The organism is Bacillus cereus group sp. MYBK220-1 (genome assembly GCF_051916445.1).
Classification (GTDB): Bacteria; Bacillota; Bacilli; order Bacillales; family Bacillaceae_G; genus Bacillus_A; species Bacillus_A cereus.
In genome coordinates this window covers 56,849-518,221 of the sequence record NZ_JBQAGQ010000002.1, presented here as the reverse complement: position 1 = coordinate 518,221, position 461,373 = coordinate 56,849, and the positions used below count along the sequence as shown (strand labels likewise).

The following is a 461,373-nucleotide window of genomic DNA, read 5'->3' as shown; positions in this document are numbered from 1 at the left end:
AAGCCGATAAATGAGAGCAGTACAGCTTGGAATGGTTTATAACCTAATGAAAGAAAAATAGGTGCTGCAACCATGAAGCCAATACCGAATCCACTTACCGATTCAATTAGTGGGCAAATACCAAAGCACATAAGCAGCATTTGTAATAAGCGATCCTGAGTAACTGCTTCTAGAAAACGTGCTACTTGATCGATGTACCCCATTTTGTTCATGAGGTGAAATAAAAAAATACCGAAAAATAAAACGTACCCGACAATAAAACAAATTAACCATCCTTTAATCGTTGCGTGCACAGTTTCACTTATCCCTAATTGAAACGTTGGCGAGAGTAAAACGATTCCAACAGACACAGCATAAGAAATTAACGAGGACCTTAATGACGTTTGTTTAAATAAAAATAAACAAATGAAAATCATCATAATTGGGATAAGTGCCAACAATATGGCCATGTTATCATCTCATTTCTTTTAAAATACAATTTTTAACTATTATATAACAGATGCTATAATTTTCAATTGTTTTTACAACAGATTCAAAAAAGGAACCAAACGGCTCCTTTTCATTCACTCCCATTTTCTATTATCCTGAAAAACTGTCTGCTTTCCGACTATTTCTTTCAACACAACAAACACAATGTAAGTACATATTGCTTGCAATATAATATTCCAAAATTTCATTAATGTAAATGAATGAATCCGTAGAAATAATTCGTTTAATAATACAATCGAAACGATACTAAATAATTCTATACTAATCGAAAATAGACATATTTCTAAAATAGACTGTTCTTGAATGCGATTTAAGTTAGAAAAGATGAATACATACCCTAAAAATAGAGCCATTAACTCTATTTTCGTCATGCTAATAAGCCAAGCGTATAATGGTACAGTTAAAAATAGATATAGTAATTTACGTCTTAGCATGCCTTCTCCTCCTCTGAATTATATGTATTTTCTGTATATTTTAACATTTATTACGCAAAACAAAAAGAAGAGACTACGCCTCTTCTTTTTGTTTTGTTGCATATATTAATTCACATATTTCTTCTCGCTTTTCATTTTCTAAAAGCTCAATGACCTTACTTCCAACGACAACTCCGTCGCATATTGTAACCATTTCTTCTACATGTTCTTTTGTTGAGATGCCGAATCCAGCGACTACTGGTAAGTTGACGTGTGATTTTACTTTTTCTAAGTAACTATGAATCTCCTCTTTAAAGTTTTGACGTACTCCCGTTACGCCCGCTACTGTAACAGCATAAACGAACCCTTCTGATTCACTCGTAATTTTTTCAATTCTTTCAATAGGACTCGTTACGGTAACGAGTGGAATGAGCGCAATGTTTACCTCTCGAAGTAACGACGCAATAATATTTTGTTCTTCATACGGTAAGTCTGGAACGATGATGCCGTCTACACCTGCTTCTATACAGTTCTCAATGAATCTCTCTTTTCCGAATGCAAGTACCGGATTTAAATATGTCATGAGTACAAACGGAATTTGCACTTCTTTCCTTACCTCTATTAATGCTTGAAAAATACCTTTTACTGTTACGCCGCTATCTAGCGCTCGTTTCCCTGCTCTTTGAATCGTTGGACCGTCTGCGACTGGATCCGAAAAAGGAATGCCGATTTCAACGATGCTCGCTCCTGCTTCATCAAGAAAACGAATTCTTTCTTTTAATTTTTCAAAGCCGCCATCTCCGCCCATTACGTACGGAATAAATGCTTTCTTTCCATTTTCAAACGCTGCTTTAATTTTTTCTACTCCCATTTTTTACACCTCTTCCATATAACGTTTTATACTCTCTACATCTTTATCACCGCGGCCAGATAAACAAATGACAAGCCCTTCATCTTTCTTCATTTGCGGCGCTAATTTTAATGCGTATGCGACAGCATGCGAGCTTTCTAACGCCGGGATAATGCCTTCTTTTTTCGTTAATAATTGAAATGCTTCTAATGCTTCTTCGTCTGTTATCGAATGATAAGAAACGCGGCCAATATCTTTTAGCAAGCTATGTTCTGGACCAACACCTGGATAATCAAGTCCTGCTGAAATAGAGTGTGCTTCTTGAATTTGTCCTTCTTCGTTTTGCAGAAGATACATCATTGATCCGTGGAGAACACCAACGCTTCCTTTCGTTAAAGTTGCTGCATGCTTTTCTGTATGAACGCCTTTTCCAGCTGCTTCTACGCCGTAAAGAGCAACTTCTTCATCATGTACGAACGGATAAAACATCCCCATCGCGTTACTGCCACCGCCAATACAAGCAACGACTGCTTCTGGTAACTTTCCTTCTAACGCCTCATATTGTTTTTTCGTTTCATTTCCAATTACACTTTGGAAATCACGTACAATTTGCGGGAATGGATGTGGTCCGAGAACAGATCCCATAATGTAGTGCGTATCATGCACATGTGAAACCCAGTAACGAAGCGCCTCGTTTACCGCATCTTTTAATGTACCACTACCTGCCGCTACACTTTCTACTTTCGCTCCGAGTAATTCCATTCGGAACACATTTAATTTTTGACGTCTTACATCTTCTTCTCCCATAAAAATGACGCATTTTAATCCGAGAAGAGCACATACAGTAGCTGTTGCAACTCCGTGTTGTCCAGCTCCTGTTTCAGCGACAACTTTTTTCTTGCCCATTCGCACTGCAAGTAGTGCCTGACCGATTGTATTGTTAATTTTATGAGCTCCTGTATGATTCAAATCTTCACGTTTTAAATAAATCTTTGCACCTCCGCAATACTTCGTCAGATTTTCAGCGAAATAAAGCGGTGTTTCTCTTCCGACGTACGTTTTTAAATAATGATTTAATTCCTTTTGAAATGCTTCATCTTGCATCGCTTCTTTATATGCTTCTTCTAGTTCTAGTACAGATTGCATTAACGTTTCTGGAACGTATCGTCCTCCGTATATACCGTAATGTCCTTTTTCATCTGGATATGCGTAGTTCATTTGGAACACTCCTTTGCTTTTATAATAAATTGTTTTATTTTCTCTACATCTTTCTTTCCTTCTGTCTCTACTCCGCTGCTCACATCGACCATATAAGGCCGAACAGTTCGAATTGCTTCTTCTATATTAAGAGCGTTTAATCCACCAGCTAATATCGTTTTCTTTCGCAATTCTTTTGGCATATGCCCAAGTAGTTCCCATGAAAATGTCTTTCCATTTCCTCCATGAAACTTTTCTTTCGGGCTATCAAATAATATATAATCCGTTTCATACCTTTGAGCGTTTTTCATATCACTATCTGAAGTTACTCCTAGCGACTTTATAGACGGAATATTCAATCTTCTAATTTGATGATTGTCTTCATCCCCATGTAGTTGTACATGTGTTAACCCACACTCATCTGCAATTTTCCGGATCACTTCTACTGATTCATTTACGAAAACACCAATTTTTAACACGTTGGCTGGAAGCTCCTGAATGATTTCTTTCGCTCTCTTTGGAGTGATTTTCCGTTTACTTTCTGCAAAAACAAATCCGAGTGCATCTGCGCCGTATTCGCACGCACTTTTCGCTGTTTCCACATCAGTGATGCCGCAAATTTTCACTTTCATATATTCACCTTACAATCTTCAAAAAAACTACTAATAGAAGATGATGTCATAAGCGCCTCTCCAACTAATACACCTTTGGCCCCAGCTCTTTTAACACGAATAATATCTTCTTTTGAATGAATGCCACTTTCACTAATCCAAAGTAGTTTCTCCTCATTCAATCTTTTTCCAAGCTTTTCCGTTTGGCTTAAATCTACTTCGAACGTTTTTAAATTACGATTATTAATGCCAATAACGTGCGGATTTAATACAATCGCAGTTTCTAATTCCTGTTCATCATGAACTTCAACAATCGCTTCCAATCCTTTTTCTAACACGTAGCTATACAACTCTTTTAACTTCTCTTTCGTTAACGCTGCTACAATTAGTAAGATAATATCTGCTCCCGCTTCATATGCTCTATCAATTTGAATCTTATCGATTATGAAATCTTTACATAAAAGCGGAATGTTACTTTCTTCTCTTGCTGTTTGTAAATCGTGAAACGACCCTTTAAAAAATTGACCATCTGTTAAAACAGATACTGCTCCTGCACCACATTTCTCATATGTTCCCACTTGTTTTCGTACGTCAACGTGTAAATTGATATCTCCTTTTGATGGTGATGCTCGCTTTACTTCTGCAATGACAGTAAACTGCTGTAACGCTTCTACAAGTGAATGTGTCTTTCTTTTTGTTTTTACTGGTGTATATATTTCATACAACTCCGCAACTTCCCTTTGCTTCTGTTCTACAATTTCATCTAAAATCGTCCCCACTTTAGTTCACCCTTTCTAATTTTTCATTGCTTGCTGCAATTAATAAGTTTAATTTGGTTAATGCTTTTCCAGAGTCAATGCTATGTGCCGCGAGTTTAATTCCTTCTTCAATCGTTTCCGTTTTTCCATTTGCGAAAAGAGCTAGACCTGCATTTAATAAAACTGTATCACGATAAACACTCTTTTCTCCGCTCAATACTTCAAGCGTAATCTTTGCATTTTCTTTTGAATTCCCCCCTCTAATTTCTTCATTTTTCACTCTTGAAAAACCATACTTTTCTGGATCAATACTCATTTCTACTATTTCATTATCTTTTAAAAGGACTACGTGATTTTCCCCTTGTAATGACGCTTCATCTAAAAAACCACTTCCATTTACGACAAGCGCTTGTTTCCGGCCTAACTTTTGTAATACTTCTGCAACTGGTAATAACATATCTCGTTTATAAATACCGACAAATTGTGTTTCTAAATTCACTGGATTTGTTAAAGGACCAATTAAATTAAAGATCGTCGGCACGTTTAACTCTTTTCTTATTTTCATAATGCGCCTTAGTGCTGGATGCATCACTGGTGCAAATAAAAATGCAATGCCCACATGCTCTAGTAAATAATCAATTTCGTTTGGCGTACTACTAATATTTACACCTAGTTCTTCTAATAAGTCTGCACTTCCTGTTTTACTAGAAACAGCACGATTACCATGTTTTGCAACCTTTACACCTGCTCCTGCCAGTACGAATGCTGATGTTGTGCTAATATTAAACGTTTGAGCACCGTCACCACCCGTCCCGCAATTGTCCATTGCTCCTTGTATATGGTTCGAAAACGGCAATGCCTTTTCGCGAAGAGCTCGAACGAGACCGTATATTTCTTCTGCAGTTTCACCTTTCGCTTTCAGTAAGACTAAGAAAGCTGCAATTTCACTTTCTAATATGTTTTCACTTAATAAAAGTAGTCCTGCTTTATACATTTCCTCTTCTGTTAAATGTTGACCCTCCACTAATTTACGAAGATAGTTATTCATACTCTTTCCTCCTCTTTTATTTCTGTTAAAAAGGCACGTATTAACTTTCCGCCTTCTTCTGTTGCGATTGATTCTGGATGAAACTGTAATCCGAAGAGCGGATAATAATTGTGACGGACTGCCATTATCTCTCCGTCGTCCATCGCTGTCGCTAATATGTCAAAACACTCTGGCAAGCTCGTTTGCTCTGCAACAAGGGAATGATAGCGCATTGCCGTTAGCGGCTGGGTAGCGTATGAAAAGATTGACGTTCCGTTATGTTTCACACGCGATGTTTTTCCATGTTTAATACATTCTGCTCTAACAATGTCTCCTCCAAATGCAGCTATGATCGCTTGGTGGCCAAGACAAATCCCTAATATGGGAACGTTCTTATAAAAATGACGGATGACGTCGATACAAATGCCAGCATCCTCTGGTTTTCCTGGTCCTGGTGAAAGTACAATTCCTCTTGGATTCACCTCTTCTAACTGTTCTATCGTTATTTCATCATTTCTTACAACTACAATTTCTTCTTCATGTTCGCCTAACAGTTGATACAAGTTATATGTGAACGAATCGTAATTATCGATAAGTACAATCATTTCATTACCTCCAAAAGCGCTCTCGCTTTATTTAATGTTTCTTCATATTCAGCTACTGGATCTGAATCGTAAACGACTCCTGCTCCTGCCTGAACATATGCTTTTTCATCCTTTACGACCATCGTTCGAATGGCGAGCGCCATATCAAGATTTCCTGAAAAACTAACGTATCCAACTGCACCAGCGTATACATTTCTTTTTTCATTTTCTAGTTCATTTATAATTTCCATCGCTCTAATTTTCGGAGCTCCAGAAACCGTCCCTGCTGGTAAGCAATACGCTAACGCATCAAATCCGCCCATTTGTTTTTGCAATGTTCCGTAAACTTCGGATACAATGTGCATAACGTGAGAATATTTTTCTACTTTCATATATTTATCTATCGTAACCGAGCCGATTTCACTCACTCTACCAATATCGTTTCGCCCAAGATCTACAAGCATCATATGCTCTGCTCGCTCTTTCTCATTGCCTAACAGTTCTTTTGCGATTTCCTCATCTTCCCTCTTCGTTTTCCCCCTCGGCCTTGTACCAGCAATTGGATTCGTCATCACTTTATCCTCCCTTACTGATAGTAAACTTTCCGGCGAGGAACCGAGTACAACATAATCTTGAAAATCGATATAGAACATATATGGTGATGGATTTGCAATTCGAAGTTTTCGATATAACGCGAATGGATCACCAATACATTCACTTTGTAAACGCTGTGACAGTACAACTTGGAATATGTCTCCCGCTCTTATATATTCTTTCGCCATTTCTACCATCTCACAAAACTCTTTTTCCGTTATAGAAGAAGTGAATGATAATGGGGATTGTATTGTATTTACTTCAGCTTCTTCTCCTTGTAGCACTTCCTCTTTGTATACTCGTAGCCTTTCGTATACTTCTTCATAATCTGCTGAATCATCTTGCCTGCATACATATACAAACGACAAATTTTGGCGTAAATGATCGTAAACGATAAACTCACGATATAGTAAAAGGTGTACTTCCGGAATATTTAATGGGTCGTGTAAATCCGCTCCAATGTTTTCATACTGCCGAATGACGTCATATCCAATATAACCAACTGCTCCCCCGCAAAATGGAAACGGACTCTCTACTTGAGCTGACGCGATCACTTCTTCTAACACTTGAAGTACGTTACTTTGCAACTTTTCTGACCGGCCGTAAATCGTTCGTTCCACTTCCGTACCAACGCTTTTCACTTCTCCATAAGGATTACATCCTAAGTAAGAATAACGCCCTTTATCTTGATGAAGCTGTGAACTTTCTAATAAGAATTTCTTCTTCCCTTTCATACGTCTATATAAAGAAATTGGCGTAATGCTATCTCCTTCTTCTTCAGTGATTACTAAAAATGTCTTTCTCTCTCTTTTTTGTTTTATAAATTCTTCTTTCGTCATCATGTCCTTCACCTCGCCCTGAAAAATAAAAAAGTCCTCTACATATCGAAAATATGTAGAGGACGATAAATATACCGCGGTACCACCTCGTGTTGGATGCAAAAGCATCCCGCTTTGTTCAGGTACAAAATTTATACCTTATCCTTGTAAAGGCGGAACCCGGGTTGCCTACTGAAAATAATTGTTCAGCATACCTCTCGTAAGCCCATTCCGTATATGGCACCGTACCGGGCTCCCACCTATTCCCGGCTCTCTGTAACGTCTCCAATATACGTACTCTTCTTACTTAAACGATTTCACTTATTTAATTTTTTATACACAAAAAGGGAGTACTCATCCTATAGAAAGGACGGGTACTCCCGTGGTGCCACCTTAATTCGTTACAACTGTAACGCACTTTACCGTATCAAAAACAATACGTGTCTCTTGTATCGATGAGATCATGTCGCCAAAGCCTACTTCTTTCGTTTCGGTTTGGAAGCTCCGAAGCCCATTCCACATCAATTCCATACTGATTCGCACCAACCATCAGCTCTCTGACATGTTCATCATGTGTACTCTTCTTCATCAACGCTTGCATTTTTTTAAGTTGCACTCATTATAGACCTAACTTTTTTCACAAGTCAATACTTTTCCAAAAATTTTATTTTTCTTTCCTTTCAATATTATATTGACAAAACAACCTCTTTTTATGTAAATATAATAAATACTCTATTAAAAATAAGGTTTTTTGTATGAATATTATATATTAAAAAAGTAAAATGACATCAAAAAACGCTTACATTTCTGAAAATTCGTATTTCTATATGGATTTTTCAGAATAATCATGATAGATTATAAAGTGAAACTTTAATCAGTGAGGGTTTTGTTCTCCCCACTGATTATTAGTTGAACCAATCGGGCATTTACGGGCAGTTGATCTCCCACCTAATTTCCTTGCCCAGCCAATTTTAAGGTGGGAGTTTTACTGCCCGTTTATGCGGGATAAATATGCATAACGCATCAAAAGACATGACAAAAGGAAGGGGAACTACATGAGTACGCAGATGTTAACTTTAACTTCTATCTCAATTTACATGCTCGGGATGTTAGTCATTGGCTATTTCGCCTATAAACGAACGTCCAACTTAACAGATTATATGCTTGGCGGGCGTACACTAGGCCCCGCAGTAACAGCATTAAGTGCTGGAGCATCCGATATGAGTGGTTGGCTTTTAATGGGGTTACCCGGTGCAATGTTTAGCGTTGGATTAAGTAGTAGTTGGATTGCGATCGGCCTAACACTAGGCGCATACGCAAACTGGCTTTATGTCGCTCCTCGCTTACGTACCTACTCAGAAATTGCAAATAACTCTATTACTATCCCAGAATTTTTGGAACACCGTTTCCACGACAAATCTCATATGCTACGTTTAGTATCTGGACTTGTTATTATGATTTTCTTTACTTTCTATGTAGCTTCAGGATTAGTTTCAGGCGCTGTATTATTTGAAAATTCATTTGGCATGAACTATCATGTTGGATTATTCATTGTAGCTGGCGTTGTTGTCGCTTACACATTATTTGGTGGTTTCTTAGCAGTAAGTTGGACAGACTTCGTGCAAGGAATCATTATGGTAGTTGCTCTTATTCTTGTTCCTATCGTAACAATTATGAATTCGAATGGACTTGGACCTGCATTTGATACAATCCGCTCTGTAGATCCAACACGTTTAGATATTTTTAAAGGGGCCTCTACTTTAGGAATGATTTCTTTATTCGCATGGGGGCTTGGTTATGTTGGACAACCTCATATTATCGTACGCTTTATGGCGATTTCGTCCGTAAAAGAACTGAAAAGCGCACGAAGAATTGGTATGAGCTGGATGATTTTCTCTGTTGTCGGAGCTATGTTTACTGGTCTTATCGGTATTGCTTACTATTCACAACAAGAGTTAACATTATCTAACCCAGAAACAATTTTCCTTGAACTTGGGAAAATTTTATTCCATCCACTTATTACTGGATTTTTATTAGCAGCCATTCTAGCAGCGATTATGAGTACAATTTCATCACAGCTACTCGTTACTTCTAGTGCTGTAACGGAAGATTTATATCGTACATTCTTCAAACGTTCTGCATCTGATAAAGAACTTGTATTTGTCGGTCGTATGGCTGTACTTGTTATTGCATTAGTTGGGTGCGCATTAGCGTTTAAACAAAATGATACGATTTTAGCTCTTGTTGGATACGCTTGGGCTGGATTTGGTTCTTCATTCGGACCTGCTATTTTATTAAGCTTATATTGGAAACGTATGACGAAGTGGGGCGCACTTGCCGGTATGATTTCTGGTGCCGCTACTGTTATTATGTGGACTCAATTCAAATTCTTAAAAGATTTCTTATATGAAATGATTCCAGGTTTCGCTATTAGTTTACTAGCCATCGTAATTGTTAGTTTACTAACACAACCTTCAAAAGAAGTTAAAGAGCAATTTGAGGATTTCGAAAAACAACATCGTCATAATTTATAAAAAAACCTCTGCTGTTATCATAACAGCAGAGATTTTTTACAGTTCGACAATCTTCTTATCAAATTTAACAAATTCTTTATGTTTCGTTAAATTTAACATAACACTACTCCTTTATAGTATGAGTATCAGCACTTATACAGAAAGGGGACTCCAACATGTTAGCAGCTTTCCAGCAACAACAAACACGAAAATTTTCACCTATCACAAATACTTCTGCGTCTTGTTTAAACATGCAACCTAACCCGCCTAAAATTTCAATTGCTCCTTCTGTTATTTCAGTCATCGGTGTTCATATGGAAAAACATAAATTAAAAATAAAAACAGGACAAAACATTGTGTTATCAGCTTCCATTTTACCAATACAAGCAACGAATAAAGAGCTTATTTGGTCAAATATGAATTCTGATATCATCACCATATATCCAAAAGGTGACACCGTGACGATTACTGGAAAAAGTGCAGGTAAAGCAGTCGTAATTGTCACAACTGCTGAAGGCAAATTTCGTGACCTATGTGTCATTCATGTACAACCTTATATGACAAATCCAAAGTAAAAGAGTGGCTTCATAGCCACTCTTTTACTTGATTTCAATATTTGAGTTTTTACTTTTTACAAGATTAATAAAAAACTTGGATATAACCATACATCTTTTTTTGATGGAAATTCCACTAAACTTTCCCTCTCTTGATTTAAGTCAATGAATCTCCTCCTCTTCCCTATTACAATGAAAACAATATTAGAAAAGGAGGACGTATTATGACTGAACGAAAGTACGCCTTATTTGCTAGCACATCTCTTCTTGTTATGGCATTCATTGCATTTTTTTCTTACGGTTTTGTTCATGGAAATCTCGTTATACAAGGAGATGCGAGTACAACATTCCATAATATCCAAACTTCAAATTCACTTTTCAAAGCGGAAGTTTTTGGGTGGATTATCATTTTTATCACTGATATTGTCGCCGCGTGGGCTCTTTATTTCTTTCTAAAACCAATTCATACTAGCCTCTCATTACTAGCCGCTTTACTTCGTCTTATGTATACAGCTATACTTGGGATTGCTATATTCAATCTAATATTGGCATTATTGCTTTCAAAAAATACAATTGCAAATCCAGAAACATATACAATGTTGTTTCTCAGTGCATTCGAATACATTTGGTCTGTAGGACTGATCATTTTTGGATTGCATCTTTTCGTTTTAGGCTATGTAGCTTTTCTCTCTAAACAGATACCAAAGTTTATTAGTATACTGCTGTTCATTGCTGCTACCGGTTATATGCTAATTCACGTCATGAATACAATGTTTACACAATACGATACAATGATTTCAATCATACAATCACTATTCCAATTACCTATGATTGCAGGTGAATTAGGACTTGCGATATGGCTACTATTGAAAGGTGGTAAACACTCTAATTAAGCCGTTTCTTAATTCTACTTAATGATTCTGGTGTCATGCCAAGATAGCTTGCTAGCTGATATTGTGGAACGCGATGAATTAAATACGGGCGTTTTCGTAACAATGTTTTATATCGCTCTTCTGGTGTCGATGAGATAAATACAGCAAGTTCATCTTGTACTTCACCGAAATTGTACTCGATCATTTTACGCGTCATTTCTTCTAATTGTGAATACTTATTATACATGTCCTTTTCACTATGTAGATCACCAACAACTACAGTACAATCTTCTAAACACGTTAACGTATATGATGAAGATTTATCTTGTTTATGATGGTTGAAATTCGAAATTGCCTGTTCTTCTGTATAAAAATTTGATGTAACTTCTTTCCCTGCTTCATCTATACTATGTTGCCTAACGCATCCTTTTAATACAAAATAACATTTTAACGGAACATTTCCTTGTCTTAGGAGCACTGTTCCTTTTTTATATTCTTCAATTTGTAATTCACTGAGGATCATTTGCTGCTCTTCTTCACTTAGTGTTGTAAATCCATTCATATACTTCTTTAATATCTCTTCCATTTTCCTCCCCCTTCTACACCCGTATTTCTATAAAACAAAAAGAGAAGTATCACAACTTCTCTTTTCTCCCCTAACACTATAATTCCTGTGTATACACCGGCTCATTTACGACATTTTTTGCTGTTCGCTTTTGTTGCTGCAGTAAGAAAACAGATACACCAAACAATACGAGCATGCTACCGATAATTTGCATTGCATTTAATTTTTCTCCAAGTAAGAAGAACGCAAGTATAGATGCTCCAACAGGTTCTCCTAAAATACTCATTGAAATTGTCGTTGCATTTACATAATTTAATAGCCAGTTATTAATTACATGTGACACTGTCGGCACAACCGCAAGTAAAAGAAAAACAGTCCAATCCCACTTCGTATAACCTGTAAAGGGTACTTGTAATATGACATTATAAATCCCCATAAAAAGACCTGCGAACGCAAAGACTGTAAAGCTATAAATCCAGTGCGATACTTTCTTCACTGTCGTTTGCCCGATAAATAAATAACCGACAACCGCTATTACACTTAGAAAGGATAATATGTCACCATAAATTGCTTGCTTACTTAAACCTAAATCTCCCCAACCAATGCACATTACTCCTAAAATAGCGATTCCCATCGTTGCAATGGCTGAATATGTTGTTCTTTCTTTAAATAGAAAAAAACCTCCAACTAAAGATACGATTGGTTGAAGCGCCAAAATAATTGTTGAACTAGCAACTGTTGTATGCTTTAAAGATTCAAACCATAAAAGAAAATGAAGTGCTAAAAAGAAACCAGATCCAATTAAAAAGCCCCAATCTTTCATTTGAATCCTATTAAATTCCTCTCTTTTTTTCCATACGATAGGCAGCATAATAAGTACGATAATCCATAAGCGGTACATACTTAATATTGAAGATGGTGCTGAGGACATCTTTACAAAAACTGCTGCAAAGGAAATGGCAATTATAGAAATAGCCAATGGTAGTGCGATTGATTTTTCTTGTTTCAAATCCTGTCTCCCCTCTCACCTGTCAAAAATCCCACTTCATTATATCCGTTTTCTTTCGTAACTTAAATACTAATTTTTTAGATTCTTCGTACCATTATGGTAAAATAGAAATTAAGGCACCAATTAGTGAATATTTCTTTCCTTTTCACTACAAGCGTCGCTCTTACAATCGTTACAGTAAATTTTTATTTAGGGGGATCTACATGAGTCAAACAATAGGGAGAATTGAAGAAATTTCATTTTATAGCGCATCACTTCAAGAAGATGTTACACTTCTCGTTTATTTACCAGTAAATTACACACCACTGCACAAACATACAGTTGTAATTGCACAAGATGGTAGAGATTATTTTCAGCTCGGTAAAGCGCACCGTGTAATTGAGCGCCTTCGTGAAACCGAAGAAATTGACCGTACAATTATTGTCGGTATTCCATATAAAAATGTACATGATCGTAAAGAAAAATATTTCCCAAATGAAGTGAAAAATGCTGCATATATTCGTTTCCTTGCTCATGAACTTGCACCATATATTGATGAAAATTATCCAACGTATCAAATGGGAAAAGGTCGTGTTTTAATTGGTGATTCTCTTGGCGGAACAGTTTCCTTTATGACTGCACTTATGTATCCGCATACATTCGGTAAAGTCGTTATGCAATCACCATTTGTGGATGAGACAGTGATGAACTTAGCAAAAGAATTCAAAGATCCACAGGCGTTAGAACTGTATCACGTCATCGGTACAGAAGAAACGGCTGTAAAGCGTACTGATGGACAAGTATCTGATTTCGTAGGGCCGAACCGTGAGTTAAATACGCTTCTTACAGATAGAAACTTCATCACGCATTACGAGGAATTTGGAGGCAATCATACTTGGAAATATTGGCAGACTGATTTACCGAAAGCCTTCTCTCATATTCTATCAATGAAATAATAGAGAGCAGTATTCAGAATAATTTGATATAATAGATAAAGAGATTTATTTATCTCAAAATCTAACTAGACTTACAAAGGGAGGAATTGGAACATGAAATTAGGCATTGTAATTTTTCCATCTAAAATGATTCAAGATAAAGCGAACGGATTGCGTAAACGTTATGACCCGCACTACGCATTAGTTCCGCCACATATTACATTGAAAACACCCTTTGAGGCGCAAGATGAACAATTAGAGTCGATTGTAAACGAGTTACATACAATCGCAAGTAAAACGAACCCTTTCACCCTTCATGTTGGGAAAGTTGGTTCATTCGCACCTGTTAATAACGTCCTTTACTTTAAAGTAGAAAAAACACCTGAACTTACTTTCTTAAATGAAGAAATGCATGGCGGGTTATTCACGCAAGAACGCGAATATGCTTTCGTACCTCATTTAACAATCGGACAAGGCTTATCAGACGCAGAGCATGCTGATGTATTGGGCCGACTACGTATGAAAGATTTCTATTATGAACAACCAATTGATCGTTTCCATCTTCTATATCAATTAGAAAATGGAACATGGACTGTACACGAAACATTCCGTCTTGGAAAGGGGAACAACTAATTTGCACGCACAGATTGTACAAACGGACGAACAACTAAGAGATGCATTCTCTGTACGTAAACAAGTGTTTGTAAATGAACAACGTGTCTCTGCTGAAGAAGAGTACGATGAGTTTGAAGAAACTTCAACACACGTTGTTATATATGACAATGATGTTCCAGTTGGTGCTGGACGTTTTCGCATCCTTGATGGTATAGGAAAAATGGAACGCATTTGCGTGCTAAATTCCCATCGCAAAAAAGGGATTGGAAAAATTGTTATGGATTCGCTTGAAGCGTATGCAAAAGAAAATTCGCTACCAAAATTGAAACTTCACGCTCAAACACATGCTGAAGATTTCTATAAAAAACTTGGATATGTAACAAGTTCTGATGTATTTATGGAAGCAAATATCCCGCACGTCGTAATGATAAAAGAATTGTAATTTGAAAGCAGGAGGTGACCCCTCCTGTTTTTTTACATTGCTATTTTCTTTTTCTTCCGCTAAAGTTAAATGTTGATGCTATAGTTTTGAAGGTGAACATATGACACAAGAAAAATTTTCACAAAAATCGTTAACACACGCTGATATTCCGCGTGCGACATATCATATTCCGAAAACATCTACCCATTTAATTATGGAAGAAGATGTAGATGCGGCTTATTTCCGCGCTCTTGAACAACAAAATGTTTTTTTAAACGAAAAACAATTAGAAGCCGTGCGCACAACAGAAGGTCCTGTTCTTACACTAGCTGGTGCCGGAAGCGGGAAAACATCTGTTTTAACAACTCGCGTTGGTTATTTAGTAAATGTAAAACAAGTTCATCCACGAAATATTTTATTACTTACATTTACACAAAAAGCAGCTGAAGAAATACGAAGTCGTGTTGCGAAGTTACCAGGCATGAATCATGCAGCAAGTAGCTACGTAGTTGCTGGTACATTCCACTCTGTTTTCTTAAAATTGCTTCGTAGCCAAGGGTATAATCAGCAAATTTTAGCAAATGAAAAACATAAACAAATTATGATAAAGAAAATCTTAAAAGAATTGCGTTTAAAAGACGATTATGATGCGGAAACGATGCTCGCGATGATTTCACTTGAGAAAAACAAATTAAATCGTCCGAAAGATGTAAAAGCGAAAACACCAGTCGAACAAGAATTTAAAGAAGTATACGAACGTTTTGAAGAGGTAAAACAAAGATACAATTATATTGATTTCGATGACATCTTATTGGAAACATATTATATGTTAGAAAATAATGCTCCTTTACTAACTCAATTACAACAACGGTTTCACTACATTGAAGTAGATGAGTTTCAAGATACATCGTATGCACAATATGAAATCGTAAAATTGTTAGCCACGCCAAGAAATAATTTATTTATCGCAGGTGATGACGACCAGGCGATATACGGCTGGCGAGGAGCAAGTCACCAAATTATTTTATCTTTTCCCAAAGAATTTGATAACACAACAATCATTGCACTAAATACGAATTATCGATCCAATCCCTTTATCGTCGGGCTTGGAAATGAAGTTATAAAATTAAATCAAGAACGTTTTGATAAAGAGCTATACTCTGTTCGTGAGGAAGGTGTACAACCTTTTTATGCAAGACCTGCTACGACTCTTGACGAAGCAAATCAAATTTTGCAGCTTATTCAAGAAAAAGTAGAGAGTGGTGAACGTAACTTTAAAGATTTTTGTTTACTGTATCGCACACATTCTGTAAGTCGTTCGTTACTTGATCAGCTTACCATTCATAAAATCCCGTTTATTAAACACGGGGCGAGCCAATCATTTTATGAACATTCTTTAATCAAGCCTGTATTAGATCATTTAAGACTCGTGATTGAGCCGTTTCGACTAGAATCACTTTCAAACATATTGCCGACGATGTATATCGGACGTGATGATTGTATTTCATTTATTGAACGTGAACAATGGAAATATGGTGAGGGACGCTTCCCTTCTCTTCTTCATTTCTTACTATTAAATCCAAGCTTAAAACCTTTTCAAGTGAAAAAGGTAAATGAGCGCATCGATTTTATTAAGTTTATTAAAGAATTAGAACCGAAAAAAGCATTAAAAGAAATCATTCATGGTAAAGGAAAATATTTAGAGTACTTACAAAGTAACGATCGTTCTTCCTTTACGATGCATAAAGACATACAAGAAGAAATGTTGGAAGAATTAATGGAGTCTGCAACTCGTTTCACCGATATTCCAGCTTATTTACAATTTATCGACGAGGCGATTCAAGGTCAAAAAGAAATGGAAGCATTAAAAACAATGCCGCAAAAAGATGCCGTTTCACTTATGTCAATCCATAACGCAAAAGGCCTTGAATTTCCATGTGTCTTTTTACTTGGAGCAAGTGATGGAATCCTGCCTCATACTTCTTCTTTAAAAGATGCAAATGATCGTGTTACGGAAACTTCTGAAGCGTTAGAAGAAGAACGCCGATTACTGTATGTCGCCATTACACGTGCGAAAGAAGAACTTTATATTTCTTCTCCGCAATTTTTCAGAGGAAAGAAATTAGATATATCTCGTTTTTTATATACTGTGCGAAAAGATTTACCTGAAAAGACATCCACTAAATAAGGATGTCTTTTTTTATATCACGTTATGTACATCCCTCCTATATAAATTCCTTGTTTTTATCGTGAGAATTAACGTAATATCAGCCATATTCCACTCATATTGTAATAGTGTATGTCAGAACTCACGAGAAGGAGTGAACATAATGAGCTGCAATTGTAATGAAGATCATCAACATGAGTGTGATTTCAACTGTGTATCGAATGTTGTTCGTTTTATACATGAACTACAAGAATGTGCAACGACAACATGTGGATCTGGTTGCGAAGTTCCATTTTTAGGTGCACATAACAATGCATCAGTAGCGAATACACGTCCTTTTATTTTATACACAAAAACTGGAGAACCTTTTGAAGCATTTGCACCATCTTCAAGCCTTACTAGCTGCCGTTCTCCCATTTTCCGCGTAGAAAGTATAGATGATGATGACTGTGCTGTATTGCGTGTATTAACTGTAGTTTTAGGTGATGGTACCGCTGTACCACCTGGTGACGACCCAATCTGTACGTTTTTAGCTGTACCAAATGCAAGACTAATATCAACCTCCACTTGCATTACTGTTGATTTAAGTTGCTTCTGCGCTATTCAATGCTTACGCGATGTTTCTATTTAAAACTAAATAATGAGTTAAGCATGGATTGGGTGGCAGATAATTCTGCCACCCAATCCATGCTTAAAGAGTATTCTTATGTAAATTTCTTAAAATTGGGAACTTGTCTAGAACATAGAACCTGTCCTTTTCATTAACTGAAAGTAGAAACAGATAAAGGAGTGAAAAACATGTTCTCTTCTGATTGCGAATTTACTAAAATCGATTGCGAGGCGAAGCCAGCTAGTACACTACCTGCCTTTGGTTTTGCTTTCAACGCGTCTGCACCTCAGTTTGCTTCACTATTTACACCACTATTATTACCTAGCGTAAGTCCAAACCCAAATATTACTGTTCCTGTAATAAATGATACAGTAAGTGTCGGAGATGGCATTCGAATTCTACGAGCTGGTATTTATCAAATCAGTTATACATTAACAATTAGTCTTGATAACTCACCTGTTGCACCAGAAGCTGGTCGTTTCTTCTTATCATTAAATACACCAGCTAATATTATTCCTGGATCAGGTACAGCAGTTCGTTCTAACGTTATTGGTACTGGTGAAGTAGACGTATCCAGCGGTGTTATTCTTATTAACTTAAATCCTGGTGACTTAATTCAAATTGTGCCAGTTCAGTTAATTGGAACTGTAGACATTCGTGCTGCAGCATTAACAGTTGCACAAATTAGCTAGTAAAAAGCGGTATTTCTAATACAGAAATACCGCTTTTTATATATAATAAAAAACACTCACAGTAGCATGAGTGTTTCATTCTTCATATTGTTTTATTGTGTTCTTCTTTTTCCCACAATTGCATCCCTTTTTCTTCACAAATCCTTGTTGTTGTAATTGTTCTTGATATGCCTGTTGTTGTGCTTGGTGTTGTTGCTGTATATGATACCACTGCTGCAGGTCATATGAATTTTGCCTTGGATTATTGCTCACAGCAAACATCTCCTCTACTGTCAATTCTGTCTATTTACTATATGAACAACTCTTTATTTCCGTTCCCTCATTCTTTTAAACTCCGCTTTTTCTCTTATTATGAAAATATATTATTCTCCCATAAAATATCCTGTAATCGTTTCAATGATTGCTGCTGCTCCTGCAATGGCTAATAATGCAAGTAACGGTTCTGCAACGATAGGAATCCAATTATATAAGACTAATAAAAAAGCACTAACCCATACACCTGTACACCAATAACAGCTTAACAATTCGCCAATCCACTTTCTTAATCCTTTACCTTTCACTTTTGTAAACGTTGATACACTTCCATCCGGCTCCGTAATCTCTAATTCATCAATAAATGGTCTTCGCAAAAAGGCTGTAATTTTATCATAAACAATTAAACGAGTGAGCCTAAAAGCAGCTAACGCAAAAATAAAAAATAAAAGCCAGCTTGTAAACAGCATGATTCCACCTTCCCTTATCCTCTTTCGCCTATTTAAAAAAAAAGGTCTTGAGATTGTGACCAAATCTCCTCGACTCCAATATCTTATTAATGTAAATACAAACAAGAAGATAAGGAGTGACATTAATGAGTTGTAACGAAAATAAACACCATGGCTCTTCTCATTGTGTAGTTGACGTTGTAAAATTCATCAATGAATTACAAGATTGTTCTACAACAACATGTGGATCTGGTTGTGAAATCCCATTCTTAGGTGCACACAATACTGCATCAGTAGCTAATACACGCCCTTTTATTTTATACACAAAAACTGGAGAACCTTTTGAAGCATTTGCACCATCATCAAGCCTTACTAGCTGCCGTTCTCCAATTTTCCGTGTGGAAAGTGTAGATGACGATAGCTGTGCTGTACTACGTGTATTAACTGTAGTTTTAGGTGACAGTTCTCCGGTACCACCTGGTGACGATCCAATTTGTACGTTTTTAGCTGTACCAAATGCAAGATTAATATCTACAACTACTTGCATTACTGTTGATTTAAGCTGTTTCTGTGCGATTCAATGCTTACGCGACGTTTCTATCGTAAAGTAAACTAAAAAACTATTGGGGTGGTAGAAGCTTTCTACCACCTTTACATATTTAAAAACCGGCCATACTAATCGATTGGATATCATCTATAGACAGCCTAATATCTCTCATACTATTTTGCGGCATAATAGATACAATGCCATTTCGATACGATATGATTGATCCAACATATGAGACTGTAGCTGTTTTTATTCTGCACCTTACTTTCGGAATGTAATGAGGGCGGTTTAGTAAAAAATGAATTTTTTCATCATTATTCATATCCTTAAATGATTTATTATACGGGACAGTTCTTACTGGTTCTGGTTCTTGCTCTTCTTGCTCTGCGTGTTCTTCTTTTTCTTCTATTTTTTCTTCCACTTGCTGCTCTTCTTGTTGTTCTTGTTCTATTACCTCTTCCACAGCACTACTTACAATATTTTCTTGTCTATTACTTTTCTCTTTTTGATCTTCATTTTCAAAGTTTGTCAGAATAATCCTTTTTATTTTCGGTGCAGCAAGTTCTAAACTTACTTGCGTGATATATAACAACGGTTTTCCAACTGTTGAACTTTTATTTTTATTCTTCACACTCGTCCCTCCCACTTCCATACGTAGCTAAATAAATCGTGTACTATTATAGTTATATTCATCACGTGGTAAGAACTTTCGTTAAAAATCGTTCTTTCTCAGAACAAATAAAAAGGACAATCTCAGCATTTAGAGATTGTCCTTTAAAAATTAATATTATATTTATCCTAGGATATGATACCCTGAATCAACATGAATGTTTTCTCCTGTTACACCGCGTGCTAAATCACTGAATAGGAATACTGCTGTATCGCCAACTTCTTCTTGCGTTGTTGTACGACGAAGTGGTGCGCGCTCCTCAATTTCTCTTAAGATTGAGTTGAAATCGCCTACACCTTTTGCAGATAACGTACGAATTGGTCCTGCAGAAATAGCGTTAACACGAATACCGTGTTGACCTAAATCGTTCGCTAAATATTTCACGCTCGCTTCTAATGAAGCTTTCGCAACACCCATAACGTTATAATTTTTCACAACGCGCTCGCCGCCAAGGTATGTTAACGTTAAAATATTTCCGCCTTCTGTCATTACTTTTTTTGCTTCTCTTGCTACAGCTGTTAAAGAGAATGCACTAATATTTTGTGCAAGTAAAAATCCATCGCGAGAAGTATCTACAAATTCACCTTTTAAGTCATCGCGATTTGCAAAAGCAATACAATGTGCTACACCGTGAATAGTACCTACTTCTTGTTTAATTGTTTCAAAGCAAGCTGTAAGTTCCTCATCATTCGTTACATCACAAGGTAATACAAGTGATTCTTGTCCTTCTAATGTGTCCGCTAATTCACGAACGTTTCTTTCTAAACGTTCTCCTGCATATGTGAATATTAATTTTGCACCTGCATTATGCAAAGAGCGAGCTATTCCCCATGCAATACTTCTTTGGTTCGCAACGCCCATAACAACAAATGTTTTCCCTTGTAATAGTTCCATGATATATCCTCCCAGAAATACTTATACTTGTTATTAGTACCTGATACTATAATTATAGTACCATAAAACCGCTTAAAGGCAAACAAAAAAGTCATTAACAGAAATTTGTTAATGACTTTTGGTTTCTATAAAAAACCGCTCTAATCCTTCTTCCCAAGACGGCATTTGTGAAAAACCATTTAATCTTAGCATGTTATGTTGAAAAATAGAATATTTGGGCCTCGCAGCCGCAGCCCCGAATTCTTCCGTTGAAACAGGTAATACATTCACTTTCATATTGGCGTACGAAAATATCTTTTGTGCAAATTCAAACCAAGAGCATGAGCCTCTGTTTGATACGTGGTATGTACCGTATAAAGAAGTATGAATGAGCTTATTAATAACCATATTCAAATCCGCCACATACGTAGGAGAGCCAACTTGATCCGCTACAACAGATATTTCATCTCTTTCTTTTCCTAATCGCATCATCGTTTTCACGAAATTATTCCCATATTTACCATATAGCCACGATGTGCGAACGATAAAATATTTATTATGTAACTCTTTGACGAACTGCTCCCCCGCATACTTAGAGGCCCCATATATATTTATCGGCGCTGGACTATGAAATTCGTCGTATCCATCTGGTCTGGCGCCTTGAAATACATAATCAGTACTAATATAAACTAGCTTCGCCCCTACTAATTGTGAAGCAACCGCTACATTTCGAGCTCCGATTGCATTTATTCTATATGCAAGATCCTGTTCTTTCTCCGCATGATCTACTTTCGTATAGGCAGCACAATGAATAATTATATGTGGTTTTATTTCTTGTACCACTTGTTGTATTCGGGATATATTTGTCACATCTAATAACTTTTTATCAAATGGATATATATCATATTCTTCAGAGTCTAACTCTTCAAATAGTTGCTTTCCTAATTGACCGTTTGCTCCTGTTATGATAACCCTCTCTTTCATTTAACATGCCCCTTACTAATCTTTTAGTGGTTTCCACCATTCCTTATTCTTTTCATACCATTTCACCGTCTCTTGTAATCCTTGTTCAAACGTATATTTCGGTTCCCAATCAAATTCATTCTTCATTTTCTCTGCATCAATCGCATAACGACGATCGTGCCCTAAACGATCTGTAACATATTCAATGTCTTTTTTTGTTTTTCCTAAAAGAGTAATAATTTGTTCCACAACTTCTACATTTGTTTTTTCATTATTTCCACCTATATTATATACTTCTCCGACACGTCCCTTATGCAAAACAACGTCAATCGCACTGCAATGATCCGTTACATGTAACCAATCTCTTACATTTAAACCATCACCATATAACGGTAGTTTTTTTCCTTCTAGTGCATTCGTAACCATTAATGGAATTAATTTTTCAGGATACTGGTACGGTCCATAATTGTTAGAACAACGCGTTACTATAACCGGTAATTGATATGTTTTATAGTAAGATAGAGCTATCATGTCCGCGCTCGCCTTACTTGAAGAATATGGACTATTTGGAGCTAACGGCGTTTTCTCTGTGAACTTCCCTGTTTTTCCTAAAGAGCCATACACTTCATCCGTTGATACTTGCACAAGTTTTATATGTGAATATTTTTTAACTAGTTCTAATAAAGTGACCGTCCCAATTACATTTGTATCATAAAAAGGAATCGGATTTTCAATACTACGGTCCACATGTGATTCAGCTGCAAAATTTACAATCACTTGTACATCCCGCTCTTTTATAACGTGTTCTAATAGCTCTCCATTTTGAATTTCTCCCTTTACAAAAAAGTAATTCGGGTGATCCAGAAGAGATTTTACGTTATTTAAATTCCCGCTATATGTTAATGCATCGTAATTAATAATTTTATACGTTTCATAACTTTGTAGCATGTAATGAACGAAATTACTTCCAATAAATCCAGCCCCACCTGTTACTAATATATTCATAAACAACGCTCCTACTTAAAAACTATCTTCATATTCCTCTAATAATGGTAATATCTGATCCTTATCGGACAATATAGGATCGGTTACTGGCCAAGGAATTGCTAAATCTTTATCTTCCCAAAGTAATCCTGAGTCATGCTCTGCGCTATAATATTCATCTACTTTATACATAACGATAGTATGCGGAACAAGCGTGCAAAATCCATGCGCAAACCCTTTTGGCACTAGTAATTGCCGATGGTTATCTCCACTTAAAATATATCCTTTCCATTGTTTAAATGTTGGTGATTTTTTTCGTAAATCAACGATAACATCATAAATTGCCCCTTGCATAACTTGAATGAGTTTCGTTTGTGCTTTCGGTTTTTTTTGAAAGTGTAGTCCCCGAATCGTTCCTGCCTTAGCCGAATAAGATACGTTATCCTGTACAAATGAATACGTTATCCCTAATGTTTCTAGCACCTGCTTATTATAACTCTCTGAAAAAAAGCCACGCTCGTCTCCAAACAACCTCGGTTCTAACAATTTTGCATCGGTAAAATTTGTTTCTACAACTTTCATATTCTCACCTATTCTCCGTTAAACTGTTTCCCAAAATTAATATCACGCGCTAACGTATTCGCCTTTTGAAGCGAAGCATGAGTTCCCGCATCAGTCCACCAGCCGTTCATTTCATTATAAGTAAGTACCCCTCGTTTTAAATACCAATTATTTATATCTGTAATTTCAAGTTCTCCCCGTGCAGAAGGTTTTAATTCTTTAATATAAGAAAAGACTTTCGAATCATACAAATAAATTCCCGTAACCGCATAAGAACTTTTCGGCTCTTTCGGCTTTTCTTCAATTTCAACTATTTTTCGGTTTTGAATATGTGCTACGCCAAATCTTTCGGGATCTTCTACAGATTGCAATAGCACTTTCGCACCTTCTTTTTGATTTGCAAACTCTTCAACATACGGAAGAATATCATCTGAAAAAATATTATCCCCTAATATAACTACCATACGATCATTCCCGACGAAATCTTCACAAAGCCCTAACGCCTGTGCGATCCCGCCCGCTTTATCTTGCACACGATACGTAAAGGACACTCCAAATTCATGACCACTCCCTAAAAAGCTAACAACATCCCCCATATGCTCTTTACCCGTAATAATCATAATATCTGTAATATCGCATTGTTTTAGCTTATATACCGCATGATAAATCATCGGATACCGACCAACAGGAAGTAAATGTTTATTCGTTACTTTCGTTATTGGATATAATCTCGATCCAGTACCACCTGCTAAAATAATTCCTTTCACTTTGCATCTCTCCTTTATGATGGAGATAATATATCTTTGTAATGTTCTACAAACACTTTCCGGTACTTCTCATATGTATCCGCATCAAACTCATCCCCGTTGTAATGAATACACCATAAATTTGCTTGATTTGGGATACCGATTAAATAACCAGCCCTTTGAAACTCTAAAGACTGTGACACATCATAAAAGTGAAACCCTTGAAACAAATCTTCTCGCCACGGAATATCATACTGCGTTGCCATGAATAAGCCATCAATTGCCTGAACTGACAAAAATGGTTGATTACCATAAAAAACCTGATCTAAATTTAATAATTGATAATTCCATCTTCTATACTCAATCACTTTCCCTACTAAATTTTTCCCTTCCCACCATATCCCGTTATTCGGTAAAAACTGAGCCCCAGCGACTCCTATTAAACCAAGCTTTTCATTTTCTTTAAAAAGAGATATAAGTGTAGAAAACATGTCTCGATTAATAAGATATGTATCTTGATGTATATACACTTTGTATTTCGCTGGATATGAAAGGGCTCGGTTGTATGCACTTGCCATACTTTGTGCATCTCGTATCGGAAAAATTTGCACGACATAACCTGGGGGAACAAAAATGTTTCTTATTTGGCTCTCACATTGTTTGAAAAGCTCCTCATTATTTACACAAACAACGACTAATATTGTATGATCTTTCATTTTTGTCCCCCCTTTTATTCTTCCTTATTTACATCTGACATATATTGTTCCACAAATATTTTCCGATACTTTTCATAGTTCGTCATATTCACATCAAAATGATAATGGATACACCAAGCATCGCGCTGTACAGGTACACCAACTGTATATCCTGCTTTTCTAAATTCAAATGATTGAGATACATCATAAAAATCAAATCCGTCAAATAAGTCTTCTCGCCACGGAACATCATATTGTGTGGCCATTAATAAACCATCAATACATTCTACAGGAATAAATGTTTTTGATTCATGATACGGTTGTTCTAAACTTGCCATATAAAACAAATCATTCATATAACCAATGACCTTTCCTACAATTCCACGCCCTTCGTTCCATACACCAGTCGGAGGAACATATTGCGCTCCAACCATCCCAATCATACCAAGGTGTTCATGTTCCTCAAATAATTGAAGTAATCCGTATAAAAAAGCCCTATTTATAATAAAAACATCTTGATGTAAATACACTTTATACTTCGCTGGATGCGAAATGGCTTGATTGTATCCACTCGTCATACTTTTCGCATTTCGAATCGGCATAAATTGTACAATATACCCTGGCGGTACTAACAATTGCAATATATGTCGAACGCAGTTTGCATACAATTTCCGATCATTTATACATGTAACAAATAATATTGTTTTGTCTGCAGCACTCATAATTGTGATTTTTCAGCTTCAATAATATACTGAAATACAACTGTCTCAGCCATGAAGCCACTTCCAAGACGATATTTTTTACAAATTCCATATAACTCCTCAATAAGCGGCTCATACATTTTATGATCAACATATACACGATCTACTTTACTAATTGAATATCCTGCTTTTAAAAACATTCTTAGCATTTCATTGAATGTAAAGAAACGAATATGTGTTTTATCTAATAAACCATATTCTGTATACGTCCAATTTCCAGCAAGCAAGGGAGCTAATACTGAAATATGAGCAACGTTTGGTATACTTGCTAAAATCACACCATTTTGCTTTATATATGGCTTAACCTTTTCAATCACAGCCCACGGATCAAATAAATGCTCTAATACATCCCCAAATAGGACGCAATCAAATTGCCCCTCCTCATAAGGAAGATCTATTTTTTCTATATCCCCTAAAATAACATGATCTAGTCTTTCCTTCGCTTTTTCTGCCGCATCTGGAAATGCCTCAATTCCTGATACACGTGTACCGTTTTCTTTAATAGCTGCTCCCAATGCACCGCTCGAGCAACCAATATCAAGAACTTCTTTCCATTCCTTTTTTATATGCTTTAATAAATTCGGATTCGCTGCATTATAATAATGCTCGGATTTTTCTTCATATAAAGAACTTTTTTCGCGACTCATTTCACACACTCCTTATGCAAATTGAATTAGAAATATAAATCTCATATGAATTCTATAAAGTGCAGATTTTGTTCATCCCCCACTGATTATTAGCCCACAAATAGTAGTATAAAATCTTTTATTTATATTGGTTACGTTACTGATACTCTAATATATAACCAATCTATTAGAGTTAGAATAACGATACATCATTTCTAAAAAACGAAACCTATTACACTTTATATGGTTTATCAAAAACCCCCCGAAAATATTTACGATTATATTCAATTGCAGCATTATTTGGAACATAAGAAGCTGCTAATTCATTGTAATAATACGCTTTATCCTGCTCCCCTAACCTGCTATAACAAATACACATTTGTAAATAGGGTAACCATGTGTAGCTAGCTGGACTATGGAAAGGACTCTCCGTTGCCATTGGTACTTCCGTTGCAAGTTTAAACCAAAATATCGCTTCATTATATTTTTCTTGTTCCATATATATATATCCTATTCTTGTACAATTCTCTCCTCTAGGGACGTCATACCGAAACGACTTCACACAAGATTCGATTGCCTTCTCCCACATTCCGAGCTTTGCATAGCAATCTCCTAACTTACCACATGCATAAATTTTCTCTTCATACCATCCTTCGTCTTGATTAAGAAATGTTTCATATAGAAGAACTGCATCATCATATTTTTGGTTATCCGTCGATTCATTTGCGTAATAAAATAAATCTCTCGGACTTAATTCTTCACCTGCCGCTACAGTATTTTGAAAAATTTTCAAATTACGATTTGTTACTTTTTTTTCTTTTTTATGTGTAATAGCAACATTACTACTAAAAACCTCACCAGAAATAGCTAAATACTCATGAACCTTTCCAAACCATTGAAATTGTTTTTCACGCCTTACAAGTCGATTTCTTTTTGTACAATATAAAGGTTTCCCGTTAGAATCCATTGCAAGATGATAAGGCATCGAAACAGCATCAATTTTAGGATCTAATTCACTTTTTAAAAGTTTCAATGCTTCTTGAGCATCTTCTAATAAGACGTCATCTGCATCTAGCCACAATATATACTCTTGCGTCGCTTTTGAAAAAGAAAAATTTCTTGCTGCTGCAAAATCATCAATCCACTGGAAATCATATATGTTAGAAGTGTATTTCTCTACGATTTCTTTCGTTCGATCGACGGAACCTGTATCAACTACTATAATTTCATCCACAATTTTTTCAACTGTTTCTAAACAACGGGCTATTGTCTCCTCCTCATCTCGAACAATCATACATAAACTAATTGTAATTCCTTGCTTGTTCAACATAATCACCCTCTTCCAAATCAATCATATGTTATACATATACTAAACTTTCCATTTTTTTAAATTGTTCAAGTAGTTTAAGATTTCTTTTCAATAATTCAAATGTCCGTGTCATTTTCTTTCGGTTTTGCATCTACTATATAATGAACGCTTTATGGAGGTGAATTTATGTCAAATAATAATTATTCAAATGGATTAAATCCCGATGAATCTTTATCTGCTAGTGCATTTGACCCTAATCTTGTAGGACCAACATTACCACCGATACCACCGTTTACCCTTCCGACTGGGCCGACCGGGCCTACTGGACCGACTGGACCTACGGGGCCGACTGTACCTACCGGGCCAACTGGACCGACTGGACCTACTGGGCCAACTGGACCGACTGGACCGACTGGACCTACGGGTGGCACTGGGACTACTGGACCTACGGGGCCGACTGGTGACACTGGGGCTACTGGACCTACGGGGCCGACTGGTGACACTGGAGCTACTGGACCTACGGGGCCGACTGGTGACACTGGGGCTACTGGACCTACGGGGCCGACTGGTGACACTGGGGCTACTGGACCTACGGGGCCGACTGGTGACACTGGAGCTACTGGACCTACGGGGCCGACTGGGGCTACTGGACCGACTGGACCGACTGGACCATCCGGACTAGGGCTTCCAGCAGGATTGTATGCATTTAACTCCGCTGGGATTTCTTTGGATATTGGACTTAATGCTCCAGTACCATTTAATACTGTTGGATCTCAGTTTGGTACAGCAATTTCTCAATTAGATCCTGATACTTTTGTAATTAGTCAAACTGGATTCTATAAAATTACCGTTATCGTATACACTGCAGCAGTAAGTCTATTAGGAGGACTTACAATCCAAGTAAATGGGGTATCTGTTCCAGGTACTGGGGCCACTTTAATCTCAGTTGGAGCACCTATCGTTGTTCAAGCAATTACGCAAATTACGACAACTCCATCATTAGTTGAAGTAATCGTTACAGGGCTTGGGCTATCATTAGCTGTTGGTACAAATGCATCTATTATTATTGAAAAAATCGCTTAATTTTTTACTTAGCAGTAAAACTGATATCAGTTTTACTGCTTTTTCAATTTCAAATTCAATCATGAAACATTCGCTATCTACATAATCATATTGTTGTATGACATTTTGCAGGAGGCACAAATATGGAAAGTAAATCTGCTGTTCAGCTTTATCTCGAATTGCTAAAGAAGACCATTTTATTTGAAATATGGTTAGAATATGAGGCATACTTACCCGCATCTCTACATATTTCGAAAGAACTAGAATTCGAGCCAGTTACAGTCCCCCTCCCTTTATTCATTAAGCAATATGCTGAAAACCATAACTTAAAAATTGTAAAACCAAATGTTTCAAAAAGTGAACGCCATGATGGAATGGATTGGCCAAGAGCAGCACATAGTATGATTGGTCGAGAACGTATGAACCAATTACAAGAGGCGATGGAAACCGTTGTTCGTGAAAATATAGAAGGTGATTTTATTGAAACAGGTGTATGGCGCGGAGGTTCATGCATTTTTATGAATGGTTTTTTACAAGCAAACAACATTACGAATCGTAATGTGTGGGTTGCAGATTCATTTGAAGGTTTGCCAGCACCGAATCTAGAACAATATCCAAAAGATTACGGTGATTATTTACACACATTCGATTACTTACGCGTCTCTTTAGAACAAGTACAAGAGAATTTCAAAAAATATGATTTACTAAATGATCAAGTGAAATTTTTAAAAGGCTGGTTTAAAGATACTTTACCAACAGCACCAATCGAAAAAATTGCAATTGCACGGCTTGATGGTGATATGTACGAATCCACAATGGATGGTCTCGTGAACTTATATGATAAAGTTTCTAAAGGTGGCTATATAATTATCGATGACTACGGGCTACCGCCATGCGCTGAGGCTGTGACAGACTTTAGAAACCAACGAAATTTAAAAGCCCCTATTACTAAAATTGATGTATTTGGCGTTTATTGGAGAAAAGAATAAAAAAGATTTAACCTATAGGAGATTCCATTTTCACTCATTCTTCTCTTACTTCTGATCCAATTAAGTATTCTTTTTCGGAATCTCCCTACATATAACAATTGTTTTCCTGTGTTCTCTCACTACAAATTGAAAATTTTATTAATAGAGTTACTGCATATTCTCACATAAGAAAGGGGTATACTCATGAGCGAATTTAACAAAGAAATGACTTTACTCCCCCCTCCTGAACTCGTCCAATATGTAGGTGGCGACTTCAAAAAAGTTGGAAAAGAGTTCCTAAAGTATTTTATTCAAATTGGCGCTTTAAAACCAAATGAAAAAGTATTAGATGTAGGCTGCGGCGTCGGCCGAATGGCTGTACCATTATTGAATTACTTAAATGATGATGGAGCGTATTATGGATTTGATTTGTTTAAAGATGGAATTGCTTGGTGTCAAAATAACATTTCAACTATGCGTAATAATTTTCACTTTGAACATGTTGACATATACAATCAATTCTATAATCCAGAAGGAAAAGAAGATGCCTCTCAATATCGTTTTCCCTATGAAGACGGGACATTCGATTTTATCTTTTTAACTTCTGTATTTACGCATCTTCTTCCAAAAGAATTAGAACATTACGTATCTGAAATTGTACGTGTATTAAAAAAAGACGGGAGATGTTTCATTACATTCTTTCTTATAAATCCTGAATCGTCCTATTATTTAAATGCAGGACAAAGTACATTAGGTTTTTATCATCGAATCGAAAATTGCTACGTTGTAAATAAAGATATTCCGAATTTCGCAGTTGCTTATCCTGAGACAGATATTTGCAATCTATTGAATAAGTACGGCCTAGAAATAATCAATAAGCCGCATTACGGTTTATGGTGCGGCAGACATGAATATACAAGTTACCAAGATATTGTTCTTACAAAAAAAAGCTTCTGAAAGGAAGTTATGTATGATGAATGAAAAAAATCTACCTCTCGTTTCCATCCTTATTCCTACTTATAATCGGCCTCATTATTTCAAAATTGCTCTAGAAAGTGCATTGGCACAAACTTATTCTAATATTGAAATCATCATTGGAGATGACAGCACAAATGATGAAACAGCAACTTTAATACGCGAACAATACTTACCAAATTATAAAAATATAACATACATTCGAAATACCCCTACTCTAGGACAATTTCACAATGACCTTATGCTCATAGAAAAATCAAATGGTGAGTATATAAATTTTTTAATGGACGATGACGTGTTTTATAAGCATAAAATACAAAAAATGATGACCTATTTTGAGCAAGATCCCAATAAAAATCTTGCTCTTGTTACTTCTTATCGAGTACGCATTGATGATCATGGAAATCTAATAGGTGATTCCCATCCAACACAAAGGTTATATAGTGAAGACACCCCATTAAACGGGATATTTTTAGGTAATTGGATGTTAAAGGGCGGACACAACATTATCGGTGAGCCTACAACTACTTTGTTCCGAAAGGAATTGCTCACTGAACCTTTTGGCACCCTTAAAGAGCGACAATATTCTTGTAGTGTTGATATGGCCTCATGGATTTCTTTACTTTCTAAAGGAAATGCAATATACATTTCTGAGCCTTTAAGTCAATTTCGCTACCATGCTGGACAACAAATACACAATAAGCTCCTTCAAGGTTGTGAAGATTTCACACACCTTGTTATAACAGCAAAAGAATATGGCTTTTTACAAAATACTACGGACTATAGAGCAGCTCTACTTAGTGCTTACCAATGGTGTAAAAGTTCCTTAAAATACTATCTTCATCAACTAGATATTTTTCCTGACGCACATGTACGTCTCTCCTATTGTTTGGATATAATTATTAAAGAGCTAAACAATTAAACTACTCTGCAAAATTAAAAGTGTATGGACTATATGTGAATCATTCGTATAGTTCATACATTCTTTCTCATACTATAAAGTGAAACTTTAATCAGCTCTCACCAATCGGGCTTTTACGGGCAGTTGATCCCCCACCTAACTTCTTCGCTTTCGCTGAATTTTGAGGTGGGGGTCTTACTGCCCATTAATGCGGGATAAAATCCATTACTATAAAGAGCAGTAGAAAGGAATACCTACATTGAAAGATCCAAATTCTCAATATCAAATAGACTACGTATTACTATTTATTTTATTTGCCATTGGGATTGTTAGTTGTTGTGCTATTGCAAGTGCGCAAGCCTCTTTACCGCCATTTTTACAAAACGTCAATTTTGTACTAAAGCAAATCCAATGGTATTTCATTGGATTTATAGCCATTGGTGTTATTATGATTATCGACTTCGATCGTTATCAAAAAATTGCTTGGTATTTGTATAGCTTTGCAATGGTACTACTTATTGGACTAGAACTTCAAGTACCAGGTGCCGTTACAATTAAAGGCGCTACCGCTTGGTACAGGCTCCCAGGCATTGGAAATTTTCAGCCTTCTGAAATTATGAAATTGTTTTTAATTATCGTCATTGGAAGAATTATAGCAAATCATAATGAGAAATATTTTTCCCAAACGATACATGACGATTTTTTACTACTTGGAAAAATATTTGCGACAAGCTTGCCACCACTACTACTTATTGCAAAAGAACCAGATTTAGGAAACACAATGGTCATTTCAGCGATGCTTGCAGCAATGATACTAGTTTCTGGCATCCGATGGCGTTTTATTTTTGGATTAGTTTCAGGTACTTTCGTTGCTGGATCTACATTAATATATATTTTTTTTACTCACACAGATTTCTTTAAAGCACACATTTTAAAAGAATATCAATTAAATCGCTTCTACGGATGGTTAGCACCTTACAAATATGATGCACAAGGCTATCAATTAAGACAAGCATTCTTAGCGACTGGATCCGGAGAAATGCAAGGAAAAGGGTGGGAAAATGGACAAGTATATTTTCCAGAACCACATACAGATTTTATTTTCACTAATGTCGCTGAACAATTTGGATTTCTAGGCGCAAGTGTCATTATTTCTCTTTTTTTCTTACTCATTTTTCGAATGATTCATATTGCTTTAGAAAGTAATGACCCTTTCGGTAGTTACATTTGCGCTGGTACAATCGGAATGTTTACTTTCCAAGTATTCCAAAATATCGGGATGACAATCGGATTACTTCCCATTACAGGGATAACATTACCTCTTATGAGTTACGGAGGAAGTTCACTGCTTACATACATGATTGCGATTGGATTCATTTTAAATGTTCGCTCAAGAACGAAAATCTTTATGTTTAAATGAACAACACAAAAACGCTATATTTTTATCTCTATCCTTTTTTAGATATACTAATGAAAAATATGATGGAGGTTTAAATATGAAATATGACATTATAGGAGATATTCATGGATGCTTCCAAGAGTTTCAAAATTTAACAGAGAAGCTAGGATATAACTGGAGTAGCGGTCTACCGGTTCACCCTGACCAACGTAAACTTGCATTCGTTGGCGATATTACAGACCGTGGTCCTCATTCATTACGTATGATTGAAATTGTATGGGAACTTGTCATACATAAAAAAGAAGCTTATTACGCTCCTGGAAATCACTGTAATAAACTATATCGATTTTTCCTTGGGCGTAATGTAACAGTCGCTCACGGACTTGAAACAACTGTTGCTGAATATGAGGCACTTCCTTCTCATAAGCAAAACGTTATAAAAGAAAAGTTTATCACTCTTTATGAACAATCACCGCTCTACCACATACTAGATGAAAAAAGAGTAATCGTATGTCACGCTGGGATTCGGCAAGATTACATAGGAAGACGAGATAAAAAAGTACAAACCTTTGTATTATATGGCGATATTACAGGAGAGAAGCATGCCGATGGCTCACCTGTCCGTCGCGATTGGGCGCAAGAGTACAAGGGGCAAGCTTGGATTGTATATGGACATACACCAGTAGCAGAACCTCGATTCGTCAATCAGACAGTCAATATTGATACTGGTGCTGTATTTGGTGGCAAATTAACCGGATTACGTTATCCTGAAATGGAGACTATCTCTGTTCCTTCTTCTTTACCTTTTGTCGCTGAGAAATTCCGTCCAATTTCATAACTACCTTACTTAGCGAAAGATTACCGTATTATTTAGGCAGATCTCATATAAAACTAGGTAAAGTAATTAAAAAAAGATGCAATAAAGTGCATCTTTTTTTAATTACACTACATATAATGTCGCAGGAGGTGACAGAATGAAGAAAAAATCTTCTAAACAAAAAAGAAAATTTCCCCCTTTATATCTGCCCATGTACGGAATTAACAACTGGTGTAGTATTCGGGCTGCAGCGATAGAAGAACTGGAAGAACAAGAGTCATCAAAAAAAAGCAAAGTAAAACCAACATATGTCTCTTTAGAAAATGCTGTGATGAGCCGCATAATCGATCGCAGAAAAATAAAGATGCAACAAAAAAATAAACAGCTCTCAAATCAAGATGAACAGGTAATACATTCTAATCAAACAGAAGAAAAGACGGAAGAAAATATTTCTGTAGCAATAAATAAAAAAGTGGAACCAGAAATTCCAGCTGCTATTATAAACAAAGTAAAAAAAATAAAAGAGGCATTGGCTTCATCGAATGATATACAAACTGAAAAACCACTCATAATTGAGACACCTACACCTGAAAATACAAAAGTTAAAAGGGGCGGCCGATATGCATATGCGGAAGGGCTTCACTCTCATGCGGAGGGCATGGCAGCACATGCGGAAGGCTTATTAACACACGCAAAAGGTTCTTTCTCTCATGCAGAAGGATCAAACTCAAAAGCAACCGGACATAGTTCCCATAGTGAGGGAAGTGAAACGACAGCAGGCGGAGCTTATTCTCATGCAGAGGGTAAACAGACGATTGCTTTAGGCGAAGCAGCACACGCAGAAGGAACCGCAACTATCGCTAACGGATCCTCTTCTCATGCGGAAGGTCATCATACATCAACAGCTCATTTTGCAGGTAGCCATATTATGGGGCGCTTCGGCACTGCAGAAGAAGCTTATTCTTGGTTTATTGCAAATGGTGTAAGCGACACCGACCATAATATCGGGGCTAAATGGCTTGCCCATAATGGAGAAATGTACATTGAGGGTGCGTCTTACAATGCAAGTGGAACGGATTTTGCACAAATGTTTGAAACCGAAGATCATAAACCTATTGATGTCGGTTATTTCGTTACATTTAGTAGCGAAGAAAAAATTCGGATAGCTACTTCACACGACTCGTTCATTTTAGGAATATCTAGTGCAACCCCTGCCCTTATAGGAAATAGCGGGGCTTTAAGTTGGGAAAAACGTTATAAAACAGATAACTTTGGAAAACGCCAATATGTATGGACGGAAACCGAAGAAATACAACCTCTTTTAAATACAGAATGGGATCCAACTCGCAAATATGTAGCAAGAAAAGATCGCGCCGAGTGGCTTCCTGTCGGATTAATTGGACAAATGTTAGTACGTGATGACGGCACTTGCGAAGCACATGGATTTTGTCTTCCAAATGACAATGGCATTGCTACAAAAGCCGAAAGTGGATTTTTCGTTATAAAGCGTACGGGTGAAAACCAAATTTTAATATTATTCCGCTAAGAAAAAAGGGAACAAAATTCTTTATAATATAAGAATTTTGTTCCCTTTTTAAGTATGCCGCAACACTTCTTGCATATCGCTTGGAAGCTTTATAGTGAAAGACATCTCTTTCTCTAAAATAGGATGATAAAACGTCAAAGATTTACTATGAAGTGCTTGCCGTTTCATTTCATCCCTTCTCCCTCCATATAAGCTATCACCAAGTAATGGATGTCCTACATGAGCCATATGCACACGAATTTGATGCGTTCTTCCTGTCTCAAGCTCAAGCGCTACATGTGTCTTATGATATGTACTATCAATTACTTTAAAATGAGTAACTGCCCTTTGTCCATCCTCACAAACCGTTCGCTCAATAATGCTATCAGATTTTCGACCAATTGGTGCATCAATCATTCCTTCTCGTTCTACAATCTTTCCGTGAACAATTGCTTCATACGTTCGTTTCACAGCTTTTTGTTGATGCTGCTTCGATAAAAGATGATGCACGAAACGATTTTTTGCAATGAGCATAAGCCCCGAAGTATCACGATCTAAACGTGTTACGATGTGCACTGTACTTGCAAGATGCTGCTTATCATAATGAGATAACAGCGCATTGGCAACACTTCCTGCCGGATGTTCTCTAGACGGAATCGTTGACATATTCGCCTCTTTATTAATGATAAGAACCGCGTCATCTTCATATATAATGCATAAAGGAATATCTTCTGCCATCATCCCTTCACTTCTTTCCTCCACTGGAAAAAAGACACGTAATTCTTCACCAGCACGCAACTGATGACGAACACTCGCATGTTGACCATTTACTTCAATTGCTCCGCCATGAAACTTTATATCCGTTAAAGCGGCTTTAGAAATACCTTTCGTTTTCAAAAATTCCCTAACTAAAGTTCCCTCTTCAGCCGGCCCTATATCCCATTTCAATGTAAATCTGTTCAAATATATAACCCTTTCTATTTATCTGCAACAAACGAGTCACGAACTCGTTTCCAGAACGGGAATGGGCGGAAACGAACAAATCGTACTTTCTCGTTTGCGACGCGATACTGGATTGATTTCACATCTTGATGAACCATCGTCAAATGATCCACTGTAATTTGTAAGTTCATTCCTGCAGCTGGCTTTAACACACATGTATGATGCTTCGGCAATACGAGTGGCGATCCTACAGTACGAAATACACGATTGTTAATGGACGCCATTTCTGCAATTTGAATCGCTTCAATAGATGGGTGAATAATTGCTCCGCCAAGCGCTTTATTATACGCGGTACTTCCTGAAGGAGTAGAGATACAAAGGCCATCTCCGCGGAATGTTTCAAAATATTCTCCGCGTATTTCTACTTCTGTTACTAATGTACCTTCTGCACTTTTTACAGTCGCCTCATTCATCGCTAAATACTGTGACTCTTTACTTCCATTCACATAGCGAATAATAACTTCTAAAAGCGGATATTCCACCACTTGGAATGGTGTTTTCGCAATCGCAATTACTAATTTCTCTACTTCTGTCGGTAACCAATCTGCATAGAAACCTAGATGTCCTGTATGTACACCAACAAATGCTGTTTCATCCAATCGATTATAATAACGATGAAACGCATATAAAAGCGTTCCATCTCCCCCAACAGAAATTACAATATCGGGTTCCTTTTCATCCATTATAAATCCAAAATCTAGCAAGTACTCTTTCATCGTGCTTGCCAGTGTATCTGATGATTGATCTCCCTTTGACATAATTGTAAATTTCATCGCCCAACACCCTTTAGTTTATGATTCGGAATCTTTCGTTTCTTGCTTTCTTGAAAAAGCCTTTTGCGCTTCTTGAATTTCAAGACGAATAGAAGACATTTCTTCATCTAATAAAAACGCCGCTTCAGCTGCACGTTGCAATCGTATTTTAATATCTTCAGGAAAACGTCCACTATATTTATAATTTAAAGAATGCTCAATTGTTGCCCAAAAGTTCATTGCTAGCGTGCGTATTTGGATTTCTACCAATACTTTTTGTTCACCTTGAATCGTTTGAACAGGATAACTAATGACAACATGATAAGAACGATAACCGCTATCTTTCTTTTGCGTGACATAATCACGTTCTTCCACGATTTCAAAGTCATTTCGTTTTCGAAGATATTCTACAACAGGCTTAATCTCATCAACAAATTGACACATCATTCTAAGCCCAGCAATATCCTGCATATCTTCTCTCAATCGGTCTAGCGGTACATTTCTCTTCTCCGCTTTATCAATAATACTTGCAACCGACTTTACCCTTCCTGTTACAAACTCAATTGGAGAATGCTCTGTTAACATTGCAAATTGAGTACGCATTCCTTTTAGTTTCACTTTTAGCTCTGCCACCGCTTGGTGGTAAGGTGCTAAAAATTCTTCCCAATTTCGATTCATTTCAACCACCACCAAAATCAATCCATTTGCTTATAGAAATACTTTTTCTACAGCAGTTACTAATTCTTCTCCGTAATTTGCATTACCTTCAATATTTTCAACTAAATATTCTACTTCTTCTTTTAATCCTTCTAATTCCATTTCAATGTCATTCACGCGAACGAACATAACCACATCGTTATTCATCGCTTCATGCATTGCTTCCCAGCATGTGTGCGGAATACTTACATAAATGAAAGATGATTCATTTTCTAAGATATATAAAAATGATAAATTGTCTGAGTCTACAAGTACGTGATTACGCGCACTTAACTCCTTTACCTCTATTTCACTATTTTCCGCACAAAAAATAAGAGCATTCTCTCTCTTTTCTACGCTCTTAACTTGGATTTTATTTTGCATGCTCTAACTCCTCCATCTCAACTTCCTGTCTTACTTAACAGTATTATTGTATCATAACATGGACGCAAACAAATAAAACATTGAACCAAATTTATGAAAAAGCGATAATGTGTAAAGAATTATTTTTCAAAAGGAGATTATACAATGACACAAGAAATTGAAATTGAATTCAAAAATATCGTTACAAAAGAAGAATTCGATACATTATGTAAATCGTTTTCTATTGAAGCATTTACAAAACAAGTGAATCACTACTTTGAAACACCTGACTTCTCGTTAAAAGAAGCTGGCTCTGCACTTCGTATTCGTCATAAAGGAGAAACTTATACGTTAACGTTGAAACAACCTGCAGAAATCGGTTTATTAGAAACGCATCAAGTCGTAACAGAAGACGAAGCAAAAATGATGATGGAAACAAACACAATCATTCAAGGAGCAGTAGTAGATCAATTACACAAATTACAAATTCCTGTTTCTGCTTTAACATATATGGGTAGTTTAACAACAGAAAGAGCAGAAACATTATTTAAAGGCGGAACGCTTGTCTTTGATCATAGTTTCTATTACAATCACGATGATTATGAAATTGAATTTGAAGTGCAAGATGAAGAAACAGGAAAAGCTGCATTTATTCATTTATTAACGCAACATAACATACCTGTTCGCCATACAAATAACAAAGTAAAACGCTTTTTCCTTGCCAAACAAAACAAAGCACGCTAAAGTGAAAATTCCACTAGTGAATATGTTTCACTAGTGGATACATCTCACTAAAAAAGTTTACACCCGTAGAATAAGCAAAGAATCTTTGAGAAAGCTGTTTATTTGCCCTCTCGAACATTCCATTGCTACAATAGATATACATTTCATGGAAAAAGGAGTTTATAAAGGATGAGCAAGCAACCGATGACACCATTTGAAGCAATTGGCGGTGAACAATGCATTGCAATATTAGTAGATACATTTTATTCCTATGTCAGTAAACACCCTGACTTATCTCCCATCTTCCCGGAAGATTTAACAGAAACCGCTAGGAAGCAGAAGCAATTTTTAACACAATATTTAGGTGGTCCTAATTTGTACACTGAAGAACATGGTCATCCTATGTTAAGGGCACGCCACCTTCCGTTTGAGATTACTCCAAAACGAGCAGAGGCTTGGCTATCATGTATGGAGCAAGCAATGGATGATACTGGAGTTCATGGTCATATAAGAGAGTTTGTTTTTGAACGTTTAGCATTAACCGCTCAGCATATGGTTAATACTCCAAACGAAACAGGTGAAGTGTAATGGATAAGCAGGAAGCAAAGCATATAAATATGCCATCTCCTTCCGCATGCGAGCATAAGTCTGTAGAAGCATATTTATTTATTGATCCACTTTGTAAAGATTGCTGGGAAATTGAGCCTTTTATTATTAAACTATGGCTTGAATACGGGAAATACTTCTCTATTCGTCATATCGTAACAGGAAAAGTGGATGGAACGAACGCTTCCTCACACAAATGGAATAAACCTGCTAATATTCGATTTGTGTGGGAAAAGACAACCAGTTTACAAGGTTTTTCATGTGATGGAAAGGTACATATGCAAGAAGCATCGTCAACACCATATTTAGTTTCGATGGCAATTAAGGCAGCGGAGTTGCAAGGCCGAAAAGCAGGTTCGAAGTTTTTGCGAAAACTCCAAGAATACATTTTCCTTGAAAATGTATCAAACCCTGACTGCGAACTATTACTTGCATGTGCGAAAGATAGCAATATTGATGTAGAAGAATTTAAAAAAGATCTACATTCTGCTAGTGCAAAAAAAGCTTTCCAATGTGACTTGAAATTCACAAATGAAATGCATATTACAGAAATACCTTCCCTCGTCTTTTTTCATGCGAACTCAGATGAAGAAGGTATTAAAATCGCTGGAAATTATTCCTACGATGTATACGTACAATTATTGAAAGAACTTGTAAAATGTGAAATTGAGCCAGAACCATTACCACCTTTAGAAGTGTTACTAGAAGCAACACAATTTATATCTTCAAAAGAAGTAGCATTTATTTATGATTGTCCGCAACAAGAAATTGAACGCGAACTAAAAAAATTACAACTGAAACGAAAAGTACAAATGATAGAAGTAAAATGCGAACGTTATTGGAAATGGATAGCAAAAGAAAAAGACCTGGTGTAAACACCAGGTCTTTTTCTTTACGGCTTATAAAAATATTAAAGGGGATGGGAGAAATTTTCACGTTCAAACAAAGGGGTATATGTTTGTATGTGAATTCGTTCACGCTTATTATATTACAAGATTCGACGTCAGATGACAACCCCTTTTGTCGAATTTCACACTTTTGTCACATTCTAAACGTTTTCATTTTTGAATAAGCTATAAAAAAGGTCATTTAGGGGGTTTATTTATGAAAAAATCTTATATTGCTCTTCTCTTTCTAGCTGTCATCGTTTCTTTTTTCTTGTACATCCTCTCTCTACTACAAGCTTTTCCTAAAATTATTGCCTTACCTCTTTTATTCGGAATCATCGTTATCACTCTCTCTTATTTCAATTATAAAAAACGATTCAAAGGATTTTAATTTTAAAAATCAGTCGTAAAACTATCCTTTCAGTTAGAAAAACAAAGAAATTCACCTTTCTCTCCGACAAATATCGACATTGAATCTATTCAACAAAAAGACGAGGATACAATCCCTCGTCTTTTTTCATTACTTTTCTTCAAATAATAATGCTTCTAATTCATTTAATTTCTCTTCAAATACTTGTAGTGCCTCTTTTACTGGTTCAGGAGATGCCATATCTACTCCTGCTTTTTTCAGCACTTCAATTGGATAATCAGAGCTTCCTGCTTTTAAGAACTCGTTAATATAACGTTCTACTGCTGGTTGTCCTTCTTCTAAAATCTGTTTAGATAGAGCTGTCGCTGCACTAAATCCTGTTGCGTATTGATATACGTAATAGTTGTAGTAGAAGTGTGGAATACGAGACCATTCTAAACCAATCTCTTCGTCGATTACTAAAGCGTCACCGAAATATTTCTTATTTAAATCATAGTAAATTTCCGTTAACATGTCTGGCGTAACAGCATGTCCTTCTTGTACTTTCTTATGAATAATATGTTCAAACTCTGCAAACATCGTTTGACGGAATACAGTACCACGGAACCCTTCTAAATAATGATTTAATAAATATAGACGCTCTTTCTTATCTTCTGTCGTTTTTAATAAATAATCATTTAGAAGTGCTTCATTACAAGTAGATGCCACTTCTGCTACGAAGATGGAATAATCACCATATACGTGCGGTTGTGTTTTTCTTGTATAGTAACTATGCACCGAATGACCAAACTCATGAGCAAGTGTAAATAAATTATTTACATTATCATGCCAGTTCATTAAAATATACGGATTTGTTCCATATGCACCAGATGAATATGCCCCGCTTCGTTTTCCTTTATTCTCATACACATCTACCCAGCGATTTTCATATGCCTCTTTCAAAATATCAACATATTCATCACCAAGTACGTTTAAAGATTTTAATAAAAGGTCTTGCGCTTCTTCGTATTTCACATTCATTTTCACTTCTGGTACAAGTGGTGTATATAAATCATACATATGAAGCTCATCAAGTCCTAGTGCACGCTTACGAATATCGATGTAACGGTGTAATAAATGTAAGTTGTCATTTACTGTTTCAACGAGTTGATCGTATACTGCTTCCGGAATATTATTATTGCTCAGTGCAGCTTGGCGAGCAGAATCATATTTACGAACACGCGCATTGAAATTATTACGTTTTACTGCTCCGCTTAACGTACTTGCGAATGTGTTTTTAAATTTTCCATACGTTTCATATACAGCTTTAAATGCATCTTTGCGAACACGAGGATCATCACTTTCTAAAAACTGAATGTAACGGCCATGTGTAATTTCTATTTCTTCTCCGTCTTCCCCTTTAATAGATGGGAATTTTAAATCCGCGTTATTCAACATACCAAATGTATTGCTTGATGAACTCATTACTTCAGATGCTTCCGCTAATAAAGCTTCCTCAGCTTCTGATAATACGTGCGGGCGTTGACGTGTAATTTCTTCTAATGCATGTTCATATACACTTAAATCTCTATTTTCCTTCAAGAATGTTTGCAATGTATCTTCTGAAATCGATAAAATTTCAGGCACAATATACGCTGTGCTACTAGATACTTGTGAATATAAATTTGTTGCACGATCATTTAATGCTTGATATACAGAGTTTGTTGTATCTTGATCGTAACGCATATGAGCATATGTATATAACTTACCTAATCGCATTGATATTTCATCTTCATATTGCAATGCCTCAAGTAAATTGTCCGCAGAGTCACCAAGTTTCCCTTTAAATTCAGTTAACTTCGGTAATAGCTCTTTAATAGCTTGGAATTCTTTTTCCCATTCTGCATCCGTTTGAAAAATATCTTCTAATCGCCACGTACTTGCTTCTTCAATCTCGTTGCGATCTGGTAATGCTTTCGCTTTGTTTTGTTCAGACATTCTTTAAGCCCTCCTTTAAATATCTCTACTTAAGTACAATTCGTTTTTTTCTTATGTAATTCCTTCACAATCATTCTTTATTATATCCGCTTTTCCTCCTCTCATGTTAAAATTTGCCTCAAATAAAGATAGCGCATGTATTAAGCAAATCTCATCATGTTTCATAATTTCCTCCTCTGTTTTTAACATCACGGCATCCCTTATTTTTCGGTACGTATAAGTTCCCACTTTACGTAAAACACCTATATAGCATAAAAATGTCATATATTCAGTAACTGCCATTTTCCATATGTGCTGCGAAAAGTACGGAAGTATCCGCCTTTTCGTATACCTTTTTACATAACTACACACGTATTGAAGAGAAATACACTCTCCCACTGCAAGCTCCCCTATACACTTCATATATAGAAAAGCTTGCCATATAAATGGGTTTGTTTGAAAAGCAAATGCAGAAGGGAGTGGAACACCAATTTCAGAAGGAAAGCTCGCTGGGGTACATTTAAATTGATATAAGAGGCGTAATAATGACTTATAATTATAATTCCAAATCGGTAAGGCATTTTGGCGAAAGTTTTTCTTTCTCTTCTTCCACTCTTCACCCAATCTTTCTTTCCCGAAAGGAACAGGAGAAAAAAGCATTTCAAAAGTAGTCGCATCAGTTGGTAAATATATAGTATGTGAGAAAAAAACATTTGTAGAAAAGGGAGTGACAAATGCACATTTCATAAATGATTTTTGTTTCGGACAGAAGAAAATAAGAAGTGGCTGAGGATAAGATTGTAAGGAGAAAGCCATAAGTGAGGAAAATTTCATCCAATATGCAGATTGCTTTTTCAATTGATTTCCACCAACGATCCAAATGACCTGTATACCAGCTTGCCAATACGAATATGTTCTTTTGTACAGCTGCTCTATAGCGAGGTTTGCACATTGGTATTCAATTGCAATTTTTCTACCCGCCCTCTCTACAAAAACATCTGGTCGTTGCTTAATTTCTGGGAGGTAGTACTCTATATCCACCTGAAAGTTTTGACGTTTGAACCATCTATATAACAATTCTTTACCATGCATATGATACTTTGATTCCGCTTCATAAAAGGCAAGACATGAATCCACTTTTTTATGAGCAAAATGCCAACTTTTTTGTTTCCCTAATTTCATTTGCACTTCCTTTCCGCAAGCTACACAAAAGAATCGTTCTTGTTGACGCATACGGCGCAAAAGCTCTTCATTACAATTATAGAGTAAATGAATTTTTTCACCGTTTTCTCTTTTAGCGATAAATATCGTAATCACACCCTTTCAGCTCCTTATATTCTACAATTTGTTACAAATTCCTTTTAAAAAAGAGATGTCCCAATTTCGGACATCTCTTTTTATAATAAAGGTGATAATAATCGGTACGTTGATTCAACAATTCGTCTATGAAGACGTCTTTTATGAAAATGATCACCATGAATTTCACTTGATTCTTCTAAATCATCTTTAAAGTCTTGAACAAGTTTTCGAATGCTATCTGTATCATATAAAAAGGCATTTACTTCAAAATTCAAATGAAAACTTCTCATATCCATATTAGCTGTCCCAATTGAAGCTAAATCAGAATCAACGATGACAATTTTACTATGAAGAAAACCTTTTTCGTATTCATATATCTTTACTCCTGCATCTAAAAGCTCTGGGAAGTACGATCTCGATGCGTAAAAGACAGTACGCTTATCCGGTTTACTCGGCATTAATAAACGAACATCAATACCAGCAAGTGCAGCAACCTTTAATGCGGATAAAATATCATCATCCGGAATAAAATACGGCGTTGCAATCCAAATTGATTTCCGAGCAGAAGCGATCATTGCGAAATATAAATGCTTAATCGTTTCCCACTTATTATCGGGGCCACCTGCAACTAGCTGCACTCCTCCCCAATGATCACCCTCAACTGCTTTTGCTTGTAAATATTCAGGGGCTAGCACAGCCTCTCCAGTCATATAAAACCAGTCTTGAAGGAAAATAAGTTGTAAACTTTGAACCGCTTCACCACGTAAATACAAATGCGTATCTCGCCAAAAGCCAAAATATTTATTTTTCCCTAAATACTCATCACCGATATTTAATCCGCCTACAAACCCTTCGTTCCCATCAATCACAACAATTTTCCTATGATTTCGATAATTAATCTTATCGTTTAAAATCGGAAAGCGCACAGGAAAGAATGGAATCATTTCTACACCTGCATCGTTTAATTCTTCAATATACGATTTCGATAACTTAAAACTTCCAACCGCATCATATAAAAAGCGAACAACAACGCCTTCTTTCGATTTTTGTATTAAAATATCTTTAATTTCTGTTCCTAATTTATCATCACGCACAATGTAATATTCCATATGAATGTGATGTTTCGCTCGTTTTAACCCATTTAAAATAGCCCGAAACGTTTCATCTCCATTTGTTAATGTCCTCGTTTCAGTTTGAAATGAAATATTTAAAGCTCCTAATCGATCCGCTAAACGAAATAACAGTTCTTGATGCTTATGATTGCGTAAAATTCGTTCTTCGTAATCTTCATGCCCTTTATATTGTAAAAACGCCTGTTCATCAAGTAACGCCTTCTTTTGGAACATTCTTTTTCTTCGAAAATTTTGTCCAAATAATAAATAAGCAAAGAAACCAAATACCGGAAAAATCCCTAAAACAATTAACCATGTAAGTGTTTTAGATGGATGTCGATTTTCTAAGAAAATAACGCAACCAATTAAAAACGCAGATACTGTAAATAAAATACTAATAATACCTAAAATCGAAACATCTTTTATCCCAATCACATCTGAATAAAATGCTACATCAATAAACATACGTAACGAAACAAATAATGCGAACAATAGCAGTATAAAGAAAATCAGCTTTAACGTATTTTTCATCTCTTACCTCCTAACTAAGAAAGCTTTCCTATTCTTCATATAAAAAGCCGATTTCATACTACAGAAATCGGCCTACGTTTTAGCAGGAAAATTATTGCGAATCGTTTCAAGCGCATGCTCTTTCACAATTTGTTTTCCATACTCACTTACACGATGAATTGTTAAAGTTGATTCTTCTCCATATTCTAAAATAATACTTAAAATACGATCGATTTCTTCTTCATCATGTAGCACTTCATCGAATTCCACATATACATAATAGCGGTCCTCAAATGAATACAGCTCATCTTTTATATCTTCAAAGATAAGACGATGACTTAATGAAATGACATCTTCAAAATCATTAAATTTAATTAAAAAGCCAAACGTACCATCTTCATTAAAGTTTGTTCCTGTTTGTTCTTCTACCTCTTCGACTAATTCTTGTTGAAATAATGATTCGATGCCTTCATCTAGAGGAATATCTATAATTTTGTCTACCCCTATCGGTAGTTCCAGCTTTTGTCCGTCCTTTGAAAGCTCTGCTTTCGTGACAAGTACTTCAATCCCTTTATCGACTGCTTGCACTTGAATCCATAACGGTCCATCAATAAAGAAATCGTCATGATCACGAGCTTCGTCCATCATCTCCCAAAAGAGCTCTTCACTTCGTTCGCGATCATACCAAATTTCTTCACGATTAAATCCTCTATCCTCTATATCAATGTACGTAATAAAAAATTTCATCGTATGATCATTAATTCTTTCAATATCCAAAATACAACTCTCCCTTCCTGCTTAGAATTGTTATGAAGGGATTCCCCACTCATATGACAAATCAATAGATCCTTGTACTCTCATTTTATGATAAGATTCTCCAGAATGGAAATAAAATCGATTTATTTTACAAAAATAGTTATATGCCTATCTTTCCTCGATAAACTACATAAATATATTATTATAGCGATTTCTTACTTACAAAAAATTTGGACATACATTTCCACATTCCCCCGTACACTGTAATAAAGTGAAACTTCTATTAGAAGAGATTATTTAACAACAACTTTCTTCATCACATACATATAGTTCGCTTATTAAAACATCATAAATGGAGGCAGACGAATGGACTTAGAGTTTTTAACATCCGTACTAATGATTGTCGGTATCGATGTTGTATTAGGTGGTGACAATGCAATCGTCATCGCACTAGCTAGCCGAAATTTACCTGAATCGAAACGAAATAAGGCTATTTTGATCGGTACTCTTTTAGCGATTGTACTAAGAATCATCCTTACTATACTAGCTGTCTATTTACTCGACATTCCATTTCTACAATTGATTGGCGGGGTTTTACTTACATTAATTGCAGTCAATTTATTAACCGATAATAGCAACGATCTTTCTTCTATTCAAGGAAAAACAACTTTATTTCAAGCTGTGCGGACAATTGTTTTCGCGGATCTCGTTATGGGGTTTGATAATGTTATTGCCATTGCAGGTGCAGCTCACGGAAGATTTTTACTCGTCATAATCGGCTTACTCATTTCTATCCCGATTATTATTTGGGGCAGCAAACTTATTTTAATACTTATGGAACGATTTCCATTCCTCATTTATTGCGGGGCAGCGATTCTTGCCTATACTGCAGGAAAAATGGTTACACATGAAGACAGACTTGCAACCTTTTTTCATAACAATCCAAGTTTCACTACAAGCATTCCTTATTTGTTCATTTTCACTATTTTATGCATCGGCTTTATCGTACAACAAGTTCGATTACGCAATGTGAAACATTAAAAAAAACCTTCTACTATATAATAGGTAGAAGGTTTTCATATTATTATAATTAATTTACAAGACGTTGTGCTTCACGTAATTGGAACGTTCTTACTGTACGTGGTAAGAAACGACGAATTTCGTCTTCGTTGTAACCAACTTGAAGGCGTTTCTCGTCAATCATAATTGGACGACGTAAAATCCCTGGATAGTCACGAATCATCTTATATAAATCTTGAAGTGGTAAAGACTCTAAGTTTACATTCAATTCTTGGAAAACTTTCGAACGAGTAGAAATAATCTCATCCGTTCCGCTTTCTGTCATACGTAAAATCTCTTTAATTTCCTCAATCGTTAATGGATCTGAGAAAATATTACGTTCTGTATAGGGAATATGATTTTCCTCTAGCCATAATTTCGCCTTTCTACAAGACGTACAGCTTGGAGAACTATATAATGTTACCATACAAAGCTCACTCTCCTTAAAGAGTACAAATTCTGTACTAAATACAGTTTTAATTTCTAACTTCAGCAATTTTTCGCGATAACTTGTCTTATTGAAAAGTACAAAAATCGCATTTCATGTAAGCAACAACTTATAATAAACAACAATTACTTTTAATAAGTAACTTCTATAATCATTATACAATAGATTTTGCAAGAAATATACAGTAAATTTCCTGCTAGTTGAGAAAACTCTTCCGTGCATTTCACTGCTATGTAACATGATTACGCTCACTTCAGCTGTACTTTAACAATAACTTTCAATCCTTTTACTACTCACTTCTCATAGATTTTTCATATAATATATAGTTATTTATCTATAATCTTCCCTATGAAAAAGAGAACGTTTTCTTACTTTTTCTTGATAAATCAATTAAGAAATGTAAGACTATACAAATGAGAATAAAAAGGAACATTTGTTCTTATTTTAACAAATATCCTCCCTCCTGTCTACACGATTTCTAAAGTAAATTAAATATTTTTCTGACATTTCTTTCTTTTTCATTTTTTATCTCATACAATAAACATACAGACAGGCAAAGGGGGAGTTTTCAAATGATTGCTTTTTTTATTGATTTTATTACGGTTGCTGCCCTCATCATCGGAATAACAGCATTGATTGGTGTCATTACAAATAGCATCGGCGAAAAGCTCTTTGGTGGAAAAGAAAAAATGAAGTTTGTTAACAAAAGTTTGGGTGTACAATCTGGCTGGAACCAAGTTGGCGGAAAAGGCATTTATAAGAAACGAACGTATTAAAAAAAAGCAGGCGATCGCCTGCTTTTTTTCTTATTTCTCTACTGACGCCCATTTAAAGCTTAAATCGCCGCCATATTTATGGTTATACATATTTTTAATTGAATCTCTTTGTAAATATGCTCTACCACGTTGATATACTGGAACGATCGCAGCATCATCAAGTAACATTTTTTCTGCTTCTAATAAGTTCTTCCAACGAGCATTTACATCGCTTCCATCTTTTTTCGCCTTCATAATGATTTCATCGTATTTTGGATTAGAGTACTTCATCTTATTTTGTGACCCATCTGTTACAAACATATCAAGATATGTAATTGGATCTGGGAAGTCCGCACTCCATCCAGAGAATGACATGACATAATCGCCCGCATCTTCTAATTTTAGTTTTTGTGCGAATGGTTGTTGTTTAATTTTTACTGTTAAACCTGGTAAATTCTTTTCTAATTCACCTTTTAAATATTCACCAGTTTTCTTTGATAACTCTACATCTTCATTTAATAATTCTAATTCGATTTCATTTTTACCAAGTTCTTTTTTACCAGCTTCCCAATATTTCTTCGCTTCTTTCACGTTTGGTTTTACAATATCCCCGTTTACAGCACGGAAATCTTTTTTATCTGGTCCTTTAATGAAGTTATCAGGAATTAATCCTGTTGCTGGCTTAGAACCGTTATTTAATAATGTATCCACGAATGGCTTACGGTCAAAAGCAAGTGAAATTGCTTTACGAATATTTTTATTTGCTAAAGCTGGATCTTTTTGATTTAAACGAAGGAAGAATACAGATGTATCTTCTACTGTTTGGAAATCTGGTTTTCCTTTATATTTATCAATAAACTCCGCTAATAACGACGCTCGATCAATTGCATTTGTTTCATATAAGTTAATTGGCGTAGATGTATCTTTTACAATATTAAAGTTTACTTCTTCAATCTTCACTTCTTTATTGTCCCAATATGACGCGCTCTTTGTCATTTTAAAGCTACGTTCATGTTGCCAATCACTTAATGTAAATGGCCCGTTATAAAGCGTTGTATTCGCTTCCAAACCAAACTTCGTACCTTGCTCTTTCACAAACTTTTCATTCACAGGATAGAAGATTGGATATACCATTAAATCTACAAGGTATGGAATTGAATTATCTAATTCCACTTCTAATGTATAATCATCAATCGCCTTTACCCCTAATTGATCCGGACTCATCTCTTTTTTATTAATTTTCTCTGCATTTTTTATATCATACATAATGTACGCTGATTTCGCAGCTGTATCTGGGTTAATCGCTCTTTGCCATGCGTATACGAAATCTTTTGCCGTCACAGGATCACCATTTGACCATTTTGCGTCTTCACGTAATTTAAATGTATATTTTTTACCATCTTCTGATTTTTGGAATTCCTTCGCTACACCAGGAACTAGCTTATCATCTTTTCCTAAACTGTATAAGCCTTCCATCGTATTACCCATTACTCTTGAAGAAACTGCATCAGCTGATAACGCTGGATCCATCGTTGGAATTTCTTGCGTTTCAATTAAGTTAATAACTTGCTTCGCACCGCTTTTCCCGCTATCCCCTTTTGCGTTCGCTTGCGGTTCATCTTTTTGGTAGCTACATGCCCCTAACATCATGCTCATTGCTACTGTTGATACTACAAAAACTGGCATCTTTTTTTTCATACTTCCACCCTCCATAAAAATGTTAGCCCTTTCATTTTCAAACAGAAAGAAATATATATATGTTCTAATAATTCACATTATACACACAAATATATTTTTTGTATATTTATATTTCTATTTCATTAAAATTTCCTGTTAAAAAATAAATCTTTGTAAACGTTTCATATTGCTGATTATTCTTACTAAAGTGTTAAAAACAACATTTTTTATACTTTTCTAAATTATCAGAGAAAAATGAATTTTATATCTCATAATACTTTATGTATAATTATCCTTTTGTTTTTATCATAAAATAGCACTCTCTTCATAATAAAAATATGTAGGCTAAAATGAGTGCAAAGGTTAAGAAAGTATGTTACGATACATTTTGCTAAAAATAGATATCGGTAAAGAGGGGACGGACATGGCAGCAATTCAGGCAAAAAACGGGCCTACTGAGAAATTAAGTTTATTCTTATTAACATGGCCTATTTTTCTAGAAGTTTTTCTTTTTATGTTAATGGGGATCGCTGATACTTTCATGTTAAGTGCATTATCAGACGATGCTGTATCTGGGGTTGGTGCAGCGAATCAATACCTCCATATCGCTATTTTGGTACTAGAAGTCATCGGGAACGGCGCAGCTATCGTCGTATCTCAATACCTCGGTTCCAAACGCTTTATGGAAGCATCTAAAATATCAGCATTAGCCGTCACATTAAATTTAATAGTTGGGCTCGTTATAAGCGCTGGTTTTCTTTTATTTTCGAAACATATGATGCTCGCAATGAACTTACAAGGCGATGTACTAACGTATGCGCAAAACTACTTATCTATCGTCGGAGGAGCCATCTTCCTACAAGCTATTATTAACTCATTAGCCGCAATTATCCGTGTACACGGTTTTACAAAGCAAGCGATGTTTATTTCACTCGGAATGAATATGATTCATATCGCTGGAAACTACGTACTCATTTTCGGGAAATTTGGTTTCCCTGAGCTCGGTGTACAAGGGGCTGCCATTTCTTCTGCTGTCAGCCGACTTATAGCACTTATTGTTTTCTTCTGGTTACTATACCGCGTTATGGAATATCGTGTAAAATTACAATATTATTTTACCTTATCAAAAGAATATATCGGGAAAATTTTAAAAATCGGGATTCCATCTGCTTTTGAGCAAGTTATGTATCAAGCTTGTCAAATTGTCTTCTTATACTATGCAACATATTTAGGAACGGAATCGTTAGCGGCTAGACAATACGCTACGAACATTTCTATGTTCACTTATTTATTCGCTATTGCAATTGGTATGGGAACAGCCATTATTATTGGCCGCCTCGTTGGTGGTGGCGAAAAAGATGAAGCATACGAACGCTTGTGGAAAAGTGTAAAATGGGCGATTGGTGTAACTTTATGTATGGTCGCTCTCGTTATTACATTCCGTACACAATTAATGGGACTGTTTACAGATAATCCGTACATTATCGGGTTAGGCGCAAGTGTTCTTTTACTAAGTGTACTACTTGAAACGGGACGTACGATGAACATCGTCATCATTAATTCGCTTCGTGCAGCTGGTGATGCAAAATATCCTGTTTTAATCGGTGCATTCTCTATGGTGTTAATGAGTTTACCACTAGGTTACTTTTTCGCCTTTCATTTAGATATGGGGCTCGTTGGTATTTGGCTAGCAATCGCCATCGACGAATGGACACGTGCCATTATTATGTTCTTCCGCTGGAAAAGTAGAGCATGGGAGCGTTATGCACTTGTTAAACCTGAAGAACAAGAGGAGAATGTTTCTGTTCAAGTTCAGTAATTTTGCATATGGATATCACTAATGATACATGAGATTTATATCGGCGATTCTTTAAATATATCGACTGACCGACAAATGTATACAATTCTTTTATATAGTAGAAAAAGAGCCATCCTTCCATAACAGAAGAATGGCTCTTTTTCTTATTGATAAATCTCTTTATATTTCTTGTACTCCGCTTCCGAACATAGTACGAAATGTCCTGGGCGAATTTCACGCATTGTTGGTGCTTCACTACCATAATTATGCTGTGATGGATCATATACGATACGTTTACGATTGCGCTCATAATCTGGATCTGGAAGTGGAATCGCTGATAATAGTGATTTCGTATATGGATGAATTGGATTCGCATATAATTCATCACTTGTTGTTAACTCAACGATTTGGCCACGGTACATTACACCAATACGATCACTAATGTATTTTACCATTGATAAATCATGGGCGATGAATAAGTATGTTAAACCTTTTTCTTTTTGTAACTTTTTCAGTAAGTTTACAACTTGCGCCTGAATCGATACGTCAAGTGCTGAGATCGGCTCATCGGCAATGATAAATTCTGGGTCTACAGCAAGCGCTCGAGCGATACCGATACGCTGACGTTGTCCACCTGAGAATTCGTGTGGGAAACGGTTTGCGTGCTCTTTATTTAAACCAACTGTGTTTAATAGTTCATGAACACGGTCCATGCGCTCTTTTTTACTTTTCGCTAATCCGTGAATATCAATACCTTCTGCGATAATATCCCCTACTGTCATACGAGGATTTAATGATGCGTATGGATCTTGGAAAATCATTTGCATTTTACGGTTGAATTTCTTCAGTTCTGCGCGTGATTTCTTACCATGTACGTTTTCACCATCGAACAATACTTCACCAGCAGTTGCATCATATAAACGAATAATCGTTCTTCCAGTTGTCGATTTACCACAACCTGATTCTCCTACAAGACCAAATGTTTCTCCGCGGTAAATATCAAATGAAATATCATTAACCGCTTTGACAACACCACCACTCACGTCGAAGTGCTGCTTTACATTTTTTACTTCAATTAATTTCTCACGTTGTTTAGTCATGTTGTTCACCTGCTTTCATTTGAAGAATGCGTTTTTCAACGACTGCTGGCGGTTTTACTTCTGGAGCTTGCTCGTGAAGTAACCAAGTTGCCGCATAGTGCGTATCACTTACTTTAAATAAAGGTGGGTCCATTTCAAAATCAATTTTCAGTGCCTGCGGGTTACGTGGTGCAAAAGCATCTCCCTTTGGCGGCTTCAATAAATCTGGAGGCGTTCCAGGGATTGCATATAACTCTTCTTCTGAACCATCTAAACTTGGCATAGATGCGATTAAACCCCAAGTATATGGATGTTTCGGATTGTAGAAAATTTCATCTACAGTTCCAATTTCAACAACTTTACCAGCGTACATAACTGCCACTCGGTCCGCAACGTTTGCTACTACACCTAAGTCATGCGTAATGAAAATGATTGCTGCTTCTGTTTTTTGCTGAATGTCTTTCATAAGTTCTAAAATTTGCGCCTGAATCGTAACGTCTAGCGCTGTTGTCGGCTCATCGGCAATTAATAATTTCGGGTTACAAGCTAACGCCATCGCAATAACTACACGCTGTCTCATACCACCTGAGAATTGGTGAGGATATTGTTTTAAACGAGCTTCTGGATTTGGAATACCTACAAGGTCAATTAATTCTAAAGCAACTTTACGTGCATCTGCTTTACTCATCCCTTGGTGTTTAATTAGACCTTCCATAATTTGATTTCCAATTGTCATCGTTGGGTTTAATGATGTCATTGGATCTTGGAAAATCATCGCGATATCTTTACCGCGTACTTGCTGCATTTCTTTTTCTGTTAATTTCGTTAAGTCACGACCTTCAAATACGATTTCACCATTTTTAATGCGTCCAGGAGGATTCGGAATTAATCCCATTAACGCTTTAGAAGTAACTGATTTCCCTGAACCAGATTCTCCTACAATCGCCAATGTTTCTCCTTTTTTCAAATCAAAAGTAACGCCGCGTACAGCTTGTACTTCACCTGCATGTGTATCAAAGGAGACTTGTAAATCTTTTACCTCTAACAATGTTTTCATCTTTGCCTCTCCCCTCTTTTACTTACGCATTTTTGGATCTAACGCGTCGCGTAATCCGTCTGCCATTAAGTTAAACGCTAAAATTAATATACTGATGACAACCGCAGGGATGAACATCATATGCGGATACGTTTGAATAGATTTATAACCATCATTTACAAGAGAACCTAGTGACGCAAATGGCGGCTGAATTCCTAAACCGATGAAACTTAAGAACGCTTCACCAAACACCGCTGATGGAATTGTAAACATTGTCATTACGATAATAGGTCCCATTACGTTTGGAATTAAATGTTTCACAATTAATTGTGTATTTGTTGCACCTAATGTACGAGATGCTAATACATATTCTTGGTTTTTTAACTTTAAGATTTGTCCACGAACAATACGCGACATCCCTATCCAACCTGTAATCGCCATCGCGAGTGTAATTGACCAAATACCAGATCCCATAATGATTACCATTAAAATAACGATGATTAAGTATGGAATACCGTTAATAATCTCCATAATACGTTGCATAATGTTATCTACTCTACCGCCGTAGAATGCTGAAATACCTCCGTATGCAACCCCAATTACTAAGTCAATTGCTGCTGCTAAAAGAGCGATATATAATGATACGCGTGTACCTTCCCATGTTCTTGTCCATAAGTCACGGCCAAGATCATCTGTACCAAACCAGAAGTACTCTTTAATATCACGTTTTTCATATTGGTCAACACCATATTGATCTGTACCGTCAAATGGTAACCAATGAACATTTTCAATAACTGGAATTTTTGGTGGTAATTTCGCTCGACCTAAATCTTGCTCTTTATACGAGTGTTTACTTACCATCGGTCCAAAAATCGCTAATAGTGCAATGATAACTAATAATACAAGGCCAAGCATCGCACCTTTATGTTGGAATAAACGTCTTCTTACATCTTGCCAAAACGTTAGGCTTGGACGGGCAATGACTTCATTATCAACATTATTTTGATTGGCTTGTTGAAATAAATCTGGAGATAATTTTTGTACATCTTTCATCATTTTTTCCCTCCCGCTAAACGAATACGAGGATCAATAATTCCGTATAAAATATCGACAATGAAAATAACTAAAATGAAGATTGCACTATAGAAAATCGTAGTTCCCATAATAACTGTATAGTCATTTAAAGTAATCGATTTAACGAATTGTTCACCAAGTCCTGGTACAGCATAAATTTGCTCGATAACAAGTGTTCCTGTAATTAATGCCGCAACCATTGGTCCTAAAATTGTTACAACTGGAATTAACGCGTTACGAAGTGCATGTTTGACAATGATAACGCCTTGGCTAATTCCTTTCGCTTTCGCTGTTAAAATGTAATCGGCTTGCATAACTTCAATTAATTCTGCACGAGAGAAACGTGCGATTGTTGCAATAACTCCCATCGATAATGCAATTGTAGGCATTACAGTAAACTCTGGTCCTTTCCAGAATGCTACTGGGAACCAGCCAAGTTTTACCCCTACGAAATATTGCAGTAATGCGGCGAATACGAATGATGGTACCGACATTCCGAGTACCGAAATAACTGTTGCACTATAATCTACCCACGTATTATTACGAAGTGCGGCAACAATACCTAAAATTAAACCGATAAATGTTCCTAATATAATCGCTTGTAAACCTAATTGGGCTGATGGTCCAATACGATCCACAATCATGTCTGTTACTGGGCGGTTATCATATTGGAATGATACCCCTAAATCACCTTTTGCTAGGTTACCTAAGTAACGTGCGTATTGAACTGGTACCGGATCATTCAATCCGTATTTTTCAAGAATGATTTCTTTTTGTGCCGGTGATAGCTTCTCCTGGTTTTTAAGCGGAGAACCCGGAAGTAATTTCATCAAAAAGAAAGTCAGTGTAGTAATTAAAAATAATGTCAAAGCCATGTACACGAAACGTTTTAATACATAACGTCCCATATCAAGCACCTCCCCGTTTTTCTCAAAAGCAATAAGATAGTTTAAAATATTCTTACTTTTATTTTTTTAAAATAAGAGCATATGCCCATCATAGGCATATACCCTTGTAAACGATGGAAAAAAAGATTATTTTTGTTCAACAGATGCCCATTTGTAAGTTAATTTACCACCATAGTTAATTGGGATAATATCTTTTACGGCACCTTTTACTACATACGCTGAACCTTTTTGGAAGATTGGAGTGATAACTGCATCCTCTTTAATTAACATCTTCTCTACTTCTAGAAGGTTGTCCCAGCGAGCTTGTAAATCTTTTGTATCTGTTTTAGCTTTTAGGATTAACTCATCATATTTCTGATTAGAATACCCTGTTTTATTTTGAGAACCATTCGTAACAAACATATCTAAATATGAGATTGGATCTGGGAAATCTGGTCCCCAAATACCAAACGCAATATCATATTGCTGAGAATCTTCTAATTTATTTTTTTGTGCGAATGGTTGCTGTTTAATTTTAATTGATAAACCTGGTAAGTTCTTTTCCATCTCACCTTTTAAGAATTCCCCAACCTTTTTAGCATCTTCATTATCAAAGTTTAAGAATTCTAGTTCGATTTTATCAGTTCCAAGCTCTTTCTTCGCTGTTTCCCAAAGCTTTTTCGCTTCTTTTGGATTTGTTTCAACTAGCTTTCCATTTTCAGCTCGGAAATCTTTTTTATTCGGACCTTCAGCGAAATCTTTTCCAACAAATCCGTAAGCTCCAATTGCACCGTTATTTAAAATAACTTTTGCAATGTTATCACGGTCAAAGGACATTGAAATTGCTTTTCTTAAGTTTTTATTACTTAAGTACTGATTACTTTGATTAAATCTTAAGTAAGCAACCCCTTCTTCTTTTCTTGTTTGGAACTCTGGGCTTTTTCTAAACTTATCAACAAATTCAGACGTTAAAGCCGCTCGGTCAATCGCGTTTGTCTCATATAAATTTACATCAGTTGCTGTATTTTTTACAATATTAAAGTTGATTTCTTCGATTTTAACCGTTTTATTATCCCAATATGAAGGATTCTTCTTGAATTGGAAACTTTGTTCATGTTTCCAATCACTCATAACGAATGGACCGTTATATAATGTTGTATTTGCCTCTAAACCAAATTTATCACCTTGTGCTTTTACAAAGTTTTCATTTAGTGGGTAAAATACTGGATAAACTGTTAAATCGATAAAGTAAGGAACGGGATTGTCTAATTCTACTTCTAATGTATAATCATTAATCGCTTTTACACCTAATTGGTCAGCAGGTAATTCTTTTTTATGAATTTTCTCTGCATTTTTAATATCGAACATAATGTACGAATACGTTGCTTTTGTATCTGGATTTACTGCTCTTTTCCATGAATACACAAAATCTTTAGCTGTTACAGGTTCCCCATTCGACCATTTCGCATCTTTTCTTAATTTAAATATGTATTTCTTCCCATCATCTAGCTTTTCGACATCTTCTGCAACTCCAGGCATTCTCTTTTGATCTTTGCCAATACGATATAAACCTTCCATCGTATTATTTAATGCTGTAGAAGATGAAGAATCAGATGCTAATGATGCATCCATTGACGGAATTTCAGATAACTCTGTTAAATTAAGAATCTGTTTTCCGTTACTACTACTCGTAGCGTTCTCTTTCCCTTTTGCTTTTGCGTCATCTTTTTGGTAGCTACACGCGCTAAGCAACATACTTGCAGTTAAAGTTGATGCAAGTAATAACGGTATCTTTTTCTTCATGTTGTGTTGCCTCCCCTAATTGCACTTCCTGTACCCTCACTTGTTAAAAAGTAGAATTGAAAGAATAATCTCCAAGTTTCTACAATTTTCATTATACATATAATATAACAATTGTGAATATAGTTTTTTGTTTTTTTGTTAAAATTTTTAATAAAATATTTATATTTTTAATTTTTCGTAAAGGGATACATTAACATTGCTACCATCATCTTAAAATCAGACCTTTAATTGCGTATAATTTTCAAAAAATTAATCCTAGTACTTATTATAGCTTTTATAGTATAATAATTCTAGTAATATTTTGACGGAGGGGAATATTTTGAATAAAGTTTTTTTTCATACTTGTATACTAATTTTTATAGCGATGATTGCTTCTAGTATTGGTGCATTCCTCATTTCATCTCAATTTTTGTTGAACTTTGTCAACATTTTGTTTTATATTGCACTGTTTTTTTTTCTGATCGGCGGTTTTTTATACATATTTCAAAATGGTTTTTTCAATGTAACCATTTACGCATTCCAAAGAGTATTTGGTACGAACAAAAAGATTGACTCTTTAATTGAAGAAGTCGAGGAACCTACAGATAAGAAAGAACGTATTTATAAAACATATTCATTCAAATGGACATATCCAATTTGTATTACAGGTATCTTCCTTGGGTTGTTCTCGACCCTCATTAGCTTTACTATTTTGATGTAGTTTGCAAACACTATCCCATATGATATAATAATCAGCAAAACATTTTGTTATAAAACTTTAGTTCTTTCATATTAAAAGAGCTCAAGTAACAATAAATAAATTTATATGTATGCGATGATAAAGAAAAGTACATATTGAGGCAATTTCAGAGAGCTTGTGGTTGGTGTGAACAAGTAATTGTACAGTATGGAATGGGCTTTTGAGCACCAAACCGAACCGAAAGTAGTAGGCTTTGGCGTTATATCCAAACGTTATTATGGATTAGAGAGATTTCACAGTAGTGAAATAATTAGGGTGGTACCACGGTCCATTCGTCCCTATAGTTTTTTGGGATGAATGGGCTTTTTTGTTTGCCTTCTCTTCCCCACATCACGCATTCTATTTTAGGAGGAATTACTTATGTCAGTTATCTTTTCTGGTATTCAACCAAGTGGAACGATTACACTTGGAAACTATTTAGGAGCAATGAAGCAGTTTACAGAGCTTCAAAATGAACACGACTGTTATTTCTGTATTGTAAACCAACATGCGATTACAGTACCTCAAGATCCCGTCGGGCTTCGTAAAAACATCCGCAGTCTTGCTGCACTTTATGTAGCATGCGGCATCGATCCTGAAAAAGCTACTTTATTTGTACAATCAGAAGTACCAGCACACGCTCAACTAGGATGGATCATGCAATCTGTTGCTTACGTTGGAGAATTAGAACGTATGACGCAATATAAAGATAAAGCTTCTGGTAGAGATTCAGTTCCAGCTGGATTACTTACGTATCCACCATTAATGGCTGCTGATATTTTACTTTACAACACTGAAATCGTGCCGGTTGGTGATGACCAAAAGCAACATATCGAATTAACACGTGACTTAGCAGAGCGTTTCAACAAACGTTACCGCGAAATCTTCACAATGCCTGAAATTCGCATTCCAAAAGTAGGAGCTCGCGTTATGTCATTAACAGAGCCTACGAAAAAAATGAGTAAATCTGATCCGAATCCAAAATCAATGATTAGTATGCTTGATGAGCCAAAAACAATTGAAAAGAAAATTAAGAGTGCTGTAACTGACTCTGAAGGTATTGTGAAATTTGATAAGGAAAACAAACCTGGTATCTCTAATTTATTAACAATCTACTCTTCATTCTCTGGAAAAACAGTTGAAGAAATCGAAGCAATGTACGAAGGAAAAGGATACGGCGACTTCAAAGGCGACCTAGCGCAAGTAGTCGTAGAAGCTATTCGTCCAATTCAAGACAAATATAACGAACTAATCAACTCACCAGAACTAGACGAAATCCTAGACAAAGGTGCAGAAAAAGCAAACCGCGTCGCATTCAAACAACTACGCAAAGTAGAAAACGCAATGGGACTAAGCAGAAAACGTAGGTAACATATAAAGCGGAGGCGACTGCTTAGCCCTGACGGTTAAGGTTCTTTCCCACAGAAGGTGCTTTTTACCTTCTTGTGGGGAAGGTTCTTAGACGCGAAGGGTTAGGAGCCGGAGCTAGATTACATATAAAGCGGAGGCAGCTCGTTCAGCTCTGACTGGCTAAGGTTCTTTCGCATAGAAGACGCTTTTTGTCTTCTTATGCGGAAGGTTCTTAGACACGAAGAGTTCGCTGCCGGAGCTGGATTTCTACAAAAAGCGGAGGCAGCTCGTTCAGAATGTGAGGGGGATGGAGCTCCTGACGTAGAGACGCTTTTTGCCTCGCAGGAAGGCGCGAAGCCACCGAACATTCTTGCCGCTGGAACTAGATTTCTACAAAATTAAAAAACCGCCAATTGGCGGTTTTTTAATTTACCTTTTGCTCATTTTCCATTTCCCATAACTTTTCAAAAAATGGCTGTCCTTTTACGAGACGCTCGCATAATTGTTCGTGCTTATCAGACCAGCCTGTTTTCGCTTCATCATACAGCTTAGCCCAAATATCTTCAAATTCCATATGTTGAACCATTCCATATGCTGATGGATCCCACTCTGTGAACCAATAGCGAATTTCTGCTGTGTTTTTCGTTGTATGTAATTGATCTAACGCCATAAATAATAATTGTTTTAGCTGTCTTTCTTTACGAGTCAAGCCATTCATAATGAAAGGCGATGGTGATAAAATATGATGTTCTTTTTCTGTTTCTTCTACTTGGAACTCATACTTTTCTGCTTGTACATTTTCTACCATCTCATATACCATCTGCTCTTGGCGTGGTATAAGTCTACTTTTGCGAATTGGTACATTGTAACCAATTGTGTCAATCGCAATAATTCCTTTTCCATCTGTAACAACAAAGCAATACTCTTGCTGCAAACGTTCATGATTTTTACGAATATAAGCCTTATGATGTACGTCTTCCAGCATTTTTTGCGGAAGCTCTAACAATTCGTTCTCGATGTAATGATATAATGTGGCATCTACTTTTAATAATGGCACTTGATCTAATAGCTCAATCGTATCATCTTTCCGCCATTCGTAAAAATGACAAACGTTATACCCATTCTCTTCACCTTCAAACCAATTTACCCATACATCATGTAGATATAACATTCACTACCCCTCACTTCACTACTGTTTGTACCAATCATTATGTTCATTTTTGCTTAACTTTATTCCACTTGAGGAAATATATTCTAATTATTATTTTTTCTTCTATTAATACTAAAAAAACAGGAAATAGAACTCCTGTTTTTTTATATATGAAATGTACTTGCTTTATTCAATATTTCTTTTGCATCTATAGATAATAAAGAAAGTGTATCTTCTCCTTCCAAAGTTACACAATCTTTGACAATATGAAATCCAAGCGCATAGCCAAGCATCTTCGGATAAGAGTGAAAGCCATTTAATAAGATGTCATGTTCCCTTGTTCCTCGTTTTATACTTATTCTTTCATGTACAACATTTTTCCAATAATAAACAGCCTCTTCTTTTGAAAGATACGCCGTCCACGGTGCATTGTTTTTTTCTGTATACCTTTCTGTTACTGCTTGTTCCGCTAGCCCTTCCATAATCATCGTATCAAGTAATGTATATTCTGTTTCTTTCGTCTCAATTTGATGTAACCTGCATATGTGATGATATTCATGCGCCAATAACACTTTTAATTCTTCTACCGAATTCCGCCCACATACGAATAAGAAAATAACATGACGCATAGATAATCCAGCCCTACCGTTATACTCTTCTTGTACAGTTCGATTATAGGAATCTGATAATAAAATAAAGACAGGGACATCTGGACCTTTTAACCAATTTTTCAGTTTATCATACTCCAGGCTCAATTCTTTCCAAATTTCCTTTTCCTCTAATTCTTTAATTTCCTTTTCTCCGCGCATGATCGGGCGATACATCCCTTTTGAAATTAAAAAGCGATACAACCTTTCTTTTGGCAACGGAATATACTTCGTAAATTTCTCACAAAGTTTTTCTGGCCGTCCATAATATAAATGTAGCCATTCAGCTGTTTCAACAATCCCCATCTTTATCCCTCCTTTTTCTTATGTATATGCTACAGGAGAAAAAGGCGTAAAAATAAATAAGGAGTTTTTTCGCAATCTATTGCGAAAAAACTCCTTATTTCATCGATTATTTATACGATTTAAATACTAACACTGCGTTATGACCACCGAATCCTAATGAGTTACTTAATACTGCATTTACTTCTTGGTGTCTCGCTTGATTTGGTACGTAATCTAAGTCACATTCTGGATCTGGTGTCTCATAGTTAATTGTTGGAGGAATTACTCCGTCTGTAATTGATTTAATAGAGAAAATCGCTTCAACAGCACCAGCTGCTCCTAATAAGTGACCTGTCATTGATTTCGTTGAGCTAATTGCTACTTTATACGCGTGCTCGCCGAAAGTTTCTTTAATTGCCATCGTTTCATATTTTTCATTCGCATCCGTACTTGTACCGTGCGCATTAATGTAATCAATATCTTCTGGCTGTAGGCCTGCATCAGCTAAAGCTTGACGCATTGCACGCACTCCGCCTTCCCCACCAGGAGCAGGCATTGTAATATGGAATGCATCTCCAGTTGCACCATAACCAGCAATTTCCGCGTAAATGTGAGCACCGCGTGCTAATGCGTGCTCTAATTCTTCAAGAATTAGAATACCTGAACCTTCACCCATTACGAAACCGCTACGGTTTTTATCAAATGGACGGCAAGCCGTTGCTGGGTCTTCATTAAATGTTAATGCTTTCGCTGAGCTAAATCCTGCGAATGCCATACTTGTTAGCGGCGCTTCTGCTCCGCCTGTAATCATTGCATCAGCATCACCACGCTGAATTGCTTTAAATGCATCACCAATTGAGTTTGCACCAGATGCACAAGCCGTTACAGAACAAGTGTTAATTCCTTTTGCTCCTGTTGCGATTGATACTTGACCTGCTGCCATATCTGGAATCATCATCGGCACGAAGAATGGGCTCACGCGGCGTGGGCCTTTCTCAGTAAAAATCTTAAATTGTTCTTCGTATGTTTCCATACCGCCAATACCAGATCCAATCCATACACCAATTCGAGGTCCGTTTTCTTCTGTAATTTCAAGCTTTGCATCTGCAACTGCCATTTTCGCTGCTGCTACTGCATATTGTGTAAAGCGATCCATACGGCGCGCTTCTTTTTTATCAATATATTTCTCGACTTCAAAGTCGTTAATTTCCGCTGCTACTTTTGCTGGAAATAGTTCTGGATCAATTCTTGTAAGTCGCCCGATTCCAGATACACCCTTTTTAATGTTTTCCCACGCTGTTTCAACATCTGTTCCGACCGGTGTAACAGCTCCTAGTCCTGTAATTACGACCCTCTTTTTTTCCATACAAAATACACTCCTTTTTTTCTCTCAGTCCTTATTTACCCCAACGAAGAGCGACTGCTCCCCATGTTAATCCGCCGCCAAAACCAACAAGTATAATTAAATCACCGTCTTGAATACGTCCGTTTTGCAATTCCTCTACCATTGCAATCGGAATGGAAGAAGCTGATGTATTACCGAACTTCTCAATTGTCATACTCATTTTTTCTTGTGGTAAATTTAACCTCTCTCTTGCAGATTCCATAATACGAATGTTTGCTTGATGCGGTACTAAGAAATCCACATCTTCTTTCGTAAGACCAGCTTTATCTAAAACGCGAAGACAAGAATCACCAAGTTGACGAACGGCAAATTTAAACACTTCTCTGCCATTCATCATAACATACTCGTCTTGATAAAGGTGCTTGCCGCCACTTCCGTCTGCTCCTAATTCAAAAGATAGAACGCCTTTACCTTCTGAAACAGCTCCCATTACGACAGCACCGGCTCCGTCTCCAAATAGTACTGCTGTATTTCGATCGTTCCAGTCTACAATTTTAGATAGTTTATCACTACCAACTACTAATACATTTTTATACGTTCCTGTTTGAATAAATTGCTGCGCTGTAATCATTCCGTACATAAAACCGGCACATGCTGCACTTAAATCCATTGCAGCTGCATGTTTCGCTCCTATTGCTTCTTGAATTACACAAGCAACTGCTGGAAAAGCACGATCTGGTGTTACTGTTGCTACTAAAATAAGATCGATATCCTCTCCGCTAATTCCTGCATCTTCAAGTGCTTTTTTAGAAGCCTCTACGGCCATATATGAAGTATCTATTGTATCATCGGCAATGCGTCTTTCTGCAATTCCCGTTCTCGTACGAATCCATTCATCGGATGTTTCCATTATTTTCTCTAAATCGTGATTTGTGACTACTTTTTCTGGCACATATCTTCCGATCCCTAAAATGCCCACGTTCACATCGCAGCCCTCCGTTTTATATCAATTATTATGACTTGGTACTAATTTTAAAACATAAATGTATTTTTGTCTAGAATATATTTCGCATAAAACAGAAAGCTAACGCATTATTCACGTTATTTTTCATTAAAAGAAACAGAAACATACCTCTCAAATATAAAAAGGCTCAAACCGCTTCTATTCACGGTTCGAGCCTCTCTTCCATCTTAAAAAGATGCTTTTTATTCTTGATCTGCTTTCCTTCTAAACTAGAGAGTTCTCCTCACTACTTTTCCTTTATCCTCTTCATATCTCTGGTTTTCTCCCAGGCGAGAATAAAAAAGGCCCTGACCGCTTCTATCCATGGTTCGGGCCTCTCTTCCATCTTAAGAAGATGCTTTTTATTCTTTTTATTCTTTATCTGCTTTCCCAAGCTCATAAGCTTCGTTCATAACTTTCATTAACAACTCTAACACCGGCTGTGCCTTCTCCATATCAAGTGCAATTCCATTATCATCTAAAATTGCCTTTGCTTCCGGTAAATGCTTCATTGCGATTTGTAAAAACTGCATGCTTTTTTCGTTCATATTATGCTCTTCCTCTCCATTAAAACTTTCACATACAATAGTGTAACACGCGTACTACCCTTCGTATAACTCTTTATATTTTTTCATGTGTGCCAGTTGTTTATTTAAACCGTATTCTAACGGAGTATTTCTTTTTATTGAAATTACCTCGATAGCCTCATCTCTTACTTCGTTATTATTTTTATTTACTTTATCATCCGCGCGTAAAAGATTCATACCTTTTTCCCATAATGACTGTTTACCACTAAGTAAATTGTATATACCAAGCTGCGCCCCGTTCGTTCCATTTTCCCATAAGTATTCACATACATCTTCAACGTAAAGTAAATCATTCCCCTTTTCCTCAATCGTACAACGGCACTCTTTTTCACCTAATTCTGATAAAATAAGCTGATGAAACATCATAAAGGACGGTTGCCACGGTCCATATAATGTTGGAACTCGAAATACACTATATTGTAAATTCCCTTTTTTCAATCCTTCTTCTACTTTCAAAAATAGGCGCTTATTTTCGGATTCATCTGTACTGCCTACTTCAATAGAAGAAATTAAATTTAACTTCACTTTTTGTTCTTCACACATTCTTATAATTCGCTTTAAATATTGTAATATGACTCTTTCATTCCGAAATCCACTTTGCTGATTTGGCTCATATAAGCAAAAATAAACAGTATCGAATCTCTCTTCCTCAACCGATCTCCATCCATCTTCATCTCTTATCGAATAATACGTAAATAACGCATTTCGCCCAATTAATAATAACTTCTCTTCATTAATTTTCGTCATACTATCGAATTCATCAAAATCAAGACCATAGACTTCCACTTCTTCTGCAATCATTTTATTTACAAGGTGATAACCTACAAACGTAAGTGCACCTATTATCAGCACGCGTTCCATACCACCAACCCTTTCCCTCTGAAACAAATAGCTCCTCATTTATGTATATGGGAGCTTCATAATTCTTCTTCATATTTTTTAAAGAAATCAGTCGTTTGCCTAACCATTTTATATTTCACATCTTGCAGATGGAACAAGACAGAAGTATCACATTGATTTAGTTGCCTCATTTTCTCATATCTACGCAACTGCTGTTTTCTTCCTCTTTTTTCTTGTGTTGATACGATAATTTTAACAGGTACACAAGATGGAAGAAGCGTAAATGATTTCTTATTTATTTTTGATTCTAATTCTTCTTCTTTGGCATCATACGCCAAACTTAATTCCTTCACGAGTCTCTTGTAAAAAAATTTATGCTCTTTCTCAAAACTTACATATTCCGGTAAATCTAAACACGGATTTAGCATAACAACAGAACGAATACATTCAGGATATTTGTTCATCATTTCAAGTGCTACAAGCGCTCCCATACCATCTGCCATAATGTGCATTTTCGCATTTAACGTCTCTTTTCTCAAAACAACATCATATAAACGTTTTGCCAGACGAACAGATTGATCGTTTCCCCAATGTCTTCCGTATAAATTAGAGGAAAAGACCGTGTAGCCTTGTTCAATAAGACCATGTAAAAAATAAGATTTACCCGCATGTTGTGTCCATAAACTTGTACCATTCTCAATAAAGTAGTTATAATCACCGAGGAGCATAACAGAAAATCCATTTGGCTTCTCCGGTAAATAAATGACACATGGTTCTTTTTCTAAGTAAAAAAAACGTTCCGTAATACTCATTTTTCCCCCGCCTTATTTTCTAAACATATAAAAGTACTCTTTTATAATGTATGAACGGAATGCAAATTTGCGTTGAAAAATCTACAAATATTTTTCTATATTCTTTTTTCAATTGTGTTACAATAAGGACAGATTGAACGAATAGAGGTGTAAAATATGCGTTTCATTTGGGCATTAATTTGGTCGTTCTTACTTGTACATATGATGAGCTATGTAATCGGCTCTATGACTGGCGGTACATACGACTTTAACCAAGCGTCTATTTTCTCAGTTGTTCTTGCTGTGTTAGTACTAGCAATTTCAGCTGCAATTCCAAACGAGCCAGTAGAACAACACTAAAAAAAGAGTCCGGATTTTATCCGAACTCTTTTTTATTTTTATTTCACATGAACGACTAATTCGTTATTTTCTACATCAACAACTACGTGACTATTATCAGTAATTGTTCCTGCAATTAATTCTCGTGCTAATTTCGTTTCCACTTGACGCTGTACGTATCGTTTTAATGGACGAGCTCCGTACATTGGGTCGAAACCGGCTTCCACAACAAATTCTTTTGCTGCATCTGTTAATTCTACTGTAATGTGACGGTCAGCTAGACGACCTTGTAGTTCTTTTACAATTTTATCAACAATGCCTTTAATTTCATTCGTTGTAAGAGGTTTGAATAAAATAATTTCATCCACACGGTTTAAAAATTCAGGGCGGAAATGTCCTCTTAATTGCCCCATTACAAGGTCTCTTGATTCCTCTTTAATCGAACCATCTTCTTCTAATCCATCTAGTAAATGAGCAGATCCAATATTTGAAGTCATAATAATAACTGTATTTTTAAAGTCCACTGTACGACCTTGCGAATCTGTAATGCGTCCATCATCTAACATTTGTAATAAAATGTTGAATACTTCTGGATGTGCTTTTTCAATTTCATCTAATAAAACAACGGAATATGGTTTACGTCTTACCGCTTCTGTTAATTGACCGCCTTCTTCATATCCTACATATCCAGGAGGTGCACCAATTAAGCGAGACACGGCGTGTTTTTCCATATACTCAGACATGTCAATGCGAATCATTTGCTCTTCACTATCGAATAAAGACTGGGCTAACGTTTTTGCAAGTTCTGTTTTACCAACACCTGTTGGCCCTAAGAAGATGAAAGAACCAATCGGGCGGTTCGGATCTTTAATACCAGCGCGAGCACGAAGAACTGCGTCTGACACTAAGCTTACTGCTTCCTCTTGTCCGATGACACGCTCTGATAAGATTTGCTCTAAGCGTAATAATTTCTCGCGTTCACCTTCCACGAGTTTCGCAACAGGAATACCAGTCCAGCGTGAAACAATATCTGCAATTTCTTCTTCACTTACTTCCTCACGTAATAAACGATTTTCTTGTTTATTATGCGCGCCCATTTCTTCCGCTTCTTTTAACTCTTTTTCAATTGCGGGAATTTTCCCGTGACGAAGTTCGGCTGCTTTATTTAAATCGTAATTGCCTTCTGCTTCTTCTAATTCACGACGCAAACGTTCTAAATGTTCACGTAAGTCACGAACTTTGTGAATGTCTTCTTTTTCTTTCTCCCATTTCGCTCTCATGCCACTTGCAACTTCTTTTAAATCCGATAATTCACGTTGCAATGTTTTTAGACGCTCTTGGCTACCACGATCCGTTTCTTTCCCAAGAGCCGCTTCTTCAATTTCCAGCTGCATAATGCGGCGCGTTACTTCATCTAATTCTGTTGGCATAGAATCAATTTCTGTACGAATTGTTGCACACGCTTCATCAACAAGGTCAATTGCTTTATCAGGTAAGAAGCGATCTGAAATATATCGATCTGATAAAACTGACGCTGCTACAATCGCACGGTCATGAATATTTACACCGTGATAAATTTCAAAGCGTTCTTTTAATCCACGTAAAATGGAAATTGTATCTTCAACAGTTGGTTCTTCTGCTAATACTTGTTGGAAACGTCTTTCTAGCGCTGGATCTTTCTCAATATATTTGCGATATTCATCGAGCGTCGTCGCCCCGATACAATGCAGTTCACCGCGCGCAAGCATCGGTTTTAACATATTTCCTGCATCCATGGCTCCCTCTGTTTTACCAGCTCCAACTATTGTATGAAGTTCATCAATGAATAATAAAATGCGTCCTTCACTCTTTTTAATTTCATTTAATACAGCTTGCAGACGCTCTTCGAACTCACCACGGAATTTCGCACCAGCTACGAGTGCACTCATATCTAACGCAAAAATCGTTCTATCTTTCAATCCTTCAGGTACATCCTTTTTCACGATACGCTGTGCTAGCCCTTCAACGATTGCTGTTTTACCAACACCTGGCTCCCCAATTAAAACCGGATTGTTTTTCGTTTTACGTGAAAGAATACGGATTACACGTCGTATTTCACTATCACGGCCGATTACAGGATCAATTTTCCCTGCTCTCACTTCCGCCACTAAATCACGACCATATTTTTCTAACGCTTCATAAGTTGCTTCTGGATTTTGACTCGTCACTCTTTGATTCCCCCGAACTGTCATTAAAGACTGTAATAAGTTATCTTTCGTAATATGCAATCTTGTAAATAATTGATTTATATCGCCTTTTTCTTCAGAAAAAGCAAGCAATACATGTTCTACTGAAATGTAATCATCCTGCAGTTTTTCTGCTTCTTTTCCTGCTCTTACAAGAAGTTGTTGCAGAGCGCTCGTTACATACAATTTTCCAACTTCTGCACCGCTCCCCGTTACAGAAGGTTTCTTTTTAATTAAACTTTCAGCACCTTGCTTTAATGCTTCTATATCAACATTCATTTTTTGAAATATACGTACTGCTAATCCATCTTGCTCTTCTAATAATGCAAGTAATAGATGAACAGTATCCACCTCTTGGTGATGATGAGATACCGCTAAAGATTGGGCACTCATAATCGCCTCTTGTGTTTTTGTTGTCATTTGATTTAAGTCCATCTTTACAGCCCTCCAAAAGTTTGACTTTCTTTGACCTTTGATTTGATTATACGCCAACTGACTTTTTTATACAATAATTTTGCCTATGTATTTTCAAACTTATTATTTGAAAAAGAAAAAGAGAGCATTCATTATACTGCTAAAAAATACGGTAAATGAAATTACAATGTGTAACGACAAAAAAGCCGCAATAATGATTGCGGCTTCTGTTACGGTTTTCTTTTATATGTCCACTGGCGGTTATGATTCGTGTTATCCGGAAACTTTTCACCGGCAGTTAATTTCACCATTTGCGGATCTTTCACCATACTTCCCGTTTCACCAATTTCTACGTAAATGCCATCATTCGGCGCTTTTTGTCCAGAACGAAACCTGCGATTTTGTCCCATCTTCATTCTCCTTCCATGACGTCTTGCCTCATTAGTATATCCATTTTAAAAGAAAGCTTTTCTGTCATGTTTAGGAAACAGTACTACATCTCATTCTTGTACATATATATGAATGACACAAGCGTAAGCAGGGATTTCTTTCCTACTTGTAGAAAAAAAAAGAAACCAACCTACTCTAGGCTAGTTTCAAAGGAGAGTCAAACATATACGAGAAGATTACATGTTCATTATATGCCTCATCACACGAGCAATGTAACCCTTTTCACAATTTGTACATAATGAAAGAAACATTGTTTGAACTTTCTAAAAAGATGTTGACTTTTCTTAATTTCCAACGATAAATAGTAGACACCACAGCACTTTGAGACGTAAGATGGATATATAGTGAAATTTCCATCTATGGTGATTCCACCGAGTCTAACCTCTTATTTCTGCATATTAAAAACGGAAATACAGATAGATACAAAAAAATTATTATAAGAGGTGAAATTATGAACAAACAACATTTAATCGCATTAGACTTAGACGGCACTTTATTAACAGACAACAAAATAATTTCCACTCGAACGAAACATACAATTGCAAAAGCAAAGGAACAGGGACATATTGTCGTTATTTCAACAGGACGTCCATTCCGTGCTAGTTATGATTACTATAAAGAACTTGATCTTAACACACCTATCGTAAACTTTAACGGCGCTTACGTACATCATCCTCTTGATTCAAACTGGGGAACACATCACTCTCCTCTTGAGCTAGCAACAGCGCAAGAAATTGTCCGAGCTTGCTTTGATTTTGGCGTAAAAAATATATACGCGGAAGTAATGGACGATGTGTATGTTCGTGAAATTGATGAAGATAAAAAACATATTTTCGAATTCGGCTCTCCTAAGATTTTTACGGGAGACTTATTAAATATTTTAAACGATCATCCAACTTGCTTATTAATTGACGCCCATGACGAGCATTCTACTGCAATTCGTCAACATTTAACCGATATGCATGCGGAAGTAATCGACCATAGAAAATGGGGCGCACCTTGGCCGATTATTGAAATTGTGAAAAGCGGATTAAATAAAGCAGTTGGATTACAAAAAATTTCTAGTCATTACAACATTCCACAAGAGCGAATTATCGCTTTCGGTGATGAAGATAATGATTTTGAAATGATTGAATTTGCTGGTCACGGCATCGCAATGGGAAATGCCATCCCTGAATTAAAATCACTCGCAAACCATACGACGTTAACGAACGAAGAAGATGGTATTGCTTTATATTTAGAAGAGGTTCTTGGGTTGTAATCTAAAAATTTCCTACTTATAGTTTCCTGCCAAATGTCCATACTATAAGTAGACGCATGAGACATTGCGTCGATTGTTTTCAGCTAAATAAAGGGGGTTTTTCGAATGGGTAAAAAGAACAAATCAAAACGTTTTATCCAACAAGGAGCCGATGCTGTTATGAAGCATGATGCAAGATTCCCGTACAGAGGTACATTAGCTGAGGCAGAAAAAGCAAGAAGTAACTCTTCTTTTGGAGGGGTTTAAATGGGGAACTTACTATTCCAACAAGCTAGAGATGCTGTTGAAAATGCCGTATCTTGTTCAAGCGGTACTGAGCAACAAGATCTCGTGTATAGAGCAAAAAATGCTTTGCAATCCGCTTACGCAAACTCTTCAACTGCTGAAAAAGTTCAGCTCCGTGAAATGCAAGAGCAATTGCAAAACATTACGAATTTACATTAAAAAAGAGGACCAACTTCGGTCCTCTTTAATCTTTCCGAAACAATCCGAACACACCAACTGTTTGCAGTATATTTGTAAATGCACCTGGGTCCACTTGTTTAATAATCCTCTCTAATTCGTATAACTCATAACGAGTAATAACCATCATTAACATTTCTTTATTTTCATTCGTATAAGCACCTGTTGCTGGTATCGTTGTAATCCCTCTTACTAATCGCGAGTGAATCGCCTTTCTTACATCTGCCCCATTCTTCGTAACAATTAATGCTGTAATCTTTACATGACGAGTATGAATTGCATCAATAATTCTCGTTGATACATATAAAGTCACTAACGTATATAACGCTTTTTCCCATCCATATACATAGCCAGCAGCGATAATGATAATTGCATTAAAAAAGAAAAAGTATGTACCGACAGGCTTATCTTTTATTTTTGATAAAATCATGGCGATAATATCTAATCCACCTGTAGAAGCACCCCACTTTAAAGCAATCCCTACTCCAATCGCCGAAATAATCCCGCCAAAAATCGCATTTAATATGATATCATTCGAAACCGCTCTAACAGGGATGACTTCTAGAAACAAAGTCATAAATATAACACAAAGAAAACTGAAAAAGGTGAAGGCCTTTCCAACCTTTTTCCACGCTAAAATAACGACAGGAATATTAAATAAGCTAAACAATACTCCCGTAGATATGTGAATCGATAAAAAATCACCTAATATTTGTGATAATAATTGAGACAATCCAGCAAAGCCGCTCGCATACACTTTTGCTGGCGTTAAAAATAAATTCATCCCAATCGCATTTAATAAACCTGCGATGATTACAACGATTAACTTCTTTATAAGTTCAGTATAATTCAACTTCAAATCCATTTCGAATCCACCTTTACCCTTCATAAATGCACCGCTATACATAGTCTTTACGAAAAAGGAAATGATAAACGTACAACGTTTAGAAATGGAGTTGATACATATGCCACATACGAGTGATAACGACAAAAAAGCACGCGATAATAACGCAAAACGCACACAAAAAAATGAGCAAGAGCAAAAAAATATTCAGCAAGGTAAACGTGCATATTCTAAAAAGACCGATCACCTTTGATTCCATCGTACATCAACAATTATGTTGATGTACTTTTTTACATTTTAAAGGAAAAAAACATTAAAAATTCACTTCATGTTCACTTCTATATTCTACAATAGCGATAACATATTCGGATGAGGTGTTGGCATGAGAGGGAAACATATTTTCATTATTACTGCACTAATAAGTATATTGATGCTATCTGCTTGCGGACAAAAGAATGGCTCAGCTACAGTCGCTACAGCAACAGACTCGACCATTACAAAGGATAACTTCGAAAAACAATTGAAAGATCGTTACGGAAAAGACATGCTATACGAAATGATGGCACAAGACGTCATCACAAAAAAATATAAAGTACCTGATGAAGAGGTAAATAAAGAAGTAGAAAAAGTAAAAAAACAATATGGAGATCAATTCAAAAAAGTATTAGAAAATTATGGTTTAAAAGATGAAGAGGACTTCAAAAATCAAATTAAGTTCAAACTTGCTATGAATGAAGCGATTAAGAAAAGTATTACAGAAAAAGACGTAAAAGACCACTATAAGCCAGAAATTAAAGCGAGTCACATATTAGTAAGTGACGAAAATGAAGCGAAAGAAATAAAGAGTAAACTAGATGCTGGTGCTTCATTTGAAGAATTAGCAAAACAAGAATCACAAGATCTGCTATCAAAAGATAAAGGCGGAGACCTTGGATACTTCAATTCAGGTACAATGGCTCCTGAATTCGAAATGGCTGCCTACAAACTAAATGTTGGACAAATTAGCAATCCCGTAAAATCATCAAACGGTTATCACGTTATTAAATTAACTGATAAAAAAGATTTAAAACCTTACGATGAGGTAAAAAACTCTATTCGCAAAAACTTAGAGGAAGAACGTACTGCTGATCGTGTATTCAGCAAAAAATTGTTACAAGAGGAATTAAAAAAGGCAAATATTAAAATAAATGATAGTGATTTGAAAGATACGTTTACTCTTGTTTCTCCGCAAGGAAATTAAAAAAAGCACACCCTTATCTTTTTAGATAAGGGTGTGCTTTTTTTAATTTCATCTTATTTCTTAAAGTAAGTCCAACCTTCTTCTTGGTAAACCTTTTCTTCTTTCATCAACTTACCAAGTGCGCGCTTAAATGCAGCTTTACTCATGTTAAAGCGTTCTTTAATATCTTCTGGATGGCTCTTATCCCAAAACGGCATTGCTCCGCCTCGTTCTTCCATATATGCATAAATTACTGCAGCATCGTCTTCCATTCCTTCTTCTTTACGAGGAAGAAGTGAAATGTTAATTGTACCGTCATCTTTTACGTCAATAATACGGCCTGTTACACGCTGACCGATGCGGACTTGTTCTTTTCTTTCTGTATGGTGTAAGAAAGCACGGAAATGTTCATCTGTTAAAACGAATGAACCTACTTGAAGCGAACGATATACACGTCCATTTACGTTTTTATTACGCATAGATGGCGTTGCATCTACGATAATTTCTTGCATATCACTGTCTCTTGCCGGAAGAGCAATTAAACGATCACGATTCGTTAATTTTAACGTACAATATAATTCGTCTCCAACTTCTGGCCATACCGGCATATAAATTGGGAATTCATCAGCTGGAATTAGTATATCTTTTGATACACCAATATCAACAAACACACCTAAACTCGGAATAACTTCTACAACCTTTACCCAGTTCCAATCATACGTTGTAATAATTGGCTCCTTCATTGTTGCTGAAATACGATTTTGGTGATCAAGGTATAAGAATACATCAATCGTATCGCCTTCTTCAATTTCTCCAGCTACTTCATTTTTATGTAGGAAAATTTCTTCTTCTTCATTCCCAACCATATATCCGATTTCCGTTTCGCGTAAAACAGTTACCTGTTCAATCGATCCTATTTGCAAATACATATTTTTTAATTCCCTTCTATATATATAAAATTATCTTTTTTATCATTCCAAACAAAAGTTAATTATAACATGATTTTTCCTATATTTGTCCAACTGCCCAAAATTCACTATAATAAAATGAGGTTACATGAATATAAATACGAAAACACTTAAGTCTAGACTCGTTTTCAGCTATACTTTAGTATGTACAGTACATAACAAGATTAGAAATTTATTTGGAGGTGCTAACTATGGCAAAAGATAGTTCTTTTGACATCGTTTCGAAAGTAGAATTACCTGAAGTAACAAACGCAATTAATATCGCATTAAAAGAAATCCAAAACCGATATGACTTTAAAGGAAGTAAAAGTGATATTAAATTAGAAAAAGAAGTACTTGTTTTAACTTCTGATGACGAGTTTAAATTAGAGCAAGTAAAAGACGTTCTTATCTCTAAACTTGTAAAACGTAACGTTCCAATTAAGAACTTAGATTACGGAAAAGTTGAAGCTGCAACTGGCAACACTGTTCGCCAACGCGCAACACTTCAACAAGGTATCGATAAAGATAACGCGAAAAAAATTAACAACATCATTAAAGAAATGAAATTAAAAGTAAAAACACAAGTACAAGATGATCAAGTACGTGTTACAGCGAAAAGCCGTGATGACTTACAAGCAGTAATCGCAGCTGTTCGTAGCGCTGATTTACCAATCGACGTACAGTTCATTAACTACCGCTAAAAAGAAAACTCCTCTTAATTAGAGGAGTTTTCTTTTTGTCTTGTAGAGACAATATTACAAGAACAAACCATAGAAAAAAGGGTATGTGCGGTAAAAATCGCTAAGTAAATTGAAAATAAGGAAAAGACACCTTAAGACGTTTTCCCTTCGATTTGAATTACTTTTCTTAGCAATTACATCCTAGGCCAAAGTCATCTTAAAAATTGCTATAACTCATAATTCCTCTCCTCGTCGAAACGTAACAATTTATGAGTATAAGAATATTTTCCAACCTTTAATGTAATGTAAAATTAATAAGTATTTTAAAAAATGTTAATTAAAAAAGAGTTAGAAGTGGTTATTTGAAGAAATTAATATTATGGTTTTTATTGGCCACATTCTCCCTAAATACTGTAGGATGTTCTAATAATACGAATACACTAACGGATAAGTCTAACTGTATCAACAAAGCTTGGTACAAAAAAAATATGTCATGTAATCATTTAAAAAAACATTAAATAGTTAATGATAAAGGTCATAAAAAAAAGACACCTCAAAGTGCCTTCCTCCGACTTGAATCATCTCAATCTTAACAATATTTGGATGTGATTAAAAAGAAGCATAAATTGTTAATAAAGATGCAGACTTCAAAATAAAAAGTACACTAAGTAAACTCTTATTCAAAAATTTATATTAAGCACTAATATTTTAGAAACAAGTTTATAAGTATAAAACCTACAGAGATTTTCCCTGTAGGTTTTATTATATTTCAAGTGATTTCCAAATGAATTATAAGTGACTTTTTTCAGTTTGGTTTTCAAAATATTTTTCTTTAACCATTTTTATCAGATTTTCTTTTTCTGTTAGTTCAAATATAAATAATGCTTTTTTCATGTTATTTGCAATATCTTCTTCATTCTGTTGTTTAAATCTTAATAAATTCCATCCTTTTAAATAGTAAAGTTCACCTAATAAGTATAGAGTATTTAGATTAATAGCTAATTTGATGCCCTTATCAATGTATTTTACCGCTTCTTCATATTGATAGGTCATACCTAAACATTTCGCTAAATTAAAAATGATTTTTAATTTAATCGCTTTATCTCTCGGAAAATCTAATTTATTAAAATTAGTTAAACATCTTCCTAATATAGTAATACTTTTATCATATTCTTTATTTTCCGCATAAAATATAGACATTGTCTGCATAATATCTATTTCTCTTTCTGATAAAAAATCAACATTGGTTAAAGTTAGTTTTAATGCATTATTTAAAAGCTTTAAAGCAGTTTTTATGGATCTGTTCACCTCAAATATAGCAATAGCTTCATGCCATAGGAGAAATTGTTTATCTTCTTTTGCCTGGAAATTCTTTTCATCTTTCTCTTTTTTCACGATTTCATAAAGTTCATTATATTGTTTTTGCTTTAAGCAATCTTTTATTACACATTTTACATTTTCTACATATTTTAGCTTTTTGTTTTGAGTTAATGCAAATATATTATTTGGGTCAATACCAAGTCTTTCTGATAATTGATATAACAATATACTAGATGGATAAATCATACCTTTTTCTATTTTGCTAATTTGACTTTGCGAACATATTCCATGACATAATTCGGATTGTGATATATTTTTTTTAATTCTAAGCTCTTTAATGGTAATACCCAAATCGTAAAATTCCATTTTCCCACCTACTATTTAGTACTATATTAGTATAAGAGTATTCTCTAACTTTTAATGTAATGTAAAATTAATATAGTTGCAATTATTGTTTGTTTCAAAGGTCTTTCTCTATCCGTATTGACACAAAAACAGGCTAGGAAGAAGACTTTCTCCCTAACCTGGCCCCACCGAACAAACTTACAAATCCAATAAGAAGACATGAACATAGAGTGAGTAACTTCTCATCTCATCTACGTTTCCTTTTAACTGCAATTAAAAACGCAATAAATAATACATTCACACCAACGATTAAGGAGATAAATAACCAATTCACACCTGTTTCTCCGTTAACTTTATACACGTTTGATTCTTCACGCTTTAAAACGAGATAAAATTTTCCATTTTCCTCTCTTATAATTTCATCCTGCAACAATCCTCTTAACTCTTGTTTTTCACCAATTTCACTTGCAGGTAAGGAGACTTTTTGTGTTTCTTTCGTATTATTAATTGCTACTAAAGTTACTTCATCTTTATATTTTCGTTTTAGTATACTCATCCCGCTCTTATCATACAGAAGCTCAAACGTACCGCGTCGTAAAGACGGTCTCGCCTGCCTAAGTTCACCTAGTTTTGTTATGTGCTGCATAAATTTTTCGTCTGACTTAAAATCCATTAATCGTCTATTATCGGGTACACTTCCTCCATCTAATGCAATTTCAGTTCCGTAATAAAAATTCGGAATCCCAGGTGATGTTAACAAATAAGTAAGCGCCAACTTTAAACGTGATGGCGGATAATACATATTTTCTTTTGCAATACGCGCATATCTTTTTGTTTCTTGATCATCTAAAAACGTAACAAAGTCCCCTTCTTTTTTACTCACATCGTATAACGATTTCACCGATACATCCGCTTCGGAAAACGATTCTACTATTTTTTCGTTGTATTCGCTATCCTCCTTTGTCATAATACGAAAATCTTTCTTTATCACTTGCATATCTTTTTGCGCGTTATCCCAAAAGGAACGCGGCTTTTTTTCACTATGTATAACATAACTTCCGTCTAAATCAACTTCTTTTATCCACCATTTCATTGCGTCAATTACCTGTCGTTCGTTTTCTCCAAGCGGAAATTGAAATACAACTTTCATTCCTTTTGCATGAGCTTCTTTTACAAGTTCTTTCACATCATTTTCTGTCCCGAAATGTTCATTTACCTTTTTAAAATTTCGCACGTCTAATCCATCGTACTTTCCACTTTCAAAAAGCGGCGAAAGCATAACGGTAGTAAAACCCATTTCTTTTATGTAATCCAACCTTTTTATAATTCCTCTTATATCCCCGCCTTGATACCCTTCTAAATTACCAACTTCTAATTGTTTGTCATTTTTCGGTTCTCCATTATTGAAGCGATCAATCATAATGGAGTATATAACTTCATCTTTCCACTCTCTTTTTTCGTCTGCAAAAGTATGTATTGGTACAAACAAAACAAAAGCTAAGCAAAAACAAATGAATAGTTTCCTAGTCCGTATTTTTCCCACACGCATCCCCCAAGTTTTTAATTGTAAGAATATTATACCAATTATCCAAGAGAAACGCATATGTCGATTTCAATCCTCACAAAATAATCTATGTTATATTTTCTAACATCATGTATATATTTTTCTGAATTTTTAGTTGATTTTTAGTTCCTTTTCGAATATGATATGAAACATAACAAAACGATGTTATTTTTTCTAACATTACAGGAGGAGAGCTCATGAATATGGGAGATACAGTTTTTATGTTTGTGACGACAGTAATGGTCATGTTGATGACACCAGGATTGGCACTTTTTTATGGAGGTATGGTCCGCAGCAAAAATGTACTCAGTACAACGATGCATAGTTATAGTGCAATGGCTATCGTTTCGATTCAATGGATTGTTATCGGCTATTCTTTATCATTCGGACCAGATTGGCACGGGCTTATCGGTACACTTGATTGGTTCGGTCTAAACGGAGTTACCTACGCACCAAATCCAGACTACTCATCTACTATTCCTCACAATTTATTCATGATGTTTCAACTCATGTTCGCCATTTTAACTCCAGCTTTAATTTCAGGTGCATTTGCTGAAAGAATGCGATTTTCTGCCTTTCTTATTTTTATCCTTCTATGGACAACGATTGTTTACAATCCTGTCGCTCATTGGGTATGGGGCGTCGGCGGGTGGCTAAGGGAACTTGGTGCACTAGACTTCGCTGGCGGAAACGTCGTTCACATCACTTCCGGAGTTGCTGGTCTTGTATTAGCTATTTTCCTTGGAAAACGAAAAAACATAAATGGTTCTTCTCCTCACCATTTGCCATTTACAATGTTAGGCGCAGGATTATTATGGTTTGGCTGGTTCGGTTTTAACGTCGGAAGCGCATTATCTTTAAATGATGTAGCTTTAACTGCATTTATTAATACAAATATAGCTGCTGCTGCCTCAGCATTAACTTGGATGCTTTCAGAGTGGTTCTTCCAATCAAAACCGACTGCGATGGGAGCTGCTTGTGGCGCCGTTTCCGGTCTAGTCGCTATTACACCAGCTTGCGGGTTCGTTACACCTTTCTCGGCTCTTCTTATCGGAGCAATTGGCGGCGTATTATGCTTCGGAGCGGTCTTTTTCTTAAAAACAAAATTCGGATACGACGATACACTCGATGCATTCGGATGTCACGGCATCGGTGGAACTTGGGGCGGTATTGCGACAGGATTATTTGCAACTACTGCCGTAAACGGTGATGGCGCTAACGGATTATTTTACGGAAACGCCTCGCTGCTGTTGAAACAACTTGTAGCGATCGGCGCAACATATGCGTTCACAATTATAATGACGTATGCCATTATTAAAGCAATCAACTTCTTCCTCCCTGTCCGGGTAGATGAGCACGAGGAACATATGGGACTTGATATTTCGATGCATGGGGAGAAAGCTTATGAGTATACTGAGCGAGTGAACTAAAAAAGAGATGCAATCTATCGATGATAGATTGCATCTCTTTTTTGCGTACCGGGCAACATACCCCACCTAGTATAACTGGAAATATATTAACGGTTTTTTGGATATATCAACGATTTTTCAAATATATCGATTGTTTCTTTCAATATATCAACGGTTCGACACAACATATCGATTTACCAACAAATTCCGACATGTTTTACATGCGAAATACCCCACATAACTTTATACAAAAAAGACGACCGAAGCCCGGTCGTCTTTTCCTATTTATTTCGGAGCATTTCCTACATATTGCGTAATATCAACATTTAATGCCTGCGCTAAACGCATACCGTATTCTTGATCTGCACGGAAGAAGTTACAAACAGCTAATAATTTTGTGCGTTCATTTACGTCTTTCAAGTCATTTGTTAAGTTTGCAATTAAGTTATCTTGCTCTTCTTTAGAGAATGAACGGTAACGCTCACCTGCTTGTTTAAAGTCATTTGGTTTCTCAATTTTTTCACGAGATACATAGCCTTCTACTTTCATAGTTGAATCGCGGTAAGCTGGGTCTTCAACTGGATTTTCAGCATGACGGCTCGGTTCGTAGTTGATTGTAGATGGGTTTTGATTTACTTGCATCGCACCATCACGTTGTTGGTTATGAACAGCTGCGTATGGGCAGTTTACAGGAATTTGTAAGTAATTTGCCCCAAGACGATAACGTTGTGTATCTGGGTAAGAGAATAAACGACCTTGTAATAATTTATCTTCCGATGGCTCAATACCATTTACAGTTGCACTTGGAGAGAACGCTACTTGTTCTACTTCTGCAAAGAAGTTTTTCGGATTACGATTTAACGTCATTGTCCCTACTTCCATTAATGGGAAGCGATCTTCTGGCCACACTTTCGTTGGATCTAGTGGATCAAAGTCTAAAGAGTCCATTTCATCTAATTGCATAACTTGTACGTGTAAATCCCATTTTGGGTGATTTCCTTTTTCGATTGCATCGAACAAGTCACGAGTTGCATGATTGAAGTCTTTCCCTTGTACTTCTTGCACTTCTTTCGCATTTAGGTTACGTACACCTTGCTGTGGTTTCCAGTGGTATTTTATATAAAAAATTTTACCTTCTTCATTAATCCATTTAAATGAATGGACGCCAAAACCCTCCATTTCACGATAGCTTGCTGGTGTACCGTAATCAGAAAATACCCATGTCATCATATGTGTAGATTCTGGACTTAATGTCATGAAATCCCAATAACGATCTGGCGTTTGAATATTCGTATCAGGTGCTGGTTTTAAGGAATGTACCATATCTGGGAATTTAATTGCATCACGAATGAAGAAAACTGGTAAATGATTACCTACGATATCGTAGTTTCCTTCTTCTGTATAAAATTTAACAGCGAACCCACGTGGGTCACGTGCTGTTTCAGGAGAACCTTGACCATGAATAACCGTTGAAAAACGAACAAATACAGGCGTTTCAGTTCCTTCATTTTGTAAAAATGCCGCTTTCGTATATTGCTTCATACTATTTTTCGTTACGAATACACCGTGAGCACCTGCACCACGTGCATGCACAACGCGCTCTGGAATACGTTCACGATCAAAGTGTGCAAGTTTTTCTACTAAATGATAGTCTTCTAATAATACTGGTCCACGACGACCAGCTGTACGAGAATTTTGGTTGTCTCCAACTGGAGCACCTTGGTTTGTTGTTAAGCGATTATTTGGATTCATCTAGGGGGATCCTCCTCTTTATTTCGTAGTAATTATTATTTATTTAAAATTATTATAAATTAATTATTATTCAAAACTAAATCTTTGTCAACTATTTCCTTCACTTTTTTGGAAACAATTTCAGCCAAACAGTCGATAAATGCTGATTGTGCATTCGGCATATTTGGTCTAAAATATTTGGCATTTAATTCATCAGTTACAACTTTACATTCATAATCGTTGTCATATAAAACTTCTAAATGCTCCGCTACAAAACCAACTGGGCAATATATGAAAGATTCGTACCCATGCTCTTCATATAAATCTTTCGTTAAATCTTGCACATCTGGACCAATCCACGGATCTGGAGTATTCCCAGCACTTTGCCAACCGATTGTATAGTTTTGAATATTTGCAGCTTCTGCAATTAAATTTGCCGTATGCTTTAGTTGTTCTACATAAGGGTCTCCTGCTGCAATAATTTTTTCTGGCAAACTATGCGCTGAAAAAATTACGACTGCTTTCTCTTTATTTATAATATTAGTAAACGTCTCTTTTATTTGGTCTGCCCAATACGAAATAAACTTCGGTTCATCGTACCATTGTTCAATTGGTTCAATAACAGGACCACCGATTTCTTTTGAAAGACGAATAGCACGGTCATTATACGCTTTAATGCTAAATGTAGAGTAATGTGGCGCTAATACGATACTAATCGCTTGCTCGATCCCATCACGCTTCATTTCTTCTACCGCATCTTCTATAAATGGTGCAATATGTTTTAAACCTAAGTAACAAGTAAATTGATACTCTGTAAATATGTTATTCATTGAATCTGTTAATTTATGCGCCTGTTCTTTCGTAATTTTTGCAAGCGGCGAAATTCCACCAATCGCTTTATAGCGGCCAATTAAATCTTCAAGCGCTTCTTCTGATGGCGTACGCCCGTGACGGATATGTGTATAATATGCCTCTACATCGTCTAATGATTCTGGTGTTCCATACGCCATTACGAGTAAACCTATTTTTTTCTTTGTCATCTATATAACACCTCAATTTTATAAATGAGAATACTTTTCAGAACATTCGTTTCCAATTATAACAAGTAATAATAAATACGTCAAAATAATAATTCTAATTAAACATTATTTATAAAGTGATTTTGAATTTTATATGAAAATTTCTTTAATAAAAAGCGACTTACATAATTGTAAGCCGCTTTTCCCTTATTCCTTAATATTTACCCCATATTCTTTAAACCAAACGTGAATTTGTGCTAAATGAGCTAAAAGCTGTGGCCCAGTCATCAATTGACCAAACCATGGTGTTTGAAATGCACTGCCGCCAGACTGAATTAATCCGCTCAACTGCTCTTTATCAAACAGTTCGTGTAAAATTGAACCTTTATCCGTTAATAGATTTTGAAGCCATACTGTTACTGCTTTTGTATAGTGCGGATTGTGCGTTTTCGGATAAGGACTCTTCTTTCTATATAAGATGTCATGTGGAAGTACACCTTCTAACGCTTTACGTAATAGACCTTTTTCGCGGTTTTTATACATTTTCATTTCCCAAGGAATATTCCACGCATATTCGACAAGACGATGATCTGCAAATGGAACACGTACTTCTAAGCTCGCTCCCATACTCATGCGGTCTTTTCTGTCTAATAATGTTGTCATAAACCATACCATATTTAAATAAAATAATTGGCGTCTTTTTGCTTCTAGCGGACTTTCCCCCTCTAAAATAGGAACTTCTTGAATCGACTCTTCATAGCGCCTTTGTACATATTGTTGTAAATTTAATTTATTTCTCCATTCTTTTTTTAGAAGTTGTTCACGCGCCTCTGTAGAACGCATCCACGGAAATGCACTCGATTGTAAATCATCTTCTCTATAAAACCACGGATATCCACCAAATATTTCATCTGCACATTCTCCAGATAAGCCAACGACAAAATCTTGTTTAATTTCTCGGCAAAACCATAATAATGACGAATCGATATCTGCCATACCAGGCAAATCACGAACGAGTACTGCTTCAGTTAAATACTCTGCTAATTTTTCATTCGAAATGACGCAGCGATGATGGGTTGTTTGAAATGTCTCAGTCATTAAATTAATAAACGGAGCATCTGAATTTGGCTGGAATGCATTCGCTTTAAAGTATTTGTCATTATCTTCGTAATCAATAGAATACGTGTGTAATTGCCCTTTTCCCAATCTCTCATATTCTTTCGCTGCAATAGCTGTAATAGCGCTCGAATCTACACCACCCGATAAAAAAGTACATAGTGGTACATCAGAAACAAGCTGTCTTGTAATAGCATCTTGTAATAAAAAGCGCGTTTTCTCTACTGTTTCTTCAAAAGAGTCTTCATGTTTTTTACTTTCTACATTCCAATATCTCCATATACATAAACCGTTCTTTGAAAATGTCATCGCATGACCTGGACGCAATTCTTTTATACCAGCATAAATACCGTGGCCAGGCGTTCTTGACGGTCCGAGCCCGAATATTTCTGATAATCCTTCTAACGTTACTTCCGCCTTCACATCTGGATGCGACAATATCGCTTTTAACTCCGAACCAAATAGTAAGCGTCCGCTATCATATTTATAAAAAAGTGGCTTTACACCTAATCGATCTCTCGCAATAAATACTTGCTCTTTCTGTTCGTCCCATACTGCAAACGCATATATACCGTTTAAATGATCGACACATTCTTCTTTCCATTCAATATAAGAAGCTAATAATACTTCTGTATCAGAATGACCTTTGAACGTATATCCTCTTCTTAATAATTCCTTTCGAATGTCTTCTGTGTTATAAAGTTCACCGTTATAGCAAATGGCGTAATTCGTTTCATCTTTTAAACAAGTCATCGGCTGTTTACCGCCCTCAGGATCCACAACGATTAACCGCTTATGCCCAAATGCGACATTTCCTTTAATCCAAACTTTATTATCATCCGGCCCCCGTTTCGCTAACGTCTCAGCCATCTTCGTAACGACATCTCTTTCTCCTTCTAATGAGCGTTTATAATCCACCCATCCTGTAATCCCGCACATATAAATCATCCTTCCATCTTATTTCTTTTCTTGAACGTGCAGTAATCCCCACCCTAAGAGTGCGGATCAAAAAATGAAAAACTTGACGATAACCTACTATCCACATAAGGAATAGCATTCTCACTCAGTAAAACGTGTTTTATTGTATGCCCACCTATGTCTAGATGTGTCTAGTTATAAAGAACGCACGAACTGTCTATAACAGGAATAACTACTTTTCATAAAGGAGAAATCGTGTATGATACAACGTAAACATATTTTATATAATCAGCCCCGTGCTCATACAGTCGGTAATGTAGAATATATAAACAATGAGTGGGTATTCTTTGATGATGAAAATGATGAAGCGTTTTTATTAGAAGATATTGCCGAAGATGGGTTTGAAATTTTGTATAATAACAATTGGCTACCAGCCCGTTTCTATGAACAAGATGTATTACAAATCGCCAACGAGCAACACCATTTGCAAAATGGTGAAATGATACGTATTCGAAAAAAGTTACTTCTTAGCTATAATGAATGGCTGGAGGAATTACCTGACTCTGTCTTCACATTATTAACCGAATCATTGCAATCACTTCACTACTCTTTATATGATTGCATGTATTGTCATAATTATTTATCTTTCTTACCGCAAGAGGAGTCACGCGAAGGAGTAAATATTCTTTTGTTTGATAACGAAGAAATGATCTGTACACTGCAGCACCATTTCGTCCGTCACACTACGTCAAATAAAAATATGTTCCGTTTTACGAAAGTAAATGGAGAAGAGTTGCATATCGATGCGACATAAAGTGAAACTTTAATCAGTGGGGTAGCCCACTGATTATTAGCCTTCACCAATCTGATGTTTACGGGATAAAGTAAAAAACCACCTTATAATCTCCCAAGTCTTTGAGATTATAAGGTGGCTTTATTTTTTATTAGAATACTTTCCAGCCAATCGGTAATTTCAGCCCAAGGTAAAATACTGCTACTAGCGCAACAATAAATAAGCCCCAAACCGCCCCTGTTGGTTTGTTTTTGCTCATTTTCACAAGAACCATTTCCATTCCACCGATAACTAAAATACCAGCTAACATTTTTAAGCCATACCACATGTGCATGCTACCTGTTGCTGTCTTCACAATACTCATGTACAACATGAAGCCTGTCACAATAATAATGATATACATTAGGCGAAGCCCCATATGTACACCTTTCCCTTTTCTTCCTGCTGAATAAAGTGAATACGCAACGAAGAATAAAATTAAACCTAACGCCCATGCTGTAATATGCATATGTACCATCGTATCCCTTACCTCCTCTTTTCACACTTTTTCACTCTATATGATAACATGTTCATTTATTTTCAGGAAATGTTTCGCTTTTTTACATTTAAATGCTATAATATTTAGAGTATTTACAAACTTCTTGTAATAACAAAAGGGGGAACAATCATGATTCAAACTAAGGATATTATCGAACTTACAGACACATACGGAGCAAATAACTATCACCCACTTCCAATCGTTATTTCTAAAGCAGAAGGTGTTTGGGTAGAAGATCCTGAAGGAAACCGCTATATGGACTTATTAAGTGCATATTCTGCAGTAAACCAAGGTCATCGTCACCCGAAAATTATTAACGCTTTAATTGACCAAGCTAATCGTGTTACGTTAACTTCTCGTGCTTTCCATAGCGATCAATTAGGTCCTTGGTACGAAAAAGTTGCGAAACTAACTAATAAAGAAATGGTACTTCCAATGAATACAGGTGCTGAAGCTGTTGAAACTGCAATTAAAACAGTTCGTCGCTGGGCTTATGATGTGAAGAAAGTGGAAGCAAACCGTGCTGAAATCATCGTTTGTGAAGATAACTTCCACGGACGTACAATGGGTTCTGTTTCCATGTCTTCAAATGAAGAGTACAAGCGTGGATTCGGTCCAATGCTTCCTGGCATCGTTGTAATTCCTTACGGTGATTTAGAAGCATTAAAAGCCGCAATTACACCAAACACAGCAGCATTCATTTTAGAGCCAATTCAAGGTGAAGCAGGAATTAATATCCCACCAGCTGGTTACTTAAAAGAAGCTTTTGAAGTATGTAAAAAAGAAAACGTTTTATTTGTAGCAGATGAAATCCAAACTGGCTTAGGCCGTACTGGTAAAGTATTTGCTTGTGACTGGGACAATGTAACTCCTGACATGTACATACTTGGTAAAGCACTTGGCGGCGGTGTGTTCCCAATCTCTTGCGTAGCAGCAAACCGCGACATTTTAGGTGTATTTGAACCAGGTTCTCACGGTTCTACATTCGGTGGTAATCCACTTGCATGTGCTGTTTCTATCGCGGCTCTTGAAGTGTTAGAAGAAGAAAAATTAACAGAGCGTTCTCTTCAATTAGGTGAAAAATTAGTTGGGCAATTAAAAGAGATTGATAACCCAATGATCACTGAAGTTCGTGGTAAAGGTTTATTCATCGGTATCGAATTAAACGAGCCAGCTCGTCCTTACTGTGAACAACTAAAAGCAGCTGGTCTATTATGTAAAGAAACACACGAAAATGTAATTCGTATCGCACCACCTCTAGTAATCTCTGAAGAAGATTTAGAGTGGGCATTCCAAAAAATTAAAGCTGTATTATCGTAATGATAGAGAGGTTGTCCGACATGTTGGGACAACCTCTTTCTTTTTATATTCATTTATATTAAGATGAAATTGTAATTTTCTGTATTTTAAAATCGTAAAGGAGGTGCGACATGCTATTAAGATATGGTAAACATATTAACTATTTAGCTACAGCTTTTATTTTAGTTACATTCTTTGGTTTCCTACTTTCCACAACATGGCTTCATTACTCAACTCCTACTACACTCACACTACTGAAAGCATCATTTTGGACTGCTGTTATTCTTACTATCATTGGTTTTGGACGAGAAAAAAGCGCACTTACGGTTATACTATTTGGCATTTGTACACTTGCATTCATTGGTCTTTACACTTTTGCCGTTATCGATTACCTCTATAACCCAAGGCCATAAAAAAGAGCTATCTTTTAACGAGATAGCTCTTTTCTTTATTTCACTACATTTCGTAAAGTACCAATTCCTTCTACTGTAATGACCACTTCATCACCAGCATGTAAAAACTTCGGTGGTGTAAAACCTTTTCCGACACCAGCCGGCGTTCCTGTTGCGATAATATCGCCTGGTTCTAAAGTCATTCCTTTACTTATCGTTGAAATAATTTCTTCTATTGAAAAAATCATTTTATTTGTGTTAGAAGTTTGCCTTACTTCTCCATTTACTACCGTTTCAATGTGCAATGCATTCGGCGCATTAACCACCGATTTATGAATTAAATACGGTCCCATCGGACAAAATGTATCGAAGCTTTTCCCAAGGAAAAACTGTTTATGTTTTCTTTGAATGTCTCGAGCTGTTACATCATTGATAATCGTATAACCAAAAACATGCTCAAGCGCTTTTTCTTTTTTTATTTGTTTCCCTCGCTTACCAATAATGATAGCTAATTCTCCTTCGTAATCTAGTTCGTCCGTTGCATGAGGGTGACCATTAATTTGCTCATTTATGCCAATAACTGTTGTTGGTGCTTTCGTAAAGATCATTATATTTTCTGGAATAGACTCTACTCCGCCCATTTCTACCGCATGCTCACGATAGTTTTTTCCAACGCACAAAATATTCTTTCTTGGCCTTGGAATCGGCGCTAATATTTTCACCTCTGTTAACGGATAATACGCCGCTTCCCCGTTCTCTTTTGCCCAATTTACAATTTCACATACTTTCTCAAAGCATTCAGTCCCTCTTTCAATACACTCTAACATTGTAATAGGGATTGTAACCTTTTCCCCTTTTTGTCTTTGCGCTTCTCTTAAGTGTAATACCTTTTCTTCTTCTTCATCTACAATACCTACAAATACCTTTTCTTCTTTCTTCGCCGTTACAAAACGCAATATTTCCACTCTCCATCCTAAAACTCATACCCTTTAATTGTATTCGCATCCGCAAGAAAAAAACCTTCTCATGCACGCTAATTTTTACAATATTCTTCTCATCCCCTATTCGTTACCCCTTTATCATTTGGCATAAAATGTAGAAATTTTACTTTTTTTAGCGAATGCATTTCTTTTTTATGAAGTTTTTGTATAATATGTACTACATATATACTAAAAATTTCATTTAGAGATGGAGCCGATTTCAATGTTTGAGCAAGCGATTGAAAAAAAACGTGAAAAAATGATTTATTTTGCTGAACGCTATGGAATGACTTCTCAAAAAACAGTGGATTGTAGCCAAGAACTGGACAGGCTCTTAAATGTAATTTGTCATGTACATACGGATTTACACCCTAATCAAACGTTCAAAACACACACGCAATAATGCGTGTGTTTCTTTTATTTCAAAAAAATACACATTTTATTGGAAACGCCCATACAATAGTAGAAAAGAAAATTTTAAAAGCGAAGGGTGTTTTGTATGCCAGCTATGGTCGGACATATTCGTATCGTCAATATTGGATCAAGTGGTATTTTTCATATTGGAGATGTATTTGCGATTAGGCCTATTAGTTACTCACGTGCTTTCGCCGGGGCCGGCTCTTTCAACGTTGGAGATAATGTTTCTGTCTACAATTATCAAAGTGCAACGACTGTCAACGATTCAGATGTAATCGATCAAGCGATAATTGGCTCAACTTAAAGGAGGCAATTGCATTGAATTTTTATGTAAACCAAAGTATCATCATCAACAGTATTAAAATTGATAGCATTACAACCTCTTCTGTGTTCCAAATTGGTACTGCCGGAAGTATTAAAGCCCTATCTAAATTTTCAAATACGGGCGGATTTACGGAACCGCTTCGCCCATTACAGGCGAAAGGACAAATTATTTCTATCAAACCATCAACTAGTTCTTCTTAAGACATCCTTGTCATAAATATATAGCAGGAATATTTTTACCCTCCCTATTGAAAAGGAGGTTTCACAAATGAATCAAGATATATATACTTACTTACACCAACTTCAACAAGCTCTTCAAACACAACAAGCAACCATCCTGAATTTAGAAGATCAAGTGCGCCAACTCCAAGAAGAGCTTAACGAATTAAAAAATCGCCCCTCCTCTTCTGTAGGAAAAGTGGAATACAAATTCGATCAATTAAAAGTCGAAAATTTAAATGGTACTTTAAATATTGGTTTAAACCCATTTTCAGCAAAAGGACAACAAATTGAAGATTTTCAAGTGGATACAGAAACATTGAAGGTAAACCCTGAAACCGAAACAAACCCAGACTTTTATCAAGGTATCCTCCAAGAAATGCATCGATACTTAGATGAAGAAGCATATAATCGTATTCTCCATTTTGAACAAGAAGAGAGAACACCGCTTGATGAAATGTATCGACAAATGATGGTGGATGACATAAAAAAACAGATGGAGCATCGACTCCCTTATTATTTATCACAAGCGCAATCATATGAAGGTATTTCAACAGATCCAGACTATTTACGAGATATCATTATTCAGGCAATGAAACAAGATATTGACAAAGCCTTTCTCTCCTTTATTCAGCACATACCGGGAAATTTCCGAAAGGAGTAAGTAGGTATGAACCTTAACGTTGTAAACCGTGAGTTAAAAGTCGGACAGATTAAAATGAACGGTGTATCGTCGTCCGCACTCTTTTTAATTGGAGATGCAAATCTCCTCATTCTATCTTCTATTCTCGATACACCATTTGAAACAGTTACAGAGGGTCCATTTGTACCATTAGTAACAGATGTCCCTCCTACTCCAGGTTAAGGAGACTGAAAAATTATGTTGCATCATGTGTCTATTGTCCAAAATGTTTCTATTGTTTCGTTAGGGATTGCTGCCGTATTTCAAGTTGGAGATGCCAATCAAATGGAATTAAAAAGTAGAGCTATTGCCGTCCACCGTGAAATTCCTTGTTATATACGGGGAGAAGGTAGCTTTGATGCTTTTGAAATCTTTACAGATGAACACATTACAATTCCAAAACGAACGACAGATGTAAAATTAAATATTGTAAATGAATGCCCTTTTATTGAAGTGAATAACGTTGAATTGCGCACACTTTTAAACTCTGGTGGATTTCAAATTGGAAATGTTGATTATGTTTTTAATAACTCTCGTATTATGCAAATCCGCCAATATATTACAGATGAACCTTCCGCACAATAATTCATATAGTAATTACAAAGTTTAGTAAAGTAGGTGGATGGATATGCCTTCTGTTGTTGGAAATCTCGTCGTTCAAAACAGTAACGGTTCTTTCAATTTAGGAGATTTTTATAACGTTTCTCCGAAAGAAAACACGAAAGCTTATAATGGGTCCGGAGCTTCCAATGTTGGATTTGTCGTGAATACGTTTAACGGTGTTAGTGCAACGAATACATTTGATTCTGATGTGGCAGATCAAGATCAGATTGGAACAGCGTAAAAAAAGTAGGAGATATTCTCCTACTTTTTTCTTTTATCTAATTCAAAATTATTAAAATGAAATTTTAATAAGCAAGAGCTTGACTGTCCACAAATAGTGGTATAAACAAGTAAGTAGTGAAGAGGCACTATTTTATTTAAATGATAACCCACTCTCCTCCAAAGCCTTCCTAAGCTTCGGCAAAGACGCAGGTCCCATACCATGCAGTTTTAAAATTTCTTTTTCACTATATTTTGAGAGTTCTTCTACAGTTTGAATTCCACGGTGCTCTAATGCCCTTCTTGCTGGCGCTGAAAGAAGAGAGAGAAAACCTTCTTTTGGTTTTCTCTCTTTCTCACAGACTGGGCAAGTTGGACAATCGCTACTTTTATAGTACTCGTGTCCCTGTTCACAAGTTCTTAACGTTTTTTCCGTTACCATTTTCAAGCCCCTCTATTCTTCAATATTTACAACGTGATTCCCATCAAAGAAGTATAAACATTTCTCTTTTACAGGATGTTGTAAGCTTTTCTCCAGTGCTTTTGCATATAAAGAAAGCTGCACTTTATATCGATCTTCTAAAATTGGTTTCGCTTGTTCGAATCCGCCTGGGAATTTCCCTTCAATCGTATCTGTTTTGAAGTCGATTAACGTAATGCCATCTTCCTCTTCAATCATGCAGTCGATAACCCCTTGGACAAGAATCATTTCCCCGCTCTTCCCTTGCCAATCTTGATATGCTTCTTCTGCTGCAAGCATCATCGTAAATGGTACTTCACGCTCAACACTTTTCGCCGCTAATACCCTTTTACCTAAGTCACTGTCAAAGAATGAAATTACTTTTTCAATCGCTATTTCTTCCGCCTGCTCGAATGTTAATAATTCCTTATTTACCATTCCAGCAATTTGCTCTTGAAGAACCTCAATCGTAATCGGCTTCTTCAAATCAACATGCTGCATAACGGCATGGACTGCTGTTCCGCGCTCTGCGTACGTTAACCCTTTTTTCTCCATAAATCGCGGGCGTGTTTTAATTGGTGCACGTAGTTTTTTAATAAAGGCGTTATCGCTACCTTCTTCAGATTGATAATTCCTCTTTATTTCTGTAACAGATTGCTTCGCACGATGAGATGTCGCATCCTCATATCCGTACTTCCACATTAATCTGTCGTACACTTCTTCTTTCCGTTCACTTTGCAGGGGAACAGCCTGTTTCTCACGAAGCGCTTCTAACAATTCTTGTTTCTCTTCTTGAACTGGCTCTGGAGCAAGTAGCGTGTTACCGTCCACAACTTCTACTTTCCAGCTAGTGTCATACTCGTAAATTTCATCTGGAATACTTCCTTGTCCTAATTCAAGAAGCATTTCACTATCACGGTGTCTATATAATGAAGGTGCAATCCAGTCTAAATAACAAGACGCTCCGGCACGTATGTGATCTGGTAATAACCATTCACTATGTTCCCTCGCATCAAGCCATTTTTCCATTTCCTTATTTGCATCCTTAACTGTGCCGATTAAAATTAACTTCTCTTTCGCACGCGTCAATGCTACGTATAGTACGCGCATTTCTTCCGCAATTAATTCCATTTTCATTTTACGCTTAATCGCAAGCTGTGATAATGTTGTATATTTAATTCGTTTACGCGGATCGATAAATTGCGAACCGAAACCGAAATCTTTATGCAATAAGAAACGTTTCATTAAGTCTTGTGTATTAAAACGACGACCGAGTCCAGCTACAAATACAACTGGGAACTCTAACCCTTTACTTTTATGAATTGTCATAATGCGAACAACGTCTTCTTGTTCACCGAGAGCCCTCGCCGTACCCATATCATCACCGCGTTCTAAAATACGTTCAATAAAACGTAAGAAGCGGAATAATCCTCTAAATGATGTTGCTTCATATTGTCTTGCGCGGTCATATAGTACGCGTAAGTTTGCCTGCCTTTGCTTTCCAGCCGGTAAACCGCCAACGAAGTCGTAATAACCTGTCTCACCGTACACTTTCCAAATTAAATCAGAAAGTGATTGTTGACGGGCGAATTCACGCCATCCTTGCAGTAAGTTATAAAACCACTCTAATTTATCATGAAGTTCTTGCTCCTCTTCAAGCGGTGCCCCTTTTAAGAATGAGCTCATTACTTCATAAAACGAGCCTTTCTTTCCATGAGCACGAAGCGTTGCAAGTTCTTCATCGCTCAATCCAACGATTGGGGAACGAAGTACAGCAGCAAGCGGAATATCTTGCATCGGATTATCAATAACGCGGAATACGTTCATCATAATATTTACTTCTGTCGCTTCAAAATAACCAGTCGCGAGGTCAGCGTATACTGGAATTCCTTGTAATTTTAACTCTTCCATAATTTGCGGGGCCCACGGCATGGAGCGAAGTAAAATAACGAAGTCGCGGTATTGTACCGGACGCATACTATCATTTTTACGGTCATACACTTCATAACCGGAATCAACCATCGCTTTAATGCGCTGCGCCATAAGGCGAGCTTCAAGCTGTGCTTTTTCGACTTCTGCACCTTCTTCACCGTCTATTACTTCTTCTTCCGTTTGCTGAATACATAGTAATTCTGCTGCTACATCTTCACCTTCTGGATAGGTAGCACCTAGCTTTAGTTCAGCGTCAGCATCGTAGTCAATTTCCCCAACTTCTTCGCCCATAATTTGTTTAAAAATAAAGTTCGTACCTGCTAGTACTTCATGACGACTACGGAAGTTTTTCGCTAAGTCAATCTTCATTCCGCCGCCTAATCCTTCTTGTGTGAAGCGTTTATATTTTCCTAGGAATAGTCCTGGCTCGGCTAGTCGGAAACGATAAATCGACTGCTTTACGTCACCAACCATGAACAAGTTTCCTTCACTCTCAGAATCTTTCGTTACGAATTTAATAATCGATTCTTGTACGAAATTCGTATCTTGATATTCATCGACTAATACTTCAGCAAATTTATTACGATATTGGAGCGCCACTGCTGACGGATTCATTTCACCATTTTCACTTTGTTCACTTAAAATTTGTAAACAGAAATGCTCTAAATCTGTGAAATCGACCATTCCTTTATCTCTCTTCATCGCTTGGAAACGCTCTGTAAATACTTTTACAAGTTGAACAAGCTTTTCTAATACTGGGTGCATATCTTGAAAATCTCGTAAGAAACTTTCAGGTTTGCGGCTAAATAACTCTTCTTGTAATTTCTTCACTTCATCTTTCGCTTTATTACGAAGAGAGTCTACTTGTTTTACAACATCTTCATTGTAATCACTTTTCTTAATACGCTTTAACGTTTGCCACGATACGTTTTGCATCGCTTCATACACACTTGTCCATGACTCACGAGCAGCTGATGATAGCGTTCCAAGTAATGCTACATCTGCTTGCAGGGTTTCAATGCGAGGCGCTGGACCGTCAGGAAGCATTGCGAGTTCAGTTGCCTTACGAATATGCTGTTCCGCTGTTTCAAGCTGGAATTTCACATCTTCTAATAAATAAGAAGCATACACTAAATCTTCAATTGTCTTTCCTTCTACGTCATATGCTTCTACTAATTTATCAAGCCATTTTTCCGGATTTGGATGCGCTCTTGACTCTGTATGAAGCGCTAAAATCATACGTTGTAAGTCATCATCACTACGGTCACTCGTATAACGATCAACAAGTTCAAAGAAGATTGTATTATCTTCGATTCCGTACTCTTCTTCTAATATGTCATCTAGCACTTCTTCTTTTAACAATTCATTTTCTGTTTGATTCGCAATACGGAAACGAGGATCAACATCAAGCATGTAGTAATATCCTCTAATTACTTGTAAACAAAATGAGTGAATTGTTGAAATGGAAGCTTTATTTAATAGGCTCAGCTGCTTTCTTACGTGTTGAGAACCTGGTTCATCAATTAATACCTTTTCTAACGCTTCCCCGATTCGGTTTTTCATCTCTTGCGCTGCTGCATTCGTAAATGTTACAACGAGCAGGCGGTCGACATCGACTGGATTCTCTTCATTAATAATCTTTTTAATAATACGTTCAACTAATACTGCTGTTTTACCTGATCCAGCTGCAGCCGCAACTAAAATATCACGCCCGTTCGCTACAACAGCTTTCCACTGGTCATCTGTCCATTGACTACCTTCTGGTTTTTTAGGACAATTTTCTATCATTCTCCGCCAACCTCCTCTCTTATTTTCTCCATCGCTTCGCTATCTTTCATATCTTTTAACGATCGGAACTGATTATCTTCCAGTGACTCATCAAATTGACAAACAGACTTGAAGTTACAGAACGTACATGCTGCTTTATTTCCCATTTTATAAGGAGCAATATCGATAACACCTTCTGTAATATCTTTTCCGATATTTTCAAACGTATGGTGTACATATTTTTGCAGTACGTTAAACTCTTGCTCACTTGCAATACTTGAACGCGCACTAAAGCTACCGTCTTTTTTCAGACCAGCAGAAATAATATCTGAGCTTCCTGTTGAAAGTTTGTTATCCATTAAACGAACAACGTCAGCATCTCCTAATACGAGTCCTTTCATTTTAAATTTCTTTAAAATTTCTTTTTCAATTTCAGCTTCAGATGCGTCACCTTTCATCTCAACGATTGGGTTATGAATATGGAAATACAATACACCAGCTGGTGATGCTGCGTGGCCTTTTTTCATCCACGTCTGTGCATTCGAAGTAACGACATCTAAATACGTTAACATTTGAAGTGCTAATCCGTAATACACTTCCGTTAAATCTAACGCTTTTGAACTTGATTTATAATCAATAATACGTAAGAACGTCCCGTTTTCATCTTCTGCCTTATCAACACGGTCAATACGACCGACTACTTCCATCTTCACACCATTTGGTAATGAGAATTCCATCGGCGGAAGTGATCCTGTACCACCCATACCGAACGGCACTTCTAAATCAACTGGTACGAATCCGCTTGACTTCGCATGTTCACGAAGAATGATTGAAGTACGGAAAATGATTTGTTGTAGTTTTTGTTTTAAATAGAAATGACGGTTTGAACTTAATAAAATTTGTCGTTGTAATAACGGTGCGATTTCTTCTATTACTAAAACAGAAAGATGCTCACACTCTTTTATGGATAAATCCGCCCAAGTACGGTTTTCACGCAATAACTTGTCCGCAATTTTCTTTAATGCCGCATGGAATAATTCGCCGATGTCTGGCGCATCAAGCTTGAAAATATCACGCTCTCTAAGCGATAAACCGTGCTGCGCAAAATGAGCGTATGCACAACGGTTAAATAGTTCCATACGAGAGACACTTCCTTTAATTATATCTCCGTATAAATCTCTACTTACTGCTGTACTTAATTTCTTCGCACGATTTCGATAGAATAAACTTGATAAGACGCGGCTGCTTTTTTGTTTCCATTCATCTGAAGTTACGTAGAAATTATATACGTCCCACCAAAAGTCTAAATTCCCTTCAAATCCGTATCGCTTCCACGTTTGTAGTTGCTGCATAACGTAAGATAACGTTACTTCTGGCGTTGCTACGTATGAAATTTGTTCTGAACGTGATAAATCGTTTACATCATTCGTAATAAATGAATCTTTCACATTAGGGAACATTCTTTTTATTTTCTTAATAAAGCTAGACGCAAGTAACGTCTTTCCTTCTTCATCTGCAAGCGGGCATGAAATGTATAGCTTCTCAGATGCTCTCGTTACCATTTGATACATAACGAACTGTTCTTCTAACAAAGTTTGTCTCGTCGTTGGCCCTAATTCAATCCCTGCTGCACCAAGAACTTCTCTTTCTTCATCAGAAAGCATACCTTCGTCCATAGGTGCTGCTGGAATAACACCCTCATTTACACCTATAATAAACGTTGCTTTCACGTCAGATAATCTGGAGTGATCAATATTAGCAATTAACACTTGGTCTAATGACGGCGGAATGTTAGCAAATTGAAGCGCCTCAAGACCAGTCGACATAACGTCCGTAAACATAGAAAGAGACATTTTCTCCTCACCAAGCATCTCTACAAACGTATCAAGAAGGCTCATTACTTCTTCCCATACTTGTTCATGATCTGTCGCAAATAAGAAATCTCCACTTTCTTCTGCACGTATACGTAATTCTTCTAGTTTTTTCGGAACATCCAGTTCTTCTAAAAATAAGTAAACTGCTTCACACATTTGCATAACTGTTCCTGCACGCTTTAACCTTTTTTGCATGCGAATAACAGGTGTTCTTACAACGTCACGTAACCTATTTATTTTCTCTTCCATTTCACGTTCACTGTCTGTGATCATCCCGTTCGTATCATCAAGAGAACGATAACGGCGATACATCCATGGATCCTCTGAAGTCCATCTCTTTCCTTGTACACCGTACGCTAAACAGTAATTTTCAAATTCATCCATTTCTTCACGCATCGTTTCTTTTCTTACGTCTAATGGATATAAAAGCTCTGTTTTCACGCAACGGAACACCGCATCATAACGCCAATTCCCACTAATAATCTCGAGTGCAGAACGAATACATTCTACTAATGGGTGGTGTGACATCGGGCGCTTTTCATCGATGAAGTGCGGGATATTATAATCTGTAAATAACGTTCGCATCACATCGTAATAACTTTCCCCATTACGAAGAAGCACTGCAATATCCCGGTAACGATATTTTTCATTCGCAACAAGTTTACGAATTTCACGCGCAACACCTTCTACCTCCGCTCGTAAATTCGCAGCTGTACTAATCGTTACACTCGCTTCACCGTTAAATTTTTCATTCGGACGCGCTTCATAATGAGCTTCTAAATGCGCTAATGCCGGAGAATGAAAACGCGGCTGTTCCATAAGTGGAATTGTTTTTTCAATTTCTATTTTCTCTTCACGCGCTACTTGTTTTATTTTTTCATACGTTAACGTCGTTTCATAAAATAAATCGAGTTCATTTACTGGCTGCGCTAACGTTTTTTCATCTATCGTTAACGTGATTGTAACTCTCGCTCCGCAAATCATAAGCTGTCTTACAATCTCTAACTCTTGCGGGGAGAATGAATGAAATCCATCTATATAAATTTCCGCACCATTTACATATTCAGACTGCGGAAGCTTTTCCACTAGCAATTGCAGGTAGTCTTCTGAATCTAAGTATTTTCCAATTAAAGCACGTTCAAAATCATCGTATAATAGCTGTAAATCATACACTTTATTCGCTAGTAACTTTTGTTCGGCACTGCTACTATGCGCATCTAATTGTTGCCACATTTCATATACGTTAGATGGCGTTACATTGTAACGTTTAAACTCTGCAATCATACTGCCAAGATGTTCAAAGAAACCGTTTTGCTCCGCTGCTTTTTGGAACACCGATAATCCATCTTTACGAGACTCTACAATTTTACGGAGTAACATATGTACACCAGCTTCATCAATATGAAGACGACTCGCTCCGCCAACTTCTTGCAGTACCTTCCACGCTAATCGTGAAAAACTAAAAACTTGTGCCCGAATAGAACCTCTTACATCCTCACTTCCAATTAACGCCTGCTGCGTCTGGAATGTCATCTGTTCTGGCACAAGATATAATATTGTTTTCCCTCTCGGGCGTTGTTTTAACTCTTCTTGCACTTCGCGTAAACAAAGTGTACTTTTTCCACTTCCCGCTCTACCAATCACAAATCGAAGTGACATGTAACCCCACCTTTCACTTACATAACGAACGTTAGTTTGCTACTATAATTGTATTATAGGACACGAAAAAAGACAAACTGAGTTGTTTGCCTTTTTCTATACTTCTATCTATTATATCAACCTTTTGAAAAATTCGTTTGCACCTCTTGAATTGGCCAATATCGCAAATCAACTTTACCGACGACTGTATCAGCTTTTACAAAGCCAAAGTGTCTACTATCCCAGCTCCCGAGCCGGTTATCACCTACTACAAAAATAAACCCAGGTGGCACCAGTTTTTCTTTCGTTAACTCTTCTAATGTAAAGTCGCCTGTTAGTTGCCTTCCGTTTATCTCTTTCTTATACTTCTCTAAATACGGCTCATCAATAAATTGACCGTTTATATATAACTTATCCTGCTTATATTCAATATGATCTCCAGGTAAACCGATAATCCGCTTTACATAGTCCTCTTTTTTATTCGCATGAAATACCACAACGTCAAATCTGTTCAAGTCCCCAACTTGATAACTCACCTTATTTACAACTAGCATATTGCCATCTTGCAATGTCGGCATCATTGACTTCCCCTCTACAACATACGTTGAAAAGAAAAACGTTCGAAAAAATACAGCTAATAATACACCAATTAAAATTGTTCGTATCCACTCCATGCCTTCTTTTTTCAAAGTTTTCTTCATCTGCTTCTCCCCTTATCCTTTAATACTGAAGCTTTCCTTTACAAAGAAGACTATTCTTAATGTAGTTCTAACTTTACTTCGATTTTCTTACCGACATACCATAAAATAAAAATACCAATCGCTACAATAACTGATTTCACCGGATTATGAATAAATGACATTAAATCATGACCGATATACGTTAAAATAAAAATCATCACAAGTTTTCCGAATGCTAACGCTAGACCAAACTGTTTTACACTAATTCGGGATAAACCAGCGACAACATTTATGAGCGCTGACGGTGTAAACGGAAAACAAAATATAACAAAAATCGGTGCGAATCCTTTCCTTTCAATCCACCCCATTGCTTTTCGTACTCTCTCATGCTTATTTACAAACGAAAAGAAACGACTGCGACCAAAATGGCGGATGATGAAAAAGACAAGTAATGCACCCATTACTGATCCAAGCCATGAATAAAGAAAACCGAGCCAAAAGCCAAATGCAACAGCATTCGCCAGTACAAATACGATAAGCGGTAATGCTGGAATCAACGCCTCTATCATCGGTAAACCAATACCAAGAAGTGGTCCGAACGCTTTATAACTCTCAACAATATGATCCATATTTTCTGGTGAAAAATACTCTTTGATTGTCTGAAAATCCATTCTACACTTTACCCCTTTACTCTAAATACTATCCCTACTGTATCATTGCTTATATGAAAGAGGAAATGGTAGATACGACATATGGAGATGTATTTATTAAAGTTTCCATATCTTTCATAAGAATTCCTTCATTATTTAGCTATGATAATCTATCAATATTCGACAGGACGTGTCGTTCGTTTTGTTATTTAGATTGTTTTTTGATTTTTTCGGTAAATGAAATTACAATGGTGATTTTCTAAATATAACAATTACAACTCGGTTTTTCTAATATATCGCCTTACCTACAAAGACTGATAAAGTGAAACTTTAATCAGTGGAGATTTTGTTGATACCCCGCTTAACTTCTTTGCTTTCGCTGAATTTTGAGGCGGGGTCTTACTGCCCACAAATAACAGGATAAACAAAAAAAGAATGGGGATTCCCCCATCCTTTCACACTTCGCCTTCCTTTACAAAATACACACTCTCATAAGCGGGTCTTAATGTTGATTCCTCTTTTTTATCAACCTCTTTAAAACAAGGATTCCCTTGTTTTTTCCTACGATCTTCATATTCAGTACGTAATTTCGCTGTACGATTTTGTTGATTTTCAAAACTAGTTTTTGATATCTCTAATTTCACAGCAAAGCCATTTATAAATCTAATAATAAGATTTCCATCTTTTAATTCTTTATTACTTTCAATATAAAAATGAGACAACCAAGCACACTCTTTTCTAGAGTAAGAATAGGTAGGGAAAAAATAAAGTTGATCTGCTGGACTAATCGCAATCGGTGCTTTATGTGTAATATGAGTTAACTCTTTCGTTCCTTCTTTTCTGCCTAAGAAACTAGAGCCATGCTTGCGGCAACTTCTTTCTATAATATCTAGAGGTTTTTGAAATACGAAAAAAGAATCATTCATTTCAACGACTCGCGTAACAATTTTCTTTTCACTTAGAATAACAGGAAGTAAGGCCATCGTATTTTTCGTTACAACATAATTTTCGACATAGCGTTCCACTTTACTTTCCATACTCCATTATCTCCTTTTTTCCATTTATATTAGCAGCTGCATATATAATTTTAGCATCTATGAAAAGGAAATAGCTTACAAGTTCCGCTTTTTTACAATTTTTTATCATTTATCAAACATTTGTTAAATAAAAAAATCACGATATAGTAATGATTTAATTTTAAAGTTATAAAAACAGCATTTATACTACCTATAAATATTTATTATCCCTTCCTATTTTCACATCATGAAAACAATTAACTTTGCTATAATTAAAATGTAAATCCAATATATGGAGGGCCACTATGGAAGAAAAAGAGATCCAACCATCGATTCAAATGAAAAATAGTAGCGTCATTATCGTGAAAAACTCAGCTAGTATTATATTCGGTTTATTTTTCATTCTGCTATTCTTTGCCAAACCGTTTCGTAAATCAAAATGTCCAGAATGTAAAAAACGTGAGAAGAAAAAATCAGGACAAGAACAATAAAAGGCCTTCCTTTATGGAATGCCTTTTTACATTCGTAGTATCATTTTATTTATTCTTCTTCCCCCTAAAAAACGACTATATTTTCTTCCAAGGTTCTCTACATCTTTTTTGATTTGTAATATGATCCTTATATAAAACATGAGAAAGAGTATTACTTGTTACCCGCTTTTAATTTTTATTAAACACTTCAAATTTGTACATCTTTATCCATCACTAACAATTCGTTAATTAGTTAACTTTGTAATATAGGTTTTGTATATAATGTCATTCAAAAACACAATATATATAAGTAGCTATTTATAATTACATTGATTTTTATCGAATTCTAAAAAGGAGTTGTATACTATGGATAAAGAAAATCCATTAAATCAGCAGGTTAATAGCATTCCCTCAGATGCTCTGAATACCCCTAGTAAGGAACAAGAACAACTGTTAGAAACATCATCTCAAAACGTACAAAATTCCAACAACAATGCTAACAAAAAAGATGTTACTCAAGGTCTATCTGGAAAAGATTCCCCTATTTCAATAGAGAATACAAATTTATAGTTATTTACTATCATACGCAGCAAATGCTCTTGCTGAACTAATTCTTCTACAGAAACTAATACGCATTCCAGATAATTTTTCACCCGTTGTAACATAGAAAAAGAGATTTAGATATAAAAACAGGCTCTGAAAAAACTTTCCCCACAACAAAAAAAGGATGGCATTAGCCATCCTTTTTTCCATCATCAACTATAAAATTATAGTTTGATTACGTTTTTAGCTTGAGGTCCACGGTTACCGTCTTCGATTTCGAAGCTAACTTTTTGACCTTCTTCTAAAGATTTGAAACCGTCAGTTTCGATTGCTGAGAAGTGTACGAATACGTCGTTTTCGCCTGGAACTTCGATGAAACCGAAGCCTTTTTCGTTGTTAAACCATTTTACTTGTCCTGTTACTGCCATAATTATTTCCTCCTAAGAAAATACAAATTTTTAATTTTTTAGTCTTCCTGTCTAAAAAAAGAATCCACACATTATCAAATACGAAACATAAACTAGTTCTCACATACTTTTTCTCGTTCGTTTCCAGCACTTGATAACATATGGATTGCTTAATTTAACTATTCAACTGACATCATCATAGCACATTAAAATAAAATGTACAATCTTTTTCGAAAATAGAATTTCTAATTTTTAGTATTTCTTATAAAATATACTTATCTCTATTCTAAATAAGGGGAAGTTTATGACCAATAAAATTTCTAGAAAAACATTAAAAAGAATTGAAGAGGATATTGAAAATAATAATCTTGGAAAAGCAAGAGATAGATTGCATGGCCTCATCTTTACATACCCAAATGAATTACATCTTCGAAAACAACTCGGAGATATTTATTATAAATTACAATATCCAGAAATGGCTGGACGTTACTGGTATCTAGAGGAGCATAAAACAGACATTATGCATGAATCATGTTTATTATTTGAAAAATCAATGGGAAATAGTCCTCATCATATTGCACGTGCTTTAAAGTTTAAAGGCGATTCTAACCATATAAAAAGTTTGTATAAAGAGCAACCTTTATCTTCAGTGCAGAAGAAAGTAGCAGAAGAGTTAATTTATGAGTATAAAGAAACATGGCAAGATAAGCTAGTCCCTTTTGGCTGTCTAGCATTGCTTGCTTCCCTTCTCTTTTCTGCCATTGTTGGTCTATTCACTATTTGGAATTGGATTTTTTAATTATAGGGGGAATTTTTACATGTCAAACTACGATAACGAAGAAAAGCTAACAGGCGGAAACGTTTCGAACGTATATCGTTCTAAAAATACTGTTCGTCGAGAGTTAAAGCCAGATAGTGCAAAGATCCATAAGCTATTACAACACTTAGAAAACAAGGGATTTCATCATGCGCCAAAGTTTTTAGGTGTAGATGAAAAAGATAGAGAGATTTTATCCTTTATTGAAGGAGAAGCTGGCAATTATCCTTTAAAAGAATATATGCGATCTAATGATGTATTAAAAGAAATCGCAATGATGCTCCGCCTTTACCATGATGCTGTAAGTGATTTTCCTTTATTAGATGATTGGAAACCGATGGATCATACGCCAAATAACATTGAGGTTTTATGCCATAATGATTTTGCCATATATAACATTATTTTTAATAATGAGAAGCCAGTAGGGATTATTGATTTCGATGTTGCTGCTCCTGGCCCAAGACTATGGGATATCGCTTATACACTTTATACTTGTGTGCCTTTAAGTAGAGTATATTATACAGAATCCGGTGAAGCCGTTCATTATGATTCACCGCAACATGCAGATCGTATTAAAGAGAGAGTCAAATTGTTCGTTCAGTCCTATGGTAAAAATATGGATGAAGATTACTTAGGAATGGTGTTGCTTCGATTAGAAGGGTTATGTACATATATGAAACGAAAAGCACAAGAAGGCGACTTGAATTTCCAAAGAATGATCGATGAAGGACATCTAGAGCATTATGAGAAAGATATAAAGTTTATTCGTGATCATAGGGCTGAGTGGAGTTGATTTAGTAATAAAGAAAAGGGAGTATCGTTTTTTGCCGACAACTCCATCTCTCTTTTCGAATCGTTTAGAAAATAACAAGGGGCACCTTTCAAAAAAGGTGCCCCTTCCTTTTATTTCGTAAACTGTGCTTCTTCCGTAGATCCTTTTAACGCTGTCGTTGATGAAGTTCCGCCTGTAATCACTTGTGCTACTTCATCAAAGTAACCTGTTCCTACTTCGCGTTGATGACGTGTTGCAGAGTAGCCATGTTTTTCAGCTGCGAATTCTGCTTGTTGTAGTTCAGAGTATGCTGCCATGCCGCGCTCTTTATAGCCACGTGCTAGTTCAAACATACCGTAATTTAATGAATGGAATCCAGCAAGTGTTACGAATTGGAACTTGTAACCGTAAGATGCGATTTCCTTTTGGAAGCTTGCAATTGTTTTTTCATCTAGTTTTTGTTTCCAGTTGAATGAAGGTGAGCAGTTATATGCAAGTAGCTTCCCTGGATGCTCCTTATGAATTGCGTCCGCAAATCGTTTTGCATCTTCTAAATTTGGTTCTGAAGTTTCACACCAAACGAGGTCTGCGTACGGTGCATACGCTAAACCGCGCGCAATTGCTTGATCAAGACCTGCATTCGTACGGTAAAATCCTTCTGGTGTTCTTTCTCCTGTAATAAATGCTTTATCAACAGGATCGATATCGCTCGTAATTAAATCAGCTGCATCCGCATCTGTTCTTGCAACGATAATTGTCGGCACTCCCATTACATCTGCTGCAAGGCGTGCAGAAATTAAATTGCGTACTGCTGTTTGCGTTGGTAGTAGTACTTTTCCACCTAAATGGCCACATTTTTTCTCTGAAGATAATTGATCTTCAAAATGCACACCTGATGCACCTGCTTCAATCATACCTTTCATCAGTTCGAATACATTTAATTGCCCACCAAATCCAGCTTCTGCATCTGCTACAATCGGTACGAAATAGTCTGTATCATCGCTTCCTTCCATATGCTGAATTTGGTCCGCACGTTGAAGCGTTTGATTAATTCGTTTTACTACAGCAGGTACGCTGTTCGCTGGATATAAACTTTGGTCTGGATACATATGTCCAGAAAGGTTTGCATCAGCTGCTACTTGCCAACCACTTAAGTAAATCGCTTTTAACCCAGCTTTTACTTGTTGCATCGCTTGGTTTCCTGTTAATGCGCCAAGTGCGTTAATATAGTCTTCTGTATGAAGCGATGTCCAAAGCTTCTCAGCACCGCGACGCGCTAACGTATGTTCAATGTCAATTGACCCGCGCAGGCGAATTACATCTTCTGCCGAATATGGACGTGTGATCCCTTTCCAACGCTCATCTAATTCCCAGCTTTCTTGCAACTTCTCGATTCTTTCGTTTTTCATTTGTTCCATCCCCTTTTCGTTTTTTATAAAATTTCATAACCCGGTAATGTTAAAAATGGTACGAATTCATCATTTCGAACGAGATTTGTAAACAACGTTGTCGCCTCTTGGAATCTCCCTTTCTTAAAGGCTTCCTTACCAATCTCTCTTTCTATTTTTGCTAATTCTTCTTCTTTTAGCTCTTCCATTAATTCAAGCGTAATATTACGACCATCATTTAGTTTTCCACCTTCATGACGAATCCATTGCCATACTTGTGCTCTTGAAATTTCAGCTGTTGCCGCATCTTCCATTAAGTTATAAATGGGTGCTGCTCCCCGTCCGCTTAACCAAGATGCAATATATTGAATACCTACGCTAATATTCATGCGAAGGCCCTCTTCTGTAATCGTTCCCACCGGTACCTCTAGTAAATCGTTTTCTGTTACACATATTTCTTCACGTTTTCTAAAAATTTGATTTGGTGTTTTCATAATGTGATTAAACACTTCCATTGCAACCGGTACAAGTCCAGGGTGGGCGACCCAAGTCCCGTCATGACCGTCTAAAGCTTCGCGTTCCTTATCAGCACGCACTTTTTCAAAAGCTGCTTCATTTGCTTCTGGATTATTTTTAATCGGAATTTGTGCCGCCATTCCTCCAATTGCTGGTGCATTACGGCGGTGACATGTTTGAATTACTTTCAAAGAATACGAACGCATAAATGGCGCCGTCATCGTGACTTGTGCTCTATCTGGTAGTAAGAATTTATTATGATTACGGAAACTCTTTAAAAAGCTAAAAATATAATCCCATCTTCCGCAATTTAAGCCAGCAGAATGATCTTTTAGCTCATATAAAATTTCATCCATTTCAAACGAAGCGTGAATCGTTTCTAGTAACACAGTTGCTTTAATCGTTCCATTTGGAATGCCGATATATTTTTGAGCAAATACGAATACATCATTCCATAATCTCGCTTCTAAATAACTTTCCATTTTCGGTAAGTAAAAGTATGGGCCGCTCCCTTTTGCTAAAAGAGCTTTCGCATTATGGAAAAAATACAAACCGAAATCTACTAAACTACCCGACATATTTTTCCCATCAACTTGCATATGCTTTTCCTCTAAATGCCATCCTCTTGGACGTACAATGAGTACAGCTGTTTTCTCATTTAATCTATATTCTTTCCCTTTATCATTTTTATGTGAAATCGTTCCCTTTACTGCATCTCGTAAATTGATTTGCCCTTCAACTGCGTTTTCCCAAGTTGGTGAATTCGAATCTTCAAAATCCGCCATAAAAAGATGCGCTCCTGAATTTAAAGCGTTAATGACCATCTTTCTATCTACCGGTCCAGTAATCTCTACGCGGCGATCCTCTAAGTCTTTTGGCAGCTTGGCAATTGTCCAATCCGCTTCACGTATATGTTTTGTTTCTTCTAGAAACTTCGGAAACTCCCCTGCATCAATTCTCTTTTGTTTTTCTACACGTTTTTGTAAAAGTTCTATGCGGCGCTCATTAAAATTCTCATGTAGTTCCTTCAAAAAACTAAGCACCTCAGGTGTCAATATTTCGTTGTACGCTGGTAACATTTCTCCGGGCAGTGTAACCCGTGAAGTTTGCGTCGACATATTAGCATCCCCTTCTTAAACTGTTTTATAACAGATTTGATTTTATGTTTTATATTATATAACAAATCTTCAGAAAAGGAAGTTTTTTTTGAAAATTCATTTCATTTTTTTCAAAACGCCATTCTTTCGCGCTTTATTTCATACAAAAAAGGCCGCTGTTATACAACAACGACCTTTTTGTATTATTTTTAAATTTCACTTTGACTAGTTAAACTTTATTACTGCCCTTGTTCCATATCATGCAATATTGCTCTATGTAAAAACTGTGCGTATTGTTCTCTCGTTACCTTCATAGACGGACCGAATTTACCTTCTCCGATTCCTATTGTAATACCATTTGTTTGTACTGCACTAATTGCATTCGTTGCCCATGAATTTGCTGAAACATCATTAAAGTTATGAGATCCCTTTGCCTGTAAGTCAAAAGCATTCGTAAGAACTTGTGCCATTTCTGCACGCGTTAACGTCGCCTTCGGTCTAAAGTTTCCATTCTCGTCTCCCTGGAAAATTCCCATTTCCGTTAAAGCCAATATCTCCTCGATAAAGCTTGTTGAATTTTCATCAATATCTCCATATGGGTTTTCATATTCATCTTGTTCTTCCATATCAAACACACGGTAAATTAAAGCTGCAACTTGCTCACGTGTTACATTATCCCCAAAACCGAATATTCCATCGCCATATCCTAAAATAATTTCTTGTTCCGCTAATTCATGAATTGCCTCATATGCCCAATGCCCTTTTGGTACATCTTTAAATACAATTGTATTTGTTTTTTGCAACGGTGCACTTTCCGCTTTTACACTGTTACTCTCTGCTGAGAATAACACCCCACCCATAATTGTTAATGCTGTAGCTGTTTTTAATAATTTTTTGCTCATCAAATTATCTCCCCAATATGTATATGTTTTTTTAAAAATATACAGAATAAATGGTATAGTGACAATATATTTTTCGACACATTTCGTGACGGTTTTGTGAATCATATTACACATCATGTCTTTTTCATCGGGTTGATTATAAAGCTTGTGTATAACCATAAAAATACATAAATGAGAATAATAATTCTTTTTTAAACAAACAAAAAAGCACAAATATTTCTATTTGTGCTTTCATATTTCACTCTACTTCCAATCCTCTTTCAAATGATAATTAATAATCGCATTATTAATAAACTGAGCATATTGTTCTCTAGGTACAGGGCGATTTAATTCATACATGTCATTCCCAGTTCCTCTCACAACATTATTAGATTGTAACGCACTAATTGCATCTTCTGCCCAGTGGCCTTTTGGAATATCTTTAAATGTATGTTTTTGTTTCGTTTCAAAATGAAATGCTCGTTTTAAAATGACAGACATTTCCGCTCTAGAGATTGGTGCTTTCGGCCTAAAATTCCCTTGGCCATCCCCTGAAAAAACACCACGTTTTGTTAACGCCAAAATTTCCTTTTTAAAAGTTGTTGTACTATCAGAAACATCTTTATATGGATTCGCTACTGGCCCTTCTTCTTTTATCTCAAGTGTTCTGTAAATGGTCCCAGCTACTTGTTCACGTGTTATAAGATCGCCAACACCATACTTCCCGTTTCCATACCCTAATATAATTTTATGATATGCTAAGTCCATAATAGCATCATATGCCCAAAATCCGTATGGAACATCTTCAAACACAATCATTTGTGGATACTCTTCTGCTTTTACAGGCGTCACATTCGTCCCTGCAAATATACCTCCTGCCATTGTCGCAATCATCATTACACCCAATATTTTTTTCTTCATTGTCCTCTCTCCCTATTTCATTCAAATAAAATGAACTTCATTGTTTCAGGAGTATTATTTTTTGGTGAATATAAGATAAAATGTAAATCTTCTAGAAGAAATATTTCCACTACCTTTCTGCTTTATACTCCCTTCTTTCTTTTTCAAAAAGGAAGTTGTCACATCTAAGGTGTTATATACTAAAACATTCTACAATCTCTTTATAAACTCCTTTTCACTTTATAACTTCCCTTTATTGGCACCTAAAGGAGATACCTAGTGGAGGCTACTATATTCATGGTTTATATTTCAGAGGTAGCATTCCCCTTCACTGATAACTCGCTTTCGCTGAATTTTGAGGTGGAGGTCTTACTGCCCAGCAAATAGCGGGATAAAAAAATCATCCTTTTTTCTTAAAAGAGGATGATTTTTTATATTTATTAACACTCAAATATGCTACTACTTTTGAAGAGTAAATTGGGCAACTATTTGTTTTAGTTTTCCTGCTGCGTTATGCATATGTTCAATTGAAACCGAAATCTCTTGAACAGATTTTTCTTGCTGTTGAATAGACTCTTTTACCCTATCAGTTCGGTCAGATGATCTTTGGGAAATTTGAGCCATGTCTTCTGCAGAAGCCGAGATTTCCTCACTACTCGCTGCAATTTCATCTGTAGACATAGATACCGTTTGAATTTGCTCAGATACTTGTTGTACTTTTTCTGTAATTGTTCCAAATACTTTTTCTGTATGCATTACTACTTGTGTACCTGCCTGTACCTCATTATCTACCTTCCCCATCATATGTACCGTATGGTTCGTTGTTCCCATAACTTGAGTAATAAGATTCTCAATTTGTTTTGCAGAATCACTAGATTGTTCTGCTAATTTCCGCACTTCATCTGCCACAATTGCAAATCCTCTACCACTTTCACCAGCACGTGCAGCCTCAATTGCGGCGTTTAATGCTAATAAGTTAATCTGGGAGGTAATACCTTGCATAACATCAATGATTTTAACAATTTCTTCTGATTGTTCTTTCATAGTCTCTACTTGTTTCACACCACTATGTACCGAATTTTGGATTGTATCCATCTGTTGAATCATTTGTTTCATTAATTTGTTACCATTCTCTGCATCTAATGCTGATTGAGTAGATAATTCATTTACAGAGGACGATGTATTGACTATACTCTGCATTCCTTGTGTCAACTCTTCCATCGCACCCGCAGTTTGTTCCATTGCTTGCATTTGACTCTCTGCACCATTTGCAACTTCTTCAATATCCATAGTGATTTTCTTTGCTGCACTACTAGATACTTCTGATGCAGATACTACTCCGTCTGCATGTTGAAATAAAAGCTGAATATTATTCTCTACTTCTTGCATATTTGTTCTTAGCCCTGCAATCATCTCGTTAAAATTACTTACTAATACACCTAATTCATCTTTAGCATTATAATCACCATGTACGGTTAAATCTCCTTCTTTCGCTCTTTCCATCATACGACTAACCGTTTGTAAAGGAGCAACTATAAGCTTGCTAATAATATAACTTACTATACATATAACGATTGTAGTAACTACTACAAGAATGATAAAGGTAATAACGGAACGATCAATCATTTTTTGAGAATCTTTAAATACTTGGTCAGCTAAATTTGAAACATACGATTCTAGATCCACTGCATAACCGGCTAACTCTATTCCCTTCGGTTTTAATTCCTTCTGAAATTCATTTACCATTTGTGGCTCGTTTGTTGCCTTTGCCTTTTCAAATAATTTTTTATATGTATCTTTATAACTTGGCAAAGATTTCTTCATCTTCTGAAACAGTTCATCCTCTTGCTTACTTAAATTAAAACCATCATCATATTCTTTTAATAAAGAATCATATTTTTTAAGATCCTTTTCAATATTATCAATTATTCCCTCTTTATTTGCCACTTCATTTTGTGATACCGTAATTAATTCTAGTAGGTTATATTCTAGTGAATTTTGTGTGCGAAGCATTCCTTCTAATAAAATTGCAGAATATTGATAATCATCTACTACAACCTCTGTATCATGCTTAATCTTATTAATAGAACTAATTGCTACACTGCTTATAATTACCATACCTAAAACTGCTAATGAAATAAGCGCTAATAATTTATATTTCACTTTTAAATTTTGTAAAAAATACATTTTTTCACCTTTATTCCTTTATATATAGATTTTTAGAATTTTATAGCTTATTATTTACAAAATCGCAATAAAAAGCAATGATAAATATTCCCAATATGAAACTTATATCTCTATAAAAAAAAGTAGCATAATAGCTACTCCTTTTTTCTTTGTTTCTCATATTGTTCAAACGTATGAATTCTTTCAAAAATTGGTGGGTGCGTGTATAAGAAAAATTTCACTAACGCAGGCGGATTCACTTGGCTTAAACTTGTTTTTGATAAATATTGAAAAGTTTTCACACCAGATTTTCCGTCCTTCGTCATATTTAAAGCATATTGATCTGCCGCTCTTTCTTCTATACGTGAAACGTAGTTTGTTGCTGGTTGTACTGCAAATGAGAGTATAGAAGAAATTAAGAAAAATAAAGGTAAAATGGAGAAACATGCCACTTTTGAAATTTGCAATGTATCTCCCCATTTGCGAATACACATATTTATAATACGACTAATTAAAAACATACCTATAAACGATAGCAATACATAACTTGCAACGCCAAAATATATATGCTTCATAACATAATGCCCCATTTCATGGGCCATGATAAATAAAATCTCTTTATCTTTTAACTGCTTAAGCGTTGTATCCCACATTACAATACGGGCGTTAGGGCCAATTCCTGTTACGTAAGCATTTAATGCATTCGTTTTTTCTGACATATTTACTTCATATACGTGTTTAGCAGGAATATCCGCTTTGTCTGCTATCGCTAAAATTTTCGTTTCTAATTCTTTATTTTTCAGCGTCGAAAAGTCGTTATACAGTGGGTCAATAACGACAGGCTGTATGAATGTTAAAAAGATTGTAAATGGAACAGAGAGCGCCCACCCTGCTAGCCACCATCTCTTCGGAAATTTACGGATAAGCCATAATAGAACGGTCACTACAATTAACATAGTCGCATAACTTTCCCAAAAACCGATAACATGATCTTTTATCCAGCTTTGTGTACTTTGTGTGGAAATGCCGTAATCAACGGACACTTTCCGGCCAATCCATTGCATCGGTAAGGCAAGCACTGTTGTCAATAATGATAAATAAAAGAAATAAATCGCAACTTGCAAAACACTTATTTTAGTCGTTTCCTTCGACCATTTCTCAAACTTTCTTGAAATACCTAGCACAAGTACAAATAATAAAATAATCCATTCAAGAGGCGTCGCTAAAAAGTATAGTAAATTTTTCACGCGCGAATAATCTTGGCTTAGCGTAAGCTCTCTCGTACTCATAAACGTTTCTGGATCTGCACTCGTTCCCTTATACATGTCCGGAATAAGTTCATGATTCCATCCAAATAAATACCAATATATAAGTAACGCAAATCCAACGTACAAAAAAAGCGACCAACCGATAACCTTCCTCACGCTATTCCCTCCTCTATGCTGCCTGTCTATTATTATTGTAAGTTCGTACACGCTAAATTAGAACAAGCTTATTATGTGAATTGCTCTGGATCTTTTTATTTACATAAAAAAACTCTTCTACATAAGAAGAGTTTTACCTATCTTTAAACACTTTCTTCGGTTCACAATCCGTAATAAGGATCACACTTACAAACCAACACGTACCCTACTTGCTTTTTAGATAAAATAAAAAGCCTCTTTAAGGAAGTACATCTATTAATAAACTAAAATCTTGTAAAGAGAAAGAACTATATTTCATAATACCTTGTACAGCTAAAAGTAAAACAAGACCGATCACACACATATAGTTAACGCTTTCTTCATTCTTTTTTTCAGTAACCACTCCACCACTTATACATAAAATCCCTAGCAAATGGAGCGCTAAATACATGAAAAAATAAGCTTCCTCCCAGCGCAAAATAACATTCACTGTCGTTATTAACACTAGACTAAGTAAAATCAAATAAAAAAACTTATTTGATGATATCGTTTCATTCATATAATTTTATACATCCCTTTCAAATTTCGAATTAATGATGTTTCAAAGCTATAAAGTAAATGATTGTTTTTATACCATAAAACAAAAGGAAAGCCACCATTACTTTCTCGAATACTTTATGAATCCACATATACTTCTCTTCATTCTTTCTGAAGATGCGCTTCATCATTTCTTCTACAATTAGACCAAATATTAGTAAAACCCCGAACACAATAAGAAGAGAAATAATATTTTCTTTTAAATGAGTACTAGAAAATAAGTAATACTCTGGAAACACAATCGTATCTACTACAGGTTGAAGCCAATGACAAACGCTTTTATCACACATATCTGTAATAGACGTAGAATCTATAATGTCTTTTAATATTTTTTCAACCGTCTTCTTCATCTTATTTACTCCCGACTACATCTGAAAAGCTCTTTTCCTGCTCTGCATATATAACCGGCACTTCTTTACTCCAATATTTGCGATTAACAAATAAAAAGATAAGTACTAAGTTTAATCCTGTTATAAAAATAATAAGTCCAGGAAAGAATGTCGTATAATTTGAGAAATCGGCAAAACTCATAATTTTTTCTCTACTTATTAGAAAAGACGCACCTATTACAAATGCATTGTTTAACATATGTATTGCAATTGGCATGAGTAAACTTTTCGTACGAATATATACGATTGACAATACGATGCTGAATATGGCTGCACCGAGGAAATCAACATGTAACAACGCAAACAATATTGCTACAACGATGGTCGCTATGCTCGTTCCCCATTTTGTTGCAAAACGTTGAAGTAAAAATCCGCGAAAAACAAATTCCCCGATAATTGGTGCGATGAATACGACCCTAATGACTTGAGATACATATCCCCCAGTACTATCTACAATTGGTTCATGCAGGGCGTTCATAATAAAGTCCGGTGTAATCCATGCAAAACTATACATATACAAAATAAGATACCCGTAACTAAACATGCATAACATAACCGTAATGTATAAAACTTGTACCAAGTTAAATGTTTCATTTTTATTAACAAATAATGAAAATGAAATGTGGTGCTTTCTATACTCATAAGAAATCCATACCATCGGAAGGATATAGAATATAAGGATATTTATAAAAGAAGAATTTTGTATATGAAATATACTTGTTAGCAAATCGCCACTACTTCTCGCTATTAAAATTAATAGTGCAAATACAATTAAAAAATATCTAGCTCGCATCACTTGAAACGGGTTCACACTCATCTCCTCCCCTATGTTACTTTTATCATATCATTTGATTCTTAATTTTTTGCGAAAGAAAACCTTAAAATTTCCTTAAAAATTCCATAAGTTACAAAATGATGATATGATATTCGAGAAAATTAGGAGGGATGTTTATGTACCAAGCAAATATTTTACTCGTTGATGATGAAACAGCAATTTTACAATTACTAACTACCATTCTTGAAAAAGAAGGCTTTTCTCATATTACAACTGCAACATCAGCTGAAATGGCTTTATCTCTAACTAAGCAAAACAATTACGATTTAATTATTTTAGATGTAATGCTTCCTGGACAATCTGGTTTTGATATTTGTCCAATCATTCGCCAACAAACAGATTGTCCAATTTTCTTCCTATCAGCAAAAGCATCTGATTTAGATAAAATATCCGGATTTTCATACGGTGCAGATGATTATATTACGAAACCATTTAATCCATTAGAAGTAGTAGCACGCATGAAAGCACAGCTTCGGAGACATATGAAACAAACCGTACCACACGAACAAAAATCACACTCGATTTCATTTGGAAGATTTGAAATTGATCAGCACTCTGCAGAACTAACAGTAGATGGGCACATTGTCGAATGCTCCGCTCAACTCTTTCAACTACTACTCTTCTTTTGCGAGAATCCGAACTACGTATTTTCGAAAGAGGAAATATACGAAAAAGTTTGGGGAGCACCTGCCTATAATGGCGATGACAACACTGTTATGGTCCACATTCGAAAACTACGTGAAAAAATTGAACATGATCCAAGTAAACCAGAATATATAAAAACCGTTCGCGGGCTTGGTTATAAGTTCGTTACAAAGTAGGGTGACGATATGAATTTTAATAAACGACTTATTATTCAATTTATCATGCAACACGTTTTTGTTTTAGTTACATTACTTATCGCTGTAGTTGCTGCTTTTACTTATTTAATTTTTCTTCTTACTAGTACTTTATACGAACCTAACATTCCAGATTCTGATAGTTTTACAATTTCAAGATACATCTCTTCAGAAGATGGGCATATTTCGTTACAATCTGAAGTGCAAGATTTAATAAAGGAGAAAAATGATTGGCTCCAAGTTGTAGATGAAAACGGAAAAATCCTCTACCACTTTAATACACCAAATGATGTTCCGAATGCTTATACGAAGACATCTTTAGTCGCATATATACAACATCATATCGAAAGTAATTATAAATTTACATATTGGGAAATTGAATTAGAAGAAAAGAAAGTACTTGTTATTTATGGTGGTATGTTAAAAAGCAATGCGTTACTGACAGCAATTCAAAAGGATCACTCCTCTTTAACGATGGATTCGTTCACATTAACAGATCAAGAAAAACAGTTACTGTCTAAAGAAAAAGCAGCACTTCAAATATTTAATCAAAATGGCGAAGAGGTTTTTGCCTATCCAGCTGGAAAGAAAAAAACATTTTCAGCGATACAAATTGCCCTTAATGAAAAAGAGCCGTGGAATCATAAAGAAAATACGTCTAGCTTTTACGATGCAAATAGTGGCAACCTTCTCGTTGTAACTGCAAAAAATGAGCACTACTATCCAGATGACGAAATTGAAGATGTATTTACTAAGAAGTTTCTCATTGGATGCGGATTAATCCTTCTTATCGTATTTGTTTATTTAGTCATTCTTTCTATTTGGTACGGTAATAAATTCGGGAAACCGTTATTACATGCGATGCGCTGGCTTAAAAATATCGCTGGTGGAAAGTATGAAGAACCTATTAGTAAAAAAGGAAAACCTGTCAGGTTCCGGCGATCTGGTAAAGAAAAATGGTCATTTCGTTTGTTTAGAGATGTAACAAGTTCACTAGAACACCTTTCTATTACACTCAAAAAAAATGATGCGATGAGGCAAGTACTCCAGCAAACACGAGAAGAATGGATTACCGGTCTAACGCATGATTTAAAAACACCACTTAGCTCTATATATGGCTACGCATTATTACTCGAATCGAATCAATATAACTGGACTGATCGTGATATTCAGCAATTTGGTAGTGTTATGAAAGAGAAATCTCAATATATGACGACATTAATTGATGATTTAAGCTTAACGTATCAATTAAAAAATAACAGCCTTCCTGCCCAACACGTAAACGTTGAAATCAATCAGTTCGTTCAAAAAGTGTTATTGCAATTTATTAACAATCCAACACTCCAAAATCAAAATATTGAATTCGTACCGAGCTCAAATAAAATTCAATATTTCATTGAAGAAAAATGGTTCCAGCGTATTATCGAAAACTTACTCGTAAATGCTGTAAAACATAATAATGAAACAACTACTGTCATCGTAAAACTATCACAAAACGCTAATTCCTTTACACTCTCCATTTCAGATGATGGAAAAGGAATGGATGAAAAAACGAAAGAACTTCTATTTGAACGATATTACCGCGGAACAAACACAGAAGAAAGCAACATCGGAACTGGACTTGGCCTAGCCATTACAAAACAGCTCGTTCATGCTCATAACGGAACAATTTCCGTTGATAGTGCACTCGGAAAAGGAACGACGATTATTCTTGTATTTCCGTTTCGTTCGTAGGAAAGACGCTATGTGGCGTCTTTTTTCTTTTCTGGGAGAATTTCGCGGTAATTGAAATTATGCGAATCGTTTTTTTTTGAGGTGTTTTAACGGTATATGAAATTATACCGGCGATTTTTTGAATATATCAGCGATTTTCTAGATATATCGACTTACCGACAAAAACCGACAATACTAACCTACTTCCCTACTATACAAGGTAAAAGTAGAAATAAAACTATTAACAAATACATTTCTAAACTGTTATACTATAAATAGAAGTATAAACTAACTAAGTTTTGCATAAAATGAAGTAGACGAGGTGCTTCCAACACCCCGTCACTGCAACTAATTACCGCAAGGTGGAAGGTTGCAACTAAAGCTTATTTGCGCTTAGAAGACTTCCCACGCTTCGCAGGCAGACGGGTGGTCTTCTTTTTGCGCTTTTTTGCCGTTAATTTCTTAAATCCAAAAACTATACCTTCTCTAGCTATAGTTTTTGTAATTTCCAACAAAATTTGCAAAAGAAATTCCATACGATTACACCTCCTTTCTTCACAAAATGAAGAAAGGGCATAACCTTCCACCCGCAATATTTAATTGCTACTTTATTTTACCATTTTCATATGTATTACAGATAAAACAATACAAATTTAACAATCCACTTATAAAAAAAGCGAACCATCTCCCAATGATTCGCTCTTACCCTATTATTTTTTCTTCACCGGTATCCAAAGCTCTACTTGTGCAAACTCACTCTTATCTTCGTGGCAACGCTCATCGTATAATTCAAACTCTGTAACTCCGCAATGTTCATAGCCTGAATGCGGAAACCATTCTGAGAATACTGCATTCCAAGTTTGGTGGATAGACGATACCATTTCTTCATGAGGAACTTTCGGCGTTGTAAATACTGCATATGTTGCTGCCGGGAAAGTACGCTTTGCAATTTCATTTGGTACATTTTCAAAGTCTGTAACTTCCATTCCGATAATATAAGTGAAGTCTCCTGTTTCTAAATTAAAATCAGTACATAATCCAAGCTCTACCCATTGGCTCGTATCTTTACGATTCGGAATCGTCGTTCCAAGATCTTTTTGTAAATATTCTTGCCAAAATGCTGGAATGTCTTGATGGTTTTTCCCTTCTTTACTTGTCGTCTTCAGTTCATAACCCGCCACTAAAAATTCTGGTTTATTTACAATACGATATTCCATTTGTATGCCTCCTAAATACGGATTTAATTTTCTTTGCTTTACATTTACTCTGTAATACATCGGTGTTTCGATTTCTTGTTTTCGATATTCACTCGGTGTCATTTGAAATAATTTTTTAAAGGCTCTCGTGAACGTTTCGTGAGATTGAAAGCCATGTTCAAACGCGATATCAATAACTTTTTCATCCGTATGAGAAAGTTGATAAGCTGCCCGGGCTAACCTCCTCTTTCGAACATACTCCATTACCGTATCACCTACTAACGCCTGAAATACACGATGAAAATGAGACTCAGAAAAACCTGCAACCCGCGCTAAATTACGCAGCGTTTGTTTTTCCATTACATCTTCCTCAATATAATCAATTGACCTTTGAATTTGTGTTTCATAGCTTTCCATCTCTGTTCACCCGCCTTATATGTATTATGATAAAAGAGAACGCAATCCAATTCTTGACGTTTTTTACTATAATTCCATAAAAAATTGTAACTTTTTTATATGTATTTCGTTGTTATGTATGAAGGGAGGGAAATGTAGTGAAACGTAAACAATCATTAGAAGAAATTTACTCAGAGCATATGCAAGATTTATTTCGCTATCTTCTCTCCCTAACCGGAGATTCCCACTATGCGGAAGATCTCATGCAAGAAACATTTTACCGAATGCTCGTCCATATTGACTATTATAAAGGAGAAGAAATTAGGCCGTGGTTATTTACAATTGCCTACAATGCCTTTATCGATTGGTATCGAAAAGAAAAAAAGTATAAAACAACTACAGTGGAAGAATTCCATTTACCAAACGTGCCAAGTACAGAACATGAATATTTCGTAAAACATGAGATTGCTAGTTGGTTAGACAGTTTATACGCTCTTCCGCTCGAAAGACGAAATGTCCTACTACTACGAGATTACTATGGATTCTCCTATAAGGAAATAGCAGAAATGACTGGTCTCTCATTAGCGAAAGTGAAAATTGAATTACACAGGGGACGGAAAGACACGAAAAGCATAAAGGAGTGATACGGATGGGTTGTACAGAATTTAAAAAACTATGGAAGAAGTATGAAAATGGAACGCTCACGCATGATGAACAAGAACTGTTAGAAAGTCATATTGAGTCATGTGAAGAGTGTGAAGCTTACTTAGATGAGCTGTTAACAAAAACAGAACCAATTAAGAAAAAGTTACCCCCAAAAAATCTTAAAATTCCTTTTTGGAGAATTAAGTGGAAACATCGTTTACAAACGTTTGGTTTTATATTATCAATTTGCATCGTTATCTATATAATCGGCGGGGTATTATCAGCCTTTTATTTTCAAGCTAATAATGATAAAAGGCTAGAAGAAATTAGAGAGGTTCCTTCGCTTGCACTTGAAGCAACGATCCCAAATAGCCGTGTTATGGGAGGTGGAACAAGTGTAGAAGCTTTTTTCCGTACGAATAGCCAATTTGATTTAGTACGAACCGTCGGTAAAAAAGAAATGCCCCTCGGTACAATAGAAACAAAAAGCTTCTTATCATCTGTAGATGTTACGAAGCGAACTTGGATGAATCCGTTCTATCAACCAAAACTCTTCTTTGTTCATCCAAAAACAGAGCAGGGTGATTATTTAAAAGATTCATCAAAAAAAGTATGGGATACACTTGCAAAAGTACATGATGGGACCGTTGCAGAAGTAGCAATTTCTTTTGATAAAGCTTACACTTTAAAAGAATTAGAACCGCTTCTATATAGCATATTCGAGGCACAAGAACTCCCTCCAACTCCTTTATGGTACGCTTTAGATACAGGACAAGAAAGAAAAAATGTAGATGACTATATCCTACATGGCGGAGAAGCTATAGGGTTTCCAGAACATGTAAGATTCCTCGATAATGAAACTGACGGGCGGAAAACGCAAGAAGACAAAGTAACCGAAATGATGCGCGTCCTTTCTATCCATAAAAAAACGGTAAGCAAAATAGCAGCGCTTTCTGAGAAAGAACTAAACTTAGATAAACGTTATCAATATGTAAAGGACAACGGTGTAAAAGTATACGGAATTGTTATTACTGGTCCATCGAAAGAGTTATTAAAATTACAAAACTCCCCGCACGTACGTTATGCGACTCTTGGAGATATTGAGATTTGGAATTGGTTTGATCATTAATAAAAAAGAAGTAGCGCTCTAAAAACGATGCGCTACTTCTTTTTTAATTCGAAATCACTTTCACATACATCCCTCTCACCGCTTTTTCATAAGCAATATCACTTATCTGTCTTATGTTTTCTGACACAACAGATGACTGAACGATTTTCCCTTCACGAAGTAACGGCGGATCAATAAGACGCACTTTATTTTTCTGATGTAAATCATAATCGTTTCTATCTTCTTTTACCTTTACATTTGGATGAACTTTGCTTAATAAAGCTTCTACTTCGGGGTCATTACATTGCTGCAATTTCGAAATAAGCTCCTCATCTTCAAGAAGAAAATCATCTGCATGAATAACCTTTTTATGAAGAGATAACTTTAACGTTTTCGCTAACATATCGTTTCCGTAAATATTCATTGGTTTCATAAAGAAATCAATTACTTCTTTGTAATACGTTTCTGTAAACCATTCTGCCATTTCGACACTTTGAACAACCATTTTCCCCTCTACTGCGATAATATCCTCTAAAAATCTATGAACCTCTTCTAAAGAAATATATCCGTATGTATACATATCTCGTAACGTATAATCTACTCGATCTGCGCATAATTCGGGCGCTGACCTTTCCAGTAATGTCCACTTCAAATCATCTAATAAAATATCTTCATAGTTATAACCATGCTTCGCAAGGATCGCTGGAATTTCTGAGTTTTTCACAACAGAACTAAATATCTCTTCATGATAACTTTCATCTTCATTATCAAAAACGTAATCAATCACATGGGAAAAAGCAGTATGTGATACGTCATGCAGTAAACTAGCAATCTGTTCTTTTACTGAACCACCTAGTTTTTTAACTAATAACATAACACCAACTGAATGATCAAAGCGCGTTACATTCCATTTCTCGTTCATTAAGTAACTTGCGCCATTTTGATGAATTCCCTTTAGTCTTTGCATAGACTTACTTGAAATTAATTCTTCTACTACTTGATCCACTTCAAATTCTCCGTATAGTACATCTGATATGATCACTTACAATCCCCCTTTATTTTAATCGAGTCTTATAATCGTATCTCTTTTATGAAATTAGCACCAACATAAATATTTATTTTTATTTGTTTTTATTAAAAAAAATAGAGAGCCATCAACTCTCTATTTCATAACCCCTATTCAAACGTAACTTCTACCTGCACAATCTCCGACCTACTACCAAGTCTAAGCGGGGGTCCCCAAAATCCAAATCCAGAAGAAACAATTGCGTGGAACGCACCTTTTTGTGCGTATCCCCAGTCTAGCTCGTACATTCTTCTCGTTACAATATGATTGGGCGCCATTTGTCCGCGGTGCGTATGACCGGATAATAATAAATCTACACCTGCCGCTGCTGCTTGTTTCAACTCAAATGGCTGGTGATCCATTGCGATAACAGGCATCGATTTATCTACCGTACTCATTAATTGTTCAAAGCTTTGACGATCTCGCTCTGTTTTATCTCTTCTTCCAACGAGATAAAAGTCATCTTCAATTGTAATTACTTCATCTAAAAGAATACGAATATCAATCTTATCCATCTCTTGTAAAAACTCTGGAACCGCTCTGCCGTAGTATTCATGGTTTCCTAATACGCCATATACGCCTAATGGTGCTTTCATTTGTTTCATGATTGGTCCCATATTCTTTTGAATGAACACACCTGGATGATCATCGATAATATCACCTGGCAGTAAAATAATATCAGGTTCCATCTCATTTACATGACGAACAAGTCTTTTTAAATGCGAAACGCCAGACAGTTTACCGAAATGCATATCAGAAGCCATCGCAATGCGTAAACTTTTACGCCCCTCTACCTTTTTCGGTATGTGCACCTCGTACTTTCTTACTACCGGACTATACGCATTAAATACTCCATACGCAAAGATAAAGATAAATGCAGCTATCACAGCCGCCCCTGTCCAAATAATTGCCGCTTCTTTCTCTACTGAAAACTGTAAAAGAAAGACCATAATATTAGCTAATGGCAACAACATAAGCGCGTATTGTATGACCGCGAACCAAATTGAACCGATCGTTCGTAGAAATGGCAAAAACTTAAACACTTGCACGAGAATGTACGCATATGAAATAAATGCGACTATAAAAGCATAATATCCCCAAGATTCCCAGCCAAATACCGCATGAAGCCAAACCCATCCGTTCCAGCCGATGTAAAACATAAGTAGTGTGTATATAATTAATATGGTAAATATATTGAGATAACGAAGATTCTTCACAGCCAGCCTCCTTATTGATTTCTTTTATTATAACTTGTTATGCACTTATAACGTAAATATTAAGCGCTTCAATCTTCATAATAAGAACATTGATAAACATATTATCTTAAAATTTTTAAGAACGGCTGTAATGGACATTTTTGAGTCTTAAGTGTTGGATGAAATTCTATTATCTTTATCGTTCAAAACTCACCTATGCAATTATGCATAACCATCTATTCCGTTTTATTTTCATGTTACGATATAAATGTAATACGACATATATCGACAAAGATAAAAGGAAGTGATTGTATGAAACGTTCTAAAACATACTTAAAGTGTTTAGCATTATCCGCTGTTTTTGCTAGTAGCGCTGTAACTCTTTCAACACCTGCTGCTTACGCTCAAACGACGTCACAAGTTGTAACAGATATCGGGCAAAATGCAAAAACACATACGAGCTATAATACATTTAATAATGATCAAGCTGATAATATGACAATGTCTTTAAAGGTAACTTTTATCGATGACCCGAGCGCTGATAAACAGATTGCCGTTATTAATACAACTGGTAGTTTTCTAAAAGCAAATCCTACTATAAGTGATGCACCTATTGATAACTACCCAATCCCTGGCGCTAGTGCAACATTACGTTATCCTTCACAATATGATGTTGCATTTAACCTTCAAGATAACAGCGCTCGTTTCTTTAACGTAGCACCTACAAATGCTGTAGAAGAAACGACTGTAACATCTAGCGTATCTTATCAACTTGGTGGCTCTGTTAAAGCTTCTGTAACGCCTAATGGCCCTAGCGGTGAAGCTGGTGCAACTGGTCAAGTCACTTGGTCTGACTCTGTAAGCTATAAACAAACTAGTTATAAAACAAATTTAATTGACCAAACAAACAAAAACGTAAAGTGGAACGTATTCTTTAACGGATATAACAATCAAAACTGGGGTATTTACACACGTGACTCCTATCATTCTTTATATGGAAACCAACTGTTCATGTACTCTCGCACATACCTATATGAATCTGATGCAAAAGGTAATTTAATACCGATGGATCAACTTCCAGCATTAACAAATAGCGGTTTCTCTCCTGGTATGATTGCTGTTGTTATCTCTGAAAAAAATACAGATCAATCTAACTTACAAGTCGCTTATACAAAACACGCCGACGACTACCAACTTCGTCCAGGCTACACATTCGGAACTGCAAACTGGGTTGGAAACAACGTAAAAGACGTTGATCAAAAAACATTTAATAAATTGTTCACACTAGATTGGAAGAATAAAAAATTAGTAGAGAAAAAATAAAGTAAAAAAAAAACGAAGGGCTATTTAAACTCTTCGTTTTTTTACTTATTCATAATAAGATCCCGCGAGTAATACCGTCGCTATGAAATTCCATGATATATTTTTAGGCATCTCTTTACCTTTATTTTGAAAAGCACCATCACAATCATTTAGCCATGCTTCCAATGATTCTAAGTAATCTTCTAACGTTATATTCTCCCACTCATCTTTATTTTCTTTAAAATCTTTTTGAAGATAAAACAGGAATTCTACTAATTTTTCTTTTGAATCTACACCAGTAGCTAGCTCATACATATCCATATTATTACTCCTTTCAAATACAAGTAAAATCCGCTATCTCTTCAACACAAAAACATTCTTTTTTATAAAACGCTATATTTCTCTTCCAACCAATCTTCTATAACATATTGTCCTGCTATCCCTGAAGGATTTTTAATTTTCTTACCTTCTTCTTCACTAACCATTTCAAAATCGATTAAAGGACCATCTGCTCTCCCTCGGCTCACAAAATAAGTCCCCTGATTCTTATTCTCAAACACAAAATCTGGAAGATTATACTCCCCCGGATCAAACAATTCCATTGGTAATCCACCAATAATTTTCCAATCACCATCTAACCAACCAGACCAGGCAGTATACGCCGTAAATAATACTTCTTTTTGATTCTTGTAATAGTTTTTAAACTCGCTTATCCGTATTTTTTCATCTGTAAATAAAGAAAAATATTCTACATATGTTTCCCCATCATATGGCCTCGTAACATTTTGTCCTTTCACTAACATTCCGTACCCATACTTATTAATATTTTTAAGATTTATCGCAAAAACTATCCCTGGCTTAAATGATTTTTTGCGACGTTTCTTTAATTTAAACTTACAATCTACTACTTCTTGTTCCTCTAAAGAAAAACTATCACTCTGCATTTCTAATGCATTTTTCAACATAATCTCTAACTCATTTATATGTGGTAATCTGCGAGGCCCTTCATTATATATCTTTTCAATCTCTTGAAAAGCATCCATTAAAATATCAATGCTTTCATCACTTATAATCAATTTATCCCCTTTTATTTCCTCTTTATAAAAAGACATATTTTCTCTCCTTTACTCTCTTATACATATCCCTTGAAGACTCTCTTTTTCTTTCTATCACACTAAACCACGCACCACTTCTTCTAATAATAAATTCAACCATTCATCCAATTTGTTTTAAAACACTCTAATACACTCAGCTTTCTTTCCATAGTACTATCTCGACATTATACTCATTCTTTAGAAAAGAAAAAGCACTTCTCATTGCTTCATCTACTACAATAAGGCTAGAATAAATTAATCCTCTTTGAGCATCGTCATATCCAATGAAATGTAATACTTCTTTTGTATATAACATGAAATCTTCTAATTCTAATTGCACACCAAAGTCCCAATTTTCATGTGCATACCATACAATAATCTTCTTAGACAATAAACTAGTTAATTCACGTTCAAATTCTTTTATTTCATTGAGAACTTGTTCAGCATTTAATTCACTCATAACTTTGATAGGATTCGGTGTTTCATCAATTAAAAAGTTTACTAATGAAGCAATTTTCTTCCCGCTAATAATCTCAAATTCTTTTATAGACGGACATAACATTAAAAACTTTTCTCTAGTAGCCTTTTCCTCTACCTTTTCTCTTAACATTGCAATTTTCTTTAGACGTTCATTCACATTTATCACCTCATACATTCAGTAAATTAACATAATAAAGCGTATCATCCGTTTGAAAATACATAACCGATCCGCGGCTATAATAATTAACAAATTGAACCTGCTCCCCTAGTTCATTACAAAGATTACTATCGTACACTTGATTATTGTTTAAATCATAAACAACCAATTTTTTATCTTGAGTAATGAATACTACTTTACCTTGAGCAACCGCAAAACTTTTCGACCATATTTTCCTAGTTACATGTATTTCATTCCACGACATATGAATTTTTTTATCTTTCATTTGAACTAAAGGAAATTCTGAATAATAATAGAGCCAAACATCTCCATCTATAACATTCATTGCATAACAATCATCTATATACGGTATATTATATTGTTCTACATATTGATCATAGCTATCAAAAATCAATTGACCTGTAGAATCAAAAGCAACTATACCATTTGCTCCAATTGGAGACTCTCCAAAAATTCCTTCATCACAATAACTAACCCATATATCTTCGTTCACATCAACCTGACAATCTTGAACCCCTTCTCCAATATAAAACTTAACATATTCACTCCCATCCGCATTATAAATAACCGCATTATCATCTTCATAGTGAAATATCAGTAACCATTTCTCGCCGATTCGTTGCATACATAACACTGATTCGACATCAATATCTACATTTAAATTAAAAATATTTATATTCACATTTTTTTTATCTAAATCAATAATAAAAGGTCGATTCTGATTGTCTTTTACTAGCAAAATTACATTTTGTTTATAATCCAAACTCATTTTTTTAAATTGATAGGCTTCAACAATAGACTTAAAACTTATTAATTCTTTACATACAATATCTTTCATATATATCAAAAACCTCTCGTTTATTCTAAACATAAAAAATAAGCATCAAACTTCCTTAATATTAATAAGTTTGATACTTACTCACAATTATTATTTAAAATATTTTTATCAAACCGTAGATAAACGATGTGGATCACAGAAAGTTTCTGTATCAATCTCTTTTTCCAGCCAAAGGTCAAAGAGCGCACTAATATCTCCATCTCCTTGTTCCATCATATACTCTTTTTCTGCTTGATGAATAGGTAATAACCAAAATAAATCAAGCTCCTTTTCTTCAAAAAACTCCATTAGCTCTGGAGACTCTCCTGCCTCAATAACTGCCGGGCTTACTAAAAGCACATTCATTGAAAAATCAGATTCAGCATCCGCATTAGAAATTGTATCCCCATAATCAAACGAGGTCTCATCTATAAATGGATAATGTGCTAATCCAGCAAGCAAATCAATTATTTTCTCATTTTGATTTGCATTTAACCAAATTAATTCTCCTTTAGCACCATTGGTCATATATTCAGCTGACATCCCTAATGTCACATATGTCCATACTGGCCTATCTTCATTTTTCGGGAATTCTAAAACGTATAGCATTCCTTTTTTTAGAGCGGTATTATCTAATTCTACTCTTTTAGCTCCTCTTTCACCCCAGGTATATTCAAGAATCTGACTAGGCTCTCCAAAATGTTCATAGTATTTTTTCTGAATGTCACTTAATTTATTTTTTCGAAAAAAATTCATTTATGCTCTACAACCCTCTTTCTACTATACAACCTTGTTATTAAAGATAGATTTCTTCTTTCCAACTACTGGATTTAGATTGAACTACTATTAGATTTTCACTTTCCCATTTTAATGTCCCTAAGAATCTAGAATATACCATTTCATTCCCTACCTCTTCCACCAATAATTGATCTCGAATCTTTAATCCCTTTTCATCATACACTTCACATCGTAGCTGGAAACCTTTAACACGATGAATTCCTTTTAATATCGCTATCTTCTTACGGCTTGGGCTTTTCTTAGGTGTCTTCCCAACTAAAAATATCCCTTCATAGTTTTGCTTCACAATCTCTTCTAAAGTCTCCTCTATATACCCTTTAACAATAGATGATGAAAGAGTAGAGTTTTCTTCAAGTCCAGGGACAACATATTGGCGTACTAATTTGCAAAACTCTTTGTATTTCTCTTCAACTGAATTTAATGCTAAAAAGTCCATAAAATCATATGGAACATATATACGAATTTCACCCAAAGCTCTATTCACTTCATATGAAATATCAGTGTTTTCGTTAGCTAAACAAAAGACAGTTACTTTTTCAATCTCTCTTAATCCCATCTCAAACTCGCTAACTTTCTTTGAGAAAATTAGCTCAAAAATTCTAATTTCATGTACAAGCAAATAATGTTTTTTAGGACGTTTTTTTTTCCAATCGTAAAACTTTACTTCAAGCAATATAATTCACTCCTTTAAATTTATCACCATGCATCGGGGACCTATGATACCTTTTAATAATTTATTAAACTGTACTCCTTATTCATTTTACCTTATCTATATTTTTCATATGCTCTACTCACAACGCATGCGGTGACATAACAGCCATAAACACATCACTTCTCTCACCTGGTGCCATATACATTCCTTCTGCATCTAAATATTCAATGGAAAAGGCTGCTAGCTCATACGCCATTTCTTGATCGCATTCAAAAAGTGGATTTATAAAAACCTCACTTCCTGTAATCTTTTGTAAATCTTTCAAACAGTTAGACTTACTTCTTGCATAATCAGCCACATTCTCATTAGCCCAAGACCACATCCAACTGTTACTCTTTCCAGACCAAGACCCTATAAAAACAACACTAAATTCAAGTAACACTTGACCATTTTTTTTAAACTGTAATATACATCGATCTTGATCATACCAATACTCATCAAAGTTATAGATATTATAATCCGAAATGAATTTTTGCTGTTTACTTTCTAATTTGTCATAACACATAACAAGATAATTCTCGAATTGTTCATCCGTCATTGCCAATTATCACACGCTCCCTTCATTCAAGATTTCCGCTACAAACAATATATCTTATATCTTACTCTCTCAAAACCTATATAAGGTGAAACTTTAATTAGTCCTTACCAATCGGGCTTTTACCGGTAGCCCCCCGCCCACATATCATATACCTTTCTACCACTAAGATATCTTAATATATACAAAGAAAGAAGAACTTATATAAGCCCTTCTTTCCATAAATAGTTTCTTTACTCCATCTAATTTATTTTATCACGATAATTAAATTCACTATTACACAAATGCACCCCAACCATCTGTATATCCACCAAACTCTTCACCCAGTTTATTCAATTCCTTTTGCATCTCTACGATATCCTCATAAATTAAGAACATTTCTTTAGAACAAGTACATGTCCAATCTTCAAATTCTTCATTATAATCTAATTCACAATTTAAGCCCAGCTCTTGTAGTCTGCCAATTATTTTTTCTCCATTACCTTGATCAGGAATTGCAATAAAGAAATCTACTATATGTTTTTCATTAAAATCTATACCTTGCTTGTATAACATATTTAATACTTGTCCATCTTCATCTTTTGGGAATTTCATTATTTCTCCCCTTTTCTATAGCATATAATAAACCTTCATTTGGAACAAAAAATATTCCATTACTTAAAGTCCTCTTTACCCGTTATTTTTAAGTTTTTTCCATTCTGTATACCTAATATCGATCACTTCTTTTAATTTAAAGTAATTTTCCCAAGTATCTTGCACTTGATATAATGTATCACACTCTAAAAATACATCATCATAATCATCTAAATATAAACCTTTTTCAAAATCAAAATAATCTATTGCAAATTGATTCCCTTCATCATTTAACATGTCATCGCTTAAAACCCCATCCCAGAACATATAAACTTGAGTCCCAGTCATTTTTCTAAGCTTAAATTTATTAATTTCCTCTTCGGTCTCTTCTAAAAATTCATCACTAAATAAATTATTATCAATAATCCAACCTAAGAACATTCCAGTATGTACAAATGCTTGCTCCATCGGTAATTCTTGTGGGAAATCTCCTTCATAATGATATTTAGCTTTATCGTAAATTATTGTTTGGAACAAGATTCTCACTCCTATTTCACATAATATAATTGAGCTCAAATAAATAATTCTTTGATACACTTTTTAAAAAGGTAAGTTGACTAGACTCTGTGGGGTTTTTGCTTCCAAAGGCTAAGTCTATCGCTACTGCTCAAGGTTACAGTGCACCATCATCACTCGCAGGCACTATCTCAAACCGGCTAAAATTCGATATGGGCTTTCCAGTATTATAAAACCTGTAAATAAAAACCCCTATAAGTTACATTCGAAGTTTGTATCTAATCATAAAAACGTCAAATGTTTCCTTCTAGGGGCTACTAATATTTATGATTAATAGAAAATCTAGAGTTTAATGTTTTTCCAACCAGAAAAACCAGATATAAACAATTAACCCCACTATAATCACGAAAATGAATAACTAACCTTGTTTATCCTAGATTCATATTAGAAAGAAAGTTTTCAAATAACTCCAATTCAAATTTATCCCTCGTCTTTAAATACTCTCTCTTTTTCTCAATGATTTGTTCTAACATTTCTTCTTTATTTAATAACAAGGCTAATCCAATAGCATTTTGTGCTCGAGTCCCATCAAATATTGTCCCTATTAATCCAGCCTCATCATCATCTCTTACACATAAATCAAATACATTTTCCATATCTACATACTTATCAATATATGGAATGAAATACTGTTTAACCTCTTTTAATATATCTATGGTAACAGGAAAAATATCGGTTTCCTTTTCAACACGCCACCTTTTTTGCTCTCTATAGACTAAATTCCCTAAATCAACTCCAATTGTATAGGTCTCCTTTTTCTCTCTAATTGTTAAACCGTCAGCCCATTGATTTTTCATATTTTCTAATTCGTCAAACCGAATTCCCACATCCACCGTCACATGAAAATCTTCTGGGTGATTGATAAAGGCTAAATGTATACCGATTTTTCCTTTATCAAATTTTTTCACCAGGTCTTGTTGTGTAATCCTAATCTTATAACCGTTTTCTTTTAACTCTTCACCTAGACCTTGCAGTAGCTTTAATTTTAATTCTTTTTTGTTCATATAATTCCTTCCGTTCTCTATTTTGATTTATCCCACGAGGATTAGATACATGTCCTATCCTATATATAAAGAAAAAAGAGCCTATATTCGCTCTTCCTTCATATACACATTTAACAAATGCATCTTTCTAACCACTAACTTTTCTGGTGATATATTAATAGCCTCTAAAAGCAAACTGAATATACAAGTATGTACCAACACCATAAATAACAAAAGCAACTATAGTAATTAGCCAATTTTCACGAGTTTTTTGTACATACTTCGAACATGCCCAAAAAAGAAGTAAAATAATTAATTGAATTGCAGTCACTTTTGAGACAGCAATTATAGTAGTTTCCGTAACAAATACTACCCATGTCCCGAACAACATCCGAATACAAAAAATAATCGCCCCAATACGTGTTTCAGTATATTGTTTATTTATATTTATAAAAAATATATCTTGCAACATAACAGTTAATGTTAATACAACTACTAAAGCCAAGATAGAAATGAATTCTAAAAATTCTATAAGCACTTTTAGTCTCCCTTTTGACATCATTTTATTATAATTTTCATTAAAGATTCTTACTATCATGTAACTAGGTCTACAAATACCCTCTCATTATCTATACAGTTTTCGCATACATAATATGAAAATAACAGCTAAGAGCATAAATAATAAGTGCAATCATTGTAATATACCACTTTCCTCTGTACTTCTTTACACACTGCATAAGCCCCCAAAGGAAAAGTAATATAATTGATTGAATCACTAAAATATTTAGCGTCCCTAACAGAGTAGCTGTCATAGGGTAAATGATCCATATACTCACCAATGAACGTATAGCCATGACCGTAGCAAAGATTCTCCTATAATGAGACAGTCTTATACTACCTATGCAGTACTCTTGTAAAAATACGATAGATGCTACTAGCATATTTAAAACCAAAATTAATAAATATCCAAAAAACTCTATCAACTCTAAATTCTCCTTCATAAATTTATTTACGATTTCCTATCGCATCAAAAGTTAACAATTCACTCCGAAGTTTTATAAGTTACTTTTTCAAAAATACTAGCTAATATTCCAATAATCATCAAAGAGATTATTATTCATACATTCATTTTATTACTGAAGGACGACCTATTTAAAAATCCAATTTTTTAGCGGACTTGAAATAGTCTTGAAATTTATCATCGATGTCCTCATCTTTACTAAAAAAAAGCGTTACATACGAATCCCAACAAACAATTTCAAGTTTTGCTTGAGGATGCTGAATATTTGGACTTGGTACCCAGAGCCCTTCGTTTCCATTTGCATAGGGCTCTACAAGCAAATTATGAATATCAATGTTTATAGACTTATCAAACGCAGATAGTACGCCCCAAATAAATTGAGGATTATATTTCTTTACGAGATCTGAGAGATCTTCACCTGCTATTTAGACTCTTCGCTTTTATTTTAAATTAGACCTCAATAAATTAATCTATTTAAATTTATTCATAGTGAGCTGCCGCCAATAACACCTGTGCAATAAAGCCCCATGATATATTTTTAGGCATCTCTTCACCTCTGTTTTGGTAGGATCCCTCACAATCATTTACCCATGCTTCCATTGATTCTAAGTAATCCTCTAATGTTATATTCTCCCACTCATCCTGATTTTCTTTGAAATCTTTTTGAAGATGAAACAAAAACTCTAATAATTTTTCTTTTGAATCTACATCACTAATTAACTCATAAACATCCATATCATTACTCCTTCCACATGCCCCTTATTTAGGGACTACATTCATTTCATTCCATCTCTAAATTCTTCCTGCACCGTCTTAAATTCTTGCTCATATTTCCTTATTTTTTCAGCATCTATCTTCGAATTAAGGAAAGGTCTTTTTCTACCAATCATCATAATATCTTTTCCTTCTGTGGACTCCATACGTACATATGGTTTAAAAAATTCACATTCTGTATTTTGTAATACTACCGATAATTTAGCGTATTCTTCCATAGGGAATTGATTAGATACATTTAATTTCTTAAGTCTTTTCAAATTCATTAATGGCTCTAAAGAACGATCTTGAACTTTAATATTCATTAAAGTTAACTCATTTAATTCTACTAAATCACCGATTGGATCTAATGTTTTTACATTAAGAGTTTTCATTATTGCTCCTCCCAAAAAAAGACCTTCTAACTTCTTTCCATCTTTTATTGGCGATAAATCTTCTAATTTAGAGAAACCTTGTATTAATAGATAAGAAAGGTTGTTATTATAACTCAAATCCCATAAATCTGTATTCTTAGGATTCCAACCTAAATATACTCTTCTTAAATTAGACATTTTTTGTAGTTTCGATAAATTCTCCACCCTCATTTCATCGATATAGAGTATCTCTGGATTAACATACTCCATAATTTTCAATTCTCCTAATAGTTCTATATTCTTTGTTTTACCGCTAATAGCTAACTCTTGTACATCTTCATTTATTCCAGCCAAATCTTTAAGAATGCGTGGCTGTTCACCTATTGGAAACATTAAATTCTCTCCTTCACAGACTATTTACATCCAACATCACTTCATTCTTTCCTGAAGGGAAAAACTAACAATTGTTAAAAGTGCACTATCATATTGGACCTTTTCGAATGTAAAATCCATAATACACCTTCTTTTCTCTCAAGGTCATAATTATTTTATTCCCATTTCATCTTACTATTTTCATTTAATACTTCGATATGAGTATCTACTATATCCCCTCTTTCATATCAAAAACTTGTAAAATGTCTTGCTCTAACTTTATTGCATTAAAGTCCGACGTAGCCTTTTCTCCTAACAGTCTAATAGATTGAACAATATTTTCAATTATCAATATTTTCCTCGTAGCATAATCTGCAGATAAAAATGTCTCATAGTCAATCCTTAATCGAAAGTCTGCTACTTTACTCTTCTTTTTAAAAAGCTTTCTTTCTTTAAAGAAACCCGCAGCTTCATATTCCGGAGTTATGTTAACTACTATAGGAATTATAGCTATTTCTTCTACTTCGCTACCATAATTATTACTATTTAATTTTTCAAGGTCACTACCAATTTCTGAAATTATATTTATAAATCCCTCAGCAATTTCCCCTTCTAATTCACCACTCAAAAAAAACCTCATAATCACTCATCCTTTTCAATTATTACTTTTATTTAGCGGGGAACGCTTTCCATCTGTTTCATATAATGGATTGATGGTGCCACTCTTTCTCCTACCTTATATATCTTTTTATAGGGATATGCTTTTAAATTTTACGTAGAATATATCTTTCAGGTGGGCCGCTCCCCTGCTCAGCTTGAAAATATAATAATTTATTCGATATGCATGAAATTAAACAAGGTAAACCACACCAAATAACTTTTTCTATTGCACATTTTAATTCCATAAAACTCCCATCAATTTCACTAATAAGGGGCATTACGTAACAAGAATCCTTTGCTCCATATTTTTTTAATTGCGTTGATATTCCTTCAGCATACACCATATTTTTGGGGATAGATTCAAAATACATAGAATTTAAGATAGTATCATGGTTATGCGCCAAACGCCCTAATGCCTTCACTCTTTTTTTAGGTGAAGTTAGTTCAAAAATAATTCTATCCTGGATTTTTTTTTGAAAAAAACTCCTAACTATGAGTTCTTCATATTCTTTATCCATGTATCTTTTATCCTCCTATATTCTTAAAGTCACCTTTTCTGAAAAATATAAGTGGTGTGACATATATATATTAATTAACTTTGGACATCTCCAGTATCTCCTTGCGCTAAAAAAATCATTTAATTACATCTTATTATTTTCATGTTGCACAAATATCAAAATTATTACTAGCAATTGTTAAAAGCGCACCATCATATTGGATAAATGCACACGCCGATGATGGAACTAATTCGATTTGTGGTACAACACATTCTCCCATTAAACACTTCATCAATTTACTTTGATTTATTTCCTCTAGTTTAATACCAACGCTATTTCCTAAACTGATAATAGCAAAAGTATTTTCTATACTTACACCATAAAAATACTTGATTATATATGATACTTCTGTCCTTGGGATAGAATCAAAAACAAAGAAAATGTTCCTTCTTCCCGAATCAAAAACTGTGTAGGAAATGTTTTTAGACTCTATTTCTTCTTTCACATTTTTTTCCTCAGATTTATCTACATGTACAATAAACTGATTAATCCTCTCTTGAACAAGTAAACTTAAATTATCAACATTACGATTATAATCATCAAATAAATCTGTTTCATAAATATCAGTTACATTACTAATACGGTATATATTTGCATCTTCAATACGTTGAACCTTTTCGAATGTAAACTCCATAATACACCTTCTTTTCTCTCAAAGTCATATTTATCCCTATTCCATCCTACTATTCTCATTTAATAATATTAAGTTTATCTATTCCTATTTGTTTTTATAAATCAATAATAATTTAATTCTCCTCACAGAGAATCCGCTTTTCACCTTATAATACGCTACTTGTAGAGTATGCATACCATTCCCTTTTCCATATCTGTTTCGTATAACGGATTAATGTTGTCTCCATTAAAATCAAAATTCTGAATTATAGCCATTTAAATCCCTAGCTTCTTTAAAGTAATTTCTAAATTTATCATCAATATTTATATCGTTACTTAATAACAACATTAAACTGGAATCCCAACAAACAATTTCAAGTTTTGCTTGAGGGTGCTGAATATTTGGACTTGGTACCCAGAGCCCTTCGTTTCCATTTGCATAGGGCTCTACAAGCAAATTATTAATATCAATGTTTATAGACTTATCAAACGCAGATAGTACGCCCCAAATAAATTGAGGATTATATTTCTTTACGAGATTTGAAAGATCTTCACCTGCTATCCAAACTATTGGATGCGACATTTTAGGATAATCTCGGATAAGTTTCTCTTCCTGATGTGCGACAATCTCCATGTCTGTTATAAGCCAATTAAACTCTTTTTCCCTACCTTGAAATGAGTCAAAAACGGAAGGCAAAACTGTATGTTTAGATCCATGTAAAATGAAGTTCATTCAATCCCTCCAATTAGTAACAATCGATAAGTTAGCCTTCTTGAACTTATTATGTGTAGATAATTAAACAAATACCAATGAATACTGTTACTATACACAATATAATAGTTGTTGCAGTATCTAGCAAAATGCTTACGGCTAAGAAAATTATTGATTTAAGAGCAAAAGAAGGTCCTTTTTCTTTCCATTGCCGATAGATTTGTATCATTGCATAAATTAATGGAATCATACCACCTATAATCAGAATAATCCCTATTATTTTCTCCATGTTTCCTCTCCTTTTAAAGATTCGAATCAATAAATATACTATATAATCATACGCCCTCAGAATATATCCTTATATTTTTGGAGTTATTCTACACATGCAAAACTCTCTAATCATAGCTACGCTCGTATTAAGCGCATTGTTAAAAATTATATAATCTTTCATTCTGTAATTAACGGAACTTTCCATCAGATGTACGATTGCCATTCGCATCATATGTTAATGATTCATTTCCGAATTTGACAAGCTGATTTCCATCATTGAATGTTGCCGCTATAGATTTTGTTTCTTTTCCATTCTCTACAACTTTCACACTTGTACGGTTTCCAAATCCATCATATGTGTATGATTTAGTTGTTCCGTTTGGTAATGCTTCATTTAATAGTTGGTTGATCGGGTCATATACAAAGTTTGTTTCCGTTACTTTTCCGCCCGCACCTTCATGTTTAATCTTCGTACGGTTACCCGCTTGGTCATATTCATATCGTTCAGAAAGAAGAATACTGTTTGATGTACCTACTACTAAATCTTTAATTTTGTTCGCATGGTCATAGTTAAAGGTAGAACCTGAACCATTTCCGGCTGTATACGTACGAACATTTCCTTGATCATCATAGTCAAATCGATACGTTTGAGAACCGTCTGTTACACTTATACAGAAAATGCACCTCTAACTGTTATTTTTGTCTAACAATTAGAGATGCACTTCCAAATTTAATCTGTCTTCCTCTACTAGTCTTTTCTATCTACTTTTCTTCACTTTTCTATATCAATTCATACATCTTGAATATTTAACTAAATACTTTATAGTAAATTAAATTCACCTTCACTAGGATAAATCTGTACATAATCTTCCTCATCGTTTACATAGGCAATCTTCACACCATCTAACAACTGCTGATTTTCTAATTCATTTAGAATTGTTTTCAACGCTTTATCAACGTCAATTACAAAGTTAAATATGTTAATTGTCCCGCTACCAATATCTCCACCGTCGCAATGGCCATTTCCAGACCATCCCAATGCTTCATCCATAATCTCTTGAACTTGTTGTCGTTTTTCCAACGCTGCTTCCAACTGATTGTCTTTATAATGATATTGTAAAACAAATTCTATCAATTCTTCCTCATCGAGTTCCTTATAACCATCCGCCAAATGTTCATCTGCTAACTCTTTCATTTCTTTTTCAACACGTTGAAATGGATACAGTTCTATTTCATACATTTCACCTGTATCACCAACACAGCCGCAATGTACAATTAAAGTTTTCTTATCTTCTTCCCATACTTCCCAGTACAACATTTTATCTATGCCTTGCTTAATTAGTTTAATCAAATGTATACCCTCTCTCTATATTTATAATTAACTGCATAATGTTTCGCCTCAAGTTCTGCAATAATTGCTCCTGTTAAATTTTTATTTTCTCTTCCAAAATAATTTTGTTATTAAACATGAATTTCTTCTTTCCAACTACTAGATTTAGATTGAACTACTATTAGATTTTCACTTTCCCATTTTAATGTACCCAAAAATCTTGCATACACCATTTCATTTCCTACCTCTTCCACCAATAGTTGATCTCGAATCTTTAATCCCTTTTCATCATACACTTCACATCGTAGTTGGAAACCTTTAACACGATGAATTCCTTTTAATATCGCTATCTTCTTACGGCTTGGGCTTTTCTTAGGTGTCTTCCCAACTAAAAATATTCCTTCATAGTTTTGCTTCACAATTTCATCTAAAGATTCCTCTATATACCCTTTAACAACAGATGATGAAAGAGTAGAGTTTTCTTCAAGTCCAGGGACAACATATTGGCGTACTAATTTGCAAAACTCTTTGTATTTCTCTTCAACTGAATTTAATGCTAAAAAGTCCATAAAATCATATGGAACATATATACGAATTTCACCCAAAGCTCTATTCACTTCATATGAAATATCAGTGTTTTCGTTAGCTAAACAAAAGACAGTTACTTTTTCAATCTCTCTTAATCCCATCTCAAACTCGCTAACTTTCTTTGAGAAAATTAGCTCAAAAATTCTAATTTCATGTACAAGCAAATAATGTTTTTTAGGACGTTTTTTTTTCCAATCGTAAAACTTTACTTCAAGCAATATAATTCACTCCTTTAAATTTATCACCATGGCATCGGGGACCTATGATACTTTCTATCAAACGTCACTCCCCTTTTACCTATTCTATTTACATGTCCCTGTTCCCATTTATATGCTTTTGCTCTGGTCATATTTTTCTTCACAACACGCGTGTAATGTTTTTGACCGTATTTAGCTGTCCATTTATTTGCTTGGCTTGTGGCCCTAGGAGATGTACCGGCTTTTGTTATACGAGAATTACTAATCCCTACTTTTACTACATGCTTTTTCCCTTTATCTTTTATATATATCTCATAACCATGATTATTTCTTTTACTTGACAGGGAATTCCCATGCCCCTTAGGCCTCTTAGCTTTCTTAGCAACCTTAGCAACTTTTGTAACTTTCTTATACGTCTTATAAGCTTTATATCCTCTATAAAGAAGTACACCACCTACAATAACTGGATGATTTCCATCCGCATCTACTTTCATTACTGGATTGTTATGAGCATATGTATAAGCATTTTGAGTAATTGGATCATCTTCATCCCCTGGATCTGGATCAACTGAAATAAATATACCGTGATCTGGATGATAGTATCTCGCCATTAAATAATAGATGCCTATTTCTTTATCATACATGTATCCCGCATATCCAAACGGATTATCTGCTGCAATACCTTTTGTATCACTCTTTAATACATTACCCCATGCATCGTATTCATAGTTTGCTACAACCTCTTTATTTTGGTCCGTCATCGCAATGACATCACCACGTGGATTATAGTGATAATATAATGTTTGTTCATTTGATTTCATCGCTAAGCGTACACCATCTGCTGAATACACATAATGACGAAGAACTTTTCCACTTCCATCTGTTTCATATAATGGATTAATACTATCTCCATCATAGAAGTAACGTGTTACTTTTCCATCTATATTCTTTTCAATACGACGATCATCATCATCATATTTGTATGTTGCGAATGCATTGCTCTCACCTTGTTTTGTGATCGCTACAAGTTGGTCATCTTCATTCCATGTATACTTATACTTCCCATCAGATGTACGATTTCCATTCGCATCATACGTTAACGATTCGTTTCCGAATTTTACAAGCTGATTTCCGTCATTAAAGGTTGCCGCTATAGACTTTGTTTCTTTTCCATTCTCTACAACTTTAACACTTGTACGGTTTCCAAATCCATCATATGTGTAAGATTTACTTGTTCCGTTTGGCAATGCTTCATTTAATAGTTGGTTAATCGGGTCATATACAAAGTTTGTCTCTGTTACTTTTCCGCCCGTACCTTCATGCTTAATTTTCGTACGGTTACCGGCTTGATCGTATTCATATCGTTCTGATAAAAGAATACTATTTGATGTACCTACTACTAAATCTTTAATTTTGTTCGCATGGTCATAGTTAAAGGTAGAACCTGAACCATTCCCAGCCGTATACGTACGAACATTTCCTTGATCGTCATAATCAAATCGATACGTTTGCGAACCGTCTGTCACACGAATGTTTTGATCTAGCGTGTTGTAGTCGTACGATACTTTATTTGTATATCCACCTTGCGTTACTGTTTGTTCTTTTAGTTTTTCTGTCTTACTGTTTGCTTTATCGTGATATGCCCAGTCAATTTTTCCGCCTCGGCTATCTGTTGCGCTTGTAACGCGGTCAGCCTTGTCGTATGTTTTCGTGCGTTCTACGCCGTTGACAAGATCTTTCACTTTCGTAACTTGTCCATTTTGATCACGTTCAAATGTAAATGAATCTTTTCCGTTGCGCTTTTCGCCAACGACGCGATCTGCTGTATCATATACAGACTCTAAAATAGAACCGTTTGGCATTTTCGTTTTAATCTTGTTTGCATTTTCATCGTACGTGTTTTCAATACGACGGTTTAACGCGTCGATATACACTGTATTTTTATTATCTACATCATATTCATATTTGTGTGTTTGCGTTTTCCCACCAAACATGACAGATTTCTCTGTTGTATTTCCATTATGATCATAACGATAATTTACAGAGGTACCATTTTTTAATGTAACCTTCGTTAATAGATTATCTTTGTTGTAATCATATAGTTTTGTATTTCCTTTTTCATCGGTTTCGCTCTTTTTATTTCCGGATGCATCGTATGCGAATGTATTTTTTTGTCCTTCTTCATCATACGTCGCAACAACATTTCCATCGTTGTCGTACTCATTTTTTATAAGAGCATTTCCTTCTAATAGTCGTATATCATCAAACCAAACTTTTCCTTTATTCTCTCTTCTAAAGAGCAGATAAACTTCCATACGTTTAATTGGTTTAGTGGCAGGGATTACAACCGCACTACGATTCCAATCATTTGTCCCACTTGGGAATTTCGCTTGGAAATTTTCCCCACTACCATCTTGATAATGTACATCCGCCCAAATAGAGTAATCTCGAGAGAGTTTGTCTGGTGCAGTATTTTCTACATTTACTGATTTAGACATTCCTGTTAGCGTAATTGGTTCTGCTTTTTTCTGATTTATAGTGATATGCTTGCCATATCCTACATCTGAACCACCATATTGGCTACGCTCTAATACAATAGATGAATGTCCCGTAAAGCTCTCTTGCTGAGAAACATCTTTCGGATCACAGCTTGTTCCATCTCCTCGAATCCAACCTGGCATACAGCCATTTCCCGCCATATTTTCTAAACTACTATTTTCAATTGGGTTAAAGCTAGAAGAAACTTCACCTTTTTCTAGTTGAATCTTATCAAACCAGACAGAACCACTCGTAGCAGAACCGCCATTTTCTACTTGTAAATAGATTTTTACTTTTCTCGTTTGTTCTGTTGTTTTAAAAGTAACTTGACGGTTAACCCATTCCCTCGTTCCTTGAACTTTATTGTGACGAGTATCATGCCATCCACCATCTATACCAGCACCGTTTTCATTTAATAACTGTACATTGAAGAAACCAGCACCATTGGCTAAATCCGTTTTTATCATACCACTTAACGTATACGTTGTATTTGGTTCTAACGTTACTTCTTGAATTGCAGCAATATAGCCCCAATCATTATTCGTTGCTTTTGTTGAAATTTTAAGTGATGATTCTCCGCCCAGACCACCTGGTGCCGGTGTTGCATCTTTTATAATAGATCCAGAATTATTCGCATTTACTGGTACCCATTTTTCCGTACCATTCATTTCAAAGCTTGGATTTTGAATCAGGTTTTCTCCTGTTCCTAGTTCTTTACTTGTTTCAATTGGGTTTCCATGTTTATCATGGAAGGTGACGGACGACGTGTGTGCAGCTTGGTCAGTTTCAGATACTTCTGTATTTGCTGCTTTATAAGCAACTGTTGTTTTACGATCTTCGTTATCTGTCGCTTTTATAAGCCCGTTGTCTTTATTGTACTCAAACTTTTCTGTTCCCGTTTCATCAGTAACAGAAGTTAAATTCCCATTACCATCATAGGTCGCTGTTTCTGTTTGATTTTTAGGAGTTGTTGTTTTTACTAGGTTATTTGCATTATATTCATACGTCGTTGTTAAATTTAGACGTCCAGAATCTTCAACTGTTTTGACTGGATTTCCAGCATCGTTATACGTATAAACAGTCTTACGTCCTTTAGGATTCGTTAACGTAACTTCTTTCGCATCTGTATTATATGCTAATGTTGTAGCTTTCCCTAATGGGTCCGTTACTTTTACTAATCTATTATTCTCGTATGCATACGATGTTTTATATGGTTTTGCATCTGTATGTTGCGGGTCATAAATAGATGTTAGCAAACCATTATCATATCCATATTTATATACTTTTCCTTCTGGAGTTGTAGAAGAAACAAGTAAATCTCCATCATATTTAAATGTAATCGTCTTGCTATCTGGGCCGATTACTCTTGCTGCTTTTTTATTATTTCCATCATATTGTACGACTAACTCTTTACCAGAAGCATTCTTTACTTTTGATAAACGTGATTCCCCATCATACTCATATGTCGTCGTATTTCCATATTTATCTTTTGTATACTCGATACGCCCTTGTGCATCTCCAGATTTATAGAAAGTAACCGTTTGGTCTTTATCTTTTATTTCATATCCGCCTGATACTTGTTTAATTTCTAAATATATACCTGTAGGAGCTTGATACGTATTATCTCCCGTTCTAGTAAAAGTAATATTTGCGCCATCGGCAGAAATTAATAGTAGGTTTCCATTTCCTTCAGCCAAAATTCTTTCTTCTAATCCACTAGACCACCCTGTACCAAATAAACCTACTTTTTTACTTTGACTATTATACGTTCTTTCTACTGATACATCCGGTCCGCGCCCTGATAACGTAATATCTTTCTCACTCATAATAAAGTTACCATTTGTAGCATTTACTGTACCATTTAGTACCGGAACTGATGCCCAGTAATCAAACATCCCTATAAACCCAAAGTCTTGAGCAAATTTAGGTACAAACTCATGCGAAATTTCACTTTCAGCATGTCCGGCTTTACTATACGCTGTTACACGGAACCAATAATTTTTAAAGCCAGCATAAATTCCGCCAGAATTCTTATACACAGGTGATGGATCAACTGCTAATTCTGCACCTTTTTTATCATGATGAAGTAAATATTGGCCTTTTGCAATTTCATCTTTCGTTGGCCAAATTTTCTCATTTTGCGTTGTCCAATTTGTTTTATTTCCTACATCGAACGCTTCGTAATCTTTTCCGTTATAAATCCAAACTTTATAGCCTGCAGCCGCTGGAACTGCATCCCACTTTAATGTGACATATCCTGTTTCCTTATCTGTCGCATTAATGTAGGCCGATCCGTCTGGCTTTTTCACTTGTTCTAATGGAATAAATGGAACTATTTCATCTGAAAGTGGACTATCCCCAAACGGATACTCTGCTACAATACGAATCCAGTAGCTACTTCTTCCGCTATAATCCCCGTACGGACCTCCTGACTCGTAAGCATTTTTATATATTTGTCCTGGGTTAGTAGGCGCTTCTGCACCTTTCCCGTCATCATGTATCCAGTAACGCCCTTGTGCAATTTCTTCTGGCGTCGGGAATATCTTTTTATCTTTCGTCGTCCAGCTTGTCACATTCCCAACAGGAATATATTCATAGTCATATCCATTAAAAATGGCAACTTTATAACCTGTTGCTCCTGGAACTGCGTCCCATTGTACATTGAAGTGACCAGAACCACTCCCACTGCCATTTGAGTAAGCTTGTACTCTTGGCTTATTTGGTTTTGCGTAGGAATATTTCACTTCCAAGAATGGTGCATTCGTTCCATTTTCAGCTGCAATGAATTTCTTCCAATGGTTTTGACCATTACCATTTGCATGTAGCTTAAAGCCATTGTTTGGTCTCGCGCCTTCTACCCATGCTTTCACTGTATTCGTTACATTGAACTGGGCCCATTTTCCGCGGCCCACATCAGCGTGTGCAATGTTGTTAGAACCTGGTTTGTTATTCCAGTTTACACTTCCAACATTCCATCCACTTGTTACTTCATCTAACCAAACACCATTTGGTTGATTCGCATAATAATGCCAAACTGCATAGGCATGGAATGTTGCACTTTCAATCTTTGCACCCTTTAAGTTTGAAACATCTGGTTTAATAAATGAAAAATTAGTTCCAGATGTTCCATCATAATATCCAACTTTTAACGTATAAGCATTTTGACCTGAATCCCAAAGTTTTCCTCCTGAATAATTGACAGTTGGATACGCACTTGAAGCGTAAGCATTTTCAAAATTATCCAATTCAATTGAAGGATCTACATATACCGGATATTTTCGCTCTGGTGCTTGTAACCACTGCGGGTCTGCAGTAACAGTTAATGTATATGTTTTTTCATCTTTCTTCTCAATATTGTAGCGAACCGCATCTGACGTTACAGCCTCACCTGATTGCTGGTCCACATTGGAATCATTCATATATGGTTTCGGCAATGTGAATACTTTTTCTTTTTTCTCATCTTGGAAGTCGATTGAACCATCTTCCTGTAAGCTAGGTGTTAAATCTGTTTCTAATGCAAATGTAAAAATGTGGTGTCCTGTATACTCACGTAATACAAAATCTTCTTTTACATTTTCATTGAATGTCGTACTCTTTAAATCAATATTTGGGAAGACCCCTTTATACCATACTGTATTATTTTCATGTGTTGCGGTTACTGGCGATGGCTTTATTTCACCTTTTTCACCATTTGCACTTATTAGTTTATACTGAATAGTATGATCTTTTACTTTAAATTGAACGTACTTTCCATCTTGTGTCGCTTTCTCGAACTCTGGTTCTAATGTTGTATTTTCCGTTACAATTTTTTCATTTGGTGCTTCTACTAATTTTGGTGAAACCTCTTCTAGCTTTCCATCTTTCTCTGCATGAATCGGTTCCGTATATACCCTCTTTGTAAAAGTACCATCATTGTTATCAAAAACCTTTTCGGTTTCCGTTCTTTCTTCTACAATCTCAGTCGGACTCGCCTGTGCTTTAGCCTTATCCTTCTTTAATTGATCCGGATGTGGAGCTGGTAATTCCTGCTCCTCTTTCTTTTCCATTTCTGGACTTTGTTCTGAATTTGGAGATGGTGTAAACGGTGGTGCCGTTTCTGCCAACCCATTCAGTGGTATAGAAGTAACAATTAATGCAACTACGATAAGTTGTATTAAATACTGATACCACTTCCTTTGTTTCTTACCTTCCATAAACTCACCTCACTGAAATATTTTTAACATATATAATGTTACATATCACAATTTATATAAACTAAAGAGTAAAGTAAATACAGTTTTAAAGTTTTGAAGATTTTGTGCACAAAATACGACAATTTAATAACAATTTTTAAAATATCATTACAGATAATTAATTCTGTTATATAATTTAAGATTACAATAATCACATCTATTATTATTTACTAACGATAGAATATGAACATGATTCAACTAAACTTTTACATTCACTTTTGTTCTAGTATTCCAATGAAGCTAATACATTGAGTTTCATTGGAATAGCGTAAATGTGGGTCTTCTAATTGTAATAACTGTGTTTAAGAAAGTAAGAGAAATATCTTCATTACTACTCGTATCAAATAGTTGTTTGAACACGCTTCGCTATTATATATACAAACTTCCTACTACATTTCATATGAGAAAAAGTTATTACGATAAACAAAGAAAAGGTCTCCTAAAATATCTTTTAGGAGACCTTTTCTTATTAATAGATTTTGTAATTTAAGAGTGAACACTCTTAAATTACAAAATCCTCCGGAATAAACACTTTCACTTCTTTCGGCTGTACGTATACGAAATCACCTGCTTGAATGTTCAGCTGCTTGAACTGTTCTTTCGTAATTTCTGCTTCTAAATATTCATCTGTTCCGTCTCGTTTTAATTCTACATATACGATATTTCCGACTGCGTGAGAATAAGATACTTTTGCCGGGATTGCATCTATGCTTTGTTTCGTACGAGAGATTGATAAGTCATGCGGCCTTACGTAGGCTATTCCGTCTACGTTGGAAACGTGCTTATGCTCTGGTGCTTCTAGTTCGACCGATCCTACATTTAGCTTTCCTTTATGAACGCGGCCGTGAAATAAATTTACATTTCCTAAAAAATCGTAAACGAACGGGCTTGCTGGGTTTTCATATACTTCTTCCGGTGTTCCCATTTGTTCAATACAGCCTTCATTCATTACAACGATGCGGTCTGCAACGTCTAACGCTTCTTCTTGATCATGCGTTACGAATACGCTCGTAATTTGAAATTCGTCATGTAATTTTCGGAGCCATCTTCGTAATTCTTTTCTCACCTTTGCATCGAGTGCACCGAACGGTTCATCAAGTAATAAAATTTTCGGTTCGACTGCAAGTGCCCGGGCTAGTGCAATACGTTGACGTTGTCCACCAGATAATTGCGCTGGATAACGTTTAGCAAAGCCATCCATTTTTACGAGCTTTAATAATTCTGTTACCTTTTCTTCTATCGCTTCTGCTGACGGTCTTAAGCTTTTCTTTCTTACTTTTAAACCGAAAGCGACATTCTCAAATACATTCATATGTTTAAAGAGCGCATAGTGCTGAAAGACGAAACCGACTTGCCTGTTTTTCACGTGAATGTCTGTTAAATCTTCTCCATCAAATGAAATAGAGCCTCCATCCGCTTCTTCTAATCCTGCAATAATGCGTAATAACGTCGTTTTCCCAGAACCTGACGGGCCTAATAAGGCAACAAGTTCGCCTTTTGGAATATCCAAATGAATGTCTGTTAGTGCTTGAAATGTACCATATTGCTTTGATACACCTTGAATTTGAATACTCACCGTAATCCCCCTCTTATTGTCGTTTTTCCATTCGCCATTCAATCCAGTTTTTTATAACGAGTGTAAACACTGCAATTAATGACATTAACGTCGCTACTGCAAATGCTGCTGAAAATTGATATTCATTGTACAAAATTTCAATATGGAGCGGCATCGTGTTCGTAATGCCACGCACGTGACCTGATACGACAGAAACGGCTCCAAACTCACCGATAGCACGGGCATTACATAGAATCATGCCGTACAAAAGACCCCATTTGATATTTGGAAGTGTAACGCGCCAAAACATTTTCCAGCCACTTGCGCCAAGTGATAAAGCTGCCTCTTCTTCACTTTTCCCTTGCGCCTGCATAATCGGAATTAATTCACGTGCAACGAACGGGAAGGTTACAAAGATTGTTGCGATAATAATGCCTGGTACAGAGAAAATGAGTTTCACTCCATGTTCAAGTAACCATTCGCCAAGAGCACCCCTCGGTGTGAAAAGTAAAACGAATACTAATCCTGCGATAACTGGTGACACAGCAAACGGCAGTTCAATAAGAGAGAGTAATACTTGTTTTCCTTTAAACTGAAACTTTGTAATAAGCCATGCCGCTGCGATTCCGAATACCGTATTCAGCGGTACAACGATTAACGCAACGAGAAGCGTTAACCTAATTGCTGAAAATGCTTCTTGATCAGTGATAGCGGCAAAGTATACATCCATCCCTCTTTCAAAGGCTTTTAAAAAAATAGTTATGAGTGGCAGTAATAGAAAGAGAGATAAAAATAAAACTGTAATCGTAATTAATACGCCTGGTACAAGCTTAGATTCTTTTTTAGCTGATACGCTTTTTACTATTTTCTTTTCTAATACTGTTGGTTCCATTTTCTCTCCCCCTATTCACTTTTTAGTTCATGCCTTCTACTCCAGCTTTGAATCATATTAATAAGAAGAAGGAAAAGGAGAGAAATAATAAGCATCACGGTCGCTACAGCTGTTGCCCCCGCATAATCATATTGTTCTAGTTTCGTCATAATCATCAGTGGTGCAATTTCTGTTTTCATCGGCATATTACCTGCGATGAAAACGACAGATCCGTATTCTCCTAATGCTCTTGCAAATGCGAGTGAAAAACCGGCAAGAAGAGCGGGAAAGATTTCTGGTAAAATGATTTTCACAAATATTTGCAAGCGGGATGCACCTAAACTCGAAGCTGCCTCTTCTACTTCTTTATCAATATTTTGCAGTACTGGTTGCACCATTCGAACGACAAATGGTAAACCGATAAAAGTAAGCGCAACGATAATTCCGAGTGGTGTAAAAGCTACTTTTATATGAAACAGACTAAATATTTTCCCAATCCATCCATTTTCCGCATAAAGCGTTGTAAGTGTAATACCAGCTACAGCTGTCGGAAGTGCAAACGGTAAATCAATGAGTCCATCTAATAGTCGTTTCCCTGGAAATTTGTAGCGTACGAGCACCCAAGCTATTAATAAACCGAAAATGGCATTTACAATAGCCGCTACCAATGAAGTTGTAAAACTAACTTGATAGGAATGCAACACACGCTCGTTCGTTATAACCCCAGCGAACTTCTTCCAACCTAACTGTGAAGTTTGAATAAATACGATAGAAAGTGGTATAAGTACGAATAAACTCATGTACAACATTGTAAATCCAAGCGATAATCCAAACCCTGGTAAAACACGTTTCTTCCTCATCCTCTTTCACCTCATCCCCCTTTAGCAGTACGCATTATTTTTGATAAATTTTATCGAATACGCCGCCGTCATTAAAGTGTTTCTCCTGTGCTTTTTTCCAACCACCAAATAGTTCATCTACAGTAAATAATTGAACTTTCGGAAATTGGGATGCATATTTTTCTGCTACTTTTTCATTACGCGGACGATAAAAGTTTTTTGCCGCAATTTCCTGTCCTTTTTCTGAGTACAAATATTCGAGATACCCTTCTGCTACTTTTTTCGTTCCTTTTTTATCAACGACTTTATCTACAACCGCTACTGGTGGTTCTGCAAGTACACTAATAGAAGGGGTTACAATTTCAAATTTATCTTTTCCAAGCTCTTTTTGGGATAATAACGCTTCATTTTCCCATGCGATTAATACGTCACCAATTCCTTTTTCAACAAATGTTGTCGTTGCTCCGCGCGCTCCTGAATCTAATACTTCTACGTTTTTATAAATTTGGCTAACAAACTCTTTCGCCTTATCTTCACTATTATTATATTTTTTCAATGCGTATCCCCACGCCGCTAAATAGTTCCAACGTGCTCCGCCTGATGTTTTTGGGTTTGGTGTAATGACAGACACACCTTTTTTCGTTAAATCATCCCAGTCTTTAATACCTTTCGGGTTTCCTTTTCGAACAAGAAATACAATCGTTGACGTGTATGGAGTGGAATTATTCGCAAGTCGCTTCTGCCAATCTTCTGCTAGTTGTTTTTTCTTGCTAATGGCATCAATATCATAAGCAAGTGCTAGTGTAACAACGTCTGCTTCTAAGCCATCAATAACAGAGCGTGCTTGACTTCCAGATCCCCCATGTGATTGTTTTACATTTACTGTTTGCCCATGCTTCTCTTTCCAATACTTCGCAAAATCTTTATTAAAATCTTGATATAACTCCCTAGTTGGATCATAAGAAACATTTAAAAGCTCAACTGTTTTTTTATCTCCACTTCCTTCAGAATTACTAGTGGATGTTGCCGAACCACACCCTGATAAAAGTACAACTGCTGATAATAAAACACCTGTACTTTTCATAAACGCTGTCTTACCCCACTTTTTCATCGTTAAGCCCCCTTAGTTTATACAATAGAAAAAGGCACACAATATATTCACAAATGTGAACATTGTGCGCCTTCAGTTTATCTGATTAGCTTCTAATGTATTGTATTCGATTTCTTTTCATTTTAATTCTGTAATTCATATGTGTCAACTTGGAATTTGAATTTTCTTACTAAACTAAAATATTGGCATACTTCGAGCCCAATGATTTTTCAAATCAGCAAATTCTTTTGGTAACTTACTATTTTCATTCCATTCTAATTTATATGCATTTACTAACACCGTAGCCATTGATTCACAGTCCACTACTCCATTTTGATTAAAATTACCGTTCTTATCACTTTCAGAGTTCATCCATAATGTCACAAATAAGATATTGCACTCGCCGTAAGCGTTAATCCCTTCTGTTCTATGTATATCTCCTCCTTGTTGGTCATATGAAGCTTTAAATATATGGCACCACAGCTTAATCAATGCACAAAAAAATGAGGCAACCACCTTCAAAGATGGTTGCCTCATTTTTACACTTGCATCGCTTTCTCTCTCAATGCTCTTCTTAACAACTTACCCGTCGTATTCTTCGGTAATTCTATTAAAAACTCAATGCTTTTCGGCACTTTATATTTCGCTAAATGTAACGTACAGTAATGCATTAGTTCTTCTTCTGTTACGTTCGTTTGTTTCAGAACGACGTAAGCTCGCACTGCTTCTCCTAAGTTTTCATCAGGAACACCGATTACAACAACTTCCGCTACTGATTCGTGCGTATATAATACTTCTTCTACTTCACGAGGGTATACGTTATAACCGCCAACTAAGACGATATCTTTTTTACGATCAACGATATAGAAGTAACCTTCTTCATCCATTTTCGCCAAGTCACCTGTATATAGCCAGCCGTCTTTCAATGTCGCAGCTGTATCTTCTGGTGCATTATAGTATCCTTTCATAACGTTAGGTCCGCGAACGATTAATTCGCCGACTGCGCCGACAGGTACTTCTTCCCCAAGTTCATTTACAATTTTATTTTCTACATGCCAAATATTTGTGCCAATCGACCCTGGTTTACGAGGACGATCTAGCGGATTGAAACAAGTAACTGGTGATGCTTCTGATAAACCATATCCTTCTGAAACAATAACGTTAAAACGTTTTTCAAAGTTTTGTAGAAGAGCAACAGGCATCGATGCACCACCGGAAATACAAAGACGAAGCGTCTTCACATCTTCTGCGCTTGCTTCTTCAAATAAATATAAATAATTGTACATCGTCGGTACGCCAGCAAAGATCGTTGGTTCGTACGTACGACAAATACGGAATACTTCTTTCGGACTAAATTTCGGTAACATTAAAATCGTTGCCCCGTTCACAATCGGTGCATTTACCGCAACTGTTAAACAGAATACATGGAACATAGGCAGTGCCGCAACAACACGGTCATCAGCCGTATATTGTAAATACGAAGCCACATCGCTCGCATTACTATATAAATTTTTATGTGTAAGCATAGCGCCTTTCGGTTTTCCAGTTGTGCCCGAAGTGTATAGGATAACCGCTACATCTTCTTCATCTAGTTCAGGACCTTCGTAAGTTGTATCTCCAGTCCCCACAAAACTAGTAAACGTTTTCATTTTTTCGGTTTCTGTATGGTTAAAATCTGATGAGGTTTCGCATATGATGATGTTTTCTAATGAAGGAAGTCTTGTTGTAAGAGATTGTATAACAGGTAGAAGGACGTCGAGTACGATGATTGTTTTTACATCTCCATTTTGTAAAATATAATGCATTTCGTCTGCTGTATAAATTGGATTAACTGGAATAACAGTTGCTCCGGCTTTCATTGTTCCGTATAAACCGACCAAAAAATGTGGTGAGTTCCCAACAACTAATGCGACATTGTCCCCTTTTCCAATGCCCATTTCTGCTAAATTGCTAGAAAACCTTGTGACCATTTTGTTTAATTGGTCATATGAGACCGACTGATCCATAAATATATAAGCCGGTTTATCCCCCTTCTTTTTTGCCGTTTCAGCCAAAGATTGAACGAGATTCACAAAAACCCCACCTTTATAAAATTTAGAATATTTAAAAATTCTAAATTAATTATATTAAAAGAAAATTAAAGTAGCAAGTGATATTCTATTAACTGCATATAGACAGATCACCTTCTCTTAGTTTACTTTGGAAAAATAAGGGGATTTTATTTACAAGTAATTTATAACACTAGACCAAAAATCATTTTAGGATAATATGCACTCATCTTTTTTCTAAGTTTATCAAGTTCCTCTTTTTGTAACGTCGTATGCTCTCCGTGCAAGTTAAGAGCGTCCGCTCCATCTTCATGAAAATAAACTGTAACATATAATGTCGGTAACCCTGTATTGTCTTCATCTATTGATAAGATGACATCTGGTGTTTTATTAACAGTGCTGAATGTTTCATTTCTTTTCCACTTCTTATTTTGAAACATGTCTTGTATATCATGTATCTTTCGTTTGTTATCTGTATGCGTAAAATATATAACATTATCCTCCGCTGGTTTTCCGATAGACAAAATTGTACGACTTGAGGGCGATCCACTGCTACACGCTGTCATTCCGACGACGAAGCTGAGTAATAATACAACGTACATTACCCTTTTCATTTCGATTCGCCTCCTTTTGAATATATATATTCCTTTACGAGGGGCAAATGTCCTGTGATTTTATGTTTTTTGGTAAATGAAATTATATGAGCGATTTTTCAAATATATCGACTTACCGACAAAACCTGACAATCTACGCAAAAAGAAAGAGGCTGCCCGTTATGGAAGCCTCCCTCATTTTTAGAAGAATAAATGTAAGAAATCTTCTGTTGTAATGTTACCGAAGTAGCGTGCAATATCTACGCCTTCTAAAGCTGCAGTGAATGCATCTTTATCGAACTGAACGCCTGTTAGACGCTCTTCGATATCATGAACATCTAATGAACCGAAGAAGTCGCCGTAAATTTTACATTCTGTTACTGTTCCTTTTTTCACTTCAAGACGAACATCAACTTGTCCAACTGGGAAGCGGTGTGAATGTTGTAAGTTGAACTTCGGTGATTTTCCGTAGTTCCAATCCCAATTTTGGTAACGTTCTTCAGAAAGTTTGTGGATCTCTTTCCAATCATTTTCTGTTAATTCATACGTTGGGATTTCTGTTTCTCCTTCGAAAATTGTTTCTAGAAGAAGTTGTCTAAACTCCTCTGTCGTCATTTCTTCGTTTAGGAACTCTGTAATGTTCGCAACGCGGCTACGGATTGACTTAATTCCTTTTGATTGAATCTTATCCATTTTTACTTTTAACGCTGATACGACGTGATCGATTTCAGAGTCAAATAGTAACGTACCGTGGCTGAACATACGACCTTTCGTTGCGAACTGTGCGTTACCTGAAATTTTTCTACCTTCAGCTAAAATGTCGTTACGACCACTTAGTTCTGCATTTACGCCTAATTTACTAAGCGCTTTCGTTACAGGCTCTGTGAATTTTTTGAAGTTGCTGAAACTGTCTCCATCATCTTTCGTAATAAAACTGAAGTTTAAGTTTCCTAAATCATGATATACTGCGCCTCCGCCTGATAGACGACGAACGACATGAATACCTTTTTCTTTTACGTAATCTGCATTAATTTCTTCTACTGTGTTTTGGTTTTTACCAATGATAATCGAAGGCTCATTAATGTAAAACAGTAAATATGTTTCGTTAATATCTAAATTTTTCACACAATATTCTTCAATCGCTAAGTTTATTCTAGGGTCTGTAATTCCTTTATTATCAATAAATAACATCGTATCACCTCATGAATTCCATACGTAGCCACTATGCGCTAGCGTAATGTGACCACTGAAAATTTGTTTTGCTTCTGTTACTAAATCAGATGGGTTGCCTGTATGCGGTAAGTGCGTTAATAAAAGTTCTTTTACATTCGCATCTTTTGCAATACTTGCTACTTCTGTACTATTCATATGCCCTGCTTTTGCAGCCTCTTGATGTGCATACATATTACACTCACAAATGAAAAGATCAGCATCTTTTGTGAATGGAATGAATTCAGGAATATAACTTGAATCAGCGCTGTATACTACAGCATCATCTCCAGCTGTAATACGCATCGCAAAGCATGTAACAGGATGAACAGTTTTTAAGAATGAAATCGAGAACGGTCCAATTTGAAGTGTTTCTTCTGGATTGTACGGGATTCCTTTCGTATGCGGTTCATGCGTTAAAGAATGGAATCCATTCTCATCAAATGTATGACCGTATATTGGTAGTTCTGGTAGTTGCCTTGTTGTCGCACTCGTAATTAGTCTCGCATATTGCAATACCCCAATGTCTGCAACATGATCGTGATGATAGTGCGACAGTACAACTGCATCTATATCAGACGGTGTTATATATTTTTGAAGCTGTGCTAGTACACCACTACCACAGTCTACAAGTAAACGAAAACCATCGTGTTCAAACAAATACCCCGACGTTGCTTCTCCCGCTTCTGGAAAGCCGCCCCAAAAGCCGACAACAGTCATTTTCATATGTATCCATCCTTTCTAAAACCGAGTAGAAATGCATGTTTTACTTACATCCTACATTGTTAACTATAATCCATTTCCTAAACTTTTTCATTAATTTTCAATTTTGTTATAAAACAGTTGTTGACTTTTATTTTTTGTACTAATACAATGATAGTAAGAAATGGAAATGGAGGGATTGACATGATCGATCAACCAATGGAGTTTTTCAGAAATTTACCGACGAAAACTTGTGCACACTGCGGGAAAGAAATTGATGAGCAGCACGAAGCATACCATAACAAATGTGATGATTGCGTTCACGAAGAATAGTAGTTTGTGAACAGAAAAAAACCTAGCAGACATAGTCTACTAGGCTAATAACATCTTATCCTTCATCGTTGAACCTTTCACCAAGAGCTCCAGTTCAAACTCATACAATTCTTTTTTTCGATAATTTTTCGTATGAATTTTATCCATCATTAGGTCGACAACTTTTCGGGCCATTTCATCAATTGGCTGTTCAATTGTCGTAATACCTGGTTCTGTAATCTGCGATAATATTTGATTATCAAAACCGATAACAGCGAGATCATCTGGAATGCTCCAGTTATGGCGTTTCGCCTCTGAGATAATTCCAGCTGCTACCTCATCGCCTCCTGCCAAAATCGCGGTAGGATTTTTTTTGTCCTTTAATACTTCATGGAATATTCGTTTTCCATCTTCCCAAGAGAAAGCGTTTTCAAGAAAGTCAATCGCTTCTACTTGGCGGCTCTTCTCAGTTATTGCACGTAAAAAGCCCATTTTTCGCTGCTGGCTAACGACTTTGGTTTCGTTACCACGGCAAAAAATAAGATTACGATATCCTTGATCTAACACATGCTTCGCAGCTATGTATGCTCCTTGCGCATGATCAAATTTCACTGTTGGAATATTTGCTTCCTCAATATATTCATTACACAACACGATTGGACCGTGCTGTAAGTATGGCTCTACATCTTCCCACGGATTTTCTAGTGAACATAGAATAATCCCATCTACTTGTTTCGTAGATAATAATTGTAAATACTCCATCTCTTTTTCCGGTAAATATCTTGTTTGACAAATAATCAGTTTATATTTATGTTCAGAAGCAGCAATCTCGATTGCTTCGATAAATCTACTGAAGAAAGGATTTGTAATCCTTGGAACGAGCACCGCAATTGTTTCCGTTTTTTGTTTACGAAGCCTTCTCGCCGCAGAATTAGGAACGAAGCCTAAATGCTTCATTGCTAATTGAACCCTTTTTTTCTTCTCATCTGAAACATATGGATGATTATTAATCACCCTAGAAACCGTTGTCCTTGATAACCCCGCTAATTTCGCCACGTCCTCTATAGTCGACACGAAATTCTCCCCCTTTGCATGAAAACGTTTTCTTAAATTGATTATATAGTATATTATTGGAAACTGCAATATCGGTTGTTATGATTTTACTATATTAATATTATACATAGGGAAAAGTCTGTTAATGCAGGGGCAATATACTACTTTTAGAAATTTACGTTATGTACATTCCTTTTCTTAATACCATATATCCTTTATTCAATATAAAACCCCATCAATACGTCATCTCCATATGATCCATCTTCATATTTAACTTGCTTTCGTTGTCTACCTTCTTCTACAAAGCCCATACGTTTGTACACTTTAATTGCCCGATCATTAACAGAAACTACACCTAAACAAATTTTTTCTAAACCTTTCTGCCCTTTCGCCCATCTAATAAGAAATTCAATTAATTTCGTGCCTATGCCTTGATTACAATACGCCTCTTTAATCCCCATTCCCATTGTGCCTGCGTGTTGTAACCGTTCTAGTTCATATCGGTTGAAAATTAAAAAGCCAACTACCTTCCCATCTACTTCATACACGATATAAAGATTACCTTTCTCATTACTTTTCCGTATCTTTTCTCTTTCTGCATTCATATCATTCGGTAACTTCTTTGGGGATACTATGAAAAATTTTGTAGTAGTTTCCGATAATATAATTTCTTTTCTAATATTCATAATTGCTTCTGCATCAGTCTCTTTTACTAACCGTATCATTGAATCACCTCGTACTTTTTCTTTTTAAAAATAATATTACAACTATAAAACGGCCAATATGCAATATTACATATTGAGAATCTTTTTACTTTTGATACAATATTCATATATCAAAATAAAAGGAATGTATACAATGAATCCAATCTTAACAGCTGCAAAACAACTATTACATAAAGAAGAAAAAATTTTATCTACTTTAAAATGTTCACTTACTGGCTATACGATTACGCATAAAGTCCCGTATCCTGGCATGTTACTTGCTACTAATCAAAGACTTCTCTTTTTTAGCCAATATAAAAATACATTCATTGCCGAATTTGATTATGAAGAAATTCTATCCATAGAAACGAAGAGAAGAATCTTTGACAAAAAAATAATATTTTACTATGAAGATGAATATATAACGCTTGGATACATTACAAGTTCGAATGTTGAAGCGTTCATAGACTTACTACAAAGAAACAGCAAGACTAGCACAGGCTTATAATCAGCGGGGATCCCCTCGCTGATTCATTATTTTAACTCCTCCCACTTCTTCCAAACTTCTCTCCCGTTTATACAGTACATATTATCCTCTCTATTCATAAACCCCTGTACAATAAATTCACGTCTAATTGTACAAAAATCATCATGATATTGTTTTATAAATGTATTAATTTCTTTTTCTGTATATTGATTTTCAGCATTTAACTTGCTAATTAAATGCTCTAACAATACTAGTTTTTTCTTCTTTTGACCTGGAATCGATTTTAAACGATCCTCTTTATCGAAAAAGTTACGAATGGTCGTATCCCGGAATTTCATTTCACTTTCAGTCATTTTGTTATCCTCCATCACTTTTTTTCTTTATCTTTTCACTTAAAATATCAATAAAGTAATATCCACTCATTAACACATAATAGAACGTAAGTATTCCAAATGCATCTTTCATACTTGTATATACTTCTTTATCAAACAATATAGGTGAAAGGGCATAAACAAGAAAGATTATTAGCGGATTTACGATAAAATAATAAGTAAGATTGCCTTTCATCATATCAACTCCTCTACCCTATGTTTCTCTGTAAATTGTTGTAATTCCTTTTCTTTCGTTTCTATAGCTTTTAGAAAGATTTATAGATGAACTAAGGAAAAGATGCCCTCTATTAAAATAAAAAAGCACCAAAAAGGTGCTTTTTTCTAAGCTTCAATCGATTGATTTTCCGCAATATTTCTAAATTGTCGTTTGTGCATCCAAGTTAAGGATGCAATTGTTCCAAGTGATAATACAACAATGAAAATCATGAGCACCCCTACGTTTTGCCACATGAAGTCAAAGTCTCCGCTTGATACGACTGCTTTCAGTCCTGATACAGAATATGTCATCGGTAACCAAGCATTGAATGGTTGTAAAAACTTCGGAATCAACTCTAACGGGAATGTTCCAGCACTTGTTGTAAGCTGCATAATTAATGTGATGATGGCGATAAAACGGCCTGCATCACCGAATGCTGTTACTAAACATTGAATTAATGCGATAAATGCTAAACTTGTAATGATACTAAAGAGTATGAAGTATGGAATGCTTTGTACTTCTACACCCAATCCGAACAGTAATATAACATCTGCTACTATCGCTTGAATAATACCAACTGATAGTAGTACGCCGAACTTACTAATAAACCAACTAAACCCTGATTTCGGAACGCCGACTGTATCACGTAATGGATATACGATTGATAATAGTAATGCCCCAACGAATAAACCGAGTGATAAGAAGTACGGCGTAAATCCAGTTCCGTAGTTTGGAACTTCCGCCATTTTCTCCGTCTTCACTTTTACAGGACTTGCAAACATATCATACGTTTTATCTGTTCCTTTCACTTCACCAGTTTTCTCTGCCCCTTCGCCAAGTTTCTCAGCAAGTTCACCTGAACCATCGTTTACTTTTACGAGGCCATCTGTTACTTTTCCTGATCCGTCTGCTAGTTTATTTACCCCGTCGATTAGCTGGGTTGAGCCATTTGATAATGTACCTAAGCCTGTTGTTACTTGACCGGAGCCATCTGCTAATTGATTTACTCCACCTGCCATTTGATTTGCTCCTACAGATAATGTACCTAAACCGCCTGTTACTTGACTTGAGCCATCCGTTAATTGATTTACTCCTGCAGATAATGTTCCTAAACCACCTGTTACTTGGCTTGAGCCATCTGCTAATTGATTTACTCCTGCAGATAATTGACCTAATCCATCTGTTACTTTTCCAGAGCCGCTTTGTAATTGCGTTACTCCATCAATTAATTGAACTGATCCATCTTTTAATTTATCAGCACCTATTTTTGCATTATCTAATCCCTCACCAAATCCATGAAACTTACTAACAAATTCATTTTGTGCGTTCGTTACTTTCTCAACACCATCTGCCAGAGCTTTCATCCCTGCTGGATTTGGTAATTTATTTTGCAATCCATTTGTTGTTTGATGTATTTCGCCCTTTAATTGTTTTACTTCTTCATTTAGTTTATTTGTTCCACCTGCTACTCCGGCAGCCTTTTGCTGAACTGTCGCTGTACTTTTTACAGCACTTGTTATGAACGGTTGTAACTGCTCTTGATATTCTTTTGGTAAACTTTCAATTTGCTTTTGTAAATTCGCTACATCTTGCGCTGCATTTTTTGCATCTCCTACTGTTGATTGCGTAAGTTCATTTAACTGATTTATATTCGCCCCAGCTCCATCTATTTTTTCATTTACTGTATTCAATATAGAAGGAACTTTCGACTGCATTTCCTCTAAGCCTGCAGCAGACTTTTGTACGTTACTATTTAAATCTTGCAATCCCTTTTGAATTTCTTGAGACCCTTTTTCTAATTGACTTCGCCCTTCAACAAGTTTTCCCATACCATTTGATAGATCAGTTGTTCCTGTTTTTAAATCACCGGATTTACTTACTAATTTGTTCAAACCACCGGTCACTTTCTCAGATCCATCACGCAATTCACCCGTTTTGCTATTTAACGTATTTAAACCTGCTGTTACTTTTCCGGAGCCATCTACTAATTTTCCGATACCTGCATTGCTATTTAATACATGTAAACCATCTGTTACTTTTCCGGAGCCATCTACTAATTTCCCGATACCTATTTGCATTTCACCGTTTTTGCTATTTAACGTATTTAAACCTGCTGTCACTTTCCCAGATCCATCAAATAGTTTCCCAACTCCATCCTTCATCTCCCCAGATTTCCCTTGAAGTGTATGAAGGCCATCCGTCACTTTACTTGAACCATCATGCAGCTCACTTGATCCGTCGTGTAGTTTATTTGCTCCTTCCGCCCCATCTGCTAATCCTTTTGAGACGTCTTGAATGGAATCAAACATTTTCTCTGCATATGTTTTCGTTAACGTACTTGCTACTTCACCTTTAATTTTTTCAATGGCTGTTCCGCCAATTTGTGAAGATAAGAAGTTTAAACTTTCGTTTGGAATGTACTCTAAGTTTAATGGCTTTGGATTGTCTTTTAGTAACGTTGTAGCGTTACTTGAGAAGTCATCTGAAATGCGCACTAACATGTAATACTTTCTACCTTCCATTCCTTTCTTCGCTTCTTTTTCACTTACGAACTCCCATTTAAAACTTTTATTATCTTTTAAATTATCAACGAGCCCTTTTCCGACCTCAATTGGTTTCCCATCAAATACTGCGCCTTTATCTAAATTGACTACTGCAACTGGTAAGTCATCTAACTGTTTATACGGATCCCAAAAGGCCCACAAAAACATCCCTGCATATAAAATCGGTACGAATAAGACCGCAATAATTGGAATTAACATTTTTTTACTTTTTATAATTTCCGTGAACTCTTTCCGAAGTAACTGATTCCCTTTCATAATTTCTCCCCCTTTTATAAAATGACCAAAATGTTCATATAGTCATTTTTACCCAAACAAAAAGGCTATACTTGTTCATACATATGCCTTATCCCCGAATTTATTACTATGCAACTTTTTCTCATTTTGATTATACTTTTTCTATATCCCCCCTTAAATTAAATATATGACCACATCGTTCATTTGGTCATTTTTTTATAAAATTAAAAGGATTATCTTAGTTTGACAATCCTTTTAGTAAATACAGTTCAAATAACTCTGCAATTTTTTCTTTTTCTAGCGGTTCGTGATTTTTTTCCCAATCAAAAATAAGCGATACATATAGACGAAGCATAATAAATGCTGTAATTTCTGGATCACATTTGCTAATTTCACCTTTTTCAATCGCAATCTTTAAATACGATTGAATAACAGAAACGATTTCCACATCAACTTGTTGCATCACTTCTTGTACTTCTTTCGTTCCCATATCGCGCTCTTCTTGAATTAATTTAATCATGAGCTGATGTTCTTTTCTAAATTCCAAGATGCTATATAATGCTCTATGTACATTTTCAAAAAATGAAACATCTGAACGAATTGCACTTTCTGCAACTTGCTTCATTTCTGTAATTAAATTAGAAATAATTTCACCAAATAACTCTTCTTTATTTTTGAAAAAAGTATAAATCGTTCCTTTCCCTACATTCGCTAACTTCGCTACTTGATCCATCGTTGTTGCTTTATAACCGAACGCTGAAAAAGACTTTGTTGCAGCCTCAATAATAGAACGTTTTCGATCTATTGCCACATCATCACCTCCAAAAATGACCAATTGGATAATATAGTCAATCAGTACATCTTTGATATTACCACACGCTTACATTCTATACAAGTTCTCTTTTTATTATTTCCAGTATAAAAAAATTCCAGTCAGTGTATATCATACTGTCCATAGTGTATCAGAAGAAAAGAGAAAAGGAAAAGGTGTTCTAGAGATATACATCTTAAGAACACCTTTTTGCTATTTCAACATAGAAAGCATAATTTTCTCTAACTCTTCTTTATTTACATTCTTATCGAATACTGCTTCTCCTTGGTTCTCTAAACTATGATTAATAATAACGATTTGGTATGCACTATTTTTCCCTTTTGCTGGAACAATCATCTTCATACCTTGTAAATTACTATCCGAGTGATGAGTAGCGTAGAATATTTGATTCCCTTCTAGTTCGTACTGTTCTATATTTTCAGGCACTACAAACTGGTGGCTAAATGGATCTTTGCTTTCCCCAAAAACTTGCGATTGAGAAATTGTATAATTTCCTTTTCCGTTCGTATATTCTAATTCAATAGTGAATTCCGGCTTTATCTTAAGATAATAATTCACCCTTTCGTCTTTTTGGGTATATCCTTTAATTGTATAAGTTGGCCTCTTAATTTGGAAATCAACATGTTGCTGCACTTCTTCAACTGTATATGTTAAATACTTCCCTACCTTATCCTCATAAGGAGTTGTTTTATTACGAATTTCTTTTAATTTTTCACGATCTTCTGTACTTAAGCGCTCTTCTTTCACCTCTTTTATATCCCCTTGGAAATTTTCGGGTAAGTTTAATCTAACTAATCCTTTTTTCTCGATCTGTAATACCTCTTTATATAACTGCACATAATTCTCAAACTCTTCCTTTGTTAAAGCTTTTTCAGCATGATATAAAAAGGCTGTTCGGTTTTCATATTGCCAGTTTGACATTCCCCACTCTTTTCTCGCCTTTTCCTCTGTACCAAATAATGTATCTACAGCATTTTGGAAAGTATCCTTTGACTGCTCTACTTTATCCTCTTGCTTTTCTTTCCCTTCCGTTGCACGTGCATTGAATAAAAAAAGGGATGCAATAGCAACTATAGCAATAACCCCGAGTAAAGACAGACGATACGATTTCTTTTGAAACTTTTTAATCATAACGATTCTCCTTTTTAGTGTTCGTTTATTTCTACTTAAATTTGCTAGGCTTGGTACTTGATAGGAATAGTGTTCTAGAAGGGTAATAATTGTATGACCGTATGCAATTTGTTCCTCTTTATCTATAAAAGTAAGTGCATATGCATCACAGGCTAATTCTTGATCTTCTCGCATACAAAAATAGGCATACCAAAGAATCGGATTGAACCAATTTAATAGGATTAAACTGTACATAATCCAATTTACAGCTACGTCGTTTCTTTTAATATGAGCTAACTCATGGTAAAAGACATATTGTAATTGTTGCTCATTTAATACTTTCATATGTTTTTTTGATAGTAATACTTTTGGGCGGAAGAAACTAAACACAGTTGGACTTGCAATCTTTCCCGCTAGACGTAACGAAACTGCCTTCTTCATTTTCATAGATTGCTTACAGCGATTAAACACTGTAGCGACCTGTTCATCCGTAATATCCGGTTGTTTCTTTATGTAAGAATATAAACGTCTATTTGTAAGAAACGTGATGGCTGCTAATACGATTACCCCAGCTAGCCAAACATACAAAGCAATTTTGTATAAAGACAATGTAGTCTGTTGTTCCGAACTCGCGTTTACTTCAGGTTCACTATTTTTTGTCACAGTTTCAGAATTTGATTCCAATCCCACTTTTCGGTCGCTTTCTATGTTCACTATATTCTCAGTAGACGGCATATTTTTTGGAATAACTTCCGATACGCTAGAACTATAAGAAAGTAATGAGTAAATGCTATAAGAACTATCTGGCGACCACGGTAAAAGGAGTCTTATCATTAATACGATCCACAGCATATATTGCCACCGGGGGGATAATTTATTTCTAAATAGAACTTTTATACATAAAATAAATCCGACTAATATGCTAGCCATAAGTGACGTTTCTATAAGCCAATCAAAAAAATGAGGAAGGTATACATTTATAAGCGTGTTTATCATTTTTATCGATCCTTCCTCTTATTCTCCTCTGTCTTCTCATCTAAAATGCGTTTTAATTCATTAATATCTTCTGAAGATAATTTCTCCTCTTTTAAGAAATTAACAAGTAATGGTTTAAACGCTGCACCGCAAAAACGCTTTAGTAAAGATTTCGTTTCCACTTGTAAATAATTATCTTGTGATACTAACGGATAATAAGCATACATCCGCCCTTTATCTTGATGGTAAGAAACGGCTTCCTTTTGCACTAATCGATTAATTAATGTGCGGATTGTTTTCGGTTTCCAGTCCATTGCATCTTCCAGTTCTTCTATAATTTCATTCGCTGTTTGCGGAGAACTCGACCAAAGTACTTTCATAATTTCTAATTCCGCTTCAGATATTTTAGGTAATTGATTTGTCATCGTATGTTTCACTCCTAAGTATTACATTTGTAATCTATAATTAAGATTACAAATGTAATACTTAATTGTCAACCATATTTTAGAAAAATTAATTTCAGCTAAACCTTACTTACCAACAACAAATTTCCTCTTTTTCAAATAATCAAATAAAAAAACAAGAAAATCTTTACAATTAATAGTAATATAGAAAATAGACAAGTTTATCAAAACAGTGGAGGCTTTTTCAGTCATGATGCGTGCACTTCGTTTAAATATAAAGCAAGCTTTTTGTAATCGTGTTTCTTTAATTATTATGTTTAGTGGATTTGTTCTTATTTGTATTTATCATTATTATTATGTAATTCGTTATTTAGGAGACGCTGCGAATGGACCTATATCGACGGATATTAAATGGATTGGATTTCGTGGAAATGAAATGGATGTTTATTTATTATTAATGCCAGTTATTGCAAGTCTTCCCTTTAGTACAAGTTATAACTCGGATAAGTCCGATGGTTTTAAACCGTTTGTCAGTAAAGAAATTTCTTTATTTTCTTATTCAGTAACGAAATATATCGTTACATTTTTTTGCGGCGGACTTCTTTATACATTTCCATTCATCTTATCGTTATTATTTTGCAAATTAACCATTCCAGACGGAGTACCAACGGCTGGTTCAGGCATTATAAATGATAACGGGATGTTCGCAAACTTATATGAAACTTCTCCCATCACTTACATTGCTGTATATATCGGAATTAATTTTTTATTTGCAGGTCTGATGGCTCTTTTAGGACTTGCTGCATCTGCATGGTCCCAAAAGGACTATATGGCGCTTCTATTTCCATTTGCAACTACCTCTATTCCTTACGTCCTGCTAAATACGGTACTCCCTACAATAGGTGGAGCGCCTATTCATTTATATGATCCAAGGCAGCCGCTGCATGGCATGTCACCATATATTTTGACAATACAATGTGCCTTCTTCCTCCTCGTTAGCTTAATCATGTATATACAAGGAGTAAAACGTGATAGAAAAAAATATAGAAGAAGGTTGCAAAAAAGAGAGCGGTGTAGAAAGGCGTTTCAAGTATAATAAAACCCTAATTTCCTTACTATATTGGAAATTAGGGTTTTATTTACTATTCACTTACGGTGTACCTGCCAATCCCCATAAAATAACAACCGCTACAAAATAAATCGCTTTAATCGCTACTACTAAACATAATGAAACAATTGCATATTTACTTAATTCTCTTCTTGCACCTATTAAAGTGAAAATAACCGCCAAACTAAATGTTATATAAGAAGCTGCTGTATGTATTAAGTTATACGTAATATCTAGATTGCTTATAAGTCCTGTTATATCAGCTACAAACTGAAGCATGACGATCGTACTAAAAAAAATTGCAAACTGATTCATTACCTTTCCATTTATTTGTAACTGCATTGTTGTCCTCCTTTTTAAAAACTAAATATTCAATCAATTTTATCATTAGATTACAAAAAAAGGAATCATCTCTTTATACTATTCTATAACGATGCAAAAAAAGAACGCTTAGTCACCTAAGCGTTCCTTTCTTTAAGAAGCTTTCTTCAAATCAATTTGAGCAAGTACTGGGTCATGGTCGCTTACACGTCCGTGCTCTTTCATTATATTTGAGTTTAAGTGCACTGGATCTACAATTGTGTGTGGTGCGATATTATTTGTTACTAAAATATGATCTAACACTTGTGCATTTCCTTCATGAATGTACGTGTAACGATTCTCTTTTGGCACTGTGTTTAACATATCTTTTAAGATTGTTCCCTCTAGTGTTTTTAGTGGTTTAGAGAATTCGAAATCGTTCATATCACCTAACACGACAACTGGTGCATTCGTATTCTTTTTCTGAATTCCTTGCACGAAATGATTTACTTCTTGTGCTAACTGAATTCGTTTGTCTTCACTTTTTAATACGAGCGGCTGCACTTTTCCAAATGGCGTTGCATCTCCTAGTTTTGAGTTTAAGTGATTTGCAACGACAACAATGTTTTGTCCTTGGAACGTAAATTCTGCCGCTAACGGTTTACGTGTACTTTCAAATAATGGATTTTCGTCTCCAATACGAACAACATTTTTATCAAGTAACTTTGGTACCGTCGCTAATTTCACGCGTGATGGATTGTAGAAGAAGCCGACGCGAATATTCGCTCCTGGTGCTCCTCCGTCTTGATTATTGTTTGGAGCGATTTCTACATACTCATACTTCGGTCCACGAATTTCTAGCACTGCATCAATGATACGTTTTGCGCTTAATGACGCATCTGTTGTACCGTCATTAATTGATCCGTTATTATCTTGCATTTCCTCTACACCGATAATATCTGGCATTTTTAAGTTGTATTTAATAGAATACGCTAACGCTTTTACCTTTTCATCTGTTGTTTCTTTTTTATTCGCTGAGAAGTTTTCAATGTTATATGTAGCAACCGTTAACTTATCAAGACGTGGCTGAATATTTGCGCCTACTTGCTTAAATCCACCATCCACTACAGCTGGCAGTTCTGTTATTGGCGAAATACGGAAAGAACCGTAATCATATCCTACTACCCCTGTTATATCTCCAGTGAAAGTATCTCCTACTTTTGCTACATAATCGCGAGGTACTTTTACAGAAAGACGCTCTGGGTTTAATTGGTTTTCATCTAATAGAGGTGTGCCATATTGTGTTACTATTTTATCTCCACCATTTTTTACTGTTACATATAAATTTCCATTTTTCTGAGGTGCAATAATTTTTGGTGTTGGCATCGTAACACGCATGCCTTCTATACTTTCATAAAAGTCGATTGCATCTTCATTTGGATCAAATAAACCGAATGCATCATTATCAATAATCTGGTCCGGGATTTTCACACCGTTTTCCCCAAGTACAATCGGTGCTGGCAAAGATTGATCTTTTGCGATTACAGCAACGCGACTCGCCTTAATTTCTGTCGTCGTTAAGTCTGTTTCAAATCGCTCTGCATATCCTGGTCCAACATATTCTTCTACTACTCCATCAACTTGAATAAGATCTCCTACTGCTACATTCGCATCTTTTTTATATACGTACATACCTTCTGAAGTAGCTGGATCATTATCTGGCTGATTATCTTCTATATAAAAGCCGTTTTTATCAAGCGCTGTGACAACGCCTTCCACATTGTTTACTTTCTTCCCGTTGTAAGGAGACATATGTGATTTTCCTTGAATGTCATGAATACGAACTGGTTCATTATTTACGATAATAAATGAAAATGTCGAAATTGCTGAAGAAGTAAGTCCTTCTTTTTCTGCGATTGCTTTCACTACACTATTTTCATTCACTATAATCTGTCCATTATAACGAACACTTTTATTAGTAGGATTAGAGCCATCTAACGTATAGTAAATTGTTGCACCTTCTGTATTCGTCGTTAATGTTACCGCTGTTCCTTTAGCAACTTCTCCGCCGTTCGGTGAAGCTACTACATCGCTAACACGGTTTTGTCCTTCACCTTGAAACTTATAAGCTGTTACTGATTTTAGACCTGGGTTACTAAAATATAATTCAAGAGTCCCAGTCAAACTAACTTTCTTCCCGATATTTTCAGGGTGATCTTTTACATTCACTGCCGTTCTCACATCACCTTTTGGCAACTGAACGGGCATGATTTTGTCTGGATTCTTTTCGTTTGGTGAATCTGCAATTGCTACGTTTGTATCATCAAACTTAGCTGGATCCTTCGTATATTTAGAAGAACTTTGCGTATATCCAACAATATATCCTTCCACAATCCCCTTCGTTTTCCCTTGCTGCTTAAATACTTGAATTGCTTTTTCTACTGACATAGAAGCAGTTTCTTCTGCTTGCGCTAAAGTTCCAATAAATGAAAGCAATAGCAAGAATGATAAAAAGACACTTAACAATTTCTTCACAGCCATTTTCCTCTCTCTATTTCATATTTTCTCAGCATTTCTATCATAACAAATGATTCGTTATATAGAACTATTTTTCGACAAATTTTACAAAAGATTTATTTAATTTACAAGCTTTCAAACTATAATACAAAATAATAATTTTACACCTTCTACAAATGCACTCTATAATGTTAGAGAGAGAGAAAACAGAAAATATCGACATTTGATTGGCATGTAAAATGGATTCATTTGAATAGGAGTGATTGGATGGAAGTGCAAACAGAAACATACCGCGCAGCTATGAATGGAACATTAGAACGTCATTTTTCAGATATGATTGCCGTTATACCAACTAGAATTACAATTGAGCAGTTAAAACAACGGCTAGAAAATATCGCTACTAAAGTTGATGAGTTAAAAATTGTTTATAGTGATGAGACAAGCCTTATTGTTGAGTTACATATGGATGAAACAATCATACCGTATGAACTGCATATTGATGAGGCGAATGACCCAGAAGAATATAAAATGTACAATAGACAAGATTCTACAATCGTAGATCGGAATTTTGAAGATGCGGCTTTCGGTACTGAAATTTTCACTCGTACGCTATTTGTAGGCGATGTACTCGACTGCTTTTTCCAGCAAATACAATTTTTATGGAACCTCGCCCCAGATTTGTTATTTGTAATCGATTCAAGTGCAGCAATGAAAGTGATATCTAGAAACTATATTGAATATCACGTTGAAAATGAATTATTACCTGACATTCCTGACTTATACGTTATTCATTCCGTTTATGAAGACGATAAAGAAGGCGAGCCTACGCAATATTGGTTTCATACACACGGCCTTTTAAGAGCGGGCGTAACTGAAATAGAGTTAATTATTCCAAATCGCATTTCTTCCTACTACGGCATTGGCGATCTCTTTCAAACATTTGCTAATAATGCCGTTGAGAATGGACAAGTCCCTATGAATGAGCCTATCGTTATCGCGCATAGTCAGCAAGGTTCTATACATACAGTCGCTGTTCCGTGGGAAAAAGGATTATCTTATATAGGGCATAAAACGAGTATGGACCAATTATCTTCAATCGAGGATGAAGAAGTGAAATTACAACCAATAGATGCACAAAATACATTCTTAGGCGGAATGGATGCCCGAGATGAATACCATCAATCTCCATCCGTTCTCTTATTCAAATTTAATACTTCAGAAGAATATATTGAAAGTTTTTTCAAAGAACACGAGGAAGCTACAGGGCTCATGTTCTATAAAACAAATAGTGAAACCGATCGTATGGCTTATAATGCGAAAAATACTTTCGGGTATTTCAGCAACATTTTTCAAATTGAAAAATCCAATGAAGAGTTTCGTTTTCTCGCTAAGTTTGGTGTTTCCTATGAAGAGGGTAAAAGCGAACATATGTGGTTTGAAATGCAACATATTACAGAAGACCTGATTCAAGGAATACTCATCAATGAACCATATTTTATAGAAGATATGAGTGAAGGAAATAGTTATCATTTAGATTTTGATAACTTAACAGATTGGGTTATTTATGCAGGAGATGCTGTTATAAAGCCAAATAACTTATATATGTTTATTGGCGAATAAGTATTTTATATAATAAACGAAACGCCTTCAATATGATTGAAGGCGTTTCTTATAATTTATTGTGCGATTAATTCAGCATCTATTACTTTCTCCAAATGAGATAATACACGCTTTGCAGCTTCCTCACCTTGATTCATACAGTCTGGAAGTCCAGCACCAGCATAGGAGCTACCTGCCAAGTATATACCTGGCAACTCTTTCTCCATAAATGTTGTGAGCTTTTTCATTCGCTCGTTATGGCCTACTGTATATTGAGGCATCGCTTCTTTCCAGCGACTTACGATTGTAAACTCTGGATCCTCTGTAATATCCATCGTCTTCCTTAAATCTTCTAGTACGAGCTGAACGAGTTCTTCTTCAGTTTGTTCTACAACCGCTTCATCACCAGCACGTCCAACGTAACAGCGAAGGAGTGTTTTTCCTTCTGGCGTTGTATGTGGCCATTTTTTATGCGTCCACGTACATGCTGTAATCGTGTAATCGCTATTTCGTGATACGACAAATCCTGTACCATTAATATCGCGCTGGATTGCAGATTTTTGGAAAGCAAGTGCCACATTCGCAACGGATGTGGATGGAATATTACGGAAGAAACGAAACTGCTTGTACTGAGCAAACATGGACGGCAATACTTTATGCGAAGTTGCCACTACGATGGCGTCCGCTTCTATTTCTTTTCCGTTACTAAGAGTAATCGTATAACCATCACCCTGTTTTGCAACTTTTTCAATGCGAGTTCCCTTTATTATCGTACCTTCATGCATCTTTGCTTCGAGAGATTTTACGATAGATTCTAAACCTGTTTTCACTGTTTGGAACATTCCCTTTTTCGGTTCAGCTTTCTCTTCTTTCGGAGCGAGCGTACGCATACCGAGTGAAATACTGCGATGTTTCTGCTCAATTTGATACATTTGCGGGAATGTTGACATTAAGCTCATTTCATCAATATCCCCTGCATAAATACCCGATAGTAACGGTTCTATTAAGTTTTCAACCACTTCGTTTCCAAGACGATGTCTGAAAAATTGTCCGAGTGATTGGTCAGATACTGGCTTTGACCTCGGCATTAATAGATCAAAGCCAGCTCTTAGTTTACCAATTGGGGAGAACAGCCCGGAAAATAGAAACGGCGTAATTTGCGTTGGAATTCCCATCATTGATCCATTCGGCATTTTATGTAACCGATTGTTTACAAGGATAAATGATTGACCGGCTTGATTATTTACAAGTTCATCGCCAAGACCTAATTCTTTCACTAATCTAGCTGCACTTTCTTTTCGTGCTAAGAAAGAATCTGGTCCGCGCTCAATTGTAAATCCATCTTTTCGAACGGTTTGAATTTTTCCGCCAAGTTTACCCGATGCTTCTATAAGTAATGTATCAATCGGCAAGTTTTTTTCATGAATATTTTTTTGTAAGTTATACATTGCTGTTAATCCAGTGATGCCTCCGCCGACGATCACAACTTTTTTCCTCAAGCAGGCTCCTCCTTTCTTCTTACAGTACAGATTCTTTTTTCTTTAATACAACATCTGTTAAACAATCAATAAATGCGTCCGATGCATTTGGCATTTCTGGACGATAATATTTTGCACCAATTTCATCCGTTACAACTTTACACTCAAAGTCGTTGTCATATAAAACTTCTAAATGTTCCGCAACAAATCCAACTGGTGCATATACGAATGAAGTATAACCATGCTTTTCATTTAGTTCTCTCGTTAAATCTTGTACATCTGGACCAATCCAAGGATCTGGTGTGTTTCCTGCACTTTGCCAGCCTACTGCATAGTTTGCTACTTCAGCTCCGCGCGCGATATAATCCGCTGTTTCATTTAATTGATCTGGATATGGATCGCCCATTGCAATAATTTTCTCTGGTAAGCTATGTGCAGATACGATTAATACTGCTTTTTCACGCTCTGCATCTGACATACCGTTATATATACCTTTCACTGCATCAACCCAGTACTGGATGAATTTCGGCTCTTTATACCAGCTATCAATGCCGTGAATTGTTAAGTTTCCAAGTTTCTCAGCTTCTTCTTGTGCTCGTCCAACGTACGATTTCACGCTAAACGTAGAATAGTGAGGTGCAAGAACAAGTGCGATTGCATCTTGTATTCCGTCGTTATGCATATCTTTCACCGCATCTTCAATAAACGGTTCAATATGTTTTAAGCCAAGATACATATGGTACTCTACTTCATCTTGTACTTCATTTAAACGCTTCTCTAACTTCTTAGCTTGCTCTAATGTAATAGTAGCTAAAGGAGAAATACCACCAATTGCACGGTAACGCTCTGTTAAATCTTCCAGCATTTCAGGACTTGGCTTTCTTCCTCTGCGAATATGTGTATAGTAACGTTCAATATCTTCTTCTTTATATGGCGTTCCGTATGCCATTACAAGCAAACCAATTTTCTTTTTCATACAGCAATGCTCCTTTACTTCGCTAACTGCCCTTTAGAGTATTCATGAATAAATGTAGTTAAACGTTTTAATGTATCTGGATTTACTTCTGGGAATACACCGTGACCTAGGTTAAAGATATAACCCGGCTGTTTCATCCCTTGATCTAAAATACCTTTTACATGTTCTTCAATAACAGACCATGGTGCAAGTAAGAATGAAGGGTCCATATTACCTTGTACCGCCTTATGAACGCCCCGTGCACGTGCTTCTTCAATCGGTAAGCGCCAGTCTAAGCCGACTACATCAAGCGGTAAGTCGTGCCACTCATTCACTAAGTGTGCAGCTCCTACGCCGTGCATAATCATTGGAACACCCATCTTACGAACTTCTGCAAAAATACGCTCCATTGCTGGTTTAATAAATACGCGATAATCTGCTACATTTACTGTTCCAACCCAAGAATCGAAAATTTGAACTGCTTTTGCTCCTGCGTTAATTTGCGCTTTTAAATATGTAATAACCATATCTGCTAGTTTATCCATTAAAGCAAACCAAGCTTTTGGCTCTGCATACATGAACGCTTTCGTATTATGGTAGTTACGAGATGGACCGCCTTCAATCATATAGCTCGCTAATGTAAATGGAGCTCCTGAAAAACCGATTAACGGTACGTCTAACATTTCTGTCGTTAATAAACGAATTGTATCTAGTATGTACGGTACGTCATCTTCTGGATTGATTTCCCCTAGTTTTTCTACATCTTGTAAAGAACGGATTGGGTTATCGATAACTGGGCCAATACCTGATTTAATTTCTACATCCACACCAATTGCAGGTAGTGGTGACATAATATCTTTATAAAGAATTGCTGCGTCTACGTTATACTGATCAACCGGCAATTTTGTAACGTAAGCACATAACTCTGGATTGTGTGTAATTTCAAATAAAGAATACTTTTCTTTAATCTTTCTATATTCCGGCTGTGAACGACCTGCTTGACGCATATACCATGCTGGTACATAATCGGTACGTTCCCCCCTACATGCTTTTAAAAATGTCTCATTTATAGTTCTTACCAAGACCCTTGCTCCCTTCCTTACCAATGCTTCGAATACGTTCGATATTTATCTTTTTTTACTATACAGCTTGTAAAAACAAAATGCATAATATTATGTACGTTGTTCATTAAATTGACACAAACACTCGTAAAAACGCTTACTATTTTCACAACATTCTTATTATAACACAGAGAAAAACTATGGTTTAGCTACTTTTGACTTTTCTCCTTCACGATTCGTTTGTGTATTATATGGTACAACGTAAAAGCTCGGTTTTGAAAATATGTTAATGAACTTTTCCTCATATTCCCCAGCACCATTTACAGTGCTAACATGCGTATGAATTCCATTCTCCACTCTATAGATTCGGTACATAATTCTGTTATCTGGAAGTGGTGTCCAGCTTAATTTTGCTTTAAATAAACCGAAAGGGCTAAATGATAATTTCATTTTTACATCTTCAATTTTGCGCAGCCGAATCGGAGCGCCGATTGTTTCCACACCTTCAGGCTTCATAAACTTCTCTTTATGTTCTACATTAGCCTTCGTTAAAATTTTCTTAAACAATTTTGTCGCAGATGCACTTTCTCCTTGCAACTGATGCTCCTTATCCGTACGGTCATAACCAATCCAAACAGCGCCTACTAAGTTCGGTGTATAACCAACGAACCACATATCTCTTGCTCCCTTATCGTCATTTGGCAATGAAGTTGTACCCGTTTTTCCAGCTAACGCACCGTTATATACACCAACTCTCGCTGTTCCTTCCTTCACAACTCCTTCTAACATTTTCGTCATATACCATGCTGTCTGCTTCGAGAAGATTTTTGTCTCTACTTTTGGAGATTCCCCAATGACTGCACCGTGTCTATTTAATACTTTATCAATAACGTGCGGCTCGATAATATTTCCATTTGCTAAAAATGAACGATACATTTTTACAAGATCAAATGTTGAAACGCCATTTTTCAATCCGCCAAGCGCTGTACTTAAACCAGCATCTGCAATATGAACATTTCCTTTTTCTAAATATTGCTTTCCTTCTTCTACCCCTAACTCATTTAATAAAGAAACTGCCGGTACATTTGCCGACTCTAAAATCGCATCATACATCGTCATTTCTTTTGAATACTCATGATTATAATTTCGAGGTTCATACCCTTCAAAAGAATTTCTTTCGTTCGTTAATAAAGAATACGGATTATACTTTTTCGTTTCTAGTGCTGGTGCATAAACGATAAGTGGTTTTAAAACAGATCCAGGCTGCCTTTTGGCAAAAACACGATTAAATCCTCTCGGGACGTACTTTCTTCCCCCAATCGCCGCTTTAATCCCTCCCGTACGATTATCCATTAATAAGAAAGCACCTTGCGCCCCCTCTTCTTTCCCAGGGAAATTCCTTGCATCTTGAAACTGGTTATATGCTACCTTTTGAATCTTTTCATCCATAGGTACGACAAACGTATATCCTCCGCGAAGTACTTCTTGATGAGACAATCCGTATAAACGAGCGGCTTCATCTATGACCATATCAATATACGGCATATATGCAAGCTCATTCTCATCTAAATTTTTATATAGAGCAATTGTCTTCCCTTGATAACGAACGCTTTCTTCTGCAGTCAAATAGCCTTGTTTATGCATAAGTGACAACACTAGATCACGGCGTTCCTTACTCTTCTCTGCAGAATAGTACGGTGAATATCCGTTTGGTGATTTCGGAAGGCCTGCAAGCATTGCCCCTTCCTCTACTGTTAAATCCTCAACATTTTTATTAAAATACAACTTTGCTGCCGCTTGAATGCCGTAAGCCCCATGACCAAAATAAATATGATTCATATACATTTCAAGAATTTGTTGCTTCGTATATTTTTGCTCTAATTGAAGAGAAATTGCGACTTCCTTCAATTTGCGCGTAAATGTTTTTTCACGAGTTAAAAAGACGTTTTTAGCGAGTTGCTGCGTAATGGTACTACCGCCCTCTACCTTCTCTCTAGCTAACGTATCTTTATAAAGAGCACGGAATATAGACGGATAATCAATCCCTTGATGCTCATAAAAACGAGAATCTTCCACCGCAACAAACGCCTGCTGCACATACTTCGGAATTTGCTCGATTGGTACGAGCTCTCTATTTTCTACGTATAATTTCGTAATTTCTTTCCCTTTCTGGTCAACGATACGTGATGAAGAGTGGAAAACGAGCTGCTTTTCATCCATCATATAGCCACCAGCTAACACGATAAGTTTATAGATTACAATCGCTACTACGAACGTTGCGACGCCGCCTAATAAAGTCCACTTTACTTTCTTCATACATCGTCCTTCTTTCCAAATGATGGTACATTTATTATTTGAAAAAGAAGTATCTTTATGTATATAATCTTCGAAGTTTTTTAAGAGAGTTGATATAATAGAAACAAACTATTAAGGGGGCATTAAAATGAAGGCTATTATTTCATACGAAACACCTCTAGAACAAGCACATTTCACTGCAAAAAATGATGAAAAAAATATGTTTTATAAAGAAAATACAGAAGAATCTGTAGAAGGCTCACTTAAGTATGACGTACTAGATGCTGTCGGTGAATTTAAAGGACAACCTGGCTATATCGTTTGTAACAACATTTCTGTCACAGACGAAGGTCGCCCAGTATTCGAAAACCGCTTTAAAAACCGCGCAGGCCTTATTGAAAACGAACCAGGATTCCAAGCGATCCGTGTTCTACGCCCATTAAGTAACGATACATACGTCATCTTAACGATGTGGGAAACAGAGCAAAACTTTAAAGACTGGACAGAATCACGTTCATTCGAAAACGCTCATAAAAAACGTCCCACGCAAGCAGAAGGACAAGCTCCAGCGCATCCACATGCGGAACAGCAAAAGAGTATTTTCTCTCGTCCATCTTTTGTGACTACTTTTGATGTGTTAGTTTAATTAAAACATAATACAACACTAACAGTACGTGAAATTATATTAACGATTTTCCGAATATATCTATCATATCTTTGAATATATCAACGATTTTCCGAATATATCTATCATATCTTGAAATATATCAACGATTCGACTAAAGATATCAATTTAATGACAAAAAGGAAACACCATTACACACCGGTGTTTCCTTTTTCTTTGTACCAATTATATATACGAAGTGAATCTTTTTTTCTCATATGCTTTACTTCATAACCCCGCCCGGCTACCGCTACAAGAGTTGTACATAATTCATCTTTTCTTTGAAAATACGATTGATTATAACCTACTGCTTGAACATGTCTTCTTCGCATTATTCCTGTATATTTCGAAAAATTACGATATACAACCGTTAGTTGATTTTCTCTTAATTCATAACCGCCACTTTTATATCTAGCATACGCAAGTAACGAAAACACGATAAATAACGGTAAAATAACAAACAACGCAATATATTGTTTAAAAAATATACTCACGCTGGCAATTAGAACTGTGAGTATGATACTTATTAACCAGCCCACAATGAAATAACGACGCAACGCTGTTTTTGGTAAGTGAACGATCTCCGCTTCGATTTCATATGGTAACTCTAAATATGTGATCAGGTGCTGTACATCTTTTTTCTTCATAAATGGATGCAACATTACTCCGTTACTTGCTGCTCCAATACTTTGAATTGCTTCCACTTCAACAGCACAATAGCCAAACGGCTGGCGAAGCATACCTTCTTTTACAGTAATCGCTTGAATGCGGTGCAATTTTAAGACAAACTCTTTCTTTTCAAATAATCCTTGAACGATACGAATCTCTTCCCCTTTTCGCTCAATTTTAAAGTTTGCATATTTCAACACATATCCAGCCGTGGAAATAATCCACGAAATTCCCATTAAAATTAATGCAATTACAATTAGTTTATAAACACCGTTTCCCATCACATACGCTTCTACTTTACTTGTGAATCCTTCAGGAAGAACAAAATCAAACTTTGTGTAAAGAAGTACTAGTCCAGAGAACACTAGTCCGAACCGACCAGATGTAATCGCTGCGGCTAAAACCTCTTTCGCTGTTAACTGATAAACCGTCTTGCTTTCTTCCTCTTCTATTTCTTCTTTTACAGTAGTTTCTTTCTTATGTAATAAAGAAATTAAATGTTTTGCCTCGTCTTCTTTAATACCAGCCAACATCACTTCTGGTTCATTACCACCACCAGCTACTTCTATATTTAACTTCATAAGTCCGAGCATTTGATAAATGATGTTAGAAGACGTACTAATATTTTGTACACGCTCTTTATTTAAATAGCTTTCCTTCTTTACAAAAACACCGTGCTTTATATGTAAAATATTATTCTCAATCCAGTACACTTTAAAATACCATTTAATTGCTGAAAAAATAGCCATGATGAATAAAACAACCAGAAGAAAAAGATAAAATAAATACCAAGGTTCCACTTGTTCATCAGGTTTAAATAAAACAAGAATAATAAGTGGCAACAAACTCGCAATCCTAATACCTAACAATATCGTAATCGGATGTTGCCTCTTATACATCCTTATCACTCACTTTCGCAAGTTCTCCAATTTGTCTTTTCAGCTGTTCTGCTTCTTCTTTCGTTAAACCTGGAATACTATGAGAAGTTGCGGCTGTTGAAATATGTAATTCTGCTAAATTATACTTTCTCATGATCGGCCCTTGCTCAATCGTTACGTGCTGCACACGGATCATCGGAATAAGTACGCGTTTTACAACGAACATTCCCTTTTGAATCTCAATCTCTTCTTCATTTAATCTGTAACTATAATAGCGCTGACGTAAATTTGGAAACACAAAATAATCAAGTGGAATAAATGTAATAGCTCCTGTTACTAATAGTCCAAACAACCAGCCCCACCAGTTAAAGTTAATCATAAAAAAGAAATACGCAATTACGACTGTTAGTATAACTGCCGTCCCAATTAAAGCGTGAATTCGCCACACTTTCAGCATATTAGAATGAATCTCCCTTTCTAACGGCTGCATCTCATCACTCCAATTCTATGAATTTATTACTTATATATTATCAAAAAATAAGATTTCATATACATTTTTGTAAATTTATAGTCAAATAAAAATAGTTGAATCAAAAGCATATTAAAGAAACACACACCTCAGTTTTGAAAATTATGTATTATAAATATGAATTATATTGAACTAAAATAAACCTTACATGATTCATGTAAGGTTTATCGTTTTATACACAATATATTTCATTATTGTTGAGATATACTAGCATCGCTTTCAATTCGCTTTTCTTTTTGGCTCAGTTTTTTATCTTTAGATTTTTTTAATGTTAAAGTCATGCCAATAAAAATAAAAAGAATTCCTGTTATTTGCATTAAAGTTGGACGGAATCCAGTAAGTACAGTATCTAATAATATTGCCACTGCCGGATCTAAAAAAACTAATATTGAGATGGTTTTTGTAGACAAATAGCGTAAACTATCAAAAAACAGATAATATACTATCCCTGTGTGAATAAAACCAGTAGCTATAATATATGTCCAATTACTTTGAGTGAGGCCACTAAAAGCATCTAAATCTATAAATGGTATTAAAAGAAATATCCCCAAGAATGTTTGTAAAAATGTCATTGCATACGCACTCATTTTGTTAATCCCTTTACCAAATAAAGTTGTAAATGCATAAAAGAGAGCTGCAAGAAATCCCCATATCATACCTGAAGACATTAATGAACCGAAAGAGAAGCTTCCATCGATACCAGCAATTAATAAAGCTCCTGCAAAACACACAATTATTGAAATGATAGATATGAATGTTAATTTTTCTTTAAAGACGATACTTCCAATTAACAGTACAATTACTGGTGCAAGATGATAAACTGAGATAGCAATGGTGACTGACATATTTTCAAAGGCTTTAAATAAGAAAACCCAATTAAATACTAAGAAAAAACCACATATTAAAACTTGAACAACTTCTTTTCGTTCCCATTTATCTTGTTTATATTGCCCTGTAAGCAACCAGCATACACTTAAAAATATTGTCGCAAAAATACACCTTACAAACACTAATTCAAACGAAGGTAAGTTTGTTTGAACCGAAAAAAAGCCAACTGATCCAAAGATAACCATTGATGCTATCATCTTTAAGGCCGGTACCGTTTTCTCTTGCTTAAAACTCTTTTGAAGCAAATTAATCCCCCTCCAATAAAAACTCGGTTTATAGTGAGAAAAACACCAGCCTAAAAAAAGGACAGGTGCTTTTCCTCAAAAACACTCAATTATAAATTTTTCCCAGCAGTCCAACCACCATCAATTACAAAATTAGAACCAGTAATAAAGCGGGCCTGATCAGAAATCAAGTAATCAATACATGAAACAATATCCTGCGGCAACCCCCAAGTATCTAAAGATTGATTACTTTTTATCATAGACATCAAGGCTTTATTACTAAAGTATTCTTCTGTAAGTTCAGTTCTAATAACACCGGGAGAAATACTATTTACCCTTATATTTTGCTTACCAAATTCCATAGCCATCTGTTTAGTCAATCCGATTAAAGCATGCTTTGATGCAACATAAGCAGCTCGCTCTGGTTCAGCCATTAATCCAGAAACCGATGCTATATTCACAATACAACCTTTTATTTTCGATTCACACCATCGCTTAGCTACTTCCCTAGAAAGGATAAATGGGGCTACTAAATTTACATCAATTACTTTTTTAAACATATCATCGGATAAATGTAAAACAGGTGTTATCTCTCGAATACCAGCTGCATTTATTAATATATCAGGAGAAAGCTTTTCTAAATCTAATTGAGTAAAAAGATTATGAATCGCTTCGCTATTACTTAAATCAATTTGCACTACTTTCAAAGGCATATCTGTTTTCATATAATCTATTAAATTATTATTATGAATATCAAGCGCTATTACATGAAATGATTTTTCTAAAAAGTATTTTATACAAGCATGACCTATACCGCTATTGGCTCCAGAAATCATAATTATTTTATTCTCTCTCATTTTGTCTCCTTATAAGAAAATGTTACTAATAAAATATCACGAAAAGCCTCCGTACTACATTCTGTTCCAAGTGGCGTTACGGCATGGAAGACCTTTTGTCCAAATACTAAAGTTTCTAAAGGCTCCTTCAAACTTATAAACTGATTAATTTCTCGAGGAGAATTAGCTATTAAATTATCTCCACCAATAGCTGTATTACTTAAATTCATAAGGTGTAAAAACACTACTGGTTCATCATCTTTATGTAACCAAATAGGTGAACTAAAAGATGGTCTTTCTTTAGTAGCTTTATATCTTACTTGATGTAAACCTATAATTAAGTCTTTACTTGTATCTATTATATTTGTTTTAAATGCAAATTCAGTATCGAAACGCACGATATTCTGAATTAAAGGATTGCATAAAAAGCTATCATTTATGCCATTGAACTGTCTAACTTTCCCGCCATCGTCATAGTTATATTCTTTAGATTGGAAGTAATCATTACTATTATCTAAAATATAATCTGGTGAATCAACATACTTTATATACCTTGAATAAGATCTAGCACGGCATTCACCGTACGCATCATCTTCCAAATTATAATAATCTAACTGTGCTTGTGTTAATAAACGATGATTCTCTTCCTCTTGTAAAAAGATTTCATTTGAGATTTCAAGGAATCCTTTAGATTCAAATTCATGTACCTTTTCTTCTATGCTAAACCCATTCATTTTACTAAGAACAAACGTCATTATAAAAACCTCCACACTATTGTATTTTTCTATCTCACCCTATGTTAGAAATGCAATAAGTAACCGAGATTCTTGCTTAATAAAATTTTAAATTATGATATTCAATTAATACACCAAATGAAATATATGTAATTCATTAAAATTATTTATTAAGCAATATTATATATCCTTTTGGTTATTTTTTCTAATTATCTGAAGATTTATCAACATTAGTCTTAATATTCGAAATTAAAGAAATGGATTTTTCAGAAAGATAAAACTGCGCGTATTGCAATTATTTATGTATATAACTTTTTTAAAAATTATATTTTAAATATAGCTAGTTTTTTATAAATTTTTTGATATAATTACATACGGGAAAAGGGAAGAATTTTGTCTTCCCTTGTGTTTTTATTTGCATCTAGTACTTTTGCTAGATGCTTTTTTTTATGCTAAAAAAGGTATCCTCAAATACTTTGAGGATACCTTTTCACCTTTATTATCTCTGCTGTTTTCTACCTAATACGAGTAACCCAAAACTCATCATTACAAGAAGTGCTCCCATATATGGTTCCACAGGCATTTTCTGCCCTGTCTTCGGTAATTCTTTTTCAGGTTTCTCTGGATTCGGTGTCCCTGGCTTTTCTGGATCTGGTGTTCCAGGTTTTTCTGGATTCGGTGTTCCAGGTTTTTCTGGATCTGGTGTTCCAGGCTTTTCTGGATTCGGTGTTCCAGGCTTCTCCGGATCCGGTGTTCCAGGTTTTTCTGGATCTGGTGTTCCAGGCTTTTCTGGATTCGGTGTTCCAGGCTTCTCCGGATCCGGTGTTCCAGGCTTTTCTGGATCTGGTGTTTCTGGACCTGGTGGTGCTAAATGATTCAATTTGTTTAATACTTCTAATTGAACTGCATTTATCATTCCATTTGTAATTTCAAATGGAATTGGATTAGTTAATTTTTCATATCCTTTTGGTGCTTCTACTTCTACTAGTGTGTAGTTACCTACAGATAGATCTGTGATTTTTGCCTTTCCATCTTTATCTGTTGTTACTTTCACTACTACTTTTCCCTTTTCATCATGAACTTCAAACACAGCTCCTGATAAGACTTCCTTGCTTTCAGCGGCCATTTTTGTAATCTCCACTGCACCTTTGTCTAACTGTTCGTTCTCTACTTTCAATGATAAGACTTTTGTCATACCTTTTGTAATTTCGAATGATACTGGTTCCGTTAACTTTTTGTAACCTGGTAAGCTCTTCGTCTCTACTAATTTGTATTTTCCTACTGATAGATCTGAAACGTTTGCTTTTCCTTCTTTATCCGTCGTTACTTTCGCAACTACTTTGCCTTTTGAGTCACGTACTTCAAATACAACATTTTCTAATGGTGCTTTACTGTCTTTATCTATTTTTGTGATTTCTACATTCCCCGTATCTACCATTTCATTTTCTACAGTGAACGCTAAAGATTTTGTCATACCTTTTGTAATTTCAAATGGTACAGGCTTTTCTAATTTTTTGTAGCCTGGTAAACTCTCTACTTCTACTAGCTTGTACTTTCCTACTGATAAATCTGAAACTGTTGCTTTTCCAGCTTTATCTGTCGTTACTTTCGTTACTACCTTGCCTTTGTCGTCTTGTACTTCAAAGACTACACCTGCTAACGGTGCCTTATTATCTTTATCTATTTTTGTAATTTCTACATTTCCCGTATCTACCATTTCATTTTCTATTTTTAATGATAGAACTTCTGTCATACCTTTTGTAATTTCAAACGATACTGGTTCTGTTAATTGTTTGTAACCTGGTAAACTTTCTTTCTCTACTAATTTGTACTTTCCTACTGATAGATCTGAGATTTTTGCTTTACCATTTTTATCTGTTTTTACTTCTGTTACTACTTTTCCTTTGTCGTCTTGTACTTCGAAGACTACGCCTTCTAATACTTTTTGACTATCTTTATCTACTTTTGTGATTTCTACTGAACCTTTGTCTAACTGTTCATTCTCTACTTTTAATGATAAGAATTCTGTCATACCCTTTTTAATTTCGAATGATACTGGCTCTGTTAGCTTTTTGTAGCCTGGTAAGCTTTCTACTTCTACTAGTTTGTAATTTCCTACAGATAGATCTGAAATTTTCGCTTTTCCTTCTTTATCTGTTGTTACTTTTGTTACTACTTTGCCTTGCTCATCTTGCACTTCGAATGTTACGCCTTTTAATAACGCGCCACTTTCTTTGTCCACTTTTGTAATTTCTACTGAGCCTTTATCTACTAATTCGTTCTCTACTTTTAGTGATAAAACTTCTGTCATGCCTTTTTTAATTTCAAACGATACTGGTTTTGCTAGTTTTTTATATCCTGGTAAGCTTTCTACCTCTACTAGCTTATATTTTCCTACTGATAAATCTGAAATTGTTGCTTTTCCTTCTTTATCTGTCGTTATTTTTGTTACTACTTTATCTTTTTCATCTTGCACTTCGAATGTTACGCCCGCTAATACTGCGCCACTTTCTTTGTCCACTTTTGTAATCTCTACTGAACCTTTATCTAACAGTTCGTTCTCTACTTTCAATGATAAAACTTTCGTCATACCTTTTGTAATTTCGAATGATACTGGTTCCGTTAACTTTTTGTAACCTGGTAAGCTCTTCGTCTCTACTAATTTATATTTTCCTACTGATAGATCTGAAACGTTTGCTTTTCCTTCTTTATCTGTCGTTACTTCTGTTACTACTTTGCCTTTGTCGTCTTGTACTTCGAAGACTACGCCTTCTAATACTTTTTGACTATCTTTATCTACTTTTGTGATTTCTACTGAACCTTTGTCTAACTGTTCATTCTCTACTTTTAATGATAAGACTTCTGTCATACCCTTTTTAATTTCGAATGATACTGGTTCTGTTAGCTTTTTGTAGCCTGGTAAGCTTTCTACTTCTACTAGTTTGTAATTTCCTACAGATAGATCTGAAATTTTCGCTTTTCCTTCTTTATCTGTTGTTACTTTTGTTACTACTTTGCCTTGCTCATCTTGCACTTCGAATGTTACGCCTTTTAATAACGCGCCACTTTCTTTGTCCACTTTTGTAATTTCTACTGAGCCTTTATCTACTAATTCATTCTCTACTTTTAGTGATAAAACTTCTGTCATACCTTTTTTGATTTCGAATGATACTGGTTTCGCTAGTTTTTTATATCCTGGTAAGCTTTCTACCTCTACTAGCTTATATTTTCCTACTGGTAAATCTGAAATTGTTGCTTTTCCTTCTTTATCTGTCGTTACTTTTGTTACTACTTTGCCTTTTTCATCTTGCACTTCGAATGTTACGCCCGCTAATACTGCGCCACTTTCTTTGTCTACTTTTGTAATTTCTACTGAACCTTTATCTAACAGTTCGTTCTCTACTTTCAATGATAAAACTTTCGTCATACCTTTTTTGATTTCGAATGATACTGGTTCCGTTAATTTTTTGTAACCTGGTAAGCTCTTCGTCTCTACTAATTTGTATTTTCCTACTGATAGATCTGAAACGTTTGCTTTTCCATCTTTATCTGTCGTTACTTCTGTTACTACTTTGCCTTTGTCGTCTTGTACTTCGAAGACTACGCCTTCTAATACTTTTTGACTATCTTTATCTACTTTTGTTACTTCCACATTTCCCTTGTCTAACATTTCGTTTTCTACTGTTAAAGTAAGAGATTTTGTCATACCTTTTTCAATTTGGAAAGTAATCGGATCTACTAATTGTTTATATCCTTTTGGTGCTTTTACTTCTACTACCTTGTATGTGCCGACTGATAAATTAGTAACTTGTGCTTGTCCTTTTTTATCTGTCGTTATTTTAGCGACTACTTGTCCTGCTTCATCTTGAATTTCAAAGACTGCATCAGCTAAAGCATCTTTATTTTCTTTATCTACTTTTGTAATTTCTACATTTCCTGTATCCACTAATTCATTTTCTACAGTCAATTGTAATGCTGTTACTCTACCCTTTTCAATTTCGAATGAAATTGGCTTTTCTAGTGGTTTGTATCCTGCCGGTGTTTCTACTTCTACCAACTCATACTTTCCAATAGATAAATCTGAAACGTTTGCTTTTCCTTCTTTATCCGTTTTTACTTTCGCAACTACTTTTCCTTTTGAATCACGTACTTCAAATACAACATTTTCTAATGGAGCTTTACTATCTTTATCTATTTTTGTTATCTCTACATTCCCTGTATCCACCATTTCATTTTCTACTTTTAATGATAGAACCTCAGTCATGCCTTTTTTAATTTCAAATGATACTGGTTTTTCTAACTTTTTATAACCAGGTAAACTTTCTACCTCTACTAATTCATACTTTCCTACAGGTAAATCTGAAACATTTGCTTTTCCTTCTTTATCTGTCGTTACTTTCGTAACTTCCTTACCCTTTTCATCTTGTACGATGAATGTTACTCCCGCTAACGGTGCTTTATTATCTTTATCTATCTTTGTTATCTCTATATTTCCCGTATCTACCATTTCATTTTCTATTTTTAATGATAAGATCTCGGTCATACCTTTTGTAATTTCAAACGATACTGGCTCTGTTAATTTCTTATAGCCTGGTAAACTTTCTTTCTCTACTAATTTGTACTTTCCTACTGATAGATCTGAGATTTTTGCTTTACCATCTTTATCTGTTTTTACTTCCTTTACTACTGTTCCAGCTTCATCTTGCACTTCAAAGACTACGCCTTTTAATGCTTTTTTGCTGTCTTTATCTATTTTTGTAATTTCTACTGAACCTTTATCTAACTGTTCATTTTCTACTTTCAACGATAGGACTGTTGTCATACCTTTTGTAATTTCGAATGATACTGAATCTGTTAGCTTTTTGTAGCCTAGTAAACTTTTCGTCTCTACTAATTTGTACTTCCCTACTGATAAATCAGAGATTTTTGCTTTACCATCTTTATCTGTTTTTACTTCTGTTACTACTTTGCCTTGCTCATCTTGCACTTCGAAGACTACGCCTTCTAGTACTTTTTGGCTATCTTTATCTATTTTTATAATTTCTACTGAGCCTTTGTCTAACTGCTCATTTTCTACTTTTATTGCTAAAGCTTTTGTCATACCTTTTTTTATTTCAAATGGTACTGGTTCTGTTAGCTTTTTATAACCTGGTAAGCTTTTCGTCTCTACTAATTTGTACTTTCCTACTGATAGATCTGAAACGTTTGCTTTTCCATCTTTATCTGTTACTACTTTTCTTACTACTTCATCTTTCTCATCTTGGACTTCAAATTCGACACCCGCTAATACTGCTCCGTTTTCTTTGTCCACTTTTGTAATTTCTATATTACCTTTGTCTACCATTGCATTTTCCACTTGTATTGGGAATATGCCGTCCCCTGTTACATTTACTTCGAACTCTGCTTCTTTTAATTGGTAGCCTTCAGGCGCTTTCGTTTCTTTTAAAATATATTTCCCTGGTGCTAACGGTTTAGAGATTGCCTTACCATCTTTATCTGTAACAATATGTTCGACTACTACACCGTCTTTTACTATATCAAACTCTGCATTTGCTAATGGTTTTTCACCATTTTCCGAATCAATTTTCTTTACTTCAATTTGACCCTTTTGCATAGTATTTTTAATTTCAATTGTTTTTGTTTCTCCAGCTTGAAGTGTAACCTCTACTGGACTTGTTAATTTTTGATATCCTTCTGGTGCTACTGTTTCATATACTTTATACGTCCCAGGAGCTAAAGGTTGAGGTACTGAAAAACCTTTTTCGTCCGTTTTCAGTTTTGCAACAACTTCATTTGCACTATTTCGGACTTCAAATTCGGCACCTTTTAACCCTTTGTTCGGATTCTCAGAATCTATTTTATGAAGCGATACTGTACCATCTTTTGGAGCTTCAGGCGGCGTAATAGTTACTTCTTTTGATGTTAATGTTTTATCATCAAAATGTAATTCCGCTTTATTAGGAATCTTCTTATCTACGTAAGAAGATAAGTCTGCATCATTTTTAATTTTCGCCTTGATACTAAGATTAATTATCTGGTCTTCATACGACTTATAGTCAAAACTCTCACCAAACGTAAATGTTACTTCACTTCTTTGTTTATCTATATTTAACGTTCCTTTAGAAGTAATATCTTGGCCATTTTGATCATACACTTTTGCCTCTAATACTTCTAAAACATCTTCTAAATCATCACGAATTACCATTGATGTGTATTTAGGAGGATCGTTCGGTATATGTGTACCAACTTGGTATTGAATCACTTGATCCATTTTTGTTAACTGCTCATTCTCTACAAGCTTGCCATTCTCATCAACTATATTTTTTTCAATGCTAGGTGGATTATTGTCACCTGAACCGGATCCTCCCCCACCACTTACAAATACTTGTCCTACTTTTTCTTCAGTTTTAATATTTTTACCTTCTAATTTCACAGTATTTTTATGAGGCTTCGCAGCAGGATTTGTAACCTTTGTTTTATATCTTAAAATATAGCCTTTTGAACTGTCTGGAAACTCAATTGTAAATCCAGCCTTTGTTGCATTAATTTTAATGTTAGATAAATCTGCTGGCTTAATATTTGTTGGTGCATAACCATCTTCAAATACAGCCTCTTCTAATACTACGCTGTCTGTAATTAACTCATGCCCAGGTCCTAATGTATCTGTTAATTTAAGATCTTGCATTTCTGTTCCAGTTGCATTTACATATACAAGCCAATCAGCAATCGAAGGATCTTCTTGATTATAAGAACCCCATTTCAATAGATTATCTGTATTGGGCTGTGGCTTCGGTCTCTCTGTCGTATTACTTACATTTACTTCTTTATTGACGATTTGACCATCAACGTTAAATTCTAATGGAATTTCTTTAACACCATCATATGCTTCTAGACCAAAGTAGAATTCTACGAATAAAGAACCTTTAATGTTATTCTTTCCTTCTACGTAATCCCCCATAGTACACGTTAATAGACCCTTTTTCATCTCACATGTACCAACTATTTTTCCTTCAGTATCTTTTAAAGGAAAACTCATATTCATAAGGTCTTTTCGAAACTCTTTTGGCATATCAATTGTGAATTGATCTCCACTTTTTATTTTTTCTTTAGCTGACCACTTCACTTCTACTTTCATACCATCTGAGGCTTGATACGGTTCAGATGTCGTGCCATCAGTACGGGAAATATTAATTTCGTCCACTGGACTTTTCATCACAGCAGCTTGAATAACTGGAGCCCACACATTCAGCACTGAAAATAATACTAGAAAAACTAATGAAACCATTGAAATATGTCTTTTAGTACTTTTCATTTGCATAGTTCCCTCCTATTTTTTATATTTATATAACAAAAAAAGACCGTCCGGTTGCATCAAAAATGTGCAACCAGACGATCTTAGTAACCAATATGTATTACCGTAGACTCTAAGCTTTGCGGCCTATCCTTTCGAATAGTGTGCTAAAAATATCTTTTATTCTTTTTTTGTTTCATTTTCCTCTTAAACCAAATATTACTATACCGTCTGGACGGTTATAATTCAATACTCTATAAAATTGTTCTATTTTTCTAATAAAAAAAATAATTCACCACTACATTAAAGAAGCAACGGTGAATTATTTTTACATTCTATAGTTCGTATATTCTATTTATATGAATTCCTAATAAGAGCTTGAATCACTTTTTCTCTTAACTCAGGGCTTAGTCTTCCAACCCCTAAATATTCCGAATACCATAATCCATCTGCTGCTAATCTAATAATTGTTGCACAAACTGCATCTATCTCATCGTTTTCTATATTCTTTTGCAGTTGCTGAAATGATTGTTGTAATGGCTCAAGTAATTCAGGTTTTAACATGAATGCTGCCATCATACTACTAGATAACTCTTCTGTTCTTCTCTCATTATTTAATCTTTCCTCTACAAAAGAGCGAACCCATCTCCCTTTCTTCTCTGCGTCTTCCGCTACTTTATTGTAAATGGCTCCCTCATAATCCTCTACCCCTCTGACTATCATACCTTCTATTAAAGCTTCTTTATTTGAAAAGTGATACAATAATCCACCTTTACTTACACCCGCCTCTTTTGCCACTGCTTCTAAGGTTAATTTAGCAACCCCTTTACATTGCACAATTTGAGAAGCGGCCGCCAAAATCTTTTGCCGCGTTATGCTTATACTCATTCCTTTTTAAAACCCCATTTCTACTAAATTTATATAAATACGAATCTTATTTTTAATATTGTTGATTACTACTAAGTATTTTCTTTATACAACAAAAGCTTCATTACCTTTGAATTTTTAGTTACTTATTCTATTAAAAATTTCCATATCATTCAATATGATAACATTAAATACACAAAGCTGACTATACATCTATACTTTTGTATTTATTGAAAATATATCCATTAATAAAATTTACCGATTTATTCCTTCTTATTACTTTAAGACAGCAGTAATTCTTTCAGTACTAAATAAAAAATGTTATTACTCCCATTAAATTGAGTAATAACATTCTACTTAACAAATTCGCTGCCAACTAGCATCCTTCACATCTTCACTAGTCGGTTTTCTAACTGATCCAATAAAGTGAAACTTTATATCCGCAACATGGACAGGTGTATTTCATTTTGTCACTCCATTATTAACTTGTTTTCCCATATATTCCGACTCACAAAGAATGTAACAGCACAAATCATAGTTATCCCCATGAAAAATGTATTAGAATCTTCATATGTAGTTGGAATGCCTACGGTTACGAAAACAATACTAAAAGCTAAAAATAGATATAATAATAAAGATATAATATAGCTTAGTTTAAATCGTAAAATGATACCTCTAAACAATAGCTCACCAAGTAGACAGCCACCTAGAATAATAGGTACTCCGAAATACAATGTAAGGACTCCCATTTGCGCAGTAGATTGAATTATCTTTCCAATTATGTTCGGCGAAACCAGCTCACTATCGTTTCCCATCCTATCATATAAATCAAGTGCTGTTGCTGAAATAAAGAAACTTAATATAGAAAATGAATACGGTATTAAAAATTTGCTCACTCTCATTCACCTCGCTTTTTTCTTTACATATATTATTCATTATTTCCTATCATTTTTACATAAAAAAATAACCCTCTATGATAAAACATAGAGGGTAGCATTTCTATATAAAAATCTATACCTTATCCTGAAGTGAATCCCGAAAATAGGACAAATATCAAAACACCTAAACCATCTGCTATCTGCTCCCTACATTCTTTAGGGTAGATAGTTTATATGTTTTATTAGAAAGTAGTGCCTTCTTTTCTATAATATTCTTTTGAAATCTCTTCATAAAATGCGGCTGATGTCGCGTAGAAATAAGGTGCTAACCATAAGAAACCGATTCCTACAGTAAGAATACTTAAAATGAACCAACCTAAGAAACTTAAGCATAGTAAAAAGTAATCCATTTTATGTCCATTCATCATATGACGACTCTCAGTAATCGCTTGATTCGCTGTATATTCTGGATGATCATTCAAAATAAAATATGTCATAGAATAAGAAAATGATTTAATAATACCTGGAATAATAAGAAGTAATGTCCATAGAGTCAAGTATACATACATTAGTAAATATGTTAAAAACGACTTCATCAACTTACTTCCATCGCTAAACCATCTAAATATATGACCAATGCGAGCATCAGTCCCACGAATTGCATTTAAAACAAGATAATAGGCACCTATTGTTAATGGACCAATAACAAGCATTACTATAATACTTACTGTAAGTGAATCACTTGCTTCTTCCCAACCCCAAAATATCGAGAAAATACCTGTTGTTAGCATTTCAACAGCTCCAATAAGGATTCCAATTAATAAGGTTGCCCCTACCGCTAGTCCCCATCTTCCTTTTAATGCATCAAGTGCTTCTCTTTTCAACTGACTTATCATATATAACCTCCTAATACTATTTCCATTTTATTATACCATTTATATCAAAAATCCCACATATTTTCCTAAAACAGAAGCATATTACCTTTTTTCATACGTATTGATACATGTGTGCTGTAGTTGTACTAATATATGGATTAAACGACTCTTTTCCCTATAACAAAAAAGCCTGCCTTTCATAATAGGCAAGCTTTCTCAAGTTACATCTCATTTATTTTATTCTTATACCAATCCTGCATTCTCTCCGCATCTTCTACTCTCGTATGCTCTATTTTATAACTAGATGATGCACTCGAAAACTTATACGTACATAAATCCGCACGGCGCTGGAAATATGATTGTGTCTTCTCCATTGATTGGACGTGTCTTCTTCTAATAAGTCCTGTATATTTTCCGACGCTACGATAGACAAGTGTAATTTGTTCTCCGTTAACACTGTAACCATTTGTTTTAAATGTTGCGTATCCAAGTGTAAAGATAAGGATTGCGAGCGGTAGTAATGCCCACATGATGTAATACTTTTCAAAGTATATGCCTATTCCAGTAAGCGGGATTGCGAGCATAGCGAAAAAGATGAAACTATCAATGAGATAGCGGCGCAATGCTGCTTTTGGTAACGAAGTAATATTTGCATTCAGTTCGTATGGTAATTGTAAATACGCGAGTAACTGTTGCACTCGATCTTTTCGAATGATAGGATGCAGTGTAACTTTTTCTTTTTCGTCACCCGTTCCCTTACTTTGAATGACTTCTACTTGCACAGCACAATAACCGAACGGTTGGCGTAAAATACTTTCTTTTATCGTAATACCTTGAATACGATGCAATTTTAGTACGAGCTCTTTTTTCTCAAGTAATCCTTGCGAAATGCGAACTTCGTCATTTCTTCGATTCACTGTGAAATCGCCATGTTTTAACGCGTAACCGATTGTAGATATAATCCAAGAAAGAACGAGTAACATGGCTACCATGAAAATCCAGCCATATATATCATGTTCCATTACATACGACTTTACGCCATTCTCTATCCATTTCGGAATGTACTCATCTACTTGGTGATAGACGAAAAAGATTAAAGAGAATAATAGTCCAAATTGACCAGATGTAACAGATGCTAATAAAATCTCTTTCCAAGTTAATTTATATTCTGTCGTTTGTTTTTCCTCTGTAACAATTGCTTTTTCTACTACATTTTCTGCTGCTTCGTCTAACGTTTTTTCTGCTTTCACTTCTGGAGTTGGCTCATTTAGCAAAGTAATAAGCTCCGCCGCTTCTTCTGCCGTAATTCCAGCTAAGCTAACTTCTGCTTCATCGCCCCCGCCAGCTGTTTCAATCTGAATTTTTTTCAAACCGAGCATTTGATATAGTACGTTAGAACTTGTATTAATCGTTTGAACACGTTCTTTATTTAAGTAGCTCTCCTTTTTCACAAAGAGACCTTGTTTCACATGTAATACGTTATTTTCAACCCAGTATGTTGTGTAATACCATTTTTCAAACGCTGAAAAAACGGTGAGTAAACCAAATGCAGCGGGAATTAAATACCAAAACGGGAACTTTCCGTTTAAGCTAAACATGAAAATAATGAGTGGTATAAAGTCTGTTATTTTTAACTCTAATAACATCGTGATTGGATGCTGCCTTTTATACATCCTCATCACTCACTTTCGCTAATTCTGCTATTTTCGTTTTCAACATTTCAGCTTCATACATCGTTAAACCTGGGATGCTATGAGAAGTTGCTGCTGTTGAAATGTGTAATTCTGCTAAGCCATATTTTCTCATAATTGGTCCTTGTTCAATCGTTACGTGCTGTACACGAATCATCGGCACTAATACACGCTTAACAACGAAAAGGCCATGCTGAATTTCAAGTTCTTCTTCATTTAGTTGGTAGCTGTAATAACGTTGACGTAGTTTCGGAAACGTAAAGTAATCAAACGGTGTATATACGATTGTTAATCCGATGAGCACATAGAAAATCCAAGCCCACCAATTAAACTTAATCATAAAGAAAAGATATGCAAAAATGACTATAATACTGATTCCTAGCTCAATTAAAGAACGCGCTTTCCACACCTTGACCATGTCAGGGTGAATTTCATTTTTCAATGAATCCATGTAACCACTCCAAATCTAGTAATCTAATATATGAATACTCTTAATCTACATTTTACATAACTTTACAGAAAATTGAAATTTAATCTTCTTTCTTCTCAGGAATAAAATATCCGAACCAAAGTAACCAAATGAAACCGATTAACTTCATCCAACTTCCATCCGCTTGAAAAGCTTCAATCATACCTGGTATTTTATAAATCCCAATAAATCCAAGAAAACCGAGCCACCAGTTTTTTTGCATTTTCATCTTTACTCCTCCTTCATGACGTTTTTCACATTTCGAATCCAAATTTCTTTATACTTTAAATGGAATCCCATGAGCATATAGTTGCTCATATTATCGATCACAAGCGCTAGCGTATGAGCATTTTCTTCCGTTTCATGTTGTGACACAACGCCCAGTCTCGCGCCTTTCTTCAATAAATCGTGGAAACCATGCAAAAAATCCTCTTGTATTTCAAATAAACGTTTCTGATACTTTTCATTTCGTGATGCAGTTACGATAAATTCATTGATAACGCGTAGTATTCCTTCTTGCCCTTCATACTCAGAGAGCATATGTAAACCATCTGCGATTAGCTTTTCTGCAAAGTTTTCTTTCGTATACCGCTCTTCATTAAAGTACTTTGTAAAATGATAATCAGAAAAAATCTCTTCAAATAAAAAATCAACTAACGCTTCTTTAGAAGAAAAATGATAGTAAATAGCCGGTTTTGAAATACCTACCTCTTTCGCAATCATGGAAAGACTCATCTTCTCAATGCCGTGTTCTGCCATAAGTTTAAATGATGCCTCTACAATGTTCTGCGATGTTTGTAAATTCTTCGTCATACTGTACCTCACTTATTTTTACTTACCGGTCGGTAAGTAAATTATAAAACAAAACGAAATGATTTTCAATTTAGTTAGCACTACAGAAGGTATTTATTGGAAAATACAGAAAGTTATAAAGTAAAAGCAACATATAACAATAAGGAGGATATCATATGGGACTTGGTGGTAATGGCGGTAGTGGTGGTAATGGCGGCGGTGAAGCGGGACAAGCTGGTAAGAGCGGATTTTCATTAATCATTGTACTTTTTATCGTATTGATTATAGTTGGAATTAGCTATATCGGACTTAGCTTCTAAGAAAAGGCGTCCTACATTACATATGTAGGACGCCTTGTTTTTAATCCCTATTCAGCAATCGCATACGATAGCAATTCATCGTCACTTCTCCAAGTCGTTGTAATAATTGATAGTTCGCATATGCGCCGACCGGGGCGCCGATTACCGGGACGAGCTGAAGCATTTTTGCTAAATCGATATAGTCTCGGTATTCTGTTTGGAACTTTTCCCAGTCCATATGATTTTCTTTTTCTGTATCCCACGTTTCGATTGCTTTCCATATTTCTTTTCTGTGATCGTCACTTGAAAAGGCAAGTTGGAAAACATGAAGGATAAAAAGACGCTCTTCTTGTTTACTCGTATCAAATCCGTACAATGTCGCTGCATCGAATAAAAATTTAATTTTAATTGTAAGTAAAAGCGGAAAGTCAGCAAGACCGAGGAGAATACCACCAGCTCCAGTCCCTGCTCCTTCTGCCGCTGCTATTTTTTTGTACTCATCCATTTTTTTACGAACTTCATCGTCACGTCTTTGCAGTGACCATGTCGTCTCTTTTAGCTTCGGCTTTATAAAGTTTGACCCGGCGCTAATCGTTTGCACCATCATACGAATCGTCTCTGTTAGTACCTTTTGTACTTTCGCCGGAATGAGCTGTTGCACCTTCGTCTGCACTTTTTTGGAGAACCGTGTCATCATAGAAGAATCTTTCATGAATGTAGCTTTCCACTGCTCCAATTCTTTTATAACCTTCTCTTCGTATGTAATCATAGGTTCATTCCTTTCAATTTAAACGCTCAATGCGCTTCGCCCCGTATTGGTAAACGAAACCGATACTAAATAATATGCTTACGATAAGTAAAATTCCTGTCATCATGAAATCTTTCGTTGCTAGTGCAAATATAACTGTAAAGATTACGCTTCCGATGATTAGAATCGCGTTTAATAAAGCAAGAAAATCTTTCTTCTTCTCTTCTCCCCCTACTGGATACAAATCAAGCCAAATTTTCATGCGATGATGTTTCCATAAAGTTAATAGCTGATAACCGATTAAGTATAGGAAGATAAGGCTTACGATAAATCGTCCATATAAAAATGGAATGAAGTAAAGAATTACTCCGCCAAGAGCGAGCAGACGCACATATAATCCAAAATAATTACCAGATCTTAAAAATGTTCTCGTATATAAGTATAAATATGTACGCTTTTCGCCTATCATCGACAGAATGAAATCTAGCCATTTTCTGCGGGCTACTCTTTCTTTTAATGCTGGTACATCAACGAACATGTTCGCAATGCGGTACAGTAGCATCATCTTCTTACCTTCTTCGGAAATTAAATACTCCCAGTTTAGTGGCTTTCCTTTGACCATTTGATGAATGATAGCAAGGTATAACACCATGAGAAGGACGATTCCACCAATGAAAAGAACTGAAGTACGTTCTACAAGGAAATATACAAATAAACCGTTTAGGATAAAACGAATAAACCAATCAGCCCTTTGTATATTTTGATCTGTTAAAAATGACTTTTCCCACGCTACAAATAAATTCCACGCTTTTACAATGACAAATGCGAGTACGATCCATATGTAGCCAGCTCCTGTTTGCTTCATTTGTTGGAAGTATAACGGAGCAAGCGCGGCTGCTACGATTGCGATTATGTATAACTGAATCATAAATGTAAAAAGAAATGCCTTTGTGAAGTAAGATTTTAACTTTTCTTCAACTGGCAGTAAGTAAACGAGATCCGCTTCTTTTAATAACGTTTGAATGGATCCAGCCGTTAACACGAGTCCAATTAATACTGCCATTACGAGCGCAGTTGGAAACGAAGATGTTAACGTTTGTAACCATTGCTGGTAATAATACGCTCCCGCACCGATGATGAACACGAAAATAAATTTCAAATGATCATTAAATACGTATTTACTATATGTACGAACTTCTTTTAGAAATTGACGAAATCGTTCTTTCCATAACGCTGTGCTATTCATAATCTTCTTCCTTCGTTAATGCAATGTAAATATCATCTAACGTTGCACCTGGCATATTAAACTGTGATTGCAGTTCAGATAGAGTTCCCTTCGCTCTTACTTCACCTTGATGCAAAATAATGAACGAATCACAATAACGCTCTGCCGTCGCTAAAATATGTGTGCTCATTAAAATACCGGCACCACTCTTTTTCATTTGGTCCATCATTTGAAGAAGGGATTGAATCGCTAACGGGTCTAATCCAACGAAAGGTTCATCTACTATGTAAAGAGATGGCTCCACTAAAAATGCGCTCATAATCATTACTTTTTGTTTCATCCCTTTTGAGAAATGAGATGGAAACCATTTTAAACGATTTTTCATACGAAACTCTTGTAGTAGTTGTCCTACACGTTCTTCATATTGTTTTTCATCCACGCCATACGCCATAGCTGTTAATTTCAAATGCTCTTCTAACGTTAATTCATCATATAATACCGGCGTTTCCGGAATAAATGAAAAGCTAGAACGGTACGCTGTCATATCATCACGAATTGTTTTCCCATTAATTGTGACAGTTCCTTTTTTCGGTTCCATTAAACCGATAATATGTTTAATCGTCGTACTTTTACCAGCTCCATTTAAACCGATTAAGCCGACAAGTTCGCCTTTATTAACAGAGAACGAAACGTCTTTTAATACAGGTCGTTTCGTATATCCTCCTGTAACATTTTCTACACGCAATAACTCGCTCATACGACACCACTTTCTTCATTAGTATTCATTCTATATTCATCTTACCAAAAATTATGCTGTACTACATAGTATCCATGTACTCAAAAAAAATTTTTAAATTTATTAGCATATAATTTCCCGAAAGCGGACATCATAATTATTGAAGAAGGAACACATTGAAAAAGCAACCACCAATTGATGAGTACAACAACATAGTGAAGTCATCATGAAATGGGGTGTCCAAGTTGGACAATGAAATTTACACATAACCAGATCATTTGTTTCATTTTCGAAACGGGGTGTCTCTGAAAGAGCATATACTGTTTTAAAAAATAAACAATTTCATTTTAAAAAAGATTGCAATTCATTTCACTTGAAAATGGGGTGTCTACGGCAGAAACTTTAGCCGATTTACCGTGCATTTCTTAAATAAATGAGGTGTCTGCGAAACGTAAATTACGATAATGCTTTTTCAATCCCTCTTCAGAAAACAGGAAGCTGAGTCAGCTTCCTGTTTTTCGTGTTTGTTCTCTTATGTAATTATGGTAAAATACGGCTAAGGATATTTGAAAGGATGAGATCAATGAATCATACAGCAGACAATTGTATTTTTTGTAAAATCATTGACGGGCAAATCCCTTGCTCAAAAGTATACGAAGATGAACATGTGCTTGCATTTTTAGATATTAGTCAAGTAACAAAAGGACATACTCTTGTTATTCCGAAAGTTCACAAACAAGACATTTTTGCGTTAACGCCAGAAATCGCATCACATATTTTTTCTGTCGTTCCAAAAATCGCAAATGCGATTAAAGCAGAGTTTAATCCAGTTGGCTTTAACCTACTTAACAATAACGGTGAAAAAGCTGGACAAACTGTGTTCCACTTCCACCTTCATTTAATTCCACGCTACGGTGAAAAAGATGGTTTCGGTGCTGTTTGGAAATCACACCAAAATGAATACACTATGGAAAATTTACAAAACATCGCAAGTACAATTGCAAATAGTGTGAAATAATGACACTATAAGAAGGCGTAATACATAACAAGCCACTTCCCTGAAGTCATCAAATTCCGCATGGCTTGTTTCTTTACTTAAAATGCTCAGGGATGATTGTTTGTGCATAGCACATATAAAAAAGATATGCATATTTTTCCATCATGAATACGAACAAAAAATAAGGAGGCCTCCTTTTATGTCAAAAGCTAAATCCTTTATTACAGGTGTTATTTGCGGCGGAGCAGTTGCTGGACTAGCTGTTCTTTTCTCAACTCCTTCTTCTGGTAAAGACATGCGCGGCAAGTTAAAAGAAAAAGGAAATGATATTAAAAAGACTTTAGCTGATATTACAGCTGATACGAAATTATTAAAACGTCAAATCGTTGAAACTGCTTCAGAAGGTAAAGAAGTGTTCCAAGAATTAAAAGACGATATGCACGATACACTTTCTAACTGGAAGCAAGATATTTCTCAAAACAAGCGCCATATTGAGAAAGAAATTTTGGACATCCAAAAGTCAATTGAGAAACTACAAGAAGCTGTTCCAGAAAAAGCGTAAACAAATTCCTGCTTAGTTTTTTGCATATAACAAATATTTTTTATATAAATTGACCTTGACACGGCATGTCGTATAGATATGCCGTGTTTTTATGCATTTACAATATATGTTATCACTTAACATGTAAGGACAACGTATGTATTCATGACTTATAAAACGCTTCCATAGTTATGCATGATTTGTATAGAATGTCATTTTTCCGAAAAATTTTCACAATTCTCACAAAAAGACTTTATTAATTTTTATTTTACTGGCATAATAGATAGTAATGAAAAAAGAATGTTAAAGTGGGTGAGTAAATGAAAAGTGGAGAAAAAGATTACTCGGTAAAAGAAGCGATGATTTTCAGCCAACGCATTGCTCAATTATCGAAAGCGTTATGGAAATGTGTAGAGAAAGATTGGCAGCAGTGGATTAAACCTTACGATTTAAATATTAATGAACATCATATTTTAACAATCGCTTATCATTTAAAAGGGGCTTCTATTTCTGAGATTGCTAAGTTTGGAGTTATGCACGTATCAACGGCGTTTAACTTCTCTAAAAAGCTAGAAGAACGCGGCTATCTTGTATTCTCAAAAAAGGAAGATGATAAACGAAATACGTACATTGAAATTACAGACAAAGGGGAAGAATTACTACTTCGCTTAATGGAGGAGTATGATCCTGAAAATAATTCAGTGTTTAATGGGGCTCTTGCACTTCGTAATTTTTATGGGAAGTTCCCAGAAAATATCGAACTGATTGCAATCCTGCGTAATATTTATGGACAAGACTTTATCGATATTTTTGAGAAATCATTAGAAGATATTGAAGAGAACTTTACAGAATCCGATCAAAAGTTAGTTAAGAAATAATCTATTTATTTTTTCGCAATCATGCTTAAGAATTCATTCATAAGCGGCTTAAATAAACCTTGTTTTGCTAGCGCTTCCGCAGTTTCGTGTACTTCGAGCTGATGTGGAAGCGCTTTTTCAAATTGATCTAACAGCGCATCGAACAAAAGAAGCCCTTCTGCTTTCTCCACTACATATTGCTCGTTCAGTTTTTCACAAAGATTTAGTATACGTTCAATATCTTTTTTACGAGCTTTTTTCTTTATGATTAAAGAATAAAATGGACACTTCTCTTCATCAATCATTTTAAATAGTAGGTCTACATAGTATTCAGCTTGTTCTAATCTTCTAACAACGTCCATTTTCTCCCTCACTTTCTAACACAAAGTCTTCTATTTCTGAATTTTGTAACACGAACAAAATATCGTGTGATACAATATATGTATATGTATTTTAGCCAAAAGGAGGTCTCGCCTCATGACACTTATAACAGTTGTTTTTGTCGCATTTGCACTTCTTGTTATATTTTACACGAATTTCATGACACATACACTGTGTGAACGAAAACAAATAGCTGCGAGCCGCCAGCCCGGTGTCTTTCGGGTTATTAATGTATGTATAACAATTTTATTAATTTCTAGTTATATAGAAATTATATTTCATGGAAAGTGAGGAAGGAAAGCCCCTTCCTCACTTTTTTCCTCTATAAGCAAATTATACCTACAATAACCAATAAAATAAACAGTACAAGTAATAAAATAAGTTGAGAATTCATCCCCATCCCCTCCTCTATTCTGTATATGCGACATACGCCCAATATGGCACACTTTCAAAATCTGACACGTGCTGGTTAATTTTTCTTTATCAATATGAAAACGGTTCGAAATATGATATATTAAATTTTGTACATATTGCTTATACTATAGAACAAAACATTCATCAAAACTTTATCCTCAGCCTCGGTAAGCCCTGTTAAGCGCGCTTTACCAATATAAAAAGCAAAAGTATCAGTGAGACTTAATCGGGCTCTTATGAACTAAAATTCATTGGTATAGGATAAATTAAAAATACATAATAGTAGGAGTGTTTATCGAATGAAGAAAGCTATGCTTGCCTTAGCCGCAACAAGTGTAATCGCACTATCAGCTTGTGGAACATCATCATCAGACAAAATTGTTACATCTAAAGCTGGTGACATTACAAAAGAAGAGTTCTACGAACAAATGAAAAATTCACAAACTGGTAAACAAACACTAAATAACATGGTAATGGAAAAAGTACTTATTAAAAACTACAAAGTAGACGACAAAGAAGTAGACAAAAGGTTCGATGAAATGAAAAAGCAAGTCGGTGATCAATTCGATACACTATTAAAACAACAAGGTCTTAAAGAAGAAACTGTCAAAAATGGTGTTCGTGCTTCATTAGCTCAAGAAAAAGCTATCGAGAAAACAATCACTGATAAAGAATTAAAAGATAACTACAAGCCTGAAATTAAAGCAAGCCACATTCTTGTAAAAGATGAAGCTACTGCGAAAAAGGTAAAAGAAGAACTTGGACAAGGTAAATCTTTCGAAGAGTTAGCGAAACAATACTCTGAAGATACTGGTTCAAAAGAAAAAGGTGGCGATTTAGGATTCTTCGGACCTGGTAAAATGGTTAAAGAATTTGAAGATGCTGCTTATAAACTGAAAAAAGATGAAGTAAGCGAACCTGTGAAATCACAATTCGGTTACCACATCATTAAAGTTACAGACATTAAAGAACCAGAAAAATCATTCGAACAATCTAAAGCTGACATCAAAAAAGAAATCGTTCAGAAGAAATCACAAGACGGCGAATTCATGAACGATCTTATGATGAAAGAAATCAAAAAAGCTGACGTAAAAGTTGACGATAAAGATTTAAAAGATCTTTTCGAAGAGAAAAAAGCTGACGATAAAAAAGAAGAAAAGAAATAATGAAGTAAAAAAAAGCTTGGGCTTCGGCCCGAGCTTTTTTATGTATCCTCTTCGTTAATGAAAGTTTATTTTTTCATTCGTTTAACTAAAACCATCTTTTATGCATTTCACTTAAAAACATTTCTGTAATTTTAAATCCAGAACTTTCTCCTATAATAGAGTCAATCCCGCAATGCGGACAAACTGCTGTGTTATCATCATCCCACCACTCTGTAATTTTTTCTGGATGGAAAATTTCTAAACAATAGAAACAACCACATATAACATCCTTTTCTAAGTACTTTCTATTACGAGAACAAAAACGATGTGCTTCCTCAAAATATTTTTGCATCAGTATCCCCCTATTCCTGATTTTCTTCTTTGCTTTACTTACATTCTCCTCAATAAAATTGCGATTCTTCCTTAAAGAAAAACACAAAAAAACCTTGATCCACGCCACGCAGAACCAAGGTTTATCTTATTATCATTGATTAAATTCAAAAACTATGTTAAATTAGTACAGAAACACGTTTTCTAAAATGAAAGGAACGTATTTATCCGTATTTTAATTGTACACCAAAACACATCTTCAGTCAACCTCTATTTTTCACTTTTAAAGGAGTGCTTACCGTATGAACAAAAAACTTGATTTAGAGCAAAAAAGATTGGATACCGTAATCGAGACAATTACGGAGCAAATTGATAAACTGGAAAACGAAACTGGCAGACGCCGGGCAGAAGTAATCAATATTCGTAAACACTTTTGGGATGATGTGAAAGTGAACACGGATACTTTTGATGATTATCTTGAAACAGTTATCAACTTAAGACAACAAGCTCAGTCACTAGCTGTCACACAAATTACCCATAAGCATACCTTTAATCGACTTGCCGCATTAAGACGCATGCATAAAGCACCTTATTTTGGACGAATTGATTTCAAAGAAGAAGGAGAATCTGCTGCGGATCAAATTTATATCGGTGTTGCTACACTTACGGATGCTAGCGGAGAAAACTTTCTTATATATGACTGGCGCGCACCTATTTCGAGTGTATACTACGATTATCCACCAGGACCAGCTGAGTACAGTACACCAGGAGGCGTAATCCACGGTAATGTGGAGAAAAAATTACAATACATTATTCAAAATGGCGAGATTGATTCTATGTTCGATACGAGCCTTACAATTGGCGATGAAATCTTGCAACAAGCGCTCGGAAAAGGTACGAACAAACATATGCAAAGTATCGTCGCTACAATTCAGCGTGAACAAAATGAAATTATTCGTCACGATGAAGGCCGACTCCTTATCGTGCAAGGAGCTGCTGGTAGTGGTAAAACGTCAGCTGCCCTGCAGCGAATCGCCTACTTACTATATAAATATCGCGAATGGCTAAAAGCGGATCAAATTATTCTCTTCTCCCCTAACTCTATGTTCAATAGCTACGTTTCTAACGTACTACCTGAACTCGGTGAAGAAAATATGCAGCAAGTGACATTCCAAGAATATTTAAATCATAGACTGAGCAAGTCATTTGACGTTGAAGACCCTTATGAGCAATTAGAATATATGCTAACTGAAACAAATAGCCCTACCTATAAAACGAGAAATGCTAGCATCCGATTTAAAGCATCTACTCAATTTTTCGAGATGATTAGAGCGTACAGACAATCTCTTGAATCTTCAGGCATGCTATTTAGAGGAATGAAATTTAGAGGGAAACTAATTGCCTCAGCTAAAGAAATCACAGAGCAATTTTATAATACTGACTCCTCTCTCCGCTTCCATAGCCGAATTGAGAAGTTAACGGATTGGCTAAATAAGCAAATAGATGCACTTGAAAAAGCAGAACTGAAAAAGCCTTGGGTAGAAGAAGAAATCGAACTACTTAGTAAAGATGAATATCAAAAGGCTTATAAATATTTACAGAAAAAAGGCGAGTTTGACGATAACTCCTTTAATGATTTTGAGAAAGAAACAAGAGTACTTGGACGTATGATTGTCCGTAAAAAAATGAAGCCACTTCGTAAAGGCGTTCAAACATTGCGCTTTATCAATTTTACAGGTATATATAAACAGCTTTTCACAGATGCATCATGGGTTACTGGAGAAAAACCGAAAGAGTGGGATGATATTTGCTCATTAACAGTAAATATGCTTGATGAAGGAAAGCTATATTACGAGGATGCGACTCCATTTTTACTTTTAAAAGAATTAATTGAAGGCTTCCAAACGAACAGATCGATTAAACACGTACTCGTAGACGAAGCACAGGATTACTCGCCGTTTCAGTTCGAGTTTTTAAAACGTCTCTTCCCTGCTGCAAGAATGACGGTACTCGGGGACTTTAACCAAGCGATATTTGCCCATGCGAGTGAAACAGTGAATTTCAATACACTTACTAGCTTATACGGACCAGATGAAACGAACGGTATTAACTTAACTCGTAGCTACCGCTCAACAAAACCGATCATTGAATTTACACGTGCTCTCGTACCAGAAGGCAACAACATTCATGCATTTGAACGTGACGGCGCGAAACCTACAGTGACGAAAGTAGCTAATCACAACGAACTGCACGAACATATTACTGCAAAAGTTGCTGAACTACAAACAGAGCAGCACAATACGATCGCAATCATCTGTAAATCCGCAGCTGAAAGCGCCGCTGCCTACGAAGCACTTAATCATATCGAGAATATTAAACTTGTGAAAAGTAACTCAGCCGAGTATGAGCAAGGCATTGTCGTGATCCCCGCTTACTTAGCGAAAGGTATCGAATTTGATGCTGTTATTATTTACGATGCTTCTAAAGATGTGTACAGCGATGAGAGCGTTCGTAGATTGTTCTACACTGCTTGTACGCGCGCAATGCATGAATTGCACCTTTATAGCGTTGGCGAGGTTAGTCCTTTTGTGCTTGGGGCTGATTCGGAGAGTTTTGAGCTTATAACGAAAACACCTTGATAATCATCAAGGTGTTTTTCTCATTCTAAAAGGAATATCTTTACGTCGATATACACTTAACACAATTCCCATTATAAATGCATGAAACAGAGTTGGTATCAATCCGTAGCTAATAAAAGGTAATGATATAGAAACACGTGGTAATATCCCGAGGGTCATGCCAACGTTACAAATAAAATGGATTACAAAAAGAGTCACTCCGCCAACGAGAAGCAATTTACCATAACCATCATTTATTTTATAAGCTATGTTCATTATTCTTACTGCAAAAAGAGAAAGAATCACGACAAGAACTAGCGCAAGTACATATCCATAATAGTAAGTCAAACTTGCAAATACAAAATCAGTATGGGCAGCACGGATAGACTTTATATTTTCATATGTACCAAACCAACCTGCTGAAGACATCGCCTCTTTTAAACGTAAATACCATAGATCATGCTCTGGGTTTAACATTCCTAAAACTCTGGCCATACGGTATTCTTTTACAGCAGACCAGGAAAGTAGATCCCTAATAATCAATGGTACAATAGGTAAAATCGTAATGAGCCATGCCGTTTTCTTTCCTAACTTACTCCACCAAAGCATAACAAATACCATCGTAATGTAGATGAAAATGGGTAAAAGAATTGATATAGTTGAAAATAAATATAAAGAAAATACGTACAACATGAGAAGATGTATAAACTTTAACCTACTATTATTGAAAAACGAAGCCCAAGCTAAAAAGAAAAATGGTATCGTCATTAAACAGTCAATTTTGATGGGGCCAATTTTTATTATCGCTTCCCCAATCACGTAACCAGTCGGAAAACATTTTATAGCTAACAAGATAAGTATTCCAATTGTATAAAACAGCCACCCGAGTCTTTCTAGCTTCCGGTAATCAAGCAGCATCATCCCAACAGCTGTTGCAATGCCGAGAATTACAAAAATTACTTTGTTCATTAGTAAATCGTTCGTATGCCCAAGAGCGATTATTGGTAAAAACCCTAACCCCATAGCAGCTACTAATAAAATAAGTAAGAACCAATCCACCTTTGGCTTATGAAGTTTGTTAAGTTCCCGGCCAAGTTTAATCGGACTCCCCATTTGTTCAACAGCCTTATCTTCAGCAACTTCCTCACTTAATCCTTTATCCATCCACATATTCTTCGCCTGTTTCAAGTGAAAATTTAGTTCAGCTGCTACTAAGTCCTTCGCTTCTTTTGATTTAATATGGTTCGTAACTTCTTTTAAAAAACGCTCCCCTTTTTTGTTCAATTTTTTCTCACTCCTGTACTAAGCCTTTTAATATAAATCGTGCCTTCGTAGCATTCCTCTCTGCCTTTCGCAGCATCTTGTTTCCTTTATCATTTAATTGATAATATTTAGCTCCTGCGTGATCCCAGCTAGATTGGATAAAGCGATTCCGTTCTAAACGATGTAATAAAGTGTATAGAGACCCTTCATCACCTTCGAATTTTTGAATCCCTCTCCCTCTTAGCAACTGCATCAGTTCATAACCTGTTTTTTCATTCATAAGAAGTTGTAACACTGCTAAAAGGATATCTTCTTCCTTTTCGGACGATTGCTTAATTTTTTCGCGCACCTGCTTCTGGTGTTGATCAGAAAAACTCAAATGTTTAAACGTTGTGTTCTCCATTGATTTTCGCAAGCCTTTTAATCGATCTTCCATTTGATTATTCCTCCAATCCTTCCTTCAAAAGTTCCTTCGCTTTTTTCAGTCTCGTTTTTATCGTATTTTCCTTTACGTCTATTACCATAGCAATCTCTTTAATTGATAATTCTTCATAATAAAATAGATAAATGACTTCTCGATATTTTATCGGTAAACTCATTACTGCAGAAGCAAGCCTACTATCCTCAGCATTTTGAATGACAGTTTGTTCGACACTATCATTTTGAATCCCAATATACGCAAATTCATCCTCTGTAACGATTACCTTTTTGTTATACCAACTTTTTATATAGTCCTTACATTGATTAATCGCAATTCTCCATAACCACGTTTTCACATTCGATTTCCCTTTGTATGTATGAAGAGATTTATAACATTTCACAAATATATCTTGCGTTACATCCTCCGCAACCTCTTTATTATTCACATATGAATACACAAGCTGTAGGACTTCTTGTCCATACTTGTTCATTATTTCGTCGATAAGGTCCTCCTTATCTTCTATTTCAAACGCTTCTATCGTTAATTCATCCACATCATTTCCTCCTTCCCATATATTAGACGACGCACTGTATGGAAAAGTTTTATAAATACATAAAAAAATACGGATGGTAATGTCCATACCGTTTTTTTATGAATATTTATTTACTTCTTGTCCCCTGACACTAATGCTCTGCTTAAAAACAGGAATTTTCATCCATATATCTTGTTCCCTATTTTAAAACATAATACAATTAAAATGTAACTTAATAAGCTATAACTAGTAGGTGTGGCAATCATCTCTTCCATTTTGAAAAAGGGGGGAGGTGATAATATGATCGCGATGTTTGTAATTAAATTAGTGTATGGTATCCTAACCGGAGCTGGCGTTGTCATCGGTAGAAGATACGTCGGTCCGTGGCTAATTTCTGTATACAAAAAAGCGAGAACCACCCTGCTTCGTGGAAAAGGTAAGGGCGGTTCTCGGCTAAAACGTTAATGTAATTGTCTTATAACCGCACCTACTACCACCACAATAGCAAGTTAGGTTACACAAGGCAGAAGTTTCTCAGGCTTCTGTCTTTTTTATTTTATGCAAAATTCACACTAAATACTCTATCATCATTGTAACACATTTTATTTATTTTTAGTCAAGAGAAAAAACCACCTAAAGGCTCCCCCTTCAGGTGGTTCTCTATTTTACGCTAACGCAGCTGCCTGTTCTTGTTGTTCTAGACTTTTTCTAGTTCAGCTGTGCCGCTCTCATCATTTATAGCACCAATAAAGACGGATTATGTACCCGCTTCATAACAGGATGAATAAACAAGGAACAACACCTATTACGAATATAAAAAATCCCCTCACTACATAGCACCTATGTTTTCAGCAATACTCTATTACCATCAAACTAAATTTGTATAATTTAAACTACAGAATAGCAAGTTAATTTTCAAATATGTTCTTGCGCATTATCCTAAATTTATTATCTATTTGTATCATGCTTATAAATAAAAGATATCCTACCGACGCACCGAGCATATTTATAGCAATCCGCCACACATCAAAAACATCAGACAAAGTTAGTAAATGTAATATCTCCCAAACAAGAAAGGTCATAACATACCACTTACGAGCTTTCTTATAGTTAGTCACTTTATTAATGAGCACTGGAACGAAAAATCCGAATGGAACTACTAATATTATATGTTGTAAAACGCTTAACCAATAAGTTGAGTTTCCCCAAGGACCTGGATGTGCAATAAAATCTTTAACTTGCCAAAGTGTTATTCCAAAAAGTTGTAATAACGTTTCTAAATCAGATATATGTAAAAATCGCTGCCAAAATTCAATGGGATGATAGACAGTCCCACCTGTCAAACTGCGAACAGAGTCAAATGTAGAAGTTGAAATAAATGTTCCTAAAAAGACAATAAAACAAATGATTATATAAGGAATACATAAAATTTTTGATAATACCTTTAATGGCCTAGGAACTTCGTATACCGATTTATTAATCTCTACGCCAATAACTTTTGATTCTCCAAAACTTTGAATCGCTTTATAAATCGCTTCTTTTTCATTCATACCTTGTTCCATATATTCTTCTTTCAAACTGTTCAAGTGATCATACATTTCTAGAAATAACTCATCCTGTTCAATATCACTAAGTTCTGAATAGGCTAAAATAGACTTAATATACTCGTCAAATTCACTCATAAATAACTCCTTTCTGACAAGCTTGAATTAATGCTGTTACACTCTCCCAAGAGTTCACTTTCTTCTGCAATTCTTTTTTCCCTTTATCTGTAATAGTATAGAATTTCCTTTTCATCCCATTCTCAGATTCATTCCAATAAGATTCAAGAAACTCCTTTTTCTCTAATCTCTTTAAAGCAGGATACAAAGTTCCCTGCCCCATACTATACAAATCTTCACTTGCATCCTTTAAACTTTGGGCTATTTCATATCCATATGTATCACGTTTTGCAATGATAGAAAGTAATAAAATATCTATACTTCCCTTTAAGATTTCTTTGTCCAACAATACCACCACCTTATATACATCGTATAACAACATATGTCGTTATGCAATATAGTTAGAAGAATATTCCATAAAAAAAACCACCTAAAGGCTCCCCTTCAGGTGGTTTTCTATTTTACGCTAACGCAGCTGCCTGTTCTTGTTGATCTACAGGAATGACAGCGTCTGTTAATGCTTTTTCTAATTCAGCTGTGTATTTCATTTGCTCTTCTTTGCTCCAGCCTAGTTTCGCAGCCATGTAGTTGATTACTGCTTCTTTCCACTCGTATACCCAGTGGATGTTGAAGAATACAGCGCCTCTGCGGCGTACGAAGAAGTCAACTGGTTTTGCTGTCATTTCATAATCCATTGCGTATACAAGCGGGATTAGAACGTCTAGTGGCATGTTGTATTCTTTCGCTTCGTCTTTATGTTTTTTCGCTAAATCAAATAGTACGTCAACGTTAGAGCCGTAGAATTTCGCGAATTCTTCTGCTTGTGCTGTTGTTAAACCATATTTCGTACCTTCGCCAGCTTTTTTCGCAACGAATGCTGGGAATCCGTGTGAACCATCTACATGTCCACCAGAGATTGGCATATGTTTCGTTGTACTCTTCGGATATGCACTATGGCCTTCTTTTTGTAGTAAGTTCGTTACGTAATCTACTACCATTTCAGCCATTTTGCGGTATCCTGTTAATTTACCACCTGCGATTGTAATTAAACCAGATTCAGAAGTCCAAATTTCATCTTTACGAGAAATTTCAGATGCACTCTTACCTTCTTCATAAATTAACGGACGTACACCAGCCCAGCTTGATTCAATGTCTTTTTCCGTAATTTTTACGCTTGGGAACATATAGTTAATCGCATTAATGATGTATGTGCGATCTTCTGTTGTCATTTGTGGTACAGCTGCATCTTTATCATAGAACGTATCTGTTGTACCTACGTATGTTTTTCCGCCGCGAGGAATCGCGAACACCATACGTTTATCTGGTGTATCGAAGTAAATCGCTTGACCTAATGGGAAACGTTTTTGATCAATTACTAAGTGAACACCTTTTGATAACTGAAGTACTTTTCCTTTTTTCGAGTTATCTTTTTCACGAAGTGTATCTACCCAAGGACCAGCTGCGTTTACAATTTTCTTACCGTAAACTTCGTACACTTCACCGTCTAGTAAATCGATTACACGTACACCGCATACTTTTCCATCTTTATATAAGAAACTGTCTACTTTTGCGTAGTTAACAGCTTTCGCACCGTGCTCAATTGCTTCTTTCATTACTTCAATTGTAAGACGCGCATCGTCTGTACGATATTCTACGTAGTAACCGCCGCCTTTTAATCCTTCTTTTTTTACAAGAGGCTCTTTGTTTAGCGTTTCTTCACGGTTAAACATCTTTCTGCGCTCGCTTCGTTTTACACCTGCTAAGAAGTCGTATACACGAAGACCAATTGATGTACTAAATGATCCGAACGTACCGCCTGTATGGAACGGAAGTAACATCCACTCTGGTGTTGTTACATGGGGACCGTTCTCATATACGATCGCACGCTCTTTACCCACCTCTGCTACCATTTTCACTTCAAGTTGTTTTAAATAGCGTAGACCACCGTGTACAAGCTTCGTTGAACGACTTGATGTACCTGCTGCAAAGTCCTGCATTTCAAACACAATTGTTGATAACCCGCGTGTTGCTCCATCTAATGCAATACCAGAACCAGTAATACCTCCACCAATTACGATCACATCTAACTCTTGTTTATTTACTCCGTTTAATACGTCTTTACGTTGTTTACTTGAAAATTTCATGGTAATTCCTCCCTTTGATAACGAAAAAAGAGACCACAAACTCCGCTATAGATTTCGCCTCTATAGCGCGTTGTGGTCTCTCCAAATCTCCTACCGAATTATTAACTTGTCACCATTATAACACTGTTTATGATTATTTGAAAGCTTTTGTTGCTTCAATTGCTTTTTTCCATCCAGCATATAGCTCTTCGCTTGTTTTCGCTTCCATCGTTGGTTCAAAGCGTTTGTCCATATGCCACTGTTCTTTAATTTCATCTTGGTTTTTCCAATATCCAACCGCAAGACCAGCTAAGTATGCTGCACCTAGAGCCGTTGTTTCGTTGATTACTGGACGCTCTACAGGAACATCTAAAATATCACTTTGGAACTTCATTAAGAAGTTATTTTTAACTGCTCCGCCATCAACGCGTAATGTTTTCAGCTCAATACCTGAATCTGCTTCCATTGCGCATAATACATCTTTCGTTTGGTAAGCTAAAGATTCTAGCGTTGCACGAATGAAATGCTCTTTCGTCGTACCGCGCGTTACACCAAACATAGCGCCGCGTACTTCACTATCCCAATAAGGTGTTCCTAGTCCAACGAATGCTGGTACAACGTATACACCGTCAGTTGATTCAACGCGATTTGCGTACACTTCACTCTCACTTGCATCTTTAAACATGCGCATTCCGTCACGTAACCATTGAATTGCAGAACCTGCTACGAAAATACTTCCTTCTAATGCGTAGTTTACTTTACCATCTATTCCCCATGCAATTGTTGTTAATAGGCCGTGCTCAGAAGCTACTGCTTTTTCACCAGTGTTCATTAACATGAAACAACCAGTTCCGTAAGTATTTTTCGCCATACCTTCACCGAAACAAGCTTGTCCAAATAATGCTGCTTGTTGGTCACCAGCTACACCTGCAATCGGTACATTTTGGCCGAAGAAGTGGTAATCAATTGTTTCTCCATATATTTCAGATGATGGACGCACTTCTGGAAGCATGCTCTTTGGTACTGTTAACATTTCTAGAAGCTCATCATCCCACTGTAAGTCGTGAATGTTAAACATTAACGTACGTGATGCGTTTGAGTAATCTGTTACGTGTGCTTTACCACCAGATAGTTTCCATACAAGCCACGAATCAATTGTTCCGAATAATAGATCGCCGTTTTCTGCTTTTTCTCTTGCACCTTCAACGTTATCTAAAATCCATTTTACTTTCGTACCAGAGAAGTATGCATCAATTAAAAGACCTGTTTTTTCGCGAACCATTTCGCTATAACCTTTTTCTTTTAACTCATCACAAATTTCAGCTGTTTGGCGAGATTGCCATACGATTGCGTTGTAAATTGGTTTACTAGTTGTTTTATCCCATACAACCGTTGTTTCACGTTGGTTCGTAATACCGATACCTGCGATTTGTTCTGGTTTTACATCTGCTTCGCTTAAGCAAGTTGCGATAACTGCTAAAATAGATCCCCAAATTTCTTGTGCATTATGCTCTACCCAGCCTGGCTTTGGAAAATGTTGTGTAAACTCTTTTTGAGCTGAATGAACAATTTCACCTTTTTTATTGAACAGAATTGCGCGTGAGCTTGTTGTTCCTTGGTCTAATGAAAGAATATATTTTTTCATATCGGTTTCCCCCTTATGCTACTTTTCTACTATTTGTATTGCTTCCGCTTTTTTTACTTGTCATATAAGAGATTGCTAGTACAATCACAGTTGCGATAATCACATAAATAAGTGCTGAATTTTGTTTTCCTTCAAATACAACTTGATGGAATAAACCTGCAAGTGATCCACCTAAAATTGGACCAACTACTGGAATCCATGCATACTTCCAGTTTGAACCGCCTTTTCCTGCAATCGGAAGGAAGAAGTGTGCAATACGCGGACCTAAATCACGCGCTGGGTTAATTGCGTATCCTGTTGTCCCACCTAATGATAAACCAATACTTACAATTAAGAAACCTACGATAAATGGATTTAATCCATCTGCAAATTTATTTGCACCAATTGCTAATATACCAAATACTAAAACGAATGTTCCAATCATTTCACTTAAAAGGTTTGCAAATGTGTTCGGAATTGCTGGACCTGTTGCAAATACACCTAACTTTGTTCCTGGATCTTCTGTTTCTTTCCAGTGTGGTAAGTAATGTAAATATACGATAACTGCCCCGATAATTGCCCCAATCATTTGTGCTACGATATAACCTGGTACGTCACTCCATGGGAACGCTCCCTTAAATGCTAATCCTATCGTTAAAGCTGGATTCAAATGTGCCCCACTAATTGATCCAACCGCATACGCTGCAACCGCTACTGCTAAGCCCCAGCCCATTGTAATAACAATCCAACCTGAATCTTTCGCAAACGATTTCTTTAAACTTACACCAGCACAAACGCCGCCACCAAGTACGATTAACAACGCAGTCCCTATTAACTCTCCTAAAAATGCTGACATAGTATCCCTCCACAATCAATTTAAACGCTTCCAAATGTGATAGAGGTAAAATGAATGGCCATTCGTTTTTGTCAAAAGAAAAAGACCCACAGCTTTGCACGCTTCTATATAAATTTATATAGAAACAATGAAATGTGGATCTCTTCTTTTCTCCGTCACGTTTATTAACTTGTCTATAATGTTAACCTCTTATGAAAGCGGTGTCAACAGAATTTTTTCACATTTTCGTCACTTTTTTTGGTAATGTTTCCATAGTTCACGTTTTGATGTCGTAATTGCTGTCGCACCAGCGTTTAATGCTCTTTCCACATCTTCTACAGTACGAATAAAACCACCTGCTAAAATCGGTACACCAGTACGCTCTTTCACTTCAGCGATAACGTCCGTTAATGCTCCAGGAAGTACCTCAATATAATCCGGTTTCGTTTTATCTAAAAGATTGCAGCTCTTCTCCATCGCACTCGAATCGATTAAAAAGATGCGTTGTATTGCCACAACACCTTTTTGCTTCGCCTTCATAATAACGCTCGCCTTTGTTGAAAGTAACCCGTACGGTCTAAACTCCTGACATAAATATTCCGTCGCATGCCCATCACTCTGCAAACCATGAATTAAATCCACATGTAAAAACACCTTTTTACAATATTGCTTCGCAAGTGATATAACACTCTTCAATTGACCGACATGAATATCTAAAATAACGATATACTCATACGAACTATGTAATAGCTTTTCCAAATCTTTAATTTGCCTCACTGCCGGCAAAATCTTTTGTTCATGAAATTCCATTCTATATGTCCCCTTCTTTATATCATCCTATCCTTTATAGTACACAATTTAAGTGAAAAGAACAGCTAGTGTTGGGGATTTCTTTCAAATCTTTCCCTTATCTATATATTTTCTTCAACTTATCGGAACCTATACCACCTATAATCATGAATGCAAGGGGCAAAAGATTCATTACATATGGCGCATCTGCTACAATTGTAATACTTGCTCCAGCAAACTTATTTAGCATCCATACAACGGTTTTTGCAATAAACAAAAATACTCCTATCATAAATAGACTATCCAAAAACACCTTCCATTTTGGATACGCCAATTGCTTACTATCTTCAATTACTTTCTGCGTCAATTCTTCATCACTCCTTAGCAGTTCATCCATCGTAATACCGAACAGGTCACTTAAATGAATAATAATTTCAATGCTCGGATAGTTCTTTTCCGTCTCCATTTCGAAACAGATTGCCTGTTCACATGAAGTTTTTCAGCCAAATCATTTTGCGACCAATTTCTTTTTTCCCTTTCTTCTTTTAAACGCTCACTAAAAATCATACTGTGTTTATCACCTCTCTATGCCCCTTATGTTCAAATAAATGATGAAGAGTAAAGCGAGTTATCGTTGCATTTCCTGCGCAACTTATGCGTTACAGCTTATAATGGCGCTATTTTATATGTATCTTCCCTATACTATGCTCCAATAATAATTTCCCGAACAATAATACAAAGAATGGATACTAATAAAGTGAAACTTTAATCAGCCCTCACCAATCGGGCTTTTACGGACAGCCCCCCCACCTAACTTCTTTACTTCAGCTGAATTTTGAGGTAGGGGGCTTACTACCCGGCAAATAGCGGGATAAAGAATAGATTAGGCATAAAAAATACGCCATCCCTTCTTATCAGTCTCCAGAAAGAATAACGCAATTTTTCATTTTTACTCATCACTTTTCGGACTATATGAAAACCCCGGATATTTCACAACAGGCCACTTCTCCTTACGCAGAGAATCCATTACTTGCGGGCCAACATGTATATTACTCTCCACTATTTCTTTAGGAGTCAGTGCCATCCATTGATTTAACGATACATCTTCAAAACGATTGCTTCTGAACATCTCTAAAAACCATAATGTTTCGGTACCTGTATTTTGAATATAATGCCCCGTCGCAAACGGTACATATCCGACATCGCCAGCTCTATAATCAAATGTACGAGCGGTACCATTTCCAAGAAACACAGTCATTCTCGCTTCCCCTGTCAAATAATATTGCCATTCATCATTATTCGGGTGCCAATGAAGTTCTCTCATTCCACCAGGCTCAACCTCAACGAGCGCTGCTGCGATTGTTTTGGAAATAGGGAAATTTGTGGAATCTACAATTCGAACGCTACCACCAGGCGTCTTAATCGGCTTTTGTTTTAACAATTCATGTTTAAATGTTAAAGGAACTTCTCCTTTCGGTGATTGAACTTCCTGACTTTCAAGGGAACCTGGCACCTCTCCTTGATAAATATAAACTTGATCTGAAGGGATAGAACGAAAAGCACTCTCAGGTACTCCAAAATTAGCCGACAACACCTCTTTTGGCGTATGCGCAAACCAATCAGAAATAGCTAAAGTAGATAAATCAGAAAAATGTCCATCATCGAAAACGAGTAGAAATTCACAATGTTCCAATCCTTGAATGGAATGCGGAATACCAGGCGGAAAATACCAAAGATCACCTGGTCCAACATCAGCAATAAAATTCCGTCCATTTTGATCAACAGCCGTTATGCGTGCCCGTCCTAAAAGCATATACGCCCATTCCGCTTCTTTATGCCAATGTAGTTCTCGTACTCCACCGGCCGTTAAACTCATATTTACTCCTGCAATCGTCGTCGAAACCGGTAGTTCTCGAACAGTAATCTCCCGAGACCACCCCCCTTGTTTCAAAATCATAGAAGTGTCCGAGAATGAAAACTTCAAGTTAGGAACTAACCCTGCATCCGTTATAGGCGGAACAAGCATATTTGGATTTTGAATATCCCGCATAACATTACGAGGTCCAGAATCAATCGCACCTGCTCCGTCGCTGCGGATTGGTTGTGGCACATTCCCTCCTGCTTCATTAACAGTACGTTTCTTCATGATTACACTCCTTTTTCATCCGGTTATGAAGTAAAAAGCCTCCATCATAGTGTATGAATTGGGCTTTAGATGGTTACAGTTACTATGGAGTTACATCATCTGCCTATCATTATCGTTTTGTTCATTTCTCAACTTATACTAGTATGCTTAGCGCTTAGGAAGACAAAAAAATAAACTAGAACTAACAAAAAACCCTGTAAAATTTATTACAGAGTTTTTCACCAATTATTTATTGTTTTACATATCGAATACGAACATTATCGTCCATTTGATAAATTTGTAATGTGTTTCCATAACTAATTCCTAACTCTTCACTTGCACCAACTGCACTTACAAATACCCCTTTAAATACTTTATTCTTAGTTGGTTTTACTACCGATACTCTTCGCTGCCTCTTCAAACAGTTTCGAACCTTCTTGTGCTTTACTTACTGATTGATGCATTTTACTTTCGTCTTCTTGGTCCAATGCATCAAAGAGAAGTTGAAAACAATCCGCATACAGTTCCATCGATTGCTTTATCTTCGCCTGTTCTCCCTGTAACTCAGGGGGCGCTTGTAAATTCTTCAGTTTCTTCGTTGTTGCCTTTGCTCCACCTAAACTTAGTTGTACTTCACTTTTCTTTTGTTTGTATGATTTTACGTCTGAATCTGCTATTCCTTCAATTAATTTCATTGTATCTTCAATTTGAGTAGCACTGTTTATGATATCTGCCTTATACCTTTCAACATCTGAACCAGTTACCTTACCAGGTGAAGAAGTTGAATTATTTGAAGAAGAACTTGGTTGACTACTTGATGAACTACTGTTTGTACCTTCACCTTTCGCTACAGATAAGCTATCCTCTTTCTTGCTATCAGTTGACTTACTCTCTTTTTCAGAAGTCTTATTCTCTTTCTCTACCTTTTGCGTCTCTTCTTTCTTTGTTTCAGCTTTCTTACCATCAGTTTCAATTGTAATACAACCGCTCAATAACATAACTGGTAATGCTAAACTTACTAATTTCTTTGCCTTCATGATTACTACTACCCCTTTAGTTGTAAAATTTAATGTGAAAAAGTTAATATACTTAATTAATAAATTTCCCCCGAGTAATTTATTAAAATCTACTACCCATAGATTTCCTGTATATTCATAATCTTTCCATATATAACATTTTACAAAGAATTACATATTTGGTCAAAAGGATTTATGTAGTCCTTAAAAGAAAATTTTAATCACAAAGAAAAGAAGCTAACAATAAATTGTTAACTTCTCAGCTTAAGGAAAAATAGTATCTTTCCTTATCTTCTAATATCTAGGTTGTGATTGAATATTTGTAAGATGAACATCGTACATATCAATGATTTCAAGAAATCTATCAGCTTCACGGAAAACATGGTCTGCCAATAATGGATGAATGATGCTCTTTATTTTACATTGCTCAATTAAATCACGTGCTGTTTTCTTAAAATCCCGAAGAGATGCAACTGACACGCGATTTTGATCTAAAAATTGATCTAAAAGAGGAGCTGTTTGGGATTGTGGTTTCATAGATTCTAAGTCAATTGCTTGATACATCAATTCATCAAAATCATTGCTAAAATTCCGTGCTGTATCTACAAGCTTTCTTTCTGATGGATCAAGAAGATGGCCAATAAATTTAGCATGGTCTGCCATAATCCTTAAAAAGAAAACATTTTCTTTAATAATAGCATCAGGAAGAGCATCTAATTTACCTTCATTTAATTGTATTAAACGTTTTCTAAAATAATCAGCTTCCCTACTTGTATGGTCAACTAAAAGTGGAAAGTTATTTTGTCCTGGCAATTTACATGTGAGAATTAATCCTAAAATTTTTCGTTTAAATCCCCAAATATTAGTTGCGGCTTGTTGTACTTCTGCATTAAACCTTTTGATTTGCTCAGGATCTGTTTCATTTGTATAGGAATGCGCTATTTGTTCAATATGTTCAAACAACCGATAAAATTGATTCGCCTCTTCAATTAATTGAGTATCCTCACATCTAAATCCCAATCGAAGAAAAAAAGAATGCTCCTTCATGATTCTAGACCAAAAACGAATTTCATTTAATGAACGCTCAACAAACATTACAGACGTAACGCCTGTATCAGGATGTAATGAAGTTTCATCCCTATGCATTGTTAATCCCCCCCAGTAAAATCCCCGCTAGTTCCATTCTTATGAGGAAAAATATATATAAATGCCATCAATAAAAGTTTATGATGACTCTCTTATACATGTAAAATTAAACTAATATAACCTTAGCTTGATGAACATATACTGCTCCCCCAGAAGAAAAAAGCTACCACCTAGATGTAAAATCCTACTAGGTGGTAGCCTTTCAAAATTTCTATTAAAGCAATACCGAATCTTTATCACTATCCTGATTACGTTTCTCGCGCTCTTCTTCTAAGCGCTTCATATACACTTCGCCTTCTTTTTCGATAAACTCATTATCCATATCTTGCTCTTTTTTCGAAGTATATAAAACCATGTAGCCACTTAGTACAATCCCGACAATTACAAGATAAACCCACCATGGTAAAGTTTCCAAATCACTTCATTCCTTTCCTTAGACAAGCCTTATTAGTTTCACTTTATGAGGAAAGAAGTGGATTTATGCTTAAAATTTTTATTGTGGATGCTTCGCGAAAAATGCTTGTACATATTCCATAAACTCAATTGGTTCTTGACGAAACGGTGCGTGGTATCCTTTTTCAATAATGTGGAACGTGCTATTCGCAAATAGCTCATGATACAGTTCACCATTTTTCCAAGAAACACTTTTATCGTGTCGTCCCCATATAATTAAAGTCGGTACCTTAATTTTATCAGCTTCCATCGCAATGCGGCGCTCTCTCATTTTCGTAAGCTGATCATAATGCTCTTTATCATCACGACTATTTTTCACTTCACTTTTATTATACTTCGCAATCTCAGTTACAGTTTGTAAGTCCGTCGATAGCGGTGGTACTTCATAACTTTCTTTTTGCTGGAAAGACTCTATCCCTGTAGAATCCGCCAAGATGAGATGCGTCACTGCATCCGGATATAAATACGCTAAATTAAGGGACATCTCTCCGCCCATTGAATGGCCGAGCACCGCAAACTGATCGTATCCGAGCTTCTTCATTAACTTATAATATAAATTCACTTGCGCAGGAAACGAATACTGAAAATCAACCGGCTTAGAAGAACGCCCAAACCCTAAAATATCAACCGCAATAATCGTATGATCTCGCACTAGTTCCGGATAAATATCACTAAACCCATCAGAAGAACCACCAAACCCATGCAACATAAGTAAAGGAGGTTTTCCCTCACCAATTTGTTTAAAATAAATCGTCTGTCCATCAATTTGCGCCATACTCTCTTTCGTATTCAGCTTCATCATAACAGTATCTTTCACTTCGCCAACCTTCGCAATCGGCTTCTCAACGAAGTTACAAACAATTAACAAAACGAGCACAATACCGCTAATCATATAAAACTTAAACCTTTTCAAAGTTCCCGTCTCCTTTCTCTTGTTGCTATTTAAAAGTTTTTACATTTTTTGGTTATTTTATGTTCTCTTTTTAATTGTAACCGCAACAGTTACAATTAAACTAAAAAAATATAACTCATTTCTATTACTAATGGTTGTTCTGTAACTATTATAGTTACACATTTAAAGTAAGTCAATTCTTTTCTCTACATGGCCTGAAAATAGAAAAAGGGACTTCATGTTGAAATCCCTTTCTTTGTTACTATAGTTGGCTTACTCCGCCGTCGCCTTTATTATCTGCTGGTGCTCCGCCTGTGTCGCCAATGTTAATGTAGTCTGGTCTTGCTGGTGCTCCGCCACCATCCCCTTTATTAAGTGCAACTGAATTAAAATCATGAAATCCTAGAGATAAAGTAAATGCGAACCCTATTACCGTTAATACAATTTTTTTCATTATTTTAACGCTCCTTTTATCATTTGTTTTTTTCTTGCTTCTTTACTCATATGATAATATTCGCTAGATTTTTCATGATTTTTTTCATAATAAAATTTATCTGCTAAGCGTTCCGTATACTCTTGAATACAATCAAATAATTCTTCTTTTTCAAAATAAGAAATCGCATCTAAAATAACATTTTCAAACTCACCAGTAGTCGCATTCATTTTATTTAAAATCATGAATCGGTATTGATACTCTTGATTTTTTAACTGATTACAAATACGTAACCCTTTATTTATTAACGACTCTGCTTTTTCTAATTCATTTAGTTTTAGGTATTCGTCTGATTCCAAGTATAGTGCTCGAAAATGATTAGGAGATTTCTTTGTTACTTCTGATAAGTGACGGATAGCTAACTCAGATAAATTTTGATTCGCGTACAATAAACCTAAATTATTTCTAACCATTAATATATATTTTTCATGATTAACTTGTTGGAAAACATTCAATGCTGTATTAAACGTTTCTTCAGCGAACTCGAATTGTTGTAAATCAATATAACACAACCCTAACATATTTTCGCACAACGCAAGATTAATTTCATAACCTGGTTGTTTAAAAAAAACCTCTTTTGCTGTTTTTATTTGATCAATCGCTAACATTTGTTGATATGATTGGTTATAAAGATATCCATAACGATAATTAAACTCCGCATGTTCTATCGGATCGGCAATATATTTCAATAACTTCTCAGCTTGCTCATACTGTTCTTTCGCTTCGTTATAATTTGAAATTAATGTGCAATGAAACCCTTTAAAGAAGTGATAATAATAAGCTAAAAAGCCCTCTGTTGGAATTTCGAAAGATTCCACTTTATCAAAACTATCTTCTCTAACTGAAATCCAATCAACTAATGCATCATATCTAAAATTCAACAACGCATGATAAAGCAATACCTCCTGATCCACATCCAACCCACTAATCTTACTTTCAATCTCCTCTTTCATTTCTGTGGCCTTCTCTATGTTTTGCTGCAACATTACACGATACCAATCATCTAAAGAATGTTTCATTTGCTCCCGCGTTACTACATCTGCTCCCATACACTCGCATCCCCTTTTCTCCAAAATTACAAAATTAGGATTTTTATACAATTATCAAAATTGTATATTACCACTCCTTTTCTATGCATTGAAAAACAATTATCAGAAAATTAAATATTTCAATTAATTATACCAAAGTTTTCCTTTTTAATAACTTGAGAAACAATTGTCAGAAAAATCACTAGAATAAATAAAAAAGCAAGCAGTTCCAGCACTCCGCTAAAACTACTTGCTCTATTTTTACTCTTTAATAAATTCCTTCGTACTTCTCACTGTATCAATTGGACGAACTAATTTTTCAATTTCTTCACGTTTTGGCTCTAGGAATGGAGGTAAAGATAATTTTTCACCAAGTGTTTCGTATGGCTCATCTCCCATAAATCCTGGGCCGTCTGTTGCAAATTCAAATAAGATTTGTGGTGCAACTCTTGCGTATAATGACTCGAAGAAGTGACGATCTACATAACCCGATGAAGGAAGCCCTACGCTACTGATTCTCTCAATCCATTCTTCTAATACAGCGCGATCTTCTACGCGGAATGCCGCATGGTGCACTGTACCAAAACCTTGTTGTGCTTCAGGAAGAACTGTATTATGTTCTACGATGACAGATGCACCGTTTCCACCTTTATTCACTTCAAATAAATAGAATTCTCCTTCTTGCGCAACCTCTTTAAATAATAAAACTTTTTCTAACACTTCTTTGAAGAAATTAAAGTTTGCAATACGGATGAATACAGGCCCTAAACCAGTAATTGCATATTCTAATGGAACTGGTCCGTTTTGCCATGGTGTACCTGATTCGATCCCTTTATCAAGTTCATCTGAGATTAATTGATAGCGTTGGTCATCAAAGTCAACGAAAGAAAGAGTTTTCTTACCAAATTGCTCTTTAATTCCTGTATGTTCTACTTCAAGACGGTCAAAACGTTTTACCCAATATGCTAACGCTGCATCAGTCGGAACACGGAATGAAGTTTTTGAAATTTCATTTGTACCGTGTACTCCTTTTGGAATACCTGGGAAGTCAAAGAATGTCATATCTGTTCCGGCACTACCTTTATCATCTGCAAAGAATAGATGATACGTTTGAATGTCATCTTGGTTTACTGTTTTCTTAACTAAACGCATCCCTAAAACGTGAGTGAAGAACTCATAGTTTTTTTCTGCACTACTTGTAATCGCTGTAACGTGGTGAATTCCTTTTAATTGGTTCATTTTATATTCCTCCAATGGGGTTTCATTTATATGTTAAAGTTGTATATTTTCTTCTATTACTTCTCTTCAATCGGTGCTAAATTCGCTTCAATTTCTGCACGCTGATCTTCTAGGAATGGTGGTAAATCAAGTTTTTCTCCTAAATGTTCCACATCTCCATCAACTGTAAATCCTGGGCCATCTGTTGCAATTTCAAATAGGATTCCGTTTGATTCGCGGAAATATAAGCTTTTAAAATAAAAACGGTCGATGATTCCTGAGGACTGGAAGCCTCTTTGTATCACCTGTTCTTCCCAATAAGCAAGCTCTGCATCGTTTTTCACGCGAATTGCTAAATGGTGAATGCTACCTCGGCCCGGTTTTTCAGTAGGACCATCTAAATATTTCACAACGATTTCTCCAAAAGCCTCTCCTTTAATGGACTGGAAAATTGCTTCTTGATCATTTCGGCTAACCTCTGTATAACCGAACATCTCTGTAAGTGTGCTCGCCATTTTATCAAGTCTACGCACTGTCATTTCTACAGAACCCATTCCTTGAATTTGATGCTTTGCAGGAACTTCTGATTTCTCCCAAGTTTCCCAGTGCTCTACTTTTTCTCCGTTTGAAACGAGTAGTACTAAGCGAAGACCTTCAGCATCCTCAAATTGCAAAGCAGGACGATTTGCATATGTTGTCATTTCACTATGTTTCACATCAAATTTTTCAAAGCGTTCTTTCCAGTAATGCAAGCTATCCTCTGAAGGAACAAGTAATCCAATTCGAGTAATCGCATTCGTACCGCGATATGTTCTTCCTACTAATGGAATTTCAAAAAATGATAATTCCGTACCTGGACTTCCTGTTTTATCTCCATAAAATAAGTGGTACATTGACGGATCATCTTGGTTTACTGTCATTTTCACACGACGTAAGCCAAGCACGTTTTTATAAAAGTGATTATTTTCATTTGCATTTTTCGTAACCATTGAAATGTGATGATGCCCTTTAATTTCATACATTGGTTATTCCTCCGTTTCGTTTTACTAGTCAAGTGACAACTAAAAAAATAACATTTCCCACAACTAATATGGTTTTTAGCTTTTCAATTTATTCTTAATTATGTTTTTGTAAATTCATCTTAGTTTTTACTGTATAAGTTACTTTGTTTTTAATCGAAAACAACTGAGTGTATGTTTTTCATATGACTCAATCGCTTTCGTTACTATCACTTTACACCTCAAGTGATTAAAAAGCAAGTTATTTATCTCAAATTCGAGATATTTTTTGTATCATATTATTTACTTCCTATAAAAACAGCCTCACTAAGCATATTAAAACTTAATGAGGCCACTTTATTCACACTTTTAATTATGGAACGACGGCTTATAGAACGAACGATTATCAAGTGCGAAGACACGCTCTGTATATTCGCCTGGTTTTGTGCGTCCTAATGCGCGGTCCATCATGTTCATTTTTGCATCTAAGTTATCGATGTAATGCAGAATTTCTGCTTCTTTTACTAATGGTGGTTTTGGACTACCCCATTCTGCTTTTCCGTGGTGAGAAAGGACGATGTGTTGAAGAATTAATACTTCTTCTGCATCGATTTGCAATTCGTCTGCCGCTTTACCAATTTCGTTCACCATAATCGAAATATGGCCTAGTAAGTTTCCTTCTAACGTATACGTTGTAGAAATTGGGCCAGATAATTCAATTACTTTACCAAGGTCATGTAAAATAACGCCTGCATATAGTAAGTCTTTATCTAATGATGGGTATAGATTTGAGATAGCTTTCGCTAAATCAAGCATTGATACGACGTGATAAGCTAGTCCAGATACGAACTCGTGATGGTTCTTTGTCGCTGCTGGATAGTCTAAAAATTCGTTTTGATGCTTATTTAATAAATGTCTTGTTAGACGTTGAATGTTCGGGTTTCTCATTTCAAATATGTATTGCGTAATTTTCTCAACCATATCTTCTTTTTTCACTGGTGCTTTTTCTACGAAGTCTGAGATGTCTGTTACTTCATTTTCATTCGCAACACGGATTTGTTTCACACGTAATTGAATACGTCCTTTGTAGTTTAAAATATCTCCAGCTACTTTCACGATTGTTTCCGCTACATATTGTTTCTCAACTTCTGGTGATACGTCCCATAACTTCGCTTCAATATCTCCACTTGGATCTTGTAAGATTACTGTTAAAAATGGCTTTCCATTGCTTGCGATACCTTTTGTCGCTGTTTTAATTAACAAGAAAATATCGACTTGTTCACCAACTTCATACTCTGCAATTTTCTTTTTCATTCGAATTCCTCCACCAAATCAGTTACTTTTAGTATAGCACACTACAACTCATTTTCTTTACGCATATGTGTTAATTTTATAATCTGTTTTTCTGTAAAATACGCGAGTAAATGCGCATGACATGTAAAGAATATGACTTGTCTATCCTTTGCAATTTCCTTTATAAGTTCAATCGTTCGATTCGTCCTTACCGCGTCAAAGTGCACGAAACTATCATCAATAATAAATGGATAATCATGCTCAAATGTTTTTGCTAGTGCAAATCTCAGCGATAAATATAACTGCTCCGCTGTCGCTTGGCTTAGTTCATGACTGTAAAAACGCATACCATCGTTACGCTCTACAATAAACGGCTCTGACTCTGACGGTGAAAAGATTTTACTATATCGTCCGCCTGTTAAATAGACGAAATACTCTTCTGACTTTTGTAAAATACGAGGAAGATGTACTTCATGATAATATTGCTTCGTTTTCGTTAACACCGTTTTTGCGGCCGCATAAGCAGCCCACTTCTTCACTTGTTCACGCACTTGCGCTTTTTTCATTTCCCATTCATGCATTAAATCACCGTACGTACTACCTTCTTCTAAATTCGCAATTTCCATACGATGTTTCGCAATACGCTCTGTCAGTTCTTTCTCTTGCGCCAGACAGTTTTGCACGACTGTCAGTTCTTGCTTTAATTTTCCGTCATAACCGTCAGCTTCGTAATGTTCAGCTAATGATAAACTCGTTAAACGTTGTTCTAACAGATCAATTTGCGGTAATAAACGCCCCACTTGTTTCTCTGCATCTTCACGTTTTTCCGCTAGTTTACCTGCTTCTAAAAACATCTCTTCATCTGTAGACGCTGCAATATGCCATAAACTGTCTCGTTCTACTAGTAATTGCTTTAATTGTTCTTGCATAAACTCATATTCTTCTTGCCATTCCGCCAGTTTTTCTTTTAACTGCTTACAAGTTTGGCGCTTCTCTTTCTCATTTTGCATACGGCTTTGTGCCTCGTGTAGCTTACTATACTCCGCACTACCGATAACAGTTTCTAGTTTATGTTCAAATTGCGAAATCATTTCATATAATGAAGATTTTCGCGTGCCTTGTTTCTCTAATTCACGATATAATTGCTGCATTTTTTCAATACGCTCAAACGCCGGCAATATGTGTGCATACGTATAAAATTCAGGAAACATATAGCGCGTTTTATATGCATCGACTTGTTCTCCCGCCTGGAACGTTTCTCTCTCCCATTCCTCATACGATGAAACGACTTTATCATACGCTCGCTCCAACTGCTGTAACTTATAAGACTCACGCTCAAATAATTTACGTATCTCTTCATCTTTTTCTAACTGATAGCGTACAGACATCGCTTCTTCACTTTGTCTCCCGCCGGCACTTTGCTGAAGTGTAAGGAGCTCTTCTTGTAATCCACTTGATGGATCTTTATATAAAACAAGGGCGAGAACAATCCCTACAAATACGATGACACTAATAAATAAGAGCGGGCGATTGTCTATCAATAAGCTTGTGAATAAAACGCCTGTGTTAATAAGAAGTAACAGAAGACAAACTCTTTGCCACTGCTTTTTCTTTTGCTTAGCTGCTCCTGCTTTTTCCTCATACTTGCGCTTCATTCTCTCTGCGCCCATACCGATAAACGCCGCATCTTGGAACGATTTCTCTTTCTCAACTAACACATTTCTCTCTTCATCCACTAACATTTGTTTCTTAATCTGTCTTATATTTTCTTCTTGTTCTTCTAATTGCTCTTGCGCTACTTTAAAACGATCATCGAGCTGTGCTTTTTGCGTTTCTAATTCGCGCGCCTTTTGCACTGTTTGCGTAATTAACTCTTTCGTTGCCAAACTCATATCAAATGAAAGAACTGTTTCCTTTTCAAAAGTAGTACCAATTTGTTGTTCTAGTTCTGCCAGTTCTTCTTTTATATTCGTAATATTCCCGCTCATATCACGCATTTCTTGGCGTGCATTTTCGTAAGACATATGCTGCATACGAAGTTCTTCTACATAACTTTCTTTTTGTAAAAACTCTTCATCTATTTGAATCGAGGCAATTTCCGATTGCACTGTCTGGATTTTCTTGTGGAGCGAATCAACTTGTAACTGAAGCGGCTCCATTTTCGCCTTCATTGCTTCATAACGCGCCATTCCGTTTACAGGAAACTGCCCGCTCTCGTTCTCTAACACTTTCTCATGCGCACGTTTTTCAATAACGAGTGGCTCAAGCGCTGCTAATATTTCATAATCTTGCTTTCGTTTTTCTGCACTCTCTTTTTCCCCGCGAACAGAAGCAAGCTTCTCTTCACTTTCTTTTAACTGCTCTACTTGTTTTTCATACGTGCCAATTTTTCCTTGCCACTCTTTCATCTTCTCTTCAAGTTTCTTCATCTCTTGCAATGACACGTTAATTTCTGGTTTACGCCCGCTCGGCTTGAAGCGCTGGTCCATTTCTTTTTCTAGCTTTTTATCTAACTGCAATAGCGCATCACTTCCGACTGCACTTGCCGAAAATAAATAATTGCCAATATCCGCTTCGCCTAGCTGATGAATATTTTGAAGACCATGCATATCAAATGAAAAGACAGATTCAAATAAACTTTCATTCATCCCGCTTAATATATCGTTTAAAATTTCTTCTCCGCCCGTTTTCCCGTCTTCAAAATAAACGGTCACCTCGCCAGCTGCCGTCTTTGGCAATCGCTCAATTTTCAAACGACCGTACTGCTCTGTTTGCACAGTCATCGCACCGCCATACTTCCCACCTTCTTTCGGCTCATAACGGCGCTGTCCTCTCGTCGGAAAACCGAATAAAATGCTTTTCATAAATGAGCGAATTGTCGATTTCCCCGCTTCATTTTCACCATATAACACCGTCAGCAAGGAAAGATCCATTTCCACATTTTCTAATTTTCCGTACCCATAAATATGGAGTTTTTCAATTCTCATTTTTTATCCCTCTCTTGCTGGAATAATTGCTCTAAAATAATATTTTCTGCTTCCTTTTGAATCTCTTTCTTCTCTTCTTCTGTAAAAGATTCAATACTATTACGCGCTACAGGAGATGTCCAAATGGTGCGCAATACTCCGTCCATATTGCTGAAAGCTTCTAACTCCTTTAGCACACTACCTACGAAATGATTTTCCGCTTTCAAACGTTCGATTTCCGCAAAAGAAACCGTCTCATTTTTCCACTTCATCGCATATACAAAATCTTTTCGCTCTTCGCCAGATGCTAAAATGTGAAAAATCTCTTCCACGCGCTTTTCGTCACGCAAATAAGGGGAAAGTGGGCCTTGTCCTGTGAATACGACAGTTAATAACGTACCTTCCTCTTCTCTTCGGCATTCATTCAGCGCAGTAGATAGGCTCGTCATAAGTTCATCAACAGTTTCAAGTCTATCAATACAAACTTCGATTTCATCCCATACAACATCTGCCGTATGGAAAAATGAACACTGCGTTCCTTGTTTCGTAAGTTCAATAAGGTACGCACCCTTCTCGCCTGTTTCCTTACGATGACGACCTTGTATGTTCCCTGGATAAATAATGTATGGTTCTTCTGATAAAATTTCACGTTTATGTATATGGCCAAGAGCCCAATAATCAAACTGTTTTTCTTTCAACTCACGAATTTGAAACGGTGCATAGCGATTATGCTCTGCATCTCCTTCCACACTTCCGTGAAGCATGCCAATATGAAAAGGCGCATCACTCATTTTCGTATACTGCGCTGTCATATTATCCGTTACCGCTTGCTGCAAATAACTAAAACCATAAATAGAAGCTAATAGCTCACCATTTTTATAAAATGATTTCTCTTCTACATAAGGCTCAGTAAATACATGAACATTTTCCGGAAACTCAATTGCTGCCCAGCTTCCTCCTAAATGATCATGGTTACCGTGAATAATAAAAACAGGGATATCGTACTGCGAAAGTCTCTTCATTTGCTCACGCACAAACACTTGCGCCCTCAAACTTCTCGTCTCCGCATCATACAAATCCCCAGCTAGTAATACGAAATCAACGCGCTCTTGAATTGCTTTATCAACAATACGCTCAAATGATTCAAACGTACTTTGCTTCATTCTCTCCCAAACAGACTGCGCAACATTCATCTCCATCCCTTTAAACGGACTATCCAAATGCAAATCAGCCGCATGTATAAACTTTACTTGTTTCACAAATAACGATCCTTCCTATCTTTCAAAAGTTTCATTTTATCAAAATTAAAATCGCTGAAAACTAATAATCATCGAGAATAAAAATATTCTCGATGATTAAAGTTTCATTCTATTTTACCACGCAATGTCATATATTTCTTTGCATATTGTAGCATTTTATGTCAAAATAATTATAAGATTCTGATTTTAATTATTGGAGGGAATTTTCATGGGAGTATACGTTCTAACAGTCTTTGAAAAAGATGGTTCAAAAGCATTAGACGAATCATTCGAGGCGGCAACTGAAAAAGAAGCAAAAGCAAAAGGTGAATCTATCTTACAAGAAAAAGGATTGTATGAAAAAACACATCGCTGTACATCTACTGCAGGTAAGCTCGTTTTATTCCAGCGCTAAAAAAAAGAAGCGTCATCCGCTTCTTTTTCACTCTACTATATCTTCGTCACACCACGTAAACACCACATCTAGAATGCGATTACCGATACGTACGCGTTTATTCCATTTACCTGTTTGGATCTGATGTTGCAATTCAGCTTTCATCTTTTCCGTCCAGTCGTGAATCGTTTCACTACCGTCGTACGGATATACGCTCGGAAACTCTTTCTGCAGTAGATGCAAGCTCTCTGCATCAAAATGAAAATGGAAGAAGTAGTTTGCTGTAAGCGATGGTTCTTGCAATCGTAAAAAATGATCATCAATTTGCTTTCTATTTCGATAGAAAGTAAAGATATTCACTTTACCGCTAGTAATTTGGTCAATTTGAATTTCGTGCTTCTCTATAATCACGTCTTGTCCACCTCGTTGTATACTATCTTTAGTATATATGTCTTTTGCAACAAAGTTAACCATTTTCGCGCGAAATTCATTTCCTTCATTATAATTCCTGTACCTCCATATGCAATCAGGATAAATAAAAACAAAGTTGAAGGGGAGCGATCACATGTATTTCGGAAGCAAAGGTTGGTATGTAAAAGAACTTAAAAAATTAGGTATCCGTACTTATGAAGGTAAAAAACTAGAATCTTATCGTACGCATGTGTTGTCTAGTTTACTTGAGAGAATGAAGAGAGCTTCGGCTTAATAGAAAAGTAAAAAATGAAGTGAACACGAATAGTGGTATATGATAAAAAACACCTCCTAAATTCGCATACTAAGTATGCAAATTCAATGGAGGTGTTTTTATCAGTTTTCATAAAATATTTTTTGTTTCCGCTGAAACGGATAAGTTTTAATCTCAGTTGCATCTAAATTTTCATGGAATAAATGAATAGCTATAATTTGTCTACAATCGTAAGTATGGTAATAATATGTTCCAGACTCCATACACATTGCACTTGTATAGATCGTATTATCTAATATACCGTCTTCTGTTATTACTGCCCCCTTAGGAACCTCACAGTTTGATAAAATATGAAAAATAGCCGATATCCCCTCTTCTTCGTTCTCTATACTTTGAATGTTTTGTTTGCCATATACTGCCCGTACAAATCTTGATGGCGGAGTGAAATCTCCAGGAAGCCCCATCGTTCCTGAACCTTGGCCAAAAGCACTTAATGGTACATCTCCCCACTCCGTTGGCGCAAATGGCTGCGATTTAAGACCAATATATTGTCTTAAATTTTGTAAATGCCAATTAAACTCGGGACTATTAGTCATCACTCCTATTGGATTGTCATACACTTTTATTCCATCAGCTGTCGGCTCAAGTACAATACACGCTCCCGATTTATCTGCTAAAATCCAATGTAGCGGTGGCGTAATTCCTAAAACTGGTAATGGCACATCTATAAAGGCAATGTTATCAATAGATTTTCTTACCTCTTCAACAGAATTGAACTGCGTGAGGCTCCAAGTCACAAAATCAAATGGCGCTACATTCGTTTTATTGCTATCTATATGATTACTATAAGTAGCGAATCCTGGGAAATAGAGAGTTGCACATGTCATACCAGTTTCATTTACTCCGTCCGCCATCATGACCCTTCCTCCAAAATTAATTCCCATTCCGACAACAGCCTTTTTCGCTCGGATCGTTTCACCAGTTATATTGTTCCACTGATAACGCCGAGGAATGATTATTACTTCTTGATTCATATCTAATGTGAAATCCATTGTTCTCCCAAAAAGATGCTGGAAATTTTTTGTTTGTAACGTCAAACTAGTACACATGAAGAAATCCCCCCCATTTCATAGTTATATACACATTTTATAAAATTCTGATAAATACGTAAATTAAAAACCCTATTTATCACTAACAAAATAACCACCCAAACTAAAAATGCTATAATAAACCCAATGAAACTAAGGGGGCAAATTACTTTGCTTGGAACATGCATTCAATTTCATAAGTTTGGCAATCCAAAAGACGTATTACAAGTTGAATATAAAAATATAGAACCACTGAAAGATAATGAAGTTTTCGTTCGTATGCTAGTTAGACCGATTAATCCATCTGACTTAATTCCAATAACCGGAGCGTATGCACATAGAATCCCTTTACCTAACATACCTGGTTATGAAGGTGTTGGTATTGTAGAAGATGTAGGAGCTTTTGTTTCTAGAGACCTTATCGGTAAACGTGTGTTACCGTTACGCGGGGAAGGTACTTGGCAAGAATATGTGAAGACATCAGCTGATTTTGTAGTCCCTATTCCCGATTCTATTGATGATTTTACCGCGGCACAAATGTATATTAATCCCCTTACGGCTTGGGTTACATGTACGGAAACGCTAAACTTACAACGGAATGATGTTTTGTTAGTGAATGCTTGTGGATCCACTATCGGGCATCTTTTTGCGCAGTTATCGCAAATTTTAAATTTCCAACTCATTGCCGTGACAAGAAATAGTAAACATACAGACGAATTACTTCAGCTTGGCGCTCATCATGTAATTGATACTTCGACTGCCCCGCTTTATGAAACCGTTATGGAATTAACGAACGGGCTCGGCGCGGATGCTGCAATTGATTCTATCGGGGGACCGGATGGAAATGAATTAGCTTTCTCCTTACGTCCCAATGGGCACTTTTTAACTATAGGACTTCTGTCAGGAATACAAGTAAACTGGGCAGAGATTGTCACGAAAGCAAAAGTGCACGCGAACATATTTCATTTACGACATTGGAATAAAGAAGTGTCACCTTATAAATGGCAAGACACGTTTCGTCATTTAATTCGCTTAGTAGAAAATGAGCAATTACGTTTTATGAAAGTCCATTCTACGTATGAATTAGCGGATGTGAAAGCGGCAGTTGATGTTGTGCAGTCTGCAGAGAAAACGAAAGGGAAAGTATTTTTGACGAGTTATTAAATACAATTGAAGTGGGCTTTTTGATTGACCTTTTAAATAGACTAGATAGTACGTTCAGGAATACCTAATTGTAAGTATCTGGTATAATCATGTTAAAAGGTGAAAGGAGACTCTAACATGTGGTTACTTACGGCAATTGCGCCTGTTTTAATAGTCGGGGGAATTGTAGTCTATGTAATTGGAAGGCTTAAACATAAATATGACAACGGTACATTAGGTAAGAAAAAATCAAAAAAAGCTCAAGTTTTATTGGATAGTTTCATACCTGTAGGAATGCTCATTGGCTGTATAATCGGTTTGATTTTCGGCATATTTTTCCCGGATTATTCACTTCTTACAATGAGTTTAGGATCCGGAATCGGCTATTTATTGGGGTTTCTCGCCTATGAAATTTATAGCAAGCCAGGAAACAACTTCTCATAATCCAAAAAGAATAAACGGGACAGTACATAGTAGTCATCAAAATATGTACTGCCCTTTATTTTTGCATCAACGTTATCACCTTACCTTTCGCCTACTATACACCTTTTTGATTGATTTTCCTCTCCTCCCTCTTTTGTATATTCGCTTTTTTGTTTTCATGGGATCTATATCCAAAGTAAAGTAGCGCACATGTAATAATAGAACCTACAATGTATCCTAAAAAACATCCTAACCAAAACATAGTGTAACCGCCTCCGTTCATAATAAATTTTATGTAATATAACTCTTTACATACTCCATCGTTTATTTCTATTAACTATACACTTTCTAAAATTATTCATACCACTCATTCTCTTCGTACCTCAAATAGCAATTTTATTATTTGTCATAAAGTTAACACCTTCTTTAAATACAAAAAATCCCATTTATTTGCTTTTTCTCAAGAAATAATATACTACATTTGAAATAAGCGAGCGAGTACGTCGGCCCTTCTCTATTTTAACTTTAGTCATGAACAAAAGAAAAATAAAAAACCCCCTCAAAGCATAAACTTCAAGGGGTGAGCCTGTTTTTTATTTACTTATATACGTACAGCTGTACCACTTACAGCAACCATTAACATTCCATCACGAACTACTTCGTAATCTACGTCAACACCAACGATAGCGTTCGCACCTTTTTGTTTTGCAAGTTCTTTCATTTCGTCCATTGCGATATCACGAGCTTCTTTTAGCTTACTTTCATAAGAACCAGCACGACCACCGACAACATCACGAACAGAAGCGAATAAATCGCGGACAATATTTGCACCCATAATAGCTTCACCATTTACAATATCGATATACTCAATAATTTCTTTACCTTGAATTCCAGACGTTGTTGTTACAATCATGACTGACACTCTCCTAATAAGTTGTAGTTTTAATTAGCTTTCTTATGTCTTTATTATGACACGGAACAAACAACTAATCTATTGAATTACCTTACAGGAATGTGACAGTTTTGTAAGAATGAAACGCGCATTATGTTTCATTTTAATAAAGCGCTTTAACATTAGGATACATAAACGACTCTTTATTTTCTTTCCAGTCCTTTTCTACTTCTTTGAAAGTTGGTCGTCCTAATTTTTCATTGTTCTCATGTTTACGAAACCATTTCTTTACATACTTATCCCCATTTTTATTTTGAATCGTGCAAAGGAAACTATCGCTACTATCCTTTAATATTTTTACAATCACGAAAAGACACCTCTTTCCTTTTAAATAACATAATAAAACTTGATCTTTTACTATAAGCCCTTCCTCTCTTATAGTCATACGACTCCTCGGCCGCGCCAAAGTTGTAAGATCAAAAACGATATTTACTTTGTTTACATTTTATTTAAAGAAATCAGAGTTATAAGCATGATGCTTATCAAATATTTTATAGATTTCTAACTTATCATCTAATTTTGCATCTACTAAAATTAATATATTTCCATCGTAAATATATTCCTCATACTTCTTAGCATGTTCTTCTGGAATTCCTAATCCGATAAATGCTCCTATTAAGCTTCCAGCTCCTCCGCCAATACCAGCTCCTCCAATAGCTGCTGCGATTGGTCCTGCTGCTACAATTGGACCCATTCCAGAAACGGCAAGTATACCAAGACCTGTTAATAAACCACCGAGTCCGCCTGCTACTCCTCCAGCTACAAGCCCTGTCGCTGAAAAGATATCTGCTTTATGTGCAGTTTCGCTATTCACTTTTTCACCCGATTTTTCTTCCAGATGTTCAATTTCCTTTTGATCTTTCGCAATAGCTGAAATGTTATCTGCTGAGTATCCTTTTTCATTTAATTCATTAATAACGAGTGCCGCATCATCAATTGTTCTAAAAACACCTACTATTTTTCTATCTACATTCATAACTATTAACCTCCTAAAGTTTTATATAATGTCTCTTTATTTTTCTTCATTTCTGTATACACTAATCTTTTTATTAACATAACCATTTACGAAAAAAGCGAATAGTAAAAGCACTACAAGTGAACTACTTAACAAGTAAATTAAATCAAATGTAATATTAATCATCATTTCATTCATGTATACCAGGCTCCTTTTTATTTAAAGTAAAAGTATATTTTGATAGACTAATCTACTAAACATAGACATCTTACAATTCATCTTCAGTTAATCTCTTTGTAGTATATGTATACCCTTCCTAACCTTTTCTAAACGTAAAAAACTATAATTATATTTTTTCTTATTTATATGTTTAACATTTTTTTAAACGGGTATGTTTATATTGTTATGCTTACTATATGGAAAGGAATATTACGATGAACGCCATTCACTCTACTACTATTTCTTATAATGAAACACCTACAATAACTCAGATTCATCATTTTTATGCTTTAATGACAACATTTCAAGCTAATTTGTTTATAAGTAAACATGGAACAATGACATCAATTAAAAATTTAAGCACTCTAGTATCCTTTTTCCTTACTGTAAAAAAGAGAGATCTTGTATTATTTATTTTTGAAGGAATAGATGCAAAAAGAGCTTTAAGAACACTCTTCCCTTCTTAGAATGTTTGTTATCCTCTATTCCCTCGTCTACTACCTTTCATATATGTTTTTATATTTCAAAATGATTTCCTCTATTAAAAAAGAACCCCCTAATACAATAGGGGGATTTCTAGTTTGACCTTATGAAAACTGATATAATATATATTACGTTTTTCATTCTTTAAAATAGAAAAGTTTTAATAACCTTGAAGGTAGGAATTTTTAATGAACTCGAAAGCAAAATTTAGTATTCGCTACAAAATTATGGCTGGTTATTTAGTTATCATTTTGTTCTTGCTTGTTTCTTTCATTATGTTAAACAATGAGATTTCCAGCTTACAAAAATCTCGTAATTTTATTATTGATCACGATTTTAAAGTTCTCAATTTAACGAATCAAGTGGAGAAAGAGTTACTAACAATTGAAAATAAAGCGAAAGGGTTTATCATTTCTAATAACCCTACTTACGTGCAATCCCTTAACTCTGCGGAAAAGGATTACGAAAAACATTATCAAGATCTTTTTGCTTTATTAGAGGATAATCCCTCTCAGCAAGAAAAATTAAAACAGATTAACGAAAACATTACTAGTTGGATTAATAAAGAGATTCACCCACTCATTACAAATAATAATAGTAATAATGTACAAACAATGGACACGACTCAAATTCAGTCATTACAATCACAGCTAACTAACTTCCGTAGCACTGAGGAGCAACTAACAAAAAAAAGAGCTGCACAATTAGATATTGAAAATAATAAATTAGAGATTTGGTTATACAGTTTATTGTTCTTACTTTCTTGTTTTGCCATTATCGTTTCACTTTATATTTCCAATTCCATTACAAAAACGATTAAAAATGTAATTCAAGCTATTAAATCCATTTCTTCTAAAGAAAAAATTACGGAAAGAATTCATGTAAACAGCCATGATGAAATAAAAGATCTTGCTCATACAACAAATCACCTACTAGACGAAATATCGAAAAGAGAATGGTTACAAACTGAGCTTGCAGAATTAATTTTAATGTATCAAGGTGTATCTTCTATTGAGATGTTAGGTAACAAAATTTTGAGTGGAATTATACAGAAAACGCAAACTTCTTGCGGTGCATTTTATGTACGTGAAGAATATGAAGAAACTGTCTACTATGTGAAAAAAGCTTCTTTCGCCGATCAAGGTGCTGATATTGGGAAACAATCCATTCAAATGGGTGAAGGTTTCATTGGACAGTCTGCCTTAGAAAAGAAAAGTTTTATTCTCAGGGATATACCCGAAGAGTTTCGTTATGTCACTAGCGGAGTATTAGAAATACGTCCTAAAAATCTATTAATCATCCCTATCTTATTTGAGGATGAAGTAATCGCAGTAATGGAGTTAGTAAGTGTAACTGAGATTTCAGATTTACATCAAGATTTAATTCAACAAACCGTTGATAATCTAGGTTTAACAATCCATAGCATTATGGGACGTATGCGAATTCAAACTCTTTTACATGAATCACAAGCAATGACAGAAGAGTTACAAGTTCAATCAGAAGAATTGCAAACGCAAGCGGAAGAACTACAAATGCAAGCAGAAGAATTACGAACAACGAATGAACAATTAGAGTCTAGAACTGAAGAGGCTGAGCAGAAGACAGCTGACTTACAAATTACCAAATCAGAATTAGAAGAAAAAGCAAGCGAGTTGTTACGCAGCTCAAAATACAAATCTGAGTTCCTAGCAAATATGTCACATGAATTACGCACACCGTTAAATAGTATTTTACTATTATCTGAAATGTTAAGAGAAAATCATGATAACAATTTATCCGACGATGAAATTGAATTAGCAACTGTCATTCATTCATCAGGGAAAGACTTACTTACTTTAATTAATGACATACTAGATTTATCTAAAGTAGAAGCAGGCAAACTAGACATCATTTTTGAGGCAACGAACATAAGTGACATGGCAGCCAATATGCATCAAAACTTTTTACATATAGCTGCACAAAAAAATGTCGAATTTACTATTGAGGACAGTGATACGATTCCTGATCTGTTTTATACAGATGCAAAACGGATTGAGCAAATTATTAAAAACTTATTATCCAATGCATTTAAATTCACAGAAAAAGGATCCGTTTCTTTACATTTTGATTCGATAGAAACAACCAATTTGAGTCATGATATGCAGTCTATAAGTAAAGATTGGATTACAATTTCAGTAAAAGATACTGGTATTGGTATCGCTAAAGAACAGCATCAACTTATTTTCGAAGCCTTTCAACAGGCAGATGGAGCAACGATTCGAAAGTATGGTGGTACAGGATTAGGTTTATCTATTTGTAAAGAGTTTGCGAGATTATTAGGTGGTTGGATTACGTTAGAGAGTAATGTAGGAGAAGGTAGTACTTTCACGGTATATATTCCTAACCTTCCAAATGGATTACATGATATACAGTTATCCAATTTAGAAGTCGCAGCAACGATAGAAGATGTTATTCCTGCTGAAGTTGTTGAAGAAACTATCGTTACTCCAGAAACAAATAACGTCTTCCAAGAGAAAACAATTTTAATTGTCGATGATGATCATCGAAATATATTTGCGTTACAAAATGCATTAAAAAAACAAAATGCCAACATTATTACTGCCCAAAACGGCATAGAGTGTTTAGAAATACTACAAAGCAATACAAATATTGACCTTATTTTAATGGATATTATGATGCCTAATATGGACGGTTATGAAACGATGGAAAATATCCGAATGAACTTAGGGTTAAATGAAATACCTATTATCGCATTAACTGCTAAAGCAATGCCAAATGATAAGGAAAAATGTTTATCTGCTGGCGCTTCAGATTATATAAGTAAACCATTAAATCTACATCAACTCTATTCGGTAATGAGTGTATGGTTAATAAAATAAGTGAGGTTTAGTTGGAGTGGAAAATAAGTATTATAATTTTGATCCATCAGTAGATACGGATGAGCGCACGAACTTAGAAATTGAATTACTATTGGAAGCGGTATTTAAACTATCAGGATTTGATTTTCGCCAATATGCTCGCACATCTATTTATAGAAGGATTTGTAATCGAATGCAGCTCTCTAATATCCCAACCATTTCAAAATTAATTGAAAGAGTAATTCACGAGGAAGGGGTTTTAGAACAGTTATTAAATGATTTCTCAATTAATGTAACTGAGATGTTCCGTAACCCTGCCTTTTTTAAAGCGCTTAGAGAGCATGTTATTCCTGAATTAAAAAAGCATCCCGAAATTAGAATTTGGCATGCTGGATGCGCAACTGGTGAAGAAGTATTATCAATGTCCATCTTACTTCACGAAGAAGGATTAAGTGAAAAGTCGGTTATTTACGCAACAGATATGAATACAAATGTGTTAGAAAAAGCAAAACAAGGTATCCTCCCGTTAAATAAAATGCAAACTTATACGAAAAACTATTTACAAGCTGGCGGTACACAAGCGTTTTCTAACTATTATTCAACAGATAATCGTTTTGCTTATTTTAATCCATCACTTTTACAAAACATTATTTTTGCACAGCATAATTTAGTAACCGATCAATCTTTTAACGAGTTTCATATTATACTTTGTCGTAACGTTTTAATTTACTTTACAAGTAAACTTCAAAATCAAGTGCAGCAACTATTTTATGAAAGCTTAGGTCACAATGGTTTTCTATGTTTAGGGAATAAAGAAACTCTTCGTTTTTCAAATATAATGCCGCATTATACTCAATTTAATCCTAGCGAACAAATTTATCAAAAAATACAATAAAAAGCGTATGAAATCCTCTGTTTGGATTTCATACGCTTTTTATTTCGCATTCGTTTGTATCATAATGAGACACATATCATCTGATTGCGCTTTCTTTTGTTCTTCCTTGTAAAACCCTTCTATCTCGCCTTCTAAATCTCCCCATTTTCTTTCTGTAAAAGTACGTAATTTCTCTTCAGCCTCAAATTCATCATTTGCAATTGCTTCAAGAACACCATCTGTAAACAATAGTATTTGAGCGTTCTTCTCAAAAGGTATAACTGTCTTTTTAACTTTTATTTCATCAAAAAATCCTACCGCACAACTCCCGCGATCTAGTTCAACTACATTTGTTTCATCAACTAAAACATATCCAGAAGGATGCCCTGCATTTACATATTCAACTGTTCTATCTTCTGTATTAACAACTAAGTATATGGCCGTAAAATAATAGGGAATATTATCATTTTCATTATGTAAAAGGGTCATATATTTATTTAATTCTTTAATAACAAGTTCTGGATCAATTAAACATTTAATCGTTTCACGTAATACAGACGAAATAAACATGCAAACTAATGAAGCAGATACACCATGTCCCATCACATCTAATAATATAATACCGTAGCGATTTTCATCGATTTTATACCAATAATACATATCTCCAGCTAGTTTAAATGAAGGTAAGTAACTTGCTTCAATTTTTATATGATCTTCTCGTAATGGGCTACTTAATAAGTTTCTTTGTACTTGCGTAGCTAAATCTAGTTCATTCCGAAGATTTTCTTCTTGTTCTTTATGCCAATTTAATTCCGATTTCAAGCGTAACGCTACACGCATACGTGCTAATAGTTCAACTTTATTTATAGGTTTCGTAATATAATCCATTGCCCCCATATCAAGAGCTTCGGCCAATTTATTTGCATCCTCTAAAGCTGTAACAAAAATAATAGGGATATCTTTAAACTTCTCCTCTTTTTGTAATCGCCTACAAACTTCAAGTCCATCAATTTCAGGCATCATAATATCTAATAATATTAAATCAATTTCATTATGCCTGGAAGAATCTTTTCCAAACTGTATGTATTCGAAGAGCTCTTGTGCAGAATTGAGCGATACAAGATCATGATATCCGGCTTGTTTTAAAATCTTCTCAATTACAAATATGTTAACCGGATTATCATCAACAATTAAAATGGACACAAGTTATTTCCCCTTTTCTTATTTAAAATGTAAATCTATTATTATTTTCTATTTTTCTAGTATTACATACTCAGTTACAAAATGAAAATTTCTTACTCAAACATATTTTTTATATAGCAAAAGAACAAACCCCCAGAAATGAGAGTTTGTTCTTTCACTCTATAAGTTTCCACTTTTAATTTAACACCATTGCTTTATCACTTAAAAGACGATCCAACTCTTCCATATGATTTGTTTCATCTGCGATCATATCTTCTAACTTTACAACTAACTCTGTCATATTTAATTTCGCTGCCTGTTCTTTTCTCGTTTCATAACGCTTAATTGTTTCATATTCTGATTGTCTAGCGGATTCTAACATTTCTCTAACATCTTCTACTTGTTTCACTGGTAAAGGGATCGTAGTGGGGATACCACCTAGCGTCTTAATTTTCTCCGCTAAATATAGGGCATGTCCTTGTTCATCACTAATTTCAGATTCAAAGAAAGGCTTTAACACTTGTCTATATATACCAGAAACTGTAGCTGCATTATGGTTATACATAATGATTGCTGCGTATTCTCCTGCTAAATCTTCATTCAATCCTTCGATTAGTTCTTTCACATCGTGTGACATTTTCATATCTCCTCCTATACTTAATAAGTACCCCTTTTCTCATGTTTTAAACATCATTATTTTTAATTTTTATGTATCTAAAAATGCGGCTTGCTTCAATTTACTTATCGCTTGTCTTTTAATACGAGAAACGTGCATTTGTGAAATACCTAACCGTTCCCCTGTATCTTTTTGATTTAAATTTTCTCCAAATATATAATGAATAACACTCTTTTCCGTGTCATTTAATACGTTAAAAATATCCTTTAAAACGAGACGCCTTTCTGTCTCTTCATATCCTTGCTCTACTTCACCTACAGATTCAATTCTCGCTACCGAACTTCCATCAGATGAATTTTCAACTACATCATCTAAGGAAGATACTCGATAATTATTTTTCGCATCCATAATCTCTAGAACTTCCTCTTCCGATAGTCCTAAATGATTTGCAATTTCTATTATCTTCGGTGAACGTTGCAGGTGATCTGTTAACTCCTCTATCGCAAGTTTAATTTTCCCGCCCAAATCTTTAATTCGTCTTGGAACGTGAATGCCCCAAGTTTTATCGCGTAAATACTTCTTTATTTCCCCTACTATCGTAGGTATTGCAAAAGGCTCAAAAGCATTCCCTATCGAATAATCATACCTTCTTATTGCACCTAAGAGCCCTAACATCCCTACTTGTATAATATCCTCATGCATCGGCCCGCCTTTTGAATAGCGATATGCAATGGAATATACGAGATTTTTATAATGATCAACTAACCTTTCCTGCGCTTCATTACATTGGTTTTGTTGGAATTCTGCAATTAGCTTAATAACGTCTTCTTTAGTAAGAGTTGTAGGTTGAGATTGGATTTCCATCATTCTCCACCTGCTCTCTTTGTATATATTTTGTCATTAAAACTGTCATGCCCTCATCATGCATAATTTGTATATCATCCATTAATGTATTGATTAAATATAAACCTAAACCATTTTCCGGCAAATGTTCTACTGGTTTACTAATATCATACGGACCAACTTTTCTTTTTAAGTTATTAAAATCAAAGCTAACCCCATTATCCGCAACCATAATTTCTAATCGATCTTCATATAGCCCAAAGACAATTGTAATTTCTCCAACGTCTTCTTTGTATGCATGTTGTACAATGTTTGTACACGCCTCACTAATAGCAATTTTCATATCTTCTATATCGTCATAAGCAAAGCCCATTCGATTCGCAACACCAGCCATTGTTAAACGAATAATAGCCACATATTCTGCCTTTGCAGGAATTTTCATTTCTATCTTTTCAAATCTCTCCATCATCCCTAGTCACCTTCTTTCTACTTTTTCAAAATCGGAATTCAAATTTAATATTTCTGTTAACCCTGTAATATCGAATAATCTTTTTAATCTTTTAGATACACCGATAAACTCTAGTTTTCCATCATTTTTCTTAACTGCTTTTAATAGCGCTATAAAAACACCTAAACCAGTACTATCCATATAATCTACGTTATGAAAATCTACTACGATATGAACCTCTTTTTCGCTTGTAATAGGCATTACCTTATTTTTTAAATCTGATGCCGTATACGCATCAATCTCACCATTAAGTTGTACCGTATAACCTACATCATTTTGCAAAATATTTATTTCCAAATTCATCATTTCCGCCCCCTTATCTCAAACTTTTACTATTTAATTACCCATAAAAATTAGGTTTAAACATATTTTTTTATTTTCATTATAAATAAATTTTCTACACCTTTCTCGGCTTAACACTTAAAAAATACTACCGAATGTTTAAACCTTATAAATTTGTGTATGTATAATGTATAAACATTATTTTTAGGGGGATCTATCTATGGAAGAGCACAACTTTAAAAAGGGAGATTTTGTTCAATTTTCTTATCGACACGATCATGCTACAACGTTAGTTGGTTCCATTATTAACATACTAACAAATACAATTGTAGTTGATATAGGTAATAGCGAGGACTTATCTCATATAGAACCGAGGCAGGTCGTAAGAATAAATAATTGTGAAAAAGTAACGATGGTTTAATACATAATGAACACTCCCCCACTTAGCAAAGCTTGAAGTGGGGGTTTCTAACGTTTCGACCTAACGGACGATTAACGTCAGGGGAGTTAACACATTAGCGAGCTGTTTCACGCTTAACCCCTCTATCCCATTTGTCCATGCATTTGGGATTACTTTTCGTAAAATGTTAGCCGCAGCATTTACATCTGCATTAATTAAAGTTTTATTTGCTGAACGATATATGCCGCGCTTTATTCGTTTTCCTGAAAAAGTTGTATTTTGGTCATTTTCTCCATACGTTGGAATGAAGTCGTTATCCAGAAAACTTGCTTTCGATGTATATGATTCTTCAGTTACAACAACTTGAATGCCTACAGCATTTGCTTTGTATGTAATCATTTGAATCAGTAAATTATGCGGGATATGACAAAACGATTGGTTATTTCTTTTTCCCATATTCGTTTCTTGTTTCCAACTTTTGTTTTGACCAATAACGATTTTACAAACTTCTTCTTCTTGAGCTAGTTTTACAATACGGTGACTAACTTTATGGAAGACGTCTTTTATTTTCAAGTAACGTTTTTGATGAAGTTTTTCTATCCTTTTAGAAGTAAAAGGTCCTTCATTCGTTTGTTTTCCATTTCAAAGAATGCTTGTAAAATGACTCTTCATTTTATTGTAATATTGATTTATGCTTTTGATATGTTTGCCCTTAACAAGGACAGGTTTCATACCTGTGTTTGTTACGATGGTTGCAAGGTTATCAATCCCTAAATCAATACTCATATAACGAGCATTCTCTTCAATAATTTGTTGTTCAGAAGGAACATCAATTACCAATTCCACTACATATTCATTGTATTTTGGAATCACACGAACTTGTTTCAGTTTACCTTCAGTGAAACCTAGTTTCCCAATATTTAATTGTAATTTCGTCTTTGGAAACTTTAAAAATCTACCGTTTTTAATGATGCAATCTTGGTTTGTATACAGAATCTCTTTTTCAGAAGAACGAATATACTTTGGAATCCTAGGCATTCCAGCATATTTGTTTGGATTCTTTTTATAGTCTTTTAAACTAGCAAAAAAAGATTTCCAATTTTGGAACAAACCTTTCATGATTGACTGGCTACATTGCGTAGGCAAAGCTCGATAATCATTTTGAATCATAGCCTTAAATAGTGCATCTAGAAAGTTGTAATCTACATAAGGTTTTTCAAAATTAGGTTCTGAAAACAAATTACATGTAATCTCTTTCTGTTCTTCTTTAGGCTTTACTTTCTCTTTTTCCAATTTCTTCTGATAGGCAAGACGTTGTGTGTCATTCATCTTAGCAATATTTTTATGAATATGATCCAGAACTTCTTTTTGCAAAGGCTGCAACTCTTTTTCTTGTGTTAATCCAGTGTACACCTGGCGTATATAAAAGTTTGTGGTGTTGTACATGTTCTTAGCGTTATGACAACATTCTTGAAAATAAGAATACATACGATGCCCTTTTTTAATCCAAATTTGAAAAGTTTTATAGTTTGACGGATTTTCCTTTGTCATTTTATTCACCTCCTTGTTAAGGATATTATAGCAAAAAACAGAACGTACGTTTCTATTATTTTCTTGAAAATAATATATTTCTTTCGATTCACCTCACCACCTTCACTTACGTTTAGAAGTGGGAGTCCTCTCGAAAGGCATATGATAGAAAGTGTAATTTTAATAAGCGGGGGTTCTTCATCCCCCGCTCATTTCTATGTAGATTACATTAAAAAAGCATCCAAATTAGTTTAATTGGATGCTTTTTTATGTATATTTATCAGTTCATTCACTTTATAGTTATATATAATAAACTTAAGATTACTATTCATTATCATACTTACGCTTTCCGTAGCATTCTAGAGAAGAATGTAACGATTAAAATAAAGACGATTGCACCTAATAACGCTGGAAGAACAAAAATGCCTCCCCATTCAGGACCCCAATGACCAAATAACGCACTACCTACCCAAGATCCAATCAAACCAGCAATCACATTACCAACTATACCTAAAGGAAAGTCTTTTCCCGTAATCATTCCAGCTAACGCACCAATAAGTCCACCTACAATACACGTAATAATAAGTCCCACAATTAGACCCCCTATATATTTTTATAATGGATTTATCAAGCTTTGGTGTTTAACCAAAGCTTGATAAACATGTATTATTCTTTATTATCCAATCCATCACTTATCTTTTGTTTCACTTTTCCGACTTTTTCTTTTATAGTTCCCTTCGTCTTCTCCCACTTCCCTTCATTTTTCAACTCTCTATCTTCTGTAACTTCACCAATTCCTTCTTTTAATTGCCCTTTTTTCTTTTCAACTTTACCAGTAATTTGTTCTTTCAGCCCGCTCTCACTCATATTTCCCATCTCCTTTTCGTAATAGATTTATAGATGTAAAGGGTACAAAATTAAATAGAATACATGCATCTTCTTTCGTGTAACCATTCACCGACTCTTTCTAAATCCTTAACGAATAACAAGATTTTCCCTTCATCTAGCTTTTCTTCGTAGAAGTTTGCTTCTTCCTCATTAAGCCCTAACTCCTGCATCTTATTTCTTAACTGATCTCCCGTTTTTTGAAAGACGTTAATAATGCTTGTCCCAAGTCCTTCCTCTTTTATTCCAATCGTGTTCACGTCTGCATTATCTGCGATTCTATCTGTCCTCTCTTTCTCATGTGTTAACACGTAAATATCTTTTTGTTCTATTCCTTTCTTCACTAGATCATTCGCCGCATTCATGACCTCTTTCTCCGTAATAAATTCATATACAAAAGGTTTACTATACTTCGTTTCCATCTTTAACTTCCTCCTTTAAAATGAATTATTTGTTATATTATATGTAGTACACCTATTTTCCCAATGTTAAACATAAAATTTGAAAAAAGTTATGTGAATTTTGATTTTAATAGAAAATGAACAACATCATTTACCACTTTAAAACATCTTCTCCTTACAATAACTACCTAAATTAACAGAAAATCGTTATAATAAAACTTAAGGAGGGATACTATGAAAAAAATCATATCTATATGCGCTCTAACCGCTCTATCTTTCACTTTAATAGGTTGTACAAACACCTCGGCTACAGATAAAGCTTCACAAGTTAAGCAAGAACACACACAACATACCTTTCAATTAAACTCCGCAAATATTTCAGACATTGAAATACTAAAAACAACAAATCATACTACTTCCAAATCTCAAACAGATAACGAAGAAATGATAAAATCTATCGTTTCAGCAGTTCAAAATGGAACACCTAAAACAATCACTTTAGATCAAAAAAAGAGAGAATCTGCACATTCTACTATTACCGTTACATATAAAGATGACTCAAAAGAAGAATTTCTTGTATGGGTTGATAATAAGGAACAAATTACAATCGCTAAAAATGAGAAGAAAGATAAGGTAGAAGGTGTGATAGTGAATATTAAAGATGCTAAAATGATGAAGGATTTCTTTTAAAATTCTAGTTAACGTTAAAAAAGAGTAGGATTAACATCCTACTCTTTTTTTAATCATGCTCAATAAATAGACTTTTATAAAAGCTATTTAAGGTCTAATTTTGCTAAATCATGTTGTAAAACATTATTTCCTTCTTGTGGGTTAAATACGATTGCACTAAGACCAAAAACATTCGTAACAACATCTCTATCTTTCGGACGAATGATTCTTACTTCATAAGCAAAAAGTGCTGGAGGAAGAGCTGCTGAACGAAAAGTAACATATCGATTAGGTGGCAATGTTTGCGTTGAAGGGTCTATTAATGGTAACAATACCGGAGAACCAGATGACCAATCAAACATTTCAACAGTTACTCTACGAGTATCGTCGGGATCAACATTCATAGCATCCACAGTAAGAAATAACGTAGCGGAATGTCTACGTAATATACCCGTTGATAAAGTTTCATTATGATGTTCACAGCATTTTTTTGGAGGGTGACCATAGCCATAACTCATACCAATTCCCCCCTTTCATTTACAATTAAGGACAAGTATTCCTTATAATATATAATGCTATTATTCTTTTATTGAAAGGTATAAAAGCGGATTTCTATCTATATTTTTGGATGTTTTATTTTTCATTTATTCGCTTTTAAAGAATGATATAGACTCTCCTATTTTGCCTTTGAATTCCTTCTAAGAATATATTCTGCCCTCATCAATCGAGGTCTTACTCCCCGACAAATAGCAGGATAAATCTATTTTGAAAAGGACCTGCTCCATTCATTCGTAAAAGCATACAGTAAATGGAATCCGTTAAAACACATGAGTGACCCCTTGGTTTTCCCTTCCTATTAAAAGGAGGAACTGTTATGGGCTTTGGTGGTAGTTGTGGTGGCTGTGGCTTCGCTGGAGGATTTGCTTTATTAGTTGTATTGTTCATTTTATTAATCATCGTTGGAGCTGCTTGCTTCTGCTAAAAAACTATCGGAAAAGACACTTTTATATGAGTGTCTTTTCTTCATAAAAAATACGCAATGTGCAGTTTAAGTGTAAGATGTAGTATTACATCCCCCTCCAAAATGAACTTCGATACTATAAATTTCGTTTAGGTGCAATCTTAAAATTTTAGTTTAATAGCAATATGGTGAAACTCTATTCCATATAATATTGCTATTGCAGAAAAGTAAAACAAACTGGACAACCTAGATTTCAAACTGTAAGATTAGATGTTGGTGAAATCGGGCAGCAAAGCATATATAGAAAATAGGTGTTAATTTTGAAAATCAATAAAAAATTTGAACCATTAATTTTTAATATCTTAATGATTTTAGGTATATCTAGTATTATCTCTTTCGTCATGGTTTCAATGAATGTTGGATATACAGCTTTATTTTTCAAATCATGGATGAAAACATGGGGAATTGCTTTCGTACTTGCATTTTTAGCTTCTAAATTATTACCCTTTGTAGTTAAAAAGATAATGAAAATCTTCACTTTTGTTGAGAATGATGCTTAAGAATAAAGTGATGTACTGCGTAGGTTCATTCCAATTAAAAGAGTTCATTATCACAAAAACTTAACCTAGTAAAATGTTTCAAATCGAAGAAAGACACCTTAAAGGTTGTCTTTTCTTTATAAGTAAAAAAAGCCCGCCTATTTCCGTAGGCGGGCTTTATCTTTATTACACAATACGAAAGTATACTCTCTTTTTCACTGAAATTTTATGTAATTATACATATTCATAAAAAGGTATATAGTAGACTATAAACTATGGGTACGCTCTATAAAGCTGATTCTTTTGAAAGGTGTCATTATAGACCCTAGCTAATTAGATGCCCATCTATCCCAAGAGTTTAAGCTTTCAGGGGATCCATCCTATTATCTTCTCTCTTCATACAATCGATTTGCTTTATACGAGCAAACGAAAAACATACATGTCGCAACGGGGATAAATGTCAAAAAAAGTCCTCTCATTAATGCAAATGGCGTTTCAAATAAGAATGACCATAGAAATGATGCACCTTGCTTATCCCATAATCCTGGCGTCAAGTATAGTTCTTTCGGATTTACAAAGGCTCCTAAATTCATTGTATTACTATACATAAATAAAAATAATATTGGCAAATAACAGATCGCTAATTCTAAAAATGTTTTAGATAGACGCTTATACTTCCCTGCTCGTGACATTGGATCTGAAAAAATGTCATCTTCACTTTCCTCATTTACCTTTTTAAAATAGTACGTACCTGACCAACGATTACCAGCTATATGCTCCCAGCCACTATCTTCAAATAATGTACAGTAATTAATAAAGTCACTTTTTCTACTAAATACTCTATGGTCTATTTTAATCGTCGCATCTTCTGGTTCTGTATATCTAAATGTATAACCAAATGTAGTGCTTTCCAGTTGATAGCCTTTCCAAGCCATCTCTTCTAACCATTTTTCCTCTTTCTCAAAATCTAAAAAGAATTTCAATTTCCACATCATCGTTTCCCCCTAACTATACGTGTAATAAACTCTTTGTAACCTCAATAATGTGCTGCATTCTCATAAAGTCTAAGTGCAATACTTCTTTCCCGCGTTCCGTAATGACATACACTTTTCTTCGTTTATCTTCACTTTTTACTGATTCTATTAACCCTTGTTTTAATAAATTTTCAACCGCACCATACAATGTACCCGCTGCGATTTTTACTTGATGATTACTCAGTTCCTCCACCTTTTGCATAATTAAATATCCATGAGCTGGCTCTAATAAAGCTAAAAGAACGTAATACGTTGTTTCCGTTAATGGTAAATTTTTATCTCTATTCATAAAGACCTCCAATGTCACGATAACTATATAGCTAAACTATATAGTTAAACTGTATAGTTTGATTTTATACAGTCAGACTGTATATGTCAAATGTAGGAATAACTTTATAACCCAAAACAAAAACGCTATCTTTTAAAAGATAACGTTTTTGTTTTACCCTTGCTTATTCTTCGCCTTCATTTGCTCTTCATAAACAAACTTCGCGGTCATAAAGTCGTTAGAAAAATCTTTCAATGCATTCTTCATTACATTTAATTCTTCTTGTGATTTAATTTCAATACTGTTTAAGAAATCAAATGCTTTTGATTGTTCCTCCGCAACAAAGTTTTGTGTCATATAATCATCTTGGAAGTCTTTCTTCGCCTTTTCTTTTACTTTATTCATTGCCTCTGTTTTGTTTATGCTTTTCATTGGATTTTCGAATGCTCCAGTAGGTTGTTCTGGTTTTGGCTCTTCTTTCTTTTCCGGCTGTTGCGCTGGTGCTGGTTGTTGTGGTTCCTGCTTTGGTTGTTCTTGTTGAACCGGCTGCTGCGCTACTTGTTGCTCTTTTTTCGCTAACTCATCTTTTAACTTCTTCACTTGCTCATCAAGAGATTTTTTTTCAGTTTCTAACACACTCATATCACTTTTCAACTTTTGCGTTTCTTCAAAATGTTCATCTACTAATTTATTATATTCTTTCTCAGAGTACATTTTTTCACTAGTTGATGTCGTTTTCTCTTTCATAACAACTACATTAATAATTACAAATAAGGCTACAATTCCTATTAACGCACCGAAAATCTTCTTTTTGTTCATGATTAATCCTCCAAAATGTAAAATTTCAAAAATTATCATAACAGACCAATTCGCTTTCCCCTGTCATATTTTGTCGAATCAATACAATAAAAAAAAGCATCTGAAACAGATGCTTTTTCTCATTCTTAATACGTAAACGTAATCGTCACTAAAGAATACCCTTCTTTCGCATTGTAAGGCTCCGCTTTATAAGAAACTCTATTTGCCCCTTGCGGATAATCGATTTCACCAATTGCCTTTTTCACATCTTGCAGTGCACCATTCATTGATTGCTTGTATAGCACTTCAATTTTCTCTGGTTTTGCACTATAGCGTTGCTGCATTTTATTTTTTAATTCGGTATAGTTATTTGCGATATATTCATTTCCTAAATAGTTTAACTTTGTATCTTTTAATATTTGTTGATATGCAGGCGTTTTCGTACTACCTGCCGCAATTTTGTTTGTCAGTGTACTATAATAATTCGTTGTAGCTTGCGGGTAGTCTCCGCGGTTCCACTCATGATTTCTTGCGATTTGTTCATCTGATAAATTGAAATACGAATACGTTACGCGGCCCTGCTCATCTGGAACCGGATCATCAAATGTTGTATCAAGATGATACCATTTGTTTTCGATTTTCACTAAATTCCAAGCATGAGGTTGTCCGTCCCCAGTTCCTGTCACGAAATGATTTTCAATTCCTGCTTCTTTTAATAATTGATACGTTAATAGTGCGTAACCTTGGCAAACCGCAGAACGATTTACAAGTGCTTCATATGCTGTGTAAGCTTTATAAGACGTATCATAAGAAACATGTTTTACTACGTAATCATGAATCGCCTTCACTTTTTCGTGATCGTCCATTCCAACTTGAGTAATAGAAGAAACGATTGCTTTCGCTTGTTTCATGACATATTCCGTCTGTTCTTTCGTTTCACGATATGTAATCTTAAGCGTAAATGTATAATTTCCAGGTGATCCAGAAAGTCCATATGAAACATTCGATCTATTATTATTTGTATACTCATTTTTACTTGCAACTTCTTTATATGCGTTAAAAAGTGTATTCATCACTTCGTTTGTATTATTGTTTTTCGTTTTATATGGAAGGGTAATATTTGTCTCGTATGTATTAATACGCTTTTGTACTTCCTCTTTAAACGCTGTTAATAATGCAGCATCTCCTGTATCTTTCACATCGGCATTTTTATATTTCAAAGTTTTATATAAAAACTGCGCATACTGTTCACGTGTTACTGTGCCATACGGTTCAAAATTCCCGTTCCCTGTGCCATCTGCGATTCCATTTGACTGCACCGCACTAATTGCATTTTCTGCCCAAAATGGATTTGGAACATCCTTAAAGGTATGTTTTTGTTTTGCCGCAAGATGGAAAGCATTTGTAAGAATTTGTGCCATTTCCGCACGACTCACAGAAGCTTTCGGTCTAAATTGGCCATTTTCATCACCTTTAAAAACTCCTAAATTCGTTAAAGTTAACACCTCTTCTGGGAACATTGTAGAACTTTGATTAATATCACCGTAAGGATTTTTAAACGTAGATCCATCCTTTAATACGTAACGAGTTCCACCATTACTAAACGAACCGCCTTGTTTATTTGGTACTAACACTCGATAAATTAAAGCCGCAACTTGCTCCCTTGTCGCAACATCTCCAAAACCAAATATCCCATTTCCATAACCGGAAATAATATTCTTACTCGCTAAATCTTTAATCGCAGGATATGACCAATGTGATGTCGGCACATCAGAAAAAACACCCACTTCAGCAGCTTTTACATCGCTGCCATTTGTATATAACAACGCACCACCAATCAGTGATAATGATGTAATTGATTTTAATAGTTTTGTATACATAATGTCTTCTCCCAATACGCTCTCTATTTTTGTTGGTTTATGTCGAAAAATCTAAAAATATGACAAAATATATTATACAATTAAAAGTTTTTGAGGGATATATTGAATTTTAAAATATGCAAAAATTCATATTAATATATTTTTCCGTATTAATATTATGTTGTTTTGCTTGTGAATATATATAAGTAGTCAAGTCAACACAAATAATAAAAAGACAGCTATCCATAGATAGCTGTCTTTTTATTAAATCCAATTTAATTATTTTGAAAATCTAGCATACCCCAAGAAGTGCTTTTGAGTGTATGAACTATTTATCTTACTTTTAATTACACCTGTTGTTTCGTCAGCAGCATGAATATATTCACCATTCCCTAAATATATTCCTAAATGAGAAGGACCCGCTTTATATGTATTCTGTAAGAATACTAAATCTCCTGGTTGAGGATCACTTATTTTTGTAACCATTCCCCAGTATCCTGCAACACTTGTTCTCACAATGTTATATCCATTATTTTTAAATACGTAATAAATAAAGCCACTACAATCAAATCCATTTGGTCCTGTCCCAGCTTCAACATACGGCTTTCCAAGTTGTTTTAAAGCTAAATCAATTACTCCAGAAGAACCAGAATCTGTTTGGTTTAGGTTCATCCACTTGTCGCCTTCCCATGTTTTAATCTTCAACCATCCACTAGTTGTCCCATCTATTACTCTAAAATTCTGCGGACTATATAATGCTCCAGCGTTTGCTTTGCCTGAACTAAATGAAGGCTCGTTATACGCATAGAATGCTTTTTCTATGAACCTTTCTTCTCCATCTAGATTCAGCCATTTCTCGCCTTCCCATGTTTTAACCTTTAACCATCCATTAGGTGTCCCATCCACAACTCTAAAATTCTGCGGATTATATAATGCTCCAGCGTTTGCTTTTCCTGCATTAAATGAAGCTTCGTTATACGCATAGAATGCTTTGTTTATGAATCTTTCTTCTCCATCTGGATTGATCCACTTATAACCTTCATAAGTACTTACCTTCATCCAGCCATTTTCTTTTTTTTCTACTACTCCCCAATTTTGTGGGTTAAATGGTGCTCCATAATTTGCTTTCTGTGCATTAAATGAAGGCTCATTATATGCATAAATCGTTTTGTTGACGGTAATTTGTTCAGCCGCAGGATTCATCCATTTTTCGCCTTCCCACGTCTTAAATTTAAGCCAACCATCTGTTGTTCCATCTACTATTCTAAATGTTTGTCGCCCGTACTTCGCTCCAGCATTCGCAACCTTTGATGAGAGAGAAGGTTCATCATATGCATAGAAATCTCCCATGACACGTTCTTCCCCATTCAAGTTAATCCAAACTGGACCTTCCCATGTTTCAATCTTCCACCAGCCATTATCTCTTTTTTCCATGACTCCTACATTTTGAGCACCATACTCTGATCCGCCATTTGTTTTAGCTGAATTAAAAGATGGTTCTTTATACCCATAGAATGATTGATTCACGTATTCTGAACTATTAGCAGCGTGAGTTACCATACTGAATGTCGAGATAGATAGAATAAAAAACAATAAGATTCCTATACTTTTCTTAAACATAAAAATATCCTCCCTTTTATTTTGTCTAATATATAATTTTCGAAGCAAAGAATAGATATATCCTATTTCATTATTTTAATTCTCACTTTTTTACGTCCCCATTCACGTGCTTGCTTTTCTGTAGGAAACAGAACATCAATTTTATTGCCTTTAATAGCCCCACCTGTATCTCCAGCAATTGCATCACCGTATCCTTCAACCCAAACTTTCGTTCCTAGTTTAATAACTTTAGGATCAACTGCAATTAACTTGATGTTAGGATTTTTTCCTATGTCTATTCCAGACGCCGTAATCCTTTCATTTGGTGGACTACCTTCTACACTATATGCAGTAGCTTCCACGTAGAATTCTACGCCTGTATCTTCCGCATTTAAATTCAGCCACTTGTCGCCTTCCCATGTTTTAATCTTCAACCACCCACTAGTTGTCCCATCTACAACTCTAAAATTCTGCGGACTATATAATGCTCCAGCGTTTGCTTTGCCTGAGCTAAATGAAGGCTCGTTATACGCATAGAATGATTTGTTTATGAATCTTTCTTCTCCATCTAGATTCAGCCATTTCTCGCCTTCCCATGTTTTAACCTTCAACCATCCACTAGGTGTTCCATCCACAACTCTAAAATTTTGTGGACTATATAATGCTCCAGCGTTTGCTTTAGCTGCATTAAATGAAGCTTCGTTATACGCATAGAATGATTTGTTTATGAACCTTTCTTCTCCATCTGGATTGATCCACTTATAACCTTCATAAGTACTTACTTTCATCCAGCCATTTTCTTTTTTTTCTACTACTCCCCAATTTTGCGGGTTAAATGGTGCTTCATAATTTGCTTTCTGTGCATTAAATGAAGGTTCATTATACGCATAGATTGTTTTGTTGACAGTAATTTGTTCAGCCGTAGGATTCATCCACTTGTCGCCTTCCCACGTCTTAAATTTTAGCCAACCATCTGTTGTTCCATCTACTATTCTAAATGTTTGTCGCCCGTACTTCGCTCCAGCATTCGCAACCTTTGATGAGAAAGAAGGTTCATCATATGCATAGAAATCTCCCATGACACGTTCTTCCCCATTTAAGTTAATCCAAACTGGACCTTCCCATGTTTCAATCTTCCACCAACCATTATCTCTTTTTTCCACGACTCCTACATTTTGAGCACCATACTCTGATCCGCCATTTGTTTTAACTGAATTAAAAGATGGCTCCTTATACCCATAGAATGATTGATTCACATATTCTGAACTACTAGCAGCGTGAGTTACTATACTAAATGTAGAAATAGATAAAATGAAAATTAATAGCAATGATACGCCTTTTTTAAACATATAAACTTTTCACCTCTTCCTTTTTTTAACAGTATATTACCATAAGTACATTAACATAAATTTCTTTATTTATCTATAATTTACCATATTAATTGGTAAACAATTTAGATTATTATATTTCTTTTAAACCCTCTCTATTCAAGGCATAATTGGGTTCAATGTAATATGAAATACAAGATATGCAATATTGCATATCTTGTATTTTTTATATTAAATTATTAATCTATTCCTTTCTTATACAAAAGTATCTAATTTTTGCTAGTTTCTCTTCTTTTTAAAATAACTATTTAGAGATAGTTTTATTAAATTTTTCACTACTAGTCACAAAAATATCTTATAATCTTTATATAATAAATTAATGTATTAGGGGTAGATAAAATGCCAGTTACACTCGAACTTATTCTTTTCATTCTTATAGCAATTAGTGCTGTTGGCTATTTAATAAAAGAATTTCAAAAAACTAGGAAACGAACACTTGGAATTTCACTAGAATTTTTAGTTCTTTTCTGGTCAATATGGAGAATATCAACTATCATAATCTAATTTATAAAACATGAATTCCTTCGAATGAAGTGAAACTCTAATCAGCGGGGTTATAGGATAAATTTACCAGTATTTTTACCACAACATCCATGTTAAAATCCCTTGTGAGTACGACATAACTCGACCTTATGAAGCTCCGCAGCTTTTATCGCGGAGCTTTTTTTATTTAAAATAACTATTTTGTTCACTTTTTTGATACATTTACGAAACATTCATATGTTACGTTATATAAGTCCTTTTTTAAATCTTATTCATTCTAGCAAAAAGTCCTAGTCCCCCTAGGGCTTTTTGCATTCAAACAATGAGTTGTATTTTTTCTCAATAACCGAAACTACTTAAGGTGGTAAAATAATAATTGGACTGGCATCCAATACCATATTACAATGGAGCAAATCGCAAGAAGGCACCTTAGGGTGTCTTTTTTATAGAGAATCGGTTTAAAAACTACAAATAAAAGAACCTCAATAAATGAGGTTCAAAAAATCTACTATTTTAAATTACCTTCGTAAAAAGCAACTCCATTTTGAACATGTTTTAAGTACCACGTAATCGTCCCGCCACAAACATTTTCATTAAAACTATTAGCATATACTCCATTTGAGTAATAAAGAGTTCTTTTGAATTTACCATTAGAATACTCATAAGGAATTGAGCATGTGGCTTGCTTCGGAGAGCTCACAGCTTTTTGTGTATCAGCTGAAGCTGCACCAATTCCTCCTGTTAATGCAATACCTGTTGCTAACGCTCCTACTACTAATTTCTTGAACATAATAAATCCCCCTTTAATAGTTTTTATAGATTACAACTTAAATGTATCACTTTTATAATTTATGTAAATATCTTGAATATGTAGAAATATTTATTTAATTATTGGTAATATTGGAATTTCATTTTATCAAATGGAAAATAGAGGAATTGGAAAGGCATGTGAAAATACAGCTAGGTTTATATTAAATGAAAGTGGTTCAAGTCGGCGGAAGGCACCTTAGGGTGTCTTTTTTGTACATAAAAAAATCTCACCATCTTATAGAAACGATAAGCCCTTTAAAACAATAATTGCAACTATATTAATTTTACATTACATTAAGGTTAGAGAATGTTCTTATTTTAATAAAGTGCTAAATAGTAGGTGGAAAAATGGAATTTAACGATTTGGGTATTACCATTAAAGAACTTAGAATCAAAAAAAATATATCACAATCCGAATTATGTCATGGAATATGTTCACAAAGTCAAATTAGCAAGATTGAAAAAGGTATGATTTATCCATCTAGTATATTGTTATATCAATTATCAGAAAGACTTGGTATTGACCCAAATAATATATTTGCACTAACTCAAAACAAAAGATTAAAATATGTAGAAAATGTAAAATACGTAATAAAAGATTGCTTAAAGCAAAAACAATATAAAGAACTTTATGAAATAGTAAAAAAAGAGAAAAACTTAAATAATTTTCAAACAAAAGATGAGAAACAATTTCTAATGTGGCATGAAGCAATTGCTGTATTTATGGTGGATAAATCAATAAAAACTGCTTTAGATTTTTTAAATCATGCATTAAAACTGACTTTAACTAATTCTGATTTTTTATCAGAAAGAGAAATAGATATTATGCAAACAATGGCTATATTTTATGCAGAAAATAAAGAATATGAAAAAAGTATTAATATATTCAAAAGATGTTTAACTAATTTTAATAAATTAGATTTTCCTAGAGATAAAGAAATTAAATTAAAACTCATGTTAAATTTAGCAAAATGTTTCGACTTCACATATCAATATGAAGAGGCAATAAAGTACATTGATAAGGGTATCAAATTAGCAATTAATCTACATACTTTATACCTACTAGGTGAACTATTCTATTTAAAAGGTCAGTGTTTATTAAAAATGAAACAACATAATGTAGAAGATGTTATTTATAACTGGAAAAAAGCATTATTTATATTTGAACTAACAGAAAAAGAATATTATACAAAAGTGATACCAGATGAACTTATTGAAATACAAAATAAAAAACACTCATAATTTCATAAAAACTACTTACAAATCCTACAGAAAAAATTCTTATAGCTTTTAAACTTAGATCGATAATATTAAAATTAATTTAAGTCGGCGAAAGGCACCTTTAGGTGTCTTTTTTTTATTTTTACAAGGACCTGCTCAATTAATTCTTAAAAACATAATAGGAAACATTGTTTTATTTATCCCATTTTCATTCATGCTATATATAAAATTCGTTAATAAATCCACCTCAAATACTAGTTCCTTTTATAAGCCGTTTTTTTGATGTAGATGACATTATTCTCCATACAATAGAATGAATTATGGGAACATATTTAGCAATATATATCAAAAAAACATAAAAAAAAACCCTTCACCTTAAGGTAGAAGGGATCTTCAAATTTCCGTAAAGATAACCCAAAACATATGTGCACCTGCATCTGGATATCCTAAACTTCTTTCGCCAACTACCGCTCCTCTGCCGAACAATCTTTCACCGATAGATTGTATGCCGTGAAGTGCTACTTGTAACATTTCAATTCAGATATACGACAGTAAAGAATACATCATTACAGTGTCAGCAAGAAAAAGTGTATTCTGCATTTCTGAAAACAGTAGATGGCAGATTATGACCTACTGAATCTGCTAAGAAAGAATATACAAGAACATCCTTAACATCCTCTCTATTTCCACTAATGATGACATCAAGGAAATCTTCTACTTGGAATTCTGGAGTAAACAACACAATCTTAGTTGTTCTGTTTGGTTCTAAAGAAACAAAAGTACGAGAGATTTCAACTAATTCATTTTGAGTTGGGAAAAAGGTGTTTCGACTTCTCTTAACAGTTACCGTTACATTACTAGTATGGCAACGTGAATCATTGTTTAACATAATGTTGAGAGCAGTTGGAATAATCCCATTTTCAGAGACTGGAACTCGAAACACTCCAGTAGATTTATGAGCCATATAATCACATCCTTTCAAAATAAAATATATTTACAATATATTAGATGCAAAAAACGTTCATTTTGATATGGACAAATTATGTAATTAATATATTTATAATAACCCTTGGTATTACTAAGCCAATGTTTTAAAAGATTAACAAATATCGCGAGAACCAATCAAATGTATATTAAAAGTAAAAAGAATAAGTTGTCTAAAAGACCCCCTATTTTGAGCCAATAATGAGACATTATGTTAATCTTATATGTATAGCTGCACAAAATTGAGAAACTTAAGGAGACAGATAAATTTTATGAGAAAATTATCTATATTACTTACTTTCATTCTAGTATTAGTCAGTGTTACGGCTGCTTGCACACAAGATAAAACAGATAGTGCCGTTGAAAATGGTCCAATAGAAGAACCAACCGCAAAAAATGAAAATGAAGAATTAATAAATTTTGAAGAAAAAGAAGATATGAGCCGCTTGGAACAAGGTATTTTATTAGTTGGTGAGAGTGTTAAGGGAGGCTATTACTTGACCGCTGTTCAAAGTGCCTATTTAAATGCTAGCAACGATTCCGTCATTGTTAATGTCTCTGTAAAAAATGTACGAGGTCAAACGATTGGACTATCAGAATTAAAATATAACTTAAAAGATGAAAAAGATGGAAAGATTTATAAAGGAAAGGTGCTTGATCAAAACCCTTCTGATATACAAGTTAAACCAAATGAAACGGTAGAATTGAAAATAGCTTTTGAAGTACCACGTACCGCAGATGAATATATGTTTTATATTGAAAGCTCTTTAGACCCTCTACAAACATACTGGAAAATTGATAAGCTGCAATCACAAACAAACTAAGTCTAAAATAAGCAAAAAACAATGAAAAATTTAATATATATACAAATGAATACTATATAAACGTAAGACCATCGATTTAATGAATCGTTGGTCTTTTTCAAAAATGCCCCATTAAAAACTAAGAGATAAAAAAGAACTAATCTCGAGAAGAGATTAGCTCAATATATCCAAAGCTATTATGGTACATAGTTTTATGAGCAAACGTTATATAATGTTGTATGGGATACATAACCTGTCATCCCTTTATATGTAACTTTTAACCACTGTTTAGAATTACTGTAATGACCTTGAACATATTCACCAGTTACCCATGTTCCAGTAATTTTCGTACCATCATTAAATGTATGTAAGACAGGTGAATCGACAGTATAACCACTGCGCATCTTTGCACCATATACACCTACCGTACCTCCCTTTGCACAAGCTGCTACTACATTTTGATTTTCAGTAGCATTCGTAGCCGCGAAAGCAGAGCCGTTAAATGTAAATAAAGTAAATATAAAAGCTGTTAGTACTGTACAAATAGATAAACGACGTAACAAAATAAATTCCCCCTTTTTTTATAATTTACTTCTTCACAAATGATTATCTTAAATATTCTAACTATTTTCAATATATTAATGTTGAGAAATATTAGTTGTATTTTTGAAATAAGATTTTATCAAAAATAGTAACAAACTCATATTTTACTGAGAAAGAACCGAAAGAAGTCTTCTACATATCAACTATATAAAAATCCCTCCACCTTAAGGCAGAGGGACTTTCCAATTCCTATTTCAAACTACCCGCAATCTCCGTAAAGATAACCCCAAGTGCATGTGCACCTGCATCTGGATATCCTAAGCTTCTTTCGCCAACTGTACCAGCGCGGCCCATGCGAGCTACGATTTCTTTCGTGTACTCTGCTCCTTTGACCGCTGCTTCTGCTCCTTTTTCAAAGGCAGTTTTTACGTCTACTTCGTTTGAGGCGCTATCTAACCAAGAATCTACACATGGAGCAAGTGCGTCAACAAGTGTTTTGTCACCAACTACTGCTCCTCTGCCGAATGATCTTTCACCGATCGATTGGATGCCTTGCAATGCTGCTTGCAGCATTTCAGCGAATTCTTTCACTGTTAACTCACGCTTCTCGGCTGCTGCTTTACTAGCTGCGCGGAATGCACCGCCCCAAATTGGACCAGATGCGCCGCCGCAATGTTCCATAATAATCATCGAACAGCCGTCAAGGAATGATCCGATTGTTACGTTTTCTTGTTCTACAATAGAGTGCCACTCACGTTTTAATTGCTTAAATCCTTTTGCCACACTCATTCCGAAGTCGCCATCACCAGCATGCGTATCTAGCTCACAGAACGGTACTTCATTTTTAATAATAATATCGCTCATTTTATCAACGAGATAAATCATGTTGTTTAATGTAATAACATTATCTTTAATAACAGCGTGCTCTTCCGCAGTTTCTAGTTCAAATGAAACTTCCTTCTCTTCTGTCTCTTCAAGTACATTTACGTACTCTACACTTTCAACTGGACCGTCTACTTTAAACGCTGGTGTATTACATTCTTTTGATAGTAATGTTTTTAGCTCTTCATCTAACTTCATTACCGTTAAAGACATACCAGCCATATCAATACTTGTCATATAGTTACCGACGAATACTCTATTAATTTTAATGTTTCTTGCAGCTAGTTCTCTCGTAACTGCGTTGTTAAATAAGTAAAGTTCTTGCAGTGGTGTTCCGCCAAAACCGTTAACTAGAATTGCGATTTCCTCGCCATCTTTTACTCCTAAATCTTTTACAAGGTCATTTGTCATACGGTTCGCTAGTTCATCTGCTGACAGCATTTTTTCACGCTTAATTCCTGGCTCGCCGTGAATACCTACACCGTATTCCATTTCATCTTCCGCAAGTGTGAAAGTAGGTGATCCGCTCGCTGGAACTGTACAAGACGTTAACGCTAAACCGATTGTGCGCACGTTAGCCGCTGCTTTTTCTGCTACAGCTTTCACCGCTCCTAAATCCATACCTGCTTCCGCTGCTGCGCCGGCAATTTTATGAACTAAAATAACTCCCGCAACGCCGCGGCGTCCTACTGTGTACAGGCTATCTTCTACCGCAATATCATCGTCCACCTTTACGTAGTCGACTTCAATTCCATCTTCCGTCGCTAAATGCGCACCGTTTTTGAAATTCATAATATCGCCGCTATAATTTTTAATAATTAATAACGTACCTTTTTTACTAGCTGTCTCTTTAATCGCTTGGTATACCTGAATTTGTGAAGGTGACGCAAACACATCTCCGCACACTGCCGCATCTAACATTCCTTTTCCGACTAATCCTGCATGTGCCGGCTCGTGACCACTACCGCCTCCACTAATTAACGTTACTTTATTTTCGTTCATTTCTTTCTTCTTAATCACTTTATATTTTTTCAAAAGCTCAAGCTCTGGATGAGCCATAACCATTCCGTTGCACATTTCCATTACTAATGTTTCTGGTTTGTTTATAATCTTTTTCATTGTAGTTCTCCCTCAATTCCTTTAATATATTGTGATATATTTGAAATCTTCTTCTTACTAACCATGTTAAAATGAAAGCGTTTTATAGTAAACGGACAAAATGGACAATCTGTCTAAAGACACCGCTCTCATTTATAGATAGGATTTTCATATTAATAACATTCTAGGGATGATTCAGATGACCTCTTCTATAATTTCTAAAAAGATAATCGCGAACTCATTGAAGTATTTAATGGAAACAGAGTCGTTTCATAAAATATCAGTGAGCGATATTATGTTACACTGTCAAATGCGTAGGCAAACTTTTTATTATCATTTTAAAGATAAATTTGAACTATTAAGCTGGATTTATAGAGAAGAAACGAAGGAAAACATTATCGACTTTCTCGATTATGAAACGTGGGAAAACATTTTCGATTTATTATTTGATTACTTTTATGAAAATCAAAAATTTTACCGAAATGCTTTTAAAGTCATTGAGCAAAACTCGTTTAATCACTATTTATTTGAGCATACGAAAAACTTATATATGAAGATTATCGATGAAGTATCTGTGAGCTGTGGATTCAGCCTTTCTGATGAGACAAAAAATACGATTGCCTCCTTTTATAGTCACGGCTTCGTTGGAACGATAAAAGATTGGATTGAAAGTAAGTGCGAAGTAGATTCTTCCATTATGTCTTCTCTTATGAAAAATATGATAAACAATCAATTACTACTATTACTGGAGCAATCAGCAAAGTAATTAAAGGGTGGCAAAAGCAATGAAAAAGATTATGAATGATGTACAAAATATCGTTCAAGATATGCTGCACGGCTTTTATTTTGAACATAACGACAAAGTAAATTACGACGAAACAAATAACATCATTTATGTAAAAAATATCGAAAAACTGGAGCAAGACGTCACTATAATAAGCGGCGGTGGTAGCGGCCATGAACCCGCTGATATTGGCTATGTAAGAAAAGGAATGCTTACAGCGGCAGTAAACGGAAGCATCTTCACTCCGCCTACAGTGGAACAAATTGTAGCGGCAACTCGCCTTATGCCAAAAGATAAAAGTATACTATTCATCATTAAAAACTTTAAAGATGACGTTGAGAACTTTCTTGCGGCTGAGCAGATCGCTAAAGAAGAAGGAAGAAAAATTGACCATATTATCGTAAATGACGACGTTTCAATTGAAGATGATGCTTCTTTTAATAAAAGAAGACGCGGCGTAGCTGGCACCGTTTTCGTTCAAAAAATACTTGGTGTGGCCGCTCTTGAAGGCCATTCTCTAGAAGAACTAACAACACTTGGCCGCTCTATCACTGAAAACTTACACACATTAGGAGTTGCCCTTTCCCCTGCCAACGATCCAGTAAAAGGAAAAGCTTCATTCACATTAAATGACGATGAAGTGTTTTATGGCGTCGGCATCCATGGCGAAAAAGGTTACCGTAAAGAAGCACTATCCTCTTCTGAAATATTAGCGATCGAACTAATGAACAAACTAAAAAGCATTTATCGCTGGAGAAAAGGAGACAACTTCGCTATCCTCATTAATGGACTCGGCGCAACTCCATTAATGGAACAATACATTTTCGCAAACGACATTCGCCGTTTGTGTGAACTTGAAGGATTGCAAGTGGCATTCGTAAAGGTTGGTACACTGTTAACTTCTTTAGATATGAAGGGTGTTTCGCTTAGTTTGCTTAAGGTAGAGGATTTGGATTGGGTGAAGTGGTTGAAGGCGGATGTTAGAGTGGGTAATTGGTAAGTAAAAATTATGATGATAAAAGCCTTTAACTATAACAAGTTAAAGGCTTTTTGCAAATTGAAATATCGCTCGAGCGTTCAAAAGAAATTCGTAATTACCTCACTGAATGATTACAGGTCTTCCAAATAAAGCTGGATGATAAATTAACATCGCCCCTACAAATGAACACACTAAACAAAAAATAGCCTCGTATTTTATAACTAGAGAAGAGTTTGTATCCAGCTTTTTTTCCTCTCTTTTATATATCATTTTAAATAATGCTTTATATAATAAATACCCAATAATCGCCCCGAGGGTGTTCGTAAATACATCATCAATATCTGTAATTCTATTATTTAGTAATTGATTTAACTCAATTGCCAGTGAAAAAAAGAATCCTGCACATACGGTGTTTTTCATTTTTCTAAACTGCGGCCAAATAGTCGGTAATAAAAAACCTAATGGCATAAACAGTACAATATTTAAAAGATACGTCGTACTACCTGCCGTATCAAATAGAGTCAAGTTGATTTGATTTACACGAATCCACGTTTCATATCTACTTATATCCCATACAGTCGCGATTTGCGTCACCTTATACACTAGCGAAAGATAGAACAGAAAAACATACACCCACAAAAAATGCAGAATAGATATAGTTCTTTTCGCTTTAAAATAAAATTCAATTTGAAACACAACACAAAACATAATAGTAAAAAAATAAGTATACAAATAACTCACCAAAACTCCTGTATGCATGTGGAATCCCCTAACTTTACATTTTCATCTATTATTTAGAACATAGTTTAAGAATCGGTACTTTGTTCATATATTTAATCTTCTACTTTGTCTTCGAATATAGGGAATATATTAAAAATAAAAAATCCCCACTTCTTCATTTTCAGTCTCCTCCTTGATGTAACTTGTTTATAGGATAGGAAAAACTTTTAAAATAAAAAGTGGGGTAAATATAAAATTTTTCTTAAATTTTATGTTAGTTTTTATTATTACTCTAATTACTAATCCGCTATTCGTTGTTAGGCAACAGTATGCTTAAACTTAGTTTTCACTTTACTCCTTCTCATCCCTCATACTGTAATACCCCAAATTAATAATAACCAAGAAATACCCACTCATAATTCCAGCAGCAAATGTCCACATGAATTCATGGTGTTCAATTTCATACATAATAATTGCGCCGAGAATTGCGGCTGCGAACCGGTTCATCATTCCGAGCATCGGTGCTTTTTCTTTTTTTACAATGCTATCTCCGAACTTTTCAATACGTCTTCCTAAAATCCAGGCGCAGTACATACTCACCAAAAGGCCAATGCTTATCCCTACAAACTGGGCTGAAAAAGGTGTCACAAGCCATCCCAATAACATTACGCCTAGCAAACAATACATTTGTATGTTGAACGATCTTAATGCCATACGAATCATGTTATTCTCCTTTATCTTTCTCATTGTAATTCCGTATCATCAATCCAATCTCCCAGGCTTCAAGCTTTCAGCTATATCTTTTTTAAAATGAGGGAATTTGATTTTACTCACCATTAAATACGCGAGTACACATGTACCAAACGCCACGGAAACTGGATTCTTTAAAAAACATAAAATGAGGAGACACATTGCCGCGAATGGAATGGGCATGCCGATAAAGGTTGGGAGTTTGCTTTGCTGCGTGTTAAATCTCGCAAGCCGAAGCATTCCGCAAATACTATAAGCAAGCGCACATATCATCCCGATAGACTGCAAATCTTTTAACGCGACACTATATGCAAGAATAGACGGTGCCACACCAAAAGTAACTAAATCCGCAAATGAGTCCAACTCTCCACCAATTTCCGAAACAGAATCAAGTTTCCGAGCGACCATACCATCTAAAAAGTCAAACAACATACCCGTAATAATAAAAACTGCTCCCAAATAAATATCGTGAACGAAAACAGCGTAAATAGCTAAAAGTCCACATACAAAATTTGCTATCGTAATCATATTTGGTATGTAACTCATAACACGCTTCTCCTCCTTTCTACTAATTGCTTCATCTACGTTCTTACTCATTACAATTAAGATCCTTCTGTTTTTCTTCCAATATCACTTTATTTATTCTCGTTAACGTCTCGGTCATTTGCTCAAGGGCATTTATATCGATTTTAGAAAAATATTTCTCAATTAATACATCATCTAACTCAGACAACCGCTCTATATACTTACTACCGTTTGGACCAAGTGTAAGAAAATACTCCCGTTTATTATTAGGGTTTACTTGTTTTGAAATCATCTTCTGTTTCTCCAATTTAGATAAAACTTGGCTAACGGCACTTTTGGATACATTAAAGGTAGTCGCAATGTGATTTGCTGTCGTGTTTTCATTTAAATTAATATGAAATAGCATGCTCTCTTGCTGTCCTGTAAGACCGAACTCATCTTTTAACTCCTGGAATAGTAAAATGTAGAATTCATTATAAGCTCGGTTCATTTCATTAATTACTTCTTTATACGTTCTAGTCATAGCGTTATTCCTCCATGCTTTTATTTCGTTTTGTTTAATAGTTAAGTTCACTTAACTTAACTATAGTATACCGTTATGTTCGTGTAAAGAGAAATATAACGCTACACTTTACTCACAATGATACAAAAAAGAAGACACTCTTCTAAAACAAGTTAAGTCGCTTCTGTCTCACTGCTTCCTTCATCCAAATACTCGGTAACTCATTCTGAATAATCAAAAAGAAAATCAATTAAATTCCATATAGACCCATTACTGGTTAAAATGTTATAATGGAATTACCCTACATAGTTACTCATAGCCAGACTGAGGAACTAGCGTCTTATTAAGTAATGCGCATAACTAAAATAAAAAAGACACTTTACGGTGTCTTTTTTATTTATATTCATTGCAATTATCTCTTTTATAAACAAACTCTATCAAACAGTAAAGGAGACTAACAGATGGAACATCCTGTTGCAAGAGAATTACGTTTTATACGGGTATGTCTTATCATTTTGATTATTGTCATTGCATTCTGGGATCGTGAGAAAACTGTGGAAATTACTGATCACGGTAGCGATCCTATCTTAAACACCAGCAATATGACCCAAGTTGGTGAGAATACATTTGCATACAAAGACGAATCGAATCAAATTAAAATATTTAAGTTTAATCCAGATACAAATGAAATAAAATTAATAAAAGAGTTTTATGCTAACGAATATTAATTATATGAATTAAATAATTCAAATCTGTAGAAGACACTTTAAAGTGTCTTTTCTTTATGAACTACAAAGTATGAGGCCCCAAGCCATTAGCTGCAATTACGACTAAGGCTTTTACTATATAAAAAATAAAACATAGTAAGAATAGAATACTCACTTAAATTATTTTTCACTTCACAAACTACATCCAAAAAGTTGGATAACTTCTTTTACTACTCATATTATTAATGAATAAAGCAATAACTACAATAACAACGGAGCCAATTAAAACTGGTGTTACTAAATAACTCCAACTATTTGCCCCTAAAATTACGATAATCGGATCGGCGCCTGCCGGAGGGTGCGTCGTTCTCGTTAACATCATAACGGCTATTGCCATCCCCACCGCTAAAGCAATTGTCCAATATTCATTCCCAAACAAATGATATATTGATAGACCAATGAAAGTTGAAATCAAATGTCCTCCAATAATATTACGCGGCTGAGATAATGGCGCATTCCAAACTCCAAACGCTAATACACAACTCGCACCAAATGGAGCCATTAATAATTCTGTAGAGGTTATGCTCGTTAAATATGTTAAGGTAAGAATTGTTAAAAATCCCCCTAGTAGTCCCGTTAAAGAGTCCTTTACATTTACTTGTAATGGACTTTTTCCTTTCCCTTTCATTTTTGTAAAATATCGTACACTTATTGGTTGAGGGTCTTTTTGCTTAGTTGCTGTTATATTATTCATCGTTCTCCTCCTTTATTTACCAACCATTATAACTCGGCAATAACTAACCTGTAAATATTAATTTTAGAGGTTAGTTATAGAATGCAAAAAAAGAATCAACTATTATAAGTTGATTCTCTAAACTTCCTCAAATTTTCGATCCTGAAATTTTGCTACCTTTTTCCGGTTCCCACATATTTTCATAGAACACCATTTTCGTTTCCCACTCTTATCTATAAATAATAAAACACAGTCAGGATTTGAACACCTTTTAAGGGAAATCAGCTTATTTTCTGCTATTAACGTTAAAGCATCAAATGCAATTAACGATGCGAGTACATCCTCGATTTCTCCAACCGGGATAGATACTAGCTGTTGTTCAATGATTTTATATGTAAATGGTGCCTTCTCAATTTGTTTTTCTAAATACGTAATAAAATCATTAGAAATTTTTTGCTGATCAGCAATTGCCTCAAACTGTTTTCTCAGTACTTCTCTTATTTCTAATATACTAGATGTAACTTGATTCATTCGCTTCTGAATTCCTATAAGTGTTTTTTCATTCCAAAAAGGAAGATTAACCTTTATTACATGTAACCATTCTAATACATCTTCATCTGTTATTAATAAATCATAACGTTGTCCACGCCTAACTAGCTCTGTATTTACTAAATCTAATGAGAGATTTCCAGATATAAGCGGGAATTGTTTTTTGTCCTGCATGTACTCATCACCTTCTCTTTAAATAATCATATTCCAAATTAATACAGCAGTGCAACTTTTTTATAAACTACAAAGTATGAAGATCAAAGCCTTTAGCCATAATTACGACTAAAGGCTTTTTGTATGTAAGTAAATGAAAAAGGAGCTAATTTTATGGAACATAATAAAAATGGAATACTTGCTTTAATTGTTTTATTTTTAGGATTAGTGTTTTTTGTTAGTGGAATGGTTTATCATTTATGGGGCTCATTTTAATTTCAACTTTTAGACGGATAAATAACTCGAATCAGAGAAATGTACAATATTTTCCCTTTTCCTTCCAAAATTAATATAATAAGATATAAAATGTAATACATATAAAGACAAATATATAGCACTCATTAAAGTGCTTCTATTTTGGAAGGAAGAAACGATGAACAAAAAGTTATTAGCCCCATTATTATGTAGCACATTCTTGTTTGGAGTATCAGCGTGCAGTTCACATGATGCGCCTGCGAAAAATGAGCAGGCGACTTCTAAAAAAACAGAGAATGACAAACTTAGCAACAAGGATTCGCAAAAAGAACTTCCTACCAATGTAGATTCCTCTGATGTATACATGTCAATGGGATCTGCCGAGTCACTAGATGTTCTAGGGACTGGAGAAGTTAAAGCACAAGGTGTCTTTAAAGTATTAGACATCGCAGTTTATAATCGTAAAGAAGAACCCATTACACTAGATATCAACAACTTTAAATTAATTGATGGATTTGGAAGAGAATATCACATTTCCAATGAACATCAATCCGTACTTAAAGCTGCAAATACCTCTACATTTAAATTTGGTATTGTTAACCCTAATGAACATTCGGACGGAAACATTGTATTCGATGTACCGAAAAACACGCGAGGATTAACTTTAAAATTTAATAATGATAAGTTAGATAAAGATCTCCAATTAAAAGTGGAATTGGAATAAGCAAAATAAATACGTCTCCCTTAACATTCTCTACTAACATAAAAAAGTACAGTCTTTTCTACAGCAGACTGTACTTTTTTTATCATTTCATTTCACATAACATTCCCTAATTTTTTTGACTAGCTGCTCTCCAATCACGAAAAGATGTTGGGCGTCCAGAAAAAGCTCTTTGCTTTGTAACAGATGGTTTTTCTTCAGGAGTCATTGTTTTTTCTTTAAGAGTCGCTGGTTTTTCTTTAATCGTCACTGATTTTTCTTCAAGAATAGTCACAGTTGTTTGCATTTTCTCTAACTGTTCTTTCAACAATTGTTGTTCAATCTTTAAATCCGTAAGTAAACGTAAAATCATCTCAGAATTAGCCATAAGATCCTCCTTCCCCCAATACACAGAATAAAATACAATATGTAGAAGACAAAATTCCGGTGACAAAAATAAGATCGTCAACTCTTTTTAACTTCCAAAATCCTTTTATTTTTTTAAGGACCTGCTCCATTCACCCTTAAAAACATAAATTAAATTAAATCCATTAATAAATGGTCTTTATGGAAGGAGGAGTTAATATGGGCTATGGAGGTAGTTGTGGTGGAGGCTGTGGTTTCGGCGGCGGATTTGCCTTACTTGTTGTGCTCTTCATCTTATTAATCATCGTTGGCGCTAGCTGTTGGGGCGGCGGATTCGGCTGCTAAGGAGAGGCACTCTTGAGAGTGTCTTTTTTTTGATATGTGACTCATATACATATTGCTCATAATTTCCGTTCTGGGGATAGTATAATATTGACTGAGCATGTCAGCTTCCCCCTAATTATTAGTTGATTCAAATCGATATAATTCTTTTAAATATAGGTTAACACTATATTTCTCAATGAATAAAACAACTTAACATGGTAAAATAATAATTGGATGGGAGTCCAATATATTATTAAAATTAAGATGGTTCAAGTCGAAGGAAGGCACCTTAGGGTGTCTTTTCTTTATGACTTCTAACATCAACAAAGGGTGATACAAACTATTACATATGTTTGTACCACCCTTTATTGATGCGTTTAGACTTCACAGTTGTTGAAGTTTTAGACTTCTCCCTTAGTGTACCCATATTATTAGAACATCCTGTAATCTGTAGACAAAATGTAGCTAATAAAAACAATATTAATAATTTCTTCAATAAATCCTCCTACATGCATAAAACACCATATGTTACAAAACAAACATAACATCAACCCTTTATAAAAACAATATAATCCTCGGTCCTTAAGCTATCTCTTAACATAGGAGTACCGCTACATATTCATCAAGCTAAGATTTTAAAATATCCTTTACTTAAGGAATTTGTAAGTATCAAGTAAGAAAAACGAGAGCTTTGTTTCGTATAATCAAAATATAAAGTGAAGGAAGAAAGATTATTTCTGGGATTAATATGCATGTGACAAGAGAAGAAAGCTACGTTTTTTTAGAATAATAATATGAGTATGTCCAAGTTTTGGAGATTGCTTGCAAATATTTTGAAGTTTTCGCACCAGAATTCTAATTACCATACCTGTTTTTTACCATCACATATTGGAGGTTAAAACATGAATAAAAAAAAGAAAATACAAAGATCAATACTTACCTTTCCCCTACTCTTTTCTTTAGGCGTTTCATCTTTCCCGCTTACCACAACTATTCACGCAGATACACACGAGGAACAATCTGCTGAAAAGAAACTAGTCTCTTTAACGGAGCTTACATCATTATTTTTTGAATATCTCCAGCAAGGTAAATATGCAGAGGCACTACAGTTGACGTCTACTGCTTTTCAATCCAAGTTTACAGCAACCACATTACAAAACTGGTGGACACAAAGTGGCTGGAGCGGGATAAAAAGCATGGGAACCCCTGTGATAAAAGAACGAAACTTGGTCCATCAGACGGTAGAAATTCCAGCAGCTACCGAAGGAACTACCATACCACTACTCCTTAAATTCACACCTGGCGGGAAAGTAGATGAAATTGGAGAAAGGCCACCCGAGGAATCTTTTACCATCCCCCATCCTAGCTATGATCAACCTAACTCCTATCAAGAACGTGAAATCGTCATTGGAAATTCTACCTATCCGTTACCAGCGACATTAACAGTTCCGAAGCATCAGCGTGGTGAAAAGGTACCCGTCGTTGTTCTTGTGCATGGTGCTGGCATCCATGATCGCGATGCTACCTATTTGGGAACAAAAATCTTACGAGACATTGCGGTGGGCCTTTCATCCAACGGAATTGCAGTGTTGCGCTATGAAAAACGTACCTTAGAACATGCATTAAAGATGAGTGCAGAACCCATTACGTTAGACCGTGATACTACAGATGATGCCATATATGCAGCAAAGTCAGCAGCGCAGCAGGAAGGCATTGATCCAAATAATATTTTCATTCTTGGACATAGCCAAGGAGCTGGCACAATGCCGCGTATACTGAGTAAAGCGCCTTCCTCACTTGTTCGAGGAAGTATCTTACTCGCACCACCTGCACGCCCTTTGACTGACATTGCCATTGATCAGTATCAATACCTTGGGGAGTCAAAGGAAGTAATCGATGAATTAAAAAGACAGGTCGCTTTTATCCAGGATCCTGCTTTCAATCCTGACCATCCTCCAGCTGGCTACAATTTGGGGTCACCTCATTTTATGTATGATGTTTCTAGGTGGCGTCCAGTTGAAGAAGCAAAATCACGAAAAGAGCCTTTACTCATTCTGCAAGGAGCACGTGATTATCAAGTAACAGTAAAAGATGAATATACAAAATGGCAGAAAGGACTTTCAAACCGCGGGAATGTTCAGTTCAAAAAATACCCGAAATTGAATCATTTCTTCACGGAGGGTGACGGGGAATTAAGCCTCCCTAGTGAATATGAAATCCCTGCTAACGTTCCCGAATACGTCATCCAGGACATTATTACATGGGTTAACGAGACAAAAAAATAAGAAAACATCAAAAGCCTTCATGCAATCATCATTGCGTGAAGGCTTTTTGAAACTAGTGATTTAGAGATAGCTATTATAATGGATCAAAACGAAAATTATATTTTTCTACGTACTAAATAAAACGCTAAGGAACCCATAATAACAGGTGCAACGAAGTCAAAGAAATATGAAAAAGAAAAATTAAAAAGAAAAAGAAATGGTATAAGTGTATAGATAACTACTAGTCCTATAAATAAAGGAATTCCAAATTGAAACTCTCGACATCGTTTAATTTTCCTATATAAGACTTCCCCAATTAGACAAGCTATAAGAGCTGGTATACTACCATAAGTGACGATAGTTTTTATGAATCCCTGTAAAACGTCCGGGTGAATAAAGCTAGGATTAAAAATATATGAAATTAAGAACCATCCAAAAATAAAAGCAAATAGACTTGCAGCATAACTAACTACAAATTTTATTAAAGTAAGCAACGTAATCATCCCCATAATTTCCTAATATTATCTTCATTGTATCATTTTCTCTTAAAAAGATTCCAAAAGGGTATACTTGCCCTTCAGGTTTCTTTTTTAACGCTTGTTCAAGACGTATTTTTTGATGTTATTTTGTATAAAAACTTCTGGGAGCAACCTGTTCGAAAAATTGATAAAGAATAAGCGATTGAAGGATGAAAACAGAAGACTACAAGGAAAACTGTATGAACAAATATAATGAAACAAGGCTCTTACTTTGTAGTGGTATCCACGAAGTAAAAGCCTTGTTTTTTCTACTCATTTTTTATATCAGTCTTGATTTTCCGATGGAAAGGCACAGAAAATCTACTACAGAAGGTGTGATACCTCTAGGATTAACAAATTCTTCAAATTTCTGTATATCCCTCTACTTTTGGAATGTGCCTCTAATTCAGCGCGAACTTGTATTGTATCCGGATCCATTTTTTCTAAAGCATGTTCAGAATATTTACGAACATTGATTTCAAGTTTTTAAAACTCATTTATTGTAACTGTAAAATGTGGCTTGAATTTTACTTCGATTGTTTTGTTTTCTACGCCACCTTGGACATATAATGAGTCATTACGGGTATAGATTCGTTTCGCCGAATGCATCTTGGTTTCAAAGATGCGTTTATTTTTATAATACAAATTTAATTCAACAGTTTCCTCGTAATAACACATAATCATTACTAATTCAAAGCCTAATTTATCTATTTTATTATATCTATATGCACCTGCACCTGGAATAAAATAATCTTCTGGTTCACTCTCGAATATTTCTAATAATTCATATTCATCATATTGTATATTCAATTTAACAACTCCTTACGTGAATGGGCTCAATCCACTTTATTTATAATATTCACGATTTATTAGGTACAACGGATACAACATCGCCATTATCATTCAATACGACTCTAACATCTTTCCCATCGTATTGCCATAGACCAGGTTTATTTCCAGGTTTTTTAGTAGCATGCTTAATTGTTTCTTCTACTACACTTGGTGTTACACCACGTGGATCAACTTTTTTTAATTCCTCCATGTATTCTTTTGATCCGAATGTGTAACCATTCCTTTCAGCTCTTTCACGTGCACGCTTTGTAAGTTCTGCTCGAACCTGAATTGTATCAGGCGCCATTCTTTCAAGCGCATGTTCAGTATACTTACGCCCATCAATGACGCCGCCACCTCTTGGCATACTCCATCCAATCTCTTCAGTTACCTTTGATACTTTTCCTAAATCCTTCGCTTTTTGCTCTAACTCTCCATATTTACCAAATACTCGACCAATAACTTTAGGAGTGCCACCTACAACTGTAGAAACAGTTCCCCATACATAATCATTCGGCTCATATTTTCTGTCTGTGAAAAATTCTCTTCCATTATAAATTTGTAAACCTTGTTTAATTTGTCCAACAACTGGAATAAAATCAAGCGCCATAGATCCTAATTCATTCGTTCGCTTTTGTTCTTCCAGATATTCTTTCATTTTTTCAGGTGGTACACCAAAATCTTTAAGGCGGGTTGTTAACCCATCCATATTACCAACATTTTTAACAACATTAGACGTATCTATTTTGTAGCCTGAAATCTTATTAGCAGAATCCATCATGTTATTAGCAGCATCTAAACCAGACATAATGTCTGTATGTATTGTTGGAAATGCTTGTTGAGCTTCTGCAACATGCGTTGAAACACTATTAATTAGTCCATCAGCCATTACGGCTTGTTTATGAAGTGATGCCCCAGCCTTCTGTACAGAATCACCAAATTTAAGGAAACTTTGATTTACAACACGTAAATCAGAAGCCATTTGTTTATATTCAGGTAATCTGCTTTTAAACCCTTCATGCATAGCTGTAACTTGCTGTCCGTAGTCCCGAACACCATCTGCTAATTTACTAATTTCACCTTTTGGTAAGGTGCCAACCCATTTTTCTGCTGGTTCAACAAATGTATCATTGATTGTAAGCCAGTATAAATTCGTTTGGTCAACCAGCGCTATCGTGAGTTCAGTTACAGCAGTTAAAGCATCTGCATACCATTCTACCATTTGCTTTTTATACGCCGTCATATCGTTAGCATAATTTTGAAGCTTGATCTTATCTTGTTGTGCTAAATTTTTACCATTTTGTATTTGTTGAATAATATTACCTGAATCCTGATTCGCTTTATCTAGAACCATAATACTATCTTTTAGTAGCATTAATTTATGGATTTTTCCAAAATCCTCATTCATCATCTCTAAAGTTGCGATAGTAGAATTATATTTTTCTCTTACAGCTGGATCAGCTTCTTTTTCGTAAATCTTATCCACTGTATTTTTTAAATCAGATTGTTTTAGTGTTGTTAGTAATTCTGAGATACTTTGCGCGATTTCACTTGATTCAACTATAACTGCATCATCATTTTTAGTTTCTTTTGCTTTTTTAAAGCGTTCGGAATATTTCTTTACTAATTCAGCAGAAGTTTTTAAATCTACAATATCTTGACGAATCGTATCTATTTTATTAGATAAGGATTGATCAAACACGACTGCAAATAATTTTTGCACAACGTATGTTTGACCATTGTAGTTCACCTTAAACCATAGAGGACCGTCTTCCCCTACCACTTCCAGAATTTCATCGTTTCTAACTTTTATAGGGTCAAATCCCCTTACAACTGTTCTGGATTTATAAATATTTTGGTCGAGGGATTGGATTGTTATCCACCCTTTTACCATTTTACCTGTTCTATCAAATTGGAATTTCTTCCCTTTGTAGGTTACATCGCCTTTTTGAATCACTCCGTTATCGTCTGCATAATACCAATGGGTAGTTTGAGAGAACCATCCTTTTTGTGCAGCTCCACTTACCGTATCAAAATAGTAGTCCTTTCCGGCTACAGTATTCCATCCTGAAGCTAGATTACCATTTTTATCGAAGAGATAGGTATCATCCCCTGAACGTAATAATCCAGTATGTTTCACGCCTGGTTTGTCATAATAGTATTTCTTTTCTCCATCTACAACCCAGCCAACCGATTCATTGTTTTTTATACCTGTTGTTGCCATAATTGTCCTATATAAGAACATAGAAAATTGCTCTCTTGTGACAAGTCCATTTGGATTAAAATTGCCATCACCAGTACCATTTGTGATTTTATTTCCAGCTAATATTTTGACATATTCGTTAGCCCAATGACCTTTCATATCCGTAAAGTCAAAATTCCCTTGCGGTTTTAAATCGAATGTTCTGACAAGCACTGCAGCCATTTCAGCACGAGTCATATTATTTTTCGGATTGAATTGTTTCTCTACATTTACGCTAAATATGCCCCGTGCAGTAAGTGCCAAAATTTCCTTTTTAAAATTGCTGTCACCAATATCAACAAATGGATTATTTGTACTATCTTGCGGTTTTAAATATCGATACAAGAAAGCAGCAAGATGTTCGCGAATAATAGGATCCGTAGCACCGAAATATCCATTTCCGTATCCTGTTATAATCTTATTTTCAGCCATATACATCATTTCTTTATATGCCCAGTGGGTTTTAGGAACGTCAATAAAAGATGATGAATTCACTTGACCATTTTGTTCTGCATACGCTGTTCCTACTGTACTGAATAATAAAATACATATCACAGAACTTAAAAATAATTTCTTAATTGTATTCATAATAGATCTCCTATTCAATTTTTAAAAATATAATTGCAAAATCAGCACTTATTTTATCCTTCATTTACGGCGTCTTATATAATTATCAAATTTCTATTCATACTAATATTTCGCATAAGGACAACCTAAGTCATTCTGTCTAAACAATAATTAGTTCATAAGATGTTTCATGTTTTAAATGTAGTAGCCCGTTTATGGAACCTTCTTAATAAACAGTAAAACCAAGTTTTTTAATTTGAAAATCCCTTAGTCTAAAATTCGCATTATGTTGACGAGATCCATAATAATACTAATCTCCTTTCTCTTTGACGCGGCCTATTTGATTTAAAACTTCGACTTCCTCTGTAAACATTGGTGCATAGGTAGAAAGTAATTAAAATAATGATAATATAAGTCCTATGGTTTTCTTCATACTCGCATCTCCTTATCAATTCGTAAAAAACTTTTTAATTATATATTAGGTTTATTTACTATTAAAATAAAAAAATATAAATATGCATAATTGCATATTTACCTTCTCAATAGAGTGTACTCTATTGAGAAGCTTACAAGTTATTGATTTTAAAGGATTTAGAGTTTCTCAAATACACTTATCAAAATCGAAGCGTGGTATTTAATTTCAGAGTGGCCCTTGAAACCCATAATCGTTTCCGTACCCCTATAATGCTATTCATTTTTTTATACATTCCTATCCTGGCGTGGGTTGCAGAGTTTCCGTTTTTTACTGAATTAGCCGAAAAAATCACGCTAAGCAAAAAATATAATAAGCCGTCGATATAGACAGCCCTTTACATAATTATCTTTATTGGAATCAAAATAAGCTTACACATCCAAACTGTTGATGATAGCTAATATTTGATGATCTGTCCATTTGCCATTAATCCTTATATTTTCTTTCGCTATACCTTCTTTTTTAAACCCCACTTTTTCTAATACACGAATAGATGCTATATTATCAAGCATCGCTCCTGCTTCAATTCTATGTAGCTTTAATTCCCTAAAAGCAAAATCTACAACAAGTTGAAGAGCCTCTGTTGTATAGCCCTTTGTATTATGCTCCTTATCCAAAGTAAAACCCGTATAACAACTTTGGAGGTCTCCCCTAACAATTTGAGTTAATGAAATGTCTCCGATAAGTTTATCATTTTCTCTTAAAAAGATTCCAAAAGGATATACTTGCCCTTCAGCTGTCTTTTTTAACGCTTGTTCAAGACGTATTTTTTGATGTTCTTCTGTATAAAAAACTTCTGGGAGCAACGGGCAAACTCGTTGAAAAAATTCGCGATTTCTAATATGTAAGTTAGCTAACTCATTAGCATCATCAGTTTTATAAAGCCGAATATAAATGTGCTTCCCTACTAGTTTCATAACATCCCTCCAACCTTTTTATATGTCTAATGAGGAAAAAGTATACCGTATACTATATACAGTTGGATAATATCAGGAAGCATTTTGCACGAAAGAAAAGACACTCTATATGAGTGTCTTTTCCAATAGTTTTTAGCAGAAGCAAGAAGCTCCAACGATGATTAATAAAATGAATAACACAACTAATAAAGCAAAGCCTCCCGAGAAGCCACAACCGCCACAACTACCACCATAACCCATAATAGTTCCTCCTTTAGATAAGAGGGGAAAACTAAGGTTCACTCATGTATTTTAATGGATTCGTTTCATCTTATGTTTTTTCGTATTGATTGAGCAGGTCCTTTCGAAAACTATTCACATATTAACTATATTTTTAAAAATGAATAATTTAAATATAACAATAAATAGATAAATTAATATAATGTATTAATTCTAAAAGAAGGGAGGAATAGCCATGCAATTAGTTTGTTTTAAAATAGTAAGTGGTCAGTATTTCTTGTTTGTAGAAGGTATTCAAATTCCTGTACCAATTCCAGCAGTTGCTGCAGCTTTATTAATTGGTTTAGGAGTAATTCCACTTTGTTCTTAATGTAAGGAATTCGGATCATTCCTATCTTTCCATTGGAAAAGCCTCAAGTATATGAATACTTGAGGCTTTTCTTATAATTGAGAAAGACACTTTAACGTGGCTGAAGATCTCCTGATTTAACTAATGCGGCCGTTACATCATCACCGAAAGTATTGAAACAGAATACTTTCTCGTCTATCTTATCCATTACTGTAGCTTCACCTATCTTGCCACCTTGAAGTTTAATAAAATAGTTATGTTCTTCTAAAATTTTACTAAAATCTCTGTTTGCCCATCTTTCAGTAATTGCTAATAGCTCTTCTTTATTCTTGAAATTGTTTCCGTTTAGAATGTTTCTTACTTTCTCTGCATTCTTTTTGGACATAGGGGTTGCTCCCTTTCCTTCACACGCTTTTACTTTTTGATGAGTCATGCTATGCATAGCTGAAATCACTTCTTCTTCAGTAGAAGTTACTGTAATGTGAAGTTGTGCATTTGAGCCTTTCACTTCTGCTTCATTCGATAGTATGTCTTCTTTATTAACCTCTGCAAAAACATGGTCCTCACTCTCAAGCGGGACTTCAGCAAACTGTAACATTCCATAAGTCATACCAGTTGCAAGTACTACTCCCCCTATAATAGATGCTAGCCAATACTTTAGCTTCTTATCCATCTTCATTTCCCCCGTCTTCGTTTACATACATTAACTAAAAAATATCATATTTAATTCCTTTTTATTGAAGAGTCTCTAATTTTTACTACAAAAAAGGATAAATCTTTTAATATAAATATAATAACTTCACAATCATGACTATGCCTATTCTCATAACAGAATCTATATACGATGTCACTAAATCATCTGGTGAACTATTAGTTATTAATACGGCTTTGCATCCTTATTCTCAAAAAGGATAAATATTGTACATACCAATTCTTATATATGAAGACACCCAAAACAAGTGTTACGAAAAAAATATAAAAAAGACATCTTTTCTAGGGAAAGATGTCTTTTTTATATAAACCTTAATGTTCGTTCTGTAAAACCCTCGCTGCCTTTACTCCTTCTTTCTCTTCTTTTAAGAATAACGATACGATAAATGCAACAATAATAAAGATTAACCCAAGTGCAAATGCACCTTGGAACCCTGAAGTTAAACCGTTTAACTTCTCTACTGGATCCAGTGGATTTGCGGAGCTTTCCATATACTTAGTTGTTCCTGAAGACATTTTCGAAATAAAGATAGCTGTACCAATTGCACCAGCTACTTGTTGCAACGTACTAAATAGTGCTGTTCCGTGCGGATATAAATCTGGTGTTAATTGATTTAAACCGTATGTTTGTGCTGTCATGACAAACATGAGTCCAACCATTAATACGCTATGCATGACAATAATTTGTACCATTGATGTATCAGGAGTAATGCCTTTAAATAAGAACATTGCAATTCCTACTAAGACAATGCCGGGAACGATAATAACTTTCGGACTAAATTTATCAAATAGTTTACCTGCGATTGGTCCCATTATGGCGCTAATAACACTTCCCGGAAGCATGATAATTCCTGATTTAAAAGCTGTAACGAGTAAAACGGTTTGCAGGAACATCGGTAATAAAGTCATCGTTGAAAATAACGACATCATCACAATGACAATTAATCCAACTGATAATGTAAACATCGGAACTTTAAATGCTCGTAACTCTAAAATTGGATTCTCAATTTTCAATTGTCGAACGGCAAAAATACATAATGAGATAAGCCCAACAATTAAAGTGCCATACACTTTTGCATCGGACCATCCTAAATCACCCGATGCACTAAAGCTATACACAAGCCCACCAAATCCTAATGTCGATAAAAGGATAGATGGGTAATCTACTTTTGGCCTTGTTAACTCTGAAACATTTTGAATGTACTTCATCCCAATCATAATGGAAATGATCACGATAGGAATAACAATATAGAATAACCAGCGCCAATTTAATGAATCCACAATTACTCCAGATAATGTAGGGCCAATTGCCGGAGCTGCCATCATCACGAGTGCGATTAATCCCATTGTCGCACCACGTTTTTCAGGTGGACAAATGATTAAAATCGTATTCATTAATAACGGTGTAATTAACCCCGTCGCTACAGCTTGGACGATACGGCCAATTAATAAAACGGAAAATGTCGGTGCGAATCCCGCAATTAATGTACCGACTAAAAACGTTACCATAGCGATCAAAAACATTTGTCTCGTTGTGAGCCATTGCTGAAGTAACGCTGTAATTGGGACTAAAACCCCAACCACCAACATGTAAGCTGTAGAAAGCCATTGAATCGTTGAAGCTGTTACGTCAAATTCTTTCATTAATACTGTTAACGCATTACCAAGTAATGTTTCATTTAATAATGCAACCATTGCTCCTAAAAGTAACGCAATTAAAATGGGGGTATGTTTCAAATTAGAAGTATCAACTTTGCCACTTGCAGGGCTCTTAGTTGTCATATTCATTTACAGATTCTCCTCCTGTTTCTTACTTAAAAAACTTTAAATATACCTAAACACATGTAATATAATATACATATGTAGATTAAAAAGGGAGAATCAATTTTCAACCACTGTATATTTAATCTACAAAAAAGGAGAATTGTAGATGAATGATAACGAAAAACAACTTGATTTACGTATTAGACGTACACATAAATTACTGTGGGATTCCTTATTTGAATTAATGACGCAATCAAAACAGAAATATAGTACGATTACGATTAACCAAATATGTGACCGCGCTATGGTACACCGAACAACCTTTTATAAACACTTTGAAGATAAAGATGCTTTATTAACATTTGGATTTAAACGATACGGCAAGATGATTGCTGAAATACCGGTTTCAGATCGATTAAGTAAACCATTTCAAGTAATGGAACAATTCCTACATCATGAAGAACTCGGTAAAATATTAGAAACGCAAATGTCTGATGAACAATTTATTACCCGTACACATTATTTAAGTCACGAAACGAGAAAACAAGAAATAGAAGCATTAAATCAGCTTTGCAAAAACCATACGATACCAAATGATTTAATCATTGAGTTTTATTCAGGGGCAATCACCTCATTAAGCACATGGTGGTTTAAAAATAAAAAAAGCGTTTCTGCTGCTGAAATGGATAGGTACCTCCACCAACTCATTAATCGGGATATTTTTCAGTTTGAAAAGGAATAAGACTACACCTTTTCAATCATGCAATAAAGTGAAACTTTAATCAGTGGGGGTTTTGTTCATCCCCCACTGATTATTAGCCTTCACCAATCGGACTTTTACGGACAGCCCGACCCCCACCTAACTTCTTTGCTTCCACTGAATTTTGAGGTGGGGGTCTTACTGCCCGTTAAAGCGGGATCAAATTGACCACAAAATAGGAATATGATATATTTTCCATAGAATACTATATAAGTATGACATCAAATAAAATGGCATATAATAAAAAGAAGAGATGCGCTCACATCTCTTCCCTAACTGCTACCGCTTAGGGTGGTGGTTATTATAAGCTATTTCTTTTTGCGGAACCCACCCTTTTGCTTGTGACGGCGCGGAGTGGGTTTTTTGTTGTCCTTATCCAGAAGTTGATTCCGCAAAAAATACGCTGAAACTTCGCGCACAGTCGCTTTGACAAACTCTTTTACAAGGTCAAACAAAACTCCATATTATCACCTCCTTTTCTTCCGAATAGAAAGAAGGGATAACCACCCTCACAATATGCAGTTGACTTTATTTTATCAAATGATTGTAAAGATATTATGTAAACAAAACAAATGAAATTTTACATAGAAAAAAAGCCCCTCCAAACTGGGCTTTTTTTTTATACATACTATTACTTCCCAATGGTTCTGAAAAAACCGTCGATAAATTTAAGTTACAAATATTCAGAATTGATATTAAAATTAAAAATGGGGATAGGGGTATGGGCTTATAAAATTTATACATAACGAGGGAATAGAAATGAAACTACAATTAAAAGCGGATTTAATGTTACTACTAGTTACATTTTTTTGGGGTGCATCCATCCTACTTACAAAACTTGGACTTGATGGCATAGAAGAATATAATTTAATCGCATTACGATTTATTATCGCGTTTCTTTTATCAGGTTTAATATTTTACAAACATTTATTCAAAGTTGATTTTAAAACTGTAAAATATGCATTTATACTTGCTTCTGTCTTATTTATCGTTTATATTTTCGCGACTTTCGGTACAAAGTATACGAGTGTTTCTAATGCTGGTTTCTTACTATGTCTCACAGTCATTTTCATTCCAATATTATCAGCTATATTTTTAAAACACATTCCGGAAAAGAAAGTTATAGTAGGAATCATTTTAACGATAATAGGAATCGGCTTATTAACATTAACGAGCGAATTCAAAATCGGTAACGGCGATATATTTTGCATACTGTCTGCCCTATTTTATGCGATCCACGTCATCATTACTGGAAGCGTAACGAAACATGTGAATTCCATTGCACTTGGAGTAGTGCAACTCGGTTTCGTCGGCCTATTTAGTCTTATTTTTTCATTCATTATAGAAACGCCAAAGCTTCCTAGCACGATCAACTCATGGCTCATCATATTAGCTTTAAGCATATTTTGCACCGCAGTCGCATTCATCGTGCAAGTAATTGCCCAGCAATACACTACACCTACCCATACAGGTCTTATTTTTTCATTAGAACCTGTCTTTTCCGCAGGCTTTGCTTTCGTCTTCACAGGTGAAACGCTGACAGGAAAAGGATACTTAGGGGCTACGCTTATATTGCTGAGTGTGCTAATTGCTGAGTTAGATTTTAAGAGTTTGTTGAGGCCTAATTATAAGAAGAATATAGAATAAACATTTCACTATGATCAATAAACATACCCCAGAAAAATATGAGTTTATATTATTTTCATTCTCTTCACTTAGATTTTCTTTTTAGATGCTATCTTCAAATAAGGTAGCATCTAAAAAATGTTAAAAGGAATTTTCTCCTGGTATCTTCTTATATTCTATGTAGACATCTTTGACCTTTTCTACGTTCTTGAATTACTTACTGAATATAGTCATACAGATTTTTTGCTAACAATAAACAAGTTACTGTAATGAAAAGAGCACGAACATACCCGCTTCCTTTTTTTATAGCGAATTTGGAGCCAACAATCCCTCCAGCAATTTGAGCAATCCCCATTATAAAACCATACGCATAGTTTACTTGCCCTACATACATAAACATCAACAATGCACCAACATTACTTCCTAAATTAAGAAGCTTCGCATTACCTGCTGCTTTTAAAAAATCATACCCAATAAATAAAAGAGAAAACATTAAAAATGAACCTGTTCCAGGACCTAGAAATCCATCATAAAAACCAATAGCAAAAACAAAGAAAGTAAAAATAATGACGTGTCGACCAGACAATTTCTTATGAGTGGAAATACTACCCCAATCCTTTTTGAATATCGTATAAATAGCGACCGCACCAAGCATAATCAACATCAATGGCTTCAGTACTTCTGGATTCATTAAATGAACGGTCCATGCCCCTATTATGGAACCTATGAAAGTGAGCGGAACTAATTTAAACGCCGATTTCAAATCAAGATTACCAGAACGATAAAACACAATATTACTAGTTGCACTTCCCATTGTCGATGCTAGTTTATTCGTAGCTACTGCACTTACTGGATTCAGTCCTGTAAATAATAAAGCTGGTAAAGCAATGAGTCCACCACCACCTACAACTGAATCAATAAATGCAGCTAAAAATCCAAAAGCGATCAAAATCATTAATACAGATGGGTCTAAATAAAAATCCATACTATTAACCTCCCCTTTAGTCACTATCGTAATAGTAACTATCAATTTGCTAAATGTAAAGAGTTATTGTAACGTTAAAATACAAAAGCAAACATCGGAGGACAAAAAAAGTGGACTACATAGTGCAACAGCTTAAAAAAATTGGTTTTAATGAATATGAAGCTAAATCTTATGTATCTCTTGTTAAACAAGGGTCTGTCACAGCCTATCAAGTGAGTAAAGATTCGGGTGTCCCAAGAGCACGAATTTATGAGATTTTAGGTAACCTTGTAGAAAAAGGAATTGTCATGAAAGAAGAAATAAATGACACCACCCGCTATTCACCTCTACCTGTTGAAATCTTTTTACAGAAAGCGCAAACAGAATGGCAATCTACTTACGAAGGAATAAGTGATTCATTAAAAAAACTAGAAACTTCCGAGGAAAAAACGGATAATCGAGTAATTACTTTAAAAGACAATCAAACAATCATTAGCTATTGTCAGGCATTAATAAAAAAAGCAGAACGACGTATTGTCATTTCAATGTGGGGTGAGATGTATGAAGCGTTAAAAGAAGATCTATCTGAAGTAGCTGATAAAGTTACAATACAAGGTATTACCCTACATGTTGAAAATCCCATTAAAAATCTAGAAGCCCACCGCATAACACCTTATACAGAAACCTTGTCTACAGAACATTGGTTTATTGTATCGATAGATTCTAAAGAGATGATTTATGGACCATCACTTGAAGAGCGTAATATTGCTTTTTATACAGATGACCCCGTTCATATATACTTATTAGAGGATTATGTATGGCATGATGTTTTAGTAAATCGACTTGTCCGACGTAGCCAAGATGACTTGCAGCAGTGGATTACTGCAGAGAGAAAGTCTTTCTTTATGGGGAAATAAGTAGCATATTCAAGAGCAAACCAAAAGATTTGCGTATTAAACCTAACAACTTCTCCGTACAAAAATAGCCGACTATTATATAGTAAATATTCGGCTATTTTTGTATAAATTTATACAGACGCTGCCATTACCCCAGCGATTAATGAGATAAACGCTTCTCCCACTCTTTTACCTTTTCAATTGTTACATCTAATTTTTTAGCTATTTCTTCTACACTCATTCCTTTAAAGAGCATTCCAGCTGCCGAAAGTGCTTTATCAATTTCTTCTTGCTTCTCTTGCTCATATAAACGACCTACTTTTGTCATCCGTAACCACTCCTTTACCTTTTTATATGCCTTCTTCTATTTTATCATCAAATCTCCACAAACCGCCCAAACTCCTTCAAAAACCTCAGCTTAAAACTCCCCACAGGCCCATTCCGGTGCTTCGCCACATGAATCTCCGTCATCTCTTTCTGCACTGTTTCCTTATCGTAATAATCCTCTCGATACATAAGCATAATGACATCCGCATCTTGCTCAATTTGTCCGGTCTCTCTTAAATCTGATAAAAGCGGACGCTTATCTTGCCGCGACTCTACAGAACGAGATAACTGTGACAGTGCTACTACACAAACATTTAATTCACGTGCTAATAACTTAAGCTTACGAGAAATCTCACTAATCTCTTGAAATCGATTGCCCTTATGCTTCGGATCGCCCGTAATGAGCTGCAAATAATCTACAATGACTAAAAGCTTTTTATCACCGTGTTTCCGCTTTAACTTACGGGTTTGCATCCAAATATCTTGCACCGTAACGCCTGCATTGTCGTAAATCTCAAATGGCAACTCACCAATCTCCGCAAACGCCTTACTTACCTTCTCCCAATCTTCCATCGCAAAACGATGCTTCGGATTTTTCAGCCTACCTCCTGACACTTCGCCTACGCAAGAAGCCATCCTTTTTAACAATTGCTTACTACTCATCTCTAACGAAAACAATCCAACCGCCGCTCCAGACTTCGCCGCATGCAGTCCAACATTAAGCGCAAACGCAGTCTTCCCCATAGAAGGACGCGCACCAAGAACGACAAAATCACCTTCCTGCAATCCGCACGTCATTTTATTTAACGATGTATAACCAGTCTCAATACCAGTAATCTCCTTCACATCTTGATGAAGCTCCTCATACAAATCAACTAACGCATCCTTCAAATCAAACTCACATACAGAGTCTTTCTCCTCTAACTCACAAAGTGCCGTAATCGTCTCACCGATAACTTTCTCACTCTTCTCCGCAATAAGACGCTCCCCCATCTTGTGCCCGAGAACACCAGCCTGATACATTTTCCAGGCACCTCGAACAAGCCCCTCATAATAAGAAAAATTGCTAGTAGTAGGCACACCATCCATTAACCCTATAAAATACTCCATTCCCCCGATCCCCTCTAAAAACTTCGGATCTACCCTAGAAATGAACGTCACAAGATTAATCGGTTGCCCCTCTTCTTCCATTTTTCGCATTAACTGAAATATAGACTTATGCACCGGCATAGAAAAATAATGCTCCGTCAAACGGCACTCCTTAATAAGCTCTCCATCAATTAATAGAGAACCTAACACCGTCTTCTCCGCCTCCACATTTTGAATACTCATGGCCGCCACCCGCGCTCCGCTAAAAAGCGCTGCAACTCTTCCTCAGATGGCGCATTCTTCTCCCACTCCTCACACCTCGCCAAAAACTCCTCCGTCTCCCCCGTACTAACAGACGACTCCTTCTTCCTAAACTTAACCGTATCCGCCTCAACCTCACACAATTTCGTAAACCCTTTCCCGTGCCACCCACGCAGAATCCCCTTCACATAAGCAACCGTCCGCTTATTATTCTCAAACGCAATTTGAAGAGCCTTCAGCACAAGCTCCTCCGACAAATCTTCCATCCACGCACTCAGTTCCTCCACCGCAAAAGGAGATAAACTACCGAAATGTTGCTCATAAAAAGAAAACACACGACTTCCCGTTTCTTCCTCTATAACCTCTTCTTCCTCTGCCTCCTCGCAAACCGGCTCAACATCATCCACAGCCAAATCATCAGGCATACCAAAATGTGCTAAAAGCATCGGAACATTCAGCTCCTCCTCCGCACACTTCTGAAGAAACATATGTACAAACTCCTTATTCTTCACACTCTTCAGCTCACGAAGCACACACTTCTCCACATTCGTATTCGTCACAGGATTATAACGAAGCCAATTCAAAACGAATAGCTCCCGTGTATCTGCATCATAAAGAATCTTCCCATAATCAATGAAGCGCTGCACAAGCTTATCAACAGTCTCCCTGTTATAACCCGTCTCCATCTCAGCTAACCGCTTCGGAAAAGGAAAAATCCCGCACTGCGTCGTCTTCGAACAAGTTAGCAAATACACATAAAAATACCGCTCCTCCGGCGTCAAATCCAAAACAAAATCATCCTGCCAAAAATTCACCTGCACATTACGATACACCGCCATCCTAATTCCTCCCGTCTCCGTTCAAAAGTAAAAGCCCCTTCATAATATATATGGGAGACTAAGCAGGTTTTTGGCGTGTTATTTTAAATTTTTTTCGACTACTACTACGGTGTTTGTTGGTGTTTTTGTTTTGTTGTGTTTTTTCTTAGTGATTTATTACTTGGTAGGGGCTTGTAAGGGGCTTATGGGGGGCTAGTTATCGGTTACTTCGATTAGAAACACTCGATCTGAGAAGCCACCTCGTTCTTCTGCTTTCTTTTTACGGATGTTGTTGATTTCTTCTAGTGTCGTGCCTTCGTGTTCGGCTAGGGCGTTTATTAGTTCTAGTAGATCGGATAGTTCTTCGAGTTTATGTTCCTTTGTTGTTGCTTCTAGATATTCGGTTAGTTCTTCTTGGGTTTTGTTGCAGAGTTCCTCTATGTATTCATCTTCGTTTAGGATTCTAGTTGTGGGTGTTTTTCCGTTGGATTTTATTATTTGTGGGATTTTATTTCGGATTAGTTTGTTGTAGGTTGGCATGGGATTTTTCCTCCGTTTGGTTTTTCTTCTATTATAATGGAAAAGCAGTTTAACTAGTTGTTAAACTGCTGGATTGCTTCTTTTATATAGTTTTCTTCTTTGGTTGTGAAGAGAGCCGGGAATTCGGATAGTGGAAGGTCTGATTTTTAGATTATATCCTCTATATCACTTTGAGGTATATCAAGATAGTTCGTTACTCCTTCTATTAAATTGAAAAATTCCTTCAAAGTAACTTGAACGTCATGATGACTCGGATCCTTCTCTTCTTCCTTATACTTTTTCAACTTCCCTATCACATCCATAAAACACCGATCAAACTTTTCTTTTAATTCCTTATTATTATAAAACGCTTGAATACTCTCCGTTGAAAAGTGTTCCTCTAACCATTCTTTATTTTCTTTCTCCCAAATAAAAAAGATGAAATCAACAAGGGAAAATAGAAAGTTAAAAAGGAACTGGACTAATAGCCCTATGTACCATTTATATTTTCATATTGTTTTACCGTATTATTGATTAATTTGTTCTGCCGACATCTATGGTTGTTATTCTCTTTATAACCAAGATATGAGTAAGATATTCACCCAATAACTTCGAAATCATTGAAAATCTTTCAAGATTCAAAAATTACTAGAACCTACTATTACAGAAGTTTCATTTGACAATTTTTTAATAACCTTTCTAATTCTTCAAAACTTTCACCTACAATTCCTATAGTAAAACAAAAACATTTCTTACATACACTTATTGATCATATCATTGTCAATTATTCTAATAGGATAGAAAAAAGAAGCATCAAAGATATTATTTGATACTTTTTCCTCAAATAACTATGTGCTTACTTATGATACGGTTCTTCGTAATGGTACTAAGTGGAATTTATTATATGATTATAAGCAACTTATTGATATAATCATAATAAATGTTAATGGAGGGTAAACATGGCAAATATCAATGATTTTAAAATAGTAAAAGTTAAAAGTCGTAAAATGTATGATTATTTAAACCTTAAACATATTAATAATTCTTTAATCCCAGATATAGAGAAGGAAAGAATTGGATTTTATCATCTAATATTAGAAAATATTACGGGAATTATAGACACAGATGATTTATCATATGAAATAATTGATACTCAATATAATAGAGTAGTAAAAGGTTTAGAAGTAGATGATCTCGGTATTGATGCAGTCAATATAATTGAAAATGAAGATAAAGAAATGGATATCCAATTATTTAATTTTAAATATAGGCAATCATTTAATCCAGATAAAACAAAAAGTGAGGGAGATGTTTCACGAAGCACAAAGTTTTTGGAATACATAATTCATGGTGAAAAGTTGGATACATCTAAAAATGAACTAGTCCACCTTCAAATAAATTCCATAATAGATCATTTGAATAGCAATAAAGTCTGTAATCTATATATGTATATGGTATCTAATGAATCTTTGGGCTTTTCTCCTGAGAGTAATGAGTACATAACAATACTTGAAAAAAACTATGGAATGAAGATTATAAATATTTCGTTAGATGACATAATAAGTTTTTATGAAGTAAAAAAAGATAATAGAAAAAGTAGCTTTATGATTTCTCCAAATGAATTTTTATCATTTCAAAGTGATGAAAAATCTACACAAAAGTCTTATATTTTAAAATTATCTTTATTGGACTTAATTAGAATATCATCTGTAAATGAAGATTTAGCTAATAACTATAGCTTGGAAGATGATGAAGACATCCAAGATTCTATTTTAGATTTAACTTTATTATATGACAATGTTCGGGGCTTCTTAGGAGAAACAAAATATAATAAAAATATCATCGAAACCTTAAGAGAAAATCATAATTATTTCTTTATGTTTAATAATGGGATTACTATAACGGCTGAAAAAATTGAATGTGAATCTAAAAACAGCGGAATGAAGTACCTATTTTCAATTGAAAATTTTCAGATTGTAAATGGTGGTCAAACAATACGTTCAGTTTACAATTTCTTGCATGATGTTCTAAATTCCGGGAGTGTTGCTAAATTAAGAGGAGCTTATGTATTAGTCCGCCTCTTTAAAACTAACAAAGATGATACATTGAAAAATTCTATTGCGGAATATACGAATAGCCAAAATGCTATCTCAGAAATAGATTTAAAATCAATCGATATCCTCCAAATTCAAATTGAAAAATACTTTGCTGAAATTGGCATACTATATGTTAGAAAAGCTGGACATTTTGGTGATGTAAATGTAGAATATCAAACTAGGATTTCTATGGAAAAATTAGCTCAAATACTTTATTCATCTTTAGGGTATCCAGAGAGAGCCAGTAACCAAAAGAGAAGGCTATTCCTTGAATATTATGATTTTATATTTAAGAATGCTCACTTTTCACTTGAAAATTGTAAAGAAAAAACAGAATTATACTCTGAAATCGAACAAGCATACACACATTCAGGACATCAAGTTTCTGATCAAAAGATTTTCTATATAATTTACTTAGTTTCTTTTACAAATTTAACCATAGAACAATCTATAAATAAATTAGAAGAACTTTTAGATACTTATGAAGTAGATACACCGAAATCCCGTAAATTAATTCAAAAGGGATTTAAAGAATTCGTTAATAATGAATTAAACATTATTCTCTAAAGTTTATTAATGTTGGTTATAAATTAAAAGACGCTAGATTCTTTTTATAAATATCTTGCGTCTTTTTTGATTCTTATAAATAAGGTTATAATAAATTACACTTACCCACTTAACTTACAATATTGCATGGAGAAGTAATTTAATTACTATCATTAGTTGAGCTAGTTTTCTCAACTAACTCCCTTAATTTCCTTTTTATTGCCCCCTTTCGTCACGACTTTCTATATGACCCATTATTAATTTTTCTTGCAATGTCTTTGGTTTATATGATTTTATTTCACCTACTAATTTATTAATTTGTATAGTTAAAGAAGACTCTAAATAGGAGAAATTTCTCGCTAACTGAGAAGAATATATATCCAAGTACGGCGTTTCATTAGGGTTACTTTCAAATTCAGCTAGAATATCTGATAAAATCTTGTGCGCTTTTTCCATAGCACTAACTTTTTTATAATGTTCTCTAATATCTTCAACCTTCTTTAAAACATCCGTTAGATAATCAATTAGTAAATCAGGGAACTCTTTAATTTCTTCGCTGATTTCCTCCCAACTCATAAGTTCCACTTTAAATAAAGGAGGGATAGCTTTTTCATGTTCTTCATTGGTTTTATTTACTTTATCCTGCAAATATGTATCTCTTTGTCCGGTGTAGCAAATAATATATTTTTGTAACCTACCCTTATAATTCTTCGCCTTCGCTACTTCTTCTTTGATTTCCGTATCCGTTAAATTAGACCCGGCCAGTTTATCTTTATTTTTACATTGAATACACCAATACCCGAATCACTAACATATACATCCACTCCAGCTTGATATTGACCATTTCTTCCATACTTCTGTACGGTTTGATGAGGAAACTTGCATTTGAATAATTTGCAAATAAGGTCCTCAAAATCGTTCCAATAAGCTATAGTTGGTAGAATTAACTTCATTACTATCCTCCTTATATTTTAAAAATTGAGTCTTTTACATAATACCACCTAAAAATATAAAAATTGTAATTAATTTAGAAAAACTTATTGGATACTACGTCATTCTAGTAAAATAAAAAATGAGCAGACCACTATATAGATCTGTTCATTCTAACGTATCTAAATGATGATTTCTTGTTGAGCATAGTTAACAAAAAACTTTAACATATTTTCAAGTCTTCGGTTGGTGAAAATTCTTCCCTTGCCTCATAAGGGTTGTTTAGCCTCTGACTTAAGAGGCTGAACAACGCAATGAAACTAATAAATAAAAAAGATTTGGAGGAATCTAAAGTAAAAAAGCAACCACACTTGTGATTGCACTTTAATATCAGGAATATAATACTGATTATTGTTTTCAAACTATACAGAAAGAATATCTTCAATACTAGGTTCTACTCCTACTTCTATTAATCTTTCAATTAACCTTTGTGATTCAAATCGGTTTACATCAGTAGCAATTATGTTTAATATCCTTGCGGCAGTTTCTTTAGTTAAGTATGAGAAACCATTAGATTTTAAAATCCGATATGCTAATTCCGAGAATATATCATATGAAGAAAATGAGAAGCCACAATAATCTCGGAAGGAGTCTTCAATCATCTTTATTATTTCTAAACTGCGTTTATCATTGTTTTCGATAAATTCCATAATCGAATTAACAAATTGAGGAATATTAACTAAATACTCACATAGCTCTATCGCACTTAAACCATAAATATAATTTTCTACATATTCATCATAGAAGCCATTTTTGATTTTTTCTTTTACTTCTTGAATTTTTTCATTGTTTTCATGGTAGGAGATTATTTTTTCTACAGCTTCTAATAACTCTTTTGCATCTTGAAATCTGTATAATGGATTTTCATTCGTAGCTTTTTCTGTAACGCTTCTAAGTATGTGATTATAATTCCTAGAGTCGCTTCCGACTATAAAATTTATAAGTCTTCCTAGAGAATAAACATCACTTTTTTTATCCCCATCTTTCAGCTGCATAAATTGTTCAGGGGCACAATAGAATAACTGGCCAAATGAATTTGTATATGCCGTTCTATGCGAATGGAACATTTCTAAATCTTTACCCAATCCAAAGTCAGATATATGTAACATTCCATTAATTATCAAGATGTTATGTGGGCTAATATCTCTATGTATTATATTCCTTTCATGTACCTTCCCCATTACAAAAAGTATTTGACGTATCATAGTTTTCTGGCTATCAAAATCATGGGCATAATTTGAAATATAATCAAATAAAGTTTGTTCAGCAAATTTCATTGTATAGGAATAATCATCCATATTAAAATCATAAACCTCAATAATTCCTGGTACATCATTTAAGGATTTTGTTATAGTATATTCCCTTTTAAAACGACTTTTTATATCCTGTTTTATAAGAAACTCTTCTTTTAACTTCTTTACTATAAGTCCATTAGATTTCCTTCTATAAACTATTGCAAATCCGCCTTCTCCTACAAATATTAAATCGTCGTCTTCACTAACTAACTCAAATTCCCCTCCTCTTTTAATGATAACAAATCCATTAGGTTTTAAATAATTATTCAAGGCTTGATGTATCTGTTCGCTTAAAATCACAGCGTTGACTTCCGAAATTTGCTTTTCAACCATTAAATACCTTTTACTTAGGACTAAACTCAAGAATGTATCAATCTTTTTCTTATTTATTAAATCAACTAGTTTATCTAAAGTAAAATACCATCTTGATGGAAAACCTTGTCCATATGAATCATCATAACCAAAATGGGTATTAAAAAAAGCAACCAACTGAGGTCCAGTCTTATATTTAAAAAAATCATCCTCTGTATCCCCATTAAAAAGATCTGCTACATTTCTTAAAATTTCATCAGAAATCAACTCTATACCCCCACACTAATTATAAGTTTTTCTAAATTTCAACCATCAACTATTATACGGCTTTAAATACTATAACGTTTCCTATTTATTTTATATAACAAATTCAACAATATTCAACAAAAAACCTTTAATCTTACCAAGATTTTCACATATTATAAATTTATATGAAGGAGGCGTTAGAATGACTATTACTACAGTTATAGCTGTGGCTGGTTTAGGGTTAGAAATCATAAACACCAGTACCACCATTTATAAAGAATTTATCAAAAAAATCCCTCTCCATTTTTTGAACTCTACTGCGATAAACCACTATGGAGATAACATCCTGGAAATGATAAAACTCACTTCCAAATGTTAATAGATTTAGCAGTAATACCAAGAAACCCTATGAATGGAATTAAGAGGATAGTATTTATCAATAAGAAATATGATGAGATTTTTGGTAGCATGGGGGGTAAGCAAAATTTGTCCATATTTTACATAGTTGAAGATAATGTTTACGGAGATAACTTATTTTCTAAGTTAACCAATGATGAATTAAAAGAATTTATTAAGGAAATTTGATCTCTCACCTGAATAAAAGTCAAGATTATTAATTGTTCGATCATTTATGAAATCTTGCCAAACTCGTAGAACCTCATCAATGGTCACATTAAAATCCCATAATGTTCCTGCTTCTTTTTCTATTCCAAGTTTTCTTTCTACATATATTTCATTACCTTTTATCGTCATAAGCCAATTACTGTTATTTTATCAAACTATCTACAAGTAAAAAAACATATGAATAAAACGATATCACTTATACTACAAACACAATAAGAGTTTCCTCTTTTTTAATTAATGTTATTCAATTTCTTACCAATAAAATTCATTCATCATATCCTCTATAATAAACTTTTTGTTGCTGTATATGAGAAAAACTCATCTTATTCTACCTACAAAGTTGAAATAAAGTTACAACAGTTAATAAAAAAGAACAGGAAAACTTATCCCGTTCTTAATCCGAATATACAATACTTACCTTTCATTTGAAAATTCCTTAAACCTTCTTGATCGTCCAATTTTCTGCCGGTTATGCTTTAACGTGTCATAAGCTGATTCTGATAATATCTGAAACTGCTCAGGCGTTATTATTTGAGTAATAGCCTTCGTCAATTTCTTATCCTTATTAACGCCTAACACTACACATAAAATTGGCTCATCGTCATGCATAACTCTTTCCATTAAAAAACGTTTGCGTTCAACAGGATCTTTAAATAATTTGTTAGAAGCATTAAGTAAAAACAGCATAATAACTGGTAATTTATCTTCTCTATCCTCTTTTTTATAATTATAAGCCACATACGGAGTCCAGAACTGCTTTTTATGCAATAAAAGCTTTTGAGTTCTAGAGCTAATAAATTCTCTGACATTTTCACGTGTCCCTGTGGCTAACAACAGTAGATACCTAGCCGCTCTAATACAGAGGTTATCTCTTGTGCTATCTAATAATCTAATTAACTGTTCAAATATAGGATCCATGTTTTGCTTTGGTTTTTCTATAGGTCCAAACTGCACCTCAAAGAAATTCTCTGAATCCTCTTCACCAAATTTATCATTAATTTTTCCCGCCATGTACATATTTATCTCATCTCTGTGACTTGGGATAACAACATCATTGGCTTCTACTTCTTTAAGCATTTCACTTATAGTCATCGAATAATTATTGTATTCGAAATATAATCCTATATGATCTAACTCGTCATTCGTTTTAATGGCTGGATTTTTACTTGCCAGACTTCTTTGATATAAGTAGTTCATAAAAATACTAGGTGAATCAAAGATTTCAGGATATACTCGTAAATCGTTTATTGATATACACCAAACAGGTAATGCACTTTCTTTAATAAATTCTGTTTTTTCAATGTGAGCTGCGATTTCATTAAAATCATCAAGAGTAACACAACATGCTTGTATAAATTTAACATTATTAATTGTTTCAATCAGCTTATAACGTTTTTTATTTTCTCTGCTATAGATCTCTATTTCATTAGTACGATTATACTCCTCAAATAAGCGCAAAGATTGTTCATAAGGATTTTGAGCTAAAGCTCTCAGTGATTTTTTATAAGCATCTTCGTCAGAAAATGGTGAAACGGGTGATAGAGCTCCTCCTTTTACTTCAACAATAATCATTACATCATCAAACAAAATTAAACCATCACATTCACACCATTCGTTTTTTCCGTTAGCACCGACTGAAGCCTTATAATATACATTCTTAAAAATTTGAGCTGTCGGAAGTATCTTATTAAATAATTTAAACGGTATTTCTTCTGACACACTTTGTTGAATTTCTCCAATGACATTTACTAAGCTTTTATCCTGTCCTCGTAATGCACGCATTACCGATCTATAGAAATTATCCATTAAATTATTAACGGAAAAACAATAATACTTTCCTTCAACACATATAAATGGCTTGTATTTAATAGGCATTTCTTTAAACATTACATTCGGTATATCCATCAAAAAATCAGTTTTATCACCTGGTTGTAATGCTAAACTTTTTATAAATTTTACAGGCCACTTTGTAATCTTTTCTACATCAAAATAATCTGCTATTTGCAATATTTTATCTGCTGTTAATTCATTTGCTCCCTTATTAATAAAATAATATATAAACTCTGTTGTTCTCAAACGCTCACTTAATGCCATAAGCCCTTCCATAATATCTTTAGCAGATACATTAAAAATATCTATAAAAAGCTTATTATATGGTAACAGCAAATCTCGAAAATGCTCCTCCTCAAAATAAGGATATAATGTTCCTGACACATTCATTTGCATACCTTGTGAGTACTTGATTAACTCATCTTTCGGTACTATATTTAGATACATACTCGCAGTTAAATAAAGTTTTTCTAAGGTATCTAAGAAACACTTTAACTCATCAACATTTAAACTATCAGCATCAATTGTAGGCTTTGATGCTACTATCATACTTTGTACTAAATCCATCCCTTTACTAATCGCAGGATGAACATTACCATGTAAAGCATCTTCTGGATTCATAAGGTGTTGAGAAAGATTATAGTCATACATATGAATCAAGACTGATAAAGGATCAACTTTAGAAATCACACTCTGAATATTTGCAAGCGATGTAATTATTTGTTCTTCTAGGATCTTAGGGTTTAATTGTGTTAAAACATCGGATAATTCATTATTATTATGCATGTGCTACAACTCCTTTTACATTAATAAAAAGTATCATTTCTATATCCTATTCAAGGATAGCAAATAAACAGGTATTATTTATGTCACATAAAAAAACACAGGCAATTTTCACCTGTGTTTTTTTATTATTTATATTCTTTTTTTGTCTCCGCCACATGTTGCAAACTCGCATCAATTGGAGCTATATTTCCACACATGAGCTCAGCTTGTCTCATCACTACTTTTAGCGCATTTTCCGCTTGATTTGGTGGATAATCATACTTCTTCAGCAATCTTTTAATAATTCTCCGCATGCCTGCTTGAGCACTCTTTCTAACACTCCAATCAATGGTGATATTACTTTTAATTGCATTTGTTAGTTCTTGTGCAATTCTCTTTAAAATTGCATCATCTATAAATTCTTTTACAATATCATCCGCAGTTAAGGCATCATAAAAGGCTACCTCATCATCATTCAGTCCAAGATTGTTTTCCTTCTCACGCATCTCTTTAATCTCTTGTGCCATGCGAATGAGTTCTTCAATTACCTCTGCATTCGTAATAGCTTGATTACGATACTTGTTTAACGCTTTCTTTAGTTTTTCTGAGAATTTTTCTGCTTTTACAAGATTACGTTTTTCCATCACTTTCAAATTACCTTCGAGCAATTTTTTCAGCATCTCCACTGCTAAATTTTTATGTTTTAACTGACGAACCTCTTCTAAGAATTCCTCTGATAAAATTGAAATCTCTGGACTTTTTATCCCCAAGCTATCAAAAACATCAATTACTTCTTCTGAAATAATGGAACGCTCCAGCATTTGATTAACTCTAGCTTCGATCTCTTTTTTAGATTTCTTTTTTACATTCTTTACATCCAGTTTAGCTAAACTTGCCTTGACTGCTTTAAAATAGCTTACTTCAAGCGCCGCAGATTTTCCTTCTTCTGTTGCAGCACATAATGAATGAGCCTTTGCTATTTCAACAGCGATTTGTTTGTATTCCTTTTGTTCTTTTTCAATCCAGCCTAAAACAAAATCCATACCACCTGTAATAGCTCGAATTCTAGCAACTTGAGATGTCCCCATATAAGCCGAGTAATCAAATTTATGGAACATACCACGAAGCACTTCCAATTTCTCCTGCATAATTGCAACCGCCGCCGTTGTATCGATACCTGTATTCTCTCTATCACTATCTGTATACTGCTTTAACGCTTTTTTCAAGCTTTCCAATATACCCAAATAATCGACTACGACTCCACCAGATTTGTCTTTAAATACACGATTAACACGTGCTATTGCCTGCATAAGATTGTGCCCTTGCATTGGTTTATCAATATACATAGTATGCATAGACGGGACATCAAATCCAGTTAACCACATATCACGAACAATCACAATTTGGAGTTCATCACTTGTATCCTTCATGCGACTAGCTAATGTATCTCTTCGTTGTTTTCCCCCAATATGTTTTTGTAGTTTTTCATTGTCACCTGCACTACCAGTCATTACAACTTTAATTTTTCCTTTTTCCAGATCATCACTGTGCCAATCTGGACGTAATTTAACAATCTCATCATAGAGCTCGACACAAATTCTCCGACTCATGCATACAACCATTGCTTTACCTGCAATTATTTGGGACTTTTCCTCATAATGATCTACAATGTCTTGAGCCAATTTTTTTATACGATTTGGAGAGCCTACAACCGCTTCAAGACGGGACCATTTGGTTTTATACTTTTCACGATCGCCTTCTTCTTGTCCTTCTGTAATTTCATCAAACTCGTCATCTATTTTTTGTAATTCCTCTTCATCAGTTTCAAGCTTAATAATACGATTTTCATAATAAATTTTGACCGTTGCTTCATCCTCAACCGCTCTCGTCATATCATATACGTCAATATAATGCCCAAATACAGCTGGTGTTGATTTGTCTTCCATTTCAATAGGTGTTCCTGTAAATCCAATGAAAGAAGCATTTGGTAAAGCATCACGTAAATATTTTGCATAACCGTACTTAATCTCTCCGGTCTTACTATCCGTTTTCGCCCCTAATCCATATTGGCTACGATGCGCCTCATCTGCAATAATAATAACATTCCGACGATCTGTTAAAATTGGCATTTCACCATCGTCTGGTTTAAACTTTTGAATTGTAGTAAAAATAATCCCACCAGACTGACGATCATTTAACAATTCATATAAACCATTTTTCTCTTTTGTTTTATCCTTCGCTTGTTGTACTTTTTGTTCATTCGTCAATTTACGTATATGAGCTTGTTTCGGCGCTTGACGTAAAATATCTTCTGACTTAGCAAATGTTTTATATAGCTGATCATCCAAATCATTTCGATCTGTAACAACAACAATTGTTGGATTATTTAGCTCATTCACTAAAGCTGCAGTATAAAAAACCATCGAAAAGCTTTTTCCCGATCCTTGTGTGTGCCAAATGACACCAATTTTCCTATCACCTTTTTCATCAGTCGCTTGCTTCGTACGCTCAATCGCTTTTTTGACAGCGAAGTACTGATGATACGCCGCTAAAATCTTAATAATACTCTTTTTATCACCAATTTTACTTCCTTCTGCATCGTACTCTGGTTCTTTTGATTCTTGAAACAAAATAAAGTTTTTCACGATATCTAATAATCGTTTCTTTTCCAACATCCCACGAATTACTACTTCATACTGTGGTACATCAAGAGATTCAATATTAATCCCATCAATACTACGCCAATTCATATAACGTTCTTCATTTGACGTAATAGTACCCGCTTTGGCATTAATACCATCTGATATAATACAAAATGTATTATAATGAAATAGTGATGGTATATCATTTTTATACGTCTGAATCTGATTATATGCATTTTCGATACCAACATTTTCATCCGAAGCCGATTTTAATTCTACTACAACAAGCGGAATCCCATTCACAAAAATAATAACATCCGGTCTACGCTCTTCATGTTCAATTACCGTAAATTGATTAATTGCTACAAAATCATTTTGATGCGGTTTCTCAAAATCTACTATAATTGCTTTTTCAGTTTTAACCTCACCATTTTTACAGAAAGATACATCCACACCCTCAACTAACAACCTATGGAAATACCTATTATTTTCTGTTAACGACGGACTATTAAACGTAATAATCTTTCGATACGCGTCTTCCAACGCATCTTCTGGAAGATTACGATTAAGATTAAATAATGCATCGCGAAGTCGTTCTTCTAAGATGACTTCACGATAGTCCTTTCTCTCCGGCCTTTCACCATCATGACCAATCTCCGGGCCAAAAACATAGTCATAATCCATTCCCTGCAGGATTTCAATAACAGCTTCTTCTAGTAAGTCTTCTGTAAAATTTGCTAATATCCCCATGTACTACACCCCTTCATCAATAATTTATATTTTTATCTATTCTGATGGCACGCGCACTTCTCCAGACATTAACTTTGGAAGAAGAGTGTCCCTTATCAATGAAAGCTTTTCATTCTCAATAATGTTATAAGACACATTATCATGCAATGCTTTTATAGCATCAGAAAATTTACTCATAAGCTCAAATGGAGGTAATGAGCATTTAAAATCTAATGTTTGACTTGGTTTAACCCTCTGCCTACTTCCCGTTGACCCCGTTGCATGTGAAACTAACATTTCACTAAAAGCATTTGAATTAATGAGCTCATAGATATAAGGTTTTACATTTTTTTCTTTCGGAATATAGACCATAAATTCAGTTGAACATACAGGATACTCTCCTTGTGGAACAGGTCTCCAAATTCTTTTTGTTGTCGGATTCAACTTTGAAATTAAAACCGCATTATCAGAAATAATGTATTTATTACTCTTTATCTCTTCCCCCAGCTGCATCTCTGGCACCTTATTATTATCTAGTGCCGGAATACTAAAATGCTCAAATCTTCTCTCTGGATACTTCTGTGGATTTACACTTTTAGTTGATAATCCGACAATTTCGCCTAAATTCCCAACTCTCCACCCCTTAGGTATCATTCCAAGTTCACTTTCAATCATATCTCCACCACTCGATTTATACGGTTTTCCATCATCATTTGGAAATTCAAAATTAACAAACCATTGTTTAAACATCGCTTGTGCCATTTCTTCTAGCTTTTTGTTTATTTGATTATTCGCTTCAATTTTTCCATCTAAAGATGATAAGATCCTCTCTATTGCTTTTTGTTCTTCTAAATCTGGAATAGTAACATCCACATTAGCAAAAGTATTTTTAGTAATCGTGTCAAATACAGATCCATGCGCATTATTTTTTAAATATTTTACAACATATTTTAGTAAATAATATAAAAAATCATTTGTTATATGCTGATTAGCTCTTAACCCATAACAAGATTGATTAAAAGCCATATCTTTTCCTAGCTGTGCTATTTCTCCAACAGTCCCTCTAGCTGAAATAATTAAATCTCCTTTATTTAATAATTTAGTCGAACTATTTCTAAGCCCATCTTCTGTAATAGTTTTTTCTGTGTAATTTACGTACCTATTATCACCAGCAAAGTCCTTTACAGAGAGCCATGGAATACTCCCACCCCAATATTCTGGAGTAGAAGTTTTCGGAGTCCCTCCTCCGATGATATGTACTAGATCCGAAAGCTTATATTTATACCATTCTTTAGCACTCATATCCAAGCCCCCCTAGTCCTTTGCGAATCTCATTTTCTAGGCGATTTGATTTCTCAAATAATTCTCCAAGCTCATTTGTCAATTTTTCCATTTTTTCGTCAAATGACACACCATCATCTTTCACATCTTCAATTCCGACATAACGCCCCGGTGTTAATACATATTCATTTTCACGCACTTCTTCAATGGTTGCTGCCTTACAGAAACCTTGTACATCTACATATTTCCCGCTGGCATTGCGCCAGTTATGATACGTTTCAGCAATTTTATTAGTATCTTCATTGCTTAATTCACGATGACGACGGTCAACCATTGTCCCCATATTACGAGCATCAATAAATAAAATTTCATTTTCACGGTTTCGAAATTTCCCATGTTCCTTTTTGTTTCGATTCATAATCCATAAACATACTGGGATCGCTGTTGAGTAGAATAGCTTATCTGGTAAAACAACAATTGCATCCACTAAATCTGCATTAACTAGATTTTTACGGATTATACCTTCATTCGAAGTATTAGAGCTTAATGATCCATTTGCAAGTACCACTCCACCTATTCCATTGGGTGCAAGGTGATATACCATGTGTTGTAACCAAGCATAGTTCGCATTTCCTTCAGCTGGTATACCAAATTTCCAGCGTACGTCATCTGTTAATTTATTACCGCCCCAATCACTAATATTAAATGGTGGATTTGCTAAAATGTAATCAGCTTTTAATGTGCGATGCAGGTCATTATGGAATGTATCAGCATGTTCAGAACCAAGATTTCCGTCCAATCCACGAATCGCCAAATTCATACGACATAGTTTCCATGTAGTAGAGTTCAATTCTTGCCCATAAATAGATAAATTGCCAATTTTCCCTTGATGTTCTTCAACGAATTTTTCACTTTGAATAAACATACCACCGCTTCCACAAGCAGGATCGTAAATACGCCCCTGATACGGTTCAATCATTTCTACTAATGTTTTAACTACACTCGTTGGTGTATAGAACTCACCGCCGCCTTTTCCTTCTGCACTTGCAAATTGCCCTAAGAAATATTCATACACGCGGCCCAATAAATCTTTTTCACCATTTCCGTGTAGTCTAATGGTAGAAATTAAATCAATTAACTCCCCTAATCTACGTTTATCGATTTCTGGACGTGCATAGCGTTTATCCAATACACCTTTTAAAGTTGTATTTTCTTTCTCAATTAAAATCATCGCATCGTCGATGATTTGCCCAATTTTTGTTTCTTTTGCATTATCTTTAATGAAATCCCAACGTGCTTGTGTAGGTACCCAGAAAATATTTTCCGCTTCATACTCGTCACGATCTTCCTCGAAACCGTCACCTTCTTCAATTAGTTCATTATATTTTGTTTCGAATTTGTCAGATATGTACTTTAAGAAAATCAAACCTAACACAACATGTTTATATTCCCCTGAATCCATGCTTCCTCTTAATTTATCCGCTGCTTTCCATAATGTTTCTTCAAAGCCCACATTTGCTGTTGTTGTCATTCTTATATCCTCCGATTCTTTTTAATAATTATGGTCATCAAACACTTCAAATATTTCTTGTTCAAATTCTTCTTGTTCTGGCTCACTATTTATCCAATCTGGCAGTACCTCATAATAATGTGCCAATGCTTCAATTGTTTTATGAAGAACAGCTTCATGCTGTACTTTTTCCATTAATTCCACAATAAGTTTAAATGTATCCAAATAAGGACTATCTTCCACTATTTCAAGAGCACATTTAAACCTATCTATAAGTTTTGCTTTTTCAATCGCCCGTTCCATCCTGTTCATTTCTTTTTTATCATAGATAGGAACATTAACAAGATCCTGCTTTTCTACCATGAATTGCGTACCGTAGCTTTTAATAATAGGTTTTAGTTCTCTCTTCAGCTTTTCCTTTTGAATCTCAAGTTTATCAACTTCACTTAATTCCTTTATAAAATAACTTGCGCTTAAACCAAAAGTCTCTTCTAAAATCGGCAAATACTTTTTAGGAATATTTTGCCTCCCTTTAATCCACAGGTTGATATTTTGCTTCTTAATTCCAAGTTTTTCAGCAAGCTCTAAGTGTTGCATATTATATAACCCGAGAATATATTCTAAGCCATTCACCACTCATCCTCCTGTTTTTATTGTCTAAGTCAATAAATAGCTTACACCCTTTTATTGTCTGGGTCAATATTTTAATGATTAACCGGATATAGAAATTAACTATTCATCTACAAACCTCTATTTAACATCATCAATTCTCAGTAAATATATAGTATTTACGTAGTCTCCTCAACAGCAGACAGATCTTGTCCCTATCATATTTTAAAAAGTACCGAACAGAGCAAGATCCCTCTTATTAAATCTGTATGTAATTAATTATTTAAATACTATATTCTACTCGTCATTATACATTTCTTTATCAATATTCAAAGGACTCTTCTACAAGTACCTTTCAGTAACTATTCTTAAGCCCGATGAATCTTATTATTTACAAATAGATGCTGATTTAGATTAAATTAATAGTGATATTTAATCAGTTTTTTTAATGTTAATTTGAAAGAGCTAATTTTATATAAAAATTTCGCTCCCGATTCCGTCTTATACTCATTTGAATAAAAATAGCTATTAATATTACCCAATAAATAGTTACTTATTACAGTTACATTGTGCATTATTTTATAGCAAGTTCTAAACAACTCACCACACATTACTTTAATATGATCATCAGGTTCCAGTAAATATACATTAATATTCCCCTCAGGTTTCTTCATTCTCTGCTTGGCAAGCCTATGATTTCCATCTATAACTATATATTCATTTAAAGGGGCATAAAATACCACTATTATTGGCTCATAATACTGAAAAGACAATTCATTATTGACGTACTTATAATCAATATATTCAGTGGACACATTCTTCCAAAGGATTTCTATTTTCATTTTTTGAAATCTAATTTCCTTATCTTTTATAAGCGTTTTCGCTTTATTAATATCCCAAGAAATTGAATAATAATTTTCATTATCTATAGGAAATACCCTTGTATAATTTTGTCCCTTTGTTTTGGAATAAAACAAATTTCTACTTAAATGCACAGCCTTTTTATATTTCTTAGCAGTCTCCTCTAACTTATCAAAAGTATTTTTCATCTCATATCCATTCAAGTGCTTACATGTTAAAAAATCATTTAAATAATTATCTAGTTGAGCCTTTTCCTTCTCCAAGTATATCCTCCTTTCTTCGTTACTTCTTCTAACTCTTAAGTCAGAAAATATTACTACTCTTCAAGGTAAAGTGAAATAAATTTTCTTAAAAGCCTTATTTGTAATAATTAACTGAAAATCAAACACCTAAAACGGAACCCCCTCAACCAACTCCAAAACATACCCCGCCATCAACTTCTCCAGCTCTTCCTCCCTACCAGAATGCAAGGAATATTCCCCACTCTCCAGTTTGATCGCAACGCTTGAGAACGGCCCTTCAATCAGAAATCGAAATCCAGCATCCGCATATTTTTCTGCTTCTGCGAACATTTCTCTTTCTTCTGTTAGTTGTTTTGTTTTGTTGTAGATGAGCGATTGTAAAATCGTTTTTTCGTATGTTGTGAATGTGTAGGCTTGGCATAGTTCGATTCCTTTGTAAGATTCGTCTATTCTGCCTAGTCGTTCTCCTACGCATGCACATAGTGTGAAGAAGGAGCTGTGTTGTTCAAATATATGTTTTGTTCGTAAGTCTTTAAAGAATGGTAAATACTCTTTGCGTACTTTGACACGTAATGACGTTTTTGTTTCTTCCATATAACTCCCTCCTCCTTATGAATGTTGCGGGATGAACATTGGATGTTCGATAATTTTTGTTACGCTCGGTTCGACGCTGCGAAGTTCGTAATATTTACCCCAGCATCCTTTTTCTAAGAACATGGCTCTTTCGCGATCGCCAAATTCTCGATCTGTTACGAGTAGTATCCATTGTGAACACACTTCTGGTAAGAAACTTAATAAGTTCAGTTCATGTTTTGAAGATAAACGGCCGAACGGCGTGTCCATGAATAATGGCATTTCTAAAGAAGCATGTCCTCCTGCCACTTGTGCTAGTGCGGTAATAAAGCTTAAAGATAATACTTGTCGCTGTCCTTGTGAAATGTTCGCTAGGAAAGAGTGACCGTAGCTATTTAATACTTCTAATGAATAATCCTTTTTAATTCTTACTTCTTGAATATTCATATTCCCGCTGTCATCTAATAACTGCTGAAGATTATTTGTTGTTACTTTTTCTAAGTCAGCAATAATAATCTTTTCAAATTCTTTTATCATTTGATTAATTGCTTTTACAGCTTTCCCTGTTTCTTCTTGCTTTTTAGCAAGCTTCGCGTGTACGCCACTTTTCACTTTTAGATCGCGCAGAGCTAGTTCTAATTGCTCTTCTTTGCGTTCAAGCTCTTCTATGCTTTCGCGCAATTGTTTCATATGCACATCTAACTGTACTTGTTGTTTATGTACATCATTTCGCTCTTTATTTAACGTAGCTAAATCTTCAATTCCTGTGTCTGACAGTTGTTTATTTAAACTTTCAACTTGTTGGCGAATCGTTTCTAATTCGTACTCTTTTTTACTCACTTCATCAAGCTTATATTTTAAGTCGCTTTCTTTATCTTCAAGGAAACCGATTAATTGTATAACGTTTGTTAGCAGTTCATAAAAAGCTTTCTTTTCAACGTTACGAATCGCAACTTTTTCTAGTCTCATAATAGATTCGTACTCTTTAGATCCTTCTTGCAGAGCAGTACCACATATACATTTCAAATCACTTAGTAAGTTTTGGATGAACTCTAAACCGATATCCATTTTTTCTGTTTGATAATCGAGTATGATCTCTAGCTTTGTTTTAACAGAATGAAGAATGTCTTTCGCCAATAGTAAAGATAACGTGTTGTTAAAACCGACTAAATGTTGCATCGCAGCTCGCTGTTCCATCTGCTTCGTTTGAAGAAGTTCTTCTTGTTGTTTTAATTCTTTAATTTTCTGTGCTTCTTCTTGGAATTGTTCTAATTGCGTAGTAAGATGACCTAAACGTTGTTCAGCTTCATCTAACTGTACGCCAGTTGTTTCTAGTTCTAGCTTAGCCTTTTCTTTCGCTTCATCATTTTCTAGTTTTTCTTTTAATTTCTTTTGATAATCACCAGAAGAATGTTTTTGTAATTCTTTTAGCACTTGTTTATCTAATGCCTGTAATACTTCTTGTGATTTAAGCAAATCATCAATTTTCAATAAGTTTTTTATACCTTTTGCGATTTCTTTACGTTGCTGTTCTGACGCTCTTGTAAGGCGCTCGATACGCTCTCCGTCAAAGAAGAAATAGTTTTTTACACGTTCATCTAATATTTCATTTACAAACTGCTGAATTTCTTCTTTATCTGTAATGACACTTCCGTTCGTTACATTTTTCAACTCAGCAGCATGTAACCGCTCAATTTTTTCACCTTTATCATTCTGCACCGCAAATATTGAACGGCTAATAGAAAATTCATTTTGATTATGAAGAAAATCAATTGTTACTGTACAAGTAACACCTTTTTTCTCACCATCATAATCTTCTTGTAATGCTTTTGTATTCGTTAAAACAATATCGTCTTTTCCGTCAGCATCTTGATCTAAATACATATCTCCATATAAACCGAAGAGAAGACCACGGTAAATACCTGTTTTACCGCGACCGTTTTCACCTAAAATGACTGTAACAAGCCTTTCATTATCTACTCCTGCAAACGTAATACTTTGCGTGTCGTAAAACTGTCTAAAATGATGAAAGGTGATTTTTTGAATTAACATGCTTTACACCCCCTGTATGTCACACCTATATTAAACTATCAATATCTCTATCTAACTTTTTCACTAAAGCTTGTGTAGATAATTTTTTACGCGTACTGACTAACTCTACCGTCTTCAGCACAATTTTCTTCGTTATATCTTCTTCTTTTTGTAAATACGGTTCAATTTTTCCTTTTAAGTCCGATTGCAATTTTTACACCTCCACTAAATGCTTAGAGATAATCTCATCACCTATTTGAACGAAAGGAGCCTTTCCTTCGGCTAGTAACGTTTCTGTCTCAAATAGTAACTCTCCATCCGCCGAGAATCCGTATTGCATTAACTTTTTCTTTACATCGCGCATTTTCGCTGATCCACCAAACTCTTTTACTAATACATATTGGATAAAATCTGTCTCTGATTGAATGGAGCTTGTACGAGGTACGATAATTGTTCCTCTCGAACCTAGTAAAATGAATTCTTTATCTCGTTTTACACAATCTGCGAATAAATCAATTGTCCAAGATAAACCTCCATCTAACTCTGGAAGGTTTTCAGATAAGCAATGTTCTACTCGGATAAAGTTTTTATCATTTATTTGTTGTTCTCTCGCTAATACATCTAATACCACATTTTTTAACACAAGTTGCTTTTCTGCATTCCATCCAATTGTCATTTCGTGTACATACTCAGCATACTGGCCTCTCGTATAATAAAAAATTCGATCCGAGAGCTGTAGTGCAATATCGAAGGCATTTTCACGTGCCCCTAATTCATTTACAAGCCAATCCATTACCTCTTCCCTTGAAACTTCGTATCCTTGCTCTAGAATATAATCTTCTACTAAAGTTTTAATACTAGCAGTTTCTAACTCGCTTCCGATCTTCGCAATGTGTGGGTAACGCGGCAACATAAAATGATCGTCAGACTTGGAACGCAGTAAATAATAGAGTAAGTAATTTGTATGAATACCATTTGCAATGCAGTATGATTCAAACTCTTTAAATATGCCATTAATTTGAAACTGCGGAATTTCTTCTAATTTTTCGTTTATACGCTTTATGATCGGATCAAATATATGAACTGGCATTTGCTCATAAAATTCTATTAATGTGTACTCTCCATAATTACTCTGAATAATATCTTGTGTACTAGATAAAGTGAATTCCACCGTAAACGGCTTCCAACCACGATTTACTATAAACTCATCTCTTAATTCTTTCGTGCTCACTTCATGCCCTTTACTTCTAATAAAATCACGAAGTAAATCTGCATTTCTTATACTTCCTGTGTCCCCTATTTGAATAATTTTCGGGAACTTTGGTAGTGCAATATGATCAGATCCATAATGTCTTAATAATGTGTACAACGCATATTCTGTTGGAACATCATTTTCTAGTAGTACATCTTCATATTGATCGAACAAATATGTAACCGTAATAACTGGCTTCTTCTCTAATTTGTCAGCTGCTTCTCTTGCAATTGTCTCGATTAATTCTATATTCGGTTTAACAAAGCTACTGTGAATATAAATACCTCTACCCCATAAATAAATTGTATCTGAAGATTCATCTCTCGTACAAATAGCAGGAAAATCTCTTTCTCCATGGAATGAATTTGGCATTATTTCATTTGCCTTCTCATTTAACATCTCGTATTCTTTATATACTTCAGCACCATTCGGAAACTGTCTTAATACAATCTCAGCTACATCAATTTTCTTAGCTTTTGCCAATACATATTGATTTTGATTTGTCTGGCGCATCATTTCCTTACAAGTATTCCTTACAACAAAAAGAGACACTTCTAATTCCGCTGCAACATTTTCTACCATTTCCTCATACTGCTCTTCTTCTAGCAATTTCCCTTTTAATCGTTCAGAGAAAATATTAGAAATTTGTCTATCAAAATCTTGTAACTCAGCTCTTGTTAACGTAGTGAAAAATTGATTATCAAAACAAAGGTTTATATCCTCTGACTCTAACATTTCTAAAATTAAGTACTCACAAAAACTTTCTTCTGAAAGCATTTTATTTTCCATAAAGTTTCTATTTGCTTCTAACTTATCTCGAAATAATTGGAACCATACTTCCGCTTTCACTCTAATCCTTCCAACTGACTTTTTCACAATTTGTCGGATTCTTTCACGCGTTACGTCATGATTTTGCGCCGTTTCTTCTAAAGTTGGTCGCTTTCCATTTAATGTTCCCTCATACCGTTCACGCATAATCTCTAGAGCCTTCTCACTTATCTTCAGCTTAGTATGAATGCTTCCGTTTTCTAACATATCTTGCAGCATTTCTTTTAACTGATCTGTTTCATACTGCATTCTCTCGTCCGCCGTCATTGTCGCATAAAAAGTTTCTTCCTGTTCCCTCTTCTCAGCAATTTCTACCTTTTCTTTTAAGTGCTGTAAAAATTTCTTCAATGCTAACTCACCAACACCTTGAAACTTCTTCAGCTCCTGTAAATAAAGGGGAAGTTGTTTATACTGCTGGATACCATCTTCATGTAATTTTTCTACAAGGGATGGGCAACTTAAAAAATCCCCATATTCTAAAGACTCTTCCTGTAAAGAAGACGGAATTGCTACTCGTTCTCCATTTAATAGTACTTCTTCTCCTTGTATACCCACCGGTTCAACGATTCCTTCCACTTCCTCAAGTTGTCCTAGATTTTCAAGTTGTTTAAAGAACTTTTCAATTACTTTAGGACCAACTCCTTGCATTCGTTCTCTTAATGGAAGTAGATCTTTCGGAAGCTTTCCTATTGTATGAACACCAAAATTACTCTTTAATTGGCTTATAAAATTATTACAACCTGTAATTAATTCCGTCGTAATCGTCGTATCTTTCATATTAATAGGAATCGTTAGGCATTCCGTTCCCATACATACTATAATTCCATCCTCACCTTGCAACTCTTTCTCAACTTCATTTTCGCCCTGTATATTCTCTTCTACGCTACTACTGGGACTTTCATCATCATCAGACTCTTCGCCCTTTAAACAACCTAAAAATTCAACAAACGCTTCTGCTGTAAGCCAGCGAATTGAAAGCAGTGGTAATCCATTTAATTGCTTTATCTTTCGTACACCAAACTTCGCAAATAACTCTGTTAAATGTTGTGGCAATTTCTCGCTTAATGCTTCAGCCTGTGTAGCATTTACTTCTATCAATACTCTCTCTTGTTCTTGAGGCAAGTTTACAAGCTTCGCTAAATTCCCTTGATACTCACATCCTAAAAACCATAACTGGATTGCTAAATCGTAAAAATCCTGTTTATCCTTTCGATACCAATCACGTAAATGTTCTTCTTTTATTTCTCCAAAAGTGTCTAAATGAAAATGTTCGCCAAATGTATTAACAGGACTCTCTTCATATTCATTTATACGCACTTTAAATAATCGAGAAGGAACAATCAATTGCTGATCAGTCACTTCTCTTTTTTCTATTACTTGCTGCACCACTTCTTTTTCTTTCTCTTGCTCAATTTCTTTCGGCACATCCACTTGCTTCGGTTCTTCTACTTCCTTTTTAGGAGTACTTTCCTTTTTTTTAGGGCCATCACTATAACTCCCCATTAAAAACCAAGCTGGCTTACGCTTTGTCACACGTCCACCTTTAGCTGTGTAACGGAAATAAATTTTACGTGGTTTTAAAGGATCTAATACTTCTTTCAATTCCCAACCACCAATTAACCAAAGAGATCCCCCTGCAGAACGCTTATCAATGATTTCTATATCATGACTTTGCAAATAGCTCATTAAATCAAAATCTTCTTCTAAAATTTCCGTATCAGTTGTTTCTTCTTTTTCAGGCGTTTTTTCTTTAATAACCGACTCCTGTACCTCTTCCTTTACAGATATCTTTTCTTCAATAACTGGCTCCTGTACTTCTTCCTTTACAGGTATCTTTTCTTCAATAGCTGGCTCCTGTACTTCTTCCTTTACAGGTATCTTTTCTTCAATAACTGGCTCTTGTACTTTTTGCTCAGTTATAACTTGTACTACTTCTTTCTCTTTTTGTTGTTCCTGCGTTAACTTGAGTAATGTTTCCTGCATTTCACGGAACTTCGCCTCAAGTGTTTTTTCTAAACTCTTCTCTACTGTTTCTGCTACGGTTTGTTTAATATCGTCTGTATTAACCTTCTGCTCTGCATTAGCTTTCGGACTTGCATATGCTGGCGCTTTAAAATTAACATCTCCATATAACTCCATGAACCAAACTGCCAAGTCATATGTAAGTTTATGAGCTTTCAATGCATCTTCTATACTTCCAAAGTTCGCTTCATGAACCGCTTTATTACCCATCTTGCGAATCCATTCAAATCGGAAATGCATTTCCTCATTTAAAATCCCTTCTCGATACAACTTATGTATTACTTCAACATGCTTCATTTCGTAATATACATTAATATCTTCCATTTCCATTACATACTTTGCTAGCTTCTCCGCAAAAAGCCTCGCCTTTGATAACGCAGAAGGAACATCGTTATACACCTGCTTTTCTAACGCTTCTGCAACATCAGCCAATTTCTTATACTTCGTCTGTAAAAAAGAAAATAAAAATTTGTTGCTCATATACTCTATCCTTTCTATTTAAATATAATTGTTAATTCTTTATATACTTATAAAGGAAAGTCTAATTTCAAGGACCATAGACTAAAACTATAATTATCGTAATTAAATGTATCTACTATCCTTTTACATTCTATTCCATTATAACATCAAAACCAGTACTATTGACGTCACTTTACACTGTATATCCTTCCAAAAATATTACAATTCTCCCTATTTATATTTTAATATAAATATAATTTAATTATCCACCATATAAAGCAATTAATTTCCTACCCTCCTCAATAACCTCTTCCCTCAAGCCCCCAGGCTCCAACACCCTAACCGAAGCACCCATCCCCAAAATCCACTTCTTAATCGACTCTTTCCCGCTCATCGTCGCCCGGAAAAGAATGCTACCATCATCATTATGGTCTATCTTTTGATTCTCTCCCCAAATGGATTCCGGTACAGATGCCGCGAATGGTGGATAGATGAGTAACTCAACTTCAAGTGATTCTTTCACGATACCTAATTTCGGAAATTCTTCTCGAATATCGAAATCAGCGGGTATTTCATATGTATCATACAAAACTCTAATATCCTTTATTCGCGATAATTTAAACATACGTTTTTCTTTTTTATCATTACACAGAGCTAGGCAATAAAAGAATTCATTGTAGTGTACAAAACCGTACGGATCAATAATTCGTTCTGACCTTTCACCAAATCGTTTCTCATATTGAATTCTCACCTTGCGTCTTGTAAATAAAGCTTCTTGTAGTTGTACATATTTTTGATTTTCATTAGAAAAAGCATTATTTGGCTTCGATCTTTGAACAAAATATATATGACGGTCTTTATTCGTTTCAACTTTCCGAACGGCATTCAATTTATCTAATGCTACTTGTGCGTCCTTTGCATAAATATCATTACCTTTTGAAACTAATTTTTGAATTGAGAATGTTAACGCATCTAGCTCTTGTTGAGACATATTTTTAATAGGAAATAACGATGTATTCGAAAGAGAGTAACCGCCATCCCTTCCTTTCGTTGTCTCAATTTTTATACCTGCCATTTCAATATCATCACGATAAATGCGGACCATCCGTTCTTTTACTTCTAACAACTCTGCTAACTCACTAATCTTCATTTTCTCTCTTGCATGCAGGAGTTCAATCATATACAGACAATTGCTTAATTTACTCATATAATTCCTCGTTTCTATTCATCCATCCTCATCTAAGTATAAAAAATTAGAATCACCTTTTCATACTATATCTAAAATAGTTAAAACAATCGCCAAGTACATCTCTCTGCACTTGGCAATTCTTTTTAAATATGAACTTCCTCTTTAGCAATGTCTATTAACATTTGAATAACATTTTGACAGTCCTTATCATTAAATAACTCGTTCATAGCCTGTATAACAATATCTTCATCCAACCAATTACTTATATTACTTGTATTTGTGTAAATTCTTGTATACGACGCTTCTGGCCTTTTCGCTGCTGCGCTTATTTTTCTCCCTTTACTTTCTAGCCTTGTTAATAGCATTAATCTCTTTTGTGATTCTAGTGGTCCAATTTCTAGCGTCAGCTTCAATCTATTATCTTTCAAACGTTCGAACCACATAATCGCACAGTTATTTAACCACCAATTCCATTTCGGTGTTCCAAATTGTTCTTCTAGTTTGCGAAACTCCGGCATAATAAATGATGGTAGTCGGTGATGAATATTGTAAAAACCTTCTTGAAACTTTTGTTCATGGACGAATAATTGAAAAGCATTAGCTAAAGTATCCGCGTCTGTTTGACTACCCTCTACCGCAACAATTTCAGAAGAAGAATCTTCTTCTGCGTATACAAGCCCTTTTATAGTATCGCCTATAGCTGCCACCACTTGATTAAAATCAGCATTGTTATACATATCATTCATCACACGGAGAATTTCATCTTGATCTGCCCAATCACTTATATTTTCATATCCAGCATAAATTCTTGTATACATGGATCCAGCTTCTTTTGATTTTTCTTTAATAGTAATTCCATTTTCCTCTAACTTACATAACAACTTTAATCTCTGCTTGTATTCCAATGGCCCAACTTCAACGATAAGTTTCATGCACCCATCTGCTTTTCTCTCAAACCAAGTTATAAGAGCATTGTTTAGCCACCACTCATGATTAGGAACACCAACAACCTCATCAAGCTGTTTCCATTCTTCGAAAATGAAAGATGGCATGCGAATATGTTCATGGTAACAATCTTCTGGCATTTGATTTTTCTCTACAAATTGTAAAAATGCCTCTCTCATAACGCTATTTCCAGCTCCATGTATAAAGTGAAGCGTTTCAGCATACTTCTTATAAATTTTGCGAAGATCTTCCTTTTCTTCAGTGTTCAACTTCTTCACAGCACTTAACAACTCTTTATTCACAAACTTTCCAACTACTTTTCCGTTACCATTTAAACATAGAAAATCAACAGCAGCCTTATGGCTCTTATACACTGTTAATGCTAGTTCAATATCTTCCTCATCACGAACTAGTTCCCCCTCTAATATATCAATATAGTAGGAAAGGAAATCTTTTATCGTACTAGACGTATACTCACTATAAATCTCCAATTGCCCTTTTAGAATATTTAATATATCTCCATAATCTAAAGTAAGATACGCTTTATGACTCGGAGCGCTACCATCTAAACTCAAAAAAATTGGAATGATTGTATACCCTTCATATTTCTCACTAACAAAGTTTATGTAATTTTGTAATTGTCCATCTGACTCAGATGACTTATATTTATTTTCAATTAAAATAGCAACCTTTTGCGCCTCTGATATTGCCAAAATATCAATTCGTTTATTATTTTTCGTTTGTACTTCGCGGAACACTTCCAAATCTTGAAGAGACTGCTTATGTAATTTAATAAAATTATATTGTCCAATTAACTCCTCATTCTCCGCCTTTACAAAAGTCCTAGAAAGGATCTTATTTACAAACATAGAACCTAAGTGATGATTTTCCATAGGATCAAGTAGCCAAGCAATCATATTAGAATGTCTAATCTCAAACTTATCTACCTTCAATATTTTAAAAGGATTAAAACGATTAAACTTACTATGTAGCTTCTCAAACTCAATTGAATTATCTAACAATGATAAAATCTCAAAATTATAATCCACTCCACACACCGCCGTTTATAAATTTGTAAATCAATTCTCCTGAATAATCATTTTTATAAATTTTTATAAGTAAATTATAACTTATAATGTGGCATTATTTATGTCACATATCCTATTTCTTACAAATAATCATGCATTAATCACTAAACTTCACCATCCCCCCATACCACCCACTACTCTCCTCCAAAAACCCCCTAGTCTCCCCACTATCCTTATAAAAACTCTCCCAACCCCGCTCCCTCAAAATCCCCTTCCAACTCTCACTCTCCACCATTCTTTTAATAACACCATCCCAATAAGCAACCTCTTCCTCCGTCATATCTTTTGGGCCCATAATTCCTTTCCAGTGCTGGAAGATGACGTTGATTCCTTGTTCTTTCCATGTTGGGATTTCTGGTAGTCGGTCTAGTCGTTTTGGTGCGGATACGGCTAGTATTTTTATTTTGCTGGCTTTGTATTGTTTTTCGGCTTCGGATAGGGTCATGGTCGCGGCGCCTATTTGTTTGTTCGTTAGGGCGTTTATGATTTTTTCTTTGTTTTCGTAGACGAAGAATTGTAGTTCGGCTGGGTTTATGCCGAATGCTTTGCTTACTTGTACGAAGGATAGGTGATCGTCGTTTCCTAGGCCGGGGGCAACTCCGATTTTGAAGTTTTTCTTGTTTTGTTTTAGTTGTTTCATTAGTTCGTTTGCGTTTTCTATGTTTGAGTCTTTGGATACGACAACAACTTCCCAGTCCGATGCTAATGTTGCGAGCGGCGTAAAGTCTTTATATGTTAGTTTACTGTGGCCTAGTAGGTTGTTCGTTATGAGTAAGCTTGAGTTAATCGCCAGTACGTGACCCCCTTTTTGTTTCGTATATTTCCAGCCGACGTCACCACTGCCACCTACTTTGTTTGTGACAGTGATTGGTTTTGTAAAGATTTTTTCTTCTGTTAGTGTTTTTTGCATCGCTCGCGCTGTTAAGTCCCATCCTGCTCCTTGAACGTTTGGCGCAACGATTTCTACTTCTTCTATGTTTACTGTATTCGTATGGGATTTTTCCGAGGAACAACCAGCTATTACTCCTGTCATGATCCATATACATAGTAATAATCGTTTTTTCATAGTCCTCGTCCTATGCGATATTTTCGTTCTGGTCGTCCGATAATGCCGTATGTGTACTCTACTGTGCATTCGCCGGTCGCTACTAAGTATTCTAAATATCTTCTTGCGGTTGTTCTGGAGGCCCCCATTTGTTCTCCCATTTCTTCTATTGTAATGCCCTCTTCGAATCCTTTTATAATGCCTTTCACTTTTTGCAGTGTTAACGGATCCACACCTGTCGGTAAGTTTTTTATGTCTTGTGTTTGCGAAGTCCCGAAGAAATTATCGATGAGTGCTTGATTTACTTCATTGTTACTATGTAATAGTTGCTTCTTTCTTTTATAGTCTTCAATCGTGCGAACAAATTTTTCTAACGTGACTGGTTTTATGAGGTAATTGCTTACTCCGTTTCGAATTGCTTTTTCTAGCATATAGTTTTCATTTGCCGCTGTTACCATAATGACGTCAACGTTTGGAAAATCAGCGTGGATTTGTGGTAATAAGTCAGTTCCAATTCCATCTGGTAAGTAATTATCTAATAGAAGTAAATCGATTTCTTCCTTTTGTAGTAGTTCTATCGTTTCTTTCGCGTTCAATGCTTTTCCAATCACTTTTACATCCTTTATTTTTAATAAAAACTCTTCCTGAATTTGCGCGACGCGGAAATCATCTTCTGCAATTGCAACCTTCAACATATGCCCATCCCCCTGTTTGTCATGTACTTTCTCTCAATGTTTTCGGAAGGTAAATTGTAAAAATCGCTCCCCCATTTTTCTCGTTTTGAATTTCAATTGTTCCCTCTAGTAGATCTACCATTTCTTTCACATTCGCTAATCCGTAACCACGATCATTCCCTTTCGTTGAAAATCCTTTTTGAAAAATGGTCGTAATTTTTTCTACCGGTATCCCTATCCCGCTATCTATCACTTCAAATACAATATCGTGCCCAATATCCGTAACAAAGAAGGAAACACTCTTTTCCTCTCGTTCGCTCACCGCATCAAATGCATTATCGATTATGTTTCCAAGAATCGTAATAAGGTGCGACACCTTTATATGGTCTGGTAATGGATGAAGCGCACTATCTCCTTCAATATGAAAATCAATTTTCTTCTCAGATGCTGTTCCGATTTTTCCTAATAAAATAGCTTGTACTTTCGCATCGTGAATTTGATGGAATAAAATATGGTTTTGGCTTTGATGAATGTTAGATTCTTGCTGAATGAATTCAATTGCTTCTTTATAATGCCCTAACTGAAGTAATCCTGATAAGACGAAGAGCTTATTTGTAAATTCATGTGTTTGAGCACGTAAGTCCTCAGAATACTTTCTTACCTCAGATATCGTATTCACTAAGTTTTGCAGTTCTGTTTTATCTCTAAAACTACATACAACACCTACCGTACTGTTATTTTCGAGTATCGGCGTCATATTTAAAATAAACACCTTATCTTGAAACGCGATTTCTTGATCGTTTTCTAGCACTCTCTCCATATTAAATTCCGGTAAAACTTTTGAAATGTGCTGCTGCATATAATCATCATTTACATGAAGCATTTCTTCTGCTGAGGTGTTCATCATCGTAATAAAACCATTTTGATCAATGGCGATGATCCCTTCTTTTATAGATAGTAGTATTGCGCTTCGTTCCCGGTATAACGCTGCGATTTCATTCGGCTCTAAACCGAGTGTATCTTTCCTGATGCTACGCGCTAAAAGAATGCCACCAACAATGCCGGCTAATAATACTGCTAATGAAAAGAGGATAATTTCTTTCGTTCTACTCAATATGTTAGATTCAATACCTTTTATTAAAAACTCTACTGTCACAACGCCTACTACTTGATCGTAATCTCCGTTATGAACAATAATAGGTGCCTTCGCCATTAAAGCCGGGCCACTTGAACCCTTTCCTTCGAGCGTATAGTATCCGCCAAAAGTGAGCGCTTCATAGTTATACGGGTTGTTACTCTTTGTGCCAATTAACTCCGAATTAGAATGGGAATACATAACCCCAAAGCGATCTTCTATAATGACATAATCCGCACCAGCTTGCTCACGAACTTGTTCCGCAATAGATTGAATCGTACTTTTATGCTCGTTATTTTGAAAAGCATCTTTTATAGCAGGCATAAAAGAAAGCGACTTCGCTGTTTGCAGTGCTAACTGTTCTACTTGGCGCTTCGTATCAACGGACTGAATGTAAACAAATATTCCCGCTAATAGGAGAACGACAAATAAAATTAACGCGATAATTAAGCTTACTATTTTCGTTTGCAATGAAACTTTGCGTGATTTTTTCATACCCCATACCCTTTGATAAAATATTCAAAACTATCAATCTCCTTTTTCTATTATTATGACAAAACTGAAAATGAAGCAACTATTAAAAATATCCATGTTCATAAAGTACAAAAAGAATAAAATTGTCATAATATTGAGATTTCATTTAAAGAACAGTACAATTCAACTACAATGAACACGCTTTCATATTATTTTTTTATTTATAAGTACGAGGAGGAATTATTATGGCTCAAGCAAAATCTAATCGAGTCGCCGGCAATATTTTCAAAGGTTCTGTCGGCAATTTAATTGAATGGTACGACTGGTACGTTTACTCTGCTTTCGCTGTTTATTTTTCAGCAGAGTTCTTTCCTAAAGGAGATCCAACGAGTCAATTACTGAACACAGCAGCTATTTTCGCAGTTGGGTTTTTAATGCGCCCTATTGGGAGTTTATTAATGGGACGTTATGCGGATCGGCATGGACGCCGGGCAGCATTAACGCTTTCCATTACGGTTATGGCCGGTGGTTCTTTAATTATCGCCTGTACACCGAGTTACGAAAGTATCGGTATTATGGCACCAATTATTTTAGTTCTTGCTCGTTTACTTCAAGGGTTGTCACTCGGCGGAGAGTATGGAACTTCCGCAACGTATTTATCTGAAATGGCTAGTAGTGGACGCCGTGGTTTTTATTCAAGTTTCCAATATGTAACGCTCGTTGCTGGACAGATGGTTGCGTTAGGCGTTCAAATTGTTCTTCAGCAATTACTAAGCGAACCAGATATGAAAGCTTGGGGATGGCGTATTCCATTCATTATTGGAGCGATGGGCGCAGTAGCTGTATTATGGCTTCGCCGCACGATGGATGAGTCGGAGCAGTTCTCAAACATAAAATCACAAAAACGTGAAAGCGCAGGAACCATTCGCGCTCTTATGAAACATCCGAAAGCAGTATTAACAGTAGTCGGCCTAACATTAGGAGGCACTGTTGCATTTTATACGTACACAACATATTTACAAAAGTTCATGGTAAACACAGTCGGCCTTCCGAAAGAAGTTGTAAGCTGGATTAACTTTGTCGCACTACTTATATTCGTCGTACTTCAGCCAATTGCAGGGCTATTATCCGATAAAATTGGACGCCGCCCACTATTAATGGCATTCGGTATTCTCGGAACATTACTAACAGCGCCCATCTTCTTCTTCATGGAAAAAACGACAGAACCAATCGTAGCATTTTTACTCATGATGGTCGGTCTCATTATCGTTACTGGTTACACTTCCATTAACGCAATTGTAAAAGCAGAACTCTTCCCGACCGAAATTCGCGCACTTGGCGTAGGTTTACCATATGCACTAACCGTTGCGATATTCGGCGGAACAGCTGAGTTCATCGCATTATGGCTAAAAAGTATCGGAATGGAATCACTATTCTACTTCTACGTAGCTGGATGTATCGCGATCAGCTTTATTACGTATTGGCGTATGGATGAGTCATCGAAGACTTCGCAGATTGAGGCAGAGCTTGGTGGTGGGGATACACTAGTTAATAATAAGTCTAGTTAAAATTATGTATTCTATGTTTTTCGTTAATCTGAACTCGATGAATCTCTTTCTTGGCAGGGTAAAGATGTTGTTGGTGCTTTAGAGGTAAGATTAGGATTTACCATTGATGTAAAGGTAACTGTGAATGGAGCGCCACAATACAAAGTACATAACAGCAAGGATAAAAGATACTATGTATCAGCAATTGAAGCCTATTTGTATGTAAAGTAAGAGGTACAAAAGGGCATCCACTTAAATGATACTTTTTAATTTAAATCAACAAAAGAGACCGCAAATGTTAGGTCTCTTTTGTTGATCATTCTCCATATGTAACTTTCTCTTCACTTACTCCAAGCTAGATAACATGGTTCATTGAAATATTCAACCTTAAAGAAGGCTTGTTCTTCAAAAAATTCATTTCTTGCCCTCAGAATCTAGCAAAGTAGCTATTCAATAAATTTTTTCTCTGAATCCAAAAATTTATAAAACCTATTTAACAAATCTTCCTTCGTAGTTGGGGTATCTTGGGGCATATAAGTAATAAAACTTGTCATATCTTCAGGATAATCATGTCTATCATAAAACTCTGCAATTCTATTTAATAGTTCATCCTCATCAGTAATCTTTTCTTTTAACTTAGATAAGTAAACGAATCTGAGTTTACTTATCTCATTCTGTAATTCTTCACTATTTTCTTCTAGATTAGGAAAGTGGAAATCTTTAATTTCAAACAAAATTTTATCTAAATCACTAGAATCTATTCCCCAAGCTAGTTCATTAACAAAAGCTTCATCATCACCGGCTTCCATTAGTTCCACCGCATAATCAGAAATGACATTCGGTTCGAAATATTTTTTATTTACACCGGTATAAATAGTTTTCCAATCATACTTAAGACCTTTGTTCTTAAAATCTATTAAATCCATATAATTCTCCTTTTACTTTTTTGGAACTTGATTTGGTTTCCCTGTAACAGTACCATTTTCATTATCTACAACTACCAAGAGACCATTAAATTCCATACCAATAGGAATATTATTCAGTTGATTATCATGTGCGCCTTGGTACCCTTGTAAAGATACATAAAAATCATGCAGTTCAATTCCTGGTATAACAGGATTTAATTCAAAAGCATAACCTAAATAATTACCTCCAAAGTCTAAAAATCAATAAGAATTATAATATTCTTTAATTGAATTATGTAATTGTATCCCCAAATCTTTTTCTATATTAGAAAAATCATGAATTATATTTTTTTCTAACGGTTTCCAGAATACGTACCCCTCTATATCTGGTTCTCCTTCATAGATAAAAGTATCTGCTTCTTCTATCCATAAAGATTTTAGTAATGAACTATTACAATCTTGCCACTCTCTAATTATTTTATCAAAACAATTTTCCATTTCATTTTTCATTTTTCATTTTTCATTTTTCATTTTTCATTTTTTATTTACCGCCTAATGTATGATGTTCAATACATTTCTGAAGCATTTCTACATATCCTGCATCTTTCACCCATGCTCCAATCGCTTTTTTTGCGTTATGAACCCCTCAAAAACCAGGATGTAGTGGCAGCGGAACACCAACAGCTTGACCACCACCAATATGGTGATGGGCTAATTTAGTTCCACGTAATCCAGTAAAATCATATTGTAGAAATTCCCCTCTAAATCATTAAGGATTTAGAGGGGAATTTCCCTATCACATAAGTAATATCATTTCTTATTAAATTTACTGTGTATCAGTTCAAAAAATTTATTTGTACCAAGTGAAATTGCGCCAATAATAAGAACACCAATAATAAAATAAATCTTTTTAAATAAGTTGTAAGGAGATAAAATAGCAACTACAAGAAGTATTATAATTGCAACGAATGTGACTAATTTCCCAACTTTAAATGCTTGCATATCAGCTTTCCTCCTTCTGGATAAAAACAGCCAATATAGTCATACATCACAGGTTCTTTAACCATAAGTTTTTGTTTCCTTCCATAAAGCACAATACTTAAAATTCAATAAACCTCTTTAAAAGGTTTCATGTGTTCTACCCCCATCTTCTATATGCTTCCTTAAATAATAGTACCTATGGAGTTCCATAATGAAATGAAACAACATAAACGAAAGCATGGAGTATACACACATTAATACAATTGCTACCATCTTTTGTGTTGCAAAACCAAGACTGATATTAGCAATGAGTTGACCCAATCCTACAAAAGCCACTACTCCAAAACTAGAGTTTTTTTCGATGATTTTGATTTTTTGATTGATTCCTGAAGTTTTTTAATATGATTTTTATAATAATAATGCAAAGCAAAAATATACAAACCAACCGAAAAAATAAAATAGATAGGAGTTTGTAATCCTAACATTCCATATGCAAACTTTTGGGTTATAACTAATAATCCTACTGAACATACGATGCCAAATACCCCACGAAATAGAGTGTATTGTAATTGTCGCTTCCTAGGATTTATAACAATCCATATTGCCCATACATTTAAAAAAGCAACTGGTGGAACTATTATGTACATATATATCGGTTGAACAGGATTCGCAAAAGCAGGTAAAAGCACAAATATATCTGCTATCCCAATCACAAGAGTAATTATAGTCGATCTTATATCATTTACAGCATAAAGAGCCACATAATATTCAAAAGCTTTTTTATTAAAATCTGTATTTTTTTTCATGTTAATTAAACCACCCCGCAACTGTTGACCAAGCTTTTTTCGAACCCGTTTTCACCCTATCCTTAATACTATTATCTTCACCATCACCATCTAAATCAACATCCCATTTTACACCTTCTGTGAAATATTTTTCCCTTCTCGAAAAAAAGATCAACCAATTAATAAGATCTAGACTTATCAAAAATTTAAAAAAGCCAAAGATTTTGCTGGTATCGAATCTATTGGGACTCACACCATGCGCAAAAGCTTCGGCTATTGGTTCTATAAATAAAAGGTGTCACTATGTTACACGAAATACTCAATTATAGCACCCTATAAATTACACTGAAATATATTGGTATCAACAAGGAAGAAAAAGACAATATACTAGATACACTTTGTATTTAATTCAATACACATTTCTAATAATATCCCCAGTAAGTATTCATGAACCTAAAATATATTGAAATTAATAAAAAACTGAAATAACATCAAGAACTTGCAGATTTACAATATTAAATATCTATCAATATGATTTATTCTATTGATAGATATTTAATTAATTTTACACTTCAGCTAAGGTTTACAAGTATCTCGTATGACTTATCTCAAAATCTTTATTGATGTTAAAGTTATTCATTTTTAAGACTAGCAACAAATTAATATTGTAAATTCACATTTTAGGGGTAATCCTCTAACCTTCAAATAAAAAATATATTTATGATTAAAACTAATTATATTTTTTTACCTTTAAAGGAATAGATATAAAATACAAATCTATAGCATAAATAGTAATCAAAATACCTTTACCTTCATCAGCAAACTTTGATTGATGAAACTGTTCTGAAACTTTTCTTTTTCCCCATCTTTTAGGAAACCATTGAAATCCTGAAAACATATAATTAATCTACCTTTTCACTAAAATTTTGCTAGTTTATTTCTTAACTCTAACTCTTCGACTGTTTCAAAACCTTTAAAAAATAAACTAGCAATTTGATTATGATTAAAAAATACATTGTATTCTTTAGACAAATTCCCATGAGGATATGGACAAGACACGTAATCCCACATTTTATTTTCATTCACTTGTCCCTGTTTTCTACCGTAAATCATAAGAGGTTGATTAATTCCTTCAACAAGAACCACAGAACCAATTGGTAATAAATCTTCTCCAATAAATAAATTTGGCATATATCTATCTTCCATAATTAAAAGTTCCTCCTAACTAAATTATAAAAAATTAATATTTCTTTGAAGAATGAGATTTCTTAAAAAAAAATGAAACAATCTTATAAAATATAAAAATAGATAATGGCATTACTAAACAAAATACAACAGATAAAACAATTTTTTCATTAAACGTAGCATCTGCTCCAAACCATATAGCTAACAAACTAGATGGAACAGCAATAGCACAAAAAATCAATAAAATCTTCTTAAATACATCTAAAGAAAACAAACTTTATCCTCCTAACATTAATTAAATAAAACTATTTAATCCTTTTCTACTCCAAACTTTACCCCTAGACCTATTCCAAGACCAACATCAATTTCATTCATTAATCCAAATTTAGCCTCTCCACCAATACTACCATAAGCTGCCTCTCCACCAACAACTACTTTCCAATCAATAAAAGGAATAGGAACTTTAAGTTCTGCTTCACCTTTAACTAAATCTGCTTTCGCACCAATACCAATATGACCATCTTTAGCCTCAAAACCAGCTTCAGCATTTCCTACTTTTATATGAGCCTTTCCAAAATCATGATCTACACCAAGATCATTAAAAGTTACCCCAGCCTTGGCTTCTCCACCAATTCCCCCACCAAACTGAGCTTTAACTTCAGCTCTAAGCAATTGCTCATGTATAGTAAAATCTTCAACTTTAAATCCAGCATCTACAACAGCTCCTTTAACCTCTCCACCAATTTTATTAAAAGATGTTAAATCATTAGAAAAAGTATCCATATCTTTAGGAAGCTGTATATCCGTTTCATATTTAAAAGCTTGAGCAAAAGCACCACTTTTTTTATCTGGTTCTACACCTAATCCACCAGAATTTTTAAACACAATATGATTATCCGAACTACTAGTTTTATTGACAATACTATTTAATTTAGTAGCAAATTTATTATTATTATCTACTTTTTCAGAATCCTTATTCAACCTTTCATGCTTTGTTCTTTCTTTAATCAAATTATCAACTTCACGAGCTTTATCTGCTGTAATTTTTTGAATAGGCCCCGTCCAATCCATATTCAACCCTTGCGTACTAAATGTACCACTTGCAGGACTAAAGCCTTTTCCACTTTGAACTTCCGCAAGACCTGCAGCAATACTAGCTGCTAATTGAAGTGCTGTACTATAATTATTACTAGAGGTCTGATTGAATTGATACAAATGATCCAGCTTTTCTTGCAGTTTTTTCCTCATCACAGTAAAAAGATTCGCCATAGCGTCCATACCTGGGATTGGCATAGCTTGACTGATGGCTTCCATACTTGCTTTCATTCGGTCAATTTCTCGAATTTGTTCTAATATTTCTTGTTCAATTACATCTGTGGAAGCGACTTGTGATTGAAATTGACTTGGAAAAGCATCGTTCTGGCGAATTAACTCTTCACACAGATAAATGATTCCTTGCGCTAAAGGACGAAAGGTTTGTACAAAAAATGATTTTGCACTGCTATAAGTTTGTCCTTGTAGAACAGTATCAATTGCAAAGGCATCAATTGACTGAATGACTTGTTCCATACCTTGAATAGTAGCGTTACATACAGCATTCATACTTTGAGTTTGGCCTTGTACTTCTCCTAAATACATATTTAAGCTCATGCATTGACCTCCCTCGCTAATTGTTGTTGTTGATAGGAAAGGTCGTTTTCTAAATCACTAAGGTTTCGTCTTTCTTTAAGCAACGTTTCTTTTTGGTTTTCTAATTCAAATGTGACTTTTCGTTCAATATGTTGTGCCTCTTGATATGTATTCATAAAAAATTGAGACATTTCTCTATCACCATGCCAAGTTCCTAAAATTCGATCAAACAAACGATGGTTTCGACCTCTCCATTCATAAAAATCTGCTTCCACTTGCTCCTGAATGTGAATCGCGGATTGATTTTGGTCTTGTTCTTCAAATACACTTCTTAACTTTTGATTTACTTGATTGATTTGTTTTTCAATATCTTGACTCATTATATTCCTCCTACTATTTTACCTTTACGTAGGTTGTCACATTAGCGAAAAGTGTTGTGAAGTTCGTTATCCATTCTCTCAAACTCTCGGGCTACTGAATGAATATTATCGACCGCTTGTTGAAAGGCAGTGGAAAATTGTTTCGTAAAATCTAACATTTGTTGATTCGCTTCTTGTGCTTTGGAATTAACAGATAGTGTTGTACGCGTCGCCTTTGTTATAGAACGATTTGTTGCACTTTGGATTATATTCGAAGCTGTTCTCATCTGCGTAGCAATTTGTTGTGCCGTTTGAAAATTACTTTGAAATTGTCCCATCACTCAAATCCTTTCTCTAATTTTCAGAAGATGCCAAAAAAATCCCAATAAATATATGAAAATTCCCTATTAATATCACTCTTTTTAAACGTGTGTCCAGCTAAGTTGGGCATGCAATCAAATGAGCCATACACTATAAGCTGTATGGCTCATTTGAAATGCCTGTTATATAGAGTATGACAATTTTTATTTCAAACCGAAATTACGTGATAATTCTTCATCATGAGAAGCAACAGCTTCTGCAGTTTTATTAAGCTGCATATTAATTTCTTGTAATAGCTGTGCGAAGTTTTGTACTTTTGGCTTTAATTGATTGAACTGTTGATCAAAACCTTCGAAAGCACGACCTTCCCATTCTCCTCTTAATTCATTTTGTAAATTTTGTAGTTGACTTAAAATGTCCTCAATTTGATTTGCACCTTGTCCATATTGAGCTGCTTTCGATTTAAGCTCCTCTGGTGACATACGAATTTGTCCAGCCATTTTCATTTCCCCTTTAATACATAATGAGCAAAATATAAATTGGTTAATTTTACTAAATATATTATAATGTATTATTTTGAACTTTAAAACATTTTATCTTTCTATTGAATATTAGAATATTAATATTCAACTTTTTCTTACTTTACAAGATTTTATGCAAAAAAGACCACCAAAAGGCAGTCCCTCAAAACTCAATCCCATCCCGCGCTCCACTACTTTCTCATACAAATAATTCGCAACGATAGTATCTACTACAGCCAAACCAACTGATTTGAAAATAGTAATCTCTTCATCATTTTCGTGACCAGCTTTTCCCCCTTATAATTTAACCAATTTCGGCGTGGAGATTGCTAGTTTTATCAAAATTTGAAGATCACCTGTTTCTAGATCCTATTCAATTAAGCAATCCTACAAATGCCTCTTCTTCCTCATCTATAAAACCTACAAATATAATTTCTTCAATAGCATCCTGATTAAATACAAATGTATAATCAGGATCAATATATCCTTCTGGATAAAAACAGCCTATGTAGTCATACATAACCGGTTCTTCAACCATAAGTAGTTGTTTTCTCCCGTAAATTACAACCTTTTTTGTCCCTCCTTTTAACAGAACAATAGAGCCATTTGGTAACAGCTTTTCTTTAGAAAATTGCATAATTCTCCGCCCTTTCTTATACGGCTGATATATTTTTCAAAGATTATTTAAATAGCGCAGAATCTCACTTGCACCACCCTGTCGTTTTCGATTAAGTATTATTTATCCCTATCACCCAAAATAGAAAAAAGATATCTCTGCTATCTAAATGTAATTCCACATTCATGAGATTAACTCTCCCTCCTATTTTTTCTATCCTTTAACCAACTAGAAGAAGAATGCGATTATATACTTGAAATGCAACAAATCCTCTTTAAAAGCCTATACGTATTTTCCCTCCATCTTCTATATGCTTCCGTAAATAATAATACTTATGGAGTTCTATAATCATATAAAACAAAACAAACGAAAACACTGTGCATGCAGACATAAATACAATTGCCCCCATCTGTTGTGTTGCAATGCTAAGAATTATATTAGCAATTAACTGCCCCGATCCCGCTGCAATAGCTGCTACTTTTACACCACCAGTTCCTTTCGATGATTTTGATTTTTTTCTTGGTTCCTGAAGTTTTTCAATATGATTTTTATAAAAATAATACAAAGCAAAACCATACAAACCAAATGAAAGAATAAAATAGATGGGAGTTTGTAATTGTAACACTTCATAAGCATATTTTTGAGTTATAACCAATAATCCGACTGAACATATGGCGCCATATACTCCTCGAAATAGGGTGTATTGTAATTGTCGTTTCCGAGGATTGATAGCAATCCATATCGCCCACAAATTTAAAAAAACAACTGGAGGAGTTACTATATATACGTAGAGTAATCGAAAAGGATTCGCAAAAGCGGGCAACAGAATAAATATGTCCGCTCCCACAAGAACAAGGGCAATTATTTGGAATCTTATTTCATTTACAGGATAAAGAGCCATATAATGTGCAAAAGCTTTCTTATTAAAATCTATAATTTTTTTCATATTAATTAAACCACCCCGCTACTGTTGACCAAGTTTTTTTCGCACCCGTTTTCACCATATCTTTAATACTATCATCTTCACCATCACCATCTAAATCAACATCCCATTTCACACCTTCTGTAAAATATGTTAGTCCTACTGAAACAGCAAATCCAGCTGCCGCAACCGCCAGAACTGGTGCTGCTGGGAGGGCAGCAACTGTAAGAGCCGTTGCCCCTACGGTTACTGCTCCTCCTACAACAACATTACCAATAATATCCCCGGCGATTTTATCATTTGATTCATTATTTTTGATATTCTCACTTGTATCCGTATATGAGTCTATAGCCACACTAAACCATCCAAGTTTATCCTTTAAAGCCATTTTAGACGCACTTAGCGCACTTCCATTTTTTATAAGAGCATCTATTTCTTTTATCGTCTTGCTAGCAGTTCCATTTTTCATTTTTGCCGCGACATCATCTACATAATAAATCTTATAATCCCTATACTTTCCATTAATTTTTTTATTGCCCTTAAAACCGGAATATTCTCTTACAAGGACGCGTTGTGCTCTTCTGTCCAAATCGTATGTTACCTTATAACCATTAATTACTTTATGAGCTGTATTCCCTACTACAACTGCACCTGTAAGTGTTCCGAATGTATTCCCCGCTCCATCCAATGGTGCATTCCAATTGAATCCAGTCATACCTAAAAATGACTCTTTTTTGTCTACTTCACCAGATTCAGAATCCTTATTTAACCTTTCAACTTCACGAGCTTTATCTTCTGTAATTGTTTGAATAGGCCCCGTCCAATCCATATTCAATCCTTGCGTACTAAATGTACCGCTGACAACACTAAATCCCTTCCCACTTTGAACTTCCGCAAGACCTGCAGCAATACTAGTTGCTAATTGAAGTGCTGTACTATAATTATTACTAGAGTTCTGATTGAATTGATACAAATGATCCAGCTTTTCTTGCAGTTTTTGCCTCATAACAATAAAAAGATTTACCATAGCATCCATACCCGGCATTGGCATAGCTTGATTGACAGCTTCCATACTTGTTTTCATTCGGTCAATTTCCCGAATTTGTTCTAATATCTCTTGTTCAATTACATCTGTGGAAGCGACTTGTGATTGAAATTGACTTGGAAAAGCACCATTCTGACGGATTAATTCTTCACACAAATAAATAATTCCTTGTGCCAAAGGTCGAAAAGTTTGTACAAAAAATGCTTTTGCACTGCTATATGTTTGCCCCTGTAACACAGTATCAGTTGCAAAAGCATCAATCGACTGAATTGCTTGTTCCATACCTTGAATGGTGGCCGTACATACAGCATTCATACTTTGAGTTTGGTTTTGTACTTCTCCCAAATACATATTTAAACTCATGAATTAGCCTCCTTTACTAATTGTTGTTGCTGATATGAAAGATCATTTTCTAAATCACTAAGATCTCGTTTCTCTTTAAACAATGTTTCTTTTTGGCTTTCCAATTCAAATGTAAGTTTTCGTTCGATGTATTGTGCTTCTTGACGAATATCCATAAAAAACAATGACATTTCTCTATCTTTATGCCAAGTTCCTAAAATACGATCAAACAAACGATGGTTTTGATTCTTCCATACATGAAAATCTTCTTCTACTTTTTCCTGTTTTTGAATCGCAGATTGATTTCGGTCTTGTTCTTCAAATACACTTCGTAACTTTTGATTTACTTGATTAATTTGTTTTTCAATATGTTGACTCATCTTTTTCCTCCTACTATTTTACTTTACGTAGGTTGTCACATTAGCGAAAAGTGTTGTGAAGTTCATTATCCATTCTCTCAAATTCATTAGATACCGAATGAATATTATCAACCGCTTGTTGAAAGGCAGCGGAAAATTGTTTCGTCAAGTCTAAAACTTGCTGATTCGCTTCTTGTGCTTTGAAATTAACAGACAACGTTGTACGCGTCGCCTTTGTTATAGAACGACTGGTTGCACTTTGAATCCTATCAGAGGCTAATCCCATTTTCGTAGCAATTTGTGTTGCTTTTTGTAAATTACTTTGAAATTGTCCCATTCTTTCAAATCCTTTCTATAAATTTTCCAAATGCATTAAAGAAATCTCATTATATATATCCCTATCAATATCACTCGCTGGGCATGCAATCAAATGAGCCATACACTATAAGCTGTATGGCTCATTTGAAATGCTTGTTATATAGAGTATGACAATTTTTATTTCAAACCGAAATTACGTGATAATTCTTCATCATGAGAAGCAACAGCCTCTGCAGTTTTATTAAGCTGCATATTAATCTCTTGTAATAGCTGTGCAAAGTTTTGTACCTTTGGCTTTAATTGATTGAACTGTTGGTCAAAACCTTCAAAAGCACGACCTTCCCATTCTCCTCTTAATTCATTTTGTAAGTTTTGTAGTTGACTTAAAATGTCCTCAATTTGATTTGCACCTTGTCCATATCGAGCCGCTTTCGATTTAAGCTCCTCTGGTGACATACGAATTTGTCCAGCCATTTTCATTTCCCCTTTAATACATAATGAGCAAAATATATATTGGTTAATTTTACTAAACATATTATAATCTATTATTCTGAACTTTTAAACGTTTTATCTTTCTATTGAATATTAGAATATTAATATTCTACTTTTTCTTGCTTTACAAGATTTTATGCAAAAAAGACCACCAAAAGGCAGTCCCTCAAAACTCAATTCTATCCCGCGCTCCACTGCTTTTTCATACAAATAATTCGCAACAATAATATCTACTACAGCCAAACCAACTGATTTAAAAATAGTAATCTCTTCATCATTTTCGTGACCAGCTTTTCCCCCTTATAATTTAACCAATTTCGGCGTGGAGATTGCTAGTTTTATCAAAATTTGAAGACTACCTGTTTCTAGATCCTATTCAATTAAGCAATCCTACAAATACCTCTTCTTCCTCATCTATAAAACCTACAAATATAATTCCTTCAATATCCTCATGATTAAATACAAATGTATCCTTCTGGATAAAAACAGCCAATATAGTCATACATCACAAGTTCTTTAATCCCAAGTTTTTGTTTTCTTCCATAGTTATTTATGTGAATTCAGCTCGTTTTTTTGTTTTGGGTGAAAAAAATTTTTAACTTGATAGCAATGTGGTGCTGCCCCTATTAGGCAAATTCGACAAAGAAAAAACACCCAAAGGTGCCTTCCTCCCACTTGAACCATCTTAATTTTATTGTGTTGTTATTATATAAGAAAAGAAGACATCGCTTAAGATGTCTTCTTTTACTTGTACAATTGGTGTTAAGAAGGTATTTATTGCTTAAAAACCATAAAAAAATATAACAATCATCGAGTAAACCTATTATAGCATCAATAAATAGAGTTTTTATATGCATCTTTATATATATAGATTTATTTATGTTTTATCTATATAGTTAAATTGTCTGTTTCTTGTTTTAATTCGTTTGTTTATTTTGAGTGCTCCAGCAATGGAGCCTTTTTTTATGCAATAAAATATTTTCTTAGCATTACTTAGTTGGTCTATATTAACTTTACCCTCTTAAATTATATCTATATTTTACCAAATGATTATATAGATAACCAGTTTTTTCTAATAATTTAGTGGATTGATAATTTTAATGTTAGTTGTTAATACTTATAGAAAAATTCATCATGCAATGAAAATTGAGAAATCAAGAATTATAAAAAACTTATAGTATCTTTTGTAAAGGTATATTTTTAATTTGTATATTAATATGTTATAATTTAATTTCTAAAACTACCAAAAAAGGACTGCCAGTAATGGTGGTCCTTTTTTATATTGGTGAGATTGTACTAGTATAATAAAATAGGATTAACTGTATATTGTGAGTGTGATTGGTTATCCCTTCTTTCCATTTGGAAGGAAAGGGGGTGATATACCTATGGAGTTTTTGTTTGAGCTTCTAAAAGAATTTGTGAAAGCCATTGTACGTGAAGTTTCTGCGTATGTTTTTAGGAAACAAATTTTAGAAAAAGATAACAAAAAACCCACTCCTCGTCGCCGTCCAAAGCAAAAGGGTGGGTTTCGTAAAAAATAAATGAGCACGTAATAGATATAATGTACAGAAGAAAAGAAACCCAAGTGAGTCTTTTTTCAATTTATTACATCCCTAATTGATTGTAAATTGATTTGAATACGTGAATTCACCACGATATTTAATTGCAGCTACATAAGTACCACTTGTATAGCTATCTGTGATAGGGGTTTGCCAAATTTCTGTTCCAGGAATAAATTCTGGTTCTATTGTTTGGAATCGTTCTAGGATACCATTTGTGTGGATTTTAAAAATTTTCATTTGCGCACCAAAATGTTCTCTACCAAAGTGTTGCGCTAAGTAAAATGTATCACCAGTTATTAAATTCCCAATCTTCCAATCTGGTTGATATGTACTTTCCTCTGAATTTTGTAAATCCACAATGGTTTTAAATCCCCAATCATCATTAAGTGGATCTGAGTAAGCTGCAGCTGCTTGTGAGGTAGGCTTACTCATTTCTATTGCAGTAAAACCGCTAAAAGTTAACGCCCCAATTAATGCTAATTTTCCTAACTTCATTATTGTTTCCCCCCTATTAATTTTTGTAATTTTTAAAACCAGAAATCATACACACATAATAATATAATTAACTGTATAATATTTCAAATAATTTCTAAAAAAAGTTATAAACACAAAAGAAAGACACCAAAAGGGGCCTTTCTCCGACTTGAACCACTTTAATTTTAATAATATGTATTGGACTCCCATCCGAATATTATTTTAACGTATTTATCCATATTTTGTTTGCGAAAAAATGAAAAGCATAATATCTTATTACTGCTTGTTCATAGCTTTTATCTGTTATAAACATATTCAGTAGTCATGAAGTCATTAGGGAAGTCGTTGATCACTTTCTTCATAACGTTTAGTTCTTCCTGGGATTTGAGTTCAATACCATTTATATAATCAAATACCTTAGATTGTTCATCTGCTACGTAATTCTGTGTCATGTAATCATCTTGGAAGTCTTTCTTTGCTTTTTCTTTAACGGCATTCATAGCATTTATAAAAAAATTGTACCGTGTAGAATTATTTCACTGTACCAAATATTTGAATTTACTAAACAGTTAGAATGAATACGATTAGTTATATAATTGAAAATAAAATTGTTAAACAAATGTTGAGAAATACTAAATTTCAATTTCCATTATATTCTATTCTTGCTATCATTTAATGTAAGACTATTCAGAAAAGGAAGGGATTATATGCGTGTTCCAGTGAAGGGTAATGAACAGATTTCAAAATTATTTAATGACTGGTATCAAGCTATACTACAACATCAAAATGTACAAGCAACAAACTTAAAACAAGAAGTTGAAGATAAGCTTTCCAGTATAAAAGAAGATAAAAATTTATTATTATACTATTCATTATTAGACTTTAGATATAAAGTACTAACCGATGGATTTAACATTACAAAAGATAGCTTTAATGAAATTAACTCCTTTGATATACCTGATAGTAGTTTTTTATCCTATTATTATCACTTCTTCAAAGCTATTCACAGCACAATTCTTGCAGACTATAATGAAGCAAAAGTATATTTTGAGAAGGCGAAAAAACTTTTAATGTACGCAATGAATGAAGTAGAAGAAGCTGAATTTAATTACCGTTTAGCTTCATTTTATTATCAAATCTATAAACCGCTTTTAGCTATTGATTACATACGAATAGCTAAAGATATTTTCTCTAAACACACAGGCTATAAAATTAATGTAGCATTATGTGACAATGTTTTTGGATTAGCTTGTATAGATTTAAGGCAATTTGAACAAGCCGAAGAAAGTTTTAACACTGCCATAGATATTCTAAAAAGTAAAAATGAAAGAACATTGTTACTACGTGTTAGAAATAACATCGGACTATTATATGCAAATCAAAATCTATCCTCTTTAGCAATTCGTCACTTATCAGAGGTTACAGAAAATATACCAAATCACTTTAAAGCCCTATATTTACAAGCAGATGAAAATTTAAAATTAGGCGAAACGGCAATAGCATCTCAACTCATCGAAAAAGGCTTAAACATTTGCAATGAATTAGCAAATAAAGAATATCAATATCGCTTTAAAATCTTAGAAAAATTGAACAACACGTCTAACACTACAGAATTAGAAGCTGTTGTATTAGCAGGAGTTTCATACTTTAAAAAAGAAGAGTTATGGGATTGCATTGAAGAATATGCAGAACGATTAGCGAATAAATTTTATGCAGAGGAACATCATGTGAAGGCTAGTAAATATTTTTATATGAGTAATGAAGCAAAGAAAAAACTATTAGCTAAAGGGGCGTTAAAGTAATGAAAAAGTTTGGATTAACAATAGCAGGTTTAACGTTAGCTGGAATTATGACTTTTGGTATAAGTAACAACTTAGAATTTTCGGCATTAAACAAAGGTGACACACCTGCACCACAAAGACCTGATTTAGCATTTAGTGATGGGCATATCGGTACTTCTCCAGAATATACACATGGAGAAGGGTGGTCTTCATCTTACACACACGGGGAGCCTTGGGGTATAGCTGATGGTGATACTGGTGCACCTACTTACGATCATGGAAGACCGCCTGCACCACAAGCTTAATTGTTCCGCAAAGAAAGTCATACTACTTGTATGGCTTTTTCTTTATTTTAGTTACTTAAGCCCTACATTTTTATCTGATTTGCTTTTGCTGGTGTAGAAGAGGGAAAATATAGAAGCATAAAGTGAAACTTTGCCCTCACCAATTGGGCTTTTACGGGCAGCCCGCCCCCACCTAATTTCTTTGCTTTCGCTGAATTTTGAGGTGGGGATCTTACTGCCCGTTAATGCGGGATAAAAGAAAACCGCCTGAAATGATATGTACTTGAATAGTAGTACATAAAAAATACAAATAACAATAAATTAAATATCGTTAAAACAAAAAGGAGATGTCCCAGGCATAGTACTAGGACATCTCCTTTACTTATCTAAATTCTACAAAGCACTATCAATTAAACAATTATTAAATATATCTTCTATCTAAAACATCGTATTATCATTAGCTGCTTCACTTGGAATCTCTTGAATTACATCCCAGTGTTCGACAATCTTTCCATCCTTGATACGAAATATATCCACTATAGCAACTCCCTTATCTTGAGAATTAGTACGAGAATGTACATGAAGAGCAACTGTATCCCCTTCAGCTACTACACGTTTAATCTCTGCAGAGGAATTAGGATTTTTAACAAAATCCTCCTTAAAGAAATCCATGAAGGCTTTTCGTCCATCAGCAACAAAAGGATTATGTTGCTTATAATCTTCGCTAACATATTTAGGGATAATATCGATATTATGTTTGTTAAAAACTTCATTATAGAAATCAACTACCATCTTTTTATTCTTTTCATTTTCTTTCACTTCTTTTGATACAGAAGCAACATTTTCGCTCTTTATTGAGTTACCTTTGTTATTACCGGTGGAAGCTTGAAATATCAAAGTCGATACAATTCCTAAAATAAACACAGAAATAATTATTACTATTAAACTTTTCTCTAATTTCATATATACCTACCTCTTCTACTTAAATAAGTTCTCTTCTATAAAAAGCTTGAAGAAGGAGAAACCTTCCCCAAAATGTAATGTCAGGGGTAATGTTAGGAATTTCATTTATCCTAACCTCCCCCTATACAACGCATATTAGAAACGATTCATTCTAACTTAATACCTCATTAACAGTTGCACTGTCCACAATTTGAATAAACTTCTTAACCTTATCGTTCTCATCAAACTTATAAAGGTGACAAAAATCTGCTATGAACGATTTCCCTGTAGCTTTATATGTCCCACTATATTTTCCATACACGATAACAGTATTGTTATTAAAAGCATAGATTTCATCTTTAGCGCTATAGTCATCCCATTCTGTGCCAAGACGTTCATGTACGTTTTTCACTACTTCATCTGGACCTATATAAGTACCTGCATATGGAAACCCAGCAGCTTCTGTCCAAGATACATTTTCACTTAAATACGTTTTGAACGCATCCAATTTCCCTTCGCCAGTTAACACATACGTTTCATGTAATAGCTTTTGATATTTATTCATATCATTAACCCCAAGGCATTTCTTTTGTTACAACTTTTGCACTTAATTCTAATACACCTTTATTTGCATAGCCTGGATATGCTGCTTCAAGTTTTGCCACAAAATCTTTTGAAGTTCCACTTTCCTCAGAAGCTTGAACCGCAGTTCTTAGATAATCCATTGTCGCAGTAAGTGCTTGATTATTTAGGGATTTTTCGATTGATCCATGGCTAGGTACAATTATGTCAGCATGTAACGCTTGTAATACTTTCAAGTTCTCAATCCATGCCTCCATAGCCGCTTTTGAGTTAGTATCCGCTAAGAATACATGTATTTCGTTAAATACATCAATACCACCAATTAATACTTTTAGTTCTTTATTAAATAGGCTAGTTCTGTAATGATCTAAGCCTACTAGTTCAAATGTTAACCCCTGAAAATCAATCGCTTTTTCTTTAAACACTTGAGGTAATACCACGTTACTTGGTGCATTTTCTCCAAGGGCGTCTTTCCAAACTTTTAATTTCCCTAAGACAGAATGAACGATATGTTCAACAGTAGACTCTGTTGCATACGCTATAGCTTCTGGGTAAACGGCTTTAATGCTCTCTAATCCAAAGTAGTAGTCTGGATCCCCATGAATAATAAAGATTTTATCTAAAGATAAGTCATTTTTTTTCAGATACTCAACAATTTCTTTCGAATCAGATTGAGTAAATTTTGAGTTTATTAAAAATGCATGTCCTGCTTTCTCAACTAATGTTGCTGTGACCATAAAGCTTTTTTCGTCCGAACTAAACACCGTTAATTTCACATCTTTTTGATTTGTATCGATTGTTGTAAACATAGTATGTTATTCTCCTTTTGTTAAAGTTATGAACTAATTATCATATTTTTATCTTGTTCCGATAAAGTGAAACTTTAATCAGTGGGGGTTTTGTTCATCCCCCACTGATTATTAGCCCACACCAATCGGACTTTTACGGACAGTTGATCCCCCACCTAACTTCTTTGCTTCCACTGAATTTTGAGGTGGGGGTCTTACTGCCCGTTAAAGCGGGATAAAATCTCCCACTCCCATTTATCTGAAAGTGTAATAGTACTGGCGAATATTCCGGAGATAAATGTCAGGTGGCTTAAGATAACATGTTTGCTACTATATCCTAAATTTTCTTAATATAAATTTTTAAAACGCGCTTCAATTTTATCCGGCGTCATTACGCCACCACCAATAGGAATAATTTGATTATCCTTTTGTAAAAGTAATGAAGGATAGCTATTAACACCAAGCTGTCGAACTTTATTGAAATCATTTTGGACATCTATTATTGTTTCTTGAGCGTTTAAACGTTCTAATACTTGTTCAGGGTCCAAACCATGCTCGATTGCAATTTTGCGATATGTTTCAGGATCACTCAGACTTTGGCCCTCATAATAAAACGCTTTTTGCATAGCCGAAGTGAATTCTAATAAACGGTCTGGCGCTAATGAGCGTAAAGCTGAAAAACCAATTGCAGCATCTTTCGAATTCATTTTAAAAGTCCCTTCCTCCACCAATTTTTGATAGGAAGGACCAAATTCAGCACCTGTAAGTTGATTAATTCTTTTATTTCCTTCTTCTATATATGAGAAGTTTTTCATTGGTAAATTATCTAAAAATAACCCTCCACATAAAACTGTTAATGGCACTTCAGTGTGGTTTTTGTAAAATCCTTTAATACTTTCTGAAAAACCATAGCACCATCCACAATATGCATCCCATACGTAAATAAGGTTATCTTGTTTCGTCTCCATTTAAATCCCCTACCTTTTTTTATTATCCAGCTCAACTAAATTTTTGGTTTATATAAGTACATCTTTTTATACCTTGTTCTTTTTTAGATACCTTACTATATTTCCCCAAAACTAATATTTCCAAAGAAAGATCCACCAAGGTTTTTAACAAAAGATAACGTTGCACCTTATTGCCCCGTAACAGAAAATACTAAAGCTTAGAATATGCATCGATTTGAATGTGTTAGTAACTTTCTACACCGGGTGGCAACGTATGGACCACCATCCTTAATTAAATATATAAATCATATTTTTAGCAGATATTAGTTGTAACTAAATTGATTACATCTTTATGTAATTATTTTAGTTACAACTAATATAGAAGTCAATTCTTTTTTCCGAAAACATTAAATTTCTACATTATAACGAAATTCTGTGTTAACTTGTAAAAAAAAAAGAGGAGCCATCTCCTCTTCATAAATAAACACTATTTAATTTGTTCCTTATACTCATGGTTAACAACTACATACCACTTTCCTGTATCAAATTTTTCTTTATTAATCACGTAAACTTTATTTTGTCTCTTTACCTCCCCTGGTTTTAATTCCTTAGTAATAGTAGAGGTCTCACCTTTTTCAACCGCATAACTACTAGCTGCTAACACATCACTTTGATAAGCATTATCATTTTCATCCACTAAATCCACTGATGGTAAAACGGCTAATTTCATCGGTTCGTTTGTGATATTTTTCCCTTCTGCTTCTACAACAATAAAGACATGTCCATCTTCAGGTTTTTGGAATCCTATACTCTCTTTACCAACCTTATCTCTTTCTACAACTCTTTTTACAGTTACATCAAATTTAGGTGTATGAAAATCCTTGTTTACAGCATACTCTTTTTCTTTTATTTTTGATTTCTCTTTTGTTTGTTCTGTATTTTTCTGCTTTGTATTCTCTTTCGTTTTCGCCTCATCAGTTGTTTGCACTTTCTTTTCTTCTTGTTTAGAATTGGTTTCTTTAGATTCTGAAGAAGTTTTGTCGGATGTATTGCCGCAACCAGATAAATTGAATACTAAAGCGCCACCTAAAATACATGTAGTAAATTTTTTCAACATCTCTTTTTATCCCCCAATAACACGATATGTAAATTTCTTACTTATCATAGCAAAAAATATGATCTTAAATTGTTGTATCTTGTCGAATGATTAAGAATAATCAAGTTACTCCACGTCCTCTTTTATTATAAAGGTAAATATAACGTCTATAAAACCTGCTATAATAGGTTTTTACACCCTTAGCATACAATTTTTCACTTTCGGTAATGTGCCCCCTATTTGAAAGGTAATTGAAATATTAAGACCAACTGATAGAGGTGTTTATGTGGAATTATTTGAGTATTATAAAAAAAGGGGAAAGTTGAAGTGTTTAATTGGAACTGGGCTTTTTCTTTATGGATTAATTGGTATGTATAATACTTGGGGTAATATTAATTGGGGACCAGTAATCTTAATTATTATAGCTTCTCTTGTATTTTTTAGTATTGGATTTTGGCAATTAAGAAAAGGAAATTTACTAGAAAAAAATATAATTAAAAATGATTTAACATTTTGGGATATTGATACTTATGTTTTGTTAGAATTACCCGGCAATAATAAACATTTAGGTTTATATACTCCTGATGGAAGATATGTAGCAGGAACAAAGATGATTTCTTCAACATTACCTATTTTAAAAAATAAAGAAGTTTTTGGATTGGAAGCAAGTGATGGAGAAATCCTTGCATATTTTCAAAGTGAAGTTGAAAATTATGATTGGGCTATTTATGATTCGAATTATAATTGTGTAGGTATGTTTAAAGAAAATATGATACAAGGATTTTGAATGGTACGTGGTTCTTTGATGAATGAAAAAGAGATAAAAATTTCTGAGATAGAAGTGGAATTTGATTTTTTCGAAACGTCTTTTCGTACAATGGATGATCGTATATTAATAAACTGCAAGAGGGGATATATGCCTTTAGAATGGAGTGAAAGATTTGGCTTAAATGTACCGATTATTAAATTAGGTAATAATATTTCTAATGCTGAAAAAATATTTGGTTTAGGTATTCTTCTTTATATTTTAGAAACAATTAAAGTAAGAAAAAGTAGGATTTTTAATGATTAGAATTAAATATTTATATTATGAAATTTATTGAATCTTTTATTAGGGATTACATCGCTGAAAGTAAAATATTGTATACTTCGGAATTACTTTACGTTCACTTCTTGAAATTGATGAGCATTTGTTATGCCAGAACCAACTGGAAATGGAAACGGCAAGCGAGTATACTCCGCTTGCCGTTTTTTCATAGCTTCGTATGTATTTGAATTCCTTTCGCTTTCTCTTCTTCACCCTTCACACGTACAATTAAATCATATGATCCGGATTTTGGCGCTTCAAAAGAAAGCAAACCTTCTTTTTGAGAAGTGACTTCTTCTTCATAAATGACCTTATCGTCTTTTGTGACTTGCAATAAAATCGTACCTTCTTCAACTGCTGCCTCATAAGGAATTTCCAGATTTCCTTTTTCAGCTTTAAGCGTTTGTACATCGTAATACCCCTGCAAAGAACCAATTGTTAAAGTCGTTTCGCCATTTTTTTGAACCTTTGTGACTTTTGTTGCTGTATTACATGCGCTTAACAATACAACAAGAGTGAAAATGAGAAATGAACGAAGCAATTTCATAGAGAGTCCCCCTTCCATTAAATATATTAAGGATAAAATATACAATCTAACATATCATTACAATTATAGTTGAAAAATAAGGAAAATTATATAACAGGAAATGCAACTATAAACAATCACTGACCATTAGTCTACAACCATTCCCACACCCCAACACAAAACAAAAAAGCACCAGGTCCCCCTAGTGCTCTCCCTCTAAAACAAATGACAAGCCACTTCATGCCCTTTCGCAATCTCAACCATCTTCGGTACTTCCTGTGCGCATTTTTCAGTGGCGAATTTGCAGCGCGTTCTAAATTTGCAGCCGGATGGTGAGTTTAGTGGGCTTGGTACTTCTCCCTCTAGGATGATCCGTTCTTTTCCTATGTTTGTTGGATCTGGTTCTGGCATGGATGAGAGTAGTGCTTGTGTGTATGGATGTGCCGGTTTTGTGTATAGGTCTTCGCTGTCGGCAATTTCTACTATGTTTCCTAAGTACATGACTCCGATTCGGTCTGATATGTGCCTTACCATAGATAGGTCATGTGCGATGAATAAGTATGTGACTCCTGTTTCTTCTTGGATGTCTTGCAGCATGTTTACGACTTGTGCTTGGACTGAGACATCGAGTGCTGAGATTGGTTCGTCACATAGGATAAAGTCTGGTTTTACAGATAGTGCGCGCGCGATACTAATGCGCTGGCGCTGGCCCCCGCTAAATTCGTGCGGGTAGCGATATAAGTGTTCTTCTTTTAATCCTACCTTTTTCAGAAGGTCTAAAATGATTTCTTTTTGTTCTTCTTTTTCGTAAGAACCGTGAATGTTCATCGGTTCGCTAATAATTTGGAATACATTCATTGCCGGGTTTAATGATGCGTATGGATCTTGGAAAATGATTTGCATTCTTTTTCGATATTCTTTTAGTTCACTTTCCTTTAAACTTGCGATATCTTTTCCGTCGAATAAAACGTTACCTGAAGTGACGTCGTGTAAACGAATGATGCTTCTTCCTGTCGTTGATTTCCCGCAGCCAGATTCTCCTACTAACCCGAATGTTTCACCTTTTTTAATTGTAAAGCTTAAGTCATCGACTGCTTTTAATTGCTCTGTTTTTCTGCCAAATAGTCCTTTTTTAATAGGAAAATACTTTTTTAAGTTCCGAACTTCAATTAAGTTTTCTTCATGCATGTGAATCACCTACTGTCTTATGGTTTAACCAGCACATGGAACGTCTTTCGTTTCCGACTTCAAAATATGGCGGACGTTCTTTTTCACAAATGTCCATCGCATGCGGGCAACGCTCTGCGAATGGGCAACCTTGTGGCGGGTTTAATAAGTTTGGTGTTACACCTTGAATAGGAGCGAGTCTTTCTTTTACGCCGTTCGCTATTTTTGGCAGAGAGTTTAATAGCCCTTTCGTATATGGATGATTCGGCGATTGAAAAATATCAAGTACAGGTCCTTCTTCCATAATAAGCCCGCCGTACATAACGATGACGCGCGTACAGTTTTGCGCGACAATTCCTAAGTCGTGCGTAATAAGAAGTAACGCCATATTCGTTTCGTTCTTTAAGTTTTTCATTAAATCTAGTATTTGCGCCTGTATCGTTACATCAAGTGCCGTCGTCGGTTCGTCAGCAATAAGAAGGTCCGGATTACAAGACATCGCCATTGCGATCATAACCCTCTGCTTCATACCACCGCTTAGTTCATGCGGATATTGTTTTACCCTTTCTTCTGGTGACGAAAGGCCAACTTGTTTTAACAAGTTGATCGCGATCTGCTCTGCTTCTTTCTTTTTCACTTTTTGATGACGTATAATTACTTCCGTCATTTGTTTCCCAATTTTCACGACCGGATTTAGCGCTGACATTGGGTCTTGAGAGATAAGTGAAATTTGATTTCCTCTAATAGAACGCAATTCTTTTTCAGATTTAGAAAGTATGTTTTCATTATGAAAAAGGATTTCCCCTTCTTTCACTTTTCCTGGTGACGTAACGAGAGACATAACAGACTTCGCCATTACACTCTTCCCGCTTCCAGATTCCCCAACGATACCGACTACTTCTCCTTTATTTAAGCGAAATGTAACACCGCGAACCGCTTCAACTTCGCCACTTTCTATGAAAAAAGAAGTTTTTAAATTTTTCACTTCTAGTAGTTTTTCAGACACGCTTCTCACTCCTTTCACTTAACACTTTAGTTTTCATGTCCGGCTCCTTTTGGTGCGAAAGCTTTCTTCAATGCTTCACCAATTACGTTAAAACTCAGTACCGTTAAAAGGATAAGGAATCCTGGGAAGAGCGTTAAATACCAAGCTTCACCAATATATCCTTGCGCATTGTTTAGCATGCTGCCCCAAGAAGAATCTGGTTCTCTAATACCTAAACCTAAGAAACTAAGTGATGATTCCATTAAAATCGATGTCGCAATCGTTAATGTCGCGGCGATAATAATGGTTGATAAAATGTTAGGAATGATATGTCTTACAATAACCATAAGTGATTTTTGTCCTGATACTTTTGCGTATAAAACGTACTCACGCTCTTTTACAGATAACGTTTCTGCCCTTACGATACGGGCGGTGTCCATCCATGTTAGTAATCCGATAATAAGAACTAACGTCGTAATTCCTGGTTTTAAATACGCATTTAATAGTAGCATTAAAAAGAATGATGGAATTGACATAAGCACTTCAACAACTCGCATTAAAAAGTTGTCTAACTTTCCGCCAAAATACCCGCTAATTGTTCCAACTGCAGTACCGATTGTAATAGAAACAACCATCGCAAGGAAACCGACCGCAAGTGAAACTCGTCCGCCATATAACGCTCTCGTTAAGTAATCCCTTCCGTAATCATCCGTTCCGAAAGGATGACTCATACTCGGTTCTTGTAAGCGATCTGGAATCGACATTTTGCTAGAATCGTACGGCGATACGAATGCGAAAATTGATGCGACCGTTAAAATCGCAAGTATAATAACTCCCATTGCAACAAACTTATTTTTCGTAAAACTATGTTTTATCGTTTGAAATCTCCTACTATTCATTCCAAATCACCCCCTCATTCGAATGCGCGGATCTACTACGCCATATAAAATATCAGCAATTAAGTTACCGAGAATTAACATGAATGATGATAGTAATGTAATTGCCATGATAATCGGATAATCAAATCTAAAAATAGCATTTACCCCAAGTGAACCAAGACCCGGCCATGAAAATACTGTTTCCGTAATGAACGCTCCGCCTACTAAACTTGGAATCGATAATCCGAAAATTGTAATGATTGGTATTAATACATTTCGAAGTACGTGATTAAATAACACTGTTTTCTTTGAAGCACCATACGCATATTGAATTTGTACATATTCTTCTTCTAATTGCTGAATCGTACTTGAACGAATATATCTCATATAAACAGATACGTTTTGGAACGCTAACACCATGCAAGGTAAAATACCGTGTTGCACAATATCCCAGACAGAATCTTTACCTACGGTGCGCATACCCATACTCGGAAGTAGGTTCAATTTTAAAGAGAATAAGTAGACTAATAGTAGTGCAAACCAGAAAACCGGCATAGAAATACCAACGTATGAAATAAAGTTTACAATGCGGTCAAAGAATGAATTCTTTTTCACACCTGTAAATAGTCCAAGCGGTATTGCGATTACGAATGAGACGAGTAAAGATGATCCCATTAATCCAATTGTTGCAGGTAATCTTTCTGTGATAAGTTCCAAAACAGGACGATGATTTTGAAGTGAGTAACCAAAGTTTCCTGTTAAAATGTTTTTTAACCATAAAAAATACTGCACGTAAATTGGTTGATCTAGTCCTAAACTTTTGCGAATACGCTCCACATCAATTGGACTCATATTTGGCGTTACAAAGTTTCGAACTGGATCCCCCGGTGCTAGTTTTATTAATAGAAAAGAAATAATAGAAATAACAAATAAAAGCGGAATTGCATTTAAAAGCCTCTTCGCAATTACTTTATACACAAACTTCCCCCCTCAAGCTAAAGAAGCTGATTTCCACCAGCTTCTTTATTGTTTCTTATTTCACTTCATAAATCTTAGATAGATCTTCAAACATTGTGACAGGAATTGCTTTCGCTTCTTTTAATCCATCAAACTTTTTATCTACTGCAATAACTGCTTTCGGATACGCGATTGGGAGATAAGGTACGTCTTCTCTAGCTGTCTCTTGAATCTTATGGTATAACTCTGCGCGTTTTGTTTTATCTGTCTCAACTGCAGCTTCTTCCCATAACTTATCGAAATCAGCGTTTTTATATCGTGCATAATTGTATTCAGCATTACTTAAGAATAAGCTCTTATATGAATCTGGCTCAGGTCCCATTATGTAACCACCAAATGTAATGTCATATTCTTTATTCTCTTTATCTAAGCCTTTTTCACTTGCTGCACTAGCATCTAATGCATTTAGTTCAACTTCTAAGCCAACTTCTTTTAATTTTTGTTGTGTATAAAGCGCTAAGCTTTCCATGATTTTATTATTCGTTACATACATCACACGTACTTTTTCGTCATCTTTCACGCCAGCTTTTGCTAATAAATCTTTCGCTTCTTTTTTATCATACTTATAGTCTTTAATATCTTTCGCATAATACATAGCGTCTGGCGTTAAGATTGAATTTGCTGGTTCTGCAAATTCACCCGAAACGAATGCTGAGTTAATCATTTCTTTTTTATCTAACGCATGCGCAATTGCTTGGCGCACTTCTTTTTTCTTCATAAGATCAGTATTCATGTTATAAGATAAGTAGAATAATCTACCTTCAGGGAATGTCACCATTGAGAAGTTCCCAGTGCTATCTAGTTTCTTAAAGTCTTGCGGCTCAATCATTTTCATGTTGATTTGACCATTTTGCAGTGAAACATTTGCTGTATTACGGTCTTTTACAACGCGGTATACGATAGAGTCTAATTTAGCTTTCCCACCTACATAATCATCAAATCGATCTAATGCAACGTACTCATCTGATTTATACTCTTTAAACTTAAATGGCCCTGATCCTACAGGCTGTAAGTTTTTCTTACTCTTCGCTAAATCTGCTTCCCCTTCAAATACATGTTTCGGAATTGGGAAGAAATCATTCATCACACCTTCGAAAGATGCGCTTACTTGTGGTAAAACGAATTGAGTGGTTAACTCATCTACCTTTTTCACCTCAAGCGGCTTTCCTTTAAAAATAAAGTTTTCACGACTTGAGCTATTTTGCTTCTCATCTAAAATAGATTGGAATGTAAATGCTATATCGTCTGATGTAATTTTCTTACCATCATGCCATTTCAAATTATCTTTTAACTTCAGTGTCCAAGTTAATTGATCTTCTGAAGGCGTAAAGCTCTCAGCAAGAACAAACTTTTTCTTACCGTCTTCCATATGATATAGCGGCGCATATAAAGCTTGCTGCACAGTTAATGACACACGATCATTCGCATAAAGCGGATTCATCGTATCTGGATTATCGCTAACACCAATCGTTAACGTTCCTCCATCTTTCGGAGTCCCTGATTTACTAGTGCCCGCTTGCTTCGAATCTTTTTCCCCTGAACAAGCAGCTAATGCAATAAATAATAGTAGGACAAATGGTAATACAAACAACTTCTTCTTCATATTTCGACCCCTCTCGACTATTTACACCTATAAGAAAACTCGGAATTAATACCGAGTTTTCTTATAGGTTTTAAATTACCACTACCGGTATGTATTGTCAAACTTTTTCGCAAAGGTAGAAAGTTTGTAATCTATTAATGCATTCTTGCGATAAACTATATTTATGCGGAGGAGAAAATAAAAAGACCACGAATAAGTAGCCTCATAAAATGAGTTAAAAAACTATCAACTTACAGAAACCCCCTCTAAAATGATTGTTTTATATGATCGAAAATGTAGAATGGGATTAAAGACAAAAAACACATTTAGGAGGTTATCATGACATTTGATGAATTGAAAAAAAGACCACCAAAAGGCAGTCTCAAAACTCAATCTTATTCCCTACTCCTTGCTCCACCGCTCTCTCATACAAATACTTCGCAACGATAATATCTACTACCGCTAAACCAACTGATTTGAAAATAGTAATCTCTTCATCATTTTCGCGACCAGCTTTTTCTCCGCTTATAATTTGACCAAGTTCAGCGTGAATGGCGTTTGCTTTGAATAGACCTTCTTTTATCGGAACTTGAAGGTCTCCTGTTTCGTCTAGTGCTGCTTCTTTTGATTCGACTACTACTTTGTTTGCGCTTGTGATGGCGTGTGAGGGTAGTTCTTGCATGCTCGGTCTGAATGAGCCGACGGCGTTTATGTGGACGCCTTTTTGTAGTTTTTCTGAGAAGACTGGTGTGGATGCATTCGTAGTTGTGACGATGATGTCTGCTTCACATATCGCTTCATTTGGATCCTTGTAAACGTAAGCTGGTTTGCCTAATTTCTCTTGTATATATTGCGCAAATGCATACGCTTTTTCTTCTGTTCGATTGTATAAAATGACTTTTTCAATAGCTCTTACCGCAAATACAGCTTCAGCAATCCCCTTCGCCTGTTCTCCTGTCCCGATTATGCATAAAGTTTTTGCGTTATGACGAGCTAAATATTTTGTCGCTACTCCTGATAAGGCGCCTGTTCAGATCATCGTTAAGTACGATCCTTCTAAAAGTGCGAGCGGTTCTCCCGTTTGAAAGTCTGATAGCATCACAATCCCGTTTATCGTTTTCTTTCCTACCTGTTTATTTTGCGGGACTACCGTTACTATTTTTACTCCAAGTGCTTCAAGTCCTTCCGCTACTGAAGGCATAATTAATGCCGTATTTTGCTCGTTCGCAAATGGTAATGAGCCTCTTATTGGTGTAATTGTTCTTTCTGCGGAAAATTCTTTTAAAGCAAGCGCCGCGTATTCAATAACTTCATTCATATTTACTAAGTTTCTTTGTTCGTTCGCGCTTATGACTAGCATATCTTTCCACCCCCTCCTCTTATCCTAACAAAAATCCTCGATTCAAATCATCTCTCGGGTCTACAACGAACTGATGAAATCCTGTAATAAAGGCATTCCCCGTTACTTTTGGAACGACAGCTTCATATGGATCTACTGCGGTTACCGACAATACTTCCCCCTCGAATTTCCCGCCAGTAATGCATTCATGGACGAAAATTTCTCCCTTTTGTAAAGCATCTTTTCCAAAAAGAGTTGCGATTCTTGCGGAAGTTCCTGTACCGCAAGGAGAACGATCTACTTGCCCATCAGCAAAAATCGTTACATTTCGTAGCGTAGCACCTTTGTCTTTCGGTTCATCTGAAAAAATAACGCCGTATATTCCTTTTAAACCTTCTTCAAGTGGATGCTTCACTTCCATTTTGCTCTCTATATAATGTTTAATTTTACCGCCCCACGTTTGAATAGCAGGCAAGTCTTTAAAATCAACTTTCAAACCAAATTCTTTACAGTCTACTACAGCGTAAAATGCTCCTCCAAACGCAATATCTACTTGAAATTCATAGTTATCTATTTTAATAGGAACGTCTTTTTTGTATACAAATGAAGGAACATTTTCAAATGATACAGATTCTACTTCACTCCCGTTATATGTTGCATACGCAATAACTTCTCCGGCTGGGCTATCAATAATGAACTTTTGTTTTTCCCCCTTTACTTCAAACATGCCTGTTTCAATTCCGACTGTAATAACAGCGATAATACCGTGACCACACATCGTACTCCAGCCTTCATTGTGCATAAATAACACACCAAAATCAGCGTGAGCACTTGCTGGCGGTGTAATGATACAACCGTACATTCCGTGATGCCCTCTCGGTTCATACATCAGAACTTCACGAAGATAATCCAAATGTTCCATACAGTAGGCGCGTCTTTCCAGCTGCGTTTCTCCTTTTATTTCTGGCACACCACCCGTAATAATTCGAAGCGGCTCCCCAGCTACGTGTGCATCAATCGTTGTATATATTTTACTAACCTTCATTTCGATCTCTCCCCTATACGTTGATACTCTTTTCATTGCAAATATCATGCCAACGCATAGGGTATAAATTTGTATGCATTGTTTAGAAAAACATACACTACTGTCTATTTTTTTATACACTGTCCAGAGGCTATGTTATAGGGGCCCCTTGATACAACCAGTCTTATTATTTTCAATGTAAAGTTACTTCGCTCCCCAACATATACTGTTCAAAAGCAAAAAGGAAGTGATCCAATGTACTACGGAACAAAGGGCTGGTACGTAGCTGAACTAAAAAAATTAGGTGTGCGTTATCATGAAGGACGAAAACTAGAAAGTTACCGCGGGCACATATTACGCAATTTATTAATCGCACAACAAGAGAAATTAAAAGAACAGTAATATTCTAATGTAACGATATTGGCGATTCGCCATGGAATATCGACTTACCGACAAATTCCGCTAATTCATCTATCTACACCACCAATCAATCACACATCAAACTACACTAAAAAGGTCACCCAAACGGGTGACCTTCCTTTCTTATTCACAAACAAGAATTTGTCTAGTAAATGATCCTTTTCTTGTAATACAGCGATCCTTAATTTCAAATCCTGCTTCATGGATCATGTCGTCCATTGTTTCCATCGTGACAACGACTACCTTTTTAGCGATGCGGCGTGCACTTGAAAGAATGGAGAGCTGGTCGTCTGGTGTGGCATGCGTAAATAGGTCGTACGGCATATCGATAATGGCAACGTCGTAGTTCTCAGTAATTTCCTCGATTGGTCCTTTTGTTACTGTTCCTTCAAATCCGAAATGTGCGATATTTTTTCTTGTTCCAAGAACTACAAGTGGATTTATATCTCTACCAACGATGTTAATCCCCATAGAAAGTGCTTCTACTACTACTGTTCCAATACCGCAGCACGGGTCAATTGCTCGTACTCCCTCTGGATTTGGTACAGCGATATTTGCAACCGATCTCGCAACACGTGTGCTAAGTGATGTCGAATAACTATGCGGTTTTTTTATGTGATGATACCAAACTGGTTCGCTTTCTACATAGTGCCCGAAGTACCAGCGTCCTCCAAGAGGAACAATCCCGAATACACGCTCTGGATTACGAACATCCGCTTCTCCTTCAATATGCATGCCAAGGTCTCGTTCAATAAGACGTCTTTCTCCATATTCAATTTTATTTTCTCCAACGAGGTCATTGATTTTAACGAAGATAACTTTAAACGACGCCCCCGCTAAATCAATTTGTTCCACTTGTTTTAAAATGCTTTCTAAGTCGTCCCCTTCATACATAACCTCAACGCGCTCTTTCATAAACGCACTTCTACTCGGGTCAATTTTTACATCACTTTTTAAAATATTAACGTGCGACTCCATTCCAAAGAACGAGCGCATTTCCAAGTAACATAAAGCACGCTCCTCCTCACGAAATGCATACGTATATATACAGGCAGGTGTTTTACTATGATTATTCAATCTATTATCATCCTCTATCGTTTAAAATTGTTATGATTACAATTACTCAAATACTTTTTTGTATATAAAATTAAATGATATCATATGCCGGAAATAAAGAGAAACGTTAATAAATAAAAGAGACTGCCAATGGCAATCTCTTATTATTTATTAACGGAAAGAAGACACGTTGTTACCCATTTCTTCATAGTAATCTAAAATACCTTGATAAATAGCTTCCGCTGCATTTTGTCTTTGCGCTGGTGTAGCTATTTTATCTGCATCACTTTTATTATCTACAAATGCTAATTCTGCTAATACAGCTGGCATTGTATTTTCTCTAATTACGTATAAATCGCCTTTTTTCACACCACGATCTTTTGTTCCCAGTGCATCTACAAGACGCTCTTGAATTTTTTCTGCTAATAAACGACTTTCTGATACGTTAGGATTTGTTCCTCTTGCTGTCGCTGATTCATAGTAGAATGTTTCTGTACCTTGTCCATTTTTCTCTTCCGTGCCATTACCATGAATACTTACAAAAATATCCCCATTATTTTTTTGAGCAAATTCTACACGTTTCTTTAAAGAATCAGAAGCACTTGTTCCTGGACGTGTATCATCTGTACGAGTGAATAACACAGTAAATGGTGTCTTTTTCTCAAATATTTTCTGTAATCGTAATGATACATCTAATACAGTTTCACTTTCTTTCTCATAATAACCTGGATTACCTGAATCTGCTCCACCATGACCTGGATCAATAATAATCGCTTTTCCTTCTAAGAAATTCCCTTGCTTCACTGGATTTAATTGATTTTTATTAACCCATTGGAAACCAGCGCCCATGCGGATACGAATCCAGCTGCCGTTCTCTTCAATAACAGTTACTTGCTGTGCGTTATGTGTTCCCATTACTTTTGACGAAGAAGAAGCTTCTGCATAAGTAGTGAATCCTTCATTAATAACTTCCGTTTTCTCTACTAAAGGTGTCCATTTATCACCGTTACTTGTTGCAATTTTGATCCATCCATCTCGTTCTTCTTTAATTTCTACCGTTTGTGGATTATGCTGATTCGCACTAATCCCAGAACTTAATGATGGTGCGTGATATGTAATGAATTTTCTATCTATGTACATTTTCTTTGTTTCTACTGGACGATCACTATTCTTGCTAAATTTATCTGTTTGCGCAGTAAGCTGAGCTGCTTGTTCACGCGTAATAGAATCATTCGGTTTCCAGCCATTCTCTGTACCTAAAGAAAGTTTTAATTCTACTAAAATATTAACTTCTTCTTTACCCCAATGATTCTCTAAATCAGCGAATTTTGTAGGAACTGGTCCTGTTACTTTGCTTTTCAGATTATATGCTCTTACAAGCATAGCTGCCATTTCAGCACGAGTTACTTTTCCTTCAGGATCAAATACTCCTGGTTCTCGCCCTTTAATAATATTCTCTTTTTCCATGGCTGCAATAAATGAAGCTGCCCAATTATTTTTTGCATCATTATAAGACGGCTTTGCATTCGGATCTACTTTAGCACCAATTGCTGTTGCGATAATCTTTGCTGCCTGGGCACGTGTTAAATTTCCGTATGGCATAAAGTTACCATCTGGCATACCGTTAATTACATTTCTCTCTACTAAATAATAAATTGCGTCTTTCGACCACGCACTATCTGAAACATCAGGAAATTTCTTCGTTTCTGCTAAACTACTAATTGGATGTGCTAGTAAATTTGCTGCTAATAAACCTGCGGCTATTGCTTTGTACTTCATGAAAAATAAATCTCCTCTCAAAACTTCATATTCATACAATTTTTTTATTCAAGCTAACTAAAAAATATTAACTATTAATTAATTCCTTTCATAGTGTATAACATTATATATCTATAGTAAATACGTTTCCGGCCGTATAACAAAAATCGCATATATATAACTTATAATGAATGTATATAAAAAACTTTAATCAGCCCTCACCAATCGGGCTTTTACAGGCAGCCCGGTCCCCATCTAACTTTTTTGCTTTCGCTGAATTTTGAGGTAGGGGTCTTACTACTCGGCAAATAGCGGGATAAAAAAGCGATTAGAACATGTCTCCTAATCGCTTTGCCAAATAAAAAGCTGATTAAAAATAATATCTTTAATCAGCTCTCTATTATCTATGAAATTATTCTTCAATTAAATTAGACATTACATATGCATACACTAATGCTTCTGTATGCGCAATAGAACTTTCATGTGTACGTTCAAATGCGTGAGAAGAATCAATACCCGCTCCAATTAAAGCATGTTTCACATCAAATCCCGCGCGAATCGCAGCTGATGCATCAGATCCGTAGTATGGATAGATATCTACTTTATATTCAATATGATTCGTTTTCGCAAGCTCTACTAAATGTTTACGCAGTGCGTAATGATACGGGCCGCTAGAGTCTTTTGCACAAATAGATACTGTATATTCATCAGATGCTTGTCCATCACCTAACGCTCCCATATCAACTGCTAAGTATTCAACAGTTTCTTCAGGAATGTTAGAATTACCACCGTATCCAATCTCTTCATTATTAGAAATTAAGAAATGCGTCGTATATGGTAATGTTACGTTTTCATCTTGTAATCTTTTAATTAATTTTAATAAAATCGCAACACTTACTTTGTCATCTAAATGACGGGATTTTATGTATCCACTCTCTGTAATTTGAACACGCGGATCAAATGAAACGAAGTCTCCTACTTCAATTCCTAATTCGCGTACTTCATCAGCTGAAAATACGCGCTCATCAATACGAACTTCAATATTTTTCTCATCGCGTTTTGCTTCACCTGCATCTTTATATACATGTACAGATGTTTGATGCATTAAAATCGTTCCTGTATATGTCTTGCCACTTGCTGTTTCAATTTCGCAATATTCTCCTTCTACAGAGTTCCAGCGAAATCCACCAATCATAGAAAGACTCAGGCGACCGTCAGGCTTAATTTCTTTCACCATCGCACCTAACGTATCAACGTGTGCCGTTAATAAGCGGTGCTGCGCATCATTCTTCCCTTTTACCGTTAAAATAAGAGCTCCCTTATTATTACGTTTCGTTTCTACGTTCCACTCACTGACATAGTTTTCAATGAAATTAATAATTTTTGCTGTATTTCCAGATGGACTCGGAATAGAGACAAGCTCCTTAATCAGTTCCATCGTTTCTTTCGTATGGTGTGCCATTGTCGTTTCCTCCTCATTTTCTCTACTATTCAGTATACAAAATTCGCCAGAAAACCTCTACTTATATAGCTAAATTTTCTAAATTGTAGTAAAATTCTTTTTAGTATACAAAAGGAGTCCTGAAATATGAATATATCAAAAAAATATATACACATTGCACTCATTTGGTTTTTAGCATCATTATTTTGTTTACAAATCTCTTATGCCATTCATACTACTACTTCTATTACAATCGGCTGGATATTAACAGCTATCTTCTTCATTATTAGCTTCATTGCAACAAGAAAGCATAGCGTTACTCAGTAACGCTATGCTTTTCCTATAAAACTATTCTTCTGAAACATCTAATAAATAAATACCTCTTTCAAATCCACCGCGCTCTATCTCTTTTTGCTTACGAAGGCGTTCCACATCTTCAATCGATGCACCTTCTGCACGTGCTAATGAAATGATAACCTCTAGCGCATCTGCAAGAGAATCTAGTGCATGTTCGCGTTCTTTCATAGAAGCAAATTCACGAATTTCTTCCGTTCCAATTTTCGCTAAAGCTTGTATGTAGGCTTGACCTGTTAATTTTTGTGCTGTATATGTTTTTCCAGACATTAAAATCTTCTCTGGAACACGATCTCTGACTAACTTGTTATATGCTGACATCATTCATCCTCCTATATTTAATAACATCCGAGCTCTGCTTTATAGAAAAACCATTTTTTCTTCACGCATGCACTTAACATATCAATTCCTGATCCATGTGCTCTTACATGTGGAAAGAAATAGTGCTCTAAGTCTTCGTCCTTACCATATAGAGTTTGATACTCATCTGGAATCGCTTCTTTTTTCACATCTTTTTCTTTCGTCACCCCGTCAGAAAATGCAACACTTGGATGTCCCTCAAAAAATAACGCAGTCCGAACTGCCAAAGATGGTGTACTATGCAAAGCAGAATATGTAAGCAAAATAATAGTGATAACACCAATCATTCTCTTCATGTATTACTCCTAAAAAAAAGTGCTAACACAATTATACTAAAATGTGTTAGCACTTTCTCCCCTTTATCCCGAATTAACGAGCTAATAATCAGTGAGGAATGGACAAACTTTATTCCCCTTTAAATGCTGGTAAACGTTTCTCTAAAAACGCAGCAATACCTTCTTTATGATCCGCTGTTTGTCTCATTGCATATTGACCACGCTTTTCTAATTGCAATGTTTGCTCTAAATTAGAGCGATTTACTTCACATAAAATTTGCTTCGTTTGAATCATTGCTTTAATCGGTTTTTGTGACCATTCATTAATTTTTTTCTTCACAGCCGTTTGGAAATCTTCGCCGATTACTTCATCAATTAAGCCGATATCAAGTGCTTCGCTCGCCGATAATTTCTTGCCTTCCCAAATAATTTGCTTCGTCATATTTTCACCGACGCGCTTTTGAAGGAAGAAATGACCGCCTCCATCTGGAATTAAAGCGATTCCAATAAAGTTCATCGCAATAACAGATGATATATCCGCCATTACATAATCAGCTGTTAACGCAATACTTAACCCAAGACCTGCAGTTGGTCCATGAATTGCACTAATAACAAGCTTTGGCATCGTATATAATGTCACGACAACTTCAGAAATGGTATTCATAATACCATCAAACTTACTTTCATCATTACTTGAAAGCATCGATTTAATATCCCCACCCGCAGAAAAACCACGACCGTTCCCGCATAACACAACGATATGTGCAGAACTTTCCGCTACTTCTTTCAACTTTTGTAATAACTCTTTTAAGGTCGGCTCATCTAACGCATTTAACACCTCTGGGCGGTTGACCATAACCGTTGCAACGTGCCCTTCATATTTCACAACGACAGATTCTGTTTTACTTGTTATTTCCATTATATATACCCCTCTTTTCTCCATAAAGATTATACTTATATAATTATAGAAAACCACTGAAAAATCCTTCTTTTTTCTCAATTTTCTGTCTAATAATCTCACAATTTGTACATATACCGTATAAAACATACAATTCCGTTGAAAAATATAGAAATTAAAGTCGGTTTATCCATGCTTTTCATCTATTTACCATTACAATGAAATGGTGTATTCTTAAGTTTGATAAAGTGAGACTTTAATCAGTGGGGGGTGTTCATCCCCCACTGATTATTAGTCCTCACCAATCGGGCTTTTACGGGCAGCCCGCCCCCACCTAACTTCTTTGCTTCCGCTGTATTGTATTTTGAGGCGGGGTCTTACTGCCCGGCAAATAGCAGGATAAAAAAACAAATATTGAAATTCATTCGCCTTACTATGTAAAAAAGGCTTTATACCCATCTTTTGGGTGTTGTAATAAAGGAATGAAGAACTGGAGGAACATATGGTTAATAAGTTGAAACAAACGGATAACTACTTCCCACATTTCCTATTGCTATTCATTGTGTTTCAACCAATTTTAGATTTATTAACATCTTTTTCAATCTATATACTACACATGAGCGCAACAGTTGGAGTTGTAGTCCGTTTCGCCTTTATGCTTCTTGCATTAGGATACCTACTTCTTCATCACAAACAACAAGATGCGAAAAAGTACATCTTCTATTTATGTTTACTCGGAATCGCACTCGCAATCGGTCTTGTAAATAATATGATGGTTAAATCTCCAGTTTCATTTGGAGAAGAAGTTAAATTTATCTTAAAGAGCGTATATCCAATTGTGCTACTGTTTGGATATATTATCGCCTTTAAAGAGCTAAAAAATAAAGAGTATGTATTTCATAAAATCATTACATATTTCTTATATGCAACTTTAATTTTAAGCATCACAATGATTGTCGCAATGCAAACTGGAACGGATTTCCCAAGCTATCCTCACTCAAAAATCGGTTCAAGAGGTTGGTTCTTCGCTGGAAATGATTTAAGTTCTCTTTTCGCCATTATGTTCCCAATCATTGTCTTATATTCGATTCATAAAACAACTTCTTTCTCAAAAATATATTACTGGATTCCAACAATACTTGCGATGTATGCAAGTATTATGGTCGGAACGAAAGTCGGATATGGCGCAATTGTTATTACATTAGGCGTAGCACTTTTCTTCTCATTCATTGAGTATATGATAAATTGTAAAAAAGAAGGAAAAGGATTCACACATATTGTAAATACCGTTGTTGCCGCTGTTATACTAGGAGGTTTAATTGCTCTTACACCACATACTCCTATCGCAAAAAATATGGGCATTCACATGCAAATATACGAATACAAAAAATCAGTACAAGAAGAGAAAGATCGAAAAGAAGGAAAAGTAATTAAAGAAGATCCAGAAGATGCAAAAAAACATGCAAAAGGTGAACTTACAGATTCTGAAGTAAAAAGTTTAATTTACAGCGATCGCGACAAATTCTTAAAAACATACAAACAGTACTATAAAGACGCACCGCTTTCACAAAAACTATTCGGAATGGGTTACGCTGGTAACTACACAGATAAAATTAAATTAATTGAAATGGACTTCCATGACCTATTTTTCGCATTTGGAATTGTCGGTTTCCTTATTTACTTAATACCACTTCTATACTTTGGTATTAAATTATTCATCCGCATGATCACAAACTTTAAGAAAATCATGAGCGTAAAGTATATGCTATTAGCGAGCACACTCATTCTATCACTTGGCATTGGCTTTATGTCTGGCCACGTATTAACAGCGCCAGCCGTTAGCATTTTCTTCGTTGTTATTCTCGCTTATATCATTGTTGATTTTGAAATTGAATAAAAAGAAGGTGCTACGAAATATTAGTAGCACCTTCTTTTTTATTTAATTAATGTTTTACGTACTCTAAGCTTTCTTTTGCAATATACGCTTCTGTTACAGTAGGATTATCTGAAATAACTTTAACCCACGCTTTTCCATTTATTATTTCTTCACCAGTAACTGTGACAACTACATTTGTATTTAAACGATACAGTCGCTCATTTGATATACTAGGATTCTTTTTCACTTCCACGTTATTCATCACACGTGCAAGTTTGTACTTGTTGTATTCTTTTTTACCTAAATAAGAATCAAAACGGTTCATATGCCCCGCTACTTTTTTACCCCAGTTCGCATCAGATGCATATTTCGCATTTAAACCAGCAGCTTTATCACCTGTATATGTTGCTGTATAACGCCAATGTCCTGGATTTAAATATCCTTCATTCATGTATAATTTTGCTGCATGTTCAATACAATCTTCTTTTGAATTGAATGCTTCTCCGTTACCATATGGACTATCGTCTGTTGCTTTTAAACCAAATAAATTATTTTTGTCTTTTGCAAGAGCGCTTGTTCCATAATAACTTTCATGAATTGCTAATGAATATAAGAATAATGCATTTACATTATACTTGCTTTCTACTTCTTTAAATTTCTTTCCTAAACCAATTAATGGAGAGTCTGGCTTAATCGATTTCACATAACTATCTAGTTGTTCAGCTGTATAATCTGTTTTCGAACGTAATGATAAATAATTGAAATATTGATAGAAAGTTTCGTCTCCGAATGTCTTTCCATCTACACTATACATTTGCTGTCCTTGCTTCATGAAAGAAGGTGCCACACCATATCTAAATTCTGTATATCCAGGTGAACTTGTATTATATGTATAATATTTATGGTATAAATATCCATCTGATTTCACATAATAAGACGACTGTTTCATTTCATTGGTAGGAATTAAAGTGATTTCATTCTTCTTCACATAACCTGTCAAACCAGAAAGTTGAACTTTCACACGATCTTCGCCAACTTCTAACACTTTCAATTCTGTTCCATACTGAATATACGTATATACTGTTGCTAAATTCTCATCATAAATATTAATGATGTTTTGCCCAGTTATTCTTTTCGCACTTGCAAAACCATCTTTAATCCATAAAAATTCGTTCTCATATTTTACCGCATTCATACCTTTATTTTGAGCAGCCGTAACCGCTTCTTTATACGTATTATAGCGCTCTACTTCTTGCTCTGTTCCGTTTTCTCTTACATTTGTCACAACATATTTCTTAGTTTCTACAGGATTGCTATTTCCGTTTTTTTCAATCGTCTGAAGCATGCGATCCAACATAGCTGAAGCCATCCCTCTTGTAGCTGATAAATGTGGTCTAAATGTATTATCTTCTGGATACCCTTTAATAATTTGAGTAGCCACCATAACTTGCACATGCTCTTTATAGTTAATACTATCTTTATCAGTAAAGGTAAGCGGACTTACAGCTACTTTAATATTTTTATAGTCTAACGCTCGCTTTACCATTATCGACATTTCTTCACGTGTAATCACATCATTTGGTGAGAACGTCTCGTTCGTACGACCATTAATAATTTTCGCTCCATATGCCCTACTTACACCATCATATAAACCGTAAGTCTTCGGCACATCCTCGAAATTCGAATCAGCTTTCGGTAAATTTAAAGCCCTCGCTATGAATGTAGCAAACTCTGCTCTTGTTACTAATTTATCAGGCGCATATACATTGTCTCCATACCCCATTAAAACTCCTTTAGTAATAAGTGAGCGCATATTCGTCTCAAACATATGTCCTGTAATATCATCATTTGCCGCATAACTTGAAATAGGAGTTAAAAGTAATGATCCCGTTAATGCCACTGCTGTTATACCTTTTGAAAAAGTCTTCAAGGTTATCCTCCTCGTAATCTACGAATTTATTATCACAAATTTGATTATATAATAATCACAATCATTTTAGCATAATAAATAGGAATTAAAATAAAACGTTTTTTAATTTGAATTTTCATTACATTCAAAACAAAATAAAAGACACTTTACTTTTTTAATAAAGTGCCTTTTTCCATATGATCAATGAGTTTCTTTGTTGCCTGTTTGCCTTGCAACCGAAGCTCATCTATTGTCAATTGTAACTCTTGCTGCACAGTTCCTTGTTGCATTAATTGCTTTTTCGCAATTTCATATAAATATTCAGCACTCCATTCGCCATCCACACTTCCTATAACTGGCTGATTCACTTGACTTAAAAACGAATCAATTTTCGGATCATATGAAATCCCGACCATTGGAGTTTTGGCTACAGCAGAAAAAACTAGTGCATGAAGACGCATACCAATTAGTAATGAACATTGTGATAAAATGAATATTTTCTCATCGATATCCATTTTATATGGAAGCATATACGTCTCTTCTCCCATTAAGTCTACTACTTCACGCGAAGCTTTTTGATCAAATGGCTCATGCATTGGAACAAATAGAATTTGGTATCCTTCTTGCTTTAATTTTTTTAATGCCGCAGCTAATTTTTTTATATAATCTTCTTTTGCATTCCAATAACGCACACTAACCGCGATTACTTTTCCATGTATCGAATGCTTTTGCAACCAATCCGATTGTTTTGTCCGTTTCCATGTTAAAACAGGGTCTGGAACAATTTCAATATCGTTTTTTATGCCAAGTTCTTTTAAATATAAAAACGAATCCTCATCTCGAACTGATACATAGGAAGCTTTTGACAAGTTCCATTTTACTAATAGACGATTATATCCTTTTGTAATTGGACCTATTCCTTGTGAATAAATATAATACGGCTTTTTTAATAATCGAGCGAGTCCCATAATACCCGTATAATATAGAATACTCTTCGTACTTGTCTGATCTTGAAGAAGGCTCCCGCCACCGCTAATAACTCCATCACTGTTTTTGATTGCATGATAAACAGCTTTTATATCCCAGCGATCTACCGATTCTACACCATACATTTCCTTTGTATATTTAGAATCATTTGATAGTACTACTAGTTCTATATCCGGGTTCTCTTTACTTAACGATTCAATAATTGATTGTAGAATCGCCTCGTCTCCAACATTATAAAAACCATAATATCCTGATAAGACTAAACGCACCCTAAATCTCCTCCAAAACTAGGTAACCGTTTATTTCATCTAACATAAACTAGTACCCATTCCTTACCTAAACACTTGATACCCTACATAGTTTCCTCTTTATCAGTTCATATGAATTATAATAAAAAATTAAATTTCTATATTTATCTTTTCAAAAATGGTATTTTGTTTATTGATATCCATTTTAATTTCAAAGCACATACACCATACAAAATGGTTGTAATACTTAATGCTATACCACTGAATAATAACGTCATAATTCTTGAAGATGTAATATTTATCACATTACATAGTTCATACAATCCTAGTCCCAAAATACATGCTATTGCTAGCACACCAAAAAAGCTTTTTAAATGAATAGAATAGGCAATATAGCTTCGAATATACAAATGATTTACAATACAAACCAATACGTAAGTAATGAATGTACTATACGCCGCTCCATCTATGCCAAACTTCTGCACGAACATTATGTTTAACACGACTTTCACACAACTCGCACCAATAACAATCCATGCAGCTTGCGCAGAACGGTTAATGCCCTGTAAAACACCTATTGATAATACCATAACCGCAGTAAAATACGAACTGCCAATCATAACTGTTAACATACTACTGCCTTTTACATCTGTGAACAATCCGACATTTAACGGTACTGTTAATGCCATCAACCATATTGTTAACGGTGCTGTCAAAACATGCGCTAGTCGATTTGTATTTTGAATTGTTATTTTCGCCAAATTTATATCTCTTTTGGCCAATGCGGAAGTTAAGAGTGGTATTAACGGAAATACAATTGCGCTTGCAAAAATAACAATTATTTGCGTGAATGCAAAACCGCGACTGTATATTCCAAATTGTTCTTGAATTTCTGTTGATGATCCTTGTAATACATGCGGTATTGTAAGCGAGTCTACTAAATTTAAAAGTGGCATTGATAAAGCTCCAATAGCGATTGGGATCGATACCCGCAATATCTTTTTGCCGTTTTCTCTTAAATCTCGGAGCGAATAGGAATTGCTTTTATTGTAGTATGGACTTCTATTATATTTTATACGCAAATATATAAGCGAACTAATGACTCCAAGAAAAGAGCCAACCATCGCACCACTAGTAATAACAGTATTACTCTTATCCCATGATACTAGTATGTAAGCAATTATTAACATAAAAAACACACGTACAAATTGCTCAATGACCTGTGATACCCCTGTTGGTTTCATATCACCGAAACCTTGAAAATACCCTCTATACACCGCCATGTATGGCGCAATGAGTAACGCTAATGAAGTAATAAGCAACGGCATTCTAGTTTCTTGTCCACCAAGCATATTTGCAATTTCAATAGAAAATAATACAATGACTAAACAGCCGAAAACGCCAAATGCTATCCCAATAATTGACGCTGATTTAAATAATTTTGCAATTTCCTTTTGCTTATTTTTTTCGTTCAACTCTGCAATTAGTTTCGAAATTGCAAGTGGAACTCCGGCTACCGATAATGTAAGAGCAATCATATATACAGGAAAAACAAGGCGGAAAATACCGAGCACTTCATCTCCTGCAATATTTTGTAATGGAATTTGAAAAAAACTACCCAGCAATTTCGACAAAAAAGTTGTAATGGTTAAAATTGCTGCTCCTTTTACAAATGTTTTATTCATATTTTTTCTCTTTTCTTTTATACATATACTCTCAAACATATTGTTTTAAACGATAGGAATTCACTTTATCCCATTGGTTATCATAACAAATTTATTATAGGTTGAATACTTGGTTTTTTTTTCAAAATAGAAAAGAGAACCCATTTAAGCCTGTCTCTTCACAATATTTTTTCTAATTCCTTCCATTATGTATGTACACACTATAACCGTTTCTGTTACGCAAAAAGAGCCCTTCCTCCCTATCACTGCGATACATATTACTAAAAACATTATAAAAATATCCCACAACTCTACATTATAATTTATGTAAGATTGTGAGATATTCTAATTACCATCTAAACACTTAAAATTTTCAATTGCTCTTTCTGTTCATCGCTTGCCATTACTGCGATTGTTTTTTCAATACTCGGATGTACTTGCTCAAGCTTTACACTTGCTCCTACTTTATTTGATTGCTCAACAAAATTTAATAAGGCCATAGCTCCTGATACATCCATATAACGCACATCTTTCATACGTAAAATAACCGGTGACTTCACATCTTGTAAAGTAGAGAAAATACGATCTACTGATAGGAAAGAGAGCGGTCCTTGAATTTTGTACGTTTCTTCTTTTTCTTTTACGATAGAAGTTTTACGTTCTTTACATTTCACCATATATATGATGAACGAAAGAATAATACCGAATGCAACAGCAATCATTAAATCGAACTTCACCGTTACAATCATCGTTACGAGCATAACAACGACATCACCTTTAGGAGCGACATGCATCTTTTTCATGCTTCCCCAATCGAACATTCCAATACCAGTTAAAATTAAAATACCTGATAATACAGCAAGTGGAATATATTGTACGACCGAACCAAGACCCATAATAAAAATAAATAAGATAACACTATGCATACATGCCGAAAGTGCCGTTTTACCGCCACTTCTTATATTCACGATAGACCTTACAGTCGCACCTGCACCTGCTAATCCGCCAAACAATCCGCTCATCATATTACCGATACCTTGTCCGACCAGTTCTTTATTACTTTTATGACGTGTACCTGTCACATTATCCATTACGACCGATGTTAACAACGAGTCAATCGATCCTAATAAAGCAATACTAAGCGCTGGCAAAATAAGTGCTGCTATTCCTGTTCCACTTAAAGATGGAATATGAAGCGTAGGCATCGCTTCTGGAATGGTTCCAATCTTTTCAATTACTTTATTTAGTGAAAGATTTCCGATAATCGGTAACTTTACTGTAAGTCCTTCGAGTAAGGAAGAAAATAAAGGAAGCAAAGCTGTCACACCGACTAGTGCTACTAAACTAGACGGAATCGCCTTAATCCATTTACCAGAAACAATCATTACAATAATCGTTAACACAACAAGTAAAAAACTATTTTGTACGTGCTTTATTTCGCCTAAAATAATGATTAATGCAATACCATTCATAAATCCCGAAACGACAGGATACGGAATATATCGAACGTAAGAACCGAGCTTACATACACCGAATAAAATTTGAAATAACCCTGCCATCATAAAGGCAATAAAACTTGCCTCTAACCCGTGCGTCGCAATAACTCCTGTTGCAATAACGGTAATTGGTCCAGTTGGCCCTGTTACTTGCCCAGGTGTCCCGCCAAATAACGCTGCGAATAAACCTGCAAAAATCGCACCATACAATCCAACAAGCGCTCCCTCAGACGTTCCTGTCGCGGCAATACCAAATGCAATCGCAAGTGGTAACGCAACAATCGCAACAGTAAATCCTGCTAAACATTCCTTTGCTATTTTTTGAAACATAAAAAAACCACCTTTGTATAAAGTCCATGTTCCATTGTACACCTAAAAAGATACATTCGTTAGCTCACTTTTTACATTCTCGTGACGTAAACGTATTCAATGAAAAGTTTCCCCCTTATCTTTGGAAACAATTGCAACTATGCTATAATGAACAAATTAAATCTTTTACTATATACTTGGAGGCACTATGCTAACTTTTGAAGAAAAATTATCGATTATTGAATCTTTCCCAGAACTAGAAAGAAAGAACGTATCATTAAAACGTGTAAACTTCCACTTTGAAGAAAGTCGTTTAGATAAAAAGAACGTTGTATTTCATTTACACCCAAATGGAAATGGATTTGTATATGCAAGCGGTATTAAAGGTTATAAAACAGATGATAAAGGCATGGTTAACATCCGTGAGTTTTCAGCAGAGGAGTTACGTTCAGTAATTGAGAAATCAATTGACCTTCTATCACAAGAAGAAGTAGTAGCACCTGTAGAACCTGCGAAAGAAGAAGAATGGCAGAACGAAGATGGTCATATTCTTACTCTTATTTCAGAGGATGACATGTGGAACGTGTACGCTGGTGTAAACTTAGACGGTACATTCAACTCTTATCCAGAAGCTGCGGAATACCTTGATGAAGAAGGCTTTTCACGCAAATAAAAATAGAAACCTATTTTATTCAACGACTTTTATAGTAATCAAAGAAGACACTTAAGGTGTCTTTTTTTGTTATATAAACTCCTTTCTCACACTATCTCTATTAATTTTCATAAAATGATTCAGAGGAGGTTTATATGAATACAACTGCTAAATTAATAACTTGGAAAGAACATGGCGATATGATTATTCTAGAATGTGAATTAAATGGAAAACGCTTCGAGATATCAACATATAAACAACGAATATATAATGCACACCTTTTATCAGCTGACGTTTATATTCGTTTAGACTCATCTGATAATATAATTGGAATAAATATTTATAAAAAGTAAGAAAAGCCCCCTATTCCGTAGGCGGGCTTTATCTTTATTACACAACATCAGAGTATACTCTCTTTTTTTCATACAGTTTATGTAATTATACATATTCATCAAAAAATACACTGAATGAATATTACATGTAGTAAAATATAACTTGTGGGCACGTTCTATAAAGCAGATTCTTTTAAAAGGCGTAACATATCAATTATTATAGGGGATGTGGCGTCACTTCAATATTGATCTCAAATCTCTTGTCTTTTGTGAACTAACAATCTAGTGTATATAGACGATTCTGCTTTATAGTGTGTGTTTACACTCATAACAAAGGGGTAATGGTAATACGGATAGATTCCGATTCGTATGAAATGAAATGGTTCAAGTCGGAGAAAGGCACCTTAGGGTGTCTTTTCTTTTTGTATTACATCCACTTTGTGTTTCCACCTTATTTCAAATGCGCTAATTAACCTTCACCAAGAAAAAATTAGAATTAACAAAGATATTGTTTCTTCTGTTTAATACAGAAAAATGCAGGATACCCCATAGATATGGGGCATCCTGCATTTTCTATTTTTTCGCACCTTTCAACGACTCCCTCAGTACAAACTTCTGCAACTTCCCGCTCGCATTACGAGGGAGTTCATCTACAAATAAATAATGACGCGGACGTTTATAATCTGCTAGTTCATCACTTTCTTTGCAATACGTTTCTAAATCAGCTTCTGTTATTGTTTCATCTTTCTTCACAATAACTGCCACAACACGCTCTCCCCATAATTCATCTGGCTCACCAAGTACCGCCACATCTAATATACCTGGATGACTATGAAGGAAATCTTCAATTTCACGAGGATAAATATTTACGCCACCGCTAATTACCATATCATCAACGCGATCAGCAACGAATAAATAACCGTCTTTATCAAAATAGCCTAGATCACCAGAATGATACCATCCTTTATACATCGATTTTTTATTCGCTTCTTCACGATTATGATAGCCAGCCATCATAGTTGGGCCGCGTAAAATAATTTCTCCCACTTCATAAGGAGGTAATACATCATCTGGTTCTGCCGGTGCATCCTCGTTCGGTTTCACAATACGAACTTCATGGCTAAAACATGGCGTGCCTGCTGAACCAGCTTTCGTAATTTGATCCTCCTCTACGAGAAATGCAACAACTGGCCCCATTTCTGTCATTCCGTATATTTGAACAAGATCAATATAAAGACGTTCTTTACATTCCTTCACTAACGCCGGTGCCATTGCTGCTCCGCCATATATACCGATTTTCATTGACGTTAAATCATACTGAGCTAAATCTTTTTGCAACAACATATTCCACATCGTCGGCGCTGCAAAGAACGTCGTAATCTTTTCTTCTTGAATCGTATGTAATACTGTTTCTGTATCAAAATGATGCAAAATAACATTCTTTCCGCCAACTTGAATGCGTGGTATGATTCCGGCATTTAATTCACCACAGTGATATAAAGGTGCAACAACAAGCCCAACGCTATCTCTATTATATTTTAGGAAATACGTACAAATCATACTATGCTCAGCCATTTCACGATGGCGATGTAACACGCCTTTCGGATGACCTGTCGTACCGCTCGTATACAGCATAGAACAATAATCCATTTCATCAATTTCGATATTTACTTTCTCAGAAGATGCTTCATTCACTTTTTCATGGTAGGAACTTGCATAGGAAGGTTTATCGTTTTCTATAGACCAAAAAGATGTATTTGGAAAATCTCTTTCAATTATAGCAACAGTTGACTCAACTGCTTTTTCAAAGACAACGACTTTCGAGGATGCGTCCTGAAGAATATAAGATACTTCTTTTGCTTTTAAGCGGAAATTAATCGGGTTAAAGATCGCTCCAATTTTCGCACAGGCTAAGTAAACGTTTACAAATTCATGGCAATTATATAAGTAAACAGATACCGTATCTCCCTTTCTTACCCCTTCTTCTAATAGAGCGTGCGCTGTTTTATTTATTTGTTCATCCCACTGTTTATACGTCCAGCGAATATTTTTTTCAGGTTCCACTAACGCCTCTTTATTTGGATACTTACCAACTGATAAATCAAAAATTCTCCCTATCGTCATATACATGCCAACAATTTCCCCCTTTTCTCTTTCATAAATCTATCATTTCGTCCATAAGTAGACATTGTCCTCTAATGATGTGACTAATTTTTCTGATTATTATCGACATAGTTTTACATACGGTACCGCTAGACGGTAAATGAAATTATATCGGCGATTTTCCAGATATATCGACCGTAACTTGAAATATATCAACCACAACTCAATTTATATCAGCGATTTTTCGAATATATCGACTTACCGACAAAAACTAATAAGATATAATCGGACCGCCCGTTACTGCAGGATAAAAAAGAGGTTGTTCCGACTCGGAACAACCTCTTTCTTCTTATGCAAATAGCTCTTCTAAAATTTTCAGTTTATCTTCTGTATATTTCACAAAGCCATCATTATATGATTTTGGATCTTTCGGATTCGCAAAGTGCGTAATTGCTCCCGTCTTCGGGTGAACAAATTTACTTGATGCACCACAACCAAGTCCGATAATTGATTGTACTTCTTCCATAATGACAATGTTGTAAATACTTTCTTGCGTCGGCATTGCATAACCAACGTTCTCTAAGTTACCTAAAATATTCTTTTGACGATATAGGTAATATGGTACGTAATTATGCTTTTGCGTCCACTCTTCTGCTTCATGCATCATCGCTGTAATTTCTTCGCGACCTGCTACTTTATATTTACGTTTGTTTTGCGTCATTTCAGAAGCACGTTTAAATGATAACGTATGAACTGTTAATGATTCTGGCATTAACTTTTCTGTTTCATCTAACGTATGCTTGAAGATATCTAACCCTTCACCAGGAAGACCAATAATTAAGTCCATATTAATATTGTTCATTCCCATTTCACGAGCTAAATGGTATTTCTCAATTGTTTCTTCTACAGTATGATGACGTCCAATTGCTTTTAGTGTCTCTTGATGGTATGACTGCGGATTAATACTAATACGGTCAATATTCCATTTATTTAACACTTCTAGCTTTGCTGGCGTAATTGTATCTGGGCGACCTGCCTCAACTGTTACTTCACGCACATTTTTCACATCTGGGAACGCTTCATACATTTCTTCATACAGCATATCCATCTCTTCTGCTGTAATACTTGTAGGTGTACCGCCGCCGTAATAAATCGTCGTAACTTTTACACCTTTTTCTTTTAAAAACTTACCAATTTCACGAACTTCATAATGTAAACCACCTAAGAACGAATCAACAGATCCTTGGCGTCCATTAATTGCATAAGCCGGGAATGTACAATATGCACATTTCGTTGGGCAGAACGGAATACCGATATAAATACTTACTTCTTCTTTCAAACGGTATAAATCCGGAACAACTGCTAATTGGCAATCAACAATGCGCTGAAGAAGTTCAATTTTCTCTTCATGAATTAAATAACTTTCACGAAGTTCTTGATGCGCTTCTTCTTTTGACATACCATTTTGAAGCATTTTGTGAAGAAGTTTCGTCGGACGTACTCCCGTTAAAATACCCCAGCTTTGTTCAATACCAGTTAACTGCTGAAGAACAGAAAGATATACATAAGAAACAACGTGTTTCACTTGCTTCATACGCTCTTTTTCATCTGTAAAAGCAGATAAATCTTTTGCGAATGTTTCTTCATACACATTTCCAGTCGCAACATCTGTTAAACGAGCAGATGCTTTCACATTCTCTTCAATGTGTATATCAACGATAAGATTTGCTTCCTCTTGTTCAAATCCAATCGTACTCTCTTCAAAAAATAAGCCGCCAATATTTTGTAGCGGACGTAAAAAACGATCATCTTGTAACGTTTTAATTGAAATTAACAACATTATCACCTTTTCATTTGCAAACTCTCTTTAGTTTACTTGAAGGGCGTTTGCAGGTCAATACAGAAGGTTTTACCTGTTTCTCTTACATTTTTTCAAATAATTCTTTTTATGAATATTGCTCATGTATATAGACATCATGATTTTCTCTTGTTAAAATTTATTAGTGTTAAAATCGATACATAGTGAAAATACAATATAAAAAGGAGGACTGTTAACACTAGATTCCACAATCTAATGTGTTAAAAACAAATATGAAAAAGAAATTTTATAGTGTATTAACTCTCTCTCTTGCATTACAAACTGTTCTTGCACCTACTTATTCATTTGCAGAGAGTGCTGAAAAATCCGCCGAAGTATATACGGAGGATCAAGTTTTTAAAAGTATTAAGGAGCATGTTAATGAGCATAGTACTCATGAAGAAGATATCGAGGTTACTGGCCAATTCCTACTATACACTTCAAAAAAACATTCATTATATACCGCGAATGATTTAAAAAACAAATCGAATATCGAGATTACAGAACAAGTCGTAACGGCGACAAAGAAAAAAGGAAATGCTTACTACATAACGACGCCAACTGGCGCTGGATGGATAGATAACAATGATAATAGCTTAGAAGTTCAAGAGATTCATAAACTATCTAACCAAAAATTAATCGTAAAAGAAGAAGCTTCCATACATGCACTTCCGTTCCAATCGTTTAAAGAAGAAGGGAAACTAGAGCCACAAGTCATTACTCCTACTGAACAAGCTGGAAATTGGTTTAAAGTCCAAATAAACGAAACAGCAAAATGGATTTATGCACCTTCTGCTACATTTGAAGGTACAAAAGCTTCATTATTAAAAAACAGTCGTACTGCTAAAAACAGTTTATTGAGATCGCCAGAAGCTCTACAAACAAACAATATTTATGGCGTTACATTTAAAGAAATGATTGTCCCAAAAGGAAATGACGATATTCGACCTGGCTACCCGATGGTGCCTAAATATATTACGATTCACGAAACGGCTAATACAGCGAAAGGTGCTAATGCTCTAAATCATGCAAAATTCTTAGATAATCAAGCACGCGGAACAGCTGATCGCGCCGCATCTTGGCATTTCACAGTAGATGATAAAGAAATTTATCAACATCTTCCGGTAAATGAAGTTGGATGGCATGCTGGAAATAAAACTGGAAACTATGAATCTATCGGAATTGAAATTGCCGTTAATCAAGATGGAAACTATGAAAAAGCGGTAGAAAATGCCCGTAAATTGGCAGCTTATTTAATGAACGACTTAAATATTTCTCTAGATAAGGTCCAAAAACACCAATTTTGGTCAGGAAAAAACTGCCCTGCGTTTATGATTCAACGCGGACAATGGGATGCTTTCTTAAAAGGAACTGAAACATACTATAAAGAAAATCAAAAAAATCCAGTAACTGATGACATTACAGGTGGCTGGTATGAACAAGACATTCGTCAATTAGCAGCTAGAGGCATTATGCAAGGAGAAGGAAACGGCAAGTACTTCCCAGAACGTCTTGTAACGCGTGCTGAATTTGCTACATTAATTACTCGTGCTTTACAATTACCAAGTGGAAATGCTAATTTCACAGACTTAGAACAAGTACACCCATCTTTAAGAGACGGTATTAATCGCGCAGCAAGCGCAGGCATAATCCGCGGACGTGGTGATAATACATTTGATCCAAATACTACAATTACACGCGAAGAAGCTGTTATTATGATCGATCGTTCTCTAAAACACGCTGGTATTTTTGCAAAACAAGTTGAACTACCATTCGTAGACCAAAACTTAATTTACGCTAAAGAAGAAGTACAAAGAGTGTATGGATATGGAATTGTAAAAGGTAATGAATTGAATCAATTCGTACCAAAAGGACCATCACAACGTGCTCACGCAGCTGCATTTATAAACAGAATGCTTAGCGTAATTGAAGCTTAACATATTTATCATTCCATATAGATATTTTCATTTTATCTGTATTCACTTAAAAGGCATCAGAGATTATATATCTCTGATGCCTTTTATACATTCGTTAACTATTTTTAGCCATGAATCTTAAACGTATTCCTAGTAACAGAAGCATAAAACCGATGAATGGAACGTAATTCGTATTGTGTCCTGTAGCTGGGAGTTGTTGATTATTAGAAGAACCTTGTCCTTGTTCTGGTAAATTAGGTTTTTCTACTCCCTCACCTGGTTTTCCTGTTCCTTCACCTGGTTTTTCTACTCCCTCACCTGGCTTTTCTGTTCCTTCACCTGGCTTCTCTGTTCCTTCACCTGGTTTTCCTGTTCCTTCACCTGGTTTTCCTGTTCCTTCACCTGGTTTTCCTGTTCCTTCATCAGGCTTCTCTGTTCCTTCACCTGGTTTTTCCGGATCTTTATCTGTATCTTTTTTATTTGTAATTTGAAGCTTTACAACTTCAATTTTTTCATTAGAAATCGTAAATTTCATTTCCTTATCGGATAAAGTATATCCTTCTGGCGCTTGGATTTCTTTTAAAGTGTAATCTCCTGGTTCTAACTTCTTAGAAGTCGCTTTACCGCTCTTATTTGTTGTTAATGTGTCGATTTTTATTCCGTCTTTCCAAATTTCAAACACTGCGCCTGCTAATATTTTATTTGTATTATTAGCGTCTACCTTTGTAATTTCTAATTGACCTGTAATTTCTTCTTTCACTTTTTCATTCATAACTTCTTGTTTTACTACTTCATTTGCTACAACATTTACTTCTACTGTTACTTCTAACGCTCTATAACCTTCTGGTGCTTTCGTTTCTTCTAACGTATACTTTCCTGGCACTAAGCTTTCGAATTTCACAACACCGTCTTTACTCGTTGTTTTCGCTTCTCCAACTACTTGACCAGCTTCGTTCTTTAATTTAAATTCCGCACCTTCTAGAACTTTTCCACTCTCTGCATCCTTTTTGATTACTTGTAAGCTTCCTAGTTCTTTTGCGTTTTCTATTTGTACTTCTACTACTTTATTTGCTTCCACAACGACTTCAATTTCTTCTTTTAGTAGTTTATATCCTTGTGGTGCTTTCATTTCTTTTAATGTGTACTTTCCTGGTTCTAATTTCTGAGAAATTACTTTACCAGTTTTATCTGTTCGTAATGTATCTACTTTCTTACCATCTTTATACACTTCGAATTCTGCACCTGATAACAATTTCGTTTTATCATTCGCATCTACTTTTACAATTTCGAATTGACCAAGGCTCTTACCGTTCGTTACTTTTACATCAATAACTTTTTCACCGTCAACTGTTACATGAATTATTTGTTTTGTTAACTCATAACCTTCTGGTGCTTTTGTTTCTTCTAACGTATATTCACCTGGCACAAGTCCGTCTACTTTAACCGTTCCAGACTTATCTGTTGTAATTCCTTCTTTTACAACATTTCCTTTCGCATCTTTCAATGTAAATTCTGCGCCTGCTAAGCGTTTCGTTTGATCTTTATCATCCATTTTAATAATTTGTAGAGAACCTAAGATTTTTTCGTTTTCTGCCTCTACTTTTACTACTTCTTTCTCGTTTTGAATTGTTACTTTCCATTCTTTATTTGAAAGCTTGTAGCCCGCTGGTGCTTTCGTTTCTTTCACTGTGTATTCACCTAGCGGTAATTTTGGTGACCTCACTTTTCCACTCTCATCTGTTTTCAGTTCCGCTACCTTTTTACCATCTTTATACACTTCGAATTCTGCACCTGATAACAATCTCGTTTTATCTTCCGCATCTACTTTCACGATTTCGAATTGACCTGTTACTTTTTCATTCGTAACTTCTTGTTTTACTACTTCGTTCGCTACAACGTTTACTTCTACTGTTACTTCTAACGCCTTATAACCTTCCGGCGCTTTCATTTCCTCTAACGTGTACTTTCCTGGCACTAAGCTTTCGAATTTCACAACACCGTCTTTATTCGTTGTTTTCGCTTCTCCAACTACTTGACCAGCTTCGTTCTTTAATTTAAATTCCGCACCTTCTAGAACTTTTCCACTCTCTGCATCCTTTTTGATTACTTGTAAGCTTCCTAGTTCTTTTGCGTTTTCTATTTGTACTTCTACTACTTTATTTGCTTCCACAACGACTTCAATTTCTTCTTTTAGTAGTTTATATCCTTGTGGTGCTTTCATTTCTTTTAATGTGTACTTTCCTGGTTCTAATTTCTGAGAAATTACTTTACCAGTTTTATCTGTTCGTAACGTATCTACTTTTTTACCCTCTTTATACACTTCGAATTCTGCGTCTGATAATACTTTCGTTTTATCTTCCGCATCTACTTTCACAATTTCGAATTGACCTGTTACTTTTTCGGGGATCTTTTTATTCACCACATCTACAGTCACTACTTTATTAGCCTTTACATCAACAGAAACTGAACTAGATGATAATTCATATCCTTTCGGTGCTTCTACTTCTTTTAATGTATAGCTTCCAACTGGAAGTTGTTTCGATAAGGCTTCACCTTTATCATCTGTAACAATTGTTTCCACAACTTTCCCATCTTTATCGATAACATCAAATTTTGCACCTGGTAGAAGTTGACCAGATTCACTATCTTTTTTCAATAATTTAAATTGGCCATTCTCTACTTTTCTCGTATTCTTCATAACAAGTTCAATTACGTTTGTATTATCAATTGTTACTTTGACTGGTGTATCAACTTTTATATATCCTTCTGGTGCATTTATTTCTTTTACAAAATAGTCACCAAGTGGTAAATCTTTAACTTCCGCAATACCCTTTTCGTTTGTTGTAACAGTAGCCACAACGTTATTATCTTTGTCTACAACATCAAATTTTGCGTCTTTTAAAACAATATTTTCATCGTTTTCATCAACTTTTTTAATTTGTAAATGTCCTTTTTCAGCTGCTGGTCTATTCCATTTTGGCCAGTTAAATTTAAAGTTATGAACCTCAAAACCATCTCTTTGGTGTAATCCTCCAACATAGGCTTGTCCATTAATAGAACCACCTTTTGTTTCTACAACTGCATTAGGTGCAAACACACTACCTACTACACCATAACCTTTAGTTGTTATCTTTGTAGCATTAGGAAATACCCAAATTACCTTACTAGCTAACTCAGTAAAAGATGAAATAGGGTCGTATGCTTGAGATGTATTAATTAAATCCGTCGCCATCCCAGTATTTCTTGTATCATACAAAATTGCACCGCCACCAAAACTCACTTCTTCTGCATCTGAATAAATAACAATAAAGTCTTTATTCTCTACATTCGGAAGAAAAACGTCTTTTACATCAAATGCTTTCTTTCCCGTCTGGCCTGAAGAGACATAAATATTAGGGTTATTTACATCTTCACCGATTCCAAAACTCATATTAGGTTTTGGCTTATCAGTGTGTAGTTTACTTGCATCCCCAATTACACCATCAACGTCTTTTCTAAATTCTTTAAACTTAGCATCAATCTCCGCTTGCTCTTTATAAGAGATACGGTCATATGATGTTTTCATCGCGCCATCTGGGTCACCGTCTTTTGTCATCGCCACTGTTCCATCTTGAATAATTACCTGTCCTGCTCCCGCTTTCGTAAATTGACCGCCTAGTAATAATGATGGATATCCTTCATCTATCCAAGTTGCTCCAGCTAAGTTATTTGCTCCAGTTGCAGCTGCTACGACTGTATAACTTGATGCGTTCATATTTTTCTGAACAGCCATCGCACCTTCAATATCCGCACTCGTTGCACTATGATCTCCAAAAATGATGGCGTTGTAATAAGATACATCACCTAAACCTTTTAACTCTGTTGTAGCTGCCTCTGCTTTAAATGGTAAATGGATTAAAAAATTCATACATATTAGTAATACAACTATTAAACTACTACTTAACTTTTTAATTTTTTGATTAAATGATTTCCTCAAGAAATTCATTCCCCCTTTTAAACTTCCTAAAATCACAAAAAGAAGCACATTTCATATGTACCAGGTCTTACTCACATTAACTTAAAATAATCCATTTAAATACAACAAAAGAACGCTACAACTACTTAATAAAATTACTACAATTCATTTTTGAAATAATACGTGAACTAAACTGTCATGCGGAAATACTTTTACGTATGGGAGCCCAATAAAATTAATATGAAGAATATTTCATGTGGTGTAACTATTTTGACAACATCATTCACTTTACATTAGTTTTCTAAAGGATTCAAGTGAATTGTATAGATTTCATACACAATTCACATTTTAAAACGTTTCCATTCCTTTTAATAAGCTCAACAAAAAAACGTAGCCAAAAAGCTACGTTTTTCTTTCATCGTTTCGGTGTATTTTTATGATTCTTCAAAAACGGAAGCGGGAATTGCTTACGGAAATGCTCTTTAATCATGTACTCTACACCATTTTCACTATTTGAACGTGTAATCCAATCTGCTGCTTGCTTTAATTCTACAGGCGAGTTCCCCATCGCTACCCCAAGTCCCACGTTTTCAATAACCTCTAAATCTTCCATACTATCTCCAATCGCAACCATTTCATTTAGCGAAATATTTAAATGCTCTCCAAGCAATTGTAATCCACGTAACTTTGATACATTTTGCGGTAAAATTTCTATTCGTTTTGAATCACATTCAACATACTCTACATCTTGGAACGCTTTTCTTAATGTATTTAGCCCGCGTTCTTTTTCACCTTTAGTTTGGAAAAGAACATCAATTTTTGGCGCCGCTACCGGATGGTCACGAAGCGCGTCACCTAACGAATCTACAAATTGAACTGGATAAAATAACGGATCTGCGCTTGATAATACAGTGCGCGCAATTAAGTTTGGTGTATTTCTCTCACGATTTCCTATCGAAAACCGTTCATGAGAAATGCGTACGTTACAATCAAAGTGCTCTAACACTTGCACAATGTTAAAAGTCTTCTCTTCAGATAATCTTCTTTGAACGTACGGCTTATCTAACGTTGCTGAAACGAAAGCACCACCATGTGTCACTAATATAGAATCTAATTTTAACGCCTTTGCTACTTTATGGGCGGATTGAAAATTACGACTCGTAAATAACGTAACGTATACATCTTTTCTTTTCACAAATTCAATTGTTTCTCTTAATCCTTTTGCAATTTTTCCATTGTTGTATAGTAGTGTCCCATCTATATTAAGAGCTAGTAAGCGATAAATCATGTCGCACTCCCCCTCTTCGCTGTTGTACTCTATCCATAATTTATGAAATAAATGTAGCAAATAGAACGAGTTAGAATTACTACTGAAAATTTGGTTTACTATATACATATACACTTAGCAAAGGAGATAGTACAATGCAGGCACCTCCTTCTTTTTATGAAGGCGATACGTTAGAAGTCGCAAAAAAATTACTCGGGCAAAAACTTGTTCATATTGTAGACGGAATAAAGCGAAGCGGAATCATTTTAGAAGTAGAAGCATATAAAGGCCCAGATGATAAGGCCGCACATAGTTATGGAGGCAGACGGACAGATCGCACAGAAGTTATGTTTGGTGCACCAGGGCATGCTTACGTATATTTAATTTACGGTATGTATCATTGCTTTAACGTTATTACAGCGCCAGTGGGCACCCCACAAGGTGTTCTCATTCGAGCTCTTGAGCCGGTAGATGGAATAGAAGAAATAAAACTAGCGCGCTACAATAAGACCGAAATTACAAAAGCGCAGTACAAAAATTTAACGAACGGTCCTGGCAAACTATGCCGTGCACTTGGCATCACTTTAAAAGAACGCGGTGTATCGTTACAAAGTGATACGTTACATATTGAATTAGTTCCAAAAGAAGAACACATATCATCACAATATAAAATAACAGCAGGACCTCGTATTAATATCGACTATGCAGAAGAAGCTGTACATTATCCGTGGCGTTTTTATTATGAGGGGCATCCGTTTGTTTCAAAGAAATAAGCGATATCAACGATTTTTCAAATATATCTATCGTAACTTACAATATATCAACGATTTTTCGAATATATCTATCGTAACTTACAATATATCAACGATTTTTCGAATATATCTATCGTAACTTACAATATATCAACGGTTCGACAAGAAATATCGATTTATCGACAAATAATAACATTACGAATAAAAGAAGACTGTTCCAAAATGGAACAGTCTTTCCCTCTTACTCTGCACCTTCCGCAGTTGCAATATTATCCTCTAAATTTTCTCTTGATAATTCAGCCGCCATAAAATCAGCTGTTTCTGGAAGTGCTAAATGCATATGAGCTTTTTGACAAATTTGGATCGTACAGTTTTCTATAACATAGTCGAAAACATGTCCGCCCCCGCTTCTTTCATCATCAATGTAATGTAAGTGGAATCCAGCTACCCCAATACCTTGTGCGTAATCTGGTGTCCAAAATCCAGCAAGCGTACCTTCTGTATTTTCAAATGAAAAGATTGGTTGTGATTTCGTCACTTCAACGAGCGGTGTATACGGTTTTTCTTGTCTTGGAACAGTTCTCGTCCTTACTTCACGGAACGTACCGTCCATTCGAATACCGTAAAACAAGTTTTTACTTGGCATTAATTCATGTAATAACGCTTCAACTTCTTCACGATTCATCGGACGCTCTACCTTATAACTCATTTCTTTTTCAAAAAACGTTACAGTCGCAAATGGCGTTGTTTCTTCTGGCTCTACTTTTTCTGCTGAACCGTCTGAACGTAAATGATAAAATTCATTATCAAATGCAATCATTTCACCATCTAATTGATCAAATGTGCCGATGCCGAAATCACCATGTTTTTTCAAATCTTCAAAGCTAATTACACCATCATATATACCATCTAATAGCGCAAGCATTGTAGATGTTTGATATACTTCATTACTCGTTTTCGTTTTTTTCGCATCAATATCAATTAATTGCGCAACAGTCATCTCAAATCTGCCTCCATTAGTTTAATTGGTTTGGTAATAATTTTTCGCTTAATTTAATGTTGTCACGATAGTCAATTGGAATATCAATAATGACAGGACCATCTGCTGCTAGCGCGGATTTTAACACACCTTCTAATTCATCAGGCGTGTTAACACGAAGACCTAACGCCCCGAAACTTTCCGCATATTTCACAAGATCAACATCGCCAAACTCTGTAGCTGATGTTCTGCCGTATTTCATCATTTGTTGGAATGCAACCATATCATATGTGCCGTCTCTCCAAACAAGATGGACGATTGGAGAATTTAAACGTACCGCCGTTTCTAACTCCATCGCTGAGAATAAGAAACCACCGTCACCTGATACGGAAACTACTTTTTTACCTGGTTCTACTAAAGTAGCTGCGATTGCCCAAGGAAGTGCAACACCTAACGTTTGCATGCCGTTACTAAATAATAATCTACGTGGTTCATAAGAACGGAAACATCTCGCCATCCAAATAGAATGGGAACCGATGTCACATGTAACAGTTGTATCGTCACTAATTAAAGAACGAAGTGTACGAATCACTTGAAGTGGATGCGTAACACCTTCTGAAGGACGATTTGGAACTTCTGCTTGTTCTGATAATTTCGCGCGTAATCGTTCTAACACTGCTTCTGATTTCGTACTTAATACAAGTTTCGGTAATTTCTCTGCGATGCTATTTACCGTTAAAGCGATATCACCAATTAATTCACGCTCTGGTTGGTAATCATGGTCTATATCTGCTTGATGGTCATCAAGATGAATAATCGTTCTGTCGCCAAGTTTATTCCAGAACTTTGGATCATACTCAATTGGATCATAACCGATAGAAATAACAAGGTCTGCTTCTTCTAGTAAAATATCACCTGGTTGATTACGGAATAATCCAACGCGGCCGAAGAAATGATCTTCTAACTCACGTGAAATCGCACCAGCTGCTTGATATGTTTCAACAACAGGAAGCTCTGTATCCGCAATTAATGCACGAACAGCTTTCGTCACTTCATTTGTACTTGCTCTCATACCGAGTAAAATAACTGGTAATTTCGCTGCTTTTATTTTTTCTACTACGTATGTAATATCATGTGTGGGAGCGATTCCAAGCTGTGGCTTAGAAAGCGCACCGATAGACTCTACAGTCGTTTCCGCAGTCATAACGTCTTGCGGCAAACTTACTAAAGTTGCTCCTGGATTTGTAGAAGTCGCACTTCGGAATGCATTTGATAATGCTTCTGGCACATTATCAGGATGCTCTACTTCTACGCTATATTTTGTGATTGGTTCGAATAGTGCAGCATTATCCATAGATTGATGCGTACGTTTTAATCGATCCGTACGCGGTACTGCACCAGCTAAAGCAACAACGGGATCACTCTCCGCATTCGCAGTAACAAGACCTGTCGCTAAATTTGATGTCCCTGGTCCTGAAGTTACAAGACATACGCCCGGTTTCCCTGTTAATCTACCAATAGCAGCTGCCATAAATGCTGCATTTTGTTCATGACGACAAACGATTAACTCTGGTCCTCTTTCTTGCAATACATCAAATACAGAGTCAATCTTTGCTCCTGGAATACCGAAAACATGTGTAACACCTTGTTTAATTAAACAATCAACAACAAGATCTGCTCCCTTTGTTTTTGTCTTCACGTCGTTTGCTTTTACACCTGTACTCAAAACTAATCACCCTTTATTTCATAATGTGTGTAATAAAGATTTTAATTTCACCTAGTTAATTAAGCTGGTGAAGTATCATTTATCATTATATTACAAATGCATTATTTTTCCAACAATATGAATTCGACATTATTTTGACAAGTTTTAAAGAATGCGCTTACAACCTTTTGTTTATCTTAAAATAACATTTTTATATCTCTGCTAAAAATGCACAAAAATACTTCCACCTATTCACATTATTAACAAATTTATAGTACCTTGCAAAGAACAATAGTAAGTGATATATTTGTAAATAATGGAATACCCATTATTTGGAATGTTATTCACGATTAGTATATCTCCTTTCAAAAAGTAGATATAGATTGTGTGTGCTGTTTAGAAAAAAGATAGGATTTTCAGCCATAATTCATCATTTTATAAAGGAAAGTGATTGTTATGAACAAAAGTGAATTTTTAGAGCAACTTAGTTCTTCCCTACGGAATATGCCTAATTTAGAAAAGGAGGATATTATCTCGGAGTACGAAACTCATTTTATTAGTGGTAAACAAGATGGAATATCTGAAGAGGAAATTTCTAAAAAGCTAGGAAACCCTAAAACCATTGCTAAAGAACTTACTGTTTCCTATGCAATAAGCAATGCTGACAGTAAACGAAGCTTCAAAAATATGATAATTGCACTTTTTTCTGTTATGAGCTTAAGTGTTTTAAACTTTGCCTTTATCTTTATCGCCTTTTTCGTACTACTCTTTTTATTACCGATTCTTCTAGCACTTATCATTGCCACGCCAGTATTAATTATTTCGCCTATTTTATTAATAGGATTAGGATTCTTTAAAGGGTTTCATCAAATTAGTTATTCCGATGTTTATAATGTGTTCATCGCTTTTTGCGTCGGTTTACTCATATCCGTCATATCTTATCAAATGGTAAAACATCTATATGCACTTTTAGTAAAGTATTTGAAATGGAATATTGCTATTTTACAAAGACACTAATGAATGTAAAAGGAGATTAAAATGAAGAAATATACTTTATATTCACTCATGCTACTTACAGTTTTATTTCTATCAGCTTGTTCAAACAGTGCAGAACCTAAGGAAGAAAACGATGTACAATCTATTAAAGATGTTACGGTTAAAATTCCGGAAACTATATTCACTTCCTCAAAAAAGAATGAAACTATTAATGAAGATGAAATGAGAAAAAATATAAAAGATTATATAGATTATAGCTGGGAGTTATCTGAAAACATCATTCCACTTGCCTCAACAACTCCTGATAAGAATTTCACTGATTCCGATCGAAAAAAATTACAAAAACTAATCGATCTAGCGAAACAAAACGATATGAATTTCCATGAGTTTATTAGTAATAATAATTTACCTACTGATTATAAAAAACCTTCAAAAGAAATCTATGAATTTATGTCATCATCTACGGCTATTTTCGTAGAACTAGATCAAGAATTAAACAAACTCGCCCAAGATGGTAACTTATTCAAAGCCGATTTTTCTTTTACGAAGCACCTTGAGAAAGCTAATGGACGGAAGCAAAAAGAGATTGAAAAGTTTTTAAACGAAAAAAACATTAAAACTTCAATTAACAGCAATAAAAAAAATTAACAGATGTGTTACATATCCCTTTCAAAATAATCAATAAGAAATGGCTATTTTGAAAGTTTTTTTTAATATCTGAGGATGCACTTCATCCGTTTCCTATAAAAAAAAAGGCCTCCTTAAAGGAGGCCCAAGCAAAAACAACAAACGCAAAATAACAACAAATAATGGACGATAAAATCACTATATTGACAAAGTATAGGATTTTTATCAATTGGAGTAACTCAACCCTAAATTACTCTTTTAACAATGCAATACTAATAACTTATTACAGCAATTTTTTACCGTGTCTTAAAATAATTGACTGTCTTTCAAATAATTCTATTTATATTGATTGTTATTAATTAGTATATACTTGAATACGACTATACACCCTAATAAAAGGCAATATATTAAGCTGTTAGTCCTCGCGAGTTTATTTTGCCTTTAATGTAACTATACTATATTCTTCTATTTGCATCACCGAATATTCTTCTCGTACTCACGCATTTTTCCTTGCGTGAATACCGCAATTTATTACATCGGCGTATCGGCTAACACCCACTCTAACTTTCCTTTATACTCTAGTCCCACTTTAATAAGCGGAATAGGCTCAACAAATAATCGGATACCGTTTGATTCGTCATTCCAAGCTACTTCAGTCGGTTCGTTATTCGTTAAAATAGACGCAGCTACTTCTACAGCCGTTTCACCTAACAAATATTGTTGACTGCCCTTTACATACCTCATAGCACCAATTAGCTGTTCTTTTCCGTCCAAAGTTAACGGCTCTGTCTCTTTAACGCATATCTTCCACGCATTTTTTTCAGGCCGATCATCCCTCCTTCTCAATAATTCGCGACGGAGGGATGATACGTATGTATATCCGTTGCAAATGAATTCGTCCAGTCTAGATTATACCCCTTATACTTTTTAGTAACTAATTCATTTGTACCATCTGTTTGTATTTCTGTCATACTGCCATCATTCGCATCTTGTATCACCCTCTTTTCCCATTCATAACGCAGTGCACATTTTAAACATAATATAAAAACATTTTTATATTACATACCCTTCTCTTTCACACCCCGTATATTATCCGAATTCCTCCGAAATCATTTAATATTTACAAAATATCACTTTTCATATATTTCTTAAGTCACTTCATTTATAAAACGTACTTTTCGCACCTGTTAATTCACAGCCTTGTGAATCTGTAAATTTGCCATTCTAGCTAATATTCTCTTTCTTTCAAATACTTTATAAAAAAATACAAAACACTATTTCTTAACAGTGTTTTGTATCATGCTATCATTCTCTTATTATTACTTAATCAATATATTTCGTTTACCATCCTTATTCGCCGCCTTTTTTCTTAGAGCGTCTTCCTAGTAAGAATACTAAAACTAGTAATGCTACAAATAATAAAATTCCACCTATAATATAGTACAGAGTATAATCCTTTTTGGCCTCTACAGCTGTATCATTTAACTTCTGTGCTTCTTTTCCTTCAATCGTAAATTTCTTGATCCACTCCCATTTCTGATCACCATCCGTTGCCTTCATTTCTAGACGGTATGTTCCTGGTTCTAAAGCTTTATTGTCCCAACTAATTGCATAATCAAAGTTAGAATTTGGTGCCATTCTTAAATTTTCTTTTTTCGTTTCATGTAGTATATCTTTACCTTTTTCAGTGTACACCTTTGCATCTACGCTTAAATTCTTTAACATTGCTGGTTTTATATTTTGTAAATTTGCTGTCACTACATTACGTGCATTCACTTGTCCTGGCTTTACTTCATTTAATTTCATATCTGGTTTTACTTGGGCGTCCGTTTCTCTTAAGACAACACCAATTGCGTATGCATATTTGTTTTCAATCTGTACATTATCAGATGTTCCTTTTTCTTTTTCATCTTCTTTTTCTTTAAAATACAATCCACCTAAAATAACACCATCAAATGATTCAACTGGCATTTCAATACTCACATCTAATGTAACTTTACCTTTCGCTGGAATTTTTGTTTCTTTTTGTACTTTAGCAATTTTAGAAAATGGGGTTTTAAGTGTAGAGTCTAATTGAGGATCAATCATGCTATAGTCAGTAATACCATTGCTATTTGTAATAGCTGTATTCGCATGAGTTTCTACTATAACCTCTTTATCCGTATCATTTTTCATTTGCACTTGAATTGTTTGCTTTTTACCTGGTTCCATCTTTAAATCGAAATATGTTTGATTCTTGTCAACTTGGTTTTCTGGAATTACTGCTGTTACTGCAAATTTCATTTCTGCTGCGTACGTTGTAACACTAGCAATATTTAAAATAAATACAATAGCTAATAAACTACTCAATATTTTTTTAATAGATTTCATACTATATTCCTCTCATATTCAATAATTTGATATACAAACGAAAGAGATAAAGATATTAAATCTATCCTTATCTCTTTTTATGCCCTATATGATTAATCTTTACACAGTTATATTACATAGGTGCGTCTTTTAATTCCCAAGTTAGAGAAGTTGTGTACTCAGCTTGTTCTTTCTTTGTTTTACCTGGAACACTTAGCTCCACACTCTTCTCCGCATCTTCTACTGATTTACCGAATGTGTTTACCCATGTTCCCATACCTTGCTCTTCTTGCGCAGTTACAACATCAGATGCTTGACCTGGAGTTAACGTAATATCTTGTGCAGCTTTTGGTGCCTCACTTCCAGATGCTGAATGTAACGTTCCATTTTTCAACGTTAAAGCTGCTCCTGTTAAATCCCTGCCTTCTGCAGTTTTAAATTGGTCGTTTTGTGTTACTGATAACTTCCATCCTGCGTTTGTACCACGGTTATCCGTTACTTGTACGTAGTTTGGTACTTTCATTGTCTCAGTTGTATCTTTTTTTGTTACTGAATCTAAACTAGCGTAGTAAATTTCGTTGTTACCAGACGCTTTGTGTTTTTCAAATTGGAAGTTTGATACATAGTCAATACTTAATGGACCTTGTGTTCCTGGCTCATGTGGGTCGTTTGGATCTTTTGGATCTTTTGTTTCTACTTCAACACTTGGATCTAGTGGACTAACTGGATTTACAATTTCAGTATTTTTCTCAAATTTGATAAATGCTTTTGAGTTTAGTGTTCCACCATCTTCAGCTGCAAACGTTGGTGCTCCTGCTGCTAATACTGTTGAAAATGATACCGCTCCTGCTAATGCTAATTTCGTTAATTTCATATAATTTATCTCCTTTTATCTCTTTTTTCGTTTCATGATTATTTGCGATGAATTATTGTGGTGTATCTTCTAAAGTCCAAGTTAATGATGTTTGGTATTTCGCATCTTTTATTTTTGCAGTTGAACCTGGTACAGATAATGTAACACTTTCTACTCCTTTTTTAGCATCTTCACCATACATAGTTACCCATGTTCCCATACCTTTTTCAGCTGCAGCAATTGCTACTTCTTGTGTATCTCCGTTTGGATTTAATGTTACTCCTTTTACTTCTGGAGCATATTTCTCATTTGTTGCAGACTTTGCAACTGGATTGCTTAACTTCAGTTCAGCACCGTCTAATACTGTTTTATCTTTATCATCGGCTATAAACTGACCATTTTGTTTTACTGTCAATTTCCATCCTTTGTTTGTTCCACGGTTATCTGTTACTTGTACGTAGTTTGGTACTTCTGTTGATTCTTTTGCACCTTTTACTTTCAATGTATCAAGTTTTGCGTTATATACTTGATCATTACCTGACATAACTTGCTTGCCAAAATGGAAATTTGATACATAATCAATACTTAATGGACCTTGTGTTCCTGGCTCATGTGGATCTTCTTTATCATTAGGATCTTTCGATTCTACTGTTTCATCTGGATTAAGTGGGTTAACTGGGTTCGTAATTTCTTCACTTTCTGTAAATGAAACATCTGTAACTGATTTCATTGTTGCAGCTTCTTCTGCAAATGCTGGTGCTCCTGCTGCTAATACCGTTGAAAATGATACTGCTCCTGCTAATGCTAATTTTGTTAATTTCATAATTTGCCTCCATTTATATAATTCTATTTATTTAAATAAAAACTTGCGTTTCTATTTTTCCTATTTTTACTTCTAGCTAGTGTTAGTAACATAAAAAAAGCCGCTATAATACTACTTAAACCTAAATATTGAAATAGATAAAAAGATTGTCCACCTGTTTTCGGTAGCTCCTTCTTATTTATCCGGTCATCAGATGTATCGATTACTAAATTAGATCCATCCGGTATCAATGAATCAATAATTGTAGTGGGAACATAACTATTTGAAAAAGTAATTCCTGCTTTTGAATTCACCTTGTCTGCTAATACCTTTTCATGAAATGAGAATATTGGTATTAAAGCAAGCATAAACAACATCAAGCATAAACATTTTTTTAACATTACATTCTCTCCTTTCTAAAATTTATATCTATATTTCTCTTAGATATATCATCTTAATTAGGAGCATCCGTTAGTGTCCATGTTAATTCACCTTGATATTTTGTATTCATTTTCACATTCGGCCCTGGTACTACTTGAAGTCTAATTCCCTCATTTTGTTCCCAGTTCACTTCAATACTCTTATCATCTGTCGGTGTATGTGAAATTACTTCTACGCTCTCTTTACTTAACGTAAGGTCAGTTCCATCCTTTGTTGTATAGATCATCGCACCTTCTAATTTATCGTTAGTACGAGACGTAAGTGGTTTTGTTTCCTTTACATCCACACGCCATTTCTGTCTCTTTATCCTTTCATCTGCTACCGTCAATTTCCCATTCATAGAAGTAGGATTATATATCGTTGGTTTGGATGGAATAAGCAAATTTTCAAAAGAGATCGTTTGTGGAACATTCACTAATTTCAAAGTTCCCACTACTACTTTTATAGGTACTTGTATTCTTTCCTCTACTCCTTGTGCAGTGCGAATTACAGCTGTAACAAAATACTCTCCTATAACATTTGTTTTTGGAATGTTCTCCAAACGAACTACAGATATTGGTTTATCAATATTATCATCCGTATCTACAGATAATTCTGTTACAAAGGTCGAAATATCCATCTTTGATAAATCTGTGTTAATCCTTACAGTTTGTGGAACCGCTTTTCCTGTAGGGGTACCTTTGTACTGTATTTTCGCAATACCTTGATTACCTTCTTGTCCCTTTTTATCTCCATCAATATAGTTTTTGGCAGAAACAGGGACCTCTAGATAGCCTTTTTTATAATACTTCTTAAAGTCAGCCTCTTCTTTCAAGGAGCCTCGAATTTGCATATCATAAAATTTACCACCGAACTCTGACTTATTTACAATATTAGCTTTGGCAGTAGCTGTAACCTTATCATTTTCACGTGTAATATCAAAATAACTACTTATATCCTTTTCATCTTCATCTAAAATCTTTACATTTTTTACATTGAAATCTGGATTTACTTTACTCTCAAGTACAAATGAAGTTGGATTAGAAGATGCAATGGCTTGCGGAGGCATATCTTGATATACATGATAATATAGTTCTCTATCAGCTCCCTCCGTCACTTCACCTATTACTTCAGGATGCGGTATACCAACCTTGGACATAGCTTCATATTCATACCTTACCCGTGATGTTGAGTCTCCTAATCGATAGATACGCATTGGTAATTCTGTTATCCCTGTATAAGTGAATGTCATATTTGTATCTTTTCCAGCTGCACCACCAGCAGTTCCCACAAAATTAGCAGTGCCATCACCATTATCTTTATATGTTATTGTCGTATTGTCATACGTGTATAAAGAATTGAAATGCTTTTTATCTACATTTAAGTCTATAGCCTTATGACTATTCAATTTATTAATGTTCCACATACCAGATACAGGCACTAACTCTCCCGTTTCATGGTCATAAAATTCATAAGAAATATCAGCCGAAGATCCAACTCGCCCCCAATACCTCATTTGCAAGAAATCCTTTTTACCACTTACTTTACGCGGAGTGGCTACATTGACTTTGGTGACTCCATCGAACTTTATAATATTGACACGTATATCTAGCCATCTGCCCATATAAATTCCGGCTTTTTCTATATGAACATACGATTCCTTATCGGGATTTACGTTTGTAAAGTCATAAGACTGGTATGTTGAGTTAGTATCTGTTGTACTCCCAACAATTTTATACTTTACTTGTGTACTCCATCTCCATTGAAGAGCATATTCTCCTGGAATCATAGATCCCGTACCATCCTTTGAACTAATTACATTAACATTTGGATACTGAATTATACTCTGATGAGTTTCATCTGCATGTTCTACCAAGGCAGTAGCAGTTTGCTTTTCTTCCTCTACCTCTACTATTTCTACGTTCGTATCTTTGGCAGCATTTAGTTCTTCTCCATTACTAGTTACGTTATTACCTTCTTTAGAGTTCCCATTTGATGTAGCCTCTGATTTTTCTTCCTCTTGGGCATTTTCATCTATCTGACCAGACATTCCCTCAGTTGGCTGAACATCTACTTTTCCATCACTAGTAGTCTTTTCAACTACTCTCGTCTCTTCATTCAATTCCTCTGTTTTCTCTATCAAAAGATTATTTGGTTCCTGAATAGCTTCCTGAACATTTTCTGAAACATTCAGATTAACTGCTTTCGTTTTTATCTCAGTGTCCCCGTATTGAACCTTTGCCACAAATGCAAAATCCCCTGGCTTCTTTCCCTTAATTGACAAAAACACCTTACCTAAACCACTACTTTGCGATTTTCTTTGGATTTGAATTGTTGAATGCTCTACCACATGGATTGTTTCAATTGCTTCATTAGTTTCATTCAACTTTTTTGTAGCTTCTTCATTGAAATTTACGCCTTCAGGTAATTGCAACTCAACCTTATCATTTTGATTCCCTGGGTTTTCAATTTCTAAAACGATGTCCTCATCTACCTTTACCTTACTTTTATTTGCTTGCATAATAAAAGTTGATATCTCATCACCTGTAACAGCATAAGCGGTGTTCGAAAAAACACCCAAAGTACTAATCTGAGTAAATAGAATCCCACTAGCTAAACATATTTCCCCAAATTTCTTTGTTCTTCCTCTCAATTTACTCCCCCTTTCTTTCTTATTAAAAGATACCTAAATTTTATGGGATTATTGTTGTACAATTCTCTAACTTGATTATCTTTCTCTCCTTGTCACTTCATTATCGCTTCTGTTATCTACACTAATATTAAAGGACACCCAATCCCATTCTCATATTAACTATTTTTTCCAAATACCGAAACGAAAAAACAAAGCAATGCCACGCAAAAACACTTGCGCTTACAACGCAAGTAAATCTCCTTGCTAACAAAAAAAAGTTCCTTCCCAAACGAAATTGGAAAAGAACCTCTTATCAAATATTTTATTTCCGAGCTTATGTCACTAAGTACCATTTAAGGTTATAAATCAAGAGAAGGAATAAGCCACAGCTCCTTCGCTTTCTGAACAGCTTCCATCCGAGAAGAAACTTTTAATTTATGAAATATATCTGTCAATTTATACTCAATAGAACGCTGACTTAAATTCAAAATTCCAGCAAGCTCTTTATTTGTTTTCCCTTTACTCACTTCTATTAGAATTTGTTTTTCATCTTCATTTAATGAAACTCTATTGGAAAGCTCTCCATGTTCGGTAGCTATATTCGAAATCGCTTCTTTTATTCTTAACTGCTTAACAAATTGCTGGGATAGAACCACTTCTTTTCTTACTGCATGACGAATAGAAGTAATTACTTGTTCCTCTGACGATGTTTTACTTAAAACTCCTAAAACTCCGCTGTCTATAAGTAGATTATAGTGCGAAAGTACGTCAAATCCTGTGAAAATAAGAATCGATGCCTCTGAATGTATCTTTAATATTTTCTTAGATAACTCTAAACCGTTTATATTTGGCATTTGTAGATCAATTAAGTAAACATCATATTTTTGATTCTTAATTATTTTTTCTACTTCCATACTATCATGTACTACATCTACATTCATCTCATCGTATTTTTCAATTAACGCCTTCGTCCCTAATCCTACTGCAACATGGTCATCTACTACAAGTACTGAAATCATATTCTCACCCTTTCAATATCGTTACATACAATATCATCCTATCATCTGATGATTCATCGGAAACTAATTATCTTTAAATTTAATAATTATTTGCAAACCGAGATTAGGTTTTGATTCAACAGACATCTCTCCATTCAGACTTTGTATCCTAGTGACAATCCCAGACAATCCTAATGTGTTGTAAGAATGGTTTACTTCATCTAACTTAACACCTATCCCATTATCTACATAAGTTAAATATAGGTGATTGTCTTTGTGAAATAATCTTATCGTTACATTTGTCGCTTTTGAATGTTTCATTGCGTTATTTAATAGTTCTTGTATAATTCGATAAATCGCTTGTTCATGTTCAATACTAGGCACAACAATTCTTTCAGGAATATCATAATAGAAAAAAAAGGTCGCTTTTAAATTAACTTGCTTAAATAAATTCAGTAGTGCTTGTTTTAAACCTAACTCATATAAAAATGGTGGCCTCAAATTATTACACGTTTCACGAATTGTATAAATATGATCTAATAGTTCTTCATGTATTTCATTAAGTATATCTTTCATTTCCTCATCTTTAACACGTTCATTATAACTCTCAAATTTTCTAGTTAAACGTATTTGATCTTGCAAAACCCCATCATGTATATCACTTGCAAGATTTGTTCGTTCTTTTTCCGATAGTTTGAACATAAGTCTCGCCAACCATATTGGTGGGTGCTCTAAATTTTTTATCTCTTGTAATTGCCTTAATAGATCTTCAATTTGATTAGAACACTCTAATAATAAATCTGTATAATTACATAATGTTTCAATCCAAACTATTTCATCTACATTTAAATTTTCTTTTCCATTATAATTACACAATAAAATAAGCATTTTATCTGCTGAGGCAGATAAAACAAATCCAAAGTGTTTTTCTAACTGCACGATAGAACCAACCTTGTAGGTATCTAGTTGATGATTAAATAAAGTTTCTATCGTCCGGTGCGGAACATATTCACTATCCAAAATACGGACAGACTTCTCAACTTTATTTATTTCTACGCAGCACGTCTCTTCAAGTTTTAAAATATCCGCTATCTCTCTTCGCATACTATAAATTAAATTTGATAGTTTATATTCATTTTTGGCTTGATGTAAAAATCGATGCAAACTGAATTGATAATTTTTTTGATGATGATATAAACTTTTCCTCAACTTAAAATCTATATAATCCTTAATATATAAAAAACAAATACAGATAATGATAGCAATAACTCTAAATTTTACCCACTCTAATAGACTTGCCTCACTCTCTTCAAAAAGGACCATAGTTAATACTGCCAAAAATATGTTAATCCCTACAGATAAAATAATATAGTGCGGTAATCGCTGAACGATAAATCTAAAATCAAACAACTTCCCTGCAATTACTAAATAAAACAAGCACACTGGGATGAATAAAAAGAAAATCCCCGTTGTTTCACTGCTTATAAATTCTTCCCCATAATATAAATTTGGAATTAAATATAAACAAACAAATGGGGTTGCCGATACAAAAAAACTAATAATAATAATTTTTAAATATTTAATGTAACTACTATTTTTACTTTTCAAATAAAACCTTACTAAAAGGTATACTGTAAAACAAAATAATATAAAACTTAAAGTGACTGTAAACAAATTAGCCCATTCATTATGTTCTACATACACAAAAATACTCACTATAATAAGGAATACCGATATTGCATTTAAAACTTTTAATTGTTTTGGTATTAAAAACTTTATTTCATTATGCAAGAAATACAACATCATGAATCGAATAAAGAAAGTAAATGAACATACTAATGAAATTGAGGCCACAATAAAAGATAATATATCCTCTCTTTCAACAGCCATAATGCTAATAAAATTTACTCCAAGAGAAATTAAAAAATATACTAGATTAGTGGTACTACGATTCATTTCAGGAACAAACATTAAAAGATATAATGCCATCAAAAAACATACGATATAAAATCCAACTGGAATGAGAAGATGATAAAATAATTGCTTACTATAAGGCGGATATTCTATCTCATACTCCTTTATTTCCCCGTTCCTACTTAATGTGATTTTTTTTGCTTGTTCAATGGAATGATATGCTACAACTGTAAAATGTTTAGATGGTAATTCGCCATCAATTTTTTCTATAATATCTCCTATTTTGAAATCTCTTTTTCCCGCCCAACTATATTTTGATAAGTCGTATATAACATATTGGTTAGAATCTAGTTTTATAGATATACCTATTTCCGGATACTTCATTATTATATTAGAAAAATAACAGCTGACTATAAGCGAAAATAATAGAATCAACAACTGCCACTTAGATTTCCACATTCTCGCTATCATTGCATAACTCCTTTTGCAAACACAACCATATACATTGCCCCCCCTAGGTATTTAAAAAAGGAATTTTTTTGATTTTCATTCCTCAATAAAGATAGAATTATTCACCTTATACTTTCAACATTAAAAATAAATCCGCATTTTTTCAAAGGTAAATAAAATATAAATTTCCCTCCCTAGGTATTCTTACAAGGAAATTTTTTCGATTTTTATTCCTTAATAAAGATAGAATTGTTTGTCTTACACCTACAACATTAAAAATAGCTCTATATTTTTCAAAAGCAAATAGATTACATGCACTTCTAAAAAATTAGAACCCCCAAAAAAATATATACTCATTATCATTAGATTAGGAAAAAATTATAACACAAAGCAAAAAAATTTATAAGATAACTTTTCGTTATATATAATATATTAATATATTATCACTTTAGTACTATCTGGCTGATGTGTTAAATAAAATTCATTATTCTTCTTATAAATCTCAATACCTTTTGTAAGTATCTTTACATTATTTATAAAAATAGTTGAATCATTTACCCAAATATTTTCGACCAATTGCGATCCTTGATAAAAGAAGTCATTTTCTATCATCATATGAAGTACATGTTTTGCTAATATTTCCGTTTTAAAAGTATTTAAATCTATAAGAGTCTCCATCTATTCTAACCTCTTCCATTTATCTCTATCAATTGTCTTATTGTTAAATACATTATATGTAAAAATTACAATTGTTTCACCGAAATACTAATGCGCTATCACGAAATAGATGGACAACCACCGAAAGAGAATTCCCTCAATATATTTTTTATGCATATGACTCCCCGACTACTTTAATCTTTTATTAATCACCAAATACGGTCACCGCAATATAGATGCGTGTAAACGAAAATATAAAATACGTCCTGGCATATAAGTAACATTATATATACATATAAAAAAGTTCTATAAACAACCAAAAAGACGCCCCCATAGGAGCGTCTTCCACTATTACGCTTGTTGTTGCGCGCTATATAATTCTTCAAGTGGCTTCATGATAATTTTGTTAACGTCACCGATTACAACGTTTAGGCGTTGCTCAGTTTCCATTAATTTTGTAATTTTAGCATCTTGTTGAATGCGAGCTACAACTTCTTGTGCTTGTTGGTTGTCTTCTTCAGTGATTTCTTGGCCTTGCATCATTTTCTGTTGTAGGCTAAGTTGCATTGTACGGAACTCATCGAATAAGTTCTTTGAAGCTGTGTCAGCTTGAACTGCTGCGTAGCTCTCTTTTAAAGTTTTGAAGTCTTCGTTTTCAGCGATTGCTTTTTGTAATTCATATGCAACATCATGAATGTTCTTTGTCATTTTATTTTTCCTCCTTTAGAAGGCTAGCGCTTTTCACTCGCACTGCCTTTTACGTGCATTTACATACGCACCTCTTCTTACCATATCAAACTATGCAAGAGATGTGAAGAAATTTCACTTTTATTTCTATGTACTCACCTTATTATCTAAGAAACAATAGTAACAATCCTTGTACGAGCCCGATCATTCCGCCTAATAACGCTCCTAAATACGTAATCATTTTCAATTCGTTTTTCGTAATAGACAGAACTAAGTCTTCTAATCTTTCTGTTGAGAATGTAGACACTTCTTGCTGGACAATTTCCGCAAGGTGTAGATTATTTAGTATACTCTCTACATTTTCTGTTCCCCACTTTAAGCCTTTCGCTACTGCACTTGGAACCACTTTTTCAATAATTGTTTCTCGAACTGGTTCACATACTTGCTGAACAGATTGATTTAAAAACTTACTCACTGTTTCCTCTACTTTAACTGCTGACAGCACGGAGCTTACAATCATTTCTTTCTCTACAAATGCTTCTAATTCTTTTACATCTCTTCCTTTTAACTTTTCCCACTCTTTTTGCAGTACGTCAGTTAAAAGCTGCTTTGTAGCATCTTGCCCTAAAAACTTAATAACTTCTGGCTGCACACGATCCACAACACTTACATTTCCTAAAAACATTCCGACTAAGTTAAGTAGCGTTCCGCGAGAAGCAAAGAAATCATCAATCATTTTTGAGAGACGTGCTTTCCCTTCTTCACTTTCAAAAAAGCTAATTCCTCGCTCTAAAATAAACGCAGAGACATTCGGAATCGCATTCTCTACTTTTTCATTTACAGAATGAGGTAAAGCCTGTTCCCATGTATATGTATAATACTCTGCTAAAAATGCATGAATTTTTTCTGTAATAACATGTTCGATTTTTCGAGTCGCTTCTTCTTCTACATGCGCTACATTCCATTTTTCTAACATATGTCGCAGTGATTGTTCATTCGTAATTACTTTATCCACTTCCACTTGCGCCCAGTGAATTAAACCTTTTTGAAACTCTTCATTTGTTAGCTTTTTTCCAATTCCTTCTGGTGTTAACAAATGTTCTACAACCATTTTTCCTAATTGAACAGCAAGTTCATCACGACGCTTCGGAATTAACCCTGGTGTAAATGGAACTTGAAACTTTCCGATATAAATAAGACGATGAGGACGAAATAACATTTTTATCGCTAAATGATTCGTGTATCCCCCAATAATTGCTCCGAGTCCTGTCGTCGTTAACATATTTAACCATATATTCATTACAATCAACCTTTCACTTCTCCAAAACTATAGCATATCATCATACGGACAAAAGTATAATGGTATAAAAACGTATTTGCAATATATAGCTTCGCCTATTATGCAAATAGTAGTAAAGGAGTGATTTCGTTGGTTCTCGGCCTTTTAACTTCTAAACTTCATTATGAGCAAACGTATTACACCGAAATCGCTAAACGCGCTCGGCTTTATCATAATGTCGTTGCCCAGTTTACGCCATTTTGTATTGATTCTAAAACAGACCTTGTTTCTGGTCTTATTTACGATACAGATACAGGAAAATGGAAAGAGCAAACATTCCCTATTCCTTCTTATATATATGATCGTTATTCTTTTCACGAGGAAACAGACTTTGAAAAAGCAAAATCAATTATTCACTCTTTGCACAACCGTCCTTCCACTACCTTTTTAAATAACACACTTATTAACTTAAGTGAACTACATGATTTATTTCTCACTAATAAAAAACTGTCTCCTTATATACCCAAATTTGAAATGGCAACGATACAAAACATTTTCAAACTTTTGTTAAAATCTAAAGATATTATTATACGCCCCACTAATATACATTCTAAAGATAACTTATATCGAGTCGCTTACAAAAATAAAACGTTTCATATCGATACAGTAAATGAAAAATACCATACTTCTCTTTCAATCAAGCGGACAGATGAATTTATATCTTGGTGTAAATCTAACATACGTTCATCACGCTACATAGTGCATACCATGCTACAACCACCAAATCAATTAACATACCCACTCCACATTCGAACTATTTTGCAAAAAAACAAAGAACAAACTTGGAATGTTATAGGTCAATTTATACAAAAAAGTTCATTTCCTAATCAGCTTTTACCTTCAGCAACAGACGATGATTCATTGCATTCATTTTCAAAAATTAAATACGTACTATCTAGTACAGGTGTGCAACTATTGCAAGACGCTTTACACGACATTATAAATGAAGTATTCCAAACACTAGATCAGTCTTATTCTTCATTATTCGAACTAGAACTTTCCACAATTATGGATCAAAAAGGCGCAATTTGGCTTATGTATGTCAACACGATTCCTCCTTACGAACAATACATTCGTCATAGTGATTCATTAGCTGAAAAGATATTTCACGGACCACTTAAATTCAGTCGCTTTACACCATAATGAAAGGAGGTAAACCTATTTTGAAAGAACATATATATACATTAAACATTTCAGATGAACATCCAAATAGCATTACTTTACCTTACGTTTTTTCTATTACACCACCTATTACATCCCTATCCTTCGGTATACGTCACATTGCAAGTGAAGAGGTGAAAATTCATTATTCCTTTACTCGCGAAATTATTATCGGAAAACATATTGCCGAAAAACTTTTACTGCCTCAATCAACTACTATTCATGCATTCACACAAAACCAAACAATTATTTTCGGACCATTGATTGGCATTTTTACAACTGGCTTTAACGATGATTCTTCTACCCCTTTAGGAAATCGTTCAATTGCTCTGAGTGAGTTGTTAACACCACCATTCTCATTACGACCGTTCGTATTCGTCTTTGGGGTTCAACATATACACTGGGAAGAAGAAACGATTGAAGGATATTTCTTTCAAGAGAAACAATGGATAAAGAAAAAAGTCCCTTTACCAAATGTCATTTACGATCGCTTACCGAATCGGCAAGCGGAAAATTATAAACCAATTGTCAGGGCAAAAAGAAAATTAGAACAAGACTACTGCATTCCATGGTTTAACCCAGGTTTTTTCAATAAATGGGAAGTTCATCAACTTCTTACGAAAGACGAATCAATTAAACCCTTATTACCAAATACAGAAGCATTTCAGCATTTTGAACAAGTAGAACGGTTTCTTGGCACGTATAAATCAGTGTACATGAAACCAATACACGGGAGCTTTGGTAGAAATATTCATCAAATATTTTATTCTCAAACAGAGAATTGCTACTACTGTCGTTATCGCGAAAATGAAGAAAATAAACTGAGAAAGTATCAATCATTAGAAACGCTTCTAAACCACGTATTAAAAGGACATGATTTAAAAAAGTTTATCGTACAGCAAGGTATTTCGTTACTTCGCTTCGATGGGCAACCTGTTGATTTCCGCATTCATACAAATAAAAACCATTTCGGTAATTGGATAGTTAGTGCAATCGTCGCCAAAATCGCCGGCAAAGGCAGTTTAACAACGCACGTAAATAGTGGCGGTGATACAAAATTATTACAAGAGCTTTTTCCAGATTCAACGAAACAAGTTCAAATTGAAAATAAATTAAAACATACTGCCTTACAAATAAGTTACGCGCTCGATGAACAAGTAACTGGAAATATTGGAGAAATCGGTTTTGATATCGGTTTAGACACAAAGGAAAATCCGTGGCTCTTTGAAGCCAACTCTAAACCTGGGCGAACTGTATTCCAAGATAAAAAATTAAAAGAGCAAAGTGAACTGACGCGCCAGTTATTTTACGAATATGCCGTCTACTTAACTGAACATTCTTTACGTGATACAAAAGAAAAAATGTCTCAAATAAAATCAGGGGCTTCATCAAACACCGAACATATCCCTTCTCCTATGATTCACTCACAAATACAAAAACAAAAACTTCCACCTAGATAATAAGGTGGAAGTTTTCTATTTACACAAGTTTTACTACAACCTCAGTTTCCACGTTACATACTCTGCAATAAAAAATATGATTGCAATATTCATTTGAATTATTATGCGTTAAACCATCTACTGCACTTAATAATTCTTGATCCATATAGGCACTATAATCGTCTATGTAATCTACAGACTTCCCATAATCTTGGAGTATACTTTGGCAATTTTGACAAGAATATGTTTGTGATTCTAATGCGTTGCAAAGCGGGCAAATTCCCATCATGATTCCTCCATACGTTATCGTTTATAAGCCTCTCTTTTTTAGAGTGAAGAGAGCAACCTATCCAGACATAGGAGCGCCCACTCCATCCCTACTTAAAAATAGAACTATGAAGTTGCTACCGATTTCATTTTTATTTCAATAAATCATAAATAAGAAGCTAATAATTAGCCTGCAAGTAGCAGGCTACAATGAAAAAATTATATTTAATATCACCCTTAGTTTGGCCTGTTTTCTTAAAAATACAACGATTACTCTTATTTCATAATTTACGAAATCAATACGTTTTTTTGACAAAATTTACAAATTATTATTTTGTATATCTTTCTAGGTAACATCCATACTATGAGTACAAACTTAATTACCGATGGATTAGCGCCAACCGGGGCGATAATCTGGTTCAACTCCAGCTAGTCCAACCAAAAAAACTTTTATAACTCTAAGGAGGATATATTCCTATGGCAAACCAAAATTCTTCAAATCAATTAGTAGTACCAGGTGCAACAGCTGCAATCGATCAAATGAAGTACGAAATCGCTCAAGAATTTGGTGTACAATTAGGAGCAGATTCTACGGCTCGCGCTAACGGTTCAGTTGGTGGAGAAATCACAAAACGTCTAGTTGCAATGGCTGAGCAAAGCCTTGGCGGATTCCACAAATAAATATATATGGCAAAAAGGTCTCAAGGCATATGCCTTGAGACCTTCCTTAATTTATTGCAACATTTGTAAAAACTTCTTCGTGCGTTCTTCTTTTGGATTTGTAAATACTTCTTCTGGTGTACCTTGTTCGACAACGACACCACCATCCATGAAAATAACACGGTTCGCAATTTGATGTGCAAAACGCATTTCGTGCGTTACAATAACCATCGTCATGCCTTCTTTAGCAAGTTCTTTCATTACTTTCAGAACTTCTTGAACGAGTTCAGGATCAAGCGCTGACGTCGGCTCATCAAATAGTAACACTTCCGGCTCCATCGCAAGCGCGCGCGCAATTCCAACGCGCTGTTGTTGTCCGCCTGATAATTGGAACGGATATAAATCCACTTTATCTGCTAAACCAACTTTTTCAAGGAAATAGTTTGCTTTTTTCTTCGCTTCTTCTTTCCCCATCTTTTTCACTGTAACGAGCCCTTCCATTACATTTTGAAGTGCTGTTAAATGCGGGAATAAATTATGGTGCTGGAATACCATACCTGTTTGCGTACGAAGATTAACAATATCTTTCTTCGTTACTTTTTGAGAGAAGTTAAGCTCTTTATTACCGATACGAATATTACCAGCGTTTGGCGTTTCTAATACATTGAGACAACGTAAGAATGTCGTTTTACCAGATCCAGACGGCCCAATAATAACAACAACCTCGCCCTTCTCAACTGTTAAATCTATATGCTTTAGTACGGTATTATCTCCGAAACTTTTTTGTAAGTGCTGAATTGAAATCATAAAAACAAAAACTCCTTTTGTAAAAGGATTATTTTAATGTGTAGCGTTCTGAACGCTTTTCTAACATCTGTTGTACGATTGATAATAAGAAACAAATAACCCAATAAATAAGACCTGCTTCAAAATAAACAATTAAAAACTCGTAGTTCATCGCCGCAATTTCCTGCGCTTTTCGGAACATTTCTGTTACTAAAATTAACGATGCTAACGAAGTATCCTTCACTAAGCTAATAAATGTATTCGAAAGCGGCGGGATTGATACGCGCGTTGCTTGTGGTAAAATAACACGTTTTAATGCTTGTGGATATGTCATCCCAATTGTATAAGCTGCTTCCCACTGCCCTTTCGGAATGGAAAGGATAGAAGCACGAATAATTTCAGATGCATATGCACCGACATTTAATGAAAATCCAACAACTGCTGCTGTATATGGCTCAACTTCAATATTAAGAGTTGGAAGACCATAGAAAATAATAAATAACTGTACAAGAAGTGGCGTTCCGCGAATGATAGATACATAGATACGAGCAATCCATTGTAAAATACGACTACCTGAAATACGTGCGAGCGCTGTTAACGTCGCAAGTATAAGACCGATAATAAATGTAATAAGCGTTAATGGAATTGTTGTAAAAACAGCTTCCTTCAGCATAGGCATGAAGGAAGACTGCATAATATCTATCCAAGTAGACAATCGATCTGAAACTAATGCACTACTTAGATACATTTTCACCGAACCACTTTTTCGTTATTTTGTCATACGTACCGTCTTTTTTCATATCTTCTAACGCTTTATCTACTTCTTGTACAAGCTTATCGCTACCTTTACGGAATAAGAATCCACTTTGTGAAGCTTCTTTTTCTGTATCTACAATTTTAATTTTTGCATCTTTTTTCGTTTCTAAATAATTTAATACTGATAACTTATCATTAATTGTAAAATCAACGCGTCCTGAAGCTAATAATTCTGCCGCTTGGCTAAATCCTTCTACTCCAATAATTTCCGCACCGTTTTTCTTAGCAATATCTGCATAGTTACTCGTTAAAGATTGTGCTCCTTTTAAACCTTTTACATCAGCAAATGTAGCAGGCTTATCTTTATCTTTTGCAATAACTAATGCCGCTGAAGATGAAATGTATGGTTTAGAGAAATCGTATTTCTTTTGACGATCTTCACGAATACCAACTTCGTTTGCAACCATATCGAAACGTTTTGCATCTAAACCAGCAAGTAAGCTATCCCATTGTGTTTCTTTAAATACAGGTTTTACACCTAAACGTTTTGCAACTTCTTCTGATAGTTCAACGTCAAATCCAGTTAATTTATTGCTTGAATCATGGAATGTGAACGGTGCGTATGTACCTTCTGTTCCAATTACAAGTTCACCGCTTTGTTTTATCTTTTGTAACGCGTCTTGACTAGCTGTATCTTTTTTCTCTTCTTTACCGCAGCCGGCTACAATCCCGATCGCTAATGTAGTTACTGCAAGCACTGAAAATAATTTCTTCATGATAGTAATCCTCCAAGTATTCTGATAGGAATTTAAAAACTATATTGATTGTATGCAATCTTGAACAATTTTTCAATGAAAATGTTCTTATTTAGTTTATCCTTTTTCTTCATAATCAAACAAAAGGGAAAAATAATGCTACATACAAAAAATAAGTAACATTTTTTAATATAGCATTTATGGAGAAAAAGGTAAAACAATACTTCTTATTTAACTGTCGTAATTCGCTAAAGAGTCGACATGTTCATCAATAAAAAAGAACTTGTGAAAATCACAAGTTCTCCTCCATGCATATTAAGCACTCTGATTGCCTTCCATTTGCGTTTTATACATATCGTAATAACGCCCGCGCTTTTTCATGAGTTCATCATGAGACCCTTTTTCTAAAATCGTCCCTCTATCGAGCACAATAATTTGATCTGCGCTTTTAATCGTTGAAAGGCGGTGAGCGATAATAAATGTCGTTCTTCCTTTTTTTACAACTTCTAGTGCTTGTTGAATCATCGCCTCTGTTTCTGTATCAATACTAGACGTTGCTTCATCTAAAATTAAGATAGCTGGATCAAAAGCGAGTGCTCTAGCAAACGAAATAAGCTGACGTTCTCCAGTGGAAAGCGTACTTCCCTTTTCTGTAATTTCTTCATTTATATTGTTTGCAAATCTTTCAGCACCAACATCATGCAATGCTTTTATAATACGCTCTTTTGAAATTTTTTCGTTTTCTAAGCTTACATTGGAAGCGACCGTCCCGCTAAAAAGAAACGGGTCTTGCAGTACGATTCCCATATGTTCACGGGTTGCTTGTTTCGGCATCTCTTTTACATCGTGACCATCAATCGTAAGCTTTCCTTTTTCAAACTCATAAAATTGAAAGAGTACATTCATGATAGAACTTTTTCCTGATCCAGTATGACCGACAAGTGCCACTGTCTCGCCTTGTTTCGCTTCAAAAGAAATATTTTTTAACACTTCATCTTTTCCATTATAAGAAAATGATACATTATCAAATTTTACATTTCCTTTTAAACGAGGCATACGTTCTTCTTCTACCGGTTCCCCTTTTTCCTCTAACAATTCAAAGACACGTTCTGATGCAACGCGCGCTTGCTCTAAGTTTGCAAGCTGGTTCACCATATTCGTAATTGGCGAGAATAATCGTGTTAAATAATCGACGAATGCATACAGTACCCCAAGTGAAATAATACCTGTAGCACTTAATGAAGCGCCACCGAAATACCAAATCACACCTGTGAAAGCGATATTTCTTAATACGGATACTAAATTATGAGAAGTTGCTGCATTTAAATTCAAAATTTTATTTTGATACTTAAAATAATCGCCATTTAATTCTTCAAATTCTTTTTTCGTTTCACGCTCTTGACGGAACGCTTGAATAATTGGCATCCCTTGAATGGATTCATTCACTGTTCCGTTAATATCAGATAAACGAGAGCGCATTTTATGATTGTATACAGACGCGTATTTTCTATAAAGAATCGCCCAAACAATTAAAATTGGGATAATTAATAAACATAATGAAGCGAGCTTCACATCTAATAAAAATAACGCAGCGAATATCCCAATAATATAGATGATACTAGAAACGAATGTTGCCAGCACCGTTACATATAAATCACGAATGGCCTCTGTATCATTCGTCACGCGCGAAACAATTTTCCCCGCCGGTAAATGATCAAAGTACCGAATTGGCAACGTTTGAATATGAGAAAAAACATCTTCCCTCATAATTTGAATAATTTTGTTCGCTGCCTTTTGCAAGAAGAACTGCTTTCCGTATGCAAATAATGACACGACTACTAATAAAGTGAAATAGCCACCACCAAGTAATAATAGACGGTTTATTTCTGGCTTATAAAATGCAAATACTTCTTCCTTTGTTAATGCTTTCGCTTTATAAACTTGCACCGCCTTACCATTTTGAACGGTAATCATATCCCCTTTTACAGTCCGTGACCCTTCCGCATTTACTTTATTCGGTACAAAATAATATTGAAAACCGACTTGCATCACACGTACTTCTTTACCTTTTGTCTCGCCTTGTTCAAAGCGATCACTTCGCTTATAAAAAGCGCCATTATACGAAACAGCTTCTTCACTCTGTTCTGTTTCATACCAAGGTTTCTCTATCCCGACGATATGATCATCAATCATCGTTTTAGCAACGAAAGGACCAGCAAGCTCTGCGATGACGAAAATAAATAACATTAACATCGCAGCAAAAATCGTCCCTTTCACTTTCATCGCGTATTGAAACAATCGTTTTGAAACGCTCATATTTTCACCCCACTATCCGCACTTTCACTTTCACCTTGTTGTCTTTCAAACTGTTCAGCATACCAGCCTCCGCTCTGGATAAGCTGAGCATGCGTACCTTCTTCTATAACTGCGCCTTCATCCATAACGAGAATCCAATCCGCATGTTGCACTGCAGATAAACGATGCGTCGTAATAATCGTCGTCTTTCCACTTCTTTCCGTTCTTATATTTTCAATGATCGCTGCTTCCGTACGAGCATCTACAGCTGATAAAGAATCATCCAAAATTAAAATTTCTGGATTTTGAATAACAGCTCGTGCAATCGAGATCCTTTGTTTTTGCCCTCCTGATAAAGAAACACCTTTCTCTCCAACGAGCGTTTCTAACCCTTCTGGTAAAAACTCTAAATCCTTTTTAAACGCAGCAATTTCAATTGCTTTCTCTAGTTCTTCTTCAGTCGCTTCCCTATTTCCGAATAAAATATTTTCTCGCGCTGTTTTTGAGAACAAAATATGCTCCTGCGGTACATAACCAATCCAGCCGAGTACATTTTCATTCGTCATTTTATCTAATGTCACATCAGAAACTGCAATATCTCCATCTCCAAGCGGATATTGGCGAAGAAGCTGACGTACAAGCGTCGTTTTCCCGCTTCCTGTTTTTCCGACAACCCCTAGCGTTTCTCCTTGCTTTAATGTGAAAGAAACCTTTTTTAAATTTTCTTCAGTTGATGAAGGATATGAGAAAGACACATCATCAAACTGAATATAATCCGGCTCTTGCACAAGCTTTGGATGTTTCGGATTCTTTACATCTGGCTCATACGCTAACGTTTCATTTACACGGTCAAGCGAAGCATTTCCTCTTTGCATAACATTAATTAGTTCCCCAATTGCAAACATCGGCCAAATCATCATCCCTAAATACACGTTAAAAGAAACGAGTTCACCAAGCGTCACCTTTGACTGGAACACAAGGTATGCACCGTACACTAAGCCGATTAAATAACTAAGACCGACAAGCATTTTCACAGTTGGTTGGAATAATGCATCAATCTTTGCTACCTTCATATTTTTTTCGTAGACGTCATCTCCTAAATGATGAAATCTTTCCTCGTCTGCATTCTCTTGTACATATGCACGAATAACACGCACACCAGCGATTGATTCAAGCACTTTATCGTTCATATCACCAAACGCATCTTGCGCAACGGTAAATCTTTCATGCAATTTCTTTCCATATATATTCATCGCATACGCCATAATTGGAAGCGGAATAAGCGCTGCAAATGTAAGCTCCCAACTAATTGTAAACCCCATCATAAAGACAATCGTAAGCATATATAAACTAGAATCCACAAGCGTTAATATACCAAAACCAGCTGTCATAGCGATTGCTTTCAAATCATTTGTCGCTCTCGCCATTAAATCACCAGTACGATTTTTTTGATAAAAAGTCGGCGTCATCTTAAGTAAATGCCCCATAAATTTAGAGCGCATCGTTTTCTCAAGTACGAATGCACCGCCAAACAATTGATGTTGCCATACGAAAGTGAGGCCATATCCAACGATCGTAACCCCTATTAAAATAAGAATAGACTGTATAATAGCTTCGTTCGATAACGTTCCTGTTTTTATATTATCTATCGTAACCCCTAACACTTTCGGGGGAATCACTTCAACTATATTCACAATTAAAAGAGCTCCAATGGCAATACTATATCTCTTCCAGTGCTCCCTAAAAAACCATTTTAGCTTTAGTAATACTGATAACAATGTAACCTCTCCCTTCTCGTTCTCGTTTACCTCTCATTTCTTTATCCACTATCCAGACCTATCACATTTACATTTCGTAACCCATACAATCTCATCACATTTTTCCACCTTCCAAAGTTTTTTATCGGAACTAAACAAGGGAAAATAAACAAAAAAAAGCATACCGCCGCTTGACGATATGCACAGGAATGCATAAAAGCGTACGTTACGATATACGCAACGTACGCTTCTTATAAGACAAAGATGCCCTATATATCCGTACGGGTTGCGTAATGATATGAATGTTTTCTGCCATTTAACAGAGCTAAGCCCATTACATTTACGATTACAATCATTACGCACACCCCTTTCATTTATTTTCCATTTATAATCTTACAACTTTATTGAGTATTCTGTCAATTATTTTTTCACACTTTAAATAAAAATATATGATACACCATTTTGAAATAAGGGAATGTTCTGTAAGAAAGGGCATACAAAATAAAAAAAGAATAAGAAATCGTTTTCACAAACATTTCATTTGAAAAATGTTATCAAACCCCCTACAATCACCTTATACTCACTCTTACAAGTTGCTATTTTAGGAGGACTAATCATGACAACTAGCAATACGTACAAATTTTATTTAAACGGAGAATGGAGAGAAAGCTCTTCAGGAGAAACAATCGAAATTCCATCTCCATACTTACACGAAGTAATTGGACAAGTACAAGCAATTACTCGCGGAGAAGTAGATGAAGCAATTGCATCTGCAAAAGAAGCTCAAAAATCATGGGCCGAAGCTTCCCTACAGGATCGCGCAAAATACTTATATAAATGGGCTGATGAGCTCGTAAATATGCAGGATGAAATTGCCGATATCATTATGAAAGAAGTCGGTAAAGGATATAAAGATGCGAAGAAAGAAGTTGTTCGTACAGCTGACTTCATTCGTTACACGATCGAAGAAGCTTTACATATGCACGGAGAAAGCATGATGGGCGATAGCTTCCCGGGCGGTACAAAATCTAAGCTTGCGATTATCCAACGCGCACCACTTGGTGTTGTATTAGCAATCGCACCATTTAACTACCCAGTAAACTTATCTGCTGCAAAACTTGCACCAGCATTAATTATGGGTAACGCTGTTATTTTCAAACCAGCAACTCAAGGTGCAATTAGTGGTATTAAAATGGTTGAAGCACTTCATAAAGCTGGCCTTCCAAAAGGTCTTGTAAACGTAGCTACAGGACGCGGTTCTGTAATTGGTGACTACTTAGTAGAGCACGAAGGCATCAATATGGTATCGTTCACAGGCGGTACAAACACAGGTAAACATTTAGCGAAAAAAGCTTCAATGATTCCACTTGTATTAGAACTTGGTGGTAAAGATCCTGGTATCGTTCGTGAAGATGCTGACTTACAAGATGCTGCAAACCATATCGTAAGCGGTGCATTCTCTTACTCTGGTCAACGTTGTACAGCTATTAAACGTGTACTTGTACACGAAAACGTAGCGGACGAGCTTGTTAGCTTATTAAAAGCGCAAGTAGCTGAACTATCAGTTGGATCTCCAGAACAAGATAGCACAATCGTTCCATTAATCGACGACAAGTCTGCTGACTTCGTTCAAGGTTTAGTTGACGACGCTGTAGAAAAAGGTGCTACAATCGTTATCGGTAACAAACGTGAGCGTAACTTAATTTACCCAACATTAATCGATCACGTAACAGAAGAGATGAAAGTTGCTTGGGAAGAGCCATTCGGCCCAATCCTTCCAATCATCCGTGTTTCTTCAGATGAACAAGCAATTGAAATTGCTAACAAATCAGAGTTCGGTCTGCAAGCAAGTGTCTTCACTAAAGACATTAACAAAGCATTTGCAATTGCTAACAAAATCGAAACTGGTTCTGTACAAATTAATGGACGCACAGAGCGCGGCCCTGACCACTTCCCATTCATCGGTGTAAAAGGTTCAGGTATGGGCGCACAAGGTATTCGTAAGAGCCTTGAGTCTATGACACGTGAAAAAGTAACTGTATTAAACTTAGTTTAATCTTATAAAAAGAAGCTGATCTATTTTTAGATCAGCTTCTTTTCTATATAAATACTTCCGAAAAACGGAGTATTTCATTCTACTTCTGATTTGGTTTTCCAAATCGAACTAAAACATGCCATAATAATTTTAATTCCTGAAGCACTTCTTCATAAGTTCCACGATCACTCCAAGATAATGGATTGCACTTCAAATCCACTACAGCAGAGCCAATTATATTTGCATCAATACAATGATTCCGTGCAATACGCCTTGCTAAAGATGGCATTTTTGAACCTCTAAAATCCATCGGAACTTCATCTACCGCAAGTACAAAACCGATGTGCCAATACAAATCAATAGCATACTTCAGGCAAATTTCTTCTAAAACGTTTCCTACATCCGTACCCTTAAATGAAGGATCTGCAACAAGCGCTTCCACGTCTTCTTTTAGAGAAATCTCTCCATGAATCTGCGCTTCAATATAATGATTAAGATTACGGGCTGGCTCTTTGCTTACTACATCTATAAACGGCCTTTTCAGATTAGCCAGTAAATGATTAATTAATATTATTGGAGTCAAATTTCCTTCACCAATTGCAAAATCTCTTACGAATGTCTCTTCTAAAAGAGCAGCTAAAATCATATCAAACTCCTCATAAGTCCCCTTTTCTTTCGGATCTTGATGCGAATCTAAATATGTATATGTAGAACGCGAAGAAACTTTTGGAGATAAGAGAAAATAACAGGAACCAAAACGCGGAGCCGGCCCATCTGGATGTAACATTAAATTTAGCGCTCCGTATTTTGGACGTTGATCATTCGTTACGCCTTCTAATTGATATGCCCCTCCAAATATTCTCTTTTCCCAAAGGTCACGTTCACCACCAGGATAAGCAGATACGCTTCCATTAGATAGCAATGTTTCAAACTGACTTTTATATACTCCTTGCTCAAATAGTGCTTCAGCAACACTTTTCTTACTCGAATCTAGTCTGTCTGGATGAAAGTGTAAAGCAATCCTTGCGTGAGATTTTAAATTAGCGACAGCCTCTTCAAATATTTCATCTGTAATATTAGACATTTTAAGTATATGATTAATCGTTGCTTTAGCCTCACGTTTTTCGTTCTCTGCATATTTTGAAATATACTCTAAAGCAAATAATTGAGATCTTGATAATTCCATAATCAAACCTCTCCTTTAATTAAAATGACCTTAATCATTTCAATTAAAAGCTTATTCTTTCCTTCTTATGAAACGAACCTGATTTATTTAAAAACGTAATTTACTAAATCTTAATTATGCATACACGCATTTTTCATGGGTAAATGTACACATTCTACAGAAATTTGATACCCTAGCCATCGCTCAGCAATATGTTCAAATGATAAAACAGATCCCGTCGTAAAAAAACGATGCTTCGGATTCAGATTGTCAGACAAAATTCCTTTGTGCTGTAAAATGGTACTTAACTCTATCGCTGTTTCTTCTGCAGAACTAATAATCGTTACATCTTCTCCTAGTTCCTTTTTTATATAAGACTCTAAAAGTGGATAATGCGTACACCCAAGAATTAACGTATCTATATCTTCTTTCGTTAATGGAAGTACTGCTTGTTTCACTTGCTGCGTGACATATGCTATATCTTCTAATCGGTTTTCTACAACTGTAGCTAAAGTCGGACACGCATGACTATGCACTTCCAAATATGTATCAAGCTCGTGTAATGCTTTTTCGTATATATTAGATTTTATCGTACCTACAGTTCCAATTACTCCGATTTTCTCTTTCTTTGTTACTTTAATTGCCGCTCTTGCTCCTGGATGTATAACGCCAATAACTGGAATGGAAAGTGCTTCTTGCAGCGCATTCAATGCAGCAGCTGCAGCAGTATTACATGCTACGACTAGCGCTTTTAATGGAAACTGTTTGAGGAACTCAACCATTTCAAATACGAAAGATTGCACCTCCTCTACACTTCTTGGCCCATACGGGCAACGCTTATTATCACCAATATAATAAATGCTTTCTTTAGGCAATTGTCTTATAATTTCGCTCGCAACTGTTAATCCTCCAACTCCCGAATCTAGCACACCTATTACTGAATGTTTATGACATACAGACATTTACTTCATCCCCTTTTCAATCATCTAGCGCTAATAACATGTATTATATTACGAAAATTCAAATATCACATAACAATCCCTCTTACTTTTAATCACAAACTCTTCTCTATAATCTGATTATTACTATATCCATTGACGTATAAAAATACATTTGTTACTCTTAAAGACGTTAATTTAATATTTAAATCCTCATTCGTATCTCGGTGAGGTAGAGGTTGCAATCATTAAGAGTATCATTTCAGGAGATGTAGTGGCATTGATGAAGGAATGAGAAAGGAATGGTTGCCGAAGTAAGTCGTGTCCACCATGCACGCTTGCTGGGTCTGCATTTAATAAGTGCAGAACTGTCACAAACGTTTCGTTTGTGGAGAGCTATCGAGAGGTATGTCGTGGGTTTCTTATAAGATAGAAAGCATGTAGCGGCAAATTACGTGCTTTTTTTGTTTTGTTTGGGACTTCTCTTCCTGACTCAGGAAGACATACATATCTCCTCGCTTGACTTGGTTATACTAACTTTGGAGGTATTTTCTATGCAACAAAAAAAATGGGGCTTTTGGGTACTAACAGCTTTCGTTGTCGGTAACATGGTTGGCGCTGGTATTTTCATGGTGCCAAGTACGTTGGCACAAACAGCAAGCCCACTCGGTGTCACTTTAGCTTGGTTAACTACAGGGTTTGGTGTTTTAATGCTAGCTCTTGTTTTCGGTAATTTAGCAATTCGTCGTCCTGATTTAACGACAGGGCCACAAAGTCATGCATATGCTTTATTCTCAACACCAAAAAAGAAAAAAATGGCTGGCTTCAGTATGGTATGGGGATATTGGGTTGCAAACTGGGCAAGTAACGTTGCCATCATTACATCATTTGCGGGATATTTATCACTCTTCTTCCCAATTATGAAAGATACGCGACTACTATTTTCAATCGGTTCGTTTAACGTAGAAGTCGGAAAACTAATTACATTTACGATTTGTTCCATCTTACTTTGGGGAACTCATATTATATTAACAAACGGTGTAAGCGGAGCTGGAAAACTAAACTTCTTAGCAACAACAACGAAAGTAACTGGATTCCTTTTATTCATCGTCGTTACGTTATTTGCATTCGAAGCTTCTAAATTTGGACAATGGTATACACCGATGATTGATAAATCAGGGGCATCACACGGTCTTCTTTCACAAGTGAATTTAGCTGCTCTTACAACACTTTGGGCGTTTATCGGAATTGAATCAGCTGTTCTTTTATCAAACCGTGCTGTTTCTCCAAAAACGGTAAAACGCGCAACAGTTGCGGGATTACTTATTACAGTTGCCATCTACTTAGGAATCACAATTTTAACAATGGGTGTACTTCATGTTGATAAATTACAAGCTTCTGAACGTCCATTAGCAGATGCACTAAACGCTGCAATGGGGCACGGCGGCGGGAAACTGATGGCATTACTTGCTCTTACTTCCCTGTTCGGTTCTATCTTAGGCTGGATTTTATTAAGCTCAGAAGTACCTTATCAAGCAGCAAAAGAAGGTTTCTTCCCTTCCTTCTTCACGAAAACAAATAAAAAAGGAAGTCCAATTTACTCATTACGATTAACAAACATTATGTCGCAAGTATTCCTATTCTCAACATTATCAGGAACCATTGCGGAAGCTTATACATTCGTTATTACCGTATCAACACTGGCCTACCTCATTCCATATCTCGTTTCACCAATCTTCCAGTTAAAACTAGTCGCAACTGGTGAAACATATAAAAATGAAATGCGGGCAAGAATTACAGATGGCATAGTCGCAGTTATCGCACTTTGCTACGCACTATGGGTTATTAAAACGGGCGCATCCGATATAAAAACGTTCCTTCTCGGAATTGGTTTATTCGTAATCGGATTTGCTTTCTATCCATTAATGAATCGTGATCAGAAAAAAAATAACGAAAAGAAAAACGGGCAAGTTGCATAACGCAATTTGCTCGTTTTTTCTTTTGTAAAACATATATAATAGAACAAAGAGGTGAAAAACATGTCAATCGAATCGCTATGGAGCAGTCGCTTCCAACAACATATTCAAAATATCATTACATACTTTGCACGTATGATTAACGGTTTACTATATAGCTTTATCTTTATTTCATGCGTTGGTGCATATTATTATGCTCAGTTTCTAAAAGCATCTCCTTCTAAAGGAATATCTTTAATAATTATAACGATTGTACTTACATTCATTATAACGAGATGCCCTATCCGTACATTTATTCAAAAACCTGATGCTGTCTATTTACTAGCACTAGAAGAGAAATTAACATCTTATTTCAAAAAATCTCTTCTATACAATTACATCATTCAGCTTTTCCCATTGTTATTTACGTTCCTTATTCTCGTTCCACTTGCTATGCAATCATTACAATTAACGGTACCTTTTTTATGTACAATCTTTATCGTGTTAATGATTACGAAAGCCTGGAACATGTACATACATTGGATGTGGCGTGATAGTCACGAAAAAAATATATGGCTAATCATTTGTATTACTTGTAACGCCCTAATCATTTACATGCTGTTTTATTCCGCAAATGTTCTCATATTGGGCGGACTACTCTTACTACTTGCTTTCCTACTTCTATATACAAAAAAACAGCCTACAAAACGAATACCGTGGGATTACATAATCAAGCAAGAAGAAAAAATGAACGTTCGTTTTTATCAATTTGCTAGCATTTTCACAGATGTTCCGCAACTGAATAAACAAGTAAATAAAAGAAAATGGCTTACAAATTGGATTGAACCTTTATTACATAAAAAACGAGCAACTTTCTTCTACTTACATACACTAGCATTTTTACGTGGAAATGATTATTTCGGTATATATATTCGCTTAGGATTGATCGGTGCTTTCGCCTTATATTTCATACCAAATATATACGTAAAAGGCGCTATCGCTTACATCGTTTTATATATGATCTCTATGCAGCTTCGTTCACTATGGAAATATTTTTCGGGAAATATTATTGTAGCATTATATCCAACCCATACTGAAGAAAGGATGAAGCAATTTCTTCGCTTAATCTTTATATTGCTAAGTATTCAACTCATTGTATTTTCAATTGTTATACTCATTGCTACAGGTCAATTTTTACATAGCCTTATCATTATGATTGTCGGGTTACTCTGGATCAAATTTATTATTGTACCAAAAACGAAGCAAAGAATTTCCGCATTTTAACGAAAAGAATTATCTTAAAAGCCAAGGAGAAAATAAATTTTCTCCTTGGCTTTTTTATTTTTTAATGTTAAACCTATCGTTCATACTTAATTAAAAACTTTAGGTATGTTACTCCTGTTTTTCTTAAGCATAGAGTGCTATACAAACTCCCTTTCTTCCCCTTGATGTTTTAGGGGTTAATTATGATTTTTACATACAAAAATCATAATACATGTTTACATACTAATAAAAAGGGTATCTATTAAATTAACAAAGTAAAGGAGGGGCCTATATTGTGAATAAAAAAACGGAACAATTGAAGCATCACGTTACTGACAATCAATGCAAACATGCTTTAACAACAAACCAAGGAGTAAAAATAGCTGAAGATGAATTTTCTTTAAAGATGGGCTTAAGAGGCCCAACCTTAATGGAGGATTTCCACTTTCGCGAGAAAATGACCCATTTTGATCACGAACGAATTCCCGAAAGGATTGTTCATGCACGCGGGGTTGGCGCTCATGGTTATTTTCAGCTTTATAAATCTTTAGAAACATATACGAAAGCAGATTTTCTTACTAATCCTTCAAAGAAAACACCTGTATTTGTACGGTTCTCAACCGTTCAAGGTTCTAAAGGATCCAACGACACAGTAAGAGATGTACGCGGATTCGCCACAAAATTTTATACAGATGAAGGAAACTATGATTTAGTGGGTAATAATATGCCAGTATTCTTTATCCAAGATGCTATTAAATTTCCTGATTTTGTCCATGCAGTTAAACCAGAACCACATAATGATATTCCTCAAGGAGCTAGCGCTCATGATACCTTTTGGGACTTTGTTGCGCATAATCCTGAGTCCACTCATATGGTCATGTGGCAAATGAGCGACCGAGCTATTCCGCGTAGTTTACGAATGATGGAAGGTTTTGGAGTTCACACATTTCGACTCATTAACGCAGCAGGAAAAGCCCATTTCGTAAAGTTTCACTGGAAACCTACCCTCGGGGTTCATTCATTAGTATGGGATGAAGCTCAAAGGATTGCTGGGAAAAATCCTGATTTTCATCGTCAAGATTTATACGAAGCAATTGAAAAAGGGGATTATCCTGAATGGGAGCTTGGATTACAATTAATTCCAGAAGAAGATGAACATAAATTTGATTTTGATATTTTAGATCCAACGAAATTATGGCCAGAAGAAGAAGTTCCCGTAAAATTAGTTGGTAAAATGACATTGAACAAAAATGTTGATAACTTCTTTGCTGAAACAGAGCAGGTAGCTTTTCACCCTGGTCATGTCGTACCAGGTATTGATTTTTCAAATGACCCTCTTCTGCAAGGAAGATTATTCTCCTATACAGATACACAATTATCTCGTTTAGGGGGCCCTAATTTCCATCAAATCCCTATCAATCAGCCCGTATGTCCTTTTCATAATAATCAACGTGATGGTATGCATCAAATGCAGATTCATCGCGGTCAAACAAGCTATCATCCTAATGGATTAAATAACAATCAACCTGCAACCGTCCAAGCCGAACAAGGAGGATATGAACATTATCAAGAAAAGATTGATGGGCATAAAATTAGAGGTCGCAGTAAAAGCTTTCTTAACTTTTATTCTCAGGCTAAACTTTTCTACAATAGTATGAGCCCTATTGAAAAGCAGCACATAAAAGAAGCTTTTTGCTTTGAAGTTGGGAAGTGTAAATCAGACATAGTGAAGGCAAATGTAATTGCTCTCCTAAACCACGTCGATCGTCAATTAGCACAAGAAGTCGCTAACATTATTGGAGCTCCTTTACCTAAGGAAAATCACGAAGTAAATTCAGATGCAAAATCACCTGCACTAAGTATGTCCAATACTATTTTTAAATCTGATTCCAAAAATGTTGCAATTCTATTAAATGGTGACCCAAGCGTCTCACTTCTGTCCGAATGGATTCAAGCTTTTGTACAACACCGAATTAACTATAGCATCATAGATAATAAAATTTATCAGTTCAATGATTCCATTAAAGTAACTGATACTTATACAACAACAGACTCCTCCCTTTTTGATGCAGTATTAGTGTTTAGTAGTGAGTCTGTCATTCAACCCCCTGTTTTAGAATTTGCAGAAACTACTTTTAAACATTTTAAACCGATAGCTCATGTCCTTAGTAATCCTCATGCTTTGGACCATAGTAAGATTAAACTGGATGGAGCAGGAGTTTACAACTTAACAAACACTTCAATTGAATCATTTATAGAAGGCATTGCCCAAGGAAGATTCTGGAACCGATAATATAAGGAGCGGATTAGAATGAGTAAAAAAATTGCTATTGTAATAACGGATTATTTCGAGGATACAGAATACACAGAGCCAGTAGAAGCTTTTAAACAAAAGGGATATGAATTAACAACTATTGAAATGGAAAAAGGGAAAACAGTACACGGTAAGCAAGGAAAAAGTGAAGTCGTGATTGATAAAAGTATTGATGATGTTTCTCCAGAGAACTTTGATGCCCTCTTCATACCGGGTGGATTTTCTCCAGATATACTTCGTGCAGATGAACGTTTTGTTCGCTTTAGTAAAGCATTTATGGATGCGGAAAAACCTGTTTTCGCTATTTGTCACGGACCTCAGCTACTCATCACTGCACAAACACTTGAAGGACGTGATGTCACTGGATATAAATCTATTGAAGTCGATTTGAAAAATGCCGGCGGGAACTTTCATGACAAAGAGGTTGTCGTATGTCAAAATCAGCTAGTAACAAGTAGACAGCCAGAGGACATCCCAGCGTTTATTGAAGAATCGTTGCGTATATTAGGATAACTAACCTCCTTTTATTTACATGAAAATAGTTAATCATTGGGGTTTTATTCATCCCCTACTGATTAATTAGCCCTCACCAACTGGTCGTTTACAGGCAATCCGACCACCACAAATAGCAAGATAAATAAAAAGAGGGGAATCCAAAAGTTCAGTTTTAATAATCTTTTGGATTCCCCCCTTTTCTCGCCCAAAAATTCCTTATCACTTTTCATAGGCAGTTCTCATATAGTGAAAATGACTATATAATTCCTATCTATAAGTTAAATAATGATTTCGCACATATATAAATACAAAAGATGGGAGCCTTATTTATGAATAACAATCCACCTTCAACGCCCCCAAATCCAACGGAAACAAATAATAATGAAGTGAGCTTACAAACGTTACGCGTTATTGGGCTAATTGTACTGATTAGTGGCTACATATTAGTAGCGCTTTCTGAAGTAGGCACATTAAAAAATCTTTTGCTACAGCCGAATACCACTCCAAATTTAGCTGAAGTTGATCCGTTCTAAAAATTATATAAAAAGCGAATCCCAGTATAGCTGGTTCGCTTTTATATAGTTTCATCCAATTTGAGAAACATTTCTCTCATCCTCATACTTCTCTTTCCCTATCGCCTTCATAAATAGAAAAATACTGCTCATACCAACGATAAAGTACAGAGCACTCATGCCCCAAGATGCAATAAATGAACCTAGCATAACACCTAATGCCCCGTTCATTTTTGCCACTTGAAAGACCATTCCGTTAATCGCCATATAAGAACCTCTTGCCTCATTTGGCACCATATCTGCCATAATAGATTGACGCACTGGCACATACATCATCTCACCTACCGTTTGGAAAAGCCCTGCAATTAATAAAATCCATAAGCTATTGCTCGTTCCGAGTATTGTAAATCCAATTGTATAAATGAATAAACCTACATATAAGATTTTCAAATCGTTGAAGCTTTTCAGCATTTTAATAAGAAGTGCTGAACATAACACAACTAAAATTGTATTCTCTGCAGAAATCCAGCTCAGCATGCGAATCCCTGTTAAATCAAACGTAATACCATTCCCGAATAAAAAGTGTACCGTTTCAAATTCCTTCTGCAAGCGAACACCTAAATAATTATTAATTTGAAACTCTAAAGACAATGTACATATACTCGCTGCACAAAAAATTAAAAATGCTTTATCTTTCATCACGACTTTATAACTATCTGCCATACCTTTTAATACATTTTTCTTCTCCACCGTTTTTCGTGCTACATACACTTCTTCCATATACACAGCCATCACATATAAAGTAATAATTGCAACAAGCGTTAATACGATAAACAATTGCAATCTATAGTTTTCAAATAGTAACCCACCAAATATTGCTCCAATCGCAATGGATAAATTAATAGCCCAATAATTAATGCTATACATTACTTTTCGATTTTCAGGTGTACTCACATCAATTAACATCGCCTCTGTCGCAGGATTCATAAGTCCAGATCCTAAACTATTCACTAGCATAAAGATAAATGTTAACCACGGTGAATCTACATAATCCGAATTCGCAACTCCCATACAAGCAATGGAAATGACTTGTATACTTTGACCGATAATCATAACCTTTTTACGCCCAAGCCGGTCTCCAACATATCCACCGTATAAACCAATTACTAATGAAGCTACGACATTAATGAGTAGTAAAGCACCAGCAATCGCACTACCTAACTTTATTGAAAAATAAATCGCCATAAATGGAAAAATCATCGTGGACACAGTACGTGTTAAAAACGAAGTTATAATTCTAATTTTTATATTTCGATGCATACTCCAAAATCCCATTGTTTCCCCCTCCTTATGCTTACTTATTTTACTTTGAAAAAAAGGAAGAAAAAGGTTAGAATATTCTAAAGAGTTTCCCCTTTTATGATAGAAGGAAGTGTATATATGAAAATTATGGACTATTACATTAGACTAAGACTACATGCACAAGATCAACAACATATGCGAAATAGCTTACAAGAATTAGCGGATGTTTTATATTGCAGTTCGAAAAACGTAAAGATTTTATTAAAGAAAATGAGCGAAGAGCAATTAATTAGCTGGACTCCAGGGCGAGGCCGCGGAAATAAAACGGAAATTCTATTTATACATAATTTCGTAGAAGCGATTGAGTCCTATACAGATGACCTGTTAGCGCAAGAAAAATTAAAGGATGTTTTTCTTCTTTTAAAAGAACCCCTCCCCCCTGCACTTCAAAAAAAGATAGAAAACAAACTACATCATCATTTTGGATACGAACCTTCAAATGGTATGTACGACATATTAAAGATTCCTATATCGAGAAAGATATTCCCATTAGATCCGGCTTTTGTGGCTGTAACTACAGAGAGCCATCTTACGAGTCAAATTTTTGATACGTTAGTCGTCTATAACGATGTTACTGAAAAAATGGAACCACACATTGCGCATACGTGGGAATTAAGTGAAGATGGGCTTACGTGGACTTTTTATTTACGAAAGGATGTATATTTTCATAACGAAACAGTTTTAACTTCTAAAGATGTACAATTTTCATTTGAAAGACTAAAAGAGGTTCACTCTCCTTTCGAATGGTTAACAGAAGAAATTGTTCAAATTGAAACGCCATCACCACTGCAAATTCGATTTCATTTAGCAAAACCAAATTTATTTTTCTTACACTATGTAAGTTCCATGCAGCTCGCAATTTTACCGCGTGATACGAGTATTCAAAATCATCATTATATAGGTACTGGACCTTTCAAACTTGCTCATTACTCTGAAGATAATATCGTACTCGAAGCGTTCACTCATTATTTTAAAGAGCGCGCATTATTAGACCGTATTGAATTTTGGGGTATTCCTGACCATGTGCAAATAGATGCTGATTATGAACTACCAAACGAAGAGGAAAATGAAAGGCATGATATACAAATAGAAGAAATAGGTTGTATTTATGCTAGCTTCAACTTTACAAAACCTGGTCCTCATCACGACATTTACTTTCGAAAAGCTTGGAGAGAACTATATGATGTTGAAATGATACTTCGTAACATAGAGGGTAGGCGGACAATTGCTGCATCAAGCTTCTTCCCTGATAGAAGCCGCCTTGCAACAAGAAGATCCTACTCTTTAGAAAAAGCAAAAGAGTATTTGAAAAAGAGTACATATAATGGAGAAACGATACATATTTACTTCTTCGCATTTAAAGATAGTGCAAATGATGCATATTTCTTAAAAGAACGATGTGAAAGTTTAGGTATACAAGTAGAGCTTCACCCATTTCCCGTTTCAGATTATATGGATCGCTCTATTGATAAACATGCTGATATTATTTTCATGGGAGAAGTCTTTGCTGCCAATCATGAAATTGCATTCTTAAATGTATTTAAAAATAAAAGTTGCTTCGTAAATCGGTTCATGGACCCGCACTACGAAAAACAAATTAACTGTTTACTAGATACATTTTTACTAGAAGAAAATAAAGAAAAGCGTTATGAACTCATGTATGAGATTGAAGAGTTTTTACAAGCAGAACACATCATTTTATTTAACTATCACGTTTTAAAAAGAAAAACATACCCTTCTTCTTTAAAAAACGTAACAATTGATTCATTTGGTTGGGCAAATTTTGCGAAGTTATGGATACAGCCATCCACGCATTAAAGTGTGAGTTTTTATAAAAGGAGAAGGTACTACATCCTTAGTAGTACCTTCTTCACATACAAATATAAACTATTATTTAATTACTCTATCTAAGTGATCTTTCAAGTTCAATAAATATTGTTCAATATCCGGATTCTTCACCACATCATAACAAGCAAAACTCTTTAACGGACTCATACCGAGAAACTTTTGCACGCGGTGTAAATGACTAAGCGCTGATTCTAAACTTTCTCCTTCAAAGAACTTCGTCTTATCTCCAAATGCTTTTTCAGGTGCATTCCAAGTTGTAGAGAACATATACTCTTTCTCTTTTAATAAACCACCTGTTCCATATTCATCTGCACCTTTAAAGAACAAACCGTATTCATATACTTCATCCATATACGTTTTAAATAAGCCCGGTACACTAAACCAATAAATCGGTGTTTGATAAATAACAACATCGGCCCATAAAAACTTATCTTGTTCTTCTTTAATATTGTAACCATCTTGAATCGTTGTTGTTTTCACATGATGATTCTCGCCTAATACAGTAACCATATAATCTACTAACGTTCTATTTAATCTTCCTTCCTTTGTACCGTATTTTTCATGTCCATTTATAATAAATATATTTTTCATCGTTTTTCTCTCCCCTATATGATCTACTCTTCGGCTATTAAGCCGAGTTGCTGCTGTAGTGTAAGATTATCTTCTAAATGCCAATCTTCCGTTATCTTTCCGTCTTTCACATGTAAAATATCAATTGCAAAAAAATTAATTTTCTTACCATTATGCGTTCCTGTAAAAGAAAGACGGGCTGTTACTTTATCACCAACAACCAATAAGTCTTCAATCTCGCAATGTATATCAGGCACAACTTTACGAAAATTTTGCGCTGCAAACTTTAATCCTTCAATGCCTTGTGGTCGCCCTTTCGGCAATGTATTATCGAAAAATTTTTCAGTAACAGTCTGCGGAATAAGTTCCTCCTTACCTGTATCCCAAAATGCATAAAAACGCTGCGCCGCATGAACCATTTCTGTCGCTTCTTTTTTACTTAGTGAGGGATCAATTGTCATTGCTTTTGGCCTTGGCATTTCTTTTAATAACTGGACTTCAGTTTTTTGTTCCACACCACATGCTACAAGCACAATACAAATAACAAACAAACTAAGGAATCCAAATAACTTTTTTATCCCCATGGAAATCACCACCTCCTCATATAAATCCTTTATGTTTCGTATTGCTATTGTATATGCACTAACTTCATTTATGGAAGTAGTGATATTTTTTTCATATAGTTACCAAAAGTATAGTTTTGTGATACTATAAAGCAAATTCATCCAAAAAAATTTTATGGAGGCTAGTTCCATGAACAATATAGATCCAGTTGAATTAACGAAAGGTTTACCTGGCATACCTTGTCCTATCGCTAAAACGCTTGATGTAATTCGTACAAAATGGACGTTTTTAATCATTCGTGATCTTCTTATCGAAGGAACATTACGCTTTAGTGATTTACAAAAATCAATGAATGGTATTAGTCCAAAAACATTATCGCTTCGACTAAAAGAATTAGAGTCTCAAGGCATTATAACGAGAAAAGTATATCCAGAAGTTCCGCCTCGTGTAGAGTACACATTAACGGATAAAGGAAAGCAATTAGAGGGGATTTTTATTGAATTAAAACGGTTTGGATTAAGCTTATAAAACAAAAACCCCTTACCGTCGTAAGGGGTTTTATTACTTCGCAAAACTCTCAGCCAACTGTTTCTCTCTCCACATAAGTGTAATGCCGAGACCAACTATTAAAACAACTCCTGAAAATGCATATGGATAATGAATATTCATATCAAATAATATTCCGCCCATCGCTGGTCCTGCGATATTTCCTAAACTCGTATAAGTCGAGTTCATCCCAGCAACGAATCCTTGCTCTTTTCCAGCTGCTTTTGATAAAAACGTCGTTAAAGCTGGACGAAGTAAATCAAATGCTAAGAAAATGAAGCAAGTAACGAGAAGTACAATCCAATAATTAAAGACTACAGTTGAGACGAATGCTAATACTGCACCTACAATTAAACATATTTGAATTAATACTTTCTCACCGAACATGTCTACCAATTTGCCAAACATAAATACTTGCACAACTACCCCAAAGATTGAACTGATTGTAATAATTGCTGCAATATCTTTCGGCGAGAAACCAAATTTATGATCTGAGAATAAGCTAAACACAGTTTCATACGCCGATAATCCGAATGCGAGTACAAATACGATAATAAATGCAATTGCATACATTGGATGTAATGATTTCTTTAAATCACCAATAAAACTTGATTCTTTCGTATTAGAAGAAATCTCTGCAAGTTCTTCTTTCGTTAACGGTTCTTTTAAAATAAAGATTGAAATCACACATGCTATAAAAGCAATTGCTGCTGCAACGAAAAATGGCACACGTATACCGTATTCTGCAATAAATCCGCCGATTCCAGGCCCTATAATGAATCCAGTACTAATAGCCGCAGATAAGTATCCCATCGCCTTTGGACGTTCCTGAATAGATGTAATATCCGCAACATATGCCGTAACACCAGGCATAATAAAAGCAGCACTAATTCCGCCTAATACCCTTGCTACATAAAGCATCCATACATCTTTTCCTAATCCAAAAAGAAGCTCTGAAACACCAAAAATAAATAATCCAATGATTATCATTTTCTTTCTACCGTAAAGATCAACCCACCGGCCTGTAATAGGTGAAGTAATGAGCTGTGCCATTGCAAACACTGCAACGAGATATCCCATCGTCTTCCCTGTTAAATGCATATCATTCATAAAGGACGGCATAACCGGAATGATTAATCCAATCCCTAAAAAAGCGATAAATATATTACTCAAAAGAATGACCAATACCATCTTTTGTTCTTTTATCGGTTTCTTCACTTTCTAACACCTCTTCCCGTAAGTTCCTCTCAAAAAATAATGCCCAAGAAGCTTTTTCTTTATCCTGCTCTTTGCGGGCTAGTAATGAGTGAGGATGCCTCCACTCATTAGAATTTCACTCTATCCTTCCACACATACATAAGCATTAGGTGAATGACTATCATTCAGTTTTACTCAAAAATGAACCTACCTTTTCAGACAGGTTCATCTTACTACTTCTTTATATGTAGTGCATGTGTTAAAAAATCTAGTACTTCTGCCTTTTGCAAATCCACTTGCTCATCATCTTTATGATCATATAAATAAACTTGTTCCGCTGCTGATTCAACTAGAGCGATAAATAACTTCGCTGTTCGCTCTGCGTGAACCGAATCACGAATTTCACCAGCTTCTTTCGCCTCACTTAAAAATTCGCTTAACCACATATAAAGAGGCTCATACACAGCTTCCCACTCTTTTATATGTTCTGTAGATGCAAGACCTGCATACATTAAAGCTTGTATTTCACGATATTCCTCTATAAATTGAAACACCGCATCGATTACTTGTGCCACTTTATTTGAAAAAGGTACATCTTTTTGTACTTTCTCTTTCACTGCAAGTATCATCTTTTCAACCATCACTTCTGCTATTGCAGGCATAACAGATAGCTTAGAAGGAAAATATAAATAGAAAGTTCCTTGCGCAATGCCAGCTAATTTCACGATATCAGAAATCTTCGTTTTTTCGACGCCCTTTTCCTGAAACACTTCAATAGCTGCATAGACAATTTTCTCTTTTTTATTCATCATCTAAACCCTTTCACACGCATATTGAATGACTGTCACTCATTTTATAAGATAATTGATTGTACTGTCAATGATAGTGAACTCTAAGAGGACGTCATTTTTTTATAATAAAATCTCCTAATAAACAATTAGGAGATAAAAATACAATATATCTTTAAGAAAGTACCTTTAATCCTGTCACTCCACATACAATAAGAAACACACTAATAATACGCGCTTTACTTTTCGACTCACCAAACAAGAACATGTTTAACAAAACTGCACCTGCTGTTCCAATACCGATCCAAACCGCATACGCGACACTGACTTGTAAAAATAAGAAAGATGTATACAAGAATGCGAAGGATGTAGCAAACCCGCCTATATAAATCGCACCATTGGCCAATGTCTTATCTTTACTATACATTTTAAGTCCTATCACACCGACTATTTCACTAATTGCAGCACAAAATACGAAAAACCAACCCATTTTTAAGCAGCTCCTTCCACAGTTTCTTCTTTATTATCAGCTAGCTTTAAACCGATAACGCCGGCTACTACCATAAGAATGAAGAATAGTTTGCCTGCGCTGAAACTTCCACCGAAAAGAAATACATCCATTAAGAAAGTACCTACCGTACCAGCTCCGGCGAAAACAGCATATACAGTCCCTGTTGCAAGATGTTCACACGCTTTAGAAAGGAAGTGAAAATCAATAGCAATAACTCCTAAAATAATAATCCAATGCCACCAAGTATTAGCCGTATTAAAACCAAACACCCAAAAAATTTCAAAGATACATGTTAATATGACATATAACCAAGCTCTATTTTTCATACCTCTCACCTCTTATGACTGACTATCAGTCATTTTGTTTTAAAAAAATATACTCTTTCATCAATACTATATAAAAACAACTATCATCCTCATTTACCATTGTATTTGTTCCACTTCTAAGCTAACTGCATCCTGGCACATAAAAATGACTGAATGTCATTCATATATATTGTACATGAACATTTTAAAAACTGTCAATGCCGAAAGTTTATTTAAAATTTCTTTCATCTGATTTGTATATTTCTCAATAATCTGTCAATACTGCTAGTAACATAATATTTTCTCCACTCCCCCTTGGAGAGATCCCTTGAATGGAGCAGTTAGCTTTTGCTAGCTGCTCTTTTTTATTTGTCCGCACACTTATGATGAAATACTCATAGATCAAATCCATTTTTCATCACATAACAACATCTATTTATTTTCCAATGAGCTTTTGTATGCACTAATTTTATTCTCGAGCATCTTCTCTGTAACTTCTAAGTTTTCTCTTTGAATCTGAATAGATTTCCTATGATCTTCTAGGAGCTGTAAACGAGCTTCTGTTGTATGCTCCCCTTCTGTATATAATCTAGCGTATTCTCTTATTTTCGCTATTGGCATTTGCGTTTGTTTTAATTTCATTACAAACTGCAACCACTTTATATGTGACTCTTCGTAAAGTCGATTTCCATTTGTATCACGATTTGCAATTAATATATTTTCCTTTTCATAATAACGTAGTGTATGTGTGCTCACGCCTAATAATTTTGCTACCTCGCTAATTGTGTACATACTAAAACTCCCTTCACATGCTTACCCTCATATATTTTATAACCGTATCAAATTTATAAAAAACGTTTGACTTAGAGTATACTCTAACAAATACAATCTAACCATAAATGAATTTGAATTTAGGGGGATTTTATATGAAATACACTGTTATTACTGGCGCAAGTTCCGGAATTGGTTATGAAGCAGCTTTAGCATTTGCATCTCGCGGAAAAAATTTAGTACTTGTAGCTCGAAGACAAGAAGAATTAAACGAATTAAAATTGAAAATTAACGAAATGCATCCAGAATTGGATGTTGTCATTCGAAAAACTGATTTATCTGTTACTGAAGATGTTTATAAACTTTATGAAAGCCTACAATCTTTTCAAATTGAAACGTGGATTAACAACGCAGGTTTTGGTAATTTCGCCTCAATTGCTGAACAAAATTTAAATAAAATCGAGACGATGTTGCATGTCAATATAGAAGCACTAACAATACTCTCTTCTCTTTTCGTTCGAGATTATTCAATGGTTGACGGAACACAGCTTATTAACGTTTCATCGGGCGGCGGATACACAATTGTTGCTGATGCTGTTACGTATTGCGCTACGAAATTCTATGTAAGTGCATTTACAGAAGGGCTGTCTCACGAACTGAAAGAACAAGGCGCAAAACTGCAAGCAAAAGTTTTAGCTCCTGCTGCAACTGAAACAGAATTTGCGAAGCGTTCATTTGATATTGATGAATTCCAATACGATAATGTTGTACCAAAATTCCACACTGCAAAACAAATGGCACAATTTATGCTCGACCTTTATGATAATGATAAAGTTGTAGGAATTGTCGACGGTTTAACGTATAACTATGAACTTAAAGATCCACTTTATAATTTTGCCGTGAGACAAAAGAATTCAAATTCTTAATAACCTGTCCATTTCTTATGGAAATATATGTTCCCACTATATATGTAAATAATAGTGGGAACTTTTTCTCTATAAAATTTTCATCCAACATACCGCACCATCGCCACTTCATCACAATAATCCATCTTTGGACAATGTCTACAATCAATCCATACTTTCTCTGGCAACGCTTCTTTATTTATAAAATCAAATCCACACTTTTGAAAAAATACTGTTTCATATGTTAAGGAAATTACTCTTCTTACATTTATTTTCGTAGCTTCCTCCATTACATGATTTACAAGCATACGCCCTATCCCTTTCCCTGCATATGTATGCGAAACTACTAACGATCGTATTTCTGCAAGATCTTCTCCTAATACATGCAAGCCAGCAACTCCAACAATTCTCTCGTCTTCTTTCATAACATATAAACATTGCAAATATTGATAAAGAGACAAAAGAGAACGTGGTAAAACGACTCCCTCTTTTGCATAAACCTCAATAAGACTATAAATTTCTTTCACATCACTCGTCACCGCATTACAGATTTTCATATTACATCCCCTTGCCCCTCAATATTAATATTTATAACTCGAAATGAATTTTAATTCATAATTTTATATAATAATACATCTCTCTTTTCTCCTCGTCAATCAATTTATACAAACAAAAAACCAAGCAATCTAATCGATGCTCGGTTCCTCATTTCGTATCGGCAATACCGTCGAATATTTAATTTCACGAAGTGCTAAACTTGTCTGTATCCTTGTAATACCAAGCTTATTCAACTTTCTAATAAACTGCTCTAGTTCTTTACGATCACGATTTGCAACCTTTAATAAATAATCGTACTCTCCTGTTAAACAGTGACATTCTAACACTTCCGGCATCGATTCTAATTCTTTCTCCAACACTTCCAGCTTGTCAAATTGATGAATATTTGTACTCATAAAAATAAAACATAATAAATCAAACCCAAGCTTTTCTTGATTTAAAATCGCAACTTGCTTATCGATGAAACCTTCCCCATCCAATCTTTTTATTCTTGCATGCATCGCAGCCGGTGATAAATTAACGCGACGTGCCAGCTCTGCATTACTTACTTGTGACTCCTTCTGCAATATATCTAAAATTTGTACATCCAAATCATCCAACACTTTAATAACAGACGACTCCATTACAATTCCCCCCTTTTTTCTTACCGATGATTATTCGAAAAAACACCTTATACCTTACAAAAAACTGAATATCATTCCGTAAATATCATTCATAACTAAAGATTTTATCGAGTTTTCACCATTATACAAAAGAATATATTACACAATAAAGAAAAATGCTAAAATTATTTACAATTCGTATTGATTACAAAAAAGGGGATTTTAGCATGCCTTATTTTTACGTCTTTTTACTATTACTAACGAGCTTATTATGGGGAGGAAATTTTGTCGTTGGAAAATCACTCGTCGATCATGCATCGCCGATGACACTGACAAATTTAAGATGGATGATTGCGATTGTTTGTTTATTACCGATGGTATGGTTTAAAGAAAAGAAAATCCTTCCACCACGTACCGCAATACTTCCTTTAATATTGATGGGAATTTCAGGGGTCGCTCTTTTTAACATCTTTCAATTTTTAGCATTAGAAAAAACATCCGCTACGAATGTAGGTCTTATCTCTACATTGAATGCAATTTCAATCGCATTATTTTCAGTATTATTTCTAAAAGAAAAAGTAAATACACTTCAAATCCTATCCATGATTCTTTCATTCTTCGGGGTTATCCTCGTCCTATTAAAAGGTGATTTCTCGCTTTTATTTTCACTACATTTTAATAGCGGCGATTTATGGATGATTGCAGCAGTTTGTATTTGGGGAATCTATTCTGTTTGTAGTAAATGGGCAACAAAAACAACTACACCACTTATGGCAACGTTGTACTCTGGTATTTTCGGCGTTATTTTATTACTACCGTTTAACATAGGTAGCTTCACTGTTTCAAATATAAATACTTCTTTCATCACATCACTTTTATATACTGGGCTTATTTCGACAGTTCTTTGTATGGTATTTTGGAATATTGGTGTACAAAAATTAGGCGCAACTACATCAGGTATTTTTCTAAACTTCAATCCAATTTTCACAGCCATTTTAGCATTCATATTCCTCGGAGAAGAATTAACGTGGATACAAATTTTAGGGACAATTGTCGTTGTAACAGGATGTTATTTATTTTCTCATTTTAAAACTGTTGCCGTTCAGCCTGTTAGACCTTTAATGCGAAAACATTCTTAATGAAAAAACATCGTCATCTGGGTTGGCGATGTTTTTATTTTCTCTTCATTTCTTTTATATACTGCTTTTCCTCTTCTGGCGATAAACGTTCCGTCGCCTTGCCAGTATCTCCACCTTGAAGGCCCCATAAAAAGTTATGCTCCTCAACAGTTTGAGAAAAATCTCCTTTTTCCCATCTATTTATAATAGAAAATAACTTCATTTTATATTGAAAACCTGTACTATTTTCAATATCTCTTTTTACATTAGAAATTTCCTTTTTTGTCATCTCTACAAATCCCCATTTTTCAGAGGATTTTACCTTTTGGTGCACCATTTTATGCATAGTAGAAATAATTTCACCTTCACTAATTTGCGGGGCTTCTTCTGCAGCTTTTTTCTCTTTTTCGTTTGCCGCTCGCTCGGTTTGAATATTTGTATTTTCTTTTTCCACATATGCAAGCAATTTCTTTCCGCCAACTATAGAAGAGATGATTACCATAATGGTAATACATATACCTACAATCCATTTAAAAAGCATTAGCTCTTCATCGCTTCCCTAACAATATGACTATCTACATACTGCTTAAACTTCACGATTTTTCCATTTTCAAGCTGCCATACATGAACAAATTCTGCTTCAAATGATTTTCCTGTTTCTTTATAAACTCCAGAATACATACCTTCAGCAACAATTACATCTTTTCCGTTTACTTCATGATATGTATTTACACTTGCTTTATAATCATCCCAGTCTGATCCTAAACGGCTAAATACATTTTCCATTATAGCTTCTACGCCTTTATATGTTCCGCCGTACGGGAAACCTTCTGCCTCTGTCCATTCCACTTTTTCAGAGAAGGCTTCTGCTAAATGCTTTGCATTCGAAGACGCTGATCCTTCATACGTGCTTTGAATAATTTCTAAATTTGATTTAGGCATATTACTTCCTCCCGTTTATTTATTTTTACACAAGATGTAACCTATACAGTTACATCTTGTGTAAAAAAATATTTAAATTGTTTTACTCTTAATCCATTTGTTGTAATCATTATAGTTACAATACTTCTTCAAGTCAACATTTATAAATAAAATTTACTTCGTTTTCATTACTTTCTCTTTTAAGAAACGATCTACATATCCTTCTGCTTTTACTACGAATAAATACGCACCCATTGATAATAATGCAAGATCTAATTCATATCCTGGATTCTTTCCATCTCCTAATAAACCTGCTGCTCCATTTACCTTTACGATAGCTCCAGCTAAAATAAGAGCGAATAACAATCCTACATATCGTACACCTAAACCGATAATTAATAATATACCACCAACTAATTCTACAGTTGCTACGCCGTATGCAAGGCCACCTGGTAAACCGATGCTTGTAAACCATCCTGCTACATTATCGATACCTGATTGAAACTTTGCTAAACCGTGTGCAAAGAACGTAACTCCTAACACGATACGAATAATTAAATTCCCAATATATTGATTCATTTTGAACTCTCCTTTTTGTTTTGTTATGGTGAACTTTTATTTACAAGTCAAAACAATACGGTATTTTATTTCATTCGTCAAATACTTTTTTAAAGAAAACAAAAAACATTATCCGTTTTACGGATAATGTTTTCCTACAAAATAGCGCTAATTCAAGCTTTTATTCTATCGCATAGAAAAAGTTGAAACATTTTTCCAGCGCCAATATAAGGCAGTAAAGAAACGTCCTCTTCCACAACTATTCCAACAACATTCACTTTCTCATCTACAGGTAAATCATGTGTAGCAACTTGCATCTCCCCTGCATATCTACCGTACAATTCATTATCAATTGTAATGCTGCCTTTCTTTCTTACAATTGTATGCATCGGCTGTAAAACCACTCTATTTCCTTCCCTTGATTCTACAGATCGAATAACATCACGAGCCGGATCTAGTCTATTTGTATGCACTTGCTCCACCACTTTTAATACTTCTTTATCAGTTATAAATGATTTGTAACGCAATGGAATAATCCCTCTACTCGCACTAGCTACTTCTTGCATACTTTCCAAACTTGCGCTTATATCTCCAATCAATACTTTATCAACACCACAATCTTGAACAAGTTCTAAGTACGCTTCAAGCGGGCGCATATTGCGATGTTTTTCTAACGTTGGTAACCCTTCATATAACGGACCACGTTTTTCCGCATCACCTGGAATAAATGCCATCGTTTTTATTCCGCACTCCTGTAAATATTGATTTTGTTTTTGTAAGAAGGACTTTGCTAGTCCCGTCTCTGGACGTGGATAAAAATTATGCCACGCTTCTACATTCTCTACTCTTATATGTTCTGCAAGTAATTCTTTCCAAAATGGCTTTGTAATCGTACTCGCATTTAAAGCTACTTTCATCTTATGAGATACGCTTGCAATTTCTTTTGGCGCAATGCCGTAATCCATTCTTAAACCGCTAATGCCCCAGTCCAATAGTTCTTCCACATTTTCATATGTTAGCCCTAAATGATGTAACGATTTTGGAGAAACATCAACCATTAACTCCATTTCATGTGTAAGAGCTTGTTTCCCCAATATTTGAATTAACTCTTTATACGTATTTGGATCATCTTCTGGAATGTGCAGTGATGTAAAAATAGATGTAAACCCATTTTCCTTCGCTACTTTTAGCCACTCTTCTTGTTTCTCTACTCGTTCTTTTGAAAGATAAATGGAAACTCCGATCATATAAATCTCCCTTTCTATTAATAGAAAAAGAGAAAGGAATCCCTTTCTCTATATGTTTTCTGCCATTTCTTCTTTAAATCCGAAGAAGTACGTAAAGATAAATCCGAAAGCATATGCAATTACTAAACCTAAGAAATATAGTAAATATTTATTGTCAGCAATTAATGGAATTAAAGATAGCCCTGATACGCCAATTCCAAGAGAAGCTGTTTGCATAACTGCTTGGAATGCACCACCGACAGCCGCTCCTAAACAAGCAGTAATAAACGGTTTCCCAAGTGGTAATGTCACCCCGTATAATAACGGCTCACCAATTCCTAAAAAGCCAACTGGCAATCCACCTTTAATTACATTTCGAAGTCGCTTGTTTTTTGTTTTCACATAAATCGCAATTGCTGCGCCCACTTGGCCAGCACCAGCCATTGCGAGTACTGGTAATAAAGGTGTTACCTGTGTTTGATTAATAAATTCCATATGAATTGGTGTTAAACCGTGATGCAATCCGACCATAACGAGCGGTAAAAATGTTCCCGCAAGTACTGCGCCAGCAAATGCTCCGCCAATATTTAAAATAGCATTAATTCCGCTCGTAATACCATCTGATAAGAAACCTGCTAATGGCTGAATGGCTAACATCGTTACGATACTTACAACTAATACAGTAATGAGTGGCGTCACGATTATATCAACTGCATTCGGCACTGCTTTTCGAACTTGTCTTTCCACTACAACCATAAGCCATGCTGCAAAAATAACTGCAAACAATCCGCCTCTTCCAGGCACTAATGCTTCACCAAACAATTTTACGTTTGCCATCGCCGGATTGAAAATTAGAATACCAGCAATTGCCCCAAGAACCGGTGTCCCGCCAAATTCTTTCGCTGTATTCCAGCCGACTAAAATTCCTAAGAATGTAAAGATACCGCCGCCAATGAGTAGTAACATTTGTAACCACGTTGCATTTGGATCAGCACCAGCGTTTTTCGCAAAGTTAGCAACCCCGTTTATAATTCCTGACGCAACAAGACCTGGAATTAATGGGATGAAAATACTCCCTATTTTTCGTAAAAAGTTTTTCACCGGTGTATTATTTTTCTTCTTAATCTCTGATTTCATCTCTTGCCCAATATCTTCAAGGTGATGATCTGCTACCTCACCAATTCGTAGTCCTGTCAAACCTTCCATTTCAGCTGCTACTTTATTTACTGTTCCTGGACCAACGACAACTTGAAGCGTCTCATCTTCTATAACACCCATAACGCCTTCAACTTTTTTCAAAAGGTCCATGTTTACTTTACTTTCATCATGAAGCGTTAATCGTAGTCTCGTCATACAATGAGCAATACTACGAATATTTTTTATTCCTCCAAGTTGCTCCGAAATTTCCTTGGCCATTCTCTCTTCTTTCTTCATAATAGAATCCCCCTCCCTATTATTTTATAGTGCTTTCTTCACAAACCCTTTAGCGTATTTTAGTTTCTCCAGTGCTTCCCCATATTCGCACTGCAACAACACCATAACAATTGCAGCTTTTACGTTACGTTCTGCCTTTTCATAATACTCTGTCGCTACTTCATAACTAGCGCCTGTTGCTTCCACAATAATTCTTTTTGACCGTTCTACTAACTTTTCATTTGTGGATTGAACATCTACCATTAAGTTTTTATATACTTTTCCTACACCAATCATCGAAGCTGTTGAAATCATATTCAGCACTAATTTTTGTGCTGTACCAGCTTTTAAACGCGTTGATCCTGTTAATATTTCTGCACCTGTCTCTACTTCCACATTTAACTTTGCATATTTACTTATTTCAGCATTTTTATTACAAGAAATACTCGCTGTACTCGCTCCTACGCTCTGTGCGTATTTCAAGCCGCCGATTACGTAAGGAGTTCTGCCACTTGCAGCAATTCCAATCACTGTATCTTTCTCATTTAATCCAATACTTTTTAAATCTTCTTCCGCTAACTCTTCGCGATCTTCGGCACCTTCCACCGCTTTAGTAAACGCTTTCAATCCACCTGCTATAAACCCTTGCACCATTTTATCATCCGTGCCAAATGTCGGCGGACATTCCACTGCATCTAGAATACCTAAACGACCACTCGTACCAGCACCAATGTAAATTAAGCGTCCCTCTTCTTCAAAAGATTTAATAACAGTCTGTACAACCTTTTCAATTTGTTCTATCTCTTTTTCAACTGCTAACGCAACAGTTCGATCTTCTTCATTCATACTTTGCAACACTTCTTTTATGCTCATTTCATCCAGATTCATTGTTTTCTCATTACGATGTTCTGTCGATAAATTTTCTAACATATTGCCACCCTCTTTGAAATTATATTTCACACTTTTATTATAACTTTAAGAAACTAAAAATCAATAACTCTTTCTTATTTTATGAAATAAAATTTCACTACATGACATATTTTTGTCAAAGATCATAAAGTGAAACTTTAATCAGTGGGGTTTTGTTCATCCCCACTGATTATTAGCCCGCACCAATCGGGCTTTTACGGGATAAAAAAAAGATGAGTCTCCTCATCTTTTCTTCTACTTTAACTTCCGTAACCGCAACGCTTCTTCTCGCGTCTCCATAAATTGATCCAATACTTTATTACCAATTCGATTGAAAGTAATAACATATAAAGCATCGATCATATTCAATTGTGTCATTCTCGAAGCAATACTCGCAATACGATGATCTTGTTCTACATCTGGCATACAAAGGCGAATATCCGCTTCTTTATATAGGGGTGATGATTGATCTAATTTCGTAATTCCAATAACAGTTGCACCTTGTCTCTTTGCATACTGCGCCATTTCAAGCACATCTTTCGTTCGACCAGATGTTGAAATCGCAACAAATATATCGCCTTCTTTTAAATTTGTCACAAGCGGCAACATCATATGAAAATCAGATAGCATCATCGCTGTAAATCCAAGCCGCGTAAATTTATAAGCCCCGTCCATTGCTGGCGTAGCTGATCCGCCTACGCCGTAAAATATAATTTTATTCGCATTTACAATAAGATCTGCAGCTTTCTCAAGTTCCCTCTTATCTATTGCAGTAACACTCGCCTCAATTGCAGCTTTATTCACATAAGTAACTTTATTAAATAAATCATACGGTCCATCTTCTGTATTCATCACTGAAAAATCGTTAATATTATAATCAGCAATCGTTAATTCACGAACGAGTGCTATCTTAAATGCTTTAAAACTTCCGATTCCAATCGATTTACAAAAGCGAACGACACTCGCTTCACTTGCGCCTGCATTCGTTGACACTTCTTTCGTCGTTAAATTCGGTACAATCTCTGCATTCTCCATTATGTACATGGCAACCTTCTTCTCAGCTGGTGAAAATTGATCCATATTACTTTCAATTTTAAATAGTAATGTTGAAGCTTTCACTATTTAACCTCCACTTCTTACGGTTGCGTTCACTTATTTTCTCTTGCTTCAAGAAGGTAATAACCATCATCGCCAGGAGGATGAAACACATTTACAATGCGATTCCCTTTTTGATAAACAGTTCTTTCCCCTTCTGTCCACTTCTTTTCCCAACCGTTCATCCAAATAGCAACATCAGGTAAAAAAGCAGTATATTTCAGCTTCTGACCGTACTCACCATCTGCTTCTTCCGAAAAAATAGAAACCGGAAAATCTTTCACTTTTGATTCTTTCCATGCAGTAAATGGTATACATACTGCAATAAGTACGATTACACCGATAACCTTCTCCTTCGTAATCTTCACACTTCCCTCTCCTTGTCATATCACATACATAGATTTTACCATAATTACAAACCCTTCATGCTATATGACTATTGCTTTTGGGAATAAAAAAGAGCTTACCTACATCAGATAAGCCCTTCCCGTTTATACAAAATATTTCTTCAAAAGTGGCGGTGTAATAATCGTCGTCAATATAACAACAATAACAATCGCTGTGAAATTTTCTTTCGCTAATAAATTCGCCGTAAGTCCATTTGCAGCGATGATAAGCGCTACTTCACCACGTGATACCATCCCCGCGCCAATACTAATAGAAGATTGGAGGTTAAACCCTGTCAGCCTTGCTCCTAAACCTGATCCGATTAACTTTGTGAAAATCGCAATGAGAGTCATAATAATAATGAACCAAAGCTGGCTTCCAATGCCTTGAAATGTAATTTCCATTCCGATACTTACGAAGAATACTGGAACAAATATTGCATAAGCAATCGGTTCAATTTTATGTTCCACTTCATGCTTATACTCTGTTTGAGAAATAGCAATTCCTGCTGCAAATGCTCCAATAATGCCTGCAATTCCCATCATTTCACTGTAATAAGAAAAAGAGAAACAAATAATAAGAGCCGCGCTAATTAACGCTTCTGTTACACGAAGCGGGACAAGCATTTTCATAATCCAAGGAACGACTTTCCAAGCAATAAAAACAATACTTACAAAGAAAATAATTTTCTTTACAATGACCAGTGTTATATTCACATCTTGTGTTCCTAAAAAACTCATTACAAATGCTAATAAAATAACGACAATGACATCATCAAATACGGCAGCACCTAAAATTGTTGTACTTTCTCTCGTATTCATTTTTCCTAGATCACGTAGCGTCTGCACCGTAATACTAACCGATGTTGCGCAAAGTAATAAGCCTAAAAAAATGGCATGGGATTGTATTAATCCAAACAGCAATCCTGTTACATAACCACCGATGAAAGGAAAAATAATTCCACCGGCCGCTACTGCAAACGACGATTTCAAATTCCGATTTAACTCTTCTAAATCTGTTTCAAGTCCCGCCATAAACATAAGTAACAAAACACCAATCTCACTCAATTCATCAATCAGTTCAGAACTATTAATAATACCAAGTACAGCCGGACCGATAATAATACCGACAATTAACTTACCAAGTACAGAAGGCTGACCAAGTCTTACACTAATGTCACCAGCTAATTTCGTACAAAGTAAAATGACGACAAGTTCAAAATAAAATAACATAGCATCTGCTCCTACTTTAACTTTAATCAGTGGGTCGTTAACCCCCGTCCATTTCTGCAAGTAGTTTCCCCTATTGATCCGCATTTTATTTGTCATATTTTTATTTGACAAAATATTCTGAATTATATTAAGATTAATCCAGCAATTTTAAAAAACTACATACCATAACTGCACCTCCACTTCCTTACTTACTCTTTTTTAATGGACTCATACTATAGTCGCAGTTATGGAAATGAAAAAACGGGGGGAGAGTCCAAAGTGAAGTCATTATTACGAAAAAAAGCGCTTAGTACTGAATCACCAAAGCAGCTAGCTAGAACATTAACTGCACTCGATTTAACATTTTTAGGAATCGGCGCCGTAATTGGGACAGGGATCTTTGTATTAACAGGTATTGTTGCAGCAAAACATTCTGGTCCTGGTATTATGCTATCATTCCTTATTGCTGCATTTACTTGTGCTTGTGTAGCCTTTTGTTACGCTGAATTTGCTTCTTCTATTCCTGTCTCAGGAAGTGTGTATACTTACGCATACATGACAGTCGGAGAAGTCGTCGCCTTCATCGTCGGATGGTGTTTAATGCTCGAATATTTACTTGCCGTTGCAGCAGTAGCTGTCGGTTGGTCTGGTTATTTGCAATCATTACTACAAGGGTTCAATATACACCTGCCCGCCATAATCGCCTCGGCCCCCGGCGTAGGAAAAGGTGGTCTCATCGATTTACCTGCTGTCTGTATTTTACTTCTTATTACGGGCCTTTTAAGTTTTGGTATACGCGAAAGCGCACGCATTAATAATATTATGGTTCTTATTAAGTTAGCCGTTATTATCGCTTTTATCGTAGCAGGTGCAAAATATGTAAAACCTGAAAACTGGACACCGTTCATCCCATTCGGATACGACGGTATTATTACTGGGGCTGCCACTGTGTTCTTCGCCTTCTTAGGATTTGATGCAATCGCAACAGCTGCAGAAGAAACGAAAAAACCGCAGCGTGACTTACCAATTGGTATTATCGGTTCTCTTCTTATTTGTACTGTTTTATATATGATCGTATCTTTCGTTTTAACAGGTATGGTTCCTTATACGCAATTAGACGTTTCTGATCCAGTTGCATTTGCATTGCATTTCGTTGGTGAGGATACAATTGCAGGACTACTCGCTGTTGGAGCGATGACTGGAATGACAACCGTTCTCTTAGTCGTTATGTATGGACAAGTTCGCGTTTCGTATGCGATGAGCCGTGACGGTTTACTTCCAAAAGCGTTAGCACGTGTAAATAAAAAAGTAAAAATCCCTTTATTAAATACGTGGATTACTGGCGTTGTTGCTGCTTTATTAGCAGGCCTTTTAGACTTACATTTGCTAGCGAATTTAGTAAACATCGGTACGTTAACAGCCTTTACATTCGTTTGCTGCGCAGTACTTATTTTACGAAAAACACACCCTGATTTAAAACGTGGATTCCGTACACCTTTCGTACCTGTATTACCAGTTGTCGCGATTCTTTGCTGCTTATATTTAATGATCAATTTGTCTAAAACAACATGGATTAGCTTTGCAGTTTGGCTTATAGTCGGCTTATGCTTCTATTTCTTCTACTCTAGGAAACATAGTCATTTAGCTATTGAAAAAACGAATGATGAAAAGAAAAAAGCATAACAAAATAGCTCGCCGTTTTAGCGGCGAGCTATCTTTCTGTACTATTATATTTTTTCGTCAACGATTGTAAAATGAAAAATATGCCGATGCAAGCTGTAAACCATGCCCAATTTCCTATTGGCGTTGCGTATTTCACAATTCCAATACCTACAAGCAATAGGAAAATAATCACCTGATATATGAGCTTCCACTTTTGCATATATTCCCTCCTTTACTTCGTTCCCTTCTTTTTATTCTTCCAGGCATTTAAACTATCAAAGAAGAAATTAATAAATAACGTGCCTAAACCCGCTAATAAAAACGTCATTAAAAATAAAACCCAAATACTTTTTTCTTTTAAGAAATAATATCCTACAAGGAGCACAACCGCGATCCATACATATTCAAGAATTCTTTTTAGCTTTTTCTGTTCCAAATTATTCGCTCCTTCATTCTATACTACTTTTAGTATAACAAAAAAGAAGCCTATCATGATAAGCTTCTTTTCTTCTCTCTTATTTGTTTATGCTTTTTTCAACAAGTGAAATCGTATACTCTAATGTACGATTCATCGTTTCTACCTGTGCATCTTTTACTTTTACATCTTTCACTACAGCTTCGGCCACTGTAATTTTTTGACTCAGTGCTTTCACTGAACCGTCCGTTACATTTGCATCTTGCGCTTTTTTCACTACTACTTTTGCAGATTCAATATTGATTTGTAATTTTTCTTTCGGTGTTTTCGGTTGTTCTACTACTTTAGATTGTACAAATGTTACATTAGCTGTTTTTAATTCGTTATATGTTTGAACGATTTGCTCTCCCGTACTCCCTATATTTTCAAACACTTGTTTTGCATTATTATAGCTTTTCTCTAGTTCTTGAAATGCTTCCTTTGAATATTGACCTGGCTTATCACCAAACTCATACGTACCAGCTAACACTTCTTTCCCTTTTCCAAGCTCTTCATATAACGCGTTCACTTGCTCTAATTTCGTACGGTTAGAAAACTCATTGTACGCTGCTAATACTTCTGAAGAACTTAACGCTTTACTATATAATTTCGCAAGCGCGATTTGTCCATTTAACGGAATGCCACCATTTCCATTGCTATCAGGATCCGCTCCAAGTGCAAATGGTACATTTGGATGATACACTTTTCCTGTAGCTGGTTGGCTATTTACTTTTTTACCATCGACATAAATAGCTACTTCACTTCCGTTATACGTTCCTGTTAAGTGATATGTTTTGTTTGCTTCTAATTGAACTCCAACACGTTTATAACTGCCGCCAATGTGAGCCCATAATTCAACATAGCCGCTTCCTGTAGACTCAAATCCAATTCCACCGCTCTCTGTATTTTGCAAAATACCTTGTCCACGGATTTGATTCATTGAAAATACCGTTTCTAATGTAAATGTATTTGCTACTTTCTCTTTTTGTGCTGCAGAAAATGGAAGGTATCCAAATGTATTAGATTGTCCGTTTAACTTCATAACATTCTTTTTCAATGCTTTATCATATTCAATAGTCACATTGCCCTTCACATCACCTTTTGTTCCAAATGGTGAATTGTCTTTAAATGTACCATCTGCAAAATTCACATCAAAAACATCAGCCTTTGGCACTTTTACATTCGGATCAATATCATCTTTTTTCGTAGTAATTTCTGCCGTTAACGGCTGCGCGGTTTCATTGCCAAATGAATCAATCGCAACTACTTCAAGTGTATATGTTTTCCCGCCATCTAACCCCGCAAGCGTAAACGTAAGATCTTTCGGCACTGGATCACGATAAAACTCTGAGAATGCTAACAATTTATTTTTTATTTCACCCGTTTGCTTATCTCTAGCTTGCACACGGTAAGAGTGAACAAGGAGGTTGTCCAATGCTTGTGGGAATGTTACTGTTGCCGCATTTTCTGTTACATTTGATACAGCAAGCTTTGCATCCTTAGCAAAGTAAGGCTTTTTTTTATCACGATCTTCTACATGTGTAAATGTTTCTTTCTTTGCTGGTAATTTAATTTTCCAAGGCTCGCCTGTCCAAGAATTCGTATGGAAATCGCGACGATTAATCGTTACTTCTTTATCATCTACTTCTACTAATAAACCTTGGCTTAACGTACTAGCTCCTGGCGGGATATTCCCTTGTACTTTACCACCTTCAACTTCCATATAACTTACTGAAGATGTACCAACTGATGTAAAGTCTTTTTGATGTATCGATCTCGGATCATCTAATGGATAATGTGAATGACCTGAAAACGTAATAACTTGTGGGTATTCTTTTAATACTGCATTAATTTTTGCGCTATCTTGTGTTCCCCATTCATGACTACCGTATACTGTCTCTTTAATGTGTTGATGTAAAAATACAAAAATCGGTTTTTCTGGATCATCTTTTTGCGCTTTTGCCATTTCTTCTTTTAACCAATTAATTTGCTTGTCCGAATAATAGCCATGAGTTGTTCCATTCTCTGGAGACATAACAAGGAAGTGATAACCTTTTACCACTTTATGATAATAAATTGATTCCATACCTGTTTTTTCTAAGAAACGCTTCTGTGCGCCCTCTACAGATAAACCGTTCCAATAATCATGGTTACCAAGAGAATTCATTCTCACGGCATCTTTATTTGCATTTTCATTATACACTTGCATGAAACGATCATATTGCTGCACTGATCCTGTATCTGTGAAATCACCTACAATAACAAATGCATCTTGCTTTGGTGCTAGTGTATTAAACTGTTCAATTGCTCTTTTCCAGCGAAACGTATCATCTGTTCCACTGTTTTTAATATGCACATCACTTACAACTGGAAAAACTATCTTCTTCTCACTTGATGCCTTTTCTTGCTTTTTCTCTTCCGCCTTGACTGATGTACTCCATGGAAATGATACGAATGCTAATACAAAAAACATTAATAATCCAATAAGGCCTTTTACTTTTCTTAAAGCATTTCTGTCCACGTGAATCCTCCTCATAATAATTGATTCATTACAAGGGCTATTTTATCTAATACATGTTAATGTCGTTTAAATAACAAATGAACTTTATTAGATTTTTGTAAATATACAGTTAATTAGAAATTAAGTTCAACATTACTCGTACTATTGTATACAACCACCTTTTGTCTAAAAGAGTCTGATCATTCTTTTCCTATGACTATTCACATATAATCTTTTCTATAACACTAATGATAAGTTAAGGTTTAAGCCTATTAGACAATCTTAATTTTTAATATTTCCTTCTTTTTTTAACACATCGGCCATGCTTTTACATTTAATAGTAATAAAAGACAACTTAAAAGGAGGGGTTGTATTGAAGAATAAAAAAAATATCGGCTGTTTCGCTCCTTTATCTATTATTTGTCCAGACCCTTGTCCACCGCCCCCTCCTCCAAATCCAAATTGCGAGCGAGTAACAAATGAATTTGCAGGGAATTTCCTCATAACTAATAACACCATCTCCTCTGCCAAAGATGCATCACAATCAATGATACTATGGCAAAGTGATGGGATACTACTTATATCAGGTACTGTCTCGGTTTACAATAGTACTAGCAGCAACGAAGCAATTACAATTCAAATCGTTGGAACAGTAACCAATATTTTCACTGTGTTTCCTGGTAATACAATATCGTACACAGGAAAAGACCTACAGTCGATCAATATTATCAATATAACAAGTAATCCTTCACTATATTTAGAAGGCAAGTACTGTTGCGAATTTACATGTTGCTTATAGAATACCAATTTCATTATTTCCTTAATATAAAAAGCATACCGTTCACGGTATGCTTTTTATGAGATTGGATAACGTACTGTAATACAAAACTCTCCTTGATTAACAGTCGTTCCTGTCGTAGTAATTCGGACAGTAGTAAAATATCGGACAGTGAAAGTACCACTACTTTGTGGTTGTACAGTAATTGTATCAACCACTGTTGCACCTACTAAAAAATCAACTGTAATCGGGTTGGCACCTACATCATACTTCACGTAACCTGAACCATATACTTCTTGCGTGATATTATTTGTATATACAATTTGAGTACCAGCACCTGTAATAGACCAGTCTGTACATACTTGGTCTTGCACAAGTGTTTTATTAGAACAACAAGACAAACTGGAACTTCTCATTCCCATTTCGATCCTCTCCTATTCTGCTATGAAAGTGGATAACGTGTTGTAATACAAAATTCTCCCTGATACGTTCCAGCAGGTGTTGCAGGTAACACAACTTGTATACTATCAAAGCGGCGATACGTAAAAGCAATACTCGTTCCTGGGTTTAATGTTTGTGTATCAATTGTACCCCCAGCAGAATCAAGTACCTCTACAGTAATTGGGCCTGGTCCAACATCATATTTAACAAAACCAGTACCAATTACGTTTTGGTTAATATTATTTGTATAGAGAACATTATCAATTGCTGTTGCAACTACAGTAGCAGACCACGGACTACACACTTTATCTTGCACATAATTTTTATCTGGACAACAAGTTAATGCTGACCCTGAGCACTCACAAGACATAGTTGTTTCCCCTCTCTCTTTTATATTCCCTATATGTGTATGTCCCCCAGAGTCTTTTGCCTGTACTATTCATCTATTTTCAAAAAATATTCATGTGACTAGATAGATTCTGTTTTGTTTCTTTTTTTCATATATTTATAGACAAAGATACTAGCAACGATAAGAATAACGCCTCCTAATATCGGTAACATATATTGCCCAACAACATCCGCTGCTTTTTCCCAATGTGGACCTAATTTCATTCCAAAATAAACATACAAAGTCGTTAACGGGAACATTGCTACAAATGTATATATGCTAAATTTCCATATGTTCATTTTCGCCATACCACATGGAACAGAAATAAGCGTTCGAACTCCTGGCACAAAGCGTCCAACAAATGCTACAACCGGTCCATATTTCTCAAAGAAATCATCTGCTTTTTGAATTTGTTCTTCTTTAATGAAGAAGTATTTCCCGTATTTTATTAATAGAGGACGACCACCGTAATAACCGAGTGCATATAACGTTAAAGGTCCTGTCGTTCCGCCGAGGGTTCCGGCTAATACAGCAAGCCAAAAATTCATATCTCCCTCGTACACCCAATACCCCACCATAGGCAAAACTACTTCTGCTGGAATAAATTCAAACGTTAATGCTAACACAACTCCAAAATAAGAAAATTGCTTTAAAAACTCGATTATATCTAAAATAATTTGCTCCATATTTTCTACCCCAACTCCTATCCTACGTTTACGTTATGCTTTTCTTGTAATTGAACTGGCGCCATTTTTACAATTCGGTTCAAAATAAATAATACAATTCCAATATCATCTAAAATACCGATAAACGGTAAGAAGTCTGGAATTAAATCGAGCGGCATCGCAACATAACCAACTAAAAACGCAATAGATAAAATTTTCTTCTTTATTGAAACCTCTTTTGAAGTGAAAAAGTCAAATAGGAATGGAACAAATCGGCGAACATGAAATACAACTCTTAATCTACTAATAAGTTTTTTCATTTTTATATCTCCTCTCTTTGTATACAAAAAGGCCCCTACCAAACATGGTAAGGGTCCTAAAAAAGACAATAAGGGGCCTTTACCATTGCTGGTAAAGGTCTCACTAACAACGAAACGTTGCCAATAAAGCCGAGGGTTTCTCCCTGTAATGACGACTTTACTGTAATAAGTTACTCCCCTTTATATACACAATTTTATACAATCACATTAAAATATTTTGGAGGGCTTGTCAATATATTTTATATCCCACATCCTCCTGCTTAACATTCCGTAAAAACAAAAAACGTATAGGAAATTTCTTACTATCTCATAATATACATAATCATTTTTGAATGAAAGGAGAGGCTTCATTTGCATACCGTATGGAAAGGTGCCCTTTCACTTGGACTATTAAATATAGGAATCAAACTATACAGTGCCGTAGAAGAAAACGATATAAAATTTTTAAGTCTTCATAAAGAATGCTTAACACCTATTAAATATAAAAAATTTGCTCCTGATTGTACGGATGAAGAAATTGATGATAAAGATATTGTAAAAGCCTATGAATACGCACCTCATAAGTACATTATTATGGATGAAAAAGAATTAGCTGAGTTGCAAAAAGCTCACGAACCAAGATCTATTCGTATTATATCTTTTATCCAAAATAACGAAATTGATTCTGTTCTCTACGATCGTTCTTATTTTATAGGCCCTACCTCAGGACATGAAAAATCATATTTATTATTAAAAGAAGCACTTGAACGTACGAATAAACTTGGTCTTATCCATATTTCCATTAGAAAAAAACAACATTTAGCTATTATCCGTAACTTTGAAGATGGGCTTATATTACAAACTATTCACTACCCTAATGAAATTCGCGATATAACAAATACACCTAACTTACCAAGTAACGAAAATTATCCGATTCAAAAACAAGAACTCACAGCAGCAATCAATTTAATCCACCATCTTACAAATCCTTTTGAACAAGAGATGTATACAGATGAGTATAAAGAAGCCCTTACCGAACTAATCGAAAACAAAATTGAACAACAGGAAAAAACCGAAACAATCTCTCCAACTCCAAACATCATCAATATTATGGAGACATTACAGGCAAGTATTGAACAAGCAAAAATAAAAAGAGAAAATAAAGCAGAAAAAGAGGCCAAATAAAATTGACCTCTTTTTTCTTTAAAGCGGATTACATTTTGGCATCTCAAGTCCAGACGATTGTGCTAATTTTAATAAGTAATAACATTCTTCTCTTGCCATATGATCCGCCATTCTAGCAGATAATGCACTTAATATTTCATTCGATAACTCCAGCTCTTCAACCTCATGGAGAAAATGCGAAAATAAGTTTAACTCAAGTGAAACATCTTTTGTAAACTTCTTTAATGCAGGAAAATGATGAAGCTCTGTCCGTAAATACCCCGTCATTTCAACTGCCTTTAAGTAAAATTGTTCAAAGTGCTTCGTAAATTCTTCGCTTTTCTCTTTTAATCTTTTTTCAACAAGATCTAATCCACCAGAAATAGACCCTGCATGGCCAGCCGCATCCGTTAACCAAACGAGATGATAATGTAATTCATGAAAAACAGGCGGAACTTCTCCTTTCTTTAAAAATTCTAACACTGTTATATACTCTTCTACTTCGTTTACCATATGATTGATGAAAGTTGGTGTAAAATGAATAGTGATTTTTCCCTCGAGTTGTTTCTGTATAATACTTAATTTAAACGTTCGTATTTCCTTTGCTGCTCGTTCTGCCTCTTTTGAAAACGCAATGAGATTCACATTACGAACTTTATTTAACAGATTCGTAAATGTTTCAACAAAATAAGTGGCCTTTTTTATATCCTCTTTTTCCTTTGGAGCTAATGCATCAAGTAAAAATTGCGAATGATCAGTAAGCACCTTTAGCCAAAATTGATGCTCAAACAATGCACTTTCTTCATAATTCCTCTCCACTAAATCCCCTCCGTTTATTCGTCCTTCTCTATCACTTGAATTTTATATCCATCTGGGTCTTGTACTACAATACTCTTCTCACTTTTGTTTTCTGTATATGCAATTTTATAAAACACTAACCTCTTCTTTAAGTTCTCTATGTTAGAAATTGAAAACATTAGTACATCAATCGAATCCGTAATACTCTTCTCACGCCCACCCAAACTACGATTCATTACAAAACTAACTCTCATTGAATCAGCATCATACCAAACCCCTGTTACATCTAATTGGGGTCTTTCTAAACTAGGCTTGATTCCTAAAATCCCTTCATAAAAATACAAAGTTTCCTTTAAGTTTTTCACTTCCAATACAATGAATTGTTTCACATTCTCCACATTCATTCCCCCCGTACCTATTACTTTTTTATATGTGTCATAAAGGCCTATTATGTCTGAATACAATACGTAGTAATGAACATTTAAGGAGGTTTATCCATGAATAAATATATGCGATCATTCGTGCCCTATCATAGTCCTCTCGATCCTTGTCCTCCTATTGGAAAGAAATATTATTCTACTCCTCCTAATTTATTTTTAGGTTTTCAACCGCCAAACTTACCACAATTCACACCAAAAGAAGCGCTACAAAAAGGGACTTTATGGCCAGTTTTTTATGACTATTATGAGAATCCTTATAAAAAAGGGCGGTGACTACTGACGTGACTCAATCGCTACCAGAAGAATATTATCAGCTGTTACTGGAGCTTCAAGAACTAGACTTTGTACTAGTTGAACTAACTCTTTATTTAGATACACATCCAGATGACACCGCCGCTATTAATCAATTTAATGATTTCTCCTATAAACGAAGAGTATTAAAACAAAAGATGGAAGAAAAATACGGACCACTCCAACAGTTTGGGAACAGTTATTCTAATGCCCCTTGGGAATGGAGTAAAGGTCCTTGGCCATGGCAAATATAAAGGAGAGAAACTATGTGGATTTATGAAAAAAAATTACAATACCCTGTTAAAGTAGGAACTTGTAATCCAGCACTTGCAAAATTATTAATTGAGCAATACGGTGGTGCAGATGGAGAATTAGCTGCTGCACTACGTTACTTAAATCAGCGTTATACAATCCCGGATAAAGTCATTGGCCTCCTTACCGATATTGGTACAGAAGAATTTGCGCATCTTGAAATGATTGCTACGATGGTTTATAAGCTGACAAAAGATGCGACTCCTGAACAGATGAAGGCAGCTGGTCTCGACCCTCATTACGTCGATCATGACAGCGCACTTCATTACCATAACGCAGCTGGTGTTCCATTTACTGCAACCTATATACAAGCTAAAGGTGATCCAATTGCCGACCTATACGAAGATATTGCGGCTGAAGAAAAAGCGCGTGCCACATATCAATGGCTTATCAACCAATCTGACGATCCCGACATAAATGACAGCTTACGCTTTTTACGCGAACGAGAAATTGTCCATTCACAACGCTTCCGAGAAGCCGTTGAAATTTTAAAAGAAGAACGCGATAGAAAAATATATTTTTAATACACATATCCTAGCGATATGTGTTTTTTTGCGTTAAAAGTTAAATCTTCCCTATTAAACATACAAATAGTATATTTATTCGATTTAATGCATTATTTTTTAATTTTTTCAAAATTCCCTATTGCTTTCTAGTCATCAGACCTTTAAAATAATAACAGTTACTCGACAAATTATTTGAATTTTCGACAAAAATACTCATTAGGAGGATTTTCTTTATATGCGTACAACTTTGAAACCAGCGCAAATACTTTCGATTAGTTTATTACTATTCGCAGTTTTCTTCGGTGCTGGTAATATGATTTTCCCGCCCCTTCTTGGTCTTTCTTCCGGAGAAAATATGTGGGTTTCCATTACAGGGTTTATTATTACAGACGTCGGTTTATCTTTACTTGCTATCGTTGCTGTTGCCCTTGCTGGTGGTAGTTTTAACACTTTAGCGAGCCGTGTTCATCCAAAATTCGCAGCAGTATTCGCTATCATTATTTATCTTTCAATCGGCCCACTATTTGTTATTCCACGAACTGGATCTGTATCTTATGAAATTGGGATTGCACCACTTTTCCCAGATCAATGGTATTCTATGTTAGTTTTTAGTGCGATTTTCTTTACAGTCGTTTACTTCTTATCATTAAATCCATCCAAGCTAGTAGATCATATCGGTAAAATATTAACGCCAATTTTACTTGTAATTATTGCAATTATGGCAACAAAAGCGATTCTTTCACCAGGAACGTTTGCAGAGCCTATCGGTGACTATAAAGACATCCCGTTTTTCAAAGGATTTCTTGAAGGATTTTTAACGTTAGATGCAATTGGCGCTCTCGTACTATCAACAATTGTTGTAAATGCAATTCGTCAAAACGGTATACAAGAGAAGAAATCTATCGCGAAATATACAATCATTTGCGGAAGTATCGCTGCTCTATTCTTAACAATTGTTTACTTCTTACTCGGTTATATCGGAGCTTCAAACGGAAACTTGGGACAATTCGAGAACGGTGGTCAACTATTAGCAACTGTTATGTACCAATTCTTTGGGACAAGCGGTAATGTTTTATTAAGTATCGCCATTATCTTCGCTTGTTTAACAACAGCAATTGGTGTTGTAAGTGCATTCGCCAACTATTTCGCAACAGTATTAACAAATGTTTCTTACAAAAAGCTCGTACTATACGTTTGTATCTTTAGTTTCGTTATTTCAAACTTAGGATTAAGCTTATTAATTAAAATCACACTACCTGTATTAATTATTTTGTACCCAATTACAATCATTTTAATTTTCGTATCATTTATCGATAAATATACGAAACGTAAACCTTCTGTCTACATCGGAGCAATGATCGCAGCATTCATTATTAGCTGTATTCATGCACTTGATAATGTGGGAATGATACCAAGTTTTATCGCTAATATCGTACACACGATTCCTTTTTATAACTTAGGAATCGGCTGGATCGTTCCAGCAATAATTGGTGGTATAATCGGATACTTTATTCCGCAAACAGAAGCTGAAGGTGAAGTTTCTGCAAAGTAAAAAGAAGCAAGCATGAAATCCATGCTTGCTTCTTTTTCTCTTCACATCGTATGTTTAAACGTAAACAACTCTTCCTTTGACTGTACAGCAGATTGTTCCTCTTCTACAACTTCCTTCTTTATCTCTCCCCCTAATCGAACTTTCAACATCGCCTCTTCTAGACTTTTTACAATCATATTTCCTGAAAAAATAGTAAGTCCAAAAAATGTAATCGGAACGAGAGGGATCCACGGATTCACTGTTAATGACCTAAAGTATACTCCAATTAAACCTGACCATTCATGCGTATAAGATTCCACCTCTTTTATAGGTCCACCAAACATTACAGTCCCACCAAAGAACACTTCAAGTAATCCTAAGTGCAGTAAAATAGTAAGAGTCTGCGTAAACTGCTGAAAAAATACAAGTATAAACGTCATATAAAGGTGCGGGAAAAGATGCTTTATAACAATATGTCTTCTCGATCCACCTAATATGCGTGCGGCATCAACAAATTCCTCCGTTCGCAATTTACGAACTTCCTTCGCAACATACAGTGCAATAACTGGCATTACAAGCATTACAAGTAAGACAACTTGAAACGAAGCCCTTTCAAAAAAGGTTGTTGTCTCCTCTCCGCTTCCAAATGCATTTGCAGATTGAAGAAAAAAATACGCAATCATAACTGTCGGAATAACTGTAAAACTATCAAAGAAAGCCTCAATTTTTGAAAATCCTCTTTTTATATACGTTCCGAGTACGACACCGAAAAACACACCTATTACCATTCTAAGTGCCGCAATTAAAATAGATATACCAATCGTCCACTTCGCGCCCTCAATGACTAAATGTAACAGGTCATACCCTTTCCGGTCTGTCCCGAGTAAAAATTGTAATGAAGGTGGAAACGGTGGCACTTGTGGATTTTCATCCGCATCATATTGCAATGTAACTTGTCTAATATGTCCATCATTCCATAACGTATTTCCGATGCTCAAAAGAACTAATAGGAGAAGAAACCCAATGCTTATCCAAAATCTTTTATCACGTTTTATATACGTCCACATATTATAATCTTTCCTTCATCGCAGCCGGAATGAGATAATGAAATAATTTAAATAAAATAAAAATCGGAATATATATAAGAAGCACACTAACGATGAAAACCTCAACTCTAATACCAAAATACGATTTCAAAAACATAAAAATACCACCCGTATTAAAAATCCATTCTATAATATATAAATTAGATAACATAAAAAAGATATTCGTTTTCGCAAAGAATAATGTACTAAGCAACACATTTCGTAAAATATGACGATTTAAAATATGAAAGCGCCCCAGCCCTTTCGCCTTAGCAAATAGTACATAATCTTTTTCTAGTTCATTTTCAAAACGAAGCACGACCATTTTTACAAACATAATCGTAGTCGGGATGCTCAAACAAAGTATCGGCAATCCTCTAATTGACTCGCCTCCAATTGAAGCAATTTGAAAAGGTAAAAAACCTGTTTGTTTAAAAAACCATATAACTAAAATTTGTGATACTAAAATAAGAAGGATATCTGGAATAGATTCTAGGAAGATAAGAAATGATTTAATTCGATGTTGTATACGCGGTGAACTACTCATAATTACATAAACAATACAAAATGCTACAAATAATGAAATAAAAAAAGCAGCTAAAAAAATAATAATCGTTTCTTTATAATGGACGAACAGCTGCGGAAATAAAAATTTACCTTTCACATATTGCAAATTGGAAATATCCATTAAGTTCACAAACACTTCTTTTAAACTCTGTATGTACTTTGATACATCCAGCTTAAATCCATAGAACAATTTCGGCAGAGCCCCTAACATAATAATCCCCAAAATCGAAATAATAAATTGAATTGTCACTTCCATCCCATTCAGAAAAACTTTTTTGACCACGTTTTCCCTTCTCTCTCTTTATATTTTACTCTCTAATTTTATTCTTAATTTTCTGAATTGTAAATATTCAAACATAAAAAATCACTAGGTTATGATCCTAGTGATTCTTTATGCGCATGCCTTTCTCTTTTTGCAAACGCCATATACAAAATAAAACACCCAATAAGTGCTGCGAGTTCTAATGAAATAATATAGTAAGGATGCGGTCCTAACATATCGAGTAGTGAAGCTGTTTCTGGCTTATGAGCTAAAAACATATAATTACCGCCTGTTTTATAATTCACAAACGAAACAAGCGGAATCAATATGTTTAAAAATATCATCGTACGCTTAATAGATTGCAAGGTCGGTCTATAGCCTTCCACCCAAGTCATAAAGAGTGGTGCCCAAATGAGCAATATATGCGCGATAAAATATTCAATGAAACGAAAATGCGGAAAAGCATACTGCAAGTTTGGCGTTAAAATAGCTTGTGATGCACCAATAATTCCCGTGAAAAATACAATCTCATATATGCGGTAACTTTTCGTTACGATCATAATCGACGCTAATAATAAACTAATCGTACATAATTCAAACGGTAATGAAGTAGCTAGCTCAAAAATCCCCGCTTTCCACTCCCACATATGAAGCCCAATTTCACTACCTATAAATAAAAATGCAATTGCATATCGAACCGTTATATTCCACTCACTTTGACGTAATACATCTTGATATTGATACAGAAAAAATATCCCCACCAACATAATAAATAATATAAGGGCATGTTGCCTTGAGTATGGAATAAATGGTTTTAATGGGTGTGCGCTAAAATAAGCTTCCATCTTCCTTCCTCCTTTCCTCCATACAATATTATTGTAAGAAAGAAACGACGAGTCAATTCATTTGCTTACACTAGGACAACCTCTACCTTACATTTACATATTCATACCTTACAAAACTGTAAGGTTATTGTAAGCTAAAACGATTTGTCAGATTCTTCACCTCTTCTATACTTAATGTAGATACTAAAACGAACGAAAAGGTGATAAATAGATGAAAAAGAAAAATAAAGTGTTAATTACTAGTGTAGTAGCAATCGGAATTGCAGCTGGATCATACTTTGCATTTGCTGGAGGCGGTTCAGAAGTAGCAATGGCATATAGCGGATATAAAGTAACTGAAAAACAAATCCAAAACGCGCAAAAATTTGGTGGCGAAGTTATTCCAAACGGAATTGAAACTATTTCATTCGATCCAACAAAAGGAACATATGAATTAGCTGTAAAAAAAGGCGATGAAGTGAAAAAAGGTCAGCTTCTATTTAAATACAATGACCCGACTGCTAAACAAGGTGTAACAGAAGCAGAAATGCAAAAGAAAATCGCACAAAAAGAAGTAACGTTGTTCCAAAAACAACTTGATGCAGCGAAACAAAAGTTACAAAAAGATAAAAATGCAGGCCTTCCCGCTGAAGCATTAAAAGCATCAGAAGCTGAAGTTGGGCAATTAGAATCACAACTTGAAATGAAAAAGTTTGATGTTGAAAAATTTGATGAAATGATTAAAACAGCAAAAGAGAAAGTAAACAATCTTTCTGTAACAAGTCCTGCTGATGGCGTAATTGATGATATCGTGAAAACTGCTGACGAAAAAACAGGTATGAGCGGCGTTACTCTTCGTCACGCTGGTCAATTTAAGGTAAAAGGTCAACTTTCTGAATATGAGCTTGCTAGTATGAAAGTTGGGCAAGAAGTAACTGTTTCATCAAAAACTGTCGCTGGTAAGACTTGGACAGGAAAAGTAACAGAAATCGGTTCTACACCATTAAAGAGCATGGATGAAAATAAAACTGTTTCTAACTATCAATTCACTGTCACATTAGATAATAGTGACGAATTACAAAACGGCTTCCACGTTTACGTAACAAGTAAATCTGGCGAAGCAACTGGTACAATTGTTCCGAAAAGCAGTATCGTGAAAAAAGGTGACAAAAATGTTGTCTTCGTTGTAAAAGACGGTAAGGCGAAAGAACAAGCAGTTACTGTTGAATTCGAGACTGATAGCGAAGCAAAAGTTTCTGGAGTGAAAAAAGGAGAGGAAATTATCTCTAAACCTGAAAAAGACTTAAAAGATGGTATGGAGGTTGTCGCCCAGTGATTAACTTAAAAGGCATCACGAAATCCTTCCAAAATGGTGCAGAGTCCGTTCAAATATTACACGGAATTGACGTAACATTGAACCAAGGAGAATTCACTTCAATTATGGGACCTTCTGGTTCTGGTAAATCAACATTAATGAACATTATCGGTTGCTTAGATAAACCGACGACAGGTACGTACGAACTAGCCGGTCAAAATATTTCAAACATGTCTGAAACAGAACTTGCACACGTACGTAATAAAGAGATTGGATTCGTATTCCAAAACTTCATGTTATTACCGAGACTTACAGCGCTTCAAAATGTAGAACTACCTCTTATTTACGCTGGAGTCGATAAAAAAGAAAGACGCGAGCGCTCATTAGCTGCTTTAACAAAAGTCGGTTTAGCTGATCGCGCTACTCACTTACCAAACGAATTATCAGGTGGACAAAAGCAGCGTGTCGCCGTTGCACGTGCAATCGTAAATAACCCAAAATTCATTTTAGCCGATGAACCGACGGGAGCACTTGATACGAAAACAAGCACACAAATTATGGACCTCTTTTACGAATTAAATAAACAAGGCTCAACCATCATTATGATTACCCATGACCGTGAAATCGGGGAAGCTGCAGCACGTCAAATTGTAATTCGTGACGGAAATATCGTCCAAGATTGGAGAGGTTAATTTTGAATACGAGTGAAAATATACGCATGGCCCTTTCCTCTATCTTTGCTCATAAAATGCGTTCTATCTTAACGATGTTAGGTATTATTATCGGTATTAGTGCCATTATTACTATCATTTCAATGGGTGATGGTACAAACGCAAAGTTTAAAAAAGAATTAGGCCAAGGAAAAGATAACGAAGTAACGATTTACTACAACAATCCTGATTACGGAACAGATAGTGCCAAAATCACACCTGATATGCTAAACCGTCTGCAAACTGTACCAGGCGTTAAAGATGTGTATCCAGACGTAAGTATGAAAGTAAAAGCATCTGCTGGTTCAAAAGATGTAAATCTTGATTTAAAAGGTGGAACAGGCGCCTTTATGACAGATTCGAAAATAAAATTAGTTCACGGTCGTGAATTAAATGACAGTGAACTAAATCAAGCAATCCCTGCTGTTATATTAAATGAAGAAGCTTTCAACAAATTATTTAGTAGTGGTTGGGAATCAAATCAATACACAGATATAAAAGGAAAGCCGTATAAAATAGTTGGTGTATACGAAACGAAAAATGACTTTGGAATGCCTATGCCTGAAGGTTATACATCACTTGAAAATGCGCCTGTCATTTCAGGAGTAAATGAGTATGACTCTGTAAGATTAACAATGACCTCTCCGACAGAACGTAAAAGTGTAGAAAAACAAGCTGTTTCTGTTTTAAACGAAATGAAAGCTCCTAAATTTGAGCACAAATTCGAAGCACAAGATTTAGGTGAATTTACGAAACAACTAGACGAATCAATCGGTATGATGAAAATGGTATTCGGTGGTATTGCCGCTATCTCCTTACTTGTTGGTGGTATCGGTGTAATGAACATCATGCTCGTATCTGTAACAGAACGTACACGTGAGATTGGTATTCGTAAAGCACTTGGTGCAACACGTGGTAAAGTATTAACACAATTCTTAATCGAATCTTGTATATTAACAGGACTTGGTGGTTTCATCGGATTCATGCTCGGTATTTTCTTCGCTTGGATCGTCTCAATCTTTGCTGGATGGCCACTCGTTGTCTCAAAAGAACTTGGACTTCTTGCAGTAGGTATCTCAATGTTAATCGGTATTATATTCGGTTTACTGCCAGCTAACAAAGCTGCCAAACTGGATCCAATTGAATGTTTACGATATGAATAAACAAAAACGTAGGAGTTTACACTCCTGCGTTTTTTATTTATCTACTAAATTGAGTTTCTTCTATTATATATGTTTCACGTTACAACTATCATTCAAATACTCTTCATTATTTATAGATACTAAGGCTATTATCTAATTCTATTATTGCAAAAATACTATGTAACAGACGAAAATCAAGGCGTAATTTTTTCCATACTTCGACTGATTTTGTAACAATTATATCGATATTTTATTAAATTTCACCTCATTTATATATTTTCACGCCTAAAAAGATTATCGTTTCATAACTAAATTTCCATTCAAACAGTAAAATAAGCTATTTTTGTAACACTATAGATATCATCAAGAAATATTACTGCAACATTATTAACGTTACAGTAATTGAAATACTACTCATTTTGTGTTTCATATGCCCTAATACGCCAAAAAACAACAAGGAAGCGCTATCAGGAAATTTATGGAATTGTTACAGAATATTAATGCCCCATTACGAAAGCTTTGTAATTTTATGTTTTTCTCAAATAAGAAAATAATGGTTGCTATAATGAGGTCAACGAAAACAAATGCAATGGAGGCTATTATGAAAAAATTTATGGGTATAGCAACAGCAGCGGTTTTTGGTCTTGGGATTTTCACAACATCTGCTAAAGCAGAAACAATCGTAACGACTGACGTACTAAACGTACGAGAAAACCCAACTACTGAATCAAAAGTTGTAGGAAAATTATTAGATGGATATAAAGTAAATGTTTTACATACAGAAAATGGTTGGTCAAAAGTTCAATTGAATGGCGGTAAAGAAGCTTTCATAAGCGCTGACTATACAAAAGACACTTACTACGTAACAGCAAACGTATTAAACGTACGTGCTGGGGCAAACACAGACTCAGAGATTCTTGGTAAGTTGAAAAAAGATGATGTAATTGAAACAACACACCAAGTACAAAATGATTGGATTCAATTTGAATATAACGGAAAAACAGCTTATGTTCATGTTCCTTACTTAACAGGTAAAGCACCAGTTAAAGTTCAACCAGTAGCTAAAGTTGAAAAAACGACTACAGTTCAAGATACAGCTAAAGTTCGTGAAGCGGCTAAAGCTCAGGAAGTAGCTGAAACTCAAGCAAAAGCTAAAGCAGTGGAAGCAACTAAAGCTCGCGAAGCAGCTGAAGCCCAAGCAGAAGTTAAAGCTCAAGAAGCGGCTAAAGCTCGTGAAGCTGCTAAGGCTCAAGAAGCTGCTAAAGCTCAGGCAGATGCTGAAGCTCAAGCAGAAGTTAAAGCTCAAGAGGCTGCTAAAGCTCGTGAAGCTGCTAAAGCTCAAGCAGATGCTGAAGCTCAAGCAGCGGCTAAGGCTCAAGAAGCAGCTAAAGCTCGTGAAGCGGCTAAAGCTCAAGAGGCAGCTGAAGCTCGTGAAGCAGCTAAGGCTCAAGAAGCAGCTGAAGCTCGTGAAGCGGCTAAGGCTCAAGAAGCGGCTAAAGCTCAAAAACCAGCTACACAACAACCTGTTGCAAAAGAAACTGAAACAAGTGCACCATCATCTTCTCGTGAGTTACGTGTTGTAGCAACAGCTTACACAGCAGATCCACTTGAAAATGGTTATAAAGCAGGCGACCAAGTAAAATCAGCTTTAGGCCACAACTTAACAGCTAATCCAAACATGAAACTAATTGCAGTTGATCCAAGTGTCATTCCATTAGGTTCAAAAGTATGGGTTGAAGGTTACGGAGTAGCAATCGCTGGTGATACTGGTGGAGCTATTAAAGGTAATAAAATCGACGTTTTAATGCCAGATAAAGGTTCATCAAGTAGCTGGGGACGTAAAACAGTTACAGTTAAAGTATTAAACTAGTTAGTAAAAAAAGGAGTCAGTCTTATCGTTGAGACTGACTCCTTTTCTATAATTATTACATTCTTTCTTTCTCTTGAAAGTAAGCAATATTGTCTCGAAGCCATTCCCTCTCTGATATAAATAAGTTCCCTCGTTTTTTATATACTTTATCAAATATCCTTAAAACTTCTTCATGATTAGCAAACTTATGTAAGAAACGAAGAGCAATGATAATCTCTGCTTCATCCGTAGGCTCTACTTCATTTTTACGTCTTCTAGCAACAATTTTATTCACACGTTCGCAAATTGGTCTCATTGCCATTTCGTCGCCATACGTATAAATAGCTCGAACAGCTTCATATTTCACCATCACATTTCTATCCTGTAAAGCTTCAATATAAACTATTTGTAAGTCCGATCCCCCTATTTTTGCTAACACCTCAATAACAGTTGAACGAACATAGGCACTATTACTATATAAAAGCTTTGTTAACGGCAGAATCGATTGATTTGTTCCAATCTCAAACAATGTATAACAAATATTTGTAATCTCATCTTTATTTTCTTGAGTATCCAGCAACTTTAGTAAAGCACTCTCCGCTTCTAATGATTTACATAACTTTAAGGAAGAAACTGCCCAAAAACGAACACTATCGTTTTTATGGTAAATATACGGAATAATTTTATTTGTATCACTTACTTCTGGCAATGTATAAATATTACTAAGCAGTTCACTTAACAAAGTCGGGTTTTGTTCACATTCCAAACAATCTATAAGATAATCAGCAATACTGATCTCTTTCGTATTAATAGCGAGTTTCGTCATTAAATAATAAATGTCTTTCTTCATAGATACCTTTTTTGCTTTGATTACCTTCTGCTGTAAATAAGGAAAAGTTAATAAGTCATTTAACGCTTTTGCTTCATCATACGCACGATGCCAAATCTTTGTTTCCTCATCATCCATCCGCCTTAATAAATCATCTATATACTCTTCCATCTCCTTCTCTCCCCGTCCAAATTAAGTCTATCTCTTTGCATTCTATATACGATAGATTACTATTTCAACAGAAAAAAGAGGATGCCACAGCATCCTCTCCTTCTCTTCCCTATTCCACACAAGTAAATTGCGTCCAAGCTCCTACATAATCTAGTAAGAATAACTCCTCTTCCGCAATTGTACCGACGATATTTTTCCGTTCATCTATCGGCATCTCTTTCAGAATGATTTGCAGTTCACCTTTATACTTACCAAATGAATTGTTTCCAATTACAACTTGCCCTCTTTCCTGCAGCACACTTTCACGCACTGGGAAGTCATAGTCTTTGTACTTTTTACGTACTTCTGTAGAACGTACCATATACTCTGTTATGTCGCCGCGCCTTACGTGTAATTCTTGCAGCGTAGCTCTCTTCTCTACTTCAGTCGCTTCGTCTACAAAGTGCACTTTTAGCTGTAACATGTAGCGATTTAAGTTTCCTAGTTTCTCTAACTCTTCCTCACTCGCATAAGCATTTCCGATAATGACATCATCAATTAACCCTGTTGCCCATAAATGCTTCGCTTGTACTTCAATTGGTAAATTACGATGCTCTTCTAATGTACATAATCCATCGTTAATATCCCATGGACCGATGTTTGCGACATGTGATGTAATAAAGGCTGCACTGCGAATACCATGCTTTTTAAAGCGTTCACTACAGCGAATGAAATAATCGTATGGAAGACCAGTGAATTTTTGCGGATAAAAATTATGGCAACCAATTAAAGCTGATTTATTCGCTTGATGCGAAAGAATATTTTCTAAGTACGCAATATCGTTACTTACATTTAACTCAATTTTTAAACCGTACGGATTATTCGTCATTTTCGCTTCAGTTAACCCGTCGAAGCCTACATCTAAACGAATACCGTCTGCGCCTAACTCCGCGAAGAATGATAAATCGCTATAACTAATACCAAGCTGATCAAACACAGCCGGAGCTACATCTAAAATAACTTCCATATTGTTATCTTTTGCGTGATTAATAATCTCTTTAAATTCAGCTACAATTTCTTCTTTCGGACGATTCACAGATAACAAACAAGTAAATATTCTTGAGAAACCGTGTCGTGCCGCTGCGGAAATATAAGCCATATCTTTTTCTTTCGTTGAATGTTCTGGATAAAGTGAAATTCCTAATTTACGCTCCATGCTTTTGCATCTCCTTCACACGTTGTATTAATGCCATGCTCGTAAATCTATATTTTGCAGATAAACACGTTGCACATAAAATTGTCGGTACAATAATTACGTACGGTGATTGCAATCCTAACATTACATATGCACCCATTGAACAACCGATAAATAAAACTGATACTAGTAGTAACACTAATAAAGATTTACTTTGTACCCATTTCGAATAATGGGCAATACACTGTCCGACCACGAATGTAATTAAGATGATAATTGCTCCGAGCATTCTGTTTTCTCCTCTCCTGCTAATTGTTGTTTCTCATACATTTTGAAGAATGGATAGTAAATAACGAATGAGATAACAAAGTTAACAAGTACAAGTACACCAGCCATAATTGTCCAGTCCGTACTAATTACCGCTGCAATTGGTGCTAACATCGTAAATGGCAGTTTCGCCATCATAAGTGGAATCATACCTGAAACAACTGCGAAATATGATACTGTCGTTGTCACTAACGGTGTAATAACGAACGGAATAATTAAGATTGGGTTCATTACAATCGGTGCCCCAAAAATAATTGGTTCGTTAATATTGAATAAACCTGGTACGAATGATAATCTACCTAACTCTTTTAGGAACTTAGATTTAGAGAACATAAACATAATTACTAAAGCTAACGTTGAACCTGATCCGCCAATCCATACGAACCATTGAATGAATTGCTCTGTAAATAAGTTTGGTAACTGATGTGCATTTCCTGTAGCAGTGAATACTTCCATATTTTCAAGAATTGCTGAATCCCACATCGGACGAATAATTGGTCCTAAAATCGCTGGTCCATGTATACCGAATGACCAGAAAAACACGATTAAGAATACTGTTAATAAACCACCGAATAAATTATTTCCTACTAATACTGATTTTAATGGTGCGATTAAATATGTAATTGTTGTATTTACATCGAATTTCAAACCGTAGCGAATGCCCCAGAATAAAAGAATAACTGCTAATGTTGGAATTAATGCTGCAAACGAATTTGAAACTGCGGGTGGTACACTATCTGGTAATTTAATCGAGATATTATGCTTAATCATAAAATGATAAATTTCTACTGCAATTAATGCTGTAACAATTGCGCCAAATAAAGACGTTGCACTTAATGTTCCTACTGAAATATATCTACCTGCATCAATAACACCTGGTACAGCTTTCGTAATTTGAATTGGTTCAACTGATGCTAGTAAAAAGGCGAGTACAGATAATAACCCTGCACTTAACTGATTGAGCTGATAAAAGTTCGCGAGCGAAGCCCCTACACCAAACGCTGCGTATAATGCCATTAGCCCTACTGTAAATCGGAATGGAATATCTAAAATATGGCGAAACGGTGCAATCCATTCCATATATGCATCAATTGGTAAATTTAAAAAGATAACGAAAAATGATCCGACGATCGTTAACGGCAATGTAGAAATAACCCCGTTTCGAATTGCTAATAAATGTCGTTGTCCTGCAATCTTTTGCGTTGTTGGCATAATCTTTTGTTCCATAAAACTCATAAACCCATTCATCAATAGCCCTCCTCTTTCTCTCTACTATAAAAGAATGAAATAAACTTTATAACATTATAATGTTTATATTTAAAAAGATATAATTATGCTAAAACTAATTGTTCTGCTTGCTTAAGCACCTTCAAACCATCACACATGCCATAATCTCGTTGGTCTATAATCGCAACTGGTATATTGTATGAATTTGCAAGAAACTCTACAGCTGGGAATAAATATTTCACCTGTGGTCCAATTAAAACGACATCGGCTTCCTTAATTTCAAGCTTCACTAGTTCTGAATCAACTGCCTTAATTTTATAATTCTTCCCCTGTTTCTTTGCCTCTTCTTGCATTTTTCTTACGACCATACTCGTTGACATACCTGCTGCACAACATAATAAAATGTACATCTTATACGGTCACTTTCTCTTCTACTCGTTTATGAAGAGCAATAAATTCTTCAGCCAGTTCTTTCACTGTAATTGCATTCATTAAATGATCTTGTGCGTGCACCAACAGTAAACTAATTTCTGCATGATTTCCTCTTGCCTCTTCTTGAATTAAATCCGTTTGAATACGATGCGCTGCTGAAATTTCCTCACTAGCAAGTTTCATCTTTTCACCGGCATTCCCGAAATCTCCTTGTCTTGCAAAAGCAATTGCTTCAAGCGCCGCACTTCTCGCATTGCCACCATGTAAAATTAACGCAAATGGAGTTTGCATATCAGCCATTTTAAATTCCCCCAAGCTATATGTTTTCTATATTTCCATCTTATTATGAAAACGCATACAATTAAACATAAAAAACTTCCGTTATGTAACGGAAGTTTTTATATACTTTTTCAAAATGATAATAAAATCTCTTGAAAATCTTCAATTACCTCGGTCTGAGTAAGTTTCTCTATCGTAGTTTGACTAGACATAATATCATATAAAAAATCATATAGCCTTTGCAAATCTTCATTATTATTGCGCTTTACACTAAATAAAATAATTACTTGTACTTTTTTATCTCCCCAATCAACAGCCTTTTCAAGTGTGCAAAACATCAAAAAAGTTTCCTCACTTAATAACTGCATCGGATGCGGTATTGCAACTGAATTCCCAACCGCTGTCGGAGACGTATTTTCTCTTTCCATAACAGAAGCATAAAAGTTTTCTGGTACATAGCGTTTCTCAGCAGCTTTCTCACATAAAAACTGAATAACATCCTCTTTCGTAGAAGCACTATAATTTAAAAAGATTAAATCTTCCTTAATATAAGGCTGCACACTAGTATTCACATGCGTAAACAACCGCTGACCAATCGATTTAATCTCTTTATCATCAAATATTGAATTCACTTTTATAACTGGAACAGGCAAGCCACTCGGTATATGAATCGTACTAATAATACAATCTATTTTTTCTTTATAAAGATCTTCTACTTTGAATTGATAATAGCCTGTAATACCTACAATCTCTAATTTATCTCGGAACTGTGATAAAATTTTATATTTTAATAGTTGTGCACTTCCTTGACCAGTCGCACAAACTAATAAGCATCTTTTCTTTTGATTCTGCTCCTGCAAACGGCTCATCGCTCCGCCGAAGTGAATTGCTATATAACCAATTTCACTTTCAGGGATCGATTCACCCGTATATTCACCAATGATATCTCCAACGAGAACCGCAATTTCAAAAGCATACGGATAATTCTTTTTCACTTCTGCCAAAAGAGGATTTCTCGTATTTAACTTATACTTCAAACGATTTAATAACGTTTTTAAATGAATACCAAATCCAAATAATAATTCTTCATCATAATAAAAAATAAGATTCCGTTCTTCCGCTACTTTAAAAAGAATATGTTGCATAAATGCATATATATCTTTTCCTAATAGCTCTTCTACATTTTCATAGCGATCTCTCGTTGTAACAGCAGTACTTAATAAATGCATCGTCACATATAATACTTCTTCTTCTGGAAATAAAAATTTTAACTCTTTCTCTAAATCTCCTAAAATCTGCTTCGCAATTGTATATTCTTTCTTTATTATAAGTTCTGATTGCTCCGCATGCAGTCCTTTCATATAATGTTGACTTTGACAACGCTTTAATGCGATTGCAATATGAATGACTAAATTATCAATTTCTATATCAGATAAATATATTGTTCCGCCTTCAATATACTTTAATATAATTGAGCGAATGAGTGATATATGCGGTAGCGATAAATATGTCTCCGTCTGCTCAAATTGCTCATGAAACGGAGTATGGTCATAACGCGGTAAACCATATTGTGATAAACAAGAACGAATATTAAATTCCTCTCCAACAATACGTATACCATAATACGGTCTCTTCTCAATTTGTAATTTATAGCGACCACATTTATCTGTAACATCTTTCATAATTAAATTGACCGTTGATTTGCTCACATACATCTCTTCCGCTAATTCTGAAAGCTTCACATATCCCTCTGTCATTAAAACACGCTGCAGAATGTACGCTATTCTTTCTTCATAAGAAGTTGGGATCTTTTCCGTCTGTTTTTGAAATAGACTCACACAAAAGTCTTCAAATTTCTTCTTTTGTATAATTTCTAATTCGTACCCAGTCCCTCTTTGCGATTCGATTTTCGCTCCGTTTTCTTCCAATATATCATTTAATAATTTTATATCTTTTTGAATCGTCTTCGTTGATACATGTAAACGGCCTGCTAAAAAAGCTCGATTTAACATCGATTTCTCTTCTAAAAATTCTTCTAAAATAGAAATTAATCGCTGATGCACCTTTGTCATAGCTCTTCCTCTCGCTCTTTATATATAAAGGGGGAAAAGCTGCTGAAATCAGTAGTTTTTCCCCTTTATATTCTCTCTATTTCTTTAATGTAAATCCGAATTTATCCCATGCTTGTAAATAGTCTAGTAAGAAAATCTCTTCTTCTACAATTCGACCAACTACATTTGTTTTTCCTGTATTCACCATATCTTTTAATGCAATTTGTAATTCGCCTTTATACTGACCATATTGTTCATTATCAATTAATAAATCCCCACGCTTAATTTCACGCGTATTATGAGGTTTAAACTCTTCTTTTTTATATTTCACACGACTTTGTGTAGAACGAATCATATATTCAGATACATCTCCGCGATAAAAATGTGGTTCGTTTAATACGATAATTCTTTCTAGTTCTGTCGTTGTATCATATATTTCTATATCAAATGTTTGTTTCTCTTTATTTAATGCACCTAGTGCTTGTAATTCTTCTTCTGACGCATATGCGTTTGCAATAATAACATCATCAATTAATTCCGTCGCGAATAAATGTTTCGCCTGTGTTGTCATCGGTAATTCACGATGCTGCTCTAATGTACATAACCCTTCTGTTACTGGCCAAGGTCCGTATGTTGCATCAAATGATGAAATAAAAGCAGCCGTTCTCATACCGTAATCTTTAAATTGTTTCGAGCATTTAATGAAATGATCGTATGATAACCCTGAATAACGATGCGGATAAAAATTATGACAACCAATTAAATTTTCACGATTTGGTCTATGACTCATAATGTTATCTACATACTTCGTACCATTGCTCATATTAATCTCAATTTTCAAACCATACGGATTATAAGTCATAATTGATTCTTCTAATCCTGAAAAACCAACATCTAAACGAATACCGTACGCACCCAATTCATGGAAGAATGATAAATTATTATACGAAATACCTAATTGTTCAAAAACAGATGGACTAATATCCACTAATACTTGGAACCCTAATGCATTCGCATGTGAGATCGTTTCTTTAAATTCTTCAATAATTTTCTCTTTTTCTCCATCCACAGATAATAAACATGTGAACACACGTGTAAACCCATATTTACTTGCTAATGTTAAATACTCCTTATCTTTCTCTACTGTTGAATGTTCTGGATAAATAGAAATACCTAATCGTCTCATATGTACACGCCTCTTCCTTCATCATATTGTAAACCTTTTCAAATATATGTAGTGAAAAAGTATATATCCCCTTCTTGTTCACTACTCTTTTGAATCCGCTTTCTTTAAAGAAAAAACAATTTCTATCATTCTTAACACCTACAAGTCTATACATCTATACTTTACATCTTTTTTTCATAGTTGTGTAGCTTTTACACAAATTTGTCAGTTTTTCATCTTAAAAATTGTTATCCGTTTTCAAGACACCTTCCTTGACTGTTGCATTGGCCAATACATATACTCGAAAGAAAAGAGAAAATTTTATATAGGGGATGAATATATGGGAGAAGCAATACTCGTAAAACGAGAACCGTTATGGACAAAAGAGTTTGTTGCTTTAATTTTTGCAAACTTATGTATGTTTTTAGGGTTTCAAATGTTAATTCCAACCTTACCTGTTTATGTGAAAGAAATTGGTGGCACAAGTTCAAATATCGGATTTGTTGTCGGCATGTTTACCGTTGCGGCACTTTTTGTTAGACCGCTAACTGGGAACGCCTTGCAAAAATTCAATAAAAAAATCATTTTAATGATCGGTACTGCTATCTGTTTACTCGCTATGGGCAGTTACCTTTTCGCCTCAACTATTTTTCTCTTGCTTGCTGTTCGTATTTTGCACGGAGCTGGTTTCGGTATTACAACGACTACATATGGAACTGTCGTTTCTGATTTAATTCCCTCAGCTCGCCGCGGAGAAGGCATGGGATATTTTGGCCTTTCTGGAACAATTGCAATGGCCCTCGGTCCACTTATCGGACTATGGCTTATGCAAACATATAACTTCACAATTCTTTTTTTATGTGCATTATCGTGCACAATTGTTTCATTAATATTAACGAAACTACTTCAAATCCAAAAAACGAAACAGCCTCCACAACAATCATCTAGTACTTTTCTCGATGGATTTATTGAGCGTAAAGCTTTACTTCCTTCATTATTAATATTATGTATTACATTAATGTACGGAGGAATCGGAAGTTTTATCACACTATTTGCTACAGAAGTCGGCATAGCTGATATTAGTCTCTTCTTTTTATGTAACGCACTAGCAATCGCTGTGACTCGTCCATTCTCTGGAAAGCTATATGATGCGAAAGGCCATACATTCGTCATCATTCCGGGAGTTATTATAACATTTACAGGTATTATTTTATTGTCGTATACGACGACAATTCCGAGCTTAATTATTGCTGCAGCATGTTACGGAAGTGGTTTTGGAGCGATTCAACCTGCACTACAAGCATGGATGATTGACCGCGTAGCACCGCATCGACGCGGCGTAGCAACGGCTACATTCTTCTCCGCATTTGACCTTGGAATCGGCGCTGGAGCGATTATATTTGGATTTATTGCTCATTTTACAAACTATGCAACTGTATATCGTTATTCCTCTCTATTACTTATTGCTTTTCTCTTCATTTACATTACAAGCATAAGAAAACAAAAGCATGGCGATAAAAACACGGAAAAAGCTGCTGGATAATTCAGTGGCTTTTTTTATCGTGTTAAAAGAATTGTTTCCCCTCAAGTTACTGTTATAAACTACATGCATTTCCCTACATATTTTCTTAACTTTCATCAAAAAATATACGATGAACTCGCAGATACTTTCCTCGATATTCGACTGAACAATATTATTCTAAAAAGTGTGATTTCTTTACAAGATTAAGATTTATACAAGGTAAAAACCAATGAAATGCAGTTGTTTCTTTAAG

General features: G+C 35.2%; 456 protein-coding genes, 20 pseudogenes, 2 riboswitches and 3 other annotated features (1 of these 481 running past the window's edge). Of the genes and pseudogenes, 133 read left to right on the top strand and 343 right to left on the bottom strand.

Annotation, left to right across the window (positions count from 1 at the left end; genetic code table 11):
- The 9 genes from ACTFRU_RS09545 to trpE form a co-directional block, all read right to left on the bottom strand.
- Nucleotides 1-449: the beginning of an L-lactate permease gene (locus tag ACTFRU_RS09545; protein WP_440037618.1), read on the bottom strand. The gene continues 1,051 nt to the left of window position 1, outside the view; the window shows 449 of its 1,500 coding nt (coding positions 1-449); it begins with the start codon at nucleotides 447-449; its stop codon lies beyond the left edge, outside the window.
- A gap of 114 nt (nucleotides 450-563) precedes the next feature.
- Nucleotides 564-923 carry a DUF4029 domain-containing protein gene (locus ACTFRU_RS09540; protein ID WP_000946131.1) on the bottom strand — a complete coding sequence of 120 codons (360 nt, stop codon included), beginning with the start codon at nucleotides 921-923 and terminating at the stop codon, nucleotides 564-566.
- Nucleotides 924-996: 73 nt separating this feature from the next.
- Nucleotides 997-1,773, bottom strand: coding sequence for a tryptophan synthase subunit alpha (gene trpA / locus ACTFRU_RS09535; RefSeq protein WP_000537816.1), 777 nt, complete (start codon nucleotides 1,771-1,773; stop codon nucleotides 997-999).
- A 3-nt stretch (nucleotides 1,774-1,776) separates the two neighbouring features.
- Entirely contained in the window at nucleotides 1,777-2,970 is a 1,194-nt protein-coding gene (trpB, locus tag ACTFRU_RS09530; protein ID WP_290102252.1) for a tryptophan synthase subunit beta, read from the bottom strand.
- Nucleotides 2,967-3,581 (bottom strand): phosphoribosylanthranilate isomerase, encoded by a 615-nt coding sequence (locus ACTFRU_RS09525; RefSeq protein ID WP_440037617.1) that lies wholly within the window; start codon nucleotides 3,579-3,581, stop codon nucleotides 2,967-2,969. The genes trpB and ACTFRU_RS09525 overlap by 4 nt, the downstream gene beginning before the upstream one ends.
- Nucleotides 3,578-4,339, bottom strand: a complete 762-nt coding sequence (gene trpC / locus ACTFRU_RS09520; RefSeq protein ID WP_000536678.1) for an indole-3-glycerol phosphate synthase TrpC — start codon at nucleotides 4,337-4,339, stop codon at nucleotides 3,578-3,580. The genes ACTFRU_RS09525 and trpC overlap by 4 nt, the downstream gene beginning before the upstream one ends.
- Nucleotide 4,340: 1 nt before the next feature.
- Entirely contained in the window at nucleotides 4,341-5,366 is a 1,026-nt protein-coding gene (gene trpD / locus ACTFRU_RS09515; protein WP_001067365.1) for an anthranilate phosphoribosyltransferase, read from the bottom strand.
- The gene (locus ACTFRU_RS09510; protein WP_000636322.1) at nucleotides 5,363-5,950 is read right to left on the bottom strand and encodes an aminodeoxychorismate/anthranilate synthase component II; all 588 of its coding nucleotides are present in this window, start codon (nucleotides 5,948-5,950) and stop codon (nucleotides 5,363-5,365) included. Before ACTFRU_RS09510 ends, trpD begins: the two co-directional genes overlap by 4 nt.
- Nucleotides 5,947-7,365, bottom strand: a complete 1,419-nt coding sequence (gene trpE, locus ACTFRU_RS09505; protein WP_006916781.1) for an anthranilate synthase component I — start codon at nucleotides 7,363-7,365, stop codon at nucleotides 5,947-5,949. Before trpE ends, ACTFRU_RS09510 begins: the two co-directional genes overlap by 4 nt.
- Before the next feature lie 52 nt (nucleotides 7,366-7,417).
- Nucleotides 7,418-7,662: a binding site (T-box leader), on the bottom strand.
- 42 nt (nucleotides 7,663-7,704) lie between these two features.
- Nucleotides 7,705-7,942, bottom strand: a binding site (T-box leader).
- Nucleotides 7,943-8,396: 454 nt separating this feature from the next.
- Here trpE and putP point away from each other — a divergent pair.
- The 3 genes from putP (at nucleotide 8,397) to ACTFRU_RS09490 (ending at nucleotide 11,301) form a co-directional block, all read left to right on the top strand.
- On the top strand, nucleotides 8,397-9,875 hold the full coding sequence (putP, locus tag ACTFRU_RS09500; RefSeq protein WP_163093155.1) for a sodium/proline symporter PutP: 1,479 nt from the start codon (nucleotides 8,397-8,399) through the stop codon (nucleotides 9,873-9,875).
- 155 nt (nucleotides 9,876-10,030) lie between these two features.
- On the top strand, nucleotides 10,031-10,429 hold the full coding sequence (locus ACTFRU_RS09495; protein ID WP_000878734.1) for an Ig-like domain-containing protein: 399 nt from the start codon (nucleotides 10,031-10,033) through the stop codon (nucleotides 10,427-10,429).
- A 203-nt stretch (nucleotides 10,430-10,632) separates the two neighbouring features.
- The gene (locus ACTFRU_RS09490) at nucleotides 10,633-11,301 is read left to right on the top strand and encodes a DUF4386 domain-containing protein (protein ID WP_006916783.1); all 669 of its coding nucleotides are present in this window, start codon (nucleotides 10,633-10,635) and stop codon (nucleotides 11,299-11,301) included.
- Here ACTFRU_RS09490 and ACTFRU_RS09485 read toward each other — a convergent pair.
- Nucleotides 11,294-11,866 (bottom strand): Crp/Fnr family transcriptional regulator, encoded by a 573-nt coding sequence (locus ACTFRU_RS09485; RefSeq protein ID WP_000391237.1) that lies wholly within the window; start codon nucleotides 11,864-11,866, stop codon nucleotides 11,294-11,296. The two genes, ACTFRU_RS09490 and ACTFRU_RS09485, sit on opposite strands and share 8 nt — an antisense overlap.
- A gap of 76 nt (nucleotides 11,867-11,942) precedes the next feature.
- Nucleotides 11,943-12,854, bottom strand: a complete 912-nt coding sequence (locus ACTFRU_RS09480; RefSeq protein ID WP_000806939.1) for a DMT family transporter — start codon at nucleotides 12,852-12,854, stop codon at nucleotides 11,943-11,945.
- A 203-nt stretch (nucleotides 12,855-13,057) separates the two neighbouring features.
- Between ACTFRU_RS09480 and ACTFRU_RS09475 the strand changes: the two genes are divergently transcribed.
- The 6 genes from ACTFRU_RS09475 (at nucleotide 13,058) to exsF (ending at nucleotide 18,273) form a co-directional block, all read left to right on the top strand.
- The gene (locus ACTFRU_RS09475; RefSeq protein ID WP_000084014.1) at nucleotides 13,058-13,789 is read left to right on the top strand and encodes an alpha/beta hydrolase; all 732 of its coding nucleotides are present in this window, start codon (nucleotides 13,058-13,060) and stop codon (nucleotides 13,787-13,789) included.
- Nucleotides 13,790-13,882: 93 nt separating this feature from the next.
- On the top strand, nucleotides 13,883-14,401 hold the full coding sequence (locus ACTFRU_RS09470) for a YjcG family protein (protein ID WP_000765862.1): 519 nt from the start codon (nucleotides 13,883-13,885) through the stop codon (nucleotides 14,399-14,401).
- 1 nt (nucleotide 14,402) lies between these two features.
- Entirely contained in the window at nucleotides 14,403-14,825 is a 423-nt protein-coding gene (locus ACTFRU_RS09465) for a GNAT family N-acetyltransferase (protein ID WP_000543295.1), read from the top strand.
- A 100-nt stretch (nucleotides 14,826-14,925) separates the two neighbouring features.
- Nucleotides 14,926-16,992, top strand: a complete 2,067-nt coding sequence (locus ACTFRU_RS09460) for an ATP-dependent helicase (RefSeq protein WP_000191204.1) — start codon at nucleotides 14,926-14,928, stop codon at nucleotides 16,990-16,992.
- 142 nt (nucleotides 16,993-17,134) lie between these two features.
- On the top strand, nucleotides 17,135-17,602 hold the full coding sequence (gene cotY, locus ACTFRU_RS09455) for a spore coat protein CotY (protein WP_001277719.1): 468 nt from the start codon (nucleotides 17,135-17,137) through the stop codon (nucleotides 17,600-17,602).
- A gap of 167 nt (nucleotides 17,603-17,769) precedes the next feature.
- Nucleotides 17,770-18,273 carry an exosporium protein ExsF gene (gene exsF, locus ACTFRU_RS09450; RefSeq protein ID WP_000492939.1) on the top strand — a complete coding sequence of 168 codons (504 nt, stop codon included), beginning with the start codon at nucleotides 17,770-17,772 and terminating at the stop codon, nucleotides 18,271-18,273.
- Nucleotides 18,274-18,348: 75 nt separating this feature from the next.
- On the opposite strand, the gene ACTFRU_RS09445 is transcribed toward exsF, so the two are convergent.
- A complete protein-coding gene (locus ACTFRU_RS09445) occupies nucleotides 18,349-18,534 on the bottom strand; it encodes a hypothetical protein (RefSeq protein WP_029948404.1) in 186 nt (61 codons plus the stop codon).
- A 101-nt stretch (nucleotides 18,535-18,635) separates the two neighbouring features.
- Nucleotides 18,636-18,995 (bottom strand): DUF1360 domain-containing protein, encoded by a 360-nt coding sequence (locus tag ACTFRU_RS09440; protein ID WP_000899662.1) that lies wholly within the window; start codon nucleotides 18,993-18,995, stop codon nucleotides 18,636-18,638.
- A 125-nt stretch (nucleotides 18,996-19,120) separates the two neighbouring features.
- On the opposite strand from ACTFRU_RS09440, the gene exsY reads away from it, so the two are divergent.
- A complete protein-coding gene (exsY, locus tag ACTFRU_RS09435; protein WP_001277744.1) occupies nucleotides 19,121-19,585 on the top strand; it encodes an exosporium assembly protein ExsY in 465 nt (154 codons plus the stop codon).
- A 48-nt stretch (nucleotides 19,586-19,633) separates the two neighbouring features.
- Here exsY and ACTFRU_RS09430 read toward each other — a convergent pair whose 3' ends face one another.
- The 10 genes from ACTFRU_RS09430 to ACTFRU_RS09385 all read right to left on the bottom strand — a co-directional run bounded on the left by ACTFRU_RS09430 (nucleotide 19,634) and on the right by ACTFRU_RS09385 (nucleotide 27,730).
- Complete coding sequence (locus ACTFRU_RS09430) at nucleotides 19,634-20,173, bottom strand: CotO family spore coat protein (protein ID WP_080348333.1); 540 nt, start codon at nucleotides 20,171-20,173, stop codon at nucleotides 19,634-19,636.
- 141 nt (nucleotides 20,174-20,314) lie between these two features.
- On the bottom strand, nucleotides 20,315-21,085 hold the full coding sequence (gene fabI, locus ACTFRU_RS09425; protein WP_000421886.1) for an enoyl-ACP reductase FabI: 771 nt from the start codon (nucleotides 21,083-21,085) through the stop codon (nucleotides 20,315-20,317).
- A 108-nt stretch (nucleotides 21,086-21,193) separates the two neighbouring features.
- Nucleotides 21,194-22,048 (bottom strand): dTDP-4-dehydrorhamnose reductase, encoded by an 855-nt coding sequence (gene rfbD / locus ACTFRU_RS09420; RefSeq protein WP_000664653.1) that lies wholly within the window; start codon nucleotides 22,046-22,048, stop codon nucleotides 21,194-21,196.
- 15 nt (nucleotides 22,049-22,063) lie between these two features.
- Complete coding sequence (gene rfbB, locus ACTFRU_RS09415; protein ID WP_086385479.1) at nucleotides 22,064-23,032, bottom strand: dTDP-glucose 4,6-dehydratase; 969 nt, start codon at nucleotides 23,030-23,032, stop codon at nucleotides 22,064-22,066.
- Between the two features lie 15 nt (nucleotides 23,033-23,047).
- A complete protein-coding gene (gene rfbC / locus ACTFRU_RS09410) occupies nucleotides 23,048-23,593 on the bottom strand; it encodes a dTDP-4-dehydrorhamnose 3,5-epimerase (RefSeq protein ID WP_000869418.1) in 546 nt (181 codons plus the stop codon).
- Between the two features lie 8 nt (nucleotides 23,594-23,601).
- The gene (locus ACTFRU_RS09405) at nucleotides 23,602-24,339 is read right to left on the bottom strand and encodes a sugar phosphate nucleotidyltransferase (RefSeq protein ID WP_000676157.1); all 738 of its coding nucleotides are present in this window, start codon (nucleotides 24,337-24,339) and stop codon (nucleotides 23,602-23,604) included.
- Between the two features lie 14 nt (nucleotides 24,340-24,353).
- Nucleotides 24,354-25,034 carry a glycosyltransferase family protein gene (locus ACTFRU_RS09400; RefSeq protein ID WP_000651528.1) on the bottom strand — a complete coding sequence of 227 codons (681 nt, stop codon included), beginning with the start codon at nucleotides 25,032-25,034 and terminating at the stop codon, nucleotides 24,354-24,356.
- Between the two features lie 14 nt (nucleotides 25,035-25,048).
- Nucleotides 25,049-25,735, bottom strand: coding sequence for a glycosyltransferase family protein (locus tag ACTFRU_RS09395; RefSeq protein WP_001271185.1), 687 nt, complete (start codon nucleotides 25,733-25,735; stop codon nucleotides 25,049-25,051).
- Nucleotides 25,732-26,421 carry a class I SAM-dependent methyltransferase gene (locus ACTFRU_RS09390; RefSeq protein ID WP_000085803.1) on the bottom strand — a complete coding sequence of 230 codons (690 nt, stop codon included), beginning with the start codon at nucleotides 26,419-26,421 and terminating at the stop codon, nucleotides 25,732-25,734. The genes ACTFRU_RS09395 and ACTFRU_RS09390 overlap by 4 nt, the downstream gene beginning before the upstream one ends.
- A gap of 211 nt (nucleotides 26,422-26,632) precedes the next feature.
- Nucleotides 26,633-27,730 carry a glycosyltransferase gene (locus ACTFRU_RS09385; RefSeq protein ID WP_102956169.1) on the bottom strand — a complete coding sequence of 366 codons (1,098 nt, stop codon included), beginning with the start codon at nucleotides 27,728-27,730 and terminating at the stop codon, nucleotides 26,633-26,635.
- Nucleotides 27,731-27,895: 165 nt separating this feature from the next.
- Between ACTFRU_RS09385 and ACTFRU_RS09380 the strand changes: the two genes are divergently transcribed.
- The 7 genes from ACTFRU_RS09380 (at nucleotide 27,896) to ACTFRU_RS09350 (ending at nucleotide 35,377) form a co-directional block, all read left to right on the top strand.
- Nucleotides 27,896-28,792: a BclA C-terminal domain-containing protein gene (locus ACTFRU_RS09380; protein ID WP_157418867.1), complete on the top strand. Its 897-nt coding sequence runs from the start codon at nucleotides 27,896-27,898 to the stop codon at nucleotides 28,790-28,792.
- Between the two features lie 122 nt (nucleotides 28,793-28,914).
- Entirely contained in the window at nucleotides 28,915-29,760 is an 846-nt protein-coding gene (locus tag ACTFRU_RS09375; RefSeq protein ID WP_000444386.1) for a TylF/MycF family methyltransferase, read from the top strand.
- Nucleotides 29,761-29,943: 183 nt separating this feature from the next.
- A complete protein-coding gene (locus ACTFRU_RS09370) occupies nucleotides 29,944-30,696 on the top strand; it encodes a class I SAM-dependent methyltransferase (protein ID WP_006929080.1) in 753 nt (250 codons plus the stop codon).
- 13 nt (nucleotides 30,697-30,709) lie between these two features.
- A complete protein-coding gene (locus tag ACTFRU_RS09365; protein ID WP_006929079.1) occupies nucleotides 30,710-31,636 on the top strand; it encodes a glycosyltransferase family 2 protein in 927 nt (308 codons plus the stop codon).
- A 238-nt stretch (nucleotides 31,637-31,874) separates the two neighbouring features.
- On the top strand, nucleotides 31,875-33,035 hold the full coding sequence (locus ACTFRU_RS09360) for an FtsW/RodA/SpoVE family cell cycle protein (protein WP_000654702.1): 1,161 nt from the start codon (nucleotides 31,875-31,877) through the stop codon (nucleotides 33,033-33,035).
- 76 nt (nucleotides 33,036-33,111) lie between these two features.
- On the top strand, nucleotides 33,112-33,852 hold the full coding sequence (gene prpE, locus ACTFRU_RS09355; RefSeq protein ID WP_000872700.1) for a bis(5'-nucleosyl)-tetraphosphatase PrpE: 741 nt from the start codon (nucleotides 33,112-33,114) through the stop codon (nucleotides 33,850-33,852).
- 136 nt (nucleotides 33,853-33,988) lie between these two features.
- Entirely contained in the window at nucleotides 33,989-35,377 is a 1,389-nt protein-coding gene (locus tag ACTFRU_RS09350; protein ID WP_000730518.1) for a peptidase G2 autoproteolytic cleavage domain-containing protein, read from the top strand.
- A gap of 48 nt (nucleotides 35,378-35,425) precedes the next feature.
- On the opposite strand, the gene ACTFRU_RS09345 is transcribed toward ACTFRU_RS09350, so the two are convergent.
- Genes ACTFRU_RS09345 through ACTFRU_RS09330 form a run of 4 tightly spaced genes read right to left on the bottom strand, consistent with a single transcriptional unit; the run spans nucleotide 35,426 to nucleotide 38,190 of the window.
- Nucleotides 35,426-36,319 carry an RluA family pseudouridine synthase gene (locus ACTFRU_RS09345; protein WP_001079137.1) on the bottom strand — a complete coding sequence of 298 codons (894 nt, stop codon included), beginning with the start codon at nucleotides 36,317-36,319 and terminating at the stop codon, nucleotides 35,426-35,428.
- 14 nt (nucleotides 36,320-36,333) lie between these two features.
- Complete coding sequence (locus ACTFRU_RS09340; protein ID WP_000673190.1) at nucleotides 36,334-37,131, bottom strand: NAD kinase; 798 nt, start codon at nucleotides 37,129-37,131, stop codon at nucleotides 36,334-36,336.
- An 18-nt stretch (nucleotides 37,132-37,149) separates the two neighbouring features.
- Nucleotides 37,150-37,788 (bottom strand): GTP pyrophosphokinase, encoded by a 639-nt coding sequence (locus tag ACTFRU_RS09335; RefSeq protein WP_001081482.1) that lies wholly within the window; start codon nucleotides 37,786-37,788, stop codon nucleotides 37,150-37,152.
- 30 nt (nucleotides 37,789-37,818) lie between these two features.
- Entirely contained in the window at nucleotides 37,819-38,190 is a 372-nt protein-coding gene (locus tag ACTFRU_RS09330) for a hypothetical protein (protein ID WP_001180003.1), read from the bottom strand.
- A 144-nt stretch (nucleotides 38,191-38,334) separates the two neighbouring features.
- On the opposite strand from ACTFRU_RS09330, the gene ACTFRU_RS09325 reads away from it, so the two are divergent.
- The 4 genes from ACTFRU_RS09325 to ACTFRU_RS09310 all read left to right on the top strand — a co-directional run bounded on the left by ACTFRU_RS09325 (nucleotide 38,335) and on the right by ACTFRU_RS09310 (nucleotide 40,776).
- Complete coding sequence (locus tag ACTFRU_RS09325; protein ID WP_000191122.1) at nucleotides 38,335-38,913, top strand: CYTH domain-containing protein; 579 nt, start codon at nucleotides 38,335-38,337, stop codon at nucleotides 38,911-38,913.
- Nucleotides 38,914-39,081: 168 nt separating this feature from the next.
- A complete protein-coding gene (locus ACTFRU_RS09320; RefSeq protein ID WP_000043386.1) occupies nucleotides 39,082-39,480 on the top strand; it encodes a globin domain-containing protein in 399 nt (132 codons plus the stop codon).
- Nucleotides 39,480-40,373, top strand: coding sequence for a ClpXP adapter SpxH family protein (locus ACTFRU_RS09315; protein ID WP_000360645.1), 894 nt, complete (start codon nucleotides 39,480-39,482; stop codon nucleotides 40,371-40,373). The genes ACTFRU_RS09320 and ACTFRU_RS09315 overlap by 1 nt, the downstream gene beginning before the upstream one ends.
- Nucleotides 40,374-40,602: 229 nt before the next feature.
- Complete coding sequence (locus ACTFRU_RS09310) at nucleotides 40,603-40,776, top strand: hypothetical protein (protein ID WP_000750355.1); 174 nt, start codon at nucleotides 40,603-40,605, stop codon at nucleotides 40,774-40,776.
- Nucleotides 40,777-40,905: 129 nt separating this feature from the next.
- On the opposite strand, the gene pepF is transcribed toward ACTFRU_RS09310, so the two are convergent.
- The 4 genes from pepF to mecA form a co-directional block, all read right to left on the bottom strand.
- Complete coding sequence (gene pepF, locus ACTFRU_RS09305; protein ID WP_000003348.1) at nucleotides 40,906-42,732, bottom strand: oligoendopeptidase F; 1,827 nt, start codon at nucleotides 42,730-42,732, stop codon at nucleotides 40,906-40,908.
- Nucleotides 42,733-42,783: 51 nt separating this feature from the next.
- Entirely contained in the window at nucleotides 42,784-44,028 is a 1,245-nt protein-coding gene (locus ACTFRU_RS09300) for a competence protein CoiA (RefSeq protein WP_000628315.1), read from the bottom strand.
- An 80-nt stretch (nucleotides 44,029-44,108) separates the two neighbouring features.
- Nucleotides 44,109-45,653, bottom strand: a complete 1,545-nt coding sequence (locus ACTFRU_RS09295; RefSeq protein ID WP_000799194.1) for a cardiolipin synthase — start codon at nucleotides 45,651-45,653, stop codon at nucleotides 44,109-44,111.
- A 72-nt stretch (nucleotides 45,654-45,725) separates the two neighbouring features.
- Nucleotides 45,726-46,409 (bottom strand): adaptor protein MecA, encoded by a 684-nt coding sequence (gene mecA / locus ACTFRU_RS09290; protein ID WP_000350713.1) that lies wholly within the window; start codon nucleotides 46,407-46,409, stop codon nucleotides 45,726-45,728.
- Nucleotides 46,410-46,754: 345 nt separating this feature from the next.
- Here mecA and ACTFRU_RS09285 point away from each other — a divergent pair, with 345 nt between their 5' ends.
- Nucleotides 46,755-47,429 (top strand): TerC family protein, encoded by a 675-nt coding sequence (locus tag ACTFRU_RS09285; protein WP_000362607.1) that lies wholly within the window; start codon nucleotides 46,755-46,757, stop codon nucleotides 47,427-47,429.
- A gap of 49 nt (nucleotides 47,430-47,478) precedes the next feature.
- Here ACTFRU_RS09285 and spx read toward each other — a convergent pair whose 3' ends face one another.
- Nucleotides 47,479-47,874 (bottom strand): transcriptional regulator Spx, encoded by a 396-nt coding sequence (gene spx, locus ACTFRU_RS09280; protein WP_000258267.1) that lies wholly within the window; start codon nucleotides 47,872-47,874, stop codon nucleotides 47,479-47,481.
- A gap of 593 nt (nucleotides 47,875-48,467) precedes the next feature.
- Here spx and ACTFRU_RS09275 point away from each other — a divergent pair.
- Nucleotides 48,468-48,671, top strand: a complete 204-nt coding sequence (locus tag ACTFRU_RS09275; protein ID WP_000559972.1) for a hypothetical protein — start codon at nucleotides 48,468-48,470, stop codon at nucleotides 48,669-48,671.
- Between the two features lie 30 nt (nucleotides 48,672-48,701).
- On the opposite strand, the gene ACTFRU_RS09270 is transcribed toward ACTFRU_RS09275, so the two are convergent.
- Nucleotides 48,702-50,348 (bottom strand): peptide ABC transporter substrate-binding protein, encoded by a 1,647-nt coding sequence (locus ACTFRU_RS09270; protein WP_000728609.1) that lies wholly within the window; start codon nucleotides 50,346-50,348, stop codon nucleotides 48,702-48,704.
- A gap of 352 nt (nucleotides 50,349-50,700) precedes the next feature.
- Between ACTFRU_RS09270 and ACTFRU_RS09265 the strand changes: the two genes are divergently transcribed.
- Nucleotides 50,701-52,146 (top strand): MATE family efflux transporter, encoded by a 1,446-nt coding sequence (locus tag ACTFRU_RS09265; protein WP_002164600.1) that lies wholly within the window; start codon nucleotides 50,701-50,703, stop codon nucleotides 52,144-52,146.
- Nucleotides 52,147-52,289: 143 nt separating this feature from the next.
- On the opposite strand, the gene ACTFRU_RS09260 is transcribed toward ACTFRU_RS09265, so the two are convergent.
- The 5 genes from ACTFRU_RS09260 to ACTFRU_RS09240 all read right to left on the bottom strand — a co-directional run bounded on the left by ACTFRU_RS09260 (nucleotide 52,290) and on the right by ACTFRU_RS09240 (nucleotide 58,004).
- Nucleotides 52,290-53,225: an ABC transporter ATP-binding protein gene (locus tag ACTFRU_RS09260; protein ID WP_000166348.1), complete on the bottom strand. Its 936-nt coding sequence runs from the start codon at nucleotides 53,223-53,225 to the stop codon at nucleotides 52,290-52,292.
- The gene (locus tag ACTFRU_RS09255; RefSeq protein ID WP_000854346.1) at nucleotides 53,218-54,261 is read right to left on the bottom strand and encodes an ABC transporter ATP-binding protein; all 1,044 of its coding nucleotides are present in this window, start codon (nucleotides 54,259-54,261) and stop codon (nucleotides 53,218-53,220) included. The genes ACTFRU_RS09260 and ACTFRU_RS09255 overlap by 8 nt, the downstream gene beginning before the upstream one ends.
- An 18-nt stretch (nucleotides 54,262-54,279) precedes the next feature.
- Nucleotides 54,280-55,296, bottom strand: coding sequence for an oligopeptide ABC transporter permease (opp3C, locus tag ACTFRU_RS09250; protein WP_000974106.1), 1,017 nt, complete (start codon nucleotides 55,294-55,296; stop codon nucleotides 54,280-54,282).
- Nucleotides 55,293-56,222: an oligopeptide ABC transporter permease gene (gene opp3b / locus ACTFRU_RS09245; protein WP_000534167.1), complete on the bottom strand. Its 930-nt coding sequence runs from the start codon at nucleotides 56,220-56,222 to the stop codon at nucleotides 55,293-55,295. Before opp3b ends, opp3C begins: the two co-directional genes overlap by 4 nt.
- A 126-nt stretch (nucleotides 56,223-56,348) precedes the next feature.
- Complete coding sequence (locus tag ACTFRU_RS09240) at nucleotides 56,349-58,004, bottom strand: peptide ABC transporter substrate-binding protein (protein ID WP_440037616.1); 1,656 nt, start codon at nucleotides 58,002-58,004, stop codon at nucleotides 56,349-56,351.
- 319 nt (nucleotides 58,005-58,323) lie between these two features.
- Here ACTFRU_RS09240 and ACTFRU_RS09235 point away from each other — a divergent pair, with 319 nt between their 5' ends.
- Both ACTFRU_RS09235 and trpS read left to right on the top strand, forming a co-directional pair.
- Nucleotides 58,324-58,704, top strand: a complete 381-nt coding sequence (locus tag ACTFRU_RS09235) for a DUF3899 domain-containing protein (RefSeq protein WP_440037615.1) — start codon at nucleotides 58,324-58,326, stop codon at nucleotides 58,702-58,704.
- A gap of 105 nt (nucleotides 58,705-58,809) precedes the next feature.
- Nucleotides 58,810-59,026, top strand: a binding site (T-box leader).
- Nucleotides 59,027-59,103: 77 nt separating this feature from the next.
- Nucleotides 59,104-60,093, top strand: a complete 990-nt coding sequence (gene trpS / locus ACTFRU_RS09230) for a tryptophan--tRNA ligase (protein WP_000110982.1) — start codon at nucleotides 59,104-59,106, stop codon at nucleotides 60,091-60,093.
- Between the two features lie 403 nt (nucleotides 60,094-60,496).
- Here the strand turns inward: trpS and ACTFRU_RS09225 are convergent, their stop codons facing one another.
- The 7 genes from ACTFRU_RS09225 to ACTFRU_RS09195 form a co-directional block, all read right to left on the bottom strand.
- Entirely contained in the window at nucleotides 60,497-61,243 is a 747-nt protein-coding gene (locus ACTFRU_RS09225; RefSeq protein ID WP_000966127.1) for a YjbA family protein, read from the bottom strand.
- Between the two features lie 143 nt (nucleotides 61,244-61,386).
- Nucleotides 61,387-62,175 (bottom strand): DUF2268 domain-containing protein, encoded by a 789-nt coding sequence (locus tag ACTFRU_RS09220; RefSeq protein WP_000513278.1) that lies wholly within the window; start codon nucleotides 62,173-62,175, stop codon nucleotides 61,387-61,389.
- Nucleotides 62,176-62,281: 106 nt separating this feature from the next.
- Nucleotides 62,282-63,520 carry a beta-ketoacyl-ACP synthase II gene (gene fabF / locus ACTFRU_RS09215; protein ID WP_000412656.1) on the bottom strand — a complete coding sequence of 413 codons (1,239 nt, stop codon included), beginning with the start codon at nucleotides 63,518-63,520 and terminating at the stop codon, nucleotides 62,282-62,284.
- 31 nt (nucleotides 63,521-63,551) lie between these two features.
- Nucleotides 63,552-64,484: a beta-ketoacyl-ACP synthase III gene (gene fabH, locus ACTFRU_RS09210; RefSeq protein ID WP_001100547.1), complete on the bottom strand. Its 933-nt coding sequence runs from the start codon at nucleotides 64,482-64,484 to the stop codon at nucleotides 63,552-63,554.
- Nucleotides 64,485-64,873: 389 nt separating this feature from the next.
- Complete coding sequence (locus ACTFRU_RS09205; protein ID WP_001986215.1) at nucleotides 64,874-65,050, bottom strand: ComZ family protein; 177 nt, start codon at nucleotides 65,048-65,050, stop codon at nucleotides 64,874-64,876.
- 54 nt (nucleotides 65,051-65,104) lie between these two features.
- Nucleotides 65,105-65,977 carry an NAD-dependent epimerase/dehydratase family protein gene (locus ACTFRU_RS09200; RefSeq protein WP_006921015.1) on the bottom strand — a complete coding sequence of 291 codons (873 nt, stop codon included), beginning with the start codon at nucleotides 65,975-65,977 and terminating at the stop codon, nucleotides 65,105-65,107.
- A gap of 29 nt (nucleotides 65,978-66,006) precedes the next feature.
- Nucleotides 66,007-66,741 carry an alpha/beta hydrolase gene (locus tag ACTFRU_RS09195; protein WP_440037614.1) on the bottom strand — a complete coding sequence of 245 codons (735 nt, stop codon included), beginning with the start codon at nucleotides 66,739-66,741 and terminating at the stop codon, nucleotides 66,007-66,009.
- A gap of 156 nt (nucleotides 66,742-66,897) precedes the next feature.
- Between ACTFRU_RS09195 and ACTFRU_RS09190 the strand changes: the two genes are divergently transcribed.
- Nucleotides 66,898-67,080 carry a YjzD family protein gene (locus ACTFRU_RS09190; RefSeq protein WP_001211116.1) on the top strand — a complete coding sequence of 61 codons (183 nt, stop codon included), beginning with the start codon at nucleotides 66,898-66,900 and terminating at the stop codon, nucleotides 67,078-67,080.
- Between the two features lie 38 nt (nucleotides 67,081-67,118).
- Here ACTFRU_RS09190 and clpB read toward each other — a convergent pair whose 3' ends face one another.
- A complete protein-coding gene (clpB, locus tag ACTFRU_RS09185; RefSeq protein WP_000365401.1) occupies nucleotides 67,119-69,719 on the bottom strand; it encodes an ATP-dependent chaperone ClpB in 2,601 nt (866 codons plus the stop codon).
- A 209-nt stretch (nucleotides 69,720-69,928) separates the two neighbouring features.
- The gene (locus ACTFRU_RS09180) at nucleotides 69,929-70,108 is read right to left on the bottom strand and encodes a YjzC family protein (RefSeq protein ID WP_000531421.1); all 180 of its coding nucleotides are present in this window, start codon (nucleotides 70,106-70,108) and stop codon (nucleotides 69,929-69,931) included.
- A 491-nt stretch (nucleotides 70,109-70,599) separates the two neighbouring features.
- Here ACTFRU_RS09180 and ACTFRU_RS09175 point away from each other — a divergent pair, with 491 nt between their 5' ends.
- From ACTFRU_RS09175 to ACTFRU_RS09165, 3 genes are all read left to right on the top strand, one after another.
- Nucleotides 70,600-71,409 (top strand): Cof-type HAD-IIB family hydrolase, encoded by an 810-nt coding sequence (locus ACTFRU_RS09175; protein ID WP_001041232.1) that lies wholly within the window; start codon nucleotides 70,600-70,602, stop codon nucleotides 71,407-71,409.
- A 105-nt stretch (nucleotides 71,410-71,514) separates the two neighbouring features.
- Nucleotides 71,515-71,655, top strand: coding sequence for a hypothetical protein (locus tag ACTFRU_RS09170; RefSeq protein ID WP_000516816.1), 141 nt, complete (start codon nucleotides 71,515-71,517; stop codon nucleotides 71,653-71,655).
- Nucleotides 71,656-71,853, top strand: coding sequence for a DUF3813 domain-containing protein (locus ACTFRU_RS09165; protein WP_000527407.1), 198 nt, complete (start codon nucleotides 71,656-71,658; stop codon nucleotides 71,851-71,853).
- A 25-nt stretch (nucleotides 71,854-71,878) separates the two neighbouring features.
- Here the strand turns inward: ACTFRU_RS09165 and ACTFRU_RS09160 are convergent, their stop codons facing one another.
- A complete protein-coding gene (locus tag ACTFRU_RS09160; protein ID WP_000364444.1) occupies nucleotides 71,879-72,736 on the bottom strand; it encodes a YitT family protein in 858 nt (285 codons plus the stop codon).
- A 100-nt stretch (nucleotides 72,737-72,836) separates the two neighbouring features.
- Here ACTFRU_RS09160 and ACTFRU_RS09155 point away from each other — a divergent pair, with 100 nt between their 5' ends.
- On the top strand, nucleotides 72,837-72,968 hold the full coding sequence (locus ACTFRU_RS09155; RefSeq protein ID WP_001120851.1) for a DUF3941 domain-containing protein: 132 nt from the start codon (nucleotides 72,837-72,839) through the stop codon (nucleotides 72,966-72,968).
- Between the two features lie 129 nt (nucleotides 72,969-73,097).
- Nucleotides 73,098-73,955 carry a peptidylprolyl isomerase PrsA gene (prsA, locus tag ACTFRU_RS09150; protein ID WP_440037613.1) on the top strand — a complete coding sequence of 286 codons (858 nt, stop codon included), beginning with the start codon at nucleotides 73,098-73,100 and terminating at the stop codon, nucleotides 73,953-73,955.
- A 53-nt stretch (nucleotides 73,956-74,008) separates the two neighbouring features.
- On the opposite strand, the gene ACTFRU_RS09145 is transcribed toward prsA (ACTFRU_RS09150), so the two are convergent.
- A complete protein-coding gene (locus ACTFRU_RS09145) occupies nucleotides 74,009-74,863 on the bottom strand; it encodes a CvfB family protein (RefSeq protein ID WP_000281262.1) in 855 nt (284 codons plus the stop codon).
- A 230-nt stretch (nucleotides 74,864-75,093) separates the two neighbouring features.
- Between ACTFRU_RS09145 and ACTFRU_RS09140 the strand changes: the two genes are divergently transcribed.
- Entirely contained in the window at nucleotides 75,094-75,585 is a 492-nt protein-coding gene (locus ACTFRU_RS09140) for a YajQ family cyclic di-GMP-binding protein (protein ID WP_001040149.1), read from the top strand.
- Nucleotides 75,586-76,353: 768 nt separating this feature from the next.
- Here the strand turns inward: ACTFRU_RS09140 and ACTFRU_RS09135 are convergent.
- Nucleotides 76,354-77,250: a helix-turn-helix domain-containing protein gene (locus ACTFRU_RS09135; protein WP_000397876.1), complete on the bottom strand. Its 897-nt coding sequence runs from the start codon at nucleotides 77,248-77,250 to the stop codon at nucleotides 76,354-76,356.
- Between the two features lie 226 nt (nucleotides 77,251-77,476).
- Nucleotides 77,477-78,832: an alpha-amylase family glycosyl hydrolase gene (locus ACTFRU_RS09130; protein ID WP_050595097.1), complete on the bottom strand. Its 1,356-nt coding sequence runs from the start codon at nucleotides 78,830-78,832 to the stop codon at nucleotides 77,477-77,479.
- A 158-nt stretch (nucleotides 78,833-78,990) separates the two neighbouring features.
- On the opposite strand from ACTFRU_RS09130, the gene ACTFRU_RS09125 reads away from it, so the two are divergent.
- Nucleotides 78,991-80,223 (top strand): ammonium transporter, encoded by a 1,233-nt coding sequence (locus tag ACTFRU_RS09125; RefSeq protein WP_001055855.1) that lies wholly within the window; start codon nucleotides 78,991-78,993, stop codon nucleotides 80,221-80,223.
- A 264-nt stretch (nucleotides 80,224-80,487) separates the two neighbouring features.
- On the opposite strand, the gene katB is transcribed toward ACTFRU_RS09125, so the two are convergent.
- The 3 genes from katB to asnB form a co-directional block, all read right to left on the bottom strand.
- On the bottom strand, nucleotides 80,488-81,954 hold the full coding sequence (katB, locus tag ACTFRU_RS09120) for a catalase KatB (RefSeq protein WP_440037612.1): 1,467 nt from the start codon (nucleotides 81,952-81,954) through the stop codon (nucleotides 80,488-80,490).
- A gap of 59 nt (nucleotides 81,955-82,013) precedes the next feature.
- Complete coding sequence (hemH, locus tag ACTFRU_RS09115) at nucleotides 82,014-82,973, bottom strand: ferrochelatase (RefSeq protein WP_440037611.1); 960 nt, start codon at nucleotides 82,971-82,973, stop codon at nucleotides 82,014-82,016.
- A gap of 186 nt (nucleotides 82,974-83,159) precedes the next feature.
- Nucleotides 83,160-85,007 carry an asparagine synthase (glutamine-hydrolyzing) gene (gene asnB, locus ACTFRU_RS09110; RefSeq protein ID WP_000333997.1) on the bottom strand — a complete coding sequence of 616 codons (1,848 nt, stop codon included), beginning with the start codon at nucleotides 85,005-85,007 and terminating at the stop codon, nucleotides 83,160-83,162.
- A 238-nt stretch (nucleotides 85,008-85,245) separates the two neighbouring features.
- Between asnB and ACTFRU_RS09105 the strand changes: the two genes are divergently transcribed.
- On the top strand, nucleotides 85,246-85,800 hold the full coding sequence (locus ACTFRU_RS09105; protein ID WP_000616046.1) for a DUF2777 domain-containing protein: 555 nt from the start codon (nucleotides 85,246-85,248) through the stop codon (nucleotides 85,798-85,800).
- 130 nt (nucleotides 85,801-85,930) lie between these two features.
- Here the strand turns inward: ACTFRU_RS09105 and ACTFRU_RS09100 are convergent, their stop codons facing one another.
- Nucleotides 85,931-86,296: a YisL family protein gene (locus tag ACTFRU_RS09100; protein WP_000233494.1), complete on the bottom strand. Its 366-nt coding sequence runs from the start codon at nucleotides 86,294-86,296 to the stop codon at nucleotides 85,931-85,933.
- Between the two features lie 150 nt (nucleotides 86,297-86,446).
- Between ACTFRU_RS09100 and rocD the strand changes: the two genes are divergently transcribed.
- A complete protein-coding gene (gene rocD / locus ACTFRU_RS09095; RefSeq protein ID WP_000616658.1) occupies nucleotides 86,447-87,637 on the top strand; it encodes an ornithine aminotransferase in 1,191 nt (396 codons plus the stop codon).
- 110 nt (nucleotides 87,638-87,747) lie between these two features.
- The gene (locus ACTFRU_RS09090) at nucleotides 87,748-88,029 is read left to right on the top strand and encodes a hypothetical protein (RefSeq protein ID WP_000926857.1); all 282 of its coding nucleotides are present in this window, start codon (nucleotides 87,748-87,750) and stop codon (nucleotides 88,027-88,029) included.
- 35 nt (nucleotides 88,030-88,064) lie between these two features.
- On the opposite strand, the gene ACTFRU_RS09085 is transcribed toward ACTFRU_RS09090, so the two are convergent.
- Nucleotides 88,065-88,964 carry a fumarylacetoacetate hydrolase family protein gene (locus ACTFRU_RS09085; RefSeq protein ID WP_001213071.1) on the bottom strand — a complete coding sequence of 300 codons (900 nt, stop codon included), beginning with the start codon at nucleotides 88,962-88,964 and terminating at the stop codon, nucleotides 88,065-88,067.
- Between the two features lie 247 nt (nucleotides 88,965-89,211).
- Between ACTFRU_RS09085 and ACTFRU_RS09080 the strand changes: the two genes are divergently transcribed.
- The 7 genes from ACTFRU_RS09080 to gerPF all read left to right on the top strand — a co-directional run bounded on the left by ACTFRU_RS09080 (nucleotide 89,212) and on the right by gerPF (nucleotide 91,474).
- Complete coding sequence (locus ACTFRU_RS09080; RefSeq protein WP_000462841.1) at nucleotides 89,212-89,391, top strand: aspartyl-phosphate phosphatase Spo0E family protein; 180 nt, start codon at nucleotides 89,212-89,214, stop codon at nucleotides 89,389-89,391.
- A gap of 96 nt (nucleotides 89,392-89,487) precedes the next feature.
- Entirely contained in the window at nucleotides 89,488-89,709 is a 222-nt protein-coding gene (gene gerPA / locus ACTFRU_RS09075) for a spore germination protein GerPA (protein WP_001111187.1), read from the top strand.
- 14 nt (nucleotides 89,710-89,723) lie between these two features.
- Nucleotides 89,724-89,930, top strand: a complete 207-nt coding sequence (gene gerPB / locus ACTFRU_RS09070) for a spore germination protein GerPB (protein ID WP_001012508.1) — start codon at nucleotides 89,724-89,726, stop codon at nucleotides 89,928-89,930.
- A 67-nt stretch (nucleotides 89,931-89,997) separates the two neighbouring features.
- Nucleotides 89,998-90,612 (top strand): spore germination protein GerPC, encoded by a 615-nt coding sequence (gene gerPC / locus ACTFRU_RS09065; RefSeq protein ID WP_025709865.1) that lies wholly within the window; start codon nucleotides 89,998-90,000, stop codon nucleotides 90,610-90,612.
- A 6-nt stretch (nucleotides 90,613-90,618) separates the two neighbouring features.
- Nucleotides 90,619-90,813: a spore germination protein GerPD gene (gerPD, locus tag ACTFRU_RS09060; RefSeq protein WP_001052807.1), complete on the top strand. Its 195-nt coding sequence runs from the start codon at nucleotides 90,619-90,621 to the stop codon at nucleotides 90,811-90,813.
- Between the two features lie 15 nt (nucleotides 90,814-90,828).
- On the top strand, nucleotides 90,829-91,215 hold the full coding sequence (locus ACTFRU_RS09055) for a spore germination protein GerPE (protein WP_000902333.1): 387 nt from the start codon (nucleotides 90,829-90,831) through the stop codon (nucleotides 91,213-91,215).
- A 43-nt stretch (nucleotides 91,216-91,258) separates the two neighbouring features.
- Nucleotides 91,259-91,474 carry a spore germination protein GerPF gene (gerPF, locus tag ACTFRU_RS09050; RefSeq protein WP_001141566.1) on the top strand — a complete coding sequence of 72 codons (216 nt, stop codon included), beginning with the start codon at nucleotides 91,259-91,261 and terminating at the stop codon, nucleotides 91,472-91,474.
- Nucleotides 91,475-91,606: 132 nt separating this feature from the next.
- Here the strand turns inward: gerPF and ACTFRU_RS09045 are convergent, their stop codons facing one another.
- The 6 genes from ACTFRU_RS09045 to ACTFRU_RS09020 form a co-directional block, all read right to left on the bottom strand.
- Complete coding sequence (locus ACTFRU_RS09045; RefSeq protein ID WP_000255728.1) at nucleotides 91,607-91,894, bottom strand: RNA polymerase alpha subunit C-terminal domain-containing protein; 288 nt, start codon at nucleotides 91,892-91,894, stop codon at nucleotides 91,607-91,609.
- Between the two features lie 12 nt (nucleotides 91,895-91,906).
- Nucleotides 91,907-95,632 carry a helicase-exonuclease AddAB subunit AddA gene (gene addA, locus ACTFRU_RS09040; protein ID WP_046392456.1) on the bottom strand — a complete coding sequence of 1,242 codons (3,726 nt, stop codon included), beginning with the start codon at nucleotides 95,630-95,632 and terminating at the stop codon, nucleotides 91,907-91,909.
- A complete protein-coding gene (gene addB, locus ACTFRU_RS09035; protein WP_025709863.1) occupies nucleotides 95,629-99,144 on the bottom strand; it encodes a helicase-exonuclease AddAB subunit AddB in 3,516 nt (1,171 codons plus the stop codon). Before addB ends, addA begins: the two co-directional genes overlap by 4 nt.
- Nucleotides 99,145-99,260: 116 nt before the next feature.
- Nucleotides 99,261-99,824: a signal peptidase I gene (gene lepB / locus ACTFRU_RS09030; protein WP_000751919.1), complete on the bottom strand. Its 564-nt coding sequence runs from the start codon at nucleotides 99,822-99,824 to the stop codon at nucleotides 99,261-99,263.
- 56 nt (nucleotides 99,825-99,880) lie between these two features.
- Nucleotides 99,881-100,474 carry a TVP38/TMEM64 family protein gene (locus ACTFRU_RS09025; protein WP_000347517.1) on the bottom strand — a complete coding sequence of 198 codons (594 nt, stop codon included), beginning with the start codon at nucleotides 100,472-100,474 and terminating at the stop codon, nucleotides 99,881-99,883.
- 434 nt (nucleotides 100,475-100,908) lie between these two features.
- On the bottom strand, nucleotides 100,909-101,490 hold the full coding sequence (locus ACTFRU_RS09020) for a competence protein ComK (RefSeq protein ID WP_000444443.1): 582 nt from the start codon (nucleotides 101,488-101,490) through the stop codon (nucleotides 100,909-100,911).
- Nucleotides 101,491-101,774: 284 nt separating this feature from the next.
- Here ACTFRU_RS09020 and ACTFRU_RS09015 point away from each other — a divergent pair, with 284 nt between their 5' ends.
- Nucleotides 101,775-101,960, top strand: a complete 186-nt coding sequence (locus tag ACTFRU_RS09015) for a hypothetical protein (RefSeq protein WP_000391373.1) — start codon at nucleotides 101,775-101,777, stop codon at nucleotides 101,958-101,960.
- Between the two features lie 345 nt (nucleotides 101,961-102,305).
- Nucleotides 102,306-102,509: a hypothetical protein gene (locus ACTFRU_RS09010; protein ID WP_000356924.1), complete on the top strand. Its 204-nt coding sequence runs from the start codon at nucleotides 102,306-102,308 to the stop codon at nucleotides 102,507-102,509.
- Between the two features lie 197 nt (nucleotides 102,510-102,706).
- On the opposite strand, the gene cspA is transcribed toward ACTFRU_RS09010, so the two are convergent.
- Nucleotides 102,707-102,910 (bottom strand): RNA chaperone/antiterminator CspA, encoded by a 204-nt coding sequence (gene cspA / locus ACTFRU_RS09005; RefSeq protein WP_000301518.1) that lies wholly within the window; start codon nucleotides 102,908-102,910, stop codon nucleotides 102,707-102,709.
- Nucleotides 102,911-103,193: 283 nt separating this feature from the next.
- Between cspA and ACTFRU_RS09000 the strand changes: the two genes are divergently transcribed.
- The gene (locus ACTFRU_RS09000) at nucleotides 103,194-103,688 is read left to right on the top strand and encodes a DUF6584 family protein (protein WP_006924944.1); all 495 of its coding nucleotides are present in this window, start codon (nucleotides 103,194-103,196) and stop codon (nucleotides 103,686-103,688) included.
- A 19-nt stretch (nucleotides 103,689-103,707) separates the two neighbouring features.
- Nucleotides 103,708-104,499, top strand: coding sequence for a phosphotransferase (locus tag ACTFRU_RS08995; protein ID WP_366982305.1), 792 nt, complete (start codon nucleotides 103,708-103,710; stop codon nucleotides 104,497-104,499).
- Nucleotides 104,500-104,609: 110 nt separating this feature from the next.
- Here ACTFRU_RS08995 and aceA read toward each other — a convergent pair whose 3' ends face one another.
- The 9 genes from aceA to ACTFRU_RS08950 form a co-directional block, all read right to left on the bottom strand.
- Entirely contained in the window at nucleotides 104,610-105,887 is a 1,278-nt protein-coding gene (gene aceA / locus ACTFRU_RS08990; RefSeq protein WP_000787346.1) for an isocitrate lyase, read from the bottom strand.
- Nucleotides 105,888-105,910: 23 nt separating this feature from the next.
- Nucleotides 105,911-107,500, bottom strand: a complete 1,590-nt coding sequence (gene aceB / locus ACTFRU_RS08985) for a malate synthase A (protein WP_000107314.1) — start codon at nucleotides 107,498-107,500, stop codon at nucleotides 105,911-105,913.
- Nucleotides 107,501-107,718: 218 nt separating this feature from the next.
- Nucleotides 107,719-108,486, bottom strand: coding sequence for an S-layer homology domain-containing protein (locus ACTFRU_RS08980; RefSeq protein WP_139304517.1), 768 nt, complete (start codon nucleotides 108,484-108,486; stop codon nucleotides 107,719-107,721).
- Nucleotides 108,487-108,624: 138 nt separating this feature from the next.
- Complete coding sequence (locus ACTFRU_RS08975) at nucleotides 108,625-109,281, bottom strand: S-layer homology domain-containing protein (RefSeq protein ID WP_006924935.1); 657 nt, start codon at nucleotides 109,279-109,281, stop codon at nucleotides 108,625-108,627.
- A gap of 438 nt (nucleotides 109,282-109,719) precedes the next feature.
- Nucleotides 109,720-111,447: a methyl-accepting chemotaxis protein gene (locus ACTFRU_RS08970; RefSeq protein ID WP_440037610.1), complete on the bottom strand. Its 1,728-nt coding sequence runs from the start codon at nucleotides 111,445-111,447 to the stop codon at nucleotides 109,720-109,722.
- A gap of 134 nt (nucleotides 111,448-111,581) precedes the next feature.
- Complete coding sequence (locus ACTFRU_RS08965) at nucleotides 111,582-112,850, bottom strand: M48 family metallopeptidase (RefSeq protein WP_001233328.1); 1,269 nt, start codon at nucleotides 112,848-112,850, stop codon at nucleotides 111,582-111,584.
- Between the two features lie 238 nt (nucleotides 112,851-113,088).
- Nucleotides 113,089-113,388, bottom strand: a complete 300-nt coding sequence (locus ACTFRU_RS08960; protein ID WP_001006050.1) for a DUF2101 family protein — start codon at nucleotides 113,386-113,388, stop codon at nucleotides 113,089-113,091.
- 31 nt (nucleotides 113,389-113,419) lie between these two features.
- Nucleotides 113,420-113,776, bottom strand: a complete 357-nt coding sequence (locus ACTFRU_RS08955) for a hypothetical protein (RefSeq protein WP_000754334.1) — start codon at nucleotides 113,774-113,776, stop codon at nucleotides 113,420-113,422.
- A gap of 1 nt (nucleotide 113,777) precedes the next feature.
- Nucleotides 113,778-114,626, bottom strand: a complete 849-nt coding sequence (locus ACTFRU_RS08950; protein ID WP_001067985.1) for a CPBP family intramembrane glutamic endopeptidase — start codon at nucleotides 114,624-114,626, stop codon at nucleotides 113,778-113,780.
- Between the two features lie 140 nt (nucleotides 114,627-114,766).
- On the opposite strand from ACTFRU_RS08950, the gene ACTFRU_RS08945 reads away from it, so the two are divergent.
- The gene (locus ACTFRU_RS08945) at nucleotides 114,767-115,471 is read left to right on the top strand and encodes a response regulator transcription factor (protein ID WP_000283871.1); all 705 of its coding nucleotides are present in this window, start codon (nucleotides 114,767-114,769) and stop codon (nucleotides 115,469-115,471) included.
- A gap of 9 nt (nucleotides 115,472-115,480) precedes the next feature.
- Nucleotides 115,481-117,223 carry a sensor histidine kinase gene (locus ACTFRU_RS08940; protein ID WP_001010447.1) on the top strand — a complete coding sequence of 581 codons (1,743 nt, stop codon included), beginning with the start codon at nucleotides 115,481-115,483 and terminating at the stop codon, nucleotides 117,221-117,223.
- A gap of 362 nt (nucleotides 117,224-117,585) precedes the next feature.
- Here the strand turns inward: ACTFRU_RS08940 and ACTFRU_RS08935 are convergent, their stop codons facing one another.
- Together ACTFRU_RS08935 and ACTFRU_RS08930 are read right to left on the bottom strand one after the other, a co-directional pair.
- On the bottom strand, nucleotides 117,586-117,738 hold the full coding sequence (locus ACTFRU_RS08935) for a hypothetical protein (protein WP_000394943.1): 153 nt from the start codon (nucleotides 117,736-117,738) through the stop codon (nucleotides 117,586-117,588).
- Nucleotides 117,739-117,912: 174 nt separating this feature from the next.
- Nucleotides 117,913-118,815: an AraC family transcriptional regulator gene (locus tag ACTFRU_RS08930; protein WP_000446855.1), complete on the bottom strand. Its 903-nt coding sequence runs from the start codon at nucleotides 118,813-118,815 to the stop codon at nucleotides 117,913-117,915.
- A 137-nt stretch (nucleotides 118,816-118,952) separates the two neighbouring features.
- Here ACTFRU_RS08930 and ACTFRU_RS08925 point away from each other — a divergent pair, with 137 nt between their 5' ends.
- Together ACTFRU_RS08925 and ACTFRU_RS08920 are read left to right on the top strand one after the other, a co-directional pair.
- The gene (locus ACTFRU_RS08925; protein ID WP_000824008.1) at nucleotides 118,953-119,438 is read left to right on the top strand and encodes an RNA polymerase sigma factor; all 486 of its coding nucleotides are present in this window, start codon (nucleotides 118,953-118,955) and stop codon (nucleotides 119,436-119,438) included.
- A gap of 5 nt (nucleotides 119,439-119,443) precedes the next feature.
- The gene (locus ACTFRU_RS08920) at nucleotides 119,444-120,568 is read left to right on the top strand and encodes an anti-sigma factor (RefSeq protein ID WP_074619146.1); all 1,125 of its coding nucleotides are present in this window, start codon (nucleotides 119,444-119,446) and stop codon (nucleotides 120,566-120,568) included.
- Between the two features lie 43 nt (nucleotides 120,569-120,611).
- On the opposite strand, the gene ACTFRU_RS08915 is transcribed toward ACTFRU_RS08920, so the two are convergent.
- Complete coding sequence (locus ACTFRU_RS08915) at nucleotides 120,612-121,589, bottom strand: HD domain-containing protein (protein ID WP_000587068.1); 978 nt, start codon at nucleotides 121,587-121,589, stop codon at nucleotides 120,612-120,614.
- A gap of 134 nt (nucleotides 121,590-121,723) precedes the next feature.
- Nucleotides 121,724-122,830: a metallophosphoesterase gene (locus ACTFRU_RS08910; RefSeq protein ID WP_000793735.1), complete on the bottom strand. Its 1,107-nt coding sequence runs from the start codon at nucleotides 122,828-122,830 to the stop codon at nucleotides 121,724-121,726.
- A gap of 34 nt (nucleotides 122,831-122,864) precedes the next feature.
- On the opposite strand from ACTFRU_RS08910, the pseudogene ACTFRU_RS08905 reads away from it, so the two are divergent.
- Nucleotides 122,865-122,978: pseudogene (locus ACTFRU_RS08905) on the top strand (TetR family transcriptional regulator); the annotation flags it as partial.
- 143 nt (nucleotides 122,979-123,121) lie between these two features.
- Nucleotides 123,122-124,132 carry a beta-channel forming cytolysin CytK2 gene (gene cytK2, locus ACTFRU_RS08900; RefSeq protein WP_000830629.1) on the top strand — a complete coding sequence of 337 codons (1,011 nt, stop codon included), beginning with the start codon at nucleotides 123,122-123,124 and terminating at the stop codon, nucleotides 124,130-124,132.
- Between the two features lie 45 nt (nucleotides 124,133-124,177).
- On the opposite strand, the gene ACTFRU_RS08895 is transcribed toward cytK2, so the two are convergent.
- The 33 genes and pseudogenes from ACTFRU_RS08895 to ACTFRU_RS08735 all read right to left on the bottom strand — a co-directional run bounded on the left by ACTFRU_RS08895 (nucleotide 124,178) and on the right by ACTFRU_RS08735 (nucleotide 154,004).
- Nucleotides 124,178-124,432 carry a DUF7660 family protein gene (locus ACTFRU_RS08895; protein ID WP_016122083.1) on the bottom strand — a complete coding sequence of 85 codons (255 nt, stop codon included), beginning with the start codon at nucleotides 124,430-124,432 and terminating at the stop codon, nucleotides 124,178-124,180.
- A 62-nt stretch (nucleotides 124,433-124,494) separates the two neighbouring features.
- Nucleotides 124,495-125,223 carry an Imm26 family immunity protein gene (locus tag ACTFRU_RS08890; RefSeq protein ID WP_016122082.1) on the bottom strand — a complete coding sequence of 243 codons (729 nt, stop codon included), beginning with the start codon at nucleotides 125,221-125,223 and terminating at the stop codon, nucleotides 124,495-124,497.
- 136 nt (nucleotides 125,224-125,359) lie between these two features.
- Nucleotides 125,360-125,842, bottom strand: a complete 483-nt coding sequence (locus ACTFRU_RS08885) for a hypothetical protein (protein ID WP_048534195.1) — start codon at nucleotides 125,840-125,842, stop codon at nucleotides 125,360-125,362.
- 10 nt (nucleotides 125,843-125,852) lie between these two features.
- Nucleotides 125,853-126,701, bottom strand: a complete 849-nt coding sequence (locus ACTFRU_RS08880; RefSeq protein ID WP_349560807.1) for a hypothetical protein — start codon at nucleotides 126,699-126,701, stop codon at nucleotides 125,853-125,855.
- Between the two features lie 108 nt (nucleotides 126,702-126,809).
- Nucleotides 126,810-127,436, bottom strand: coding sequence for a suppressor of fused domain protein (locus tag ACTFRU_RS08875; protein ID WP_001008994.1), 627 nt, complete (start codon nucleotides 127,434-127,436; stop codon nucleotides 126,810-126,812).
- Between the two features lie 40 nt (nucleotides 127,437-127,476).
- Nucleotides 127,477-128,151: a hypothetical protein gene (locus ACTFRU_RS08870; protein ID WP_016124259.1), complete on the bottom strand. Its 675-nt coding sequence runs from the start codon at nucleotides 128,149-128,151 to the stop codon at nucleotides 127,477-127,479.
- 118 nt (nucleotides 128,152-128,269) lie between these two features.
- Nucleotides 128,270-128,734: a DUF6882 domain-containing protein gene (locus tag ACTFRU_RS08865; protein ID WP_098905984.1), complete on the bottom strand. Its 465-nt coding sequence runs from the start codon at nucleotides 128,732-128,734 to the stop codon at nucleotides 128,270-128,272.
- Nucleotides 128,735-129,001: 267 nt separating this feature from the next.
- Nucleotides 129,002-129,319 (bottom strand): ribonuclease E inhibitor RraB, encoded by a 318-nt coding sequence (locus ACTFRU_RS08860; protein ID WP_141402226.1) that lies wholly within the window; start codon nucleotides 129,317-129,319, stop codon nucleotides 129,002-129,004.
- Nucleotides 129,320-129,394: 75 nt separating this feature from the next.
- Nucleotides 129,395-129,835 carry a DUF7832 domain-containing protein gene (locus ACTFRU_RS08855; RefSeq protein ID WP_000487868.1) on the bottom strand — a complete coding sequence of 147 codons (441 nt, stop codon included), beginning with the start codon at nucleotides 129,833-129,835 and terminating at the stop codon, nucleotides 129,395-129,397.
- A gap of 407 nt (nucleotides 129,836-130,242) precedes the next feature.
- The gene (locus ACTFRU_RS08850) at nucleotides 130,243-130,878 is read right to left on the bottom strand and encodes a hypothetical protein (protein WP_098954974.1); all 636 of its coding nucleotides are present in this window, start codon (nucleotides 130,876-130,878) and stop codon (nucleotides 130,243-130,245) included.
- 154 nt (nucleotides 130,879-131,032) lie between these two features.
- Nucleotides 131,033-131,395, bottom strand: coding sequence for a hypothetical protein (locus ACTFRU_RS08845; RefSeq protein WP_000904358.1), 363 nt, complete (start codon nucleotides 131,393-131,395; stop codon nucleotides 131,033-131,035).
- Between the two features lie 91 nt (nucleotides 131,396-131,486).
- A complete protein-coding gene (locus tag ACTFRU_RS08840) occupies nucleotides 131,487-131,840 on the bottom strand; it encodes a hypothetical protein (RefSeq protein ID WP_000569001.1) in 354 nt (117 codons plus the stop codon).
- Between the two features lie 169 nt (nucleotides 131,841-132,009).
- Nucleotides 132,010-132,303 (bottom strand): annotated as a pseudogene (locus tag ACTFRU_RS08835) (hypothetical protein); the annotation flags it as partial.
- A 55-nt stretch (nucleotides 132,304-132,358) separates the two neighbouring features.
- Entirely contained in the window at nucleotides 132,359-132,613 is a 255-nt protein-coding gene (locus ACTFRU_RS08830; RefSeq protein WP_000383678.1) for a DUF7660 family protein, read from the bottom strand.
- A gap of 41 nt (nucleotides 132,614-132,654) precedes the next feature.
- Nucleotides 132,655-133,398, bottom strand: a complete 744-nt coding sequence (locus ACTFRU_RS08825) for a leucine-rich repeat domain-containing protein (RefSeq protein ID WP_440037609.1) — start codon at nucleotides 133,396-133,398, stop codon at nucleotides 132,655-132,657.
- A 208-nt stretch (nucleotides 133,399-133,606) separates the two neighbouring features.
- Nucleotides 133,607-134,017 carry an Imm44 family immunity protein gene (locus ACTFRU_RS08820; RefSeq protein ID WP_326302913.1) on the bottom strand — a complete coding sequence of 137 codons (411 nt, stop codon included), beginning with the start codon at nucleotides 134,015-134,017 and terminating at the stop codon, nucleotides 133,607-133,609.
- A 124-nt stretch (nucleotides 134,018-134,141) separates the two neighbouring features.
- A complete protein-coding gene (locus ACTFRU_RS08815) occupies nucleotides 134,142-134,555 on the bottom strand; it encodes a hypothetical protein (RefSeq protein ID WP_440037608.1) in 414 nt (137 codons plus the stop codon).
- Between the two features lie 139 nt (nucleotides 134,556-134,694).
- A complete protein-coding gene (locus tag ACTFRU_RS08810; RefSeq protein WP_044306665.1) occupies nucleotides 134,695-135,228 on the bottom strand; it encodes a hypothetical protein in 534 nt (177 codons plus the stop codon).
- A 231-nt stretch (nucleotides 135,229-135,459) separates the two neighbouring features.
- Nucleotides 135,460-135,939 carry a hypothetical protein gene (locus ACTFRU_RS08805; protein WP_440037607.1) on the bottom strand — a complete coding sequence of 160 codons (480 nt, stop codon included), beginning with the start codon at nucleotides 135,937-135,939 and terminating at the stop codon, nucleotides 135,460-135,462.
- Nucleotides 135,940-135,988: 49 nt separating this feature from the next.
- Nucleotides 135,989-136,207, bottom strand: coding sequence for a hypothetical protein (locus tag ACTFRU_RS08800; RefSeq protein WP_000411162.1), 219 nt, complete (start codon nucleotides 136,205-136,207; stop codon nucleotides 135,989-135,991).
- A 172-nt stretch (nucleotides 136,208-136,379) separates the two neighbouring features.
- A pseudogene (locus ACTFRU_RS08795) lies at nucleotides 136,380-136,859 on the bottom strand (hypothetical protein); the annotation flags it as partial.
- Nucleotides 136,860-137,008: 149 nt separating this feature from the next.
- Complete coding sequence (locus ACTFRU_RS08790) at nucleotides 137,009-137,539, bottom strand: hypothetical protein (RefSeq protein ID WP_440037606.1); 531 nt, start codon at nucleotides 137,537-137,539, stop codon at nucleotides 137,009-137,011.
- Nucleotides 137,540-137,649: 110 nt separating this feature from the next.
- Nucleotides 137,650-138,324 carry a hypothetical protein gene (locus ACTFRU_RS08785; RefSeq protein WP_059304033.1) on the bottom strand — a complete coding sequence of 225 codons (675 nt, stop codon included), beginning with the start codon at nucleotides 138,322-138,324 and terminating at the stop codon, nucleotides 137,650-137,652.
- 23 nt (nucleotides 138,325-138,347) lie between these two features.
- On the bottom strand, nucleotides 138,348-145,034 hold the full coding sequence (locus ACTFRU_RS08780) for a DNRLRE domain-containing protein (RefSeq protein WP_242291209.1): 6,687 nt from the start codon (nucleotides 145,032-145,034) through the stop codon (nucleotides 138,348-138,350).
- A 541-nt stretch (nucleotides 145,035-145,575) separates the two neighbouring features.
- Nucleotides 145,576-146,649 (bottom strand): sulfate/molybdate ABC transporter ATP-binding protein, encoded by a 1,074-nt coding sequence (locus tag ACTFRU_RS08775; RefSeq protein ID WP_000027093.1) that lies wholly within the window; start codon nucleotides 146,647-146,649, stop codon nucleotides 145,576-145,578.
- 13 nt (nucleotides 146,650-146,662) lie between these two features.
- On the bottom strand, nucleotides 146,663-147,520 hold the full coding sequence (gene cysW / locus ACTFRU_RS08770; protein WP_000433862.1) for a sulfate ABC transporter permease subunit CysW: 858 nt from the start codon (nucleotides 147,518-147,520) through the stop codon (nucleotides 146,663-146,665).
- 11 nt (nucleotides 147,521-147,531) lie between these two features.
- On the bottom strand, nucleotides 147,532-148,359 hold the full coding sequence (gene cysT, locus ACTFRU_RS08765; protein WP_001227880.1) for a sulfate ABC transporter permease subunit CysT: 828 nt from the start codon (nucleotides 148,357-148,359) through the stop codon (nucleotides 147,532-147,534).
- A gap of 34 nt (nucleotides 148,360-148,393) precedes the next feature.
- On the bottom strand, nucleotides 148,394-149,449 hold the full coding sequence (locus tag ACTFRU_RS08760) for a sulfate ABC transporter substrate-binding protein (RefSeq protein WP_000758702.1): 1,056 nt from the start codon (nucleotides 149,447-149,449) through the stop codon (nucleotides 148,394-148,396).
- Nucleotides 149,450-149,623: 174 nt separating this feature from the next.
- Nucleotides 149,624-149,800 carry a hypothetical protein gene (locus ACTFRU_RS08755; protein ID WP_043936635.1) on the bottom strand — a complete coding sequence of 59 codons (177 nt, stop codon included), beginning with the start codon at nucleotides 149,798-149,800 and terminating at the stop codon, nucleotides 149,624-149,626.
- A gap of 167 nt (nucleotides 149,801-149,967) precedes the next feature.
- Complete coding sequence (locus tag ACTFRU_RS08750; RefSeq protein WP_001055178.1) at nucleotides 149,968-151,500, bottom strand: fatty acid--CoA ligase family protein; 1,533 nt, start codon at nucleotides 151,498-151,500, stop codon at nucleotides 149,968-149,970.
- 161 nt (nucleotides 151,501-151,661) lie between these two features.
- Nucleotides 151,662-152,090 carry a hypothetical protein gene (locus ACTFRU_RS08745; protein ID WP_000832639.1) on the bottom strand — a complete coding sequence of 143 codons (429 nt, stop codon included), beginning with the start codon at nucleotides 152,088-152,090 and terminating at the stop codon, nucleotides 151,662-151,664.
- A 180-nt stretch (nucleotides 152,091-152,270) separates the two neighbouring features.
- Nucleotides 152,271-153,260, bottom strand: a complete 990-nt coding sequence (locus ACTFRU_RS08740) for a lipoate--protein ligase (RefSeq protein WP_000897277.1) — start codon at nucleotides 153,258-153,260, stop codon at nucleotides 152,271-152,273.
- Nucleotides 153,261-153,269: 9 nt separating this feature from the next.
- The gene (locus ACTFRU_RS08735; protein ID WP_016122068.1) at nucleotides 153,270-154,004 is read right to left on the bottom strand and encodes an MBL fold metallo-hydrolase; all 735 of its coding nucleotides are present in this window, start codon (nucleotides 154,002-154,004) and stop codon (nucleotides 153,270-153,272) included.
- A gap of 180 nt (nucleotides 154,005-154,184) precedes the next feature.
- Here ACTFRU_RS08735 and yhfH point away from each other — a divergent pair, with 180 nt between their 5' ends.
- Complete coding sequence (yhfH, locus tag ACTFRU_RS08730) at nucleotides 154,185-154,313, top strand: protein YhfH (RefSeq protein ID WP_000567010.1); 129 nt, start codon at nucleotides 154,185-154,187, stop codon at nucleotides 154,311-154,313.
- A gap of 39 nt (nucleotides 154,314-154,352) precedes the next feature.
- Here the strand turns inward: yhfH and ACTFRU_RS08725 are convergent, their stop codons facing one another.
- Together ACTFRU_RS08725 and ACTFRU_RS08720 are read right to left on the bottom strand one after the other, a co-directional pair.
- A complete protein-coding gene (locus tag ACTFRU_RS08725; protein ID WP_000103715.1) occupies nucleotides 154,353-155,366 on the bottom strand; it encodes a LacI family DNA-binding transcriptional regulator in 1,014 nt (337 codons plus the stop codon).
- Nucleotides 155,367-155,560: 194 nt separating this feature from the next.
- Nucleotides 155,561-156,070 (bottom strand): N-acetyltransferase family protein, encoded by a 510-nt coding sequence (locus tag ACTFRU_RS08720; RefSeq protein ID WP_440037605.1) that lies wholly within the window; start codon nucleotides 156,068-156,070, stop codon nucleotides 155,561-155,563.
- A gap of 133 nt (nucleotides 156,071-156,203) precedes the next feature.
- On the opposite strand from ACTFRU_RS08720, the gene ACTFRU_RS08715 reads away from it, so the two are divergent.
- Complete coding sequence (locus ACTFRU_RS08715) at nucleotides 156,204-156,557, top strand: PH domain-containing protein (RefSeq protein ID WP_001068223.1); 354 nt, start codon at nucleotides 156,204-156,206, stop codon at nucleotides 156,555-156,557.
- Between the two features lie 26 nt (nucleotides 156,558-156,583).
- Here the strand turns inward: ACTFRU_RS08715 and ACTFRU_RS08710 are convergent, their stop codons facing one another.
- The 6 genes from ACTFRU_RS08710 to ACTFRU_RS08685 form a co-directional block, all read right to left on the bottom strand.
- The gene (locus tag ACTFRU_RS08710; protein WP_000140290.1) at nucleotides 156,584-156,889 is read right to left on the bottom strand and encodes a DUF2087 domain-containing protein; all 306 of its coding nucleotides are present in this window, start codon (nucleotides 156,887-156,889) and stop codon (nucleotides 156,584-156,586) included.
- Between the two features lie 4 nt (nucleotides 156,890-156,893).
- On the bottom strand, nucleotides 156,894-157,106 hold the full coding sequence (locus ACTFRU_RS08705; RefSeq protein WP_025710375.1) for a hypothetical protein: 213 nt from the start codon (nucleotides 157,104-157,106) through the stop codon (nucleotides 156,894-156,896).
- A 143-nt stretch (nucleotides 157,107-157,249) separates the two neighbouring features.
- On the bottom strand, nucleotides 157,250-159,943 hold the full coding sequence (locus ACTFRU_RS08700) for a YhgE/Pip family protein (protein WP_440037604.1): 2,694 nt from the start codon (nucleotides 159,941-159,943) through the stop codon (nucleotides 157,250-157,252).
- Nucleotides 159,944-160,160: 217 nt separating this feature from the next.
- Entirely contained in the window at nucleotides 160,161-160,733 is a 573-nt protein-coding gene (locus tag ACTFRU_RS08695) for a TetR/AcrR family transcriptional regulator (protein WP_000963381.1), read from the bottom strand.
- Nucleotides 160,734-160,946: 213 nt separating this feature from the next.
- The gene (locus ACTFRU_RS08690; protein ID WP_325863520.1) at nucleotides 160,947-162,860 is read right to left on the bottom strand and encodes a M56 family metallopeptidase; all 1,914 of its coding nucleotides are present in this window, start codon (nucleotides 162,858-162,860) and stop codon (nucleotides 160,947-160,949) included.
- A gap of 2 nt (nucleotides 162,861-162,862) precedes the next feature.
- Nucleotides 162,863-163,264, bottom strand: a complete 402-nt coding sequence (locus ACTFRU_RS08685) for a BlaI/MecI/CopY family transcriptional regulator (RefSeq protein WP_000184509.1) — start codon at nucleotides 163,262-163,264, stop codon at nucleotides 162,863-162,865.
- A gap of 229 nt (nucleotides 163,265-163,493) precedes the next feature.
- On the opposite strand from ACTFRU_RS08685, the gene ACTFRU_RS08680 reads away from it, so the two are divergent.
- The gene (locus ACTFRU_RS08680) at nucleotides 163,494-164,339 is read left to right on the top strand and encodes a membrane protein (protein WP_000984146.1); all 846 of its coding nucleotides are present in this window, start codon (nucleotides 163,494-163,496) and stop codon (nucleotides 164,337-164,339) included.
- Between the two features lie 54 nt (nucleotides 164,340-164,393).
- On the opposite strand, the gene ACTFRU_RS08675 is transcribed toward ACTFRU_RS08680, so the two are convergent.
- Both ACTFRU_RS08675 and ACTFRU_RS08670 read right to left on the bottom strand, forming a co-directional pair.
- A complete protein-coding gene (locus ACTFRU_RS08675) occupies nucleotides 164,394-164,693 on the bottom strand; it encodes a hypothetical protein (RefSeq protein WP_001176847.1) in 300 nt (99 codons plus the stop codon).
- 132 nt (nucleotides 164,694-164,825) lie between these two features.
- Nucleotides 164,826-167,192 (bottom strand): DUF6359 domain-containing protein, encoded by a 2,367-nt coding sequence (locus tag ACTFRU_RS08670; RefSeq protein WP_440037603.1) that lies wholly within the window; start codon nucleotides 167,190-167,192, stop codon nucleotides 164,826-164,828.
- Between the two features lie 243 nt (nucleotides 167,193-167,435).
- Here ACTFRU_RS08670 and ACTFRU_RS08665 point away from each other — a divergent pair, with 243 nt between their 5' ends.
- Nucleotides 167,436-168,788, top strand: a complete 1,353-nt coding sequence (locus ACTFRU_RS08665) for a DUF4026 domain-containing protein (RefSeq protein WP_000453703.1) — start codon at nucleotides 167,436-167,438, stop codon at nucleotides 168,786-168,788.
- Between the two features lie 56 nt (nucleotides 168,789-168,844).
- On the opposite strand, the gene hemY is transcribed toward ACTFRU_RS08665, so the two are convergent.
- The 4 genes from hemY to ACTFRU_RS08645 all read right to left on the bottom strand — a co-directional run bounded on the left by hemY (nucleotide 168,845) and on the right by ACTFRU_RS08645 (nucleotide 174,577).
- Complete coding sequence (gene hemY / locus ACTFRU_RS08660) at nucleotides 168,845-170,266, bottom strand: protoporphyrinogen oxidase (RefSeq protein ID WP_001228101.1); 1,422 nt, start codon at nucleotides 170,264-170,266, stop codon at nucleotides 168,845-168,847.
- A gap of 19 nt (nucleotides 170,267-170,285) precedes the next feature.
- A complete protein-coding gene (hemH, locus tag ACTFRU_RS08655; protein WP_000726775.1) occupies nucleotides 170,286-171,221 on the bottom strand; it encodes a ferrochelatase in 936 nt (311 codons plus the stop codon).
- A 14-nt stretch (nucleotides 171,222-171,235) separates the two neighbouring features.
- Nucleotides 171,236-172,282 carry a uroporphyrinogen decarboxylase gene (gene hemE / locus ACTFRU_RS08650; RefSeq protein WP_000252605.1) on the bottom strand — a complete coding sequence of 349 codons (1,047 nt, stop codon included), beginning with the start codon at nucleotides 172,280-172,282 and terminating at the stop codon, nucleotides 171,236-171,238.
- A gap of 177 nt (nucleotides 172,283-172,459) precedes the next feature.
- Nucleotides 172,460-174,577 (bottom strand): transglycosylase domain-containing protein, encoded by a 2,118-nt coding sequence (locus ACTFRU_RS08645; protein ID WP_000756287.1) that lies wholly within the window; start codon nucleotides 174,575-174,577, stop codon nucleotides 172,460-172,462.
- 127 nt (nucleotides 174,578-174,704) lie between these two features.
- On the opposite strand from ACTFRU_RS08645, the gene hmoB reads away from it, so the two are divergent.
- Nucleotides 174,705-175,202: a heme-degrading monooxygenase HmoB gene (gene hmoB / locus ACTFRU_RS08640; RefSeq protein ID WP_025710381.1), complete on the top strand. Its 498-nt coding sequence runs from the start codon at nucleotides 174,705-174,707 to the stop codon at nucleotides 175,200-175,202.
- Nucleotides 175,203-175,372: 170 nt separating this feature from the next.
- On the opposite strand, the gene ACTFRU_RS08635 is transcribed toward hmoB, so the two are convergent.
- From ACTFRU_RS08635 to ACTFRU_RS08575, 13 genes are all read right to left on the bottom strand, one after another.
- A complete protein-coding gene (locus ACTFRU_RS08635) occupies nucleotides 175,373-176,788 on the bottom strand; it encodes a PH domain-containing protein (protein WP_368936461.1) in 1,416 nt (471 codons plus the stop codon).
- Nucleotides 176,781-177,257: a PH domain-containing protein gene (locus tag ACTFRU_RS08630; protein ID WP_001182725.1), complete on the bottom strand. Its 477-nt coding sequence runs from the start codon at nucleotides 177,255-177,257 to the stop codon at nucleotides 176,781-176,783. Before ACTFRU_RS08630 ends, ACTFRU_RS08635 begins: the two co-directional genes overlap by 8 nt.
- A 230-nt stretch (nucleotides 177,258-177,487) precedes the next feature.
- Nucleotides 177,488-178,429, bottom strand: coding sequence for a DMT family transporter (locus tag ACTFRU_RS08625; protein ID WP_086412765.1), 942 nt, complete (start codon nucleotides 178,427-178,429; stop codon nucleotides 177,488-177,490).
- Nucleotides 178,430-178,518: 89 nt separating this feature from the next.
- Nucleotides 178,519-179,265: an SDR family NAD(P)-dependent oxidoreductase gene (locus ACTFRU_RS08620; RefSeq protein WP_139849529.1), complete on the bottom strand. Its 747-nt coding sequence runs from the start codon at nucleotides 179,263-179,265 to the stop codon at nucleotides 178,519-178,521.
- Complete coding sequence (locus tag ACTFRU_RS08615) at nucleotides 179,262-179,999, bottom strand: 2OG-Fe dioxygenase family protein (RefSeq protein ID WP_000144812.1); 738 nt, start codon at nucleotides 179,997-179,999, stop codon at nucleotides 179,262-179,264. Before ACTFRU_RS08615 ends, ACTFRU_RS08620 begins: the two co-directional genes overlap by 4 nt.
- Before the next feature lie 478 nt (nucleotides 180,000-180,477).
- A complete protein-coding gene (locus ACTFRU_RS08610; protein WP_440037602.1) occupies nucleotides 180,478-187,296 on the bottom strand; it encodes a SpaA isopeptide-forming pilin-related protein in 6,819 nt (2,272 codons plus the stop codon).
- A 59-nt stretch (nucleotides 187,297-187,355) separates the two neighbouring features.
- Nucleotides 187,356-187,448, bottom strand: a riboswitch (cyclic di-GMP riboswitch).
- Between the two features lie 172 nt (nucleotides 187,449-187,620).
- A complete protein-coding gene (locus ACTFRU_RS08605) occupies nucleotides 187,621-188,157 on the bottom strand; it encodes a TetR/AcrR family transcriptional regulator (protein WP_000028016.1) in 537 nt (178 codons plus the stop codon).
- Between the two features lie 449 nt (nucleotides 188,158-188,606).
- On the bottom strand, nucleotides 188,607-189,032 hold the full coding sequence (locus ACTFRU_RS08600; RefSeq protein WP_002098741.1) for a hypothetical protein: 426 nt from the start codon (nucleotides 189,030-189,032) through the stop codon (nucleotides 188,607-188,609).
- Nucleotides 189,033-189,256: 224 nt separating this feature from the next.
- Nucleotides 189,257-189,910, bottom strand: a complete 654-nt coding sequence (locus ACTFRU_RS08595; RefSeq protein WP_000625401.1) for a DUF975 family protein — start codon at nucleotides 189,908-189,910, stop codon at nucleotides 189,257-189,259.
- A gap of 200 nt (nucleotides 189,911-190,110) precedes the next feature.
- Entirely contained in the window at nucleotides 190,111-191,562 is a 1,452-nt protein-coding gene (locus ACTFRU_RS08590) for a PH domain-containing protein (RefSeq protein WP_440037601.1), read from the bottom strand.
- Nucleotides 191,555-192,031, bottom strand: coding sequence for a PH domain-containing protein (locus ACTFRU_RS08585; protein WP_000377670.1), 477 nt, complete (start codon nucleotides 192,029-192,031; stop codon nucleotides 191,555-191,557). The genes ACTFRU_RS08590 and ACTFRU_RS08585 overlap by 8 nt, the downstream gene beginning before the upstream one ends.
- 79 nt (nucleotides 192,032-192,110) lie before the next feature.
- Nucleotides 192,111-192,278 (bottom strand): hypothetical protein, encoded by a 168-nt coding sequence (locus tag ACTFRU_RS08580; protein WP_000783808.1) that lies wholly within the window; start codon nucleotides 192,276-192,278, stop codon nucleotides 192,111-192,113.
- A gap of 2 nt (nucleotides 192,279-192,280) precedes the next feature.
- Nucleotides 192,281-192,862 (bottom strand): TetR/AcrR family transcriptional regulator, encoded by a 582-nt coding sequence (locus ACTFRU_RS08575; protein ID WP_000164837.1) that lies wholly within the window; start codon nucleotides 192,860-192,862, stop codon nucleotides 192,281-192,283.
- Between the two features lie 155 nt (nucleotides 192,863-193,017).
- On the opposite strand from ACTFRU_RS08575, the gene ACTFRU_RS08570 reads away from it, so the two are divergent.
- Nucleotides 193,018-193,161: a YjcZ family sporulation protein gene (locus tag ACTFRU_RS08570; RefSeq protein WP_000522759.1), complete on the top strand. Its 144-nt coding sequence runs from the start codon at nucleotides 193,018-193,020 to the stop codon at nucleotides 193,159-193,161.
- Between the two features lie 40 nt (nucleotides 193,162-193,201).
- On the opposite strand, the gene ecsC is transcribed toward ACTFRU_RS08570, so the two are convergent.
- The 3 genes from ecsC to ecsA are packed head-to-tail and all read right to left on the bottom strand — an operon-like array spanning nucleotide 193,202 to nucleotide 195,870.
- On the bottom strand, nucleotides 193,202-193,909 hold the full coding sequence (ecsC, locus tag ACTFRU_RS08565; protein WP_000634142.1) for an ecs operon protein EcsC: 708 nt from the start codon (nucleotides 193,907-193,909) through the stop codon (nucleotides 193,202-193,204).
- Nucleotides 193,910-193,922: 13 nt separating this feature from the next.
- The gene (gene ecsB, locus ACTFRU_RS08560) at nucleotides 193,923-195,134 is read right to left on the bottom strand and encodes an ABC transporter permease EcsB (RefSeq protein ID WP_290102222.1); all 1,212 of its coding nucleotides are present in this window, start codon (nucleotides 195,132-195,134) and stop codon (nucleotides 193,923-193,925) included.
- On the bottom strand, nucleotides 195,127-195,870 hold the full coding sequence (gene ecsA / locus ACTFRU_RS08555) for an ABC transporter ATP-binding protein EcsA (RefSeq protein WP_001292603.1): 744 nt from the start codon (nucleotides 195,868-195,870) through the stop codon (nucleotides 195,127-195,129). Before ecsA ends, ecsB begins: the two co-directional genes overlap by 8 nt.
- 562 nt (nucleotides 195,871-196,432) lie before the next feature.
- On the opposite strand from ecsA, the gene ACTFRU_RS08550 reads away from it, so the two are divergent.
- The 3 genes from ACTFRU_RS08550 to ACTFRU_RS08540 all read left to right on the top strand — a co-directional run bounded on the left by ACTFRU_RS08550 (nucleotide 196,433) and on the right by ACTFRU_RS08540 (nucleotide 198,265).
- Nucleotides 196,433-196,867, top strand: a complete 435-nt coding sequence (locus tag ACTFRU_RS08550; protein ID WP_001016835.1) for an HIT family protein — start codon at nucleotides 196,433-196,435, stop codon at nucleotides 196,865-196,867.
- Nucleotides 196,868-197,045: 178 nt separating this feature from the next.
- Nucleotides 197,046-197,408 carry a YtxH domain-containing protein gene (locus ACTFRU_RS08545; protein ID WP_000030300.1) on the top strand — a complete coding sequence of 121 codons (363 nt, stop codon included), beginning with the start codon at nucleotides 197,046-197,048 and terminating at the stop codon, nucleotides 197,406-197,408.
- Nucleotides 197,409-197,707: 299 nt separating this feature from the next.
- Nucleotides 197,708-198,265, top strand: coding sequence for an HTH-type transcriptional regulator Hpr (locus ACTFRU_RS08540; protein ID WP_000834924.1), 558 nt, complete (start codon nucleotides 197,708-197,710; stop codon nucleotides 198,263-198,265).
- Nucleotides 198,266-198,270: 5 nt separating this feature from the next.
- On the opposite strand, the gene ACTFRU_RS08535 is transcribed toward ACTFRU_RS08540, so the two are convergent.
- Entirely contained in the window at nucleotides 198,271-198,606 is a 336-nt protein-coding gene (locus ACTFRU_RS08535; protein ID WP_000383655.1) for a DUF1878 family protein, read from the bottom strand.
- 115 nt (nucleotides 198,607-198,721) lie between these two features.
- On the opposite strand from ACTFRU_RS08535, the gene ACTFRU_RS08530 reads away from it, so the two are divergent.
- A complete protein-coding gene (locus ACTFRU_RS08530) occupies nucleotides 198,722-198,916 on the top strand; it encodes a hypothetical protein (protein ID WP_000172690.1) in 195 nt (64 codons plus the stop codon).
- Nucleotides 198,917-199,338: 422 nt separating this feature from the next.
- On the top strand, nucleotides 199,339-200,205 hold the full coding sequence (prsA, locus tag ACTFRU_RS08525; protein ID WP_061456898.1) for a peptidylprolyl isomerase PrsA: 867 nt from the start codon (nucleotides 199,339-199,341) through the stop codon (nucleotides 200,203-200,205).
- An 85-nt stretch (nucleotides 200,206-200,290) separates the two neighbouring features.
- On the opposite strand, the gene ACTFRU_RS08520 is transcribed toward prsA (ACTFRU_RS08525), so the two are convergent.
- Nucleotides 200,291-200,536 carry a cytoplasmic protein gene (locus ACTFRU_RS08520; protein ID WP_290102221.1) on the bottom strand — a complete coding sequence of 82 codons (246 nt, stop codon included), beginning with the start codon at nucleotides 200,534-200,536 and terminating at the stop codon, nucleotides 200,291-200,293.
- Nucleotides 200,537-200,816: 280 nt separating this feature from the next.
- Here ACTFRU_RS08520 and helD point away from each other — a divergent pair, with 280 nt between their 5' ends.
- Nucleotides 200,817-203,153, top strand: coding sequence for an RNA polymerase recycling motor HelD (helD, locus tag ACTFRU_RS08515; RefSeq protein WP_290102220.1), 2,337 nt, complete (start codon nucleotides 200,817-200,819; stop codon nucleotides 203,151-203,153).
- 6 nt (nucleotides 203,154-203,159) lie between these two features.
- Here helD and ACTFRU_RS08510 read toward each other — a convergent pair whose 3' ends face one another.
- The 3 genes from ACTFRU_RS08510 to ACTFRU_RS08500 are packed head-to-tail and all read right to left on the bottom strand — an operon-like array spanning nucleotide 203,160 to nucleotide 205,369.
- The gene (locus tag ACTFRU_RS08510; RefSeq protein WP_016122057.1) at nucleotides 203,160-204,416 is read right to left on the bottom strand and encodes an FtsW/RodA/SpoVE family cell cycle protein; all 1,257 of its coding nucleotides are present in this window, start codon (nucleotides 204,414-204,416) and stop codon (nucleotides 203,160-203,162) included.
- A 7-nt stretch (nucleotides 204,417-204,423) separates the two neighbouring features.
- Nucleotides 204,424-204,831, bottom strand: a complete 408-nt coding sequence (locus ACTFRU_RS08505; RefSeq protein WP_440037600.1) for a PadR family transcriptional regulator — start codon at nucleotides 204,829-204,831, stop codon at nucleotides 204,424-204,426.
- A gap of 4 nt (nucleotides 204,832-204,835) precedes the next feature.
- Nucleotides 204,836-205,369: a sigma-70 family RNA polymerase sigma factor gene (locus tag ACTFRU_RS08500; RefSeq protein WP_102956738.1), complete on the bottom strand. Its 534-nt coding sequence runs from the start codon at nucleotides 205,367-205,369 to the stop codon at nucleotides 204,836-204,838.
- A 279-nt stretch (nucleotides 205,370-205,648) separates the two neighbouring features.
- On the opposite strand from ACTFRU_RS08500, the gene ACTFRU_RS08495 reads away from it, so the two are divergent.
- On the top strand, nucleotides 205,649-205,813 hold the full coding sequence (locus tag ACTFRU_RS08495; protein ID WP_000561154.1) for a hypothetical protein: 165 nt from the start codon (nucleotides 205,649-205,651) through the stop codon (nucleotides 205,811-205,813).
- A 443-nt stretch (nucleotides 205,814-206,256) separates the two neighbouring features.
- On the opposite strand, the gene ACTFRU_RS08490 is transcribed toward ACTFRU_RS08495, so the two are convergent.
- From ACTFRU_RS08490 to ACTFRU_RS08395, 20 genes and pseudogenes are all read right to left on the bottom strand, one after another.
- The gene (locus ACTFRU_RS08490) at nucleotides 206,257-207,030 is read right to left on the bottom strand and encodes a permease prefix domain 1-containing protein (RefSeq protein ID WP_440037599.1); all 774 of its coding nucleotides are present in this window, start codon (nucleotides 207,028-207,030) and stop codon (nucleotides 206,257-206,259) included.
- A complete protein-coding gene (locus ACTFRU_RS08485; protein ID WP_000356630.1) occupies nucleotides 207,023-207,355 on the bottom strand; it encodes a PadR family transcriptional regulator in 333 nt (110 codons plus the stop codon). The genes ACTFRU_RS08490 and ACTFRU_RS08485 overlap by 8 nt, the downstream gene beginning before the upstream one ends.
- 115 nt (nucleotides 207,356-207,470) lie before the next feature.
- Nucleotides 207,471-209,153 carry an aerobic glycerol-3-phosphate dehydrogenase gene (gene glpD, locus ACTFRU_RS08480; RefSeq protein ID WP_016122054.1) on the bottom strand — a complete coding sequence of 561 codons (1,683 nt, stop codon included), beginning with the start codon at nucleotides 209,151-209,153 and terminating at the stop codon, nucleotides 207,471-207,473.
- 133 nt (nucleotides 209,154-209,286) lie between these two features.
- Entirely contained in the window at nucleotides 209,287-210,777 is a 1,491-nt protein-coding gene (gene glpK, locus ACTFRU_RS08475; RefSeq protein WP_000760009.1) for a glycerol kinase GlpK, read from the bottom strand.
- A 13-nt stretch (nucleotides 210,778-210,790) separates the two neighbouring features.
- Nucleotides 210,791-211,612, bottom strand: coding sequence for a glycerol uptake facilitator protein GlpF (gene glpF, locus ACTFRU_RS08470; protein ID WP_001272200.1), 822 nt, complete (start codon nucleotides 211,610-211,612; stop codon nucleotides 210,791-210,793).
- 228 nt (nucleotides 211,613-211,840) lie between these two features.
- A complete protein-coding gene (gene glpP, locus ACTFRU_RS08465) occupies nucleotides 211,841-212,401 on the bottom strand; it encodes a glycerol uptake operon antiterminator GlpP (RefSeq protein ID WP_000394285.1) in 561 nt (186 codons plus the stop codon).
- 97 nt (nucleotides 212,402-212,498) lie between these two features.
- Nucleotides 212,499-212,947, bottom strand: a pseudogene (locus tag ACTFRU_RS08460) (helix-turn-helix domain-containing protein).
- Between the two features lie 382 nt (nucleotides 212,948-213,329).
- A complete protein-coding gene (locus ACTFRU_RS08455; RefSeq protein WP_049107799.1) occupies nucleotides 213,330-214,526 on the bottom strand; it encodes an oxalate decarboxylase family bicupin in 1,197 nt (398 codons plus the stop codon).
- A 229-nt stretch (nucleotides 214,527-214,755) separates the two neighbouring features.
- The gene (locus tag ACTFRU_RS08450) at nucleotides 214,756-214,926 is read right to left on the bottom strand and encodes a hypothetical protein (RefSeq protein ID WP_012593158.1); all 171 of its coding nucleotides are present in this window, start codon (nucleotides 214,924-214,926) and stop codon (nucleotides 214,756-214,758) included.
- Nucleotides 214,886-215,542, bottom strand: a complete 657-nt coding sequence (locus ACTFRU_RS08445; protein WP_049107797.1) for a DUF7018 domain-containing (lipo)protein — start codon at nucleotides 215,540-215,542, stop codon at nucleotides 214,886-214,888. Before ACTFRU_RS08445 ends, ACTFRU_RS08450 begins: the two co-directional genes overlap by 41 nt.
- Before the next feature lie 273 nt (nucleotides 215,543-215,815).
- Entirely contained in the window at nucleotides 215,816-216,667 is an 852-nt protein-coding gene (locus ACTFRU_RS08440) for a DUF2935 domain-containing protein (protein ID WP_000554479.1), read from the bottom strand.
- A 214-nt stretch (nucleotides 216,668-216,881) separates the two neighbouring features.
- Nucleotides 216,882-217,082, bottom strand: coding sequence for a sporulation YhaL family protein (locus tag ACTFRU_RS08435; RefSeq protein WP_000449223.1), 201 nt, complete (start codon nucleotides 217,080-217,082; stop codon nucleotides 216,882-216,884).
- A 78-nt stretch (nucleotides 217,083-217,160) separates the two neighbouring features.
- Nucleotides 217,161-218,033: an alpha/beta fold hydrolase gene (locus ACTFRU_RS08430; RefSeq protein ID WP_152121445.1), complete on the bottom strand. Its 873-nt coding sequence runs from the start codon at nucleotides 218,031-218,033 to the stop codon at nucleotides 217,161-217,163.
- Nucleotides 218,034-218,274: 241 nt separating this feature from the next.
- On the bottom strand, nucleotides 218,275-218,466 hold the full coding sequence (locus ACTFRU_RS08425) for a hypothetical protein (RefSeq protein ID WP_229175409.1): 192 nt from the start codon (nucleotides 218,464-218,466) through the stop codon (nucleotides 218,275-218,277).
- Complete coding sequence (locus tag ACTFRU_RS08420) at nucleotides 218,466-219,554, bottom strand: hypothetical protein (RefSeq protein WP_290102218.1); 1,089 nt, start codon at nucleotides 219,552-219,554, stop codon at nucleotides 218,466-218,468. Before ACTFRU_RS08420 ends, ACTFRU_RS08425 begins: the two co-directional genes overlap by 1 nt.
- 240 nt (nucleotides 219,555-219,794) lie before the next feature.
- Nucleotides 219,795-220,772 (bottom strand): ring-cleaving dioxygenase, encoded by a 978-nt coding sequence (locus tag ACTFRU_RS08415; protein WP_088859426.1) that lies wholly within the window; start codon nucleotides 220,770-220,772, stop codon nucleotides 219,795-219,797.
- Nucleotides 220,773-220,828: 56 nt separating this feature from the next.
- Nucleotides 220,829-221,773 (bottom strand): ring-cleaving dioxygenase, encoded by a 945-nt coding sequence (locus tag ACTFRU_RS08410; protein WP_006924768.1) that lies wholly within the window; start codon nucleotides 221,771-221,773, stop codon nucleotides 220,829-220,831.
- A gap of 345 nt (nucleotides 221,774-222,118) precedes the next feature.
- A complete protein-coding gene (gene yhaM / locus ACTFRU_RS08405; protein WP_000726638.1) occupies nucleotides 222,119-223,063 on the bottom strand; it encodes a 3'-5' exoribonuclease YhaM in 945 nt (314 codons plus the stop codon).
- Nucleotides 223,064-223,104: 41 nt separating this feature from the next.
- Complete coding sequence (locus ACTFRU_RS08400) at nucleotides 223,105-226,029, bottom strand: ATP-binding protein (protein WP_098771768.1); 2,925 nt, start codon at nucleotides 226,027-226,029, stop codon at nucleotides 223,105-223,107.
- A complete protein-coding gene (locus tag ACTFRU_RS08395) occupies nucleotides 226,026-227,267 on the bottom strand; it encodes a metallophosphoesterase family protein (RefSeq protein ID WP_025688422.1) in 1,242 nt (413 codons plus the stop codon). Before ACTFRU_RS08395 ends, ACTFRU_RS08400 begins: the two co-directional genes overlap by 4 nt.
- A gap of 208 nt (nucleotides 227,268-227,475) precedes the next feature.
- Here ACTFRU_RS08395 and ACTFRU_RS08390 point away from each other — a divergent pair, with 208 nt between their 5' ends.
- Complete coding sequence (locus tag ACTFRU_RS08390; RefSeq protein WP_000539552.1) at nucleotides 227,476-227,661, top strand: YhzD family protein; 186 nt, start codon at nucleotides 227,476-227,478, stop codon at nucleotides 227,659-227,661.
- Nucleotides 227,662-227,688: 27 nt separating this feature from the next.
- Here the strand turns inward: ACTFRU_RS08390 and ACTFRU_RS08385 are convergent, their stop codons facing one another.
- Nucleotides 227,689-228,051, bottom strand: coding sequence for a hypothetical protein (locus tag ACTFRU_RS08385; protein ID WP_000582785.1), 363 nt, complete (start codon nucleotides 228,049-228,051; stop codon nucleotides 227,689-227,691).
- Between the two features lie 154 nt (nucleotides 228,052-228,205).
- On the opposite strand from ACTFRU_RS08385, the gene ACTFRU_RS08380 reads away from it, so the two are divergent.
- Nucleotides 228,206-228,346, top strand: a complete 141-nt coding sequence (locus tag ACTFRU_RS08380) for a YflJ family protein (RefSeq protein WP_000273537.1) — start codon at nucleotides 228,206-228,208, stop codon at nucleotides 228,344-228,346.
- Nucleotides 228,347-228,447: 101 nt separating this feature from the next.
- Here ACTFRU_RS08380 and bsh read toward each other — a convergent pair whose 3' ends face one another.
- Nucleotides 228,448-229,434, bottom strand: coding sequence for a choloylglycine hydrolase (gene bsh, locus ACTFRU_RS08375; protein ID WP_440037598.1), 987 nt, complete (start codon nucleotides 229,432-229,434; stop codon nucleotides 228,448-228,450).
- A 150-nt stretch (nucleotides 229,435-229,584) separates the two neighbouring features.
- Between bsh and ACTFRU_RS08370 the strand changes: the two genes are divergently transcribed.
- Entirely contained in the window at nucleotides 229,585-230,577 is a 993-nt protein-coding gene (locus ACTFRU_RS08370) for a zinc-dependent alcohol dehydrogenase family protein (RefSeq protein ID WP_440037597.1), read from the top strand.
- A 117-nt stretch (nucleotides 230,578-230,694) separates the two neighbouring features.
- Nucleotides 230,695-231,000, top strand: a complete 306-nt coding sequence (locus ACTFRU_RS08365; RefSeq protein WP_098771771.1) for a hypothetical protein — start codon at nucleotides 230,695-230,697, stop codon at nucleotides 230,998-231,000.
- Between the two features lie 580 nt (nucleotides 231,001-231,580).
- Here ACTFRU_RS08365 and ACTFRU_RS08360 read toward each other — a convergent pair.
- The 4 genes from ACTFRU_RS08360 to ACTFRU_RS08345 all read right to left on the bottom strand — a co-directional run bounded on the left by ACTFRU_RS08360 (nucleotide 231,581) and on the right by ACTFRU_RS08345 (nucleotide 233,084).
- Nucleotides 231,581-231,892, bottom strand: a complete 312-nt coding sequence (locus ACTFRU_RS08360; protein WP_000637511.1) for a YbjQ family protein — start codon at nucleotides 231,890-231,892, stop codon at nucleotides 231,581-231,583.
- 142 nt (nucleotides 231,893-232,034) lie between these two features.
- Nucleotides 232,035-232,238, bottom strand: coding sequence for a DUF4028 family protein (locus ACTFRU_RS08355; protein ID WP_142343417.1), 204 nt, complete (start codon nucleotides 232,236-232,238; stop codon nucleotides 232,035-232,037).
- A 138-nt stretch (nucleotides 232,239-232,376) separates the two neighbouring features.
- Nucleotides 232,377-232,907 (bottom strand): general stress protein, encoded by a 531-nt coding sequence (locus ACTFRU_RS08350; RefSeq protein WP_001100101.1) that lies wholly within the window; start codon nucleotides 232,905-232,907, stop codon nucleotides 232,377-232,379.
- A gap of 36 nt (nucleotides 232,908-232,943) precedes the next feature.
- Nucleotides 232,944-233,084 (bottom strand): hypothetical protein, encoded by a 141-nt coding sequence (locus ACTFRU_RS08345; RefSeq protein ID WP_001004571.1) that lies wholly within the window; start codon nucleotides 233,082-233,084, stop codon nucleotides 232,944-232,946.
- Nucleotides 233,085-233,320: 236 nt separating this feature from the next.
- Here ACTFRU_RS08345 and ACTFRU_RS08340 point away from each other — a divergent pair, with 236 nt between their 5' ends.
- From ACTFRU_RS08340 to ACTFRU_RS08330, 3 genes are all read left to right on the top strand, one after another.
- Nucleotides 233,321-233,572 carry a hypothetical protein gene (locus ACTFRU_RS08340; RefSeq protein ID WP_000991352.1) on the top strand — a complete coding sequence of 84 codons (252 nt, stop codon included), beginning with the start codon at nucleotides 233,321-233,323 and terminating at the stop codon, nucleotides 233,570-233,572.
- 204 nt (nucleotides 233,573-233,776) lie between these two features.
- Entirely contained in the window at nucleotides 233,777-236,467 is a 2,691-nt protein-coding gene (locus tag ACTFRU_RS08335; RefSeq protein WP_440037596.1) for an ATP-binding protein, read from the top strand.
- A gap of 16 nt (nucleotides 236,468-236,483) precedes the next feature.
- Nucleotides 236,484-237,341, top strand: coding sequence for a CheR family methyltransferase (locus tag ACTFRU_RS08330; RefSeq protein WP_324655651.1), 858 nt, complete (start codon nucleotides 236,484-236,486; stop codon nucleotides 237,339-237,341).
- A 39-nt stretch (nucleotides 237,342-237,380) separates the two neighbouring features.
- Here ACTFRU_RS08330 and ACTFRU_RS08325 read toward each other — a convergent pair whose 3' ends face one another.
- From ACTFRU_RS08325 to rsbV, 5 genes are all read right to left on the bottom strand, one after another.
- Entirely contained in the window at nucleotides 237,381-238,523 is a 1,143-nt protein-coding gene (locus tag ACTFRU_RS08325; protein ID WP_000025520.1) for a fused response regulator/phosphatase, read from the bottom strand.
- Between the two features lie 175 nt (nucleotides 238,524-238,698).
- On the bottom strand, nucleotides 238,699-239,139 hold the full coding sequence (locus tag ACTFRU_RS08320; protein ID WP_088362525.1) for a ferritin-like domain-containing protein: 441 nt from the start codon (nucleotides 239,137-239,139) through the stop codon (nucleotides 238,699-238,701).
- A gap of 69 nt (nucleotides 239,140-239,208) precedes the next feature.
- Nucleotides 239,209-239,985, bottom strand: a complete 777-nt coding sequence (gene sigB, locus ACTFRU_RS08315; protein WP_015055091.1) for an RNA polymerase sigma factor SigB — start codon at nucleotides 239,983-239,985, stop codon at nucleotides 239,209-239,211.
- Nucleotides 239,948-240,430 carry an anti-sigma B factor RsbW gene (rsbW, locus tag ACTFRU_RS08310; protein WP_003269702.1) on the bottom strand — a complete coding sequence of 161 codons (483 nt, stop codon included), beginning with the start codon at nucleotides 240,428-240,430 and terminating at the stop codon, nucleotides 239,948-239,950. The genes sigB and rsbW overlap by 38 nt, the downstream gene beginning before the upstream one ends.
- Nucleotides 240,431-240,436: 6 nt before the next feature.
- Nucleotides 240,437-240,775, bottom strand: a complete 339-nt coding sequence (gene rsbV / locus ACTFRU_RS08305) for an anti sigma b factor antagonist RsbV (RefSeq protein ID WP_002106052.1) — start codon at nucleotides 240,773-240,775, stop codon at nucleotides 240,437-240,439.
- A gap of 196 nt (nucleotides 240,776-240,971) precedes the next feature.
- Between rsbV and ACTFRU_RS08300 the strand changes: the two genes are divergently transcribed.
- A complete protein-coding gene (locus tag ACTFRU_RS08300; protein WP_029442044.1) occupies nucleotides 240,972-241,172 on the top strand; it encodes a hypothetical protein in 201 nt (66 codons plus the stop codon).
- A gap of 60 nt (nucleotides 241,173-241,232) precedes the next feature.
- Here the strand turns inward: ACTFRU_RS08300 and ACTFRU_RS08295 are convergent.
- The 4 genes and pseudogenes from ACTFRU_RS08295 to ACTFRU_RS08280 all read right to left on the bottom strand — a co-directional run bounded on the left by ACTFRU_RS08295 (nucleotide 241,233) and on the right by ACTFRU_RS08280 (nucleotide 243,988).
- A pseudogene (locus ACTFRU_RS08295) lies at nucleotides 241,233-242,702 on the bottom strand (RNA-guided endonuclease InsQ/TnpB family protein).
- A gap of 319 nt (nucleotides 242,703-243,021) precedes the next feature.
- Entirely contained in the window at nucleotides 243,022-243,273 is a 252-nt protein-coding gene (locus ACTFRU_RS08290; RefSeq protein ID WP_000522903.1) for a GlsB/YeaQ/YmgE family stress response membrane protein, read from the bottom strand.
- 74 nt (nucleotides 243,274-243,347) lie between these two features.
- Nucleotides 243,348-243,548: a CsbD family protein gene (locus ACTFRU_RS08285; protein WP_053565102.1), complete on the bottom strand. Its 201-nt coding sequence runs from the start codon at nucleotides 243,546-243,548 to the stop codon at nucleotides 243,348-243,350.
- A 50-nt stretch (nucleotides 243,549-243,598) separates the two neighbouring features.
- On the bottom strand, nucleotides 243,599-243,988 hold the full coding sequence (locus ACTFRU_RS08280; protein ID WP_016125605.1) for a general stress protein: 390 nt from the start codon (nucleotides 243,986-243,988) through the stop codon (nucleotides 243,599-243,601).
- A gap of 213 nt (nucleotides 243,989-244,201) precedes the next feature.
- Between ACTFRU_RS08280 and ACTFRU_RS08275 the strand changes: the two genes are divergently transcribed.
- Nucleotides 244,202-244,657 (top strand): hypothetical protein, encoded by a 456-nt coding sequence (locus ACTFRU_RS08275; RefSeq protein ID WP_088362523.1) that lies wholly within the window; start codon nucleotides 244,202-244,204, stop codon nucleotides 244,655-244,657.
- A gap of 83 nt (nucleotides 244,658-244,740) precedes the next feature.
- On the opposite strand, the gene ACTFRU_RS08270 is transcribed toward ACTFRU_RS08275, so the two are convergent.
- Nucleotides 244,741-245,154: a hypothetical protein gene (locus tag ACTFRU_RS08270; RefSeq protein ID WP_000120208.1), complete on the bottom strand. Its 414-nt coding sequence runs from the start codon at nucleotides 245,152-245,154 to the stop codon at nucleotides 244,741-244,743.
- 356 nt (nucleotides 245,155-245,510) lie between these two features.
- Between ACTFRU_RS08270 and ACTFRU_RS08265 the strand changes: the two genes are divergently transcribed.
- Nucleotides 245,511-245,618 carry a YjcZ family sporulation protein gene (locus ACTFRU_RS08265; protein ID WP_000505670.1) on the top strand — a complete coding sequence of 36 codons (108 nt, stop codon included), beginning with the start codon at nucleotides 245,511-245,513 and terminating at the stop codon, nucleotides 245,616-245,618.
- A gap of 299 nt (nucleotides 245,619-245,917) precedes the next feature.
- Nucleotides 245,918-246,157, top strand: coding sequence for a DUF2798 domain-containing protein (locus tag ACTFRU_RS08260; RefSeq protein ID WP_088362522.1), 240 nt, complete (start codon nucleotides 245,918-245,920; stop codon nucleotides 246,155-246,157).
- A gap of 362 nt (nucleotides 246,158-246,519) precedes the next feature.
- Here the strand turns inward: ACTFRU_RS08260 and ACTFRU_RS08255 are convergent, their stop codons facing one another.
- The 7 genes from ACTFRU_RS08255 to ACTFRU_RS08225 form a co-directional block, all read right to left on the bottom strand.
- Nucleotides 246,520-247,131 (bottom strand): DUF2812 domain-containing protein, encoded by a 612-nt coding sequence (locus ACTFRU_RS08255; protein WP_102956750.1) that lies wholly within the window; start codon nucleotides 247,129-247,131, stop codon nucleotides 246,520-246,522.
- Nucleotides 247,132-247,144: 13 nt separating this feature from the next.
- A complete protein-coding gene (locus ACTFRU_RS08250) occupies nucleotides 247,145-247,459 on the bottom strand; it encodes a PadR family transcriptional regulator (RefSeq protein WP_001078066.1) in 315 nt (104 codons plus the stop codon).
- A 153-nt stretch (nucleotides 247,460-247,612) separates the two neighbouring features.
- On the bottom strand, nucleotides 247,613-248,257 hold the full coding sequence (locus ACTFRU_RS08245) for a hypothetical protein (RefSeq protein WP_001035208.1): 645 nt from the start codon (nucleotides 248,255-248,257) through the stop codon (nucleotides 247,613-247,615).
- Between the two features lie 125 nt (nucleotides 248,258-248,382).
- Nucleotides 248,383-250,116 (bottom strand): S-layer homology domain-containing protein, encoded by a 1,734-nt coding sequence (locus tag ACTFRU_RS08240; RefSeq protein ID WP_102956751.1) that lies wholly within the window; start codon nucleotides 250,114-250,116, stop codon nucleotides 248,383-248,385.
- A 258-nt stretch (nucleotides 250,117-250,374) separates the two neighbouring features.
- Nucleotides 250,375-251,715 (bottom strand): C40 family peptidase, encoded by a 1,341-nt coding sequence (locus ACTFRU_RS08235; RefSeq protein WP_000474055.1) that lies wholly within the window; start codon nucleotides 251,713-251,715, stop codon nucleotides 250,375-250,377.
- 62 nt (nucleotides 251,716-251,777) lie between these two features.
- A complete protein-coding gene (locus tag ACTFRU_RS08230) occupies nucleotides 251,778-253,043 on the bottom strand; it encodes a 3D domain-containing protein (protein ID WP_440037595.1) in 1,266 nt (421 codons plus the stop codon).
- Nucleotides 253,044-254,073: 1,030 nt separating this feature from the next.
- On the bottom strand, nucleotides 254,074-254,355 hold the full coding sequence (locus ACTFRU_RS08225; RefSeq protein ID WP_000473814.1) for an LCI fold-containing protein: 282 nt from the start codon (nucleotides 254,353-254,355) through the stop codon (nucleotides 254,074-254,076).
- 368 nt (nucleotides 254,356-254,723) lie between these two features.
- On the opposite strand from ACTFRU_RS08225, the gene ACTFRU_RS08220 reads away from it, so the two are divergent.
- Nucleotides 254,724-255,617 carry a helix-turn-helix domain-containing protein gene (locus ACTFRU_RS08220; RefSeq protein ID WP_025710317.1) on the top strand — a complete coding sequence of 298 codons (894 nt, stop codon included), beginning with the start codon at nucleotides 254,724-254,726 and terminating at the stop codon, nucleotides 255,615-255,617.
- Nucleotides 255,618-255,989: 372 nt separating this feature from the next.
- On the opposite strand, the pseudogene ACTFRU_RS08215 reads toward ACTFRU_RS08220, so the two are convergent.
- Both ACTFRU_RS08215 and ACTFRU_RS08210 read right to left on the bottom strand, forming a co-directional pair.
- A pseudogene (locus tag ACTFRU_RS08215) lies at nucleotides 255,990-256,130 on the bottom strand (dihydroxyacetone kinase, ATP-dependent); the annotation flags it as partial.
- A gap of 40 nt (nucleotides 256,131-256,170) precedes the next feature.
- Complete coding sequence (locus ACTFRU_RS08210) at nucleotides 256,171-256,560, bottom strand: hypothetical protein (protein WP_000940665.1); 390 nt, start codon at nucleotides 256,558-256,560, stop codon at nucleotides 256,171-256,173.
- A gap of 292 nt (nucleotides 256,561-256,852) precedes the next feature.
- On the opposite strand from ACTFRU_RS08210, the gene ACTFRU_RS08205 reads away from it, so the two are divergent.
- The gene (locus ACTFRU_RS08205; RefSeq protein ID WP_001228901.1) at nucleotides 256,853-257,404 is read left to right on the top strand and encodes a DUF4352 domain-containing protein; all 552 of its coding nucleotides are present in this window, start codon (nucleotides 256,853-256,855) and stop codon (nucleotides 257,402-257,404) included.
- Nucleotides 257,405-257,595: 191 nt separating this feature from the next.
- Here the strand turns inward: ACTFRU_RS08205 and ACTFRU_RS08200 are convergent, their stop codons facing one another.
- Nucleotides 257,596-257,946, bottom strand: coding sequence for an SH3 domain-containing protein (locus tag ACTFRU_RS08200; protein WP_000946193.1), 351 nt, complete (start codon nucleotides 257,944-257,946; stop codon nucleotides 257,596-257,598).
- Nucleotides 257,947-258,175: 229 nt separating this feature from the next.
- The gene (dhaK, locus tag ACTFRU_RS08195; protein ID WP_071740853.1) at nucleotides 258,176-259,927 is read right to left on the bottom strand and encodes a dihydroxyacetone kinase subunit DhaK; all 1,752 of its coding nucleotides are present in this window, start codon (nucleotides 259,925-259,927) and stop codon (nucleotides 258,176-258,178) included.
- A 178-nt stretch (nucleotides 259,928-260,105) separates the two neighbouring features.
- Between dhaK and dhaS the strand changes: the two genes are divergently transcribed.
- Nucleotides 260,106-260,672: a dihydroxyacetone kinase transcriptional activator DhaS gene (dhaS, locus tag ACTFRU_RS08190; RefSeq protein WP_440037594.1), complete on the top strand. Its 567-nt coding sequence runs from the start codon at nucleotides 260,106-260,108 to the stop codon at nucleotides 260,670-260,672.
- 19 nt (nucleotides 260,673-260,691) lie between these two features.
- On the top strand, nucleotides 260,692-261,690 hold the full coding sequence (gene dhaQ / locus ACTFRU_RS08185; RefSeq protein WP_440037593.1) for a DhaKLM operon coactivator DhaQ: 999 nt from the start codon (nucleotides 260,692-260,694) through the stop codon (nucleotides 261,688-261,690).
- A 99-nt stretch (nucleotides 261,691-261,789) separates the two neighbouring features.
- Here dhaQ and ACTFRU_RS08180 read toward each other — a convergent pair whose 3' ends face one another.
- From ACTFRU_RS08180 to ACTFRU_RS08165, 4 genes are all read right to left on the bottom strand, one after another.
- Entirely contained in the window at nucleotides 261,790-262,428 is a 639-nt protein-coding gene (locus ACTFRU_RS08180; protein ID WP_006917966.1) for a VanZ family protein, read from the bottom strand.
- A 312-nt stretch (nucleotides 262,429-262,740) separates the two neighbouring features.
- Complete coding sequence (locus ACTFRU_RS08175; protein WP_006917967.1) at nucleotides 262,741-263,112, bottom strand: ATP synthase subunit I; 372 nt, start codon at nucleotides 263,110-263,112, stop codon at nucleotides 262,741-262,743.
- 39 nt (nucleotides 263,113-263,151) lie between these two features.
- Nucleotides 263,152-263,736 carry a CDP-diacylglycerol--serine O-phosphatidyltransferase gene (pssA, locus tag ACTFRU_RS08170; protein WP_000042263.1) on the bottom strand — a complete coding sequence of 195 codons (585 nt, stop codon included), beginning with the start codon at nucleotides 263,734-263,736 and terminating at the stop codon, nucleotides 263,152-263,154.
- On the bottom strand, nucleotides 263,729-264,187 hold the full coding sequence (locus ACTFRU_RS08165; protein WP_023521311.1) for a MarR family winged helix-turn-helix transcriptional regulator: 459 nt from the start codon (nucleotides 264,185-264,187) through the stop codon (nucleotides 263,729-263,731). The genes pssA and ACTFRU_RS08165 overlap by 8 nt, the downstream gene beginning before the upstream one ends.
- A 440-nt stretch (nucleotides 264,188-264,627) precedes the next feature.
- On the opposite strand from ACTFRU_RS08165, the gene ACTFRU_RS08160 reads away from it, so the two are divergent.
- Nucleotides 264,628-264,894, top strand: a complete 267-nt coding sequence (locus ACTFRU_RS08160) for a YmzC family protein (RefSeq protein WP_000400965.1) — start codon at nucleotides 264,628-264,630, stop codon at nucleotides 264,892-264,894.
- Nucleotides 264,895-265,072: 178 nt separating this feature from the next.
- Here the strand turns inward: ACTFRU_RS08160 and ACTFRU_RS08155 are convergent, their stop codons facing one another.
- Nucleotides 265,073-265,627 carry an HPP family protein gene (locus tag ACTFRU_RS08155; RefSeq protein WP_440037592.1) on the bottom strand — a complete coding sequence of 185 codons (555 nt, stop codon included), beginning with the start codon at nucleotides 265,625-265,627 and terminating at the stop codon, nucleotides 265,073-265,075.
- 117 nt (nucleotides 265,628-265,744) lie between these two features.
- Nucleotides 265,745-266,329, bottom strand: a complete 585-nt coding sequence (locus ACTFRU_RS08150) for a CGNR zinc finger domain-containing protein (RefSeq protein ID WP_098272541.1) — start codon at nucleotides 266,327-266,329, stop codon at nucleotides 265,745-265,747.
- Nucleotides 266,330-266,741: 412 nt separating this feature from the next.
- Here ACTFRU_RS08150 and ACTFRU_RS08145 point away from each other — a divergent pair, with 412 nt between their 5' ends.
- Nucleotides 266,742-267,287: a DUF4352 domain-containing protein gene (locus ACTFRU_RS08145; RefSeq protein WP_440037591.1), complete on the top strand. Its 546-nt coding sequence runs from the start codon at nucleotides 266,742-266,744 to the stop codon at nucleotides 267,285-267,287.
- Between the two features lie 106 nt (nucleotides 267,288-267,393).
- Here the strand turns inward: ACTFRU_RS08145 and ACTFRU_RS08140 are convergent, their stop codons facing one another.
- Entirely contained in the window at nucleotides 267,394-267,651 is a 258-nt protein-coding gene (locus ACTFRU_RS08140) for a hypothetical protein (RefSeq protein WP_140421588.1), read from the bottom strand.
- Nucleotides 267,652-267,848: 197 nt separating this feature from the next.
- On the opposite strand from ACTFRU_RS08140, the gene ACTFRU_RS08135 reads away from it, so the two are divergent.
- Together ACTFRU_RS08135 and ACTFRU_RS08130 are read left to right on the top strand one after the other, a co-directional pair.
- Entirely contained in the window at nucleotides 267,849-267,974 is a 126-nt protein-coding gene (locus ACTFRU_RS08135; RefSeq protein WP_000540377.1) for a YjcZ family sporulation protein, read from the top strand.
- Between the two features lie 881 nt (nucleotides 267,975-268,855).
- Nucleotides 268,856-270,238, top strand: coding sequence for an alpha/beta fold hydrolase (locus ACTFRU_RS08130; RefSeq protein WP_440037590.1), 1,383 nt, complete (start codon nucleotides 268,856-268,858; stop codon nucleotides 270,236-270,238).
- A gap of 95 nt (nucleotides 270,239-270,333) precedes the next feature.
- On the opposite strand, the gene ACTFRU_RS08125 is transcribed toward ACTFRU_RS08130, so the two are convergent.
- The 6 genes and pseudogenes from ACTFRU_RS08125 to ACTFRU_RS08100 form a co-directional block, all read right to left on the bottom strand.
- Complete coding sequence (locus tag ACTFRU_RS08125) at nucleotides 270,334-270,720, bottom strand: hypothetical protein (RefSeq protein WP_153595061.1); 387 nt, start codon at nucleotides 270,718-270,720, stop codon at nucleotides 270,334-270,336.
- A 25-nt stretch (nucleotides 270,721-270,745) separates the two neighbouring features.
- Nucleotides 270,746-270,862, bottom strand: a pseudogene (locus tag ACTFRU_RS08120) (GNAT family N-acetyltransferase); the annotation flags it as partial.
- A gap of 359 nt (nucleotides 270,863-271,221) precedes the next feature.
- Complete coding sequence (locus ACTFRU_RS08115; RefSeq protein WP_001025898.1) at nucleotides 271,222-271,545, bottom strand: hypothetical protein; 324 nt, start codon at nucleotides 271,543-271,545, stop codon at nucleotides 271,222-271,224.
- A 49-nt stretch (nucleotides 271,546-271,594) separates the two neighbouring features.
- Complete coding sequence (locus ACTFRU_RS08110; RefSeq protein WP_440037589.1) at nucleotides 271,595-274,396, bottom strand: S-layer homology domain-containing protein; 2,802 nt, start codon at nucleotides 274,394-274,396, stop codon at nucleotides 271,595-271,597.
- Between the two features lie 822 nt (nucleotides 274,397-275,218).
- The gene (locus ACTFRU_RS08105; RefSeq protein WP_063220113.1) at nucleotides 275,219-275,764 is read right to left on the bottom strand and encodes a GNAT family N-acetyltransferase; all 546 of its coding nucleotides are present in this window, start codon (nucleotides 275,762-275,764) and stop codon (nucleotides 275,219-275,221) included.
- 132 nt (nucleotides 275,765-275,896) lie between these two features.
- Complete coding sequence (locus ACTFRU_RS08100; RefSeq protein ID WP_000540375.1) at nucleotides 275,897-276,004, bottom strand: YjcZ family sporulation protein; 108 nt, start codon at nucleotides 276,002-276,004, stop codon at nucleotides 275,897-275,899.
- 214 nt (nucleotides 276,005-276,218) lie between these two features.
- On the opposite strand from ACTFRU_RS08100, the gene ACTFRU_RS08095 reads away from it, so the two are divergent.
- On the top strand, nucleotides 276,219-276,353 hold the full coding sequence (locus ACTFRU_RS08095; RefSeq protein ID WP_001177693.1) for a hypothetical protein: 135 nt from the start codon (nucleotides 276,219-276,221) through the stop codon (nucleotides 276,351-276,353).
- Between the two features lie 91 nt (nucleotides 276,354-276,444).
- Here the strand turns inward: ACTFRU_RS08095 and ACTFRU_RS08090 are convergent, their stop codons facing one another.
- Together ACTFRU_RS08090 and ACTFRU_RS08085 are read right to left on the bottom strand one after the other, a co-directional pair.
- Nucleotides 276,445-277,005, bottom strand: a complete 561-nt coding sequence (locus tag ACTFRU_RS08090; protein ID WP_440037588.1) for a PRK06770 family protein — start codon at nucleotides 277,003-277,005, stop codon at nucleotides 276,445-276,447.
- 350 nt (nucleotides 277,006-277,355) lie between these two features.
- Complete coding sequence (locus ACTFRU_RS08085) at nucleotides 277,356-278,831, bottom strand: MDR family MFS transporter (protein WP_001057523.1); 1,476 nt, start codon at nucleotides 278,829-278,831, stop codon at nucleotides 277,356-277,358.
- Between the two features lie 142 nt (nucleotides 278,832-278,973).
- On the opposite strand from ACTFRU_RS08085, the gene ACTFRU_RS08080 reads away from it, so the two are divergent.
- Entirely contained in the window at nucleotides 278,974-279,549 is a 576-nt protein-coding gene (locus ACTFRU_RS08080; RefSeq protein WP_000999319.1) for a TetR/AcrR family transcriptional regulator, read from the top strand.
- A gap of 777 nt (nucleotides 279,550-280,326) precedes the next feature.
- A complete protein-coding gene (locus tag ACTFRU_RS08075) occupies nucleotides 280,327-281,214 on the top strand; it encodes a DMT family transporter (RefSeq protein WP_006923077.1) in 888 nt (295 codons plus the stop codon).
- A gap of 196 nt (nucleotides 281,215-281,410) precedes the next feature.
- Here ACTFRU_RS08075 and ACTFRU_RS08070 read toward each other — a convergent pair whose 3' ends face one another.
- Entirely contained in the window at nucleotides 281,411-282,178 is a 768-nt protein-coding gene (locus ACTFRU_RS08070; RefSeq protein ID WP_440037587.1) for a TSUP family transporter, read from the bottom strand.
- Nucleotides 282,179-282,288: 110 nt separating this feature from the next.
- Here ACTFRU_RS08070 and ACTFRU_RS08065 point away from each other — a divergent pair, with 110 nt between their 5' ends.
- Nucleotides 282,289-283,074: a TrmB family transcriptional regulator gene (locus tag ACTFRU_RS08065; RefSeq protein ID WP_440037586.1), complete on the top strand. Its 786-nt coding sequence runs from the start codon at nucleotides 282,289-282,291 to the stop codon at nucleotides 283,072-283,074.
- A 139-nt stretch (nucleotides 283,075-283,213) separates the two neighbouring features.
- Here ACTFRU_RS08065 and ACTFRU_RS08060 read toward each other — a convergent pair whose 3' ends face one another.
- The 5 genes and pseudogenes from ACTFRU_RS08060 to ACTFRU_RS08040 form a co-directional block, all read right to left on the bottom strand.
- Nucleotides 283,214-283,381 carry a hypothetical protein gene (locus tag ACTFRU_RS08060; protein WP_000169783.1) on the bottom strand — a complete coding sequence of 56 codons (168 nt, stop codon included), beginning with the start codon at nucleotides 283,379-283,381 and terminating at the stop codon, nucleotides 283,214-283,216.
- A gap of 47 nt (nucleotides 283,382-283,428) precedes the next feature.
- Nucleotides 283,429-284,712, bottom strand: coding sequence for a replicative DNA helicase (gene dnaB, locus ACTFRU_RS08055; protein WP_440037585.1), 1,284 nt, complete (start codon nucleotides 284,710-284,712; stop codon nucleotides 283,429-283,431).
- Nucleotides 284,709-285,569: a DnaD domain-containing protein gene (locus ACTFRU_RS08050; RefSeq protein WP_440037584.1), complete on the bottom strand. Its 861-nt coding sequence runs from the start codon at nucleotides 285,567-285,569 to the stop codon at nucleotides 284,709-284,711. Before ACTFRU_RS08050 ends, dnaB begins: the two co-directional genes overlap by 4 nt.
- Before the next feature lie 192 nt (nucleotides 285,570-285,761).
- A complete protein-coding gene (locus ACTFRU_RS08045) occupies nucleotides 285,762-286,088 on the bottom strand; it encodes a nucleoside triphosphate pyrophosphohydrolase (protein ID WP_440037583.1) in 327 nt (108 codons plus the stop codon).
- Nucleotides 286,089-286,141: 53 nt separating this feature from the next.
- Nucleotides 286,142-286,501 (bottom strand): annotated as a pseudogene (locus ACTFRU_RS08040) (MerR family transcriptional regulator); the annotation flags it as partial.
- A gap of 525 nt (nucleotides 286,502-287,026) precedes the next feature.
- Between ACTFRU_RS08040 and ACTFRU_RS08035 the strand changes: the two are divergent.
- Nucleotides 287,027-288,730, top strand: coding sequence for an AIPR family protein (locus ACTFRU_RS08035; RefSeq protein WP_440037582.1), 1,704 nt, complete (start codon nucleotides 287,027-287,029; stop codon nucleotides 288,728-288,730).
- 195 nt (nucleotides 288,731-288,925) lie between these two features.
- Here ACTFRU_RS08035 and ACTFRU_RS08030 read toward each other — a convergent pair whose 3' ends face one another.
- The 3 genes from ACTFRU_RS08030 to ACTFRU_RS08020 form a co-directional block, all read right to left on the bottom strand.
- The gene (locus ACTFRU_RS08030) at nucleotides 288,926-289,357 is read right to left on the bottom strand and encodes a hypothetical protein (RefSeq protein WP_440037581.1); all 432 of its coding nucleotides are present in this window, start codon (nucleotides 289,355-289,357) and stop codon (nucleotides 288,926-288,928) included.
- Between the two features lie 98 nt (nucleotides 289,358-289,455).
- The gene (locus ACTFRU_RS08025) at nucleotides 289,456-289,662 is read right to left on the bottom strand and encodes a hypothetical protein (protein WP_440037580.1); all 207 of its coding nucleotides are present in this window, start codon (nucleotides 289,660-289,662) and stop codon (nucleotides 289,456-289,458) included.
- A gap of 399 nt (nucleotides 289,663-290,061) precedes the next feature.
- Nucleotides 290,062-291,573: a protein kinase domain-containing protein gene (locus ACTFRU_RS08020; RefSeq protein ID WP_440037578.1), complete on the bottom strand. Its 1,512-nt coding sequence runs from the start codon at nucleotides 291,571-291,573 to the stop codon at nucleotides 290,062-290,064.
- Between the two features lie 181 nt (nucleotides 291,574-291,754).
- Here ACTFRU_RS08020 and ACTFRU_RS08015 point away from each other — a divergent pair, with 181 nt between their 5' ends.
- Nucleotides 291,755-291,931 (top strand): hypothetical protein, encoded by a 177-nt coding sequence (locus tag ACTFRU_RS08015; protein ID WP_440037577.1) that lies wholly within the window; start codon nucleotides 291,755-291,757, stop codon nucleotides 291,929-291,931.
- A 659-nt stretch (nucleotides 291,932-292,590) separates the two neighbouring features.
- Here ACTFRU_RS08015 and ACTFRU_RS08010 read toward each other — a convergent pair.
- The 15 genes from ACTFRU_RS08010 to ACTFRU_RS07940 all read right to left on the bottom strand — a co-directional run bounded on the left by ACTFRU_RS08010 (nucleotide 292,591) and on the right by ACTFRU_RS07940 (nucleotide 316,381).
- Nucleotides 292,591-294,792 carry a hypothetical protein gene (locus ACTFRU_RS08010; protein WP_440037576.1) on the bottom strand — a complete coding sequence of 734 codons (2,202 nt, stop codon included), beginning with the start codon at nucleotides 294,790-294,792 and terminating at the stop codon, nucleotides 292,591-292,593.
- Nucleotides 294,793-294,917: 125 nt separating this feature from the next.
- On the bottom strand, nucleotides 294,918-298,163 hold the full coding sequence (locus ACTFRU_RS08005) for a type I restriction endonuclease subunit R (protein WP_440037575.1): 3,246 nt from the start codon (nucleotides 298,161-298,163) through the stop codon (nucleotides 294,918-294,920).
- 36 nt (nucleotides 298,164-298,199) lie between these two features.
- Nucleotides 298,200-299,444: a restriction endonuclease subunit S gene (locus ACTFRU_RS08000; protein ID WP_440037574.1), complete on the bottom strand. Its 1,245-nt coding sequence runs from the start codon at nucleotides 299,442-299,444 to the stop codon at nucleotides 298,200-298,202.
- Nucleotides 299,434-300,954: a type I restriction-modification system subunit M gene (locus tag ACTFRU_RS07995; protein ID WP_440037573.1), complete on the bottom strand. Its 1,521-nt coding sequence runs from the start codon at nucleotides 300,952-300,954 to the stop codon at nucleotides 299,434-299,436. Before ACTFRU_RS07995 ends, ACTFRU_RS08000 begins: the two co-directional genes overlap by 11 nt.
- Nucleotides 300,955-300,975: 21 nt before the next feature.
- Nucleotides 300,976-301,566, bottom strand: coding sequence for a helix-turn-helix domain-containing protein (locus ACTFRU_RS07990; RefSeq protein ID WP_440037572.1), 591 nt, complete (start codon nucleotides 301,564-301,566; stop codon nucleotides 300,976-300,978).
- Nucleotides 301,567-301,961: 395 nt separating this feature from the next.
- Complete coding sequence (locus tag ACTFRU_RS07985; RefSeq protein ID WP_440037571.1) at nucleotides 301,962-302,666, bottom strand: hypothetical protein; 705 nt, start codon at nucleotides 302,664-302,666, stop codon at nucleotides 301,962-301,964.
- 126 nt (nucleotides 302,667-302,792) lie between these two features.
- Complete coding sequence (locus ACTFRU_RS07980; protein ID WP_000393174.1) at nucleotides 302,793-303,239, bottom strand: hypothetical protein; 447 nt, start codon at nucleotides 303,237-303,239, stop codon at nucleotides 302,793-302,795.
- A gap of 15 nt (nucleotides 303,240-303,254) precedes the next feature.
- Nucleotides 303,255-305,270: an AAA family ATPase gene (locus tag ACTFRU_RS07975; protein ID WP_100618062.1), complete on the bottom strand. Its 2,016-nt coding sequence runs from the start codon at nucleotides 305,268-305,270 to the stop codon at nucleotides 303,255-303,257.
- A gap of 25 nt (nucleotides 305,271-305,295) precedes the next feature.
- Nucleotides 305,296-305,460, bottom strand: a complete 165-nt coding sequence (locus ACTFRU_RS07970) for a hypothetical protein (protein WP_001190285.1) — start codon at nucleotides 305,458-305,460, stop codon at nucleotides 305,296-305,298.
- Between the two features lie 3 nt (nucleotides 305,461-305,463).
- A complete protein-coding gene (locus tag ACTFRU_RS07965; protein ID WP_440037570.1) occupies nucleotides 305,464-309,831 on the bottom strand; it encodes a sigma factor-like helix-turn-helix DNA-binding protein in 4,368 nt (1,455 codons plus the stop codon).
- Nucleotides 309,832-310,072: 241 nt separating this feature from the next.
- Entirely contained in the window at nucleotides 310,073-311,017 is a 945-nt protein-coding gene (locus ACTFRU_RS07960) for a helix-turn-helix transcriptional regulator (protein WP_086395467.1), read from the bottom strand.
- 125 nt (nucleotides 311,018-311,142) lie between these two features.
- Nucleotides 311,143-312,993 (bottom strand): PD-(D/E)XK nuclease family protein, encoded by a 1,851-nt coding sequence (locus ACTFRU_RS07955; protein WP_440037569.1) that lies wholly within the window; start codon nucleotides 312,991-312,993, stop codon nucleotides 311,143-311,145.
- A gap of 136 nt (nucleotides 312,994-313,129) precedes the next feature.
- Nucleotides 313,130-314,098 carry a tripartite tricarboxylate transporter substrate binding protein gene (locus tag ACTFRU_RS07950; protein WP_142374181.1) on the bottom strand — a complete coding sequence of 323 codons (969 nt, stop codon included), beginning with the start codon at nucleotides 314,096-314,098 and terminating at the stop codon, nucleotides 313,130-313,132.
- Nucleotides 314,095-314,772, bottom strand: coding sequence for a response regulator (locus ACTFRU_RS07945; protein ID WP_086388835.1), 678 nt, complete (start codon nucleotides 314,770-314,772; stop codon nucleotides 314,095-314,097). The genes ACTFRU_RS07950 and ACTFRU_RS07945 overlap by 4 nt, the downstream gene beginning before the upstream one ends.
- A 19-nt stretch (nucleotides 314,773-314,791) precedes the next feature.
- Nucleotides 314,792-316,381 carry an ATP-binding protein gene (locus ACTFRU_RS07940; protein WP_440037568.1) on the bottom strand — a complete coding sequence of 530 codons (1,590 nt, stop codon included), beginning with the start codon at nucleotides 316,379-316,381 and terminating at the stop codon, nucleotides 314,792-314,794.
- A gap of 224 nt (nucleotides 316,382-316,605) precedes the next feature.
- Here ACTFRU_RS07940 and ACTFRU_RS07935 point away from each other — a divergent pair, with 224 nt between their 5' ends.
- Together ACTFRU_RS07935 and ACTFRU_RS07930 are read left to right on the top strand one after the other, a co-directional pair.
- A complete protein-coding gene (locus tag ACTFRU_RS07935) occupies nucleotides 316,606-317,928 on the top strand; it encodes an MFS transporter (protein ID WP_017656890.1) in 1,323 nt (440 codons plus the stop codon).
- A 39-nt stretch (nucleotides 317,929-317,967) separates the two neighbouring features.
- Nucleotides 317,968-318,138 (top strand): annotated as a pseudogene (locus tag ACTFRU_RS07930) (N-acetylmuramoyl-L-alanine amidase); the annotation flags it as partial.
- A gap of 215 nt (nucleotides 318,139-318,353) precedes the next feature.
- Here the strand turns inward: ACTFRU_RS07930 and ACTFRU_RS07925 are convergent.
- From ACTFRU_RS07925 to ACTFRU_RS07900, 6 genes and pseudogenes are all read right to left on the bottom strand, one after another.
- Nucleotides 318,354-318,833, bottom strand: a complete 480-nt coding sequence (locus ACTFRU_RS07925; protein WP_000364132.1) for a DUF2247 family protein — start codon at nucleotides 318,831-318,833, stop codon at nucleotides 318,354-318,356.
- A 45-nt stretch (nucleotides 318,834-318,878) separates the two neighbouring features.
- Nucleotides 318,879-319,322, bottom strand: a pseudogene (locus ACTFRU_RS07920) (SecY-interacting protein Syd); the annotation flags it as partial.
- Nucleotides 319,323-319,458: 136 nt separating this feature from the next.
- Nucleotides 319,459-319,524, bottom strand: a pseudogene (locus tag ACTFRU_RS07915) (hypothetical protein); the annotation flags it as partial.
- Between the two features lie 98 nt (nucleotides 319,525-319,622).
- Complete coding sequence (locus tag ACTFRU_RS07910; protein WP_001147554.1) at nucleotides 319,623-319,814, bottom strand: hypothetical protein; 192 nt, start codon at nucleotides 319,812-319,814, stop codon at nucleotides 319,623-319,625.
- An 11-nt stretch (nucleotides 319,815-319,825) separates the two neighbouring features.
- Nucleotides 319,826-319,918, bottom strand: a pseudogene (locus ACTFRU_RS07905) (DUF4176 domain-containing protein); the annotation flags it as partial.
- Nucleotides 319,919-319,931: 13 nt separating this feature from the next.
- Nucleotides 319,932-320,599, bottom strand: a pseudogene (locus ACTFRU_RS07900) (hypothetical protein).
- Between the two features lie 130 nt (nucleotides 320,600-320,729).
- On the opposite strand from ACTFRU_RS07900, the pseudogene ACTFRU_RS07895 reads away from it, so the two are divergent.
- Nucleotides 320,730-320,986, top strand: a pseudogene (locus ACTFRU_RS07895) (tyrosine-type recombinase/integrase); the annotation flags it as partial.
- A 322-nt stretch (nucleotides 320,987-321,308) separates the two neighbouring features.
- On the opposite strand, the gene ACTFRU_RS07890 reads toward ACTFRU_RS07895, so the two are convergent.
- From ACTFRU_RS07890 to ACTFRU_RS07815, 16 genes and pseudogenes are all read right to left on the bottom strand, one after another.
- Nucleotides 321,309-321,476: a hypothetical protein gene (locus ACTFRU_RS07890; protein ID WP_000490954.1), complete on the bottom strand. Its 168-nt coding sequence runs from the start codon at nucleotides 321,474-321,476 to the stop codon at nucleotides 321,309-321,311.
- A 20-nt stretch (nucleotides 321,477-321,496) separates the two neighbouring features.
- On the bottom strand, nucleotides 321,497-321,784 hold the full coding sequence (locus tag ACTFRU_RS07885) for a DUF4176 domain-containing protein (protein WP_076876523.1): 288 nt from the start codon (nucleotides 321,782-321,784) through the stop codon (nucleotides 321,497-321,499).
- Between the two features lie 34 nt (nucleotides 321,785-321,818).
- Complete coding sequence (locus ACTFRU_RS07880) at nucleotides 321,819-322,037, bottom strand: hypothetical protein (protein ID WP_076876522.1); 219 nt, start codon at nucleotides 322,035-322,037, stop codon at nucleotides 321,819-321,821.
- A 35-nt stretch (nucleotides 322,038-322,072) separates the two neighbouring features.
- Nucleotides 322,073-323,413 (bottom strand): T7SS effector LXG polymorphic toxin, encoded by a 1,341-nt coding sequence (locus tag ACTFRU_RS07875; protein WP_076876521.1) that lies wholly within the window; start codon nucleotides 323,411-323,413, stop codon nucleotides 322,073-322,075.
- Entirely contained in the window at nucleotides 323,410-323,772 is a 363-nt protein-coding gene (locus tag ACTFRU_RS07870; protein ID WP_086388833.1) for a DUF3958 family protein, read from the bottom strand. Before ACTFRU_RS07870 ends, ACTFRU_RS07875 begins: the two co-directional genes overlap by 4 nt.
- Before the next feature lie 41 nt (nucleotides 323,773-323,813).
- Entirely contained in the window at nucleotides 323,814-324,089 is a 276-nt protein-coding gene (locus ACTFRU_RS07865; protein WP_140159230.1) for a TIGR04197 family type VII secretion effector, read from the bottom strand.
- A 186-nt stretch (nucleotides 324,090-324,275) separates the two neighbouring features.
- On the bottom strand, nucleotides 324,276-324,572 hold the full coding sequence (locus ACTFRU_RS07860) for a WXG100 family type VII secretion target (protein ID WP_000918587.1): 297 nt from the start codon (nucleotides 324,570-324,572) through the stop codon (nucleotides 324,276-324,278).
- Between the two features lie 126 nt (nucleotides 324,573-324,698).
- Nucleotides 324,699-324,890: pseudogene (locus ACTFRU_RS07855) on the bottom strand (hypothetical protein); the annotation flags it as partial.
- Nucleotides 324,891-324,966: 76 nt separating this feature from the next.
- Complete coding sequence (locus tag ACTFRU_RS07850) at nucleotides 324,967-325,230, bottom strand: DUF4176 domain-containing protein (protein WP_138101366.1); 264 nt, start codon at nucleotides 325,228-325,230, stop codon at nucleotides 324,967-324,969.
- Nucleotides 325,231-325,483: 253 nt separating this feature from the next.
- A complete protein-coding gene (locus ACTFRU_RS07845; protein ID WP_098821582.1) occupies nucleotides 325,484-326,155 on the bottom strand; it encodes a hypothetical protein in 672 nt (223 codons plus the stop codon).
- Nucleotide 326,156: 1 nt separating this feature from the next.
- A complete protein-coding gene (locus ACTFRU_RS07840; protein ID WP_152122297.1) occupies nucleotides 326,157-327,539 on the bottom strand; it encodes a T7SS effector LXG polymorphic toxin in 1,383 nt (460 codons plus the stop codon).
- Entirely contained in the window at nucleotides 327,536-327,898 is a 363-nt protein-coding gene (locus ACTFRU_RS07835; protein ID WP_000077666.1) for a DUF3958 family protein, read from the bottom strand. Before ACTFRU_RS07835 ends, ACTFRU_RS07840 begins: the two co-directional genes overlap by 4 nt.
- A 40-nt stretch (nucleotides 327,899-327,938) precedes the next feature.
- Nucleotides 327,939-328,214: a TIGR04197 family type VII secretion effector gene (locus tag ACTFRU_RS07830; RefSeq protein WP_006923578.1), complete on the bottom strand. Its 276-nt coding sequence runs from the start codon at nucleotides 328,212-328,214 to the stop codon at nucleotides 327,939-327,941.
- Between the two features lie 158 nt (nucleotides 328,215-328,372).
- Complete coding sequence (locus ACTFRU_RS07825; RefSeq protein ID WP_000918591.1) at nucleotides 328,373-328,669, bottom strand: WXG100 family type VII secretion target; 297 nt, start codon at nucleotides 328,667-328,669, stop codon at nucleotides 328,373-328,375.
- 198 nt (nucleotides 328,670-328,867) lie between these two features.
- Nucleotides 328,868-328,987: pseudogene (locus ACTFRU_RS07820) on the bottom strand (ornithine cyclodeaminase family protein); the annotation flags it as partial.
- A gap of 76 nt (nucleotides 328,988-329,063) precedes the next feature.
- Nucleotides 329,064-329,232 (bottom strand): annotated as a pseudogene (locus ACTFRU_RS07815) (DUF4176 domain-containing protein); the annotation flags it as partial.
- Nucleotides 329,233-330,072: 840 nt separating this feature from the next.
- On the opposite strand from ACTFRU_RS07815, the gene ACTFRU_RS07810 reads away from it, so the two are divergent.
- Complete coding sequence (locus ACTFRU_RS07810) at nucleotides 330,073-330,228, top strand: hypothetical protein (protein ID WP_000394762.1); 156 nt, start codon at nucleotides 330,073-330,075, stop codon at nucleotides 330,226-330,228.
- A gap of 72 nt (nucleotides 330,229-330,300) precedes the next feature.
- Here the strand turns inward: ACTFRU_RS07810 and ACTFRU_RS07805 are convergent, their stop codons facing one another.
- Entirely contained in the window at nucleotides 330,301-330,744 is a 444-nt protein-coding gene (locus ACTFRU_RS07805; RefSeq protein WP_016121981.1) for a DUF5065 family protein, read from the bottom strand.
- A gap of 255 nt (nucleotides 330,745-330,999) precedes the next feature.
- Nucleotides 331,000-331,226: pseudogene (locus tag ACTFRU_RS07800) on the bottom strand (hypothetical protein); the annotation flags it as partial.
- A gap of 204 nt (nucleotides 331,227-331,430) precedes the next feature.
- Here ACTFRU_RS07800 and ACTFRU_RS07795 point away from each other — a divergent pair.
- Nucleotides 331,431-332,525: a RapH N-terminal domain-containing protein gene (locus ACTFRU_RS07795; protein WP_016121980.1), complete on the top strand. Its 1,095-nt coding sequence runs from the start codon at nucleotides 331,431-331,433 to the stop codon at nucleotides 332,523-332,525.
- Nucleotides 332,525-332,809: a hypothetical protein gene (locus ACTFRU_RS07790; RefSeq protein ID WP_016121979.1), complete on the top strand. Its 285-nt coding sequence runs from the start codon at nucleotides 332,525-332,527 to the stop codon at nucleotides 332,807-332,809. The genes ACTFRU_RS07795 and ACTFRU_RS07790 overlap by 1 nt, the downstream gene beginning before the upstream one ends.
- A gap of 417 nt (nucleotides 332,810-333,226) precedes the next feature.
- Here the strand turns inward: ACTFRU_RS07790 and ACTFRU_RS07785 are convergent, their stop codons facing one another.
- The 5 genes from ACTFRU_RS07785 to ACTFRU_RS07765 form a co-directional block, all read right to left on the bottom strand.
- Nucleotides 333,227-333,751: a nuclear transport factor 2 family protein gene (locus ACTFRU_RS07785; protein WP_000764219.1), complete on the bottom strand. Its 525-nt coding sequence runs from the start codon at nucleotides 333,749-333,751 to the stop codon at nucleotides 333,227-333,229.
- A gap of 151 nt (nucleotides 333,752-333,902) precedes the next feature.
- Nucleotides 333,903-334,295, bottom strand: coding sequence for a nuclear transport factor 2 family protein (locus ACTFRU_RS07780; RefSeq protein WP_001046359.1), 393 nt, complete (start codon nucleotides 334,293-334,295; stop codon nucleotides 333,903-333,905).
- Between the two features lie 4 nt (nucleotides 334,296-334,299).
- Entirely contained in the window at nucleotides 334,300-335,121 is an 822-nt protein-coding gene (locus ACTFRU_RS07775) for a cytoplasmic protein (protein WP_440037567.1), read from the bottom strand.
- A gap of 326 nt (nucleotides 335,122-335,447) precedes the next feature.
- The gene (locus tag ACTFRU_RS07770) at nucleotides 335,448-336,068 is read right to left on the bottom strand and encodes a DsbA family protein (RefSeq protein ID WP_000448622.1); all 621 of its coding nucleotides are present in this window, start codon (nucleotides 336,066-336,068) and stop codon (nucleotides 335,448-335,450) included.
- A 466-nt stretch (nucleotides 336,069-336,534) separates the two neighbouring features.
- Nucleotides 336,535-337,164, bottom strand: coding sequence for a hypothetical protein (locus tag ACTFRU_RS07765; protein ID WP_000913402.1), 630 nt, complete (start codon nucleotides 337,162-337,164; stop codon nucleotides 336,535-336,537).
- 265 nt (nucleotides 337,165-337,429) lie between these two features.
- Between ACTFRU_RS07765 and ACTFRU_RS07760 the strand changes: the two are divergent.
- Nucleotides 337,430-338,215 (top strand): annotated as a pseudogene (locus ACTFRU_RS07760) (ABC transporter ATP-binding protein).
- Nucleotides 338,216-338,396: 181 nt separating this feature from the next.
- Here ACTFRU_RS07760 and ACTFRU_RS07755 read toward each other — a convergent pair.
- The 8 genes and pseudogenes from ACTFRU_RS07755 to ACTFRU_RS07720 form a co-directional block, all read right to left on the bottom strand.
- Entirely contained in the window at nucleotides 338,397-338,777 is a 381-nt protein-coding gene (locus ACTFRU_RS07755) for a BA_1872 family lipoprotein (protein WP_088346748.1), read from the bottom strand.
- A 195-nt stretch (nucleotides 338,778-338,972) separates the two neighbouring features.
- A complete protein-coding gene (locus ACTFRU_RS07750; protein ID WP_000544129.1) occupies nucleotides 338,973-339,944 on the bottom strand; it encodes an ABC transporter ATP-binding protein in 972 nt (323 codons plus the stop codon).
- Nucleotides 339,937-340,929 (bottom strand): ABC transporter ATP-binding protein, encoded by a 993-nt coding sequence (locus ACTFRU_RS07745; protein WP_440037566.1) that lies wholly within the window; start codon nucleotides 340,927-340,929, stop codon nucleotides 339,937-339,939. The genes ACTFRU_RS07750 and ACTFRU_RS07745 overlap by 8 nt, the downstream gene beginning before the upstream one ends.
- Nucleotides 340,930-340,955: 26 nt before the next feature.
- On the bottom strand, nucleotides 340,956-341,807 hold the full coding sequence (locus ACTFRU_RS07740) for an ABC transporter permease (protein ID WP_440037565.1): 852 nt from the start codon (nucleotides 341,805-341,807) through the stop codon (nucleotides 340,956-340,958).
- 6 nt (nucleotides 341,808-341,813) lie between these two features.
- The gene (locus ACTFRU_RS07735; protein ID WP_000278778.1) at nucleotides 341,814-342,764 is read right to left on the bottom strand and encodes an ABC transporter permease; all 951 of its coding nucleotides are present in this window, start codon (nucleotides 342,762-342,764) and stop codon (nucleotides 341,814-341,816) included.
- 55 nt (nucleotides 342,765-342,819) lie between these two features.
- Nucleotides 342,820-344,406 (bottom strand): ABC transporter substrate-binding protein, encoded by a 1,587-nt coding sequence (locus tag ACTFRU_RS07730; RefSeq protein WP_088346742.1) that lies wholly within the window; start codon nucleotides 344,404-344,406, stop codon nucleotides 342,820-342,822.
- 361 nt (nucleotides 344,407-344,767) lie between these two features.
- Nucleotides 344,768-345,745 (bottom strand): annotated as a pseudogene (locus tag ACTFRU_RS07725) (ornithine cyclodeaminase family protein).
- 19 nt (nucleotides 345,746-345,764) lie between these two features.
- Nucleotides 345,765-346,769 (bottom strand): proline racemase family protein, encoded by a 1,005-nt coding sequence (locus ACTFRU_RS07720; protein WP_163093107.1) that lies wholly within the window; start codon nucleotides 346,767-346,769, stop codon nucleotides 345,765-345,767.
- Nucleotides 346,770-346,934: 165 nt separating this feature from the next.
- Between ACTFRU_RS07720 and ACTFRU_RS07715 the strand changes: the two genes are divergently transcribed.
- The gene (locus ACTFRU_RS07715) at nucleotides 346,935-347,150 is read left to right on the top strand and encodes a YflJ family protein (protein WP_163093213.1); all 216 of its coding nucleotides are present in this window, start codon (nucleotides 346,935-346,937) and stop codon (nucleotides 347,148-347,150) included.
- Nucleotides 347,151-347,291: 141 nt separating this feature from the next.
- Here ACTFRU_RS07715 and ACTFRU_RS07710 read toward each other — a convergent pair whose 3' ends face one another.
- From ACTFRU_RS07710 to ACTFRU_RS07700, 3 genes are all read right to left on the bottom strand, one after another.
- Nucleotides 347,292-348,245 (bottom strand): TRM11 family SAM-dependent methyltransferase, encoded by a 954-nt coding sequence (locus ACTFRU_RS07710; RefSeq protein ID WP_440037564.1) that lies wholly within the window; start codon nucleotides 348,243-348,245, stop codon nucleotides 347,292-347,294.
- A 150-nt stretch (nucleotides 348,246-348,395) separates the two neighbouring features.
- Nucleotides 348,396-350,003 (bottom strand): N-acetylmuramoyl-L-alanine amidase, encoded by a 1,608-nt coding sequence (locus ACTFRU_RS07705; protein ID WP_000875328.1) that lies wholly within the window; start codon nucleotides 350,001-350,003, stop codon nucleotides 348,396-348,398.
- A gap of 391 nt (nucleotides 350,004-350,394) precedes the next feature.
- On the bottom strand, nucleotides 350,395-351,444 hold the full coding sequence (locus tag ACTFRU_RS07700; RefSeq protein ID WP_016125550.1) for a M42 family metallopeptidase: 1,050 nt from the start codon (nucleotides 351,442-351,444) through the stop codon (nucleotides 350,395-350,397).
- Between the two features lie 126 nt (nucleotides 351,445-351,570).
- Between ACTFRU_RS07700 and ACTFRU_RS07695 the strand changes: the two genes are divergently transcribed.
- Complete coding sequence (locus tag ACTFRU_RS07695) at nucleotides 351,571-351,750, top strand: hypothetical protein (RefSeq protein WP_001027085.1); 180 nt, start codon at nucleotides 351,571-351,573, stop codon at nucleotides 351,748-351,750.
- A 21-nt stretch (nucleotides 351,751-351,771) separates the two neighbouring features.
- On the opposite strand, the gene ACTFRU_RS07690 is transcribed toward ACTFRU_RS07695, so the two are convergent.
- From ACTFRU_RS07690 to ACTFRU_RS07680, 3 genes are all read right to left on the bottom strand, one after another.
- Nucleotides 351,772-352,098, bottom strand: a complete 327-nt coding sequence (locus ACTFRU_RS07690; protein WP_001277350.1) for a nucleoside triphosphate pyrophosphohydrolase — start codon at nucleotides 352,096-352,098, stop codon at nucleotides 351,772-351,774.
- A gap of 17 nt (nucleotides 352,099-352,115) precedes the next feature.
- Nucleotides 352,116-352,433, bottom strand: a complete 318-nt coding sequence (locus tag ACTFRU_RS07685) for a hypothetical protein (protein WP_000827122.1) — start codon at nucleotides 352,431-352,433, stop codon at nucleotides 352,116-352,118.
- A gap of 109 nt (nucleotides 352,434-352,542) precedes the next feature.
- Entirely contained in the window at nucleotides 352,543-353,355 is an 813-nt protein-coding gene (locus ACTFRU_RS07680) for an enoyl-CoA hydratase (protein ID WP_002023367.1), read from the bottom strand.
- A gap of 457 nt (nucleotides 353,356-353,812) precedes the next feature.
- On the opposite strand from ACTFRU_RS07680, the gene ACTFRU_RS07675 reads away from it, so the two are divergent.
- A complete protein-coding gene (locus ACTFRU_RS07675; protein WP_440037563.1) occupies nucleotides 353,813-355,207 on the top strand; it encodes an O-antigen ligase family protein in 1,395 nt (464 codons plus the stop codon).
- 46 nt (nucleotides 355,208-355,253) lie between these two features.
- Here the strand turns inward: ACTFRU_RS07675 and ACTFRU_RS07670 are convergent, their stop codons facing one another.
- The 4 genes from ACTFRU_RS07670 to ACTFRU_RS07655 all read right to left on the bottom strand — a co-directional run bounded on the left by ACTFRU_RS07670 (nucleotide 355,254) and on the right by ACTFRU_RS07655 (nucleotide 361,820).
- Complete coding sequence (locus ACTFRU_RS07670; protein ID WP_000847503.1) at nucleotides 355,254-357,116, bottom strand: S-layer homology domain-containing protein; 1,863 nt, start codon at nucleotides 357,114-357,116, stop codon at nucleotides 355,254-355,256.
- Between the two features lie 146 nt (nucleotides 357,117-357,262).
- Nucleotides 357,263-358,351, bottom strand: coding sequence for a polysaccharide pyruvyl transferase CsaB (gene csaB, locus ACTFRU_RS07665; RefSeq protein WP_001241591.1), 1,089 nt, complete (start codon nucleotides 358,349-358,351; stop codon nucleotides 357,263-357,265).
- 143 nt (nucleotides 358,352-358,494) lie between these two features.
- Nucleotides 358,495-360,015, bottom strand: a complete 1,521-nt coding sequence (locus tag ACTFRU_RS07660; RefSeq protein ID WP_001044001.1) for a putative polysaccharide biosynthesis protein — start codon at nucleotides 360,013-360,015, stop codon at nucleotides 358,495-358,497.
- 335 nt (nucleotides 360,016-360,350) lie between these two features.
- A complete protein-coding gene (locus ACTFRU_RS07655) occupies nucleotides 360,351-361,820 on the bottom strand; it encodes a SulP family inorganic anion transporter (protein ID WP_088363224.1) in 1,470 nt (489 codons plus the stop codon).
- A 187-nt stretch (nucleotides 361,821-362,007) separates the two neighbouring features.
- Here ACTFRU_RS07655 and ACTFRU_RS07650 point away from each other — a divergent pair, with 187 nt between their 5' ends.
- Both ACTFRU_RS07650 and ACTFRU_RS07645 read left to right on the top strand, forming a co-directional pair.
- The gene (locus ACTFRU_RS07650; protein WP_000954998.1) at nucleotides 362,008-362,472 is read left to right on the top strand and encodes a hypothetical protein; all 465 of its coding nucleotides are present in this window, start codon (nucleotides 362,008-362,010) and stop codon (nucleotides 362,470-362,472) included.
- A gap of 134 nt (nucleotides 362,473-362,606) precedes the next feature.
- A complete protein-coding gene (locus ACTFRU_RS07645; RefSeq protein WP_001098262.1) occupies nucleotides 362,607-362,804 on the top strand; it encodes a hypothetical protein in 198 nt (65 codons plus the stop codon).
- A gap of 552 nt (nucleotides 362,805-363,356) precedes the next feature.
- Here ACTFRU_RS07645 and ACTFRU_RS07640 read toward each other — a convergent pair.
- Nucleotides 363,357-364,913, bottom strand: a complete 1,557-nt coding sequence (locus ACTFRU_RS07640) for a fatty acid--CoA ligase (RefSeq protein ID WP_000281991.1) — start codon at nucleotides 364,911-364,913, stop codon at nucleotides 363,357-363,359.
- Between the two features lie 322 nt (nucleotides 364,914-365,235).
- The gene (locus ACTFRU_RS07635; RefSeq protein WP_002025370.1) at nucleotides 365,236-366,726 is read right to left on the bottom strand and encodes a coproporphyrinogen III oxidase; all 1,491 of its coding nucleotides are present in this window, start codon (nucleotides 366,724-366,726) and stop codon (nucleotides 365,236-365,238) included.
- Nucleotides 366,727-366,977: 251 nt separating this feature from the next.
- Here ACTFRU_RS07635 and ACTFRU_RS07630 point away from each other — a divergent pair, with 251 nt between their 5' ends.
- Entirely contained in the window at nucleotides 366,978-368,681 is a 1,704-nt protein-coding gene (locus ACTFRU_RS07630; RefSeq protein WP_033666542.1) for an S-layer homology domain-containing protein, read from the top strand.
- 94 nt (nucleotides 368,682-368,775) lie between these two features.
- Here ACTFRU_RS07630 and ACTFRU_RS07625 read toward each other — a convergent pair whose 3' ends face one another.
- The gene (locus tag ACTFRU_RS07625) at nucleotides 368,776-372,636 is read right to left on the bottom strand and encodes a SpaA isopeptide-forming pilin-related protein (protein WP_440037562.1); all 3,861 of its coding nucleotides are present in this window, start codon (nucleotides 372,634-372,636) and stop codon (nucleotides 368,776-368,778) included.
- 394 nt (nucleotides 372,637-373,030) lie between these two features.
- A complete protein-coding gene (locus ACTFRU_RS07620) occupies nucleotides 373,031-373,903 on the bottom strand; it encodes a Cof-type HAD-IIB family hydrolase (RefSeq protein ID WP_000640431.1) in 873 nt (290 codons plus the stop codon).
- Nucleotides 373,904-374,037: 134 nt separating this feature from the next.
- Between ACTFRU_RS07620 and ACTFRU_RS07615 the strand changes: the two genes are divergently transcribed.
- Nucleotides 374,038-374,655, top strand: a complete 618-nt coding sequence (locus ACTFRU_RS07615) for a DNA-3-methyladenine glycosylase (protein ID WP_440037561.1) — start codon at nucleotides 374,038-374,040, stop codon at nucleotides 374,653-374,655.
- Between the two features lie 220 nt (nucleotides 374,656-374,875).
- On the opposite strand, the gene alsD is transcribed toward ACTFRU_RS07615, so the two are convergent.
- Nucleotides 374,876-375,634: an alpha-acetolactate decarboxylase gene (gene alsD / locus ACTFRU_RS07610; RefSeq protein WP_044306520.1), complete on the bottom strand. Its 759-nt coding sequence runs from the start codon at nucleotides 375,632-375,634 to the stop codon at nucleotides 374,876-374,878.
- 16 nt (nucleotides 375,635-375,650) lie between these two features.
- The gene (alsS, locus tag ACTFRU_RS07605) at nucleotides 375,651-377,339 is read right to left on the bottom strand and encodes an acetolactate synthase AlsS (protein ID WP_000103510.1); all 1,689 of its coding nucleotides are present in this window, start codon (nucleotides 377,337-377,339) and stop codon (nucleotides 375,651-375,653) included.
- 435 nt (nucleotides 377,340-377,774) lie between these two features.
- Between alsS and ACTFRU_RS07600 the strand changes: the two genes are divergently transcribed.
- Nucleotides 377,775-378,335, top strand: coding sequence for an HAAS signaling domain-containing protein (locus ACTFRU_RS07600; RefSeq protein WP_016121960.1), 561 nt, complete (start codon nucleotides 377,775-377,777; stop codon nucleotides 378,333-378,335).
- Between the two features lie 21 nt (nucleotides 378,336-378,356).
- Nucleotides 378,357-378,962, top strand: a complete 606-nt coding sequence (locus ACTFRU_RS07595) for an NDxxF motif lipoprotein (protein WP_000760978.1) — start codon at nucleotides 378,357-378,359, stop codon at nucleotides 378,960-378,962.
- A 510-nt stretch (nucleotides 378,963-379,472) separates the two neighbouring features.
- Here the strand turns inward: ACTFRU_RS07595 and ACTFRU_RS07590 are convergent.
- From ACTFRU_RS07590 to ACTFRU_RS07535, 12 genes are all read right to left on the bottom strand, one after another.
- Nucleotides 379,473-379,715 (bottom strand): hypothetical protein, encoded by a 243-nt coding sequence (locus ACTFRU_RS07590; protein ID WP_325864458.1) that lies wholly within the window; start codon nucleotides 379,713-379,715, stop codon nucleotides 379,473-379,475.
- 68 nt (nucleotides 379,716-379,783) lie between these two features.
- Complete coding sequence (locus ACTFRU_RS07585) at nucleotides 379,784-379,939, bottom strand: hypothetical protein (protein ID WP_325863467.1); 156 nt, start codon at nucleotides 379,937-379,939, stop codon at nucleotides 379,784-379,786.
- A 352-nt stretch (nucleotides 379,940-380,291) separates the two neighbouring features.
- A complete protein-coding gene (locus tag ACTFRU_RS07580) occupies nucleotides 380,292-381,311 on the bottom strand; it encodes a DUF916 and DUF3324 domain-containing protein (protein ID WP_157418335.1) in 1,020 nt (339 codons plus the stop codon).
- A gap of 112 nt (nucleotides 381,312-381,423) precedes the next feature.
- Entirely contained in the window at nucleotides 381,424-382,164 is a 741-nt protein-coding gene (locus tag ACTFRU_RS07575; RefSeq protein WP_325863465.1) for a WxL domain-containing protein, read from the bottom strand.
- Between the two features lie 52 nt (nucleotides 382,165-382,216).
- Nucleotides 382,217-382,966, bottom strand: a complete 750-nt coding sequence (locus tag ACTFRU_RS07570; protein ID WP_440037560.1) for a WxL domain-containing protein — start codon at nucleotides 382,964-382,966, stop codon at nucleotides 382,217-382,219.
- A gap of 23 nt (nucleotides 382,967-382,989) precedes the next feature.
- Nucleotides 382,990-383,346: an LPXTG cell wall anchor domain-containing protein gene (locus tag ACTFRU_RS07565; protein ID WP_157418337.1), complete on the bottom strand. Its 357-nt coding sequence runs from the start codon at nucleotides 383,344-383,346 to the stop codon at nucleotides 382,990-382,992.
- A gap of 53 nt (nucleotides 383,347-383,399) precedes the next feature.
- Nucleotides 383,400-386,018, bottom strand: a complete 2,619-nt coding sequence (locus ACTFRU_RS07560) for a WxL domain-containing protein (protein ID WP_157418338.1) — start codon at nucleotides 386,016-386,018, stop codon at nucleotides 383,400-383,402.
- A gap of 338 nt (nucleotides 386,019-386,356) precedes the next feature.
- Entirely contained in the window at nucleotides 386,357-387,016 is a 660-nt protein-coding gene (locus tag ACTFRU_RS07555; RefSeq protein ID WP_157418339.1) for a response regulator transcription factor, read from the bottom strand.
- 63 nt (nucleotides 387,017-387,079) lie between these two features.
- Nucleotides 387,080-389,380, bottom strand: coding sequence for an ATP-binding protein (locus ACTFRU_RS07550; RefSeq protein ID WP_157418340.1), 2,301 nt, complete (start codon nucleotides 389,378-389,380; stop codon nucleotides 387,080-387,082).
- Between the two features lie 411 nt (nucleotides 389,381-389,791).
- A complete protein-coding gene (locus ACTFRU_RS07545) occupies nucleotides 389,792-390,037 on the bottom strand; it encodes a hypothetical protein (protein WP_157418341.1) in 246 nt (81 codons plus the stop codon).
- Nucleotides 390,038-390,367: 330 nt separating this feature from the next.
- Nucleotides 390,368-390,724, bottom strand: coding sequence for a YlbF/YmcA family competence regulator (locus tag ACTFRU_RS07540; protein WP_000164614.1), 357 nt, complete (start codon nucleotides 390,722-390,724; stop codon nucleotides 390,368-390,370).
- 142 nt (nucleotides 390,725-390,866) lie between these two features.
- The gene (locus ACTFRU_RS07535) at nucleotides 390,867-392,003 is read right to left on the bottom strand and encodes a DUF445 domain-containing protein (RefSeq protein ID WP_440037559.1); all 1,137 of its coding nucleotides are present in this window, start codon (nucleotides 392,001-392,003) and stop codon (nucleotides 390,867-390,869) included.
- Between the two features lie 129 nt (nucleotides 392,004-392,132).
- On the opposite strand from ACTFRU_RS07535, the gene ACTFRU_RS07530 reads away from it, so the two are divergent.
- The gene (locus tag ACTFRU_RS07530; protein WP_290102175.1) at nucleotides 392,133-393,185 is read left to right on the top strand and encodes a YheC/YheD family endospore coat-associated protein; all 1,053 of its coding nucleotides are present in this window, start codon (nucleotides 392,133-392,135) and stop codon (nucleotides 393,183-393,185) included.
- A 20-nt stretch (nucleotides 393,186-393,205) separates the two neighbouring features.
- Nucleotides 393,206-394,663: a YheC/YheD family endospore coat-associated protein gene (locus ACTFRU_RS07525; protein WP_000658103.1), complete on the top strand. Its 1,458-nt coding sequence runs from the start codon at nucleotides 393,206-393,208 to the stop codon at nucleotides 394,661-394,663.
- Nucleotides 394,664-394,682: 19 nt separating this feature from the next.
- On the opposite strand, the gene ACTFRU_RS07520 is transcribed toward ACTFRU_RS07525, so the two are convergent.
- On the bottom strand, nucleotides 394,683-394,928 hold the full coding sequence (locus tag ACTFRU_RS07520; protein WP_000510476.1) for a hypothetical protein: 246 nt from the start codon (nucleotides 394,926-394,928) through the stop codon (nucleotides 394,683-394,685).
- A 458-nt stretch (nucleotides 394,929-395,386) separates the two neighbouring features.
- Here ACTFRU_RS07520 and sasP point away from each other — a divergent pair, with 458 nt between their 5' ends.
- Complete coding sequence (gene sasP, locus ACTFRU_RS07515) at nucleotides 395,387-395,590, top strand: small acid-soluble spore protein, SasP family (protein WP_000013338.1); 204 nt, start codon at nucleotides 395,387-395,389, stop codon at nucleotides 395,588-395,590.
- A gap of 51 nt (nucleotides 395,591-395,641) precedes the next feature.
- On the opposite strand, the gene ACTFRU_RS07510 is transcribed toward sasP, so the two are convergent.
- From ACTFRU_RS07510 to ACTFRU_RS07490, 5 genes are all read right to left on the bottom strand, one after another.
- Nucleotides 395,642-396,376, bottom strand: coding sequence for an amino acid ABC transporter ATP-binding protein (locus ACTFRU_RS07510; RefSeq protein ID WP_000623610.1), 735 nt, complete (start codon nucleotides 396,374-396,376; stop codon nucleotides 395,642-395,644).
- 28 nt (nucleotides 396,377-396,404) lie between these two features.
- Nucleotides 396,405-397,103 carry an amino acid ABC transporter permease gene (locus tag ACTFRU_RS07505; RefSeq protein ID WP_000281497.1) on the bottom strand — a complete coding sequence of 233 codons (699 nt, stop codon included), beginning with the start codon at nucleotides 397,101-397,103 and terminating at the stop codon, nucleotides 396,405-396,407.
- Nucleotides 397,090-397,887 (bottom strand): amino acid ABC transporter substrate-binding protein, encoded by a 798-nt coding sequence (locus ACTFRU_RS07500; protein ID WP_033696624.1) that lies wholly within the window; start codon nucleotides 397,885-397,887, stop codon nucleotides 397,090-397,092. The genes ACTFRU_RS07505 and ACTFRU_RS07500 overlap by 14 nt, the downstream gene beginning before the upstream one ends.
- Nucleotides 397,888-398,181: 294 nt before the next feature.
- Nucleotides 398,182-400,182, bottom strand: a complete 2,001-nt coding sequence (locus ACTFRU_RS07495) for an ABC transporter ATP-binding protein (protein WP_290102174.1) — start codon at nucleotides 400,180-400,182, stop codon at nucleotides 398,182-398,184.
- Nucleotides 400,179-401,939: an ABC transporter ATP-binding protein gene (locus ACTFRU_RS07490; protein ID WP_000953782.1), complete on the bottom strand. Its 1,761-nt coding sequence runs from the start codon at nucleotides 401,937-401,939 to the stop codon at nucleotides 400,179-400,181. Before ACTFRU_RS07490 ends, ACTFRU_RS07495 begins: the two co-directional genes overlap by 4 nt.
- 595 nt (nucleotides 401,940-402,534) lie before the next feature.
- Between ACTFRU_RS07490 and gapN the strand changes: the two genes are divergently transcribed.
- On the top strand, nucleotides 402,535-403,974 hold the full coding sequence (gene gapN, locus ACTFRU_RS07485) for an NADP-dependent glyceraldehyde-3-phosphate dehydrogenase (protein WP_000213634.1): 1,440 nt from the start codon (nucleotides 402,535-402,537) through the stop codon (nucleotides 403,972-403,974).
- Between the two features lie 79 nt (nucleotides 403,975-404,053).
- Here gapN and ACTFRU_RS07480 read toward each other — a convergent pair whose 3' ends face one another.
- Nucleotides 404,054-405,139, bottom strand: coding sequence for a DUF3626 domain-containing protein (locus tag ACTFRU_RS07480; RefSeq protein WP_290102173.1), 1,086 nt, complete (start codon nucleotides 405,137-405,139; stop codon nucleotides 404,054-404,056).
- A 110-nt stretch (nucleotides 405,140-405,249) separates the two neighbouring features.
- Complete coding sequence (gene racE, locus ACTFRU_RS07475; protein WP_290102172.1) at nucleotides 405,250-406,080, bottom strand: glutamate racemase; 831 nt, start codon at nucleotides 406,078-406,080, stop codon at nucleotides 405,250-405,252.
- A 201-nt stretch (nucleotides 406,081-406,281) separates the two neighbouring features.
- Nucleotides 406,282-406,463, top strand: a riboswitch (Lysine riboswitch).
- Nucleotides 406,464-406,610: 147 nt separating this feature from the next.
- Between racE and ACTFRU_RS07470 the strand changes: the two genes are divergently transcribed.
- From ACTFRU_RS07470 to ACTFRU_RS07450, 5 genes are all read left to right on the top strand, one after another.
- Entirely contained in the window at nucleotides 406,611-408,035 is a 1,425-nt protein-coding gene (locus ACTFRU_RS07470; protein WP_001186301.1) for an amino acid permease, read from the top strand.
- 60 nt (nucleotides 408,036-408,095) lie between these two features.
- A complete protein-coding gene (locus ACTFRU_RS07465) occupies nucleotides 408,096-409,295 on the top strand; it encodes an ABC transporter permease (RefSeq protein WP_290102171.1) in 1,200 nt (399 codons plus the stop codon).
- A gap of 274 nt (nucleotides 409,296-409,569) precedes the next feature.
- Nucleotides 409,570-411,567: a catalase gene (locus ACTFRU_RS07460; RefSeq protein ID WP_290102170.1), complete on the top strand. Its 1,998-nt coding sequence runs from the start codon at nucleotides 409,570-409,572 to the stop codon at nucleotides 411,565-411,567.
- Between the two features lie 18 nt (nucleotides 411,568-411,585).
- Complete coding sequence (locus tag ACTFRU_RS07455; protein WP_006917041.1) at nucleotides 411,586-412,101, top strand: type 1 glutamine amidotransferase domain-containing protein; 516 nt, start codon at nucleotides 411,586-411,588, stop codon at nucleotides 412,099-412,101.
- Between the two features lie 311 nt (nucleotides 412,102-412,412).
- The gene (locus tag ACTFRU_RS07450; RefSeq protein ID WP_001063863.1) at nucleotides 412,413-412,616 is read left to right on the top strand and encodes a hypothetical protein; all 204 of its coding nucleotides are present in this window, start codon (nucleotides 412,413-412,415) and stop codon (nucleotides 412,614-412,616) included.
- Nucleotides 412,617-412,667: 51 nt separating this feature from the next.
- Here ACTFRU_RS07450 and ACTFRU_RS07445 read toward each other — a convergent pair whose 3' ends face one another.
- Nucleotides 412,668-413,930, bottom strand: a complete 1,263-nt coding sequence (locus ACTFRU_RS07445; RefSeq protein ID WP_440037558.1) for an MDR family MFS transporter — start codon at nucleotides 413,928-413,930, stop codon at nucleotides 412,668-412,670.
- A gap of 84 nt (nucleotides 413,931-414,014) precedes the next feature.
- Between ACTFRU_RS07445 and ACTFRU_RS07440 the strand changes: the two genes are divergently transcribed.
- On the top strand, nucleotides 414,015-415,775 hold the full coding sequence (locus tag ACTFRU_RS07440; protein ID WP_440037557.1) for an SgrR family transcriptional regulator: 1,761 nt from the start codon (nucleotides 414,015-414,017) through the stop codon (nucleotides 415,773-415,775).
- Between the two features lie 72 nt (nucleotides 415,776-415,847).
- On the opposite strand, the gene ACTFRU_RS07435 is transcribed toward ACTFRU_RS07440, so the two are convergent.
- Together ACTFRU_RS07435 and ACTFRU_RS07430 are read right to left on the bottom strand one after the other, a co-directional pair.
- Nucleotides 415,848-416,396: an NAD(P)H-dependent oxidoreductase gene (locus tag ACTFRU_RS07435; RefSeq protein ID WP_006917044.1), complete on the bottom strand. Its 549-nt coding sequence runs from the start codon at nucleotides 416,394-416,396 to the stop codon at nucleotides 415,848-415,850.
- Nucleotides 416,397-416,419: 23 nt separating this feature from the next.
- A complete protein-coding gene (locus tag ACTFRU_RS07430) occupies nucleotides 416,420-416,959 on the bottom strand; it encodes an ester cyclase (protein WP_163093099.1) in 540 nt (179 codons plus the stop codon).
- Between the two features lie 169 nt (nucleotides 416,960-417,128).
- Between ACTFRU_RS07430 and ACTFRU_RS07425 the strand changes: the two genes are divergently transcribed.
- A complete protein-coding gene (locus tag ACTFRU_RS07425) occupies nucleotides 417,129-417,467 on the top strand; it encodes a winged helix-turn-helix transcriptional regulator (RefSeq protein ID WP_061113258.1) in 339 nt (112 codons plus the stop codon).
- 33 nt (nucleotides 417,468-417,500) lie between these two features.
- Here ACTFRU_RS07425 and ACTFRU_RS07420 read toward each other — a convergent pair whose 3' ends face one another.
- The 5 genes from ACTFRU_RS07420 to ACTFRU_RS07400 form a co-directional block, all read right to left on the bottom strand.
- Complete coding sequence (locus ACTFRU_RS07420) at nucleotides 417,501-418,703, bottom strand: MFS transporter (RefSeq protein WP_290102165.1); 1,203 nt, start codon at nucleotides 418,701-418,703, stop codon at nucleotides 417,501-417,503.
- Between the two features lie 212 nt (nucleotides 418,704-418,915).
- A complete protein-coding gene (locus ACTFRU_RS07415; RefSeq protein ID WP_002023345.1) occupies nucleotides 418,916-419,494 on the bottom strand; it encodes a TetR family transcriptional regulator in 579 nt (192 codons plus the stop codon).
- 151 nt (nucleotides 419,495-419,645) lie between these two features.
- On the bottom strand, nucleotides 419,646-419,960 hold the full coding sequence (locus ACTFRU_RS07410; RefSeq protein ID WP_440037556.1) for a DMT family transporter: 315 nt from the start codon (nucleotides 419,958-419,960) through the stop codon (nucleotides 419,646-419,648).
- Between the two features lie 2 nt (nucleotides 419,961-419,962).
- Entirely contained in the window at nucleotides 419,963-420,307 is a 345-nt protein-coding gene (locus tag ACTFRU_RS07405; protein ID WP_017656912.1) for a DMT family transporter, read from the bottom strand.
- Between the two features lie 411 nt (nucleotides 420,308-420,718).
- Nucleotides 420,719-421,078 (bottom strand): MerR family transcriptional regulator, encoded by a 360-nt coding sequence (locus ACTFRU_RS07400; RefSeq protein WP_075677766.1) that lies wholly within the window; start codon nucleotides 421,076-421,078, stop codon nucleotides 420,719-420,721.
- Nucleotides 421,079-421,212: 134 nt separating this feature from the next.
- Here ACTFRU_RS07400 and ACTFRU_RS07395 point away from each other — a divergent pair, with 134 nt between their 5' ends.
- On the top strand, nucleotides 421,213-421,983 hold the full coding sequence (locus ACTFRU_RS07395) for an SDR family NAD(P)-dependent oxidoreductase (protein WP_075677768.1): 771 nt from the start codon (nucleotides 421,213-421,215) through the stop codon (nucleotides 421,981-421,983).
- 80 nt (nucleotides 421,984-422,063) lie between these two features.
- Here ACTFRU_RS07395 and ACTFRU_RS07390 read toward each other — a convergent pair whose 3' ends face one another.
- Nucleotides 422,064-422,519: an N-acetyltransferase gene (locus ACTFRU_RS07390; protein ID WP_000686662.1), complete on the bottom strand. Its 456-nt coding sequence runs from the start codon at nucleotides 422,517-422,519 to the stop codon at nucleotides 422,064-422,066.
- A gap of 129 nt (nucleotides 422,520-422,648) precedes the next feature.
- On the bottom strand, nucleotides 422,649-423,143 hold the full coding sequence (locus ACTFRU_RS07385) for an Lrp/AsnC family transcriptional regulator (RefSeq protein ID WP_000446097.1): 495 nt from the start codon (nucleotides 423,141-423,143) through the stop codon (nucleotides 422,649-422,651).
- 206 nt (nucleotides 423,144-423,349) lie between these two features.
- On the opposite strand from ACTFRU_RS07385, the gene ACTFRU_RS07380 reads away from it, so the two are divergent.
- Nucleotides 423,350-424,261: a DMT family transporter gene (locus ACTFRU_RS07380; protein ID WP_001146242.1), complete on the top strand. Its 912-nt coding sequence runs from the start codon at nucleotides 423,350-423,352 to the stop codon at nucleotides 424,259-424,261.
- A 34-nt stretch (nucleotides 424,262-424,295) separates the two neighbouring features.
- Here the strand turns inward: ACTFRU_RS07380 and ACTFRU_RS07375 are convergent, their stop codons facing one another.
- The 9 genes from ACTFRU_RS07375 to ACTFRU_RS07335 all read right to left on the bottom strand — a co-directional run bounded on the left by ACTFRU_RS07375 (nucleotide 424,296) and on the right by ACTFRU_RS07335 (nucleotide 432,077).
- Complete coding sequence (locus ACTFRU_RS07375; protein WP_139849210.1) at nucleotides 424,296-424,781, bottom strand: PRK06770 family protein; 486 nt, start codon at nucleotides 424,779-424,781, stop codon at nucleotides 424,296-424,298.
- Nucleotides 424,781-425,182 carry a nuclear transport factor 2 family protein gene (locus ACTFRU_RS07370; RefSeq protein ID WP_001126699.1) on the bottom strand — a complete coding sequence of 134 codons (402 nt, stop codon included), beginning with the start codon at nucleotides 425,180-425,182 and terminating at the stop codon, nucleotides 424,781-424,783. Before ACTFRU_RS07370 ends, ACTFRU_RS07375 begins: the two co-directional genes overlap by 1 nt.
- A 153-nt stretch (nucleotides 425,183-425,335) precedes the next feature.
- Nucleotides 425,336-425,740 carry a DoxX family protein gene (locus ACTFRU_RS07365; RefSeq protein WP_001077751.1) on the bottom strand — a complete coding sequence of 135 codons (405 nt, stop codon included), beginning with the start codon at nucleotides 425,738-425,740 and terminating at the stop codon, nucleotides 425,336-425,338.
- A 152-nt stretch (nucleotides 425,741-425,892) separates the two neighbouring features.
- The gene (locus ACTFRU_RS07360; protein ID WP_440037555.1) at nucleotides 425,893-426,966 is read right to left on the bottom strand and encodes a DUF871 domain-containing protein; all 1,074 of its coding nucleotides are present in this window, start codon (nucleotides 426,964-426,966) and stop codon (nucleotides 425,893-425,895) included.
- Between the two features lie 48 nt (nucleotides 426,967-427,014).
- Nucleotides 427,015-428,379 carry a PTS transporter subunit EIIC gene (locus ACTFRU_RS07355; protein ID WP_000711297.1) on the bottom strand — a complete coding sequence of 455 codons (1,365 nt, stop codon included), beginning with the start codon at nucleotides 428,377-428,379 and terminating at the stop codon, nucleotides 427,015-427,017.
- Between the two features lie 24 nt (nucleotides 428,380-428,403).
- Nucleotides 428,404-429,288 (bottom strand): N-acetylmuramic acid 6-phosphate etherase, encoded by an 885-nt coding sequence (gene murQ, locus ACTFRU_RS07350; protein ID WP_000892348.1) that lies wholly within the window; start codon nucleotides 429,286-429,288, stop codon nucleotides 428,404-428,406.
- A 234-nt stretch (nucleotides 429,289-429,522) separates the two neighbouring features.
- The gene (locus tag ACTFRU_RS07345) at nucleotides 429,523-430,386 is read right to left on the bottom strand and encodes a MurR/RpiR family transcriptional regulator (protein ID WP_000648170.1); all 864 of its coding nucleotides are present in this window, start codon (nucleotides 430,384-430,386) and stop codon (nucleotides 429,523-429,525) included.
- Nucleotides 430,387-430,415: 29 nt separating this feature from the next.
- Complete coding sequence (locus ACTFRU_RS07340) at nucleotides 430,416-430,730, bottom strand: hypothetical protein (RefSeq protein ID WP_000704958.1); 315 nt, start codon at nucleotides 430,728-430,730, stop codon at nucleotides 430,416-430,418.
- Nucleotides 430,731-430,853: 123 nt separating this feature from the next.
- A complete protein-coding gene (locus ACTFRU_RS07335) occupies nucleotides 430,854-432,077 on the bottom strand; it encodes a cation:proton antiporter (RefSeq protein ID WP_061113410.1) in 1,224 nt (407 codons plus the stop codon).
- Between the two features lie 105 nt (nucleotides 432,078-432,182).
- On the opposite strand from ACTFRU_RS07335, the gene ACTFRU_RS07330 reads away from it, so the two are divergent.
- The gene (locus ACTFRU_RS07330) at nucleotides 432,183-433,643 is read left to right on the top strand and encodes an amino acid permease (RefSeq protein WP_002040681.1); all 1,461 of its coding nucleotides are present in this window, start codon (nucleotides 432,183-432,185) and stop codon (nucleotides 433,641-433,643) included.
- Nucleotides 433,644-433,671: 28 nt separating this feature from the next.
- Here ACTFRU_RS07330 and ACTFRU_RS07325 read toward each other — a convergent pair whose 3' ends face one another.
- The 4 genes from ACTFRU_RS07325 to ACTFRU_RS07310 all read right to left on the bottom strand — a co-directional run bounded on the left by ACTFRU_RS07325 (nucleotide 433,672) and on the right by ACTFRU_RS07310 (nucleotide 437,107).
- Nucleotides 433,672-433,842: a hypothetical protein gene (locus tag ACTFRU_RS07325; protein WP_001174839.1), complete on the bottom strand. Its 171-nt coding sequence runs from the start codon at nucleotides 433,840-433,842 to the stop codon at nucleotides 433,672-433,674.
- Nucleotides 433,843-433,854: 12 nt separating this feature from the next.
- A complete protein-coding gene (locus ACTFRU_RS07320) occupies nucleotides 433,855-434,058 on the bottom strand; it encodes a hypothetical protein (RefSeq protein WP_000435797.1) in 204 nt (67 codons plus the stop codon).
- Between the two features lie 79 nt (nucleotides 434,059-434,137).
- On the bottom strand, nucleotides 434,138-436,597 hold the full coding sequence (locus ACTFRU_RS07315) for a LamG-like jellyroll fold domain-containing protein (RefSeq protein ID WP_440037554.1): 2,460 nt from the start codon (nucleotides 436,595-436,597) through the stop codon (nucleotides 434,138-434,140).
- A 261-nt stretch (nucleotides 436,598-436,858) separates the two neighbouring features.
- Nucleotides 436,859-437,107, bottom strand: a complete 249-nt coding sequence (locus tag ACTFRU_RS07310; RefSeq protein ID WP_002025365.1) for a hypothetical protein — start codon at nucleotides 437,105-437,107, stop codon at nucleotides 436,859-436,861.
- On the opposite strand from ACTFRU_RS07310, the gene ACTFRU_RS07305 reads away from it, so the two are divergent.
- On the top strand, nucleotides 436,992-437,375 hold the full coding sequence (locus ACTFRU_RS07305) for an S-Ena type endospore appendage (protein ID WP_434714555.1): 384 nt from the start codon (nucleotides 436,992-436,994) through the stop codon (nucleotides 437,373-437,375). The genes ACTFRU_RS07310 and ACTFRU_RS07305 overlap by 116 nt on opposite strands.
- Before the next feature lie 56 nt (nucleotides 437,376-437,431).
- On the opposite strand, the gene ACTFRU_RS07300 is transcribed toward ACTFRU_RS07305, so the two are convergent.
- The 4 genes from ACTFRU_RS07300 to ACTFRU_RS07285 all read right to left on the bottom strand — a co-directional run bounded on the left by ACTFRU_RS07300 (nucleotide 437,432) and on the right by ACTFRU_RS07285 (nucleotide 439,168).
- Nucleotides 437,432-437,776 carry a DUF3992 domain-containing protein gene (locus tag ACTFRU_RS07300; RefSeq protein WP_000525819.1) on the bottom strand — a complete coding sequence of 115 codons (345 nt, stop codon included), beginning with the start codon at nucleotides 437,774-437,776 and terminating at the stop codon, nucleotides 437,432-437,434.
- A 20-nt stretch (nucleotides 437,777-437,796) separates the two neighbouring features.
- A complete protein-coding gene (locus ACTFRU_RS07295) occupies nucleotides 437,797-438,165 on the bottom strand; it encodes a DUF3992 domain-containing protein (RefSeq protein ID WP_001277537.1) in 369 nt (122 codons plus the stop codon).
- A 98-nt stretch (nucleotides 438,166-438,263) separates the two neighbouring features.
- Nucleotides 438,264-438,869: a DedA family protein gene (locus ACTFRU_RS07290; RefSeq protein WP_000435017.1), complete on the bottom strand. Its 606-nt coding sequence runs from the start codon at nucleotides 438,867-438,869 to the stop codon at nucleotides 438,264-438,266.
- 17 nt (nucleotides 438,870-438,886) lie between these two features.
- Nucleotides 438,887-439,168, bottom strand: coding sequence for a YkvA family protein (locus ACTFRU_RS07285; RefSeq protein WP_000733844.1), 282 nt, complete (start codon nucleotides 439,166-439,168; stop codon nucleotides 438,887-438,889).
- A gap of 351 nt (nucleotides 439,169-439,519) precedes the next feature.
- On the opposite strand from ACTFRU_RS07285, the gene ku reads away from it, so the two are divergent.
- On the top strand, nucleotides 439,520-440,332 hold the full coding sequence (gene ku, locus ACTFRU_RS07280; RefSeq protein ID WP_000557737.1) for a non-homologous end joining protein Ku: 813 nt from the start codon (nucleotides 439,520-439,522) through the stop codon (nucleotides 440,330-440,332).
- An 18-nt stretch (nucleotides 440,333-440,350) separates the two neighbouring features.
- On the opposite strand, the gene ACTFRU_RS07275 is transcribed toward ku, so the two are convergent.
- Both ACTFRU_RS07275 and ACTFRU_RS07270 read right to left on the bottom strand, forming a co-directional pair.
- Nucleotides 440,351-441,130, bottom strand: coding sequence for a DUF2935 domain-containing protein (locus ACTFRU_RS07275; RefSeq protein WP_000440986.1), 780 nt, complete (start codon nucleotides 441,128-441,130; stop codon nucleotides 440,351-440,353).
- Nucleotides 441,131-441,144: 14 nt separating this feature from the next.
- Nucleotides 441,145-441,573 (bottom strand): VOC family protein, encoded by a 429-nt coding sequence (locus tag ACTFRU_RS07270; RefSeq protein WP_165443285.1) that lies wholly within the window; start codon nucleotides 441,571-441,573, stop codon nucleotides 441,145-441,147.
- 33 nt (nucleotides 441,574-441,606) lie between these two features.
- Here ACTFRU_RS07270 and ACTFRU_RS07265 point away from each other — a divergent pair, with 33 nt between their 5' ends.
- The 4 genes from ACTFRU_RS07265 to brnQ2 all read left to right on the top strand — a co-directional run bounded on the left by ACTFRU_RS07265 (nucleotide 441,607) and on the right by brnQ2 (nucleotide 444,210).
- Entirely contained in the window at nucleotides 441,607-441,822 is a 216-nt protein-coding gene (locus ACTFRU_RS07265; protein WP_001046257.1) for a spore coat associated protein CotJA, read from the top strand.
- 8 nt (nucleotides 441,823-441,830) lie between these two features.
- Nucleotides 441,831-442,094 (top strand): spore coat protein CotJB, encoded by a 264-nt coding sequence (locus tag ACTFRU_RS07260; RefSeq protein WP_000194492.1) that lies wholly within the window; start codon nucleotides 441,831-441,833, stop codon nucleotides 442,092-442,094.
- A gap of 12 nt (nucleotides 442,095-442,106) precedes the next feature.
- Entirely contained in the window at nucleotides 442,107-442,676 is a 570-nt protein-coding gene (gene cotJC, locus ACTFRU_RS07255) for a spore coat protein CotJC (RefSeq protein ID WP_000265278.1), read from the top strand.
- 217 nt (nucleotides 442,677-442,893) lie between these two features.
- Complete coding sequence (brnQ2, locus tag ACTFRU_RS07250) at nucleotides 442,894-444,210, top strand: branched-chain amino acid transport system II carrier protein BrnQ2 (RefSeq protein ID WP_001260934.1); 1,317 nt, start codon at nucleotides 442,894-442,896, stop codon at nucleotides 444,208-444,210.
- A 41-nt stretch (nucleotides 444,211-444,251) separates the two neighbouring features.
- Here brnQ2 and ACTFRU_RS07245 read toward each other — a convergent pair whose 3' ends face one another.
- From ACTFRU_RS07245 to ACTFRU_RS07235, 3 genes are all read right to left on the bottom strand, one after another.
- Nucleotides 444,252-445,256: an ABC transporter permease gene (locus tag ACTFRU_RS07245; protein ID WP_000269955.1), complete on the bottom strand. Its 1,005-nt coding sequence runs from the start codon at nucleotides 445,254-445,256 to the stop codon at nucleotides 444,252-444,254.
- Between the two features lies 1 nt (nucleotide 445,257).
- Entirely contained in the window at nucleotides 445,258-446,124 is an 867-nt protein-coding gene (locus ACTFRU_RS07240) for an ABC transporter permease subunit (RefSeq protein WP_000239670.1), read from the bottom strand.
- Nucleotides 446,125-446,213: 89 nt separating this feature from the next.
- Entirely contained in the window at nucleotides 446,214-446,948 is a 735-nt protein-coding gene (locus ACTFRU_RS07235) for a YwaF family protein (RefSeq protein WP_000388697.1), read from the bottom strand.
- Between the two features lie 211 nt (nucleotides 446,949-447,159).
- On the opposite strand from ACTFRU_RS07235, the gene ACTFRU_RS07230 reads away from it, so the two are divergent.
- From ACTFRU_RS07230 to entC, 4 genes are all read left to right on the top strand, one after another.
- The gene (locus ACTFRU_RS07230) at nucleotides 447,160-448,263 is read left to right on the top strand and encodes an efflux RND transporter periplasmic adaptor subunit (protein WP_000728834.1); all 1,104 of its coding nucleotides are present in this window, start codon (nucleotides 447,160-447,162) and stop codon (nucleotides 448,261-448,263) included.
- Complete coding sequence (locus ACTFRU_RS07225) at nucleotides 448,260-448,934, top strand: ABC transporter ATP-binding protein (RefSeq protein ID WP_000609100.1); 675 nt, start codon at nucleotides 448,260-448,262, stop codon at nucleotides 448,932-448,934. The genes ACTFRU_RS07230 and ACTFRU_RS07225 overlap by 4 nt, the downstream gene beginning before the upstream one ends.
- Before the next feature lie 26 nt (nucleotides 448,935-448,960).
- A complete protein-coding gene (locus ACTFRU_RS07220; protein WP_001986269.1) occupies nucleotides 448,961-450,115 on the top strand; it encodes an ABC transporter permease in 1,155 nt (384 codons plus the stop codon).
- Between the two features lie 457 nt (nucleotides 450,116-450,572).
- A complete protein-coding gene (gene entC / locus ACTFRU_RS07215; protein WP_142384871.1) occupies nucleotides 450,573-451,964 on the top strand; it encodes a cell wall-binding protein EntC in 1,392 nt (463 codons plus the stop codon).
- Nucleotides 451,965-452,019: 55 nt separating this feature from the next.
- On the opposite strand, the gene ACTFRU_RS07210 is transcribed toward entC, so the two are convergent.
- From ACTFRU_RS07210 to ACTFRU_RS07175, 8 genes are all read right to left on the bottom strand, one after another.
- Nucleotides 452,020-452,943, bottom strand: coding sequence for a HEAT repeat domain-containing protein (locus ACTFRU_RS07210; protein ID WP_016121939.1), 924 nt, complete (start codon nucleotides 452,941-452,943; stop codon nucleotides 452,020-452,022).
- A 109-nt stretch (nucleotides 452,944-453,052) separates the two neighbouring features.
- A complete protein-coding gene (locus ACTFRU_RS07205; protein ID WP_000440054.1) occupies nucleotides 453,053-454,138 on the bottom strand; it encodes a DUF871 domain-containing protein in 1,086 nt (361 codons plus the stop codon).
- Nucleotides 454,128-454,406, bottom strand: a complete 279-nt coding sequence (locus ACTFRU_RS07200; protein ID WP_000900048.1) for a hypothetical protein — start codon at nucleotides 454,404-454,406, stop codon at nucleotides 454,128-454,130. Before ACTFRU_RS07200 ends, ACTFRU_RS07205 begins: the two co-directional genes overlap by 11 nt.
- The gene (locus ACTFRU_RS07195; RefSeq protein ID WP_001013053.1) at nucleotides 454,382-455,692 is read right to left on the bottom strand and encodes a PTS sugar transporter subunit IIC; all 1,311 of its coding nucleotides are present in this window, start codon (nucleotides 455,690-455,692) and stop codon (nucleotides 454,382-454,384) included. Before ACTFRU_RS07195 ends, ACTFRU_RS07200 begins: the two co-directional genes overlap by 25 nt.
- An 83-nt stretch (nucleotides 455,693-455,775) precedes the next feature.
- Nucleotides 455,776-456,081, bottom strand: coding sequence for a PTS sugar transporter subunit IIB (locus ACTFRU_RS07190; RefSeq protein WP_000275642.1), 306 nt, complete (start codon nucleotides 456,079-456,081; stop codon nucleotides 455,776-455,778).
- 1 nt (nucleotide 456,082) lies between these two features.
- A complete protein-coding gene (locus ACTFRU_RS07185) occupies nucleotides 456,083-456,403 on the bottom strand; it encodes a PTS lactose/cellobiose transporter subunit IIA (protein ID WP_000774631.1) in 321 nt (106 codons plus the stop codon).
- 110 nt (nucleotides 456,404-456,513) lie between these two features.
- Nucleotides 456,514-458,454, bottom strand: coding sequence for a BglG family transcription antiterminator (locus ACTFRU_RS07180; protein WP_061113601.1), 1,941 nt, complete (start codon nucleotides 458,452-458,454; stop codon nucleotides 456,514-456,516).
- Between the two features lie 76 nt (nucleotides 458,455-458,530).
- Complete coding sequence (locus ACTFRU_RS07175; protein ID WP_440037553.1) at nucleotides 458,531-459,619, bottom strand: DUF871 domain-containing protein; 1,089 nt, start codon at nucleotides 459,617-459,619, stop codon at nucleotides 458,531-458,533.
- Nucleotides 459,620-459,938: 319 nt separating this feature from the next.
- On the opposite strand from ACTFRU_RS07175, the gene ACTFRU_RS07170 reads away from it, so the two are divergent.
- The gene (locus tag ACTFRU_RS07170) at nucleotides 459,939-461,141 is read left to right on the top strand and encodes an MFS transporter (protein WP_000503239.1); all 1,203 of its coding nucleotides are present in this window, start codon (nucleotides 459,939-459,941) and stop codon (nucleotides 461,139-461,141) included.
- Nucleotides 461,142-461,373: the final 232 nt, after the last annotated feature.

Excerpts from the sequence above, each read along its gene's own strand:
- ACTFRU_RS09540 (WP_000946131.1), bottom strand. The coding sequence starts at position 923 with ATGCTAAGACGTAAATTACTATATCTATTTTTAACTGTACCATTATAC.
- trpA (WP_000537816.1), bottom strand. The coding sequence starts at position 1,773 with ATGGGAGTAGAAAAAATTAAAGCAGCGTTTGAAAATGGAAAGAAAGCA.
- trpB (WP_290102252.1), bottom strand. The coding sequence starts at position 2,970 with ATGAACTACGCATATCCAGATGAAAAAGGACATTACGGTATATACGGA.
- ACTFRU_RS09525 (WP_440037617.1), bottom strand. The coding sequence starts at position 3,581 with ATGAAAGTGAAAATTTGCGGCATCACTGATGTGGAAACAGCGAAAAGT.
- trpD (WP_001067365.1), bottom strand. The coding sequence starts at position 5,366 with ATGAATAACTATCTTCGTAAATTAGTGGAGGGTCAACATTTAACAGAA.
- ACTFRU_RS09510 (WP_000636322.1), bottom strand. The coding sequence starts at position 5,950 with ATGATTGTACTTATCGATAATTACGATTCGTTCACATATAACTTGTAT.
- trpE (WP_006916781.1), bottom strand. The coding sequence starts at position 7,365 with ATGATGACGAAAGAAGAATTTATAAAACAAAAAAGAGAGAGAAAGACA.
- putP (WP_163093155.1), top strand. The coding sequence starts at position 8,397 with ATGAGTACGCAGATGTTAACTTTAACTTCTATCTCAATTTACATGCTC.
- ACTFRU_RS09495 (WP_000878734.1), top strand. The coding sequence starts at position 10,031 with ATGTTAGCAGCTTTCCAGCAACAACAAACACGAAAATTTTCACCTATC.
- ACTFRU_RS09490 (WP_006916783.1), top strand. The coding sequence starts at position 10,633 with ATGACTGAACGAAAGTACGCCTTATTTGCTAGCACATCTCTTCTTGTT.
- ACTFRU_RS09485 (WP_000391237.1), bottom strand. The coding sequence starts at position 11,866 with ATGGAAGAGATATTAAAGAAGTATATGAATGGATTTACAACACTAAGT.
- ACTFRU_RS09475 (WP_000084014.1), top strand. The coding sequence starts at position 13,058 with ATGAGTCAAACAATAGGGAGAATTGAAGAAATTTCATTTTATAGCGCA.
- ACTFRU_RS09470 (WP_000765862.1), top strand. The coding sequence starts at position 13,883 with ATGAAATTAGGCATTGTAATTTTTCCATCTAAAATGATTCAAGATAAA.
- ACTFRU_RS09460 (WP_000191204.1), top strand. The coding sequence starts at position 14,926 with ATGACACAAGAAAAATTTTCACAAAAATCGTTAACACACGCTGATATT.
- cotY (WP_001277719.1), top strand. The coding sequence starts at position 17,135 with ATGAGCTGCAATTGTAATGAAGATCATCAACATGAGTGTGATTTCAAC.
- exsF (WP_000492939.1), top strand. The coding sequence starts at position 17,770 with ATGTTCTCTTCTGATTGCGAATTTACTAAAATCGATTGCGAGGCGAAG.
- ACTFRU_RS09445 (WP_029948404.1), bottom strand. The coding sequence starts at position 18,534 with ATGTTTGCTGTGAGCAATAATCCAAGGCAAAATTCATATGACCTGCAG.
- ACTFRU_RS09440 (WP_000899662.1), bottom strand. The coding sequence starts at position 18,995 with ATGCTGTTTACAAGCTGGCTTTTATTTTTTATTTTTGCGTTAGCTGCT.
- exsY (WP_001277744.1), top strand. The coding sequence starts at position 19,121 with ATGAGTTGTAACGAAAATAAACACCATGGCTCTTCTCATTGTGTAGTT.
- ACTFRU_RS09430 (WP_080348333.1), bottom strand. The coding sequence starts at position 20,173 with ATGGAAGTGGGAGGGACGAGTGTGAAGAATAAAAATAAAAGTTCAACA.
- fabI (WP_000421886.1), bottom strand. The coding sequence starts at position 21,085 with ATGGAACTATTACAAGGGAAAACATTTGTTGTTATGGGCGTTGCGAAC.
- rfbD (WP_000664653.1), bottom strand. The coding sequence starts at position 22,048 with ATGAAAGAGAGGGTTATCATAACAGGAGCAAACGGTCAATTAGGAAAG.
- rfbB (WP_086385479.1), bottom strand. The coding sequence starts at position 23,032 with ATGAATATATTAGTAACAGGTGGGGCTGGATTTATTGGAAGTAATTTC.
- rfbC (WP_000869418.1), bottom strand. The coding sequence starts at position 23,593 with ATGAAAGTTGTAGAAACAAATTTTACCGATGCAAAATTGTTAGAACCG.
- ACTFRU_RS09400 (WP_000651528.1), bottom strand. The coding sequence starts at position 25,034 with ATGAAAGATCATACAATATTAGTCGTTGTTTGTGTAAATAATGAGGAG.
- ACTFRU_RS09395 (WP_001271185.1), bottom strand. The coding sequence starts at position 25,735 with ATGAGTGCTGCAGACAAAACAATATTATTTGTTACATGTATAAATGAT.
- ACTFRU_RS09390 (WP_000085803.1), bottom strand. The coding sequence starts at position 26,421 with ATGAGTCGCGAAAAAAGTTCTTTATATGAAGAAAAATCCGAGCATTAT.
- ACTFRU_RS09385 (WP_102956169.1), bottom strand. The coding sequence starts at position 27,730 with ATGTTGAACAAGCAAGGAATTACAATTAGTTTATGTATGATTGTTCGA.
- ACTFRU_RS09380 (WP_157418867.1), top strand. The coding sequence starts at position 27,896 with ATGTCAAATAATAATTATTCAAATGGATTAAATCCCGATGAATCTTTA.
- ACTFRU_RS09375 (WP_000444386.1), top strand. The coding sequence starts at position 28,915 with ATGGAAAGTAAATCTGCTGTTCAGCTTTATCTCGAATTGCTAAAGAAG.
- ACTFRU_RS09370 (WP_006929080.1), top strand. The coding sequence starts at position 29,944 with ATGAGCGAATTTAACAAAGAAATGACTTTACTCCCCCCTCCTGAACTC.
- ACTFRU_RS09365 (WP_006929079.1), top strand. The coding sequence starts at position 30,710 with ATGATGAATGAAAAAAATCTACCTCTCGTTTCCATCCTTATTCCTACT.
- prpE (WP_000872700.1), top strand. The coding sequence starts at position 33,112 with ATGAAATATGACATTATAGGAGATATTCATGGATGCTTCCAAGAGTTT.
- ACTFRU_RS09350 (WP_000730518.1), top strand. The coding sequence starts at position 33,989 with ATGAAGAAAAAATCTTCTAAACAAAAAAGAAAATTTCCCCCTTTATAT.
- ACTFRU_RS09340 (WP_000673190.1), bottom strand. The coding sequence starts at position 37,131 with ATGAAATTTACAATTATGTCAAAGGGAGATCAATCATCAGATACACTG.
- ACTFRU_RS09335 (WP_001081482.1), bottom strand. The coding sequence starts at position 37,788 with ATGAATCGAAATTGGGAAGAATTTTTAGCACCTTACCACCAAGCGGTG.
- ACTFRU_RS09330 (WP_001180003.1), bottom strand. The coding sequence starts at position 38,190 with ATGCAAAATAAAATCCAAGTTAAGAGCGTAGAAAAGAGAGAGAATGCT.
- ACTFRU_RS09325 (WP_000191122.1), top strand. The coding sequence starts at position 38,335 with ATGACACAAGAAATTGAAATTGAATTCAAAAATATCGTTACAAAAGAA.
- ACTFRU_RS09320 (WP_000043386.1), top strand. The coding sequence starts at position 39,082 with ATGAGCAAGCAACCGATGACACCATTTGAAGCAATTGGCGGTGAACAA.
- ACTFRU_RS09315 (WP_000360645.1), top strand. The coding sequence starts at position 39,480 with ATGGATAAGCAGGAAGCAAAGCATATAAATATGCCATCTCCTTCCGCA.
- ACTFRU_RS09310 (WP_000750355.1), top strand. The coding sequence starts at position 40,603 with ATGAAAAAATCTTATATTGCTCTTCTCTTTCTAGCTGTCATCGTTTCT.
- pepF (WP_000003348.1), bottom strand. The coding sequence starts at position 42,732 with ATGTCTGAACAAAACAAAGCGAAAGCATTACCAGATCGCAACGAGATT.
- ACTFRU_RS09295 (WP_000799194.1), bottom strand. The coding sequence starts at position 45,653 with ATGAAAAATACGTTAAAGCTGATTTTCTTTATACTGCTATTGTTCGCA.
- ACTFRU_RS09285 (WP_000362607.1), top strand. The coding sequence starts at position 46,755 with ATGGACTTAGAGTTTTTAACATCCGTACTAATGATTGTCGGTATCGAT.
- spx (WP_000258267.1), bottom strand. The coding sequence starts at position 47,874 with ATGGTAACATTATATAGTTCTCCAAGCTGTACGTCTTGTAGAAAGGCG.
- ACTFRU_RS09275 (WP_000559972.1), top strand. The coding sequence starts at position 48,468 with ATGATTGCTTTTTTTATTGATTTTATTACGGTTGCTGCCCTCATCATC.
- ACTFRU_RS09270 (WP_000728609.1), bottom strand. The coding sequence starts at position 50,348 with ATGAAAAAAAAGATGCCAGTTTTTGTAGTATCAACAGTAGCAATGAGC.
- ACTFRU_RS09265 (WP_002164600.1), top strand. The coding sequence starts at position 50,701 with ATGTTACGATACATTTTGCTAAAAATAGATATCGGTAAAGAGGGGACG.
- ACTFRU_RS09260 (WP_000166348.1), bottom strand. The coding sequence starts at position 53,225 with ATGACTAAACAACGTGAGAAATTAATTGAAGTAAAAAATGTAAAGCAG.
- ACTFRU_RS09255 (WP_000854346.1), bottom strand. The coding sequence starts at position 54,261 with ATGAAAACATTGTTAGAGGTAAAAGATTTACAAGTCTCCTTTGATACA.
- opp3C (WP_000974106.1), bottom strand. The coding sequence starts at position 55,296 with ATGATGAAAGATGTACAAAAATTATCTCCAGATTTATTTCAACAAGCC.
- opp3b (WP_000534167.1), bottom strand. The coding sequence starts at position 56,222 with ATGGGACGTTATGTATTAAAACGTTTCGTGTACATGGCTTTGACATTA.
- ACTFRU_RS09240 (WP_440037616.1), bottom strand. The coding sequence starts at position 58,004 with ATGAAGAAAAAGATACCGTTATTACTTGCATCAACTTTAACTGCAAGT.
- trpS (WP_000110982.1), top strand. The coding sequence starts at position 59,104 with ATGTCAGTTATCTTTTCTGGTATTCAACCAAGTGGAACGATTACACTT.
- ACTFRU_RS09225 (WP_000966127.1), bottom strand. The coding sequence starts at position 61,243 with ATGTTATATCTACATGATGTATGGGTAAATTGGTTTGAAGGTGAAGAG.
- ACTFRU_RS09220 (WP_000513278.1), bottom strand. The coding sequence starts at position 62,175 with ATGGGGATTGTTGAAACAGCTGAATGGCTACATTTATATTATGGACGG.
- fabF (WP_000412656.1), bottom strand. The coding sequence starts at position 63,520 with ATGGAAAAAAAGAGGGTCGTAATTACAGGACTAGGAGCTGTTACACCG.
- ACTFRU_RS09205 (WP_001986215.1), bottom strand. The coding sequence starts at position 65,050 with ATGAACGAAAAAAGCATGCAGTTTTTACAAATCGCAATGAAGCATTTA.
- ACTFRU_RS09195 (WP_440037614.1), bottom strand. The coding sequence starts at position 66,741 with ATGAGTATTACGGAACGTTTTTTTTACTTAGAAAAAGAACCATGTGTC.
- ACTFRU_RS09190 (WP_001211116.1), top strand. The coding sequence starts at position 66,898 with ATGCGTTTCATTTGGGCATTAATTTGGTCGTTCTTACTTGTACATATG.
- clpB (WP_000365401.1), bottom strand. The coding sequence starts at position 69,719 with ATGGACTTAAATCAAATGACAACAAAAACACAAGAGGCGATTATGAGT.
- ACTFRU_RS09180 (WP_000531421.1), bottom strand. The coding sequence starts at position 70,108 with ATGGGACAAAATCGCAGGTTTCGTTCTGGACAAAAAGCGCCGAATGAT.
- ACTFRU_RS09175 (WP_001041232.1), top strand. The coding sequence starts at position 70,600 with ATGAACAAACAACATTTAATCGCATTAGACTTAGACGGCACTTTATTA.
- ACTFRU_RS09170 (WP_000516816.1), top strand. The coding sequence starts at position 71,515 with ATGGGTAAAAAGAACAAATCAAAACGTTTTATCCAACAAGGAGCCGAT.
- ACTFRU_RS09165 (WP_000527407.1), top strand. The coding sequence starts at position 71,656 with ATGGGGAACTTACTATTCCAACAAGCTAGAGATGCTGTTGAAAATGCC.
- ACTFRU_RS09160 (WP_000364444.1), bottom strand. The coding sequence starts at position 72,736 with ATGGATTTGAAGTTGAATTATACTGAACTTATAAAGAAGTTAATCGTT.
- ACTFRU_RS09155 (WP_001120851.1), top strand. The coding sequence starts at position 72,837 with ATGCCACATACGAGTGATAACGACAAAAAAGCACGCGATAATAACGCA.
- prsA (WP_440037613.1), top strand. The coding sequence starts at position 73,098 with ATGAGAGGGAAACATATTTTCATTATTACTGCACTAATAAGTATATTG.
- ACTFRU_RS09145 (WP_000281262.1), bottom strand. The coding sequence starts at position 74,863 with ATGTATTTGCAAATAGGATCGATTGAACAGGTAACTGTTTTACGCGAA.
- ACTFRU_RS09140 (WP_001040149.1), top strand. The coding sequence starts at position 75,094 with ATGGCAAAAGATAGTTCTTTTGACATCGTTTCGAAAGTAGAATTACCT.
- ACTFRU_RS09135 (WP_000397876.1), bottom strand. The coding sequence starts at position 77,250 with ATGGAATTTTACGATTTGGGTATTACCATTAAAGAGCTTAGAATTAAA.
- ACTFRU_RS09130 (WP_050595097.1), bottom strand. The coding sequence starts at position 78,832 with ATGCGTTTCTCTTGGATAATTGGTATAATATTCTTACAATTAAAAACT.
- ACTFRU_RS09125 (WP_001055855.1), top strand. The coding sequence starts at position 78,991 with ATGAATATGGGAGATACAGTTTTTATGTTTGTGACGACAGTAATGGTC.
- katB (WP_440037612.1), bottom strand. The coding sequence starts at position 81,954 with ATGAATCCAAATAATCGCTTAACAACAAACCAAGGTGCTCCAGTTGGA.
- hemH (WP_440037611.1), bottom strand. The coding sequence starts at position 82,973 with ATGACAAAGAAAAAAATAGGTTTACTCGTAATGGCGTATGGAACACCA.
- asnB (WP_000333997.1), bottom strand. The coding sequence starts at position 85,007 with ATGTGCGGGATTACAGGATGGGTGGATTATAAACGCTCATTAGAAGGA.
- ACTFRU_RS09105 (WP_000616046.1), top strand. The coding sequence starts at position 85,246 with ATGATACAACGTAAACATATTTTATATAATCAGCCCCGTGCTCATACA.
- ACTFRU_RS09100 (WP_000233494.1), bottom strand. The coding sequence starts at position 86,296 with ATGGTACATATGCATATTACAGCATGGGCGTTAGGTTTAATTTTATTC.
- rocD (WP_000616658.1), top strand. The coding sequence starts at position 86,447 with ATGATTCAAACTAAGGATATTATCGAACTTACAGACACATACGGAGCA.
- ACTFRU_RS09090 (WP_000926857.1), top strand. The coding sequence starts at position 87,748 with ATGCTATTAAGATATGGTAAACATATTAACTATTTAGCTACAGCTTTT.
- ACTFRU_RS09080 (WP_000462841.1), top strand. The coding sequence starts at position 89,212 with ATGTTTGAGCAAGCGATTGAAAAAAAACGTGAAAAAATGATTTATTTT.
- gerPA (WP_001111187.1), top strand. The coding sequence starts at position 89,488 with ATGCCAGCTATGGTCGGACATATTCGTATCGTCAATATTGGATCAAGT.
- gerPC (WP_025709865.1), top strand. The coding sequence starts at position 89,998 with ATGAATCAAGATATATATACTTACTTACACCAACTTCAACAAGCTCTT.
- gerPD (WP_001052807.1), top strand. The coding sequence starts at position 90,619 with ATGAACCTTAACGTTGTAAACCGTGAGTTAAAAGTCGGACAGATTAAA.
- ACTFRU_RS09055 (WP_000902333.1), top strand. The coding sequence starts at position 90,829 with ATGTTGCATCATGTGTCTATTGTCCAAAATGTTTCTATTGTTTCGTTA.
- gerPF (WP_001141566.1), top strand. The coding sequence starts at position 91,259 with ATGCCTTCTGTTGTTGGAAATCTCGTCGTTCAAAACAGTAACGGTTCT.
- ACTFRU_RS09045 (WP_000255728.1), bottom strand. The coding sequence starts at position 91,894 with ATGGTAACGGAAAAAACGTTAAGAACTTGTGAACAGGGACACGAGTAC.
- addA (WP_046392456.1), bottom strand. The coding sequence starts at position 95,632 with ATGATAGAAAATTGTCCTAAAAAACCAGAAGGTAGTCAATGGACAGAT.
- addB (WP_025709863.1), bottom strand. The coding sequence starts at position 99,144 with ATGTCACTTCGATTTGTGATTGGTAGAGCGGGAAGTGGAAAAAGTACA.
- lepB (WP_000751919.1), bottom strand. The coding sequence starts at position 99,824 with ATGAAGAAAACTTTGAAAAAAGAAGGCATGGAGTGGATACGAACAATT.
- ACTFRU_RS09025 (WP_000347517.1), bottom strand. The coding sequence starts at position 100,474 with ATGGATTTTCAGACAATCAAAGAGTATTTTTCACCAGAAAATATGGAT.
- ACTFRU_RS09020 (WP_000444443.1), bottom strand. The coding sequence starts at position 101,490 with ATGGAAAGTAAAGTGGAACGCTATGTCGAAAATTATGTTGTAACGAAA.
- ACTFRU_RS09015 (WP_000391373.1), top strand. The coding sequence starts at position 101,775 with ATGGAAGAAAAAGAGATCCAACCATCGATTCAAATGAAAAATAGTAGC.
- ACTFRU_RS09010 (WP_000356924.1), top strand. The coding sequence starts at position 102,306 with ATGGATAAAGAAAATCCATTAAATCAGCAGGTTAATAGCATTCCCTCA.
- cspA (WP_000301518.1), bottom strand. The coding sequence starts at position 102,910 with ATGGCAGTAACAGGACAAGTAAAATGGTTTAACAACGAAAAAGGCTTC.
- ACTFRU_RS09000 (WP_006924944.1), top strand. The coding sequence starts at position 103,194 with ATGACCAATAAAATTTCTAGAAAAACATTAAAAAGAATTGAAGAGGAT.
- ACTFRU_RS08995 (WP_366982305.1), top strand. The coding sequence starts at position 103,708 with ATGTCAAACTACGATAACGAAGAAAAGCTAACAGGCGGAAACGTTTCG.
- aceA (WP_000787346.1), bottom strand. The coding sequence starts at position 105,887 with ATGAAAAACGAAAGAATCGAGAAGTTGCAAGAAAGCTGGGAATTAGAT.
- aceB (WP_000107314.1), bottom strand. The coding sequence starts at position 107,500 with ATGTCGACGCAAACTTCACGGGTTACACTGCCCGGAGAAATGTTACCA.
- ACTFRU_RS08980 (WP_139304517.1), bottom strand. The coding sequence starts at position 108,486 with ATGATTCACAAAACCGTCACGAAATGTGTCGAAAAATATATTGTCACT.
- ACTFRU_RS08975 (WP_006924935.1), bottom strand. The coding sequence starts at position 109,281 with ATGAAGAAAAAAATATTGGGTGTAATGATGATTGCGACAATGGCAGGA.
- ACTFRU_RS08970 (WP_440037610.1), bottom strand. The coding sequence starts at position 111,447 with ATGTATTTTTTACAAAATTTAAAAGTGAAATATAAATTATTAGCGCTT.
- ACTFRU_RS08960 (WP_001006050.1), bottom strand. The coding sequence starts at position 113,388 with ATGAATGAAACGATATCATCAAATAAGTTTTTTTATTTGATTTTACTT.
- ACTFRU_RS08955 (WP_000754334.1), bottom strand. The coding sequence starts at position 113,776 with ATGAAGAAGACGGTTGAAAAAATATTAAAAGACATTATAGATTCTACG.
- ACTFRU_RS08945 (WP_000283871.1), top strand. The coding sequence starts at position 114,767 with ATGTACCAAGCAAATATTTTACTCGTTGATGATGAAACAGCAATTTTA.
- ACTFRU_RS08940 (WP_001010447.1), top strand. The coding sequence starts at position 115,481 with ATGAATTTTAATAAACGACTTATTATTCAATTTATCATGCAACACGTT.
- ACTFRU_RS08935 (WP_000394943.1), bottom strand. The coding sequence starts at position 117,738 with ATGGAATTTCTTTTGCAAATTTTGTTGGAAATTACAAAAACTATAGCT.
- ACTFRU_RS08930 (WP_000446855.1), bottom strand. The coding sequence starts at position 118,815 with ATGGAAAGCTATGAAACACAAATTCAAAGGTCAATTGATTATATTGAG.
- ACTFRU_RS08920 (WP_074619146.1), top strand. The coding sequence starts at position 119,444 with ATGGGTTGTACAGAATTTAAAAAACTATGGAAGAAGTATGAAAATGGA.
- cytK2 (WP_000830629.1), top strand. The coding sequence starts at position 123,122 with ATGAAACGTTCTAAAACATACTTAAAGTGTTTAGCATTATCCGCTGTT.
- ACTFRU_RS08895 (WP_016122083.1), bottom strand. The coding sequence starts at position 124,432 with ATGGATATGTATGAGCTAGCTACTGGTGTAGATTCAAAAGAAAAATTA.
- ACTFRU_RS08890 (WP_016122082.1), bottom strand. The coding sequence starts at position 125,223 with ATGTCTTTTTATAAAGAGGAAATAAAAGGGGATAAATTGATTATAAGT.
- ACTFRU_RS08880 (WP_349560807.1), bottom strand. The coding sequence starts at position 126,701 with ATGAAAGATATTGTATGTAAAGAATTAATAAGTTTTAAGTCTATTGTT.
- ACTFRU_RS08875 (WP_001008994.1), bottom strand. The coding sequence starts at position 127,436 with ATGAATTTTTTTCGAAAAAATAAATTAAGTGACATTCAGAAAAAATAC.
- ACTFRU_RS08860 (WP_141402226.1), bottom strand. The coding sequence starts at position 129,319 with ATGAAATTCCCAAAAGATGAAGATGGACAAGTATTAAATATGTTATAC.
- ACTFRU_RS08850 (WP_098954974.1), bottom strand. The coding sequence starts at position 130,878 with ATGAACAAAAAAGAATTAAAATTAAAGCTACTGCAAGGTCTAGGTGAA.
- ACTFRU_RS08830 (WP_000383678.1), bottom strand. The coding sequence starts at position 132,613 with ATGGATGTTTATGAGTTAATTAGTGATGTAGATTCAAAAGAAAAATTA.
- ACTFRU_RS08825 (WP_440037609.1), bottom strand. The coding sequence starts at position 133,398 with ATGTTTCCAATAGGTGAACAGCCACGCATTCTTAAAGATTTGGCTGGA.
- ACTFRU_RS08820 (WP_326302913.1), bottom strand. The coding sequence starts at position 134,017 with ATGAGGTTTTTTTTGAGTGGTGAATTAGAAGGGGAAATTGCTGAGGGA.
- ACTFRU_RS08815 (WP_440037608.1), bottom strand. The coding sequence starts at position 134,555 with ATGGATAAAGAATATGAAGAACTCATAGTTAGGAGTTTTTTTCAAAAA.
- ACTFRU_RS08810 (WP_044306665.1), bottom strand. The coding sequence starts at position 135,228 with ATGGAGTTTACATTCGAAAAGGTTCAACGTATTGAAGATGCAAATATA.
- ACTFRU_RS08805 (WP_440037607.1), bottom strand. The coding sequence starts at position 135,939 with ATGAACTTCATTTTACATGGATCTAAACATACAGTTTTGCCTTCCGTT.
- ACTFRU_RS08800 (WP_000411162.1), bottom strand. The coding sequence starts at position 136,207 with ATGGAGAAAATAATAGGGATTATTCTGATTATAGGTGGTATGATTCCA.
- ACTFRU_RS08780 (WP_242291209.1), bottom strand. The coding sequence starts at position 145,034 with ATGGAAGGTAAGAAACAAAGGAAGTGGTATCAGTATTTAATACAACTT.
- cysW (WP_000433862.1), bottom strand. The coding sequence starts at position 147,520 with ATGGAACCAACAGTATTAGAAAAGAAAATAGTAAAAAGCGTATCAGCT.
- cysT (WP_001227880.1), bottom strand. The coding sequence starts at position 148,359 with ATGAGGAAGAAACGTGTTTTACCAGGGTTTGGATTATCGCTTGGATTT.
- ACTFRU_RS08760 (WP_000758702.1), bottom strand. The coding sequence starts at position 149,449 with ATGAAAAAGTGGGGTAAGACAGCGTTTATGAAAAGTACAGGTGTTTTA.
- ACTFRU_RS08755 (WP_043936635.1), bottom strand. The coding sequence starts at position 149,800 with ATGAACTCTGAAAGTGATAAGAACGGTAATTTTAATCAAAATGGAGTA.
- ACTFRU_RS08745 (WP_000832639.1), bottom strand. The coding sequence starts at position 152,090 with ATGAAAAGGGTAATGTACGTTGTATTATTACTCAGCTTCGTCGTCGGA.
- ACTFRU_RS08740 (WP_000897277.1), bottom strand. The coding sequence starts at position 153,260 with ATGTTATTTATTGATAATAAAGGAATTACAGACCCTAGAATAAACTTA.
- ACTFRU_RS08735 (WP_016122068.1), bottom strand. The coding sequence starts at position 154,004 with ATGAAAATGACTGTTGTCGGCTTTTGGGGCGGCTTTCCAGAAGCGGGA.
- yhfH (WP_000567010.1), top strand. The coding sequence starts at position 154,185 with ATGATCGATCAACCAATGGAGTTTTTCAGAAATTTACCGACGAAAACT.
- ACTFRU_RS08720 (WP_440037605.1), bottom strand. The coding sequence starts at position 156,070 with ATGATACGGTTAGTAAAAGAGACTGATGCAGAAGCAATTATGAATATT.
- ACTFRU_RS08715 (WP_001068223.1), top strand. The coding sequence starts at position 156,204 with ATGAATCCAATCTTAACAGCTGCAAAACAACTATTACATAAAGAAGAA.
- ACTFRU_RS08710 (WP_000140290.1), bottom strand. The coding sequence starts at position 156,889 with ATGACTGAAAGTGAAATGAAATTCCGGGATACGACCATTCGTAACTTT.
- ACTFRU_RS08705 (WP_025710375.1), bottom strand. The coding sequence starts at position 157,106 with ATGATGAAAGGCAATCTTACTTATTATTTTATCGTAAATCCGCTAATA.
- ACTFRU_RS08700 (WP_440037604.1), bottom strand. The coding sequence starts at position 159,943 with ATGAAAGGGAATCAGTTACTTCGGAAAGAGTTCACGGAAATTATAAAA.
- ACTFRU_RS08690 (WP_325863520.1), bottom strand. The coding sequence starts at position 162,860 with ATGATAAACACGCTTATAAATGTATACCTTCCTCATTTTTTTGATTGG.
- ACTFRU_RS08685 (WP_000184509.1), bottom strand. The coding sequence starts at position 163,264 with ATGACAAATCAATTACCTAAAATATCTGAAGCGGAATTAGAAATTATG.
- ACTFRU_RS08680 (WP_000984146.1), top strand. The coding sequence starts at position 163,494 with ATGATGCGTGCACTTCGTTTAAATATAAAGCAAGCTTTTTGTAATCGT.
- ACTFRU_RS08675 (WP_001176847.1), bottom strand. The coding sequence starts at position 164,693 with ATGCAGTTACAAATAAATGGAAAGGTAATGAATCAGTTTGCAATTTTT.
- ACTFRU_RS08670 (WP_440037603.1), bottom strand. The coding sequence starts at position 167,192 with ATGGCTGTGAAGAAATTGTTAAGTGTCTTTTTATCATTCTTGCTATTG.
- ACTFRU_RS08665 (WP_000453703.1), top strand. The coding sequence starts at position 167,436 with ATGGAAGTGCAAACAGAAACATACCGCGCAGCTATGAATGGAACATTA.
- hemH (WP_000726775.1), bottom strand. The coding sequence starts at position 171,221 with ATGAAAAAGAAAATTGGTTTGCTTGTAATGGCATACGGAACGCCATAT.
- ACTFRU_RS08645 (WP_000756287.1), bottom strand. The coding sequence starts at position 174,577 with ATGAAGAAAGTAAAGTGGACTTTATTAGGCGGCGTCGCAACGTTCGTA.
- hmoB (WP_025710381.1), top strand. The coding sequence starts at position 174,705 with ATGAAGGCTATTATTTCATACGAAACACCTCTAGAACAAGCACATTTC.
- ACTFRU_RS08635 (WP_368936461.1), bottom strand. The coding sequence starts at position 176,788 with ATGTATAAGAGGCAACATCCGATTACGATATTGTTAGGTATTAGGATT.
- ACTFRU_RS08630 (WP_001182725.1), bottom strand. The coding sequence starts at position 177,257 with ATGCAGCCGTTAGAAAGGGAGATTCATTCTAATATGCTGAAAGTGTGG.
- ACTFRU_RS08620 (WP_139849529.1), bottom strand. The coding sequence starts at position 179,265 with ATGAGAGAGAATAAAATAATTATGATTTCTGGAGCCAATAGCGGTATA.
- ACTFRU_RS08615 (WP_000144812.1), bottom strand. The coding sequence starts at position 179,999 with ATGACGTTTGTTCTTAGTAAAATGAATGGGTTTAGCATAGAAGAAAAG.
- ACTFRU_RS08610 (WP_440037602.1), bottom strand. The coding sequence starts at position 187,296 with ATGCAAATGAAAAGTACTAAAAGACATATTTCAATGGTTTCATTAGTT.
- ACTFRU_RS08605 (WP_000028016.1), bottom strand. The coding sequence starts at position 188,157 with ATGAGTATAAGCATAACGCGGCAAAAGATTTTGGCGGCCGCTTCTCAA.
- ACTFRU_RS08595 (WP_000625401.1), bottom strand. The coding sequence starts at position 189,910 with ATGATAAGTCAGTTGAAAAGAGAAGCACTTGATGCATTAAAAGGAAGA.
- ACTFRU_RS08590 (WP_440037601.1), bottom strand. The coding sequence starts at position 191,562 with ATGTATAAAAGGCAGCATCCAATCACGATGTTATTAGAGTTAAAAATA.
- ACTFRU_RS08585 (WP_000377670.1), bottom strand. The coding sequence starts at position 192,031 with ATGGATTCATTGAAAAATGAAATTCACCCTGACATGGTCAAGGTGTGG.
- ACTFRU_RS08580 (WP_000783808.1), bottom strand. The coding sequence starts at position 192,278 with ATGAAAATGCAAAAAAACTGGTGGCTCGGTTTTCTTGGATTTATTGGG.
- ACTFRU_RS08575 (WP_000164837.1), bottom strand. The coding sequence starts at position 192,862 with ATGACGAAGAATTTACAAACATCGCAGAACATTGTAGAGGCATCATTT.
- ACTFRU_RS08570 (WP_000522759.1), top strand. The coding sequence starts at position 193,018 with ATGGGACTTGGTGGTAATGGCGGTAGTGGTGGTAATGGCGGCGGTGAA.
- ecsC (WP_000634142.1), bottom strand. The coding sequence starts at position 193,909 with ATGATTACATACGAAGAGAAGGTTATAAAAGAATTGGAGCAGTGGAAA.
- ecsB (WP_290102222.1), bottom strand. The coding sequence starts at position 195,134 with ATGAATAGCACAGCGTTATGGAAAGAACGATTTCGTCAATTTCTAAAA.
- ecsA (WP_001292603.1), bottom strand. The coding sequence starts at position 195,870 with ATGAGCGAGTTATTGCGTGTAGAAAATGTTACAGGAGGATATACGAAA.
- ACTFRU_RS08550 (WP_001016835.1), top strand. The coding sequence starts at position 196,433 with ATGAATCATACAGCAGACAATTGTATTTTTTGTAAAATCATTGACGGG.
- ACTFRU_RS08545 (WP_000030300.1), top strand. The coding sequence starts at position 197,046 with ATGTCAAAAGCTAAATCCTTTATTACAGGTGTTATTTGCGGCGGAGCA.
- ACTFRU_RS08540 (WP_000834924.1), top strand. The coding sequence starts at position 197,708 with ATGAAAAGTGGAGAAAAAGATTACTCGGTAAAAGAAGCGATGATTTTC.
- ACTFRU_RS08535 (WP_000383655.1), bottom strand. The coding sequence starts at position 198,606 with ATGGACGTTGTTAGAAGATTAGAACAAGCTGAATACTATGTAGACCTA.
- ACTFRU_RS08530 (WP_000172690.1), top strand. The coding sequence starts at position 198,722 with ATGACACTTATAACAGTTGTTTTTGTCGCATTTGCACTTCTTGTTATA.
- prsA (WP_061456898.1), top strand. The coding sequence starts at position 199,339 with ATGAAGAAAGCTATGCTTGCCTTAGCCGCAACAAGTGTAATCGCACTA.
- ACTFRU_RS08520 (WP_290102221.1), bottom strand. The coding sequence starts at position 200,536 with ATGCAAAAATATTTTGAGGAAGCACATCGTTTTTGTTCTCGTAATAGA.
- helD (WP_290102220.1), top strand. The coding sequence starts at position 200,817 with ATGAACAAAAAACTTGATTTAGAGCAAAAAAGATTGGATACCGTAATC.
- ACTFRU_RS08505 (WP_440037600.1), bottom strand. The coding sequence starts at position 204,831 with ATGGAAGATCGATTAAAAGGCTTGCGAAAATCAATGGAGAACACAACG.
- ACTFRU_RS08495 (WP_000561154.1), top strand. The coding sequence starts at position 205,649 with ATGATCGCGATGTTTGTAATTAAATTAGTGTATGGTATCCTAACCGGA.
- ACTFRU_RS08490 (WP_440037599.1), bottom strand. The coding sequence starts at position 207,030 with ATGAGTGAATTTGACGAGTATATTAAGTCTATTTTAGCCTATTCAGAA.
- glpD (WP_016122054.1), bottom strand. The coding sequence starts at position 209,153 with ATGAAATTTTCAAGTAAACAACGTAAAGACGTATTAAACGGAGTAAAT.
- glpK (WP_000760009.1), bottom strand. The coding sequence starts at position 210,777 with ATGAAAAAATATATTCTTTCATTAGACCAAGGAACAACAAGCTCACGC.
- glpF (WP_001272200.1), bottom strand. The coding sequence starts at position 211,612 with ATGTCAGCATTTTTAGGAGAGTTAATAGGGACTGCGTTGTTAATCGTA.
- glpP (WP_000394285.1), bottom strand. The coding sequence starts at position 212,401 with ATGGAATTTCATGAACAAAAGATTTTGCCGGCAGTGAGGCAAATTAAA.
- ACTFRU_RS08455 (WP_049107799.1), bottom strand. The coding sequence starts at position 214,526 with ATGAAGAAACGTACTGTTAATGAAGCAGGAGGGAATGTGCCACAACCA.
- ACTFRU_RS08445 (WP_049107797.1), bottom strand. The coding sequence starts at position 215,542 with ATGAAGGCAAAGAAATTAGTAAGTTTAGCATTACCAGTTATGTTATTG.
- ACTFRU_RS08440 (WP_000554479.1), bottom strand. The coding sequence starts at position 216,667 with ATGCATAGGGATGAAACTTCATTACATCCTGATACAGGCGTTACGTCT.
- ACTFRU_RS08425 (WP_229175409.1), bottom strand. The coding sequence starts at position 218,466 with ATGAAAAAAATTGTATTAACGGTAATAGGGTTCGCATTTACTTTATCT.
- ACTFRU_RS08420 (WP_290102218.1), bottom strand. The coding sequence starts at position 219,554 with ATGGGAGCAGATGTAGTAACGCGGGAGCAAATGAAACATTCTTTAGAT.
- ACTFRU_RS08415 (WP_088859426.1), bottom strand. The coding sequence starts at position 220,772 with ATGAACCAATTAAAAGGAATTCACCACGTTACAGCGATTACAAGTAGT.
- ACTFRU_RS08410 (WP_006924768.1), bottom strand. The coding sequence starts at position 221,773 with ATGTATGAAATTAAAGGGCATCATCACATTTCAATGGTTACGAAAAAT.
- yhaM (WP_000726638.1), bottom strand. The coding sequence starts at position 223,063 with ATGAAAAAGAAAATTGCAGAGTATGAAGTTGGTGAACAAGTCGATATT.
- ACTFRU_RS08400 (WP_098771768.1), bottom strand. The coding sequence starts at position 226,029 with ATGAGAATTGAAAAACTCCATATTTATGGGTACGGAAAATTAGAAAAT.
- ACTFRU_RS08390 (WP_000539552.1), top strand. The coding sequence starts at position 227,476 with ATGGGAGTATACGTTCTAACAGTCTTTGAAAAAGATGGTTCAAAAGCA.
- ACTFRU_RS08380 (WP_000273537.1), top strand. The coding sequence starts at position 228,206 with ATGTATTTCGGAAGCAAAGGTTGGTATGTAAAAGAACTTAAAAAATTA.
- bsh (WP_440037598.1), bottom strand. The coding sequence starts at position 229,434 with ATGTGTACTAGTTTGACGTTACAAACAAAAAATTTCCAGCATCTTTTT.
- ACTFRU_RS08365 (WP_098771771.1), top strand. The coding sequence starts at position 230,695 with ATGTGGTTACTTACGGCAATTGCGCCTGTTTTAATAGTCGGGGGAATT.
- ACTFRU_RS08360 (WP_000637511.1), bottom strand. The coding sequence starts at position 231,892 with ATGATTGTAACAACAACGTCTGGAATTCAAGGTAAAGAAATTATTGAG.
- ACTFRU_RS08350 (WP_001100101.1), bottom strand. The coding sequence starts at position 232,907 with ATGAATGTAGATAGAAAAATAGTAGGTGTTTTTAGAACAATTGATGAT.
- ACTFRU_RS08345 (WP_001004571.1), bottom strand. The coding sequence starts at position 233,084 with ATGAATGAAATGATGATTAATATTACATTTGATTTAATTTACTTGTTA.
- ACTFRU_RS08340 (WP_000991352.1), top strand. The coding sequence starts at position 233,321 with ATGAACGCCATTCACTCTACTACTATTTCTTATAATGAAACACCTACA.
- ACTFRU_RS08335 (WP_440037596.1), top strand. The coding sequence starts at position 233,777 with ATGAACTCGAAAGCAAAATTTAGTATTCGCTACAAAATTATGGCTGGT.
- ACTFRU_RS08320 (WP_088362525.1), bottom strand. The coding sequence starts at position 239,139 with ATGTCACACGATGTGAAAGAACTAATCGAAGGATTGAATGAAGATTTA.
- sigB (WP_015055091.1), bottom strand. The coding sequence starts at position 239,985 with ATGATGGAAATCCAATCTCAACCTACAACTCTTACTAAAGAAGACGTT.
- rsbW (WP_003269702.1), bottom strand. The coding sequence starts at position 240,430 with ATGATGGAGAGATTTGAAAAGATAGAAATGAAAATTCCTGCAAAGGCA.
- rsbV (WP_002106052.1), bottom strand. The coding sequence starts at position 240,775 with ATGATGAATTTGGAAATAAATATTTTGCAAAATGATGTAGGTTATACG.
- ACTFRU_RS08300 (WP_029442044.1), top strand. The coding sequence starts at position 240,972 with ATGGAAGAGCACAACTTTAAAAAGGGAGATTTTGTTCAATTTTCTTAT.
- ACTFRU_RS08285 (WP_053565102.1), bottom strand. The coding sequence starts at position 243,548 with ATGAGTGAGAGCGGGCTGAAAGAACAAATTACTGGTAAAGTTGAAAAG.
- ACTFRU_RS08280 (WP_016125605.1), bottom strand. The coding sequence starts at position 243,988 with ATGGAAACGAAGTATAGTAAACCTTTTGTATATGAATTTATTACGGAG.
- ACTFRU_RS08275 (WP_088362523.1), top strand. The coding sequence starts at position 244,202 with ATGAAAAAAATCATATCTATATGCGCTCTAACCGCTCTATCTTTCACT.
- ACTFRU_RS08270 (WP_000120208.1), bottom strand. The coding sequence starts at position 245,154 with ATGAGTTATGGCTATGGTCACCCTCCAAAAAAATGCTGTGAACATCAT.
- ACTFRU_RS08265 (WP_000505670.1), top strand. The coding sequence starts at position 245,511 with ATGGGCTTTGGTGGTAGTTGTGGTGGCTGTGGCTTCGCTGGAGGATTT.
- ACTFRU_RS08255 (WP_102956750.1), bottom strand. The coding sequence starts at position 247,131 with ATGATGTGGAAATTGAAATTCTTTTTAGATTTTGAGAAAGAGGAAAAA.
- ACTFRU_RS08250 (WP_001078066.1), bottom strand. The coding sequence starts at position 247,459 with ATGAATAGAGATAAAAATTTACCATTAACGGAAACAACGTATTACGTT.
- ACTFRU_RS08245 (WP_001035208.1), bottom strand. The coding sequence starts at position 248,257 with ATGAACAAAAAGAAGATTTTCGGTGCGTTAATAGGAATTGTAGCCTTA.
- ACTFRU_RS08240 (WP_102956751.1), bottom strand. The coding sequence starts at position 250,116 with ATGTATACAAAACTATTAAAATCAATTACATCATTATCACTGATTGGT.
- ACTFRU_RS08235 (WP_000474055.1), bottom strand. The coding sequence starts at position 251,715 with ATGTTTAAGAAAAGTATAGGAATCTTATTGTTTTTTATTCTATCTATC.
- ACTFRU_RS08230 (WP_440037595.1), bottom strand. The coding sequence starts at position 253,043 with ATGTTTAAAAAAGGCGTATCATTGCTATTAATTTTCATTTTATCTATT.
- ACTFRU_RS08225 (WP_000473814.1), bottom strand. The coding sequence starts at position 254,355 with ATGTTCAAGAAATTAGTAGTAGGAGCGTTAGCAACAGGTATTGCATTA.
- ACTFRU_RS08220 (WP_025710317.1), top strand. The coding sequence starts at position 254,724 with ATGGAATTTAACGATTTGGGTATTACCATTAAAGAACTTAGAATCAAA.
- ACTFRU_RS08210 (WP_000940665.1), bottom strand. The coding sequence starts at position 256,560 with ATGGCTCATAAATCTACTGGAGTGTTTCGAGTTCCAGTCTCTGAAAAT.
- ACTFRU_RS08205 (WP_001228901.1), top strand. The coding sequence starts at position 256,853 with ATGAGAAAATTATCTATATTACTTACTTTCATTCTAGTATTAGTCAGT.
- dhaK (WP_071740853.1), bottom strand. The coding sequence starts at position 259,927 with ATGAAAAAGATTATAAACAAACCAGAAACATTAGTAATGGAAATGTGC.
- dhaS (WP_440037594.1), top strand. The coding sequence starts at position 260,106 with ATGACCTCTTCTATAATTTCTAAAAAGATAATCGCGAACTCATTGAAG.
- dhaQ (WP_440037593.1), top strand. The coding sequence starts at position 260,692 with ATGAAAAAGATTATGAATGATGTACAAAATATCGTTCAAGATATGCTG.
- ACTFRU_RS08180 (WP_006917966.1), bottom strand. The coding sequence starts at position 262,428 with ATGCATACAGGAGTTTTGGTGAGTTATTTGTATACTTATTTTTTTACT.
- ACTFRU_RS08175 (WP_006917967.1), bottom strand. The coding sequence starts at position 263,112 with ATGATTCGTATGGCATTAAGATCGTTCAACATACAAATGTATTGTTTG.
- pssA (WP_000042263.1), bottom strand. The coding sequence starts at position 263,736 with ATGAGTAAGAACGTAGATGAAGCAATTAGTAGAAAGGAGGAGAAGCGT.
- ACTFRU_RS08165 (WP_023521311.1), bottom strand. The coding sequence starts at position 264,187 with ATGACTAGAACGTATAAAGAAGTAATTAATGAAATGAACCGAGCTTAT.
- ACTFRU_RS08160 (WP_000400965.1), top strand. The coding sequence starts at position 264,628 with ATGGAACATCCTGTTGCAAGAGAATTACGTTTTATACGGGTATGTCTT.
- ACTFRU_RS08155 (WP_440037592.1), bottom strand. The coding sequence starts at position 265,627 with ATGAATAATATAACAGCAACTAAGCAAAAAGACCCTCAACCAATAAGT.
- ACTFRU_RS08150 (WP_098272541.1), bottom strand. The coding sequence starts at position 266,329 with ATGCAGGACAAAAAACAATTCCCGCTTATATCTGGAAATCTCTCATTA.
- ACTFRU_RS08145 (WP_440037591.1), top strand. The coding sequence starts at position 266,742 with ATGAACAAAAAGTTATTAGCCCCATTATTATGTAGCACATTCTTGTTT.
- ACTFRU_RS08140 (WP_140421588.1), bottom strand. The coding sequence starts at position 267,651 with ATGGCTAATTCTGAGATGATTTTACGTTTACTTACGGATTTAAAGATT.
- ACTFRU_RS08135 (WP_000540377.1), top strand. The coding sequence starts at position 267,849 with ATGGGCTATGGAGGTAGTTGTGGTGGAGGCTGTGGTTTCGGCGGCGGA.
- ACTFRU_RS08130 (WP_440037590.1), top strand. The coding sequence starts at position 268,856 with ATGAATAAAAAAAAGAAAATACAAAGATCAATACTTACCTTTCCCCTA.
- ACTFRU_RS08125 (WP_153595061.1), bottom strand. The coding sequence starts at position 270,720 with ATGATTACGTTGCTTACTTTAATAAAATTTGTAGTTAGTTATGCTGCA.
- ACTFRU_RS08110 (WP_440037589.1), bottom strand. The coding sequence starts at position 274,396 with ATGAATACAATTAAGAAATTATTTTTAAGTTCTGTGATATGTATTTTA.
- ACTFRU_RS08105 (WP_063220113.1), bottom strand. The coding sequence starts at position 275,764 with ATGAAACTAGTAGGGAAGCACATTTATATTCGGCTTTATAAAACTGAT.
- ACTFRU_RS08100 (WP_000540375.1), bottom strand. The coding sequence starts at position 276,004 with ATGGGTTATGGTGGTAGTTGTGGCGGTTGTGGCTTCTCGGGAGGCTTT.
- ACTFRU_RS08095 (WP_001177693.1), top strand. The coding sequence starts at position 276,219 with ATGCAATTAGTTTGTTTTAAAATAGTAAGTGGTCAGTATTTCTTGTTT.
- ACTFRU_RS08090 (WP_440037588.1), bottom strand. The coding sequence starts at position 277,005 with ATGGATAAGAAGCTAAAGTATTGGCTAGCATCTATTATAGGGGGAGTA.
- ACTFRU_RS08085 (WP_001057523.1), bottom strand. The coding sequence starts at position 278,831 with ATGAATATGACAACTAAGAGCCCTGCAAGTGGCAAAGTTGATACTTCT.
- ACTFRU_RS08080 (WP_000999319.1), top strand. The coding sequence starts at position 278,974 with ATGAATGATAACGAAAAACAACTTGATTTACGTATTAGACGTACACAT.
- ACTFRU_RS08075 (WP_006923077.1), top strand. The coding sequence starts at position 280,327 with ATGAAACTACAATTAAAAGCGGATTTAATGTTACTACTAGTTACATTT.
- ACTFRU_RS08070 (WP_440037587.1), bottom strand. The coding sequence starts at position 282,178 with ATGGATTTTTATTTAGACCCATCTGTATTAATGATTTTGATCGCTTTT.
- ACTFRU_RS08060 (WP_000169783.1), bottom strand. The coding sequence starts at position 283,381 with ATGACAAAAGTAGGTCGTTTATATGAGCAAGAGAAGCAAGAAGAAATT.
- dnaB (WP_440037585.1), bottom strand. The coding sequence starts at position 284,712 with ATGAGTATTCAAAATGTGGAGGCGGAGAAGACGGTGTTAGGTTCTCTA.
- ACTFRU_RS08050 (WP_440037584.1), bottom strand. The coding sequence starts at position 285,569 with ATGGCGGTGTATCGTAATGTGCAGGTGAATTTTTGGCAGGATGATTTT.
- ACTFRU_RS08045 (WP_440037583.1), bottom strand. The coding sequence starts at position 286,088 with ATGCCAACCTACAACAAACTAATCCGAAATAAAATCCCACAAATAATA.
- ACTFRU_RS08035 (WP_440037582.1), top strand. The coding sequence starts at position 287,027 with ATGGCAAATATCAATGATTTTAAAATAGTAAAAGTTAAAAGTCGTAAA.
- ACTFRU_RS08025 (WP_440037580.1), bottom strand. The coding sequence starts at position 289,662 with ATGAAGTTAATTCTACCAACTATAGCTTATTGGAACGATTTTGAGGAC.
- ACTFRU_RS08015 (WP_440037577.1), top strand. The coding sequence starts at position 291,755 with ATGACTATTACTACAGTTATAGCTGTGGCTGGTTTAGGGTTAGAAATC.
- ACTFRU_RS08010 (WP_440037576.1), bottom strand. The coding sequence starts at position 294,792 with ATGCATAATAATAATGAATTATCCGATGTTTTAACACAATTAAACCCT.
- ACTFRU_RS08005 (WP_440037575.1), bottom strand. The coding sequence starts at position 298,163 with ATGGGGATATTAGCAAATTTTACAGAAGACTTACTAGAAGAAGCTGTT.
- ACTFRU_RS08000 (WP_440037574.1), bottom strand. The coding sequence starts at position 299,444 with ATGAGTGCTAAAGAATGGTATAAATATAAGCTTTCGGATCTAGTACAT.
- ACTFRU_RS07995 (WP_440037573.1), bottom strand. The coding sequence starts at position 300,954 with ATGACAACAACAGCAAATGTGGGCTTTGAAGAAACATTATGGAAAGCA.
- ACTFRU_RS07980 (WP_000393174.1), bottom strand. The coding sequence starts at position 303,239 with ATGGAAGAAACAAAAACGTCATTACGTGTCAAAGTACGCAAAGAGTAT.
- ACTFRU_RS07975 (WP_100618062.1), bottom strand. The coding sequence starts at position 305,270 with ATGTTAATTCAAAAAATCACCTTTCATCATTTTAGACAGTTTTACGAC.
- ACTFRU_RS07965 (WP_440037570.1), bottom strand. The coding sequence starts at position 309,831 with ATGAGCAACAAATTTTTATTTTCTTTTTTACAGACGAAGTATAAGAAA.
- ACTFRU_RS07960 (WP_086395467.1), bottom strand. The coding sequence starts at position 311,017 with ATGAGTAAATTAAGCAATTGTCTGTATATGATTGAACTCCTGCATGCA.
- ACTFRU_RS07950 (WP_142374181.1), bottom strand. The coding sequence starts at position 314,098 with ATGAAAAAACGATTATTACTATGTATATGGATCATGACAGGAGTAATA.
- ACTFRU_RS07945 (WP_086388835.1), bottom strand. The coding sequence starts at position 314,772 with ATGTTGAAGGTTGCAATTGCAGAAGATGATTTCCGCGTCGCGCAAATT.
- ACTFRU_RS07940 (WP_440037568.1), bottom strand. The coding sequence starts at position 316,381 with ATGAAAAAATCACGCAAAGTTTCATTGCAAACGAAAATAGTAAGCTTA.
- ACTFRU_RS07935 (WP_017656890.1), top strand. The coding sequence starts at position 316,606 with ATGGCTCAAGCAAAATCTAATCGAGTCGCCGGCAATATTTTCAAAGGT.
- ACTFRU_RS07925 (WP_000364132.1), bottom strand. The coding sequence starts at position 318,833 with ATGGATTTAATAGATTTTAAGAACAAAGGTCTTAAGTATGATTGGAAA.
- ACTFRU_RS07910 (WP_001147554.1), bottom strand. The coding sequence starts at position 319,814 with ATGCAAGCATTTAAAGTTGGGAAATTAGTCACATTCGTTGCAATTATA.
- ACTFRU_RS07890 (WP_000490954.1), bottom strand. The coding sequence starts at position 321,476 with ATGTTTTCAGGATTTCAATGGTTTCCTAAAAGATGGGGAAAAAGAAAA.
- ACTFRU_RS07885 (WP_076876523.1), bottom strand. The coding sequence starts at position 321,784 with ATGGAAGATAGATATATGCCAAATTTATTTATTGGAGAAGATTTATTA.
- ACTFRU_RS07875 (WP_076876521.1), bottom strand. The coding sequence starts at position 323,413 with ATGAGCTTAAATATGTATTTAGGAGAAGTACAAGGCCAAACTCAAAGT.
- ACTFRU_RS07870 (WP_086388833.1), bottom strand. The coding sequence starts at position 323,772 with ATGAGTCAAGATATTGAAAAACAAATCAATCAAGTAAATCAAAAGTTA.
- ACTFRU_RS07865 (WP_140159230.1), bottom strand. The coding sequence starts at position 324,089 with ATGGGACAATTTCAAAGTAATTTTCAAACGGCACAACAAATTGCTACG.
- ACTFRU_RS07860 (WP_000918587.1), bottom strand. The coding sequence starts at position 324,572 with ATGGCTGGACAAATTCGTATGTCACCAGAGGAGCTTAAATCGAAAGCA.
- ACTFRU_RS07850 (WP_138101366.1), bottom strand. The coding sequence starts at position 325,230 with ATGCAATTTTCTAAAGAAAAGCTGTTACCAAATGGCTCTATTGTTCTG.
- ACTFRU_RS07845 (WP_098821582.1), bottom strand. The coding sequence starts at position 326,155 with ATGAAAAAAATTATAGATTTTAATAAGAAAGCTTTTGCACATTATATG.
- ACTFRU_RS07840 (WP_152122297.1), bottom strand. The coding sequence starts at position 327,539 with ATGAGTTTAAATATGTATTTGGGAGAAGTACAAAACCAAACTCAAAGT.
- ACTFRU_RS07835 (WP_000077666.1), bottom strand. The coding sequence starts at position 327,898 with ATGAGTCAACATATTGAAAAACAAATTAATCAAGTAAATCAAAAGTTA.
- ACTFRU_RS07830 (WP_006923578.1), bottom strand. The coding sequence starts at position 328,214 with ATGGGACAATTTCAAAGTAATTTACAAAAAGCAACACAAATTGCTACG.
- ACTFRU_RS07825 (WP_000918591.1), bottom strand. The coding sequence starts at position 328,669 with ATGGCTGGACAAATTCGTATGTCACCAGAGGAGCTTAAATCGAAAGCG.
- ACTFRU_RS07810 (WP_000394762.1), top strand. The coding sequence starts at position 330,073 with ATGGAGTTTTTGTTTGAGCTTCTAAAAGAATTTGTGAAAGCCATTGTA.
- ACTFRU_RS07805 (WP_016121981.1), bottom strand. The coding sequence starts at position 330,744 with ATGAAGTTAGGAAAATTAGCATTAATTGGGGCGTTAACTTTTAGCGGT.
- ACTFRU_RS07795 (WP_016121980.1), top strand. The coding sequence starts at position 331,431 with ATGCGTGTTCCAGTGAAGGGTAATGAACAGATTTCAAAATTATTTAAT.
- ACTFRU_RS07790 (WP_016121979.1), top strand. The coding sequence starts at position 332,525 with ATGAAAAAGTTTGGATTAACAATAGCAGGTTTAACGTTAGCTGGAATT.
- ACTFRU_RS07785 (WP_000764219.1), bottom strand. The coding sequence starts at position 333,751 with ATGAAATTAGAGAAAAGTTTAATAGTAATAATTATTTCTGTGTTTATT.
- ACTFRU_RS07780 (WP_001046359.1), bottom strand. The coding sequence starts at position 334,295 with ATGAATAAATATCAAAAGCTATTACATGAAACGTATGTGTTAACTGGC.
- ACTFRU_RS07775 (WP_440037567.1), bottom strand. The coding sequence starts at position 335,121 with ATGTTTACAACAATCGATACAAATCAAAAAGATGTGAAATTAACGGTG.
- ACTFRU_RS07770 (WP_000448622.1), bottom strand. The coding sequence starts at position 336,068 with ATGGAGACGAAACAAGATAACCTTATTTACGTATGGGATGCATATTGT.
- ACTFRU_RS07765 (WP_000913402.1), bottom strand. The coding sequence starts at position 337,164 with ATGTTGAAAAAATTTACTACATGTATTTTAGGTGGCGCTTTAGTATTC.
- ACTFRU_RS07755 (WP_088346748.1), bottom strand. The coding sequence starts at position 338,777 with ATGAAATTGCTTCGTTCATTTCTCATTTTCACTCTTGTTGTATTGTTA.
- ACTFRU_RS07750 (WP_000544129.1), bottom strand. The coding sequence starts at position 339,944 with ATGCATGAAGAAAACTTAATTGAAGTTCGGAACTTAAAAAAGTATTTT.
- ACTFRU_RS07740 (WP_440037565.1), bottom strand. The coding sequence starts at position 341,807 with ATGAATAGTAGGAGATTTCAAACGATAAAACATAGTTTTACGAAAAAT.
- ACTFRU_RS07730 (WP_088346742.1), bottom strand. The coding sequence starts at position 344,406 with ATGAAGAAGAAGTTGTTTGTATTACCATTTGTCCTACTATTATTTATT.
- ACTFRU_RS07720 (WP_163093107.1), bottom strand. The coding sequence starts at position 346,769 with ATGAAGGTTAGTAAAATATATACAACGATTGATGCACACGTAGCTGGG.
- ACTFRU_RS07705 (WP_000875328.1), bottom strand. The coding sequence starts at position 350,003 with ATGAAGTACAAAGCAATAGCCGCAGGTTTATTAGCAGCAAATTTACTA.
- ACTFRU_RS07700 (WP_016125550.1), bottom strand. The coding sequence starts at position 351,444 with ATGGCACACCATACGAAAGAAACGATGGAACTGATTAAGGAGCTTGTC.
- ACTFRU_RS07695 (WP_001027085.1), top strand. The coding sequence starts at position 351,571 with ATGAATATATCAAAAAAATATATACACATTGCACTCATTTGGTTTTTA.
- ACTFRU_RS07690 (WP_001277350.1), bottom strand. The coding sequence starts at position 352,098 with ATGTCAGCATATAACAAGTTAGTCAGAGATCGTGTTCCAGAGAAGATT.
- ACTFRU_RS07685 (WP_000827122.1), bottom strand. The coding sequence starts at position 352,433 with ATGAAGAGAATGATTGGTGTTATCACTATTATTTTGCTTACATATTCT.
- ACTFRU_RS07680 (WP_002023367.1), bottom strand. The coding sequence starts at position 353,355 with ATGGAGAAAAGAGGGGTATATATAATGGAAATAACAAGTAAAACAGAA.
- ACTFRU_RS07675 (WP_440037563.1), top strand. The coding sequence starts at position 353,813 with ATGGTTAATAAGTTGAAACAAACGGATAACTACTTCCCACATTTCCTA.
- ACTFRU_RS07660 (WP_001044001.1), bottom strand. The coding sequence starts at position 360,015 with ATGAATAAAACATTTGTAAAAGGAGCAGCAATTTTAACCATTACAACT.
- ACTFRU_RS07655 (WP_088363224.1), bottom strand. The coding sequence starts at position 361,820 with ATGTTTCAAAAAATAGCAAAGGAATGTTTAGCAGGATTTACTGTTGCG.
- ACTFRU_RS07650 (WP_000954998.1), top strand. The coding sequence starts at position 362,008 with ATGCTAACTTTTGAAGAAAAATTATCGATTATTGAATCTTTCCCAGAA.
- ACTFRU_RS07645 (WP_001098262.1), top strand. The coding sequence starts at position 362,607 with ATGAATACAACTGCTAAATTAATAACTTGGAAAGAACATGGCGATATG.
- ACTFRU_RS07640 (WP_000281991.1), bottom strand. The coding sequence starts at position 364,913 with ATGTATATGACGATAGGGAGAATTTTTGATTTATCAGTTGGTAAGTAT.
- ACTFRU_RS07635 (WP_002025370.1), bottom strand. The coding sequence starts at position 366,726 with ATGTTGTTAATTTCAATTAAAACGTTACAAGATGATCGTTTTTTACGT.
- ACTFRU_RS07630 (WP_033666542.1), top strand. The coding sequence starts at position 366,978 with ATGAAAAAGAAATTTTATAGTGTATTAACTCTCTCTCTTGCATTACAA.
- ACTFRU_RS07620 (WP_000640431.1), bottom strand. The coding sequence starts at position 373,903 with ATGATTTATCGCTTACTAGCTCTTAATATAGATGGGACACTACTATAC.
- ACTFRU_RS07615 (WP_440037561.1), top strand. The coding sequence starts at position 374,038 with ATGCAGGCACCTCCTTCTTTTTATGAAGGCGATACGTTAGAAGTCGCA.
- alsD (WP_044306520.1), bottom strand. The coding sequence starts at position 375,634 with ATGACTGTTGCGCAATTAATTGATATTGATGCGAAAAAAACGAAAACG.
- ACTFRU_RS07600 (WP_016121960.1), top strand. The coding sequence starts at position 377,775 with ATGAACAAAAGTGAATTTTTAGAGCAACTTAGTTCTTCCCTACGGAAT.
- ACTFRU_RS07595 (WP_000760978.1), top strand. The coding sequence starts at position 378,357 with ATGAAGAAATATACTTTATATTCACTCATGCTACTTACAGTTTTATTT.
- ACTFRU_RS07580 (WP_157418335.1), bottom strand. The coding sequence starts at position 381,311 with ATGAAATCTATTAAAAAAATATTGAGTAGTTTATTAGCTATTGTATTT.
- ACTFRU_RS07575 (WP_325863465.1), bottom strand. The coding sequence starts at position 382,164 with ATGAAATTAACGAAATTAGCATTAGCAGGAGCGGTATCATTTTCAACA.
- ACTFRU_RS07570 (WP_440037560.1), bottom strand. The coding sequence starts at position 382,966 with ATGAAATTAACAAAATTAGCATTAGCAGGAGCAGTATCATTTTCAACG.
- ACTFRU_RS07565 (WP_157418337.1), bottom strand. The coding sequence starts at position 383,346 with ATGTTAAAAAAATGTTTATGCTTGATGTTGTTTATGCTTGCTTTAATA.
- ACTFRU_RS07555 (WP_157418339.1), bottom strand. The coding sequence starts at position 387,016 with ATGATTTCAGTACTTGTAGTAGATGACCATGTTGCAGTAGGATTAGGG.
- ACTFRU_RS07550 (WP_157418340.1), bottom strand. The coding sequence starts at position 389,380 with ATGATAGCGAGAATGTGGAAATCTAAGTGGCAGTTGTTGATTCTATTA.
- ACTFRU_RS07545 (WP_157418341.1), bottom strand. The coding sequence starts at position 390,037 with ATGGAGACTCTTATAGATTTAAATACTTTTAAAACGGAAATATTAGCA.
- ACTFRU_RS07540 (WP_000164614.1), bottom strand. The coding sequence starts at position 390,724 with ATGACAAAGAACATTCATGATGTTGCATATGAATTACAAAAAGCAATC.
- ACTFRU_RS07535 (WP_440037559.1), bottom strand. The coding sequence starts at position 392,003 with ATGAATATATGGTTAAATATGTTAACGACGACAGGACTCGGAGCAATT.
- ACTFRU_RS07520 (WP_000510476.1), bottom strand. The coding sequence starts at position 394,928 with ATGGGAATTTGCCCGCTTTGCAACGCATTAGAATCACAAACATATTCT.
- sasP (WP_000013338.1), top strand. The coding sequence starts at position 395,387 with ATGGCAAACCAAAATTCTTCAAATCAATTAGTAGTACCAGGTGCAACA.
- ACTFRU_RS07510 (WP_000623610.1), bottom strand. The coding sequence starts at position 396,376 with ATGATTTCAATTCAGCACTTACAAAAAAGTTTCGGAGATAATACCGTA.
- ACTFRU_RS07505 (WP_000281497.1), bottom strand. The coding sequence starts at position 397,103 with ATGTATCTAAGTAGTGCATTAGTTTCAGATCGATTGTCTACTTGGATA.
- ACTFRU_RS07500 (WP_033696624.1), bottom strand. The coding sequence starts at position 397,887 with ATGAAGAAATTATTTTCAGTGCTTGCAGTAACTACATTAGCGATCGGG.
- ACTFRU_RS07495 (WP_290102174.1), bottom strand. The coding sequence starts at position 400,182 with ATGAGCGTTTCAAAACGATTGTTTCAATACGCGATGAAAGTGAAAGGG.
- gapN (WP_000213634.1), top strand. The coding sequence starts at position 402,535 with ATGACAACTAGCAATACGTACAAATTTTATTTAAACGGAGAATGGAGA.
- ACTFRU_RS07480 (WP_290102173.1), bottom strand. The coding sequence starts at position 405,139 with ATGGAATTATCAAGATCTCAATTATTTGCTTTAGAGTATATTTCAAAA.
- racE (WP_290102172.1), bottom strand. The coding sequence starts at position 406,080 with ATGTCTGTATGTCATAAACATTCAGTAATAGGTGTGCTAGATTCGGGA.
- ACTFRU_RS07470 (WP_001186301.1), top strand. The coding sequence starts at position 406,611 with ATGCAACAAAAAAAATGGGGCTTTTGGGTACTAACAGCTTTCGTTGTC.
- ACTFRU_RS07465 (WP_290102171.1), top strand. The coding sequence starts at position 408,096 with ATGTCAATCGAATCGCTATGGAGCAGTCGCTTCCAACAACATATTCAA.
- ACTFRU_RS07455 (WP_006917041.1), top strand. The coding sequence starts at position 411,586 with ATGAGTAAAAAAATTGCTATTGTAATAACGGATTATTTCGAGGATACA.
- ACTFRU_RS07450 (WP_001063863.1), top strand. The coding sequence starts at position 412,413 with ATGAATAACAATCCACCTTCAACGCCCCCAAATCCAACGGAAACAAAT.
- ACTFRU_RS07445 (WP_440037558.1), bottom strand. The coding sequence starts at position 413,930 with ATGGGATTTTGGAGTATGCATCGAAATATAAAAATTAGAATTATAACT.
- ACTFRU_RS07440 (WP_440037557.1), top strand. The coding sequence starts at position 414,015 with ATGATAGAAGGAAGTGTATATATGAAAATTATGGACTATTACATTAGA.
- ACTFRU_RS07435 (WP_006917044.1), bottom strand. The coding sequence starts at position 416,396 with ATGAAAAATATATTTATTATAAATGGACATGAAAAATACGGTACAAAG.
- ACTFRU_RS07430 (WP_163093099.1), bottom strand. The coding sequence starts at position 416,959 with ATGGGGATAAAAAAGTTATTTGGATTCCTTAGTTTGTTTGTTATTTGT.
- ACTFRU_RS07425 (WP_061113258.1), top strand. The coding sequence starts at position 417,129 with ATGAACAATATAGATCCAGTTGAATTAACGAAAGGTTTACCTGGCATA.
- ACTFRU_RS07415 (WP_002023345.1), bottom strand. The coding sequence starts at position 419,494 with ATGATGAATAAAAAAGAGAAAATTGTCTATGCAGCTATTGAAGTGTTT.
- ACTFRU_RS07410 (WP_440037556.1), bottom strand. The coding sequence starts at position 419,960 with ATGGGTTGGTTTTTCGTATTTTGTGCTGCAATTAGTGAAATAGTCGGT.
- ACTFRU_RS07405 (WP_017656912.1), bottom strand. The coding sequence starts at position 420,307 with ATGAAAAATAGAGCTTGGTTATATGTCATATTAACATGTATCTTTGAA.
- ACTFRU_RS07400 (WP_075677766.1), bottom strand. The coding sequence starts at position 421,078 with ATGTACACAATTAGCGAGGTAGCAAAATTATTAGGCGTGAGCACACAT.
- ACTFRU_RS07395 (WP_075677768.1), top strand. The coding sequence starts at position 421,213 with ATGAAATACACTGTTATTACTGGCGCAAGTTCCGGAATTGGTTATGAA.
- ACTFRU_RS07390 (WP_000686662.1), bottom strand. The coding sequence starts at position 422,519 with ATGAAAATCTGTAATGCGGTGACGAGTGATGTGAAAGAAATTTATAGT.
- ACTFRU_RS07385 (WP_000446097.1), bottom strand. The coding sequence starts at position 423,143 with ATGGAGTCGTCTGTTATTAAAGTGTTGGATGATTTGGATGTACAAATT.
- ACTFRU_RS07380 (WP_001146242.1), top strand. The coding sequence starts at position 423,350 with ATGCCTTATTTTTACGTCTTTTTACTATTACTAACGAGCTTATTATGG.
- ACTFRU_RS07375 (WP_139849210.1), bottom strand. The coding sequence starts at position 424,781 with ATGCTTTTTAAATGGATTGTAGGTATATGTATTACCATTATGGTAATC.
- ACTFRU_RS07370 (WP_001126699.1), bottom strand. The coding sequence starts at position 425,182 with ATGCCTAAATCAAATTTAGAAATTATTCAAAGCACGTATGAAGGATCA.
- ACTFRU_RS07365 (WP_001077751.1), bottom strand. The coding sequence starts at position 425,740 with ATGAATCAATATATTGGGAATTTAATTATTCGTATCGTGTTAGGAGTT.
- ACTFRU_RS07360 (WP_440037555.1), bottom strand. The coding sequence starts at position 426,966 with ATGATCGGAGTTTCCATTTATCTTTCAAAAGAACGAGTAGAGAAACAA.
- ACTFRU_RS07355 (WP_000711297.1), bottom strand. The coding sequence starts at position 428,379 with ATGAAGAAAGAAGAGAGAATGGCCAAGGAAATTTCGGAGCAACTTGGA.
- murQ (WP_000892348.1), bottom strand. The coding sequence starts at position 429,288 with ATGTTAGAAAATTTATCGACAGAACATCGTAATGAGAAAACAATGAAT.
- ACTFRU_RS07335 (WP_061113410.1), bottom strand. The coding sequence starts at position 432,077 with ATGACAAATAAAATGCGGATCAATAGGGGAAACTACTTGCAGAAATGG.
- ACTFRU_RS07330 (WP_002040681.1), top strand. The coding sequence starts at position 432,183 with ATGGACTCATACTATAGTCGCAGTTATGGAAATGAAAAAACGGGGGGA.
- ACTFRU_RS07325 (WP_001174839.1), bottom strand. The coding sequence starts at position 433,842 with ATGCAAAAGTGGAAGCTCATATATCAGGTGATTATTTTCCTATTGCTT.
- ACTFRU_RS07300 (WP_000525819.1), bottom strand. The coding sequence starts at position 437,776 with ATGGGAATGAGAAGTTCCAGTTTGTCTTGTTGTTCTAATAAAACACTT.
- ACTFRU_RS07295 (WP_001277537.1), bottom strand. The coding sequence starts at position 438,165 with ATGTCTTGTGAGTGCTCAGGGTCAGCATTAACTTGTTGTCCAGATAAA.
- ACTFRU_RS07290 (WP_000435017.1), bottom strand. The coding sequence starts at position 438,869 with ATGGAGCAAATTATTTTAGATATAATCGAGTTTTTAAAGCAATTTTCT.
- ACTFRU_RS07285 (WP_000733844.1), bottom strand. The coding sequence starts at position 439,168 with ATGAAAAAACTTATTAGTAGATTAAGAGTTGTATTTCATGTTCGCCGA.
- ACTFRU_RS07265 (WP_001046257.1), top strand. The coding sequence starts at position 441,607 with ATGAATAAATATATGCGATCATTCGTGCCCTATCATAGTCCTCTCGAT.
- cotJC (WP_000265278.1), top strand. The coding sequence starts at position 442,107 with ATGTGGATTTATGAAAAAAAATTACAATACCCTGTTAAAGTAGGAACT.
- brnQ2 (WP_001260934.1), top strand. The coding sequence starts at position 442,894 with ATGCGTACAACTTTGAAACCAGCGCAAATACTTTCGATTAGTTTATTA.
- ACTFRU_RS07245 (WP_000269955.1), bottom strand. The coding sequence starts at position 445,256 with ATGTGGACGTATATAAAACGTGATAAAAGATTTTGGATAAGCATTGGG.
- ACTFRU_RS07235 (WP_000388697.1), bottom strand. The coding sequence starts at position 446,948 with ATGGAAGCTTATTTTAGCGCACACCCATTAAAACCATTTATTCCATAC.
- ACTFRU_RS07230 (WP_000728834.1), top strand. The coding sequence starts at position 447,160 with ATGAAAAAGAAAAATAAAGTGTTAATTACTAGTGTAGTAGCAATCGGA.
- ACTFRU_RS07220 (WP_001986269.1), top strand. The coding sequence starts at position 448,961 with ATGGCCCTTTCCTCTATCTTTGCTCATAAAATGCGTTCTATCTTAACG.
- entC (WP_142384871.1), top strand. The coding sequence starts at position 450,573 with ATGGAATTGTTACAGAATATTAATGCCCCATTACGAAAGCTTTGTAAT.
- ACTFRU_RS07210 (WP_016121939.1), bottom strand. The coding sequence starts at position 452,943 with ATGGAAGAGTATATAGATGATTTATTAAGGCGGATGGATGATGAGGAA.
- ACTFRU_RS07205 (WP_000440054.1), bottom strand. The coding sequence starts at position 454,138 with ATGGAGCGTAAATTAGGAATTTCACTTTATCCAGAACATTCAACGAAA.
- ACTFRU_RS07200 (WP_000900048.1), bottom strand. The coding sequence starts at position 454,406 with ATGCTCGGAGCAATTATCATCTTAATTACATTCGTGGTCGGACAGTGT.
- ACTFRU_RS07195 (WP_001013053.1), bottom strand. The coding sequence starts at position 455,692 with ATGAATGGGTTTATGAGTTTTATGGAACAAAAGATTATGCCAACAACG.
- ACTFRU_RS07190 (WP_000275642.1), bottom strand. The coding sequence starts at position 456,081 with ATGTACATTTTATTATGTTGTGCAGCAGGTATGTCAACGAGTATGGTC.
- ACTFRU_RS07185 (WP_000774631.1), bottom strand. The coding sequence starts at position 456,403 with ATGGCTGATATGCAAACTCCATTTGCGTTAATTTTACATGGTGGCAAT.
- ACTFRU_RS07180 (WP_061113601.1), bottom strand. The coding sequence starts at position 458,454 with ATGACAAAGGTGCATCAGCGATTAATTTCTATTTTAGAAGAATTTTTA.
- ACTFRU_RS07175 (WP_440037553.1), bottom strand. The coding sequence starts at position 459,619 with ATGAGACGATTAGGTATTTCTATTTATCCAGAACATTCAACAGTAGAG.
- ACTFRU_RS07170 (WP_000503239.1), top strand. The coding sequence starts at position 459,939 with ATGGGAGAAGCAATACTCGTAAAACGAGAACCGTTATGGACAAAAGAG.